The sequence below is a fragment of the Spiroplasma endosymbiont of Polydrusus pterygomalis genome (assembly GCF_964030635.1).
Taxonomy (GTDB): Bacteria; Bacillota_I; Bacilli_A; order Mycoplasmatales; family Mycoplasmataceae; genus Spiroplasma.
Genome location: NZ_OZ034909.1, coordinates 288,357 through 749,729, shown reverse-complemented (window position 1 = coordinate 749,729; position 461,373 = coordinate 288,357). Strand labels below are relative to the sequence as shown.

Genomic DNA, 461,373 nt, shown 5'->3' with positions numbered 1-461,373 from the left:
CACTTAAACCTTGTTCGATTAATTGTTATTTTGTAAGTGCCATTTTATAAACTCCTCTTTTTTTATCCTTGTCCGATTAACAAGTCAGCGTAACTCTTTTTTACGGAAAAAGATTAAACCTATGCCTTCATTATATACTATTATTTTACTAATACAATACTTTTTATACATAAAATACTAAACTTAATATATTTTATTACTATTTTAGGTCTTAAAACTCGTAATAATAGCTTTTTAACAAGATAAAAGCCTTTAAAATAATTACCAATTTTGCTTGTATATATATATATATATACAATGAGGATAGATCTTGATAAAAAAGTTTCAAGATTAAGAAAAGGAGAAAAACAAGTATGAAAAAATTACTTAGCTTATTAAGTGTGTTAACAATTAGTGGAACTGCTGTACCAACAACAATAGCCGCTAGTTCTTATCAAGAAGAAAATAATAAATTAAATATTATAAAAAGAGATACTAATTCACAAAAATTAAATAATTTAATAGATATCAAAAATAACCTATCTGAAAAAGTAAAAGATATGGGTGAAAAAGTAATTAAAGAATGTCAATTAATGATATTACTTGAGCGTGATTTAACGCTAAAATTACAAGAATTAGGAAATTATCTTAAAGAAGATTTATCGAAAAATATTAAAAATATTACTATAAATAAAAATAATCTAAAACAAAGTATTCAAAATTTAGGACAAAATGTAAAAACTTTTGGAATAAAATTGAAAGCAGTTGGAAAATTGGTAAAACAAATAACTAATGGTTTAATTAAAAGTTTAATAAATGTAGAAGATTTAGGTAATGGTTCTATTTCTCAAGGAGAAATTTTAGAAAAATTAGGTGAAATTATTGATTTATATAAAAATGAAATTTTAACTACTGATAGTATAAAAGAAAATATTAATATTATTGGTAAAAATATTAATACTATAGGTATAAAATTAACAATGAATGAAAAACTTAAATATTATCCAGACGTATTACCAGGATTAAAAGATTATAGAATGATTGTAAAACCATGATTAACAAATGAATTGAATGGATATGTTTTGGGGAATAACTTAAAAGAAATAGGAACTAAAATACAAAATATTCAAATAAGTAATAATAAAATATCTAATCAAAATATTGAAGATTTAGGACAAAATATTGAAGATTTAGGTGAAGAACTAAAAAATGTTTCGTTAATATTAGAACAAGGTTATAAATCTACAAAGTCTTTTGGATTATCGTTAGTTGAATTGGGAAAATTTATAAAATCATCAGTATAATTAAATTGATATAAATATTTTTTAAAATATTTATAGATGAAAATAATCTATATTATTTTCATTTTTAATTAAATTAACAAATAAAATTATATAAAAAAGAAAGGATAAATATGAAAAAAATACTAAATATTTTATGATCAATCACTTTAATAGGAACAAGTACAACAAGTTTAGTTGCTTGTAATACACCACAATATATTGAGGATGAATTAAAAACAGAAAAAGAAAAACATAAAATAGATACAAAAAACCAAACTATTAGAGACAATTTAGAATGAATATCACCACAAGAAAAATCATTTAATAATGTTGATAATAAATATTATTATGTAGTATGAAGAGAAAATAAAAATGTTAAATTGGTAATTACTAAATTTAAGAATGATAAAAAAGTAGATGATTTAATTAAAATTACTAATATAAATAATTGAAGTTTATGTTTAAATAAGGATATTCCTTATGACATAAAAGACAATAAAAATATAATCTTATTTATTGTTGAGGATGAAAAACAAGGAAAAATAAAACAAAATAATCATATTTGACAAAAAATAAATGATGATTATTTTAAATCAGTTTATCGTTGAAATTCATTAGATAAACCAGAACCTGATTTAGTTTTAGATGATAAAAACAATATAAAAGTTAAAGATTAATAAAAAATAGGGTTTTATCCCTATTTTTTATCTTGGTTTAATAGTTATTTTAATGGGGTTATTACTTTTATTTCTAATTCCCAAGACATTTGGGTTAGAAACATCTAATATAATTTCTTTATCATTACCAAAACGTTTAATTCTTTGTTGATGAAAATTAATATAATCACCAGATAAAAAAGGAATTATTTTTTTTGAAAATATAATTTTTAATTTCATATCATTTGTATAATATTCTTGTAAATATGTTTCTTTAATTTTATTGCTAACTTTGTTAAACAATGATGTTATTTGTAATAAAAATGATACATTACCAACCTTTATACCTGGTGTGTAATATTCTTCATATTTTTCTTTTGGTAAACCATTAGTTTTAAAAATATCAAGAGTTTTAATATCATTAGTTATTTCTTTTGTGTCTATTGTAAAAATATTTGGAAAATTAACATTATCAGTTTGTGATAATCCTTCTTTTTTTAAAGTTATTTTAGACAATAAACCAAAACCACCGTCACAAATAGAATTATATCCAGATAATAAATTTACTTTTCTATTATGAATAAAATTTTCTATCTTTGGTGGTCCACATTCAACTTGTAAATTACCCATATTACTTATTTCAATCGTTTTATAAGCATCTTGAAATTTATCAATACTTTGAATTGTTGGGTCAATTTGTTTTAAATCAATTTCAATATCATAATAAGCGTTATAATAATTATTATTAAATAAATTAATACCATCATTTAATAATGACCAAGTTGAAGTACATTGTGCTGGTGCGGTAATTTTAGTTTTTAATGGTTGTGCTGTATTAGCACCTCATATATCTTTTGTATAAGGTTTATAGTTATATGGCACTGGTGGTAATACATATTGTGGATAATTAAAGGTTGGTATTTCATAATCATGTGGTAATAAGAAACTGGTTTTATAATTAGTTGTCATATCTCGTAAATAATTATTTAATGTACTTTTTGTTTTTCCACGAAAACTCCATACTGATAATCTTAAATAATCTTCTTCATTATTGGTATATGGGTTATCAGCATAAAAGATAATTTCAAAATTACCTTTATATAATGATTGTATTGAAAACATATCAATAATATAACTACAATTTGTCCCATCTGGTGTTTGTAAGAATTCACAATCATTATCTTCTTCACCGTCACTAACTGGTGTTTGAGCATCTACTGCTGTTGTAAGTTCATTAATTAAATAAATTCGGTTAGTTTTTTGATTTAATTGTTGGTCGTATAAATTATTTTGGGGTTTTAAATTAATACCTTAGAAATTGTGGAATAATATACCACTTACTTAACCAAATTATATTACTTTTAATTTTATTGTCAATATATTTTTGTATTTTTTTAAATTTTTCCACAATAAAAATACATTTTTATTAAAATTATTTAATTTCTTATATAAAACTAATAAAAATATAAGTTTGGTTGTAAATTATTATTTACAAAATTATTAACTGAATAATTAATTCTATTTTCTTCTAATAGTTGTTCATTACTATTAAATAAATCAATTCTATTTTTTAATCCCATCATATTAGCATTTAATTTATTTATAATAGTTTTTTCACTATAAATGGCTTTTTTGATCATAGTGCCTTTTCAATAATGAGAAATATCACCTTCCATATGACAACCAACATTATTTCATAGTGTTTGATTTTTAACACCTTCTTCATTATTTTTAATTAATGTAATAGTTTTATTCAAAAAATCTAATTTAGAATCACTTATAAAAGATTTACTATCTTCTAAGCATTGTAATAATTCTTCATATTTAGCATTATAAAAATAATCAACGGCTTTATGATATGTTTCTCTATTTTCCTTATTTTTATTTTGAAATGGATATAATTTTTTAAATCTACTTGTAAGATGAAATTTATCTATTGTATGGTGAATTTTATTTTTAGGAAAATATTGATGCATAAAATTTTTAGTATTTTTAATTCATAATGCACCATCGCCTAAAATCATAATTTCAATATTGGGTGTCAGGTTGTAATGAGCTTCAATTAAAGTAAATAATTTTATAAGAACTGGTTTTAAATTTGCTTCTTTTTTAAGATAATCTGGAATATTATCCATTTCAAAAACACCTAATTTATTTGCAATTACAGGTCTTTTTACAGTATATTTTTCTTCATCATATCCAGTATGTACAGTAGATACTATCGTGTGTTTTTTTATCTTTTTTCTTCCTTGTTTTGTTGCATCTAACATTTTCAAATAAGTACCGTCCATTTGAATATATAAAGTATGCGGAATATCTATTTTTTTATTAGTTTTATTAATGTAATATTCTTCATCTGTTTTTACATTTTTCATAATATTAGATATTGTCATTAAACTAATTTTTACATTTTCCATAGTATCTAAAATATCCTTATATCTTTTTTTCTCAGTAATAAATGATAATATTTTTTCTTTAACATCATTAGTTACTCTTTTTCATTTTTCAATTCCAACAATTAAATCTAAAAGAAAAATATATTCTTCTTTACCTGTTTCTGGATTAATTTTATAATATCTTCTTCTTTTAAAAGTTATTTTTCCTTTTAAAATTATTACTGTTCTTTTAATTTTATCTTTTACTTTATATTTTTTTAAACTTTCATCATTCTTATAATTTTTAAAAATTAATTCATCATAATTTTCTAAATTTTGTTTAATCAAATCAACACTTTGTTTATCTAATAAAATATTAAAGTTGTTAAAAAAGTTATTATCAATATTTATCATTTATTTTGCCCTCTTTTCTTTTTATTTATAAATTAATAATGCCCACACACTAACCCCACTTTAAATATTTGTCAAACTTAATTTTAATAAAAAAACAAGATTAATAATAACCTTGTAAAGGGGATGATAATTAATATTATTAACTATCTTAATTTTTATTAAAACAAACAGCTATGGTTATCTCCCTATGCATGGGAAATAAAATAAATAGAAGTTAAAAAATAAATAACATTAATTACTTTTTAGTATTTTATATTTAAAATAAAAATAGTTTAATTAAACTATTTTTTTACTTATTTCCAAAAATTCAATAGCATCATCAATATTATTAACTGTTATAGAAATTGATATGGAGTCTTTAACCTTATTATAATTTTTTTCAACATTAAAATAGCCTTTTTCATTTTAGTCATTGATTTTTTTTATTTTTAAATCATTAATTTTCATATATTTACTCCCTTCGCTTTAATTTACGTGACGATGATACCGTCAATAAAATATAATGTCAAATAAATAATTAAAATAATTTACTATTTTTAATTATTGTATATTGTAAACCAAATGCAACACTTTATTATTTAGATTAAAACTCCTTATTTTTAAACTTAATAGTAATTTTAGTAATTAATTAAAGAAAATAACCCATAAAATAAAATATATTTTTGATTTAATTTTTATAATAAATCTTTAAAAATTTAAAAAGCTTGATTTTACAGTTCAAAAAGTGTTGCATTTACATTTACAATTTACATATTTTAAAATCCATATCAGGGAGTTATTTTATATGAAAAATACAAAAAAACACGCCCAAAAATCACCGCGAACCCAATGCTTGTTATTACAATAATAATTACAATAATAATCATTCCAATTTTCCGATATTTCTAAAATAATTCTAAAAGTGCTTGTATATATATATATATATATATAATGTCAATAAGATCTTGATAAAAAGTTTCAAGATAAGAAAGTGAAATAAATAAATAATATGAAAAAACTTTTAGGATTATTAGGAACAATTGTGATAACTTGTAATGCAATACCATCAGTAATTGCAACAGCACCAAATATAAAACACAATATTAAAAAAAGACAAAATAACGAAAATATTTCAACTACTCCAAAAATGCAAGATGATAAAAACTCTGAATTATCAACAACTTCAGATAGTGAATTTGACATTATTGAAAAAGAAATTATTTTAAACGAAAATTATTCTGATAATATTCAAAAAATTTTAAAAGAACTTATTAAAAATAATCAACTTGATCCGTTAAGAATGATAAATAATGAAGGGATTGTTAGAACAGATTATTTTGAAACACAAGATAAAAGAAATGAACGAGAATCTAATATTAAAATTATTGAAAAATTAGAAAAAATTTTAGAATTAAGAAAATTTGATGCAAATAAAATAAGAATTTTGGTTTTAACTTTAAAAAATAAAGATAATAATGAAATAAAATTAATAATTAATTTAGATAATTTTTACTTACAAGGATTTATTAATAATCAAAAGCAATATTTTTATTTTAAAGAAGAAAAAAGTCTTGAGCAATGAAATAAAGAAAAAAAGAAAATTGAAAACCAGTTAAATGAATGAAAAATTTTGGAGGGAAAATTTAATTCTTTAAGTTTAAACGATGAAACTAAAAATAAAATTAAAGAAATTGATAAATTTAAAGATGAATCAAAACCAAAATTGAATCAAGAAAATAGTGAAGAAAATAAAAAAATTATAAGACTTATCCAAAATAATTCATTTACTAAAATTGAAGAAAGTTGCCAAGATGATGAAATAAAACAAAAAATATTAGAATTTAAACCATTTTGAAATATTTATCAAAAAATTCAAAAAATAAGACAAAATGCTCTAAATTTATTAAAAAAAGGAAAATCAGAAATTAAAAAAGAATATGAAGAAAATATAAAAAAATATCAATGAGATAATGTATTTAACAAAATAGCTTCAAATATTGAAAGTAATATAAATACAATTGAACATAAAAAAATAAAAGAAAATAAAATAAATGAAGAAATAATAAAAAAATATTCAACAAATGAAAGCAACAAAAATAAGTTAAATTATAATGGTTCTTATCAAGATAAAGGTTTAAATACCGTTAATCAAAATATTGATATTACTAAAAAAAATTTAAATAATGCAATTACAAATTTATCGTTTCTTGATAATGAAAGTAATCAAAATCAAACAACAAAAAATGACTTAACGAAAGTTATTTTTATTACAAGTGAGGCAATGAGATTTGGTTCTTATATTAAATTTTTTAATTATGAAAAAGATGGAAACCAAGTTGAATTTAAAAATATTCAAGAGGATATTCAAAATATTATTAATTCTGTAAATAATGATGAAATTCAATGAAAAGATTATTATAAACAATTAATTGGCGGATGAAAGGCATCTAGTAAATGTTTAGAAGAAGAAAGAAAGAAAATTTTTCAAGATTTAAAAATTGGAATTATTGTTTCTAAATTTATTTCAATTTCAAAAAATTTAAAAAAACTAAATGAAATTTTAGAAAGACAAATATATCAAAAACAAAATTGAGAAAAAATAATTATTGAACCTGACTTTAATGAAATGTTTGAAAGCTTTTTAAAAGAAAATTATCAAAATGAAACAAAAGAATTTAAAAAAGAAGCAGAAATAATATTCTTAGATTATTTTAAAAAAATTTTTAAAATAAATGAAAAAACAATTGAAGAACAAAAAGAAAGAAAGCAAAAACATATTATTGGATTTCAATTTGTTGAATTAAATAAAGAATTTATAATTATGAAACAAATAATTTTGCAAAATAATTTAGATATTTTTAATTTAATTTTATTTAAAAAACCCGAAATTATCAATGTAAAAAATTAAAACGGTGGCAATCTCTTATGTGTTGCAGCAGAAAATAATAATATTGATATTATTAAATTATTACTTGCAAAAGGCGTTGATGTTAATGCAATAAATAAAGATGGCATTACTGCCCTAAATGTTGCGGCAGAAAATAATTATATTGATATTGTTCAATTATTGCTTGAAAAAGGAGCTAAAACCGAAATAGCCAAAATAAATGGAGGCACCACCCCTTTACATGCTGCATCAGCGAATGGTCATTTAGATGTTGTTAAATTATTACTTTACAATAAAGCTAATATAAATTCAACATCCAATAATGGTGCTACTCCTTTGCATTATGCGGCAGACAGGGGTAATGAAAACATTGTTAAATTATTAATTGAAAACAAAGTCAATATAAATGCAATAACTAATGATTGAGCTACTCCCCTACATGTTGCTGTACAAAAAAACCATATTAATATTGTTAAATTATTACTTGCGAATCGTGCTGATATTAATGCAAGAACTAAAGGTGGCGCTACTCCCATAGAAGGTACATCAAGAACAGATGATAAAAAAATTAAAGAACTTTTAGAAAAATTTATTGAATTAAAAAATAAAATAAAAAAATTATAAGAACAATTAAAAGAAACTAAAAATGAACAACAAAAAATAAAAATTAATAATATTTTGAAAGAAGCTAAAAAAGATTTAGAAACATTATTAAAAGTTGAATTGTCAGATGTTATTACAAATTGTGATTTAGGAGAAATATTAGATAATACTGAGCAGACAATTTTAAATCGTGTTAGAGAATTAAATTATAATTTAGATATTAATCAAGTTAAAATACAAGAAGATAGCATTAATGACACTACTGCAATTATTGAATTAACTGATTATGGTGTTTATAATGGTGATCCAATGAAAGTAACATTTATCATTGATAAACAAGAAGAAATTAAAGGTGAAATCCAAAACAAAGCTCCTGCTAATTTTAATGGTAATAGTGATAGTGCTAGAGAAAAAGAAAATAACTATGCAACAAAACAAGATTCTAGTGGTGATAATTCTGTTATCAGTAATACAAATCCTGTTGAAAGTAAAATACCAAATAGCGAAAATCAAAGATATGATGTGCCGGCATACGGTAGTTGTTTGTTTTGATCTGTGGCAACAGAATATTTATTGCAAGTAAGAAATAGTAATCAAGAATTTAAAAATCGATTTATCAAGTTATTTGGCAAAGAAAATTTAAAATATTTGCAACTTATTCAAAACTTATTAAAACAATATAATTTAGAAAATAATAGAGATTTAAATCAATTATTATATGAAGACCAAACAGCAATTAATTTAGTCACAAATGTTTTTCGTAATCACGTTGTTGATTATATTGAAAGAAATTTAGATACAATTTCAAATCATGGTAGTGAATTAACATTTAGAAATCTTATTCAAGAAAATAATGAAATTGATGTTAATTATTTAGAAAGAATGAGAGAAAATAATTCATGAGGTGGTACTCCAGAAATAATGGCAATGAGTAATCTTTTAAATGTTAATATTAGTGTAAATAATGACAGTCCTTATCAACCAATTAATCAAAATTAAAGTAATACCATAAATATATTTCATGTTAATGGGAACCATTACAATTTCGCTTTGCTAAATGAACGAAACGAAACAAATATAGAGGACGGATCTACTAGCAACAGTAATGGTATAAATGTAACTGTAAATAAATCAATAAAAACAAATATTACAAATTCACAAGAAACAACAACTAAAAATGCAATAAATAAATACAACACTCTTTCAAAAGAAGAAAAACAACAAAAATTAGATGAAATTAATCAACATTATCAAAATTTATCTGGAAATGATAAAAAAGCTTTTAAAAATAAATTAAAAATGATTGGTACACAAGCATTTGGAGCAGGAATGATTGGTGTAGGAGCAAAAATAACTGTTTCTAGTTCTGTAACCACTGGTGTTAATGCCGCATCCACAGCAGGTACAGAAGCAATAGAAATGACCCCGCTTTTATCAGCTAGTACAACAGAAGGTTTGGCAGCTGCAGAAACAATTACTGTTGAAGCTAGTGCTGCCACAGCTTTATCTCTCGAAACTTTAGGTTTATCATTGGTGATTGCGGGCTTAGCAATTGCTATAACAGGGATACTTTGATGAATTAATTCTGATCATACAACAGTTAAACATGAATCGCACAATCAATATAATGAAATTGAAAAATACTATAAATTTTTAGCTCGTGATCAATTAAAATTAGACATTAATATTAATGAATGAAATAAAATTAAACAAATTTATCAAGAAAATTCAAATAATTATCAAAAATTTAAAAATAAAATCAAATCAGAAATTACTAATTTTCACAGAGAAGATCATAGTGGTTGAGGCGGATCAATTACTAATCATGATATTGATTATTTAATCAATATTCTTTACAATCATTTTCAATAAATAAATAATCATTTTTTATCTAATCCTAACCATGGTTGAAAAATTATTACAAATACTGTTGGTAGTTATTTTATAATTGAAGATGAATAGAAAAATGAAAAAAATATTAAGTATTTTAGGAACAATTAGTTTAATTACTAGCGGAAGTAGTAATTTAATTGCTTGTGATAATAGTAAAGCAGAAAAACCGTCACAAGGAAGTTATTTAAAATTAATATCAAGTGTTTTAGGAGAAGGAGATACTGAAAAATGATACTTTGGTATTTTTAAAAAAAATAATAAATGAAATATTATTAAGTGAAAGGGTAATCAAGAATTTTTTTCATATTATTATGATAAAGTTTATCGTTGAGAAGGTGATGGTGAGCCAAATAACAATATGATTAAAATCAATGAAAAAACAGGCGAAATTATAAAATGAAATTAGTTTTTGTTTGAATTTAAGACACTAATGAAATAGTTAATTAAATTTTTTAATTAACTATTTTTTTGTTTTTATGGAACTGTCCATAATTCTCTGTATAAAGTTAATTAAATTAAATTCAGTCTGTAATCAAATTTTACTTCTAGAAAATAATTTGATTTTTTATAATTTTTTTGTTCTCTTTTTTATAAGGGGTGCTTAAAAATTATCTAGACATAATTAATTAGATAGCATCGATTTTATTAAGAAATTTAAAATAAATAACATTTAAAAACAAAAAATTGTATTTATTTAAAATAATAAATAACCATATAATATATATTTATTTTATAATTTCGCCTGTTTTTTCATTGATTTTAATCATATTGTTATTTGGCTCACCATCACCTTCTCAACGATAAACTTTATCATAATAATATGAAAAAAATTCTTGATTACCCTTTCACTTAATAATATTTCATTTATTATTTTTTTTAAAAATACCAAAGTATCATTTTTCAGTATCTCCTTCTCCTAAAACACTTGATATTAATTTTAAATGTTCTCAAATATAAACACTGCTATTTTTAATATATGTTTCAAGTTCTTTTAATTCTTGTGTTTTTCTATATTCTAAATTTGTTAAATAATTTTTAATATCTTTTACTTGTTTTTGTTTTTCTTGTAATAGTTCTTTTTCTTCTTCTATTTTTTGGGTTATTATCAATAGTTTTGATGGGTTATGACTTGATTCCATTAAAAGTGGTAATAAATATGTACTTTCATCTTTGGTTTTAATTTCTCAACTATTATCTGGATTATACTGTTTTATAAAACTTATTAATGGAAATTCATAAATACCATCTTTGGGTTTTTGATTTAAATTGTCTTGAATTAATTTTTATTTTATGTTAATTAATTTTACTTCAACGGGATTGCCAAATTCTTTTAATTCACCATTTATTAATTTTACTTATTTATTTAAATCCACTTTAATTACAATATAATAAGTTTCATTATTTTCTATATCATTTCAATTAAAAAGATATTTTGTATCTTTTTCAAATTTAATAATACGGCCACAAACACTTAAATATAATTGGGGGTTAAAAGTTAATTCAACACCATTGTTTGTTATTTTATATGTATATTTTAATTTTTCACTTTCATTTTGGATTAAAAAACCAGTTGAATTTTGGTGTATAGTTTCGCCATTGGGTAAAAGTGTTTTTGTTTGTTGTTTTAGTAATAAATCATATAATATTGCTTGATCTTTTGCTAAAACAATATCGCCGTTATCAAATGTTATTTTTCTAATTCCCATTTTTATTTCCTTTATTTTGTGCCATCATCATTTTTTATTATTGTTTCTATTTTTTCATCATCTAATTGATCACATTCTTTTTTAATTTTATCTTTTAATTTAATTAGTAATTTGTATTATGTAAATTCAAGCAGCAAATTCTGTCTCTTGTTAGTATGATAATAACAAGAGACAGAATTTGCTGCTTGAATTTACATAATACATTAATAATATTAACTCTAATTCGATTTACTTCATCTTTAAAATCTTTTATTAATTCTAATGGTTCTCTAAAAACAAAATCAATTTTACTAATAGCACTGGGTATATCTTTTAAATGTATATCTTGATAACCATTTAATGCATAATGATTAAGATGACGATAGATAAACTCTGCTAATTCTTTACCGTGATTATCAATTCAATTTTTAATCGGTAATGCTTTTAAACTTAATTCTTTAAAATCATTACCTTTTAAATAAAATGGATAGGTAATATTTTTAATTTGATTATTTAACTTTAAATCTGCCATAATTAAATTTCCTCCAAATCCATTTCACTTATTAAATTATCAATATATTCGTAAGCAGTCTCTTCTGAATAACATTCTTCTAATGCGATATTAAATAAATCTTCTTCGCTATAAACATAACCACTTTCATCTTTTCACATATTATTCATAATTTATCACTTCGTAGTCTGCTTCTTCATCTTCTAAATAATCATCTATTAAACTTTTAACCTCATCAATTTCATATCATTTTAAATTTAAATCAAAATCTTTTGGCAATGAAATATTACCTACATGTCGCTCTTCATTACCAAATTTAAGATATAAATTTAATTCTCAACTAATATCATAGTCACTATCAATTTGTGCATAAATAATATCTTTATTACTAATTTTTAATGCGTTATTATTAATTCATTTTTCATTTAAGTAATCACTAATACAATATGACATTTTCTTATTCCTCCTAATTATTTTTATTGTTTAATGCTCAATGTTCATCCGTAATATCTTCTTGTGATACTGAATAACTTTTAAGCATTAATTCATTCAATTTATTTTCTTTATTGCATTCTTTATGAAAACAATAACCTCAATATCTTTGTTTAAGACAAATTTTATTTAACTTTTTCATGTAAACCTCCTAAATTATTTGATTGATTTTTTTATCAATTTGTAATATTTTTCAACCATCTGATGCTAAATCTAAAATATCGTTAATTTTGTAATGTTGCATATAAGAAGCAATAACGTCTCATTTATCTTCAAATAAATTTAAATACATTTTTGCCCATTCTAAACATTGCAAATCATAATGATTTTTATGATGAGAAATATGACAATTAACAGGTTGACAATTCACTCAATCAAATAATGTTGTTATTTCATTTCAAGTTTTATTAATATACAAACTTTTATATTCCATTATATTTCCTCCTATTTTTAATTCGCTGGCACTCACTCCCAAGTGAAAGTGCCAAAGCGAGAATTAGTTATATAAGTATTTATCTATTTATTTACTACGCCATCCGCTTCACTGGGGGTGAGCGGTGGCGATAATATATTTAATATTTGTTTATTATTAGATAATAGACAGTTGTTTTTATGAGGTAAAGCCAGAGAATTCTCTCTCTTCATCCGCACCATTTCAGGTCAAAGCGTTCAGTTTTTAAAATAAATTCACTTGCACCTTGAAGAGCCTAATGCTGGCTTTGTGGTTTGTAGAACCGCTGCCATCCTCTATGGGACAATATATATCGCAAATTTATTTATAAAGTGGCCATCTCTATTTTTATTGTCGTTCGATGTTGACCTTGCACTTATCACGACTATCGCTTAGTTCTAATAAACCAGCGCCGATTTACATATTTCCTCATACACTATTTCAGTACTTGCCTCGGCTGGCTGTGGGAATGAGCTTAAACTCATGTTCTTATGGAAGCACTTAGTTATTTAAAATAACCGTCCCACACTGCATTAAGTTGTTTTATAAAATCAAAGTTTAAAAGAACCAGTTTCTCAATCAAAGATAATTTTTGAATTTTCTAATTTTTTATAAAACCGCGTTTGTTTTTTATCTTTTGTACGATTTAATAAATCTTTATGTTTTTCACAAGTTCATAAAAATTTATTTGATAAAAATTCTTCGGTAATAAATGATATTGATTTATAGCAATTATCAACATCACATATTGTTTGTTGCGTATTAATTTCCATTACTTACTCCTTCCTTTAATATTAAGTTTTTTCATTTATTAGCCAAATTAATTAACTAAAACAGAGAAAGGACAACACCTTAAAATTGGAGAAAAAAAGGTACACTTTGTAAAGATTTATAAGATATTTAATAAATGTGTAAACAACTTTAAGTTAATGAAAAAGTTGCGATAAAAAGTTTCTATTTTAAGAATTTAAGATGCTGCCCTTTCTCTGAATTAATTAATAATTATGGGTTTACAAATAAAAAAACAACCCTTTTTATTTAACAAGATTTGTTTTTTGGAGGTTCGTCGTACACGATGCCATATTAATAATAATCTAGAAAAATTTTTATTTATATATCTCAGTTAAAAGAAACATTGCAGTATAAATTCCTATTTGTATTTTTTCTTTATGAATTAATCTGCAATGATTATCTTAGTATCGTAAGAAGTCTATTAATTAAATAATATTTAACAAAGCCAGATTATCAAATTATTTTTATTGGAAAACACTTTCATCCAGAAACAAAAGCCATGTTAGCATTGATTCCGGATATGAATATTGTTACCACGGCCGCCGAAGTTGATCTAATCTTGCCAAAACTTGATCCAACAAAAAAATTTTGATCACTAACCAAACAACCCTTTCCAAAATTGACATTGAAGCAATTGTTGAAAAAATTAAAAGCCTTGTTCCCAATGAAATTACTTTTAAAAATGATTTATGCAATGCCACGTTAGAACGCCAAAATGCTGTTTTAAGTTTAGATTCAACAGCCATTGACCTCTTACTAGTTGTTGATGACGAACGCAGTAGCAATATTTTAAAACTCGTTACAATGGGTGAACAAATTGGCATTAAATCATACCGCATTAATTATAAAAATGACATTGAGCCTGCTTTATTAGAAAATAAAACTTGTGTCGCTGTTACCGCCGAGGGCCCTCAACACCAAGCCTTATTCAATTAAAAATAATTCGGTATTTAGAACAAATATAAAAAATATTATTAACGATAGTTAATAATATTTTTTATATGATAAGGAATAATTGTTAAAGTTGGAAACTTACGAGTTAGATAGCCCGTAAACGCTGTAGTAAAAAAATCTTCCATATAATGGTTAAAACAAACAACAGATAATTGCTGCTCGTTCGCTAAGATTCATTGATCTCATTTTATTTCTCCCGTAATAAAAAGATCAACATCTTTCGTAATTTTCGCAATAACATTCCCGGCCGCCCCAGCGGCTAACGCAACAGTTGTAATCGGTTGTGCTAGTGTTGTTAAATTATGTTGAACGGTTGCGATGTTAAAAATTGTTTTTAACTTTGCAATAATTTCATCCGCAGTTAATGTTACATACCCAACTTTTGTTAAATCATCCCCCTTAAAAGGAACGATTTTAGCCGAATTTAATTCTTGTAAAATTAATTCATTCATTAAACCATCATAATTCGTATGAACAGCATAGACCGTAATTTGATGTTCGGTCAATAAGTTAATTATTTTTTGTTTATATGGGATTCGACGGATTGTTTTTTTCTTGCCAAAAAAAAAGGGATGATGCGTAATAATCACATTCGCCTTTTTAGCAATGGCGGTGTTAATAACTTCACTTGTTAAATCTAAACTAACGATAATTTTTGTGGTAAAATGATTCGTACGACCATACTGATGGCCACTATAATCTCATTTGCAAACTGCTTTCAAGGAAAAATCAGTTTCAATTTCTTGATATATTTTTTTAATTAACATTATATCACCTTATTAATCATTTTTAATTTTGTCTTAATTTTCTTATGGTGCTCAGTTTTAAGCGGAATTTGATTTAACAATGTTAAATAATAATCATTTTTTAATAATCATTTTTCTTGAAAAAGTTGATGCGCTTCTTTTCGTAACCATGTACCAAAGAAAATATCTTTTTGATTTTTAACTTTGCGCCCGGCAACTTTATTGACAACAATAATTTCATAAATCAGATTATTTTCTTTCAATAATAACTCTTTTTCAATAAAATACTTTTGTTTTTTAATTCATGTCCGTAATAACATCGGGTCATAATTTGGACATAAAATATAACGATCAATTAAATCAGAATCTTGTTGAAGAATGCCTAAAATTGTCTCACTTCCTAAGCCCGAAATAATACATGAATCAATTTTAATGTTAACAAGGCCCATTAATCCATCGGCTAAAATTGGGGTAATAATTTCTTCAACTTGATATTTTGCAATATTCTTTTTCGCTTGAACTAGTGGTTGTTCGGCAATATCGCAAGCATAAGCTTTGGTAATTAAATTTCCTTTCGCTAAATAAATTGGAATCATCGCATGGTCTGTTCCAATATCGCAAATAATATCTTTATCATTAACTTGTTTGGCAATTAATAATAAACGTTCTGACAATCTATCCATTTTTAAGACCCCTATCCTTTGAAAAAATCTTTTAATACTTTTGCTTTTGAATTAGCTTGATTTGGTTTAAACTTACGAATTGTTTTCGCTTCAATTTGACGAATTCGTTCGCGGGTAACTTTAAATTCTTTCCCCACTTCTTCTAACGTCTTTGGTGAATCATATTTCGATAAATGTTTATCAATTAAATCATTCTTTTGACTCTGAACTTTTTCAATTGGTGTGTCATAGTGAATATCAAGGGCTTTAACTGTTTGTACTAACTCCGGAAAGGTTTCATCTTCACATTCCTTTGCTAATCGTAAAACTGTTCGTAATTTTGTTGGTAACAATCCAAAACGCATTCTAATTACTTTTTCTTCGCGTGCTGATAAAATTTCATGAAAAACTTCATCAATTACTTCCCGTAATGATTCTTTTTCGGCGTATTCATCGGGGGTAAAAACATCTTTATCATCGACAAAATCACCAAAATGAGTGTCATCTTCATCACCAATTGGTTTCTCTAATGACACTGGTTCAATTGATAATCTTTTAATTTCACGAACTTTTTCACCAACCATTCCTTGCCCCATTTTTTCGGCAATTTCATTGTAACTTGGTTCACGCCCTAATTCTTGCGTTAATTGTCGTTCAATTCTTGTTAATTTATTAATTGTTTCAACCATATGAACAGGAATTCGAATTGTTCGCGCTTGATCAGCAATTGCTCGCGTTGTAGCTTGGCGAATTCATCAAGTTGCATAAGTCGAAAATTTAAAACCACGCTTATAATCAAACTTATCAACGGCTTTCATTAACCCAATGTTCCCTTCTTCAATTAAATCAGAAAAATCTAATCCCCGGTTTAAATGTTTTCGGGCAACAGAAACAACTAACTTTAAGTTAGAAGTAATTAATTTATCCCGACCAAAGTGTCTTTCCTCCGGATCAGTTGATTCTAACATTTTGGCATATTTAATTTCTTCTTCTCGCGTTAAAATCTTACTTGTTCCTAGAATATTAAAGTATGCTTTAATAATATCTTGAATTTTTGTTTCATTCGAAATTCCACCAACTTTATAACGCAATTTCTCATTGACTTCTTTTTTGACTACTTTATCTAACTCAACAGTTTCTGCTTCTTCAATTTCCTTTAAATTAACATCAATAAATTCCACCCCATTGATGATTAATTCATCAAAGTATTCTTCAACATCATTATCATCCAATTCAAAATGATCGTTAATTAAAGTTATTAACTTTTCTTGTTCAATTTCATTGTTATTTTCTTCTAAATATTTACCAATATATTCTTTAAATTCATCAAAAGATTTCATATCTCTGACTTCTTTTTTTGATAATCTCATTCTCTCTACCCCTTTTTAAATTTTAATCGTTGATTCATATTATCAATTTCCATTGAAATTGCTTGTTGTTCAATCAGATTATTTGCTTTTTCTAATTTATTTCATAACATTGCAATCTCTTTTTCATTAGCAAAATCATCAATTAAAAGCGCATAGTCTTCTAATTCTTTCTTATTATATTTAATTTTAATCGTTGATTTATTAATAATATCCAGTAACATTTTTTTTAAAGTAGGATCATTTATTTCTTCACACAGCATATTAATTTTAACATTTTCTACCCCTAAATGTCCATTATAATAAGTAATTATATCGTTTGCTAGCAAACGATAACCATCAAAATTTAAATTTCCAATTTTTCTTTGATAAAAATCTGCTGCTTTTCGCGAAGCAAGTAATTGTAATAACATTTTTTCTTCAGCTAAAATATATCGTTTTAAATTTTTAATTTTATATTTGGTATTTTGAATAATAATGGTATTGAGCGGCGCTGAATTTACCTTTGCTGGTGAGCGCAGCGGCTGGTTATTATCTTCCCTTGTTGGTGGTCGTATTGGCGAATTTAAAGGTCCTTTTTGATATTTTTTAATTTGTTCAATTTTTGTTGTAATTGTTGCTTTTGAAATTCCGGTTATTGTAACTAAATTATTAATCGCTAATTCTTGTTCAAGCGGGTCAGGACTCGCTTTAATTAAGGGGACAACAATATTAATAAATTTCTCTAATTCATTGGCAACTTGTAAATTAAATTTATTTTGAAAATAATCCAGCGCAAAATTAATTGGATGTTCCGCCCAGCGGAACATTGTCCGAATTAATTCACCCTGCCCACTATTAACTAATTCATCAGGATCTTGCTGAGTTTCATTTAAGACAATCTTAACTTTGACCTTATTACTTAATAATTTCGCCGCGGCTTTTAAGCTGGCATTAATCCCGGCTTTATCTCCATCTAAAAAAACTAAACACTCCGGCGTTATTTTTTTAATTTCCTTTAAGTGGTACTCACTTAAATTAATACCCATTAAAGCAACCGTATTTTTAATATTTAACTTTTCTAAGCTAATAACATCCATATATCCTTCTAATAAAATTAGATTATTATGTTGGCGAATAAAAGGTTTTGCCCGATGGATATTATACATTAGTTGTTCTTTTTTAAATACTTTCGTTTCGGGCGTATTAAGATATTTTGCAACCTGGCTGGTGCTACCAATTATTCGTCCAGAAAACCCAATAATATGATTATCTTCATTCTTAATTGGAAACATTATTCGCTCATTAAAATAATCATATACTTTATCATTCCTAATTGCAATTAATCCTGTTTGCTGAATATCATTAATTGTGTATCCTTTTTTAATTAAAAAAGGATACAAATGATCAAACCTGCTTTCCGCATACCCAATTTGAAATAATTCAATTTCATTATTATTAATATTCCGCTGGGTTAAATATTCTTTTGCCGCATGGGCTTTTTTTGTTGCTAAATTATTACTAAAGTAAGATCTTGCTAGGGCATTAATTTCAAAAATTAACTGATCTGTTGCATCGTATTTTGGTTTTTCTTGATAAACAATTAATTCATCTAACGAAATATTTGCCATCACCGCAATCTTTTTTAAAGCTTCAATAAAACTAATATTTTCATATTCTTGTAAAAAAGTAAAAACATTCCCCCCCGCCGAACAAGCAAAACAACGATAAATTTGTTTTTCTGGTGAAATACTCATTGAAGGGTGGGAATCTTGATGAAAAGGACAAACCGCTCAATAATTGCGGCCCCGTTTTTCAAGCGATAAATACTCGGACGTTACTGTAACAATATTTACTTTTGATCTAATTAAATTAATTTTCTCATTACTAATTAATGCCATACCTTTCACTCCTTTTAATTATTTTAATACTGCTGTGAAATAATTCTCTAAATTAACAATTGCAACACGTTCTTGTTGCATTGTATCTCGATTTCGGACGGTAACTTTCTGGTCTGTCGCTGATTCAAAATCAAACGTTACACAAAATGGTGTCCCAATAGCATCTTGGCGACGATAACGTTTACCAATATTTCCCGTTTTATCATAGGTACATTGAAAACACATTAATAATTCTTCATACAACTGATATGCCGTTTTGTTTAATTGTTTGCTTAATGGAATAACCGCAATCTGATATGGTGCTAATAAGGGACTTAATTTTAACACAACTCTTGTCTCATTATCACTAACTTTTTCAACATGATAAGCATCATATAAAACTGCTAACATCAAGCGGCCAACACCAACTGATGGTTCAATAACATGCGGTAAAATTTTTTCATTTGTTTCTTGATTTAAATATGTTAAATCCTGTTTACTCATTTCACTATGACGACGTAAATCATAATCGCCACGATCGGCAATCCCCCATAGTTCACCCGTTCCAAATGGAAATTTATATTCAACATCAATTGTGCGTTTAGCATAATGAGCTAATTCACTAGCATCATGCTCGCGGAAAAGGTAGTTTTCAGCCTTTAAATTAATTAATGTTAAAAATTTCGTTACTTCTTGAACTCAGTATTCAAATCAATCAATCTTTTCCTTACTATCATAAAAAAACTCTAATTCCATTTGTTCAAATTCACGTGTTCGAAAAATAAAATTTCCTGGAGTAATTTCATTTCGGAATGACTTACCAATTTGGCCAATTCCAAAAGGCAATTTTTTTCGTAATGAACGTTGAACATTTTTAAAATTAACAAAAATTCCTTGGGCTGTTTCTGGTCGTAAATAAACAACTGATTTTTCATCTTTAATCACACCCTGGTTTGTTTTAAACATTAATTCAAATTGACGAATATCCGTAAAATCATGCACTCCACAATTTGGACAAGAAATCTTTTTTTCAGCAATAAAAGCTGATAATTGTTCATTGTTTCAACCCCCACAATTAAGTTTCGGATAATTATCTTCAATTAGTTTATCAGCTCGCATTCGCGTTTTACATTTTTTACAATCTAATAATGGATCAGCAAAATTACCCAGATGACCAGAAGCTTTTCACACACTATTGTTCATTAAAATCGAACTATCAAGACCAACATTATATTTTGACTTAGTAATAAAATGTTGTCATCACAATTTTTTTAAATTTCGTTCTAATTCAATTCCCAATGGTCCAAAATCTCAACTATTTGCTAAACCACCATAAATTTCACTGCCTTGGAAAACAAAACCTTGTGTTTTTAAATGATTAACAACTTCCTCTAGTGTATATTGCATTAATTGTAACTCCTTCTTATTTCTCTAACCTCAATTATACTATGTTATTCTTTAAAATAAATCTTTAATTTTGTAGAAGATTGCGTTGCCAAAGTTGGGGAAAATAAAAAAGAAAGTTTTCAGTATAATTAAGTTTGAAAAAAATTAGAAAGAAAACTATCCTATGAATATTATAACTAGAATCCAAGAGTTTTTAAACGAAAATAATAACTCTTTTATTGATTTAATTAATGAAATTAGCCCCAATATCCCTATTACAGCACTATTATCCTATTTAAACAATGAAATTAGTTCTGAAGCTTGAATACTATTTAAAAATATTTTTGAATATATTGATAACTATATTTTTAATAAGGACTGACGAAAAGCACGTTATATTCCAAAAGGATTTTATCAACGAACTTTGGTTTTTCGTAATGGTGAAGTTACTTTTAAACGACGAAAATATATCTTAAAACCAGAATTTCAAGTGGCAAAAAAACCAAAAACGGTCTTTTTACTTGATATTCAATTAGGGATTGAAAGTTATCAGCGACTTGATTATGATTTTTCGTTAGAAATAATCAGCAAATTAGGCATAAATTTTAGTTATCAAGATATTTGTAATATGTATCGGAATGCTAACATAACAAAAAAAACAATTTTTAACCTTATTAAACGGTTTGATATTAAACATTTGTTAGAACTAATGCTAGATGAACCAGATACAAAACTAAAACATGATGGGGTTATTTATATTGAAACCGATGAAGCATATCGCAATGCCATTAGTTATCAAATCAAAAAACGATTAAAAATTAAGAAAAGAATCCGTTTAACCGTCTTTCATACTGGTTATAAAGATCCTAAAACAATACGAAAAACAATGCATAATGTCAAATTTCTAGTAACAATGACTAATGAAGTTAAAAAAATTAACTCTAAAAAATACTGACAAGGAATTAAAGAATTTATTAACTTAAATTATGAATCACCCGAGACAACTAAAATTATTGTGCTTGGTGATGGTGCACAATATATTTCAACGGTTGAAAAACACATCAATGTTGAATTTATTTCCATGTTATTAAAAAAATTAAAGATTGTCTCCGTGGTCCACGATATTATAAACGTTATTTATTTAATAAAATTAGAAAAGCAATTCTAAAATTAAACTGAAACAAGGTTACAAAATACCTTGAATGAGCTTATCAGCTTGTTAAAACCGAAGAAGCGAAAGGAAAGTTACAAGAAATATCTAATTATTTAAGAACATACTATGGAGCAATTCAAAAATGAGAATATCAATAAAATATTGGTTGTCGCATTGAAAGTTATATTGCTCGAATTATTAAAGTAATGTTTCGTTCAAAACCAAAAATATTTAATGAAAAAACGATTTACAAAGTAATGTTATTAAAACAATTGACAGCTAATGGGATTAATCCCTTTCAAGAACTAACATAAATTAAAAATCTTCAAGTAAAAAATGAACAAATTAGACTGCACCCCGTTTAGTAAGTATTAATAAAAAGGTTTACAAACTTTCATTTATTATATCTTTTTCTTTTTGGTTTGAATATCATTTATTTCATTTTTTAACATCATTAATATATTCATTATGAGATTTATAATTTTTATTATGGATTGTTCCTTTTTTAAGTAATGAATGAAAACTTTCAATAATAATGTTGTCTGCACAATGATAATTTTTACCCATTGAAATTATAATTTTGTTATCTAAACATTTACTATTATAATCTTTAGATGTATATTGATATCCGTGATCTGAATGAATTATTGTTTTATTTAGATCTTTTTTTATTTTTTTAATTGCTGAATTATACTTGTAAGTGCAAGTATAATTCAGCATTTGTAATTTTTTTTATTTTTGTTAGTATCGCAAGAAGTCTATTCTAATCCATATCATTTTAAAACTCGAAACATAAAAGCAATCACAATACTTAAATTATCTTCTCACGCAACTAAATTATCTAAAGATCCCTTAAACCATTCATATAATTCTTCATCTGGTTCCCGGTCGGCAACTGCTTGTTCGGTAATTTCACAAAGTAACGTTACTAATAAATAATCATCATAATTTTGTGATAATTTAATTCTTGTTGTTAATAAATTACCGATCTTTAATTTACTTAATTTGTTATGCTTATATTCTAAAAATATTTCAAATTCACTAGTTGCTAAAAACTGGACTGCATACTTATTTTTTGATGTACTTTTTCGCACTCCTGGTGCGAAAAAAACTAACTTGCCGAGCAAAATAGTAACAATCTCACTATCATTGCCATAAGGTTGCTTATTGAGCACCATCGCAGTAAATTTTTGCCATTATCTTTTAATAACTTTCTTTGTTATAACCTAAGCGAGCAATCATTGATGGTTTATCGCGTCATTTATCAACAACTTTCACAAATAATTCTAGAAATATTTTATTTCCTAAAATTTGCTCTAATTCTAAGCGCACTTGTATGCCAATTTGTTTAATTAATCGTCCTTGTTTCCCAATTATAATTCCTTTTTGCGAATCACGTTCCACACAAATTGAAGCCATAATTTTTAACAACTGTGGTTTGTCTTCCAACTTATCAATTAAAATTGCCACACTATGTGGAATTTCCTCTTCTGTTAATAACAAAATTTTTTCACGAATAATTTCACGAATTAAAAACTGCTCTGGTTGATCAGTTAACATATCATCTGGATAATATTGTGGTCCTTTTGTTAAATGTCCTTTTAATAAAGTTAATAACTCGCCCATATTTTGATGTTTTACCGATGAAATCGGAATAATTGCCGTAAACTGGTGAATCTTTTCTCATTCATCAATTTTTACCATCAAATCACCTTTTGAAACTAAATCAATTTTTGTGACAACTAAAATAATTGGAATTTCGCGTTCTTGTAACGCTTTAATAATATAACGATCATTATCGCCAATCCGTTCATTCACAGGAGCTAAAAATAAGATAACATCAGCTGCTTTCGTTGTTGATAAAGCAACTTTATTCATAAATTTCTCCATTTCATGATGGGCTTTATGAATCCCTGGTGTGTCCATAAAAACAATTTGGGATTCTTTATCATTATAAATACCTTGAATTCGATTACGGGTTGTTTGTACTTTAGCGGTTACAATAGCTACTTTATTATTTAAAATTGTATTTAATAATGTTGATTTCCCAACATTTGGTCGCCCCACAATTGCCACAAATCCTGATTTAATTGCCATTTTCTTCACCTCTTAATCATTCTAATTATAAAGGAAAATAACCAAAAAAATATCTTATTTAAAACTCAAATGCAATTTGGTCATCTAATGATAAACCATTTAAAATATCAAGTTCTTCAAATGATTCTAAATTCGCTTTAGTAATATTTGTTCGTTTTTGTAAGTCAGCAATTGATAAAAATGGTTTTTCATGACGGGCATTAATGATACTATCCCCAACAACCCCGCCTAAACCATCAATTGCCGAAAATGGGGGTAAAATAATTTTTTCATCATTTTCATTTGTGACAACAGTAAAGTTTTTATTGCGACTTGTTTTTAAATCAATATTACTCATTTTAATTCCCCGTGCATACATTTCCAAAGCAATTTCATAAACAGGAATTAAATCCTTTTCTTTTTGTGATGGCTTTGTTGGCGCATTAAAATCTTTACTATCCAAGCGCGTTTGAATATCACGTAAAACTTGCTTAATTATTTCGGCTCCTTTTAAAATGGTCTTAATATCAAAAACATCAGTACGAGTTGAAAAAAATGTTGCATAGTATTCAACCGGATAATTAATTTTATATCACGCTACGCGTCATGCCATTAAAACATAGGCTGTGGCATGGGCCTTTGGAAACATATATTTAATCTTGTTACATGAATCAATATATCATTGCTCAACATTATTTTCCCGCATTAATTGCTCTTGTTCCACTGTTAAACCTTTTCCTTTTCGGACATCTTCCATAATTTTAAAAGCACTTTGGGCTGGTAATCCTTTATAAATTAAATTAACCATAATATCATCGCGACACCCGATTACGTCAGAAATAGTAATATTTTGATTGCGAATTAAGTCTTGGGCATTACCAATTCAAACATCTGTCCCGTGGGATAACCCTGAAATTTGTACTAAATCAGCGAACGACGTTGGCTTCGTATCTAATAGCATTTTCCGCACGAAAAAAGTTCCAAATTCTGGAATTCCAATTGCGCCGGTTTTTTCACCATTAATATCTTCTGGTTTAATGTTTAAAACATCTAAACTACGGAACAAGCTTAAAACTTTTTCATCATTAGTCGGAATTGTTTTTGGGTCAACGCCCGTTAAATCTTGTAACATTCTTAACGCCGTTGGATCAACATGCCCTAAAATATCTAATTTCAAAACATTATCATGAATTGCGTGGAAATCAAAATGGGTTGTTAATCAATTTGATTTAATATCATCCGCTGGAAAATTAACTGGGGTAAAAGATTCCACTTCATATTCATTAGGAATAACAACAATCCCCCCTGGATGTTGACCGCTTGTTCTTTTAACCCCTTCACATCCTTTTGCAATCCGTTCCAATTCAACGTGCCGCTTTAAATGTAAAATATTTTTACTTTCAAAGTAACCTTTTACATAACCATATGCTGTTTTTTCAGCGACAGTCGAAATTGTTCCGGCACGATAAACATTTCGTTCACCAAACATTTCTTTCGTAAAATCATGGGCAATTGGTTGATATTCACCAGAAAAGTTTAAATCAATATCCGGCACTTTATCCGCTTCAAACCCCAAGAAGGTTTCAAACGGAATATCATGGCCTTCCCCTTTTAGTGGTTTTTGACACTTTGGACAAGTGCGATCAGGTAAATCATAACCACATTTAACTGACCCATCAACAATAAATTCACTATAACTACAATAAATACATAAATAATGGGGTTGCAAAGAGTTAACTTCAGTAATATTACTCATTGTTGCAACAAAACTACTTCCAACACTCCCTCGTGAACCAACTAAATAACCATCTTGTAACGATTTATCAACTAGTTTATGGGCAATTCAATAAATAACAGCAAATCCATGCCTGATAATAGCATTTAATTCTCGCTCTAAACGACTAGCAACAATTGCTGGTAAGGGATTACCATAAATTTTATAAGCATTTTGATAACATAACTCTTTTAATAACTGATCACTACCCTCAATTTTGGGCGTATATAACTTATCTTTAATAATTTCAACTTTTTCAATTTGATCAGCAATTCGGTTTGAATTGGTGACGACAATTTCATAAATTAATTCATCATCCCCTAAAAACTTAAATTCATTTATCATTTCAGTTGTTGTGCGTAAAAACTGCTCTGGGTTCTCATTTATCCGTTGCTTATAGTCATATAAGGGATGGGGTCTACCCCCAATTCCTTTTGCATTAATATAAACTTCACGAAAAATTTTATCTTCAGGATTAAGATAATGCACGTCACCACTAGCAACAACTAATTTATTTAATTCTTTCGCTGTTAAAATAATGTCTTTAATAACCGTTAATAATCTTGTTTCGGAAAGATCACCCATTTGAACTAAATGTTTATAAACACTTGGTGGTTGAATTTCAATATAATCATAAAAACTAATTACTTCTCGTAATTCTGTTAAATCTTTATTCCGTGCTGTTTCAAAAACATCACCATTAACACATGATGAACCAATTAATAAATTACTCCGATGTTCAGCAATAACACTTCGTAATAATTTGGGAGTCAAATAAAAGTATTTGGTATGGGCTGCAGTAATTAATTGAAATAATTCTAGGAGACCACTTTGATTTTTTGCTAAAACAGTCATATGTTTTGCCCGTAGTTTTTTATAAACTGCCGAATCATGAATTTGGTCAATTTGATCATCAAACTCAATCTCATAAGTGTTAATTAATTTCCGCAATTGTTGTTCATAAATATCAGTTAATACAATCGCGTCATAATCCCCCCGATGGGCCACTTCTTCGTTATAAATAACACTATAACAACGGGCAATTGTTCCCAAACGATAATTTTTTAAATGTGGTTCTAAAATCCGCGATAATTGTAAAGTATCAATTACCGTATTATTAATTTTTGGCCGTCCCGCTTTTTCTAGTCATGATTGAATAAACCCCATATCAAATTCCGCATTATGAGCAATTAAAATGGCGTCTTCAAAATATGTTAAAATCTGGTCAATTGATTCAATAAAGGTTGGCTTATCGGCTAATAATTCATCCGTAATTCCCGTTAATTCCGTCGTAAATGATGATAACTTGACTGATGGTTTAAACAAATGATTAATACTTTGGCGTTCGCCACTAATTCCATCCATAATAACGGCTCCAAATTCAATAATTTTATCATAACTACTACTTAACCCCGTTGTTTCTAAGTCAAAAATAACATACTTAGCAGTTCTTAAATTATGATGGTGGGGATTTTTAACATATCATACCTTATCATCTAAGACATCCGCTTCGACCCCATAAATAATTTTAATATCCGGATATTTCTTATTAAGATTATAAATTTCCGGATAAATTTGCACATTCAAATGGTCTGTAAAAGCAATTGCCTTATGATTTCAATGTTGTAACGTTTTAAAAAGTGTATCAATATCAGTTACACCATCCATCACACTCATTTTAGTATGTAAATGTAACTCCACCCGTTTCTCTGGTGCATTATCCTCGCGATATAAATCTTCACGTTCTAATTGTGAAATTTTTTTAATAAAAAAAATTTGTTCATTGGCATAAGTATCATAACGAATGTTACCAAAAAGACTAACTCATTGATTTATTTTTAATGCTTCAATAAAATCATCTGGTTGTTCTGTTCGGGAAAAAAATTTTGCCCCAATCGTATCGCTATAATCGGTAATTGTAATTGTATAAATAAATTTTTTCGTTGAAATTAATTGGCGTTCTTTATTCAAGATTTTCCCATAAATGGTAACATTTGGAGCATCTTTATCAATATCAATTAACCGTTCATAACTTGCTTCCCCAATTTTCCCTTTGCTATAGTTATTCGTTCCTTTTCGCATACCATTCGCCATCATTGGTGGTTTCGAAACTACCGAGATAGCAGTTTGCACTGCTGCTTGATATTTAATTAACTCTTGTTCATTAATTTCTAAAATATTATTTTCTCGAAAATCAATTACTAATGCTAATTGCAAGTCATTAAAACCATAACGACGAATCTTTTGCTGATAATAATTACAATGTTCGCCGACTAATTTATGTTCACTTTCAGAATGGACAGTAATTTTTAAAATGTTATCTGTTAAGGCAAATCGTTCTGGGGCTAGTTTACTAAAAAAACTATTTTTTAATTCAGATTTATTTAACCGAATATATTCTAAATAACGAAAAATAGTTTCTAAGTGATATTGTTTTTGGCGTACTCGCAATGAAATTTTGGTTGGTAAGGTCTCACTTTCTAATAAAGTTTTTTCTAATTTTAATAAAATTTCAGGAGGTAAAAAATCATTAATTTCAATTACAATCCGAAATAATCCTTCGCTAGTACTATATTCAGTTTTAATGATTTTAGCATCATCAAAATAATTTTCGGTGAATGCTAAATTATTTGTTGTAAATAGTTTTATCAATTGTTGGTCCATCATTTAATCCTCATCTATATTTTCCGCTTAAAAAAAGACATCTTTAATTGTTATTCCAATAAATAATAAGATAAATAAGACGGCTCCCGTCACATTAATAATAATTTTTGCTTTATGGGGTAGCTGTCAATTTTGATCTTTTCCTTCATATTCTGCTAATAATAATTTTTTCTCCACTGGATTATGGCGTTTTCTTCAAATTCGAATCCGTCCATGCAACCGTTTTGTGTCACCAACAATTCCTTCAATTCCCGTTTCAAAAAACTTATAACCATCCAAAGGCGGAATTGGAATTAAGTTTAAAACAAATAAGTTAGCTGACAACATTCCCACATATATGAAGAACTCAGCTGGCCCACTTGTTAAAATTGAAGAAACTGTTTTGGAAATTCCAACTGGCCCCGATAATTGTCCCCATTGTCCAATAAATAATAACCCAAATGATTTTAAAATGGTTACTGACTGAGTAAATGTTTCCCGTCATCCATACCCATATGCTTGAGCCGTTGAATTAAATAAACGGTCAGGAGCTCTAACACCAACAACATAGGTTTTTTCTTTTACGATTAATTCCACCGGTTTAGTTTGAAACAACGACTTAATTTTATCATCAATCGTAATTTCTTTCTTACTATTTACCCGAGCAAAAGCAAGAGTAATATAATTAACCTTATCTTTTGCATTACTTTTATTATATTGTTTTTCTAAATTACTAATAAAATTATTAACAATTTTTTCATAATTAGGAATATCCGCGACTGTTCCCAAGTGACTTGCTAAAATTTGATTTTGGTCATTATCATCTTTATCTTTGCCTTGTTTAAAATAATATTCTCGTGCCGTTGTAAGTTTCGCTTCATCTGATCCTAATCAATAATGTAAAATAACAATATCTTGACCAATATCATCTGTTACAGTAGCTAAGGCTTGATAAGCTGCACCATTAGTATCATACTTAGCGCCTCAATAATTTAAATCAGATGGTCTATAACTTAACGCCGCAAAAGTTGTTGTAAAAATAAAAACAGCAATAAAAAAATTCATTAAAGCGCCGGCCACAATAAAAATTAAACGTTTTCATTTGGCAATATTTTCCATTTTTCGTTCAGAAGGAACTTTTTCCTCCTCCTGTCCTTTGGGTGGATCCACTAGTTCACTAGCAATATAAACATAACCACCAAATGGAAAAATCCGAATTGAATAACGGGTTTCTTTTTTCCCTCACGAAAAAATTTTTGGGCCAAAACCAATTGCGAATTCATAGACATAGGCCCCAGCTAATTTTGCAATAACAAAATGTGCAAACTCATGAATTGTAACTAGTATTAGTAAAATTATAATCCCAATTACAAAACCTAAAACTATCATCCCTGCCGACATTTATTTATTAACTCCTTACTGTTTTAATCGGAATAATATTATTTTTTTGAAAAATAATTAATAATATCTCTTTTAATGATATCATTTAATTTTTTTATTTGCAGATAATTAACCAATTTTTGTAGTTTAATCTGATTCATAAAATATTCAATATAGTCCACAATTTGATAAAACTTAATTTTTCCAGCTAAAAAAAGGCCCCGTAATTCTTCATTTGCGGCATTAAAAGTAACTGCCAAGGAATTATTTTCGTTTAGACAACGATAAGCTAACTGTAGTGCTTTTCAACGAGATAAATCCGCCTTCTGAAAAGTTAAGGTCATTAGTTCACTAAATTCTAAAGGTGGCAAGAGCGCATTATATTTTCGAACTGGATAATATAAAAAATAATTTAAAACTTGTAACATTGATGGTTTTGATAATTGCGCTAAAATTGAATAATCTTCATATTGAACCGCCGAATGTAACACCGACTGAGGATGTAAGACTACCGTAATATTCGTTGTTTTAAACAAATGGTAAGCTTCAATAATTTCTAATCCTTTGTTAACCATTGTTGAAGAATCAATCGTAATATTTTGTCCCATCGTTCAAGTTGGATGTTGTAAAACTTGATGCTCATCAATTGTCTTTAACTCCGCTAATGTCTTATCGGCAAACATTCCCCCCGAGGCCGTTAAAATAAGTTCTTGGCAACGATTATTTTGTTCTAAACATTGAAAAATAGCACAATGCTCCGAATCAATTGGATATAACTGATTATTGTTTTTTGTTAATAAACTATTAATTAAGCCCCCAGCAACCACCAATGATTCTTTATTTGCTAATAATAAGGTCCTGTTTTTACCCGCTAAAGTTTGCAAAGTTGGATATAACCCTGCAAAACCACCAATTGCATTAAGAACCATCGCTGTAGGATCAACCGCTAACATCGCATCAATCCCCGCTTCACCCGTCACAAATGTTATATTTGGATATTGGGTTGCTAATGCTGCTTGGTGGGTTTCATCGCCAAGATGGATAATTGTAATTGTTTGATGTTTTTGTAAAATTTTATGTAACACTGCAACATTATGATAAATACTAACCGCTGTTAACTGAAAATCATTTGGATTTGATTCAATAATTTGTAAAGCTTGTTGACCAATATTGCCAGAAGCACCAAAAATAATAATATTTCGCATCATTAATTATTGTTTTAAAACTACATTAGAAATAATAAACATTACAAAAAAGACTAATGAAAATGAATCCAAGCGATCTAAAACCCCACCATGGCCAGGCAATAAATTACTAAAATCTTTAATATCATAACGTCGTTTAACTCATGAAAATGATAAATCCCCTAATTGTGATAAAATACTCAATACAATTGCTAATAAAACATAGATTACATATCGCATAACATTTTTGTCATTATCATTTGAAAAAAAGTTAAAAACTAAATGTTGACTATTCGAATCAAAATGAAACATTAAGATAGCATAAGTAATTGCTACTCCGGCGGCGAAAACAGTTCCCGTCGCTGCCCCTTCTCACGTTTTATTTGGAGATATCGTTGGGGCTAATTTATGTTTTCCATAAGTAACTCCCCCCACAAAAGCAAAGATATCAGTTAAAGTAATAATTAAGGCTAATCAAACAACACTACTTCAACCATAAGCCGGATTTAACATAAATTTATTCATTGCTTTGAAGGCGAAAGTTAAATACAAGGTAAAAATTAAAACTAAAGTCATTTTATCAAAGGTAATATCTTTTGAACTAAATACTAAACAGTAATACAATAAAATGGTACATAAATAAATGAAAAAAATAATTCATGGTTTTAATCAAGTGAAGTTCAGGAAGGTATAAAACGGATAATTAATTGCCCCAATGGCCCCATATTCATCCGCCACTGCCTCAGCTGGAAATAAAAATAAAAAAATCATTAATAAGTAAGTAATAACTTGGGTATAAATTGGTCACTTTGTCCCACCAACTAACCGTAGAATTTCATAGTTAACTAACCCTAAAATAACAACATTAATAATAATAAAAACATAATTAGCAATTTCAATATGCGATGTTTTTGCTCAACCATGTCATTCTGTCGTAATTACGCCAGTAAATAAATATAATGTTAAAAAAACTAATAAGGCATAAAAGGTAATATGACGAGCAACATATTTTTTTTGAAACATGCCTTTATGATCTTTTGGTTTGTCTGGCTTATTTAATCCATTATTAGTTCCTGCTGACATTTCTTTTTCATCAACAAACACATTATTATCCTGATTTTTTATCACTTTCAATTCCTCCAAATCTTCTATTTCTATTATTATAATCCAATATTGCCGCAGTGAAAGCATTTTCATCCTTTAATTTTGTAAAAACTCTTGATAAAGGCAAAAACCCTTATAAAATATAGAGATTTTCAAGAAATACATTTTATAAAAAACCCAATAAAATCAAGGTTTTATTAAAATATCAAGATTTTTCTACAAAATTAAAATTTTCATCAAATTCTGGTTAAAAGTCTTTCGTAAAATATAATTTAGCATAACGACTTTGTAATAATAAGAAATTACTTAACCGTTGTTCACCACCACAGCGAATCATTAAATTAACATTGGGGAAGTCTTTGGTATATAAATGCTGAAATAATGTTTGTTCATCAATAGTTGCTAATTGCACGGGTGGTATTTGCTTAATTGCAGTTAATAATTCTTCAATTGCCCCATAATCAAAGGCAAAGGTTAAGACCATTCCATTATTATCTTTTGTTTGCAGCACCGCATTATCAATTGCGGATAATGTTTTAGGCGGCATTTTTGTCCGTCGACCAATATGATTTAAAACAATGTTTTCATTCTTAAAATTTTATTGATTTGTTTATTATTTAATAAGCGCTCGGGCATTGTCATTAAGTAAGTAACTTCCTTTGTTGTACGTTTTCAATTCTCCGTTGAAAAACAATAGATAGTCAAATACTTAACCCCCATCGCATTTGCTTTTAGCGTAACATCTTTAATTCGCTTCGCTCCTTCTTCATGGCCAGCTGTTCGTTCTAAACCTTGCTGGGTGTCCCAACGACCATTTCCATCTAAAATAATTGCTATATGTTGTGGTATTTTCATCCATTATGTCTTTCTTTCCAATTTTTTTAATTATACCAAGTGATATAAAAAAATGAAAGTTCTATACTTCCATTAGTTCTTTTTCCTTTAAAGTTGCTTTTTCATCAATCTTTTTAATAAACTGATCAGTTAATTTTTGAACTTCCCCTTCATAATATTTTTTATCATCTTCGTTTAAATCACCCTTTTTTTTAATATGTTCATTACTATCACGACGTTCATTACGAATAGCAATTTTAAATTGCTCGCTTGCCTTTCACATTTCTTTAACCAATATTTTTCGATGTTCTTCTGTTAATGAGGGAATATTTAACCGAATTAAATCTGCTTCCGAATTTGGTGTTAACCCTAAATCGGCTTTATTAATTGCTGTAACAATTAAACTAATAATTGAACGGTCATATGGTTTAATTACTAATTGGCGTGCCTCGGGGACCATAATATTAGCTAATTGTTGAATTGGGGTTAGTGTTCCATAGTAATCGATCATAATATGTGATAACATATTTGGATTAGCTCGACCAGTTCGAATTTTGACTAATTCATTTTCAAAGGAAACAATCACTTTCTTCATCTTTTCTTTGGTTTGATTAATAACTTCTTGCGACATCTATTTTTTTCCTCCTGTAACAATTGTTGAGCGAGCATTACCATGCGCTGCCTTATAAATATTATCTGATTCATTAATATCAAAAACAACAATTTTAACATTATCTTCCATTGCTAAACTAGAAGCAGTTAAATCCATCACTTTTAATTGTTTTTTTTGTAATTCATTTAAACTAATATTGTCAAAACGAACAGCATCGGCATTGTGATGGGGATCTTTATCATAAATCCCATCAACTCCATTTTTAGCCATTAACATCACATCCGCATCAATTTCAATTGTTCTAATTGTTGCTGCTGTATCAGTGGTAAATTTTGGTTGCCCAGTTCCTCCGGCCATAATAACAATTGTCCCTTTTTCTAAGGCAGCTTTTGCTTTTTTAAATAAATATGGCGAAGCAACTTCCGAAACTTGAATTTTTGAAGTTACGACAACATTTTCGCTACCTTCATTTTTTAAAACTGCTTCTAATGCTAACGCATTCATAACAGTTGCCAACATTCCCATATAATCTGCACTAATTGGGTTCATATTAATTGTATCAGCGCGATTACCACGTCAAATGTTACCGCCCCCAACAACAATTGCAATTTGTAAGCCTTCTTTTTGCAATTTAACAATTTGCTTAGCAATATCATGAATTTTCTTTGAATCATATAAATCATCAGAATTCCCTAAAGCTTCACCAGATAATTTTAATAAAACACGCTTATATTGTAACGCCATTATAAATTTTCCTCTCTTTGTTCTATTTTATTCTAATATAGGCGTTGTGTAGATACAAACGGCAAATTTATATCTTGTTAAATTAATAATAAAATATTTTTAATAAATTGCAACCATTTTTTTAATTTTGTAGAAAAATCTTGATATTTTAATAAAACCTTTATTTTATTGGGTTTTTAATAAAATGTATTTATTGCAAATTTCTATATTTTATAAGGGTTTTTGCCTTTATCAAGAGTTTTCGACAAAATTAAAGTTTTAATTGCAAATTACCTTAGATTTTATATAATATAATCACTTGATATTGAATGTTTTATAGCAAGTAAAGGGTTTAATATTTAAGAAAATTATTATATTATTATTGCTATGTTTTTTTAACGAAGCAATAAAACGAAAGGAGACATTTTAAAGATGGCAATATCAGACGTATTGAAAAATACATTTAACATTTCGCCAAAAGCACCTCGTAAATTTATTGCAATCGACTTAGGTACCACTAATTCAATTGCTTATGTTGCGGGGAGAGGCATTATTTTTAATGAAGCATCAGTAATGGCATTTGAAATCGGAACTAATAAACTAATAGCATTGGGGGATGATGCTAAAAAGTTAATTGGAAAAACCCACGATAAAATTGAAATTTATTCACCATTACGAAATGGCGCAGTTACAGATTTAACTATTGCAGAAGAATTTATTCAACAAATAGGAAAAAAAGCAAAGGTAACTGATTTATGAAAAAATGCTATTGTTTTAATTGCATGTCCCAAAAATGTTACAGATTTAGAAAAACAAGCAATAATTAAAATATGTAAAAATATTGGTGCTGACTTTGTAAAAATTGAAGAAGATTCATTAATGGCAGCCTTGGGAGCAGGCGAAAATATTTTTGCACCAAAAGGAACTTTCAATTTAGATATTGGTGGTGGCAAAACAAGTTGTGCCATTATCTCCGCTGGTGGAATTGTTAAAAGTAAATCAATTAAAACAGCCGGAAATTATATTGATGAAGAAATCCTAAAATATATTCGTGCAAAACATACCATCTCAATTGGTGTCGTAACCGCTGAACAAATTAAAAAACAAATTGGTTCGTTATACAAAACAAAAGAAAATAAAAAAATGATTATTTTTGGCCGTGATATTGTAACAGGAATGCCAAAAGAAACCGAAATTTTAGACTCAGAAATTAGAAAATTATTAATAAGTATTTTTTTATCAATTACACAATTAATAACAGAAGTTTTAGAAAAAACTCCTGCTGAATTAACTGGAGATGCTGTCGCTAACGGTATTTTAGTTACTGGCGGATGTGCCCAAATTGCTGGAATGAAAAAATTCTTATCCGAGTATTTCCAAATTCCTGTTCGAATAGCTAAAAATGCTGACACATCTGTTATTGACGGATGTATCGCCTATGAGAAAAAAATTAGAACTGAATTAATTGAAGAAAATAAAAAAAATAGATAAGAATTTTAAACCTTGCACAGTTTCAGATAACTGAGAATTTTAATTAAAAAATGCTTTCATTTCATATTGAAGTGGTGGCATTTTTAAATTTAAAATTTTTCTTTTTTCATTATAATGAATTATATAATTATCTACAATATTTTTTACTTCTAAAATATTTTTACAGTGTGATAATTCTGAGTTCTCGGTTTTAAGAATTGAAAATTGATTTTCAATCGGTGAATTATCTAAACAATTGCCTCTTCTTGACATACTTATATTTATACCGTGTTTTTTTAATAATTTTTCATAAGCTTTTGAAGTGAAATGAATACCTTGATCAGAATTAATAGTTAATTCACCTTTGATTATTTTTCTTTTAATAATTGCTTCTTTGATACAATTATTTACTCAATTTACTGTTGGAGTTGTTGTTAAAGAATAATTTACTATTAAATTACTAAATAAATCCTTGATTGCAAATAAATATACTCATTCTGTTATTGTTTTAACATACGTAATATCAATTGATCACTTTTGATTAGTTTTTTCAGCTTTAAAATTACGTTTTAATAGATATTTATGTCGAATATGTTCATTTGTCATTTTTAAGAAATGATTAATTTTTTTTCTTGTTTTAATTCTTACACTAGAAATTCTATTAGCTAATTTCATATAACGATAAACTGTTGAATTCGACACATTAATTTTTTGCTCTTCCAAAGATAATTTAATTTGTCTGTGTCCTTTAATACTATTTTCTCTATGAATTGCTTTAATTATTTCATATATTGAATAATCAATATTTGGTTGATATTCATCACAATTTTTTGAATATTTATTTCAAGTATCATATGAAATTCTTAATTCTTTTAAATATCATGATAAAGTAATTTTTGAAACTTGCAATTATGATTTAATAAAAGCAATTTGTTTTCTAATGTTTGTTTTTGTTTTTATCTTTGGAAGAGCTTCAAACTTTTTTAAAACCTCATTCTCAGCTTTTATTCTTTCATTTTCTTTTTTTAATAAATAGTTTTCACGTTCTAAGGGTTTTTTAAACTTATTTAATTCAAAATCTTTTCGCTTTTTTCGTTCTTTTAGAATTTCTTTATTTTGTTGAAATTGATTTACTCATTTTGAAATAGTTGCTAAACTAATGTGATATTCTTTTGCTATTTCACTATAAGATTTATTGTTAATTTAATATTCATTAACAATTTTTTCTTTAAATTCAAAAGAATGATCTTTAGACCCTTTTATTTTACCTTTAGCCATATAAAAATGTTTCTCATAACTTTATATATTAATAATAATCTAGAAAAATTTTTATTTATATATCTCAGTTAAAAGAAACATTGCAAAAATTTTAAACCTTATCTATTTTTTCTTTAATTTTGTCGAAAACTCTCTTTAATTTTGTAGAAAACTCTTGATATTTTAACAAAACCTTTATTTTATTGGGTTTTTGATAAAATGTATTTCTTGCAAATATCTATATTTTATAAGGTTTTTTGACTTCATCAATATGACAATTTGAAAACGAATTTGGTGGAAGATTATTATTGTTCTTTAACTTTTTTAGATGTTAAAATATAATACCGTTGCTTGTTGGTTTGGTGTTAAACCTTTGTGTTGGTATTTTCATTTTCAGAGATTTAAATAATTTTGAATGTTAGTAACAACCTAAACCATGATAATAGACTTCTTGCGATACTAACAAAAATAAAAAAATTACAAATAAAAAAATTAAATTAAACTTTAAAATAAGCATTTTTAAAAATTTTAATTGCTTTTTAAGCATAAATAATAAGATACCGCAAGAAGTCTAATAAGTAAAATGATGACGAAAAGCATCAAAACTAGCCCGACATTTTTTGCATAAATATTTTTGTTTTCCTTCGGGATTATGGCCATTTTTAACACAATGATAAGATTTGCAATTAGGGCATTTAATACCTTTATCTCTAAATTTTTGATCAATTTCATTTAAGCGTTTTTGTTTTTTGATTAATTCTGCTTCTTTTTTAACTTTTTCATAAAATTCTAAAAATTGATCATTTGTTAAACTATTTATTAATTCTGCAAGTATTTTTTCCATCAATTATTTACCTCTCTTTATATTAAAAATATACCTAATTTTAGATATATTTTATAAATATCAAGAGTTTTCGACAAAATTAAAGGTCCCATTTAATTTTATAATTCAGGTAAAAATAAAAAAACAATCTCACAAAGAATTGTTTTTTGCCGGTTCATCGCACAAGACGCCTTATTATTCGGAGCAAATTGAAAAGAATTATAAACTGCTAATGGTTCTGAAATAGGATTTTGACTAAACAAATAAAAACCTCCTTTACAATTGAAATTTATCAAAAATAAAGAAGATTTCCTTGTTATTAATAAGCACGGGCAAAATAAACTAAATTAATTGCTGGTTGCCCACAATGAAAGCACTTTGTTTTTTTAGGTGGCACATCAAAGGGAATACAACGTGATGTTGTTTGGGTCTCGGCCTTAATGGTATCTTCACATTCAATCCGTCCACAAAAAGAAACTAAAAATAAGCCATTCATTTTCGCTAAAGTTTTTTTATACTCAGAATAATTATCAATTTCTTTTGTTCGTTGCTGACGATTTTTTAACGCCTTTTGATATAGATTTGTCGCAATTTTTTGTAATAAATCAGCAACTGTCTTTTCAACTTTTGATAATGTAACGGTCATCTTTTCAAAAGTATCGCGACGAGCAATGGTAACTTGCTCTTGGGCTAAATCATGCGGCCCAATTTCAATTCGCAACGGAATCCCTTTAATTTCGGCATTCGCTGCTCGAAAACCAAAACCTTTATCAGATTGATCAATTTCACAACGATATGACTTTAATTTTTTTTGTAATTGGCAAGCGGCAGATAATTGCTCATCACTATCATTACTAATTGGTAAAATCATAATTTGTGTGGGGGCAATTTCGGGTGGTAAAACTAACCCATTATCATCACTATGTGTCATAATAATTCCCCCTATCAAGCGCGTAGAAACCCCTCACGATGTTGAATATGCGTATTCTAATTCATTTTTTTGATTAGCAAATTTTATATCAAAAGCTTTCGCAAAATTTTGATCAAAATAATGACTTGTCCCACATTGCAACGCTTGACCATCATACATTAATGATTCAATTGTATAAGTTTCTTCGGCCCCAGCAAATTTTTCCCGTTCAGTTTTTTTCCCTTTAATAACTGGTAATAATAAAGTTTTTTCAGCAAAGTTAGCATAAATATCTAAAATTTTTAGGGTAAACTGCTGCCCTTCTGTTTTTGTAGCATGAATCGTGTGCCCTTCTTGCCACAAAAATTCACTAGTTCGTAAAAAAGGACGAGTTGTTTTTTCTCATCGTAAGACATTAACTCATTGATTATATAACAATGGTAAATCACGATACCCTTGAATTTCTTTACTAAAGAAAGTCCCAAACAAAACTTCGGATGTTGGACGAATGTATAATTCTTCATCAATCACCTTATCACCAACTTTTGTTACCGTTGCAATTTCGGGGGAAAATCCAGCAATATGTTCTTTTTCTTTATTAAAAAGAGTCTTTGGAATTAGTAATGGAAAATAAACATTTTTGACACCAACTTTTTTAAACTCTACATCACAAATTTTTTGAATATTTTCTCAAATTGCATACCCATAGGGTTTAAAAATCGTTGTTCCTTTAACTGGCCCATAAGCAATTAAATCAGCATTTAAAACAATATCAGTATATCACTGGGCAAAATCAACTTCACGAGGAGTAATTTTCTCTAACTTTCTTTTCATTAATTATTTACTTCTTTCTATCTTCTGTTAAAACATTGGAAATATTCCCTTTTTCGACTTGAAAAATTTTAAGTTTTAAATGATTACTTTTAACATGTGTTTGAATTCGATTTAAATACTGATTATTTTTCATTAATATTCATCGAATTGCCGCTGGTTTAACATCTTCAAAAACTTTGACGCGGCGGGTAGCATCATCATATTATCAATCTTTTTTTGTTAAATCAAATAAACTTTTAATATCAATTGCAATTACCGCAATTTGAGTTGGATCAACTTTCTGCTCTGCAACTCAACTTCAAAAATAGTGCCGTGTTGAATTATCTAATTCAAATTCTAAATGATTTGGTTTTTCTAAATATGTTCAAACAATATACTTCTTGCGATACTAACAAAAATAAAAAAATTACAAATTAAAAAAATTAAATTAAACTTTAAAATAAGCATTTTTAAAAATTTTAATTGCTTTTTAAGCATAAATAATAAGGTATCGCAAGAAGTCTAATATATTAACTTTCTTTTGCCAATTGAATATTTTTAATTGGTTGTAAACCAAATTCTAATTGGCGTAAGACATTACTAATGTCAGTATAAAATAATAACGATTTAATTCGTTGTCGATTAAATTCCTTAATAATTTTATGCGTTTTACGGCGTTTAAAATTAAAACCAGTCTTAATCTTACTATTATCATTATCATCCTCAAATAAACTACTTTCTAAATCATCTGATGATGATTCTTGTAATAAGTTCCGCTTTTTCTCTTTTTTATTATCTTTTGTCTGGTCATCCTGCTCTTTTAATTTATTAAATAACATTATTAACTCTCCTTTTCTCATAATAATTATACAAAAAATTATTCCTGATGTTGTTATTAACTTATAAAATTGGGGCGACCAATTTTAAACATGTTAATAATAAACGATAACTTAATGGTTTATATTTAATCGGTCACTCACATCATAAAATGGCATGTTCATAATCTCATTCTCACCGCGGAAGAAAACTTTCCACTACTGCTGTATCGTATATCACAGCTGTTGTTTGATGATCAGAAAAGAAACTACGATAATCTAAATTACAAGTTCCAATAACGGCAACATCATCATCAAAAATAGCAATTTTATTATGACTAAAGGTATTATTCATTTCATAAATTTTAACACCACTAGCAATTAAATCTTTACAATAACTTTTGGTAATATCTAACACAAAAATTTTATCCGTTAAACCGGGAATTGTTAACCGAACATCAACGCCATCCCGAGCAGTCAGAATTAAGGTTTGAATAAGGTCATCTGGTGGAATAAAGTATGGTGTTGATAATCAAACCCGTTTTCGTGCTTTACTAATTAATGAAATATATAAATCCTTTGTAATTGAATGATCAATACTAGGACTATGATTAACAATTTGTAAATGTGATTTACCCGTAACATTATATTGCTTTGGTTCTAACACCGTCGGTTCTAAGTCAGTAATTTTTTCATGCCGTTTTGTGGCAAAATATCAATCATCAACAAAAATAACTTCTAACCCGCGAACTGCTTCGCCTTCAATTCGCACTTGCGTATCATGAAAAATCCCAAACTTTCATGAACGATCAGCATATAAATCTGCTAAATTAACTCCCCCGGTATAACCGATTAAACCATCAATAATAACATCCTTGCGGTGATTACGATAGTTTGCATTTCCACTAATAAAAGGTGTAATAATTGGTAAATACTTATGAACTTGGACCCCAACTTTAATTAGTTTTTTAATGCTTTTTTTACTAATTTTAAAATAACTTCCAACATGGTCATAAATCATGTAAACACGAACCCCAATGGCAATTCGTTCTTTTAAAACTGCTAAAAAAGACTCAAATAACTCCCCATCCGCAACAATAAAATAAGTTAATAAAATATATTCTTGTGCTTGCTGTAAATCGGTTAATAATGATTTGAAAACATTCGTTCCATTGGTAATAATTTTAATTTGATTATTTTGATATAATGGTTTATTAGCATGCCGCATTAGTAACTCAATAACATTCCCAAATTTTTGCGTTGGTGCAGTATATTTGCCTAAAGCGGCCTTATTTTTTTTCAAATAAGTATCATATTCTAATTTATTTAAATGGTTGTATAATAATGATTTTTTATTTGAATAATGGTATTTTCGTCCAAAAAAAACATATGAACATAACCCAATAAACGGAACAAAGTTAATAAAAATAATTCATGAAAATTTAACTTCATAACGCCGTTTTGAAAAAAAGAAAAAGAATGAGAAAACTAAATCAAGAATAACAATTCCTAAAAAAATATATAAAAACTTAACATTAAAAATAACAACGACAACGATTAATCCCATAATCGCCATTCCAAATAAAAAAATCATTGATAAAATAATTTTTAATCAATTTTTCATTATGTTTCCCCTTTATGGCACAATTATTAATATCTTTATTATACCTGAATTGTAAATATATTTGGGACACTTTATTTTTAATTTTGTAGAAAACTATTGATATTTTAATAAAATCCTGATTTTATTAAAATATCAATAGTTTTCTACAAAATTAAAGTAAGAAACTAAAAACTTTTTATTTTGTTCTTCAAATTATTTTTTCTCTGCTTCGGTTTTTAAAACTTTTCCCCAACATTTTACACGCTACCTAATGTTTTCTTTGATAAAAAATACAATTTTTCTTTTATTTAATTGTAAAAGTCATGAAGCTTTTTTAGTAATTCATACCTAAATTTGTAATAGTTTAAATATCTTTTTTCAAATGATTCTTTTGGACCTTTATTGGTGTTTAAAATTCCTTTCTTAAAATTTTCATACCATGAAGCAACAGTTTTTTTATTAATTGCATATTTTTTTGCAATAAAACTTATACTATTATTTTTAACCTCTTGTCCTATCCTTTTTCGAAAATCTGCTGTATATTTATTAAATTTTTGTCCTTTTCTTGCCATATAAAAATGCACCTCCTTTAAAAGTTTAACAAAGACTTTTTTTCTTTACTTACTTTTTTGGGTGCAGTCTAGTGACCATTAAAGAATATTGTAAAAGTCTATGAAGAAAATTTGAAACAATTTGGTTATCGTCGAATTACCAAATATTTAAAAGAAGATTATGGCATTGTTTATAATGCTAAGAAAGTATTACGAATTATGAAAGAAAATAATATTCAAGCTGAATATGTAAAGCGTATGCGTAGAAAAATATTAATAAAACAAAATAGAAATAAAAATATCATTAAATATCCTGATTTAGTAAATCGTAATTTTAATGATATTAAAGAAAGATTTTCAATTTTATTTACTGATGTAACTTATTTAATTTGAAATGGTAAAAAACATTATCAATCAACAATAATTGATGGATATACTAAAGAAATTATTGATGTAAAATGATCAAAATTTAATAATAACAAACTTGTAATTGATAATTTAAATGCTGCAATTAATAAAATTAAAAAAATAAAAAAAGAGCTAAATAAAACAATAATTCATTCAGATCACGGATATCAATATACATCTAAAGATTATAATAGTAAATGTTTAGATAACAAAATTATAATTTCAATGGGTAAAAATTATCATTGTGCAGACAACATTATTATTGAAATTTTTCATTCATTACTTAAAAAAGGAACAATCCATAATAAAAATTATAAATCTCATAATGAATATATTAATGATGTTAAAAAATGAAATAAATGATATTCAAACCAAAAAGAAAAAGATATAATAAATAAAAGTTTGTAAACCTTTTTATTAATACTTACTAAACAGGGTACAGTCTAGGTGAGTCTATTGATGATTTTTTTGCCTTTATCAAGAGTTTTCGACAAAATTAAAGGTTATTTCTTCATTTTTTCAATTAATTTTTTTATTTTTTCATTACAACTTGAATAAACATCAGATAAACTACGTTTTTCAATCATCGCTTTAATCATTTGTGAAATTAAATCAGCAATAGAAATAATTTCTAAACCATCAAATAAACGATCCTCATTAATATCAATTGTATTTGTAACAATAACTTTTTTAACTGTATCATCTTTAATAACTTCAGTTAAACGTTCTTTTGCTGGTGGTGAAAATACCCCATGACAAGCTAGTAAATACACTGCTTTTGCGCCATTTTGTTTCAATGCTTTCGCTGCATTGCAAATTGTTCCAGCCGTATCAATCATATCATCAACAATAAAACAAACACGATCTTTAACATCCCCTAAAATAAATTGAACCTCACTAACATTTGGCTTTGGTCGGCGCTTATCAATTACCGCAATATTCCCAGCTAAATTCCCTAACCGATCAACGACATTCCGTGCCCGAACTAATCCGCCATGATCTGGCGAAACAATTGTTACCTCTTCTTTAATATGGTTTTCTTCAATTTTCCGCATAATTCTTTTTACTAGTTCTTGAGTTGAACGCAAATCATCAACTGGTACATCAAAAAAACCCATCGATTGTGGTGAATGTAAATCAACAATCATTACCCTTGTTGCCCCGGCTGTTGTTAACATATTTGCTACTAATTTACACGTAATTGGTTGACGACCACGGGCCTTGCGATCTTGACGAGCATACCCAAAGTAAGGGATTATCACATTAATATTTTGAGCGCTGCCACGTTTTAACGCATCAATGGCAATTAATAATTCCATTAAATTTTCATTAACTGGTCAAGATGTTGATTGAATAATATAAACATCCTTCCCTCGTACCGAATTCATTGTGCGTACCAGAATTTCACCATCAGCAAAACGAATTGTTTCCATTTCTTGCCTTTTAACATCTAAAATTTTACAAATTTCATCAGCTAATTTTATTCCCGCGGATAGGCCATATATACTAAAAATTTTTTCTTCCATTAGTCCTCCTTTAAACATTTAAGCTCCAATAAAAAATTCTAAATTGAATTTATACCTATTATTATATACATTTCCATAATGAATTAAACAAAATTTCTCTTTAATTTTGTCGAAAACTCTTGATAAAGTCAAAAAAATCATCAATATGACAATTTGAAAACGAATTTGATGGAAGATTATTATTGTTCTTTAACTTTTTTAGATGTTAAAATATAATACCGTTGCTTGTTGGTTGGGTGTTAAATCTTTGTGTTGGTATTTTCATTTTCAGAGATTTAAATAATTTTGAATGTTAGTAAAATAGACTGCACCCTGTTTAGTAAGTATTAATAAAAAGGTTTACAAACTTTCATTTATTATATCTTTTTCTTTTTGGTTTGAATATCATTTATTTCATTTTTTAACATCATTAATATATTCATTATGAGATTTATAATTTTTATTATGGATTGTTCCTTTTTTAAGTAATGAATGAAAACTTTCAATAATAATGTTGTCTGCACAATGATAATTTTTACCCATTGAAATTATAATTTTGTTATCTAAACATTTACTATTATAATCTCTAGATGTATATTGATATCCGTGATCTGAATGAATTATTGTTTTATTTAGCTCTTTTTTTATTTTTTTAATTTTATTAATTGCAGCATTTAAATTATCAATTACAAGTTTGTTATTATTAAATTTTGATCATTTTACATCAATAATTTCTTTAGTATATCCATCAATTATTGTTGATTGATAATGTTTTTTACCATTTCAAATTAAATAAGTTACATCAGTAAATAAAATTGAAAATCTTTCTTTAATATCATTAAAATTACGATTTACTAAATCAGGATATTTAATGATATTTTTATTTCTATTTTGTTTTATTAATATTTTTCTACGCATACGCTTTACATATTCAGCTTGAATATTATTTTCTTTCATAATTCGTAATACTTTCTTAGCATTATAAACAATGCCATAATCTTCTTTTAAATATTTGGTAATTCGACGATAACCAAATTGTTTCAAATTTTCTTCATAGACTTTTACAATATTTTTTAATGATTCGCTATCCTTACCATTACTTGAATAATTTTTATATTTATCTCAATAACTACGCTTTAAATTTGTTACATCAAGTAATAAATTTAGTGGATATTTATTAAGGTTTTCTTTGATAAAAAATACAATTTTTCTTTTATTTAATTGTAAAAGTCATGAAGCTTTTTTAGTAATTCATACCTAACTTTGTAATAGTTTAAATCTCTTTTTTCAAATGATTCTTTTGGACCTTTATTGGTGTTTAAAATTCCTTTCTTAAAATTTTCATACCATGAAGCAACAGTTTTTTTATTAATTGCATATTTTTTTGCAATAAAACTTATACTATTATTTTTAACCTCTTGTCCTATCCTTTTTCGAAAATCTGCTGTATATTTATTAAATTTTTGTCCTTTTCTTGCCATATAAAAATGCACCTCCTTTAAAAGTTTAGCAAAGACTTTTTTTCTTTACTTACTTTTTTGGGTGCAGTCTAAAACCTAAACCATGATATTAGACTTCTTGCGATACTGGCTTTTCTTATTAATTATATTTTATAGAAATATTCTTAATAAGAAAAGCCAGTATCGCAAGAAGTCTAATAGTTATCGGTATACTGATGATTTAGGTTTTTTGTTTTCTTTTATGAAAGATAAAGAAGATATCTTTAATTTTAATGATGAAACTTATAACTATTATGGTAGCAATACTCCCAATACTGGTAAAGAGGTTTTTGAACAAATGAAAGGTCAAATTGAGATTAATAAATTTTTAAAAGCCTTTTTTGCTTATGCTTTGGTATCTGTTTTTCAAAATCGGAGTAATTTTATTGAAAGTGGTTATATTGATAATTTACAATATGATACTGTTTTAATTAACTTTTTTGGTTTAAAATTAGACAATTTTAAAGATGTTATTTTAGATGAAAATGAAAAGTCAATAAAATATTTTGATGATTATAATAACTATACTTATAAAGATTGTGTTGCCAAAGTTGGGGGAAATAAAAAATAAAGTTTTCAGTATAATTAAGTTTGAAAAAAATTAGAAAGAAAACTATCCTATGAATATTATAACTAGAATCCAAGAGTTTTTAAACGAAAATAATAACTCTTTTATTGATTTAATTAATGAAATTAGCCCCAATATACCTATTACAGCACTATTATCCTATTTAAACAATGAAATTAGTTCTGAAGCTTGAATACTATTTAAAAATATTTTTGAATATATTGATAACTATATTTTTAATAAGGACTGACGCAAAGCACGTTATATTCCAAAAGGATTTTATCAACGAACTTTGGTTTTTCGTAATGGTGAAGTTACTTTTAAACGACGAAAATATATCTTAAAACCAGAATTTCAAGTGGCAAAAAAACCAAAAACGGTCTTTTTACTTGATATTCAATTAGGGATTGAAAGTTATCAGCGACTTGATTATGATTTTTCGTTAGAAATAATCAGCAAATTAGGCATAAATTTTAGTTATCAAGATATTTGTAATATGTATCGGAATGCTAACATAACAAAAAAACAATTTTTAACCTTATTAAACGGTTTGATATTAAACATTTGTTAGAACTAATGCTAGATGAACCAGATACAAAACTAAAACATGATGGGGTTATTTATATTGAAACCGATGAAGCATATCGCAATGCCATTAGTTATCAAATCAAAAAACGATTAAAAATTAAGAAAAGAATCCGTTTAACCGTCTTTCATACTGGTTATAAAGATCCTAAAACAATACGAAAAACAATGCATAATGTCAAATTTCTAGTAACAATGACTAATGAAGTTAAAAAAATTAACTCTAAAAAATACTGACAAGGAATTAAAGAATTTATTAACTTAAATTATGAATCACCCGAGACAGCTAAAATTATTGTGCTTGGTGATGGTGCACAATATATTTCAACGGTTGAAAAACACATCAATGTTGAATTTATTATTGATCGTTTCCATGTTATTAAAAAAATTAAAGATTGTCTCCGTGGTCCACGATATTATAAACGTTATTTATTTAATAAAATTAGAAAAGCAATTCTAAAATTAAACTGAAACAAGGTTACAAAATAACTTGAATGAGCTTATCAGCTTGTTAAAACCGAAGAAGCGAAAGGAAAGTTACAAGAAATATCTAATTATTTAAGAACATACTATGGAGCAATTCAAAAATGAGAATATCAAGAAAATATTGGTTGTCGCATTGAAAGTTATATTGTTCGAATTATTAAAATAATGTTTCGTTCAAAACCAAAAATATTTAATGAAAAAACGAATTACAAAGTAATGTTATTAAAACAATTGACAGCTAATGGGATTAATCCCTTTCAAGAACTAACAGAAATTAAAAATCTTCAAGTAAAAAATGAACAAATTATTTGAAGATGAATATTTAAAAAGATGAATAATCCAGAAGTTAAACAATATAACTTACCAATATTCACCGCTTCTACATTATCAAATACTAAAAATCTTTTAAAGAAAATAGTTTATAATTATTATTAGAACTTAATGCTGAAAACTTTTCCCCAACATTTTACACGATACCTAATGTTTTCTTTGATAAAAAATACAATTTTTCTTTTATTTAATTGTAAAAGTCATGAAGCTTTTTTAGTAATTCATACCTAACTTTGTAATAGTTTAAATCTCTTTTTTTAAATGATTCTTTTGGACCTTTATTGGTGTTTAAAATTCCTTTCTTAAAATTTTCATACCATGAAGCAACAGTTTTTTTATTAATTGCATATTTTTTTGCAATAAAACTTATACTATTATTTTTAACCTCTTGTCCTATCCTTTTTCGAAAATCTGCTGTATATTTATTAAATTTTTGTCCTTTTCTTGCCATATAAAAATGCACCGCCTTTAAAAGTTTAGCAAAGACTTTTTTTTCTTTACTTACTTTTTTGGGTGCAGTCTACATTTTATAAACTCCTCTTTTTTTATCCTTGTCCGATTAACAAGTCAGCATAAACTCTTTTTTACGGAAAAAGATTAAACCTATACCTTGATTATATACTAATAGTTTACTAATACAATACTTTATGTAAATAATATAAAAAATACTAAATTTAATATCTTTGATTGATAATTTACCCCTTAAAACGTGTAATAAAAGTTATTTTAAAAGATAAAAGTTTTAAAATAATTACCAATTTTGCTTGTATATATATATATATATATATATAATGAGTATAGGTCTTGATAAAGAGTTTCAAGATTAAAAAAGGAGAAAAACAAGTATGAAAAAATTACTTAGTTTATTAAGTGTATTAACTATTGGTGGAACTGCTGTACCAACAACAATAGCCGCGAATCCTTATCAAAAAGGGAACAGTAAATTAAATATTATAAAAAGAGGTGTTAATTCACAAAAATTAAATAATTTAATAGATATCAAAAATAACCTATCTGAAAAAGTAAAAGATATGGGTGAAAAAGTTATTGAAGAATGTCAATTAATGATATTACTTGAGCGTGATTTAACGCTAAAATTACAAGAATTAGGAAATTATCTTAAAGAAGATTTATCAAAAAATATTAAAAATATTACTATAAATAAAAATAATCTAAAACAAAGTATTCAAAATTTAGGACAAAATGTAAAAACTTTTGGAATAAAAATGAAAGCAGTTGGAGAATTAGTAAAACAAATAACTAATGGTTTAATTAAAAGTTTAATAAATGTAGAAGATTTAGGTAATGGTTCTATTTCTCAAGGAGAAATTTTAGAAAAATTAGGTGAAATTATTTATTTATATCAAAATGAAAATTTAACTACTGATAGTGTTAATATATCTAAAATAAAAGAAAATATTAATATTATTGGTCAAAACATTAATACTATAGGTATAAAATTAACAATAGATGAGAAACTTAAATATTATCCAGACATATTACCGGGATTAAAAGATTATAGAATGATTGTAAAACCATGATTAACAAATGAATTAAACGGATATGTTTTAGGTAATAACTTAAAAGAAATAGGAGCTAAAGTAGAAAATATTCAAATAAACAATAATCAAATATCTAATCAAAATATTGAAGATTTAGGACAAAATATTGAAGATTTAGGTGAAGAAATAAAAAATGTTTCTTTAATAATAGAACAAGGTTATAAATCTACAAAAGCTTTTGGTTTTTCATTGATTGAATTAGGAAAATTTATAAAATCATCAGTATAATTAAATTGATATAAATATTTTAAAAAATATTTATAGATGAAAATAATCTATATTATTTTCATTTTTAATTAAATTAACAAATAAAATTATATAAAAAAGAAAGGATAAATATGAAAAAAATACTAAATATTTTATGATCAATCACTTTAATAGGAACAAGTACAACAAGTTTAGTTGCTTGTAATACACCACAATATATTGAGGATGAATTAAAAACAGAAAAAGAAAAACATAAAATAGATACAAAAAACCAAACTATTAGAGACAATTTAGAATGAATATCACCACAAGAAAAATCATTTAATAATGTTGATAATAAATATTATTATGTAGTATGAAGAGAAAATAAAAATGTTAAATTGGTAATTACTAAATTTAAGAATGATAAAAAAGTAGATGATTTAATTAAAATTACTAATATAAATAATTGAAGTTTATGTTTAAATAAGGATGTTCCTTATGACATAAAAGACAATAAAAATATAATCTTATTTATTGTTGAGGATGAAAAACAAGGAAAAATAAAACAAAATAATCATATTTGACAAAAAATAAATGATGATTATTTTAAATCAGTTTATCGTTGAAATTCATTAGATAAACCAGAACCTGATTTAGTTTTAGATGATAAAGACAATATAAAAGTTAAAGATTAATAAAAAATAGGGTTTTATCCCTATTTTTTATCTTGGTTTAATAGTTATTTTAATGGGGTTATTACTTTTATTTCTAATTCCCAAGACATTTGGGTTAGAAACATCTAACATAATTTCTTTATCATTACCAAAACGTTTAATTCTTTGTTGATGAAAATTAATATAATCACCAGATAAAAAATGAATTATTTTTTTTGAAAGCTGAATTATACTTGTAAGTGCAAGTATAATTCAGCAAATAAATTAATACCATCATTTAATAATGACCAAGTTGAAGTACGTTGTGCTGGTGCGGTAATTTTAGTTTTTAATGGTTGTGCTGTATTAGCACCTCATATATCTTTTGTATAAGGTTTATAGTTATATGGCACTGGTGGTAATACATATTCAGGGTAATTAAAATTTGGTATTTCATAATCATGTGGTAATAAGAAACTAGTTTTATAATTAGTTGTCATATCGCGTAAATAATTATTTAATGTACTTTTTGTTTTACCTCTAAAACTTCATACTGATAATCTTAAATAATCTTCTTCATTATTTGTATATGGGTTATCAGCATAAAATATAATTTCAAAATTACCTTTATATAAAGCTTGTATTGAAAACATATCAATAATATAACTACAATTTGTTCCATCAGGTGTTTGTAAGAATTCACAATCATTATCTTCTTCACCGTCACTAACTGGTGTTTGAGCATCAAATGCTGTTGTAAGTTCATTAATTAAATAAACTTGGTTATTTTTTTGATTTAATTGTTTTAGATTATATGTTGAATAAACTATATTATTTGTTGGTTTACCATCCTTAGTTAAAACAGTACCTACTAATTTATCAGTTAATAAAGTAGTAAACCCGAAACTAGTGGCATTTGCTCAAAAAATAGCACCAACTTTATCATTGCCTTGTTCTCTAAATATTTCAAATGGTAAATAACCATCACCTTTTGCATTACCACTTCAAAAAGCATGGTTATAAAAACTATAAACATTAGCACTCATAAAGCCATTAAGTCATTGAAAATTAGGTCAAGTTTTTTCATCTTGATTAATAACTCAGCCTCATGGAATACCAAATGAAATAAAGTTTAGGAATTTACCACACTAGACTGCACCCCGTTTAGTAAGTATTAATAAAAAGGTTTACAAACTTTTATTTATTATATCTTTTTCTTTTTGGTTTGAATATCATTTATTTCATTTTTTAACATCATTAATATATTCATTATGAGATTTATAATTTTTATTATGGATTGTTCCTTTTTTAAGTAATTAATGAAAACTTTCAATAATAATGTTGTCTGCACATTGATAATTTTTACCCATTGAAATTATAATTTTGTTATCTAAACATTTACTATTATAATCTTTAGATGTATATTGATATCCGTGATCTGAATGAATTATTGTTTTATTTAGATCTTTTTTTATTTTTTTAATTTTATTAATTGCAGCATTTAAATTATCAATTACAAGTTTGTTATTATTAAATTTTTGTCCTTTTCTTGCCATATAAAAATGCACCTCCTTTAAAAGTTTAGCAAAGACTTTTTTTCTTTACTTACTTTTTGAGGTGCAGTCTATTTGACTTTATTAAGAGTTTTCGACAAAATTAAAGGTAATTTTTAATGTAATATCTTTTGCAAGTGCTATAATTCAATTGATATATAGTAATAATTAGGGGGGAAGTAAAATGGATAATGTTATTAATAACATTATTAATAATCCAGTTAAATTAACATTATTTATTCTGTTTTTTATTTGCCTTTTACTATTAATTATAACGCTAGTGTTGTGAGGGCAAAAGCGTCATTTAAAAACAATTGAAATTAAAGTTATACAAAAGTTTGATATTTTAAAGCGGTTACCGTTAAAACATAAGCTTTTTCGGATTTCAGAAATTGCCCGTTATAATAATCGTTATGCAAAGAATCTTATTATATGACGAACAAAGTATGAAATTATTTATGAGAAAAAGTTGATAAGTTGTTTAGAAGTATTTCGAAAGTTAGATCAAACTAATAAAGCAGCAACAAAGAAATTGCCAAAGGTAACGACACAAAAACTTATTCCGTTATTGAGAGAATTAACATTATTAGAAGCAGAAGCTCGTCGCTTATTAGATGAAATTAATAGTCAATTACAAATTGAATTATTACAACGAGATTATATTTTAGCGCATAAGAAAATGTTTAATTCATTATTAGAAGATGCGGTTAAATTGCAAATGAATGTTTCATTAGATACAAAAAAGATTAATGATTTTGAACGAAATATTGAAAGAATGTTTGATGAATTTGAGGGTTATTTAACAGCGGGAGATTTTGCTAAAACAGAACAAATTTTATCAAATATTATTACTTCATTAACTATTTTTGTTGATATTTTAGATAACATCCCTCAAATTAAAACATTATTAACAAAAGTGGTTCCGAATAAACTTTCGTTATTAAAAGATAAATATGTTCTTTTTAATAAAGATGAAAGTAGTCGGAATTTGTTAAAGTATGGTTTTGATGAGTTAGCACAGAGTATCGATGTAACTAAAATTTTAATTTCAAAGTATATTGATAACTTGCAATATAAAAAAGCAACAAAAAAGACCATTGAGATTATTAATCAAATTAGTGATTTTGATCAAAGTATTGAACAACAAAAAGCAATTATTTCGTGTTTTAAAAAATACTACCAAATTGTAATGGATTATATAAATAAAATTGAACGAAGTTTTAATGCAATTTCGCGTCAAATTGAAGCATTGCGAAGTTCATCAACATTAATGGCACAAGAAGAAAGTATTTATCGTGAAGCAATGGGGAAAACAAAAAATTTAACCCATAATACTAACCGGTTAGTATTAGAAATTAACCGAAATGGGCAGAATTATGTTACCTTTAACCAAGAATTAGTTCGCTTATTAGAAAATGCGGTTGTGACACAAAAAGCATTAGAAAATGTTGTTAAAATTATTGAAAAACGGAATTTTGCTGAAACAGAAATTCGTCGGACAATTCATTTGTTAGAAGTAGTTTTATTACAAGCGGAAGTGCGGTTAAATCAATTACAATATAAAAAATTATTAGCAAAATATGAAAAACGAATTGCGGATTATCGACAATCCCTGGAAAAAATTAAACGAATATCATTTGATGTTAATAATCCTAGTGAAGTGGATGAAGTAACGGGGAAACTAAATTGTTTAAAAACCGAAGTTTTAAAATTGTTTGAAAAAATAAAAAACAATATTTTATTAGATTTATTATCACAAGAAACATTAGTTTATGCACAGAAATTTATTTTAACAAATGAAGATGTTGATGATCATTTACGGAATGCGCAAATTGCTTATTGTGATGGTGATTATGATGGTTCATTATTTTTAGCATTAAAAATTATTAATGGTGAGCAAGCAAAAAAAAAGTAAATGGAGTATAAAATGAATTTTGATGTAATATTATTATAGACTGCACCCAAAAAAGTAAGTAAAGAAAAAAGTCTTTGCTAAACTTTTAAAGGAGGTGCATTTTTATATGGCAAGAAAAGGACAAAAATTTAATAATAACAAACTTGTAATTGATAATTTAAATGCTGCAATTAATGCCAAATTGTAAAGTTAAGTGCAACTAAATTATTTTTCTAACCAAATATTCGATTGGCGAAAGATAATTTAGTATTTTTCTTGGTCTTTGGTTTAAAGACAATATAAATTTATGAACTGCATTTTTAGTAGTATTTGAAAAATTAAATTTTTTAGGAAATTTTTCTCTAATTAAACCATTAGTATTTTCATTAGTACCTCTTTGTCAGGGTGAATATGCATTAGCAAAATAAATTTTCACATTTAAATTTTTTTCAAGTTGTTGTCAATTAGCAAATTCTTTACCACGATCAAATGTTATAGTCTTAACAATATTATTTGGAAGAATTGATAAATAATGGCTAATATTTTCGTTAATAACTTTAGTAGTTCTATTTTCAACTAATATTGCTAAAGTAAATCTTGATGTTCTTTCAACTAAAGTTATTAAACATGATTTACTTTTACCTCGTGATGATACTACGGTATCACCTTCTCAATGACCAAGAGTTACGCGATTATTAACATTAGCATTTCGTTCTTTAATTGATTTACCATTAAATTTACCCCGATTTTCTTGATATTTTCGTTTCTTACCTTTTCTTCTTAAATTTTTATTAGTAACTTTTTCAAGTAATCCAGAATAAATTCAATTGTAAATTGTTTTAAAACTAATAATTCATTCTTTATGAAAATTTTTAATTCTGCCATAAATTTGTTCTGGTGATCAACCTAATAATAATTTTTGTTGTACATATTTTACTAATTCTCTATTTTTAAACTTATGAAAATAAATATGTGATTGTTTTCTATTTTCTGCTTTATTTTGTGCAATTAATGAAAAATAATGATTATTATCTTTATTTCTATTAACTTCTCGAATAATAGTACTAATACTTCGATTAAGATTTTTAGCTATTTCACTAATTTTTATTTTAAACTTCAATTGATTCTCAATATAAATTCTTTCATCTATGCCAAGATGTTTATATCCCATATAAAAACCCCTTGCTTTATTTTTTCTAAAATAAACTTAGCATCATAAAATTTTTATATGAGATTTTTTGCAATTTTATTTACTTGCACTTACAAGTATAATTCAGCTAATAAAATTAAAAAAATAAAAAAAGATCTAAATAAAACAATAATTCATTCAGATCACGGATATCAATATACATCTAAAGATTATAATAGTAAATGTTTAGATAACAAAATTATAATTTCAATGGGTAAAAATTATCATTGTGCAGACAACATTATTATTGAAAGTTTTCATTCATTACTTAAAAAAGGAACAATCCATAATAAAAATTATAAATCTCATAATGAATATATTAATGATGTTAAAAAATGAAATAAATGATATTCAAACCAAAAAGAAAAAGATATAATAAATGAAAGTTTGTAAACCTTTTTATTAATACTTACTAAACAGGGTGCAGTCTACCCCACTTGGTGTTACCCCAACACGATTTTATTGGGCTTTAATTTCTTTTGGAATTCCTATTTTCATTTCTTTGTTTCCTTTTCTAAAGACTTGTTAATTAAATTATTATAAAATTGTCGTTTATCGTAATATGATACTAAATAATCATCCAGATGATTAACTAGTTTTTCATTTCACTGAGAATAATTTTTTATTGAAAATATTGTGTTTCTTGCTGCTATATTAGGATTTGGTTTTTTTCTAATCTTTAAATAAGATAATAGCAACATTATTGATACATAAAAAACAACAATAACTGCTAATCATTTTAAATAGTTAGTAAAAACAGCTGGTTTGACATTTAACCCAACTTCAATCCCAACAAATACAGTTAGAAAAGCTAAGACTACGCCAAGAGCGCCCCCTAACATTAACCCAAAACTTGTTTTTGGTTGATATTTATTATTTTTATAATAAGAATACGCGGCAATTGGAACAGCGTATCCTGATGCTAAAGTCATAATCGGAAAGGCCACTTTAATATCCATTCCTAATAACGCAATTGTTGCTAAAGCGGGTGCATATAACCCAATTCCAAATGCTTGTAAACCACCATAAATAATAAATAAAATAAAAGCAAGCCCTAATTGTCATCCCGATAAACCAGTTTTATTACCACTTGTTGGTAAAAGGTTTAGTTGCATTAAAATCATTAATATGACGACAATTGCTAAAACAATAGCCATTGTTAAACTAATATGTTTCGCACTAATTCTTTTTGTTAATTCTGCCCCAATAAAACTTCCCAAAATAGCACCAAGGACTAACAACATTAATGTTAAAACTTGAACATTAATTGCCGCCACAAAAATTGTTCCAGCAATTAAATTTGGAATTCCTAAGCCAATGTTTAATGTTCCCGGTAACAAGGCATCATTTTTAACAATCTTCCCTGCTTTTAAACCGGCGGTTGCCACAGCAAAACTACCAACACCAATTGTATCTAAAAATGAACCAACAAAACCAATTGTTGTTATTTTAAAGATATTTTTTTCACGATCCATATAAGTTTTTCTAGTAACTTTTAACATTAAGATAAAATAACCAATAATTATTAATAAGGTTATTAAAACAATAATAAGCGCAACCAAATATTCTTTTTTCGCTAAATCAAAGCTTTCATTTCTTATTTTTGGAAAATAAATTAAATAATTAATTAATAATGTTCCAATAATCATTAACGGCAAACTTACCATACTAATTAAAATTAAATTTTTCGTTCCAAGTGGTTTTTTTATTTTTTGTTTTTCATTTTTTAATACTTCGCGAATTGATGCTTGTTCTAAACTTACTTTTTTATTTAAACTTTTGATTTCACTGTTTATTTTAATTAGGTCATCTAAAACCGCTAAATTATGTTCTTTTTTAAAAGCAATATTTTTCTCAAACGTAAACGTACATAAATCAGCCATTTGGATAATATCTCGTTTTAATTCTGATATTTTTGTTTTATACAAGTTTTTTAATATTTTTAAATTAGTTTGATATTCTTCAAGCGTTATTTTCTTCGCTTTTTTTAAAATGTTTAAATCTGCCAAATGATTTTTAAAATCTTTTTTTAAAATTTCTAGTAGTGTACTAAAATAATATAAATCATTAACAAATTTATCCAAATTATCTTCTTGTTCTAAAATTTGACGTTTAACGTTATTTAAATCTTCTTTCATTTTCTCCTCACATCATCTATTTATCTTTATTTAATATTTATTTGTTACCTCACACTTTATCATAATTATGCCACACATCTTTCCATAATTTGATAAAAGATTAGTTTCATTATACCTGAATTGTAAATATATTTGGGACACTTTATCTTTAATTTTGTCGAAAACTCTTGATATTTTAATAAAATCAGGATTTTATTAAAATATCAAGAGTTTTCGACAAAATTAAAGATATTTTTCAAAATGTTTTAAGAATCAGCGTCCTTCAACTGATAATAGCCGTTGTGTTTGTTCATTAAGTAACGTTTTTGATAATTCTTTATCAATTCGGTAAATTCGTGCATCTAAATTATCTAAAAATGATAAAATTTCGGCTTCCAATATGTGTGGTTCAACTGGGGAACCATATTCTAACCGTCCATGACTAGCTAAAATCATATGTTCTAACAAAACAATCTTTTCTGAATTTAATTTATTACTTTGGGCAAGATGGTTTAATTCATTGGCCATAATTGAAATATGGCCAAGCAATTTCCCTTCAAACGAAAAATCATTTGTTGCCCCACTTGTAATTTCAATAACTTTACCCAGATCATGTAAAATAACGCCACAATATAATAATTCGGCATCAATTAAACGATCTTGATAAACATCGACAACATTTTTTGCCATTTGTAGCATTGTTAAACTATGTCAGATTAAACCCGATTTTATTTCATGATGATTACGAATTGCCGCGGGTCAAATTTTAAATTGTTCCCCATATTTGGCTAAAATTAAGGTCATAATTTCACGGTATTCTGGTGTTTTCATTTTTTTTACGGTTGTCATAATTTCTTCATACATTTTATCCAGTGAAAGTGGTGCCACTTCAATAAAATCATCCAAATTAATACTTTCATTGTCAATGACATCATAACTATTAATTTTTGCTTGTAAAAATTTGCGATATTCAATAATATTAATGTTTACTTTATAACAATTACCTTTCGCTCAACATTTAAGGTCACTTGGGTGGGCATCTCATAATCTTGCTTCAATTGTTCCTGTGCGATCTTTTAATGTTATTGATAAATAAGTGCTTCCATTGGAAGATGTTCCTTGTGTTACTTTATCAGCAATCACATTTAATTCCACATTATTAACTTCTTTCGTTAAATCTTTAATATTCATTTTTTCGCCTCCTAAAAATAAAAAAAGTACGTAATAAAAAAATAGACTGCACCCCGTTTAGTAAGTATTAATAAAAAGGTTTACAAACTTTTATTTATTATATCTTTTTCTTTTTGGTTTGAATATCATTTATTTATTTTTTTTAACATCATTAATATATTCATTATGAGATTTATAATTTTTATTATGGATTGTTCCTTTTTTAAGTAATGAATGAAAACTTTCAATAATAATGTTGTCTGCACAATGATAATTTTTACCCATTGAAATTATAATTTTGTTATCTAAACATTTACTATTATAATCTTTAGATGTATATTGATATCCGTGATCTGAATGAATTATTGTTTTATTTAGCTCTTTTTTTATTTTTTTAATTTTATTAATTGCAGCATTTAAATTATCAATTACAAGTTTGTTATTATTAAATTTTGATCATTTTACATCAATAATTTCTTTAGTATATCCATCAATTATTGTTGATTGATAATGTTTTTTACCATTTCAAATTAAATAAGTTACATCAGTAAATAAAATTAAAAATCTTTCTTTAATATCATTAAAATTACGATTTACTAAATCAGGATATTTAATTATATTTTTATTTCTATTTTGTTTTATTAATATTTTTCTACGCATACGCTTTACATATTCAGCTTGAATATTATTTTCTTTCATAATTCGTAATACTTTCTTAGCATTATAAACAATGCCATAATCTTCTTTTAAATATTTGGTAATTCGACGATAACCAAATTGTTTTAAATTTTCTTCATAGACTTTTACAATATTTTTTAATGATTCGCTATCCTTACCATTACTTGAATAATTTTTATATTTATCTCAATAACTACGCTTTAAATCTGTTATATCAAGTAATAAATTTAGTGGATATTTATTAATGTTTTCTTTGATAAAAAATACAATTTTTCTTTTATTTAATTGTAAAGTCATGAAGCTTTTTTAGTAATTCATACCTAACTTTGTAATAGTTTAAATCTCTTTTTTCAAATGATTCTTTTGGACCTTTATTGGTGTTTAAAATTCCTTTCTTAAAATTTTCATACCATGAAGCAACAGTTTTTTTATTAATTGCATATTTTTTTGCAATAAAACTTATACTATTATTTTTAACCTCTTGTCCTATCCTTTTTCGAAAATCTGCTGTATATTTATTAAATTTTTGTCCTTTTCTTGCCATATAAAAATGGACCTCCTTTAAAAGTTTAGCAAAGACTTTTTTCTTTACTTACTTTTTTGGGTGCAGTCTATTATTTTTTTTGTCTTTTTTTGGGCGTTGGATTGCTGTTTCGGTTGCATCAATAATAATTGTTTTATCATTAAAGTGTTTATTTATTAGACTTCTTGCGATACCTGATTATTTATGCTTAAAAAGCAATTAAAATTTTTAAAAATGATTATTTTAAGCTGAATTATACTTGTAAGTGCAAGTAAATAAAATTGCAAAAAAACTCATATAAAAATTTTATGATGCTAAGTTTATTTTAGAAAAAATAAAGCAAGGAGTTTTTATATGGGATATAAACATCTTGGCATAGATGAAAGAATTTATATTGAGAATCAATTGAAGTTTAAAATAAAAATTAGTGAAATAGCTAAAAATCTTAATCGAAGTATTAGTACTATTATTCGAGAAGTTAATAGAAATAAAGATAATAATCATTATTTTTCATTAATTGCACAAAATAAAGCAGAAAATAGAAAACAATCACATATTTATTTTCATAAGTTTAAAAATAGAGAATTAGTAAAATATGTACAACAAAAATTATTATTAGGTTGATCACCCGAACAAATTTATGGCAGAATTAAAAATTTTCATAAAGAATGAATTATTAGTTTTAAAACAATTTACAATTGAATTTATTCTGGATTACTTGAAAAAGTTACTAATAAAAATTTAAGAAGAAAAGGTAAGAAACGAAAATATCAAGAAAATCGGGGTAAATTTAATGGTAAATCAATTAAAGAACGAAATGCTAATGTTAATAATCGCGTAACTCTTGGTCATTGAGAAGGTGATACCGTAAGTATCATCACGAGGTAAAAGTAAATCATGTTTAATAACTTTAGTTGAAAGAACATCAAGATTTACTTTAGCAATATTAGTTGAAAATAGAACTACTAAAGTTATTAACGAAAATATTAGCCATTATTTATCAATTCTTCCAAATAATCTTGTTAAGACTATAACATTTGATCGTGGTAAAGAATTTGCTAATTGACAACAACTTGAAAAAAATTTAAATGTGAAAATTTATTTTGCTAATGCATATTCACCCTGACAAAGAGGTACTAATGAAAATACTAATGGTTTAATTAGAGAAAAATTTCCTAAAAAATTTAATTTTTCAAATACTACTAAAAATGCAGTTCATAAATTTATATTGTCTTTAAACCAAAGACCAATAAAAATACTAAATTATCTTTCGCCAATCGAATATTTGGTTAGAAAAATAATTTAGTTGCACTTAACTTTACAATTTGGCTTAAAGTTTAATTTAATTTTTTTAATTTGTAATTTTTTTATTTTTGTTAGTATCGCAAGAAGTCTAATGTACTTAGTAAAAAAACAGAAACTAAATGAATTAACGGAGTAAAATAGGCTATAATAAGGTTATAAAATTTTAAATTAAATCGTTGATTTAAGAATAGTAATTAATACGCTTATCGTCAGAGAAGAGGTTATGGATGGTGCAAATAACTGGTGAGATATTAAGGAATCCACCTGAGGAGAGCTGCTAATCCCAGCCGTATTATTGAATGTAAATGATTCATTAAGAAGGAATTAAGACTAATTTATTAGTAAAAAAGGATGGTACCGTAAGAAATTGCTCCTTGTTTATATTTTTTTAATATAGGCAAGGATTTTTCTAACTTAATTAAAATTAAACAAGAAAGGATAAAATGATGGAAAAGGAATTAAAATTATTATTTACGCAAGCAACTAAAAAAATTACTGCGGCAAAAACAGTGGCGGAACTTAATGCGCTTAAATTAGAATATTTAGGGAAAAAATCAGTGTTAAATGATTTATTAAAAAAATTGAAGGATTTAAGTCATGAAGAACAGTTAATAGTTGGCCAAAAAGCAAATAAAATTAAGGCGGAATTAACTAATTTATACCAAGATAAAAAATATGAATTGGAAGATGCATTATTAATGACAGCCATTGAACAAGAGAAAATTGATTTATCATTGCCAGGGTATAATTTAACGTTAGCAACAAAGCATCCATTAAATCAAGTCATTGATGAAATTTCACAATTATTTCAAGAATTAGGATATGATGTTGTGTTTGGAACGGAAGTTGATGATGATGAATATAATTTTCAACGTTTAAATTTACCATTAGGACATTCCGCTCGTGATATGCAAGATACATTTTATTTAACAAAAAATACCTTATTACGAACACATTGTACCAATATGACAGCGCGCGCAATTTCCCAAATGAAAAATAACAAAGAAATTATTGCAATGATTTCAGCAGGAAATACTTATCGTCGCGATGATGATGATGCTACACATTCACATCAATTTATGCAAATTGATGGGTTTTTAATTGCCCCCAACATTACCTTTGCGAATTTAAAATGAACAATTCAATACTTTTGTCAAAGAATGTTTGGTGAAAAAACAAAAATTCGGTTACGACCAAGTTTTTTCCCGTTTACCGAACCATCAGTCGAAGTTGATGTAACATGTGTTAATTGTCAAGGCGAAGGTTGTTCAATTTGTAAACAAACGGGATGAATTGAAATTATGGGGGCTGGAATGATTAATCCGCTTATTTATAAAGCGTGTGATCAAGATCCAACCTTAACGGGGTTTGCCTTTGGGATTGGGATTGAACGGATTGCAATGTTAAAATATGGAATTGATGATATTCGTCGTTTTTATACGAATGATGTTCGTTTTTTAGAACAATTTAAGAAATTTGATTAGGAGGTGTTAAAGATGATTATTACAAGAAAATGATTAGATAAATATATTGATTTTACCGATATTAGTAATGACGATATTGTGGCTGCTTTAAATAGTTTGGGGTTTGAAGTTGAACGTACACATAATTTTGATCATAATCGCGATGTTGTTTGTGGACGGGTACAAGTTGTCAATGAAATTATCGATACGCATTTAAAGTTTTGTTTAGTTGATACAGGGCAAGAATTAGTTGATCCAATTGTTTGCGGAGCTAGTAATCCTGTGGAAAATGGGTATGTTATTGTTGCCCGTCCAGGAGCAATTTTAGCGGATGGCACTAAAATTGCTAAACGACAAATTAAAGGATATGCGTCAGAAGGAATGATGTGTTCTTTAATCGAACTGGGAATTCCCGAGAAATATTTAACAACGGTCGAAAAAGATGAAATTATTTTAACTTTTAATGAGAAAGAAGTTTCTTATGATATGATTGGTGCCGAAGATATTTTACCGAAAATTGGGTTAACAGATTATTTATTTGACATTGATTTAACATTGAATCGTAGTGATTGTTTAAGTGCTTATGAATTAGCCCGGGAATTAGCGAGTTATTTTAAACGAGAATTATTTCCATTAGAATTAGAATCAACGGAAAATTTAAAGGAATATCAAAATCCCTTGCAAGTTGGCATTGAGACTACGGCTGTTAAATCAGCAATTAGTGCCAATGTGAAGTTAACACCTGAAAAAAATCCGTTAAAATTAGCCGATCGAATTTGATTAAAAATTAATGAATATCAATCAGACAGTGTTGATCCATTTGGCGATCTAGCAATTAAAACAACGATTGAAACCGGACAACCATTATTATTATATGATTTTAATAAAATTAAGGGTCCTTTAAAAATTACGAATGATTATGAAAATAAAGATTTTAATATTAAAAAAGGGGATTTAGTTGTCATTGACAATAACGAATTTGTGGAATTAATTGGGGTTCGGGTAAATCCGGTTTATGCTATTACTTCAACAACAACCGAAATAACTGTGTTAGCTTTACATTTAAATCATATTCTAATGCGTTATCAACAACGAAAAGTTGGAATTAGTAATATTAATTTACAACGTTATATTAAGCCCCTTAGTTATGCAACGGTTGGGTTAGGATTATCGCGTTATTTATATTTATTAAAGATTAATGGTTTTTTATCGGAATTGTCAGTTTTAAATTTTATTAAAAAATATAAGAAAACTGTTGAACCAATTAGGATTACATTAAATGAAATTAACCAGTCAATTGGGCATCTTTTTAGTTTATTAGAAGTTAAAGGTTTGTTAGAACCATTAACATTTCATTTTAAAGAGGCCGCGGAAATTTTATTTGTGACTCCACCAGTCACGCGCACGGATATTTTTCAAAAGGCTGATATAATTGAAGAAATTGCGCGTTTATTTGGTTATAACAATATTGTTTCAGAACCACCAGTCTTACCAAACTTGGCTAAAGCAAACCGTTCAGCGGAGAAAACAATCAATAATTTTGAGACTTTCTTGTTAAATAATGGCTTTTATCAAGCAAAAACATATGCTTTAGTTAAACAACAAGAAATTAAGGACTTTAACTTTTTTAATTATCAAAAGCCACATCAATTATTATCACCATTATCCGAAGAACATGAAGTAATGCGGCTAAGTTTAACAAATAGTTTACTAAATAGTGTGGTGTATAATAATGCACGAAATAATAAAAATATTAAATTATTTACAGTTGAAAATATTTATGCTAATGGGAGAGAAAGTTATTATCATGGGGCTTTTGTCAGTCAAGCGGAAATTGTTGAAAATAAAGTAACAGGTGATAAACTAGCTAATTCATATTACTATGTTAAAAGTTTGTTGGAAGCTTATTTGCAAAGTGAACAAATTGATGTTAATGAATTATCATATCAAGCGGCTCCCAAAAATAAAGTTTATCATCCTTATCAAACAAGTCATGTTTTATTAGGGAAGCAATTATTAGCCATGATTGGAGTCGTTCACCCCGCTTATCACAATGCCGTTGATTTAAAAGGGGCCACTTATTTTGGTGAAATTAACTTCGAAGTAATTTTTAATTATTCGAATAAAAAACAAACATTTTTTACGCCACTTTCAAAATTTAGTGCAAGTAGTCGCGATATTTCAATTTGAGTACCAACAACGGTAAGCTATGAGCAAATTAAAAAGAAAATTTTAGCTGGGGTAAAAAATATTGTTAAGATGGAAGTTATTGATCAATATTTTGATCCGAAATTAAAAGCTGGCCATAATGCTTTAACAATTAGTTTTACTTTTAATGATATGACAAAGCAATTAACAGAAGCAGAAATTAATAAACAATTTGAACAAATTAAAAATAATTTAACAAAATTAGAATTATCAATTCGTTAAAAATAAAATTTATTGAGAATTAAGTTAAACTAGAACAAGGAGAACTTAATTCTTTTAATTTAACATAATTTATAAATATAGAATATTTAAGTAAATGTTACTTTTATATTTTTTTGATGTAAATTGTAAATTCAAATGACACACTTTATTTAATTTAATTATAACACAATAAAATAAGTATTCCATATAATTTTATTCCTGAATTGTAAATGATTGCGTTGCTAGTATTCCACTTATATATTTAAAATTAATACTTCTTACTTATTCTTTTAAGTAAAGGAGAAATAATTATTCATACACACTTATGAGTAGTAATCGTCATTGCTGTGGCAATAGGTTCCTACTTTCTTGGGTATTTAGTTGAAAAATATCTTAGATTTAAATTAAATAGCCAAATTGTAAAGTTAAGTGCAACTAAATTATTTTTCTAACCAAATATTCGATTGGCGAAAGATAATTTAGTTGCACTTAACTTTACAATTTGGCTATTTAATCATCGTTCATTTTTTTAAGTCAACGAAGAAATGTTTTTAAATTTTTAGGTGCTTTATTTTTTAATTATTCACCATGAATTCCCTTTTTTAAATTATAAAATAAAGATAATATAGACGGCACCCCAAAAAGTAAGTAAAGAAAAAAAGTCTTTGCTAAAATTTTTGGGGTGCCGTCTAGTTTTTTTATTTCAATACCAACCCTATTAAAAATATCAAAAAAACCTTTATCTTGAAAAGATAAAGGTTCACCAATTATTCTGCTTTTTGATTATCAGATTTTGGTTTCACTGTTTTTTTGTTAAGTTCTTTTTGTGATTTTGATGCTTTTTCTGTTTGTTTTGCTAACTCTTCTTTTTTATTAAATTTAAATTTAAATCTTTCAACACGGCCAGCTGCATTAGCAAACTGTTTACTACCGGTATAGAAGGGATGGCACGAAGAACAAGTATCAACTTTTAATTCTTCTGCTTTAGTAGAACCACTTGTGTACTCTGTTCCACAAGTTGTACACATGATTTTAGTATCAAAATATTTTGGATGGATTCCTTCTCTTGCCATATAACTCACCTCACTTTTAATAATATGCAGTCATATTATTTCCACGTAAGTGATGATAACACATATTTAAGTAAAAACAAAGATTATTTAATAATCTTTGCAAATTCATTAGACTTCTTGCGATACTAACAAAAATAAAAAAATTACAAATTAAAAAAATTAAATTAAACTTTAAAATAAGCATTTTTAAAAATTTTAATTGCTTTTTAAGCATAAATAATCAGGTATCGCAAGAAGTATAATATTAAAGGTATTTAAAATTTCATCAATGATTTTATTTTTAAATTCATTACCCCGGTCAGTATGAAATAACGTAATTTGATTTAATGGTCTTGTAAATTGAATAAAAGACTTTTTTGTCCTAGTTGGGCTGTTTTGTTTGTCTCGGCACTATAGCCAATTATTTCACGATTAAACAAGTCAATTAATAAACAAATATAATGTCATTTAGCACCAACTTGAACATATGTTAAATCACTAACAACAACTTAATTTGGTTGTTTATTATTAAATTCACGGTTTAAAACGTTGCTAATTTCGTCGTTATTAACCATTGACTTATGATTACGATATTTTAATTTGGTGTATTTAGATACTAACTGATTTTTAATCATAATTTGGCGAATTTTTCTTCGCGATAAGATAATATCTTTTCTGGTTAAAATAGCTTTAATTTTACGAGCTCCATAAATTTTGCGATTATCATTAAATGCACTGATAACTTCTTGTTCATAATTATTAACATCAACCGTAGCGTATTTATTAATTTGATAGTAATATGTTGATTTTGCTATCTTTAATATTTGACCCATTTTTCGCACGGAATATTTTTCTTTATTACTGTTAATAATTTCTATTTTTTGCCAATTATCAGTGCCGCTTGCTTTAAAATGTCTTTTTCCATTCGTAATTGGATTAATTCTTTCCGCAAGGCAATCAAGTTCATTTTTTTCAACAGTGCGGTTATCTTTTGCTTTAAAAGATCCAGAATTATTTAATTTTTCAATTCACTGATATACGGCTGATTTTGACATCCCATATTCCTTAAAAATTTCAAGAATGGTTTTACCATTTTGATAAAGTAAAACAATTTGTTTTTTAAATTCATCGGTGTATGAATTTCTTCCCATTTTTATATTCCTACTTTCTTCATAATTATATAAGTCCACATAAATATGGTCCAACTTATTGTAACCTATCCAAAACGTTATAAGTATAATAAGGTTTAATGCCAATTAAATAACTTTGTTTATTTTTATCTAAAAAACAAAAATCATTTGACACCGAAACATAACAAGTCCCGAAACGAACTTGATAACTTTTTTCAGTAAATTTTTTATTCACACTTTTTTTGCGGTGTGAAAATATTTGAAATATCCTTATTCGGATTTAATTGATTATAGACTGCACCCTGTTTAGTAAGTATTAATAAAAAGGTTTACAAACTTTCATTTATTATATCTTTTTCTTTTTGGTTTGAATATCATTTATTTCATTTTTTAACATCATTAATATATTCATTATGAGATTTATAATTTTTATTATGGATTGTTCCTTTTTTAAGTAATGAATGAAAACTTTCAATAATAATGTTGTCTGCACAATGATAATTTTTACCCATTGAAATTATAATTTTGTTATCTAAACATTTACTATTATAATCTTTAGATGTATATTGATATCCGTGATCTGAATGAATTATTGTTTTATTTAGCTCTTTTTTTATTTTTTTAATTTTATTAATTGCAGCATTTAAATTATCAATTACAAGTTTGTTATTATTAAATTTTGATCATTTTACATCAATAATTTCTTTAGTATATCCATCAATTATTGTTGATTGATAATGTTTTTTACCATTTCAAATTAAATAAGTTACATCAGTAAATAAAATTGAAAATATTTCTTTAATATCATTAAAATTACGATTTACTAAATCAGGATATTTAATGATATTTTTATTTCTATTTTGTTTTATTAATATTTTTCTACGCATACGCTTTACATATTCAGCTTGAATATTATTTTCTTTCATAATTCGTAATACTTTCTTAGCATTATAAACAATGCCATAATCTTCTTTTAAATATTTGGTAATTCGACGATAACCAAATTGTTTTAAATTTTCTTCATAGACTTTTACAATATTCTTTAATGGTTCACTATCCTTACCATTACTTGAATAATTTTTATATTTATCTCAATAACTACGCTTTAAATCTGTTATATCAAGTAATAAATTTAGTGGATATTTATTAATGTTTTCTTTGATAAAAAATACAATTTTTCTTTTATTTAATTGTAAAAGTCATGAAGCTTTTTTAATAATTCATACCTAACTTTGTAATAGTTTAAATCTCTTTTTTCAAATGATTCTTTTGGACCTTTATTGGTGTTTAAAATCCCTTTCTTAAAATTTTCATACCATGAAGCAACAGTTTTTTTATTAATTGCATATTTTTTTGCAATAAAACTTATACTATTATTTTTAATCTCTTGTCCTATCCTTTTTCGAAAATCTGCTGTATATTTATTAAATTTTTGTCCTTTTCTTGCCATATAAAAATGCACCTCCTTTAAAAGTTTAGCAAAGACTTTTTTTCTTTACTTACTTTTTTGGGTGCAGTCTATTATACTTCTTCCGATACATGATTATTTATGCTTAAAAAGCAATTAAAATTTTTAAAAATGCTTATTTTAAAGTTTAATTTAATTTTTTTAATTTGTAATTTTTTTATTTTTGTTAGTATCGCAAGAAGTCTATTGAAGGCCGGTGCTTAATTTTGTAATAATAATTCTTGCATAATAAATAATATGCTCCTTTCATTGTGTTATTCGTTTTTAACCCTCATTAGGGCGATTAATTGTCATAAAAAAATATAATTTTTATATTTTCGGTGCTAATAAGAGCTTAAAATTGCTTTATTTCAATAAATTATGTGCTTTTTTAATTTCTTCAACGCGTTTTTTATATTCGCGTTGTTTTTCTTTGTCTAAATTGACGAACCAGTTGCGTTTTCATTCATTGCGTAATTTAGTAAATTCGGCTTTTTTCTTTTCTAACGCCAGTTTGTTCGACAATAATTTATATTCTTTTTGTTTTTCTTTGGTTAAGTTCTCAAATCATCCACTTTTTCATTGTTTTTCTCACTGTTTTAATGCAATTCGACCAGTATTTTTCAATTCTTCATTTGGTTCATAATCAATGTTGGTATCAACATAACTCGCTCTTCGCATTATTTCACATCCTTTCTAATAAATAAAAAAATAGGCAGAATGAACTTTTGTCATTCTACCTATACACAAAATTATAAAAAATATTATAATTTAACCGCGAACTAACAAAAAATTCAGTTCAGATAAATTATAGTAACCCTCATTAAATGGTTTAGTTGATCGTTTAATAAGTGTATAGAAGAATGATGCTTTAAGTCATTTTTATTTGTTTTATTTAGTTTAGTTCATTATAACATTAATGCTACAATAAATTTATTTATTCGCCCTCTTTCTTTAACAAAGATTGCGTTGCCAAAGTTGGGGAAAATAAAAAAGAAAGTTTTCAGTATAATTAAGTTTGAAAAAAATTAGAAAGAAAACTATCCTATGAATATTATAACTAGAATCCAAGAGTTTTTAAACGAAAATAATAACTCTTTTATTGATTTAATTAATGAAATTAGCCCCAATATCCCTATTACAGCACTATAAGACTGCACCCAAAAAAGTAAGTAAAGAAAAAAAGTCTTTGCTAAACTTTTAAAGGAGGTGCATTTTTATATGGCAAGAAAAGGACAAAAATTTAATAAATATACAGCAGATTTTCGAAAAAGGATAGGACAAGAGGTTAAAAATAATAGTATAAGTTTTATTGCAAAAAAATATGCAATTAATAAAAAAACTGTTGCTTCATGGTATGAAAATTTTAAGAAAGGGATTTTAAACACCAATAAAGGTCCAAAAGAATCATTTGAAAAAAGAGATTTAAACTATTACAAAGTTAGGTATGAATTATTAAAAAAGCATCATGACTTTTACAATTAAATAAAAGAAAAATTGTATTTTTTATCAAAGAAAACCTTAATAAATATCCACTAAATTTATTACTTGATATAACAAATTTAAAGCGTAGTTATTGAGATAAATATAAAAATTATTCAAGTAATGGTAAGGATAGTGAACCATTAAAGAATATTGTAAAAGTCTATGAAGAAAATTTAAAACAATTTGGTTATCGTCGAATTACCAAATATTTAAAAGAAGATTATGGCATTGTTTATAATGCTAAGAAAGTATTACGAATTATGAAAGAAAATAATATTCAAGCTGAATATGTAAAGCGTATGCGTAGAAAAATATTAATAAAACAAAATAGAAATAAAAATATCATTAAATATCCTGATTTAGTAAATCGTAATTTTAATGATATTAAAGAAAGATTTTCAATTTTATTTACTGATGTAACTTATTTAATTTGAAATGGTAAAAAACATTATCAATCAACAATAATTGATGGATATACTAAAGAAATTATTGATGTAAAATGATCAAAATTTAATAATAACAAACTTGTAATTGATAATTTAAATGCTGCAATTAATAAAATTAAAAAAATAAAAAAAGAGCTAAATAAAACAATAATTCATTCAGATCACGGATATCAATATACATCTAAAGATTATAATAGTAAATGTTTAGATAACAAAATTATAATTTCAATGGGTAAAAATTATCATTGTGCAGACAACATTATTATTGAAAGTTTTCATTCATTACTTAAAAAAGGAACAATCCATAATAAAAATTATAAATCTCATAATGAATATATTAATGATGTTAAAAAATGAAATAAATGATATTCAAACCAAAAAGAAAAATATATAATAAATGAAAGTTTGTAAACCTTTTTATTAACACTTACTAAACAGGGTGCAGTCTATTACTAAATCAGGATATTTAATTATATTTTTATTTCTATTTTGTTTTATTAATATTTTTCTACGCATACGCTTTACATATTCAGCTTGAATATTATTTTCTTTCATAATTCGTAATACTTTCTTAGCATTATAAACAATGCCATAATCTTCTTTTAAATATTTGGTAATTCGACGATAACCAAATTGTTTTAAATTTTCTTCATAGACTTTTACAATATTCTTTAATGGTTCACTATCCTTACCATTACTTGAATAATTTTTATATTTATCTCAATAACTACGCTTTAAATCTGTTATATCAAGTAATAAATTTAGTGGATATTTATTAATGTTTTCTTTGATAAAAAATACAATTTTTCTTTTATTTAATTGTAAAAGTCATGAAGCTTTTTTAATAATTCATACCTAACTTTGTAATAGTTTAAATCTCTTTTTTCAAATGATTCTTTTGGACCTTTATTGGTGTTTAAAATCCCTTTCTTAAAATTTTCATACCATGAAGCAACAGTTTTTTTATTAATTGCATATTTTTTTGCAATAAAACTTATACTATTATTTTTAATCTCTTGTCCTATCCTTTTTCGAAAATCTGCTGTATATTTATTAAATTTTTGTCCTTTTCTTGCCATATAAAAATGCACCTCCTTTAAAAGTTTAGCAAAGACTTTTTTTTCTTTACTTACTTTTTTGGGTGCAGTCTTGCTTTACACATTTTCTCCATTTAATAATTTTTTCAAATAATCGCCAACTCCGCCTTCATCATTTGTTAAATGCGTAATTCCGCGCGCATTGGTTTTTAAATTATCATTTCCATTTTTCATTGCTATTCCATAGCCAACATTTTGTAATAGTTCTAAATCATTCATTTCATCGCCAAAGGCGATAACATCACGAATGTCAAAATTATAGTATTGTGCTAGAATATTAGCGGCAAATCCTTTTGAAACAAGTTTATTGGTAATATTAATCATTGTTTGGGTTTGACCACTACTATAGTGGCCAATGTTAACCTTTACAGAGTTTTTGAAATTTTCAAATATTCGTAATATTTGATCTTTTTCATTAGCATTATTTAAGTATAATGCCATATTACTAGCGGGACCTTTTCAAGCATTATAAGGATTAGCGACAAAATATTCATCATCAGCAACATCATCAAGATGAAAGTAATTTTCAATTGCTTCATTTTTTTTTCAACAAATTGCCTTATCATAATGTTCAATTAAAACATTTGCAACAATATTTTTAACATCGGTATGGTTGATAATACTCATAATAACATCATAAGAAATTGAGAAAACTAATCGTTTAAATTCTCGCTTTAATGGATCGTGAATATGGCCACCATCAAAGTTAGTTAATAAAGTGTCTAACCCTAATTCGCGATAAAAGCGAATGCTTGCCCGGTGCGGACGGCCAGTTGTAATACATATTTTGTGTCCGGCATGAACAGCTTGTTTGATAGCTTCATGTGTTTTTGGATGGATTGTTTTGCCATCATTCATTAACGTTGTTCCATCTAAATCAATTAGAATTAAACGTTTTTTATTTAAGTGTTGTAATTTCATGGGGCTCCTTTCTAAAAAAGCTATGTTTCTTATCCCTGTATATCTTATTATTATATCTAATATTTTTATTTTTATATTATTTTCTGCTTTTAATTTTGTCGAAAAATCTTGATAAAGTCAAAAAAATCATCAATATGACAATTTGAAAACGAATTTGATGGAAGATTATTATTGTTCTTTAACTTTTTTAGATGTTAAAATATAATACCGTTGCTTGTTGGTTTGGTGTTAAACCTTTGTGTTGGTATTTTCATTTTCAGAGATTTAAATAATTTTGAATGTTAGTAAAACCTAAACCATGATAATGAATTAAGGCTTCTTTAAGACTTGCTTGTAATTTACTAATTTTATTTAATTTTCGATAACTGGCATCAGGATTTGTTCTAGTTTTAGTGGCATATAAAGTCGAACTTGTTTGTTTTGCTACTAATAAATATAATGGTTGCATATCAGAAATAATAATGGAATTTTTGTTAATTAATTTTGTATTCATATTTTTAATAATTCACTGTTTTTGTAATCGTTTGGTATTAGTGGATTGAACAAAAATATTATTATTAGTATCAACCGCCATTTGAATACAACATTTAGTGTTAGTGGAAAATGGATCAAGATGAGTTTTTCGTTTATCAAATTTATCTTTAAAATTACCTTTATGGATTTCTTTAATAAATGTTTCATCAATTTGTATTTGGCCATTTAATTTTTTAAATTTTAATTGAGTATTTTCTAATTGTTTTGATTGCATTAATTTTTGACGATTATATCAAGCTGTTTTGGGTGTTGTTTTAATAAAACGGGAAATTACTTTACTAGATTGTCCTAGCAATGAAATTTGAATTAATAAATTTCATTGTTCATAATTTAAATGACTTCAATAAGTAAAATGATGACGAAAAGGATCAAAACTAGCCCGACATTTTTTGCATAAATATTTTTGTTTTCCTTCGGGATTATGGCCATTTTTAACACAATGATAAGATTTGCAATTAGGACATTTAATACCTTTATCTCTAAATTTTTGATCAATTTCATTTAAGCGTTTTTGTTTTTTGATTAATTCTGCTTCTTTTTTAACTTTTTCATAAAATTCTAAAAATTGATCATTTGTTAAACTATTTATTAATTCTGCAAGTATTTTTTCCATCAATTATTTACCTCTCTTTATATTAAAAATATACCTAATTTTAGATATATTTTATAAATAGGCATCGTGTACGATGAACCTCCAAAAAACAACTCTTGTTAAATAAAAAGGGTTGTTTTTTTATTTGTAAACCCATAATTATTAATTAATTCAGAGAAAGGGCAGCATCTTAAATTCTTAAAATAGAAACTTTTTATCACAACTTTAAGTTAAGAAAAAAAGTTGTATTACACATTTATTAAATATCTTAGAAATCTTTACAAAGTGTACCTGTTTTTTTCTCCTAATTTAAGGTGTTGTCCTTTCTCTGTTTTAGTTAATTAATTTGGCTAATAAATAAAAAAACTTAATATCAAAGAAAGGAGTAAGTAATGGAAATTAATACGCAACAAACAATCTGTGATGTTGATAATTGCTATAAATCAATATCATTCATTACCGAAGAATTTTTATCAAATAAAGTTTTATGAACTTGTGATAAACACAAAGATTTATTAAATCGTACAAAAGATAAAAAACAAAAGCGGTTTTATAAAAAATTAGAAAATTCAAAAATTATCTTTGATTGAGAAACTGGTTATTTTAAATTTTGATTTTATAAAACAACTTAATGCAGTGTGGGACGGTTATTTTAAATAACTAAGTGCTTCCATAAGAACATGAGTTTAAGCTCATTCCCACAGCCAGCCGAGGCAAGTACTGAAATAGTGTATGAGGAAATATGTAAATCGGCGCTGGTTTATTAGAACTAAGCGATAATCGTGATAAGTGCAAGGTCAACATCGAACGACAATAAAAATAGAGATGGCCACTTTATAAATAAATTTGCGATAGATATTGTCCCATCGAGGATGGCAGCGGTTCTACAAACCACAACGCCAGCACTTGGCTCTTCAAGGTGCAAGTGAATTTATTTTAAAAACTGAACGCTTTGACCTGAAATGGTGCGGATGAAGAGAGAGAATTCTCTGGCTTTACCTCATAAAAACAACTGTCTATTATCTAATAATAAACAAATATTAAATATATTATCGCCACCGCTCACCCCCAGTGAAGCGGATGGCGTAGTAAATAAATAGATAAATACTTATATAAGTAATTATCGCTTTGGCACTTTCACTTGGGAGTGAGTGCCAGCGAATTAAAAATAGGAGGAAATATAATGACAGAATATAAAAGTTTGTATGCCAAATTGTAAAGTTAAATGCAACTAAATTATTTTTCTAACCAAATATTCGATTGGAGAAAGATAATTTAGTATTTTTCTTGGTCTTTGGTTTAAAGACAATATAAATTTATGAACTGCATTTTTAGTAGTATTTGAAAAATTAAATTTTTTAGGAAATTTTTCTCTAATTAAACCATTAGTATTTTCATTAGTACCTCTTTGTCAGGGTGAATATGCATTAGCAAAATAAATTTTCACATTTAAATTTTTTTCAAGTTGTTGTCAATTAGCAAATTCTTTACCACGATCAAATGTTATAGTCTTAACAAGATTATTTGGAAGAATTGATAAATAATGGCTAATATTTTCGTTAATAACTTTAGTAGTTCTATTTTCAACTAATATTGCTAAAGTAAATCTTGATGTTCTTTCAACTAAAGTTATTAAACATGATTTACTTTTACCTCGTGATGATACTACGGTATCACCTTCTCAATGACCAAGAGTTACGCGATTATTAACATTAGCGTTTCGTTCTTTAATTGATTTACCATTAAATTTACCCCGATTTTATTGATATTTTCGTTTCTTACCTTTTCTTCTTAAATTTTTATTAGTAACTTTTTCAAGTAATCCAGAATAAATTCAATTGTAAATTGTTTTAAAACTAATAATTCATTCTTTATGAAAATTTTTAATTCTGCCATAAATTTGTTCGGGTGATCAACCTAATAATAATTTTTGTTGTACATATTTTACTAATTCTCTATTTTTAAACTTATGAAAATAAATATGTGATTGTTTTCTATTTTCTGCTTTATTTTTTGCAATTAATGAAAAATAATGATTATTATCTTTATTTCTATTAACTTCTCGAATAATAGTACTAATACTTCGATTAAGATTTTTAGCTATTTCACTAATTTTTATTTTAAACTTCAATTGATTCTCAATATAAATTCTTTCATCTATGCCAAGATGTTTATATCCCATATAAAAACTCCTTGCTTTATTTTTTCTAAAATAAACTTAGCATCATAAAATTTTTATATGAGATTTTTTGCAATTTTATTTACTTGCACTTACAAGTATAATTCAGCGTATATTAATAAAACTTGAAATGAAATAACAACATTATTTGATTGAGTGAATTGTCAACCTGTTAATTGTCGTATTTCTCATCATAAAAATCATTATGATTTACAGTGTTTAGAATGAGCAAAAATGTACTTAAATTTATTTGAAGATAAATGAGATGTTATTGCTTCTTATATGCAACATTACAAAATTAACGATATTTTAGATTTAGCAACAGATGGTTGAAAAATATTACAAATTGATAAAAAAATCAATCAAATAATTTAGGAGGTTTACATGAAAAAGTTAAATAAAATTTGTCTTAAACAAAGATATTGAGGTTTTTGTTTTCATAAAGAATGCAATAAAGAAAATAAATTGAATGAATTAATGCTTAAAAGTTATTCAGTATCGCAAGAAGATATTACGGATGAACATTGAGAATTAAACAATAAAAATAATTAGGAGGAATAAGAAAATGTCATATTGTATTAGTGATTACTTAAATGAAAAATGAATTAATAATAACGCATTAAAAATTAGTAATAAAGATATTATTTATGCACAAATTGATAGTGACTATGATATGAGTTGAGAATTAAATTTATATCTTAAATTTGGTAATGAAGAACGACATGTAGGTAATATTTCATTGCCAAAAGATTTTGATTTAAATTTAAAATGATATGAAATTGATGAGGTTAAAGGTTTAATAGATGATTATTTAGAAGATGAAGAAGCAGACTACGAAGTGATAAATTATGAATAATATGTGAAAAGATGAAAGTGGTTATGTTTATAGCGAAGAAGATTTATTTAATATCGCATTAGAAGAATGTTGTTCAGAAGAAAGTGCCTATGAATATATTGATAATTTAATTATGGATATGAATTTGGAGGAAATTTAATTATGGCAGATTTAAAGTTAAATAATCAAATTAAAAATATTACCTATCCATTTTATTTAAAAGGTAATGATTTTAAAGAATTAAGTTTAAAAGCATTACCGATTAAAAATTGAATTGATAATCACGGTAAAGAATTAACAGATTTTATCTATCGTCATCTTAATCATTATGCATTAAATGGTTATCAAGATATACATTTAAAAGATATACCCAGTGCTATTAGTAAAATTGATTTTGTTTTTAGAGAACCATTAGAATTAATAAAATATTTTAAAGATGAATTAAATCGAATTAGAGTTAATATTATTAATTTAGAAAAAGTACTTCAAAATAATAAAATTGAAATTAAAAATAGCCTAATACAAGTTCAATACTTAAAACAACAACAGTTTATTCAAACTAAAAAACAAGAACAAGAAAATAGGGTTGAATATGCTAATAACTTAACGCCTGATATGGGGTTAGACATGGACCAAATTGAAGATGAACAAGTTCGTGTTATGGAAGATGTAGCAAAAATAGAACAAGATTTAGAAAAAACTACTAGTAAATTTCGGAAAGAAAAAATATTAATTAAATATATTGATATTTTGGGTGTTAATGATGATTTTTTACAAAATGCTGATAAATTAGAACTTATTAATTTAATTAAAAATTATTTAATTGTTGATGAACAAATTGTTAAAAACGAAATTAAAAAACAATGAGATAGTAATAAAAATATTAATACTATTGGTGTTAATGGAATTAAATTCAAAATAAATAAAGGAGAGAAATAATTATGAATAATCAAATGGGAATAAAAGAATTAGTAGCAACAGCAGTTAAAGCATATGAATTAAATGTTAATGCTAAATATTTACAAGAAAATTTAATTGCTTTACAAGAACTAAAATTAAAAAATAATCAAAGTTATATTAATTTAGTGGGTAATGCTGATAATGGAAAAATTACAGCCTTAGGAATTATTAATTTAAGTAATAAAGGTTTAATATTCGGAAAAGATTTTAATATTATTCCATTCAAAAATAAATTAACAACTATTATTGATAGTAGTGTGTTTCAAAAAAGAATGGAACAAGAAAATTGAATTTTAAAACGAGGAATTATTTATAAAAGTGAAAAATTTGTATGAGATACTGATTTACAAAAACCAAAATTACATGAAATAGATTTTATGACAAATACCAGTCAATATGAAAATATTATTGGTGCTTATGCTTTTGGAATTAATCGTTTAACTGGTGAAACAAAAGGAATTTTATTAATAAAATCCGATATTGACCGTTTAAAAAATAGTAGTCCAAGTGGAAATGGTGAATATTCGCCTTTAAATAAATGACCAAAAGAAATGGTTGAAGCAAAATTATATCGTAAATTAGCCCAAGAATTAGGTGTAGATATTACTGACATTGATTTAGATGAAAAAGAAATTAAAGAAGATGGTAATTTTGATTATATACCTTTTAATGATATTACTGTCGCCAAAAATAAGGGGCAGATGAGCGATGAACCATTATCAAATAATATAAATACCCCATCTTATAAAGAAATAGCGGACACAAACGATAATGTAGTTAAAGAAGAAGATATTTCTAATGTAGTACCAACAGTTAATAATAATGATGAAGAATGAGCAAGATGGGAATAAAAATAGGTATTGACCCATCAAACTGGTACTACGGCTATTGTTGCTTTTAAAGATAATATGTTATTAGATAAACAAGAATTTATAAACAAAGATTGAAAAGAACACTCTAAATTTATTATAAATTATTTGAAAAATGAAAAACCATTTGAGGAAATATTATCAAATAATAATAAACTAAAATATTTAATTTTTATAGAAAATTGTTTATATACAAATGCCAATGGCTCAAAAGATAGAGATAATTTATTAAGACTATTGGGTTCATTAGAAACACAAGGATATATTGCTACTGTTTCACCAAAACATACTAAATCAATTGTTAAAAATATGGAAAATTTAAGTAAATATAATGATAGTTGTATATGAGAATTTGATAAAGATAGTAATTTAATTTATCAATATGGTAAAGGTTGAAAATATAATAATGAGAAAATAAGTAATCATTTACGAGATGCAATTATTATTGCTAATTATGAGGTTTAATATTATGAAAAAATCATATAATCAAAAAACAGGAAAATATTATTCTTGTAAAATTCGAAATGTTAATATTTACTTAAATGAAAATGAAGAAAAAGTTTGAAATAAATTATCTAACTTTGATACTTATTCACAACGAATAGAATATCTTATTAATTTTTATATAAGTCACAACAAAGAAAAATAAAAAATAACCTTAATTGGTTATTTTTTTAAATACTATTTGTTAGTTGTCTAATAGCATCTTTTTGTGCTTGTTTTTTGTCGTTTACTTTAACTTGTTTTTTAACATTTTTAATTTGACCTGTTTTTAGGGCTAATTCTGTTGCATAATCAGGTCCTCGTAAATGTTTTTCGTGGGCAATAACAGCCGTTCTTAATTCTCTAATTTCTGCTTTATATTTTTTAATTTTTTTAGCAGATAATCCAAGAATACCAAGACTACCCATTCCACCAGCACCAGCTAACACAAGTAAAGCAATCATTAATGTTTCATTCATGTTTTTTTGCTTCCTTTCTTATCCTTACTCAAACAGTGGCCATCCATTCTTTCAGAACAAAATAATTTATAAATTAAGCTATATAACCACCCAAAATATCTACCACCCCTATATATAGTCTATTTTAATAAAATTTAATTATTAGTTTCATAATTATTATTTATATTTAATTTTTTGTTATTTTCTTCTTGTTTTTGTTTTTTAATATTTTCGTTTTGTATATTTTTAAATATTTCTTCTGTTATACCATCTAAATTATTTCATTGTTTTGCTATTCTTGGTTGAATAACACGCGGATTAATCCGACAATCTAAACAATGTCTTAAATGGTCTTTTTTTCATTTTGATTTATCAATTCCAATAATAATTAAAGAAATAATTAAAGTAATCAAAGGCAAGATTGTAAATAATAATCCCATTTTAGAAACTTTTAATCGTGGGATATCAATTTTCATATCTACTTTGGGTTTACTACTAACAACAAATATGCCTTGAATCCCATGTGTAAATAAAGGTGTTAATAAAATGGCAATACCATTTCCTCAATATTGACCATAATTGTATCAATTAATTTGATCCTTAATACCATTAATCATCCCGTATTCCAATCAAAAATTTAATGTTAAAAATATTAAAGTATAAAAACTAACTACTCAACTCCTAATTTTATACTTTCTTTCTCATTCTCTAATATCTTTATGAGTTCAATTATAAGTCGGAATAGGGTCTTTTTTAAATAAATTTCAAGGTAATGCGCCCTTTAATCAAGTTGTTTTATCTTGCTTCACTAATTAAATTCCTTTCTAACTTACTTTTTTTCTTTCAATGTGTAAACCAGTAATTGTTCCATCTGTCCCACCAGTACGTATAGCAATAATTCCATCATCTTCTAATTCTACACGATGATAAAAAATGTCTTCTAATTCAAATGATCCAACAGTTATTTTTCCCTTAAAATTTTTGTATGTTGATAAATAATAATTATTTTGATTACTTGTTTTAATTCAAATATTGTATTTATAATTTTCTTTATCTCAATTTTGTATTTCATAATCAAACCTTGTATTATCTAAATCACTAGTGTCAACAATTTCTCAATCATTTATATTAATTTTAATATATTCGTTATAATCAATTTTAGAAAAATCATTAATAGTTGGATAAGTTATACTTATTGAATTATCAGTTTGTACTCGTTCTTTTAAATAAAATAATAAACTGTCATAAAATGTTTTTTTCGTAATATATTTATATTCTTCTTCTCAAGGATGAACATAATTCCTTAAATGATAATTATATGGTCTCGTAACTGTTTTACTAGATATAATATCAATTATTTCACCAGCTAATTTTAAAGCATTTTTAAAGTCACGAGTAATATTTTCATTTGCTTCGGGGTCATTAGTTTGTGAATAAGCAACTCCACCTTGTGAAAAAGATGCACTACCAGTTAAATCATTAACACCTTTTGGTAAATATCAATTCATAACTGCTAATAAACAAGCAGATTGAATATAACTTAATCATTTATCATATTCAATTAAACCTGTATTATCTTTTTTTACTCATGGAAATAAATCTTTTTTATTAATCTTATCTGAAATTGTGCCACCTGATAATCTATCCATTCATAAACTAGTTTTTAAGATAGCATTATAAATTAAATTATCATTATAAGCAGATTGCTTACGATCATTAATAGGTTGTCAAAGTTTACTTTTTTTAACATCTTCAACTGTTATAAATAACAAATTATTTAAATTATTTTCCATATAATACACCCCTTAATTGATTACGATATTTATTTCTTAAATTAGATGGTTTATAACTATTAACTTTTCTTTGTACTTTTTTAATTTTTCAAATAGTTTGATTAGTTTTATAAAACATACTTTTAACTGGTGTTTTATATAAATTCTTAATATTTTTAACATCACTTTTTCGCTCTCGATACCATTTTTTATTATTAATTTCACCATCAAAATTGAAATTAAAGTGTCCAATCTTTAAATTATTAATAAACCTTTTAATTTGTTGTAATTTTTGAATATGTGGTAATGTTAATTTGATATTTCCTTTTGGATATTTTTCTTTTAATTCTTGTGGTAATCGTTTTTTAATATAATCTCTTAAATGAATAGGTAATCATTTTATTAATCAATAACGCCAAAATAAAGTTCCTGCATTAGACACAGCATTACTTAATAATTTTCAAATTTCAACCGGAACACCAGGATAAACATATGGACCATAAAACTTCGGGTGTTTTGCTGTTTTTGTATATATTAAAATAGTTAAATTACCTGTTAAAGTTAACTTATTTGTTATATTAAACATACCACTATTAAGCCAACTACTATTTAAAGGTTGTCAATTAGTGTTTAGATAATTTTCTTTTTTAAATTGTTCTTTATTTTTAATATTGTTATCTTTTTCTAATTTACTTAATATTTGTTGAATTTCTTTTTGATGACCTTTTTTAATTAAATTTAAATAAGTATAAGGATTTAATCATTGATAAATATCTTCAACTTTATTTGTAATCTTTTGAAAAGGATTAGCATAATATGACGCAAATTTATTAACTTTATTAATTAAATTAACAAACTTATTTATTAAAGGTTTATTTCCTAAATTTTCTGTTAATAAAGTTAAAATTCGTAATATTAATAAATTCATTGTTTATTAAGAATTTTTAATTACTACTTCAATTGACTTTGTTTTACCAGTTGCTTTGTTTTTACCTTCAATTAAAACTTCAACAATTTTATCATTTGTAATATCAATTGGTCAGTCTTCACCTTTAGGATTAATAGAATAATCAAAATCATTTTCAGTTAAAGAACTATCTACTGTTTTAACTGCTTTTAAAACAACATCTTGCAATTTTGGTTTTAATCATCCATCATTAACATCTTTGGGATCTGGTAAATTAATTATTGGTTTATCTAATTTATTTATTTTACTAATATCTATTTTAGCAACATCTGGTGTTAAAATTACATTAGATTTTGTTGTATTTATTGGTGTAGAAATTTCATAATCAACCGGCACTCTAAATGTTTTATTTAAATTACTTTTAGCAGTATCAATTTCTTCTTGTGTTGGTTGTTTTTCTAAAATAATCTTACATGTTTTTGGATATAAAATAGTTGGTGTTGCATATTGCACTTTACCAATTCATTTAGGATTAGCAGTATCATTATCTAAAACTTGTTAAATAGTATCCATATTAATTGGATATGCTCATACTTGTTTATTAATAAGTAAACCATTTACATTAGTAAAATTATAACCTTTATCTCGGTTAACTTGTCCTTTTGTATATGTTTTTTCTAAATGAAAACTTTTTGATACCGGAATACCCATTGCGGTATTTTCATATAATTCACCATTAACCATTGCTTTTAATTGAGCTTGTGAACCAATTACTTTTAAATAAGCGGGTGTTAATCCTAAATAGGCTCTTCGACCTAAAACCATAAACATTTTATCGGTTGGGAAACCAAAATATAAATTACTAATTTGATTAGTTAATTCAATCAAAGTTTCATTTAATGTAAAGAATGCTTTATTTGCTTCATCGGCACTATCGGCTGTATAACTACGAAATGGAATTACTTCATATTGACCATCTGCTAAACAATAATCATAAATAGCTTGAATTAATTCACATTCTAAGTTAACAAATTTATTCTGGACAACACTAGCAATAGCATCAGCAATAACACCATTTTTAATATTTTGTTCTATCATTGCTAAGTCAAATGCTTCATTCATTAATTTTAAATTAAATCTTTTATCAATCGGAACTGGAATTCTTGTTAATACCATAGTTTGGGTTATTCCACCATTTGGTAATCCATAATCATCTTGTCATACCACACGATGAGTTAAATTATATAATGCTTGTCCTGCATTAGGTAATCAAGCAACTTGTTCGGCTGTTGCTGTTGCATATTGCATAATACTTGCATGCTCATTCATTAATGGTCATCTTAGCATAGCGTTAACCATATAAACATATGCTTTTTGTCCTGTTGTATTACCTTGTAATGTAAAAGGTACTTGTGGCAAGTTAATTGTTGCCATAATATTTCACTCCCTTATTATCTAAGGTTTTTAAGTGTATAATCAGTTAATTTCTTAATATCTTCAGGAGTATATTAGACTGCACCCCGTTTAGTAAGTATTAATAAAAAGGTTTACAAACTTTCATTTATTATATCTTTTTCTTTTTGGTTTGAATATCATTTATTTCATTTTTTAACATCATTAATATATTCATTATGAGATTTATAATTTTTATTATGGATTGTTCCTTTTTTAAGTAATGAATGAAAACTTTCAATAATAATGTTGTCTGCACAATGATAATTTTTACCCATTGAAATTATAATTTTGTTATCTAAACATTTACTATTATAATCTTTAGATGTATATTGATATCCGTGATCTGAATGAATTATTGTTTTATTTAGCTCTTTTTTTATTTTTTTAATTTTATTAATTGCAGCATTTAAATTATCAATTACAAGTTTGTTATTATTAAATTTTGATCATTTTACATCAATAATTTCTTTAGTATATCCATCAAGTATTGTTGATTGATAATGTTTTTTACCATTTCAAATTAAATAAGTTACATCAGTAAATAAAATTGAAAATCTTTCTTTAATATCATTAAAATTACGATTTACTAAATCAGGATATTTAATTATATTTTTATTTCTATTTTGTTTTATTAATATTTTTCTACGCATACGCTTTACATATTCAGCTTGAATATTATTTTCTTTCATAATTCGTAATACTTTCTTAGCATTATAAACAATGCCATAATCTTCTTTTAAATATTTGGTAATTCGACGATAACCAAATTGTTTCAAATTTTCTTCATAGACTTTTACAATATTCTTTAATGATTCGCTATCCTTACCATTACTTGAATAATTTTTATATTTATCTCAATAACTACGCTTTAAATTTGTTACATCAAGTAATAAATTTAGTGGATATTTATTAAGGTTTTCTTTGATAAAAAATACAATTTTTCTTTTATTTAATTGTAAAAGTCATGAAGCTTTTTTAGTAATTCATACCTAACTTTGTAATAGTTTAAATCTCTTTTTTCAAATGATTCTTTTGGACCTTTATTGGTGTTTAAAATTCCTTTCTTAAAATTTTCATACCATGAAGCAACAGTTTTTTTATTAATTGCATATTTTTTTGCAATAAAACTTATACTATTATTTTTAACCTCTTGTCCTATCCTTTTTCGAAAATCTGCTGTATATTTATTAAATTTTTGTCCTTTTCTTGCCATATAAAAATGCACCTCCTTTAAAGTTTAGCAAAGACTTTTTTTCTTTACTTACTTTTTTGGGTGCAGTCTAACATCATCTTTAATTTGTGTTTTACTTTGTCCAACAACTACCTCATTATTTTTTGGTCAACCTTTAATAACTATTTTATCTTTGGTACAAATTAAATTTAAAATAAATCCACTGTCTGATTGATGATAATTTAATCAAATATCAGCCCCTTGTTCAATTTCATTTATTTTACTTACACGTGATGTAAAGTTAAAAGGGTTAATTCATAAATCAATATTGCCATCACTAGTCTCTAATAAACCGAAAATAGTTTTACCCATTAAACTTGCTGTTAATTCATTTTTATCTAATTTTTCTTTTATTTTATAATTTTCATATCATCAATTTAATTTTTCTAAAATATCTTTACGATGAGACTTAAATAAAATATCTTTACCATTTATTAATCGCATTTGATGACGAGCAATAATATTTGCTAAATTAATTGTTCAATCATAATTATAAAATTTTAAAACACTATTAATATCACTTAAGTTTGGTAAACTAGGGAAAGTATTATTCATGGTTATTTTGCTCCTTTAATTTTAAGATAAGTGCATAATTAATAATATTTACTGTTAATAAATTTGGCTCATTTGCTAAAACTTGAACACATACTTTAACTTTTTGATATTTTTTAATATATTCGTTATATAAATTTAATTTACATATTGCGATATTATCTTTTTTTAATTCTTGACAAAGTCTTTTTTTAACTTGTCCACAAACAGACATATAAGGTCTTTTTGCATTTATTACACGTTCATCATGGATTACATAAATATCTTTTTTCATTAAGTTATTCACTCCCTTTGTTGTCATAATTTATAATCTGCTGAACTATTATGTTTAACCATTGGTATTAATTCAAAATGTAAAGCATAAAAATCACTATCAAATGTATCATCATATAAGTCTAACATTCGTTCTTCTCTGGCATCTGGTTTATCTTCTCATTGAATTAATTCATATTGGGTTTTACTTACAGGACATTTTTCTCATAATCATTTTAATTGGTTTGTATTTATTAACATTGTAAATGCTTCAATCCGATGTCTTATTTTAAATTTCTGTTTTTGTGCTGGTTTAAATGTCATATATTGACCAAAAGAATAATTATATTTTTCTCTATTTAAACTTTGTAATGTTGAATAAGCACTATCATCAACATTTATACTAATACCCTGCTGTATTAAATTAAAATATTGATTTAATTGATTGTTATAAAACTCTAAAATATCTTTTACTTGTTCTAATTCTGTTTTAAATTGCTGTGTAGCATTTGAATGCGTATACTCAGAAGCTTTATAAGCTTTTTTATCAAATATGAATTATATAGTCAAAAACTAGCGGCAGTAGTATGTCCCTTAGGACTGGTCGCGTTAGCAATATCAACACCACCTAATAATTTCGTTGGTTGAATAATATCTGTTGCTTGCATAATATCAATATATCTTGCAAAAATTGAACCACTAGTATTACCGGGCAATCCTCAACTCCATACTCTTGCTCTTTCAATATCTAATTGTTCTAATCTTAATTGTTCATTAACTTTATCTTGTGGTAATTTATAATTAAGTCTTCAACTAGAATAATGAATAATAATTTTCATATTTCATTTTTCAATATATTTAATTTGTTCATATTTACTACGCATTATTTCTTCATTAAAAGCTAATAATTCATTACAATAGCCAAAAATATATCTTTTTAAACTTTCAGGATTACACGTATTAATTGTTATTTTATTTTGATAACCACGAATAGCAAACTCTAAATCACTTAAATCTTTTTGTTGAAATTGGTCACATTCTTCTCTTCAATCAATTACTAATTTATACTTATTCAAATCAGCAAATGCTTTTAATTTTTCTTTTCGACTTGGTGAATGTAAACCTTTACAATATATTTTACTACCATTTGATAAAGTAAAAGTAAAATTTGATAAATTAATACTATAAGGTATATTATTTTCATCTAACATATTTCATATATTTTGAAATACACTATCTTTTAAATCTTTACTCCAATACATACTAGCAATTATACAAATTGGTTCTTTAATTAATAAACTAATTTTTAATAATTCACCAAACATTTTAATATTTGATATAGTGGTAAGACTATATCGTGTTCCAATTTGATTAATTTCATTTACTAATTCATATTTTTTAGCAAATGGATATTTATTACCAATAATACTATTTTGTAATAACCAATAAGGCGTTTCTAACAAATAAGTAAAATGATTAAGCATTATTTTCAGTTTCTTTTTTAATATCTCTAATATCCGTTTGTAAATTAACAATTATTGGTTGTTGATTATTTAAGTTTAATTCTTTTTCAAGTTCTTTTTCTTGCAGTGAATATTTATGATTAAATGCACGCTGTCAATATAACCTAGTACCTTCTGGCGTTTTAACCATTTGTTTAATAAGTTCACTTTCTATTTTATCAACTTGTTTTTCAAGTAAAGCAACTATCTTCTCGCTCCGATAAATTTCTTGTCTTCAATGGCGAGAAAGGTTTAATTTATTGGTTAAATCATTCAAAGTATAGGGGATATTAGGTGATTTATCACGTCAAAACTGCTCTATTTTACGATAAAATGTTCGTAAACTTGCTGTTTTTGGATTAAATTCTTTCATTTTTACTCCTTTTTGCATACTAAAATTGCTATTATTTAATGAATATGATTAAATAAAAGAGTAAACTATATCTGAAAATATAACAAAGAACCATCGCGGTTCTTTGTTTATCATTTATATTTTACATCAAAATAATAAAAAGTAAAGTAATTTACTTTTTATTTTAGTATACAAGCATAAAGAGATACAAATTCGATACTTGTTACATTATAATAATATATCTTTAAAATTATTTGTCAATACCTTTTTTTAAAAATTCGTGTATAAATGAATTTAAATAAAAGAAATGGATGTACAAATATATGCAAGATTATACACATGTAAAATTTGACGAACGAAGATTTATTAAGGATTTATTGTTATCTGATAGTTGCAAAAAGAAAAATGGAACGATTAATTTATCTGAAATATCAAGGCAAACGGGAAGAGATATTAATACTGTTAAAAGAGAAATTAATAGATTTAAAAATATAGAAGATTATGATGTTGGTAAAGCACATAATGATTATTTAAAAAAACGAAAAAAATCTATTAAAAAGCCCCCCAAATTCACAGAAGAACAAAAAGAATGACTAAATTTACGATTTAATATTCTTCATAATTCACCCGCACAAATTATTCATCGATATTTTATAAAGTTTGGTGTTAAATTTCCTGCTTGTGTTAAAACTTTTTATAAATGAATTGACTTAAAATTATTCGGTTTAAATAAACAAAATTTACGCAATCATGGTAAAAAATATAAGAAAAAGGGGGAATATGATAATCGTGGTAAATTAAATAATTTTAAATCAATATTAGATATTGAAAATAAGCAATCTAATGTTGACTGATTTGAAATGGATACCGTAGTTGGAAAAGACCATCAATCTAGTTGTTTAGTTTTAGTAGAACAATCAAGTAAAAATTACTTTGTAATGAAATTAAAAAATCATACCGCTAATGAGGTTTTAACAAAATTTAAAGATATGATTGTAAGTAATAATTTAATGGGTAAAATGAAAGGAATAATAACAGACCGCGGGAAAGAATTTAGTAAATGAAGAGAAATGGAAATATTTGCTGAAACACAAGTATATTTTTGTGACCCTGCTTCACCACAACAAAAACCATTAATTGAATATATGAATGGTGAATTTAGACATTGATTTAAAAAAGGAACTGATTTTAATAATGTTAGTCAACAAGAAATAGATTGAGTAGTTGATGTTATAAATGATAAACTTCGACCGTGTTTAAACTGAGTAAGTGCAAAAGAAATATTTTTACAAAATATTAAGTAAATTTTTATTAATTAAATTTAATAAATTATTTTTTAGTGTGTCAAAATATGTTCAAAATAATAACAATTTATAAATAATTTATTTTTTTTAAAAAATAGTTGCATTTATTTTAAATAATGTTATTATCAATTTAACAAGAGATACAAATTTGGAGCTTGTATCTACACAATGCCATATCAAGAGTTTTCTACAAAATTAAAGGTCCCATTTAATTTTACAATTCAGGTTTTATTAAATCTTAGTTTGGACTTTGTTTGGGAATCTTGCCAAACAATTCATGAAAGGCTCGTTTTCAACCAACTTTGCTAGCATGAATCAAAAACTCATTACTAGAAATAATAAAAGTACACAAGACAATTGACACAACATAAATTCAATAATATCATGTTGGTGGTGCAATCTCATTTGGAACATTTGCTGCAATAAAAATATATTGAAAAACAGGCGTTCAAAAGAACATTAACAATTGGGTTGAAGTTGTATAAGTTGGTCCAGCCATTGCTAAACAAGCATAATATAACATTCGCGAACTACCCATAATAATTCCCCCCGCAAGGATAATTAAAGCATAATCGTAATATTGAAAATTCGCAAAAACTTTATACCCATCTACGAAACTTTGATGAGAAAAAACCGCGGCAATTGGAGTTACCAATAATAACATTAATAATGCTGAAGATCCCGTCTTAATAGAAACTGTCTCATGATTTGAAAACTTAATTTTAGAAGAACTCATTAAATGCGACATCCCTACTGCTTCCATTGCATAAAAAGCAGCTGTTACTAAAGCTAAACACATCCCGCCAATCGACGATCAATCTAATCCTTCTTCAAGGGCAAAATGAATTGACATTCCGATAATTAAAAATGTTGAAATTGCTAATGCAGTCCAAGTATATTTACTTTGACGAGCACGAAAGAAAGTAGCACTTCCAACCGCCGCTAAAATAACATTTAAGTTTAATAATAATCCTGGCACTGTTCCATCTGTTCCACCATGATTAGTAATTGTTAATAATAGTGATAATTGAAAAAAAACCATCGCAACTGGGCCACCTAAGAAACCATATAAAACAACTAGTCATGTTTCTTTATGACGAAGTAATTTAAAAAAATTAATAAAATTTTTAGGCTTATAAAAAATAAACATCACAAAAAATGCCATTATTTCTTGCGCTGTAACATAAAAAGTAGCATTAATTGGTGATGTTAAATCTCTATAGGGTGATCCATGTGTTGGAATAATATATAACATTAAGGGGACAATAGAATACCCAACAGCAGAAATTAATCCATATAAAATCCCTAAAATAATACGTCGCTTTGTTCGAATTGTATATAATTCATTTTTTGTAAATTTTTCTTTTTGTAGCAGTTGTCCCTCTGCGTTAACCTGATCTGCCATATTTATACTTACCTAATCCAATCTCTTTTTTGCTAATATTGATATAATTTCACTTTTCCTTTAAAATTATTGATTATATCTTACACTAAACATAAAAAAAGTTAAAGAGTTTTTTTAATTTTGTAGAAAACTCTTGATATTTATAAAATATACCTAAAATTAGGTATATTTTATAAATATCAAGAGAGGTAAATAATTGATGGAAAAAATACTTGCAGAATTAATAAATAGTTTAACAGATGATCAATTTTTAGAATTTTATGAAAAAGTTAAAAAAGAAGCAGAATTAATCAAAAAACAAAAACGCTTAAATAAAATTGATCAAAAATTTAGAGAGAAAGGTATTAAATGCCCTAATTGCAAATCTTATCATTGTGTTAAAAATGGCCATAATCCCGAAGGAAAACAAAAATATTTATGCAAAAAATGTCGGGCTAGTTTTGATCCTTTTCGTCATCATTTTACTTATTGAAGTCATTTAAATTATGAACAATGAAATTTATTAATTCAAATTTCATTGCTAGGACAATCTAGTAAAGTAATTTCCCGTTTTATTAAAACAACACCCAAAACAGCTTGATATAATCGCCAAAAATTAATGCAATCAAAACAATTAGAAAATACTCAATTAAAATTTAAAAAATTAAATGGCCAAATACAAATCAATGAAACATTTATTAAAAAAATCCATAAAGGTAATTTTAAAGATAAATTTGATAAACGAAAAAATCATCTTGATCCATTTTCCACTAACACTAAATGTTTTATTCAAATGGCGGTTGATACTAATAATAATATTTTTGTTCAATCCACTAATACCAAACGATTACAAAAACAGTGAATTATTGAAAATATGAATACAAAATTAATTAACAAAAATTCCATTATTATTTCTGATATGCAACCATTATATTTATTAGTAGCAAAACAAACAAGTTCTACTTTATATGCCACTAAAACTAGGACAAATCCTGATGCCAGTTATCGAAAATTAAATAAAATTATTAAATTACAAGCAAGTCTTAAAGAAGCCTTAATTCATTATCATGGTTTAGGTTTTACTAACATTCAAAATTATTTAAATCTCTGAAAATGAAAATACCAACACAAAGGTTTAACACCAAACCAACAAGCAACGGTATTATATTTTAACATCTAAAAAAGTTAAAGAACAATAATAATCTTCCATCAAATTCGTTTTCAAATTGTCATATTGATGATTTTTTTGACTTTATCAAGAGTTTTATACAAAATTAAAGATTTTCGACAAAATTAAAAACTTAAAATGTGTTTATCAATTATTATAATGTTTGTTTATGAAAATAGCGGTCTGTTATTTCCATTTTTATTTGTTAAAGGTAGCGTGTAAAATGTTGGGGAAAAGTTTTCAGCATTAAGTTCTAATAATAATTATAAACTATTTTCTTTAAAAGAGTTTTAGTATTTGATAATGTAGAAGCGGTGAATATTGGTAAGTTATATTGTTTAACTTCTGGATTATTCATCTTTTTAAATATTCATCTTCAAGTAATTTGTTCATTTTTTACTTGAAGATTTTTAATTTCTGTTAGTTCTTGAAAGGGATTAATCCCATTAGCTGTCAATTGTTTTAATAACATTACTTTGTAAATCGTTTTTTCATTAAATATTTTTGGTTTTGAACGAAACATTACTTTAATAATTCGAGCAATATAACTTTCAATGCGACAACCAATATTTTCTTGATATTCTCATTTTTGAATTGCTCCATAGTATGTTCTTAAATAATTAGATATTTCTTGTAACTTTCCTTTCGCTTCTTCGGTTTTAACAAGCTGATAAGCTCATTCAAGGTATTTTGTAACCTTGTTTCAGTTTAATTTTAGAATTGCTTTTCTAATTTTATTAAATAAATAACGTTTATAATATCGTGGACCACGGAGACAATCTTTAATTTTTTTAATAACATGGAAACGATCAATGATAAATTCAACATTGATGTGTTTTTCAACCGTTGAAATATATTGTGCACCATCAACCAAGCACAATAATTTTAGCTGTCTCGGGTGATTAATAATTTAAGTTAATAAATTCTTTAATTCCTTGTCAGTATTTTTTAGAGTTAATTTTTTTAACTTCATTAGTCATTGTTACTAGAAATTTGAAATTATGCATTGTTTTTCGTATTGTTTTAGGATCTTTATAACCAGTATGAAAGACGGTTAAACGGATTCTTTTCTTAATTTTTAATCGTTTTTTGATTTGATAACTAATGGCATTGCGATATGCTTCATCGGTTTCAATATAAATAACCCCATCATGTTTTAGTTTTGTATCTGGTTCATCTAGCATTAGTTCTAACAAATGTTTAATATCAAACCGTTTAATAAGGTTAAAAATTGTTTTTTTTGTTATGTTAGCATTCCGATACATATTACAAATATCTTGATAACTAAAATTTATGCCTAATTTGCTGATTATTTCTAACGAAAAATCATAATCAAGTCGCTGATAACTTTCAATCCCTAATTGAATATCAAGTAAAAAGACCGTTTTTGGTTTTTTTGCCACTTGAAATTCTGGTTTTAAGATATATTTTCGTCGTTTAAAAGTAACTTCACCATTACGAAAAACCAAAGTTCGTTGATAAAATCCTTTTGGAATATAACGTGCTTTCCGTCAGTCCTTATTAAAAATATAGTTATCAATATATTCAAAAATATTTTTAAATAGTATTCAAGCTTCAGAACTAATTTCATTTTTTAAATAGGATAATAGTGTTGTAATAGGGATATTGGGGCTAATTTCATTAATTAAATCAATAAAAAAGTTATTATTTTCGTTTAAAAACTCTTGGATTCTAGTTATAATATTCATAGGATAGTTTTCTTTCTAATTTTTTTCAAACTTAATTATACTGAAAACTTTCTTTTTTATTTTCCCCAACTTTGGCAACACAATCTCGACAAAATTAAAGAGAGTTTTCGACAAAATTAAAGAAAATTTTTGTTATTATAATAACAAAAATAATGGAGTGATAAAGATGGAAAATCGTGATATATCAAAAAAAAGAACATATGTAAATACTGACTTATGTATTTCTTGTGGTAACTGTATTATGATTGATGAAACTGAAACATTTTTTATGGATGATGATGGCTTTGCAAATACAATTGACAATGACAAAGAACTATTTGAAGGGCAAATGGTTTGTCCGACAGCGGCAATTTTTATTAAAACATTAGAAGAATTTAAAGAAAACCGCAAAAGTATTTTGGATACTGATTAAAAAAATGTTTTATAAGGAAATTATAAAACATTTTTTTAATAATTATTTTCTTGACGGGCAAAATTAATTTTGTTTTTTATTATAAGCAGTAATTAAATCGTCTTCAGTAAATTTTAACTGTTCAGCAATGATAAAATATTGATTTAACACTTTAAAATAACTTTCTGGCGTTTGATTTTAATTAATTCCGCACAAATGGCAAAACACTTTAAATAAAGTTCGGTTAAACTAAGTTCTTTATTCTTATCCTCATTACAATATGGATAGGTTACAATAAGTTGGACCATATTTATTTGAAAGTCCAAATAAATATGGTCCAACTTATTGTAACCTATCCATATTGTAACCTATCCAATCATTGCAAATTAATTCATAAAGAAAAAATACAAATAGGAATTTATACCTCTTATTAATTTAATTCTTATAGTCTTTATAAGAATTAAATTAATAAGAGGTATAAATTCCTATTTGTACAGTTTCAGATAACTGAGAATTTTAATTAAAAAATGCTTTCATTTCATATTGAAGTGGTGGCATTTTTAAATTTAAAATTTTTCTTTTTTCATTATAATGAATTATATAATTATCTACAATATTTTTTACTTCTAAAATATTTTTACAGTGTGATAATTCTGAGTTCTCGGTTTTAAGAATTGAAAATCAATTTTCAATCGGTGAATTATCTAAACAATTGCCTCTTCTTGACATACTTATATTTATACCGTGTTTTTTTAATAATTTTTCATAAGCTTTTGAAGTGAAATGAATACCTTGATCAGAATTAATAGTTAATTCACCTTTGATTATTTTTCTTTTAATAATTGCTTCTTTGATACAATTATTTACTCAATTTACTGTTGGAGTTGTTGTTAAAGAATAATTTACTATTAAATTACTAAATAAATCCTTGATTGCAAATAAATATACTCATTCTGTGATTGTTTTAACATACGTAATATCAATTGATCACTTTTGATTAGTTTTTTCAGCTTTAAAATTACGTTTTAATAGATATTTATGTCGAATATGTTCATTTGTCATTTTTAAGAAATGATTAATTTTTTTTCTTGTTTTAATTATTACACTAGAAATTCTATTAGCTAATTTCATATAACGATAAACTGTTGAATTCGACACATTAATTTTTTGCTCTTCCAAAGATAATTTAATTTGTCTGTGTCCTTTAATACTATTTTCTCTATGAATTGCTTTAATTATTTCATATATTGAATAATCAATATTTGGTTGATATTCATCACAATTTTTTGAATATTTATTTCAAGTATCATATGAAATTCTTAATTCTTTTAAATATCATGATAAAGTAATTTTTGAAACTTGCAATTCTGATTTAATAAAAGCAATTTGTTTTCTAATGTTTGTTTTTGTTTTTATCTTTGGAAGAGCTTCAAGCTTTTTTAAAACTTCATTCTCAGCTTTTATTCTTTCATTTTCTTTTTTTAATAAATAGTTTTCACGTTCTAAGGGGTTTTTAAACTTATTTAATTCAAAATCTTTTCGCTTTTTTCGTTCTTTTAGAATTTCTTTATTTTGTTGAAATTGATTTACTCATTTTGAAATAGTTGCTAAACTAATATGATATTCTTTTGCTATTTCACTATAAGATTTATTGTTAATTGAGTATTCATTAACAATTTTTTCTTTAAATTCAAAAAAATGATCTTTAGACCCTTTTATTTTACCTTTAGCCATATAAAAATGTTTCTCCTAACTTTATATATTAATAATAATCTAGAAAAATTTTTATTTATATATCTCAGTTAAAAGAAACATTGCAGTATAAATTCCTATTTGTATTTTTTTTTATGAATTAATTTGCAATGATTATCATAGTATCGCAAGAAGTATATTATCATGGTTTAGGTTTTACTAACATTCAAAATTATTTAAATCTCTGAAAATGAAAATACCAACACAAAGGTTTAACACCAAACCAACAAGCAACGGTATTATATTTTAACATCTAAAAAAGTTAAAGAACAATAATAATCTTCCATCAAATTCGTTTTCAAATTGTCATATTGATGATTTTTTTGACTTTATCAAGATTTTTATACAAAATTAAAGACAAATTTTAAATACTATATGATTTTTGTTTTTTAAACTTAATTGGGGTTAATATTAAGTCTCCTTTTTGCATACATCATAACGTAATACTATGACGAGCGGTAATTAATTTGTATAAAATAGTAAAACTAGAAATTATCATTGGTAAATAAATTACCATTTGAATTGGAAACTTAATTGCTTTGACAATAAAAGTTGCCCCTAAAATAACTTGGTTTCAACCAATTGAATATAATCATAACACATTCAGACCAAATGAAATTACAACAAAAGCAATTATATATAAAATAATTATTTTCATAATTAATAATTTTTCACTTTTGAAAAGAAACACCATACTTCCCAGAAAACCATAAAAAGCAAGATTAAAAGCAAAACCACCATGATACATTCCAGAAATATTAACTAAAGCTTCTAAAGTATCAGTAACAATCCCACTTAAAACCCCAAAAAAAGGTCCAAATAACATTGCAGTTACAAAAATTAAGAAGTTACCTAAGGCTAACTTAATCCCTCCGACAATTGGAATTGTATAACCAATTAAATTCGTTAAAATAACTGATAAAGCAATTAATAAACTAGTAATAGTAATTGTTAAAATATTAATTTTTTTTAAATTTTTATAATCTAATAAAAATCCAATTCCAAATAAAATTGCAGTTCCTATTCAAGCTCCAATATTTGTTAATAAATATAACATCTCTTACACCCTTTCTAAATAAAACTGATAAACTAACGGAATAAAATACAGCGACCCACAAACTAAAATATTCTTTGTTTTATTTTGTGATAATAATTTTTTCCAATTTTTAACCTTATTCCCCATCTTAATATTATTAATCTTTCATGTCATTGGATGGTGAAATTCAGTAATATATAAATTATTTCCAAAATGTTCTTTTAATAATGTTAAATTCTGCATATAATCTTTTTTTTGGGATGAAGCATATAACAATAGCACTTCATTGCGGTTCAAATTATGTAACATTTCAAAAGTATGAATACAAGCCCGAATTCCTTCAGGATTATGTGCTCCATCAATAATGAAATATGGATTTTTACTTAATTGCGTAAAGCGTCCTAAAACAGGGTTTACTTTAAAAAGCTCATAATTAACTTTCAAATTAAAGACCTTTAAAAATTTAATCACTAGACCAACATTAAACTCTTGATAATAGTTGATTGCTTGCGGGTAAACTTCGCTTGTAATAATTCTATCCGAATCAAGATATTTTGCAATTAATGGAAAATCCTTTTTACAACTTGCACTAATAAAAAGGTTGCAATTATTTTTCACAATCCCAACTTTATTTTGAATAATACTTTCCAAATTATTCCCTAATACTTCGGTATGATCATAACCAATTGAGGTTAATAAAACAGCCAGTTTGTTATTAAAAACATTAGTCGCATCTAAGGTCCCACCAATTCCCGCTTCAATAACGGCAATCTCAATTTTTTGCTCTAAAAAATACTTAATGCAAATTAAAACCCAAATTTCAAAAAAGGTTAATTGATATTTCTTAATTTCGGGTTTAATTTCTTTTATAATTCGTTTTAAATCCTTATCACTAATAACCTTGTTATTAATTTTAATCCGCTCATTATGACTTAAAAAAGCGGGGGAAGTAAAAATACCAACGCGGTGATAATTTAACATTAATTGCTTCTGTAAGTAGTTTGAAACTGATCCTTTCCCATTTGTACCAACAACACTAATAACTTTAATGTTATTTTGGGAATTAGCATATTTTTCTGTTAATAATATTGCTAAATTATATTTTTTTTGAAATAACGTTACTTTAAAAAGTTTCTTTTTAACATCCATTGCAGAACCTTATTTTAATAATGGTTTTAAATATTGAGCCGTATAACTGATATCACTTTTTAAAACAATTTGTTCTGGTGTCCCGGTTGCAACAACAGTTCCACCGCCAATACCACCTTCTGGTCCTAAATCAATAATATAATCCGCCATCTTAATAACATCTAAGTTATGCTCAATTGTAATAGCCGTATCGCCATTATCAACAATTTTATTTAAAACAACTAATAGTCTTTTAACATCATCAACATGTAACCCTGTTGTTGGCTCATCCAATAAAAATAACGTTTTTCCTGTTGTTCGTTTAAGTAAGAAAGTTGATAATTTAACTCGTTGCGCTTCTCCACCAGATAGTTCGGTTGCTGATTGTCCCAATTTAATATAGCCCAAACCAACTTCTTGCATTGTTGCTAACTTCTGATTAATTTTTGATTGCGCTGCAAAAAATTCACAAGCCTGGTCAACGGTCATTTCTAACACATCGTAAATATTTTTCTCTTTAAATTTAACTAATAATGTTTCATCATTATAACGTTTCCCCTCACAAACTTCACAAGCAACATAAACGGTTGGTAAAAAGTGCATTGAAATTTTAATAATTCCATCACCCCGACAATTCTCACAACGCCCCCCCGGAACATTAAAAGAAAAACGTCCTTTTAAATAACCCCGTGCTTTGGCTTCGTTAGTATTAGTAAATAAATCTCGAATATCATCAAACACCGAAGTATAAGTGGCAGGATTACTACGTGGCGTTTTCCCAATTGGATCTTGGGAAATATTAATTACTTTATCAATATTATCAATTCCAACAATTTTATCATGTGCACCTGGACGTTCGGTTGCTAAACCTAAATTTTTCTTAACACCCTTTCATAAGATTTCATTCATTAAAGTTGACTTACCACTTCCAGAGACTCCTGTTAAACAAATAAATTTATTTAAAGGAATTGTGACATTAATACTTTTTAAATTATTTTCCCGTGCCCCTTTAATTTCTAAAACTAAACCATTGCCACCACGACGTTTATTTGGAACAGCAATTGTTAATTCCCCTGTTAAATATTTCCCCGTAATTGAATTAGGATTTTGTTTAATATCTTCAATATTCCCCGCGGCAACAACTTCACCACCATTAATTCCTGCTCGTGGGCCAATATCAATCACATAGTCACTAGCCCGAATTGTATCTTCATCATGTTCAACAACAATTAAGGTGTTCCCTAAATCACGCAAACTTTTTAAGGTTTCAATTAGTTTGTCATTATCACGTTGATGTAAACCAATTGAGGGTTCATCTAAGACATACAGGACGCCAGTTAACTGACTCCCAATTTGGGTTGCCAATCTAATCCGTTGCGCTTCTCCCCCGGATAATGTTGACGCATTTCGTGACAATGTTAAATAGCCCAAACCAACCCGGCTTAAAAAATCTAAACGATTAACTAATTCATTAATAATTAAGCGGGCAATTTCTTGTTGGTAATCGGTTAAACTTAAATTTAACACTTCTTTTAATTCGTCTTCAACTGACAAATCAGTAAATTCCGAAATACTAATATTATTAATCTTAACCGACAACGGGATTTCATTTAACCGTTTCCCTAAACAAGTTGCACATTTTTTATCAGTCATAAATTGCTTATAATATTCCCGTGCTGATTCACTTGTTGTTTCCGTATAACGCCGTTCAATTAACTGACCAATTCCTTCAATATAATCATAACCCCGTATAATATTACCACTCGCTGTTTTTAAATTATATTCAATTGGTTCATCACTACCCCGAATTAAATATTCTAACTGTTCCTTTGTTAAATCACTAACTGGCTCTTCTAACATAATATGATAATGATTAGCTAAAACCTTAAATTTTTGTCATTCAATATTTGTGGTATTAACAATATTTTTTAAATAAATAATGGCTCCTTGTAAAATCGACAATGACCTATTAGGAATTAATAAATCCTCATCAACTTCTAATTTTACACCTAATCCTTTACATTCATTACAAGCCCCCGCGGGTGAGTTAAACGAAAATAAACGTGGTTCTAATTCCGAAATTACAAAACCACAAATACTACATGAATAATTAGTTGAAAAAAGCATTTCTTTCTTTTGATCAACAAAATCAATTTTGACTAAAGCATTGCCATATTTTAAAGCGACTTCAATTGCATCGTGAATTCGACTCAATAAATCTTCGGTATCTTTATAAACCAAACGGTCAATAATAATATCAATATTTTGGCGTTTATTCTTATCTAACTCAATTTCCTCGTCTAAAGTTCTTATCTCATCATTAACTTTTACCCGAATAAAACTTTCTTGTTTTAAGCGAGCAAATAAATCTTTAAAACTTCCTTTTTTATCACGCACAACAGGTGATAAAATCATAAACTTTTTCCCTTCGTTTAAAAGTTGTTTTAAATTATTTATTATTTCTTTAATTGTTACTGACTTAATAACCCCATGATCGTTAATACAATATGGCGTCCCAACACGAGCATATAATAATCGTAAGTAATCATAAATTTCGGTAACTGTTCCAACGGTACTACGAGGATTATGACTAGTTGTCTTTTGATCTATCGAAATCGCTGGGGATAGTCCTTCAATTGCATCAACATCTGGTTTTTCATTACCCCCCAAAAATTGACGAGCATAACTTGATAAACTTTCAATATAACGACGACGACCTTCCGCATAAATCGTACTAAAAGCTAATGATGATTTTCCACTTCCTGATAAACCAGTAAAAACAACTAACTTATTTTTTGGAATTTCAGCATCAATATTTTTTAAATTATTTTCCCGTGCCCCTTTAACAACTATTCAATCTTTTCCCATTCTTTCACCCTCTTAATTATTTATTTAGTAAATTGTAAATTCAAGTGACACACTTTATTTAACTTAATTATAACACAATAAAATAAGTATTCCATATAATTTTTCTTTTAATGTCCTTATCTTGTGATAATTTCGTAATAGTTATCTAACAAAAATTTCGCAAAATTATTTAATTAATAATGTTTGTAATGTATATTGATTATTTCAAGGATGATTTGGTTTTGGTTTATGTGCTTTAGATTTGGGAACTTTGTTTTCAATATTTTTAATAGGAACCGGAATGTATTCTAATAAATTATATATTTGATTGTTATATTTTAAATATAATGTTTCATCAAATGCTTTAATTACTGTAATTTTTGTTTTTGAATTAAAGACTTTTAACTTTTTATTATTATAAGCTATAGACTGCACCCAAAAAAGTAAGCAAAGAAAAAAATCTTTGCTTACTTTTTTGGGTGCAGTCTATTCTTTGATAAAAGATACAATTTTTCTTTTATTTAATTGTAAAAGTCATGAAGCTTTTTTAGTAATTCATACCTAACTTTGTAATAGTTTAAATCTCTTTTTTCAAATGATTCTTTTGGACCTTTATTGGTGTTTAAAATTCCTTTCTTAAAATTTTCATACCATGAAGCAACAGTTTTTTTATTAATTGCATATTTTTTTGCAATAAAACTTATACTATTATTTTTAACCTCTTGTCCTATCCTTTTTCGAAAATCTGCTGTATATTTATTAAATTTTTGTCCTTTTCTTGCCATATAAAAATGCACCTCCTTTAAAAGTTTAGCAAAGATTTTTTTTCTTTGCTTACTTTTTTGGGTGCAGTCTATAGCTTATAATAATAAAAAGTTAAAAGTCTTTAATTCAAAAACAAAAATTACAGTAATTAAAGCATTTGATGAAACATTATATTTAAAATATAACAATCAAATATATAATTTATTAGAATACATTCCGGTTCCTATTAAAAATATTGAAAACAAAGTTCCCAAATCTAAAGCACATAAACCAAAACCAAATCATCCTTGAAATAATCAATATACATTACAAACATTATTAATTAAATAATTTTGCGAAATTTTTGTTAGATAACTATTACGAAATTATCACAAGATAAGGACATTAAAAGAAAAATTATATGGAATACTTATTTTATTGTGTTATAATTAAGTTAAATAAAGTGTGTCACTTGAATTTACAATTTACTAAATAAATAATTAAGAGGGTGAAAGAATGGGAAAAGATTGAATAGTTGTTAAAGGGGCACGGGAAAATAATTTAAAAAATATTGATGCTGAAATTCCAAAAAATAAGTTAGTTGTTTTTACTGGTTTATCAGGAAGTGGAAAATCATCATTAGCTTTTAGTACGATTTATGCGGAAGGTCGTCGTCGTTATATTGAAAGTTTATCAAGTTATGCTCGTCAATTTTTGGGGGGTAATGAAAAACCAGATGTTGATGCAATTGAAGGACTATCCCCAGCGATTTCGATAGATCAAAAGACAACTAGTCATAATCCTCGTAGTACCGTTGGAACAGTTACCGAAATTTATGATTACTTACGATTATTATATGCTCGTGTTGGGACGCCATATTGTATTAACGATCATGGGGTTATTAAGTCAGTAACAATTAAAGAAATAATAAATAATTTAAAACAACTTTTAAACGAAGGGAAAAAGTTTATGATTTTATCACCTGTTGTGCGTGATAAAAAAGGAAGTTTTAAAGATTTATTTGCTCGCTTAAAACAAGAAAGTTTTATTCGGGTAAAAGTTAATGATGAGATAAGAACTTTAGACGAGGAAATTGAGTTAGATAAGAATAAACGCCAAAATATTGATATTATTATTGACCGTTTGGTTTATAAAGATACCGAAGATTTATTGAGTCGAATTCACGATGCAATTGAAGTCGCTTTAAAATATGGCAATGCTTTAGTCAAAATTGATTTTGTTGATCAAAAGAAAGAAATGCTTTTTTCAACTAATTATTCATGTAGTATTTGTGGTTTTGTAATTTCGGAATTAGAACCACGTTTATTTTCGTTTAACTCACCCGCGGGGGCTTGTAATGAATGTAAAGGATTAGGTGTAAAATTAGAAGTTGATGAGGATTTATTAATTCCTAATAGGTCATTGTCAATTTTACAAGGAGCCATTATTTATTTAAAAAATATTGTTAATACCACAAATATTGAATGACAAAAATTTAAGGTTTTAGCTAATCATTATCATATTATGTTAGAAGAGCCAGTTAGTGATTTAACAAAGGAACAGTTAGAATATTTAATTCGGGGTAGTGATGAACCAATTGAATATAATTTAAAAACAGCGAGTGGTAATATTATACGGGGTTATGATTATATTGAAGGAATTGGTCAGTTAATTGAACGGCGTTATACGGAAACAACAAGTGAATCAGCACGGGAATATTATAAGCAATTTATGACTGATAAAAAATGTGCAACTTGTTTAGGGAAACGGTTAAATGAAATCCCGTTGTCGGTTAAGATTAATAATATTAGTATTTCGGAATTTACTGATTTGTCAGTTGAAGACGAATTAAAAGAAGTGTTAAATTTAAGTTTAACCGATTACCAACAAGAAATTGCCCGCTTAATTATTAATGAATTAGTTAATCGTTTAGATTTTTTAAGCCGGGTTGGTTTGGGCTATTTAACATTGTCACGAAATGCGTCAACATTATCCGGGGGAGAAGCGCAACGGATTAGATTGGCAACCCAAATTGGGAGTCAGTTAACTGGCGTCCTGTATGTCTTAGATGAACCCTCAATTGGTTTACATCAACGTGATAATGACAAACTAATTGAAACCTTAAAAAGTTTGCGTGATTTAGGGAACACCTTAATTGTTGTTGAACATGATGAAGATACAATTCGGGCTAGTGACTATGTGATTGATATTGGCCCACGAGCAGGAATTAATGGTGGTGAAGTTGTTGCCGCGGGGAATATTGAAGATATTAAACAAAATCCTAATTCAATTACGGGGAAATATTTAACAGGGGAATTAACAATTGCTGTTCCAAATAAACGTCGTGGTGGCAATGGTTTAGTTTTAGAAATTAAAGGGGCACGGGAAAATAATTTAAAAAGTATTAATGTCACAATTCCTTTAAATAAATTTATTTGTTTAACAGGAGTCTCTGGAAGTGGTAAGTCAACTTTAATGAATGAAATCTTATGAAAGGGTGTTAAGAAAAATTTAGGTTTAGCAACCGAACGTCCAGGTGCACATGATAAAATTGTTGGAATTGATAATATTGATAAAGTAATTAATATTTCCCAAGATCCAATTGGGAAAACTCCACGTAGTAATCCTGCCACTTATACTTCGGTGTTTGATGATATTCGAGATTTATTTACTAATACTAACGAAGCCAAAGCACGGGGTTATTTAAAAGGACGTTTTTCTTTTAATGTTCCGGGGGGGCGTTGTGAGAATTGTCGGGGTGATGGAATTATTAAAATTTCAATGCACTTTTTACCAACCGTTTATGTTGCTTGTGAAGTTTGTGAGGGGAAACGTTATAATGATGAAACATTATTAGTTAAATTTAAAGAGAAAAATATTTACGATGTGTTAGAAATGACCGTTGACCAGGCTTGTGAATTTTTTGCAGCGCAATCAAAAATTAATCAGAAGTTAGCAACAATGCAAGAAGTTGGTTTGGGCTATATTAAATTGGGACAATCAGCAACCGAACTATCTGGTGGAGAAGCGCAACGAGTTAAATTATCAACTTTCTTACTTAAACGAACAACAGGAAAAACGTTATTTTTATTGGATGAGCCAACAACAGGGTTACATGTTGATGATGTTAAAAGACTATTAGTTGTTTTAAATAAAATTGTTGATAATGGCGATACGGCTATTACAATTGAGCATAACTTAGATGTTATTAAGATGGCGGATTATATTATTGATTTAGGACCAGAAGGTGGTATTGGCGGTGGAACTGTTGTTGCAACCGGGACACCAGAACAAATTGTTTTAAAAAGTGATATCAGTTATACGGCTCAATATTTAAAACCATTATTAAAATAAGGTTCTGCAATGGATGTTAAAAAGAAACTTTTTAAAGTAACGTTATTTCAAAAAAAATATAATTTAGCAATATTATTAACAGAAAAATATGCTAATTCCCAAAATAACATTAAAGTTATTAGTGTTGTTGGTACAAATGGGAAAGGATCAGTTTCAAACTACTTACAGAAGCAATTAATGTTAAATTATCACCGCGTTGTTATTTTTACTTCCCCCGCTTTTTTAAGTCATAATGAGCGGATTAAAATTAATAACAAGGTTATTAGTGATAAGGATTTAAAACGAATTATAAAAGAAATTAAACCCGAAATTAAGAAATATCAATTAACCTTTTTTGAAATTTGGGTTTTAATTTGCATTAAGTATTTTTTAGAGCAAAAAATTGAGATTGCCGTTATTGAAGCGGGAATTGGTGGGACCTTAGATGCGACTAATGTTTTTAATAACAAACTGGCTGTTTTATTAACCTCAATTGGTTATGATCATACCGAAGTATTAGGGAATAATTTGGAAAGTATTATTCAAAATAAAGTTGGGATTGTGAAAAATAATTGCAACCTTTTTATTAGTGCAAGTTGTAAAAAAAGTAGACTGCACCCAAAAAAGTAAGTAAAGAAAAAAAGTCTTTACTTACTTTTTTGGGTGCAGTCTAATATAACGTGCTTTCCGTCAGTCCTTATTAAAAATATAGTTATCAATATATTCAAAAATATTTTTAAATAGTATTCAAGCTTCAGAACTAATTTCATTTTTTAAATAGGATAATAGTGCTGTAATAGGGATATTGGGGCTAATTTCATTAATTAAATCAATAAAAGAGTTATTATTTTCGTTTAAAAACTCTTGGATTCTAGTTATAATATTCATAGGATAGTTTTCTTTCTAATTTTTTTCAAACTTAATTATACTGAAAACTTTCTTTTTTATTTTCCCCAACTTTGGCAACGCAATCCCCAAATATATTTACAATTCAGGTTTTTAAAAATACGGTATGATTGATATATGAGGGGAAAGTGATTAGAAAATGTTTGGATTAACACAAGTAACAGATTTAGTTTATTTTGTTTTTATTATCATTGTTTCTTTATTTCTTATAGGTTGATTAATTTTTGACTTTGTTTTATTAAGTTTTAAAAGGAAAAAAACAACATTAAAGCCACGGATATTATTACGAAAAATGTTAGATGACAATGATTTACAAGATATTAATATTGGTGAACGAAAACATATTGTTAAAGCACAAAATTTTTCGAAAATAAGTAATGCGGTAATTATTAGCCGTACTGATGATAAAGAACAAAGTATTGTTAATCTTTATGATATGATTTTTCATTTTTATTATGTTTATAATCAAAAAACAAAACATTCGAAATGTTTCTTTTGATTAAAATTTTTATCATGGTTTTTAGTGTTTACATTATTTTTATTTATTGTTACAACAATTTTAGTTATTGTAGTTCAGTTTGTAAAAGATAATGTTGATATTAATGCCCTTAATATTAGTATTCAAGTTATTTCTATTATGGGTATTATTTGTTTAATTTTAGGTTGGTTTTGTTGAACAAATTTAGTAGAAAATTATCGACAAGATTTAATAGCGTTAGCATGTGATTATTTACCACCAGAAGTTATTAAAACTTTTAAAAGTTACACTAGTTTTAAAGCTTTTTTTCCTTTTTCGGAAAATGTAATTTGTTTTTCTTAAAAGGGGACTTTAATTTTGTAGAAAACTCTTGATATTTTAATAAAACCTTGATTTTATTGGGTTTTTTATAAAATGTAATTTTTACAAATTTCTATATTTTATAAGGTTTTTTGACTTTATCAAGAGTTTTCTCCAAAATTAAAGAAAGGGGATTGTATTTTTTCCCTAAATTGGGTATATTTAAAAGGTAAATGTATTAACAATAGACTGCACCCCGTTTAGTAAGTATTAATAAAAAGGTTTACAAACTTTCATTTATTATATATTTTTCTTTTTGGTTTGAATATCATTTATTTCATTTTTTAACATCATTAATATATTCATTATGAGATTTATAATTTTTATTATGGATTGTTCCTTTTTTAAGTAATGAATGAAAACTTTCAATAATAATGTTGTCTGCACAATGATAATTTTTACCCATTGAAATTATAATTTTGTTATCTAAACATTTACTATTATAATCTTTAGATGTATATTGATATCCGTGATATGAATGAATAGACTGCACCCTGTTTAGTAAGTATTAATAAAAAGGTTTACAAACTTTCATTTATTATATCTTTTTCTTTTTGGTTTGAATATCATTTATTTCATTTTTTAACATCATTAATATATTCATTATGAGATTTATAATTTTTATTATGGATTGTTCCTTTTTTAAGTAATGAATGAAAACTTTCAATAATAATGTTGTCTGCACAATGATAATTTTTACCCATTGAAATTATAATTTTGTTATCTAAACATTTACTATTATAATCTTTAGATGTATATTGATATCCGTGATCTGAATGAATTATTGTTTTATTTAGCTCTTTTTTTATTTTTTTAATTTTATTAATTGCAGCATTTAAATTATCAATTACAAGTTTGTTATTATTAAATTTTGATCATTTTACATCAATAATTTCTTTAGTATATCCATCAATTATTGTTGATTGATAATGTTTTTTACCATTTCAAATTAAATAAGTTACATCAGTAAATAAAATTGAAAATCTTTCTTTAATATCATTAAAATTACGATTTACTAAATCAGGATATTTAATGATATTTTTATTTCTATTTTGTTTTATTAATATTTTTCTACGCATACGCTTTACATATTCAGCTTGAATATTATTTTCTTTCATAATTCGTAATACTTTCTTAGCATTATAAACAATGCCATAATCTTCTTTTAAATATTTGGTAATTCGACGATAACCAAATTGTTTTAAATTTTCTTCATAGACTTTTACAATATTTTTTAATGATTCGCTATCCTTACCATTACTTGAATAATTTTTATATTTATCTCAATAACTACGCTTTAAATTTGTTATATCAAGTAATAAATTTAGTGGATATTTATTAAGGTTTTCTTTGATAAAAAATACAATTTTTCTTTTATTTAATTGTAAAAGTCATGAAGCTTTTTTAGTAATTCATACCTAACTTTGTAATAGTTTAAATCTCTTTTTTCAAATGATTCTTTTGGACCTTTATTGGTGTTTAAAATTCCTTTCTTAAAATTTTCATACCATGAAGCAACAGTTTTTTTATTAATTGCATATTTTTTTGCAATAAAACTTATACTATTATTTTTAACCTCTTGTCCTATCATTTTTCGAAAATCTGCTGTATATTTATTAAATTTTTGTTCTTTTCTTGCCATATAAAAATGCACCTCCTTTAAAAGTTTAGCAAAGACTTTTTTTCTTTACTTACTTTTTTGGGTGCAGTCTACTATTATCCTATTTAAACAATGAAATTAGTTCTGAAGCTTGAATACTATTTAAAAATATTTTTGAATATATTGATAACTATATTTTTAATAAGGACTGACGGAAAGCACGTTATATTCCAAAAGGATTTTATCAACGAACTTTGGTTTTTCGTAATGGTTAAGTTACTTTTAAACGACGAAAATATATCTTAAAACCAGAATTTCAAGTGGCAAAAAAACCAAAAACGGTCTTTTTACTTGATATTCAATTAGGGATTGAAAGTTATCAGCGACTTGATTATGATTTTTCGTTAGAAATAATCAGCAAATTAGGCATAAATTTTAGTTATCAAGATATTTGTAATATGTATCGGAATGCTAACATAACAAAAAAAACAATTTTTAACCTTATTAAACGGTTTGATATTAAACATTTGTTAGAACTAATGCTAGATGAACCAGATACAAAACTAAAACATGATGGGGTTATTTATATTGAAACCGATGAAGCATATCGCAATGCCATTAGTTATCAAATCAAAAAACGATTAAAAATTAAGAAAAGAATCCGTTTAACCGTCTTTCATACTGGTTATAAAGATCCTAAAACAATACGAAAAACAATGCATAATGTCAAATTTCTAGTAACAATGACTAATGAAGTTAAAAAAAATAACTCTAAAAAATACTGACAAGGAATTAAAGAATTTATTAACTTAAATTATGAATCACCCGAGACAGCTAAAATTATTGTGCTTGGTGATGGTACACAATATATTTCAACGGTTGAAAAACACATCAATGTTGAATTTATCATTGATCGTTTCCATGTTATTAAAAAAATTAAAAATTGTCTCCGTGGTCCACGATATTATAAACGTTATTTATTTAATAAAATTAGAAAATCAATTCTAAAATTAAACTGAAACAAGGTTACAAAATACCTTGAATGAGCTTATCAGCTTGTTAAAACCGAAGAAGCGAAAGGAAAGTTACAAGAAATATCTAATTATTTAAGAACATACTATGGAGCAATTCAAAAATGAGAATATCAAGAAAATATTGGTTGTCGCATTGAAAGTTATATTGCTCGAATTATTAAAGTAATGTTTCGTTCAAAACCAAAAATATTTAATGAAAAAACGATTTACAAAGTAATGTTATTAAAAGCTAATGGGATTAATCCCTTTCAAGAACTAACAGAAATTAAAAATCTTCAAGTAAAAAATGAACAAATTACTTGAAGATGAATATTTAAAAAGATGAATAATCCAGAAGTTAAACAATATAACTTACCAATATTCACCGCTTCTACATTATCAAATACTAAAACTCTTTTAAAGAAAATAGTTTCTAATTATTATTAGAACTTAATGCTGAAAAATTTTACCCAACATTTTACACGCTACCAATCAGGTATCACAAGAAGTCTATTATATATTATCAAATATATTGTTATAATGTTAACGCAATTAAAAATTATGAGGGATATCGATGATTAAATTAATTACAACAGCGTTGCCAGAATTAGCAATTACACCAGATCAAACAAAACAATTACAAATATATTATCAATATTTGATAGCACAAAACCAAGTGATGAATTTAACAACAATCACTAATGAAGAAGAGGTTTATCTTAAGCATTTTCTTGATTCGTTATTGTTATTGAAAGAATTTACTTTTTCTAAAGTGATGAAAGTTAGCGATGTTGGCAGTGGTGCTGGGTTTCCGGGGCTAGTTTTAAAAATTTTTTGTCCAACAATTAAATTAACAATTATTGAAGCGTTAGAGAAACGATGTTTATTTTTACAACGATTAGTGGCGAAATTACAATTAACAGATGTTGAAATTGTTCATGCGCGAGCTGAAGAATATAGCCGTGATCATTCCGAGACATTTGATGTTGTTGTCTCGCGTGCTATTGCGAATTTGGGGATGTTATTAGAATTGGTTGTACGGATGGTTAAAGTAAACGGAATGATGATTTGTTATAAAGGACCACATGTTAAGGAAGAATTACAAGCCGTGCAAAAAACATTGCCAGCCTTAAATTTAACATTAACAAAAATTCAAGAGGAAAAGATTAACCAACTTGGGGAACGAAATATTTGTTATTTCACTAAGACAGCCGCAACGCCAGCAACCTATCCACGACGCTTTAATCAAATAAAAAAATTTCCAATTGAATAAAGTGTTATATAATAATAATGTATAAATTTATTAGATGCAACGGAACAGAAAGGACAATTATGGGAAAAATTATTGCAATCACTAACCAAAAAGGGGGTGTTGGTAAAACAACAACTTCAATTAATTTAGCAGCCGGCTTGGCTCGTACTGGACGGAAAATTTTATTAGTGGATATTGATCCCCAGGGAAATGCAACAACAGGAACCGGAGCTAATAAGGAAGAAATTCATGAGAGTATGTATGATGTCTTAGTTGGTCAAATTTCATTAAAAAATATTATTATTCCTAATATTATGACTAATGTTGATTTAGCACCAGCGACAATTTCATTAGCCGGGGCTGATATTTACTTAATGGAAAGAACAGAAGATAACCAAAGCATTTTATTAGATCGTATTAAACCGGTTCGTGATAAATATGATTTTATTTTAACTGATTGTCCGCCTTCGTTAGGTTTAATTAATCGAAATGCATTAGCTTGTGCTGATTCTGTTTTAATTCCAATTCAAGCAGAGTATTATGCTTTAGAAGGGCTAGCCCAGTTATTAACAACAATTCATTTTGTGCAAAAAATGTTTAATGAAAGTTTAGCAATTGAGGGAATTGTATTAACAATGTTTGATTCACGGACAAAGTTATCTTTTGAAGTAATGACCGAGGTTAAAAAATATTTTAATGAAAAAGTTTATAGGACACATATTCCAAGAAATGTTAAAATTAGTGAATCACCGTCCCATGGTTTAAGTATTTTTGAATATGATAAGGGTGGCGCAGGCGCAGTTGCTTATGAAGAATTAGCGAGAGAGGTGTTGGCAAATAATGGCAAGTAACAGTAAAAATCGATTAAGTTCAAAAGGGTTAGATAAAATCTTTGGTGAAGGAATTAATGAAGTAATTAAGGGAATTGAAAGTAACGAAGAATTAAAAGCAACCGCAAATGAAATTACTTTAGCGGAAATTTTTCCTAATCCCCATCAACCCCGAAAAAATTTTAATGAAGAAGAGTTGGCAGAATTAGCAAAATCAATTAAAGAGTATGGTTTAATCCAACCAATTATTGTTAAAAAAACTAATAATGGTTATTATCTTGTCGCGGGAGAACGTCGTAGTCGTGCGGCAAAAATAGCAGGATTAACAACAATTCAAGCAATTGTGGTTGATTTTAATGACCAACAAATGAAAGAAGTTGCTTTAATTGAAAATATTCAACGGGTTGATTTAAATTCAATTGAAGAGGCTAATGCTTATAAAGAATTAATTGAATTGCTAGGTTTAACGCAAAAAGAGTTAGCCCAACGAATTGGGAAATCACGTAGTCATGTCACAAATACGATGCGATTATTAAATTTACCAACCGAAATTCAAACTTTATTATTGGAAAAAAAAGTAACAATGGGACAAGTCAAACCATTAATTAGTTTAAATGTTAATCGCAGTGAACTAACAAGAATTATTAATAAAATTATTAGTTTAAATTTAAATGCCCGCCAGGTGGAAGATTTAGTTAAAGAATATAATCTAAAAGTGTCAAAACCTTCGTTAGAAAATAATGAAAAAGAGAGTTCAAAACGAGCTGTTAATGAGTTTTTGGAAAATAAAGTAATGCGTAAATTAGGAACAAAAGTCGTAGTTGATACGAATAAAATTCTGATTAAGTACTCAGGAATTAAAGATTTAAACCGAATTTTGGAATTATTAGGTTTAATAGATGATTAATTAATAGTAAGGAAGAAAACGATGGCATTAAAAATGGGAATAGTTGGTTTACCAAATGTTGGTAAATCAACTTTATTTAACACAATTACAAATTCACAAGTTGAAGTTGCCAATTATCCGTTTGCAACAATTAATCCTAATGTTGGAACAGTGAAAGTACCTGACGAACGAATGTATACTTTAATTGCTTTATGTGAACCGCATAAAGCAATTCATAGTACTTTTGAATTTTACGATATTGCCGGCTTAATTGCTGGTGCCAGCAAGGGTGAAGGCCTAGGGAATTCTTTTTTACAAAATATTCGGGAAACAGATGCCATTTGTATGGTTATTCGTTGTTTTGATAATAAAGATATTACCCATGTTGAAGGAACAATTGATCCAATTCGCGATATTGAAATAATTAATTTAGAATTAATTATTTCTGATCAAGAACAGATTAAAAAACGAATTGATAATGTTGTCAAGAAAGCCCAAAGTTTCAAACAAAAAGAAGATGTTTTTGAATACGAATTATTGGTAAAGTTAGCAGCAGCCTTAGCTGAAAATAAATTATTAAAAGATGTAACATTATCGGATGATGAATTAAAAGCAGTCAAGAATTTTAATTTATTAACAATTAAGCCATTTATTTATGTTGCGAATGTTGCTGAAGATGATCTTAATAAACTCGATAATTTGTATGTTAAAACAGTGAAAGAATATGCTAGTCAACAACAAATTGAGGTTGTTGTTATTTGCGCTAAAATTGAAGAGGAGTTGTCAGCCTTAGAACCATCCGATCGCGAGTTACTAATGGATGATTATGGCATTAAAGAAGCTGGCTTAAGCCAGCTAATCAAAAAATCGTATGCTTTATTAGGGTTACAAACATTTTTTACAGCTGGTAATCAAGAAGTACGGGCGTGAACTTTTAAAAAAGGCGCAACCGCGCCAATGTGTGCCGGGATTATTCACTCGGATTTTGAACGGGGGTTTATTCGTGCAGAAGTTTATTCATATGCTGATTTAGTGAAATACGGCAGTGAAAAAGCAGTCAAAGAAAATGGCCGCTTACGAAGTGAAGGAAAAACCTATGTCATGCAAGATGGCGATGTTTGTTTTTTTAAATTTAATGTTTAGGGAGAAAAATAATGCGAGTTGGTAATAGTTATGATTTACATAATTTAACAGCGGGAACTGGTTTTTATTTGGGGGAAATTTTTATTACCTGTCAATACCAAGTGGAAGCTATTTCAGATGGTGATATTTTGTTGCATACAATTAGTGAAGCAATTATTGGTGCCTTAGGATTAGGCGATCTAGGGGAATGGTTTGATGAAACAAACCAAAAGCTTGCTTCGTCAGTAATTTTAGAAAAAGCCTTAGCCTTAATGACAGCCCAAAATTATCAAATTGGCAATATTGATGCAACAATAATTGTTGATCAACCCCGTTTACAAGATAATAAAAAAGCAATTAAAGTTAATTTACAGAAATTGTTGAAAATTGATCAGGCCAAAATTAATTTAAAAGCAACAACAACGGAACAAAATTTTCCGAATATTATTCAAAGTTATACAACATTATTACTTTTGCCCCAGAGTAATGAAACAAAAAGGTAGAATGAGGGATTAAAATGAGTCAAAAAGTTAGGTTACGTTATGCCCCAAGTCCAACGGGATTTTTACATATTGGTAATACGAGAACAGCATTATTTAATTATTTATTTGCGAAGCATTATCAAGGTGTTTTTGTTGTGCGAATTGAAGATACCGATTTTGAACGGAATGTGGAAGGAGCGATTGCTTCACAATTAGATAATTTACTATGATTAGGAATTGAACCAGATGAAACAATTGATAAACCAGGAGCTTATGGTCCATATCGCCAGTTAGAACGGTTAGAACTTTATCAAAAATATGCACAAGAGTTATTAACAGTGAAAAAAACATATTATTGTTTTTGCACGCTCGAAGAACTTGAAAATGATCGGGAAGCGCAATTAGCAAAAGGATATCTTTCACCACGCTACAATCGGAAATGTTGACAATTAACACCAACCGTGATTGCAGAGAAATTAGCACAGAAAATACCATATGATTTACGCTTTTTTGTTCCTGATGAAGCAACCTATGATTTTAATGATTTAGTACGGGGGCCTGTTCATTTTGAAGGAAAAGATTTGGGGGACTGGGTCATTTTAAAATCAAATGGGGTTCCAACTTATAACTTTGCTGTTGTGATTGATGATATGTTAATGGAAATTAGTCATGTTGTGCGGGGAGAAGAACATATTTCAAATACGCCAAAACAATTAATGATTTATGAATCATTTAAGACTCAACCACCTGTTTTTGCCCACTTAACTTTAATTGTTAACGAACAACATAAGAAGTTATCAAAACGTGATGGTAATTTAATGCAATTTATTAGTCAATATCGGACATTGGGATATTTACCCGCGGCAATCTTTAATTTTATTAGTTTATTAGGTTGATCGCCAACCGGGACAACCGAAATTTTCAGTCACGATGAATTAATTAAAATTTTTGATGAAACCCGTTTTAGTAAATCACCAAGTATGTTTGATGTTAAGAAATTAGCTTGAATAAATAATTATTATTTGAAACAAATGAGTGATGAAGAATATTTAGCTTTTGTCCGACCATTTTTAGCAGCGGAATATGACTTAACAAAAAAAACAGCTGCCTGAATAAATATGTTATTATTAATCTATAGAAAAGAGTTGCAATATGGTGCCGAAATTGTGGCTTTAGCAAAACCATTTTTTGAACAAACAACCAAGTTATCATCAGCGACGCAAGCAATGTTAACCGAGTTAAGTGGTTATGAAGCAATGATAGCAACTTTTAAAACAGGTTTGACGGAGCTTGCTGATTGAACAGAAACGAATATTAAAGAACTAATTACAAAAATGGGCGATCAATATGCTATGAAAGGAAAGAATTTATTTATGCCAATTCGAATTTTTACTTCTCATCAAGAACATGGACCAGAACTAGCGAAGGTTATTTATTTATTAGGGAAAGAACAAGTAATTAGTAATATTATTAAATTACAATAATACAACAATGAAACTACCACTAACAATTCGGGATAGTGTTCATGGCGATATTGAAATAAATGAAGAAATTACGGTGAAATTAATTAATACTCCCGAATTTCAACGATTACGACGCGTTAGCCAATTGGCCGGAGGACAATTTGTTTTTCCAAGTGCTTCTCATACGCGTTTTTCACATTGTATTGGTGTTTATCATCTTGTTAGTCAAATGTTGGAAACGGCAAGTTTTCAAGAAATGTATAGTAAGCATGAACAATTGTTAGTTAAATTGGCGGGCTTATTGCATGATGTTGGTCATGGTCCTTTTTCTCATACCTTTGAAATAATTAATAAAGTAACAAAACAACATATTAGTCATGAAAATTATTCATCCTTATTAATTAAAAGTCCAACAACCAAGCTTAATCAAATTTTAGCGGCTGAATTTAGTCCAGAGGAAATTGATGAATTATGTATGATTATTGAAGGAAAACATCCTGATGGTGTTTTATCATCCTTAGTTTCTTCCCAATTAGATGCTGATCGGATGGATTACTTATTACGAGATGGGCAAACAAGTGGTGTTTACTATAGTCATGTTGATACACAATGAATTATTCGTCACTTGTTTATTAAGGATAAGAAAATTGTTTTTCCATTAAAAGTCCAATATGCCATTGAATCATTTTTAATTGGTCGTTATCACATGTATAAACAAATTTATTTACATCCATTAGGAATTGGGTTTGATCTAACTTTTGAAATGATGTTTAAACGGTTATATGATTTGTACCACAGTAAACATCATTTTAAAAACAAAGCAATTATCACTTTGTTAACACCGCTTTTGCAAGGTAAGATGATGAGCCCTGAGCAATATTGTTTGTTAGATGATTATACTTTATTTACTTATTTAAAAATGTTAGAGAGTGAAAATGATGCGATTTTATTTACTTTAATTAAAATGTTAACCAACCGGACATTTTTCCGAAAAATAAACCCTGAGAAAAAAAAAATAGAAGAAATTAAAAATAAAAATAATTTGATAAAAAAATATAAAAACCATTATAATTACTTTATGGTTGAATATAACCTAAAACCAGTTAAATTATATGATAGTGATAAAAAACCAATTTATATTGATACACCTGCAGGAATCAAATGCATTATGGATGTTTCGGAAGTCTTAGCATTTAAAAATAATAGCAATAAAGCAGCAACAACAATTTGATTTTCAATTGGGGAAAAATATGAAAATGATTAATAGGAAAGATTTAAATTAATGAACGATAGTGTAGAGTTATTATAATTAGTGTATTCATATTTAAAGAAGAAAAAAAGAAGTGATACTTTTGAAAATATCTGAAATGATATTGCATCAAAAAGTGATGTAACAGTGCATGGTGCAAGTAAGGAAGATGTTATTACCGAATTATATACTGATTTAGTTTTAGATAATCGATTTGTTTTCTTTAATTTTGTTTTAATTTTGTATAAAACTCTTGATAAAATAAAAAAAATCATCAATATGACAATTTGAAAACGAATTTGATGGAATATTATTATTGTTCTTTAACTTTTTTAGATGTTAAAATATAATACCGTTGCTTGTTGGTTTGGTGTTAAACCTTTGGATAGGTTACAATAAGTTGGACCATATTTATGTGGACTAGACTGCACCCTGTTTAGTAAGTATTAATAAAAAGGTTTACAAACTTTCATTTATTATATATTTTTCTTTTTGGTTTGAATATCATTTATTTCATTTTTTAACATCATTAATATATTCATTATGAGATTTATAATTTTTATTATGGATTGTTCCTTTTTTAAGTAATGAATGAAAACTTTCAATAATAATGTTGTCTGCACAATGATAATTTTTACCCATTGAAATTATAATTTTGTTATCTAAACATTTACTATTATAATCTTTAGATGTATATTGATATCCGTGATCTGAATGAATTATTGTTTTATTTAGCTCTTTTTTTATTTTTTTAATTTTATTAATTGCAGCATTTAAATTATCAATTACAAGTTTGTTATTATTAAATTTTGATCATTTTACATCAATAATTTCTTTAGTATATCCATCAATTATTGTTGATTGATAATGTTTTTTACCATTTCAAATTAAATAAGTTACATCAGTAAATAAAATTGAAAATCTTTCTTTAATATCATTAAAATTACGATTTACTAAATCAGGATATTTAATGATATTTTTATTTCTATTTTGTTTTATTAATATTTTTCTACGCATACGCTTTACATATTCAGCTTGAATATTATTTTCTTTCATAATTCGTAATACTTTCTTAGCATTATAAACAATGCCATAATCTTCTTTTAAATATTTGGTAATTCGACGATAACCAAATTGTTTCAAATTTTCTTCATAGACTTTTACAATATTCTTTAATGGTTCACTATCCTTACCATTACTTGAATAATTTTTATATTTATCTCAATAACTACGCTTTAAATCTGTTATATCAAGTAATAAATTTAGTGGATATTTATTAATGTTTTCTTTGATAAAAAATACAATTTTTATCTTATTTAATTGTAAAAGTCATGAAGCTTTTTTAATAATTCATACCTAACTTTGTAATAGTTTAAATCTCTTTTTTCAAATGATTCTTTTGGACCTTTATTGGTGTTTAAAATCCCTTTCTTAAAATTTTAATACCATGAAGCAACAGTTTTTTTATTAATTGCATATTTTTTTGCAATAAAACTTATACTATTATTTTTAACCTCTTGTCCTATCCTTTTTCGAAAATCTGCTGTATATTTATTAAATTTTTGTCCTTTTCTTGCCATATAAAAATGCACCTCCTTTAAAACTTTAGCAAAGACTTTTTTTCTTTACTTACTTTTTGGGGTGCCGTCTAGACTTTCACATAAATATGGTCCAACTTATTGTAACCTATCCAGTATTTTTTCGGTAGCGTGTAAAATGTTGGGGAAAAGTTTTCAGCATTAAGTTCTAATAATAATTATAAACTATTTTCTTTAAAAGAGTTTTAGTATTTGATGTCCTTATCTTGTGATAATTTCGTAATAGTTATCTAGCAAAAATTTCGCAACCATTTTTAATTTTAAATGGTTGCGAAATTTTTGCTAGATAACTATTACGAAATTATCACAAGATAAGGACACTTTTAAAGAAAAATAGTTGCATTTATTTTAAATGATGTTATTATCATACTAACAAGAGACAGAATTTGCTGCTTGAATTTACATAATACAAATGAGAGGGATATTATGAGTCAAAACAAGAAATTTTTTTATGTTACAACCCCAATTTATTACCCAAGTGCTCAGTTACATATTGGTCATGCTTATACTACTAGTTTAGCTGATATTCTTAATCGTTATAAGAAGATGGATGGTTATGAAACTTTCTTTTTAACCGGAAGTGATGAACATGGGGAAAAAATTGAAAAGAAGGCAAAAGAAGCCGGGATTACACCGTATCAATTTACAACAATGATTGTTGATAATTTTAAATTATTGTGAAATAAATTAGGGATTGAATATTCGAAATTTATTCGAACTACGGATAAAAGCCATGAACTTAGTGTGCAAAAGATTTTTAGTAAATTATATAATAATGGGGATATTTATTTAGGAACATATGAAGGATTGTATTGTGTTGGTTGTGAAGAGTTTTTAACTGAAGCACAAATAGATAAAGCAACGAACCAATGTTTGGTTTGCGGTAATAAACCACAAAAGGTGAAAGAAGAAACTTATTTCTTTAAAGTATCAAAATATAGCCAATTTTTAATTAACTACTATAATAATCATCCGGGTTTTATTGAACCAGAAGCAAGGAAAAATGAAATGTTAAATAATTTTATTTTACCCGGTTTAACAGATTTATCGGTAACGAGAACAACTTTTTTATGAGGAATTAAAACATTAGAAAATGATAAACATATTATTTATGTTTGAATTGATGCTCTATCAAATTATTTAACAGCATTAGGCTATTTGTCAAAAGATAATACTTTGTTTAATAAGTTTTGAAATAATCCAAATGTTGAAATTTTACAGTTATTGGGAAAAGAAATTGCTCGTTTTCATACTATTTATTGACCAAGTATGTTAGAAAGTTTAGGATTACGGCAACCAAATAAGCTTTTGTCACATGGTTGAATTTTATTTAAGGATACTAAAATGAGTAAATCAATTGGGAATGTTGTTGATCCCTTATATTTAATTGATAAATATGGCCGTGATACCTTACGTTTTTACTTAGGATATGAAATTCCAACGGAAAATGATGGGAAATTTTCTTATGAAATGTTTTTAGAATCATATAATGCTCATTTAGTTAATAATATTGGGAATTTAGTATCACGAGTAAGTAATATGATTAGTAAATATTTTGATGGTAAATTAATGAAACAAAAAAAAATAGCCAATGATTTAATTAAAAGTTGTGCATTAGCAGTTCAAAATTATCAACAAGCAATGAATGCTTATCAGATATCAAAAGCATTAGATATTGTTTTAGAATTGTGTAATAAGGCTAACAAATATATTGAAGAAAACAAACCATGAGAATTAGAAAAAAACCAAAAAATTAATCAGTTACATGAAACTTTAGCAAGTTTAGCTTATACTATTATTGTTAGTGCTTTTTTATTACAACCAGTCTTAATTGATAATGCCCAAAAAATTGCCGATTATTTTAATATTAATTTAGCAAATTTAACATTTGTCACAATTTTAGAGCAAGAAATCATATATAATAAAAAGATAGAGAAAAAAGAAAATTTATTTAGTCGTGTAAGTGTTGAACAAGAATTAAAATAAATTGAAACAGAATTAAATCAATAAAATTTATAAAAGGAGGGAGTTTAATGAAAAAATACGATATAATTGTCATTGGTGCTGGTCACGCTGGTGTTGAAGCAAGTTTAGCAGCCGCGAGAATGCAGAAAAAAACATTATTAATTACTTTACATAAAGATAAAATTGCATTAATGCCATGTAATCCCTCAATTGGAGGACCAGCGAAAGGGATTGTAGTACGAGAAATTGATGCAATTGGTGGGGAAATGGCAAAAGCCGCTGATGCAACAGCACTCCAAATGAAATTATTAAATTCTTCGCGGGGACCAGCAGTGTGAGCATTACGAGCTCAATCAGATAAAATTAAATATGCAAAATATATGCAAACAGTAATTGAAAAACAAGATAATTTAGATTTATATGAAGGAGCAGTGCAAGAGTTATTAGTTGATAATAATAATTGTTATGGTGTAATTTTAAAAGATCAAACGCAATTTTTAGCAAAAAAAGTTATTTTAACAACGGGAACATATATGCAATCATTGGTGTTACAAGGGATGACAAAAAAAGTGGAAGGACCAGATGGTGATGTTACAACAGATGGTTTATCAACTCAGTTAAAACATTTAGGGTTTGAATTATTTCGTTTAAAAACAGGAACCCCCGCACGAGTTCTTAATACTTCAATTGACTATACAAAAGCACAAGAAGAGCCGGGAAGTGATTTACCGTTAGCCTTTTCTTATTCAACAAAAACCTTTACGTCATTGCAAGAACAAGAATTATGTTGATTAATTCATTCAACGCCACAGACACATAGTATTGTACAAGAAAATCTAACATCATCTGCAATGTATTCTGGTAATGTGCAAGGAACAGGGCCACGTTATTGTCCAAGTTTTGAAGATAAAATTGTTCGTTTTGCTGATAAACCACGTCATCAAATTTTTTTAGAACCAGAATCAAAAAGTTTAAACACAATTTATGTTCAAGGCTTTTCAACTTCAATGTCAATTGATGTTCAAGAAAAAATGCTGCGTTCATTACCAGGATTTGAAAATGTTGAGGTTTTAAAATGAGCTTATGCAATTGAATATGATGCCATTGTGCCAACCCAATTAAAACATACCTTAGAAACAAAAAACATTAATAATTTATATACCGCGGGACAAATTAATGGAACTAGTGGTTATGAAGAAGCGGCTTGTCAAGGTCTAATGGCGGGAATTAATGCTGTTTTAAGTATTGACCACAAAGAACCATTTATTTTACGCCGTGATCAAGCATATATTGGGGTTCTAATTGATGATTTAATTACAAAAGGAACACAAGAACCATATCGTTTGTTAACTTCTCGTGCAGAATATCGCTTATTGTTACGAAATGATAATGCTGAAGAACGTTTAAAAAAATATGCAAATCAATTTGGCTTAATTGACCAAGAAAGTTGAGAAGAATATCAAGTTAATGTACAAAACTATAATGTGGTCATTCAATTATTAAAAGAAACTTTTTTTATGGCGAAGTCACCCTTAATTCAAAAATTAAATGAATTAAGTGTTGCAAATATTACTGAACGAATTTCTGCTTATAATTTATTAAAACGACCAAATATTGAGTTAAAATATTTAGAGAAGGAGTTATCACCTTTAAATAATTTAAAATCATTTTTAAAACAAAATTTATTAATTAATATTCGCTTTAAGGGATATATTAAAAAAGAACAAGAAATTGCTTTAAAAACAATTAAGTTGGAAAAAAAATTAATCCCATTTAATTTAAATTATGATTTAGTCGATAACTTATCTCTTGAAGCCCGCGAAAAATTTAAACAAATTCGACCAATTTCAATTGGCCAAGCAAATCGGATTTCAGGGATTAATCCAGCTGATATTCAAATGCTGTTATTTCATTTAAAAAAGATGGAATTTGATGCAAATAGATAAGAGGGTGAAGGATGAAATTATATAATACTTTGACACGTAATTTTACTAATTATGGTCAAACAAAGAAAGTTAATATTTATGGTTGTGGGCCAACAGTTTATAATTATATTCATATTGGGAATGCCCGCGCAATTATTACCGTTGATTTGTTAGTTAGTTTTTTACAATTCCAACAAATTGAGGTTAATTATATTCAAAATTATACCGATATTGATAACAAAATTATCAACAAAGCAACAGCAGAGGAGAAAACAGAACAACAAATTGCCGAATTTTATATTAAGGCTTTTGAAGAAGATGTTTTTAACTTAAATGTTAGAACACCAACAAAACGCGTCCGGGTAACAGAACATATTAAAGATATTATTACTTTTGTCCAAAAATTAGTTAAAATTGATGCTACCTATGAAGTTAATGGCAGTGTCTATTTTAATATTACCAATTATCAAACAGAATATGGGAAATTAGCAAATAAAAAATTAGCCGAATTAGCTGTTAATGCTCGGATTGACCATGATGCTAACAAACATAGTCAATATGATTTTGCGTTATGAAAACAAACAACAGAAGGTATTTCATTTCCCTTTTATGATCAAAAGAGTAAATTATATCAAGGCCGCCCTGGCTGACATACCGAATGTGTTGTTTTGATTGATAAATTTTTTCATAAAGAAACAATTGATATTCATGCCGGTGGAATTGATTTAGTTTTTCCCCATCATGAAAATGAACGAATTCAATTTCTAGCTAAAAATAAATCCGAGATTGCAAAAATTTGAATGCATAATGGGCATTTAAATGTTGCGGATGAAAAAATGAGTAAATCATTAAACAATACTATTTTAGTTCGTAATTTTATTAAATTATATGGGGCAAATACATTGCGTTATTTGTTATATACAACGAATTATACCCAGCCATTAAATGTCACAGAAAGCTTAATTAGTAGTGCCCAAGGTGAAACAGGCAAGATTTTTAAAGTATTAAAAGCGATGAATTTATATTTGGCTGAATATGATTTAAATTATAATTTAATAAAACATGGCGAAAATATTAAAAAAGTTCTGGCAGAATTAGGAAACAACTTAAATAGTCCTAATGTTTTAACAATTATTAGTAAAATGATTAAAATTATTAATGGCCAGTTACGCGATAAAAAACTTGATTTACAACTTGCCAGTGACTTTTATAATATTATTTTTAATATTATAAATTTTAATTTTAATTTACCAGTGATTAGTGGTGAAATTCGCCGATACTTATTAGAATGAATTAAATCAAAAAATAATAAAGATTTTGTTAAAGCCGATGAACTACGTAAAATTCTCTTAAAAAAAGATATTTTATAGAACAATGAAACAAAAAGAATGCACAGTTTCAGATAACTGAGAATTTTAATTAAAAAATGCTTTCATTTCATATTGAAGTGGTGGCATTTCTAAATTTAAAATTTTTCTTTTTTCATTATAATGAATTATATAATTATCTACAATATTTTTTACTTCTAAAATATTTTTACAGTGTGATAATTCTGAGTTATCGGTTTTAAGAATTGAAAATCAATTTTCAATCGGTGAATTATCTAAACAATTACCTCTTCTTGACATACTTATATTTATACCGTGTTTTTTTAATAATTTTTCATAAGCTTTTTAAGTGAAATGAATACCTTGATCAGAATTAATAGTTAATTCACCTTTGATTATTTTTCTTTTAATAATTGCTTCTTTGATACAATTATTTACTCAATTTACTGTTGGAGTTGTTGTTAAAGAATAATTTACTATTAAATTACTAAATAAATCCTTGATTGCAAATAAATATACTCATTCTGCGATTGTTTAGACTGCACCCAAAAAAGTAAGTAAAGAAAAAAAGTCTTTGCTAAAATTTTAAAGGAGGTGCATTTTTATATGGCAAGAAAAGGACAAAAATTTAATAAATATACAGCAGATTTTCGAAAAAGGATAGGACAAGAGGTTAAAAATAATAGTATAAGTTTTATTGCAAAAAAATATGCAATTAATAAAAAAACTGTTGCTTCATGGTATGAAAATTTTAAGAAAGGAATTTTAAACACCAATAAAGGTCCAAAAGAATCATTTGAAAAAAGAGATTTAAACTATTACAAAGTTAGGTATGAATTACTAAAAAAGCTTCATGACTTTTACAATTAAATAAAAGAAAAATTGTATTTTTTATCAAAGAAAACATTAATAAATATCCACTAAATTTATTACTTGATGTAACAAATTTAAAGCGTAGTTATTGAGATAAATATAAAAATTATTAAAGTAATGGTAAGGATAGCGAATCATTAAAGAATATTGTAAAAGTATATGAAGAAAATTTGAAACAATTTGGTTATCGTCGAATTACCAAATATTTAAAAGAAGATTATGGCATTGTTTATAATGCTAAGAAAGTATTACGAATTATGAAAGAAAATAATATTCAAGCTGAATATGTAAAGCGTATGCGTAGAAAAATATTAATAAAACAAAATAGAAATAAAAATATCATTAAATATCCTGATTTAGTAAATCGTAATTTTAATGATATTAAAGAAAGATTTTCAATTTTATTTACTGATGTAACTTATTTAATTTGAAATGGTAAAAAACATTATCAATCAACAATAATTGATGGATATACTAAAGAAATTATTGATGTAAAATGATCAAAATTTAATAATAACAAACTTGTAATTGATAATTTAAATGCTGCAATTAATAAAATTAAAAAAATAAAAAAAGATCTAAATAAAACAATAATTCATTCAGATCACGGATATCAATATACATCTAAAGATTATAATAGTAAATGTTTAGATAACAAAATTATAATTTCAATGGGTAAAAATTATCATTGTGCAGACAACATTATTATTGAAAGTTTTCATTCATTACTTAAAAAAGGAACAATCCATAATAAAAATTATAAATCTCATAATGAATATATTAATGATGTTAAAAAATGAAATAAATGATATTCAAACCAAAAAGAAAAAGATATAATAAATGAAAGTTTGTAAACCTTTTTATTAATACTTACTAAACGGGGTGCAGTCTACTAAATACACCAAATTAAAATATCGTAATCATAAGTCAATGGTTAATAACGACGAAATTAGCAACGTTTTAAACCGTGAATTTAATAATAAACAACCAAATGAAGTTGTTGTTAGTGATTTAACATATGTTCAAGTTGGTGCTAAATGACATTATATTTGTTTATTAATTGACTTGTTTAATCGTGAAATAATTGGCTATAGTGCCGGGACAAACAAAACAGCCCAACTAGGACAAAAAGCCTTTTATTCAATTACAAGACCATTAAATCAAATTACGTTATTTCATACTGACCGGGGTAATGAATTTAAAAATAAAATCATTGATAATATCTTAAATACTTTTAACATCAAACGATCATTAAGCAATAAAGGCTGTCCATACGATAATGCTGTGGCTGAAACAACTTACAAAAGTTTTAAAACAGAATTTATCAAGGGGCAAAAATTTATAAATTTAACCCAATTAAAATACAAATTATTTGACTTTGTGGATTGATATAACAATATTCGAATTCATGGTCGTTTAAATTATTTAACACCTGTTGAATTTAGAAAACAACAGTCCATATAAAAAGTGTACTAAAAAGGGTTGCCAATCCAATACCCCTTATGAAACACAAAAAGATTATAAACAAAAGCGTAAAAAGTCTATTAAAAAAGCGCCTGAATTTAAAGAAAAACAGAAAGAATGATTAAATTTACGATTTAATATTATTCATGATTCACCAACACAAATTATTTATCGATATTTTATAAAATTTGGTGCTAAATTTCCTGCTTGTGTTAAAACTTTTTATAAATGAATTTATTTAAAATTATTAGGTTTAAATAAACAAAATTTACGGCATCACGGTAAAAAATACAAAAGAAAAGGAAAATCTGATAATCGTGGAAAATTAATTAATTTGCTGAATTATACTTGTAAGTGCAAGTAAATAAAATTGCAAAAAATCTCATATAAAAATTTTATGATGCTAAGTTTATTTTAGAAAAAATAAAGCAAGGAGTTTTTATATGGGATATAAACATCTTGGCATAGATGAAAGAATTTATATTGAGAATCAATTGAAGTTTAAAATAAAAATTAGTGAAATAGCTAAAAATCTTAATCGAAGTATTAGTACTATTATTCGAGAAGTTAATAGAAATAAAGATAATAATCATTATTTTTCATTAATTGCACAAAATAAAGCAGAAAATAGAAAACAATCACATATTTATTTTCATAAGTTTAAAAATAGAGAATTAGTAAAATATGTACAACAAAAATTATTATTAGGTTGATCACCATAACAAATTTATGGCAGAATTAAAAATTTTCATAAAGAATGAATTATTAGTTTTAAAACAATTTACAATTGAATTTATTCTGGATTACTTGAAAAAGTTACTAATAAAAATTTAAGAAGAAAAGGTAAGAAACGAAAATATCAAGAAAATCGGGGTAAATTTAATGGTAAATCAATTAAAGAACGAAATGCTAATGTTAATAATCGCGTAACTCTTGGTCATTGAGAAGGTGATACCGTAGTATCATCACGAGGTAAAAGTAAATCATGTTTAATAACTTTAGTTGAAAGAACATCAAGATTTACTTTAGCAATATTAGTTGAAAATAGAACTACTAAAGTTATTAACGAAAATATTAGCCATTATTTATCAATTCTTCCAAATAATCTTGTTAAGACTATAACATTTGATCGTGGTAAAGAATTTGCTAATTGACAACAACTTGAAAAAAATTTAAATGTGAAAATTTATTTTGCTAATGCATATTCACCCTGACAAAGAGGTACTAATGAAAATACTAATGGTTTAATTAGAGAAAAATTTCCTAAAAAATTTAATTTTTCAAATACTACTAAAAATGCAGTTCATAAATTTATATTGTCTTTAAACCAAAGACCAAGAAAAATACTAAATTATCTTTCGCCAATCGAATATTTGGTTAGAAAAATAATTTAGTTGCACTTAACTTTACAATTTGGCATTTTAAATCAATTTGAGATATTGAAAATAAAATTTCTAATGTTGGTTGATTTGAAATGGATACTGTAGTTGGTAAAGATCATCAATCTAGTAATTTAGTTTTAGTTGAACAATCAAGTAAAAATTACTTTGTAATCAAATTAAAAAATAATACTGCTAATGAAGTTGTAGCAAAATTTAAAGATATTGTTATAAACAATAATTTAATAGGTAAAATTAAAGAAATAATAACTGATAGAGGAAAAGAATTTAGTAAATGGAGAGAAATGGAAATATTTGCTGAAACACAAGTTTATTTTTGTGATCCGGGTTCACCACAACAAAAACCACTAATTGAATATATGAACTCTGAACTTAGACATTGGTTTCCCAAAGGAACTGATTTTAATAATGTTACGAAACAAGAAATAGATTGGGTAGTTAACATTATAAATGATAAACTTCGACCCCGTTTAAAATGAGTAAATGCAAAAGCAATGTTTTTACAAAATATTAAGTAAATTTTTATTAATTAAATTTAATAAATTATTTTTTAGTGTGTCAAAATATGTTCAAAACAATAACAATTTAAAAATATTTTATAACAAATTTTGCTTGTGGTAAAACCGATGATTTTCGTTTATTTAAAGAATCAAAAATACCGCTTTTAAAAGATACCAAAGTAATAGTTGATACAGGTTATCAAGGCTTGCAAAAAATGCATCGGAATGTTTTGATTCCGCATAAAAAAACAAAGCAAAAAACTTTAAACAACGAACAAAAACAGTATAATAAACTAATTTCACAAATGAGAATCGTTATTGAAAATGTTTTTGCTATCCTTAAAAAATTTAAAATTATTACTGAAAAATATCGCAATCGTAGAAAAAGCTTTGCTTTATGAATTAATATGCAATGATTATCATAGTATCGCAAGAAGTATATTAAAGTGTCCCAAATATATTTACAATTCAGGAAATAAAAAAATGTATCAATTTTTTAATTTTGTAGAAAATTCTTGATAAAGTAAAAAACCATTATAAAATATAGAGATTTGTAAGAAATAAATTTTATAAAAAACCCAATAAAATCAGTATTTTATTAAAATATCAAGAGTTTTCGACAAAATTAAAATATAAATTTGATACATTTTAAAACTTAGTTTGTGCCAAAAACATTTTTGAAAACTTCATCATATGTTCCAACTGGAATAATATTTAAAGTTTCTTGCACTTCTTTTGGAATATCTTCAATATCCTTGATATTCTTATGCGGAATTAAAATTGTTTTTAAACCACTACGGTTCGCGGAAATTGATTTTTCCCGTAACCCTCCAATTGGTAAGACTTGTCCTCGTAAGGTAATTTCTCCTGTCATCCCAATATCTTTCGAAACTGGGCGATTACTTAACGCACTAATAATTGCGGTTGTTAAAGTAATTCCCGCTGATGGTCCATCTTTTGGTACTGCTCCTTCAGGAACATGGATATGAATATCATGGGTTTCAAAGAATTTTGGATCAATGTTAAACTTACCAGAATTTGCTTTAACATAGTCTAAAGCAATTGAGGCTGATTCTTTCATTACATCTCCTAATTTCCCGGTTAAGACTAATGAACCTTTTCCTAAGAAACTATTAACTTCAATTGGCAAGATATCGCCCCCAAATTGGGTATATGCTAATCCTGTTACAACCCCAATTTGTGATTCTTTTTCTTTTTCAGTATGTTCAAAACGACGTTTACCTAATAGTTCATTAACTATGTTTGGTTGCACAACTAAGTTTACCATTTCTTTATTTAAAAATTTAACAATAAATTTCCGCGCAATAGCATTTAGGTCCCGTTCTAATTGACGAACTCCTGCTTCACGAGTATAATATTTAATTACTTCATTAATTGTCTCATCAGTAATTGTTAATTGACCATAGCCTAAACCATTATTACTTAATACTTTTGGTACTAAATAATCTTTGGCAATATGAAATTTTTCCAATTCTGTATATGATGATAATTGAATAATTTCCATTCGATCAATTAATGCTTCGGGAATATTATCATAATAGTTTGCTGTTGCAATAAACATAACATCACTTAAATCATATGTTTCTTCTAAGTAATGGTCAGAAAAGGATGAATTTTGTTCTGGGTCTAATACTTCTAACATCGCACTAGCTGGATCACCACGGTAATCTGATGCCATTTTATCAATTTCATCTAATAAGAACAATGGATTGATTGATCCAGCGCGCTTCATTGATTGAATAATGCGTCCTGGCATTGCCCCAATATATGTTTTACGATGACCACGAATTTCTGATTCATCTTTTATGCCTCCCAATGCCATCTTAACAAAATTACGTCCTGTTGCTTCGGCAATTGATTTTGCTAAACTTGTTTTCCCAACCCCTGGTGGCCCAAATAAACAGATAATTTGTCCTTTTAAAGATTTTGTCATTGTTTTAACCGCTAAGTATTCAATAATTCGTTCTTTAACTTTGTCTAAGCCAAAATGATATTTATCTAGCACTTCTTTCGCAAACTTTAAATCATTTTTTTCATCGGTTTTTTGTCATCATGGGATTTGCATCATTCAATCAATATAAGTTCGAATAATATTTGATTCACTTGATGCTTGTGGCAAGGCTTCATAACGAGTGATTTCTTGTTCAATTTTTTCTTTAATATTTTTGGGAAATGATTCTTTTGCTAAGTGTTCCTTATATATTTTCATTTCATCCGCTGCGCCATCAAATTCATCTAGTTCATCTTTAATTGCTTTTAATTTTTCCCGTAAGTAATATTCCCGTTGTTGTTCATCAACGCGTTCTTTAATCTTTTTACTAATTTTATTGTCAATATCATTCGCTTGTTGTTTATTAACTAAATGATCAAAAATTATTTGAAGTCTTTTTTCAACATCTAATTCTTCAATAATTTCTTGTTTTTTTGCCACTGGAATAAATGGTAAAAATTGGGCAATAGTATCAACAACTTCATTTCCATCAACTGAATCACCAATTTGATCTAATAAATCTTCTGGTAAAATATCTTGCAATTCCATCAATTCTTTAATATTAGCAGTTAATTTTTCAACAATTTTATCTTCTGATTGAACAAATGATTTTAAAATATCAATATCAGCCGCATAAAATTCACCTTCGCGTAATTCTAAAAGTTTTACCCGATCAACGGCTTTAAAGTTAACTGTTAAACTACCATCTTCCCATACTTTGCGAATTTTTAATTCTGTTAAAATACCAATTCGATAAATTTTCGATAATTTCGGATTATCTTCTAACGGTTTTTTCTGACTAACTAAAACAATATGATTATCAAAATCCTTACTAGCTGTATTTACTGCTAAAATTGATTTATCGCGTCCTACCTCTAATATTTGTTCAAAGCCTGGAAAAATATAACTACCCCGTGTTACTAAAACTGGTACATTTTTTAATTGTGTTATTTTTGAATCCATTTTCAAAACACCTCCTGTTTCTTTTCTTCACTTATATTGACAATATTTTATCGTATTTTCCGAAATATCGCAATATAAATTAAATTACAAAAAAATAGCACTTGCAATAGGTAAGTGCTATTTTTTAAAAAATCATCACACCTATGTTTTATTATATCTTATATCCTAAAATAAATAATACCAGTTTTAATACTTAATAATACTAAATTTATACCACAAAAAGCAGGAAAATTCAGCACCTTTACAGTCTAATCTTCCATCGATATAAAAAATAACATTTTTTGTTAGTTTTTATTCTCCGTTATTTTCATATAAAAAGGCAAATACCTTATCATGAATAACTTGTTCTTTTACTTGTTGATCAGACAATAATTTCGTTTCTTTTAATGTTTTCCCATCAATTCAAAATTGTTTTCCTAATTTCTCATATTGTTCATTAATTTCTTCTTCAGTTGCAATAATTTTTTCTTTTTGAACAACAGCATCAACAATAACGTTATTTTCTAACCGATTTTTAGCATCTTTAAATAGCTCATCAAAAATATCTTCTTCAGACATTCCTGTTCGTTTCTTATAAGTTTTGATATCCATTTGTTGTCCTTGTAATTTTTGCTCAAATTCATGTTTTAATTGATTTGTTTCTTTTCGAATAATTGACTCTGGTAAAGCAATCTTTGAATCCTTGGCAATTAAACGGAATAAGTGACCAATAAAATGATCATATTCTTGTTTGATTGATTGTTCATAAATATTATTTTTAACATGTGCTTCCAATATGACTAATGTATCAATTCCTTTTATATTAACGTCTTTTGCTAAATCGTCATTTAATGGTGGCAATACTTTTTCTTTAACCTCTTTAATATTTAATTTAAAAACAGCAGCAACTGAACGCAATTCTTCAACATGATAATCCTCAGGGAAAGTAAAATTAATTGATGTTTTTTGCCCAGCTTTGAAACCAATCATGGCATCTTCAAAACCTGGAATAAATTGATTGCTACCAATTTCTAAGGTAAAATCTGTTGCTTTGCCACCTTTAAATGGTTTTTCATCAACAAAACCTTCAAAATCAAAAATTACGGTATCACCTTTGGCAATTTTTCCTGGTACTTCTGATTCTCCTTTTTTTTCTGTTTTTGCTTTAAAAATGGCAAAACGATTACGAATTTGATTAATATTATCTTCAATATCTTTTTCTTTTATTTCAATTTTTGCTTTTTTTAAGTGCTTACCAGTAAAGCCAGTATATTTAATAATTTCAACTTTTGGTTTTAAATCAAATTCTAATTGTAGAATATATACTGCTCTACTAATTTTTTTAACACTTGCAACGGGAAAAGAAAATGGTTCAATATCTGATTTTTGATCAAACGCAAATTTATAGGCTTCATTAACAACTAAATGATGCGCTGCATCTAAAATTTTTTCTTCTGTTAAATGTTTCTTTAATAAATTAGCCGGCACTTTCCCCTTACGAAAACCAGGAACTTGTAATTGTTCTCCTGCTTTCTTTTGGGCCTTTTTAATATAATTGGATCATTCTGCTGTATCATCAATGGTTACATATCATCTTCCAATTCCTTTACTCTCGATTCTTTCAGCTCTAAATTTCATACTTTGCTCCTTAACTAATTATTGCACATAATTAATTATAGCAAAAAGAATGGGTTTAAATAACCTTTTTTTGCTAATTTTTATTTTGTTCCCCTAAAGGCACTTTTCAATCATAAATATTTTAAAGGTGTTTTTGGTCCAAATAAAGAACATATTTTTTCACTATTTCGTCTTGCACTTTAAATTGATCAGCCAACATTTGTAATGTTATATTTTCACCATACATCTGATGCCCTTGATATATAATCGCAATCGATAATTCTTTTGTTTCGTTATGTTCTAAAAAATAAGGATATAAATTATAATAATATGTTTCTAATAAATACAAACAAGTATGATATAAACTAGGGTTATCGTTATAAACTCATTGATCTAATAATTTCATAACAACTTTAACTTGGTCATTCTCTTTATATGGGATAATTTTGGTTGGATCTAAATTAAAAACACTATTTGTTTTTTGAACTTGAAATACCTCAGTAATTTCTTGTTTTTTTAAAAGATATAATAAATAAATTTTAGCAAAATCAGAAACCTTTTTATTAAGAAAATATTTACGAATGACTGGCAGAATTTGACGTAAATTTTGATCTTTTAAATATTGAAAAGCTAATAATTGTGTTTCTTCATCAGATGGATTTGCTAAAATAGCACTAATTTTTGCTAATGTTCAAACAGTCGTTTCGCTAGGTTTTTGTTCACGGATTTTTGCATTAACTTCTTGTGATAAGGTTGTTAATTTTTTTTCAATATGTTGTGGAACATACGACATCATTAATTCATCATTAATTTTCATAAAGGCTCCATCATAATCATTATTATTAATTAATTCCTTAATTTCATCAATTAACTCATCATAATAATTTAATGGTGTTTCCATTTAATAAGTCCTCCTGCCATGAATTTATCATTTATATTCATTATAACAATTTTAAAAACCTGAATTGTAAATATATTCTTTAATTTTGTCGAAAACTATTGATATTTTAATAAAACCCTGATTTTATTGGGTTTTTGATAAAATGTATTTCTTGCAAATATCTATATTTTATAAGGGTTTTTGACTTTATCAATAGTTTTCGACAAAATTAAAGAATATATTTACAATTCAGGAAAAATAAAGTTCTTTAATTACAAATAATTTTATTTTGTATTAACCTTTTTCCGTTTATTTGTTTCAGGAGTCATATTTGATTTAACACGACTAATAAAACTTTCTCGTAGTAATAGATTAACCTTGGGAACTAATAATCGTAAATGATTACGATATTCTGCCAAAATTAAATCGGAAGTGTAATAAAATATTAACAATAAAACTAAAACAACTGTGGCACAAATTGTTGAAATAATTGTCGTAATATTATCAATTTGAACAGCAAAATTATCCCGCAGAAGATATTGTTCTCCATAAATGTATTCTTTAAAGATTCCTACCTTTTTATCCCGGATCACATCATCCACAAACTTGATGATAAATTCAAAGCCAAACCATAGGAATTGGAATTGTGCAACAACTGGTTTATTCGTTGGCGAACGATACTTTCATTCACAGGTCATAGCAAATAAAATATTAAAACACATTGCAAAAGCTAAACCATTAATAACTTGTAATGCTAAGTAAGCTTCTGGGGAATGGTTAAAGGCCATAATACTGAAAAAAAGAAATCATAACAATAAACCTAACCCAAAACAATATTTAACACCAATTTTATTATAAAGTAAATGACACGCTAAATAAGCACCAAAAAACTGCGGAATTAAGAATAATTGCTCATTTAACCGGACAAATTGGTTAACTTTTAAAATATTATGGTATTTTTCCCATGTCCGTTGGCCCAACAATCAAATATAAATATTTGATTGTGATACTTCTTTTAAAATAATAATTAAAATTGCCATAAAGAAAATAATTAATACTTTTTTTCATTTAAAAGGTTCAAACATTTTTTGTTGTTCAATTGTAAATGGTGTTGAAGTAAACTCCTTATGGGAAAACATCGCATATAAAGTAGTCGCCACAGCCAAAGCTACAATGGCCCCCATTCCAATAATTGCAATTTGTAAATGATAAGATAAATTAGTTGCGGTGGTAATAACAATATTATTAAATTCACTACCAAAAACAAGGGCGAAAGTCATTAACGGTGCTACTAAACTAATTGTTTTAAATGAAAAAAACTTACGACCATAAGCCTCATTATACGATAAAAAATAACTAGATTTGGCAATAATTTCAAACCCGAGGAAAATAGCTGCAATAATTAGCGTTGGTAACGATGGATAAAAAATTAAAATAAAAATACCGATCATTGAAGCACCAAACATTGTATATTGAAAAAAATGACAACCAATTCGTGAAAAAATCTTATGTAGAAAGACATAAGGAATCATCGCTAAAAAAGCATACAAAGAAAGGTAAGTTGCCGCAATAATGGCAATGCCTTCCATATTATTAATTGATGCCGCGAAGAATAAATCACGAAACTCAAAATTATCACCAATAATGGCTGATAATGCAAATCAATATAAAAAGGTTTGAATAAAGAATGCTTTCTGACTAGTATGTTTGATTTTAATGTTTTTTATTAAAATTAAAACGTAAAGAACAAATAACAATAATAATATTAATGGATTAAATAAAAAAACATCTCAATTATCTTGTAACACCTAGGCACCCTCTTTCTGTCTTATAGATTATAACATAACTTAAATAATTACATCTGTTCAATAACATTAACCCCTAATAAATTAAAGGCATTTGATAAAACTTGATAAATTACTTTGATAAATACTAAGCGTTGTTTTGTTAATTCTAAGTTATCTAAATTAATAACTTTTGATTCATTATAATATGAATGGAATTGACTTGCAATACTTTGGACATAATCACAGATAAGATGTGGTTGGCACAATTTTGCGGCTCCTTCAATGCAATGATTAAATAGATCAATCTCATTTAAAAGATCTAATTCTTTTTGCGAAGTTAATAATTCAAAACTCGTCACATCATTAAAACTAATCTTGTTTTTTTTCGCTTGTTGCAAAACGCTATTACAACGAGCGGTGGCATATTGTGCATAATAAACCGGATTTTTCGAAGAATGCTCTTTTAAAATTCCAATATCTAAGTCCATATGACTTTGAGCACTTTTTGAAGCTAACATATAACGAATTGGATCAACGCCAATTTCTTCAATTAAATCAATTAACCAAACGGCTGTTCCTTTCCGTTTACTCATTTTATATTCAGCCCCGTCTTTAATTAGCCGCACCATTTGAATCATATCAATATCTAAAACATCTTTTTGATACCCTAATAACTGTAAACCAGCTAACATACGGACAATATAACCGTGATGATCACCACCCCAAAAGTTAACTAATTTATCCGCTTTGCTGCGTATTAAACGTTCATTGTGTGCTGATAAATCCGGGGTAATATAAGTTAAATCACCATTCGATTTAACTAAAACCCGATCTTTATCATCCCCAAAATTAGTTGTTTTTAATCATACTGCACCATCTTGTTCATAAGTTTTTCCTAATTTAGCATATTGCGCTAACATTGCATCAATTTTACCACCTTCATACATTGCCGCTTCTGAAGAATAATATTCAATATCAACGCGAAATAGTTTTAATTGGTTTTTAATTATATCTAAAAATAAATCAATTGATTTTTGGCGAAATATTTGGTGGACTTCGGGATCACTAATTTTATAATCTTTATCAAAAGTTAAATTAATAAATTTATCTTGATAATGATTAACAAAATATTGGGCAACATCATTATACATTTCACCACGATATGCTTCAGGAGGAAATTCAGTTTTCTTTCTTAATAAATTTAAATAACTAACAAAAACGGTCACAGCTAAAGTATTGATTTGATTACCAGCATCATTAACATAATATTCAGTTTGAACATGATAACCAGCTGCTCGTAAAATACGCGCAACACTATCCCCAATTGCCCCATTTCGGGCATGACCAATATGTAAGAAACCAGTTGGGTTCGCTGAAACAATTTCTAAATTATAAGTAAACTTTTTCGGAGCGGAATGCCCATATGTTGCTTGTAGTTTTAAAACATCATTAATAACTCGATGTAACTGTTCATCAGCTAGGGTAAAATTAATAAATCCGGCCCCAGCAATCTCAATTTTTTTAAAATATGATTTATTATCTTTTTCAATAAAAGCAATAATTTCCGCAGCAATTTTATTAGGATCCTTTTTTAAATCCTTTGCTAATAACAAGGCTAAATTGGATGATAAATGGCCAAATTCTTCTTGACGGGGCTTTTCAACCATCACTGGGATTATTAAATTACTGGCCTTTAGATATTCTTGTAAAAGATTTTCAATTAATTTAACATTCGTATTCATAATTATGCTTCCTTTCTTCTTCTTTATTTCCTGATTGATTGGAAAAACCTAGACTGCACCCAAAAAAGTAAGTATTAATAAAAAGGTTTACAAACTTTCATTTATTATATCTTTTTCTTTTTGGTTTGAATATCATTTATTTCATTTTTTAACATCATTAATATATTCATTATGAGATTTATAATTTTTATTATGGATTGTTCCTTTTTTAAGTAATGAATGAAAACTTTCAATAATAATGTTGTCTGCACAATGATAATTTTTACCCATTGAAATTATAATTTTGTTATCTAAACATTTAATATTATAATCTTTAGATGTATATTGATATCCGTGATCTGAATGAATTATTGTTTTATTTAGATCTTTTTTTATTTTTTTAATTTGCCAAATTGTAAAGTTAAGTGCAACTAAATTATCTTTCGCCAATCGAATATTTGGTTAGAAAAATAATTTAGTTGCACTTAACTTTACAATTTGGCTTGATAAAAAATACAATTTTTCTTTTATTTAATTGTAAAGTCATGAAGCTTTTTTAGTAATTCATACCTAACTTTGTAATAGTTTAAATCTCTTTTTTCAAATGATTCTTTTGGACCTTTATTGGTATTTAAAATTCCTTTCTTAAAATTTTAATACCATGAAGCAACAGTTTTTTTATTAATTGCATATTTTTTTGCAATAAAACTTATACTATTATTTTTAACCTCTTGTCCTATCCTTTTTCGAAAATCTGCTGTATATTTATTAAATTTTTGTCCTTTTCTTGCCATATAAAAATGCACCTCCTTTAAAAGTTTAGCAAAGACTTTTTTTCTTTACTTACTTTTTTGGGTGCAGTCTAAACCCCCTTTTTAGGACACTTTTTATATGGACTGTTGTTTTCTAAATTCAACAGGTGTTAAATAATTTAAACGACCGTGAATTCGAATATTGTTATATCAATCCACAAAGTCAAATAATTTGTATTTTAATTGGGTTAAATTTATAAATTTTTGCCCCTTGATAAATTCCGTTTTAAAACTTTTGTAAGTTGTTTCAGCCACAGCATTATCAGAAGGACAGCCTTTATTGCTTAATGATCGTTTGATGTTAAAAGTATTTAAGATATTATCAATGATTTTATTTTTAAATTCATTACCCCGGTCAGTATGAAATAACGTAATTTTATTTAATGGTCTTGTAATTGAATAAAAGGCTTTTTGTCCTAGTTGGGCTGTTTTGTTTGTCCCGGCACTATAGCCAATTATTTCACGATTAAACAAGTCAATTAATAAACAAATATAATGTCATTTAGCACCAACTTGAACATATGTTAAATCACTAACAACAACTTCATTTGGTTGTTTATTATTAAATTCATGGTTTAAAACGTTGCTAATTTCGTCGTTATTAACCATTGACTTATGATTACGATATTTTAATTTGGTGTATTTAGATACTAACTGATTTTTAATCATAATTTGGCGAATTTTTCTTCGCGATAAAATAATATCTTTTCTGGTTAAAATAGCTTTAATTTTACGAGCTCCATAAATTTTGCGACTAGCATTAAATGGACTGATAACTTCTTGTTCATAATTATTAACATCAACCGTAGCGTATTTGTTAATTTGATAGTAATATGTTGATTTTGCTATCTTTAATATTTGACCCATTTTTCGCACGGAATATTTTTCTTTATTATTGTTAATAATTTCTATTTTTTGCCGATTATCAGTGCCGCTTGCTTTAAAATGTCGTTTTCCATTCGTAATTGGATTAATTCTTTCCGCAAGGCAATCAAGTTCATTTTCTTCAGCAGTGCGGTTATCTTTTGCTTTAAAAGATCCAGAATTATTTAATTTTTCAATTCACTGATATACGGCTGATTTTGACATCCCATATTCCTTAAAAATTTCAAGAATGGTTTTACCATTTTGATAAAGTAAAACAATTTGTTTTTTAAATTCATCGGTATATGAATTTCTTCCCATTTTTATATTCCTACTTTCTTCATAATTATATTTTATTTGAAAGTCCACATAAATATGGTCCAACTTATTGTAACCTATCCAAAAGTTATAATTGCTGTTTTATGGTTTTTACCAACTATAGTATCTCCTTCTAGATGACCAAAGACATTTATTGCTTTAATATTTGGAAATTCAATATTACGTTCAATAATTGTTCGACAATTATTGACTTTTCCGCGGTTTTCTGTTTTATTATGTGGTTTATTTTTACCTTTTCGTAATAAATTTTCTTTATTAAAATTATAACGAGAAAAGTTAAACATATTATATAAAGTCTTTGAACAGATAAAATTTTTGGCAATATTCCTTATTATATTTGTAATAATATCTTGTGAGTAGTGTTCATAATTAACTAAATAATTAATAATTTCAAGGTAAATTTTATTTAATTTTTTTGTTTGCGGCCGGATTTTTTCTTGTTTTTATTACTATTTTCATAAATTTAAATTGGTGTTAAACCAGCAACCAACATTTTATAAATTCTATGGATAGTTGTTTTACTTTGATTTATTTCATAAGCTGTTTTTCTAATTGAATAATTAAAATTTTGATATTGTTGAATTGAAATTAATTTTTCTATTGTTTTTTTGATACGTTGTGTTATTTTTTCTTTTTTAAATTTGGATTTTAACACAATATTTTTATTTGTTTAACTTCCCCATTTAATTTTACAACTCAGGTATATATATTTTAAATATTTTTTATAATTACTTATCTTAATTACTTATCTTTTTTCTAATTTTACAATAATAGAATCCATCATTGTTATTTTCATAACCAAAAATTTGTTCGGTGGCAACAATTTCTAAATCATCATACTTTGCTAAAAAATTGCGGATCTGAACCGTATTCTCATACCCACCAAAAGTACAAGTTGAATAAACCAAGATTCCCCCTGGTTTTAATAATTCGTAAGCTTTTTCTAATAATTGTTCTTGAATTTCAACTAAATTGGCTAATTTTTGGTTAGTAAAAGTATGATATTTAATTTCCGGCTTACGCTTAATTACGCCTAACCCACTACAGGGGACATCACACAGAATTTTATCATATTGAATTTCGGTCTTAATTTCTCTGGCATCTAATAAATGCGGATAAATATTAGTAATCCCCAATCGCTGGGCATTCATTTTAATTAAATTAATTTTCTTTTCACTAATATCATATGCATGAATAATCCCCTTATTGTTCATTAATTGACTTAAATGGGTTGTTTTACCACCAGGTGCACTGCACATATCTAACACACGATCAGTCTCGTACGGATCTAACACTTCTGCAATCCGCATACTCATTTCATCTTGGACAAAAATTAAACCTTTCTGAAACATTTCTGAATTAACAACTGGTTTATCAGCAATAACACCAACTGGTGATACCAAACTCTTTGTTAATTTATAATTTGGATATTTTGTTAACAATTCATCCCGACTAATTTTTAGCGTATTAACGCGAAATGAAAGTTTTGGAATTGTCAAACTATCAACCATTACTTGCCGCGCAATATCTTCACTATATTCATTACGAAGAATTAAATATAATGCTGATGGAAAACTATATTTAATACTTAATTTTTTCATTTCATCAGAAACGTTAATTTCAAAAACACTATCTTCACTTTCAAAAATTTTCTTTAAAGTAGCATTAATAAAACCAGCACATTTTGAATTAACCATTTTCCCAATATTAACCGCTTCATTAACAATTGCGTAATTAGGAATTCGATCTAAAAACCGAAATTGATAAATACTCATTCATAAAAGAACTTGTAGTTTTTGATTTGTTTTATTAGCATTAATAAATTGATTAGCAATATATTCTAAATATAATTTATTTTTTAATGTTCCATACACAATTCGATAAATTAAAGTTTTATCTTGGTCACTAAAGTTATCATTTTGTTCAATTATGTTTGATAATAATTGATTACTAAACTTATTTTTTGCAAAGATTTTTCATAGAATATTCCAGGCTAATTCTCTTGTTTGCATTTCTTATTCCTTTATTCAAACTTATGACCGTTTAGCAATTTCTTTCTCTAAAATTGCTTTAATTTCTGTAACTGCTTGTTCAACTGTATTATTTACAACAACATAATTGTAATTACTTTGTAAGGGAAGTTCATCCGCTGCTTTTGTTAAACGTGCTTGTAGAACTTCCTCTGGCTCACTTTTTCGCCCACGGATGCGGTTTTCTAATTCTTCTAAACTCGGTGGAATTAAAAAAATTGAAACGGCATATGTGACTTTTTCTAATACTTGCGTTGCCCCTTGTATTTCAATTTCTAATAAAATATTTTTTCCAACATTAATTTGATCAAAACAATATGATTTTGGCGTTCCATAATAATTCCCAACAAAATCAGCATATTCTAATAGTTCATCATTTTTAATTGCCGCTTCAAATGTTGGCCGGTTAACAAAAAAATAATTTACCCCTTCAACTTCATCTTGCCTTTTTTCTCTTGTTGTCATTGAAACTGAATAAGCCAAATTTAATTCTTGATATTTAAAAAGTTCTTGGCATATTGTTCCTTTTCCGACTCCTGATGGGCCAGAAAAAATAATTAAAAAACCCTTTTTCTGCACATTAACTTTCTCCTTTTTCTAACCTTAAAATATACAAATACTTTTTACGATATGTTTTGCAACGTAACATAACTAAATTAAATTGATCAAATGATAACGCTTGATTTGATTCACAAACTATTATTCCATAGTTATCGATAATATTGTTATTCAATATTACAGTAATAATATCATAATAATATTGAATTTGCTCTTTAATTTTGCTTTAATTTTGTCGAAAACTCTTGATAAAATAAAAAAAATAATCAATATGACAATTTGAAAACGAATTTGGTGAAAGATTATTATTGTTCTTTAACTTTTTTAGATGTTAAAATATAATACCGTTGCTTGTTGGTTTGGTGTTAAACCTTTGTGTTGGTATTTTCATTTTCAGAGATTTAAATAATTTTGAATGTTAGTAAAACCTAAACCATGATAATGAATTAAGGATTCTTTAAGACTTGCTTGTAATTTACTAATTTTATTTAATTTTCGATAACTGGCATCAGGATTTGTCCTAGTTTTAGTGGCATATAAAGTAGAACTTGTTTGTTTTGCTACTAATAAATATAATGGTTGCATATCAGAAATAATAATGGAATTTTTGTTAATTAATTTTGTATTCATATTTTCAATAATTCACTGTTTTTGTAATCTTTTGGTATTAGTGGATTGAACAAAAATATTATTATTAGTATCAACCGCCATTTGAATACAACATTTACTGTTAGTGGAAAATGGATCAAGATGAGTTTTTCGTTTATCAAATTTATCTTTAAAATTACCTTTATGGATTTCTTTAATAAATGTTTCATCGATTTGTATTTGGCCATTTAATTTTTTAAATTTTAATTGAGTATTTTCTAATTGTTTTGATTGCATTAATTTTTGACGATTATATCAAGCTGTTTTGGGTGTTGTTTTAATAAAACGGGAAATTACTTTACTAGATTGTCCTAGCAATGAAATTTGAATTAATAAATTTCATTGTTCATAATTTAAATGACTTCAATAGACTTCTTGCGATACTAACAAAAATAAAAAAATTAAATTAAACTTTAAAATAATCATTTTTAAAAATTTTAATTGCTTTTTAAGCATAAATAATAAGGTATCGCAAGAAGCATAATGTTAGGAATGTAGTAAAAAATGATATAATAATTCAGGAAGTGGGTGGTTTCAATTATGCAGGATGGAATTTTTTTAATTAATAAACCAACAGGAAAAACGAGTCATCAAGTTATTCAAGAAATTAAACAAAAATTACAAATTAATAAAATTGGCCATGCCGGGACATTAGATCCATTAGCAACTGGCCTTTTAGTGGTCTTAGTGAATAATGCAACGAAAATGAGTGAATATTTGTTAACAGCTGATAAAGCTTATGATGTAGAAATGAAACTATTTATTGAAACAGATACTGGTGATATTACTGGTAATATTCTTAATGAAACAACGCTATTTAAAATTCAAAAAAAAATATTAAAAAAAGTTTTTAATGAATTCAATGGTTTCATGTATGAACAATATCCACCAAAATATTCAGCAATTAAAATTAATGGGAAGAAACTTTATGAATATGCTCGCGAAGATAAAGAAGTTGAAATTAAACCACGAACTGTCACAATTAAAGAAATTAAACTAAAAAAAAATGATGCACATAATCATACCATTAAATTTAGTGTATTGTGTACAAAAGGAACATATATTAGAAGTTTAGTTACTGATATTGCGGCAAAATTAAATACAATTGGGGCTGTTCAAAACTTATGTCGTACGCAATCAGGGAATTTTTTGTTATCAAAAGCAATTACTCTTGAAGAAGTAAATTTTAATGCATTAATATCAATGTATGATGCTTTATTTACGAATAATCAGCAATTGATGCTTCATCATAATGATGAAGAAATTCGACAAGGAAAGCCAATTGTTATTATTAACCATGCTGATCCAATTATTTTTATTATTGATAAAAATAAAAATGTTCTAGCAATTTATAAACATATTGGGAAACATGTTTATGCTTGCCAGCGGGTATTATGATCAAATGTTGAACCCTCTAAACAAGAAGAAAGCGAGAAAGGCGACCGTTATTAATGAAAACTTTACTATGAAATAAGCCAGCTTCTCAGGAACCAAAAATTGCTTGTTTAGGTTTGTTTGATGGTTTTCATCAAGACCATTTAAAATTAATTAATCGTTTAATGGAAATTAAAAACCAAGAACAACTTGCAGCCTTATTTTTTACAATGTCTCAAAGTGTTACTGATTTTTTACATCAAACAGATACGAAACTAATCTATAATGTTTCAAAACAACAAACTGCCGCCAAATTAGGTTTTGACTATTATTTGGAAGCACCACTAATAACTGAATTTATGAATTTATCAGCAAAACAATTTTTAACAATTTTAAAAAAACATTACAATGTCATAAAAGTTGTGATTGGTTCTGATTTTCGCTTTGGCAAAAATCGCGAAGGTGATTTTAATGATATTATTACTTTTTTTGGCCAAGAAAATGTTTATTTAATTCCACGACAAGATAATTTATTTTCTTCAACAACAATTCGGAATTTATTATTGCAGCATGATTTATCATCAGCAAACAAATTATTATATGAAGATTATCATTTACGTGGTGAAGTAAAACCGGGCAAAAATTTAGGCCGAACAATTAACTTTCCAACCGCTAATATTTATTTACTCCAAAAAGTAATTTTACCTTATGGTGTTTATGTAACAGAAACATTAGCTCAAGGAAAACTTTATTCATCAATGACGTCTTATAGATTATTTGAGGGAAAAGAAGTTATTGAAACATATTTACTTGATGTTAATCTCGACTTATATGGGCAAGAAATTATCGTTTATTTTAAAAAATATTTGCGACAAAATGTTAAAATTAATTGTTTAGCCGAATTAGTGTCTCTTTTAGAACAAGATTTAGCTAATACCCTTGATTTTTTTACTAATAAAGCATATTATTAATAAGGTTGTTATTTCGTTGATTTAAGATAACCCTTTCTTAAAATCTTTGATTTAACATGATTAAGCCACTAAATGAAGGGAGAAAATTACAATGGTTTCAAAAGTAAAAAAAGCAGAATTAGTGTCAAAATTTGGTAAAAATGCAAAAGATACTGGTGCAACAAAAGTTCAAATTGCAATTTTAACAGAAGATATTAATAATTTAACAGCACACTTGAAAGTCCATCAAAAAGATATTGTTTCAAGAAGAAGTTTATTACAAAAAGTAGCACAAAGAAAACATTTACTTGCTTACTTAACTAAAACTGACTTTAATGAATATAAAATCATCATTAAAGAATTAGGAATTAGAAAATAAAGTTTAAGAATTTTAAACTTTATTTTGTAAATTATCCTGAATTGTAAAATTAAATGGGGAAGTTAAACAAATAAAAATATTGTGTTAAAATCCAAATTTAAAAAAGAAGAAATAACACAACGTATCAAAAAAACAATAGAAAAATTAATTTCAATTCAACAATATCAAAATTTTAATTATTCAATTAGAAAAACAGCTTATGAAATAAATCAAAGTAAAACAACTATCCATAGAATTTATAAAATGTTGGTTGCTGGTTTAACACCAATTTAAATTTATGAAAATAGTAATAAAAACAAGAAAAAATCCGGCCGCAAACAAAAAAATTAAATAAAATTTACCTTGAAATTATTAATTATTTAGTTAATTATGAACACTACTCACAAGATATTATTACAAATATAATAAGGAATATTGCCAAAAATTTTATCTGTTCAAAGACTTTATATAATATGTTTAACTTTTCTCGTTATAATTTTAATAAAGAAAATTTATTACGAAAAGGTAAAAATAAACCACATAATAAAACAGAAAACCGCGGAAAAGTCAATAATTGTTCGACAATTATTGAACGTAATATTGAATTTCCAAACATTAAAGCAATAAATGTCTTTGGTCATCTAGAAGGAGATACTATAGTTGGTAAAAACCATAAAACAGCAATTATAACTTTTGGATAGGTTACAATAAGTTGGACCATATTTATGTGGACTTTCAAATAAAATATAATTATGAAGAAAGTAGGAATATAAAAATGGGAAGAAATTCATATACCGATGAATTTAAAAAACAAATTGTTTTACTTTATCAAAATGGTAAAACTAGACTGCACCCCGTTTAGTAAGTATTAATAAAAAGGTTTACAAACTTTTATTTATTATATCTTTTTCTTTTTGGTTTGAATATCATTTATTTCATTTTTTAACATCATTAATATATTCATTATGAGATTTATAATTTTTATTATGGATTGTTCCTTTTTTAAGTAATGAATGAAAACTTTCAATAATAATGTTGTCTGCACAATGATAATTTTTACCCATTGAAATTATAATTTTGTTATCTAAACATTTACTATTATAATCTTTAGATGTATATTGATATCCGTGATCTGAATGAATTATTGTTTTATTTAGATCTTTTTTTATTTTTTTAATTTTATTAATTGCAGCATTTAAATTATCAATTACAAGTTTGTTATTATTAAATTTTGATCATTTTACATCAATAATTTCTTTAGTATATCCATCAATTATTGTTGATTGATAATGTTTTTTACCATTTCAAATTAAATAAGTTACATCAGTAAATAAAATTGAAAATCTTTCTTTAATATCATTAAAATTACGATTTACTAAATCAGGATATTTAATTATATTTTTATTTCTATTTTGTTTTATTAATATTTTTCTACGCATACGCTTTACATATTCAGCTTGAATATTATTTTCTTTCATAATTCGTAATACTTTCTTAGCGTTATAAACAATGCCATAATCTTCTTTTAAATATTTGGTAATTCGACGATAACCAAATTGTTTTAAATTTTCTTCATAGACTTTTACAATATTCTTTAATGATTCGCTATCCTTACCAGTACTTGAATAATTTTTATATTTATCTCAATAACTACGCTTTAAATCTGTTACATCAAGTAATAAATTTAGTGGATATTTATTAAGGTTTTCTTTTATAAAAAATACAATTTTTCTTTTATTTAATTGTAAAAGTCATGAAGCTTTTTTAGTAATTCATACCTAACTTTGTAATAGTTTAAATCTCTTTTTTTAAATGATTCTTTTGGACCTTTATTGGTGTTTAAAATCCCTTTCTTAAAATTTTCATACCATGAAGCAACAGTTTTTTTATTAATTGCATATTTTTTTGCAATAAAACTTATACTATTATTTTTAACCTCTTGTCCTATCCTTTTTCGAAAATCTGCTGTATATTTATTAAATTTTTGTCCTTTTCTTGCCATATAAAAATGCACCTCCTTTAAAAGTTTAGCAAAGACTTTTTTTTCTTTACTTACTTTTTTGGGTGCAGTCTATAAAATATGAAAAAGGATAACTTTAAATTTCTTAATGATAAAGAATTATTACGATTAACAGGAATAAAACAAAATACTTTTAATAAAATGTTAGATATTTTAAAAGCTGAATTATACTTGCACTTACAAGTATAATTCAGCAATTAATAAGAGGTATAAATTCCTATTTGTATTTTTTCTTTATGAATTAATTTGCGATGATTATCATAGTATCGGAAGAAGTCTAATATAGTTATATCATTTAAAATAATTTTTGTAAAAATCTTCTTTAATTTTGTCGAAAACTCTTGATAAAGTCAAAAAAATCATCAATATGACAATTTGAAAACGAATTTGGTGGAAGATTATTATTGTTCTTTAACTTTTTTAGATGTTAAAATATAATACCGTTGCTTGTTGGTTTGGTGTTAAATCTTTATGTTGGTATTTTCATTTTCAGAGATTTAAATAATTTTGAATGTTAGTAAAACCTAAACCACGATAATGAACCAAGGCTTCTTTAAGACTTGCTTGTAATTTACTAATTTTATTTAATTTTCGATAACTGGCATCAGGATTTGTCCTAGTTTTAGTGGCATATAAAGTAGAACTTGTTTGTTTTGCTACTAATAAATATAATGGTTTCATATCAGAAATAATAATGGAATTTTTGTTAATTAATTTTGTATTCATATTTTCAATAATTCACTGTTTTTGTAATCGTTTGGTATTAGTGGATTGAACAAAAATATTATTATTAGTATCAACCGCCATTTGAATACAACATTTAGTGTTAGTGGAAAATGGATCAAGATGAGTTTTTCGTTTATCAAATTTATCTTTAAAATTACCTTTATGGATTTTTTTAATAAATGTTTCATCGATTTGTATTTGGCCATTTAATTTTTTAAGTTTTAATTGAATATTTTATAATTGTTTTGATGGCATTAATTTTTGACGATTATATCAAGCTGTTTTGGGTGTTGTTTTAATAAAACGGGAAATTACTTTACTAGATTGTCCTAGCAATGAAATTTATTAATTCAAATTTCATTGTTCATAATTTAAATGACTTCAATAAGTAAAATGATGACGAAAAGCATCAAAACTAGCCCGACATTTTTTGCATAAATATTTTTGTTTTCCTTCGGGATTATGGCCATTTTTAACACAATAATAAGATTTGCAATTAGGACATTTAATACCTTTATCTCTAAATTTTTGATCAATTTCATTTAAGCGTTTTTGTTTTTTGATTAATTCTGCTTCTTTTTTAACTTTTTCATAAAATTCTAAAAATTGATCATTTGTTAAACTATTTATTAATTCTGCAAGTATTTTTCCCATCAATTATTTACCTCTCTTTATATTAAAAATATACCTAATTTTAGATATATTTTATAAATATCAAGAGTTTTCGACAAAATTAAAGAAAACACTTATAAAATATAGAAATTTGTAAAAAGTCCATTTTAATAAAACGCAATAAAATCAAGGTTTTATTAAAATATCAAGAGTTTTCTACAAAATTAAAGAAAATAACTGTTATAAAATAATATTTTTAAGGTATAATAATTAACAAAATAAAAAAATAGAAAGGTCATTAATGATGGAAGAATATATATCCCAAAGTAATAGTAACTTAAAATCTTTTTTAAACACTAATTTTGAAACTGGCTTAACTTCTGAAGAAGTAATCGTGCGGCAAAAACAATATGGTAAAAATGAATTACCAAAAAGTAAAGTAACACCATGATATGTTATCTTTGGAAAATCGTTAATTGAACCAATTCAATTAATTTTAATTGTTGCTGCGGTAATTTCAGTTATTGCTCCTATGATTGGTAATAACTGACAAATTAAAGGGGAATATTTTATTGATTTTTCGGTTATTGCAGCAATTGTTATTCTTGATGCAATTTTAGAAACATTACAAACTGTAAAAGCACGAAAATCAATGTCCGTTTTAAAGTCACTATCGAAGCCCAAAGCGGTTGTCATTCGGAATGATGCACAACAAGAAATTCCAGCGCATGAATTAACAGTCGGTGATATTGTTATTTTAGAAGCCGGAAAATATGTTCCAGCGGAGTTACGAATTATTGAACAATCGGATGTTTTTATTGATGAAGCAATTTTAACTGGTGAAAGTGTTCCTGTTCATAAAACGGCTTTCCCAATTGAACCAACAACAATTTTAGCCAAAATGAAAAACATTGCTTTTATGTCAACTTTTATTAATGCTGGTCGTGCTATTGGTGTTGTGATTAAGGTTGGCCAACAAACTGAGATTGGTAAAATTGCCACAACAATTAATGAAACAGAAGAAACAACAACTAATTTAGAAAAAAAATTAACAAAGTTTTCATATTGAATTGCGGGATTAAGTTTTATTATTGCTGTTGTTATCTTTTTAGCATTATACTTTAATGGTGATAAGAATGGTTGAACTAGTTATTTAATGGTTGCGATTACTTTAGCAATTGGTGTTATTCCAGAATCATTAGCAGCTGTTGTTTCCATTACTTTATCGTTTTCAACGAAACGAATGGCGAAGCAAAATGTGATTGTAAAAAAACTAGCTAGTATGGAAACATTAGGAAGTGTAAATGTTATTTGTACTGATAAGACGGGGACTTTAACACAAAATAAGATGACTGTTAAAAAAGTAATTATGAATAATAATGTGATTAATGCTGATCAGTACATTAGTAGTCATCTTGATGAGCACCAGGATTTATTTTTAAAAGCATTAGTGTTGTGTAATGATAGTGTTACGGAAGATAAAGAACGGATTGGTGATCCAACCGAATTAGCATTAGTGGATTATGCTGAATTATTTGCTTATGATGAACAAGATTCTCGTGATAAATGAGAACGAATTGATGAGGTTCCTTTTGATTCAGAACGAAAACTAATGTCAACATTAAATGTTATTGAAGGGGTTAGCACAACTTTTACCAAAGGGGCTTTAGACAGTTTATTAGAGCACTGTGACCGGATTATGATTAAAAATGAAATTTTAACCTTAACCAAAAAAGATAAAGCTGAATTATTAAAATTAGCTGATGATTTATCAGCCCAAGCATTACGAGTATTATCCTTTGCTTACAATACTAATTTTGATGATGAACAAGATTCAGAAGCTTTAGAAACAAATTTAATTTTTTTAGGAGCTGTTGGAATGATTGACCCTGTGCGGCAATCAGCAATTGAAGCGGTAAAAAAAGCCCATGCGTCCGGAATTCAAGTTGTTATGATTACTGGTGATCATGCCACAACGGCTTTGGCAATTGCCAAGGAATTATATTTAGCATATTCGGAATATGAAGTAATTTCTTCAGAACAATTAAATGAAATGTCAGATGAACAATTGATTCGGATTGTCGATAATATTAAAGTGTTTGCCCGCGTTAATCCAGAACATAAGGTGCGGATTGTTAGCATTTTACAACAAAAAGGTTATCTTGTCTCAATGACCGGCGATGGGGTTAATGATGCCCCAAGTTTAGTCAAAGCGGATATTGGGGTCGCAATGGGAATTGCGGGGACGGATGTTGCAAAGCAAGCAGCAGATGTTATTTTAACCGATGATAATTTTGAAACAATTATTAAAGGAATTAATGAAGGCCGTAATGTTTACCAAAAAATTCGGCGCGCCATTACTTTTGTTATTGGGGTTAACTTAGCAAATGTGTTATCAATTTTTATTTTATCGTTAATTAATCATGTTTCATCAGTTGAAGCAACCGATATTTTATGAATGAATTTAGTTATTGAATCAATTTTAGCAATTTGTATCGGGATGGCCGATAATGATAATACTTTAATGACAATTAAACCGGTGCAAGGGAAGAATCCTTTGTTTAAGAATATTTGAGGACCAATGATTCGGATTACCCTCTTAACAGCCGGAGTTTGTATTGGGGCTTATTATTTTGGAATGAGTTTTGTCGCAGCGGAAAAATATGAAGCTTTTGGTTATCAAACAGTTTTTGATTTTTTACGAAGTAGCAATCCAAACATTACGATTGAGATGAAATTACAAATTTCTGACTTTGGTCGTACCGGAATTTTTATTGCTCTAACTTGTGCTCCAAGTATGTTTGTCAATACTGTTACTTTAACTAATTGAAAAATAAAATCACATTTTACACCAATTATTAATCGCCCATTAATTTACGCTGCCGTGGGAGCTGTTTTATTAAATATCATTATTTTGTTTATTCCTTGAATTAATAATAAGGTCTTAAATTTAAATGATTTAGAAGTCTATAATTTAAGCAACTGATATTTTGTTCCATCGTGTTTAGCAATGGCTATGATTCCAGTGACAATAATTATCATAACTGATGCTTGTCATTTTTGATGACATCATGAGTTAAAACAATCCTTACAAAAACTATTTAATTTTGTCGAAAAATCTTGATAAAGTCAAAAAAATCATCAATATAACAATTTGAAAACGAATTTGATGGAAGATTATTATTGTTCTTTAACTTTTTTAGATGTTAAAATATAATACCGTTGCTTGTTGGTTTGGTGTTAAATCTTTGTGTTGGTATTTTCATTTTCAGAGATTTAAATAATTTTGAATGTTAGTAAAACCTAAACCACGATAATGAATTAAGGCTTCTTTAAGACTTGCTTGTAATTTACTAATTTTATTTAATTTTCGATAACTGGCATCAGGATTTGTCCTAGTTTTAGTGGCATATAAAGTAGAACTTGTTTGTTTTGCTACTAATAAATATAATGGTTTCATATCAGAAATAATAATGGAATTTTTGTTAATTAATTTTGTATTCATATTTTCAATAATTCACTGTTTTTGTAATCGTTTGGTATTAGTGGATTGAACAAAAATATTATTATTAGTATCAACCGCCATTTGAATACAACATTTAGTGTTAGTGGAAAATGGATCAAGATGAGTTTTTCGTTTATCAAATTTATCTTTAAAATTACCTTTATGGATTTTTTTAATAGACTTCTTGCGATACTATGATAATCATTGCAAATTAATTCATAAAGAAAAAATACAAATCGAAATTTATACCTCTTATTAATTTAATTCTTATAGTCTTTATAAGCGATGCATTATTTTGGCACAACAAAAAATTATTTTATTAGAATTATTGCTATACCTTGTTATTTATGCTTAAAAAGCAATTAAATTAAATCTTAAAGCAAATCTTTTTCTACTATTGCGATATTTTTCAGTAATAATTTTAAATTTTTTAAGGATAGCAAAAACATTTTCAATAACGATTCTCATTTGTGAAATTAGTTTATTATGCTGTTTTTGTTCGTTATTTAAAGTTTTTTGCTTTGTTTTTTTGTGCGGAATCAAAACATTCCAATGCATTTTTTGCAAACCTTGATAACCTGTATCAACTATTACTTTGGTATCTTTTAAAAGCGGTATTTTTGATTCTTTAAATAGAATTCTTGCTATACCTTGTTATTTATGCTTAAAAAGCAATTAAAATTTTTAAAAATGATTATTTTAAAATTTAATTTAATTTTTTTATTTGCTGAATTATACTTGTAAGTGCAAGTATAATTCAGCATTAATTTAACAAGATATAAATTTGCCGTTTGTATCTACACAACGCCATTTATAAAATAATTCAGTTACTTTTCTTAGCTCAAGGCTTTTTTTTATTAATTAAATCATAATATAGTTTACCTTCTAAATGCGCTTGCTCATGTTGAAAAACAATTGCTTCATAACTACGTACAGTAATTGTTACTTGCTGTTGTTTTAAGTAATCATAACCTTCAACAATAATGCGAAAACTACGGGGAACTAATCCTTCTTTATCACCATTAACACTTAAACATCCTTCGCCTTCTTCAATACAGGATATTTGATTACTTTTTCCAATAATTTTAGGATTAATCATAGCATGTTCAGTTACTTTCTTGGTTCCAGTTTCTTCATCTGTATCTTCAATGCGAATATAATACATTTTAATATTATTTCCAATTTGTGGCGCTGCTAAACCAACAGCTGGTCTAATGGCATGGTCACTATTTTTTTGTGGATCTTGGGAATATTTCACAAAGTCAATTAACTTTTTCATCACAAGTTCATTATCAGGTGCTAATGGAAAAGCGACTTCCTTTGATGATTGCCGAATTTCCGGTGTATTATCAAATACTAATCAGTCTTTAGTTGGTATTTCATTTTGCAACACTAAAAATCACCTCTTAAAAAATTATAACATATTAATCAATTATTAAAGAAAATCATAAAGTTTTAGTATCCTGAATTGTAAATATATTTGGGACACTTTATTGAATATTTCGTATTAAATCCAATGAATTTTTATAACTTGCATCGTGTAGATACAAGTTATAAATTTGTATCTCTTGTTAGAATGATGATAACATCTTTTAAAAGAAATGCAACTATTTTTTTGTCCTTATCTTGTGATAATTTCGTAATAGTTATCTAGCAAAAATTTCGCAACCATTTAAAATTAAAAATGGCGATAACAATGGAAAGAAAACTAACAATGAAAGAACAACATAAATACAAAACAATTGAAAAAATTATTAACAATAAAATATCAAAGCAAAGAGCTGCAAATATTTTACACTTATCAATTCGTCGCATTGAACAACTTATAAAACTTTATGATCCACAAAATAGTCAATCATTTGCTCACCATTCTCGTGGAAGGATAGCTCACAATAAAACAAATCCACAAATTTGTGAAAAGATTATAAATGCCAAATTGTAAAGTTAAGTGCAACTAAATTATTTTTCTAACCAAATATTCGATTGGCGAAAGATAATTTAGTATTTTTCTTGGTCTTTGGTTTAAAGACAATATAAATTTATGAACTGCATTTTTAGTAGTATTTGAAAAATTAAATTTTTTAGGAAATTTTTCTCTAATTAAACCATTAGTATTTTCATTAGTACCTCTTTGTCAGGGTGAATATGCATTAGCAAAATAAATTTTCACATTTAAATTTTTTTCAAGTTGTTGTCAATTAGCAAATTCTTTACCACGATCAAATGTTATAGTCTTAACAAGATTATTTGGAAGAATTGATAAATAATGGCTAATATTTTCGTTAATAACTTTAGTAGTTCTATTTTCAACTAATATTGCTAAAGTAAATCTTGATGTTCTTTCAACTAAAGTTATTAAACATGATTTACTTTTACCTCGTGATGATACTACGGTATCACCTTCTCAATGACCAAGAGTTACGCGATTATTAACATTAGCATTTCGTTCTTTAATTGATTTACCATTAAATTTACCCCGATTTTCTTGATATTTTCGTTTCTTACCTTTTCTTCTTAAATTTTTATTAGTAACTTTTTCAAGTAATCCAGAATAAATTCAATTGTAAATTGTTTTAAAACTAATAATTCATTCTTTATGAAAATTTTTAATTCTGCCATAAATTTGTTATGGTGATCAACCTAATAATAATTTTTGTTGTACATATTTTACTAATTCTCTATTTTTAAACTTATGAAAATAAATATGTGATTGTTTTCTATTTTCTGCTTTATTTTGTGCAATTAATGAAAAATAATGATTATTATCTTTATTTATATTAACTTCTCGAATAATAGTACTAATACTTCGATTAAGATTTTTAGCTATTTCACTAATTTTTATTTTAAACTTCAATTGATTCTCAATATAAATTCTTTCATCTATGCCAAGATGTTTATATCCCATATAAAAACTCCTTGCTTTATTTTTTCTAAAATAAACTTAGCATCATAAAATTTTTATATGAGATTTTTTGAAATTTTATTTACTTGCACTTACAAGTATAATTAAGCAAATTTATATAAAACTAAATATATTGGCTTTAATTTTACTCATTTCAAAGAAAAATTAATCGAAAATAAAGGAATAAACATTTCATATTCAGTTTTATACAAATTAATGTCCTTAAATCAAATTAAAACACCTCGAAAGCAAAAAATAAAGAAAAAAGATAAAACCCACCCTTTAAGAGAACGTCGAAAATGTTTCGGCGAACTATTACAAGCTGATGCCAGTGAACATCATTGATTAGGAAAATGGTTCAAAATGATTTTTACATGGCGCAATTGATGATACAACAAATACGGTTGTTGGATTATATTTTGCTTATCAAGAAACATTACAAGGTTATTATAATGTTTTACATCAAATTTTACGAAATTATGGAATTCCCATGACATTTTATACCGATAAACGAACAATCTTTACATACCAAAAAAGTAGTGATAAAACCGAAGAAAAAGACACCTTTACTCAATTCAGCCGATGCTGTGATGAATTAAGTGTCGAAATCATAACTACTTAAATTCCCCAAGCAAAGGGACGAATTGAACGTTTATGAGGCACTCTACAAGATCGCTTGAAAAATGAATTAATTCTCGCAGGAGTAACCACTATTGAAGAAGCAAATACATTCTTAAAAGAATTTATAACCAAATTCAATAAACAATTTGCCATTCCTATTGACTATAACAATTCTGTCTTTGTTGACGCTCCTAATAATGACAAAATTAATTTATTTTTATCAATCACTTCAACGCGACAAACAGACAATGGTTCATCAATTAGTTATAACAATAAAAAATATATGGCTTATAATAATAAAAAGTTAAAAGTCTTTAATTGGCATCGTGTACGATGAACCGGCAAAAAACAACTCTTGTTAAATAAAAAGGGTTGTTTTTTTATTTGTAAACCCATAATTATTAATTAATTCAGAGAAAGGGCAGCATCTTAAATTCTTAAAATAGAAACTTTTTATCGCAACTTTAAGTTAACGAAAAAGTTGTATTACACATTTATTAAATATCTTAGAAATTTTTACAAAGTGTACCTTTTTTTCTCCAATTTTAAGGTGTTGTCCTTTCTCTGTTTTAGTTAATTAATTTGGCTAATAAATAAAAAAACTTAATATTAAAGGAAGGAGTAAGTAATGGAAATTAATACGCAACAAACAATCTGTGATGTTGATAATTGCTATAAAGCAATATCATTAATTACCGAAGAATTTTTATCAAATAAAGTTTTATGAACTTGTGAAAAACATAAAGATTTATTAAATCGTACAAAAGATAAAAAACAAACGCGGTTTTATAAAAAATTAGAAAATTCAAAAATTATCTTTGATTGAGAAACTGGTTCTTTTAAACTTTGATTTTATAAAACAACTTAATGCAGTGTGGGACGGTTATTTTAAATAACTAAGTGCTTCCATAAGAACATGAGTTTAAGCTCATTCCCACAGCCAGCCGAGGCAAGTACTGAAATAGTGTATGAGGAAAAATGTAAATCGGCGCTGGTTATATTTAAACTAAGCGATAGTCGTGATAAGTGCAAGGTCAACATCGAACGACAATAAACATAGAGATGGCCACTTTATAAATAAATTTGCGATAGATATTGTCCCATCGAGGATGGCAGCAGTTCTACAAACCACAAAGCCAGCACCAGGCTCTTCAAGGTGCAAGTGAATTTATTTTAAAAACTGAACGTTTTGACTTGAAATAGTGCGGAAGAAGAGAGAGAATTCTCTGGCTTTACCTCATAAAAACAACTGTCTATTATCTAATAATAAACAAATATTAAATATATTATCGCCACCGCTCACCCCCAGTGAAGCGGATGGCGTAGTAAATAAATAGATAAATACTTATATAACTAATTCTCGCTTTGGCACTTTCACTTGGGAGTGAGTGCCAGCGAATTAAAAATAGGAGGAAATATAATGGAATATAAAAGTTTGTATATTAATAAAACTTGAAATGAAATAACAACATTATTTGATTAAGTGAATTGTCAACCTGTTAATTGTCGTATTTCTCATCATAAAAATCATTATGATTTGCAATGTTTAGAATGGGCAAAAATGTATTTAAATTTATTTGAAGATAAATGAGACGTTATTGCTTCTTATATGCAACATTACAAAATTAACGATATTTTAGATTTAGCATCAGATGGTTGAAAAATATTACAAATTGAGAAAAAAATCAATCAAATAATTTAGGATGTTTATATGAAAAAGTTAAATAAAATTTGTCTTAAACAAAGATATTGAGGTTATTGTTTTAATAAAGAATGCAATAAAGAAAATAAATTGAATGAATTAATGCTTAAAAGTTATTCAGTATCACAAGAAGATATTACTGATGAACATTGAGCATTAAACAATAAAAATAATTAGGAGGAATAAGAAAATGTCATATTGTATTAGTGATTACTTAAATGAAAAATGAATTAATAATAACGCATTAAAAATTAGTAATAAAGATATTATTTATGCACAAATTGATAGTGACTATGATATGAGTTGAGAATTAAATTTATATCTTAAATTTGGTAATGAAGAGCGACATGTAGGTAATATTTCATTGCCAAAAGATTTTGATTTAAATTTAAAATGATATGAAATTGATGAGGTTAAAAGTTTAATAGATGATTATTTAGAAGATGAAGAAGCAGACTACGAAGTGATAAATTATGAATAATATGTGAAAAGATGAAAGTGGTTATGTTTATAGCGAAGAAGATTTATTTAATATCGCATTAGAAGAATGTTATTCAGAAGAGACTGCTTACGAATATATTGATAATTTAATAAGTGAAATGGATTTGGAGGAAATTTAATTATGGCAGATTTAAAGTTAAATAATCAAATTAAAAATATTACCTATCCATTTTATTTAAAAGGTAATGATTTTAAAGAATTAAGTTTAAAAGCATTACCGATTAAAAATTGAATTGATAATCACGGTAAAGAATTAGCAGAGTTTATCTATCGTCATCTTAATCATTGTGCATTAAATGGTTATCAAGATATACATTTAAAAGATATACCCAGTGCTATTAGTAAAATTGATTTTGTTTTTAGAGAACCATTAGAATTAATAAAAGATTTTAAAGATGAAGTAAATCGAATTAGAGTTAATATTATTAATTTAGAAAAAGTACTTCAAAATAATAAAATTGAAATTAAAAATAGCCTAATACAAGTTCAATACTTAAAACAACAACAGTTTATTCAAACTAAAAAACAAGAACAAGAAAATAGGGTTGAATATGCTAATAACTTAACGCCTGATATGGGGTTAGACATGGACCAAATTGAAGATGAACAAGTTCGTGTTATGGAAGATGTAGCAAAAATAGAACAAGATTTAGAAAAAACTACTAGTAAATTTCGGAAAGAAAAAATATTAATTAAAGATATTGATATTTTGGGTGTTAATGATGATTTTTTACAAAATTCTGATAAATTAGAACTTATTAATTTAATTAAAAATTATTTAATTGTTGATGAACAAATTGTTAAAAACGAAATTAAAAAACAATGAGATAGTAATAAAAACATTAATACTATTGGTGTTAATGGAATTAAATTCAAAATAAATAAAGGAGAGAAATAATTATGAATAATCAAATGGGAATAAAAGAATTAGTAGCAACAGCAGTTAAAGCATATGAATTAAATGTTAATGCTAAATATTTACAAGAAAATTTAATTTCTTTACAAGAACTAAAATTAAAAAATAATCAAAGTTATATGAATTTAGTGGGTAATGCTGATAATGGAAAAATTACAGACTTAGGAATTATTAATTTAAGTAATAAAGGTTTAATTTTTGGCAAAGACTTTTAAAGGAGGTGCATTTTTATATGGCAAGAAAAGGACAAAAATTTAATAAATATACAGCAGATTTTCGAAAAAGGATAGGACAAGAGGTTAAAAATAATAGTATAAGTTTTATTGCAAAAAAATATGCAATTAATAAAAAAACTGTTGCTTCATGGTATGAAAATTTTAAGAAAGGAATTTTAAACACCAATAAAGGTCCAAAAGAATCATTTAAAAAAAGAGATTTAAACTATTACAAAGTTAGGTATGAATTACTAAAAAAGCTTCATGACTTTTACAATTAAATAAAATAAAAATTGTATTTTTTATCAAAGAAAACATTAATAAATATCCACTAAATTTATTACTTGATGTAACAAATTTAAAGCGTAGTTATTGAGATAAATATAAAAATTATTCAAGTAATGGTAAGGATAGCGAATCATTAAAGAATATTGTAAAAGTCTATGAAGAAAATTTGAAACAATTTGGTTATCGTCGAATTACCAAATATTTAAAAGAAGATTATGGCATTGTTTATAATGCTAAGAAAGTATTACGAATTATGAAATAAAATAATATTCAAGCTGAATATGTAAAGCGTATGCGTAGAAAAATATTAATAAAACAAAATAGAAATAAAAATATAATTAAATATCCTGATTTAGTAAATCGTAATTTTAATGATATTAAAGAAAGATTTTCAATTTTATTTACTGATGTAACTTATTTAATTTGAAATGGTAAAAAACATTATCAATCAACAATACTTGATGGATATACTAAAGAAATTATTGATGTAAAATGATCAAAATTTAATAATAACAAACTTGTAATTGATAATTTAAATGCTGCAATTAATAAAATTAAAAAAATAAAAAAAGATCTAAATAAAACAATAATTCATTCAGATCACGGATATCAATATACATCTAAAGATTATAATAGTAAATGTTTAGATAACAAAATTATAATTTCAATGGGTAAAAATTATCATTGTGCAGACAACATTATTATTGAAAGTTTTCATTCATTACTTAAAAAAGGAACAATCCATAATAAAAATTATAAATCTCATAATGAATATATTAATGATGTTAAAAAATGAAATAAATGATATTCAAACCAAAAAGAAAAAGATATAATAAATGAAAGTTTGTAAACCTTTTTATTAATACTTACTTTTTTGGGTGCAGTCTACTTTAATAGGGATATTGGGTCTAATTTCATTAATTAAATCAATAAAAGAGTTATTATTTTCGTTTAAAAACTCTTGGATTCTAGTTATAATATTCATAGGATATTTTTCTTTCTAATTTTTTTCAAACTTAATTATACTGAAAACTTTTTTTATTTTCCCCAACTTTGGCAACGCAATCAAAATGAAATTATTGCTAATTTCATTTTTTATTTATGTTATAATTTTGATGGTAAGGGGGTTTAAATGATTAGTAATTTTGATAAATTTGGTTTTAAACGGTTTTTAAATTTAGGTTTTGCTGAATTAAATTTTACAGACCCAACGAATGTCCAGGATAAGGTTATGCCGTTATTATTAAAGCATCAAAATGTTATTTGTAAAGCCCACACAGGAACGGGGAAGACATTTGCATTTTGTTTGCCAATTTTAAATAATTTAGATTATGACCAAGCAAAGATTCAATGTATTATTGTAACGCCAACGCGTGAGTTAGCGAAACAAATTTATGATAATATCCGCTTTTTTAAAAAATTTCAACCAACATTACAAGTTAATTATTTTATTGGTGGTGAAGACATTAAACGGCAAATTGAAAAATTACAACGCACACAGCCGCAAATTGTTATTGCAACGCCAATGCGTTTAAAATATTTATTTGATCAACAAAGTTTAAACTTAAGAAAATTAACTACTTTTATTATTGATGAATGTGATATGATGTTTGATTTAGGTTTTATTGAAAATGTGGACTATATTTTGAGTAAAGTTAATCCCAATGTTCAAGTATCGGTTTTTTCAGCGACAATTCCCGATGAATTAAAACCTTTCCTAATGAAGTATTTAAAAAATCCCCATTATTTGGATTTAAGTTCTAATCAATTAACAAACCAGAATATTACGCATATCTTAATTCCAACCAAACATCAAGAACGAGAAACAATTTTATTAAATCTTTTAAAAACATTTGACCCATATTTATGTTTAATTTTTGTTAATAAAAAAGAAGAAATTAATAAATATTATGAATTATTATTGGAACATAATTATTCGGTGACGCAATTTCACGCGGGTTTAGAGCCACGCTTACGCACACAAGTTGTGAAACGGATTCGCAATTTAGAATATAAATATGTTATTGCCAGTGATATTGCAGCCCGGGGAATTGATTTTGTTGGTGTGAGTCATGTTATTTCACTTGATTTACCAAATGATTTAGAATACTATATCCATCGTAGTGGTCGTACTGGGCGAGCAAATTATACGGGGTATAGTTATGTTTTGTATGATATTAAAAATTTAACTTTAGTACAACAATTAATTGCCAAAGGAATTACTTTTGAACCTAAAAAATGAAATCAAGCAGGAGAATTAGTCGAAACTGATCTTGGTGGGGGTAAACCTAAAAAGCAAGCTCCTCCAACAGTTAATAATGAAATTAATAAAATTATCCATCGTTATAAAACAAAAGATAATAATAAAAAAGTCAAACCAGGTTATAAGAAAAAACGGAAAGCCGAAATTGTTGAGCTTAAGAAACAAATTCGTCGTGATCATATTAAAGCATCAATTAAAAAAATTAAAAAAGAAAGGGCAAGAGAACGCGCAATTAAATTATTTGATAAAGATTAAGGAATGAAACACCAAAGATTTTGTTAAAATTAATTTTTTTAAAAAAGTAACAACAGTCTTTTTTTGTATAATTATCTTGTAATTTTAAAAATTACAAGATATATATAATTTAATTAATACAGAAGGATGAAATTATGGCACAGAATGAAACAATGGAAATACTGCAGAAGAAAGAAAAAACAAATGTTAGTAAAAAAATAATGAATTTTTTTACAATAAAAATGTTTCGTTATACTTTAATTAAAATTTTAAAGGTTCCATCGACATGAGTCATTTTTTTAACATTGATTGTCGGATTAATTATGGTTTTATCATTAACGTTTGAGATGGAAGATATTGCTAGTGGGGACTATACGGATACTGCTAGATCATTGTTTACAATTTATTCATGAATTTGATATATTTTGTATTTTGGTTTAACCTCAATGTTTATTGGTTTTAAAGCAGTCCAATTAATTTGGGATGAAATTTATGATGGAGAACATTACTAATTTTTTCATCCATTCCAATGTCAAGAACAAGAATGATTATTGAAAAATGATTAGCTTTACAATTATTATGTTTAGTTTATTCAGTAATTATTCTATTATTACCACCACTTTTAACATTAGGAATGAGACCAAAGGGGGCCGCATTTGGAAAAGTAATTTTAAGCAAAGTTAACTTTATAATTTTAACAAGTTTTATTTTACAATTATTTTTAACAACAATTGGAATTTTAATTTCGCTAGGATTAAATTCAAAAGGGGTTATTGGAATTTTATTTACTCTTGGTTTTTTAACAGTTGGATAGGTTACAATAAGTTGGACCATATTTATGTGGACTTTCAAATAAAATATAATTATGAAGAAAGTAGGAATATAAAAATGGGAAGAAATTAATACACCGATGAATTTAAAAAACAAATTGTTTTACTTTATCAAAATGGTAAAACCATTCTTGAAATTTTTAAGGAATATGGGATGTCAAAATCAGCCGTATATCAGTGAATTGAAAAATTAAATAATTCTGGATCTTTTAAAGCAAAAGATAACCGCACTGTTGAAGAAAATGAACTGATTGCCTTGCAGAAGAATAGACTGCACCCAAAAAAGTAAGTAAAGAAAAAAAGTCTTTGCTAAACTTTTAAAGGAGGTGCATTTTTATATGGCAAGAAAAGGACAAAAATTTAATAAATATACAGCAGATTTTCGAAAAAGGATAGAACAAGAGGTTAAAAATAATAGTATAAGTTTTATTGCAAAAAAATATGCAATTAATAAAAAAACTGTTGCTTCATGGTATGAAAATTTTAAGAAAGGAATTTTAAACACCAATAAAGGTCCAAAAGAATCATTTGAAAAAAGAGATTTAAACTATTACAAAGTTAGGTATGAATTACTAAAAAAGCTTCATGACTTTTACAATTAAATAAAAGAAAAATTGTATTTTTTATCAAAGAAAACATTAATAAATATCCACTAAATTTATTACTTGATATAACAGATTTAAAGCGTAGTTATTGAGATAAATATAAAAATTATTCAAGTAATGGTAAGGATAGTGAAACATTAAAGAATATTGTAAAAGTCTATGAAGAAAATTTAAAACAATTTGGTTATCGTCGAATTACCAAATATTTAAAAGAAGATTATGGCATTGTTTATAATGCTAAGAAAGTATTACGAATTATGAAAGAAAATAATATTCAAGCTGAATATGTAAAGCGTATGCGTAGAAAAATATTAATAAAACAAAATAGAAATAAAAATATAATTAAATATCCTGATTTAGTAAATCGTAATTTTAATGATATTAAAGAAAGATTTTCAATTTTATTTACTGATGTAACCTATTTAATTTGAAATGGTAAAAAACATTATCAATCAACAATAATTGATGGATATACTAAATAAATTATTGATGTAAAATGATAAAAATTTAATAATAACAAAATTGTAATTGATAATTTAAATGCTGCAATTAATAAAATTAAAAAAATAAAAAAAGATCTAAATAAAACAATAATTCATTCAGATCACGGATATCAATATACATCTAAAGATTATAATAGTAAATGTTTAGATAACAAAATTATAATTTCAATGGGTAAAAATTATCATTGTGCAGACAACATTATTATTGAAAGTTTTCATTCATTACTTAAAAAAGGAACAATCCATAATAAAAATTATAAATCTCATAATGAATATATTAATGATGTTAAAAAATGAAATAAATGATATTCAAACCAAAAAGAAAAAGATATAATAAATGAAAGTTTGTAAACCTTTTTATTAATACTTACTAAACGGGGTGCAGTCTAAACCAACAAATAATATATTTTATTCAACATATAATCTAAAACAATTAAATCAAAAAAACTAACCGAGTTTATTTAATTAATGAACTTACAACAGCAGTAGATGCTCAAACATCAGTTAGTTATAGTGAAGAAGATAATGATTGTGAATTCTTACAAACACCAGATGGGACAAATTGTAGTTATATTATTGATATGTTTTCAATACAAGCATTATATAAAGGTAATTTTGAAATTATCTTTTATGCTGATAACCCATATACCAATAATGAAGAAGATTATTTACGTTTATCAGTATGGAGTTTCAGAGGTAAAACAAAAAGTACCTTAAATAATTATTTACGCGATATGACAACTAATTATAAAACTAGTTTCTTATTACCACATGATTATGAAATACCAACATTTAATTACCCACAATATGTCTTGCCACCAGTGCCATATAGCTATAAAACTTATACAAAAGATATATGAGGTGCCAATGCAATTCAACCATTAAAAACTAAAATTACAGCACAAGCACAATGTAGTACAACCATTTCTTTTCTTTGAAAAAAAGACTTTATTAATTTATTTAATAACAATTATTATGATGCTTATTATGAAACTGAAATTGATTTAAAGCAAATTGATCCCACAATTCAAAGCATTGATAAATTTATTAGTTCTTATAAAACAATAGAAATAAGTAATCTTAATAATTTACAAGTTGAATGTGGAAAACCAGATATAAATAATTTTATTCCTAATAGAAATATTGATATTTTAGGTGGTGTTAATGATTGTAATGACAATATTAACTCTTTGTCCAATGGTGTGTTAAAATTTGGAGGTTCATCCCAAACTGATAAAGTTAATTTTGATAATACAATAACTTTATATACAGATAATATAAATAATTATATTAAAAAATTTTCTACTGCATATACTAATGGTTTATATATTGGAAGATTTTATCAAAATCGTTATTCTTTTACTAAAAATTCTGATTTTTCCTTTTTACTTCAAATAACAAAACTATATAATAATGATAACGATAAAATTAAAGAAACATATTTACAAGCATATTATACTAATGATGTAAAATTAAAAATTAGATTTACAAAAGTAATAAGACCTGACCTTTCGTTTTATAGAGTAAATATAGTTACATTAGAAACTTATAAATATTTTGGCAATGATAAAGATATAATCATAGATTTAAATGCTTTGGGTGTATTAAATATTGTAAATATGAGTGATAATCCTATTCAAATTACAATTAAACCAAGATAAACAAAAAAATATATTTAATTATCTATTTTTCTATTTTTATTTAACTTTTATAATATTACCATTTTCATCAATATCTAATTTAGGCAAATTTTGTTCTTCATCATTTCAACGATAAACAAATTTAAAATAATTACTATTTATTTCTCATCATTTACTAGGCTCATAAGTAAAATCATATATATTTATAACTAAACCATTTGGAGAAATAAATAAATCGTGTTCTTTATAATGATCAAGTTTTCTTTTTAATGAAATAGAATTTAAATCTATATTGTTATTAAATTTAGTTAAAAATCAATCATTATTTTCATCACCACGCCATACAACAAAATATCATTTATCATCAACTTGATTGAATGGTTTTTCTTGTGGTGCTATTCATTCTAAATTATCTCTAATAGTTTGATTATTTGTTTTAATTTTGTTTTCTTCTTTTAATTTTGCTAATTCTTCTTTTGTATATTCTTGCGGTGTATTACAAGCAACTAAACTTGCTGTACTTGTTCCTATTAAAGTGATTGTTCCTAAAACGCTTAATATTTTTTTCATATTTTATTAAATTAATATATTTATAATATATTTAAGCATTAGCTATATCACAAATTGCTGAAACCGTACCTGAAATTGTTGAAATTAAAGTTCCAATAACAGGAATTCATCCTGTAGTAACTGAAATAATAGAACCAACTTTTGTACAAGTTTCTAAATCTTGATTACCTTCTAAGTCATTTCTTATTTTATCTATTTTTTGATTTAATTCACTAATTTGTTGTTTTAAATCATTAATGTCTTTTTGTAATTTTGTAATTTTATGTTTTAGTTTATTAATATTTTCACTATTTTCTATTATTTTTAAATCTTGTTTTAAAGAATGAATCTTATCTTTTAATTGGTTATACTTATCCCCTTTTCAAGTTCTTTTTTGTTCTTCAGTAAAGCTAGGAACATCTTCTTTAATCTGACGATTTAATTCATTTTTTCATATATTAAAATTTTCTTCTCATTCTAACATTAAACTAAAATGTTCTTTTTTATAGAAATCAAATTCTAATAATTTATCATTTATTATTATAAATTTATCAAGCCTAGATTTTGAATCAACAAAATGACTATATGTATCATTATTATTCATTACAAAAAGTGTTCTTTTAGGTTCTGCTGATCATAATTCAATTATATAACCATAATCATAATTAACCCCATTTTCTATATTATATTTCTTATTAATAATATCTTGCATTGAATCATTTCCCATAATCTTGATATCTTTAATAATATTATTATTTTGATCTTTAATAATTATTTGATTATAAAGTTCACTATTAAAATAATTATGGAATGGAATATCATTTCCAAAAAATAATATTTTTTTACTATCAATATCTAAGCCAATTTCTCCTTTATAATTATCACCTAATTCATTAAATTTAATTTTTTCTTTATATCAAGAATAATCGTTTGAACATTGAAACTTAAAAGCATCTTTTCTTAAAGAAGAATCATCTCAAATCAATAAATCAAAACCACAATTAACTCTTGAAGACATGTATTTTTCATCAAGATATGAAAAATTGCTTAAAATTGATTTTGAAATCCTATTTAAATGTTTACTATTTCTAGAATCTAATCTATAATCTTTTCAAAATCCACTATAAAGTATATCATCAATAAATTCTTGTTTAAATGATTCAAAATTATTTTTTCTTTTATGTAATTCTCTAGTTTTAATTCAATTTTCTCTAGAAATCAGAAAGAAATAATCTGGGCCGCTAATCAGCCATTGCATATTTATTATGTTTTTATTAACTGAGTTATTTCAACTTCTTTTATTTCTAATTAAATTTTCTAAATTATTTGTTTGTGAATAAATAATACCATTATTTTCTAATTTAATTTCTTCTTTTTCGTAACTACTACAAGCAATTGTTGTTGGTAAAGCACTTCCTCCAATTGTTAACACACTTAATAAACTAAGTAATTTTTTCACACTTGTTTTTCTCCATTTCTTAATCTTGAAACTTTTTATCAAGATCTATCCTCATTATATATATATATATATATATATATATATATATATACAATCAAAATTAGTAATTATTTTAAAAAATTTTATCTTGTTAAAAAGCTATTATTAAGCGTTTTAAGGGGTAAATTAGCAATTAAATATATTAAGTTTATTTTATTTACATAAAGTGTTGTATTAGTAAAATAATAGTATATAATGAAGGCATAGGTTTAATCTTTTTCCGTAAAAAAGAGTTATGCTGACTTGTTAATCGGACAAGGATAAAAAAAGAGGAGTTTATAAAATGGCACTTACAAAAGAACAATTAATCGAACAAGGTTTAAGTGAAGAAATTGCAGAAAATATCTTAAATCAGTTTAATAATGAAGCAAAACAAATTAGAGAAAGTGTGCAAAAACGCGAAGATGTTATATCAAAAGAAGACTTTATTAAATTATCTAATGAATTAGATGAATTAAAAGCCTTTAAAGATGTTCCATCTACTAAAATTGAAGATATTAAAACTAATTTAGATAAAGTTAGTGGTACTTCTTTGACTGAAAAAATGCAAACTTTAAAAGATGTATCATGTACGATGAACCGGCAAAAAACAACCCTTTTTATTTAACAAGAGTTGTTTTTTGCCGGTTCATCGTACATGATACATCATTAAAAAATTTAAAGTTATCCTTTTTCATAGTTTTATATCCGCCTAATTTATATTTTTTATTTTTAATTATATTTTATAGAAATATTCTTAATAAGAAAAACCGGTATCGCAAGAAGTCTAATAAGTAAAATGATGACGAAAAGCATCAAAACTAGCCCGACATTTTTTGCATAAATATTTTTGTTTTCCTTCGGGATTATGGCCATTTTTAACACAATGATAAGATTTGCAATTAGGGCATTTAATACCTTTATCTCTAAATTTTTGATCAATTTCATTTAAGCGTTTTTGTTTTTTGATTAATTCTGCTTCTTTTTTAACTTTTTCATAAAATTCTAAAAATTGATCATCTGTTAAACTATTTATTAATTCTGCAAGTATTTTTTCCATCAATTATTTGCCTCTCTTTATATTAAAAATATACCTAAAATTAGGTATATTTTTAATATAAAGAGTTTTCGACAAAATTAAAGACAATATTTAACAACTGTTAAACCAATGCATGAATATTTTGTTGAACCAAGTATTAAATATGCGGATATTATTGTGTCATATTACGAAGGAAATGAAATTGCAATTGATATGATTGCAACCAAAATTAAGGCATTATTTTTGGAAAAAAAATCAAAAATCGCATTATTATCTTTTTTAAGGTATAATAATCATTGTTGTAATTTAAAAACAAAGAAGAACGGAGATAACACAATGAATGAAGAAATTTTGTTAACTAAAGAGGGAATTAAAGACTTACAAGAAGAATTAGATAATTTAATTAATGTTGTCCGTCCCGAAGTTATTGAAGAATTAAAAGAAGCTCGTGCCCAAGGAGATTTATCAGAAAATGCTGATTATGATGCAGCGCGTAATCGTCAAGCAGAAGTTGAAGGGCGAATTAAAGAAATTGAATCATTATTAACAAAAGCAAAAGAAATTAAAGAAGTTAAATCAAAAACAGGAATTATTAAATTAGGAAGTACCGTAACTTTTACTAATTTATTAATTAATAAAAAATATGAACTTAAAATTGTTGGGGTGGTTGAAGCGAATCCTTTTGAAAATACAATTTCAAATGAATCACCAATTGCGAAAGCAATTATTGGAAAAAAAGTTGGTGATTTAGTTGAAATCAAAGAAATTCAAGAACCATATAAGGTTAAGATTATAACTGTTGAGTAAATAATAAATTAAGTAATTTTAAAATTACTTTTTTTGAAACTAGTGTTTATTAGGTGTCGCAAAAAAATAAGGTAAACTATTATTAAATTAAGTATCAATTAAATATCATAATTCACGAATCACATTATAAAAAACAATTAAAAATGCAAATTGCAAATGTCACACTTTATTTAATTTCATTATAAAACAATAAAATAAGTATTCAATAGACTTCTTGCGATACTATGATAATCATTGCAAATTAATTCATAAAGAAAAAATACAAATAGGAATTTATACCTCTTATTAATTTAATTCTTATAGTCTTTATAAGAGATGCGTTATTTTGGCACAACAAAAAATGATTTTATTATTTAAAGTTAATTTTCATTCAACTTCTTATATTATTTATAATAACAATTGAAAATTATAGATTGAAGCAATTAAATTAAATCTTAAAGCAAAGCTTTTTCTACGATTGCGATATTTTTCAGTAATAATTTTAAATTTTTTAAGGATAGCAAAAACATTTTCAATAACGATTATCATTTGTGAAATTAGTTTATTATGCTGTTTTTGTTCGTTATTTAAAGTTTTTTGCTTTGTTTTTTTATGCAGAATCAAAACATTCCGATGCATTTTTTGCAAGCCCTGATAACCTGTATCAACTATTACTTTGCTAGCTTTTAAAAGCGGTATTTTTGTTTCTTTAAATAAACGAAAATCATCGGTTTTACCACAAGCAAAATTTGTTGCAATAATAGTTTTGCTTTCTTTTTCGATGATTATTTGTGTTTTGATAGTATGCTTTTTCTTTTTTTCCGGAATAGTATTTTTTTTGTCTTTTTTTTGGGCGTTGGATTGCTGTTTCGGTTGCATCAATAATAATTGTTTTATCATTAAAATATTTATTTATTAATGTTTTTTGCCCAGCAAGTTGTTGAAAGTCATGGTGTTTAATTAAAGTGTTTTCAATTCATTTGATATTACGATAACAATTAATCTCACTAATGCCAAAACTTTTGTCAAGATGAAAATAAGTGCGGTATTCTCTTCAATATGATAAAGTCATTAATAAAAGATTTTCTAATGATAATTTATTAGCTTTTCCGCCTTTTTTAAATTTTTTTAACTCGACTTCTTTTAAAATATCTAACATTTTATTAAAAGTATTTTGTTTTATTCCTGTTAATCGTAATAATTCTTTATCATTAAGAAATTTAAAGTTATCCTTTTTCATAGTTTTATACTCTCCTAATTTATATTTTTTATTTTTAATTATAGACTGCACCCAAAAAAGTAAGTAAAGAAAAAAAGTCTTTGCTAAACTTTTAAAGGAGGTGCATTTTTATATGGCAAGAAAAGGACAAAAATTTAATAAATATACAGCAGATTTTCGAAAAATGATAGGACAAGAGGTTAAAAATAGATTGTATGTATTATTTAAGGGTTTTAATTAATACCTTAGAAATTGTGGAATAATATACCACTTACTTATTTAGATTATATTACTTTTAATTTTATTGTCAATATATTTTTCTATTTTTTTAAATTTTTCCACGACAAAAATACATGTTTATTAAAGTTATTTAATTTATTAGATAAAATTAATGCTGAATTATACTTGTAAGTGCAAGTAAATAAAATTGCAAAAAATCTCATATAAAAATTTTATGATGCTAAGTTTATTTTAGAAAAAATAAAGCAAGGAGTTTTTATATGGGATATAAACATCTTGGCATAGATGAAAGAATTTATATTGAGAATCAATTGAAGTTTAAAATAAAAATTAGTGAAATAGCTAAAAATCTTAATCGAAGTATTAGTACTATTATTCGAGAAGTTAATAGAAATAAAGATAATAATCATTATTTTTCATTAATTGCACAAAATAAAGCAGAAAATAGAAAACAATCACATATTTATTTGATGGAATAAAATATTCGTTTGGTGATGTCTTATTTTAATAAATATTTTATCTATTAAAATAAAACTAACTAAGAAAAAGACAAATTTATCTTTTTTAACCATCTTGATAATAACATAAAATCACAAAATTACAAAACAAAAATAATAATTTATAAAATTATTTAATAAATATTTATTGAATTGTTTTATATTTTAAATAAACACGCTTGCTTGTTGAGAAACATTTTTATTTATTAAAAATTGGTAATTATCATTATTTTTAAAATAATAACTATGTTCTTTTTGCAGGTGATTAGCATCATTTTTGAAATAATAATTATGTTCTCTTTGCAATTTTTTATTTAACTTATTAAGATAAAACTCAATTAAATTAACCCCGTTTTCTTTCGCCATTTTCATTGCAATCATATTTTTGAAAACTTTTTCACTATATGATTTAGAGCCATATCCTTTTAATCATTTGACATTATGTGAAATTTGTGATTCAGTGCAAGACCCCCAATATCAATCTTCTTTATAAACCTTAATCCCATCTTTTCTTTTATTAATATAATTAATAAATTTTTTTATATCTTCTTTTTTATCTTTCAAAAATGGATGTTCTTTAATGTTCTTGATTTTTATTAAATTTTTTAAATATTTTATCGCTTCATCAGGATCGCCACTTTTCAATAATTTATTCATATCTAAATAAATTTGTTTTCTTATTTTTTCGTTATCAGTTAAATTTTTGGTAAGTTTTCTTCTTCGATAAGGAACTATTGTTTTTAATTCTTTCATTAAGTGAAATTCATCTAAAATATAAATTGCACCAATTTCATTAGCGAATTTTTGAATTCATGTTGCTCCATCACCTGCCAGCGTTAACTTACAATTTTCAATATTAAAATTTTGATTTAAAAAATGTAAAAATTCTTTTTTATATTTTTTAATAAGATAATATTTATTTTTTACTGATTTCATAACAATAAAAATCTTTTTATCTCTTAAAACATTTTTGTTTTTAGTACTTTTTACTTCATCATATCCAGTATGGAAATATGCTACTCTAAACATGTTTTTTTCTATTTTTTTATATTTTGTTAAATTACTAAAAGAATCGTCAACTCCAGCATATAAATATGGTGTTTGAACATTTATTTTTTCTGTCTTTGTTTTTAATTGTTCTTTAAATAATTTATCAAAATTAACCTCTTTATTAATATTTGTGATTGTCATATTGGATATGTTTAATTTTGGATACGTATCCTTAATATCTCTTTGTCTTTTGGCACTATCCATTTCTTTTCAAATTGCTATTTTAATAAAAATGCTAATTCTACTTCATTTTTTTCTCCCAATTTTTTTATCAAATAAAAAAACAAATTCATATTTATTAGTATCTTTATTGTAAAAACGAAATAATGTTCTATAAAAAGTAATATCGCCATACTCTGTTTTTTCTGTAAAAGGTCTTTTCCCTCACATAATATAACCATTTTGACCGTTGCAATTTTGTTTTCTTAATTCTTGATCAGTGCTTTCTCATTCTTCTAATATTAATCTTTTTCCTACTTCATTAACATCAATATTTACTTTTTCTCTAAAATTAATAGTATTGAAAATATTTAACATATACTTATATTCCTTTTAAATCATCATTGCATGATAGTAAGATTTTATACTGCTTAAAATAATTTGTCAGCAGTTTTATTACATTATTTTTATCGATAGAAAGATAGAAATTAATTAACCTTCTTATCCTTTTTCTTTTTATTTTTCACTAGTTATTTGTTAAATAACTTTATTGCTTTTCCTCATTTAGGCAGAGTTTCCCTTAGGCATTGGTTTGGTTAATCACTTGCGACTACTCTTCTGCCCCGTGTAGTACTAATTTAATTAGTTGATTAACCTTATCAGATATCCTCCCCACTTCGTTTATTTTTTAGTGTTCCAGCTTGACCACTTTGTGAAATCTTACTATTTATAAAAAATAATTATTCCTTTTCAGAATAATTATTGGTTTTCTTGTCTTTTGATTAACTCTGTTTCAAGATTTTTAATTTTTTGTAAAAGTAAATTTATCATTGTTTTATTTTGAATAGATTTATAGTTTGTTTTTTCATATTCTGTTAATTGGATTTTTAAATTATTAATATTTGTTGTAATTTCTTCTGTTGTTAAATTGGCAAATTCATTAGTTTCATTTTCTTTCATTTCTTTTTTATTATTTTTAATATCATAAAAATATTCTTTATTAAAATTGATATATTCAATTTCTTTTAATTGAAATGGGTTTGTTTTTTCTGATAACTTTAAATCTTTCCATAGTTTTAAAGTTATTTTCATTGGGTTATAGCGTGATATTTTAACAATTCCTTGTCCTTGTTTTAAATTTGCTAACTCACTAGTTAACATTAGCGGATGGCTTTTTAAATTTTTTGAAACACTAATATTGCTTTTATTTTCATTGATACTAATTTGTTCGATTGTTTTTGTACCAAATAATTCGCTATAATATTTAATTGTTTCTAAATCGTTGGTATGTAAGAAAATATGCATTCCACAATTATTTAAAATAATTTTTGCTATTGTATCACCATAATTTAATTTTAATTGGTTGATATCTTGTAATATTAATTGAAAAAAGATGTTTCTACTGCGTGAAATACTAACTCATCTTTCAAAATTATTTATTTTTGTTAAATTAGCAAATTCATCTAAAATAAAATATATTGATTTTTCTAGTTTTTGCTTGATTGTTTTACTTGCGTGATTTGTTAAAAATTGATAAATTTGACTAATTAATATTGCTATTAATTTATAGTAATTATCATTTTCATCACTAAATATGATGTATAGAACTGTTGGATATTCGATAAAATCATTGTAATTAATATCATTTTGGGATGTTAAATTACGAATAAAATCATTGTTAAATATTTCTAAACTTTTTGCAACAGTCATTAAAATACTATCTAGTGTCCGATTTTCTTTACTATCAACTAAAGCCTGGCTTGCGGTGATTTTGGCAATGCTGGTATTTTTTCGATTATTTAGTCATTCAACTAAATCTTTTTTAAAACTAGCGATTGCTGCCACTGATGCCATATTAAATTTGTTAAAAAATAATTCTTGGTTTAAATTTTCTTCGATTTCTGATTTTTTACTAAATTTATTTATTTTATCTTCATAATCTTCTAATATTGCCAAAATAATTCCTTGAACAATCATGCTTGTTGATTCGTTTCAAAATTCATTTTCAATATTTATATTTTTGTTAATTAACATACGACTAAGTGATCTAATTTTATCTTGATATTTTATTTTTCACTTTATTTTTTCTTTTTCGTTATCTGTTATCATCATTTTAATAAAATCATCGTAAATTAATTTTAATGGATTTCAAGTATTTCCTTTCTCTAAATTACGAAAATCAATAACTTTTATTTTATAACCATTTTCTGCTAAAAACCCACTGGTTAAATTATATAATTCACCCTTAGGGTCGGTTATGATCATAGTTGGTTTGGTGGTTGATTTTCCGTTTAAATAAATTGTTGGTACTACTATTCCTTGTGTTTTTCCGCTTGCTGTTGAGCCAACAATAACACTATGAATATTATTTTTTAAGTTAAACAATAAATCTTTTTTATTTTTATTACAGCTAAAAACAAAACCAGTATTTTTATAATTATCTTTGATATTAACTTTATCACCAATATCATCAATTTCTTTTATACTTAATCACTTACTATCCCCAAAATCTATTTTATCGGTTGTTTTAATTGCAGTTTCTTTACTCTTCACTTTACTAAATAAAACAAAATAAAAAAACCAGCAATAAAAAGATAAACTTAATCCAACTGTTATTAATAATCCGTATTCACTTTTAATTATATAATTTCATCATGATAATATTTGAAATTGCTTAATTTCGTTGATAAATATTACCATTTGTTTTCAATTATTAAAAATTGAATAACCTATTCCAAATAATGTTAAACAAAAAATAAAAATTATTGGAACAAAACATAAACCAATTAATAAACTTATTTTTTTCTTTTTAATTTTATTTCACATATTTTTATAACTCTCTTTCTATACTGCTCACCAAATCATAACCTTTTTGCATAATTGGATTGATTTTAAAAACCATTTCATTAAATTTTTGTTCAATTAAACTCATATTTTTAAAATCTGATTCTTTTGGGTTAGTGATAGTAGTGATAATCTTGTAGTATTTCATTTTTTCTGCTAAATCTAAATATTTAGTTAATTGATTTATTTCATAATCTGTAAAATTATTTTCATATCTTAAATATTGTTTAATTTCATAAATTAAACCATCATAATCATCACTGATACCTTTAATTTTGCTAAATTCTTCTATATTATCTTTGGTAGACCTATATTCATCAAATAGAGTATTAATTTCATTTTCTAACTTATTTCGTTCAAATTCTTTAACTTGCCGAAAATTCATCGCATTATAGCTACCTTTACCGCCGATTTCACCAGGTTCGATTTCATAACCTGCTTTTGTTAAATAATTAGCATGATAGCGATGAAATTTGTTTAGTAAATCATCTTTTTGTCTAATTGTAAAAAAACTATTACTACCACCAAAAAGTTTATTCTGACTAATTGTATATCTTTCTTCATTAAGTTTTTTTGAAAAACCTTTATTAATTGGAATTAAATCAAAATGAATATGGGGCGTTGTTTCGTCCAAATGGATTGCTGAATATAGATAACCCATATCTGTACCAAGATTATTTTTCATTCATTGTTTCATAAAATTAATTTCAATGTTAACTCATTCATTTAATTTATTCCAATTGATACTTTCAAGAATTAATTTTCCCATTTTACGTGTTCCAGTAAATTTATCTCATACTTGAATATCTGTAAATTGACATATTCCCATTTTTTCAAATCATTCCTGCCTTGTTCCCGGCAAAATAATGTCTATATAAATATTTTTCTTTTCACAATTATTTTTAAAACTTGTTTTTTGTGCTTCACTATATTTAGTTTGTTGTTTATTTCAATTATCTTCTAATAACTTCATTTTTTCAAATCTTTTTTGTTTTACTATTTCAAAACCTTTGCCATTGTTTGTTATTTCTTTTATGCCATTAACATAGTAAAAATTATATTTTGTAAATTCAGGGTTAACATTTTCGGGTATTTTAATTCTAAAATTATGCCGTATTAATTTATCAACGGCACCATTGATATATTTTTGATATTTTCCAATCGGTGGTGATGACTTAAATTTATATTCTTTTTCCATATTTTATTCCTCCTTATTTTGGAAATTTTTACCCTTTAAAATTTGTTAAATTTAAAAAGCCAAAAGTCCACTCATTATATCTTTTGGCTTTGCCAAAATATTTCAAAAATTTCATTTTTATTTTGTCTAATTAATTGTCTTTTTTTGGAAATTTATTACCATTAAAATATTTTAAATTTTCTTGGTATATTTGTTTTTTCTCGGCTTTTTTAATTAAACATTGTTTATTCAACGCCAACAAAAAAGGGTGCAGTTTTTCTCAATTAACCTCACCCTCAATTTTTCAATCTTTATTTTTAATATAAAAGTTTTGATTTCTAAAAATTGTAATAAAACAATAATCTTTGTTATATTGTAATTTAAAATATTTATTATTTATATTAATACTTGCATAAGGATACAATAAATCTTTTATCCTTAACTCAATTCATTTACTACCTTTATTATCATAATAAGGTTTTGTTAAAATTAAATTACTTGTCATAAGTTGATAACTTATATATTTTTCTGTTTCTTTCATTTTGATAGTTCCTTTCTTTTTAGTTTTTTATTTTAATTATCTTTTTTTCCAAATCCGGCTTTTTCTTTTTTGTTTGCTTGTATTTCAATCCGATATCTTTCAAATCCTGAAACAAAAAATAGTCCTTGTCCTTTTACACTACGAGCAATATAGTCTTTTTCTGCCGATGTTAATCCCCCATAACTTTTATATAAATTAATTACTTTTTCTAAGTCATTGGGTTTTAACCCCATAATAAATGAATATTGACTATTATTTATAATTGCTGTTGTTTTCTTTAAAACGGTTTCATTTTCTACAAAATCAGCGATATTTTGCGTTGCCACAACCAAAGCACCATTATATTTCCGAATCCTTTTTGTCATTTGGTACATAAAATTTAAAGCCACTGGATTATCTTTATCAATTGCTAAATGAGCTTCATCAACAATTATCACTATTTCATTATCATCTTTGAAACGATTTTCTTTTACTTCTTTTTTGATAATATTTAGCATTAAAATTAATTGTGCTGCGTTTGTTTTTTTGTCATCTAAGTCAAACAAATTATAAACATCATAAACAACAAAATTATTTTTAAATTTTATCGTTGTATGTCCATTTCAAAGTGCTTGATATTTTCCATCATTTAAAAAATCTGTGGTAATTAAATCCATAAACTCTTTTAAAAGTTGATTTTTATTATTTTTATATTCTTTTTCTAATAAGTCATAAAAATCACTCATAATTGGAAAATCAATGTTATTAATTTTGTTAATTTCGCTATTATTTGTAATGTTAAATTGGTGATATAATAATTTTAAATATTTTGTTAATAAATTAATTTCTCGCCCGTTAAAATCGGGATAAAGCGTTTTAAATCACTGCTCTAAAAATCGTAAATGATTTGATAATGGCGATGAATTAGCATTTTCCACATCATCAATAAAATTATTATCTAAAATTTGTAAGGGGTTTATTTTTCCGATCGAAGCATCTCCTGCATCAATTCAATTTCCATCATAATATTTGCATAATTCTTGGTATTCTCGTTCAGGGTCAATAACAATAACTTTACGACCCATCTTGATATGATGATTTATCATTTTTTTCATTGTAAATGATTTTCCCATTCCGGATGTACCGAGAATAAACATATTATGGTTTGTTCTTTTGCTCGTAATTTTAAATTGATCTCACAACACAACATTACCCATATTATTCGTTCCTAATCACGCACCTTTTTTATCATATAAACCACTATCAATAAATGGAAATGATGCTGCTAGGGTACTTGTTGGCATTTCTCGGCCATATTTTTTTATTATGATTTTATTGTTATATGGTATAAATCCTTTTAAACCATTAAATTGTTGATATCACAATGGATTAACTTTAATATCCATTTCTTTTAATGCTTTTGTTAATCGTACTTGTGCTTGTGATAATGTTTTTTTATTTGTTCCATAATTTAAAAATAAAATATTAACATTTTTCAATAATTCACCGCCACCATTAACCTCATCAATTAAATGATAGTATGTTTCTAGTTCATAGTTATTTTCATTTGTATTAACATATGATTTTGTCATTACTTGTCTTGTTTGGGTTGTTTGAATAGCACTGTTTATTGCTTTTTTTGTTTCATCATAATTTAGAGGATTTATATTTCAAATGATAGTTTGTTCGTTTGAAAATAAACATGCCCCTCATAAATCATTAATAAATAAAGGATAGTCCTGAATGGTATTAATTGAATAATATAAATCATTTGCTATAAAATAATTTTTTTTAATATTTAGGTAGTTAAATTGCAATAATTTTGCTAAATTATCTTTATTTTTATTAAAATCTGTTTTATTTAATGGTTTTTCATGTGGATTTCACATTAATTTTAAGATTTTTGTTATTTCATAATTAGATAAAATATTACAATTAATTTTTCCTTTATATAATTTATCTTCTAAAAATAATATTTTTTCGTTTAAATCTTGTTCACTATTTCCGTACACAAAAAGAAAAAAACATTTTTCAGTTTTAATTTCATCGTTTATTTTAATTAATTCTTTTTTTAAAAAATTAATATTATTTTTAATTTGTTTTGTAATTTTTACAAATTGATTAAAACTAATTTCTTTGTCTTTATAACGGATTTGCGTTTTATTAATTTGTTTTTGTAAATATTTAATGTTATCATCAAAATTTAATGGTAATTCTAACTTTAATAAAGTTATTGGAAAATTAGCAAATTTAAAAATATCTTGTAAATCTCTTAATCTTATTATTTGCTCTTCACCGCTTAATAAAGTAATGTCAAATCCTTTTATTTGAATTCCTCCAATTAGAGTCTTTTTTAAAGTACCTTTTAAAATTCCGTGAGTTGTAATAAAGTTATTGGTAATAACTTTATTATATGGTACCAGTAAGCTGGTTTTGTTTTTACTATATTTCTTACAACTAAATAAGTAATTAATTTTATAATATAAGCATTGTCACCCCTTTAAATTAGTTTTTTTATTTGTAATAATTAGTGGTAAACTAATTAAAATCATTATTGATGATGATAATAATTTTATTCATAGTTTTCATTGAAAACCAAATATAAACATAATTGTTAATCCAACTCAAACGGCAATTATTAAAACATCTGTTATTGTTATATTGCGTCAAAATCGGTATTTGGCGTCTTTTAGTTTTTTTGGTATTACATTTTTCATATTTTGCGCCTCTTTCTTTTAAATTAAAAACGACATTTAAAATGCCGTTTTAAAAACTATTTTCATATTTATAATATTTTATATTTTAATAAAATAACTTTCAGCGCCTAATTTACCCCTTAAAATGCGTAATAAGGGTATTAAATAAAAGGGGAATAAACAGATATTATTTATTGTTTTTTTATTTCCTTTTTGTTTTTACTTTTTTTATTTTCTATTTTGCCCCCAATTTTTTTATTTAATTGATTTTTAATGATAATTCAAGTTATAAACCCACCAACTATCCCACAACTAATCAAAGTCATAAAAAATAAATTAACTGGTTTTTTTAAAAACTTTTTTCAACCACTTTCATTATTTTCATTAGGTTTGTTAGGATCTGGTTGTTTATTTGGTTTTTCTGGTTTATTTGGATTATTATTTTCTCCATTCCCGTTATTTCCGTTATTTCCATTTGGATTATTGGGATCAATTGGTTTATTGATAATGTTAAGTATAATACCCTCTGTTGGGGGAATTTCATTTGGTTTGTTGGGGGCATTTTCTGTTATTGGGTTGTTTATTAATTTATATGAAGCATTCCCAATAACTTTTAAACTATTATCCAAAGCATAAATAGTAATTTTTAACTCAGCACCTTTATTTTCTTGAATCTTTTTCATAAATTCCTGTAATTCATTATCATTAATATTAATCTTTTTTCCGTTTACTCCTTGCAATGATATTTGATAATCAATATCTTGTTTTAAGATTTCATCTAATTTATTAATTTTAAAACCTTGTTTAATATATTCCATAATATAATTATTAAAAATATTATCTTTTGTTTTATCTTTAAAATTATATTCTTGATTTTGATATTTAATTTTACTTAAATCAATTACTTTATTTTCATCATAATTTAAGTTGTTAATAACTTTAAATTGGTTTGTTTCCCCAATTAGTATCATTGATGTATTTAGTGCTTTTATTTTTATCATTATTTCTTTTGTTTGTTCTTGTTGATTAGTTATTAGTTCATTTAAATCATCATCAATTAATTTTTGTCATTGCTGATTTTTATATATTTGAATAATATAATCTTTGTTTATTGTTGCTAATAAACTAAGTTTATTTATTTCTTGTCAAACATATTTGTTAATTTTATCTCTAATAGTTTTAATATCTTTGGCATTCATTTTTAAAGCACTAATATTTAAATCATTTAATGCCTTAAAATTATTGATACTTTCATTGATTGCTAAATGATTGCGAATATCTGAAACATAATCTCGCCAATATGATAACACTGCTTCATAATTTAATTTTGCTAAATCATTGTCTGTGTTTCACTTTTTATAGTTAATCATGTAATCTTTTAGATGTCTTCCTTGTGTTGTATTTCAAAAATCACTCGCATCTTTACTATCAACTGAATTTAAAAAATACTGATAATTTGAACTTTTATTTTTATCAACATAGATAAATTTGTGTTGATAAAATGGCGGTTGGGTATTACCATTTAAATCATTAAAGCGTTTTTGTTGAATAATAAAATGAAATCACCCAGCACTAGTGTTAACATCACCAGTTTTGTTTTTTTCTAATTGATAGCCATTTTCGAATTTAGTATTTAACTTTTCATTTGATAAATAACGAGTAACTTTTTCAATGTTGTCATTATTGTAAAAGTTTTCAAAACCAGCTCCGACTGCACTTGCTTCTGCTAAATAACCGATATCATAATCATTAATATTACTAGTTTTTATTAAATTTCCATCTTTGTCAATTGGATCTAATGGAAAAGGGGTGTTAGATTGATGTTGAACTCAGATTAATTGCTTTTTCGTCCCTGTTTCTTTATTAATTTCTTTATCATAATTAGGGTTTTTGATTGATTTATTTTCATTGCTAGGGTCTTTGATAAATTCATTTGTTAGTTTTTCATAGTCAATATTCTTTGGCCCTCATCCCATTAATTTTAATTGCAATGATGGGGTAATTGTTTCAATTAAAATTGTTAACTTAAAATTACCACCAACATCTCCCCCAATTTTAGGGTTTGGTCGGTGAATAATTTCAATTTCATATTTATTAACTTTTTCTTTATCATCAAAAGTATGTGTGTATAAACCATTAACAGCGTTTAAATTAACCCCATTTATTTTAACAATATCATAATCAGGATCATTATTATTTTCCTTTGGTTCGATATATTGAAAAAATGTTGTTGTATGATATTTTATTATTCCTTTATTGTATTTATTTTCCCTTCCCTCACCGTTATTAATAACTTCTTCGATATCATTAATCATTGTAACCCCATTTTTATCACTAATTTTTCCTGGTGTTATTAAAATTCGTTCTTGTAATTTACTTTTTCAATATTTTGCACTTAATGAAAAATTGAGTTTTGTTTTAAAAACTCAATTTTCTCATTGTTCTGTTAAATGATTAAAAATATTAAAACTTGTTTTAAGATAATAATTATTATTTTCTGTTATTAAAGCATAATTTGGTTTAATAAGTTTTTTTCATTCAATTATGCTTCCTTTTTTGCTTAAAACATTAAATATTTTATTATCTAAGATAGTTTTAATTGCATTTCAATTACTTTCATCTAAAATATTGGTTGATGTATCACTTTGATAAATAATTGTTTGTTTTAACTCGTTTTCTATTCTATTTTTGGCATTAGCAATATTATAATCGCTATTAAAATTTAAAGGTGTTTTAAATTCTCATATTTCAGAACTGCCATTTTGATAATTTTCAATATTAAAACTTGTTTTAAGATAATAATTATTGTTCCTTTTTTCTAATTGATAATTTGGGTTTAAAAATTCAATTCATTCCTGTGTATTATTATTATCATTTAGTGCTTTTCTGATTTTGCTATCCATTTGCTCTTTAATTTGATTTCAATTATTAGCACTTTGCGGGTTATTATCAATATTAGAATAATAACTAAGCTCTTTATTTAATTCGCTTATTAAACTACTTTTCATCTCATTAAAACTAAAACTCGTATTAAAAATCAATTTATTAACTTTTAATCAGGTTTTAGCTCATGTATTATGAGAATTTCATCCGTTTGTGGCTCTTGCATAAACCAAAAAATCAATTTTAATGCGCTCATCATTATTTTCTAATTGGTATCTTACATCTGCTCATCCTCATTCTGCATTTTGGGTATAACCTTGATAGTGATGAAAAATTTGGGATGTTTTGGCCATGCCACTTATTTGACTTAGATTGATATAATAGTAAGCATTATAATCAACCCTATCTGCTTGGTTATGATCAACATAACCCTCAAAATCTATTTGAATTTGTTTATACTTATTTTTAAAATCATTTCAACTACTTGCATAATCTAAAATATTAACATAATAGTATCCTGATTCTACTTTTTCTGTATAATCACCACTCCAAGTACCGCCAGTTTCGACATCAATATTATTATCTCAATTAATATTTTTCGTAAAACTTGGGGCTGTTGGGTTAAAACTTTTCTTTGCATTTTTATTTATAATTTGTTCTTGTTTTGCAATCGAAAAATTATCATTGAGGGATGATTTAAAAATAAGTGGTTCACTTATACCAATTGTGGCTGTTAATAACAATGGTACCAATATAGTTTTTTTCATATCATATAACCTCCTTTCTGTTTTAAAAAAATATATGTTTGTGTATTACTGAAATATAAAACCACGCAGATAAATGACCCCGCGGTAGATATTATGCAAATTCATTTTCTGAATTTATGAAATCTGGAATAACAAAAATTAGTAATTTTGAAATAACGGACCATAATGGTTAAGCTGGCTAACTATTAATGATAATTTAAATTCATTGACAAACTTTGTAAAAATTATTCAACAGCTTTAACAAAGTTTCTTTAATTTTGTAGAAAACTCTTGATATTTATAGAATATACCTAATTTTAGGTATATTTTTAATATATAGAGGTAAAAAATTGATGGAAAAAATAATTAAAGAATTAAAAAACAGTTTTACAGATGATCAATTTTTAGAATTTGCTGAAAAAATAAAAAAAGAAGAAGAGCTAATCAAAAAACAAAAACGTTTAAATGAAATTGATCAGAAATTTAGAGATAAAGGCATTATATGTCCTAATTGCAAATCTTTTCATTGTTAGGACAATCTAGCAAAATAATTTCTTGTTTTATTAAAACAACACCAAAAACCGCTTGGTATAATCGACAAAAACTAATCCAATCAAAACAATTAGAAAATACTCAATTAAAATTTAAAAAATTAAGTGGTCAAATCCAAATGGATGAAACTTTTATTAAAGAAATCCATAAAGGTAATTTTAAAGATAAATTTGATAAACGAAAAACTCATCTTGATCCATTTTCAACTAATACCAAATGTTGTATTCAAATGGCAGTTGATATCAATAATAATATTTTTGTTCAATCCACCAATACCAAACGATTACAAAAACAATGAATTATTAAAAATATGAATAAGCAATTAATTAAAGAAAAATCATTGATTTTTTCTGACATGCAACCATTATATTTATTAGTAGCAAAACAAACAAATTCTACTCTATATTCTACCAAAACTAGTATAAATCCTGATACTAGTTATCGAAAGTTAAGTAAGATTAGTAAATTACAATCTAGTCTTAAAGAAGCCTTAATTCATTATCATGGTTTAGGTTTCATTAATATTCAAAATTATTTAAATCTATGAAAATGAAAATACCAGCATAAAGGTTTAACACCAAAACAACAATCAACGGTATTATATTTCAACGTTTAAAAATTTAAAGCAAAATCATATTCTTACACAAAATTAGTTTTTAAATTGTCATATTGATGATTTTTTTTATTTCATCAAGAGTTTTCTACAAAATTAAAGCAAAGTTTTATTTTAATTACTTTTCCACTAACTATCTTATCATTTTTTTAAATGATGTCCGGTACATCCTAATCTAATTATTTGAAATATTTTATTTTTATTGCAATTATCACACATATTTTATTCCTCCTTTCTATTTTTAAAAATTATATATAGCTTTTTATTTTATAAAATATATGATCTATAAGATAAAAAAACATCAGCCGAATTGGCATAATAACAAATCATATTAACCATTCACTCGTATTGTAATTTTTAATTAAATATATTGAATTTGTTGCGAAAAAGTATATTCCAATTAAAAAATTGCCAACTCGAAAAACACATATTAAAAATATGAATTTTTTTTTTATTTTATTTCAAAGTTGGATATATTAATCCAATTCACAATCCAATTACTAACAAAAATAACACAAAACAACTTATACTAAAATATAATATTATTCGACAAGTTTTTTTGTATTTCGTTAACTCAATTTGTTTTTTCATTTTTTGCAATTTAATACCAAGAAACTTCCATAAACAAACAAACAAGCCGATTACGGCGATTGTTCCCATCATTCCAATTATTGTATTTAACATCATTTACACTTCCTTTCTTTTTTTATCTCTTATTTGTGGTAAATAACTTGTAAAGTATTCGTTTCAAAATGCTCATATTTTTGTTTGCATACTTTGTTTTGCTAATAACCAATATGCAAATCCCTCTGCCAATAACTCCTCATCATCACTCAATCCATAATTACTGTTAGCAAATATCCTTAACACTTTTTCTTTGTCTAGTTCTGCAAACTTATTTAAGTTATTAATTTTCTGTCCTAAAAATTGCTTTAAATAAAAAATATGATTGATTTTAAATGCTTCTCAATCATAAAAATAAAAGATATGTCCTAATTCACGGATTAAAATATGCAGAAAATTATTGGTTGTAAATTGTCCTTTGTGTCATTCACTATTTATTGTTTTTTCAAACGCACAAGATAAAACCTTTTTGTTTAGCAAAATAGTTTGGTGATTATTTGTTTGTCCCCAAACATTATCATCCCCATCAATCACATTTTCAATTTCTATTTTCCTTAAAATTGAATTAATCATTGTTTTATTTCAAATATTTGAAATAAAATTATAAAATAATAAGATAAGTTGTTTTAAATTATCTTGGTATTTTTGACAAATATTATTAAGTAAATTTTGTCAGTAATTTTGTTGTTCTATTTTTAGATAACTTTGTAGTTGTTCATAAGTACTAAATTCTGTTTTAAATTTAATTGCTAAATTATTATCTGCTTTGCTTAAAAAAACATTTGTTAACCGTTTGATAGTATCTGTCTTATATTGATTAAAGAAAGTTCCTTTATAACCTCGTTTTTGCATTAAAATAGGGTGGGATAAGTATCTTTTTTCTAAATCAATATTTGTTTCTAAATTAATTTTTAAATTATTTTTAAAATTATTTGGCTGTAAATGTGGTTTGTTGGTATCAATATTACCACAACCAATCAACGTCATTGTGTTTGCACATGACAACGAAAATATTACCAACAAACTAAGTAATTTTTTCATCCATTTTTTATCATCCTTTCTATTTTGCCAAAATAAAAAATGGCAATTTAATTAAATTGCACAGTTTCAGATAACTGAGAATTTTAATTAAAAAATGCTTTCATTTCATATTGAAGTGGTGGCATTTTTAAATTTAAAATTTTTCTTTTTTCATTATAATGAATTATATAATTATCTACAATATTTTTTACTTCTAAAATATTTTTACAGTGTGATAATTCTGAGTTCTCGGTTTTAAGAATTGAAAATCAATTTTCAATCGGTGAATTATCTAAACAATTGCCTCTTCTTGACATACTTATATTTATACCGTGTTTTTTTAATAATTTTTCATAAGCTTTTGAAGTGAAATGAATACCTTGATCAGAATTAATAGTTAATTCACCTTTGATTATTTTTCTTTTAATAATTGCTTCTTTGATACAATTATTTACTCAATTTACTGTTGGAGTTGTTGTTAAAGAATAATTTACTATTAAATTACTAAATAAATCCTTGATTGCAAATAAATATACTCATTCTGTGATTGTTTTAACATACGTAATATCAATTGATCACTTTTGATTAGTTTTTTCAGCTTTAAAATTACGTTTTAATAGATATTTATGTCGAATATGTTCATTTGTCATTTTTAAGAAATGATTAATTTTTTTTCTTGTTTTAATTCTTACACTAGAAATTCTATTAGCTAATTTCATATAACGATAAACTGTTGAATTCGACACATTAATTTTTTGCTCTTCCAAAGATAATTTAATTTGTCTGTGTCCTTTAATACTATTTTCTCTATGAATTGCTTTAATTATTTCATATATTGAATAATCAATATTTGGTTGATATTCATCACAATTTTTTGAATATTTATTTCAAGTATCATATGAAATTCTTAATTCTTTTAAATATCATGATAAAGTAATTTTTGAAACTTGCAATTCTGATTTAATAAAAGCAATTTGTTTTCTAATGTTTGTTTTTGTTTTTATCTTTGGAAGAGCTTCAAGCTTTTTTAAAACTTCATTCTCAGCTTTTATTCTTTCATTTTCTTTTTTTAATAAATAGTTTTCACGTTCTAAGGGGTTTTTAAACTTATTTAATTCAAAATCTTTTCGCTTTTTTCGTTCTTTTAGAATTTCTTTATTTTGTTGAAATTGATTTACTCATTTTGAAATAGTTGCTAAACTAATATGATATTCTTTTGCTATTTCACTATAAGATTTATTGTTAATTGAGTATTCATTAACAATTTTTTCTTTAAATTCAAAAGAATGATCTTTAGACCCTTTTATTTTACCTTTAGCCATATAAAAATGTTTCTCCTAACTTTATATATTAATAATAATCTAGAAAAATTTTTATTTATATATCTCAGTTAAAAGAAACATTGCACAATTTAATTAAATTGCCATTTTAAATATTTATTTATTAAAAATATTTTTCTAATATATCACAACAATCAGCCAAACTGGTTATACTTGTTCCAAATAAACTAATTGTACCTAAAATACTTAATATTTTTTTCATAAGTTTTCTTATTTTATACTACAGAGATAGTTACATCTGTTCTTATTTTGCTTTCTATTTCTGATGAAATAAGTGCTTTTCCATTAAAAGTTATACTATTATCTTCATTAATAATAATTTCATCTGGTAATAAACTATAATTTTGCAATATTTGTATTGCTTCTTTAATTGAAAATGTAACCATTTGTTCTTCATTAGAAGAACTAACTATTTTAGCAGTAACTGTCCCCATAACTTTTTGTTTTAAATTTAATATATTTTTATATTTATTAATTATTAATGGAGAATAATTAATTTGTAATTTTTCATTTGAGTTAAGTTCAAATTTATCACTAGACTCATTTAAATAATGTATAACTGTTTCTTGTTCTTGTTTATTTATATTTGATAAATCAAAATTATTTGATAATTCATTAATAATCTCATTATTTTCACTAACATTTGGATTTACAAATTCCACCAACTTCATTTCATCATCATAATTTATACTTCAACCATTTAATTTGTTTTCATTGTTTTTGTTAATTAGTCCTATTACAATTTGAAATGTTAATTTATATTTTGAATTATATACACAAACGGGTATATTAAATGATCTTACATTTGTAGTCTTATTAATAAATTCTTTATTAGAACATATACTTTTTTTATTAATAGATTTTGATAATGAATTTATTTTTTTTGTTACTTCAACATTTGAAAAAATTAAATTATTAGTATTAATATCTTTTATTTCTTTAAATTTTAAATTAGGATTTTCATCTCGAAATTTAAAAAATATTGCCTTTTTAATTAATTCATTTAAGTTAATAACATTAACCTCATCTTTATTTTTAATTATAAAATTAAAAATAAATTCATCAAAATATTTCTTGTTTTTTGATTTAATTGTAACTGATGTGTTTGTTTTGTTAATAACTTCTAATTGTGATATGTCTATATCGGGGTTTAAATAATTTAATTCATTTAAAATTGCATTATCAGAATTATCATTAATTTGTCCTAAATTTGAATCTAAACGGTACTCACTATATTCATAAACATTACCATCTGCGGATCCAAAATATAACTTATTATTGAAAACTACACCAGAAGATTCATTTCATGAATCTGTTGTAAATATAATTCTTTTTTGTCCTGTTACTGGATCATACTCATAAAAATTTTTATCTCCTGAACAAAAATATAATTTATTATTAAATATTACCCCAAAAGTTCGAATTTTTTCATTTGCTGTCATGACAACTTTTTGTTGTCCTGTTACTGGATCATATTCATAAATATTATAATCATCTGAACCAAAATACAATTTATTTTTGAAAGCAATTCCGCCCCCATGAATTTCACCGTCTGTTCTAATAACAACTTTTTGTTGTCCTGTTACTGGATCATATTCATAAACATTTTTATCTGTTGCACCAAAATAAACTTTATTATTGAAAACTACACCAGAAGTTTGGACAGCCCCCTCTGCTATAATAACGATTTTTTGTTTTCTTGTTACTGGATCATATTCATAAACATTTTTATCTGTTGCACCAAAATATAACTTATTATTGAAAACTACACCAGAAAATCAAATTTCCCCCTCTGTTCTAATAACGATTTTTTGTTGTCCCGTTACTGGATCATACTCATAAACATTTTTATCTCCTGAACCAAAATATAACTTATTGTTTAAGCTTACACCAATGCCAAGAGATCTTATCCAATTACTTGCTGTCATGACAATTTTTTGTTGTTCTGTTACTGGATCATACTCATAAACATTATGATCATCTGAACCAAAATATAACTTATTATTGAAAACCACACCAGAAGATCAAATTTCCCCCTCTGTTCTAATAACGATTTTTTGTTGTACCGTTACTGGATCATACTCATAAACATTATGATCACTCGAACCAAAATAAACTTTATTATTTAATATTATTCCAGCAGATCTAATTATTCAATTTGCTTTAATTACAACTTTTGTTTTAATTATATTTTCATTATTGCTTCTTTTTTGTCTTTTATTTATTTTTGATTTTGTTTCTTTTTGATAAGGACTGGCAGCAATTGTTGTTGGTATAGTAGTTCCACTAATTGTTAATATACTTAATATACTTAAAAGTTTTTTCATTTTTATTTGTTTCCTTCTTTTAATTTTAGTTCTATTTCTAAAATTTCTTTTTTTAAGCGTAAATTTTCATTTTCAAGGGTTAAGTCAGGTTTCTTTTCTTGTTGTGTTTGTATTTCTTTTGCTTTCAATGATTCTAATTCTCTTTTTAATTTTGCAATTTCTGATTTTTGTTTAGTAATATTTTCTTCGTAGTATTTTATTAATTTATGTGTTGTTTTAGATGGTTTATCTATTTTATTTCATTTTGTTTTATTTTCACTTTTTCTTCATATTTCATAATATTCTATTTCTTGTTTATAAAGAACAAATTTACTTTCATCTTCTTCTAATTCTTTTTCGCGGATTTGAATGCGATATTTGAGAAATGGAATTGCTCCGCTTTTATATTCGTCGTATCATTCTCACGCTTGATCTCATCTTATTTGATTATATTCAAATCTTCTGGAATGTAAATTTCCAATACCATCAACTGGTTTTAATCATCGATATTTAGCGGTTGTTGGGACACTACGACCAAACTTTTCTAACACTCACATGACATTATTTTTGTCATCATCATTTAATCTATCAATGCTTAGCGGAATATTGATGGATGAACCCCCCCCGAGTGCATCAATAATTGCAGCATGAATTTCTCGCAAATGTTCTTTATTTTGCATTCTGGCAACGCATTCTCAGTTGACTTCGCCACCTAATAATCGTCATAATCCCATGATTTATCAATCCTTTTAATTAGATTATACACATATTTATTGTTTTTGTCAGGTGTTTTTTAAATTATGACTTTTTCTTTTCTGCTTTTTTGGTTGCTTGTTCTGTTCATTTTTTGTTTCTAGTATTTTGTTTTGTAATATGACTACCAATATTTTTATTAAATTTATCTTCTTTTTTATAAACTTTTTTAACTGGTTTATTATGTTTTGCTTGTTGCTTATTTTGTGGATTAACAAAAACAAAACTATTATTTGGAATGTTTAATTTATTTTTGACTTTACTTACTTTACCTAGTTTTTTATTTAAAGACTCAGTTTTTCAATCACTTAAATCTTTTGTATTTCTTTTGTTTTCTTGATTTCCTTTGCTAGTCAATTGTGGATTAAATCTTTTACCAATTGCTTTGAATGGTGTTGCAACTCCAATTCCAATTTGGCGGAAGAATCCTTTTGTTCCACCGCCGCGAGCAGCCCCCACTAGTTTACTTGTGGCAAGTGTTGTGACTCCAAGTCCGAAGCCTGCTAACCCGACAATCCCAGCACGCGAACTCATTCCCTCGGTAGCGTGTCAGAAATGGCGAAAGTCAAGTGGTTTTTCTTGGCGAGATTGACTGTTTGATGTTTCATTATCCCCTCAATCACCATCGCCATAACCCATCGCATTCATGGTTTTATCTGCCATACTAGTACCACCCATTGCCATTGCTCGTTTGGCTCTTTTACTTTTGGCAAATCCGAATGCTTTTCCTGCCATTTTAGCAGCCCCCATTGCCATCATTCCACCAGCAACAGTTGATTTCATTGAACTCATACCTTCCCGAACACCAGCTGCTTCACCAATTAAGTTGGCAACAACATCCGAAAACGCCATTACTGCCAATCCGCCACCACACATCATCAGAATAACAAACAATGATTTTCCAATTCCCTCAATGCCTAATCCTGCTAAATTAGTGCTTAAAATTGTTTGAATTGTTGTCATAAAAATAAAATATCCTGTTAAAGTGGCAGTTGATGCTAGAAATTTTGCAATTACCATATCTTTTAAAATAAATGCTCCTTTACCATTGTCAATAGTCATGGCAACCATTACTCATGGTGAAATAATAAATAAGAAAAACAATTCGATTATTTTTTGTACCAAAACAATTCCAATCATAAACATTGCAAATAACATAAATCATACTCCAAAAACTTCGGCAATCATATTAAAATCACCAATATTATCAGGATAGGAATAATTGCTTGGTATATTATCGCCACCACCATCTCAATTGGCATTTCCAATATTGTATAGGTAATTGGCAATATTTCCGTTTTCACCCCCAAACCCCGATGTAATCATTTTGGCAATGTTGGCCATTGCAAAATTTGCCAAAAAGAAAAATATTGGAATGAAAAAAATAAAAACAAACGCTTTACTACCATTTTGTAAAGCAACAATAAATTTTGTTTTTGTTTCGGTAGCATCTTGAAACAAAATTTTAATCATGGTAATTGTAAAAATTAAAGCAAATAAACAAACAGCACTAATTACAAAATATCAGAATGCCATTGGGATATTTTGAAAACTAAATTCTTGTTTTGATCCAAACATTAAATCACCAACCACACCGCCCGTTAAATAATTTAGGACGGTGTTAAATGATGCGATTAATTGCAATGGCCCTTGTACAAAAATTGATCATATTAATTTATACAGTGCATTAACTATCATTTTTTATCACTTCCTTTCATTTTTATATAAACTATCCGCCAATCGCGGGATTATATCCTTTATAAGCTTGCAGAAAAACATTAATTATGGCAATTACTACCAAAGAAGCAATAATTCCGACAATTGGTCATTTTAAAGCACCTAGATCATTTGCTCGCGCCTCTGGATTATCGGCATTTCGCATTATTGAAATTAAAATAATAATTAATTTTCAACCTGCAAATATAACTTGCAATGTTAGAATAACTCCCAAAACAATATTAGTTCACATTATGGCAACATCAATTATTCCGCTAAAATCTGCTGTGTTGTTTGCTTTCACATTTTCGTCCTCCTTTGTTATTTTAAAAATTTTCTTTTGTTAAATTTATTAATTTTTTTATAAAAATTATTTTTCTTCTTTTGATAATATTGTTGTTGATTATTAAAGTAATTTTTAATATTGTTTTTCTTAGCCATTTTTGTCTTTCCTTTCGAAAGGTAGAAAAAATAAACGCAATAATAAATCACCTAATATCAGATCACAATCAATTCCAAGGGAAATTAAAAACAAAATAGGGGAAATTACTAGCAACAAAATTCCGATTATAATTGTCAAAGGATATAAAATCCATTTTCATCAAACTTTTCTCTTATTTTGCATCTTTAATTTTTCCTTTCTATTTGAAACATTGCTGTAAAAATTCTTTCTAGCACATCCACAACAATACTATTGCCAGCTTGTTTATAAAGTTGGGTTTCTGAAACAACTTTGCTTGCTTTATCAAAGTCTTTATTACTAAATCCCATTAATAATCAACATTCTTTTGGAGTTAATACTCGCAAAAAATATTCTTTTTCATTAATTAAAAAAGATAGTATTTTACTACTATCTTGTTGTTGTAATTTATGTTTATCAACGATGATTTTATTGATATTACTTGCTGCGATTGTTCCCATATAGTTATTTTCTGTTTTTCAAAACCGATTATATGAACCATTAACTAGTAAACCATCTTTTGCTCGTGGTAAAACAATAAAATTTCTATAATTTTTAATTGGAGTTGCAATTTTTGCTGATTTTGAATTTGTAGTTAATGTATCTAGATATGTATTTTCATTACTAGCATCATATACTCTACTTTCTTGTTGATAAGAATTAAAGTCTATTTCCATTTTGCCACGAGCATTAAATTTTATATCATTGGGAATTGCAATAATTCCAGCGTTTCCTCATCGCATTTGTTTTGTTGTAATTGTATAAGCACATTGTTCAATAATTTTAAGTTTATTGTTTTCAATTGCTTTTTTCATTGATTCTTGTCTAATAAAATATTTTTCATTTACATTATTTTCTAAAATATCTTTTACCAAAAATTTTAAATTACAAGGTTGGGGATATTGAAATGTAAAATCTTGCTTTAATGTTGAAATCATAAACAATCTTTTCCGATTTTGGGGAACTCCATAATCTTTGGCATTCATTGTAAAATATTGGTTATAATATCCTAATTCACCAAGTTGATTTTGAAGATTTTGAAATCCGACAAAAAACTTTTTATTTAATAAATTTGGTACATTTTCCATTAAAAGATATTTTGGTTTAGTTGGCATTGTTTTTATTAAATCAACAACCTTGTAAGCTAAACCACTTCGCTTGCCATTTAATCCTCGCCCATTATTATTGGCATTTGATATGTCTTGGCATGGAAATGATCAAGTTATTAAATCAGCATACGGTAAAGTTTCTAGTTTAGTAATATCTCCTAAATTTTGTGTGTCATAATCATTAAATATTGCTCGATATGATTTTTCAGCGTATTTATCGTTATCACAAAATGCAATTACTTTGTGGTTAATTCCAATCTTTTCTAAAGCTTTTCTTTGACTTCCAATCCCAGCAAATAATTCAATTATTTTAAGCATAACAAACCATCGTTCTTCTAATTTTTCTTTTATCTAAAATGATTCATGGATTGGGATGCCTATAAGAACAAAAAAATAATATTTGGGTATTGTTTTCATTATAAATATGATGGACATATTTACACAACGGACAATTTATCATTTCTGCACCTCTTTCTAAAAAAACAAGATATTAGTTATCTTGTTTTTGTGTTATTTTTATTATTTTTGTTTTGTTTTTTATTTTCAATTAGTTCTCAAATACAAAATAACAAATCAAATATTATTTTTCCAATAAAAAGAATATCCACAACAACAAGGATAATGTATATAATTAAACGGAAAAAAGCAATCTGTATTCCTCATTCGTTATACTTAAAACTAGATGATGGCCATATTTTAAAATAAAAAACAAAAATGTTGTTGTTATTGTTATCAATAAACTCGTTAAACAAATTTTAAAAATATCATTTTTTCCTCCTTTTTTAAAAAATTTTTTCACATTAAATTTATTCCTTTCTTTTAAAATTTATATATAATTTATTTAGATTTATATTTTAGTATTTTATTAAAATCAAATTAATGGGGTAAAAATGAAAAAAAGTACTAAGCATTTGTTTGTTTGAATTTTATATTGTATTTTCATATTTTCGAGTTTTATTATTATTGCTGTGCCTTTGTTTTCTATCTTATTTTCTTTATTATTATTAATTTCAAATTTTTTAATTAAATTAGAAAATCAAAATTGATTATTATATACTATTTCAATAGGAATTCCATTTTTTTTCAATATATTGTTGGTTTATAGTAAAGAGTAATTTTGGAATAATAATTGCTAATAAATTTTGAATATTAAATAATCATAAAATATTAACTATTAAACATTTAGATATGTATATAGAATTAAAAAATAAAATAAAAAATCAATGTATAGAATATGAAATTAATATTGAAAATCATTATTTTTTAAATAAAATAGATAAAATTATAACTAACTATTTAAATTTTTTGAAATAAAGTAATTACTTATCTTGTTTTATTTTTTTGTTGTCTATAAATTCTGAAATTTCACTCAAAGTAAATACTATAAACAAACCAACAAAAGCAGAATTATAACAACAGAAACAAATATATATTGAAAAAATTAATAAGTTTTCACTTGAATATCATTCTCTACATAAAATTAAAACTGTGGTCATTAAAACACACATTATAATTGATATGCAACTAAAAAATAATCTTAATTTATTAATTTTATATTTTTTCACATTAAATCATTCCTTTCTTAATTGTTTTTAATTTCATCTAAAATAATTTTTGTATTTTTAAACTTTGTTTGAATTTTTTCTAAATCTTTCTGATCAAAATCACTATTTTTAATTTCGTTTAGTAAATTTAAAGCACTATTTAAGTTGTTAATTTGGTTTTCTAACAACTTAATTGCTTGTTGTTTTTGTTCCTCAGTAAATTTGTTTTCTTTTTGACATAGTAAAATTTGATATTCACAATTATTTAGTTCAGACATTTTAATAAATTTTTCTGCTTGTGTTTGTTTTAGTTCTGTTTGATAATCTGTTTCGTTTTCATAATCATTTTTACTATTTTCAAATTCTTTAATTATTTCATCATATTCTTTGGTTTCTGCTGTAATTTCTTGTTTTAATTTTTCATAGTAAAAAACATCTTTTATTATTGGTTTATTCGGTTTTGTTGGTGGTAAGTATGGTTTTTTGTTATTTGCAATATTACCACAACTAATCAAATTCACCGTGTTTGTACACGATAACAAAAATATTGATAACAAACTAATTATTTTTTTCATATTTGTTGTATCCTAAATAAAAACCATTATCTCAATAATTGGGGTTATCAATATTTTCTAAATCTTCTAGTAATTGTTTTAATTGTTCTGATGTTAATTTTTGTTGTGTTGTTTTGTTATCATAATGATTGTTATATTCATTTAGTAAATCATTATTAGCATAATTTTTGCTTTGTAAATTAAACTGTTTTTCATTTTCTTGTTTTAATTTTTCAAAATATAAAATTAAATTTTTTCCCACAATATTACCATTTTTATTATTAACCCTACTATGAACCATATAATTTTTATTTTCATCAATTTCTAAACTAAAATAATTTTGATAACTTGATAAACCTAAACAATTTTTATCTAAAACAACGCAATCTTTTTGTTTGTTTATTAAAATGTGTGTTTTATTATTTATTTCTTGTGAAATTATATTTTGGTTTAAATAAATTTTTTTTATCATATTTAATACCTCACTTTATTTTTTACATTTTTGGCATTTATAGAATTTATTAAGCGTTAATCATTCTGAATTTAAAATAGCGAACTCTTGTTCACATCTAATACAGTCAATAATTATATTTCCATTTAATTTTGCTTTTGGTTTTGAATAATCTTTTTTATGATAATCACCTCGCTTTTTTGCTTTTAATTTTATTTTTCCTAAAATTAATATCCAATAGTAGTTTAAAAATAAATAATTAATTAAACCATAGAACCGCTTCATAACGAACTGGTTCTATATTTTTGTCTGGATCTTTTTTCAATTAATATCAGATAAATGATTTACCACTATATAACCAAATTTATCTTCAACATAATTTTCTATAATTTCATTTCACGATTTTTCTTGTAATTCTTTAAACTTTTTTATTAAATATTCATCAATATCTTTTATATTATCTATCATTCCGCTTGATCAACAATATTCCGTTCAATATTGTTCTAAACTAAATTTATATAAAAAGTTTTCTTTTTCTTAATGATCGGTATTTTTTGAAATTAAATCCGTTATTTTATAATGATCTTTTATATTATCTGAATCTTTTATAACTAAATACATGTTTTATCCTTCTTACTAGGTAATCTGTCATATAATGAATTATCTTTTAAATTAATTATTCTTTCTCATCCACAAGTTCGACACTTATTGTCAAAAGGAAATTCTTCACCTCTACAATTAATACAATATTTATATACTGTAAAATTTTCTTTATATAATTGTGTTTGTTGTAATTCATATTTATCACATACAAGAATTTCTCATTCTTTTTCTAAATTTTTAATTTGTTTATCTTTTTCAACAAGTTCTTTTTTAAGTTTTTCATTTTCTTCTTTAATTTTATCAAATTTAATTGATTCTGTTATATTCATTATTTGAAACCCTCATTTCCAATATAATTATTTTTTGAAAAAAAATAATTATTACTGTATCATAAATCTTTACAATCGTCGTCTATTTTATAAAATATTAAGTTTAAAAAAATAAAATTTTAATATTCAGTATAATAAACATCTTCAAATCATTCTGTTTTTTCACGATGGTTAACTTTGTGAAACTGATTTGGTGTTCCACATTTTTTGCATTTAATAAAAGTATTTTCAGACATACTTTTTCATCTCCTTTATTTTTTATTTATCAAAAATAAAAAACCAACTAATTTTAATAAATAGTTGGTTTAATTTTTTTATCTTATTTGATTTAAGATATTTTCAATATTGTTAACTTTGTCAATTAAAGCTTCCATAATTTGTTCTAAATTGCTTAAATTGTTTTCTGTTGTTGTTTTAATTTCGTTAATTAAATCACTAATTGTATTTTTGATATTATTTTCGAGCATATATATTTTCCTTTCCTCATTTATTTTTTTGTTATATAAAAATAGAGAGTAAACAATTGTCTTACTCTCTCTCTTTTCTTTTTGTTTATCATTAGTTATTTGTTAAATAACTTTATTGCTTTTTCTCATTTAGGTAGAGTTTCCCTTAGGCATTGGTTTGGTTAATCACTTGCGACTACTCTTCTGCCCCGTGTAGTAATAATTTAATTAGTTGATTAACCTTATCAGATATCCTCCCACTTCGTTTATTTTTTAGTGTTCCAGCTTGACCACTTTGTGAAATTTCTTACATCTATATATATTTCCTAATTTTTGATATTAATAATTTTCCATTTATTTTGTTCAAAAATTAATTTTTTAATAATTTGATGATTATTTTGGCATTGCAAAGTTAAAAATCAAAGTTTAGCATTTATTTTTTGTTTATTAATAAATTCTAACCTTGCTAAACAATGCCGAGCATATTTTTTACAATATCAACCACCTTTTCTATTTTTGGTTAATTTTGTAAAGTACTCATTGATATAACACTGACATTTATTAATTGATATTGTCTTATTTGCTAATTTAATTTTTAACTCTTTTCAACAGAGTTCTTTTAAAGACACTTTCAAAACCTCCTTATAAATAGTAAGATTTCTAAATTTTTTTATTGTGGAACACTTACCATTTGACCATTGCAGGTTAAAGATTTATCCCCAAACCACGATAACTCTTTTATATTGCCTAAAAGAATTGCCTCCATTATGTCGTAGCGGTACGGCCACCCCTATATTGTTTATCCTCGCTTGCTTGGTTTAACGACATTCCAAGTAGGATAGTTTTATTCGGTTGGTTTTGCTATTATTTTTTTAAACTAAGCAAGGTTAACGACAATTTTAACCTAATTAAAAAAGACTTATTTTATCTCAGTCTTTTTCTTAGTAGTTTTTTTAAAATTCTCACCAAACGATTTCTTTATGCGGTCTATTTATTTTCATAAGTTTAAAAATAGAGAATTAGTAAAATATGTACAACAAAAATTATTATTAGGTTGATCACCCGAACAAATTTATGGCAGAATTAAAAATTTTCATAAAGAATGAATTATTAGTTTTAAAACAATTTACAATTGAATTTATTCTGGATTACTTGAAAAAGTTACTAATAAAAATTTAAGAAGAAAAGGTAAGAAACGAAAATATCAAGAAAATCGGGGTAAATTTAATGGTAAATCAATTAAAGAACGAAATGCTAATGTTAATAATCGCGTAACTCTTGGTCATTGAGAAGGTGATACCGTAGTATCATCACGAGGTAAAAGTAAATCATGTTTAATAACTTTAGTTGAAAGAACATCAAGATTTACTTTAGCAATATTAGTTGAAAATAGAACTACTAAAGTTATTAACGAAAATATTAGCCATTATTTATCAATTCTTCCAAATAATCTTGTTAAGACTATAACATTTGATCGTGGTAAAGAATTTGCTAATTGACAACAACTTGAAAAAAATTTAAATGTGAAAATTTATTTTGCTAATGCATATTCACCCTGACAAAGAGGTACTAATGAAAATACTAATGGTTTAATTAGAGAAAAATTTCCTAAAAAATTTAATTTTTCAAATACTACTAAAAATGCAGTTCATAAATTTGCTGAATTATACTTGTAAGTGCAAGTAAATAAAATTGCAAAAAATCTCATATAAAAATTTTATGATGCTAAGTTTATTTTAGAAAAAATAAAGCAAGGAGTTTTTATATGAGATATAAACATCTTGGCATAGATGAAAGAATTTATATTGAGAATCAATTGAAGTTTAAAATAAAAATTAGTGAAATAGCTAAAAATCTTAATCGAAGTATTAGTACTATTATTCGAGAAGTTAATAGAAATAAAGATAATAATCATTATTTTTCATTAATTGCACAAAATAAAGCAGAAAATAGAAAACAATCACATATTTATTTTCATAAGCCAAATTGTAAAGTTAAGTGCAACTAAATTATTTTTCTAACCAAATATTCGATTGGCGAAAGATAATTTAGCAATCTTGAAGTGAAAAGAGAAAAAGATTCAAAATTATCACATAATAGTTACTTTAAAGATGTTTGTTTTAAAATTAAAACATACAATAATAAGTCCCCATTATCAAAAATAATTGTTATACCATATTGTAAATATAATATAAAATCAAAATTTATGTTTCAAATTATAAAAGGAATAAGTAAAAGCGGAAAAGATAATTCACAAAATGGTTGGATTTTAAATATGGAGGATGAAAATAAATTGTTTGATTTTGTAAATATTAATTATAGAGATAAAACAATAATACACACTTTATCAAATGATTTTGATTTTTCAAATTTAAATAAACAAGAACAAGAAATGATTTTGTATTCATTTAATAAAGAATCAGAAGATGAAATAGAAATTAACCCCAATGAAAAAGCAACAATTCTTTATTCTGTCAGAGAAAGAAAATATGAATCTATATTAAATTTAAAACAAAAAATTACAGGAATAATTAATGCAAAAATAATTGATGATAATAATGAAGAACAAATAGTCACATTATCAATTAAAGAAACGATGCAAATATTACAAAAATATAGTTTATTACCAGATGAAATTCTTCTTAATGAAGATAATAGTATAACTTTTAACGGAAAAGCAATTTTTTCATTAATAAGAGATGATAAACCAAAGTTAATTATAAATACAGAAATAATATAAATTATGAAAAAAATATTAAGTATTTTAGGAGCAATTAGTTTAATTACCAGCGAAAGTAGCAATTTAATTGGTTGTGATAACAAAAAAACAGAAAATAATAAATCAGATCCAACATTCAAACCAGAACAACCGCTAGAAACCAGCAATTGAAGTTTAATTGATGAAAATAATTGAGAGAATGAATTTAAAGAAAAAAATAATAAATGATATTTTTTAATTAAAACCCTTAAAATAGCTGGTTCTGCAATTTTTAAAGAAAAATATGATCAGAAAAATAAGATTGTAATTTCTAATATTGATAATTATAAAATTATACAATTTGGAAATATGGCAATACAACAATTTAAAAATAGACCAAGAGTGTTTGTAATTTATCGATGAGATAGTGTTGATGAGCCTGAAACACCTAAAATTGATAATATTACAGGCAAGATTGTAGATTGAAAATAATAAAATAACCTTAATTTGGTTATTTTTATTAATTACAAAAATTTAGTACTTCCATTATATATAATAATGTTTTATTAATTAATATTTTTAAGAATTATGTTTCTGAATAATTTGTTTTTTAATTATGCTGATAGTATAACAAAAATTGAGTTTTTATAAAAATTATAAATAAATAAATAGACAAAATTTTTTAAAAAGCTTAATTTATCAATGTTTTAAATACATCACAATACGAATGAAAAAAATAATTATTATATCAAAATCTCAACCTTTTCTTACTACCATTATAAGGAAAGAGAATAAACAAATTGACTTTAATTTTTTCGAAAACTCTTGATATTTTAATAAAATCAAGGTTTTATTGGGTTTTTTATAAAATGTATTTCTTGCAAATATCTATATTTTATAAGAGTTTTTGACTTTATCAAGAGTTTTATACAAAATTAAAGCAATAACTTTAATAAATATTTACTCTTGCTCCCCACTAATAAATTTAATGCGATTAATAATACCATTAATCTTATTATTATATGTCCCTAAACGAATATTTAATAATAAAACATTATTAACTTTTAATAAATTTGCATAATCCTTATATATTTCGGCAAAAGCAGTAATACTAATTTCGCCACTTTCATCGTAACAATATAAGAAAGCCATTTTATTATTATTTTTATCCGTAATTGTTTTTACCCGTTTAACTAAAACTAAAACATTTGTTGAACCCAATGTTAATCGTAAATTACTAATTAAGGTTATTTTATCTTGGTATCCCTCTTTTTCACGAAGATATTTCAAAGGATGGTTCGATAAATAAAATCCTAAAAATTCATACTCTTTTTCCAAACAAACAACTTCATCATCTGGTTCAATTACTAATTCTGGTTTTTCCGCTAATGAAAAGTCAACAACTAAATTTTCATTTTCTTCTTGGGTTTTAATTAATTCAATATAAGTAAGAATCCGTTGATAATTATTAAATAATGTAATTCGATTTAATTTAAAAACATCTAACGCCCCCGAAAAACATAATGATTCATAAGTTTTACGATTTAAACCCTTTTTATACAAACGAATAAACAAATCACATAAATCGGTAAATAAACCATTCGTCTGATATTCTTGCGAAATATTATTAAAAAAGGAAAAACCAATTTGTTTAATAATTAATAATGGCACACAAATTTGATTATCAACCGTATAATATTGGCGATATGGGGCATTAATATTTGGTGGAACAATTGTTAAATTATTTTTCTTTGCTAAATTAATATAATCACGAGTCTTATGTTCATCACCAATAACATGTGTTAACAAACTAGCCAAAAATTGCGAAGGATAGTTTGTTTTTAAATACGCCATTTGATAACTCAATAATGAATAAGCAACCGCATGACTACGGTTAAAACCATACGCCGCAAATTTATAAATTAATTCTCATATTTCTTGAGCGGTTTTCTCAACATAATGATTTTTTACTGCCTCTTCAATAAATTTTGTTTTCATTTGGCTCATAATTGTGGCATCTTTTTTCCCCATCGCACGACGAAGAATATCCGCTTTCGTTAGGGAAAAATTAGCAACTTTCTGGACAATTAACATAACTTGTTCTTGATAAACAATAATCCCATATGTTGGGGCTAAAATTTCCGCTAAACGTTCATCAATATAAGTAACTTTCGCTAAATGTTTTTTTCGTTTAATAAATAAAGGAATATTATCCTGCGGTCCCGGACGATACAATGATGAAGTTGCAACAATATCTTCTAATTGGTCCGGAACCATATCAACTAAAACCTTTGTCATACCAGGTGATTCTAACTGAAAAATCCCTTTTGTATCGCCTTGTGCTAACAATTGATACGTTTTTTGATCATTTAACGGCAAGGTGTTAACATCTAATTTTACTTTTGTTTCCTGATAAATATTATTAACAACATCATGTAAAATAGTTAAATTCCGTAATCCTAATAAATCCATTTTTAAAATTCCCAATTCTTCTAAATAATTCATTGAATATTGGGTTTGATAAATGCCATTATATCCCTTTTTAATCGGAATAATTGTTTGTAATCGTTGTTGGGTTAAAACAACCCCTGCTGCATGGGTTCCTGTTTGCCGTGGTAAACCAATAATTTTTTTTAAATGCAAAAAGACTTGGGAGTATTTTTTTTGATAAATTTCAAAAAGAGGATTAGCACTAATTGCTTGCTCATAATGATAATTAAATTCTAATGGAACTGCTTTATTCATTTTGTTCGCTTCTTCAATTGCAATATCAAAAATACGACAAATATCCCGAATGGCCATTTTCATCCCAATTGTTTGAAAAGTTATAATATGAGCAACATGTTCACTACCATATTTTTCAAATAAATATTCAATCACCATTTCCCGCTTATCGTCTTCAAAATCAATATCAATATCAGGTAAACTTTTTCGTTCAGGATTTAAAAAACGCTCAAAAAGTAAATTATAAGTAATTGGATCAATTGTTGCAATATCTAATAAATAACTAACTAAACTACCCGCGGCACTTCCTCGTCCCGGACCAACAAAAATGTTTTGTTCTTTAGCATACCGAACATAATCTCAAACAATTAAAAAATAATCATTAAAACCCACCTTATTAATAACTGTTAATTCATAATTTAATCGTTCAAGATATGTTTTTTTTAATTTTGTAATCTTTTTTTGTGCCAAGGCTGTCTCACAAATTTCTCGTAAAAATTGTTGCACTGGTTGATTATCCGGCGTTGGATAATGTAATAAATTATCAAAAATAGTACCTTTATGCAGCGGAAAAACATCAATTGTTGCAATAAAAGAATTAATATTATCAAAATATTGGTGATAAAGGTTTGACGGTGCTACTCAACCATATAAATCTTGCAATTTACTATCTTTAAATAAAGTTTGTGTTTTAATCGTATCAACAACTTTGTACGTAGTAAAATCTTCACTAGTAAAATATTGCACTTTATTATTTCAAATAATTTGTTCCGCTTCTAGTAATGTCTGAAAAGAAGCTAATAACGATAAATTATCATTATTAATCCCTACATATAGATCAGTTTCTTGATTTAAAATACTCTGTAGAGTTTGGTACAGGCCTGGTTGATAATTATCCGTTGTATAATTAATAATAATCTTAACATCAGCTGTTAAAAATTGTTTAATTTCATCTAATGTTAAAAGTTTTTTATGTTCGGCATTAATCATCATGATGGATGAAATTTCAACTAAATTAAAATAACCCTTTTGATTACACGCGAATAAATTCATATTATAAGTAACATTATTAAATAAAATAGTAACATTTAAGCCAATGATTGGTTTAATTTTATTTTTTTGACAAAGTTGATGAAACTCATAAATCCCAAACATATTATTGTCACAAATTGCTAATGATGTTAAACCTGTTGTCATAGCATGATTAAAATATTTATCAAATGTAATTAAAGATGATAATAAACTATAACTTGTTCGAACATTTAAATGGGGAATTGTCATCATTGCTACCTCGCTCTCCTTACATTTTAACGAAAAAGAAAATAAAAACCACAATTGTGGTTAATTTTTATAATTTAGATTGCGTTGCCAAAGTTGGGGAAAATAAAAAAGAAAGTTTTCAGTATAATTAAGTTTGAAAAAAATTAGAAAGAAAACTATCCTATGAATATTATAACTAGAATCCAAGAGTTTTTAAACGAAAATAATAACTCTTTTATTGATTTAATTAATGAAATTAGCCCCAATATCCCTATTACAGCACTATTATCCTATTTAAACAATGAAATTAGTTCTGAAGCTTGAATACTATTTAAAAATATTTTTGAATATATTGATAACTATATTTTTAATAAGGACTGACGGAAAGCGCGTTATATTACAAAAGGATTTTATCAACGAACTTTGATTTTTCGTAATGGTGAAGTTACTTTTAAACGACGAAAATATATCTTAAAACCAGAATTTCAAGTGGCAAAAAAACCAAAAACGGTCTTTTTACTTGATATTCAATTAGGAATTGAAAGTTATCAGCGACTTGATTATGATTTTTCGTTAGAAATAATCAGCAAATTAGGCATAAGTTTTAGTTATCAAGATATTTGTAATATTTATCGGAATGCTAACATAACAAAAAAAACAATTTTTAACCTTATTAAACGGTTTGATATTAAACATTTGTTAGAACTAATGCTAGATGAACCAGATACAAAATTAAAACATGATGGGGTTATTTATATTGAAACCGATGAAGCATATCGCAATGCCATTAGTTATCAAATCAAAAAACGATTAAAAATTAAGAAAATAATCCGTTTAACCGTCTTTCATACTGGTTATAAAGATCCTAAAACAATACGAAAAACAATGCATAATGTCAAATTTCTAGTAACAATGAATAATGAAGTTAAAAAAATTAACTCTAAAAAATACTGACAAGGAATTAAAGAATTTATTAACTTAAATTATGAATCACCCGAGACAGCTAAAATTATTGTGCTTGGTGATGGTGCACAATATATTTCAACGGTTTAAAAACACATCAATGTTGAATTTATCATTGATCGTTTCCATGTTATTAAAAAAATTAAAGATTGTCTCCGTGGTCCACGATATTATAAACGTTATTTATTTAATAAAATTAGAAAAGCAATTCTAAAATTAAACTGAAACAAGGTTACAAAATACCTTGAATGAGCTTATCAGCTTGTTAAAACCGAAGAAGCGAAAGGAAAGTTACAAGAAATATCTAATTATTTAAGAACATACTATGAAGCAATTCAAAAATGAGAATATCAAGAAAATATTGGTTGTCGCATTGAAAGTTATATTGCTCGAATTATTAAAGTAATGTTTCGTTCAAAACCAAAAATATTTAATGAAAAAACGATTTATAAAGTAATGTTATTAAAACAATTGACAGCTAATGGGATTAATCCCTTTCAAGAACTAACAGAAATTAAAAATCTTCAAGTAAAAAATGAACAAATTACTTGAAGATGAATATTTAAAAAGATGAATAATCCAGAAGTTAAACAATATAACTTACCAATATTCACCGCTTCTACATTATCAAATACTAAAAATCTTTTAAAGAAAATAGTTTCTAATTATTATTAGAACTTAATGCTAAAAACTTTTCCCCAACATTTTACACGCTACCTTTTAACTGAGATATATAAATAAAAATTTTTCTAGATTATTATTAATATATAAAGTTAGGAGAAACATTTTTATATGGCTAAAGGTAAAATAAAAGGGTCTAAAGATCATTCTTTTGAATTTAAAGAAAAAATTGTTAATGAATATTCAATTAACAATAAATCTTATGGTGAAATAGCAAAAGAATATCATATTAGTTTAGCAACTATTTCAAAATGAGTAAATCAATTTCAACAAAATAAAGAAATTCTAAAAGAACGAAAAAAGCGAAAAGATTTTTAATTAAATAAGTTTGCCAAATTGTAAAGTTAAGTGCAACTAAATTATCTTTCGCCAATTGAATATTTGGTTAGAAAGATAATTTAGTTGCACTTAACTTTACAATTTGGCAATTGATAATGTTTGTAATGTATATTGATTATTTCAAGGATGATTTGGTTTTGGTTTATGTGCTTTAGATTTGGGAACTTTGTTTTCAATATTTTTAATAGGAACCGGAATGTATTCTAATAAATTATATATTTGATTGTTATATTTTAAATATAATGTTTCATCAAATGCTTTAATTACTGTAATTTTTGTTTTTGAATTAAAGACTTTTAACTTTTTATTATTATAAGCCATATATTTTTTATTGTTATAACTAATTAATGAACCATTGTCTGTTTGTCGCGTTGAAGTGATTGATAAAAATAAATTAATTTTGTCATTATTAGGAGCGTCAACAAAGACAGAATTGTTATAATCAATAGGAATGGCAAATTGTTTATTGAATTTGGTTATAAATTCTTTTAAGAATGTATTTGCTTCTTCAATAGTGGTTACTCCTGCGAGAATTAATTCATTTTTCAAGCGATCTTGTAGAGTGCTTCATAAACGTTCAATTCGTCCCTTTGCTTGGGGAATTTAAGTAGTTATGATTTCGACACTTAATTCATCACAGCATCGGCTGAATTGAGTAAAGGTGTCTTTTTCTTCGGTTTTATCACTACTTTTTTGGTATGTAAAGATTGTTCGTTTATCGGTATAAAATGTCATGGGAATTCAATAATTTCGTAAAATTTGATGTAAAACATTATAATAACCTTGTAATGTTTCTTGATAAGCAAAATATAATCCAACAACCGTATTTGTTGTATCATCAATTGCGCCATGTAAAAATCATTTTGGACCATTTGGTCCTAATCAATGATGTTCAATGGCATCAGCTTGTAATAGTTCGCCGAAACATTTTCGACGTTCTCTTAAAGGGTGGGTTTTATCTTTTTTCTTTATTTTTTGCTTTCGAGGTGTTTTAATTTGATTTAAGGACATTAATTTGTATAAAACTGAATATGAAATGTTTATTCCTTCATTTTCGATTAATTTTTCTTTGAAATGAGTAAAATTAAAGCCAATATATTTAGTTTTATATAAATTTATAATCTTTTCACAAATTTGTGGATTTGTTTTATTGTGAGCTATCCTTTCACGAGAATGGTGAGCAAATGATTGACTATTTTGTGGATCATAAAGTTTTATAAGTTGTTCAATGCGACGAATTGATAAGTGTAAAATATTTGCAGCTCTTTGATTTGATATTTTATTGTTAATAATTTTTTCAATTGTTTTGTATTTATGTTGTTCTTTCATTGTTAGTTTTCTTTCCATTGTTATCACCATTTTTAATTTTAAATGGTTGCGAAATTTTTGCTAGATAACTATTACGAAATTATCACAAGATAAGGACATATCTTCCTTTCGTCCTTGAAATTATTATATCAAAGTTTATAATTAATATATTGTTAAAACTTGGTCGCATAAAAAAGATTGGGGTATAAAAAATATTAATTTATATTAATATAATAATAGTTTAACTATTTTATTAAAAATTATGCGATATTAATTAAAACCCCAAAATAATTTATGTGACCTAAAACTTTAACAATACATTAACTTAGGTTCAATGATACTTAAAATTACAGAAAATATATGGAGGAAAAATATGCGCAAAGTTGCATTAATAATCGACTCATCATCAGGAATTAAAAAAGGTGAACTAAAAAAATACGAAGATACGTATTTGTTACCATTATTACTAAATTTCCCAGATGGTAGTGAAGTTGAAGATGATGAAAATGTCATTTCTTTTAATGAATTTTATGATATCTTAGAACATCAAGTAATTAAAACTAGTCAGATTCCAATGGGGAAAATGTTAAGTACTTGAAACGAATTGTTAAGAAAATATGATGGCATTATTTTTATGGGATTATCAAAAGGATTATCTGGCCAACATGAAAATATCTCAATGTTAGCACAAGATGATGAATATAAAGACAAGGTTTTTGTTATTGATACTGATGGTGTAAGTCAACTATTGGTATATACGATTGATCTAGTTTATCAATGAATTGGTGAAGGAATTAAATTAACAGAAATTCAACCAAAACTTGATTTAATTAAAACAAAAGTTAGCGCATTCATTATCCCAAAAAGTTTGGAAACTTTAAAACGCGGAGGGCGAATTACAGCAACAGTTGCAGCCTTAGCATCGCTTTTAAAAATAACACCTATTTTGAGATATGATGGTCGCATTGATAAATTTGACAAAACTAGAACATTTAAAAAAGCTGTCGAAACAGCTTTCCAACAAATTAAAAAAGAACGGCAAAATTGAAAAAATATTATTTTATTGCATTCAAAAACTGATGATGAAACTTTGCAAGAAGTTTATAACATTATTGACGATGCGGGTGCTAAAATTAATTCGACATACATTTTGCCAAATGTTATCGCAGCTCATACAGGAGCAAATACGGTCGTGCTAGTATGTTGAGATCAATAAAAGGAGGTCCAACTAATGAGTAAAAAAATTGCAATCTTAACTGATTCATCCGCAAGTTTTACAACAGCAGAAATTAAACAATTGGGTATTCATGTCACTCCCTTACACATTAGACTTCTTGCGATACTAAGATAATCATTGCAAATTAATTCATAAAGAAAAAATACAAATAAGAGGTATAAATTCTTATTTGTATTTTTTCTTTATGAATTAATTTGCAATGATTATCTTAGTATCGCAAGAAGTCTAATAAAGTGTCTCAAATATATTTACAATTCAGGTTTTAAAAACTAAGTGTTTGCAAAGAACTACTTTGTTTTTTTCGTAAATCGTTCATATAATTCATTAATCCGTTTTTCATATACACTATGTAATTTTGGATGATAATAAACAACTCCGCACATTTCTTTTGGTAAATATTGCTGTGACACATAATCATCGGGAAAATCATGGGGATATTGATAACCAATTCCATTCCCTAACTTCCCAGCGGAAGCATAACTAGTATCTCGTAAGTGATGTGGAATTGGATAAAGCTTACCATTTAAAACATCCTCATACGCTTGATCAGTCGCTAAATAAGCACTATTTGATTTTTCACTTAAGCACATTTCAACAATCGCTAACCCCAATGGAATTCGTCCTTCTGGCAACCCAATTTGGCGAAAACTATCAATTGCTGTTTTAACATGTCCCGCAATGGCTGGATTAGCTAAACCAATATCTTCATAAGCAATAATTTGCATTCGGCGAAGTAATGCTTCATAGTCACCACTCGCTAATAACCGAGCAAAATAATATAATGCTGCATCAACATCGCTTCCCCTAATTGATTTTTGCAAGGCTGATTTTAAATCATTATGCTCATCACCGGCAGAAAAATTAATTAAATTAGCTGATGGAGCAATATTTTTAACAATTACAGGTGTAATTTCTTCGGTAGGATATAAATTCAAACATAATTCTAAAATATTAATCGCAATGCGCAAGTCACCACTCGCTAATTGGCAAATTAAAGTTAAAGCATCCGTTGTAATTGTTAAAGGTAATTTTTTATTTGTAATTAATTTTTTCAAACCAGTCAACATTTCTTCCGGCGTAATTCGTTCTAATTTAATAATATTAGCTCGAGAACGTAGTACTGGGTTAATAACAAAATATGGATTTTCCGTTGTACAAGCAAACATAATTAAATGACCATTTTCTAAATATTGTAATAAAATATCCTGGCGATCTTTATTCATCCGATGAACTTCTTCAATAATAATAATAAACCGTTCAATCGCCCCGGCTTGATTGATAATGTTTTCTAAATCTTGTTTTTTATCAATTTCAGCATTAAAAATAGCATAGTCGATTTGTAAATCATTCGCCAATGCCCGGGCAATAATGCTTTTCCCAACCCCTGGGTCACCAGAAAAAATTAATGAACTGGCAAAATTATATTTCAACATTCGTGAAATAACACCATTGTGGTCGTTAATAATATGACTTTGCCCAATAATATCGGCAATTGTTGTGGGTCGTAATACAAATGCTAATGGTTCCGCCATTTTTTCTCCTAAGTACTTTTTTACATCATAACATATAAAACTGATTAATTATCAGTTTTATAATAAACCACCCTTAACTTTTGTTAGGTTGGTTTTGATTATTATAGTTGAGCTATGCTGACCATATTTGTTATTTTGATATTCTATTTATCATTATATATATCAACTTCTGACATAGTTTAATAATCTAATTCTTTGATTTTATGATGTTCTTGACGAATAATATCATAAATATCTGATTCGAATTTTTTTGTTCCATTGATAACAGCTAATAATGGTTGTTCACCAATCTTAGCTGATAATTGCAAGGTATCTTCAAAGTAATGATCAATTCCTTTGATTAAACCACCACCCCCACAAATGGTAATTCCATTGCGGAAAATATCACCCGCTAATTCTGGTGGAGTTTCTTCTAGAACTTGAACTGCTAAATCAATAATTCGTGATACTGAAAATTTTAAAACTTCTCGTATTTCTTCGGGGGTTAATTCAATTTCCCGTGGTAAACCTGAAACAACATCTCGTCCATATACTTTCATTTTTTGTTCATCACCATATTTTGCTAATGAGCCAATTTCGATTTTAATCATTTCTGCTGTTTTAATTCCAATTTCTAAACCATATTGTGAACGGACATATTTTAAAACCTCATCATTTAAATAATTTCCAGCAACTTTAACTGATTTTGAAATTACAATATCTCCTGAAGCAAGAACAGCAATATCTGTTGTTCCTCCTCCCATATCAATTACTAAGTTTCCAAAAGGTTTATAAATATCAAGTCCACCACCTAAAGCAGCCATTTTAACTTCTTCCTCAACAAATACTTTTGTTGCCCCTAAATTAATTGCAATTTTTTTCAATGCATTTTTTTCTAATTCGGTAATAACTGACGGACAAGCTAATAACATAACTGAATTAACTAACTGTTTATTAATCCGTAAACGGTTAAAAATATATTTTAATTGTGCTTCAGTTGCACGAATATCAGTAATAACACCGTCAATCATTGGACGGACAATTCTAATTGTCTTATTTCCTTTTCCAATCATTTTATATGCTTCATTCCCGACAGCAATAATCCGGTTTTCTTTAATTTTATATGCCACAATGGATGGTTCATTATAAATAATCCCGCTCCCTGAGATATAAACCAAGGTAGAAGATGTCCCTAAATCCATTGATACAAAAGTCGGCTTCTTATTATTAAATATGGCCATATCAAATCCTCCTTAATAGTAATTATATTCTTTTTTATAAGAAAAACAATAAGTATTATTTTTTAATTTGATTGCGTTGCCAAAGTTGGGGAAAATAAAAAAGAAAGTTTTCAATATAATTAAGTTTGAAAAAAATTAGAAAGAAAACTATCCTATGAATATTATAAATAGAATCCAAGAGTTTTTAAACGAAAATAATAACTCTTTTATTGATTTAATTAATGAAATTAGCCCCAATATCCCTATTACAGCACTATTATCCTATTTAAACAATGAAATTAGTTCTGAAGCTTGAATACTATTTAAAAATATTTTTGAATATATTGATAACTATATTTTTAATAAGGACTGACGCAAAGCACGTTATATTCCAAAAGGATTTTATCAACGAACTTTGGTTTTTCGTAATGGTGAAGTTACTTTTAAACGACGAAAATATATCTTAAAACCAGAATTTCAAGTGGCAAAAAAACCAAAAACGTTTTTTTTACTTGATATTCAATTAGGGATTGAAAGTTATCAGCGACTTGATTATGATTTTTCGTTAGAAATAATCATCAAATTAGGCATAAATTTTAGTTATCAAGATATTTGTAATATGTATCGGAATGCTAACATAACAAAAAAAACAATTTTTAACCTTATTAAACGGTTTGATATTAAACATTTGTTAGAACTAATGCTAGATGAACCAGATACAAAACTAAAACATGATGGGGTTATTTATATTGAAACCGATGAAGCATATCGCAATGCCATTAGTTATCAAATCAAAAAACGATTAAAAATTAAGAAAAGAATCCGTTTAACCGTCTTTCATACTGGTTATAAAGATCCTAAAACAATACGAAAAACAATACATAATGTCAAATTTCTAGTAACAATGACTAATGAAGTTAAAAAAATTAACTCTAAAAAATACTGACAAGGAATTAAAGAATTTATTAACTTAAATTATGAATCACCCGAGACAGCTAAAATTATTGTGCTTGGTGATGGTGCACAATATATTTCAACGGTTGAAAAACACATCAATGTTGAATTTATCATTGATCGTTTCCATGTTATTAAAAAAATTAAAGATTGTCTCCGTGGTCCACGATATTATAAACGTTATTTATTTAATAAAATTAGAAAAGCAATTCTAAAATTAAACTGAAACAAGGTTACAAAATACCTTGAATGAGCTTATCAGCTTGTTAAAACCGAAGAAGCGAAAGGAAAGTTACAAGAAATATCTAATTATTTAAGAACATACTATGGAGCAATTCAAAAATGAGAATATCAATAAAATATTGGTTGTCGCATTGAAAGTTATATTGCTCGAATTATTAAAGTAATGTTTCGTTCAAAACCAAAAATATTTAATGAAAAAACGATTTACAAAGTAATGTTATTAAAACAATTGACAGCTAATGGGATTAATCCCTTTCAAGAACTAACAGAAATTAAAAATCTTCAAGTAAAAAATGAACAAATTACTTGAAGATGAATATTTAAAAAGATGAATAATCCAGAAGTTAAACAATATAACTTACCAATATTCACCGCTTCTACATTATCAAATACTAAAAATCTTTTAAAGAAAATAGTTTCTAATTATTATTAGAACTTAATGCTAAAAACTTTTCCCCAACATTTTACACGCTACCTTTTAATTTTGTCGAAAACTCTTGATATTTTAATAAAACCTTGATTTTATTGGGTTTTTAATAAAATGGACTTTTTACAAATTTCTATATTTTATAGGGGTTTTTGACTTTATCAAGAGTTTTTTAAAAAATTAGACTGCACCCCGTTTAGTAAGTATTAATAAAAAGGTTTACAAACTTTTATTTATTAGATTTCTTGCGATACTAACAAAAATAAAAAAAATTACAAATGCTGAATTATACTTGCACTTACAAGTATAATTCAGCATCTTTATTTCTATTAACTTCTCGAATAATAGTACTAATACTTCGATTAAGATTTTTAGCTATTTCACTAATTTTTATTTTAAACTTCAATTGATTCTCAATATAAATTCTTTCATCTATGCCAAGATGTTTATATCCCATATAAAAACTCCTTGCTTTATTTTTTCTAAAATAAACTTAGCATCATAAAATTTTTATATGAGATTTTTTGCAATTTTATTTACTTGCACTTACAAGTATAATTCAGCATTTTATCAAGAGTTTTCGACAAAATTAAAATATAATTTCATTAACTTTTTATGATTTAGTTTTACAATATACAATTCAAAAAAATTGCCTCATCACGAACTTTAAATAATTTAATTGAAACATTAGTTGAGACTTGAGAAAAATTTAAGAAAACAATGAAATTAAACTTTCAATTATTTGTTTTAAAAACAAGTGCATGTAATAATAAAGTTTGGGACAACGTTATCCAAAAATTAGATGAGTTAAAAGTTACATATCAAACTGAAATTTGTTGCCCATACGGGATTAAATACAATTGCTTTTGTCGCAGTTTCTCAAATTAAATAATAATGAAAAACCATTTCTACTTTAGAAATGGTTTTTTTATTTTTCGATTAATTTTAATGGCGGAAGTAAAGAGATTCGAACTCTTGCATGGATCACTCCATCTAACGGTTTTCGAGACCGTTCCCTTCAACCAGACTTGGGTATACTTCCACTTTTTTACTGGCAGGGGTAGCAGGACTTGAACCCACAACGTACGGTGTTGGAGACCGCTGTTCTACCATATTGAACTACACCCCTAAATCCTTTTTCAATCATAACATAATAATAGAAAGATGACAAAATAAAAAAGTATTTCCACACTTTCATCTTTTCATGTTATGGCAGGGGTAGCAGGACTTGAACCCACAACACTCGGATTTGAAGTCCGATGTTCTACCGCTTGAACTATACCCCTAACAAAGTAAATTAAGCACCTAAATTGGCACTTAATCATTTTAACAAAATAAATTAAAAATAGCAAACAATTTTATTTATTTTCCTCATTCAAATTATCTTCAAAATGAGGGCTTAGACTGCACCCTGTTTAGTAAGTATTAATAAAAAGGTTTATAAACTTTTATTTATTAGATTTCTTGCGATACTAAGATAATCATTGCAGATTAATTCATAAAGAAAAAATACAAATAGGAATTTATACCTCTTATTAATTTAATTCTTATAGTCTTTAAGAGATGCATTATTTTGGCACAACAAAAAATGATTTTATTATTTAAAGTTAATTTTCATTCAACTTCTTGTCTTATTTATAATAACAATTGAAAATTATAGATTGAAGCAATTAAATTAAATCTTAAAGCAAAGCTTTTTCTACGATTGCGATATTTTTCAGTAATAATTTTAAATTTTTTAAGGATAGCAAAAACATTTAAATAACGAACAAAAACAGCATAATAAACTAATTTCACAAATGAGAATCGTTATTGAAAATGTTTTTGCTTTGTTTTTTTATGCGGAATCAAAACATTCCGATGCATTTTTTGCAAGCCTTGATAACCTGTATCAACTATTACTTTGCTAGCTTTTAAAAGTGGTATTTTGATTCTTTAAATAAACGAAAATAATCGGTTTTACCACAAGCAAAATTTTTTGCAATAATAGTTTTGCTTTCTTTTTCGATGATTATTTGTGTTTTGATAGTATGCTTTTTCTTTTTTCCGGAATAGTATTTTTTTGTCTTTTTTTGGGCGTTGGATTGCTGTTTCGGTTGCATCAATAATAATTGTTTTATCATTAAAGTGTTTATTTATTAATGTTTTTTGCCCAGCAAGTTGTTGAAAGTCAGGATGTTTAATTAAAGTGTTTTCAATTAATTTGATATTACGATAACAATTACTCTCACTAATGCCAAAACTTTTGCCAAGATGAAAATAAGTGCGGTATTTTCTTCAATATGATAAAGTCATTAATAAACGATTTTCTAATGATAATTTATTAGCTTTTCCGCCTTTTTTATTTTTTTTAACTCGGCTTCTTTTAAAATATCTAACATTTTATTAAAAGTATTTTGTTTTATTCCTGTTAATCGTAATAATTCTTTATCATTAAGAAATTTAAAGTTATCATTTTTCATAGTTTTATACCATCCTAATTTATATTTTTTATTTTTAATTATATTTGCTGAATTATACTTGTAAGTGCAAGTAAATAAAATTGCAAAAAATCTCATATAAAAATTTTATGATGCTAAGTTTATTTTAGAAAAAATAAAGCAAGGAGTTTTTATATGGGATATAAACATCTTGGCATAGATGAAAGAATTTATATTGAGAATCAATTGAAGTTTAAAATAAAAATTAGTGAAATAGCTAAAAATCTTAATCGAAGTATTAGTGCTATTATTCGAGAAGTTAATAGAAATAAAGATAATAATCATTATTTTTCATTAATTGCACAAAATAAAGCAGAAAATAGAAAACAATCACATATTTATTTTCATAAGTTTAAAAATAGAGAATTAGTAAAATATGTACAACAAAAATTATTATTAGGTTGATCACCCGAACAAATTTATGGCAGAATTAAAAATTTTCATAAATAATGAATTATTAGTTTTAAAACAATTTACAATTGAATTTATTCTGAATTACTTGAAAAAGTTACTAATAAAAATTTAAGAAGAAAAGGTAAGAAACGAAAATATCAAGAAAATCGGGGTAAATTTAATGGTAAATCAATTAAAGAACGAAATGCTAATGTTAATAATCGCGTAACTCTTGGTCATTGAGAAGGTGATACCGTAGTATCATCACGAGGTAAAAGTAAATCATGTTTAATAACTTTAGTTGAAAGAACATCAAGATTTACTTTAGCAATATTAGTTGAAAATAGAACTACTAAAGTTATTAACGAAAATATTAGCCATTATTTATCAATTCTTCCAAATAATCTTGTTAAGACTATAACATTTGATCGTGGTAAAGAATTTGCTAATTGACAACAACTTGAAAAAAATTTAAATGTGAAAATTTATTTTGCTAATGCATATTCACCCTGACAAAGAGGTACTAATGAAAATACTAATGGTTTAATTAGAGAAAAATTTCCTAAAAAATTTAATTTTTCAAATACTACTAAAAATGCAGTTCATAAATTTATATTGTCTTTAAACAAAAGACCAAGAAAAATACTAAATTATCTTTCGCCAATCGAATATTTGGTTAGAAAAATAATTTAGTTGCACTTAACTTTACAATTTGGCAATTAAAAAAATAAAAAAAGATCTAAATAAAACAATAATTCATTCAGATCATGGATATCAATATACATCTAAAGATTATAATAGTAAATGTTTAGATAACAAAATTATAATTTCAATGGGTAAAAATTATCATTGTGCAGACAACATTATTATTGAAAGTTTTCATTCATTACTTAAAAAAGGAACAATCCATAATAAAAATTATAAATCTCATAATGAATATATTAATGATGTTAAAAAATGAAATAAATGATATTCAAACCAAAAAGAAAAAGATATAATAAATGAAAGTTTGTAAACCTTTTTATTAACACTTACTAAACAGGGTGCAGTCTATAGTATCTAAATACACCAAATTAAAATATCGTAATCATAAGTCAATGGTTAATAACGATGAAATTAGCAACGTTTTAAACCATGAATTTAATAATAAACAACCAAATGAAGTTGTTGTTAGTGATTTAATATATGTTCAAGTTGGGTGCTAAATGACATTATATTTGTTTATTAATTGACTTGTTTAATCGTTAAATAATTGGCTATAGTGCCGGGACAAACAAAACAGCCCAACTAGGACAAGAAGCCTTTTATTCAATTACAAGACCATTAAATCAAATTACGTTATTTCATACTGACCGGGGTAATGAATTTAAAAATAAAATCATTGATAATATCTTAAATACTTTTAACATCAAACGATCATTAAGCAATAAAGGCTGTCCTTATGATAATGCTGTGGCTGAAACAACAACTTACAAAAGTTTTAAAACGGAATTTATCAAGGGGCAAAAATTTATAAATTTAACCCAATTAAAATAAAAATTATTTGACTTTGTGCATTGATATAACAATATTAGAATTCACGGTCGTTTAAATTATTTAACACCTGTTGAATTTAGAAAACAACAGTCCATATAAAAAGTGTCCTAAAAAGGGTTGCCAATCCAATTTTTTACAAATTTCTATATTTTATAGGGGTTTTTGACTTTATCAAGAGTTTTCGACAAAATTAAAATTGCAAGAAAACTTTTTTAATTTGCTTTCTGAGATATTTTACATCATAACGCGTTCAACAACTTTAATGTCGGGAATCGCTAATAATGATGAGCGAATTTGTTGTAAACGATCATCATTATTAATTTTAATAATTGTCTTAATTGTTAAATTCATTAAATCATTCGAAATATTAGCCGTCATCATTTGCACAGAAGCATTTAAATGACTTAACACTTTTGTCACATCAACTAATAAGGCTGGTCGCTCAATCGCTTCAATTCGAATGGCACAATCATATTGTTTATTTTTACAAACAGCTTCGTTTCAACTAACTTCAACTTGTCGATCTTGTTTATCGCCGCTTTGAATATTACGACATGTTTTTAAATGAATCTTAATTCCTTCTGCTTTTGAAACATAACCCGTAATATTTTCATAGGGGATTGGTAAACAGCATTGGGAAATAACAACCTTAATGCTCGAAATTCCTTGCACAATAATGTCATCTTTTAATTGGGATTTTTTATATTGTTTATCCTGTAATTTTTTAATAATTTTTTCATTTTGACTTGTTTCATGGTCAAGATAAACTAAATTAATTGCTTCCTCTAAAGTATATTCATTATTAGCAACATCTAATAAGAAATCTTCAATATTATTAAAATTAATAGCATGTAACCGTTCAAATTGGGTTTCTACATCAACTAGTTTTCATTTTAAATCTTTTTTGGCAATATACTCTTCAATTTGCACTTTCGTTTGTTTAATTTTTTCTAAATTAATTGATTTACTATCGCTGCTTGCTTCCGCTAGTTCTTTTTTCAAATATTTTTTAATTTTTTGTAATGCTGATGATGTTTTAGCAACTACTAATCAAGAATGATTTGGTTTCTGGGTCGCTGCTGTTTTAATATCAACAACATCCCCCGATTTTAAGACCGTTGAAATTGGTGAAAATAAGCCATTAATTTTCGCTCCAATTGTTTTTTCGCCAATTTCAGAATGGATTTTATAAGCAAAATCAAGAACAGTTGAGCCAAACGATAATGTCACAACTTTACCATTTGGTGTTAACACATAAATTAATGATGAAAAAATGTCATTTTGAATTATTTGCTCCATTAAATGATCTGGGTTATAAACTTCTTGTTGAATTTCATCGCGTTCTTGGACCGAGATATTTTCTAAATCTAAAATACGTTTAAAAATATCTAATCGATCATCAATATCTTTTTGTTTCTTCGCAATATCATAATTTTCGCCCTCTTTATAACGTCAGTGGGCGGCAACCCCTTGCTCTGCTAATTCATCCATTTCCTCAGTTCGAATTTGAATTTCAAAAATAAGGCCATCTTCAGCCGCAATTGTAGTGTGTAATGATTGATATAAATTATGTTTTGGCGTCGCAATATAATCCTTAAAACGATTATTTAAGGGGGTATAATGCTGATGCACAAATCCTAACACCTTATAACAATCATCAATACTATTCGTAATAATGCGGACTGCTAAAATATCATGAATGTCATCAAAGTTTTTCCCAAATTGATTCATTTTCCGATAAATCGAATAAATTGTCTTACTACGTCCATAAACTTTGACCGACATCTTTTTTTCAGTAATCAAAATTTGTTTTAACTCTTCAATCTTTTGATTAATAGTATTTTCTAGTTCTTTATTACTTGATTCTAATAATGAAACAATCTTATTATATTGCACTTGATTAATAATTTTAAAACTAATATCTTCAATTTCTTGTTTAACCGCTTTCATCCCTAACCGGTGGGCAATGGCAGAATAAATTTCTAAACTTTCACGAGCAATAATTTGTTGCCGTTCTGGTTTTAAATAACCAATTGTTTTTAAATTATGTAAGCGATCGGCTAACTTAACAATAATAACACGAATATCTTTCGCCATTGATAAGTATAATTTTCGTAAATATTGAGCTTTAATTTGGGTACGATTTTCTTTCGCGAAATAACTAACCTTTGTTACTCCTTCAACTAAATTAGCAATTTCAATCCCAAACAAATTTTGTAATTCTTCAAATGTGGCTGGGGTATCTTCTAAAACATCATGGAGAAGACCCGCAATTAATGTTTTTGGTCCCATTCGTCATTGTGCCAAAAAAAAGGTTGTTCATAAGGGATGAATAATATACGCTGTCCCGCTATTACGAACTTGACCATGGTGTTTTTCTTTGGCATATTCATATGCTTTCTGAATTTCCTTTAACGTTGTTTCGTCTTTAATGTATAGCTTAATTTGGGCTAATACTTTATCGTATTTAATATCTTGATCCATTACAAACAACCCCCTTTTTCTTATAATTAGGCGTTGTGTAGATACAAACGGCAAATTTATATCTTGTTAAATTAATAATAAAATATTTTTAATAAATTTCAACCATTTTCTTTAATTTTGTAGAAAACTCTTGATAAAATAAAAAAATCATCAATATTTTAATTTTGTCGAAAAATCTTGATATTTTAATATTTGCTGAATTATACTTGTAAGTGCAAGTAAATAAAATTGCAAAAAATCTCATATAAAAATTTTATGATGCTAAGTTTATTTTAGAAAAAATAAAGCAAGGAGTTTTTATATGGGATATAAACATCTTGGCATAGATGAAAGAATTTATATTGAGAATCAATTGAAGTTTAAAATAAAAATTAGTGAAATAGCTAAAAATATTAATCGAAGTATTAGTACTATTATTCGAGAAGTTAATAGAAATAAAGATAATAATCATTATTTTTCATTAATTGCACAAAATAAAGCAGAAAATAGAAAACAATCACATATTTATTTTCATAAGTTTAAAAATAGAGAATTAGTAAAATATGTACAACAAAAATTATTATTAGGTTGATCACCCGAACAAATTTATGGCAGAATTAAAAATTTTCATAAAGAATGAATTATTAGTTTTAAAACAATTTACAATTGAATTTATTCTGGATTACTTGAAAAAGTTACTAATAAAAATTTAAGAAGAAAAGGTAAGAAACGAAAATATCAAGAAAATAGGGGTAAATTTAATGGTAAATCAATTAAAGAACGAAATGCTAATGTTAATAATCGCGTAACTCTTGGTCATTGAGAAGGTGATACCGTAGTATCATCACGAGGTAAAAGTAAATCATGTTTAATAACTTTAGTTGAAAGAACATCAAGATTTACTTTAGCAATATTAGTTGAAAATAGAACTACTAAAGTTATTAACGAAAATATTAGCCATTATTTATCAATTCTTCCAAATAATCTTGTTAAGACTATAACATTTGATCGTGGTAAAGAATTTGCTAATTGACAACAACTTGAAAAAAATTTAAATGTGAAAATTTATTTTGCTAATGCATATTCACCCTGACAAAGAGGTACTAATGAAAATACTAATGGTTTAATTAGAGAAAAATTTCCTAAAAAATTTAATTTTTCAAATACTACTAAAAATGCAGTTCATAAATTTATATTGTCTTTAAACCAAAGACCAAGAAAAATACTAAATTATCTTTCGCCAATCGAATATTTGGTTAGAAAAATAATTTAGTTGCACTTAACTTTACAATTTGGCATATCATTAAAATTACGATTTACTAAATCAGGATATTTAATTATATTTTTATTTCTATTTTGTTTTATTAATATTTTTCTACGCATACGCTTTACATATTCAGCTTGAATATTATTTTCTTTCATAATTCGCAATACTTTATTAGCATTATAAACAATGCCATAATCTTCTTTTAAATATTTGGTAATTCGACGATAACCAAATTGTTTTAAATTTTCTTCATAGACTTTTACAATATTTTTTAATGATTCGCTATCCTTACCATTACTTGAATAATTTTTATATTTATCTCAATAACTACGCTTTAAATCTGTTATATCAAGTAATAAATTTAGTGGATATTTATTAATGTTTTCTTTGATAAAAAATACAATTTTTCTTTTATTTAATTGTAAAAGTCATGAAGCTTTTTTAATAATTCATACCTAACTTTGTAATAGTTTAAATCTCTTTTTTCAAATGATTCTTTTGGACCTTTATTGGTGTTTAAAATTCCTTTCTTAAAATTTTCATACCATGAAGCAACAGTTTTTTTATTAATTGCATATTTTTTTGCAATAAAACTTATACTATTATTTTTAACCTCTTGTCCTATCCTTTTTCGAAAATCTGCTGTATATTTATTAAATTTTTGTCCTTTTCTTGCCATATAAAAATGCACCTCCTTTAAAAGTTTAGCAAAGACTTTTTTTCTTTACTTACTTTTTTGGGTGCAGTATAAACATTATAAAATATAGAGATTTGCAAGAAATACATTTTATTAAAAACCCAATAAAATCAGGATTTTATTAAAATATTAAAATATCAAGAGTTTTCGACAAAATTAAAATAAAAATACTTTATTTTTTTGTCATTTTGAGATATACTTATTAAGTTGTTAAACTTTAATTTATTCTGTTATCTAAAATAATATAAATATGTAAATTCAACAGCTGTAATGTTAAAAAAACAACTAAACTATGATATGAAAATAAAAGGAGATTAAATGAATTTTAATACATTAAATTTATACCCATCATTACAGCGAATGATTGCTAAAATGGGTTATACTAATCTAACTGAAATCCAAGAAAAAGCGATTCCAGTTGCCCTAAATAATCAAGATATTATTGGTAAAAGTCATACCGGAACTGGTAAAACGGTAGCATTTATTTTACCTATCTTGCAAAACTTAGATACAAACTTAAAACGGTCACAAACAATTATCTTATGTCCAACACATGAACTAGCAACCCAAATTATTGGTCAAGTACGTAGATTTGCAACTTATTTAGAAGGAGTAAATGCAACATTAATTTGTGGTGGTTCGCATATCCAACGCCAAATTTATGCTTTACGAAAAAGCAATATTATTGTTGGAACACCAGGGCGAATTGCTGATCATATTAATCGTAAGACATTACGCTTAGATAAAATTAAAACAATTGTCCTTGATGAAGCTGATGAAATGTTAAAAATGGGTTTTAAAAATGATCTTGATAAAGTGTTTGAAAATGCCCCAGAAAAATATCAAACATTATTGTTTTCTGCAACAATGCCAAAACAAGTATTAGAAATTGCTAATACTTATCAAAATAATCCAGTTGAAATTGTTGTTACAAAAAATAGCATTGAACAAAATAATATAACACAACAATATGTTAATGCAATTAATTATCATAAGAAAGATGTTTTAATTGCTTTATATCAACATTTACAACCAAAACGCAGTATTATTTTTTCTAACACAAAAGCTTTTACAAATAAAATTGCGGATATGTTAACAAGCAATGGTATTAGTTGCTGTGTTATTAATGGTGATAAAAGTCGTTATGAACGAACACAAGCAATGCGTTTATTCCGTGATGGTAAAGCAACGGTAATGGTTGCAACTGATGTTGCTGCGCGAGGAATTGATATTGAGAATATCGATTATGTTATTAATTATGATATTCCAACTGAACGAGAAAGTTATATTCACCGTATTGGACGAACAGCACGAGCTGGTGCAACTGGAGTAGCAATCTCAATTGTTTCAAATTGTAATGAATTGAAAGAAATGCAGCACTTAGGTGAATATCAGAAGAAGAGAATTGAATTATTAAATATTTCAGAATATTATTTAAAACCAAAACCACAAGGAACAAAAAAATTTGATGCTAATCATAAACAAACGAGTTTTAAACAAAAGAATAGTAATTTTAAATATGATAATTCACAACGTAGCAATAAAAGTAAGCAATCTAATGGTAAGAGAGACTTCAGTTCACAAGGTAATAAAACTTGAAAAGAAAAAAAGAAAAAATTTGGGAGAAATAATTTTACATTTAACCGAATTTAAAGCAAATAATTTCTTACAAAATGTTCTTTGTAAGAAATTAAGTTGTTAAAAGCACCATGGTGCTTTTTTTCAGTATAATTAGACTGCACCCTGTTTAGTAAGTGTTAATAAAAAGGTTTACAAACTTTCATTTATTATATCTTTTTCTTTTTGGTTTGAATATCATTTATTTCATTTTTTAACATCATTAATATATTCATTATGAGATTTATAATTTTTATTATGGATTTGGATTGGCAACCCTTTTTAGGACACTTTTTATATGGACTGTTGTTTTCTAAATTCAACGGGTGTTAAATAATTTAAACTACCGTGAATTCGAATATTGTTATATCAATCCACAAAGTCAAATAATTTGTATTTTAATTGGGTTAAATTTATAAATTTTTGCCCCTTGATAAATTCCGTTTTAAAACTTTTGTAAGTTGTTTCAGCCACAGCATTATCGTATGGACAGCCTTTATTGCTTAATGATCGTTTGATGTTAAAAGTATTTAAGATATTATCAATGATTTTATTTTTAAATTCATTACCCCGGTCAGTATGAAATAACGTAATTTGATTTAATGGTCTTGTAATTGAATAAAAGGCTTTTTGTCCTAGTTGGGCTGTTTTGTTTGTCCCGGCACTATAGCCAATTATTTCACGATTAAACAAGTCAATTAATAAACAAATATAATGTCATTTAGCACCAACTTGAACATATGTTAAATCACTAACAACAACTTCATTTGGTTGTTTATTATTAAATTCACGGTTTAAAACGTTGCTAATTTCGTCGTTATTAACCATTGACTTATGATTACGATATTTTAATTTGGTGTATTTAGATACTAACTGATTTTTAATCATAATTTGGCGAATTTTTCTTCGCGATAAGATAATATCTTTTCTGGTTAAAATAGCTTTAATTTTACGAGCTCCATAAATTTTGCGACTATCATTAAATGGACTGATAACTTCTTGTTCATAATTATTAACATCAACCGTAGCGTATTTATTAATTTGATAGTAATATGTTGATTTTGCTATCTTTAATATTTGACCCATTTTTCGCACGGAATATTTTTATTTATTATTGTTAATAATTTCTATTTTTTGCCGATTATCAGTGCCGCTTGATTTAAAATGTCGTTTTCCATTCGTAATTGGATTAATTCTTTCCGCAAGGCAATCAAGTTCATTTTCTTCAACAGTGCGGTTATCTTTTGCTTTAAAAGATCCAGAATTATTTAATTTTTCAATTCACTGATATACGGCTGATTTTGACATCCCATATTCCTTAAAAATTTCAAGAATGGTTTTACCATTTTGATAAAGTAAAACAATTTGTTTTTTAAATTCATACACCGATGAATTTCTTCCCATTTTTATATTCCTACTTTCTTCATAATTATATTTTATTTGAAAGTCCACATAAATATGGTCCAACTTATTGTAACCTATCCATACATCTAAAGATTATAATAGTAAATGTTTAGATAACAAAATTATAATTTCAATGGGTAAAAATTATCATTGTGCAGACAACATTATTATTGAAATTTTTCATTCATTACTTAAAAAAGGAACAATCCATAATAAAAATTATAAATCTCATAATGAATATATTAATGATGTTAAAAAATGAAATAAATGATATTCAAACCAAAAAGAAAAATATATAATAGGCTTCTTGCGATACCTTGTTATTTATGCTTAAAAAGCAATTAAAATTTTTAAAAATGATTATTTTAAAGTTTAATTTAATTTTTTTAATTTGTAATTTTTTTATTTTTGTTAGTATCGCAAGAAGTATAATAAATAAAAGTTTGTAAACCTTTTTATTAATACTTGCTGAATTATACTTGTAAGTGCAAGTAAATAAAATTGCAAAAAATCTCATATAAAAATTTTATGATGCTAAGTTTATTTTAGAAAAAATAAAGCAAGGAGTTTTTATATGGGATATAAACATCTTGGCATAGATGAAAGAATTTATATTGAGAATCAATTGAAGTTTAAAATAAAAATTAGTGAAATAGCTAAAAATCTTAATCGAAGTATTAGTACTATTATTCGAGAAGTTAATAGAAATAAAGATAATAATCATTATTTTTCATTAATTGCACAAAATAAAGCAGAAAATAGAAAACAATCACATATTTATTTTCATAAGTTTAAAAATAGAGAATTAGTAAAATATGTACAACAAAAATTATTATTAGGTTGATCACCCGAACAAATTTATGGCAGAATTAAAAATTTTCATAAAGAATGAATTATTAGTTTTAAAACAATTTACAATTGAATTTATTCTGGATTACTTGAAAAAGTTACTAATAAAAATTTAAGAAGAAAAGGTAAGAAACGAAAATATCAAGAAAATCGGGGTAAATTTAATGGTAAATCAATTAAAGAACGAAATGCTAATGTTAATAATCGCGTAACTCTTGGTCATTGAGAAGGTTATACCGTAGTATCATCACGAGGTAAAAGTAAATCATGTTTAATAACTTTAGTTGAAAGAACATCAAGATTTACTTTAGCAATATTAGTTGAAAATAGAACTACTAAAGTTATTAACGAAAATATTAGCCATTATTTATCAATTCTGCCAAATAATCTTGTTAAGACTATAACATTTGATCGTGGTAAAGAATTTGCTAATTGACAACAACTTGAAAAAAATTTAAATGTGAAAATTTATTTTGCTAATGCATATTCACCCTGACAAAGAGGTAATAATGAAAATACTAATGGTTTAATTAGAGAAAAATTTCCTAAAAAATTTAATTTTTCAAATACTACTAAAAATGCAGTTCATAAATTTATATTGTCTTTAAACCAAAGACCAAGAAAAATACTAAATTATCTTTCGCCAATCGAATATTTGGTTAGAAAAATAATTTAGTTGCACTTAACTTTACAATTTGGCACTTACTAAACAGGGTGCAGTATATTTTTATTAAAAACCCAACAGAATCAATGTTTTATTAAAATATCAATAGTTTTCGACAAAATTAAAGGAAATAAAGAAGTTTTTTTCGTCTGGTATGCTATAATCCTATTGATTAATTATGAACAAGAAGGGAATATTAAAATGACAAAATTTACAGCAAATGCAATACGAAAGATGTGGTTAGATTTTTTCCGTAGTAAGGACCATTATGAATTACCGGCCGTATCGTTAATTCCCGTTGATGATCCATCATTACTATGAATTAATTCAGGTGTCGCAACCTTAAAACCATATTTTGATGGTCGTAAAAATCCACCTTCACCACGGTTAACAAATTCACAAAAATCAATTCGAACTAATGATATTGAAAATGTTGGTTATACTGCTCGTCATCATACATTGTTTGAAATGCTTGGTAATTTTTCGATTGGTGATTACTTTAAAAAAGAAGCAATTATTTATGCTTGAGAGTTTTTAACAGATAAAAAATGAATTGGTTTCGATCCATCTAAATTATATGTCACAATTTATAAAGACGATAAGGAAGCATATGAAATTTGACATAATGTTATTGGATTAAGTGATGACCGAATTATCAAAGGCGATAAGGATCCTAATTTTTGAGAAATTGGGGAAGGACCTTGTGGCCCAAATACAGAAATTTTTTATGATAAGGGTGAAAAGTATGACCCTGACCATTTAGGATTGAAATTATTACAAGAGGATTTAGAAAATGATCGTTATTTAGAAGTTTGAAATATTGTTTTTTCACAATATAATAATAATGGTGATGGTACATATACTGATTTACCCCGCAAGAATATTGATACGGGGGCTGGATTAGAACGAATTACTTCAATTATTCAAGAAACGCCAACTAATTTTGAAACTGATTTATTTATGCCAATTATTAAAGCGATTGAAGAACTTGTAAAGGGGAAATACCATTATGCTGAAACAGCATTGTTTAGTGGTGATGTGCAACAATTAAAAATTAATACGGCTTTTAAAGTGATTGCTGATCATTTGCGGGCAGTTACTTTTACGATTGCAGATGGTGCTTTTCCCGGCAATAAAGATCGTGGTTATGTTATTCGTCGTTTAATTCGTCGTGCTAGTTTATATGGAAAAAAACTAGGGTTAGAAGAACCATTTTTATTTAAACTAGTAGCAACGGTTGTTAAAATTATGCGAGAATATTATTCTTATTTAGTGGAAAAACAACCAATTATTGAACAAGCTGTCTTAGATGAAGAAAATAAATTTTTAAAAACATTAGAACAAGGAAGCAAACTTTTTACCGAAGTTAAAACCAAATATGGTGTTATTTCGAAAGAACATGCTTTTCGATTATTTGAAAGTTATGGTTTTCCAATTGAATTAATTGAAGAAGAAGCTCATGAAGCGGGGATTAAAGTGGACCGGGATGGTTTTGATGAATTGTTAGAAAATTCCAAAACAATTTCACGGACTAATCGAAAAGATATTAAAGCGATTCAACTACAAAATGAACTTTTTACCAAGTTAGATGCTGCTAGTAAATTTGTTGGTTATGAACATGAACAAGTTAATAATACGAAAATTGTCTTTATGTTTGCAGATGATAAACCAGTTACAAAGTTAACAGATACAACAGGTTATATTATTTTGCAAGAAACACCATTTTATGTTGAAAAAGGTGGACAAGCGGCGGACCATGGTCTTATTTTAAAAGACAATACAACAGGTTATGTGCTTGATGTGCAACAAGTATCTAATAAACAACACTTACATTTTGTTAAAGTGGAAGGAATTTTACAGGTTGGCGATGTCGTTAGTGCTTCTATTGATAGTGATCGTCGTTTTTATATGCGAAAAAATCATTCAGGGACGCATTTAATTCATGCAGCGTTACGGGAAGTTTTAGGGACGCATATTATGCAAACAGGTTCTTATAATGATGATGAAAGATTACGGATTGATATTACCCATAATCAACCAATTACTCCAGCTGAAATTACGGCGGTTGAAACGTCAGTTACCAAGGCAATTAAGACGGCTATTTCTTGTGAAATAATTTATACTGACATTCAAACGGCATTAGATGTTCATCATGCTTTAGCTTTTTTCACGGAAAAATATGATGCGGAAGTACGGATTGTTAAATTTGGCACTTATTCTTGTGAACTATGTGGGGGGACTCATGTTGCTAATTCCCAAGATGTTGAAGATTTATTAGTGACAGGCCTTGAATCAAAAGGGACTGGGACACTTCGTATTCATGCTATTACATCCAATAAAACGATTGCTAGTTATTTAAATGACCAGTTTTTAAAAGAGAAAACCGAAGCAATAAATTATTTTGATAAATATAATAAAGGCAAAAGCAAATTACCTGATCAAAATTTAGAACAAATGTGAAATCAAATTATTAATTTAACAGTTTCAAAAGCAAATTGGAAATTATTAAAAGAATTAGTTGGGAAATTTAAAGAAATTTTTAAACAATGACAAAAACACTATGAAAATAGTTTAATCCAACAATTTGTTAAACAGCATAATACCTTGGCACCACAAAAAAAAAATAACCTTAATATTTTAATTCATCAATTTTCAACAAAAGTTAATGTTAATGCTTTAAAAGTATTAATTGATGATTATAAATCACGTTATTCTAACTTAGTAATTTTCTTAGTTACAATGGGCGATGATAATCAAGCAACATTAGTTGTGGGTGTTAGTGATGATTTACATGATCGTTACCAAGCTGGCCAAATTATTCAGCAATTAAATCCGTTATTAGAAGGAAAAGGTGGCGGCAATAACAGCGTGGCACAAAGTGGTTTTAAAAATCAAAATAGTGATATTTTAACGAAGTTATTAACTGATCCGCTGGAATTTTTAAAACAGCATGAATAAGTATTATTTAGGAGTTGACCTGGGGACAAAAACTGTCGGGTTAGCAAAAAGTCGTGGTCTTATTGCAACAGCGTATGGTGTTCATCGTTTTACCGAAAACGATTTTTTATCGGCAGCACAGTATTTATCGGAGTTAATTACAAAGGAACATTTTAGTGATATTATCATAGGATATCCCAAAAATATGAATAATACCATTGGTTCAGGAGCATTAATGGTTGATGATTTTGTTACTTTATTAAAATCTTTATTAGATTCAACTATAACAATTCATTTGGTTGACGAACGGTTAACAACTCATCAAGCTCATCAAATTATGTTAGAAGCAAATATTTCTCGCCAAAAACGAAAACAAAAGAAAGATAGTTTAGCTGCGCAATTAATTTTAGAGACATATTTACAACAAAAATAAAAGAGATTTTCTCTTTTATTTTTTTAGTTATTAATTATACTTCTTGCGATACTAACAAAAATAAAAAAATTTACAAATTAAAAAAATTAAATTAAACGCCAAATTGTAAAGTTAAGTGCAACTAAATTATTTTTCTAACCAAATATTCGATTGGCGAAAGATAATTTAGTATTTTTCTTGGTCTTTGGTTTAAAGACAATATAAATTTATGAACTGCATTTTTAGTAGTATTTGAAAAATTAAATTTTTTAGGAAATTTTTCTCTAATTAAACCATTAGTATTTTCATTAGTACCTCTTTGTCAGGGTGAATATGCATTAGCAAAATAAATTTTCACATTTAAATTTTTTTCAAGTTGTTGTCAATTAGCAAATTCTTTACCCCGATCAAATGTTATAGTCTTAACAAGATTATTTGGCAGAATTGATAAATAATGGCTAATATTTTCGTTAATAACTTTAGTAATTCTATTTTCAACTAATATTGCTAAAGTAAATCTTGATGTTCTTTCAACTAAAGTTATTAAACATGATTTACTTTTACCTCGTGATGATACTACGGTATCACCTTCTCAATGACCAAGAGTTACGCGATTATTAACATTAGCATTTCGTTCTTTAATTGATTTACCATTAAATTTACCCCGATTTTCTTGATATTTTCGTTTCTTACCTTTTCTTCTTAAATTTTTATTAGTAACTTTTTCAAGTAATCCAGAATAAATTCAATTGTAAATTGTTTTAAAACTAATAATTCATTCTTTATGAAAATTTTTAATTCTGCCATAAATTTGTTCGGGTGATCAACCTAATAATAATTTTTGTTGTACATATTTTACTAATTCTCTATTTTTAAACTTATGAAAATAAATATGTGATTGTTTTCTATTTTCTGCTTTATTTTGTGCAATTAATGAAAAATAATGATTATTATCTTTATTTATATTAACTTCTCGAATAATAGTACTAATACTTCGATTAATATTTTTAGCTATTTCACTAATTTTTATTTTAAACTTCAATTGATTCTCAATATAAATTCTTTCATCTATGCCAAGATGTTTATATCCCATATAAAAACTCCTTGCTTTATTTTTTCTAAAATAAACTTAGCATCATAAAATTTTTATATGAGATTTTTTGCAATTTTATTTACTTGCACTTACAAGTATAATTCAGCAAACTTTAAAATAATCATTTTTAAAAATTTTAATTGCTTTTTAAGCATAAATAATCAGGTATCGCAAGAAGTCTATTATACAAGTATTCTTTAATTTTGTCGAAAACTCTCTTTAATTTTTTAGAAAACTCTTGATGAAGTCAAAAACCCCTATAAAATATAGAAATTTGTAAAAAATACATTGAAGTGATATAATGAAACGTATTGAAAAAAACGATGATTTAACAAACAATCTTTTTGCTGATGGAACAATTTTAATGTTACATCATTTATTAGGAACACATAGTCATCATCAAAATTATCGGTTACAAAAAATAAGTTTATTCTGTTTTGTTTATATCATTATATTTAAAAAGGAGTATGTCACGTGTCGAAACGCCAGGAACGCATTAATATTATTAATTTGTTATATCGTCATTTTGTTTTACAGCATGATGTTTTAACAACGAAACAAGAAGCTTATGATTATTCTCAAATGGTAACAACAACCATTGAAACAACCCAAATTGAGGAAATATTAGCAAATTTGCCAGATATTATTGCGAATATTAATCAACATTTAAAACCTGGTTGAGATTTTGAACGCTTAAGTAATTATCATAAAGCTGTTTTAGTATATGGTGTTTATGAAATTTGTTATCAACAATTATCAAAAGCAATTGTTATTAATGAAAGTTTAGAAATTTTAAAATTATATAGTGAAGATACTGATTTTAGTTATATTAATTCAGTTCTTGACCAAGTATAAACAATAAAATAAATTTAATATTACTAGTTACTAAAAATAAAAAACGAAAATAGAATACTGCACCCAAAAAAGTAAGTAAAGAAAAAAAGTCTTTGCTAAACTTTTAAAGGAGGTGCATTTTTATATGGCAAGAAAAGGACAAAAATTTAATAGGCTTCTTGTGATACCGGTTTTTCTTATTAAGAATATTTCTATAAAATATAATTAAAAATAAAAAATATAAATTAGGAGGGTATAAAACTATGAAAAATGATAACTTTAAACTTCTTAATGATAAAGAATTATTACGATTAACAGGAATAAAACAAAATACTTTTAATAAAATGTTAGATATTTTAAAAGAAGTCGAGTTAAAAAAATTTAAAAAAGGCGGAAAAGCTAATAAATTATCATTAGAAAATCGTTTATTAATGACTTTATCATATTGAAGAGAATACCGCAATTATTTTCATCTTGGCAAAAGTTTTGGCATTAGTGAGAGTAATTGTTATCGTAATATCAAATGAATTGAAAACACTTTAATTAAACACCCTGACTTTCAACAACTTGCTTGGCAAAAAACATTAATAAATAAACACTTTAATGATAAAACAATTATTATTGATGCAACCGAAACAGCCATCCAACGCCCAAAAAAAGACAAAAAAATACTATTCCGGAAAAAAGAAAAAGCATACTATCAAAACACAAATAATCATCGAAAAAGAAAGCAAAACTATTATTGCAACAAATTTTTCTTGTGGTAAAACCGATTATTTTCGTTTATTTAAAGAATCAAAAATACCGCTTTTAAAAAATACCAAAGTAATAGTTGATACAGGTTATCAAGGCTTGCAAAAAATGCATCGGAATGTTTTGATTCCGCATAAAAAAACAAAGCAAAAAACTTTAAACAACGAACAAAAACAGCATAATAAACTAATTTCACAAATGAGAATCGTTATTGAAAATGTTTTTGATATCCTTAAAAAATTTAAAATTATTAGTGAAAAATATCGCAATCATAGAAAAAATTGCTTTAAGATTTAATTTAATTGCTTCAATAGATTTCTTGCGATACCCTATTATTTATGCTTAAAAAGCAATTAAAATTTTTAAAAATGATTATTTTTAAGTTTAATTTAATTTTTTTAATTTGTAAATTTTTTTATTTTTGTTAGTATCGCAAGAAGTATAATAAATAAGTAAAATGATTAAGTATTATTATCACTTTCTTTTTTAATATCTCTGATATCCGTTTGTAAATTAACAATTATTGGTTGTTGATTATTTAAGTTTAATTCTTGTTCCAGTTGTTTTTCTTGCAGTGAATATTTATATTTAAATGCACGCTGTCAATATAATTTAGCACCATCAGGTGAACGCATCATATATTCAATTATTTCACTTTCAATCCTGCACAGTTTCAGATAACTGAGAATTTTAATTAAAAAATGCTTTCATTTCATATTGAAGTGGTGGCATTTTTAAATTTAAAATTTTTCTTTTTTCATTGCTGAATTATACTTGTAAGTGCAAGTAAATAAAATTGCAAAAAATCTCATATAAAAATTTTATGATGCTAAGTTTATTTTATAAAAAATAAAGCAAGGAGTTTTTATATGGGATATAAACATCTTGGCATAGATGAAAGAATTTATATTGAGAATCAATTGAAGTTTAAAATAAAAATTAGTGAAATAGCTAAAAATCTTAATCGAAGTATTAGTACTATTATTCGAGAAGTTAATAGAAATAAAGATAATAATCATTATTTTTCATTAATTGCACAAAATAAAGCAGAAAATAGAAAACAATCACATATTTATTTTCATAAGTTTAAAAATAGAGAATTAGTAAAATATGTACAACAAAAATTATTATTAGGTTGATCACCCGAACAAATTTATGGCAGAATTAAAAATTTTCATAAAGAATGAATTATTAGTTTTAAAACAATTTACAATTGAATTTATTCTGGATTACTTGAAAAAGTTACTAATAAAAATTTAAGAAGAAAAGGTAAGAAACGAAAATATCAAGAAAATCGGGGTAAATTTAATGGTAAATCAATTAAAGAACGAAATGCTAATGTTAATAATCGCGTAACTCTTGGTCATTGAGAAGGTGATACCGTAGTATCATCACGAGGTAAAAGTAAATCATGTTTAATAACTTTAGTTGAAAGAACATCAAGATTTACTTTAGCAATATTAGTTGAAAATAGAATTACTAAAGTTATTAACGAAAATATTAGCCATTATTTATCAATTCTGCCAAATAATCTTGTTAAGACTATAACATTTGATCGTGGTAAAGAATTTGCTAATTGACAACAACTTGAAAAAAATTTAAATGTGAAAATTTATTTTGCTAATGCATATTCACCCTGACAAAGAGGTACTAATGAAAATACTAATGGTTTAATTAGAGAAAAATTTCCTAAAAAATTTAATTTTTCAAATACTACTAAAAATGCAGTTCATAAATTTATATTGTCTTTAAACCAAAGACCAAGAAAAATACTAAATTATCTTTCGCCAATCGAATATTTGGTTAGAAAAATAATTTAGTTGCACTTAACTTTACAATTTGGCATTATAATGAATTATATAATTATCTACAATATTTTTTATTTATAAAATATTTTTACAGTGTGATAATTCTGAGTTCTCGGTTTTAAGAATTGAAAATCAATTTTCAATCGGTGAATTATCTAAACAATTGCCTCTTCTTAACATACTTATATTTATACCGTGTTTTTTTAATAATTTTTCATAAGCTTTTGAAGTGAAATGAATACCTTGATCAGAATTAATAGTTAATTCACCTTTGATTATTTTTCTTTTAATAATTGCTTATTTGATACAATTATTTACTCAATTTACTGTTGGAGTTGTTGTTAAAGAATAATTTACTATTAAATTACTAAATAAATCCTTGATTGCAAATAAATATACTCATTCTGTGATTGTTTTAACATACGTAATATCAATTGATCACTTTTGATTAGTTTTTTCAGCTTTAAAATTACGTTTTAATAGATATTTATGTCGAATATGTTCATTTGTCATTTTTAAGAAATGATTAATTTTTTTTCTTGTTTTAATTCTTACACTAGAAATTCTATTAGCTAATTTCATATAACGATAAACTGTTGAATTCGACACATTAATTTTTTGCTCTTCCAAAGATAATTTAATTTGTCTGTGTCCTTTAATACTATTTTCTCTATGAATTGCTTTAATTATTTCATATATTGAATAATCAATATTTGGTTGATATTCATCACAATTTTTTTAATATTTATTTCAAGTATCATATGAAATTCTTAATTCTTTTAAATATCATGATAAAGTAATTTTTGAAACTTGCAATTCTGATTTAATAAAAGCAATTTGTTTTCTAATGTTTGTTTTTGTTTTTATCTTTGGAAGAGCTTCAAGCTTTTTTAAAACCTCATTCTCAGCTTTTATTCTTTCATTTTCTTTTTTTAATAAATAGTTTTCACGTTCTAAGGGGTTTTTAAACTTATTTAATTCAAAATCTTTTCGCTTTTTTCGTTCTTTTAGAATTTCTTTATTTTGTTGAAATTGATTTACTTATTTTGAAATAGTTGCTAAAATAATATGATATTCTTTTGCTATTTCACTATAAGATTTATTGTTAATTGAGTATTCATTAACAATTTTTTCTTTAGATTCAAAAGAATGATCTTTAGACCCTTTTATTTTACCTTTAGCCATATAAAAATGTTTCTCCTAACTTTATATATTAATAATAATCTAGAAAAATTTTTATTTATATATCTCAGTTAAAAGAAACATTGCAAAAGAACCGCGATGGTTCTTTTATATTAATTATATTTTACATCAAAATAAAAAATATATTTACAATTCAGGAAATTAAAAAGTGTTTTTTCTTAAAAAGAAAAAACACTTTTTAATGCATGAGGACTAAAAGAATCAATAACTGTTAAAGTATCTTGTTCTGTTTTTGCGCCCATTTTACGATCAATTTTATAATAACTATTGTTTAACATTTTAATTCATTCAATAATATTTTTTACTTCTTCTAATTCTTCATAAAAATAAATAATAAACTTCTTGCGATACTAACAAAAATAAAAAAAATTACAAATAAAAAAAATTAAATTAAACTTTAAAATAATCATTTTTAAAAATTTTAATTGCTTTTTAAGCATAAATAATCAGGTATCGCAAGAAGTCTAATGAATCAATAATAAAATTTATAAGTAACTAAATCACCAATTTCATTAGCATGCTTTGCTAATTTATTTGTTAAGTCGGAAAAAGTTGCTCGTCTTTTTTTGATATCCATTAGCTCAATAATATTTTTAATATCCTTATATTCTTCTGCAATATTTTTAATTTGGTACTGTCCATCACGGTCTAACACAAAATTCATAATTCGTCGTTGATGTAACACTTCATCTTGTCCTTGAACTTAGAAATAATGACTGAAGCCTGGAAAACATAGCTTATTAGCGGCTGAACTTAAATTATAGCAAAAAAATTACATTTTAAGATGTTCATCAAGATAATTTTGTAAATCTTTCTTAATTTCTTTTGTTAACATAGTTTCTTTCCTCTCTTTCTATTATTATTGTACACTCTTAAAAGTTAATTATTTTCATTTTATTTTAAAACAAATCTTTTTATTGAAAGAATAAAATTGGTTTTCTTTAAATTTAAATTTTGATACTTCAATTTTCTTAGCTTCTGGTTTAATTTTTAGTTCATCAAAAGTAATGAAATCATTAACATCAAGGTTAAAAATTGTTGTTTTTTGTTCATTAATGTGGGGATAAAAATTATTTCAAATTGTTTTAATTGCCGCGGTTTTTTCAGGAGAATGAATAACCCCATTTAATAACATACCAATTTTTTTTTTGTTAATGTTAAAGCAGCAGTATTCTCTGGTTTTGTTATCTTTAACTTTGTTTGTTGTAAAATTTTACTTAAATCAATTTTGAAAGTTTGATTAACAACCAAATCATCAATAAATTTATTTCCGGATGTTGGTAAAGCAGCAATATTAAAACTATAATTTGTAATTTCGGGATGTTTTTCGTCTTGTTCATTTGTTTTAAAATATTTTAACTCAAAATATTTTTCAAAAACCTCATTTTCATATCCTAAAAATTCCATTACTTTTGTTTCAATTACTGTTGGCAGTTTATCAACATAATTATCTTCACCAATAACAATATTATTATTTAAATACTTTCCAAATTTTCACGTTTGCAAACTATGAAAATCAACATATTCTTTTTCGTACATAAAACCATTTTTACGGAATTTTCGCGGCGCTCCTCACTGCGCATAAATTGCTAATCCTAACCCAATGACCGCAATTAAAAGTAAAACTGTATAATCTAATGCCCGATGGTTTTTAATAAATAAAGTTGATGAGTCATCTCGTTGTGTTTCTAACACAAAACGAATTAAATTCCATAAAAAGAAATAAAAACCATTTTTCACTCCACTCTTTGTTATTAAATAACCCTGAGGGTTATTTAATTTTGTTAAAGCAACACTATCATTATGTCATCATTTTTTAATCTTATCCTTAAAAGTTAGTTTCTCTTTCCAGCTAAGTTGGCTTTGCGTTGATTTTGGCATTTCATCTAAGACTTTTTGGTTTGGCGCATAGTTAAAGTATGCTTTATCCCACGCTTCTTTTCATGTCATTTTATCGGGTTTAATATATTTCCGGTTAAAGAAATGAATAAAATTATATTTTGAATTAAACGGATATTCTTTGGGGGTTTTTTTTCATGGTTTTTTACTAAATAATTGTCCAGCAAAAGGAATGAAAAAAGTAATAAATAATCATGCTAATAAATTGAAAAATGATTCATATAAAAAGATTGGTTGACGGAAAACAATCTGACCACCATCCATTTCTGGTGATAAACCTTGTAATTGTCATAAATTATCCCGAATAAACGCTGGTAATCAACGTAGCGAATCATATGAAGTAACACTTCCTAATAGCTCATGATTAAAAAAATTACCTCAACGTCCTAATATTTGCCCTAATAAAATATTTGGAATAATACAATCAGTATAAATTCAAAGGGAAACTTTTTCTTTCCGACCAACAATACCAAAAACAATTAATCCTGTAATTGTGCCAAATAAGACACCACCATGAATACTCATTCCTGCTTTTCAAAAAGCAAATAAAGATCAAAAGGGAACATCACCGGGATCTAACACTCAAGGATGATTAACATCATTATTAAATTTACCAAAAAAACTAGCACCTAATAATGAAAATGGAATAATAGCAAAAATTGACCAAATTAATGGCTCAATTGGGACTTTTTTTATTTTTAATCTAATAAAGCAAGCTAAAACCGAGCAAATCATTCCCAAGGTAATAAAAACAGCATACATATGAATTCATCTCCCATATGTGGCTAAAATATGATATGGCGTATTATTTGTCGTAATTCATCCTGGATTTGGGTTACTACTTGTTAATAAAAGACTATTCATTTAATTTTTCGCTCCTTTTATAAGTATTAATTAGTTGTTATCATAAACAATGCATAATTATTATACACCAAGACCTAAAAAAGTCCACTTATTTTCTAGACGATTGCGTTGCCAAAGTTGGGGAAAATAAAAAAGAAAGTTTTCAGTATAATTAAATTTGAAAAAAATTAGAAAGAAAACTATCCTATGAATATTATAACTAGAATCCAAGAGTTTTTAAACGAAAATAATAACTCTTTTATTGATTTAATTAATGAAATTAGCCCCAATATCCCTATTACAGCACTATTATCCTATTTAAACAATGAAATTAGTTCTGAAGCTTGAATACTATTTAAAAATATTTTTGAATATATTGATAACTATATTTTTAATAAGGACTTACGCAAAGCACGTTATATTTCAAAAGGATTTTATCAACGAACTTTGGTTTTTCGTAATGGTGAAGTTACTTTTAAACGAGGAAAATATATCTTAAAACCATAATTTCAAGTGGCAAAAAAACCAAAAACGGTCTTTTTACTTGATATTCAATTAGGGATTGAAAGTTATCAGCGACTTGATTATGATTTTTCGTTAGAAATAATCAGCAAATTAGGAATAAATTTTAGTTATCAAGATATTTGTAATATGTATCGGAATGCTAACATAACAAAAAAACAATTTTTAACCTTATTAAACGGTTTGATATTAAACATTTGTTAGAACTAATGCTAGATGAACCAGATACAAAACTAAAACATGATGGGGTTATTTATATTGAAACCGATGAAGCATATCGCAATGCCATTAGTTATCAAATCAAAAAACGATTAAAAATTAAGAAAAGAATCCGTTTAATCGTCTTTCATACTGGTTATAAAGATCCTAAAACAATACGAAAAACAATGCATAATGTCAAATTTCTAGTAACAATGACTAATGAAGTTAAAAAAATTAACTCTAAAAAATACTGACAAGGAATTAAAGAATTTATTAACTTAAATTATGAATCACCCGAGACAGCTAAAATTATTGTGTTTGGTGATGGGTGCACAATATATTTCAACGGTTGAAAAACACATCAATGTTGAATTTATCATTGATCGTTTCCATGTTATTAAAAAAATTAAAGATTGTCTCCGTGGTCCACGATATTATAAACGTTATTTATTTAATAAAATTAGAAAAGCAATTCTAAAATTAAACTGAAACAAGGTTACAAAATACCTTGAATGAGCTTATCAGCTTGTTAAAACCGAAGAAGCGAAAGGAAAGTTACAAGAAATATCTAATTATTTAAGAACATACTATGGAGCAATTAAAAAATTATAATATCAAGAAAATATTGGTTGTCGCATTGAAAGTTATATTGCTCGAATTATTAAAGTAATGTTTCTTTCAAAACCAAAAATATTTAATGAAAAAACGATTTACAAAGTAATGTTATTAAAACAATTGACAGCTAATGGGATTAATCCCTTTCAAGAACTAACAGAAATTAAAAATCTTCAAGTAAAAAATGAACAAATTACTTGAAGATGAATATTTAAAAAGATGAATAATCCAGAAGTTAAACAATATAACTTACCAATATTCACCGCTTCTACATTATCAAATACTAAAACTCTTTTAAAGAAAATAGTTTATAATTATTATTAGAACTTAATGCTGAAAACTTTTCCGCAACATTTTACACGATCCGTCCTTATCTTGTGATAATTTCGTAATAGTTATCTAACAAAAATTTCTCAACCATTTAAAATTAAAAATGGTGATAACAACGGAAAGAAAACTAACAATGAAAGAACAACATAAATACAAAACAATTGAAAAAATTATTAACAATAAAATATCAAAGCAAAGAGCTGCAAATATTTTACACTTATCAATTCGTCGCATTGAACAACTTATAAAACTTTATGATCCACAAAATAGTCAATCATTTGCTCACCATTCTCGTGGAAGGATAGCTCACAATAAAACAAATCCACAAATTTGTGAAAAGATTATAAATTTATATAAAACTAAATATATTGGCTTTAATTTTACTCATTTCAAAGAAAAATTAATCGAAAATGAAGGAATAAACATTTCATATTCAGTTTTATAAAAATTAATGTCCTTAAATCAAATTAAAACAACTCGAAAGCAAAAAATAAAGAAAAAAGATAAAACCCACCCTTTAAGAGAACGTCGAAAATGTTTCGGCGAACTATTACAAGCTGATGCCAGTGAACATCATTGATTAGGACAAAATGGTCCAAAATGATTTTTACATGGCGCAATTGATGATACAACAAATACGGTTGTTGGATTATATTTTGCTTGTCAAGAAACATTACAAGGTTATTATAATGTTTTACATCAAATTTTACGAAATTATGGAATTCCCATGACATTTTATACCGATAAACGAACAATCTTTACATACCAAAAAAATAGTGATAAAAACGAAGAAAAAGACACCTTTACTCAATTAAGCCGATGCTGTGATGAATTAGGTGTCGAAATCATAACTACTTCAATTCCCCCAAGCAAAGGGACGAATTGAACGTTTATGAGGCGCTCTACAAGATCGCTTGAAAAATGAATTAATTCTCGCAGGAGTAACCACTATTGAAGAAGCAAATACATTCTTAAAAGAATTTATAACCAAATTCAATAAACAATTTGCCATTCCTATTGATTATAACAATTCTGTCTTTGTTGACGCTCCTAATAATGACAAAATTAATTTATTTTTATCAATCACTTCAACGCGACAAACAGACAATGGTTCATCAATTAGTTATAACAATAAAAAATATATGGCTTATAATAATAAAAAGTTAAAAATCTTTAATTCAAAAACAAAAATTACAGTAATTAAAGCATTTGATGAAACATTATATTTAAAATATAACAATCAAATATATAATTTATTAGAATACATTCCGGTTCCTATTAAAAATATTGAAAACAAAGTTCCCAAATCTAAAGCACATAAACCAAAACCAAATAATCCTCGAAATAATCAATATACATTACAAACATTATCAATTAAATAATTTTGCGAAATTTTTGCTAGATATTGACACTTTAATTTTGTTTTAATTTTGTCGAAAACTCTTGATAAAGTAAAAGAATTAAAATGATGATTTAAAATAATTTAATTGCTGTCGTCTGGGCTGTAATATTAAATTGCAAATTATGTTGACCACCAGTAAAATAAGTTTGACAATTAATAGATCGCAAGTTTGCTAAAACTACCCTAGCCGGATAATTTTGTCGTTTGGTTTTTTCACCAGAAATGAAACAAACTTGTGGATTAATCTTTTGCAGAAAAGTTAGGCTTGAACTAGTTTCTGAACCATGATTGAGCAACCTGCAACAAAGTAATCGGCAATAACTGTTCTTTGAATATACTTCTTGCGATACTAACAAAAATAAAAAAAATTACAAATTAAAAAAATTAAATTAAACTTTAAAATAAGCATTTTTAAAAATTTTAATTGCTTTTTAAGCATAAATAATAAGGTATCGCAAGAAGTCTATTATTGTTTTATCGGCTTTAAAGAAAACACCATCTCAAATTGTCGAAATTTTACAAATCCATCCATTTCGAGTAAAGAAAATTTCAGAACATATGCATAATTTTAGTATTAAAAAAGCAAATAATATTATTCAAGAATTATTTTGAATTGATTATAATATAAAAAAAGATATAATAATAATAGAAATTAGCAGTGATTTGTATTTAATTAAATTATTTCTTTAATTTTGTCGAAAACTCTTGATATTTTAATAAAATCATTATTTTATTGGGTTTTTAATAAAATGGACTTTTTACAAATTTCTATATTTTATAAGGGTTTTTGACTTTATCAAGAGTTTTCGACAAAATTAAAGAATTATTTTATATAAATTAAATTATCGCAAAGAGAGATGAGGGAAAGAAATCAATGAAAGAAAATAAAATATATGCCCATATAGTTTATACATTATATAATGTCTTCAAGGATGATAATATAAAGGCACAGGTAATAGTTAATGTTGAATTTAAACAATTAGTAATTCAACAAATTTGTAATTTATTAACATTAGAAAAAGAATTTAATTCAAATTTAAATGATAATAAGTTTACTCTTTCATTTGCTCAAGTTTTAGCGGATATTACTAATGAATCAGAAACTATTGAGAAAGTTGATGGTGTTACTTTCAGCACCCTAGATGAAGAATATGTTGCTTTTGTGCAATATATTGTTCAAAATTTTGAAGTTGAAAAAAGTTATATTACTAGAGAAAATCACATTACAAATGAATTAATTGATACAACAGTTGATTTTACGGATGAAAAAGCAATTGATAATGCTAAAGATAAATTGAAAATTAAAACTAATAAAACTAATGAACAAAAGGCAGCTGAGTCGTCATCTGATCCAGGACCTACAGTTGGGATTGGTGGGGTGGGAGCTTCAATGGGGGGCATTGGTCCAGATTTTAATGATTCTGGTAAATTTTATATGTCACAAATGATGCAACAAATGGCAAATATGCCTATTCATCCTCGCTTAGATCCACGTTTTTATTTTTATACTTCAAAACCAAAATATATGCCAATTTTAAAGAAAATTGTTGCTGGTTTTGTGATTTTAGCTTCTACTTTGTTAGTTTTATTATGATTTTTAAATTCATATTTAAATATTCATTTAGAAACAAAAGTAATTGTTTATACAATTCCAGGGACTGGCCAAACAATTATTGTTGGGCGTGGCGCTGACAGTGCTTTACATAATAGTAATAATAATTTTAGTGAAGCTTTTGTTTTTGGCTCAAAGTATAAGTTTTTATTAATGCAGTCCGCAGGTTTACAAACCTTTTCGGGAATTTTATCAATTTTACCAGGAATTTTATTGGGTTATGAATTATTGGGAAAGAAACGTTTTAAACGGGATAACTATGTTGTTAGATTTTGATCAGTTGTATTGTCAATTATTATTTTGCTTTATTCTTCATTATCATTAATCCAAGTATTATTACCAAATGCTGTTGATAAATATTTTAATAATATCTCAGTACCAAATGGTGGGTATATTTTTAAAAATGATCCAAATTTAGAAATAACAGGTGGACTATTATTACCTGATTCAGATTTAGCTATCACAATTAAAAGTTTATTAAATGAAGTTAATAATAGTACAACTTACCAAGTATTACGAGTTTTCACAATTATTTCAATGATTGTTGGGATTATTGCTGGGGTTATGGTTGTTGTTTTAGCGGTTTTAGCTCCTAAAAAAGACAGTAATAAATTAATTCGTGCTAATACAGAATATCAAAAAGCTGTAACAGCAATGATAAATGGAAAAAAATATGAAATGGATCCAACATTATTTGATGATGAGTTTAAGTATGATAATGTTTTTGAAAAAGATGATTCTAACAAATCAAAAGATAAATAAAATAATTAAAAACTTTAATTTTGTAGAAAACTCTTGATAAAATAAAAAAATCATCAATATGACAATTTGAAAACGAATTTGGTGGAAGATTATTATTGTTCTTTAACTTTTTTAGATGTTAAAATATAATACCGTTGCTTGTTGGTTTGGTGTTAAATCTTTGTGTTGGTATTTTCATTTTCAGAGATTTAAATAATTTTGAATGTTAGTAAAACCTAAACCATGATAATGAATTGCACAGTTTCTCCTAATTTTATATATTAATAATAATCTAGAAAAATTTTTATTTATATATCTCAGTTAAAAGAAACATTGCACATATAAAATAAAGCCTTATTTTTATCTAAAAAATCTTAATAAAAATAAAGGGATCATAATTTTAATTAATTTACATAAAAAAATATTTAAATTGTATTTATTTAATTTAAAAGCTGAATTATACTTGTAAGTGCAAGTAAATAAAATTGCAAAAAATCTCATATAAAAATTTTATGATGCTAAGTTTATTTTAGAAAAAATAAAGCAAGGAGTTTTTATATGGGATATAAACATCTTGGCATAGATGAAAGAATTTATATTGAGAATCAATTGAAGTTTAAAATAAAAATTAGTGAAATAGCTAAAAATCTTAATCGAAGTATTAGTACTATTATTCGAGAAGTTAATAGAAATAAAGATAATAATCATTATTTTTCATTAATTGCACAAAATAAAGCAGAAAATAGAAAACAATCACATATTTATTTTCATAAGTTTAAAAATAGAGAATTAGTAAAATATGTACAACAAAAATTATTATTAGGTTGATCACCCGAACAAATTTATGGCAGAATTAAAAATTTTCATAAAGAATGAATTATTAGTTTTAAAACAATTTACAATTGAATTTATTCTGGATTACTTGAAAAAGTTACTAATAAAAATTTAAGAAGAAAAGGTAAGAAACGAAAATATCAAGAAAATCGGGGTAAATTTAATGGTAAATCAATTAAAGAACGAAATGCTAATGTTAATAATCGCGTAACTCTTGGTCATTGAGAAGGTGATACCGTAGTATCATCACGAGGTAAAAGTAAATCATGTTTAATAACTTTAGTTGAAAGAACATCAAGATTTACTTTAGCAATATTAGTTGAAAATAGAACTACTAAAGTTATTAACGAAAATATTAGCCATTATTTATCAATTCTTCCAAATAATCTTGTTAAGACTATAACATTTGATCGTGGTAAAGAATTTGCTAATTGACAACAACTTGAAAAAAATTTAAATGTGAAAATTTATTTTGCTAATGCATATTCACCCTGACAAAGAGGTACTAATGAAAATACTAATGGTTTAATTAGAGAAAAATTTCCTAAAAAATTTAATTTTTCAAATACTACTAAAAATGCAGTTCATAAATTTATATTGTCTTTAAACCAAAGACCAAGAAAAATACTAAATTATCTTTCGCCAATCGAATATTTGGTTAGAAAAATAATTTAGTTGCACTTAACTTTACAATTTGTCAAAAAAAATTAAATTAAACTTTAAAATAAGCATTTTTAAAAATTTTAATTGCTTTTTAAGCATAAATAACAAGGTATCGCAAGAAGTCTATTAAAGAAATCCATAAAGGCAATTTTAAAGATAAATTTGATAAACGAAAAACTCATCTTGATCCATTTTCCACTAACAGTAAATGTTGTATTCAAATGGCGGTTAATACTAATAATAATATTTTTGTTCAATCCACTAATACCAAACGATTACAAAAACAGTGAATTATTGAAAATATGAATACAAAATTAATTAACAAAAATTCCATTATTATTTCTGATATGCAACCATTATATTTATTAGTAGCAAAACAAACAAGTTCTACTTTATATGCCACTAAAACTAGGACAAATCCTGATGCCAGTTATCGAAAATTAAATAAAATTAGTAAATTACAAGCAAGTCTTAAAGAAGCCTTAATTCATTATCGTGGTTTAGGTTTTACTAACATTCAAAATTATTTAAATCTCTGAAAATGAAAATACCAACACAAAGATTTAACACCAAACCAACAAGCAACGGTATTATATTTTAACATCTAAAAAAGTTAAAGAACAATAATAATCTTCCATCAAATTCGTTTTAAAATTGTCATATTGATGATTTTTTTAACTTTATCAAGAGTTTTCGACAAAATTAAAACAAAATTAAAGCAAAATATTCAATAAAGTGTCCCAAATATATTTACAATTCAGGTATGAAAATCAGTCAATTCTTGACTGATTTTAAAATAATTCTATTTTTTACTTTTATCTAAAATATCATGAATTGTTAATTGCAATTCTTTTGTTTCTTCAACTGCTAAGTTTTTTTTAAATTTTTTTGTAATACCCTGCTTTGGTATTTGATTAAAATCAACTCTTTGAAGAGTTTGCTCATGATTATTTGAATTAACATTTTTTAAACCAACTTCAATTGTCTCCGCGGGGGCTTGTTCAATTGCTTTTAATCATTCTGTTCGTGATTTATCTTTTACAATCGGTCTTGTTACTGTTTCTTCATAACCCTCATTATTATTAAATTTAAAATCAATTTGTTGTTGATGTTTATCTTTCAAAAGAACTTCAACAATAGTAACTACTTTCCCAAAAGTTGGTTTTGTTGGATGAAAAAAAGTTTCCGTTATTTGCTCATTTTTTGATGGCTGGTTTTGTTGTGCTTGGGCTTTTATTAATGCTACTTTTGCTTGTTCACGTTGTTTCTTTTCAATCAACATATTGGCCGTTGTTTTTACTTTCCCAAATGTTTTACGAACAAACAAGGTCGGTTGTTGTGGTGGAGGTGGAGGAACCCGGGGTAATGTTTTCGTCTCTTTAAACCTCGCCTACCTCTGGTGGTGAAATTGTTCTTTTTCATATTTTGCTTTTAAGTATTTCTTTTTCATTGCTTTAATATTTTGCTTTTTTTTCCGCATTTTTTCTCCGCGTGGTTTAATCACAGTTTTTTCTTTAATCGCTTTGTTTTTTTAATATTCTTTTCAAATGTCTTAATCGGTTCTACTGTTGCAATAACTTGTTCCGCTTGATAAATTTCATTAGTTGGAATCATTAGAGCTAATTTAACAGTGAGATCACTTTCTTCATCATTATTACTATCTGGTGGATTTGTTCCTTGTTCATATTTTTTTTCATCTGAAACAGTTTTATTAATTGGGACATTATTAGGCGTATTTGTTGCTTCAATTATGCGTTTAGCACTATTAGTATTTTCATGTTCATGATGATTAGCGTTTTTCTTACCAGTAATATTACTGTTTTCCAAACTTTTTTTCGAAGGAATTACTTTTAAATCATAGTATTGGGGAATCACAATATCAACAATGTTTTCAAATCTTAACACATGATTAGCCATAACTAATTTGTGAACATCCATTTTATCAGTATTAAATAAATCAATTTTATCACTTTGATTTAACATATGTAAAGTGTCTTTCCCTTTTGTTAAAAAAGCTCAGCGGACAAGTTCGTTCATATCTTTATTTAATTTATACAAGCGAGTCCCTCGAACTGGTCGAGTCGATGTTGGAATTTCGGTTAAAGATATCTTTTTCCCGGTATTAAGGTTCGTAATGAAAACTAAATCATCTTCTTCACAATAACCAGCACTAATAACAACATCATCTCGTAAATTGATTGATTTAACCCCCGCTGTGCGTAATCCTAAGATTGGAATTTGTTTTCTCCGATATTTAACAATAAAACCATTCGCTGTTGTTATCACAACATAAGGATAATGGCCAACTAGCTGACTAGCAACAACTTCATCATCATTTTTTAAGTTAATCGCTTTAATTGCTTTACTAATTCGCGTCGCTTCAAAATCCTTAACTGCCGTCTTTTTAATCATTCCGTTTTTAGTTGCTAACATAATATATTGTTCTTTTTTATTAAAATCATTTAGTAAAAAAGCACTAATAATTTTTTCTTCTCCTGGTAATTCGGAAATTGTATTAACATGTTCACCAATATCACGTAAACGAACGGTTTTAATTTTATAGACTGGAATAATAACATAATTTCCTTTTGAAGTAATTAATAAAATTTTATCAGAAGTACTTGCTTGTAAATCAGCAATTCATAAATCCCTTGGTTTTCGTTTAAATTCTTCGGATGATAAGCGGACTAATTGATTATTTTCTAACGCTTTTAAATATCCATCGCGAGAAATTCAAATACTCAAATCTTTTTCAATAATTGTTTCTGTCTTTTGAATTTCAATTGTTTCAATTTCATTTTCAATAACACTCCGACGACGAGAAACAAACTTTTTCTTAATTAATTCTAATTGATTAATAATAACATGATTTAATTTGTTGATATCTATTAAAATTGCTTTTAACTCCGCAATTGTGGCAATTAATTCTTTTTGTTCAGCTTTTAATTGCAAAATATCATTTGAAGTTAAACGATATAAACGTAATTGTACAATCGCTTCTGCTTGAATTTGTGTAAAAGCAAACTTTTTCACTAAGTTATGGATTGCATCACTACGATCTTTAGAATGGCGAATAACAGCAATAACTTCGTCTAAAATACTAATTGTTTTAATTAATCCCGCTACAATTTCAGAACGTTTTTGGGCACGAGATAATTCAAAACGTGAACGATTAGTAACAACTTCTTGTTGATGTTCAACATAGTATGCTAAAATTGCTTGTAAACCTAATTGACGTGGCTGTTTTTTGGCAATTGCAACCATATTAAAATTATAAGAAATTTGCAAATTAGTATTTTTTAATAAAAATTTCCGAACAGTTTCAACATTTACTTGTTTCCCTAATTCAATGATAATCCGTAACCCTTCTCGGTCTGTTTCATCACGGACTTCTTTAATATTTAAGCCTGGTTCATTATATTTAATATCATCAATCTTTTTAACTAAGTCTTGTTTAACAACTTCATACGGGATTTCGGTAATAACTAAGGCATTATTCTCATAAGCAATCTTACTACGAACAATAATTTTTCCTTTTCCTGTTTCATACGCTTCTAAAATCCCACTTTTTCCTTGGATAATTCCCCCCGTTGGAAAATCAGGACCCTTAACGTATTTTACTAATTCTTTAACGGTACTGTCTGGTTTTTGAATAAAATGAATTGTTGCATTAATAATTTCATGTAAATTATGGGGAGGAATATTCGTGGCATATCCAGCCGCAATTCCGGTTGAACCATTAACTAATAAATTTGGAAATAAGGATGGTAAAACAACCGGTTCTTGTTCTGAATCATCAAAATTAGGAGCAAAAGCAACTGTTTTTTTATCAAGATCTTGTAATAAAAATGATGAAATTTCACTTAAACGAGTTTCAGTATAACGCATCGCTGCGGATGGATCACCATCAATTGAACCATTGTTTCCGTGCATATCAATTAAGGGATAACGAACTTTTCAATCTTGCGATAATCTGACCATTGCGTCGTAAACAGAAGTATCACCATGGGGATGATATTTCCCAATTACTTCTCCAACAATCCGCGCTGATTTCTTATAACTAATATTAAAAGTTAACCGTAACTCATTCATCGCAAATAAAATTCGGCGTTGAACGGGTTTTAATCCATCACGAACATCGGGTAAGGCACGATCTTGAATAATATATTTTGCATAACGACCAAATCGTTCTGACATAATATCATTTAAAGTATAAATTAATTCATTTTCTTTTTCATTACTACTCATTTTTAAATCCCTCTCTATAAATGAACTTTCATCATTTATGTCTTAATTATAAATTTTTTATAATCAATTTGACAAAATAACTTTTGCCCTAATTTTGTTAATATTCAATAATCCTGTTCTTTATCATAGCCAAAAAGTTGTTGATGATGAGTTAATAATAACAACGTTCGATAATATTCTAATATTTGGCTTTTAAATGCATTACATATTGTAATTAAGTGTAAAAATTGGAATAAAATATCTGTTCTTATTGCAAATTATTGTTGATAATAAATTATTGTTCCTGATTTAATTATATACATTCCTTTTTGTGATAATCAATCAATTTCGAATTAATAAGCTAATGTTCCTTCAATTAAGGATAATTTATAAGTTGTTTGGTTTAAAGCATTTAATTGTTGTTTAATTTTTGCCTCTAAATTTGGAACATTAATTAATCCAGGTTTTGCAAAGTTTACACTCATATTAATTTTTTGGTAAGCAATCAAAATTATTAAAATATTATAATTATAGTAATTTAATTCAAGCGCAAAAGCATTATCATTAAAAAATGAAGGCCTCTTTTGGTTAATGCGTATAAGTTACTACTGCTTTCTAATTTATAAAGTGGTTCTGGCTGTTGTATTATTTTTTTCAAAAAAATTCTTTTTGAACAGTTTGTTGTTCCGATAATAATAAACTTTCATAACATCATCTTAATGTTGTTTCATCCGTTATTGGCAAATCAATCGTTGTTACAATAATATTATCACTATTTTCACTACCACTAGTTGTTGATATTTCTAATGTTAAAATCGTACTTGTTTCTTTTGTTTTAATAAGTCATAACTGAAAATTTTGGTATTGACTAAGGGATATATTTATTTGATTTAGGTTATCAATTACTTTTTTAATTGATTGTTGCAACATCATAATCCTTGTTAACTAATGATTGCTTGAAAATCGTCTTCTAAAGTGAATTTAACATTTTCATCAATTCAATCTTTGCGTTTTTTAGCATCATCTCCCATTAAGGTTACAATACGTTTTTCAGCTATAACAGCGTCATCAATTGTTACCAAAATTAACTGACGAGTTTGCGGATTCATCGTGGTTTCCCATAATTGTTCGGCATTCATCTCCCCTAATCCTTTATAGCGCTGTAATTCAAATTTACCATTAAATTGACTTAATTTATTTTTTAATTCATTTTCATCTCACGAATATTCAATATGCTTATTTTTGGTACTAGTAATTTTAAATAAAGGGGGTAAGGCAAGAAACACCCGATGATTTTCAATTAATGGCCGCATGTAACGGTAAAAAAATGTTAATAATAAAGTTTGAATATGCGCACCATCAGTATCAGCATCAGTCATTATAATTACTTTTCCATAATTTGCATCATTAATATCAAACCCATTCCCAACACCAGCGCCAATGGCATTAATCATAACATTAATCTCTTCATTATTCATTAAATCCTGCATTTTTGCCTTTTCGGCATTAATTACTTTTCCTCGTAATGGTAAGATTGCTTGAAAACGACGATCACGCCCTAACTTTGCACTACCACCAGCTGAATCTCCTTCAACCAGAAAAATCTCATTATCAAATTTATTGCGACTTTGAGCGGGGGTTAACTTCCCTGTTAATAAACGGTCACTATTCCCACGTTTTTTGTTATTCCGCGCTGCTTCCCGCGCTTTACGAGCTTCTTCGCGAACATTACGAGCTAATAATGCTTTTTCAATAATAGTATAAGCGTTTGTTTTATTTTCGTTTAATCAAAAGCCAAATTGTTTCGCAACAATGTTTTCAACCACTGTGCGAGCTTCATAAGTTCCTAATTTTCCTTTTGTTTGTCCTTCATATTGAATTAAATTTTCGGGAATTTTTACGGAAATAACTGCTGTTAAGCCCTCACGAGTATCAACTGAATCAAGGTTCTTATCTTTTTCTTTTAACAATCCTTCTTTTCGGGCATAATCATTAATAACTTTTGTTAATCCTGTTCGAAACCCAGCAACATGGCTTCCGCCTTCACTTGTCTTAACATTATTAGCAAAACTAAGTAAATTTTCATTAAATTCGGTTGAATATTGCAAAGCGATTTCAACTTCAATTTGTTTTTCTACCCCTTTTAGCATCACAATTGGGGTAATACTTTTTTTCCCTTCATTCATATATGTAATAAATTCTTCTAAACCATCATTAAATAAATATGATACTTTTTTATCAGTTCGTTGATCATGTAACGTAAGTTTTACACCACTATTTAAAAAGGCTGATTCATGAATTCGTTCAGCAATTGTTGAAAAGGAAAAATCAACTACTTTAAAAATCTTATGATCAGGTAAAAAAGTAATTGTTGTTCCAATTTTAGTTGTTGTTCCAATTTTAGTTAATGGTTCTTTTACTTGTCCCCCATTAGCAAATTTAATATTTCAAACCTTTTGGTCACGATAAATTGTCACATCAAATGCTGATGATAAAGCATTAACAACCGAAGAACCAACCCCATGTAATCCTCCTGATGTTTTATAACCATCACCACCAAATTTTCCCCCCGCATGTAAAACAGAAAAAATTACTTCTGGCGTTGACTTTCCTGAAGCATGAATTCCGGTTGGAACACCACGGCCATTATCAGCAACGGTAATGGCATTATTTTTATAAATGATAATATTAATTTCATCGCAATAGCCTGCCAATGCTTCATCAATTGAATTATCAATAATTTCTCAAACCAAATGATGTAAACCACGAACATCAGTTGACCCAATATACATCCCTGGTCGTTTTCGAACAGCGTCTAATCCTTCTAAAATTTGAATTGATGATTCATCATACTTTAATGTTTTATCTTCAATACTCATATTCTCTATCATCCCTTTTACTTATAATTTCACTATTAATATCTTATATTATAACGGTTTTATTTACAATTATTTTTAATTTTGAGAAAAATCTTGATAAAGTTAAAAACCCTTATAAAATATAGATATTTGCAAGAAATACATTTTATAAAAAATCAATAAATAGACTGCACCCTGTTTAGTAAGTATTAATAAAAAGGTTTACAAACTTTCATTTATTATATCTTTTTCTTTTTGGTTTGAATATCATTTATTTCATTTTTTAACATCATTAATATATTCATTATGAGATTTATAATTTTTATTATGGATTGTTCCTTTTTTAAGTAATGAATGAAAACTTTCAATAATAATGTTGTCTGCACAATGATAATTTTTACCCATTGAAATTATAATTTTTTTATCTAAACATTTACTATTATAATCTCTAGATGTATATTGATATCCGTGATCTGAATGAATTATTGTTTTATTTAGATCTTTTTTTATTTTTTTAATTTTATTAATTGCAGCATTTAAATTATCAATTACAAGTTTGTTATTATTAAATTTTGATCATTTTACATCAATAATTTCTTTAGTATATCCATCAATTATTGTTGATTGATAATGTTTTTTACCATTTCAAATTAAATAAGTTACATCAGTAAATAAAATTGAAAATCTTTCTTTAATATCATTAAAATTACGATTTACTAAATCAGGATATTTATCGCCAAATTGTAAAGTTAAGTGCAACTAAATTATCTTTCGCCAATCGAATATTTGGTTAGCAAAATAATTTAGTTGCACTTAACTTTACAATTTGGCGATTTTAAAAAATACAATTTTTCTTTTATTTAATTGTAAAAGTCATGAAGCTTTTTTAATAATTCATACCTAACTTTGTAATAGTTTAAATCTCTTTTTTCAAATGATTCTTTTGGACCTTTATTGGTGTTTAAAATTCCTTTCTTAAAATTTTCATACCATGAAGCAACAGTTTTTTATTAATTGCATATTTTTTGCAATAAAACTTATACTATTATTTTTAACCTCTTGTCCTATCCTTTTTCGAAAATCTGCTGTATATTTATTAAATTTTTGTTCTTTTCTTGCCATATAAAAATGCACCTCCTTTAAAAGTTTAGCAAAGACTTTTTTTCTTTACTTACTTTTTTGGGTGCAGTCTAGGATATACTAAAGAAATTATTGATGTAAAATGATCAAAATTTAATAATAACAAACTTGTAATTGATAATTTAAATGCTGCAATTAATAAAATTAAAAAAATAAAAAAAGATCTAAATAAAACAATAATTCATTCAGATCACGGATATCAATATACATCTAGAGATTATAATAGTAAATGTTTAGATAACAAAATTATAATTTCAATGGGTAAAAATTATCATTGTGCAGACAACATTATTATTGAAAGTTTTCATTCATTACTTAAAAAAGGAACAATCCATAATAAAAATTATAAATCTCATAATGAATATATTAATGATGTTAAAAAATGAAATAAATGATATTCAAACCAAAAAGAAAAAGATATAATAAATGAAAGTTTGTAAACCTTTTTATTAACACTTACTAAACAGGGTGCAGTCTATTCCATTGTGTGTTGGACTTGAAACAATGGCACTACCATTTTTGTCATTACTATTAATTTTTAAATCTGCGGGGTTGTTAGAATTTTTTGACTTAGCAGCATTTAAAACTGTTGCATCTTCGCCATTTGCTAATTTACCAACTGCTTTTATAGTAATTTTATCGGATAATTTAGGTTTTTCTGTAATTTGATAAGAATGCTTAATAATTCCTTTTGCTTCAACTACTGCTCCACCTAAATATAAAACTCTTTCCATAATTAAAGTATTACCCATTCCAGTACCTAATGCCGCAGCACCAACTCTTAACGGAGTATGGTCTTTTTTGCGTAAAATAAGAGGGTCATATTTTTTACTAAATTTAAAGGCAATTGCATTAACATCATCTGGTAATAAAGCAATCATTCCTTCTGAACCATCTTTATTAATAATTGGTAATTTTTTCGGAACCATATAGTATGTTGTTCCTTCAACAGTTTTCATTGCTCCACTTGTTGTGATTACACTTTTTATTTGGTCGTTTGCTACAAGTTGTAACTGTAATTTATTACGAATGCCACGAATAAAATCAGCCGAACCCAAAACAACTGTTTCTGATGGGGTAAAACCATTTTCATATAATTTATCCATAATTTCATCATGAATTTGTAAAGCATTTGTCTCATCTGCTTTTTTCCCTTCAATAGTTGTAACTGTTCCTTTGTTAATAATATCTAAAATTTTATTGCGTTTATAAGCAACCTCAGTATCCATTGCTTGTTCAACATCCGCGGCCCAAAGATTAGGATTAAAATCACTTTCTACAGGGTCTAATTTACGAGCAAAAGTTAAAATTGTATCTAATTCAACAATTCCATCTTCAAATTCAACAGTTGAATATTTTAGAATATTATCATCAGTATTAAATCCTTGTCCGTTCGTCCCTAAACCTTCACTATATTGAATATTTTTCTTTCTTTTATATGTTAAACCAAACTTATTGGCTTCTTTTCACGCAAATAATGCTTCTCAACTAAATTTTTGTTGGTATGTTTGCAAATATCATTGGTCAAATGCTTCACACTCTTTTTGTGTTGCTTTGTTAGCAATATCTCCAAATATTCTTTGTGGATTTTGTGCCATAATTAATTTCCTTCCTTCTATTTATTAAATACATTGTCTGTATCGATAATATTTTTTTCTTTGTTTTCTATTTTTGGTACACCACCAGTATTAACAGTTTGTACCTTAATTAATTCATCATAAACACTTTGCAATTGTGTTTTAATGATTTCAATATTGTCATTAATATCATAAGATTTTAATAAGATATTTTTAAATTCTTGATTGTCAGTTCAAAAATCAATCATAAATTCAATTACTTCTTGTTTTAATTGAATAGTTTGTTGTTCAAGTTGTGAAATTAATGCATTATTTTTTATTTCTAATTCATTAATTTGTTGATCAATGTTTTCTAAATTACTTGCATTAAATTCTTCAACTTCAGCAGTATTTTCTAAAATAATTTCAGCAGTTTTAATATCAAAACTATCGTTTTCATTTTTAATTGGTTCATTATTTTCGTTTATAAGAACATATTTTACATTTTTTAATGCCATTGTTTTTCCTCCTATTTTTTAATATTTGTATTTGTTCTTTTTCTAATCACCTTTTTTATAATTTCAAAAGTATCGACTCGAAAAGATAAAAAATAACGTTTAGTTTTTAAATTCAACTGATTAAATACCAAGCCTTTAATTTTTATCTCATCATCTTTTTTTCATTTCAAAAAAGCAGTTAAAATAGATGGGCTATAGATTGATAATGTTGAGTAATTTAATCCCTCTCACTGACATTTCGCTGAACAAGCATCAACTTCAACACCACCAGCAACAAGGGCCTTAATTTTAGTTTTAACAGGATTTTCATGTAGTCTAACCGTTAATTCTAACTTATTAACTCTTTTTTTTGTTTTTGTCTTTTTAGGAGTGACTGTTGTTTTACATAAATTACTTTTTGTTTGTGAAATTTTCATCAACTCCTTTTGCTAAAAAATATTGTAAATGTTTTCAAGCATCATGTTCATGCTCGGTAATTATAATATTTCCTTTATAAATATAATTTTTCTTAACAACTGGTGATTGTAAAACATAATTTAAATTAAATAGATATTTGCATAAAACTTTTAAACCACCAATAAATTTAGGGGTAGATAATGGATTTGTTATTTTTAAACCCTTATGCAGTTGATAATCTTCAATTATTACAAGAACTTTATTTAAATAAGAACAAGTTTGCTTTTGAAAATTGTTTAATATTAAATAGATATTATTTATTGCTTCTTCTTCATTTTTAGAATTAAAAGTAATATTATTAATTATTTTCTGTTGCAAAACATTATAAATAATAATACCAGTTTGTCCAATTCCGGCAGGATCAACTGCAATAATATATTTAGTCATTTTTAGTGAAATAATTTAGCATTTTTAATTTACCCCTTTTTAAGAAACAATTTATTTTTTGCCAAATTGTAAAGTTAAGTGCAACTAAATTATTTTTCTAACCAAATATTCGATTGGCGAAAGATAATTTAGTATTTTTCTTGGTCTTTGGTTTAAAGACAATATAAATTTATGAACTGCATTTTTAGTAGTATTTGAAAAATTAAATTTTTTAGGAAATTTTTCTCTAATTAAACCATTAGTATTTTCATTAGTACCTCTTTGTCAGGGTGAATATGCATTAGCAAAATAAATTTTCACATTTAAATTTTTTTCAAGTTGTTGTCAATTAGCAAATTCTTTACCACGATCAAATGTTATAGTCTTAACAAGATTATTTGGAAGAATTGATAAATAATGGCTAATATTTTCGTTAATAACTTTAGTAGTTCTATTTTCAACTAATATTGCTAAAGTAAATCTTGATGTTCTTTCAACTAAAGTTATTAAACATGATTTACTTTTACCTCGTGATGATACTACGGTATCACCTTCTCAATGACCAAGAGTTACGCGATTATTAACATTAGCATTTCGTTCTTTAATTGATTTACCATTAAATTTACCCCGATTTTCTTGATATTTTCGTTTCTTACCTTTTCTTCTTAAATTTTTATTAGTAACTTTTTCAAGTAATCCAGAATAAATTCAATTGTAAATTGTTTTAAAACTAATAATTCATTCTTTATGAAAATTTTTAATTCTGCCATAAATTTGTTCGGGTGATCAACCTAATAATAATTTTTGTTGTACATATTTTACTAATTCTCTATTTTTAAACTTATGAAAATAAATATGTGATTGTTTTCTATTTTCTGCTTTATTTTGTGCAATTAATGAAAAATAATGATTATTATCTTTATTTCTATTAACTTCTCGAATAATAGTACTAATACTTCGATTAAGATTTTTAGCTATTTCACTAATTTTTATTTTAAACTTCAATTGATTCTCAATATAAATTCTTTCATCTATGCCAAGATGTTTATATCCCATATAAAAACTCCTTGCTTTATTTTTTCTAAAATAAACTTAGCATCATAAAATTTTTATATGAGATTTTTTGCAATTTTATTTACTTGCACTTACAAGTATAATTCAGCTTTTAAATTAAATAAATACAATTTAAATATTTTTTTATGTAAATTAATTAAAATTATGATCCCTTTATTTTTATTAAGATTTTTTAGATAAAAATAAGGCTTTATTTTATATGTGCAATGTTTCTTTTAACTGAGATATATAAATAAAAATTTTTCTAGATTATTATTAATATATAAAATTAGGAGAAACTGTGCAATTCATTATCATGGTTTAGGTTTTACTAACATTCAAAATTATTTAAATCTCTGAAAATGAAAATACCAACACAAAGGTTTAACACCAAACCAACAAGCAACGGTATTATATTTTAACATCTAAAAAAGTTAAAGAACAATAATAATCTTCCACCAAATTCGTTTTCAAATTGTCATATTGATGATTTTTTTATTTTATCAAGAGTTTTCTACAAAATTAAAGTTTTTAATTATTTTATTTATCTTTTGATTTGTTAGAATCATCTTTTTCAAAAACATTATCATACTTAAACTCATCATCAAATAATGTTGGATCCATTTCATATTTTTGTCCATTTATCATTGCTGTTACAGCTTTTTGATATTCTGTATTAGCACGAATTAATTTATTACTGTCTGTTTTAGGAGCTAAAACCGCTAAAACAACAACCATAACCCCAGCAATAATCCCAACAATCATTGAAATAATTGTGAAAACTCGTAATACTTGGTAAGTTGTACTATTATTAACTTCATTTAATAAACTTTTAATTGTGATAGCTAAATCTGAATCAGGTAATAATAGTCCACCTGTTATTTCTAAATTTGGATCATTTTTAAAAATATACCCACCATTTGGTACTGAGATATTATTAAAATATTTATCAACAGAATTTGGTAATAATACTTGGATTAATGATAATGAAGAATAAAGCAAAATAATAATTGACAATACAACTGATCAAAATCTAACAACATAGTTATCCCGTTTAAAACGTTTCTTTCCCAATAATTCATAACCCAATAAAATTCCTGGTAAAATTGATAAAATTCCCGAAAAGGTTTGTAAACCTGCGGACTGCATTAATAAAAACTTATACTTTGAGCCAAAAACAAAAGCTTCACTAAAATTATTATTACTATTATGTAAAGCACTGTCAGCGCCACGCCCAACAATAATTGTTTGGCCAGTCCCTGGAATTGTATAAACAATTACTTTTGTTTCTAAATGAATATTTAAATATGAATTTAAAAATCATAATAAAACTAACAAAGTAGAAGCTAAAATCACAAAACCAGCAACAATTTTCTTTAAAATTGGCATATATTTTGGTTTTGAAGTATAAAAATAAAAACGTGGATCTAAGCGAGGATGAATAGGCATATTTGCCATTTGTTGCATCATTTGTGACATATAAAATTTACCAGAATCATTAAAATCTGGACCAATGCCCCCCATTGAAGCTCCCACCCCACCAATCCCAACTGTAGGTCCTGGATCAGATGACGACTCAGCTGCCTTTTGTTCATTAGTTTTATTAGTTTTAATTTTCAATTTATCTTTAGCATTATCAATTGCTTTTTCATCCGTAAAATCAACTGTTGTATCAATTAATTCATTTGTAATGTGATTTTCTCTAGTAATATAACTTTTTTCAACTTCAAAATTTTGAACAATATATTGCACAAAAGCAACATATTCTTCATCTAGGGTGCTGAAAGTAACACCATCAACTTTCTCAATAGTTTCTGATTCATTAGTAATATCCGCTAAAACTTGAGCAAATGAAAGAGTAAACTTATTATCATTTAAATTTGAATTAAATTCTTTTTCTAATGTTAATAAATTACAAATTTGTTGAATTACTAATTGTTTAAATTCAACATTAACTATTACCTGTGCCTTTATATTATCATCCTTGAAGACATTATATAATGTATAAACTATATGGGCATATATTTTATTTTCTTTCATTGATTTCTTTCCCTCATCTCTCTTTGCGATAATTTAATTTATATAAAATAATTCTTTAATTTTGTCGAAAACTCTTGATAAAGTCAAAAACCCTTATAAAATATAGAAATTTTTAAAAAGTCCATTTTATTAAAAACCCAATAAAATAATGATTTTATTAAAATATCAAGAGTTTTCGACAAAATTAAAGAAATAATTTAATTAAATACAAATCACTGCTAATTTCTATTATTATTATATCTTTTTTTATATTATAATCAATTCAAAATAATTCTTGAATAATATTATTTGCTTTTTTAATACTAAAATTATGCATATGTTCTGAAATTTTCTTTACTCGAAATGGATGGATTTGTAAAATTTCGACAATTTGAGATGGTGTTTTCTTTAAAGCCGATAAAACAATAATAGACTTCTTGCGATACCTTATTATTTATGCTTAAAAAGCAATTAAAATTTTTAAAAATGCTTATTTTAAAGTTTAATTTAATTTTTTTAATTTGTAATTTTTTTTATTTTTGTTAGTATCGCAAGAAGTATATTCAAAGAACAGTTATTGCCGATTACTTTGTTGCAGGTTGCTCATCATGGTTCAGAAACTAGTTCAAGCCTAACTTTTCTGCAAAAGATTAATCCACAAGTTTGTTTCATTTCTGGTGAAAAAACCAAACGACAAAATTATCCGGCTAGGGTAGTTTTAGCAAACTTGCGATCTATTAATTGTCAAACTTATTTTACTGGTGGTCAACATAATTTGCAATTTAATATTACAGCCCAGACGACAGCAATTAAATTATTTTAAATCATCATTTTAATTCTTTTATTTTATCAAGAGTTTTCGACAAAATTAAAACAAAATTAAAGTGTCAATATCTAGCAAAAATTTCGCAAAATTATTTAATTGATAATGTTTGTAATGTATATTGATTATTTCGAGGATTATTTGGTTTTGGTTTATGTGCTTTAGATTTGGGAACTTTGTTTTCAATATTTTTAATAGGAACCGGAATGTATTCTAATAAATTATATATTTGATTGTTATATTTTAAATATAATGTTTCATCAAATGCTTTAATTACTGTAATTTTTGTTTTTGAATTAAAGATTTTTAACTTTTTATTATTATAAGCCATATATTTTTTATTGTTATAACTAATTGATGAACCATTGTCTGTTTGTCGCGTTGAAGTGATTGATAAAAATAAATTAATTTTGTCATTATTAGGAGCGTCAACAAAGACAGAATTGTTATAATCAATAGGAATGGCAAATTGTTTATTGAATTTGGTTATAAATTCTTTTAAGAATGTATTTGCTTCTTCAATAGTGGTTACTCCTGCGAGAATTAATTCATTTTTCAAGCGATCTTGTAGAGCGCCTCATAAACGTTCAATTCGTCCCTTTGCTTGGGGGAATTGAAGTAGTTATGATTTCGACACCTAATTCATCACAGCATCGGCTTAATTGAGTAAAGGTGTCTTTTTCTTCGTTTTTATCACTATTTTTTTGGTATGTAAAGATTGTTCGTTTATCGGTATAAAATGTCATGGGAATTCCATAATTTCGTAAAATTTGATGTAAAACATTATAATAACCTTGTAATGTTTCTTGACAAGCAAAATATAATCCAACAACCGTATTTGTTGTATCATCAATTGCGCCATGTAAAAATCATTTTGGACCATTTTGTCCTAATCAATGATGTTCACTGGCATCAGCTTGTAATAGTTCGCCGAAACATTTTCGACGTTCTCTTAAAGGGTGGGTTTTATCTTTTTTCTTTATTTTTTGCTTTCGAGTTGTTTTAATTTGATTTAAGGACATTAATTTTTATAAAACTGAATATGAAATGTTTATTCCTTCATTTTCGATTAATTTTTCTTTGAAATGAGTAAAATTAAAGCCAATATATTTAGTTTTATATAAATTTATAATCTTTTCACAAATTTGTGGATTTGTTTTATTGTGAGCTATCCTTCCACGAGAATGGTGAGCAAATGATTGACTATTTTGTGGATCATAAAGTTTTATAAGTTGTTCAATGCGACGAATTGATAAGTGTAAAATATTTGCAGCTCTTTGCTTTGATATTTTATTGTTAATAATTTTTTCAATTGTTTTGTATTTATGTTGTTCTTTCATTGTTAGTTTTCTTTCCGTTGTTATCACCATTTTTAATTTTAAATGGTTGAGAAATTTTTGTTAGATAACTATTACGAAATTATCACAAGATAAGGACGGATCGTGTAAAATGTTGCGGAAAAGTTTTCAGCATTAAGTTCTAATAATAATTATAAACTATTTTCTTTAAAAGAGTTTTAGTATTTGATAATGTAGAAGCGGTGAATATTGGTAAGTTATATTGTTTAACTTCTGGATTATTCATCTTTTTAAATATTCATCTTCAAGTAATTTGTTCATTTTTTACTTGAAGATTTTTAATTTCTGTTAGTTCTTGAAAGGGATTAATCCCATTAGCTGTCAATTGTTTTAATAACATTACTTTGTAAATCGTTTTTTCATTAAATATTTTTGGTTTTGAAAGAAACATTACTTTAATAATTCGAGCAATATAACTTTCAATGCGACAACCAATATTTTCTTGATATTCTAATTTTTTAATTGCTCCATAGTATGTTCTTAAATAATTAGATATTTCTTGTAACTTTCCTTTCGCTTCTTCGGTTTTAACAAGCTGATAAGCTCATTCAAGGTATTTTGTAACCTTGTTTCAGTTTAATTTTAGAATTGCTTTTCTAATTTTATTAAATAAATAACGTTTATAATATCGTGGACCACGGAGACAATCTTTAATTTTTTTAATAACATGGAAACGATCAATGATAAATTCAACATTGATGTGTTTTTCAACCGTTGAAATATATTGTGCACCATCAACAATAATTTTAGCTGTCTCGGGTGATTCATAATTTAAGTTAATAAATTCTTTAATTCCTTGTCAGTATTTTTTAGAGTTAATTTTTTTAACTTCATTAGTCATTGTTACTAGAAATTTGACATTATGCATTGTTTTTCGTGTTGTTTTAGGATCTTTATAACCAGTATGAAAGACGGTTAAACGGATTCTTTTCTTAATTTTTAATCGTTTTTTGATTTGATAACTAATGGCATTGCGATATGCTTCATCGGTTTCAATATAAATAACCCCATCATGTTTTAGTTTTGTGTCTGGTTCATCTAGCATTAGTTCTAACAAATGTTTAATATCAAACCGTTTAATAAGGTTAAAAATTGTTTTTTTGTCATGTTAGCATTCCGATACATATTACAAATATCTTGATAACTAAAACTTATGCCTAATTTGCTGATTATTTCTAACGAAAAATCATAATCAAGTCGCTGATAACTTTCAATTCCTAATTGAATATCAAGTAAAAAGACCGTTTTTGGTTTTTTTGCCACTTGAAATTCTGGTTTTAAGATATATTTTCGTCGTTTAAAAGTAACTTCACCATTACGAAAAACCAAAGTTCGTTGATAAAATCCTTTTGGAATATAACGTGCTTTCCGTCAGTCCTTATTAAAAATATAGTTATCAATATATTCAAAAATATTTTTAAATAGTATTCAAGCTTCAGAACTAATTTCATTGTTTAAATAGGATAATAGTGCTGTAATAGGGATATTGGGGCTAATTTCATTAATTAAATCAATAAAAGAGTTATTATTTTCGTTTAAAAACTCTTGGATTCTAGTTATAATATTCATAGGATAGTTTTCTTTCTAATTTTTTTCAAACTTAATTATACTGAAAACTTTCTTTTTTATTTTCCCCAACTTTGGCAACGCAATCGATAAGGACATTAAAACAAAATTAAAGTTTTAATTAATATGTTTTATGATAATATTACTTTATCATAGTTTTTAGAACATTTTAAAGGAGTTTCAAAAAAGATGTTTTTAATATATGGCGAAGATGCTTTTTTAATTAAAATGCAGAAAAATAAGATTTTAACAAAAATTAATCCTGATAATGAATATGATTTACAAGAATATAACTATTTAGAAGATGCTTTACCATCAATTTTAACTGATGCGAACACTATTCCATTATTTTCAGAAAAAAGAATTATTATCGTAAATGATAGTTATTTTATTACGGAAGAAAAAATTAACACAAAAGTAGATAATAAGAGTCATTTATCACAGTTAATGGAATATTTAACAGCACCAAATCCTAATACTTTTATTATTTTTATTTGCCCAGTCAATAAGATTAGTAATCGTTTAAAAATAACGAAACAAATGTTGGCATTAACTAGTGTTTTAAAGGCAACAAATTTATCATATAATGAATTAACAAAATTTATTAATGATTATATTGTAAAAAATAATGGAACGATTAAACAGCATCTAATTCCCAAGATTGTGGAATATTTACCAAATAATTTGTATATTATCCGAAATGAATTAAAAAAATTATTATTAATTAATTCTGATATTACCGATGACTTAATTGAAAATAATATGACAAAATATTTGGATACCGACATTTTTAAATTAGTTGATGACTTATTAAAAAATGATTTAAATAGTTTTTTAATAAATTATCATTATTTGCAAGAACGAGGATTAAGTAGTGTTGCTTTATTAGCATTGATTACGAGTAGTGTTATTTTTACAAGAGATATTATTGTTTTATCGGCTTTAAAGAAAACACCATCTCAAATTGTCGAAATTTTACAAATCCATCCATTTCGAGTAAAGAAAATTTCAGAACATATGCATAATTTTAGTATTAAAAAAGCAAATAATATTATTCAAGAATTATTTTGAATTGATTATAATATAAAAAAAGATATAATAAGAAGAGAAATTAGCAGTGATTTGTATTTAATTAAATTATTTCTTTAATTTTGTCGAAAACTCTTGATATTTTAATAAAACCTTTATTTTATTGGGTTTTTGATAAAATGTATTTCTTGCAAATTTCTATATTTTATAGGGTTTTTTGACTTTATCAAGATTTTTCTACAAAATTAAAGAAAACGGACCGAATTAAATTACAAGAATATTATACAATTAAGCCATTAAAAATTGTTGTGCAACAACAATCAAAAGATGGAACAGTAAAATTTTTGTTTCAATTAGCAGATGGCTATAAAATTGAAACAGTTTTAATGCCGCAAAATTATGGTAATTCAGTTTGTGTGACAACACAAGTTGGAATGTAATATGGCTTGCACTTTTTGTGCCTCAGGGCTATTAAAGAAGATGCGGAAATTATCAAATTCTGAAATTGTCCAACAAGTTATGATGGTTAACCGTTACTTAGCAGCAACGCAAGATCGTGTTAGTCACATTGTTGTAATGGGGATTTGATAATTTTGATAATACCCCTTAAGTTTGTTAACATTATTAATGATGCAAAAGGTTATCAAATTGGTGCTCGTCATATTACAATTTCAACTTGTGGCTTGATTCCTAAAATTAAACAATTTGCGGAGTTAAAAACGCAAGTTAATTTAGCTATTTCGTTGCATGCACCAAACAATACGATTCGTAATCAATTAATGCCAATTAATAAAGTTTATCCAGTGGAAAAACTAATGAATGCTGTGCGTTATTATATTAGACTTCTTGCGATACTAACAAAAATAAAAAAATTACAAATTAAAAAAATTAAATTAAACTTAAAAATAAGCATTTTTAAAAATTTTAATTGCTTTTTAAGCATAAATAATCAGGTATCGCAAGAAGTCTGGTGAATTAACTAATCGTCGGGTTACTTTTGAATATATTTTAATTGAGGATGTTAATGATAGTCGTGAAACAGCGTTATAATTAGCAAAATTAATTCGGAGATTAAATGCTTATGTTAGTTTAATTCCGTATAATAAGGTCGTATAAAATGGTTATCAACGTAGTACTAAAATTAATCAATTTTTTGAAACTTTACAACAACAAAAAATTAATTGTATTGTACGTCGTGAATTTGGCCATGATATTGATGCTGCTTGTGGACAATTGCGTGCTAAAAATGAAGGGATTATTAGAAAATAATTATGCAAATACGGTTTGGATATAAAACTGATATTGGTGCTTATCGTAATAGTAATCAAGATTACTTTGATTTTGCTAATAATAGTTTTAATAATTATATTGCGATTGTTTGCGACGGAATGGGTGGCCATAAGCATGGGGAAGTTGCTAGTAAAATGGCGGTTGATAGTTTAGTCGAACATTTTAAACGAACAAATTTTAATCATTTATCGGATGAAGAAATTAACAAATGATTTCGAGAAACAATTTTAGCAATTCAAGAAGAAATGGTCACTTATGCGCAAGTTTATCCTGATACGAGTGATATGGGGACAACTGTTGTGGCAGCATTAATTGAAAATGAAAAAGTATATGTAATTAATATTGGTGATTCACGGTTATATAAATTACATCATGATAAAATTTATCAAATTACGACTGATCAAAATATGGAAAATTCAACCGAGTATCGGGAAAAACAAGAATTAGAATTTCAAGGTCAGTATAAAAAACAATATAATATGCATACTTTTTGAAAAGTATTAACAAGTGCCTTAGGACCAACTAAGAATTTAAAAATTGATACTTATGTAATTGAAGATATTAAGGGGCAATATTTATTAACAACAGATGGTATTCATGATTATGTTGATGAAATTGATTTGATTGAAACCTTAAAATCAGAAAATAAATTAAATGATAAAGTTAAAATTTTAATTGATCGGGCATTAGAAAACTTATCAACAGATAATTTAACAGGCGTTGTTTTTGAAATAACAGATTAAAGCCCTGTTATTTTTTATTGTTGTTTTTTCTTTCGTGTTTTTTTGTGTTATGATGTTGGATAGGTTACAATAAGTTGGACCATATTTATGTGGACTTTCAAATAAAATATAATTATGAAGAAAGTAGGAATATAAAAATGGGAAGAAATTCATACACCGATGAATTTAAAAAACAAATTGTTTTACTTTATCAAAATGGTAAAACCATTTTTGAAATTTTTAAGGAATATGGGATGTCAAAATCAGCCGTATATCAGTGAATTGAAAAATTAAATAATTCTGGATCTTTTAAAGCAAAAGATAACCGCACTGCTGAAGAAAATGAACTTGATTGCCTTGCGGAAAGAATTAATCCAATTACGAATGGAAAACGACATTTTAAAGCAAGCGGCACTGATAATCGGCAAAAAATAGAAATTATTAACAATAATAAAGAAAAATATTCCGTGCGAAAAATGGGTCAAATATTAAAGATAGCAAAATCAACATATTACTATCAAATTAATAAATACGCTACGGTTTATGTTAATAATTATGAACAAGAAGTTATTAGTCCATTTAATGCTAGTCGCAAAATTTATGGAGCTCGTAAAATTAAAGCTATTTTAACCAGAAAAGATATTATCTTATCGCGAAGAAAAATTCGCCAAATTATGATTAAAAATCAGTTAGTATCTAAATACACCAAATTAAAATATCGTAATCATAAGTCAATGGTTAATAACGATGAAATTAGCAAGGTTTTAAACCGTGAATTTAATAATAAACAACCAAATGAAGTTGTTGTTAGTGATTTAACATATGTTCAAGTTGGGTGCTAAATGACATTATATTTGTTTATTAATTGACTTGTTTAATCGTGAAATAATTGGCTATAGTGCCGGGACAAACAAAACAGCCCAACTAGGACAAAAAGCCTTTTATTCAATTACAAGACCATTAAATCAAATTACGTTATTTCATACTGACCGGGGTAATGAATTTAAAAATAAAATCATTGATAATATCTTAAATACTTTTAACATCAAACGATCATTAAGCAATAAAGGCTGTCCTTATGATAATGCTATGGCTGAAACAATTTACAAAAGTTTTAAAACGTAATTTATCAAGGGGCAAAAATTTATAAATTTAACCCAATTAAAATACAAATTATTTGACTTTGTGCATTGATATAACAATATTCGAATTCACGGTAGTTTAAATTATTTAACACCTGTTGAATTTAGAAAACAACAGTCAATATAAAAAGTGTCCTAAAAAGGGTTGCCAATCCATGTTTACAAGCTGAAATAATAAAGTAAAAGGGTGGAGAAAATGGAATAAATCCCAATTGGAACGATTTTACATAATCGATATCATATTTTAGCTAAAATTGCTGATGGTGGAATGGCTGAAGTTTTTGAAGGGTACGATATGTTATTAAAACGCCCTGTTGCAATTAAAATTATGACGTTAACTTTATCAAAGAATAAATAAGCAGTGGAGCGTTTTAATAAAGAATACAATTCAATTGAACAATTTTCCCATAATAATGTTGTTAAGATTTATGGTTCATTTGAAGCATATGACCGTCATTGTTTAGTTTTAGAATTAGTGAAAGGTTATACTTTAAAAGACCATTTATTAACGTTAGGACCGTGTACTGTTAAAGAATTATTATATTTTTTTGATGAAATTAATTTATCAATTACAGAAGCACATCAAAATGATATTATTCACCGGGATATTAAATCATAAAATATTTTAATTTCATATGATGGGAAAATCAAAGTTGCTGATTTTGGAGTCGCAATTTTAGAAAATAGTGAAGATTTAGAAAGCAGCAAGATTATTGGAACCTCAAAATATATGGCTCCTGAAATTGTTCATTCAAAACCAACCACTAAACGCAGTGATATTTATGCATTAAGAATTATGTTATATGAGTTAGCAATTGGAACAGCACCGTTTGTTGGGAAAAATCCAACATTTGTTGCGGTGAAACATATTAAAGAATTACCATTACGTCCGCACTTAGTGAATCCAATGTTACCACAAAGTTTGGAAAATGTTATTTTAAAAGCAATTGCCAAAGACCCCAGTGAACGTTTTCAAACGGTTACGGAGTTTAATGCTAGTTTACAAGCAGTTGAAGCAATTGAACATAAAAATGATAAACCATTAAAATTATCTAATTTAATTGATGTATAAAAGGGAAGTCACATAAACTGTATGATCGCTATTATTCTTACCCATGGTTTTTAAAAATTAAGGTTGCCTGATGGTTTAGTTTCTTGTTTGTTGGTTTTATTATTGCGATGGTTTGCCTTTGATTGTTTTTACCAAGGTAAAGTAATGTGCATCAAATAGGAATGATTATTTGCATTGTTAGCGAGTTTTGTTATGTGAAAAATGATACTGACCAACAGGTTTATGCATGTAAAGCAAAAGGATTATTTCGCCATCAAGAGATTAAACCAGTTGTTGGGAACTATGTTCAGTTTGAAATCCAAAATGACAATCAAGGAATTATTTATCAAATTAAACCACGAAAAAATGAATTATATCGCCCCCGAATTGCCAATGTTGATCAAGTTATTATTATTACAGCAATGGCCGAGCCAACTTTTAGTTCATATTTATTTAATAAATATTTAGCATTTATTAGAATTCTTGCGATACCTTATTATTTATGCTTAAAAAGCAATTAAAATTTTTAAAAATGCTTATTTTTAAGTTTAATTTAATTTTTTTAATTTGTAATTTTTTTTATTTTTGTTAGTATCGCAAGAAGTCTATTGAATATAAAAGTTTAAAACCAGTGATTGTTTGCACTAAGAAAGACTTAGTACAAACAGAGGACCTTTATCAAAAATATTTTAATTGATATCCAGCCTTAGGGTATGAGGTTTATTTTATTAGTAATAAAAAGGATGACAAAAAAACATGACAACAATTTGAACAACTTTTTCAAAATAAAATTTCAGTTTTTACTGGTCAAACGGGAAGTGGCAAGTCGTCAACATTAAATACCTTATTACAAGCGGAAATAATTAAAACCCAAGAAATTTCAAAAGCCTTAGGGCGGGGGAAACATACAACAACAAGTGCCTTATATGAATTATTACATGGGATGATTGCAGATACGCCATGTTTTTCAACCTTTGATTTAAGAGATTATGAAAAAAGCGGTTTAGCCCGCACGTATCATTTTTTTAATCAGTATGCTAGTGAATGTAAGTTTCGAACTTGTTTACACTTACATGAACCTCATTGTAAAATAAAAGCCTTAGTGCAAGAAAATATTATTCCGCATTTTTTATAATAGACTTCTTGCAATACTAACAAAAATAAAAAAAATTACAAATTAAAAAAATTAAATTAAACTTTAAAATAAGCATTTTTAAAAATTTTAATTGCTTTTTAAGCATAAATAATCAGGTATCAGAAGAAGTCTAATGATCATGTGCGAATTATGCAAGAACAATAGAAAGAGGTAATGATGAAAAAATATATTGTTGCACCGAGTGTTTTAAGTGCAAATTATTTAATATTAAAAGACGAATTAACGGCTATTAAAGCGGCCGGAGCACAGTGAATTCACTTTGATGTAATGGATGGTGACTTTGTACCAAATTTAACTTTTGGTCCAAAAATTTTAGCTGATATTACTAGTTATAGTGATTTATTTCTTGATTGTCATTTAATGGTTAAAATTAAAAATGATAGTGTTGAAAATTATTTAATGCCATTTATTCAAGCGGGATCTTCAGCCATAACGTTGCATTATGAAGCATTAACCCCATCGCAATTAACAGAATTTTTAACTTTACGCGCAAAGTTAAAATTAAAAATTGGGTTAGCCGTTAAACCAGCGACCCCAATTGATGTAATTATTCCGCATTTAAATAGTCTTGATTTAGTATTAATAATGACTGTTGAACCTAGTTTTGGGGGGCAAGCTTTTATATCGACCGCCGCCGCAAGCAAGATTAAAACATTACGAAATTATCTTGACCAAAATAAGATGCAGACTTTAATTGAAGTTGATGGTGGAATTAATGCTGAAACGACTAAGGTTTGTAAACAATATGGGGTTGATGTTTTAGTTGCCGGAAGTTATTTATTTGGACACGCTGATTTAGCAATCCGTGTAAAGGAATTAATGACTGATGAAAGCAAATAAGGTGGTAATTGTTTGCTCTGAAACAAACCTCGATTTACAGCCTTATCAAGATTATTATAAAATTGGGGTTGAACGGGGAGCGTTAGATTTAATTAAAACTTTTGATACTTTTGATTTTTTTTGTTGTGATCAAGATAGTTTAACAGCATTGGAAGCAAAGTTAATTACTAGTAAGGCAAAAGAAGTTTTAGTAGTTCCGGAAATGAAAGATTATCTTGATGGGGAATTAGCCCTTCAGGAGGTTCTTAAATTAGAACCACAAGAAATTGTTTTTATTGCACAAGGTGAACGGTTCGATATACAATTGAGTTGTTTTTACTTTATTTATCATTACAATATTATTTTTATCAATGATCATACTTATGCTTATTTATTAAAACCAGGGATGAATGAAGTGTTTGCTAAACCGGCATATCGTTATTTTTCCTTATTTAGTTTGCAATCAGCAACTGTAACAATTACTAATTTAAAATATAATGTTAAGCAATTTCAGTTAGCAGAGTTATCCCCGAATGCTGTTAGTAATGAATTTATTGGGTCAACGGGGAATATTGAAGTTTTATCGGGACAGGTTGTAGCCATTTATAGTAAATAAAAAATCGGTTGTTTAAACCGATGCACAGTTTCAGATAACTGAGAATTTTAATTAAAAAATGTTTTCACTTCATATTGAAGTGGTGGCATTTTTAAATTTAAAATTTTTCTTTTTTCATTATAATGAATTATATAATTATCTACAATATTTTTTACTTCTAAAATATTTTTACAGTGTGATAATTCTGAGTTCTCGGTTTTAAGAATTGAAAATCAATTTTCAATCGGTGAATTATCTAAACAATTGCCTCTTCTTGACATACTTATATTTATACCGTGTTTTTTTAATAATTTTTCATAAGCTTTTGAAGTGAAATGAATACCTTGATCAGAATTAATAGTTAATTCACCTTTGATTATTTTTCTTTTAATAATTGCTTCTTTGATACAATTATTTACTCAATTTACTGTTGGAGTTGTTGTTAAAGAATAATTTACTATTAAATTACTAAATAAATCCTTGATTGCAAATAAATATACTCATTCTGTGATTGTTTTAACATACGTAATATCAATTAATCACTTTTGATTAGTTTTTTCAGCTTTAAAATTACGTTTTAATAGATATTTATGTCGAATATGTTAATTTGTCATTTTTAAGAAATGATTAATTTTTTTTCTTGTTTTAATTCTTACACTAGAAATTCTATTAGCTAATTTCATAAAACGATAAACTGTTGAATTCGACACATTAATTTTTTGCTCTTCCAAAGATAATTTAATTTGTCTGTGTCCTTTAATACTATTTTCTCTATGAATTGCTTTAATTATTTCATATATTGAATAATCAATATTTGGTTGATATTCATCACAATTTTTTGAATATTTATTTCAAGTATCATATGAAATTCTTAATTCTTTTAAATATCATGATAAAGTAATTTTTGAAACTTGCAATTCTGATTTAATAAAAGCAATTTGTTTTCTAATGTTTGTTTTTGTTTTTATCTTTGGAAGAGCTTCAAGCTTTTTTAAAACCTCATTCTCAGCTTTTATTCTTTCATTTTCTTTTTTTAATAAATAGTTTTCACGTTCTAAGGGTTTTTTAAACTTATTTAATTCAAAATCTTTTCGCTTTTTTTGTTCTTTTAGAATTTCTTTATTTTGTTGAAATTGATTTACTCATTTTGAAATAGTTGCTAAACTAATATGATATTCTTTTGCTATTTCACTATAAGATTTATTGTTAATTGAATATTCATTAACAATTTTTTCTTTAAATTCAAAAGAATGATCTTTAGACCCTTTTATTTTACCTTTAGCCATATAAAAATGTTTCTCCTAACTTTATATATTAATAATAATCTAGAAAAATTTTTATTTATGCTGAATTATACTTGTAAGTGCAAGTAAATAAAATTGCAAAAAATCCCATATAAAAATTTTATGATGCTAAGTTTATTTTAGAAAAAATAAAGCAAGGAGTTTTTATATGGGATATAAACATCTTGGCATAAATGAAAGAATTTATATTGAGAATCAATTGAAGTTTAAAATAAAAATTAGTGAAATAGCTAAAAATCTTAATCGAAGTATTAGTACTATTATTCGAGAAGTTAATAGAAATAAAAATAATAATCATTATTTTTCATTAATTGCACAAAATAAAGCAGAAAATAGAAAACAATCACATATTTATTTTCATAAGTTTAAAAATAGAGAATTAGTAAAATATGTACAACAAAAATTATTATTAGGTTGATCACCCGAACAAATTTATGGCAGAATTAAAAATTTTCATAAAGAATGAATTATTAGTTTTAAAACAATTTACAATTGAATTTATTCTGGATTACTTGAAAAAGTTACTAATAAAAATTTAAGAAGAAAAGGTAAGAAACGAAAATATCAAGAAAATCGGGGTAAATTTAATGGTAAATCAATTAAAGAACGAAATGCTAATGTTAATAATCGCGTAACTCTTGGTCATTGAGAAGGTGATACCGTAGTATCATCACGAGGTAAAAGTAAATCATGTTTAATAACTTTAGTTGAAAGAACATCAAGATTTACTTTAGCAATATTAGTTGAAAATAGAACTACTAAAGTTATTAACGAAAATATTAGCCATTATTTATCAATTCTTCCAAATAATCTTGTTAAGACTATAACATTTGATCGTGGTAAAGAATTTGCTAATTGACAACAACTTGAAAAAAATTTAAATGTGAAAATTTATTTTGCTAATGCATATTCACCCTGACAAAGAGGTACTAATGAAAATACTAATGGTTTAATTAGAGAAAAATTTCCTAAAAAATTTAATTTTTCAAATACTACTAAAAATGCAGTTCATAAATTTATATTGTCTTTAAACCAAAGACCAAGAAAAATACTAAATTATCTTTCGCCAATCGAATATTTGGTTAGAAAAATAATTTAGTTGCACTTAACTTTACAATTTGGCTTATATATCTCAGTTAAAAGAAACATTGCAGTTGTTTAAACCGATTATTTTTTCTCTTAAAATGGTACCCATGATCGGGCTCGAACCGATACGAATTTCTTCGGTAGATTTTGAGTCTACTGCGTCTGCCTATTCCGCCACATGGGCATTTCGTACTTTTTTAATTTTATCCTATTTTATAGAAAAAGTTTTTAATTTTGTCTAAAAATCTTGATATTTTAACAAAATCCTGATTTTATTGGGTTTTATTAAAATGGACTTTTTAAAAATATCTATATTTTATAAGGGTTTTCTTTAATTTTGTAGAAAAATCTTTATATTAAAAATATACCTAAAATTAGGTATGCAATGTTTCTTTTAAATGAGATATATAAATAAAAATTTTTCTAGATTATTATTAATATATAAAGTTAGGAGAAACATTTTTATATGGCTAAAGGTAAAATAAAAGGGTCTAAAGATCATTCTTTTGAATTTAAAGAAAAAATTGTTAATGAATATTCAATTAACAATAAATCTTATAGTGAAATAGCAAAAGAATATCATATTAGTTTAGCAACTATTTCAAAATGAGTAAATCAATTTCAACAAAATAAAGAAATTCTAAAAGAACAAAAAAAGCGAAAAGATTTTGAATTAAATAAGTTTAAAAAACCCTTAGAACGTGAAAACTATTTATTAAAAAAAGAAAATGAAATAATAAAAGCTGAGAATGAGGTTTTAAAAAAGCTTGTTGCTCTTCCAAAGATAAAAACAAAAACAAACATTAGAAAACAAATTGCTTTTATTAAATCAGAATTGCAAGTTTCAAAAATTACTTTATCATGATATTTAAAAGAATTAATAATTTCATATGATAGACTGCACCCTGTTTAGTAAGTATTAATAAAAAGGTTTACAAACTTTCATTTATTATATCTTTTTCTTTTTGGTTTGAATATCATTTATTTCATTTTTTAACATCATTAATATATTCATTATGAGATTTATAATTTTTATTATGGATTGTTCCTTTTTTAAGTAATGAATGAAAACTTTCAATAATAATGTTGTCTGCACAATGATAATTTTTACCCATTGAAATTATAATTTTGTTATCTAAACATTTACTATTATAATCTTTAGATGTATATTGATATCCGTGATCTGAATGAATTATTGTTTTATTTAGATCTTTTTTTATTTTTTTAATTTTATTAATTGCAGCATTTAAATTATCAATTACAAGTTTGTTATTATTAAATTTTGATCATTTTACATCAATAATTTCTTTAGTATATCCATCAATTATTGTTGATTGATAATATTTTTTACCATTTCAAATTAAATAAGTTACATCAGTAAATAAAATTGAAAATCTTTCTTTAATATCATTAAAATTACGATTTACTAAATCAGGATATTTAATTATATTTTTATTTCTATTTTGTTTTATTAATATTTTTCTACGCATACGCTTTACATATTCAGCTTGAATATTATTTTCTTTCATAATTCGTAATACTTTCTTAGCATTATAAACAATGCCATAATCTTCTTTTCAATATTTGGTAATTCGACGATAACCAGATTGTTTTAAATTTTCTTCATAGACTTTTACAATATTCTTTAATGGTTCACTATCCTTACCATTACTTGAATAATTTTTATATTTATATCAATAACTACGCTTTAAATTTGTTATATCAAGTAATAAATTTAGTGGATATTTATTAATGTTTTCTTTGATAAAAAATACAATTTTTCTTTTATTTAATTGTAAAAGTCATGAAGCTTTTTTAGTAATTCATACCTAACTTTGTAATAGTTTAAATCTCTTTTTTTAAATGATTCTTTTGGACCTTTATTGGTGTTTAAAATCCCTTTCTTAAAATTTTCATACCATGAAGCAACAGTTTTTTTATTAATTGCATATTTTTTTGCAATAAAACTTATACTATTATTTTTAACCTCTTGTCCTATCCTTTTTCGAAAATCTGCTGTATATTTATTAAATTTTTGTCCTTTTCTTGCCATATAAAAATGCACCTCCTTTAAAGTTAGCAAAGACTTTTTTTCTTTACTTACTTTTTTGGGTGCAGTCTAGTCTACAGTCAGATTCTTTTTTTCTAATTAGCTATTATTCCCTAATCAACTCTAATAACTTCTTTATCCTTATAATATCCACATTCACGACAAACTCTATGTGGTTTAATTGATGCTCCACAATTTTTACATGCTATCAAAGTTGCTCCAACTAATTTAAAATGTGTTCGGCGTTTTCTTTTTGCTTGTTTTGATGTTTTTCGAAATGGTACCGCCATTATTTTTCCTCCTCTTTTGTTTTAACTAATTTTTCGTGGAATTGTTCTCATTGTGAATCCGCTTGAGCTGTTTGATACGCTGCAAATTCTTCTTCGGAAAAAACTTATTTATCAAGTTGAATCACCACTAATTATTTTATCACTATTTTTCGATAAGTTAATAGGAATATTCCTTTAATTTTGTAGAAAACTCTTGATATTTATAAAATATATCTAAAATTAGGTATATTTTTAATATAAAGAGAGGTAAATAATTGATGGAAAAAATACTTGCAGAATTAATAAATAGTTTAACAGATGATTAATTTTTAGAATTTTATGAAAAAGTTAAAAAAGAAGCAGAATTAATCAAAAAACAAAAACGCTTAAATGAAATTGATCAAAAATTTAGAGATAAAGGTATTAAATGCCCTAATTGCAAATCTTATCATTAGACTTCTTGCGATACTATGATAATCATCGCAAATTAATTCATAAAGAAAAAATACAAATAGAAATTTATACCTCTTATTAATTTAATTCTTATAGTCTTTATAAGAGGTGGATAGGTTACAATAATTTGGACCATATTTATGTGGACTTTCAAATAAAATATAATTATGAAGAAAGTAGGAATATAAAAATTGGAAGAAATTCATACACCGATGAATTTCTTCCAATTTTTTAGACTGCACCCCGTTTAGTAAGTATTAATAAAAAGGTTTACAAACTTTAATTTATTATATCTTTTTCTTTTTGGTTTGAATATCATTTATTTCATTTTTTAACATCATTAATATATTCATTATGAGATTTATAATTTTTATTATGGATTGTTCCTTTTTTAAGTAATGAATGAAAACTTTCAATAATAATGTTGTCTGCACAATGATAATTTTTACCCATTGAAATTATAATTTTGTTATCTAAACATTTACTATTATAATCTTTAGATGTATATTGATATCCGTGATCTGAATGAATTATTGTTTTATTTAGATCTTTTTTTATTTTTTTAATTTTATTAATTGCAGCATTTAAATTATCAATTACAAGTTTGTTATTATTAAATTTTGATCATTTTACATCAATAATTTCTTTAGTATATCCATCAATTATTGTTGATTGATAATGTTTTTTACCATTTCAAATTAAATAAGTTACATCAGTAAATAAAATTGAAAATCTTTCTTTAATATCATTAAAATTACGATTTAATAAATCAGGATATTTAATTATATTTTTATTTCTATTTTGTTTTATTAATATTTTTCTACGAATACGCTTTACATATTCAGCTTGAATATTATTTTCTTTCATAATTCGTAATACTTTCTTAGCATTATAAACAATACCATAATCTTCTTTTAAATATTTGGTAATTCGACGATAACCAAATTGTTTTAAATTTTCTTCATAGACTTTTACAATATTTTTTAATGATTCACTACCCTTACCACCATTACTTGAATAATTTTTATATTTATCTCAATAACTACGCTTTAAATCTGTTATATCAAGTAATAAATTTAGTGGATATTTATTAAGGTTTTCTTTGATAAAAAATACAATTTTTCTTTTATTTAATTGTAAAAGTCATGAAGCTTTTTTAGTAATTCATACCTAACTTTGTAATAGTTTAAATCTCTTTTTTTAAATGATTCTTTTGGACCTTTATTGGTGTTTAAAATTCCTTTCTTAAAATTTTCATACCATGAAGCAACAGTTTTTTTATTAATTGCATATTTTTTTGCAATAAAACTTATACTATTATTTTTAACCTCTTGTCCTATCCTTTTTCGAAAATCTGCTGTATATTTATTAAATTTTTGTCCTTTTCTTGCCATATAAAAATGCACCTCCTTTAAAAGTTTAGCAAAGACTTTTTTTCTTTACTTACTTTTTTGGGTGCAGTCTATTAGTACTATTATTCGAGAAGTTAATAGAAATAAAGATAATAATCATTATTTTTCATTAATTGCACAAAATAAAGCATAAAATAGAAAACAATCACATATTTATTTTCATAAGTTTAAAAATAGAGAATTAGTAAAATATGTACAACAAAAATTATTATTAGGTTGATCACCCGAACAAATTTATGGCAGAATTAAAAATTTTCATAAAGAATGAATTATTAGTTTTAAAACAATTTACAATTGAATTTATTCTGGATTACTTGAAAAAGTTACTAATAAAAATTTAAGAAGAAAAGGTAAGAAACGAAAATATCAAGAAAATCGGGGTAAATTTAATGGTAAATCATTTAAAGAACGAAATGCTAATGTTAATAATCGCGTAACTCTTGGTCATTGAGAAGGTGATACCGTAGTATCATCACGAGGTAAAAGTAAATCATGTTTAATAACTTTAGTTGAAAGAACATCAAGATTTACTTTAGCAATATTAGTTGAAAATAGAACTACTAAAGTTATTAACGAAAATATTAGCCATTATTTATCAATTCTTCCAAATAATCTTGTTAAGACTATAACATTTGATCGTGGTAAAGAATTTGCTAATTGACAACAACTTGAAAAAAATTTAAATGTGAAAATTTATTTTGCTAATGCATATTCACCCTGACAAAGAGGTACTAATGAAAATACTAATGGTTTAATTAGAGAAAAATTTCCTAAAAAATTTAATTTTTCAAATACTACTAAAAATGCAGTTCATAAATTTATATTGTCTTTAAACCAAAGACCAAGAAAAATACTAAATTATCTTTCGCCAATCGAATATTTGGTTAGAAAAATAATTTAGTTGCACTTAACTTTACAATTTGGCTTCTATTTTGTTTTATTAATATTTTTCTACGCATACGCTTTACATATTCAGCTTGAATATGTAAAGCGTATGCGTAGAAAAATATTAATAAAACAAAATAGAAATAAAAATATAATTAAATATCCTGATTTAGTAAATCGTAATTTTAATGATATTAAAGAAAGATTTTCAATTTTATTTACTGATGTAACTTATTTAATTTGAAATGGTAAAAAACATTATCAATCAACAATACTTGATGGATATACTAAAGAAATTATTGATGTAAAATGATCAAAATTTAATAATAACAAACTTGTAATTGATAATTTAAATGCTGCAATTAATAAAATTAAAAAAATAAAAAAAGAGCTAAATAAAACAATAATTCATTCAGATCACGGATATCAATATACATCTAAAGATTATAATAGTAAATGTTTAGATAACAAAATTATAATTTCAATGGGTAAAAATTATCATTGTGCAGACAACATTATTATTGAAAGTTTTCATTAATTACTTAAAAAAGGAACAATCCATAATAAAAATTATAAATCTCATAATGAATATATTAATGATGTTAAAAAATGAAATAAATGATATTCAAACCAAAAAGAAAAAGATATAATAAATGAAAGTTTGTAAACCTTTTTATTAATACTTACTAAACGGGGTGCAGTCTATTTTTCGACAAAATTAAAGGCTATTTTTAATTATTTTGTTAAAATGATTAAGTGCTAATTTAGGTGCTTAATTTACTTTGTTAGGGGTATAAAGTTCAAGTGGTAGAACATCGGACTTCAAATCCGAGTGTTGTGGATTCAAGTCCTGTCACCTCTGCCAGTAAAAAAGTGGAAGTATACTCAAGTCTGGTTGAAGGGAGCGGTCTCGAAAACCGTTAGATGGAGTGATCCATGCAAGAGTTCGAATCTCTTTACTTCCGCCATTAAAATTAAGCGAAAAATAAAAAAACCATTTCTAAAATAGAAATGGTTTTTCATTGTTATTTAATTTGAGGAACTGCGACAAAAGCAATTGTATTTAAACCCGCATGGGCAACAAAAATATTAGCTAAATTTTCAGTTTGATATGTAACTTTTAACTCATCTAATTTTTGGATAACGTTGTCCCAAACTTTATTATTACATGCACTTGTTTTTAAAACAAATAATTGAAAGTTTAATTTCACTGTTTTCTTAAATTTTTCTCAAGTTTCAACTAATGTTTCAATTAAATTATTTAAAGTTCGTGATGAGGCAATTTTTTTTGGGTGTTCACCTCATTGAATTAAAATTTTAATTTTGAATATATTAATTAATGATAATAAAACTTTTCCAACACGACCACCCTTTGATAAACGATCTAGGCTTCCAGGAATCATTGCCATATATGTTCTTTTTTCAAGAACGCTTGTTTTAGCAATGATTTCTTTTACGCTAAGATTTTGTTTTGTTAATTCATTAGCATAAATTACTAATGTTTTTAAAGCAAAAGCTGCTGTGTGATTACGAACAACATGAACTCTACCAAGATATGCTTCATCTTGACTTAGAGTATAAGTTGTTGCATATTGACTTGAAAGTTTTTCATCGATTGGATAATGAATAATTTCATCATATGTTTTTAATATTTCATCATATTTTGCCATTAATTCACCAGTTGAAGCTTGGCTTGTTTTTGTTGTTCCAGTTTGAACAATTTCATAAAAATTATATTTTGTTGTTTCTTCTTCAGTATCTAAAATATCAGTTTCATTATTTAAAATAATGTGTAAGGGAATGACATGAATACCCAATTTTTTAATTTCTGCTGTTGTAAAACCTGCGGATGAATCAGTTAAGATTGCAATTTTTTTATTCATTAGTTGGACCTCCTTTTATTGATCTCAACATACTAGCACGACCGTATTTGCTCCTGTGTGAGCTGCGATAACATTTGGCAAAATGTATGTCGAATTAATTTTAGCACCCGTATCGTCAATAATGTTATAAACTTCTTGCAAAGTTTCATCATCAGTTTTTGAATGCAATAAAATAATATTTTTTCAATTTTGCCGTTCTTTTTTAATTTGTTGGAAAGCTGTTTCGACAGCTTTTTTAAATGTTCTAGTTTTGTCAAATTTATCAATGCGACCATCATATCTCAAAATAAGTGTTATTTTTAAAAACGATGCTAAGGCTGCAGCGGTTGCTGTAATTCGCCCTCCACGTTTTAAAGTTTCCAAACTTTTTGGGATAATGAATGCGCTAACTTTTGTTTTAATTAAATTAAGTTTTGGTTGAATTTATGTTAATTTAATTCCTTCACCAATTCATTGATAAACTAGATCAATCATATATACCAATAGTTGACTTACACCATCAGTATCAATAACAAAAACCTTGTCTTTATATTCATCACCTTGTGCTAACGTTGAGATATTTTCATGTTGGCCAGATAATCCTTTTGATAATTCTATAAAAACAATGCCATCATATTTTTTTAACAATTCGTTTCAAGTACTTAACATTTTTCCCATTGGAATCTGACTAGTTTTAATTACTTGATGTTTTAATGTTTTAAGATATCATAAAATTCATTAAAAGAAATGACATTTTCATCATCTTCAACTTCACTACCATCTGGGAAATTTAGTAATAATGGTAACAAATACGTATCTTCGTATTTTTTTAGTTCGCCTTTTTTAATTCCTGACGATGAGTTGATTATTAATGCAACTTTGTGCATATTTTTCCTCCATATATTTTCTGTAATTTTAAGTATCATTGAATCTAAGTTAATGTATTGTTAAAGTTTTAGGTCGCATAAATTATTTTGGGGTTTTAATTAATATCGCATAATTTTTAATAAAATAGTTAAATTATTATTATATTAATATAAATTAATATTTTTTATACCCCAATCTTTTTTATGCGACTAAATTTTAACAATATATTAATTATAAACTTTGATATAATAATTTCAAGGGCGAAAGGAAGATAACAATGAAAATAAGTGCGGAAAAGCAAAAAATGTATGAAAGTATTTTACAAGCATTTGGTCCATCTGGATGTGAATATTGAATGTCAAGTTGTTACATTGCTAAAAGAATACTATCAAAAATATACGTCAGAAATAATTCAAGATAACTTGGGGGAGTTGTTTTGCTGTCATCCGAAATCAAAAGGGGATTGCAAATCCTAAAAAAGTAATATTAATGGCACACGGTGATGAAGTTGGTTTTATGATTAGTCAAATTAATAATAAAGGGTTAGTTCGGATTAACCCTTTAGGTGGAATTTGAGAACAAACATTATTAGCTAAGCGAGTAAAGTTGTTAAAAGATGATGAGTCATTTCTAAGTGGAGCAATTTCTGAAATTGCACCGGATTTATTATCGCCAGAAGCATGATCAAAACCAACACCAATTGCTAACATGCTAGTTGATTTTGGTTTTTCTACGCAAGCAGAAGCATATGCGGCAGGAATTCGGGAAGGAAACTTTGTTATTTGTGAAGGGTCAATAGTCTTTTTAAATTGTATATTAGACTTCTTGCGATACCTTATTATTTATACTTAAAAAGCAATTAAAATTTTTAAAAATGATTATTTTTAAGTTTAATTTAATTTTTTTAATTTGTAATTTTTTTTATTTTTGTTAATATCGCAAGAAGTCTAATAAATATTTCATCGATTTGTATTTGGCCATTTAATTTTTTAAATTTTAATTGAGTATTTTCTAATTGTTTTGATTGCATTAATTTTTGACGATTATATCAAGCTGTTTTGGGTGTTGTTTTAATAAAACGGTAAATTACTTTACTAGATTGTCCTAACAATGAAATTTGAATTAATAAATTTTATTGTTAATAATTTAAATGACTTCAATAAGTAAAATGATGACGAAAAGCATCAAAACTAGCCCGACATTTTTTGCATAAATATTTTTGTTTTCCTTCGGGATTATGGCCATTTTTAACACAATGATAAGATTTGCAATTAAGACATTTAATACCTTTATCTCTAAATTTTTGATCAATTTCATTTAAGCGTTTTTGTTTTTTGATTAATTCTGCTTCTTTTTTAACTTTTTCATAAAATTCTAAAAATTGATCATCTGTTAAACTATTTATTAATTCTGCAAGTATTTTTTCCATCAATTATTTACCTCTCTTTATATTTATAAAATATACCTAAAATTAGGTATATTTTATAAATATAAATATCAAGAATTTTCGACAAAATTAAAGAAAAGGTAGCCTGTAAAATGTTGGGGAAAAGTTTTCAGCATTAAGTTCTATAGACTGCACCCAAGCACAATAATTTTAGCTGTCTCGGGTGATTCATAATTTAAGTTAATAAATTCTTTAATTCCTTGTCAGTATTTTTTAGAGTTAATTTTTTTAACTTCATTAGTCATTGTTACTAGAAATTTGACATTATGCATTGTTTTTCGTATTGTTTTAGGATCTTTATAACCAGTATGAAAGACGGTTAAACGGATTCTTTTCTTAATTTTTAATCGTTTTTTGATTTGATAACTAATGGCATTGCGATATGCTTCATCGGTTTCAATATAAATAACCCCATCATGTTTTAGTTTTGTATCTGGTTCATCTAGCATTAGTTCTAACAAATGTTTAATATCAAACCGTTTAATAAGGTTAAAAATTGTTTTTTTTGTTATGTTAGCATTCCGATACATATTACAAATATCTTGATAACTAAAATTTATGCCTAATTTGCTGATTATTTCTAACGAAAAATCATAATCAAGTCGCTGATAACTTTCAATCCCTAATTGAATATCAAGTAAAAAGACCGTTTTTGGTTTTTTTGCCACTTGAAATTCTGGTTTTAAGATATATTTTCGTCGTTTAAAAGTAACTTCACCATTACGAAAAACCAAAGTTCGTTGATAAAATCCTTTTGGAATATAACGTGCTTTCCGTCAGTCCTTATTAAAAATATAGTTATCAATATATTCAAAAATATTTTTAAATAGTATTCAAGCTTCAGAACTAATTTCATTGTTTAAATAGGATAATAGTGCTGTAATAGGGATATTGGGGCTAATTTCATTAATTAAATCAATAAAAGAGTTATTATTTTCGTTTAAAAACTCTTGGATTCTAGTTATAATATTCATAGGATAGTTTTCTTTCTAATTTTTTTCAAACTTAATTATACTGAAAACTTTCTTTTTTATTTTCCCCAACTTTGGCAAAGCAATCAAAGATAAATTTGTCTTTTTCTTGGTTATTTTTGTTTTAATAGATAAATATTTATTAGAATAAGATATCACCAACCGAATAATTTATGCCCTCCAAATTTATCTTTAAAATTACCTTTATGGATTTCTTTAATAAATGTTTCATCGATTTGTATTTGGCCATTTAATTTTTTAAATTTTAATTGAGTATTTTATAATTGTTTTGATTGCATTAATTTTTGACGATTATATCAATCTGTTTTGGGTGTTGTTTTAATAAAACGGGAAATTACTTTACTAGATTGTCCTAACAATGAAATTTGAATTAATAAATTTTATTGTTCATAATTTAAATGACTTCAATAAGTAAAATGATGACGAAAAGCATCAAAACTAGCCCGACATTTTTTGCATAAATATTTTTGTTTTCCTTCGGGATTATGGCCATTTTTAACACAATGATAAGGTTTGCAATTAGGACATTTAATACCTTTATCTCTAAATTTTTGATCAATTTTATTTAAGCGTTTTTGTTTTTTGATTAATTCTGCTTCTTTTTTAACTTTTTCATAAAATTCTAAAAATTGATCATCTGTTAAACTATTTATTAATTCTGCAAGTATTTTTTCCATCAATTATTTACCTCTCTTTATATTATACTTTTTGCGATACTAACAAAAATAAAAAAATTACAAATAAAAAAATTAAATTAAACTTTAAAATAAGTATTTTTAAAAATTTTAATTGCTTTTTAAGCATAAATAACAAGGTATCGCAAGAAGTCTATTAAAAATATACCTAAAATTAGGTATATTTTATAAATATAAATATCAAGATTTTTCGACAAAATTAAAGAAAATTTTTAAACAAATGTCTTATCATCATTACTTTCCACCTCCATATACTAATAATATAATCATATTATATTGTTAATTATTTATCAAAATGATATTCTGGTTTCTTTGCTAACTTTTGTAAGGCATTGCGGGCGGCCAATTGCTCGGCTTCCTTGTGCGTATAACCGCACCCTTCGCCATACCGAATACCGCCAATTTCAGCAATAACAGTATATAAAACGCGGTTGCCTTCCAATGGTGGCGATTCTTTAACTAACTTATATTCTAATGTGCGGGCATAACCAGCCTGTAAAAATTCCTGTAATTCAGTTTTATAATCGCGAATTTGGTCAAAAAAACCAGGATTAGAAACCATGCGAATAAGAGTATTATTAATAAAGGTTCGGACAGTTTCTTCCCTCAAATCAAGATATAAGGCGGCCAGCATTGATTCATAAATATCGGCTAAAATCCGGTTTTTTTCATACCCTTTTGTTTTAATTTCTCCTTTTCCTAATAATAAAAAGGGTGCTCAATTCATCCGGTGCACTAATTCTGCTAAAGTTCCTTCCCGCACAATTTTACTACGTAAATTAGTAATTTCTCCTTCATTTTTATCGGGGAAACTTAAAAATAAATATAAGGAAATTTCTTTCGCTAAAATAGCATCCCCCAAAAATTCCATTCGTTGATAAGTATAAGTCAAATTATGCTCATTGGCATAAGAGTTATGTGTTAAGGCTTCTAAATAATATTGTTGTTTTTTAATAAAAATATGATACTGTTCAAAAAAAGCTTTTAATTCATGAAAAAGTTGTTGCGGGTGTTTATTTACAAACTGCATCGTATCATTAATCCCCCTTTAACAATTTTGCTGTCATTTTTTGGACAAAATCATTAACAACTGCATTACGAGTTAATTCTAAAGTATTAATTCATGATTTTTCATCACTACTACCATGGGTTTTAACAGCAATTGCCTTTAAACCGATGACTAATGCTGCCGCATTATTTCGATAGTCAAAGGTTTCGCACACGCATCGAAAAACTTTTCGCAACGATAGTGCTTTTAATTTTCGATAAAAGTTCTTTGTTAACTCGTGTTTAATTACACCCATTAAATTTTTAGCCATTCCCTCTAATGTTTTTAAAGCAATATTACCAGTAAAACCATCTGTTACAATAATATCAACAATATCACTAGTAATATCACGTGGTTCAATATTCCCCTTAAAAAAAAATTTGTTATTATTTGTTAATAATTTATAAGCTTCTTTATGATAATCTTTCCCTTTTGTTGTTTCTTCGCCAATGTTTAACATTGCAACAGTTGGTTTTGGATTATGCATAATTTCTTGAGCATAAACACTGGCCATAATTGCAAAATTAACAAGATCTTGGGCATCATTTTCTAAATTAGCCCCAACATCTAACATTAAAATCGACTTTCCTTTTTTAACGGTTGGAATAAAAGGCATAAAAGCTGACCGAGAAACACTAGGAATTTCGCCCACAAGAAAATGACATGCGGCTAAAAAAGCGGCTGTTGAACCACCTGAAACCAAAGCATCTACTTTTTGATCACGTAATAATTCCGCTCCCCGAACCATTGAACTATCTGGTTTACGCCGAACTTCCATCATTCCTTCTGTCATAGCAATTATTTCTGTTGTAGCAAAAATTTCATATTTAGTATTATCTAATTTTGTTTCTTCAGCAGCAGTTTTAAGCTCTTTTTCATTTCCGATTAAGATAAAAGTAACATCTTGATATTTTTTCATAAAAACTTTTAAAGCTCCGATAATCGGTGTAATACCTAAATCAGTTCCCATCATATCAATTGCAATTTTACTCATAATTAACTCTCCTAATTCTTTTTTAATTATAACAAATATTTTAACTAGTTATTTAAGAGTTTTCCTTTAATTTTCTTTAGATTGCGTTGCCAAAGTTGGGGAAAATAAAAAAGAAAGTTTTCAGTATAATTAAGTTTGAAAAAAATTAGAAAGAAAACTATCCTATGAATATTATAACTAGAATCCAAGAGTTTTTAAACGAAAATAATAACTCTTTTATTGATTTAATTAATGAAATTAGCCCCAATATCCCTATTACAGCACTATTATCCTATTTAAACAATGAAATTAGTTCTGAAGCTTGAATACTATTTAAAAATATTTTTGAATATATTGATAACTATATTTTTAATAAGGACTGACGGAAAGCGCGTTATATTACAAAAGGATTTTATCAACGAACTTTGATTTTTCGTAATGGTGAAGTTACTTTTAAACGACGAAAATATATCTTAAAACCAGAATTTCAAGTGGCAAAAAAACCAAAAACGGTCTTTTTACTTGATATTCAATTAGGAATTGAAAGTTATCAGCGACTTGATTATGATTTTTCGTTAGAAATAATCAGCAAATTAGGCATAAGTTTTAGTTATCAAGATATTTGTAATATTTATCGGAATGCTAACATAACAAAAAAAACAATTTTTAACCTTATTAAACGGTTTGATATTAAACATTTGTTAGAACTAATGCTAGATGAACCAGATACAAAATTAAAACATGATGGGGTTATTTATATTGAAACCGATGAAGCATATCGCAATGCCATTAGTTATCAAATCAAAAAACGATTAAAAATTAAGAAAATAATCCGTTTAACCGTCTTTCATACTGGTTATAAAGATCCTAAAACAATACGAAAAACAATGCATAATGTCAAATTTCTAGTAACAATGAATAATGAAGTTAAAAAAATTAACTCTAAAAAATACTGACAAGGAATTAAAGAATTTATTAACTTAAATTATGAATCACCCGAGACAGCTAAAATTATTGTGCTTGGTGATGGTGCACAATATATTTCAACGGTTGAAAAACACATCAATGTTGAATTTATCATTGATCGTTTCCATGTTATTAAAAAAATTAAAGATTGTCTCCGTGGTCCACGATATTATAAACGTTATTTATTTATAATAGACTGCACCCCGTTTAGTAAGTATTAATAAAAAGGTTTACAAACTTTCATTTATTATATCTTTTTCTTTTTGGTTTGAATATCATTTATTTCATTTTTTAACATCATTAATATATTCATTATGAGATTTATAATTTTTATTATGGATTGTTCCTTTTTTAAGTAATGAATGAAAACTTTCAATAATAATGTTGTCTGCACAATGATAATTTTTACCCATTGAAATTATAATTTTGTTATCTAAACATTTACTATTATAATCTTTAGATGTATATTGATATCCGTGATCTGAATGAATTATTGTTTTATTTAGATCTTTTTTTATTTTTTTAATTTTATTAATTGCAGCATTTAAATTATCAATTACAAGTTTGTTATTATTAAATTTTGATCATTTTACATCAATAATTTCTTTAGTATATCCATCAATTATTGTTGATTGATAATGTTTTTTACCATTTCAAATTAAATAAGTTACATCAGTAAATAAAATTGAAAATCTTTCTTTAATATCATTAAAATTACGATTTAATAAATCAGGATATTTAATTATATTTTTATTTCTATTTTGTTTTATTAATATTTTTCTACGCATACGCTTTACATATTCAGCTTGAATATTATTTTCTTTCATAATTCGTAATACTTTCTTAGCATTATAAACAATGCCATAATCTTCTTTTAAATATTTGGTAATTCGACGATAACCAAATTGTTTTAAATTTTCTTCATAGACTTTTACAATATTTTTTAATGATTCACTACCCTTACCACCATTACTTGAATAATTTTTATATTTATCTCAATAACTACGCTTTAAATCTGTTATATCAAGTAATAAATTTAGTGGATATTTATTAAGGTTTTCTTTGATAAAAAATACAATTTTTCTTTTATTTAATTGTAAAAGTCATGAAGCTTTTTTAGTAATTCATACCTAACTTTGTAATAGTTTAAATCTCTTTTTTTAAATGATTCTTTTTGACCTTTATTGGTGTTTAAAATCCCTTTCTTAAAATTTTCATACCATGAAGCAACAGTTTTTTTATTAATTGCATATTTTTTTGCAATAAAACTTATACTATTATTTTTAACCTCTTGTCCTATCCTTTTTCGAAAATCTGCTGTATATTTATTAAATTTTTGTCCTTTTCTTGCCATATAAAAATGCACCTCCTTTAAAGTTTAGCAAAGACTTTTTTTCTTTACTTACTTTTTTGGGTGCAGTCTATAAAAAATTAAAAAAGCAATTTTAAAATTAAACTGAAACAAGGTTACAAAATACCTTGAATAAGCTTATCAGCTTGTTAAAACCGAAGAAGCGAAAGGAAAGTTACAAGAAATATCTAATTATTTAATAACATACTATGGAGCAATTCAAAAATGAGAATATCAAGAAAATATTGGTTGTCGCATTGAAAGTTATATTGCTCGAATTATTAAAGTAATGTTTCGTTCAAAACCAAAAATATTTAATGAAAAAACGATTTACAAAGTAATGTTATTAAAACAATTGACAGCTAATGGGATTAATCCCTTTCAAGAACTAACAGAAATTAAAAATCTTCAAGTAAAAAATGAACAAATTACTTGAAGATGAATATTTAAAAAGATGAATAATCCAGAATTTAAACAATATAACTTACCAATATTAACCGCTTCTACATTATCAAATACTAAAACTCTTTTAAAGAAAATAGTTTATAATTATTATTAGAACTTAATGCTGAAAACTTTTCCCCAACATTTTACACGCTACCAATATGAAATTCTTAATTCTTTTAAATATCATGATAAAGTAATTTTTAAAACTTGCAATTCTGATTTAATAAAAGCAATTTGTTTTCTAATGTTTGTTTTTGTTTTTATCTTTGGAAGAGCTTCAAGCTTTTTTAAAACCTCATTCTCAACTTTTATTCTTTCATTTTCTTTTTTTAATAAATAGTTTTCACGTTCTAAGGGTTTTTTAAACTTATTTAATTCAAAATCTTTTCGCTTTTTTCGTTCTTTTAGAATTTCTTTATTTTGTTGAAATTGATTTACTCATTTTGAAATAGTTGCTAAACTAATATGATATTCTTTTGCTATTTCACTATAAGATTTATTGTTAATTGAATATTCATTAACAATTTTTTCTTTAAATTCAAAAGAATGATCTTTAGACCCTTTTATTTTACCTTTAACCATATAAAAATGTTTCTCCTAACTTTATATATTGCTGAATTATACTTGTAAGTGCAAGTATAATTCAGCAATATATAAAGTTAGGAGAAACATTGCAATTCACTATTAGATACCTTCTTTTTTTAAGTATTTTTTTTCTTTAATGAGGCTTTATATTCAATATAAGCTTTTTTATGATCCACATCTTGATATTGTTCAATTCCTTTTTTAATAATTTGTTTAACATTATTAGCAATTAACTCCGTTGGTTTTGTCATAAATGTATCGGGTTTAATTGGTTTATGAAACACAACATGCACATACTTCTTCCCGCGTTTTTTAAATTCTTTATTAAAAATTATATAAGAATTAACAATTGAAACAGGAATAATTGGTGCATGAGATTTTTGGGCAATTTTAAAACTTCCCGCATGGAATTCGCCAATTTCTTGGTTACGACTACATGTTCCCTCGGGAAAAACAACCATTGTTCGCGGTACACGAATTAAGTCATTAGCTTCTTTAATAACTTCTAGGGCTTGACGAGGATTTTCACGGTCTAAAAATAAAACATCAATTAATTTTAAAAAATTCTTATATGTCCGATCATTTGCTAATTCTTTTTTAGCAATAAAAGCACATGGCACTGTTTTATTAAAATCATTTAAAGCATACAATAACACTGGATCAACATTTGACTGATGATTTGCAATCATTAAACAACCTTTATCAATTCAATTATCCCGATCATGGGCAATTATTTTAACATCATATACTCATAACATATAACGTGTTCGTTTTTGCAATCAATGATAACGATATTCTTCTGAAACAATATTTGGATCATGTTTAATCTTTTTACTAATACTTCTTGCCTTAGTAATTGTTCGCAAAAATATTGGTCATGTTAGAATAATTTTTCAAATATTTACCATTTTAATTTTGTTCCTTTCTCTTATAATATTTTATTACAAATTGTTGATATTCGGCTGTTTTAATTAACGTAAATTGTATTAAATCAAATTCCGGAAAATAAGTATCTCCTTTGTAATTTCCTTTAATATAACTAATAATTAATTCATCAGCAACTGGTAATGTTGCCTGATAAATTTGTTGACCCCCACAAATATAAATATTCTCTGTTGGATTTTGATAATAAAAATTAATAATTGCTGATAAATCAGTTACCATTTTAACATCCGGATGGTTAATTTGATAATCTGGTTGGGTTGTTAAAACTAATGTTTTGCGGTTTGGAAGCAGATGACCAATTCCTTCATAAGTTAAACGCCCAAATAAAATTGTTTGTCCAAGAGTTGTTGCTTTAAAATGTTGCAATTCTTCAGCGATATGTCATGGTAATCGATTATTTTGTCCAATTAAATTATTTTCATCCATTGCTCATAATAACTTAATCATTATACTGCAACAGTTCCTTTAATCAATGGGGCTGGGTCATAATCCACCAGTGATATATCTTCAAATTTAAAATCAAATAAGGAAGTAATTGCTGGATTTAATTTTAAAGTCGGTAATTTGCGTGGTGTTCGTGTTAATTGTTCTTTAATTTGATCAAAATGATTTTTATAAATATGACAATCCCCAAAAGTATGGACAAAATCGCCAACTTCTAAACCAACAACTTGGGCAATCAAATGAGTTAATAAAGCATAACTGGCAATATTAAAAGGAACACCTAAAAAAACATCAGCACTACGTTGATATAATTGACAACTCAATTTATTATCTTTTGAAACATAAAATTGCATCAAAGTATGGCATGGTGGCAAAGCCATTTCATCAACTTCCTTTGGGTTTCAAGCACTAATAATATGACGACGAGAATAAGGGTTTTTTTTAAAATTCGTTAGTAATTTTGCTAACTGGTCCACCCCATCAAAGTTTCGTCATTGTTTCCCATATACTGGTCCTAAATCACCAAATTCCGCAGCAAAATTTGCATCAGTCTTAATTTTTTCTACAAATTCGGCTAATGTTTCATTATTATATTTTGCTGATTCTTTATATTTTTCATATGGTCATTCATTTCAAATTCGAATATCATGATCAACCAAATATTTAATGTTAGTATCGCCTTTAATAAGTCATAGCAATTCATAAACAACTGATTTAAAATGAAGTTTTTTTGTTGTTAAAATTGGAAAACCTTCTTTTAAATTAAAGCGCATTTGATAACCAAAAGCAGAAATTGTTCCAGTGTTTGTCCGATCATCTTTTTCTTGTCCATGCTCTAAAATAAAGTGAGTCATTTTAAGATATTGTTCCATCCTTTTCACCCTATTTTCTATTCTCACATACTTAAATCTTACCTTATTTTAAAAATAAAATCATCTGAAAAAACTTTAATTTTGTAGAAAAATCTTGATATTTATAAAATATACCTAATTTTAGATATATTTTATAAATATCAAGATTTTTCTACAAAATTAAAGAAAACCCTTATAAAATATAGAAATTTGTAAAAAGTCCATTTTAATAAAACCCAATAAAATCAGGATTTTATTAAAATATCAAGAGTTTTCGACAAAATTAAAGTAATAAGACCTATTTTTAAAGATAAATTTATTAAATAATTCATAATTTTGATTGTATATATATAATGTCAATAGATCTTGATAAAAAGTTTCAAGATCAAGATTAAAAAAGAAGAAAAACAAGTATGAAAAAATTACTTAGTTTATTAAGTGTATTAACTATTGGTGGAACTGCTGTACCAACAACAATTGCCGCTAGTAGTTATGAAAAAAGCTACGAAATTAAATGCCAAATTGTAAAGTTAAGTGCAACTAAATTATTTTTCTAACCAAATATTCGATTGGCGAAAGATAATTTAGTTGCACTTAACTTTACAATTTGGCTTAAATGGAATAATATTAAAATCTTTGCCAAAAATTAAACCTTTATTACTTAAATTAATAATTCCTAAGGCTGTAATTTTTCCATTATCAGCATTACCCACTAAATTCATATAACTTTGATTATTTTTTAATTTTAGTTCTTGTAAAGAAATTAAATTTTCTTGTAAATATTTAGCATTAACATTTAATTCATATGCTTTAACTGCTGTTGCTACTAATTCTTTTATTCCCATTTGATTATTCATAATTATTTCTCTCCTTTATTTATTTTGAATTTAATTCCATTAACACCAATAGTATTAATGTTTTTATTACTATCTCATTGTTTTTTAATTTCGTTTTTAACAATTTGTTCATCAACAATTAAATAATTTTTAATTAAATTAATAAGTTCTAATTTATCAGCATTTTGTAAAAAATCATCATTAACACCCAAAATATCAATATCTTTAATTAATATTTTTTCTTTCCGAAATTTACTAGTAGTTTTTTCTAAATCTTGTTCTATTTTTGCTACATCTTCCATAACACGAACTTGTTCATCTTCAATTTGGTCCATGTCTAACCCCATATCAGGCGTTAAGTTATTAGCATATTCAACCCTATTTTCTTGTTCTTGTTTTTTAGTTTGAATAAACTGTTGTTGTTTTAAGTATTGAACTTGTATTAGGCTATTTTTAATTTCAATTTTATTATTTTGAAGTACTTTTTCTAAATTAATAATATTAACTCTAATTCGATTTACTTCATCTTTAAAATCTTTTATTAATTCTAATGGTTCTCTAAAAACAAAATCAATTTTACTAATAGCACTGGGTATATCTTTTAAATGTATATCTTGATAACCATTTAATGCATAATGATTAAGATGACGATATATAAAATCTGCTAATTCTTTACCATGATTATCAATTCAATTTTTAATCGGTAATGCTTTTAAACTTAATTCTTTAAAAGCATTACCTTTTAAATAAAATGGATAGGTAATATTTTTAATTTGATTATTTAACTTTAAATCTGCCATAATTAAATTTACTCCAAATCCATTTCACTTATTAAATTATCAATATATTCGTAAGCAGTCTCTTCTGAATAACATTCTTCTAATGCGATATTAAATAAATCTTCTTCGCTATAAACATAACCACTTTCATCTTTTCACATATTATTCATAATTTATCACTTCGTAGTCTGCTTCTTCATCTTCTAAATAATCATCTATTAAACTTTTAACCTCATCAATTTCATATCATTTTAAATTTAAATCAAAATCTTTTGGCAATGAAATATTACCTACATGTCGCTCTTCATTACCAAATTTAAGATATAAATTTAATTCTCAACTCATATCATAGTCACTATCAATTTGTGCATAAATAATATCTTTATTACTAATTTTTAATGCGTTATTATTAATTCATTTTTCATTTAAGTAATCACTAATACAATATGACATTTTCTTATTCCTCCTAATTATTTTTATTGTTTAATGCTCAATGTTCATCAGTAATATCTTCTTGTGATACTGAATAACTTTTAAGCATTAATTCATTCAATTTATTTTCTTTATTGCATTCTTTATGAAAACAATAACTTCAATATCTTTGTTTAAGACAAATTTTATTTAACTTTTTCATATAAACCTCCTAAATTATTTGATTGATTTTTTTCTCAATTTGTAATATTTTTCAACCATCTGATGCTAAATCTAAAATATCGTTAATTTTGTAATGTTGCATATAAGAAGCAATAACGTCTCATTTATCTTCAAATAAATTTAAATACATTTTTGCCCATTCTAAACATTGCAAATCATAATGATTTTTATGATGAGAAATACGACAATTAACAGGTTGACAATTCACTCAATCAAATAATGTTGTTATTTCATTTCAAGTTTTATTAATATACAAACTTTTATATTCCATTATATTTCCTCCTATTTTTAATTCGCTGGCACTCACTCCCAAGTGAAAGTGCCAAAGCGAGAATTAGTTATATAAGTATTTATCTATTTATTTACTACGCCATCCGCTTCACTGGGAGTGAGCGGTGGCGATAATATATTTAATATTTGTTTATTATTAGATAATAGACAGTTGTTTTTATGAGGTAAAGCCAGAGAATTCTCTCTCTTCTTCCGCACCATTTCAGGTCAAAGCGTTCAGTTTTTAAAATAAATTCACTTGCACCTTGAAGAGCCTGGTGCTGGCGTTGTGGTTTGTAGAACCGCTGCCATCCTCTATGGGACAATATATATCGCAAATTTATTTATAATCTATTTTTATTGTCGTTCGATGTTGACCTTGCACTTATCACGACTATCGCTTAGTTTAAATATAACCAGCGCCGATTTACATGTTTCCTCATACACTATTTCAGTACTTGCCTCGGCTGGCTGTGGGAATGAGCTTAAACTCATGTTCTTATGGAAGCACTTAGTTATTTAAAATAACCGTCCCACACTGCATTAAGTTGTTTTATAAAATCAAAGTTTAAAAGAACCAGTTTCTCAATCAAAGATAATTTTTGAATTTTCTAATTTTTTATAAAACCGCGTTTGTTTTTTATCTTTTGTACGATTTAATAAATCTTTATGTTTTTCACAAGTTCATAAAACTTTATTTGATAAAAATTCTTCGGTAATTAATGATATTGCTTTATAGCAATTATCAACATCACAGATTGTTTGTTGCGTATTAATTTCCATTACTTACTCCTTCCTTTAATATTAAGTTTTTTCATTTATTAGCCAAATTAATTAACTAAAACAGAGAAAGGACAACACCTTAAAATTGGAGAAAAAAAGGTACACTTTGTAAAGATTTATAAGATATTTAATAAATGTGTAAACAACTTTAAGTTAATGAAAAAGTTGCGATAAAAAGTTTCTATTTTAAGAATTTAAGATGCTGCCCTTTCTCTGAATTAATTAATAATTATGGGTTTACAAATAAAAAAACAACCCTTTTATTTAACAAGAGTTTTTTTTGGAGGTTCATCGTACACGATGCCAAAAAATAAAAAAAGATCTAAATAAAACAATAATTCATTCAGATCACGGATATCAATATACATCTAAAGATTATAATAGTAAATGTTTAGATAACAAAATTATAATTTCAATGGGTAAAAATTATCATTGTGCAGACAACATTATTATTGAAAGTTTTCATTCATTACTTAAAAAAGGAACAATCCATAATAAAAATTATAAATCTCATAATGAATATATTAATGATGTTAAAAAATGAAATAAATGATATTCAAACCAAAAAGAAAAAGATATAATAAATGAAAGTTTGTAAACCTTTTTATTAATACTTACTAAACAGGGTGCAGTCTAGTCTTTAACCGCTTTTTTATTATAGTTCTTGTTATTTTAAATTTTGTAAAATTGATTCAATACTATTAGCATTATCTAATGAATGATCAAAAATAAATTCTAAATCAGGACAACGATAAATTTCTAATTTATGTGCTAATTTACTACGGATTTCATTTTTATACTTTTTCACAATAGGATTAAGCTCTGCTTCTGGTTTATTTAATAATGATGAATAATAAACCTTGGCATGGCCTAAATCATTTGATAATTTTACCACATGCACTGATAAAGTATTTAAAATCTCATCGCGAATTTCGCGTTGCATAATAATTGTTAAATCACGAGCAATCAAAGATTGCATTCTTTCAACTTTAATTTTATTTGCCATTGTCTCACCTTTTTTCTAACTTATTAATATTATAGCAAAGAATTTCCTAAAACGAATAATTTCTTTAATTTTGATTGCGTTGCCAAAGTTGGGGAAAATAAAAAAGAATTTTATGATAATATGTAAATATATCACTAGACTGCACCCCGTTTAGTAAGTATTAATAAAAAGGTTTACAAACTTTCATTTATTATATCTTTTTCTTTTTGGTTTGAATATCATTTATTTCATTTTTTAACATCATTAATATATTCATTATGAGATTTATAATTTTTATTATGGATTGTTCCTTTTTTAAGTAATGAATGAAAACTTTCAATAATAATGTTGTCTGCACAATGATAATTTTTACCCATTGAAATTATAATTTTGTTATCTAAACATTTACTATTATAATCTTTAGATGTATATTGATATCCGTGATCTGAATGAATTATTGTTTTATTTAGATCTTTTTTTATTTTTTTAATTTTATTAATTGCAGCATTTAAATTATCAATTACAAGTTTGTTATTATTAAATTTTGATCATTTTACATCAATAATTTCTTTAGTATATCCATCAAGTATTGTTGATTGATAATGTTTTTTACCATTTCAAATTAAATAAGTTACATCAGTAAATAAAATTGAAAATCTTTCTTTAATATCATTAAAATTACGATTTACTAAATCAGGATATTTAATTATATTTTTATTTCTATTTTGTTTTATTAATATTTTTCTACGCATACGCTTTACATATTCAGCTTGAATATTATTTTCTTTCATAATTCGTAATACTTTCTTAGCATTATAAACAATGCCATAATCTTCTTTTAAATATTTGGTAATTCGACGATAACCAAATTGTTTCAAATTTTCTTCATAGACTTTTACAATATTCTTTAATGATTCGCTATCCTTACCATTACTTGAATAATTTTTATATTTATCTCAATAACTACGCTTTAAATTTGTTACATCAAGTAATAAATTTAGTGGATATTTATTAAGGTTTTCTTTGATAAAAAATACAATTTTTCTTTTATTTAATTGTAAAAGTCATGAAGCTTTTTTAGTAATTCATACCTAACTTTGTAATAGTTTAAATCTCTTTTTTCAAATGATTCTCTTGGACCTTTATTGGTGTTTAAAATTCCTTTCTTAAAATTTTCATACCATGAAGCAACAGTTTTTTTATTAATTGCATATTTTTTTGCAATAAAACTTATACTATTATTTTTAACCTCTTGTCCTATCCTTTTTCGAAAATCTGCTGTATATTTATTAAATTTTTGTCCTTTTCTTGCCATATAAAAATGCACCTCCTTTAAAAGTTTAGCAAAGACTTTTTTTCTTTACTTACTTTTTTGGGTGCAGTCTACACGGAGGGATTATGAAACGTTGAAATTATCGAATTTGATACAAAGATTATTTTTGATATTATAAAGTAATAATTGCTATCTTATCTTTTGCTTTTTTAACTTATGGGTTTTTATATGGATATTTTTAAAGAATTTCTTTAATTTTGTCGAAAAATATTGATATTTATAAAATATATCTAAAATTAGGTATTTTTTTAATATAAAGAGAGGTAAATAATTGATGAAAAAAATACTTGCAGAATTAATAAATGGTTTAACAGATGATCAATTTTTAGAATTTTATGAAAAAGTTAAAAAAGAAGCAGAATTAATCAAAAAACAAAAACGCTTAAATGAAATTGATCAAAAATTTAGAGATAAAGGTATTAAATGTCCTAATTGCAAATCTTATCATTGTGTTAAAAATGGCCATAATCCCGAAGGAAAACAAAAATATTTATGCAAAAAATGTCGGGCTAGTTTTGATGCTTTTCGTCATCATTTTACTTATTGAAGTCATTTAAATTATGAACAATAGACTTCTTGCGATACCTTATTATTTATGCTTAAAAAGCAATTAAAATTTTTAAAAATAATTATTTTAAAGTGCTGAATTATACTTGTAAGTGCAAGTAAATAAAATTGCAAAAAATCTCATATAAAAATTTTATGATGCTAAGTTTATTTTAGAAAAAATAAAGCAAGGAGTTTTTATATGGGATATAAACATCTTGGCATAGATGAAAGAATTTATATTGAGAATCAATTGAAGTTTAAAATAAAAATTAGTGAAATAGCTAAAAATCTTAATCGAAGTATTAGTACTATTATTCGAGAAGTTAATAGAAATAAAGATAATAATCATTATTTTTCATTAATTGCACAAAATAAAGCAGAAAATAGAAAACAATCACATATTTATTTTCATAAGTTTAAAAATAGAGAATTAGTAAAATATGTACAACAAAAATTATTATTAGGTTGATCACCCGAACAAATTTATGGCAGAATTAAAAATTTTCATAAAGAATGAATTATTAGTTTTAAAACAATTTACAATTGAATTTATTCTGGATTACTTGAAAAAGTTACTAATAAAAATTTAAGAAGAAAAGGTAAGAAACGAAAATATCAAGAAAATCGGGGTAAATTTAATGGTAAATCAATTAAAGAACGAAATGCTAATGTTAATAATCGCGTAACTCTTGGTCATTGAGAAGGTGATACCGTAGTATCATCACGAGGTAAAAGTAAATCATGTTTAATAACTTTAGTTGAAAGAACATCAAGATTTACTTTAGCAATATTAGTTGAAAATAGAACTACTAAAGTTATTAACGAAAATATTAGCCATTATTTATCAATTCTGCCAAATAATCTTGTTAAGACTATAACATTTGATCGTGGTAAAGAATTTGCTAATTGACAACAACTTGAAAAAAATTTAAATGTGAAAATTTATTTTGCTAATGCATATTCACCCTGACAAAGAAGTACTAATGAAAATACTAATGGTTTAATTAGAGAAAAATTTCCTAAAAAATTTAATTTTTCAAACACTACTAAAAATGCAGTTCATAAATTTATATTGTCTTTAAACCAAAGACCAAGAAAAATACTAAATTATCTTTCGCCAATCGAATATTTGGTTAGAAAAATAATTTAGTTGCACTTAACTTTACAATTTGGCAAGTTTAATTTAATTTTTTTAATTTGTAATTTTTTTTATTTTTGTTAGTATCGCAAGAAGTCTAATAAATATTTCATCGATTTGTATTTGGTCATTTAATTTTTTAAATTTTAATTGATTATTTTCTAATTGTTTTGATTGCATTAATTTTTGACGATTATATCAAGCTGTTTTGGGTGTTGTTTTAATAAAACGGGAAATTACTTTACTAGATTGTCCTAACAATAAAATTTGAATTATTAGGATTCTTGCGATACTAACAAAAATAAAAAAAATTACAAATTAAAAAAATTAAATTAAACTTTAAAATAATTATTTTTAAAAATTTTAATTGCTTTTTAAGCATAAATAATAAGATACCGCAAGAAGTCTAATATATAAAAGTTTGTAAACCTTTTTATTAATACTTACTAAACGGGGTAGTTGCTGTTAAGCGACTTTAGACTGACTAAAAGAGATTGAATAAAAAAATAACCTTACGGTTATTTTTTTAAATTTGAAACATGTTTCTTTAAATTATAGAATGTTTTAATTCCATCATATTCGGCTACCGTTCCTAATTCATCTTCAATTGCTAATAAACGATTATATTTGGCAATACGGTCACTTCTTGACATACTTCCTGTCTTAATTTGACCAGTATTTAAAGCAACAGCTAAGTCAGCGATTGTTGAGTCTTCTGTTTCTCCTGAACGGTGTGAAACAACGGCTGTTCAACCAGCTTTTTGTGCTAATTGAATTGTATCAATTGTTTCGGTAACTGTTCCAATTTGGTTTAATTTAATTAAAATTGAATTCGCTGCATTATGAGCAATTCCTTCTGCCGTAATTTTTGGATTTGTTACAAATAAGTCATCACCAACAATTTGGATTTTATGCCCCATTGTTTTAACTTGTAATTCAAAACCAGATCAATCATTTTCTGCTAAACCATCTTCAATTGAAATAATTGGATATTTATCAACTAATTTGTCTAAATATTTAATTAATTCTTCTGTTGTCATTGCATAGTATTTACCCGTAACTTTTTCAATTTTCTTAAAGTGATATTTTTTATCTTCAAAGTATAATTCTGATGAAGCACAATCCATTGCGATCATAACCCCATCTTCTCCTGCTTTATATCCCGCTGTTTTAATCGCTTCAACAATTAAGTCTAATGCAACTTCAGCTGGAGTTTTTGCTTGGAATGATTCTAAAATTTGGTCTTTATATGCTCAATTAAAATGCGGAGCAAACCCACCTTCATCGCCAACGGCAGTAATATCTCCTTTATCATGTAAGATTTTCTTTAAAATATGGAAAATTTCTGATGATCATCTTAAAGCTTCTTTAAATGTTTCAGCTCCAACAGGCATAATCATAAATTCTTGGAAATCAATTGCACTATCGGCATGTTCTCCTCCATTAATAATATTTAACATTGGAACTGGTAGTTTTTTTCCATTAGCACCACCCAAGTATCGATATAATGGCATTTCTAATTCGCAAGCAGCAGCTTTGACAACAGCCATTGATACTCCTAACATTGCATTAGCTCCTAAATTTTTCTTAAATTCAGTTCCATCTAAGGCAATCATGGCGTGGTCAATTGCAACTTGATTTGTTGCTTCCATTCCAACTAGTAATTCGGCAATTTTTGTATTAACATTCCCAACTACTTTTAAAACACCTTTACCTTGATAACGGCCTTTGTCACCGTCTCTTAATTCTAATGCTTCACGGCTCCCTGTTGAAGCTCCTGATGGAACCATCGCTGAACCATATCCACCAAATTCTGTTCAAGCTTCAACTTGAACAGTTGGATTTCCTCGTGAATCAATTACTTCACGAGCATTAATTTTCTCTATTCTCGACATAATTTTGTACTCTCCTTCTAAGTGTATATTATCATTATATTATTTGTTCAAAAAATAGTAAACAAAATCATTTAATTTTGTCGAAAACTCTTGATATTTATAAAATATATCTAAAATTAGGTATATTTTTAATATAAAGAAAGGTAAATAATTGATGGAAAAAACACTTGCAGAATTAATAAATAGTTTAACAAATGATCAATTTTTAGAATTTTATGAAAAAGTTAAAAAAGAAGCAGAATTAATCAAAAAGCTGAATTATACTTGTAAGTGCAAGTAAATAAAATTGCAAAAAATCTCATATAAAAATTTTATGATGCTAAGTTTATTTTAGAAAAAATAAAGCAAGGAGTTTTTATATGGGATATAAACATCTTGGCATAGATGAAAGAATTTATATTGAGAATCAATTGAAGTTTAAAATAAAAATTAGTGAAATAGCTAAAAATCTTAATCGAAGTATTAGTACTATTATTCGAGAAGTTAATAGAAATAAAGATAATAATCATTATTTTTCATTAATTGCACAAAATAAAGCAGAAAATAGAAAACAATCACATATTTATTTTCATAAGTTTAAAAATAGAGAATTAGTAAAATATGTACAACAAAAATTATTATTAGGTTGATCACCCGAACAAATTTATGGCAGAATTAAAAATTTTCATAAAGAATGAATTATTAGTTTTAAAACAATTTACAATTGAATTTATTCTGGATTACTTGAAAAAGTTACTAATAAAAATTTAAGAAGAAAAGGTAAGAAACGAAAATATCAAGAAAATCGGGGTAAATTTAATGGTAAATCAATTAAAGAACGAAATGCTAATGTTAATAATCGCGTAACTCTTGGTCATTGAGAAGGTGATACCGTAGTATCATCACGAGGTAAAAGTAAATCATGTTTAATAACTTTAGTTGAAAGAACATCAAGATTTACTTTAGCAATATTAGTTGAAAATAGAACTACTAAAGTTATTAACGAAAATATTAGCCATTATTTATCAATTCTGCCAAATAATCTTGTTAAGACTATAACATTTGATCGTGGTAAAGAATTTGCTAATTGACAACAACTTGAAAAAAATTTAAATGTGAAAATTTATTTTGCTAATGCATATTCACCCTGACAAAGAGGTACTAATGAAAATACTAATGGTTTAATTAGAGAAAAATTTCCTAAAAAATTTAATTTTTCAAACACTACTAAAAATGCAGTTCATAAATTTATATTGTCTTTAAACCAAAGACCAAGAAAAATACTAAATTATCTTTCGCCAATCGAATATTTGGTTAGAAAAATAATTTAGTTGCACTTAACTTTACAATTTGGCAAAAACAAAAACGCTTAAATGAAATTGATCAAAAATTTAGAGATAAAGGTATTAAATGTCCTAATTGCAAATCTTATCATTATGTTAAAAATGGCCATAATCCCGAAGGAAAACAAAAATATTTATGCAAAAAATGTCGGGCTAGTTTTGATGCTTTTCGTCATCATTTTACTTATTGAAGTCATTTAAATTATGAACAATAAAATTTATTAATTCAAATTTCATTGTTAGGACAATCTAGTAAAGTAATTTCCCGTTTTATTAAAACAAAACCCAAAACAGCTTGATATAATCGTCAAAAATTAATGCCATCAAAATAATTAGAAAATACTCAATTAAAATTTAAAAAATTAAATGGCCAAATACAAATCGATGAAACATTTATTAAATAAATCCATAAAGGTAATTTTAAAGATAAATTTGATAAACGAAAAACTCATCTTGATCCATTTTCCACTAACACTAAATTTTGTATTCAAATGGCGGTTGATACTAATAATAATATTTTTGTTCAATCCACTAATACCAAACGATTACAAAAACAGTGAATTATTGAAAATATGAATACAAAATTAATTAACAAAAATTCCATTATTATTTCTGATATGCAACCATTATATTTATTAGTAGCAAAACAAACAAGTTCTACTTTATATGCCACTAAAACTAGGACAAATCCTGATGCCAGTTATCGAAAATTAAATAAAATTAGTAAATTATAGACTGCACCCAAAAAAGTAAGTAAAGAAAAAAAAGTCTTTGCTAAACTTTTAAAGGAGGTGCATTTTTATATGGCAAGAAAAGGACAAAAATTTAATAAATATACAGCAGATTTTCGAAAAAGGATAGGACAAGAGGTTAAAAATAATAGTATAAGTTTTATTGCAAAAAAATATGCAATTAATAAAAAAACTGTTGCTTCATGGTATGAAAATTTTAAGAAAGGGATTTTAAACACCAATAAAGGTCCAAAAGAATCATTTAAAAAAAGAGATTTAAACTATTACAAAGTTAGGTATGAATTACTAAAAAAGCTTCATGACTTTTACAATTAAATAAAAGAAAAATTGTATTTTTTATCAAAGAAAACCTTAATAAATATCCACTAAATTTATTACTTGATGTAACAGATTTAAAGCGTAGTTATTGAGATAAATATAAAAATTATTCAAGTACTGGTAAGGATAGCGAATCATTAAAGAATATTGTAAAAGTCTATGAAGAAAATTTAAAACAATTTGGTTATCGTCGAATTACCAAATATTTAAAAGAAGATTATGGCATTGTTTATAACGCTAAGAAAGTATTACGAATTATGAAAGAAAATAATATTCAAGCTGAATATGTAAAGCGTATGCGTAGAAAAATATTAATAAAACAAAATAGAAATAAAAATATAATTAAATATCCTGATTTAGTAAATCGTAATTTTAATGATATTAAAGAAAGATTTTCGATTTTATTTACTGATGTAACTTATTTAATTTGAAATGGTAAAAAACATTATCAATCAACAATAATTGATGGATATACTAAAGAAATTATTGATGTAAAATGATCAAAATTTAATAATAACAAACTTGTAATTGATAATTTAAATGCTGCAATTAATAAAATTAAAAAAATAAAAAAAGATCTAAATAAAACAATAATTCATTCAGATCACGGATATCAATATACATCTAAAGATTATAATAGTAAATGTTTAGATAACAAAATTATAATTTCAATGGGTAAAAATTATCATTGTGCAGACAACATTATTATTGAAAGTTTTCATTCATTACTTAAAAAAGGAACAATCCATAATAAAAATTATAAATCTCATAATGAATATATTAATGATGTTAAAAAATGAAATAAATGATATTCAAACCAAAAAGAAAAAGATATAATAAATAAAAGTTTGTAAACCTTTTTATTAATACTTACTAAACGGGGTGCAGTCTATTATACCCGCCTAATTTATATTTTTTATTTTTAATTATATTTTATAGAAATATTCTTAATAAGAAAAGCCGGCAACGCAATCCAGTTAAAATAAACATTGCAAATTAAAGAAAAGTTTTATTTTTTTTTGATATAATACAGTGATAAGAGAGCAAATATTATGCTCGCATTTTTTAAGAAATGAGGTGAGGTTATGAGGAAAATTAAAGAGTTAATTGATATTAATAAAATTGAGAAGAATTTACATTACAATGAATTACATCAAAAAAATCAAACTCGTAAGCAAGAAACGCCACTAGAAATGATGAAGCGGATTAAGGCACCTCATATTGGTTTTTTTAAGTTAGTTGCGATTTATTATCGTCGTTATATTTTACGTTCATTGACAATTTTACTAACATTGGTATTGAGTTCCACTTCAATTGTTATAATGACTTTTTTAATTAACCAGTTAATGAGTGAAATTTTATATGAATTTGGGGATGACCCAATGGCAATAACAATCAGATTAAGATGATATATATGATTAATTATTATTGGGGCTGATTTATTAGTAGCCATAATCACAACTAATGTTCGAGAACGAGTAGGTGGGATGTTAGGTCGGAATATTGAAATTGATGTCCGTAATGCGGTGTTAAATAATTTAGTTAATTTAAACATTGGTTATTATTCTGATAAAAAAATTGGAGAAACAATGACAAAATTAATTAATGATACCCAAGTAATTGGTGATGAATCACAGTTAACACCAGCTAACTTAATTAGTATTCCAATTATTTTTATTGGTAGTGCTATTTCATTGTTAAATATTGATTGAAAATTAGCATTAATTTGTTTAGGCTCAACAGCATTATTTATGACTGCTGTTGCCGTAACTTTTCGTTCACAAGCAGCAGAAACAGAAAATGTTCGTGCTAAAATTACTGATGTTAATGGGGATGTAACAGATCGTATTGCTTCAATTGCTTTAATTAAATCAACTGGAACGGAAGAATATGAACGTGTTCGTTTTGAACAAATTCATAAAGAATATTACTGTGTTAATCGTCGTTTGAATCGGATTCAAGCTCGTATGACAACAACTATTATTTTATGTGCTTTGAGTTTGACAGTTATTGTTGTTTTAGCAAGTATTATTTTATATAATAATAAAGAAGAAGAACATACTAACCGTATTATGAAAATTTTACCAGCCTTCATTACCGGGGTTAATACATTAGCCTTTCCAATTTGAACATTGACAGGGTTAGTGCCCGGATTAGCACGGGCAACCGCGTCAACAAAAAGAATTATTCAATTAATTCGTGTTGATACAACAATTAAACCAAACCGTAATGCTCCAGCAGTAAAAGAAGTTAAAGGAAATATTATCTTAAAAGATATTGTTTTTGAATATCCCGAAAAACCCGGAGTTACTATTTTACCAAAAACAACAGTTACTTTTGAAAAAGGAAAAAATTATGCTTTTGTTGGGGAAACAGGAAGTGGTAAATCAACAATTTCAAAATTATTATTACGTTTTTATGACCCAACAAGTGGTGAAGTTATTGTTAATAATACTAATTTAAAAGAATTAAATTTATCAAGTTATTTAACGCATGTTGGATATGTGGAACAAGAACCAAAAATTTTATTTGGAGATGTTATGTATAATGTTAAATACGGAATGTTTAATGCTACGGATGAAGAAGTTGTTGAAGCTTGTAAAAAAGCTAATCTGCATGAGTTAGTGATGGGTTGAAAAGACGGTTATAATACCATTTTAGGAGAACGTGGTTTCATGTTATCTGGGGGGCAAAAACAACGGTTAGTTATTGCCCGAATGATTTTAGAAAATCCCCAAATTCTAATCTTAGATGAAGCTACAAGTGCTTTGGATAATATTGTTGAAAAAGAAATTCAAACGGAATTAGAAAAAATTATGGTTGGCAAAACAACAATTTCAATTGCCCACCGGTTAAGTACCATTAAAAATGTTGATCAAATTTTTGTATTAGGAAAAGGACAAGGAATTATTCAAAATGGAACATATGAGGAATTAATTGCGATTGATGGTCCTTTCCGTGATCTGCATCGCGCTGGCTATAAAGGAAATTAAAAAAGTGTTAAAAAGACTGCACCCATTTTAGTAGGTATTAATAAAAAGTATTTACTATTTTTTTAATTATATCTTTTTCTTTTCGTTTTGAATATCATTTATTCTTTAATTTTGTCGAAAACTCTTGATAAAATAAAAAAAATCATCAATATAACAATTTGAAAACGAATTTGATGGAAGATTATTATTGTTCTTTAACTTTTTTAGATGTTAAAATATAATACCGTTGCTTGTTGGTTTGGTGTTAAATCTTTATGTTGGTATTTTCATTTTCAGAGATTTAAATAATTTTGAATGTTAGTAAAACCTAAACCACGATAATGAACCAAGGCTTCTTTAAGACTTGCTTGTAATTTACTAATTTTATTTAATTTTCGATAACTGGCATCAGGATTTGTCCTAGTTTTAGTGGCATATAAAGTAGAACTTGTTTGTTTTGCTACTAATAAATATAATGGTTTCATATCAGAAATAATAATGGAATTTTTGTTAATTAATTTTGTATTCATATTTTCAATAATTCACTGTTTTTGTAATCGTTTGGTATTAGTGGATTGAACAAAAATATTATTATTAGTATCAACTGCCATTTGAATACAACATTTAGTGTTAGTGGAAAATGGATCAAGATGAGTTTTTCGTTTATCAAATTTATCTTTAAAATTACCTTTATGGATTTTTTTAATAAATGTTTCATTGATTTGTATTTGGCCATTTAATTTTTTAAGTTTTAATTGAATATTTTATAATTGTTTTGATGGCATTAATTTTTGACGATTATATCAAGCTGTTTTGGGTGTTGTTTTAATAAAACGGGAAATTACTTTACTAGATTGTCCTAGCAATGAAATTTGAATTAATAAATTCAATAGACTTCTTGCGATACATTATTATTTATGCTTAAAAAGCAATTAAAATTTTTAAAAATGCTTATTTTTAAGTTTAATTTAATTTTTTTAATTTGTAATTTTTTTATTTTTGTTAGTATAGCAATAATTCTAATCTATAATTTTCAATTGTTATTATAAATAAGACAAGAAGTTGAATGAAAATTAACTTTAAATTTTAATTTTGTCGAAAACTCTTGATAAAGTCAAAAACCCTTATAAAATATAGATATTTGTAAGAAATACATTTTATAAAAAACCTAATAAAATAAAGGTTTTATTAAAATATCAAGAGTTTTCTACAAAATTAAAAACTTTAAATAATAAAATCATTTTTTGTTGTGCCAAAATAATGCATCTCTTAAAGACTATAAGAATTAAATTAATAAGAGGTATAAATTCCTTTGCAATGTTTCTTTTAACTGAGATATATAAATAAAAATTTTTCTAGATTATTATTAATATATAAAGTTAGGAGAAACATTTTTATATGGCTAAAGGTAAAATAAAAGGGTCTAAAGATCATTTGCACAGTTTCAGATAACTGAGAATTTTAATTAAAAAATGCTTTCATTTCATATTGAAGTGGTGGCATTTTTTAATTAAAATTCTCAGTTATCTGAAACTGTGCAATATAAATTCCTATTTGTATTTTTTCTTTATGAATTAATTTGCAATAGACTTCTTGCGATACTAACAAAAATAAAAAAATTACAAATAAAAAAAATTAAATTAAACTTAAAAATAAGCATTTTTAAAAATTTTAATTGCTTTTTAAACATAAATAATCAGGTATCGCAAGAAGTCTATTGTGTTATTTCTCCTTTTTTAAATTTGGATTTTAACACAATATTTTTATTTGTTTAACTGTCCCATTTAATTTTACAATTCAGGATTTTAAAAAAAGCATAACAAAAATTAATATTAATTTTTGTTATGCTAAACTATTTTTTCACATTGGTCAAATTCAACTTCAGTAGGTGTTAAACGACCAAACATTTCTAAATTTACTGTTACAACCCCTTTTGAAGTGTCAATTTTTGTTACTTGTCCTTCCATTTTGATAAAAGTTCCGGATAGAATTCGAATATAATCGTTAACTTTAAAGTTTGCCACAAATACTTTTTTGACTTTTTTCCCTTGTTGCGATGCCGCTTTTTTTGCGGCGATTGATTTTGAAAGCATTGTTTTTGCTTCTTGGTCAGTTAAAGGAAATGGTTTTGTTCCTCGTCCTGATGAACCAATAAACCCAGTAACGCTTGTTGTATTCCGAACAATATACCAAGCTTCATCATTCATAATCATATTAATAAAAATATATCCTGGATAAACATTCTTTTCGGTTGGTTTTCCTTTTTTCGATGGAACCATTTCTTTGACAACTCTAATATTAAAAACAACATTTTTCATATTTAATGATTCTACCCGTTGGATTAAGTCATCACGAACGCGATCTTCATGACCAGAATAACAATTAATTACATATCATTTCCCAGGATATTTTGTCACATCCTCTAAATTCTCACTGCTATCCAATTTATCGTTCGTTTTATCATTATTAATGATTTCATCTGTTATTGTGTTTTTCCCTAACATTACCTTACTCCTTTAAATCTTACCTATTAATTATTATATAATGCGAGCAACAGTTAGTAGATGATGTAAAACTAAATCTAATACTAAATAAAATACCGCAAAAGCAATAATAAATAAAATTGTGATTAAAAACTTGCGTCCTAAACTATCTTTACTTGTTCAACGAATTCTTGTAATTTCTTTTGCCATTTTAACAGGAAATTCACGGAAAGCTAATTTTCAACTAGTCTTTTTATTTTTACCTGAATTTTTGCGTTTAAAAAGACCTTTTTTTATTGGGTCACCATTTTTATCAACTGCTGAGGTGATAATTTCTTTTTTCGTTCCAACTTGAATTGGTACTACCTTATTTGTTTTTTTTTGAAAAATTAAAACTGCTTTTTCATTTTTCTTTTGAATTTTTAAAACTATTTTTTCTTCTTTTGTTAAAGCAGTTTTAATTTCTTTTTTTGGTTTTTCCTTTTTTTCCATTCCGAACACCTACCTTGTTTCTTTATGTTTAGTATGTTTATTACATGTTTTACAAAATTTATTTACTTCTAAACGTTCTTTTTGTGTCATTTTGTTTTTAAACGTTGTATAATTTCGATCTAAACATTCGGAACACACTAATATGATCTTTTCGCGCATAATACTCACCGTGGTTAATTATATTATATTAATAACAATATTAATATACTTAATTAATTATTTTTGTAAAAATCTTCTTTAATTTTGTCGAAAACTCTTGATAAAGTCAAAAAAATCATCAATATGACAATTTGAAAACGAATTTGGTGGAAGATTATTATTGTTCTTTAACTTTTTTAGATGTTAAAATATAATACCGTTGCTTGTTGGTTTGGTGTTAAATCTTTATGTTGGTATTTTCATTTTCAGAGATTTAAATAATTTTGAATGTTAGTAAAACCTAAACCACGATAATGAACCAAGGCTTCTTTAAGACTTGCTTGTAATTTACTAATTTTATTTAATTTTCGATAACTGGCATCAGGATTTGTCCTAGTTTTAGTGGCACATAAAGTAGAAATTGTTTGTTTTGCTACTAATAAATATAATGGTTGCATATCAGAAATAATAATGGAATTTTTGTTAATTAATTTTGTATTCATATTTTTGTATTATGTAAATTCAATCAGCAAATTCTGTCTCTTGTTAGTATGATAATAACATCATTTAAAATAAATGCAACTATTTTTTTAAAAAAAATGTCCTTATCTTGTGATAATTTCGTAATAGTTATCTAGCAAAAATTTCGCAACCATTTAAAATTAAAAATGGTTATAACAATGGAAAGAAAACTAACAATGAAAGAACAACATAAATACAAAACAATTGAAAAAATTATTAACAATAAAATATCAAAGCAAAGAGCTGCAAATATTTTACACTTATCAATTCGTCGCATTGAACAACTTATAAAACTTTATGATCCACAAAATAGTCAATCATTTGCTCACCATTCTCGTGGAAGGATAGCTCACAATAAAACAAATCCACAAATTTGTGAAAAGATTATAAATTTATATAAAACTAAATATATTGGCTTTAATTTTACTCATTTCAAAGAAAAATTAATCGAAAATGAAGGAATAAACATTTCATATTCAGTTTTATACAAATTAATGTCCTTAAATCAAATTAAAACACCTCGAAAGCAAAAAATAAAGAAAAAAGATAAAACCCACCCTTTAAGAGAACGTCGAAAATGTTTCGGCGAACTATTACAAGCTGATGCCAGTGAACATCATTGATTAGGACCAAATGGTCCAAAATGATTTTTACATGGCGCAATTGATGATACAACAAATACGGTTGTTGGATTATATTTTGCTTATCAAGAAACATTACAAGGTTATTATAATGTTTTACATCAAATTTTACGAAATTATGGAATTCCCATGACATTTTATACCGATAAACGAACAATCTTTACATACCAAAAAAGTAGTGATAAAACCGAAGAAAAAGACACTTTTACTAAATTCAGCCGATGCTGTGATGAATTAGGTGTCGAAATCATAACTACTTCAATTCCCCCAAGCAAAGGGACGAATTGAACGTTTATGAGGCACTCTACAAGATCGATTGAAAAATGAATTAATTCTCGCAGGAGTAACCACTATTGAAGAAGCAAATACATTCTTAAAAGAATTTATAACCAAATTCAATAAACAATTTGCCATTCCTATTGATTATAACAATTCTGTCTTTGTTGACGCTCCTAATAATGACAAAATTAATTTATTTTTATCAATCACTTCAACGCGACAAACAGACAATGGTTCATCAATTAGTTATAACAATAAAAAATATATGGCTTATAATAATAAAAAGTTAAAAGTCTTTAATTCAAAAACAAAAATTACAGTAATTAAAGCATTTGATGAAACATTATATTTAAAATATAACAATCAAATATATAATTTATTAGAATACATTCCGGTTCCTATTAAAAATATTGAAAACAAAGTTCCCAAATCTAAAGCACATAAACCAAAACCAAATCATCCTTGAAATAATCAATATACATTACAAACATTATCAATTAAATAATTTTGCGAAATTTTTGCTAGATATTGACACTATTTTTTTAAAAAAATAGTTGCATTTATTTTAAATGATGTTATTATCATACTAACAAGAGACAGAATTTGCTGCTTGAATTTACATAATACATATTAAAGAAAGATTTTCAATTTTATTTACTGATGTAACTTATTTAATTTGAAATGGTAAAAAACATTATCAATCAACAATAATTGATGGATATACTAAAGAAATTATTGATGTAAAATGATCAAAATTTAATAATAACAAACTTGTAATTGATAATTTAAATGCTGCAATTAATAAAATTAAAAAAATGCTGAATTATACTTGCACTTACAAGTATAATTCAGCTTATAAAAAATAAAGTAATTAAGTTTATGCAATGTTTCTCCTAACTTTATATATTAATAATAATCTAGAAAAATTTTTATATGGCTAAAGGTAAAATAAAAGGGTCTAAAGATCATTCTTTTGAATTTAAAGAAAAAATTGTTAATGAATACTCAATTAACAATAAATCTTATAGTGAAATAGCAAAAGAATATCATATTAGTTTAGAAACTATTTCAAAATGAGTAAATCAATTTCAACAAAATAAAGAAATTATAAAAGAACGAAAAAAGCGAAAAGATTTTGAATTAAATAAGTTTAAAAAACCCTTAGAACGTGAAAACTATTTATTAAAAAAAGAAAATGAAAGAATAAAAGCTGAGAATGAGGTTTTAAAAAAGCTTGAAGCTCTTCCAAAGATAAAAACAAAAACAAACATTAGAAAACAAATTGCTTTTATTAAATCAGAATTGCAAGTTTTAAAAATTACTTTATCATGATATTTAAAAGAATTAAGAATTTCATATGATACTTGAAATAAATATTAAAAAAATTGTGATGAATATCAACCAAATATTGATTATTCAATATATGAAATAATTAAAGTAATTCATAGAGAAAATAGTATTAAAGGACACAGACAAATTAAATTATCTTTGGAAGAGCAAAAAATTAATGTGTCGAATTCAACAGTTTATCGTTATATGAAATTAGCTAATAGAATTTCTAGTGTAAGAATTAAAACAAGAAAAAAAATTAATCATTTCTTAAAAATGACAAATTAACATATTCGACATAAATATCTATTAAAACGTAATTTTAAAGCTGAAAAAACTAATCAAAAGTGATCAATTTATATTACGTATGTTAAAACAATCACAGAATGAGTATATTTATTTGCAATCAAGGATTTATTTAGTAATTTAATAGTAAATTATTCTTTAACAACAACTCCAACAGTAAATTGAGTAAATAATTGTATCAAAGAAGCAATTATTAAAAGAAAAATAATCAAAGGTGAATTAACTATTAATTCTGATCAAGGTATTCATTTCACTTCAAAAGCTTATGAAAAATTATTAAAAAAACACGGTATAAATATAAGTATGTCAAGAAGAGGCAATTGTTTAGATAATTCACCTATTGAAAATTGATTTTCAATTCTTAAAACCGAGAACTCAGAATTATCAAACTGTAAAAATATTTTAGAAGTAAAAAATATTGTAGATAATTATATAATTCATTATAATGAAAAAAGAAAAATTTTAAATTTAAAAATGCCACCACTTCAATATGAAATGAAAGAATTTTTTAATTAAAATTCTCAGTTATCTGAAACTGTGCAGCATTAAATTAATTTTCTTTTTTTATTCAACAGCAATTAAAAATGGATATAATGTTTGGTCACCATCAATGAATTCATATTCAACATCGAAACTTTCATCTAAATATTTTCGAATTGCATTGATATCCCGCGTTTCAGCTTCTTCACCAGTAAAAATTGTAACAATTTCGGTTGATTTAGTAATTGCGCGGTCAAACAAATATTTCATTGTTTTTGTTAATATTGGGTATGAACAAATAATTTTTTTGTTTATAATCCCCATGTATTCCCCTTTATTAATCTTAACCCCATCAATTGAAGTTTGTTTAGCAGAAATCGTAATTGATAAACTTGCCACATTTTTAAGACTTGATTTTAAAGTTGAATAAATCTTTTTAGGAGCTTCTCCTGATTCAAATGACAACGCCGCTACCATTCCTTCTTGAACGGATGTTGTTGGTATGACATAGACATTTGATTTAAGTTCAACTTTTGCGGCTTGTTGCGCGGCTAAAATCGCATTACTATTATTTGGTAAAATAAAGACATCAACTGCATCAACCGCTTCAATAGCACTTAAATAATCATCTGTTGATGGATTCATTGATGTACCACCATTAACCGTAAATTGAATATTTAAGTCAGTTTTAAAAAAATTAGCAATCCCATTTGATGGTGTAACAGCGATAATAGCGGCCGGATTTTTAAATTGCCGATCAACTTTAAGTGTTTTAACATGTTTTTTGGCTTGTAAATTCATATTTTTAATTTTAATATTTTTAAATTCACCATGTTGTTGTAAAAAAGTTAAAATATGACCGGGCAGTAAAGTATGAACATGAACTTTTAAAATATCATTATCAACAACAGCGACAATTGATTTTCCACCTTGGTCCTCTAATGTTTGACAAACTTGTGTAACATTAATTTTATTAATATGCCTACTATCGAGCAGCACAACTACTTCAGTACAATAACCGAATTTTTCATTTTGCAAATCCATCACAACATTTTCACCAACATTTTTGACTTGTTTTTTTCGTTGTGGCACAATTTTTCCTGTTTTTCAATATTCTGTAATTCCTTCGAAAATTTTTACTAAACCAAAACCACCGGAATCAACAACCCCAACTTCTTTTAAAACGGGTAATAACTCTGGTGTATGATTTAATGACTCTGTTGCAAAATCAACAATTTTTTGAAATAATTCTGGAATAGGAATTTCTTTATCTAATGTTGAAACATGCTCTGCTGTTTCGCGAATTACTGTTAAAATTGTTCCTTCAACCGGTTTCATTACCGCTTTATAAGCAACTTCATTCGCTTGGGAAATTCCCGCTTTAACTGAATCAAAATTTAATTCATCAAATTCCTTTAAACCGTTCGCAAAACCACGAAAAATCTGTGATAAAATAACCCCCGAATTCCCACGCGCGCCCATAATTAAGCCACGTGCAAAAACATCAGCAATCTTACTAATTGATTTCGAATTGATCTCATTGATTTCCTTGACAGCATTAGTCATTGTTAAATTCATATTTGTTCCTGTATCACCATCAGGAACTGGAAAAACATTTAATTTATCAATTTCTGGATAAAAATTATATAAATTATTATAACCGCTGATCAGTGAATCTTTAAAAGATTTTGCATTAAATTCCATTTCTATCACCTTTACATTTTTCATCAATTACTTTCTTTAATTTTGTCGAAAACTCTTGATAAAGTTAAAAACCCCTATAAAATATAGATATTTGCAAGAAATACATTTTATCAAAAACCCAATAAAATAAGTATTTTATTAAAATATCAAGAGTTTTCGACAAAATTAAAGATTACTTTTCCTTTTTTTTAACTCTCCTAAGTGATATAATTGTAAATTTTGATCTTGATCTTGCATCATTCTAAATATCTCGTTTTTAATAAACTTTCCTAAATTAATAAATCTTGAATATTTACATTAACATAAATCATAATGTCATTTGAATAAATATCTAACTTTTCTAACTCATATTTAATACTAATTTGTATTTTTCGCGCAATATCCTTAATATTTACTCCTTCAAGCAAAATTATAAAGATATCAATATAAAAATTACGACCATCTTGCCTCAATTTAATCGACTGTGAGTAATCTTTAAGCAGCATTATCACACTTTCTTCATTATTTTCAGTATCATCAAATTTTGCGAATCCAGCTACCCCAGGTACTGTAATAACTGCTGCATGAACCAAATCTGCAATTTTAACTACATTAATTTTCTCAATCATAAAAATCACCACTAAACTAAATTAACAATACTAATTATAACTAGAAAATATAATAAAGCAATAGTTCCATATCAATTGTCCTTATCTTGTGATAATTTCGTAATAGTTATCTAGCAAAAATTTCGCAACCATTTAAAATTAAAAATGGTGATAACAATGGAAAGAAAACTAACAATGAAAGAACAACATAAATACAAAACAATTGAAAAAATTATTAACAATAAAATATCAAAGCAAAGAGCTGCAAATATTTTACACTTATCAATTCGTCGCATTGAACATTATGATCCACAAAATAGTCAATCATTTGCTCACCATTCTCGTGGAAGGATAGCTCACAATAAAACAAATCCACAAATTTATGAAAAGATTATAAATTTATATAAATGCCAAATTGTAAAGTTAAGTGCAACTAAATTATTTTTCTAACCAAATATTCGATTGGCGAAAGATAATTTAGTATTTTTCTTGGTCTTTGGTTTAAAGACAATATAAATTTATGAACTGCATTTTTAGTAGTATTTGAAAAATTAAATTTTTTAGGAAATTTTTCTCTAATTAAACCATTAGTATTTTCATTAGTACCTCTTTGTCAGGGTGAATATGCATTAGCAAAATAAATTTTCACATTTAAATTTTTTTCAAGTTGTTGTCAATTAGCAAATTCTTTACCACGATCAAATGTTATAGTCTTAACAAGATTATTTGGAAGAATTGATAAATAATGGCTAATATTTTCGTTAATAACTTTAGTAGTTCTATTTTCAACTAATATTGCTAAAGTAAATCTTGATGTTCTTTCAACTAAAGTTATTAAACATGATTTACTTTTACCTCGTGATGATACTACGGTATCACCTTCTCAATGACCAAGAGTTACGCGATTATTAACATTAGCATTTCGTTCTTTAATTGATTTACCATTAAATTTACCCCGATTTTCTTGATATTTTCGTTTCTTACCTTTTCTTCTTAAATTTTTATTAGTAACTTGTTCAAGTAATCCAGAATAAATTCAATTGTAAATTGTTTTAAAACTAATAATTCATTCTTTATGAAAATTTTTAATTCTGCCATAAATTTGTTCGGGTGATCAACCTAATAATAATTTTTGTTGTACATATTTTACTAATTCTCTATTTTTAAACTTATGAAAATAAATATGTGATTGTTTTCTATTTTCTGCTTTATTTTGTGCAATTAATGAAAAATAATGATTATTATCTTTATTTCTATTAACTTATCGAATAATAGTACTAATACTTCGATTAAGATTTTTAGCTATTTCACTAATTTTTATTTTAAACTTCAATTGATTCTCAATATAAATTCTTTCATCTATGCCAAGATGTTTATATCCCATATAAAAACTCCTTGCTTTATTTTTTCTAAAATAAACTTAGCATCATAAAATTTTTATATGAGATTTTTTGCAATTTTATTTACTTGCACTTACAAGTATAATTCAGCAAAAGTAATTGATCAAACACTTGCGTTTGGTATTCCATCAATTTTTGTTAACTTACTTTCCTTTAAATTATAAATAAACGCCCCTAAACTTACACACCCTAAGTAAAGCTCATTATAATTTTTTTCATTAAAAACTACAAAGTAAATATTATAACCTAATAATTTTTCTATTTTCTCAATATTTAAATCGTCATTAATACTTCTTTTGTTTTTTAAATAATTAATTTTACTATTTAATTTTTCTTCTTTTTGATAAGGACTAGCAGCAATTGTTGTTGGTATAGCAGTTCCGCAAATTGTCAATACACTTAATAAACTAAGTAATTTTTTCATACTTGTTTTTTTCCTTTTTTAATCTTGAAACTTTTTATCAAGACCTACTCCCAGTATATATACAAGCAAAATTAGTGATTATTTTAAAAACTTTTATCTTGTTAAAAAGCTATTATTACGCGTTTTAATACCTAAAATAGTAATAAAATATATTAAGTTTAGTATTTATGTACAGGTAGCGTGTAAAATGTTGGGGAAAATAAAAAAGAAAGTTTTCAGTATAATTACGTTTGAAAAAAATTAGAAAGAAAACTATCCTATGAATATTATAATTAGAATCCAAGAGTTTTTAAACGAAAATAATAACTCTTTTATTGATTTAATTAATGAAATTAGCCCCAATATCCCTATTACAGCACTATTATCCTATTTAAACAATGAAATTAGTTATGAAGCTTGAATACTATTTAAAAATATTTTTGAATATATTGATAACTATATTTTTAATAAGGACTGACGCAAAGCACGTTATATTCCAAAAGGATTTTATCAACGAACTTTGGTTTTTCGTAATGGTGAAGTTACTTTTAAACGAGGAAAATATATCTTAAAACCATAATTTCAAGTGGCAAAAAAACCAAAAACGGTCTTTTTACTTGATATTCAATTAGGGATTGAAAGTTATATTGCTCGAATTATTAAAGTAATGTTTCGTTCAAAACCAAAAATATTTAATGAAAAAACGATTTACAAAGTAATGTTATTAAAACAATTGACAGCTAATGGGATTAATCCCTTTCAATAACTAACAGAAATTAAAAATCTTCAAGTAAAAAATGAACAAATTACTTGAAGATGAATATTTAAAAAGATGAATAATCCAGAAGTTAAACAATATAACTTACCAATATTCACCGCTTCTACATTATCAAATACTAAAACTCTTTTAAAGAAAATAGTTTCTAATTATTATTAGAACTTAATGCTGAAAACTTTTCCCCAACATTTTACACGCTACCTGTAACCTATCCAGTATTTCTTGCAAATTTCTATATTTTATAAGGGTTTTTGACTTTATCAAGAGTTTTCGAGAAAATTAAAGGTCCCATTTAATTTTATAATTCAGGATATCTAAAAATTAAACAACTGGTAAATATTTTATTAAACTTTGAATTTTATCCAATTTCTCCCATGGTAATTCTGTATGATAACGCCCAAAATGACCATAAATTGCTGTTTGTTGATAAATTGGCTTTTGTAATTCTAGTGTTTCAATCATTGCTTGTGGCCGAAAATCAAAATTTTCTTTGATTGCTTTTAAAATAACATCATTCGGAACAAAATTAGTGCCAAATGTTTCAACAAAAATGGAAATTGGTTCCGCAACGCCAATTGCATAAGATAATTGAATCTCGCATCGTTCTGTTAAGCCTGCTGCGACAATATTTTTTGCAACATATCGTGCCATATACGCCGCTGAGCGATCAACTTTTGTCCCATCTTTTCCTGAGAAGGCTCCACCACCATGTCGAGCATAACCACCATAAGTATCAACAATAATTTTTCGTCCCGTTAAGCCAGCATCACCTTTTGGTCCGCCAATAACAAAACGACCAGTTGGATTAATTAAAACTTTAAAATCTAAATTTAATTTAAACTCATGGGCAACTGGTTCCATAATTTCGATAATGACAAATTGTTTAAATTTTGTTTCATCAATATCTTCATTATGTTGAATTGACATTAAGATTGTATCAATATAAAGATGTTTCATATTAGTTAAATCTAATGTTACTTGTGATTTCATATCTGGTCGGGCCCCAATAAAGACTCCTTTTTTCCGTAACATCGTTGCACGTTTTACTAAAGCATGGGCAATTGAAATTGCCAATGGCATATAATTATCTGATTCATTTGTTGCATAACCAAACATAATTCCTTGGTCCCCCGCTCCCGCTTTATCAACCCCTATTGAAATATCAGTTGATTGGGTTTTAATTAAAACTTCAATTTCACAAGTTTCTCAATCAATGCCTCATTCGGCATTATTATATCCTATTTCTTTTAAAACTTTGCGAGCTACCGCGGCATAATCCACCTTGGTTTTTGTGGTAATTTCACCACCAATAATAACACGGTTCGTTGTAATAAAGCACTCACAAGCAACACGAGCTAATGGGTCTTCTTTTAAACACGCGTCTAAAACAGCATCCGAAATTTGATCACAAATCTTATCCGGATGACCTTCCGATACTGACTCTGATGTAAATAAAATGCGCTCTTTTCCCATTTTCTATTCTCCTTAATCATAAATAAAACCACATCAGAATAATGTGGCATTAATAACAATATGGTTACATATAAATTAATAGTTAACTTCTTTTCAATAACTAATAAATCTTATTGGTAGCATATCATTTTGCTCTGCTAAAAGCACCCTCTAGTTAAATATAGGGTTGCTAGTGGATCATCGTTTAGCGTACTAACCACTTCTGAATAAGTTTTATGTAAATTGTAAATTCAAATGACACACTTTATTTAATTTCATTATAACACAATAAAATAAGTATTCCATATAATTTTATTCTTTAATTTTGTCGGATTGCGTTGCCAAAGTTGGGGAAAAGTTTTCAGCATTAAGCTCTAATAATAATTAGAAACTATTTTCTTTAAAAGAGTTTTAGTATTTGATAATGTAGAAGCGGTGAATATTGGTAAGTTATATTGTTTAACTTCTGGATTATTCATCTTTTTAAATATTCATCTTCAAGTAATTTGTTCATTTTTTACTTGAAGATTTTTAATTTCTGTTAGTTCTTGAAAGGGATTAATCCCATTAGCTGTCAATTGTTTTAATAACATTACTTTGTAAATCGTTTTTTCATTAAATATTTTTGGTTTTGAACGAAACATTACTTTAATAATTCGAGCAATATAACTTTCAATGCGACAACCAATATTTTCTTGATATTCTCATTTTTGAATTGCTCCATAGTATGTTCTTAAATAATTAGATATTTCTTGTAACTTTCCTTTCGCTTCTTCGATTTTAACAAGCTGATAAGCTCATTCAAGGTATTTTGTAACCTTGTTTCAGTTTAATTTTAGAATTGCTTTTCTAATTTTATTAAATAAATAACGTTTATAATATCGTGGACCACGGAGACAATCTTTAATTTTTTTAATAACATGGAAATGATCAATGATAAATTCAACATTGATGTGTTTTTCAACCGTTGAAATATATTGTGCACCATCACCAAGCACAATAATTTTAGCTGTCTCGGGTGATTCATAATTTAAGTTAATAAATTCTTTAATTCCTTGTCAGTATTTTTTAGAGTTAATTTTTTTAACTTCATTAGTCATTGTTACTAGAAATTTGACATTATGCATTGTTTTTCGTATTGTTTTAGGATCTTTATAACCAGTATGAAAGACGGTTAAACGGATTCTTTTCTTAATTTTTAATCGTTTTTTGATTTGATAACTAATGGCATTGCGATATGCTTCATCGGTTTCAATATAAATAACCCCATCATGTTTTAGTTTTGTATCTGGTTCATCTAGCATTAGTTCTAACAAATGTTTAATATCAAACCGTTTAATAAGTTTAAAAATTGTTTTTTTGTTACGTTAGCATTCCGATACATATTACAAATATCTTGATAACTAAAATTTATGCCTAATTTGCTGATTATTTCTAACGAAAAATCATAATCAAGTCGCTGATAACTTTCAATCCCTAATTGAATATCAAGTAAAAAGACCGTTTTTGGTTTTTTTGCCACTTGAAATTATGGTTTTAAGATATATTTTCGTCGTTTAAAAGTAACTTCACCATTACGAAAAACCAAAGTTCGTTGATAAAATCCTTTTGGAATATAACGTGCTTTGCGTCAGTCCTTATTAAAAATATAGTTATCAATATATTCAAAAATATTTTTAAATAGTATTCAAGCTTCAGAACTAATTTTAGACTGCACCCAAAAAAGTAAGTAAAGAAAAAAAGTCTTTGCTAAACTTTTAAAGGAGGTGCATTTTTATATGGCAAGAAAAGGACAAAAATTTAATAAATATACAGCAGATTTTCGAAAAAGGATAGGACAAGAGGTTAAAAATAATAGTATAAGTTTTATTGCAAAAAAATATGCAATTAATAAAAAAACTGTTGCTTCATGGTATGAAAATTTTAAGAAAGGGATTTTAAACACCAATAAAGGTCCAAAAAAATCATTTGAAAAAAGAGATTTAAACTATTACAAAGTTAGGTATGAATTACTAAAAAAGCTTCATGACTTTTACAATTAAATAAAAGAAAAATTGTATTTTTTATCAAAGAAAACCTTAATAAATATCCACTAAATTTATTACTTGATGTAACAAATTTAAAGCGTAGTTATTGAGATAAATATAAAAATTATTCAAGTACTGGTAAGGATAGTGAACCATTAAAAAATATTGTAAAATTCTATGAAGAAAATTTAAAACAATTTGGTTATCGTCGAATTACCAAATATTGAAAAGAAGATTATGGCATTGTTTATAATGCTAAGAAATTATTACGAATTATGAAAGAAAATAATATTCAAGCTGAATATGTAAAGCGTATGCGTAGAAAAATATTAATAAAACAAAATAGAAATAAAAATATCATTAAATATCCTGATTTAGTAAATCGTAATTTTAATGATATTAAAGAAAGATTTTCAATTTTATTTACTGATGTAACTTATTTAATTTGAAATGGTAAAAAACATTATCAATCAACAATAATTGATGGATATACTAAAGAAATTATTGATGTAAAATGATCAAAATTTAATAATAACAAACTTGTAATTGATAATTTAAATGCTGCAATTAATAAAATTAAAAAAATAAAAAAAGATCTAAATAAAACAATAATTCATTCAGATCACGGATATCAATATACATCTAAAGATTATAATAGTAAATGTTTAGATAACAAAATTATAATTTCAATGGGTAAAAATTATCATTGTGCAGACAACATTATTATTGAAAGTTTTCATTCATTACTTAAAAAATGAACAATCCATAATAAAAATTATAAATCTCATAATGAATATATTAATGATGTTAAAAAATGAAATAAATGATATTCAAACCAAAAAGAAAAATATATAATAAATGAAAGTTTGTAAACCTTTTTATTAACACTTACTTTTTTGGGTGCAGTCTACTTCATTGTTTAAATAGGATAATAGTGCTGTAATAGGGATATTGGGGCTAATTTCATTAATTAAATCAATAAAAGAGTTATTATTTTCGTTTAAAAACTCTTGGATTCTAGTTATAATATTCATAGGATAGTTTTCTTTCTAATTTTTTTCAAACTTAATTATACTGAAAACTTTCTTTTTTATTTTCCCCAACTTTGGCAACGCAATCAAGTACAAAATGTATGTGGTTTCTACATCTTATATATGATATTATGAAACTGATTAAAAAGAAATTTTAATTTTGTCGAAAACTCTTGATATTTTAATAAAATCCTGATTTTATTGGGTTTTTGATAAAATGTATTTCTTGCAAATCTCTATATTCTATAAGGTTTTTTTACTTTATCAAGAGTTTTCGACAAAATTAAAGAAAAGAAAGGATGACTTAAGGATGAAAGATTATAATTTAATTATTGGCAGTCATGTTAGCATGAATAAGCAGCAGAAATATTTATTGGGGGCTTTAAATGAAAGTTTAAATAATAAGGCTAATGCGATGATGATTTATACCGGACCACCACAAAATACGATTCGGATTAGTACCGAGCAGTTTTTTATTCCAGAATTTTATCAACAATTAAAAGAGCACGAGTTTGATATTAACAATGTCATTATTCATGCTCCCTATATTATTAATTTAGCTAATACGACTAATCCTAGTACCTTTGAAATTGCTGTTGAATTTTTAAAAAAGGAAATTAACCGGGCTGATGAAATTGGGGTTAAAACAATTGTCTTACACCCTGGGAGTGCTGTTGGGGCTCCTGAACAAGTTGGACTAGATTGTATTATTGAAGGATTAAATTTAGTTTTAACTCCTGATCAAAAAGCAAAAATTGCTTTAGAGACCATGGCTGGGAAGGGAAGCGAATTAGGAACTAATTTTGCCCAATTAAAGTATATTATTGATAATGTTAAATTAAATGATAAATTAGGAGTGTGCTGAGATACTTGCCATATGCATGATGCTGGTTATCGTTTGACAGAAGCTTTAGATGATATTATTATAGAATTTGACCAATTAATTGGGTTAGACCGGTTATTATGTTTGCATATTAATGATAGTAAAAATTCATTAGATGCGCATAAGGACCGGCACGAAAACATTGGTTATGGTTACTTAGGTTTTGAGACCCTTTTAAAAATAATTTATCATCCCAAATTAGATGGAATGGTTAAAATTTTAGAAACCCCATATGTCGGTGAAAAAAATGCTGCATTCCCACCTTATAATGATGAAATTACTATGATTAAAGCAAAGAATTTTACTGACCCGTTTCACCAAAATGAGAAAAGAAAAGTAGATTTAGGAGAATAAAAATGTCCGCAAAGAAAATTATCGATAATTTGTATCTGGGTGATCGTCATAGTATTCCAAAAGATGCGAAGTTAGTAGTTAGTTGTGCTGAGGAAATTTATCGGGAACAAATTCAAAAAAATAAAATTAAAGATGATAATCAAGAATATTTGTGAACTGATTATGAGCATGTTTATTTTAATTTTAAAGATTATCCAATATTACATGAATTAGATGTTAATGTTGTCATTCAAGCATTAAAGATTATTGATAATAATATTAAAAATAAAAAAATTTATGTGCATTGTATTTGAGGAGTTAATCGGAGTGCCTCAATTGTTTTTATGTATTTAGTTGCCAAAGGGTATATTAATCATGATGATTTTGATAGTGCTTTAGAGCAATTTGAACGAATTTATCCGTATATAAATCCAAATCCAGGTTGATTTGATTTTTTACTAAATGAATTTCCCTACAGTCATTTAACTTCAAATTAAAAAACTAGGTAACTACCTAGTTTTTTAATTAACGTTTATTTTTACAACACTTACATTTTTTATTAACACAATCTGTACAAGAAATACAAATTAAACAAGAATGGCATCCAACTTTTGACTTACTACAAGTACGACACGAAAAACAATCATGGTTTTTAGCGGAGCAACACATATTCATATTATTTACCTCTATTTTCTTTATGGTTTTATTGTTTTGTATCATGTACGATGAAGCGACAAAAAACAACTCTTGTTAAATAAAAAGGGTTACCAATCCAAAATAACAACATTATTTGATTGAGTGAATTGTCAACCTGTTAATTGTCGTATTTCACACCATAAAAATCATTATGATTTGCAATGTTTAGAATGGGCAAAAATGTATTTAAATTTATTTGAAGATAAATGAGACGTTATTGCTTCTTATATGCAACATTACAAAATTAATGATATTTTAGATTTAGCTGCGGATGGTTGAAAAATATTACAAATTGAGAAAAAAATAAAACAAATAATTTAGAAGGTTTATATGAAAAAGTTAAATAAAATTTGTCTTAAACAAAGATATTGAGGTTATTGTTTTCATAAAGAATGCAATAAAGAAAATAAATTGAATGAATTAATGCTTAAAAGTTATTCAGTATCACAAGAAGATATTATTGATGAACATTGAGCATTAAACATTAGACTTCTTGCGATACTATGATAATCATTGCAAATTAATTCATAAATAAAAAATACAAATAGGAATTTATACTGCAATGTTTCTTTTAACTGAGATATATAAATAAAAATTTTTCTAGATTATTATTAATATATAAAGTTAGGAGAAACATTTTTATATGGCTAAAGGTAAAATAAAAGGGCCTAAAGATCATTCTTTTGAATTTAAAGAAAAAATTGTTAATGAATATTCAATTAACAATAAATCTTATAGTGAAATAGCAAAAGAATAGACTGCACCCTGTTTAGTAAGTATTAATAAAAAGGTTTACAAACTTTCATTTATTATATCTTTTTCTTTTTGGTTTGAATATCATTTATTTCATTTTTTAACATCATTAATATATTCATTATGAGATTTATAATTTTTATTATGGATTGTTCCTTTTTTAAGTAATGAATGAAAACTTTCAATAATAATGTTGTCTGCACAATGATAATTTTTACCCATTGAAATTATAATTTTGTTATCTAAACATTTACTATTATAATCTTTAGATGTATATTGATATCCGTGATCTGAATGAATTATTGTTTTATTTAGATCTTTTTTTATTTTTTTAATTGCCAAATTGTAAAGTTAAGTGCAACTAAATTATTTTTCTAACCAAATATTCGATTGGCGAAAGATAATTTAGTATTTTTCTTGGTCTTTGGTTTAAAGACAATATAAATTTATGAACTGCATTTTTAGTAGTATTTGAAAAATTAAATTTTTTAGGAAATTTTTCTCTAATTAAACCATTAGTATTTTCATTAGTACCTCTTTGTCAGGGTGAATATGCATTAGCAAAATAAATTTTCACATTTAAATTTTTTTCAAGTTGTTGTCAATTAGCAAATTCTTTACCACGATCAAATGTTATAGTCTTAACAAGATTATTTGGCAGAATTGCTAAATAATGGCTAATATTTTCGTTAATAACTTTAGTAGTTCTATTTTCAACTAATATTGCTAAAGTAAATCTTGATGTTCTTTCAACTAAAGTTATTAAACATGATTTACTTTTACCTCGTGATGATACTACGGTATCACCTTCTCAATGACCAAGAGTTACGCGATTATTAACATTAGCATTTCGTTCTTTAATTGATTTACCATTAAATTTACCCCGATTTTCTTGATATTTTCGTTTCTTACCTTTTCTTCTTAAATTTTTATTAGTAACTTTTTCAAGTAATCCAGAATAAATTCAATTGTAAATTGTTTTAAAACTAATAATTCATTCTTTATGAAAATTTTTAATTCTGCCATAAATTTGTTCGGGTGATCAACCTAATAATAATTTTTGTTGTACATATTTTACTAATTCTCTATTTTTAAACTTATGAAAATAAATATGTGATTGTTTTCTATTTTCTGCTTTATTTTGTGCAATTAATGAAAAATAATGATTATTATCTTTATTTCTATTAACTTCTCGAATAATAGTACTAATACTTCGATTAAGATTTTTAGCTATTTCACTAATTTTTATTTTAAACTTCAATTGATTCTCAATATAAATTCTTTCATCTATGCCAAGATGTTTATATCCCATATAAAAACTCCTTGCTTTATTTTTTCTAAAATAAACTTAGCATCATAAAATTTTTATATGAGATTTTTTGCAATTTTATTTACTTGCACTTACAAGTATAATTCAGCTAAAATTAGAAAAGCAATTCTAAAATTAAACTGAAACAAGGTTACAAAATACCTTGAATGAGCTTATCAGCTTGTTAAAACCGAAGAAGCGAAAGGAAAGTTACAAGAAATATCTAATTATTTAAGAACATACTATGGAGCAATTCAAAAATGAGAATATCAAGAAAATATTGGTTGTCGCATTGAAAGTTATATTGCTCGAATTATTAAAGTAATGTTTCGTTCAAAACCAAAAATATTTAATGAAAAAACGATTTACAAAGTAATGTTATTAAAACAATTGACAGCTAATGGGATTAATCCCTTTCAAGAACTAACAGAAATTAAAAATCTTCAAGTAAAAAATGAACAAATTACTTGAAGATGAATATTTAAAAAGATGAATAATCCAGAAGTTAAACAATATAACTTACCAATATTCACCGCTTCTACATTATCAAATACTAAAACTCTTTTAAAGAAAATAGTTTATAATTATTATTAGAACTTAATGCTGAAAACTTTTACCCAACATTTTACACGCTACCTCGCAAGAAGTCTAATAAAATATCTCAAAAATATAAAAATAGGACTTTGGTCCTATTTTTATATTAGATTATTATCTTGTAAAATAGCAACTAAACCGTGAAAAATTAAATCTTTATCATAATGATAATTAACTAATTTTTTAATGTAGTCAGCATTACCCCCCGTTAAAATGACTTGTGGTTTGCTTACTTCACTGGCAAGTTGATTAACAAAGCCGGTTATTGCTAACAAATGACCATTGACTAACCCGATATTGATTGCTTGTTTGGTATTTTTTCCTAAAATAACATTATCATAAGAGAAATCAAATTTTTGTAATAATTGAGCCCGTTCAAATAAAGCTTCAGCTGATGTTTCTAAACCAGACATAATAATTGTTCCTAATAATATGTCTTTTTTTAATAAGGAAATCGTTGTTGCAGTTCCCATATTAACTAAAATAACATCTTGTTTTGGGAATAAATTTAATGTTGCATAAGAGCCAACAATTAAATCCGCCCCAAGATTACGAGGATTAGGAATATCTGTTATTAACCGATCGGTTAATAAATTTTTTTTAACTTGATAAAAAGGAATCTTTAAATCTAACGCTAATTGGTAAATTAGATCATCTCACATTGGTCTAACTGATAACAACGCCAATAAAGTAAGATCAGTTAAATTACAGTTTATTTTGCTTAAAGCAGTAGTTATTTTTTGGCGAAAATTTTTTTCCGCCACTAATTCGCGACTAGACATTGTTAAAAAAACAATGATTTTTTTTTGCCGATTAAGAATAGCAAATTTAATTGCGGTGTTACCAATATCAACTAATAATTTCATCTTATTGTTCACGCTCCTTTATTAGTTCATTAATTGCCATTAAAATTTCCTTTGCAATAACAAGTTTATTTTGACTAGGAATTTGTCGTTGCCCTTTTCTCGTTAATAAAATAATTTTATTTTTATCAATGCCCATGGCCTTAATCTGATTAATTGTATCATGTACGATGAAGCGGCAAAAAACAACTCTTGTTAAATAAAAAGGGTTGTTTTTTTATTTAACAAGAGTTGTTTTTTGCCGCTTCATCGTACATGATACAAAATCTAAATTTTTTTCAATTAATTTTCGTTGTGCATAAACTAAATAAAAATCAGATTGCGCACTAAAATCAACTAAAATTTGGTGTTGTTTTAATTTTCCTAATTCAGTCAAAACATCAATATTACTGACTAAGGATACTTCAAGTTCGGGATGTTAACGTTTATTAATTTTCCCTTTTGTTGGAACGGTAACTTGATAATCATTAGACTTCTTGCGATACTATGATAATCATTGCAAATTAATTCATAAAGAAAAAATACAAATAGGAATTTATACTTCTTATTAATTTAATTCTTATAGTATTTATAAGCGATGCATTATTTTGGCACAACAAAAAATTATTTTATTATTTAAAGTTAATTAGACTGCACCCAAAAAAGTAAGTAAAGAAAAAAAGTCTTTGCTAAACTTTTAAAGGAGGTGCATTTTTATATGGCAAGAAAAGGACAAAAATTTAATAAATATACAGCATATTTTCGAAAAATGATAGGACAAGAGGTTAAAAATAATAGTATAAGTTTTATTGCAAAAAAATATGCAATTAATAAAAAAACTGTTGCTTCATGGTATGAAAATTTTAAGAAAGGAATTTTAAACACCAATAAAGGTCCAAAAGAATCATTTGAAAAAAGAGATTTAAACTATTACAAAGTTAGGTATGAATTACTAAAAAAGCTTCATGACTTTTACAATTAAATAAAAGAAAAATTGTATTTTTTATCAAAGAAAACATTAATAAATATCCACTAAATTTATTACTTGATGTAACAAATTTAAAGCGTAGTTATTGAGATAAATATAAAAATTATTCAAGTACTGGTAAGGATAGTGAACCATTAAAAAATATTGTAAAAGTCTATGAAGAAAATTTAAAACAATTTGGTTATCGTCGAATTACCAAATATTGAAAAGAAGATTATGGCATTGTTTATAATGCTAAGAAAGTATTACGAATTATGAAAGAAAATAATATTCAAGCTGAATATGTAAAGCGTATGCGTAGAAAAATATTAATAAAACAAAATAGAAATAAAAATATCATTAAATATCCTGATTTAGTAAATCGTAATTTTAATGATATTAAAGAAAGATTTTCAATTTTATTTACTGATGTAACTTATTTAATTTGAAATGGTAAAAAACATTATCAATCAACAATAATTGATGGATATACTAAAGAAATTATTGATGTAAAATGATCAAAATTTAATAATAACAAACTTGTAATTGATAATTTAAATGCTGCAATTAATAAAATTAAAAAAATAAAAAAAGATCTAAATAAAACAATAATTCATTCAGATCACGGATATCAATATACATCTAAAGATTATAATAGTAAATGTTTAGATAACAAAATTATAATTTCAATGGGTAAAAATTATCATTGTGCAGACAACATTATTATTGAAAGTTTTCATTCATTACTTAAAAAAGGAACAATCCATAATAAAAATTATAAATCTCATAATGAATATATTAATGATGTTAAAAAATGAAATAAATGATATTCAAACCAAAAAGAAAAAGATATAATAAATGAAAGTTTGTAAACCTTTTTATTAATACTTACTAAACAGGGTGCAGTCTAAATTTTCATTCAACTTCTTGTCTTATTTATAATAACAATTGAAAATTATAGATTGAAGCAATTAAATTAAACTTTAAAATAATCATTTTTAAAAATTTTAATTGCTTTTTAAGCATAAATAATAAGATACCGCAAGAAGTCTATCATGTTATTTCTCCTTTTTTTAATTTGGATTTTAACACAATATTTTTATTTGTTTAACTGTCCCATTTAATTTTATAATTCAGGAGATATTAAATTTTATAAATATTTGTTATTACTTGTTTAATAGATTTATATTTTTTTTACTTGCATTTACTTACAATTTACAAAGTGATTAATAATATTCCATTTTTTTCTTTTTTCAATGATATTATTAATTGGAAGAGCATGACAACAATTGGAGGGGGCACATGAGTAAAAATATTTATACGGTTAGTGAAGTTAATTATTATTTAAAAACAATGATTGAACAAGAACCAAATTTAATTAATATTTCTTTGCAGGGAGAAATTTCTAATATTACAAATCATTCTTCAGGGCATATTTATTTTACAATTAAAGATGATAAATCCCAAATTCGTGCAATTATGTTCGCTTTTAGTGCTAAAAATTTAAAATTTAAATTAAAAGAGGGCTTAAAAATTGTGGCAACAGGTTCGATTAAACTATATGAACCACAAGGGACATATAGTTTGCAAGTTGTTGCTTTGTCTTTACAAGGTGTTGGTGATTTATTTTTAAAATACGAAGCATTAAAGCAAGAATTAATTAAAAAAGGATGGTTTGATCAATCCTTAAAAAAACCAATTCCTCGTTTTCCAAATAATATTGGGGTTATAACAGCACCAACCGGAGCTGCCATTCGCGATATTATTACCACCATTCATCGTCGTTTTCCACAAGCAAATATTTATTTATTTCCTAGTTTAGTGCAAGGAGCTGAGGCAAAACGTGATATTCGTGCAAAAATTAAGGAAGCCCAAGCTTTTAAACCACAAATTGATACCTTAATTGTTGGTCGTGGTGGTGGTAGTATTGAAGATTTATGAGCCTTTAATGAAATTGAAGTTGTTGAGGCAATTTATCAAGCAACGATTCCAATTATTGCTGCTGTTGGGCATGAGGTTGATTTTACGTTGACTGATTTTGTTAGTGATTTACGAGCATCAACCCCAACTGCTGCGGCTGAATTAGCAACCCCTGATCAAAAAGAATTAGGAACTTATTTACAACAACAACGGAGTAGTTTAATTAATATTATTAAAAGCAAGGTTGATAAGGTTGGAGATAAGTTAAATGATTTAAAACATAGTTATGTGTTAACAAAGACACAAGCTTTGTATACTAATCAGCAGCATGTTTATCAATTGTTATTAAATAAATTTAATATCTTACAAGAGACTTTCTTTTTAGCAAATAAGAATATAATTAAAACTTATTATCAAACTTTAATAAGTACAATTCAGCAACAAATATTAACAATTGAACATGTTAAAAATAATTTATTAAGTAAATTAGACTTATTAAGTCCGTTAAAAACATTAACACGGGGATATAGTATTACGTACAATAATAATAAAAATGTCGTAACAACAACTCAAGATATTAAGAATAATGATATAATTATAACACGTGTGCAAGATGGAATTATTCAATCAATCGTGCAAGCAATTAATAAGGATGGTGAAAAGAATGACAAATAATAAATCATTTGAACAAATTTTAGAACAATTAAAACAAATCGTTAATGATTTAGAAAATAATCAATTACCATTAGATCAAGCAATTGATGCTTTTGAAACTGGCATTAAATTAACGAAAGTAGCGGAAACTAAGTTACAAGATATTAAAGATAAAGTCACTAAAATTGTTAAAGATAATAATGCCACTGATTTTATTGTTGATGAAGACTAGTTTATAATGGCAGGACAAATTTTTGAACGTAGTGGCTCAGTTAAAAAAAATAATATTAAAATTTGAAAAAAATTACATGAATTAAAATTAAATCGAGTTATTTTAAAAGATTTTAAAACTTTTGATGAAAAAGGAATTTTAATTAAAAATTTTGTTTACTTATTACGATTAAATAATTTAGATGAACAAGAATATTTTGATAGTATTATTTTAATCAAGTTAGTTTTAATTTATTATTATATGCAATATATTCGTCATTCGGGGGTAAAACGAGAAGGGGAACGAATTTTAAAAGTAATTAAGGAATTAAAAACGAAAATTTTTGTTAACCAGCTTGATACTAATTATGAAACAGAAATTTTTGCGGATAGTGATATTACTAATCCAAAAATTAAAATGTATTATAAGTTTAATTTTCTTTATAACTTTATTGCTAATATTTTTTACCAACCATTTACTAAATTGGAAAATCATAAGTTATATTTTGATTATGGTTATTATCTTGTTTTTTTAATTAATTTAACTGTAATGAAAAAGGTTTTAAAAGATAGCAATAATGTTGAAATTTATAAAACAAAATTAGCCGTAACCGCTAAATGTCATTATTTAATTGGTGAAATTACGCCACTATATTTCAATAATTTTGTTCAACAAATTAATTATTTTTTACAAAAATATTAAGTGGGGTTAAAAGATGAAATTGCAAGATTATCAGAGTCATCAGGATTTAAAAAATTTAAAAACAAAAGCTTTAATTGAATTAGCAGAGGATGTTCGCCGTCTTATTATTGCAACAGTGACGAAAAATGGTGGTCATTTAGCTAGCAATTTAGGAGTAGTTGAGTTAACAATTAGTTTATTGCAAACTTTTGATATTGATAATAATGATGTGATTATTTTTGATACTGGTCATCAAACTTATGCGTATAAGATTTTAACTGATCGAAAAACCCATTTTACAACAATTCGCTTGCCAGAAGGGTTAGTTGCTTTTCAACATGTTGATGAAAGTAAATATGACTATCTTTCAAATGGCCATGCTGGAACGGGCTTATCAACGGCTATTGCTTATAGTTATAATCAAAAGTATCATAATATTATTTGTGTAATTGGTGATGCTGCTTTTACCAATGGGTTAACTTTAGAAGCTTTAACTTATTTAGGAACAATTTCGAATAAAATTATTGTTATTATAAATGATAATGCGATGAGTATTTCAAAAAATGTTAATATTTTACATACAGCAGTTAGTAAAATTCGAACTGGGTGATTATACCGGGGGGCTAGTAAAATTGCGCGAGTTTTACGTTATATTCCACCATTAACATTGTTATGATTAGGACATTTATTAGTGGAAAAAATTATTCGTAGTTTTGCTATTCCGAGTTTATTTGCTGGTTTTAATTTGGATTATATTGGGACTGTTGATGGGCATAATTTTCGTAAGTTAACAAAAAGTTTGCGGCAGACAAAAAAACGCAGTGCCAGTGTTGTCCTACATGTTAAAACAAAGAAAGGACATGGTTATGGATTATCACAAGCAGAGCAAGAAAAATATCATTCTTATAGTTTAACCGAGAATAAAAATAATGAATGAAGTTATTATGTTGCTCAAACAGTGGAAAAAACCTTCCAAACTGCCCCCGAAAAATTTTATTTTATTTCAGCGGCAATGCAAGCTTCCGTTCATTTGGAAGAATTTATGTTACAAAATCCCCAATATTGTTTTGATGTTGGATTAGCAGAGGAGCATGCTGTGACATTAGCAGCTGGTTTTGCTTTAGACCATCATAAAGTAATTGTGAATATGTATGCTACTTTTTTACAACGGACTTATGATCAAGTTTTACATGATGTTATTCGTAATCATTTACCGGTGATCTTTTTAATTGACCGGGCTAGTTTATCACTGGGGGATGGCGATAGTCACCATGGGATTTATGATGTTGGTTTTTTAAATAGTATGGGGGATATCCCAATTATTAGTCAACCAGCAACTAGTGGTGAATTTGAGCAATTATTAAAGTTAGCGTTAGCAAATCAAACAAATCCTTTTTTTATTCGTTATCCAAAGGGTGGAATTACGCATCAAGCTTGTGCGGAACCATTTCAAATTGGGCAATGAGAATATGTTATTCAAAATGCTAAAGTACCAATTTTATTAATAACATATGGGAATAATGTCGTGAAAGCTCAAACAATTATTACGAAGTTAGCAACAAAAAAAATTAATCTTATCAATGCACGATTTATTAATCGACTTGATAAACAAATGCTAGCGCAAATTAAGACAGCGAAATATCGACAAATTATTGTTTTTGAAGAAGTTATTAAAGAAACGGGGTTATATGCTAAAATTATTGATTTTTTAATTAACAATCATACAACGACAATTTCACATTATGGTTACGATAATGGTTTAATTAAAAAAGAGAATAATAATTTAGCCGAATTATTAAGAAACTTAATTAATCCTGAATTGTAAATTATTTGGGACACTTTATTAGACTTCTTGCGATACTAACAAAAATAAAAAAATTACAAATAAAAAAAATTAAATTAAACTTTAAAATAAGAATTTTTAAAAATTTTAATTGCTTTTTAATCATAAATAATCAGGTATCGCAAGAAGTCTGATGAATTTTTATAATTTAATGATTTTCTTGGCATTGAATTTATTTTCAATGCTATTTTATTTAAGTCATCTTGATAAAATATTGATAAATCTATTCCTTTTGGTAAACTTCGTATCAAAATTCCATTATTATTTTCGTTTAATCCTCGTTGGCCAATGCACCAAACCAACAAGCAACGGTATTATATTTTAACATCTAAAAAAGTTAAAGAACAATAATAATCTTCCACCAAATTCGTTTTCAAATTGTCATATTGATTATTTTTTTGACTTTATCAAGAGTTTTCGACAAAATTAAAGTGTTATTTATAATAACAATTGAAAATTATAGATTAGAATTCTTGCGATACCTTATTATTTATGCTTAAAAAGCAATTAAAATTTTTAAAAATGCTTATTTTAAAATTTAATTTAATTTAATTTGTAATTTTGCTGAATTATACTTGCACTTACAAGTATAATTCAGCAATAAATAATATTTATTAAAAATAAATATAAGGCATTGTGTAGATACAAGCTCCAAATTTGTATCTCTTGTTAAATTGATGATAACATCATTTAAAATAAATGCAACTATTTTTTAAAAAAAATAAATTATTTTTAAATTGTTATTATTTTGAAAATATTTTGACACACTAAAAAATAATTTATTAAATTTAATTAATAAAAATTTACTTAATATTTTGTAAAAATATTTCTTTTGCACTTACTCAGTTTAAACAGGGTCGAAGTTTATCATTTATAATATTAACTACCCAATCTATTTCTTGTTGAGTAACATTATTAAAATCTGTTCCTTTGGAAAACCAATGTCTAAGTTCAGAGTTCATATATTCAATTAATGGTTTTTGTTGCGGTTTGCCGGGGTCACAAAAATAAACTTGTGTTTCAGCAAAGATTTCCATTTCTCTTCATTTACTAAATTCTTTGCCTTGATCTGTTATAATTACTTTTATTTTACCTATTAAATTATTATTTATAACAATATCTTTAAATTTTGCTACAACTTCATTAGCAGTGTTATTTTTTAATTTGATTACAAAGTAATTTTTACTTGATTGTTCAACTAAAACTAAATTACTAGATTGATGATCTTTACCAACTACAGTATCCATTTCAAATCAACCAACATTAGATTTTTTATTTTCAATATCTCATATTGATTTAAAATTATTTAATTTACCACGATTATCAGGTTTTCCTTTTGTTTTATATTTCTTACCATGATGTCGTAAATTTTGTTTATTTAAACCTAATAATTTTAAATCAATTCATTTATAAAAAGTTTTAACACAAGCAGGAAATTTAACACCAAATTTTATAAAATATCGATGAATAATTTGTGTTGGTGAATCATGAAGAATATTAAATCGTAAATTTAATCATTCTTTATGTTCTTTTGTAAATTCAGGCGGTTTTTTAATAGACTTTTTACGCTTTTGTTTATAATCTTTTTGTGCTTCATAAGGGGTATAATATTATATATTTTTAAATCTATTAATCTCTCTTTTAATAGTATTAATATCTCTTCCTGTTTGTCTTGCTATTTCTGATAAATTAATTGTGCCATTTTTCTTTTTACAAGTATCAGATAACAATAAATCACTAAACAAATCTCTCTCATCAAATTTTACATGTGTATATTTTTTCATATCTTTGTATATCCAATCTTTTTATTTAAATTTATTTATACACTATTTTTTTAAAAAGATATTGACAAAAAGTTTAAGAATTATATAATTAAATTGTAACAAGTAACAAATTTGTATCTCTATTACTTGTATTACAAAATAAAGGAGTAAAGTAATTTACTTTTTTTTATTTTGATGTAAAATGTAATTAATATAAAAGAACCGCGATGGTTCTTTTATACATTTCTATTTACTCTTTTATTTAATCATATTCATTAAATAATAGCAATTTTAATATGCAAAAAGGAGTAAAAATGAAAGAATTTAATCCAAAAACAGCAAGTTTAAGCACATTTAAGCGTAAAATAGATGAATTTTGAGCCGATAAGAAACCTAATATTCTCTATACTTTGAATGATTTAACCAATAAATTCAACCTTTCTCGTAAATGACGATATGATACTTATGCGAGCGAAAAGATAGTTCCTTTGCTTGAAAGACAAATTAATAGAATTGAAAGTGAAATAATTGAATATATGATGCGTTCACCTGATGGTACTAGGTTATATTGACAGCGTGCATTTAATCATAAGTATTCACTGCAAGAAAAAGAACTTGAAAAAGAATTAAACTTAAATAGTCAACAACCAATAATAGTTAATTTACAAACTGATATTAGAGATATTAAAAAAGAAAGTGATAATAATGCTTAATCATTTTACTTATTTGTTAGAAACGCCTTATTGGTTATTACAAAATAGTAATATTGGTAATAAATATCCATTTGTTAAGAAATATGAATTAGTTAATGAAATTAATCAAATTGGGACACGATATAGCGGTAAGACTATAGACTGCACCCCGTTTAGTAAGTATTAATAAAAAGGTTTACAAACTTTTATTTATTATATCTTTTTCTTTTTTGGTTTGAATATCATTTATTTCATTTTTTAACATCATTAATATATTCATTATGAGATTTATAATTTTTATTATGGATTGTTCCTTTTTTAAGTAATGAATGAAAAATTTCAATAATAATGTTGTCTGCACAATGATAATTTTTACCCATTGAAATTATAATTTTGTTATCTAAACATTTACTATTATAATCTTTAGATGTATATTGATATCCGTGATCTGAATGAATTATTGTTTTATTTAGATCTTTTTTTATTTTTTTAATTTTATTAATTGCAGCATTTAAATTATCAATTACAAGTTTGTTATTATTAAATTTTGATCATTTTACATCAATAATTTCTTTAGTATATCCATCAATTATTGTTGATTGATAATGTTTTTTACCATTTCAAATTAAATAAGTTACATCAGTAAATAAAATTGAAAATCTTTCTTTAATATCATTAAAATTACGATTTACTAAATCAGGATATTTAATGATATTTTTATTTCTATTTTGTTTTATTAATATTTTTCTACGCATACGCTTTACATATTCAGCTTGAATATTATTTTCTTTCATAATTCGTAATACTTTCTTAGCGTTATAAACAATGCCATAATCTTCTTTTAAATATTTGGTAATTCGACGATAACCAAATTGTTTTAAATTTTATTCATAGACTTTTACAATATTCTTTAATGATTCGCTATCCTTACCAGTACTTGAATAATTTTTATATTTATCTCAATAACTACGCTTTAAATCTGTTACATCAAGTAATAAATTTAGTGGATATTTATTAAGGTTTTCTTTTATAAAAAATACAATTTTTCTTTTATTTAATTGTAAAAGTCATGAAGCTTTTTTAGTAATTCATACCTAACTTTGTAATAGTTTAAATCTCTTTTTTTAAATGATTCTTTTGGACCTTTATTGGTGTTTAAAATTCCTTTCTTAAAATTTTCATACCATGAAGCAACAGTTTTTTTATTAATTGCATATTTTTTTGCAATAAAACTTATACTATTATTTTTAACCTCTTGTCCTATCATTTTTCGAAAATCTGCTGTATATTTATTAAATTTTTGTCCTTTTCTTGCCATATAAAAATGCACCTCCTTTAAAAGTTTAGCAAAGACTTTTTTTTCTTTACTTACTTTTTTGGGTGCAGTCTACATTCAGATCACGGATATCAATATACATCTAAAGATTATAATAGTAAATGTTTAGATAACAAAATTATAATTTCAATGGGTAAAAATTATCATTGTGCAGACAACATTATTATTGAAATTTTTCATTCATTACTTAAAAAAGGAACAATCCATAATAAAAATTATAAATCTCATAATGAATATATTAATGATGTTAAAAAATGAAATAAATGATATTCAAACCAAAAAGAAAAAGATATAATAAATGAAAGTTTGTAAACCTTTTTATTAATACTTACTAAACGGGGTGCAGTCTATATTTCCATTATATTTCCTCCTATTTTTAATTTGCTGGCACTCACTCCCAAGTGAAAGTGCCAAAGCGAGAATTAGTTATATAAGTATTTATCTATTTATTTACTACGCCATCCGCTTCACTGGGGGTGAGCGGTGGCGATAATATATTTAATATTTGTTTATTATTAGATAATAGACAGTTGTTTTTATGAGGTAAAGCCAGAGAATTCTCTCTCTTCATCCGCACCATTTCAGGTCAAAGCGTTCAGTTTTTAAAATAAATTCACTTGCACCTTGAAGAGCCTGGTGCTGGCGTTGTGGTTTGTAGAACCGCTGCCATCCTCGATGGGACAATGTCTATCGCAAATTTATTTATAAAGTGGCCATCTCTATTTTTATTGTCGTTCGATGTTGACCTTGCACTTATCACGACTATCGCTTAGTTTAAATATAACCAGCGCCGATTTACATTTTTCCTCATACACTATTTCAGTACTTGCCTCGGTTGGCTGTGGGAATGAGCTTAAACTCATGTTCTTATGGAAGCACTTAGTTATTTAAAATAACCGTCCCACACTGAATTAAGTTGTTTTATAAAATCAAAGTTTAAAAGAACCAGTTTATCAATCAAAGATAATTTTTGAATTTTCTAATTTTTTATAAAACCGCGTTTGTTTTTTATCTTTTGTACGATTTAATAAATCTTTATGTTTTTCACAAGTTCATAAAACTTTATTTGATAAAAATTCTTCGGTAATGAATGATATTGATTTATAGCAATTATCAACATCACAGATTGTTTGTTGCGTATTAATTTCCATTACTTACTCCTTCCTTTAATATTAAGTTTTTTCATTTATTAGCCAAATTAATTAACTAAAACAGAGAAAGGACAACACCTTAAAATTGGAGAAAAAAACAGGTACACTTTGTAAAGATTTATAAGATATTTAATAAATGTGTAAACAACTTTAAGTTAATGAAAAAGTTGCGATAAAAAGTTTCTATTTTAAGAATTTAAGATGCTGCCCTTTCTCTGAATTAATTAATAATTATGGGTTTACAAGCTGAATTATACTTGTAAGTGCAAGTATAATTCAGCATAAATAAACAAAAAAACATCAATTTCACGCCTAAGTAAAAATTGATGTTTTTTAAATTGAATAAGCCTTATTTTTCTTATTCTTATAGATTTTACCAAAAATATATAATATATACAACATTTCTTTAATTTTGATGTCCTTATCTTGTGATAATTTCGTAATAGTTATCTAGCAAAAATTTCGCAACCATTTAAAATTAAAAATGGTGATAACAACGGAAAGAAAAATAACAATGAAAGAACAACATAAATACAAAACAATTGAAAAAATTATTAACAATAAAATATCAAAGCAAAGAGCTGCAAATATTTTACACTTATCAATTCGTCGCATTGAACAACTTATAAAACTTTATGATCTACAAAATAGTCAATCATTTGCTCACCATTCTCGTGGAAGGGATAGCTCACAATAAAACAAATCCACAAATTTGTGAAAAGATTATAAATTTATATAAAACTAAATATATTGGCTTTAATTTTACTCATTTCAAATAAAAATTAATCGAAAATGAAGGAATAAACATTTCATATTCAGTTTTATACAAATTAATGTCCTTAAATCAAATTAAAACACCTCGAAAGCAAAAAATAAAAAAAAAGATAAAACCCACCCTTTAAGAGAACGTCGAAAATGTTTCGGCGAACTATTACAAGCTGATGCCAGTGAACATCATTGATTAGGACCAAATGGTCCAAAATGATTTTTACATGGCGCAATTGATGATACAACAAATACGGTTGTTGGATTATATTTTGCTTATCAAGAAACATTACAAGGTTATTATAATGTTTTACATCAAATTTTACGAAATTATGGAATTCCCATGACATTTTATACCGATAAACGAACAATCTTTACATACCAAAAAAGTAGTGATAAAACCGAAGAAAAAGACACCTTTACTCAATTCAGCCGATGCTGTGATGAATTAGGTGTCGAAATCATAACTACTTCAATTCCCCAAGCAAAGGGACGAATTGAACGTTTATGAGGCACTCTACAAGATCGCTTGAAAAATGAATTAATTCTCGCAGGAGTAACCACTATTGAAGAAGCAAATACATTCTTAAAAGAATTTATAACCAAATTCAATAAACAATTTGCCATTCCTATTGATTATAACAATTCTGTCTTTGTTGACGCTCCTAATAATGACAAAATTAATTTATTTTTATCAATCACTTCAACGCGACAAACAGACAATGGTTCATCAATTAGTTATAACAATAAAAAATATATGGCTTATAATAATAAAAAGTTAAAAGTCTTTAATTCAAAAACAAAAATTACAGTAATTAAAGCATTTGATGAAACATTATATTTAAAATATAACAATCAAATATATAATTTATTAGAATACATTCCGGTTCCTATTAAAAATATTGAAAACAAAGTTCCCAAATCTAAAGCACATAAACCAAAACCAAATCATCCTTGAAATAATCAATATACATTACAAACATTATCAATTAAATAATTTTGCGAAATTTTTGCTAGATATTGACACATTTCTTTAATTTTTATTGCGTTGCCAAAGTTGGGGAAAATAAAAAAGAAAGTTTTCAGTATGCTGAATTATACTTGTAAGTGCAAGTAAATAAAATTGCAAAAAATCTCATATAAAAATTTTATGATGCTAAGTTTATTTTAGAAAAAATAAAGCAAGGAGTTTTTATATGGGATATAAACATCTTGGCATATATGAAAGAATTTATATTGAGAATCAATTGAAGTTTAAAATAAAAATTAGTGAAATAGCTAAAAATCTTAATCGAAGTATTAGTACTATTATTCGAGAAGTTAATAGAAATAAAGATAATAATCATTATTTTTCATTAATTGCACAAAATAAAGCAGAAAATAGAAAACAATCACATATTTATTTTCATAAGTTTAAAAATAGAGAATTAGTAAAATATGTACAACAAAAATTATTATTAGGTTGATCACCCGAACAAATTTATGGCATAATTAAAAATTTTCATAAAGAATGAATTATTAGTTTTAAAACAATTTACAATTGAATTTATTCTGGATTACTTGAAAAAGTTACTAATAAAAATTTAAGAAGAAAAGGTAAGAAACGAAAATATCAAGAAAATCGGGGTAAATTTAATGGTAAATCAATTAAAGAACGAAATGCTAATGTTAATAATCGCGTAACTCTTGGTCATTGAGAAGGTGATACCGTAGTATCATCACGAGGTAAAAGTAAATCATGTTTAATAACTTTAGTTGAAAGAACATCAAGATTTACTTTAGCAATATTAGTTGAAAATAGAACTACTAAAGTTATTAACGAAAATATTAGCCATTATTTATCAATTCTGCCAAATAATCTTGTTAAGACTATAACATTTGATCGTGGTAAAGAATTTGCTAATTGACAACAACTTGAAAAAAATTTAAATGTGAAAATTTATTTTGCTAATGCATATTCACCCTGACAAAGAGGTACTAATGAAAATACTAATGGTTTAATTAGAGAAAAATTTCCTAAAAAATTTAATTTTTCAAATACTACTAAAAATGCAGTTCATAAATTTATATTGTCTTTAAACCAAAGACCAAGAAAAATACTAAATTATCTTTCGCCAATCGAATATTTGGTTAGAAAAATAATTTAGTTGCACTTAACTTTACAATTTGGCAATTAATAAAATTAAAAAAATAAAAAAAGAGCTAAATAAAACAATAATTCATTCAGATCACGGATATCAATATACATCTAAAGATTATAATAGTAAATGTTTAGATAACAAAATTATAATTTCAATGGGTAAAAATTATCATTGTGCAGACAACATTATTATTGAAAGTTTTCATTCATTACTTAAAAAAGGAACAATCCATAATAAAAATTATAAATCTCATAATGAATATATTAATGATGTTAAAAAATGAAATAAATGATATTCAAACCAAAAAGAAAAATATATAATAAATGAAAGTTTGTAAACCTTTTTATTAATACTTACTAAACATGGTGCAGTCTATACCTTCTGGCGTTTTAACCATTTGTTTAATAAGCTCACTTTCTATTTTATCAACTTGTTTTTCAAGTAAAGGAACTATCTTCTCGCTCGCGTAACTATCATATCTTCACTTGCGAGAAAGATTTAATTTATTGGTTAAATCATTTAAAGTATAGGGAATATTATGTGATTTATCACGTCAAAACTGCTCTATTTTACGCTTAAATGTTCGTAAACTTGCTGTTTTTGGATTAAATTCTTTCATTTTTACTCCTTTTTGCATACTAAAATTGCTATTATTTAATGAATATGATTAAATAAAAGAGTAAACTATATCTGAATATATAACAAAGAACCGCGATGGTTCTTTGTTTATCATTTATATTTTACATCAAAATAAAAAAAGTCTTTAATTTTGTCGAAAACTCTTGATATTTATAAAATATATCTAAAATTAGGTATATTTTTAATATAAAGAAAGGTAAATAATTGATGGAAAAAATACTTGCAGAATTAATAAATAGTTTAACAGATGATCAATTTTTAGAATTTTATGAAAAATTTAAAAAAGAAGCAGAATTAATCAAAAAACAAAAACGCTTAAATGAAATTGATCAAAAATTTAGAGATAAAGGTATTAAATGCCCTAATTGCAAATATTATCATTGTTTTAAAAATGGCCATAATCCCGAAGGAAAACAAAAATATTTATGCAAAAAATGTCGGGCTAGTTTTGATTCTTTTCGTCATCATTTTACTTATTGAAGTCATTTAAATTGTGAACAATGAAATTTATTAATTCAAATTTCATTGTTAGGACAATCTATTAAAGTAATTTCCCGTTTTATTAAAACAACACCCAAAACAGCTTGATATAATCGTCAAAAATTAATGCAATCAAAACAATTAGAAAATACTCAATTAAAATTTAAAAAATTAAATGGCCAAATACAAATCGATGAAACATTAGAATTCTTGCGATACCTTATTATTTATGCTTAAAAAGCAATTAAAATTTTTAAAAATGATTATTTTTAAGTTTAATTTAATTTTTTTTATTTGTAATTTTTTTATTTTTGTTAGTATCGCAAGAATTCTATTATTTACCTCTTTCACTAAAAATATACCTAATTTTAGACTGCACCCCGTTTAGTAAGTATTAATAAAAAGGTTTACAAACTTTCATTTATTATATCTTTTTCTTTTTGGTTTGAATATCATTTATTTCATTTTTTAACATCATTAATATATTCATTATGAGATTTATAATTTTTATTATGGATTGTTCCTTTTTTAAGTAATGAATGAAAACTTTCAATAATAATGTTGTCTGCACAATGATAATTTTTACCCATTGAAATTATAATTTTGTTATCTAAACATTTACTATTATAATCTTTAGATGTATATTGATATCCGTGATCTGAATGAATTATTGTTTTATTTAGATCTTTTTTTATTTTTTTAATTTTATTAATTGCAGCATTTAAATTATCAATTACAAGTTTGTTATTATTAAATTTTGATCATTTTACATCAATAATTTCTTTAGTATATCCATCAATTATTGTTGATTGATAATGTTTTTTACCATTTCAAATTAAATAAGTTACATCAGTAAATAAAATTGAAAATCTTTCTTTAATATCATTAAAATTACGATTTACTAAATCAGGATATTTAATTATATTTTTATTTCTATTTTGTTTTATTAATATTTTTCTACGCATACGCTTTACATATTCAGCTTGAATATTATTTTCTTTCATAATTCGTAATACTTTCTTAGCATTATAAACAATGCCATAATCTTCTTTTAAATATTTGGTAATTCGACGATAACCAAATTGTTTCAAATTTTCTTCATAGACTTTTACAATATTCTTTAATGATTCGCTATCCTTACCATTACTTGAATAATTTTTATATTTATCTCAATAACTACGCTTTAAATCTGTTACATCAAGTAATAAATTTAGTGGATATTTATTAAGGTTTTCTTTGATAAAAAATACAATTTTTCTTTTATTTAATTGTAAAAGTCATGAAGCTTTTTTAGTAATTCATACCTAACTTTGTAATAGTTTAAATCTCTTTTTTCAAATGATTCTTTTGGACCTTTATTGGTGTTTAAAATTCCTTTCTTAAAATTTTCATACCATGAAGCAACAGTTTTTTTATTAATTGCATATTTTTTTGCAATAAAACTTATACTATTATTTTTAACCTCTTGTCCTATCATTTTTCGAAAATCTGCTGTATATTTATTAAATTTTTGTCCTTTTCTTGCCATATAAAAACGCACCTCCTTTAAAGTTTAGCAAAGACTTTTTTTCTTTACTTACTTTTTTGGGTGCAGTCTATTTTAGATATATTTTATAAATATCAAGAGTTTTCGACAAAATTAAATCCGAAAGGTTGTTTTTTAATAAAATTAGTTAAAAACTAATCACTTTTTAAACGAATTGTAACTTTGAATGAACCAACTTTGATTGGATCATAATCATTTCTAGTAATATCAACGACAGTGTAATCTCTTTGATACTTTTGTTTTAAAGTGCCAAATTTAACACTTCTGTTTGTTCCTTTATTTGAAGAAATAAACACGGGAATTTTACGATAATCTAATGTTGGAATTGTCATATAAATAACAATTTGTTGATATGGTGAATCAACATCTTTTAATGTTTCATTCAAGTATTTAACAAATTCATTACTTACTAATTGTGTTCCAAATTCTTTATTTTCCACAAATTCATGTGATTGATTGTGGGTAATGTAAAATGAAACTTTAGCATCACAATTTACTAATAAGTATTTTTCTGGTACTGTTGCATCATTATATGTATATGATGATTTATCTTGACATTTTTCAGCAATAGCAGCTGCAATTTCATTGGCAACTGTTTCAATTTTATATAATCTTTCATTATTTAAATCATATTTTGATGATTTATTTCATAATAATTCATCATCATTAACACGAACTTGTTCTAAAAATAATAACTTACGTAATCATTTTTTTGGCGCATTTTTCCATTCATCTTCGCCTAAAATTACTTTACTTGGTCCTTCTGTTTCTTTCGCTTTTGAACGTATTACTTGAATAATATCCAAGGCAACTGGTGTTCTTTCTGCTTTATCAACTAACATTAATGAAGGTCCAAATCCCGATAATACTTTGTGTGTATTTGGTTTAAATAATTTAATTCATTGGTCATGTTTAATTTCAAATAATTCATTAATTGAATCTAAATCATCTTGTGAAGATTGTGACAAGTCAATAATATATCTTGAACTTAATAAATTAAATAACCTTCTTAATAAATATTTTAATGTATTAACTGTTTCATACATTTTAAATTTATGAATTGGGTCATTATCTCATGGTGATAATGCATTATTATAAATAATTTTTAAAGCAACATAATTAATACTTGACTTTTTCGCAATTTGTGCAATTGCACCAGCTTCAGTGTCAATCACATCAATGGTATGCCCATATTTATCAACCATTTCTTTAAATTGTTTTGAGTTATAAATCAACATATCTGCTGTTCCAGTAACCCCTTCAGTTAGTCCTAATTTAAAGCCTTTAACAACCTTAGCAAATTCACCATCGAATTGGAATGATTCTGGTTCATTAACAATTTGCCCATATTTAATATCTTTGAAAACCGTTAAGTCCGCATCACAATAAATAAATTTTGTTGAGATTGTTGTATCTCCTGTGTCATGTTTATCATTTGTTGATAATGCTAAGTCTACATTTAAAATTGTTTGTAAACCAGGATATTTTTCTAATAAATAAGTAATAGCCATTGCAGCGTTTGCTTTACCATATCCTACTGTTGCTATAATGAAAGTTTTTCCATGGTATTTAACATGTTGAATTACACAGTTCTTTCACCAATATTTTTTTACTGTTTTAATACTGTGTTTATCTTTCATAGTAAAATATGCTGTTGAAATTACACCGATCATTTATTTTCCACCTCTATTTTCATATTTTTATTTCAAAAATTGTCTATTTTTAGTGCATCTTACTATAATTAATATTTGATTATATGCAAAATACAACTATGTTTATTGTATCGTATTTTGACCTAATTATCAATGACTAACCCTAAAATGTTCAAAATTGTTAAAATGACAAAAATTATTTTGTTTTCCTGAATTGTAAATATATTTGGGACACTTTATTGAATATTTTGTATTAAATCCAATGAATTTTTATAATTTAATTATTTTCTTGGCATTGAATTTATTTTCAATGCTATTTTATTTAAGTCATATTGAGAAAATATTGATAAATCTATTCCTTTTGGTAAACTTCGTCTCAAAATTCCATTATTATTTTCGTTTAATCCTCTTTGGCCAGGACAACCATAATCAGCAAAATAAACTTTTATTTTACAAATATTTTAAAGTTTTTTTCACTTGCTAAATTATTTACCACGATCAAATGTAATTTTTTTTATTGTGCCAGGGTGGTTTGTTTAAAATAAATTTTATTATACTTTCTATGACATCTTTGCTTTTTCTACTATTAGTTACTAGCGGGATTGCTGTTTTAGATCATATATCAGCTAAAGTTATAATTGCTGTTTTATGGTTTTTACCAACTATAGTATCTCCTTCTAGATGACCTAGACTGCACCCAAAAAAGTAAGTAAAGAAAAAAAGTCTTTGCTAAACTTTTAAAGGAGGTGCATTTTTATATGGCAAGAAAAGGACAAAAATTTAATAAATATACAGCAGATTTTCGAAAAATGATAGGACAAGAGGTTAAAAATAATAGTATAAGTTTTATTGCAAAAAAATATGCAATTAATAAAAAAAACTGTTGCTTCATGGTATGAAAATTTTAAGAAAGGAATTTTAAACACCAATAAAGGTCAAAAAGAATCATTTAAAAAAAGAGATTTAAACTATTACAAAGTTAGGTATGAATTACTAAAAAAGCTTCATGACTTTTACAATTTGGCATTTAAAATATTAAATAGACAATATAAAAAAAGAAGTTGATTCATACAATAATAATTTAAAATCTTATATTAAAAATATTTTTAATAAGGCATTGTGTAGATACAAGCTCCAAATTTGTATCTCTTGTTAAATTGATGATAACATTATTTAAAATAAATGCAACTATTTTTTAAAAAAAATGTCCTTATCTTGTGATAATTTCGTAATAGTTATCACAAGATAAGGACAGAATTTTCGACAAAATTAAATCAAATTTGCGAACAATGTTATAATTAAAAAAGATAAAAATTTAGAAAGGGTAATAAATATGGAATTTTCGCATAAAGCAATTGAACAAAAATGACAGCAATACTGAGAAGAACATCAAACTTTTAAAACAACAAATAATTCGGAACAAAAAGCTTATATTTTAGATATGTTTCCCTATCCGTCAGGAGCAGGATTACATGTTGGTCACCCTAAAGGTTATGTTGCAACAGACGTTATTAGTCGTATGCGAAAATTACAAAGTTATGATGTTTTACATCCAATTGGTTGAGATGCCTTTGGTTTACCAGCCGAACAATATGCCTTACAAACAGGGAATGATCCAGCGGAATTTACATTGCAAAACATTGCTAATTTTCGTCAGCAATTAAAAGGACTTGGTTTTAGTTATGATTATGATAAAGAGGTTAATACTTCGTCACCAGGATTTTTTAAAACAACACAATTAATTTTTGAATTATTATATCAAAATGGTTTAGCTGAAATGCGGGATGTTGATGTTAATTGATGTCCAGAGTTAGGAACTGTGTTAGCAAATGAAGAGGTTTTAAATATTGATGGCAAAATGGTTTCAGAACGGGGTCATTATCCAGTTTTTAAAAAACCGATGCGTCAGTGAGTTTTAAAAATTACGGCTTATGCTGAAAAATTATTGGCAGGTTTAGATGAGGTTGATTGACCTGAATCAGTTAAAGAGTTACAATGAAATTGAATTGGTAAATCAGTTGGTGCGGAAATTAAGTTTGCTGTACAAAATAGTTCAGAAATAATTGAAGTTTTTACAACTCGTGCTGATACCATTTTTGGTGTTGAGTATCTTGTTTTAGCTCCAGAGCATCCTTTGGTTTCAAAATTGACAACTTCAGAGTATGAACCAGCGGTGGAAAAATTTTTAGCAGCAACAAAAGCAAAAAGTGAATTAGACCGCCAAGATATTAGTAAAGAAAAAAATGGTTTATTCATTGGTAGTTATGCAATTAATCCAATTAATCAAAAAGTTATTTCAATTTGAATTGCTGATTATGTGTTACCGTTTTATGCAACAGGAGCGGTGATGGCGGTCCCAGGACATGATGAACGCGATTATTTATTTTCCTTAAAATATCAATTACCAATTAGTTATGTGATTGAAGGAGAACATCATAATAAGTTGAATAATAAAGATGGGAAACATATTAATTCTGATTTCTTAAATGGTTTAACAACGCAAGCCGCAACGGAGAAAGCAATTGATGTTTTAACAGCGACTGGAAATGCTAGAGTTAAAACAACTTATAAATTACGTGATTGATTATTCTCTCGTCAACGTTATTGAGGAGAACCATTCCCAATTATTCATTGAGAAGATGGGTCAATTAGTTTAGTTGATGAAGCTGAATTACCATTAGAATTACCAAAAATGACAAATATTAAACCATCTCAAACGGGGGAATCGCCATTAGCTAATGCAAAAGATTGATTAACTGTTGTTGATAGTACTGGGAAAAAAGGGCGTCGTGAAACAAATACGATGCCGCAGTGAGCAGGTAGTTGTTGATATTATTTGGGTTATGTTTTAATGGAAAATAAGGAAATGTTAGATTTGCGTAGTGCAAAGGGACAAGCCTTACTTAAAAAATGATTACCAGTTGATTTGTATGTTGGTGGTCAAGAACATGCTGTTTTACATTTATTATATTCTCGTTTTTGACATAAATTTTTATATGATCAAAAATTAGTACCAACTTCTGAACCGTTTTATAAGTTAGTTAACCAGGGAATGATTTTAGGGGCTGATGGTTCGAAAATGAGTAAGTCAAAAGGAAATGTCGTTAATCCCGATGATATTGTTAAATCACATGGGGCTGATACCTTACGGGTATATGAAATGTTTATGGGGCCAATTGATGCATCGTTATCGTGAAATCATAATGGTTTAGATTCAGCTCGAAAATGATTAGACCGAATTTATCGGTTGGTTAAAAATAATAATTTTTCCCAAGTTAATGATCATCAACTTGATTTTGCTTATCATAATATGGTTAAAAAAGGAACGGAAATGTTAGAGAAGTTAAGTTTTAATACTGCAATTTCGCAATTAATGGTCTTTATTAATGCTTGCTATAAAACAACCGGACCAATTAATCAACCATATTTTGAAGGGTTTACTAAGATGTTAAGTTTATTTGCACCGCATTTAGCAGAAGAAATTTGAGTTAATTTACAACAACCATCTTCGGTTGCCTTAGCAACTTGGCCAACATATGAAGAAAAATATTTACAAAAAGATGAAGTTATCATTGCTGTTCAAATTAATGGTAAATTACGAGCTAAATTAGAAGTTTTGATTGATACACCGGAAGATGAATTATTAGCTTTAGCAAAAGCTAATCAAAATGTTCAAGCGTTTTTAGCAAACCATGAAATTCTTAAAGAAGTTATTATTAAAAATAAAATTATTAATTTTGTTGTAAAATAATATTATATAACATCATATTAATTATTTAATTAACCTTAATCTTTAATTTTGTCGAAAACTCTTGATAAAGTTAAAAAAATCATCAATATGACAATTTTAAAACGAATTTGGTGGAAGATTATTATTGTTCTTTAATTTTTTTAGATGTTAAAATATAATACCGTTGCTTGTTGGTTTGGTGTTAAATCTTTGTGTTGGTATTTTCATTTTCAGAGATTTAAATAATTTTGAATGTTAGTAAAACCTAAACCATGATAATGAACCAAGGCTTCTTTAAGACTTGCTTGTAATTTACTAATTTTATTTAATTTTCGATAACTGGCATCAGGATTTGTCCTAGTTTTAGTGGCATATAAAGTAGAACTTGTTTGTTTTGCTACTAATAAATATAATGGTTGCATATCAGAAATAATAATGGAATTTTTGTTAATTAATTTTGTATTCATATTTTCAATAATTCACTGTTTTTGTAATCGTTTGGTATTAGTAAATATTATTATTAGTATCAACCGCCATTTGAATACAACATTTAGTGTTAGTGGAAAATGGATCAAGATGAGTTTTTCGTTTATCAAATTTATCTTTAAAATTACCTTTATGGATTTCTTTAATAAATGTTTCATCGATTTGTGTTTGGCCATTTAATTTTTTAAATTTTAATTGAGTATTTTATAATTGTTTTGATTGCATTAATTTTTGACGATTATATCAAGCTGTTTTGGGTGTTGTTTTAATAAAACGGGAAATTACTTTACTAGATTGTCCTAGCAATGAAATGGATAGGTTACAATAAGTTGGACCATATTTATGTGGACTTTCAAATAAAATATAATTATGAAGAAAGTAGGAATATAAAAATGGGAAGAAATTCATATACCGATGAATTTAAAAAACAAATTGTTTTACTTTATCAAAATGGTAAAACCATTCTTGAAATTATTAAGGAATATGGGATGTCAAAATCAGCCGTATATCAGTGAATTGAAAAATTAAATAATTATGGATCTTTTAAAGCAAAAGATAACCGCACTGTTGAAGAAAATGAACTTGATTGCCTTGCGGAAAGAATTAATCCAATTACGAATGGAAAACGACATTTTAAAGCAAGCGACACTGATAATCGGCAAAAAATAGAAATTATTAACAATAATAAATAAAAATATTCCGTGCGAAAAATGGGTCAAATATTAAAGATAGCAAAATCAACATATTACTATCAAATTAATAAATACGATACGGTTGATGTTAATAATTATGAACAAGAAGTTATCAGTCCATTTAATGATAGTCGCAAAATTTATGGAGCTCGTAAAATTAAAGCTATTTTAACCAGAAAAGATATTATCTTATCGAGAAGAAAAATTCGTCAAATTATGATTAAAAATCAGTTAGTATCTAAATACACCAAATTAAAATATCGTAATCATAAGTCAATGGTTAATAACGACGAAATTAGCAACGTTTTAAACCGTGAATTTAATAATAAACAACCAAATGAAGTTGTTGTTAGTGATTTAACATATGTTCAAGTTGGTGATAAATGACATTATATTTGTTTATTAATCGACTTGTTTAATCGTGAAATAATTGGCTATAGTGCCAGGACAAACAAAACAGCCCAACTAGGACAAAAAGCCTTTTATTCAATTACAAGACCATTAAATCAAATTACGTTATTTCATACTGACCTGGGTAATGAATTTAAAAATAAAATCATTGATAATATCTTAAATACTTTTAACATCAAACGATCATTAAGCAATAAAGGCTGTCCTTCTGATAATGCTGTGGCTGAAACAACTTACAAAAGTTTTGAAACAGAATTTATCAAGGGGCAAAAATTTATAAATTTAACCCAATTAAAATACAAATTATTTGACTTCGTGCATTGATATAACAATATTCGAATTCATGGTCGTTTAAATTATTTAACACCTGTTGAATTTAGAAAACAACAGTCCATATAAAAAGTGTCCTAAAAAGGGTTGCCAATCCAAAATTTGAATTAATAAATTTCATTGTTCATAATTTAAATGACTTCAATAAGTAAAATGATGACAAAAAGCATCAAAACTAGCCCGACATTTTTTGCATAAATATTTTTGTTTTCCTTCGGGATTATGGCCATTTTTAACACAATGATAAGATTTGCAATTAGGGCATTTAATACCTTTATCTCTAAATTTTTGATCAATTTCATTTAAGCGTTTTTGTTTTTTGATTAATTCTGCTTCTTTTTTAACTTTTTCATAAAATTCTAAAAATTGATCATCTGTTAAACTATTTATTAATTCTGCAAGTATTTTTTCCATCAATTATTTACCTCTCTTTATATTAAAAATATACCTAATTTTTTTAATTTTGTCGAAAACTATTGATACTTTAATAAAACATTGATTTTATTGGGTTTTTGATAAAATGTATTTCTTGCAAATCTCTATATTTTATAAGGGTTTTTGACTTTATCAAGAGTTTTCGACAAAATTAAAAAAAACATTTTATTGCTTGTTTAAAAAAAAGTATGTTATAATTCTAAGTGCTTGTATTCAATAAAATTAATGGTATACAATACACATTTATGGATTCATTTGCCCAGTGCTATTTATTTTAATAAGATAGTGGTAAATGTTAGAAATAAGTGGATGTTTAACGAAAAGGAGAATTAAATAAAAATATGGCAAAAGAATTAACAAGAGAAATGTTATGAGAAGCTGGTGCTCAATTTGGGCATCAAACAAAAAGATGAAATCCCAAAATGAAACCATATATTTATGGGGAAAAGAATAAGATTCATATTATTGATTTACAACAAACATTATGAAGATTAGAAGATATTAAAAAATTAATGGCAAATATTGCTGCTCGTAAAGGAAAAATTTTATTTGTTGGAACAAAAAAACAAGCAAAATGAATTGTTAAAGATGCAGCGGAACGTTCTGAATGTTTTTATGTTAATCAACGTTGATTAGGAGGAACCCTAACAAACTTAAAAACAATTCATTTACGTGTTAAACGTTTATGAAGTATTGAACGCCAAAAAAATGGTGAATTAAAATTATTACCAAAAAAAGAGCAAATGTTAATTAAAAAAGAAAAAGAAAAATTAGAAAAATTCTTAGGTGGAATTAAAGGAATGAAAGAATTACCACAAGCATTGTTTGTGGTTGATCCAAAAGAGGAACATATTGCTGTTCGTGAATCCCGTAAATTACGAATCCCAGTTATTGCGATTTGTGATACAAATGTGGATCCCGATCCAATTGACTATATCATTCCCGCAAATGATGATACTTCTCGTTCAATTGCGATTATTACCCATCATATTGCTGACTTATATGGTGATGCTATGGGAATTAAAATTCCAGAACCGCAATTTAAACCAAATGAATTTACGCGTCGTGATGGCGAAGAAAATCGTCATTACCGTGGTGGTCAATATGATAATCGCAGAATGGGTGGAAAATATGAACGCGGAAAAAACCAACAATATAGTTCTACACATCGCCAAAGTTATCCATCCAAAGAAGAAACTGTTGTCGCAGCTTCTGCGACCCCAAAAGCGGCCCCAGTTGCCCCAACAACCACACCAAGTTTTAATTTAGAAACAATTAGTGTTGTGGATAATGATTTAGAAAAGACTTTAGCAAAATTAAAAGTTGATGAGTTAGAAACCCTTGGTGGAAGTTTTGCTTTACCAAAGGCCAAAAAAGCATAAATGATTAATAAGTTAAGTAAACATTTAGCAATTATTGATAACAAGATTGTAAAAAATAACCGACAAAGCAAATTGTATTAACTGGTTAATTTCAATACAAGCACCCTTAAATTTGAAAGGAGAATCTCAATATGACAGTTACTGCACAATTAGTAAAAAAATTAAGAGATCGAACAGGATCCGGGATGTTAGATTGTAAAAAAGCATTAGAAGTTACTGAAGGTAATATCGAAGAAGCTATTACATGGTTACGTGAGAAAGGAATTACCAAAGCAGCGAAAAAATATGATCGGATTGCCGCTGAAGGATTAGTTGGTTTAATAACCAAAGGAGATAAAACAGTTATTTTTGAAATTAATTCAGAAACTGATTTTGTTACCAAAAATAAACAATTTTTAGATTTAATGGCTACTGTAGGGGAAGCGTTAATTACTCATGAACCAAAAACGGTTGAAGAAGCATTAAAAATAGTTGTTAATAGCGAACCATTAGAAACAGTTATTGTGCATGCTATTGCCACAATTGGCGAAAAGATTACGCTTCGTCGATTTAAAACATTGCATTTAAAAGCCGATCAATCAATGGGTGTTTATTTACATTCAAATAATCGCATTGCAACGGTGTTAATTTTTAATGGAAAAATTGATGAAACAATTGGCAAACAATTGGCAATGCATGTTTCGGCAATGCGACCACAATTTATTTCTCGCGATGATATTTCTGCTTATTTTTTAAATAGTGAAAAAACAATTTTAACCGCTGAGGCGAAAAATGATCCCAAAAATGCTGGGAAACCAGATAATATTTTAGCAAAAATGGCCGAAGGACGTTTAAACAAACAATTAGCTGAAATATCGTTTTTAGATCAAGTTTTTGTTGTTAATCCTGATCAAAAAATTGGGGATGTTATCAAAACAAATAATGTTACTGTTGTTGACATGATCCGATATGAAGTTGGTGAAGGGATTGAAAAAGCAGAAATTTATTTTGCTTCTGAAGTAATGGCCCAAGTTCGCAAGTAAGAATAATAATGATGGAAAGGAGGTCATAATAATGGATAATGCTGAAAGAGGGACAATAATTGCCCTTTCAATGGCAAGCTTTTTATTTGCTGCTGTTGGTTTATCAATTATTGGTTATTTAATTAGCTTTACAAAACGAGAATTTAAAATCCGTTTTATTAATAAAAAGATTTTAATTATTTTATTTTTTATTTTAGGGGCTAATTTACCAGTTGATATTATTGCTTTTGTTTTACAATTTGGAATTAAGGTATCATCAGATGTACCGTTAATTATCATGATTGTGCTTGCTTTTGCTTTAACTGTTGGAGTTGGAATTTATATTTTCTTATTCTTACAATTAATTGCAATTGGAATTGATGAAAAAGAAATTACCTTTTTAGGAGAACGAATTTTAATTCGTAAAATTACTCGTGTTGAACACAATTATAAAACAAATCAATTATTAATTTATTATACCGAAGGAAGACGTAGTAAGAAAAAAACTCGTTTTTCATTGGCAAGTCAAGCAGGGCAATTTATGGTTAATAATGTTGATTTATTAAATCAAGAAATTATGATGTTTGTTCCAAATCAATCGGATCAAACATTAGAAACTGTTGATTCAACAGCACCAGAAGCAGTTGAAAAAACTGCACCAGAAAAAAAAGATTAAGCAATTTCGCTTGGAAAATCTTTTTTTTTGAGAAATATTTATGTCAATATCTAGCAAAAATTTCGCAAAATTATTTAATTGATAATGTTTGTAATGTATATTGATTATTTCAAGGATGATTTGGTTTTGGTTTATGTGCTTTAGATTTGGGAACTTTGTTTTCAATATTTTTAATAGGAACCGGAATGTATTCTAATAAATTATATATTTGATTGTTATATTTTAAATATAATGTTTCATCAAATGCTTTAATTACTGTAATTTTTGTTTTTGAATTAAAGACTTTTAACTTTTTATTATTATAAGCCATATATTTTTTATTGTTATAACTAATTGATGAACCATTGTCTGTTTGTCGCGTTGAAGTGATTGATAAAAATAAATTAATTTTGTCATTGGTAGCGTGTAAAATGTTGGGGAAAAGTTTTCAGCATTAAGTTCTAATAATAATTATAAACTATTTTATTTAAAAGAGTTTATAATTATTATTAGAACTTAATGCTGAAAACTTTTCCCCAACATTTTACACGCTACCTCAATATGAAATGAAAGCATTTTTTAATTAAAATTCTCAGTTATCTGAAACTGTGCAGTCTAAATTCCTATTTGTATTTTTTCTTTATGAATTAATTTGCAATGATTATCATAGTATCGCAAGAAGTATAATGATAATTTATTAGCTTTTCCGCCTTTTTTAAATTTTTTTAACTCGGCTTCTTTTAAAATATCTAACATTTTATTAAAAGTATTTTTTTTATTCCTGTTAATCGTAATAATTCTTTATCATTAAGAAATTTAAAGTTATGATTTTTCATAGTTTTATACCCTCCTAATTTATATTTTTTATTTTTAATTATATTTGCCAAATTGTAAAGTTAAGTGCAACTAAATTATTTTTCTAACCAAATATTCGATTGGCGAAAGATAATTTAGTATTTTTCTTGGTCTTTGGTTTAAAGACAATATAAATTTATGAACTGCATTTTTAGTAGTATTTGAAAAATTAAATTTTTTAGGAAATTTTTCTCTAATTAAACCATTAGTATTTTCATTAGTACCTCTTTGTCAGGGTGAATATGCATTAGCAAAATAAATTTTCACATTTAAATTTTTTTCAAGTTGTTGTCAATTAGCAAATTCTTTACCACGATCAAATGTTATAGTCTTAACAAGATTATTTGGCAGAATTGATAAATAATGGCTAATATTTTCGTTAATAACTTTAGTAGTTCTATTTTCAACTAATATTGCTAAAGTAAATCTTGATGTTCTTTCAACTAAAGTTATTAAACATGATTTACTTTTACCTCGTGATGATACTACGGTATCACCTTCTCAATGACCAAGAGTTACGCGATTATTAACATTAGCATTTCGTTCTTTAATTGATTTACCATTAAATTTACCCCGATTTTCTTGATATTTTCGTTTCTTACCTTTTCTTCTTAAATTTTTATTAGTAACTTTTTCAAGTAATCCAGAATAAATTCAATTGTAAATTGTTTTAAAACTAATAATTCATTCTTTATGAAAATTTTTAATTCTGCCATAAATTTGTTCGGGTGATCAACCTAATAATAATTTTTGTTGTACATATTTTACTAATTCTCTATTTTTAAACTTATGAAAATAAATATGTGATTGTTTTCTATTTTCTGCTTTATTTTGTGCAATTAATGAAAAATAATGATTATTATCTTTATTTCTATTAACTTATCAAATAATAGTACTAATACTTCGATTAAGATTTTTAGCTATTTCACTAATTTTTATTTTAAACTTCAATTGATTCTCAATATAAATTCTTTCATCTATGCCAAGATGTTTATATCCCATATAAAAAATCCTTGCTTTATTTTTTATAAAATAAACTTAGCATCATAAAATTTTTATATGAGATTTTTTGCAATTTTATTTACTTGCACTTACAAGTATAATTCAGCATTTTATAGAAATATTCTTAATAAGAAAAACCAGTATCGCAATAAGTCTAATGATATAACAATATTCGAATTCACGGTAGTTTAAATTATTTAACACCCGTTGAATTTAGAAAACAACAGTCCATATAAAAAGTGTCCTAAAAAGGGTTGCCAATCCAATTTTAATTATAAACTGTTCAAACAAAAAAAATAAACTCATAAGATCTTTAATTTTGTCGAAAAATCTTGATATTTTAATAAAACCTTGATTTTATTGGGTTTTTGATAAAATGTATTTTTTTGCAAATCTCTATATTTTATAAGGTTTTTTACTTTATCAAGAGTTTTAGACAAAATTAAAGCATAAGATTAATGAGTTTATTTTCCTTTTATTCAAAAGTAACATTTAATTTGTAATTTGGAACGTATGTCATTTCAGATGCTAAAGCATCAGAGATAGCCAAAATTTTTGAACCTGGTTTAGCACTAACAATTGCTCCTGCTCCATTTTTTGTAAAAGTTACTGAAATTTCATCATATCAAATTGCTTTATATTGATCAGCAAATTCTTTTCCTAATAATTTAGTAACAAGTTCATAACGAAGTTCATCTTCATTTTCTTTTGTATAAGTCTTATCTAATTTAACGGCAATTTCTTTCGTTCCTGTTGGATCTACATTATTTTGATTTAAAAACTTACGCAGTGTTGTATAAATTTTAAAATTAGCTGATAGTGTCGATAAATTAATAATACCTTCAACTTCAGTCTTGATTTGTAATGTTCCTTCTCCGTTTTCATTAATTTCTAACTTAATTCCGCCTTTCACAATTGCATTAAACATTGCTGTAAACATTGCTGTTTTATATAAATTAGCAAAACGATTTCGATCCCCAACAAATTCCATAATAGCTGCTGTCATGGACACTTTCCCATCTGTTGGTTTATTTTGATATTCTGCCCAAAGTTTCTCATTAATATAAATATCCCCTATGTTACTCAAAGGGAACGCCTCTGGAAATGTAATTGGCTCATCAACAATTTCAACTGCTGATCCAGTAAAGTTACCATCAACTTTTGGGGTAATTATTCATTGTTGAGTATTATCTTGATCAAATTTTACATCAACATCGTCAAAAGTAAAATTTGTTCCATTTAAATTATTAACAGCCATTAATAATTCTGCTGCTCCTAATTTTACCTTAACGTTATTTTTTTGTTCACCATTCTCATATGGTAGTGAAGTAAAAGTAATAATTTTACTAATATCATTTGTGGATCATTTTAAATTGATTTCTTTTGTTAAAAAAGAAGGGTTTGGTGCATCCGGCATAAAACGAATTGTTGCTATTTTCATACCTGGTGCTAAGTCAACATCCAAGTTATCAACATTATAACCTTGTTTCTTTAAATTTGCTTTAATAGCTGCAATAGTTGGAACCCCAGTACCTTCATCTCCTTTATCAATGTTATGACACGCTGTAATTGTTCTAGCAATTGGGGCTGTTAGTGCAAAAGATGTTAAAATCATCATTAATTTTTTCATTATTTTATTCTCCTTTAATTTTATTTTAATAAATTTTTTTAATTTTGTTTTAATTTTGTCGAAAAATCTTTATATTTTAATAAAACCTTGATTTTATTGGGTTTTTGATAAAATGTATTTCTTGCAAATATCTATATTTTATAAAGGTTTTTGACTTTATCAAGATTTTTCTACAAAATTCAAAGAAGTTTTCTTGCAATCTCCAAAATGTGTGTGGTATATAGTAGACTGCACCCAAAAAAGTAAGTATTAATAAAAAGGTTTACAAACTTTTATTTATTATATCTTTTTCTTTTTGGTTTGAATATCATTTATTTCATTTTTTAACATCATTAATATATTCATTATGAGATTTATAATTTTTATTATGGATTGTTCCTTTTTTAAGTAATGAATGAAAACTTTCAATAATAATGTTGTCTGCACAATGATAATTTTTACCCATTGAAATTATAATTTTGTTATCTAAACATTTACTATTATAATCTTTAGATGTATATTGATATCCGTGATCTGAATGAATTATTGTTTTATTTAGATCTTTTTTTATTTTTTTAATTTTATTAATTGCAGCATTTAAATTATCAATTACAAGTTTGTTATTATTAAATTTTGATCATTTTACATCAATAATTTCTTTAGTATATCCATCAATTATTGTTGATTGATAATGTTTTTTACCATTTAAAATTAAATAAGTTACATCAGTAAATAAAATTGAAAATATTTCTTTAATATCATTAAAATTACGATTTACTAAATCAGGATATTTAATTATATTTTTATTTGCTGAATTATACTTGTAAGTGCAAGTAAATAAAATTGCAAAAAATCCCATATAAAAATTTTATGATGCTAAGTTTATTTTAGAAAAAATAAAGCAAGGATTTTTTATATGGGATATAAACATCTTGGCATAGATGAAAGAATTTATATTGAGAATCAATTGAAGTTTAAAATAAAAATTAGTGAAATAGCTAAAAATCTTAATCGAAGTATTAGTACTATTATTCGAGAAGTTAATAGAAATAAAGATAATAATCATTATTTTTCATTAATTGCACAAAATAAAGCAGAAAATAGAAAACAATCACATATTTATTTTCATAAGTTTAAAAATAGAGAATTAGTAAAATATGTACAACAAAAATTATTATTAGGTTGATCACCCGAACAAATTTATGGCAGAATTAAAAATTTTCATAAAGAATGAATTATTAGTTTTAAAACAATTTACAATTGAATTTATTCTGGATTACTTGAAAAAGTTACTAATAAAAATTTAAGAAGAAAAGGTAAGAAACGAAAATATCAAGAAAATCGGGGTAAATTTAATGGTAAATCAATTAAATAACGAAATGCTAATGTTAATAATCGCGTAACTCTTGGTCATTGAGAAGGTGATACCGTAGTATCATCACGAGGTAAAAGTAAATCATGTTTAATAACTTTAGTTGAAAGAACATCAAGATTTACTTTAGCAATATTAGTTGAAAATAGAACTACTAAAGTTATTAACGAAAATATTAGCCATTATTTATCAATTCTGCCAAATAATCTTGTTAAGACTATAACATTTGATCGTGGTAAAGAATTTGCTAATTGACAACAACTTGAAAAAAATTTAAATGTGAAAATTTATTTTGCTAATGCATATTCACCCTGACAAAGAGGTACTAATGAAAATACTAATGGTTTAATTAGAGAAAAATTTCCTAAAAAATTTAATTTTTCAAATACTACTAAAAATGCAGTTCATAAATTTATATTGTCTTTAAACCAAAGACCAAGAAAAATACTAAATTATCTTTCGCCAATCGAATATTTGGTTAGAAAAATAATTTAGTTGCACTTAACTTTACAATTTGGCATTTCTATTTTGTTTTATTAATATTTTTCTACGCATACGCTTTACATATTCAGCTTGAATATTATTTTCTTTCATAATTCGTAATACTTTCTTAGCATTATAAACAATGCCATAATCTTCTTTTAAATATTTGGTAATTCGACGATAACCAAATTGTTTTAAATTTTCTTCATAGACTTTTACAATATTCTTTAATGGTTCACTATCCTTACCATTACTTGAATAATTTTTATATTTATCTCAATAACTACGCTTTAAATTTGTTACATCAAGTAATAAATTTAGTGGATATTTATTAATGTTTTATTTGATAAAAAATACAATTTTTCTTTTATTTAATTGTAAAAGTCATGAAGCTTTTTTAGTAATTCATACCTAACTTTGTAATAGTTTAAATCTCTTTTTTCAAATGATTCTTTTGGACCTTTATTGGTGTTTAAAATTCCTTTCTTAAAATTTTCATACCATGAAGCAACAGTTTTTTTATTAATTGCATATTTTTTTGCAATAAAACTTATACTATTATTTTTAACCTCTTGTCCTATCCTTTTTCGAAAATCTGCTGTATATTTATTAAATTTTTGTCCTTTTCTTGCCATATAAAAATGCACCTCCTTTAAAAGTTTAGCAAAGACTTTTTTTCTTTACTTACTTTTTTGGGTGCAGTCTACTTTTTTTATTCAATTACAAAACCATTAAATCAAATTACGTTATTTCATACTGACCGGGGTAATGAATTTAAAAATAAAATCATTGATAATATCTTAAGTACTTTTAACATCAAACGATCATTAAGCAATAAAGGCTGTCCATACGATAATGCTGTGGCTGAAACAACTTACAAAAGTTTTAAAACGGAATTTATCAAGGGGCAAAAATTTATAAATTTAACCCAATTAAAATACAAATTATTTGACTTTGAGCATTGATATAACAATATTCGAATTCACGGTAGTTTAAATTATTTAACACCTGTTGAATTTAGAAAACAACAGTCCATATAAAAAGTGTCCTAAAAAGGGTTGCCAATCCATTAACAGGAATAAAACAAAATACTTTTAATAAAATGTTAGATATTTTAAAAGAAGCCGAGTTAAAAAAATTTAAAAAAGGCGGAAAAGATAATAAATTATCATTAGAAAATCGTTTATTAATGACTTTATCATATTGAAGAGAATACCGCACTTATTTTCATCTTGGCAAAAGTTTTGGCATTAGTGAGAGTAATTGTTATCGTAATATCAAATGAATTGAAAACACTTTAATTAAACACCCTGACTTTCAACAACTTGATGAGCAAAAAACATTAATAAATAAATATTTTAATGATAAAACAATTATTATTGATGCAACCGAAATAGCAATCCAACGCCCAGAAAAAGACAAAAAAAATACTATTCCGGAAAAAAGAAAAAGCATACTATCAAAACACAAATAATCCTCGAAAAAGAAAGCAAAACTATTATTGCAACAAATTTTGCTTGTGGTAAAATCGATGATTTTTGTTTATTTAAAGAATCAAAAATACCACTTTTAAAAGCTAGCAAAGTAATAGTTGATACAGGTTATCAAGGCTTGCAAAAAATGCATCGGAATGTTTTGATTCCGCATAAAAAAACAAAGCAAAAACCTTTAAATAACGAATAAAAACAGCATAATAAACTAATTTCACAAATGAGAATCGTTATTGAAAATGTTTTTCTATCCTTAAAAAATTTAAAATTATTACTGAAAAATATCGCAATCGTAGAAAAAGATTTGCTTTAAGATTTAATTTAATTGCTTCAATCTATAATTTTCAATTGTTATTATAAATAAGACAAGAAGTTGAATGAAAATTAACTTTAAATAATAAAATCATTTTTTGTTGTGCCAAAATAATGCATCTCTTAAAGGCTATAAGAATTAAATTAATAAGAAGTATAAATTCCTATTTGTATTTTTTCTTTATGAATTAATTTGCAATGATTATCATAGTATCGCAAGAAGTCTAATGAATAAAATTAATACCAACAAAACAAATGACACTTTCATATTTTGTTGAAAATGGTTATGAACTTTTTTTGACTCTTCCTAATTTTCTTGATTTTGAGCCAATCCTTAATCAATTATATTTAGTTAATGATTTTGGTTTATTTTTAAGGTAATTATCAATAAATTTCAATAATTATTTAAAAGTTATTTTTGTTTCTTGATGACTATTAATAATTAAGGTTAATTGAAAATCAGAAATTTTATTTTATAAATAAGTATTTAAGGTAGCTTTTTCGTGATCATTAAGCGGTTGTTGTAAAATTTCATTTACTTGGTCAAATAAAATCTTTTTCTCAACATTTAACTGTAAGTTTTCAAGTGAAATAATAATTTTATTAAAAATTGGTGATAAATCCATTTCCAAAACATCTTTTTTCATCTTAATATCAATGAAATCATCTTGTTTCAACTGATCTCTTTAATTTTGTATAAAACTCTTAATAAAGTCAAAAACCCTTATAAAATATAGATATTTGCAAGAAATAAATTTTATCAAAAACCCAATAAAATCATGATTTTATTAAAATGTCAAGAGTTTTCGACAAAATTAAAAACTGATCTAACATTTGTTTTGATTGTGCTTCGGTAAAATTAGAATGATTTGAAATCTCTAACGGCGTAATAAACCTTTTATCAGAAGAAGAACAGTTCATAATCAACATGATTAACACTAACTGTTCTTCTTCTTATAAAAGGTTTATTAATTTATAATGACTTAACAAAAAGCGTCACTTATTAATACTGCCTTTGTTAAATAAACTATTTAACATAACAATTAAATCTTTCCTAATTGTTAATTAGTTTTAATGCATCTTTTAATTGTTTAGCTGGTTTAAATTTAGCTGCTTTAGAAGCTGGAATCTTGATTGTTTCCCCCGTTGCTGGATTTCTTCCATCTCTTGTTGCTCTTTTATTTACAACAAATTTACCAAATCCTGCAATTGATACTTCATCTTCTTTTACTAAAGTTTCTTTAATTTTATCAAAAATAAAATTTGTAATTTCTTCAGCACATGATTTTGATAAATCAGTAAATTGTCCTGCAATTTGTTCTGCTAGTTCTTTTTTTGACATAATTACACCTCTTCTAATAAACCTTTTATAAATTTAGGTTTATATTATCTTACCCAATTTTCCAGAAAATGTATACCTTTTTAGCCAAAAACATTACTTTCAGCAAGTTTTCTAACTAGACTGCACCCAAAAAAGTAAGTAAAGAAAAAAAGTCTTTGCTAAAATTTTAAAGGAGGTGCATTTTTATATGGCAAGAAAAGGACAAAAATTTAATAAATATACAGCAGATTTTCGAAAAATGATAGGACAAGAGGTTAAAAATAATAGTATAAGTTTTATTGCAAAAAAATATGCAATTAATAAGAAAACTGTTGCTTCATGGTATGAAAATTTTAAGAAAGGAATTTTAAACACCAATAAAGGTCCAAAAGAAAAAAGAGGAAAAAGAGATTTAAACTATTACAAAGTTAGGTATGAATTACTAAAAAAGCTTCATGACTTTTACAATTAAATAAAAGAAAAATTGTATTTTTTATCAAAGAAAACCTTAATAAATATCCACTAAATTTATTGCTTGATATAACAGATTTAAAGCGTAGTTATTGAGATAAATATAAAAATTATTCAAGTAATGGTAAGGATAGTGAACCATTAAAGAATATTGTAAAAGTCTATGAAGAAAATTTAAAACAATTTGGTTATCGTCGAATTACCAAATATTTAAAAGAAGATTATGGTATTGTTTATAATGCTAAGAAAGTATTACGAATTATGAAAGAAAATAATATTCAAGCTGAATATGTAAAGCGTATGCGTAGAAAAATATTAATAAAACAAAATAGAAATAAAAATATCATTAAATATCCTGATTTAGTAAATCGTAATTTTAATGATATTAAAGAAAGATTTTCAATTTTATTTACTGATGTAACTTATTTAATTTGAAATGGTAAAAAACATTATCAATCAACAATAATTGATGGATATACTAAAGAAATTATTGATGTAAAATGATCAAAATTTAATAATAACAAACTTGTAATTGATAATTTAAATGCTGCAATTAATAAAATTAAAAAAATAAAAAAAGATCTAAATAAAACAATAATTCATTCAGATCACGGATATCAATATACATCTAAAGATTATAATAGTAAATGTTTAGATAACAAAATTATAATTTCAATGGGTAAAAATTATCATTGTGCAGACAACATTATTATTGAAAGTTTTCATTCATTACTTAAAAAAGGAACAATCCATAATAAAAATTATAAATCTCATAATGAATATATTAATGATGTTAAAAAATGAAATAAATGATATTCAAACCAAAAAGAAAAAGATATAATAAATAAAAGTTTGTAAACCTTTTTATTAATACTTACTTTTTTGGGTGCAGTCTATATTTCTTGCAATAATATCTAATAACTTAACAGGACTCATTGGCGTTACTGTTACAATTAAACGGGATTTTTTTTCAACAACAACATATAAATCCCCTTTTAAATCATTTAATTTAATATATAAATTCTGGGTTGTTTCAATTCGTTCAGAAGAATTATCAATCATTTTAATAATTTTTTCTTTAATAATTCAATCATTTTCATTTTTAAAAATTGGAATTCGTTGCCGAATTCGTTGTAAACAATGAAAAGAAAAATTTAAATGATGTTTATAATAATAACCCATTCCGATCCACCTACTTTGTAATTATTATACATAATATTTAAAAAAATATTTCCTTTAATTTTGTCGAAAACTCTTGATAAAATAAAAAAAATCATCAATATGACAATTTGAAAACGAATTTGATGGAAGATTATTATTGTTCTTTAACTTTTTTAGATGTTAAAATATAATACCGTTGCTTGTTGGTTTGGTGTTAAACCTTTGTGTTGGTATTTTCATTTTCAGAGATTTAAATAATTTTGAATGTTAGTAAAACCTAAACCATGATAATGAATTAAGGCTTCTTTAAGACTTGCTTGTAATTTACTAATTTTATTTAATTTTCGATAACTGGCATCAGTATTTGCCCTAGTTTTAGTGGCATATAAAGTAGAACTTGTTTGTTTTGCTACTAATAAATATAATGATTGCATATCAGAAATAATAATGGAATTTTTGTTAATTAATTTTGTATTCATATTTTCAATAATTCACTGTTTTTGTAATCGTTTGGTATTAGTGGATTGAACAAAAATATTATTATTATTATCAACCGCCATTTGAATACAACATTTACTGTTAGTGGAAAATGGATCAAGATGAGTTTTTCGTTTATCAAATTTATCTTTAAAATTACCTTTATGGATTTCTTTAATAAATGTTTCATCGATTTGTATTTGGCCATTTAATTTTTTAAATTTTAATTGAGTATTTTATAATTGTTTTGATTGCATTAATTTTTGACGATTATATCAAGCTGTTTTGGGTGTTGTTTTAATAAAACGGGAAATTACTTTACTAGATTGTCCTAGCAATGAAATTTGAATTAATAAATTTCATTGTTCATAATTTAAATGACTTCAATAAGTAAAATGGCATCGTGTACGATGAACCTCCAAAAAACAACTCTTGTTAAATAAAAAGGGTTGTTTTTTTATTTGTAAACCCATAATTATTAATTAATTCAGAGAAAGGGCAGCATCTTAAATTATTAAAATAGAAACTTTTTATCGCAACTTTTTCATTAACTTAAAGTTGTTTACACATTTATTAAATATCTTATAAATATTTACAAAGTGTACCTTTTTTTCTCCAATTTTAAGGTGTTGTCCTTTCTCTGTTTTAGTTAATTAATTTGGCTAATAAATGAAAAAACTTAATATTAAAGGAAGGAGTAAGTAATGGAAATTAATACGCAACAAACAATCTGTGATGTTGATAATTGCTATAAATCAATATCATTCATTACCGAAGAATTTTTATCAAATAAAGTTTTATGAACTTTTGAAAAACATAAAGATTTATTAAATCGTACAAAAGATAAAAAACAAACGCGGTTTTATAAAAAATTAGAAAATTCAAAAATTATCTTTGATTGAGAAACTGGTTCTTTTAAACTTTGATTTTATAAAACAACTTAATGTAGTGTGGGACGGTTATTTTAAATAACTAAGTGCTTCCATAAGAACATGAGTTTAAGCTCATTCCCACACCCAGCCGAGGCAAGTACTGAAATAGTGTATGAGGAAATATGTAAATCGGCGCTGGTTTATTAGAACTAAGCGATAGTCGTAATAAGTGCAAGGTCAACATCGAACGACAATAAAAATAGAGATGGCCACTTTATAAATAAATTTGCGATAGATATTGTCCCATCGAGGATGGCAGCGGTTCTACAAACCACAACGCCAGCACCAGGCTCTTCAAGGTGCAAGTGAATTTATTTTAAAAACTGAACGTTTTGACTTGAAATAGTGCGGATGAAGAGATAATTCTCTGGCGTAAACAATAAAAAAAACTGTCTATTATCTAATAATAAATAAATATTAAATATATTATCGCCACCGCTCACCCCCAGTGAAGCGGATGGCGTAGTAAATAAATAGATAAATACTTATATAACTAATTATCGCTTTGACACTTTCACTTGGGAGTGAGTGCCAGCGAATTAAAAATAGGAGGAAATATAATGACAGAATATAAAAGTTTGTATATTAATAAAACTTGAAGTGAAATAACAACATCATTTGATTGAGTGAATTGTCAACCTGTTAATTGTCGTATTTCTCATCATAAAAATAATTATGATTTACAATGTTTAGAATGAGCAAAAATGTATTTAAATTTATGTGAAGATAAATGAGATGTTATTGCTTCTTATATGCAACATTACAAAATTAACGATATTTTAGATTTAGCATCAGATGGTTGAAAAATATTACAAATTGAGAAAAAAATAAAACAAATAATTTAGAAGGTTTATATTAAAAAGTTAAATAAAATTTGTCTTAAACAAAGATATTGAGGTTATTGTTTTCATAAAGAATGCAATAAAGAAAATAAATTTAATGAATTAATGCTTAAAAGTTATTCAGTATCACAAGAATATATTACTGATGAACATTGAGCATTAAACAATAAAAATAATTAGGAGGAATAAGAAAATGTCATATTGTATTAGTGATTACTTAAATGAAAAATGAATTAATAATAACGCATTAAAAATTAGTAATAAAGATATTATTTATGCACAAATTGATAGTGACTATGATAAGAGTTGAGAATTAAATTTATATCTTAAATTTGGTAATGAAGAGCGACATGTAGGTAATATTTCATTGCCAAAAGATTTTGATTTAAATTTAAAATGATATGAAATTGATGAGGTTAAAGGTTTAATAGATGATTATTTAGAAGATGAAGAAGCAGACTACGAAGTGATAAATTATGAATAATATGTGAAAAGATGAAAGTGGTTATGTTTATAGTGAAGAAGATTTATTTAATATCGCATTAGAAGAATGTTATTCAGAAGAGACTGCTTACGAATATATTGATAATTTAATAAGTGAAATGGATTTGGAGGAAATTTAATTATGGCAGATTTAAAGTTAAATAATCAAATTAAAAATATTACCTATCCATTTTATTTAAAAGGTAATTATTTTAAAGAATTAAGTTTAAAAGCATTACCAATTAAAAATTGAATTGATAATCATGGTCAAGAATTAGCAGAGTTTATCTATCGTCATCTTAATCATTATGCATTAAATGGTTATCAAGATATACATTTAAAAGATATACCCAGTGCTATTAGTAAAATTGATTTTGTTTTTAGAGAACCATTAGAATTAATAAAAGATTTTAAAGATGAAGTAAATCGAATTATAGTTAACATTATTAATTTAGAAAAAGTACTTCAAAATAATAAAATTGAAATTAAAAATAGCCTAATACAAGTTCAATACTTAAAACAACAACAGTTTATTCAAACTAAAAAACAAGAACAAGAAAATAGGGTTGAATATGCTAATAACTTAACGCCTGATATGGGGTTAGACTAGACTGCACCCAAAAAAGTAAGTAAAGAAAAAAAAGTCTTTGCTAAACTTTTAAAGGAGGTGCATTTTTATATGGCAAGAAAAGGACAAAAATTTAATAAATATACAGCAGATTTTCGAAAAAGGATAGGACAAGAGGTTAAAAATAATAGTATAAGTTTTATTGCAAAAAAATATGCAATTAATAAAAAAACTGTTGCTTCATGGTATGAAAATTTTAAGAAAGGGATTTTAAACACCAATAAAGGTCCAAAAGAATCATTTAAAAAAAGAGATTTAAACTATTACAAAGTTAGGTATGAATTACTAAAAAAGCTTCATGACTTTTACAATTAAATAAAAGAAAAATTGTATTTTTTATCAAAGAAAACATTAATAAATATCCACTAAATTTATTACTTGATGTAACAGATTTAAAGCGTAGTTATTGAGATAAATATAAAAATTATTCAAGTACTGGTAAGGATAGCGAATCATTAAAGAATATTGTAAAAGTCTATGAAGAAAATTTAAAACAATTTGGTTATCGTCGAATTACCAAATATTTAAAAGAAGATTATGGCATTGTTTATAACGCTAAGAAAGTATTACGAATTATGAAAGAAAATAATATTCAAGCTGAATATGTAAAGCGTATGCGTAGAAAAATATTAATAAAACAAAATAGAAATAAAAATATAATTAAATATCCTGATTTAGTAAATCGTAATTTTAATGATATTAAAGAAAGATTTTCAATTTTATTTACTGATGTAACTTATTTAATTTGAAATGGTAAAAAACATTATCAATCAACAATAATTGATGGATATACTAAAGAAATTATTGATGTAAAATGATCAAAATTTAATAATAACAAACTTGTAATTGATAATTTAAATGCTGCAATTAATAAAATTAAAAAAATAAAAAAAGATCTAAATAAAACAATAATTCATTCAGATCACGGATATCAATATACATCTAAAGATTATAATAGTAAATGTTTAGATAACAAAATTATAATTTCAATGGGTAAAAATTATCATTGTGCAGACAACATTATTATTGAAAGTTTTCATTCATTACTTAAAAAAGGAACAATCCATAATAAAAATTATAAATCTCATAATGAATATATTAATGATGTTAAAAAATGAAATAAATGATATTCAAACCAAAAAGAAAAAGATATAATAAATAAAAGTTTGTAAACCTTTTTATTAATACTTACTAAACGGGGTGCAGTCTAGACATGGACCAAATTGAAGATGAACAAGTTCGTTTTATGGAAGATGTAGCAAAAATAGAACAAGATTTAGAAAAAACTACTAGTAAATTTCGGAAAGAAAAAATATTAATTAAAGATATTGATATTTTGGGTGTTAATGATGATTTTTTACAAAATGCTGATAAATTAGAACTTATTAATTTAATTAAAAATTATTTAATTGTTGATGAACAAATTGTTAAAAACGAAATTAAAAAACAATGAGATAGTAATAAAAACATTAATACTATTGGTGTTAATGGAATTAAATTCAAAATAAATAAAGGAGAGAAATAATTATGAATAATCAAATGGGAATAAAAGAATTAGTAGCAACAGCAATTAAAGCATATGAATTAAATGTTAATGCTAAATATTTACAAGAAAATTTAATTGCTTTACAAGAACTAAAATTAAAAAATAATCAAAGTTATATGAATTTAGTGGGTAATGCTGATAATGGAAAAATTACAGCCTTAGGAATTATTAATTTAAGTAATAAAGGTTTAATATTCGGAAAAGATTTTAATATTATTCCATTCAAAAATAAATTAACAACTATTATTGATAGTAGTGTGTTTCAAAAAAGAATGGAACAAGAAAATTTAATGTTAAAACGAGGAATTATTTATAAAAGTGAAAAATTTGTATGAGATACCGATTTACAAAAACCAAAATTACATGAAATAGATTTTATGACAAATACCAGTCAATATGAAAATATTATTGGTGCTTATGCTTTTGGAATTAATCGTTTAACTGGTGAAACAAAAGGAATTTTATTAAGAAAAGCCGATATTGACCGTTTAAAAAATAGTAGTCCAAGTGGAAATAGTGAATATTCGCCTTGAAATAAATGACCAAAAGAAATGGTTGAAGCAAAATTATATCATAAATTAGCCCAAGAATTAGGTGTAGATATTACTGACATTGATTTAGATGAAAAAGAAATTAAAGAAGATGGTAATTTTGATTAATGATATTACTGTCGCCAAAAATAAGGGGCAGATGAGCGATGAACCCTTATCAAATATAAAAAATACCCTATCTTATACAGAAATAGCGGACACAAACGATAATGTAGTTAAAGAAGAAGATATTTCTAATGTAGTACCAACAATTAATAATAATGATGAAGAATGAGCAAGATGGGAATAAAAATAGGTATTGACCCATCAGGAACTGGTACTACGACTATTGTTGCTTTTAAAGATAATATGTTATTAGATAAACAAGAATTTATAAACAAAGATTGAAAAGAACACTCTAAATTTATTATAAATTATTTGAAAAATGAAAAACAATTTGAGGAAATATTATCAAATAATAATAAACTAAAATATTTAATTTTTATAGAAAATTGTTTATATACAAATGCCAATGGTTCAAAAGATAGAGATAATTTATTAAGACTATTGGGTTCATTAGAAACACAAGGATATATTTGCTACTGTTTCACCAAAACACACTAAATCAGTTGTTAAAAATATGGAAAATTTAAGTAAATATAATGACAGTTGTATATGAGAATTTGATAAAGATAGTAATTTAATTTATCGCCAAATTGTAAAGTTAAGTGCAACTAAATTATTTTTCTAACCAAATATTCGATTGGCGAAAGATAATTTAGTATTTTTCTTGGTCTTTGGTTTAAAGACAATATAAATTTATGAACTGCATTTTTAGTAGTATTTGAAAAATTAAATTTTTTAGGAAATTTTTCTCTAATTAAACCATTAGTATTTTCATTAGTACCTCTTTGTCAGGGTGAATATGCATTAGCAAAATAAATTTTCACATTTAAATTTTTTTCAAGTTGTTGTCAATTAGCAAATTCTTTACAACGATCAAATGTTATAGTCTTAACAAGATTATTTGGCAGAATTGATAAATAATGGCTAATATTTTCGTGCCAAATTGTAAAGTTAAGTGCAACTAAATTATTTTTCTAACCAAATATTCGATTGGCGAAAGATAATTTAGTTGCACTTAACTTTACAATTTGGCCTTAAATATTTTTGGTTTTGAACGAAACATTACTTTAATAATTCGAGCAATATAACTTTCAATGCGACAACCAATATTTTCTTGATATTCTCATTTTTTAATTGCTCCATAGTATGTTCTTAAATAATTAGATATTTCTTGTAACTTTCCTTTCGCTTCTTCGGTTTTAACAAGCTGATAAGCTCATTCAAGGTATTTTGTAACCTTGTTTCAGTTTAATTTTAGAATTGCTTTTCTAATTTTATTAAATAAATAACGTTTATAATATCGTGGACCACGGAGACAATCTTTAATTTTTTTAATAACATGGAAACGATCAATGATAAATTCAACATTGATGTGTTTTTCAACCGTTGAAATATATTGTGCACCATCACCAAGCACAATAATTTTAGCTGTCTCGGGTGATTCATAATTTAAGTTAATAAATTCTTTAATTCCTTGTCAGTATTTTTTAGAGTTAATTTTTTTAACTTCATTAGTCATTGTTACTAGAAATTTGACATTATGCATTGTTTTTCGTATTGTTTTAGGATCTTTATAACCAGTATGAAAGACGGTTAAACGGATTCTTTTCTTAATTTTTAATCGTTTTTTGATTTGATAACTAATGGCATTGCGATATGCTTCATCGGTTTCAATATAAATAACCCCATCATGTTTTAGTTTTGTATCTGGTTCATCTAGCATTAATTCTAACAAACGTTTAATATCAAACCGTTTAATAAGGTTAAAAATTGTTTTTGTTATGTTAGCATTCTGATACATATTACAAATATCTTGATAATTAAAATTTATGCCTAATTTGCTGATTATTTCTAACGAAAAATCATAATCAAGTCGCTGATAACTTTCAATCCCTAATTGAATATCAAGTAAAAAAACCGTTTTTGGTTTTTTTGCCTCTTGAAATTCTGGTTTTAAGATATATTTTCGTCGTTTAAAAGTAACTTCACCATTACGAAAAACCAAAGTTCGTTGATAAAATCCTTTTGGAATATAACGTGCTTTGCGTCAGTCCTTATTAAAAATATAGTTATCAATATATTCAAAAATATTTTTAAATAGTATTCAAGCTTCAGAACTAATTTCATTGTTTAAATAGGATAATAGTGCTGTAATAGTGATATTGGGGCTAATTTCATTAATTAAATCAATAAAAGAGTTATTGTTTTCGTTTAAAAACTCTTGGATTCTAGTTATAATATTCATAGGATAGTTTTCTTTCTAATTTTTTTCAAACTTAATTATACTGAAAACTTTCTTTTTTATTTTCCCCAACTTTGGCAACGCAATCTTATTTTTAATTAATCAAGCTTTGTCTTTAAAATAAAGGTATAATGTACTTAAAAGAAAGAAAAGGTGACGCTAACAATGTTTAAATATGCTATTATTGCCAATGATTATCAGGAATCAACACAGTTGGTTACTAAAATTAATAAACTTTTACAAGAGGAACATTTCGAAGAAGACCGTGTTAATCCGCAATATGTTTTTATTATTGGGGGAGATGGAACCTTATTACGAGCAGTTAATAAATTTCAAGAAATTATTGACAAAGTTGCTTTTATTGTTATTAAGTCAGGTTCATTAGGGTTTTATGCCAATTATGATGAAAATACTTATCCGAAAGCAATTGATGATATTCTTAATCAGAAGATTAATCTGCGTGAAATGCCCTTATTAGAAATTAAATATAATCAGAATTTAATTCGGTATGCTTTAAATGAAGCGAAAGTTGTTGATCATGTTAAAACAATTCGAACTGAAATTTATGTTAATGATGAATTATTAGAACATTTCCGGGGAAGTGGTCTTGTTTTTGCAACTAAAACGGGGTCAATGGGTTATATGCGAGCAATTAATGGTTCAATTATTGCAACTAATACTTCAACTTTATGGCAATTAAAAGAAATTGCTCCCGTTGCAAATTCAACTTTTTCAACAATTAATGCTTCGGTGATTTTAGACCAAGAACAAGTAGTGCGGTTAACAGGGGAGTTAGTTGGAAAGAGTTTGGTCATTGATACTTATGAATCAGAAATTTTAAATTCTGATGTGGAATTAAAAATTAGTCAGAAAACATTAAATTTATTTTATGATAGTGAAAATAATTTAAGTATGATTGTCAAGATGAAGTTATTATTTGTTCATTGTAATGATAACAGAAGGGAAGACTAAGCATGCGGGTTGAATATATTATTATCATTAGACTTCTTGCGATACTAACAAAAATAAAAAAAATTACAAATGCCAAATTGTAAAGTTAAGTGCAACTAAATTATTTTTCTAACCAAATATTCGATTGGCGAAAGATAATTTATTATTTTTCTTGGTCTTTGGTTTAAAGACAATATAAATTTATGAACTGCATTTTTAGTAGTATTTGAAAAATTAAATTTTTTAGGAAATTTTTCTCTAATTAAACCATTAGTATTTTCATTAGTACCTCTTTGTCAGGGTGAATATGCATTAGCAAAATAAATTTTCACATTTAAATTTTTTTCAAGTTGTTGTCAATTAGCAAATTCTTTACCACGATCAAATGTTATAGTCTTAACAAGATTATTTGGCAGAATTGATAAATAATGGCTAATATTTTCGTTAATAACTTTAGTTGAAAGAACATCAAGATTTACTTTTACCTCGTGATGATACTACGGTATCACCTTCTCAATGACCAAGAGTTACGCGATTATTAACATTAGCATTTCGTTCTTTAATTGATTTACCATTAAATTTACCCCGATTTTCTTGATATTTTCGTTTCTTACCTTTTCTTCTTAAATTTTTATTAGTAACTTTTTCAAGTAATCCAGAATAAATTCAATTGTAAATTGTTTTAAAACTAATAATTCATTCTTTATGAAAATTTTTAATTCTGCCATAAATTTGTTCGGGTGATCAACCTAATAATAATTTTTGTTGTACATATTTTACTAATTCTCTATTTTTAAACTTATGAAAATAAATATGTGATTGTTTTCTATTTTCTGCTTTATTTTGTGCAATTAATGAAAAATAATGATTATTATCTTTATTTCTATTAACTTCTCGAATAATAGTACTAATACTTCGATTAAGATTTTTAGCTATTTCACTAATTTTTATTTTAAACTTCAATTGATTCTCAATATAAATTCTTTCATCTATGCCAAGATGTTTATATCCCATATAAAAACTCCTTGCTTTATTTTTTCTAAAATAAACTTAGCATCATAAAATTTTTATATGAGATTTTTTGCAATTTTATTTACTTGCACTTACAAGTATAATTCAGCAAATAAAAAAATTAAATTAAACTTTAAAATAAGCATTTTTAAAAATTTTAATTGATTTTTAAGCATAAATAATAAGATATCGCAAGAAGTCTAATGATACTGCTAACCCTAAATGAATTGGTAAAGTACAATATGCAACACCAACTAGATTGCACCCTGTTTAGTAAGTATTAATAAAAAGGTTTACAAACTTTCATTTATTATATATTTTCTTTTTGGTTTGAATATCATTTATTTCATTTTTTAACATCATTAATATATTCATTATGAGATTTATAATTTTTATTATGGATTGTTCCTTTTTTAAGTAATGAATGAAAACTTTCAATAATAATGTTGTCTGCACAATGATAATTTTTACCCATTGAAATTATAATTTTGTTATCTAAACATTTACTATTATAATCTTTAGATGTATATTGATATCCGTGATCTGAATGAATTATTGTTTTATTTAGATCTTTTTTTATTTTTTTAATTTGGCATCGTGTACGATGAACCTCCAAAAAACAACTCTTGTTAAATAAAAAGGGTTGTTTTTTTATTTGTAAACCCATAATTATTAATTAATTCAGAGAAAGGGCAGCATCTTAAATTCTTAAAATAGAAACTTTTTATCGCAACTTTTTCGTTAACTTAAAGTTGTTTACACATTTATTAAATATCTTATAAATCATTACAAAGTGTACCTTTTTTTTCTCCTAATTTAAGGTGTTGTCCTTTCTCTGTTTTAGTTAATTAATTTGGCTAATAAATGAAAAAACTTAATATTAAAGGAAGGAGTAAGTAATGGAAATTAATAAGCAACAAACAATATGTGATGTTGATAATTGCTATAAATCAATATCATTCATTACCGAAGAATTTTTATCAAATAAAGTTTTATGAACTTGTGATAAACACAAAGATTTATTAAATCGTACAAAAGATAAGAAACAAAAGCGATTTTATCAAAAAATAGAAAATTCAAAAATTATCTTTGATTGAGAAACTGGTTATTTTAAACTTTGATTTTATAAAACAACTTAATGCAGTGTGGGACGGTTATTTTAAATAACTAAGTGCTTCCATAAGAACATGAGTTTAAGCTCATTTCCACAGCCAGCCGAGGCAAGTACTGAAATAGTGTATGAGGAAATATGTAAATCGGCGCTGGTTATATTTAAACTAAGCGATAGTCGTGATAAGTGCAAGGTCAACATCGAACGACAATAAAAATAGAGATGGCCACTTTATAAATAAATTTGCGATATATATTGTCCCATCGAGGATGGCAGCGGTTCTACAAACCACAACGCCAGCACCAGGCTCTTCAAGGTGCAAGTGAATTTATTTTAAAAACTGAACGCTTTGACCTGAAATGGTGCGGATGAAGAGAGAGAATTCTCTGGCTTTACCTCATAAAAACAACTGTCTATTATCTAATAATAAACAAATATTAAATATATTATCGCCACCGCTCACCCCTAGTGAAGCGGATGGCGTAGTAAATAAATAGATAAATACTTATATAACTAATTCTCGCTTTGGCACTTTCACTTGGGAGTGAGTGCCAGCAAATTAAAAATAGGAGGAAATATAATGGAATATAAAAGTTTGTATATTAATAAAACTTGAAATGAAATAACAACATTATTTGATTGAGTGAATTGTCAACCTGTTAATTGTCGTATTTCTCATCATAAAAATCATTATGATTTACAGTGTTTAGAATGAGCAAAAATGTACTTAAATTTATTTGAAGATAAATGAGACGTTATTGCTTCTTATATGCAACATTACAAAATTAACGATATTTTAGATTTAGCATCAGATGGTTGAAAAATATTACAAATTGAGAAAAAAATCAATCAAATAATTTAGGATTTTTATATGAAAAATTTAAATAAAATTTGTCTTAAACAAAGATATTGAGGTTATTGTTTTCATAAAGAATGCAGTAAAGAAAATAAATTGAATGAATTAATGCTTAAAAGTTATTCAGTATCGCAAGAAGATATTACGGATGAACATTTAGCATTAAACAATAAAAATAATTAGGAGGAATAAGAAAATGTCATATTGTATTAGTGATTACTTAAATGAAAAATGAATTAATAATAACGCATTAAAAATTAGTAATAAAGATATTATTTATGCACAAATTGATAGTGACTATGATATGAGTTGAGAATTAAATTTATATCTTAAATTTGGCAATGAAGAGCGACATGTAGGTAATATTTCATTGCCAAAAGATTTTGATTTAAATTTAAAATGATATGAAATTGATGAGGTTAAAAGTTTAATAGATGATTATTTAGAAGATGAAGAAGCAGACTACGAAGTGATAAATTATGAATAATATGTGAAAAGATGAAAGTGGTTATTTTTATAGCGAAGAAGATTTGTTTAATATAGCACTTGAAGAATTCCATTCAGAAGAAAGTGCATATGAATATATTGATAATTTAATTATGGATATGAATTTGGAGGAAATTTAATTATGGCAAATTTAAAATTAAATAATCAAATTAAAAATATTACCTATCCATTTTATTTAAAAGGTAATGATTTTAAAGAATTAAGTTTAAAAGCATTACCGATTAAAAATTGAATTGATAATCATGGTCAAGAATTAGCAGAGTTTATCTATCGTCATCTTAATCATTATGCATTAAATAGTTATAGAGATGTTAATTTAAAAGATGTAAAAAGTTCTATTAGTAAAGTTGATTATGTTTTTAGAGAACCATTAGAATTAATAAAAAATTTTAAAGATGAATTAAATCGAATTAGAGTTAATATTATTAATTTAGAAAAAGTACTTCAAAATAATAAAATTGAAATTAAAAATAGCCTAATACAAGTTCAATACTTAAAACAACAACAGTTTATTCAAACTAAAAAACAAGAACAAGAAAATAGGGTTGAATATGCTAATAACTTAACGCCTGATATGGGGTTAGACATGGACCAAATTGAAGATGAACAAGTTCGTGTTATGGAAGATGTAGCAAAAATAGAACAAGATTTAGAAAAAACTACTAGTAAATTTCGGAAAGAAAAAATATTAATTAAAGATATTGATATTTTGGGTGTTAATGATGATTTTTTACAAAATGCTGATAAATTAGAACTTATTAATTTAATTAAAAATTATTTAATTGTTGATGAACAAATTGTTAAAAACGAAATTAAAAAACAATGAGATAGTAATAAAAATATTAATACTATTGGTGTTAATGGAATTAAATTAAAAATAAATAAAGGAGAGAAATAATTATGAATAATCAAATGGGAATAAAAGAATTAGTAGCAACAGCAATTAAAGCATATGAATTAAATGTTAATGCTAAATATTTACAAGAAAATTTAATTGCTTTACAAGAACTAAAATTAAAAAATAATCAAAGTTATATTAATTTAGTGGGTAATGCTGATAATGGAAAAATTACAGCCTTAGGAATTATTAATTTAAGTAATAAAGGTTTAATTTTTGGCAAAGATTTTAATATTATTCCATTTAAAAATAAATTAACAACTATTATTGATAGTAGTGTGTTTCAAAAAAGAATGGAACAAGAAAATTGAATGTTAAAACGAGGAATTATTTATAAAAGTGAAAAATTTGTATGAGATACCGATTTACAAAAACCAAAATTACATGAAATAGATTTTATGACAAATACCAGTCAATATGAAAATATTATTGGTGCTTATGCTTTTGGAATTAATCGTTTAACTGGTGAAACAAAAGGAATTTTATTAAGAAAAGCCGATATTGACCGTTTAAAAAATAGTAGTCCAAGTGGAAATAGTGAATATTCGCCTTGAAATAAATGACCAAAAGAAATGGTTGAAGCAAAATTATATCGTAAATTAGCCCAAGAATTAGGTGTAGATATTACTGACATTGATTTAGATGAAAAAGAAATAAAAGAAGATGGTAATTTTGATTATATACCTTTTAATGATATTACTGTCGCCAAAAATAAGGGGCAGATGAGCGATGAACCCTTATCAAACAATATAAATACCTCATCTTATATAGAAATAGCGGATACAAACAATAATGTAGTTAAAGAAGAAGATATTTCTAATGTAGTACCAACAGTTAATAATAATGATGAAGAATGAGCAACTTGATAAAAATAGGTATTGACCCATCAGGGACTGGTACTACTGCTATCGTTACTTTTAAAGATAATAAATTAATTGATAAATCCGAATATACACATTATGATTGAATTACACAACCCGATATTATTTTAGATGTATTAAGACCAGATGCAATTATTAATATTGAAGATTGTTTATATACATCTGCTAATGCAAGTAAAGATAGGGATGATTTATTAAAAGTAATTGGAACAGTTAAATACAATACAAAAAAAGTGCACAATATTAATTGAGTATCACCAAAACATACTAAATCAATTGTTAAAAATATGGAAAATTTAAGTAAATATAATGATAGTTGTATATGAGAATTTGATAAAGATAGTAATTTAATTTATCAATATGGTAAAGGTTGAAAATATAATAATGATAAGATAAGTAATCATTTACGAGATGCCATTATTATTGCTAATTATGAGGTTTAATATTATGAAAGAATCATATAATCAAAAAACAGGAAAATATTATTCTTGTAAAATTCGAAATGTTAATATTTACTTAAATAAAAATGAAGAAAAAATTTGAAATAAATTATCTAACTTTGATACTTATTCACAACGAATAGAATATCTTATTAATTTTTATATAAGTCACAACAAAGAAAAATAAAAAATAACCTTAATTGGTTATTTTTTTAAATACTATTTGTTAGTTGTCTAATAGCATCTTTTTGTGCTTGTTTTTTGTCGTTTACTTTAACTTGTTTTTTAACATTTTTAATTTGACCTGTTTTAAGGGCTAATTCTGTTGCATAATCAGGTCCTCGTAAATGTTTTTCGTGGGCAATAACAGCAGTTCTTAATTCTCTAAGTTCTGCTTTATATTTTTTAATTTTTTTAGCAGATAATCCAAGAATGCCAATACTACCCATTCCACCAGCGCCAGCTAACACAAGTAAAGCAATCATTAATGTTTCATTCATTTTTTTGCTTCCTTTCTTATCCTTACTTAAACAGTGGCCATCCATTCTTTCAGAACAAAATAATTTATAAATTAAGCTATATAACCACCCAAAAATATCTACCACCCCTATATATAGTCTATTTTAATAAAATTTAATTATTAGTTTCATAATTATTATTTATATTTAATTTTTTGTTATTTTCTTCTTGTTTTTGTTTTTTAATATTTTCGTTTTGTATATTTTTAAATATTTCTTCTGTTATACCATCTAAATTATTTCATTGTTTTGCTATTCTTGGTTGAATAACGCGCGGATTAATCCGACAATCTAAACAATGTCTTAAATGGTCTTTTTTTCATTTTGATTTATCAATTCCAATAATAATTAAAGAAATAATTAAAGTAATCAAAGGTAAAGTTGTAAATAATAATCCCATTTTAGAAACTTTTAATCGTGGAATATCAATTTTCATATCTACTTTGGGTTTACTACTAGCAACAAATATACCTTGAATTCCATGGGTAAATAAAGGTGTTAATAAAATGGCAATCCCATTGCCTCAATATTGACCATAATTATATCAATCAATTTTTCCTTTAATTGCATCAATCATTCCATATTCCAATCAACAATTTAATGCTAAAAATATTAAAGTATAAAAACTAACTACTCAACTCCTAATTTTATATTTTCTTTCTCATTCTCTAATATCTTTATGGGTTCAATTATAAGTTGGAATAGGGTCTTTTTTAAATCAATTTCAAGGTAATGCACCCTTTAATCAAGTTGTTTTATCTTGCTTCATTAATTAAACCCCTTTCTAACTTACTTTTTTTCTTTCAATGTGTAAATCAGAAAGTGTTCCATCTGTCCCACCAGTACGTATAGCAATAATTCCATCACCTTCTAATTCTACACGATGAGAAAAAACGTTTCCTAATTCAAATGAACCAACAGTTATTTTTCCCTCAAAATTTTTGTATGTTGATAAATAATAATGATTTTGATTACTTGTTTTAATTCAAATATTGTATTTATAATTTTCTTTGTTTCAATTTTGTATTTCATAATCAAACCTTGTATTATCTAAATCACTGGTATCAACAATTTCTCAATCTGAAATATTTGTTTTTCAAACACCATTTTCATAATAAATGCTATCATTATCAAACGGAACAACAAGTTTAATATATTCATTATAATCAATTTTACTATAATCGATAATTGTTGGATGAGTAATATTAATAGTGTTATCAGTTTGAACGCGTTCTTTTAAATAAAATAATAAACTGTCATAAAATGTTTTTTTCGTAATATATTTATATTCTTCTTCTCAAGGATGAGCATAATTCCCTAAATGATAATTATATGGTCTCGTAACTGTTTTACTAGATATAATATCAATTATTTCACCAGCTAATTTTAAAGCATTTTTAACATCTCTAGTAATATTTTCATTTGCTTCAGGGTCATTAGTTTGTGAATAAGCAACTCCACCTTGTGAAAATGAAGCACTACCAGTTAAATCATTAACTCCTTTTGGCAAATATCAATTCATAACTGCTAATAAACAAGCAGATTGAATATAACTTAATCATTTATCATATTCAATTAAACCTGTATTATCTTTTTTTACTCATGGAAATAAATCTTTTTTATTAATCTTATCTGAAATTGTCCCACCTGATAATCTATCCATTCATAAACTAGTTTTTAAGATAGCATTATAAATTAAATTATCATTATAAGCAGATTGCTTACGATCATTAATAGGTTGTCAAAGTTTACTTTTTTTAACATCTTCAACTGTTATAAATAACAAATTATTTAAATTACTTTCCATATAATACACCCCTTAATTGATTTCGATATTTATTTCTTAAATTAGATATTTTATAACTATTAACTTTTCTTTGTACTTTTTTAATTTTTTTAATAGTTTGATTAGTTTTATAAAACATACTTTTAACTGGTGTTTTATATAAATTCTTAATATTTTTAACATCACTTTTTCGCTCTCGATATCATTTTTTGTTATTAATTTCACCAGCAAAATTAAAATTAAAATGCCCAATCTTTAAATTATTAATAAACGTTTTAATTTGTTGTAATTTTTGAATATGTGGTAATGTTAATTTAATATTTCCTTTTGGGTATTTTTCTTTTAATTCTTTTGGTAATCGTTTTTTAATATAATCTCTTAAATGACTAGGTAATCATTTTCTTAATCAATAACGCCAAAATAAAGTTCCAGCATTAGATACAGCATTACTTAATAATTTTCAAATTTCAAATGGAACACTAGGATAAACATATGGACCATAAAACTTCGGGTGTTTTGCTGTTTTTGTATATATTAAAATAGTTAAATTGCCTGTTAAAGTTAATTTATTTGTTATATTAAACATACCACTATCAAGTCAACTACTATTTAAAGGTTGTCAATTAGTGTTTAGATAATTTTCTTTTTTAAATTGTTCTCTATTTTTAATATTGTTATCTTTTTCTAATTTATTTAATATTTGCTGTATTTCTTTTTTATGACCTTTTTTAATTAAATTTAAATAAGTATAAGGATCTAATCACTGATAAATATCTTCAATTTTATTCGTAATCTTTTGAAAAGGATTAGCATAATATGAAGCAAACTTATTAACCTTATTAATTAAATTAACAAACTTATTTATTAAAGGTTTATTTCCTAAATTTTCTGTTAATAAAGTTAAAATTCGTAATATTAATAAATTCATTGTTTATTAAGAATTTTTAATTACTACTTCAATTGACTTTGTTTTACCAGTTGCTTTGTTTTTACCTTCAATTAAAACTTCAACAATTTTATCATTTGTAATATCAATTGGTCAGTCTTCACCTTTAGGATTAATAGAATAATCAAAATCATTTTCAGTTAAAGAACTATCTACAGTTTTAACTGCTTTTAAAACAACATCTTTAAATTGTGGTTTTAATCATCCATCACTAACATCTTTGGGATCTGGTAAATTAATGATTGGTTTATCTAATTTATTTATTTTACTAATATCTATTTTAGCAACGTCTGGTGTTGAAATTGCATTAGATTTTGTTGTATTTATTGGTGTAGAAATTTCATAATCAACCGGCACTCTAAATGTTTTATTTAAATTACTTTTAGAAGTATTTATTTCTTCTTGTGTTGGTTCTTTTTCTAAAATAATCTTACATGTTTTTGGATATAAAATTGTTGGTGTTGCATATTGTACTTTACCAATTCATTTAGGGTTAGCAGTATCATTATCTAAAACTTGTTGAATAGTATCCATATTAATTGGATATGCTCATACTTGTTTATTAATAAGTAAACCATTTATATTAGTAAAATTATAACCTTTATCTCGGTTAACTTGTCCTTTTGTATATGTTTTTTCTAAATGAAAACTTTTTGATACCGGAATACCCATTGCGGTATTTTCATATAATTCACCGTTAACCATTGCTTTTAATTGAGCTTGTGAACCAATTACTTTTAAATAAGCAGGTGTTAATCCTAAATAGGATCTTCGTCCTAAAACCATAAACATTTTATCGGTTGGTAAACCAAAATATAAATTACTAATTTGATTTGTTAATTCAATCAAAGTTTCATTTAATGTAAAGAATGCTTTATTTGCATCATCAGCATTATCTGCTGTATAACCACGAAATGGAATTACTTCATATTGACCATCTGCTAAACAATAATCATAAATCCCCTGAATTAATTCACATTCTAAATTAACAAATTTATTCTGTACAACACTAGCAATAGCATCAGCAATAATACCATTTTTAATATTTTGTTCTATCATTGCTAAATCAAATGCTTCATTCATTAATTTTAAATTAAATCTTTTATTAATAGGCACCGGAATTCTTGTTAATCCCATAGTTTGAGTTGCCCCACCATTTGGTAACGCATAATCATCTTGTCATACCACACGATGAGTTAAATTATATAACGCTTGTCCTGCATTAGGTAATCAAGCAACTTGTTCTGCTGTTGCAGTTGCATATTGCATAATACTTGCATGCTCATTCATTAATGGTCCTCTTAGCATAGCGTTAACCATATCAACATAGGCTTTTTGACCTGTTGTATTACCTTGTAATGTAAAATGTACTTGCGGCAAATTAATTGTTGCCATAATATTCACTCCCTTATTATCTAAGGTTTTTAAGTGTATAATCAGTTAATTTCTTAATTTCTTCTGGAGTATATGCTCCTTTTTCTTTAATAGTTTCAATTTCATCATTTTTATTTTCAACCGAATTTTCAATCATATCTTTAATAAAATTAGTTGGTGAAACTGATGGTTGTTCTTGCACAAACAAATCAGGTTTTAATTCTTTTAAAGTTTGCATTTTTTCAAATAAAGAACTACCACTAACTTTTTCTAAATTAGTTTTAATATCTTCAATTTTAGTAGATGGAACATCTTTAAAGGCTTTTAATTCATCTAATTCATTAGATAATTTAATAAAGTCTTCTTTTGATATAACATCTTCGCGTTTTTGCACACTTTCTCTAATTTGCTTTGCTTCATTATTAAACTGATTTAAGATATTTTCTGCAATTTCTTCACTTAAACCTTGTTCGATTAATTGTTCTTTTATAAGTGCCATTTTATAAACTCCTCTTTTTTTATCCTTGTCCGATTAACAAGTCAGCGTAACTCTTTTTTACGGAAAAAGATTAAACCTATGCCTTCATTATATACTATTATTTTACTAATACAATACTTTTTATACATAAAATACTAAACTTAATATATTTTATTACTATTTTAGGTCTTAAAACGCGTAATAAGAAGTATTTAACAAGATAAAAGTTTTTAAAATAATTACTAATTTTGATTGTATATATATATATATATATATACAATGAGGATGGATCTTGATAAAAAGTTTCAAGATTAATAAAAGGAGAAAAACAAGTATGAAAAAATTACTTAGTTTATTAAGTGTGTTAACAATTGGTGGGACTGCTATACCAACAACAATCGCCGCTAGTCCATATCAAAAAGAAAATAGTAAATTAAATCGAGTTAAAAGAGACACTCAACCTCAATATTGACAACAACAATATAGTCCGGCAGAGTGTTTTTATAATCCGATAGATTTTAATCGCACCGTACGTTATAATAAAAACGGCACTTGAGAATATGACAATATTACTCAAAGTGAGAGAAATTGTTTATGACAAAAAGGTATTAGAGAAGCAAATTTTAGAGCACAACAAAGAATTCAAGAATGAAATAGTTATTATGAAAAACAAAGAATTGAACAACAACAACATAATTATAATCAACAAGTTAAGAGAGAGTGAGAAAAAGAACAACTTCTAAAATTCAAAAACGATTTAATACAAGCAGAAAAAGAAGGAGCAAACTTAACTGATGATTTAAGAGCTGCTTTTAAAATGCACGGACCTAAAGTTATTGGTGCTGGAACAGGTGCTTTAACGGGGGTAACTATTGGTCTTTTATGTGGCCCCGGGGCACCCGTTTGTTCTGCTGTTGGTTCAGTAATTGGAGCAATTGTTGGAGCGATTTCTGGTGGTGTTGCTTATGAAATAATAAATAGAATATAATAAATAAAATTATTATATTTATGGAAATAATATAAAAGTTATTTCCTTTTTTAATTAAATTAACAAACTTTATAAAAATACAAAGGAATTAAAAATATGAAAAAAATATTAAGTATCATAGGTGTAATATCATTAATAGGAACAAGTACAACAAGTTTAATTGCTTGTAATACACCACAATATAGTGAAGAAAAATTAAAAGAACAAAAAGAAAAACATAAAATAGATACAAATAATGAAAATATTAAAAACCATTTAGAATGAATAGCACCACAAGAAAAACCATTTAATGAAGTTGATAATAAATGGTATTATGTAGTATGTCGTGGTAATAAAAATGATATTTGAGAAATTGCTAAATTTAAAAATAACTTTAAAGATAATAAATTTAAAGTTATTAAAAAATTAAAAAATAGTGAATTAATATTACTTTATAATATGGATTATGGTAAACACTTACAAGTTGGATATGATATTTTTAAAAAATTAATACCAAAAAATATTAATAAAAATTATTTTAAATCAGTTTATCGTTGAAATTTATATACACAAGAACCTAAGTTAGATGTTGATAAAAATGGTAATTTAATTTTTAAAGATGAATAAAAAATAGATATTAATTGAAGTTATTAACCTCATAATATATATTTTATTTTTTATCTTGGTTTAAATGTAATTTAAACAGGATTATCATTTTTATTTCTAATTCCTAATGTACCCCAATTAGAAACATCTATAATTATATCTTTATCATTGCCTAAATAACGCCAAATATCAAGCAATAATCTTGCTGAAAAATGAGCAAATACTGTTTTTGAAAATCTAATTTTTAATTTTATATCATTAGTGTAATACGCTTGTAAATATGTTTCTTTAATTTTTTCATTATCATTATTAGATAATTTTGTTATTTTAAGTGAAAAATTAATATTTATTTTCTTTTGATTATCAATATAACTATTTTTGTAATTACCACTTGGCAAACCATCAGTATAAGCAGTAGCAAATGTTTTAATATTATTAGTTATATTATCAGTATATAAAGTTATTGTATTATCAAAATTAACTTTATCAGTTTGGGATGAACCTTGCTGATTTGCAACATAAAAATCTATTAACGAGCATACATTATTATTACAAGAAGCAATTCCTCCAATTATATTAACATTCCTATTAGGAATAAATCATTGTATCTTAGGTTCTGAACATTCAACTTGTAAATTATTTAGATTACTTATTTCAATGGTTTTATAAGTATCTGTAAATTTACTTATACTTTGAATAGTTGGGTCAATTTGTTTTAAATCAATTTCTACTTCGTAATAACCATAATTAAATTCATCAGAAAATAAATCAATTTTTGTATAACTTGAAGATATTGATTTTTTACATTGTGCTGGTGCTGTAATTTTAGTTTTTAATGGTTGAATTGTATTAGCATCTCAAATATCTTTTGTATAAGTTTTATAATTATATGGAATTGGTGGCAAGACATATTGTGGGTAATTAAATGTTGGTATTTCATAATCATGTGGTAATAAGAAACTAGTTTTATAATTAGTTGTCATATCTCGTAAATAATTATTTAAGGTACTTTTTGTTTTACCTCTGAAACTCCATACTGATAAACGTAAATAATCTTCTTCATTATTGGTATATGGGTTATCAGCATAAAAGATAATTTCAAAATTACCTTTATATAATGCTTGTATTGAAAACATATCAATAATATAACTACAATTTGTCCCATCTGGTGTTTGTAAGAATTCACAATCATTATCTTCTTCACTATAACTAACTGGTGTTTGAGCATCTACTACTGTTGTAAGTTCATTAATTAAATAAACTCGGTTAGTTTTTTCGTTTAATTGTTTTAGATTATATGTTGAATAAACTATATTATTTGTTGGTTTACCACCCTTAGTTAAAACAGTACTTACTAATTTATCAGTTAATAAAGTGGTAAACCCGAAGCTAGTGGCATTTGCTCCAAAAATAGCACCAACTTTATCATTACCTTGTTCTCTAAATATTTCAAATGGTAAATAGCATTTACCTTTTGATTTTTCAGACCAAAAAGCATCATTATAAAAACTATAAATATTAGCACTCATAAAGCCATTAAGTCATTGAAAATTAGGTCAAGTTTTTTCATCTTGATTAATAACTCAGCCCCAAGGAATACCAAACGAAATAAAGTTTAAGAATTTACCAACTCCGCCTGGTATCGTAAAAGGATTAAAAACTAACTTTTGTGTATAGTTTAAAGGTAATATTGTTATTTGACGGTTAATAAAATTATTCATATTTAAAATATCTCAAACATTACATGAACCCATTTTATTGTATTCAATTTGAACACTACCAACAGTATTACCAAATTCATCTTTTCTTCTAAAATATGATGATGCTTGGGTACTAATAATATTATCAACCTTACCACCTTTTACCTCTATTTGACTTGGTGGCGTTATTTTTCAATCTTTTGATCAATAAAATTTAGAGTCCTTATTTTCTTCATTAATAGTTGTTCCAACAACGGGATTAGTTGCTGTTGAACTTGCATTATCTGTTATAACAATACCTTCACTATTTTTTTGTTTTCAAAAGTCATATCTACTTTCCATATCTTTTTTTCAATTTTCATAACCGGTTATCATTGTTGGTTGAATCCCTTGAATGTTATATCAACTTACTTCTGGTGATGCATAAGTATTTACTTTATCAGGCGGACACGGATACATGTTATACATTAATAAATCTCGTGAATTCATTACTTTTGGATTAAATTGACCTTTAATAATTGGCCGGCCAATAACGGGCATATCAAAAAAGATCGGATTACCATAAAATTTAACTGCCATTGCTCTAACACCGGGGTCTTTTAATAACATATCATCTAATTCAACAATACCTTTATTTGTTTTCTCATCATAAGTTATTTTAGGAAAACAATAACCTTCCCCAGGTGCTGATGTTTGAATAAATTGTCGTACTGATAAACCACTATTACTAATTTTGTCATTAATACTTGAAAAGGTAATTTCTTGTCATAAAAAACTACCATCTCATGGTGAATAATAATTAATAACATTTGATGGATATAATCATTGTCTATCTTGGGGAGCAATATTTATATTACCTCCACCAATATTTAATCCATGGTCATTAAAAACCGTATAAAAGTTATAATAATCATTAATATTTAATTTATCTGCATCTTCATCTAAAATTAATAAAGTATATTGTCTTTCAGTTGATTGCTGAGTAAATACTTGTTCAAATTTAGCTTCACCAAATTGAATCGAACTTCTATCATCAATCATATAAGCATCTCAATGTTTACCAACTTTAACTTCTTTTGTATAAAAATTATCAGCTTTATTATCATTATTAATAAAATAACTTATTTTATATTGCTTTAAGTATTCTAACATTCTATTAATATCATAAATATTTTCCCCATCAATTAATTTTCAATAAACATTATTATTTTCATCTTTTAATTTTATCGCGAAAGGTGTTTCATTATTGGCTCATATAGTTGAATTAATTGATTGTTTACTAAAATCATCAATTGTTAAGATATTAATTTCTTCACCTTTATGTTTTTGAACTATTTTTAAACTATCTTGTCATTGAGCAATCGTACTTTCCATATTATCAAATATTCTTGAATAACTACCATAATCACTAGGCTTTGCGTTATTAGGTTTTCAACCTGTTTCAGTATCAGGAATATATGAACTATAAACATTAAAAGGAAATACCATTCAATGTCTATTATCTTTTATATTTTCTCTTATATCTATTAAAGTATCGTGGGCTTGTCTTCTTAGTTCTTCGATAACTCCTGGGTTAATTCTACTCATTTTTTAATTCTCCTTTATTTCTGTTCTACCTTGCAAGGTATTTTGATTATTACCAGTTTCATCATATTCTAGTAATTTATTATTATGTTCAATTTCTTTGGCTTGCATTTTATTTTGTCATGCTTCTACTTTCTCAAAATATTTTGTTGCTTCTAATTCATCAATATTGTCATATTCAGTTATAGCTCTTATTGGTTCCATTGTGCCATTATCTAATCTAGCAGTAATTAATTCATTTTGTCGCATTTGGTCAACTAAACTAGCACTAATAAAATCAAAACCATAAGGCCGTTCACCAATACCATCTCATAAACCATAATATTTTAAAACAGTATCAAACATCTTAGTATAATATTGCTTACGATATGCTTGTAAATATGCTTGTTTTTCTAAGTCTTTTGTTTTAGTTAATAATGATTGTGTTTTATTTTGATCATTATCTGATTTGTCCCCAAATGGGCTAGAAAAATGACATGCTAAATATACTTGCTCAATAATTGATTTTTGATCTTCGGTATATGTTTCTAATGTTGGTGCACCTTGTACTACTTGTAAAGATTGTGATGATGTCCCATCTGCTGCCGTTTGACCTGATTGAATGAAAATATCATCAAATACATCTTGTAATGCTTTTTTATTTCCCATATTGTAAGCATTCATTAAACCATCATCTAATACCCCATATCAGTGCGTACGATTAGCTCATCTTTCTTTTGATTTAATATTAAAACTATCTTCTAAATCAAATTGTAATTTATAACAATTTGCCATTGTAGGTCATGGATTTAATGTAGTTGAAGTTGATAAGAACAACGGATTAGGTTCATTTATCATTTCTCAAAAAGGTACTATTCCTAATTTATTTTTAAATTCTTGAACTAAAACAGGTCTAACATCATCTTTAATTTGTGTTTTACTTTGTCCAACAACTACCTCATTATTTTTTGGTCAACCTTTAATAACTATTTTATCTTTGGTACAAATTAAATTTAAAATAAACCCACTATCTGATTGATGATAATTTAATCAAATATCAGCTCCTTGTTCAATTTCATTTATTTTACTTACACGAGATGTAAAGTTAAAAGGGTTAATTCATAAATCAATATTTCCATCACTAGTTTCTAATAAACCGAAAATAGTTTTACCCATTAAACTTGCTGTTAATTCATTTTTATCTAATTTCTCTTTTATTTTATAATTTTCATATCATCAATTTAATTTTTCTAAAATGTCTTTACGATGAGACTTAAATAAAATATCTTTACCGTTTATTAAGCGCATTTGATGACGAGCAATAATATTTGCTAAATTAATTGTTCAATCATAATTATAAAATTTTAAAACACTATTAATATCATTTAAGTTTGGTAAACTAGGGAAAGTATTATTCATGGTTATTTTGCTCCTTTAATTTTAAGATAAGTGCATAATTAATAATATTTACTGTTAATAAATTTGGCTCATTTGCTAAAACTTGAACACATACTTTAACTTTTTGATATTTTTTAATATATTCGTTATATAAATTTAATTTACATATTGCGATATTATCTTTTTTTAATTCTTGACAAAGTCTTTTTTTAACTTGTCCACAAACAGACATATAAGGTCTTTTTGCATTTATTACACGTTCATCATGGATTACATAAATATCTTTTTTCATTAAGTTATTCACTCCCTTTGTTGTCATAATTTATAATCTGCTGAATTATTATGTTTAACCATTGGTATTAATTCAAAATGTAAAGCATAAAAATCACTATCAAATGTATCATCATATAAGTCTAACATTCGTTCTTCTCTGGCATCTGGTTTATCTTCTCATTGAATTAATTCATATTGGGTTTTACTTACAGGACATTTTTCTCATAATCATTTTAATTGGTTTGTATTTATTAACATTGTAAATGCTTCAATCCGATGTCTTATTTTAAATTTCTGTTTTTGTGCTGGTTTAAATGTCATATATTGCCCAAAAGTATAATTATATTTTTCTCTATTTAAACTTTGTAATGTTGAATATGCACTATCATCAACATTTATTGATATACCTTGTTGTATTAAATTAAAATATTGATTTAATTGATTGTTATAAAACTCTAAAATATCTTTTACTTGTTCTAATTCTGTTTTAAATTGCTGTGTAGCATTTGAATGCGTATACTCAGAAGCTTTATAAGCTTTTTTATCAAATGAATTATATAGTCAAAAACTAGCTGATGTTGTATGTCCCTTAGGACTGGTCGCGTTAGCAATATCAACACCACCTAATAATTTCGTTGGTTGAATAATATCTGTTGCTTGCATAATATCAATATATCTTGCAAAAATTGAACCACTAGTATTACCGGGCAATCCTCAACTCCACACTCTTGCTCTTTCAATATCTAATTGTTCTAATCTTAATTGTTCATTAACTTTATCTTGTGGTAATTTATAATTAAGTCTTCAACTAGAATAATGAATAATAATTTTCATATTTCATTTTTCAATATATTTAATTTGTTCATATTTAATACGCATTATTTCTTCATTAAAAGATAATAATTCATTACAATAGCCAACAATATATCTTTTTAAACTTTCAGGATTACACGTATTAATTGTTATTTTATTTTGATAACCACGAATAGCAAACTCTAAATCACTTAAATATTTTTGTTGAAATTGGTCACATTCTTCTCTTCAATCAATTACTAATTTATACTTATTCAAATCAGCAAAGGCTTTTAATTTTTCTTTTCGACTTGGTGAATGTAAACCTTTACAATATATTTTGCTACCATTTGATAAAGTAAAAGTAAAATTTGATAAATTAATACTATAAGGAATATTATTTTCATCTAACATATTTCATATATTTTGAAATACACTATCTTTTAAATCTTTACTCCAATACATACTAGCAATTATACAAATTGGTTCTTTAATTAATAAACTAATTTTTAATAATTCACCAAACATTTTAATATTTGATATAGTCTTACCGCTATATCGTGTTCCAATTTGATTAATTTCATTAACTAATTCATATTTCTTAACAAATGGATATTTATTACCAATATTACTATTTTGTAATAACCAATAAGGCGTTTCTAATAAATAAGTAAAATGATTAAGCATTATTTTCAGTTTCTTTTTTAATATCTCTAATATCCGTTTGTAAATTAACAATTATTGGTTGTTGATTATTTAAGTTTAATTCTTTTTCAAGTTCTTTTTCTTGCAGTGAATATTTATAATTAAATGCACGCTGTCAATATAACCTAGTACCTTCTGGCGTTTTAACCATTTGTTTAATAAGCTCACTTTCTATTTTATCAACTTGTTTTTCAAGTAAAGGAACTATCTTCTCGCTCGCGTAACTATCATATCTTCACTTGCGAGAAAGATTTAATTTATTGGTTAAATCATTCAAAGTATAGGGGATATTAGGTGATTTATCACGTCAAAACTGCTCTATTTTACGATAAAATGTTCGTAAACTTGCTGTTTTTGGATTAAATTCTTTCATTTTTACTCCTTTTTGCATACTAAAATTGCTATTATTTAATGAATATGATTAAATAAAAGAGTAATTAATAACTATAAAATGTAACAAAGAACCATCGCGGTTCTTTTTTATTATTTATATTTTACATCAAAATAAAAAAAAGTAAAGTAATTTACTTTTTATTTTAGTATACAAGCATAAAGAGATACAAATTCGATACTTGTTACATTATAATAATATATCTTTAAAATTATTTGTCAATACCTTTTTTTAAAAATTCGTGTATAAATGAATTTAAACAAAAGAAATGGATGTACAAATATATGCAAGATTATACACATGTAAAATTTGACGAACGAAGATTTATTAAGGATTTATTGTTATCTGATAGTTGCAAAAAGAAAAATGGAACGATTAATTTATCTGAAATATCAAGGCAAACGGGAAGAGATATTAATACTGTTAAAAGAGAAATTAATAGATTTAAAAATATAGAAGATTATGATGTTGGTAAAGCACATAATGATTATTTAAAAAAACGAAAAAAATCTATTAAAAAGCCCCCCAAATTCACAGAAGAACAAAAAGAATGACTAAATTTACGATTTAATATTCTTCATAATTCACCAGCACAAATTATTCATCGATATTTTATAAAGTTTGGTGTTAAATTTCCTGCTTGTGTTAAAACTTTTTATAAATGAATTGACTTAAAATTATTCGGTTTAAATAAACAAAATTTACGCCATCATGGTAAAAAATATAAGAAAAAGGGGGAATATGATAATCGTGGTAAATTAAATAATTTTAAATCAATATTAGATATTGAAAATAAGCAATCTAATGTTGGCTGATTTGAAATGGATACCGTAGTTGGAAAAGACCATCAATCTAGTTGTTTAGTTTTAGTAGAACAATCAAGTAAAAATTACTTTGTAATGAAATTAAAAAATCATACCGCTAATGAGGTTTTAACAAAATTTAAAGATATGATTGTAAGTAATAATTTAATGGGTAAAATGAAAGGAATAATAACAGACCGTGGGAAAGAATTTAGTAAATGAAGAGAAATGGAAATATTTGCTGAAACACAAGTTTATTTTTGTGACCCTGCTTCACCACAACAAAAACCATTAATTGAATATATGAATGGTGAATTTAGACATTGATTTAAAAAAGGAACTGATTTTAATAATGTTAGTCAACAAAAAATAGATTGAGTAGTTGATGTTATAAATGATAAACTTCGACCGTGTTTAAACTGAGTAAGTGCAAAAGAAATATTTTTACAAAATATTAAGTAAATTTTTATTAATTAAATTTAATAAATTATTTTTTAGTGTGTCAAAATATGTTCAAAATAATAACAATTTATAAATAATTTATTTTTTTTAAAAAATATTTGCATTTATTTTAAATAATGTTATTATCAATTTAACAAGAGATACAAATTTGGAGCTTGTATCTACACAATGCCTTTTATTAATTGCAGCATTTAAATTATCAATTACAAGTTTGTTATTATTAAATTTTGATCATTTTACATCAATAATTTCTTTAGTATATCCATCAATTATTGTTGATTGATAATGTTTTTTACCATTTCAAATTAAATAAGTTACATCAGTAAATAAAATTGAAAATCTTTCTTTAATATCATTAAAATTACGATTTACTAAATCAGGATATTTAATGATATTTTTATTTCTATTTTGTTTTATTAATATTTTTCTACGCATACGCTTTACATATTCAGCTTGAATATTATTTTCTTTCATAATTCGTAATACTTTCTTAGCATTATAAACAATACCATAATCTTCTTTTAAATATTTGGTAATTCGACGATAACCAAATTGTTTTAAATTTTCTTCATAGACTTTTACAATATTCTTTAATGATTCACTATCCTTACCATTACTTGAATAATTTTTATATTTATCTCAATAACTACGCTTTAAATCTGTTACATCAAGTAATAAATTTAGTGGATATTTATTAATGTTTTCTTTGATAAAAAATACAATTTTTCTTTTATTTAATTGTAAAAGTCATGAAGCTTTTTTAGTAATTCATACCTAACTTTGTAATAGTTTAAATCTCTTTTTCCTATTTTTTCTTTTGGACCTTTATTGATGTTTAAAATTCTTTTCTTAAAATTTTCATACCATGAAGCAACAGTTTTTTTATTAATTGCATATTTTTTTGCAATAAAACTTATACTATTATTTTTAACCTCTTGTCCTATCCTTTTTCGAAAATCTGCTGTATATTTATTAAATTTTTGTCCTTTTCTTGCCATATAAAAATGCACCTCCTTTAAAATTTTAGCAAAGACTTTTTTTCTTTACTTACTTTTTTGGGTGCAGTCTACTATATATATGATTGTTTCTGATTTTTTTCTTGTCATTCTCGATAATATTCATCAATTAATATTTTTAATTCCGGGACAAGGTCCTCTTGTTTACATGATTTATAAATTTTCCCTTTTTTAAAGATAATACCACCATTTTTTCCCCCAGCAATCCCTAAATCAGCTTGTTTAGCTTCTCCAGGTCCGTTAACAACACAACCTAAGATGGCAATTTTCAATGGAATTTTCATATCTTTAGTATATTCTTCTAATTCTTTAACAACTGGAAAAAGTTCATATTCTAATCGCCCACAAGTTGGGCAAGCAATAATATCAACAATGTTATCGTATAGTCCTAATGAATTTAACATTCGTTTGGCAACTTCAACTTCGGCAACAGGATCAGTTGATAAACTAATACGAATTGTATCACCAATGCCATTAAAGAGAAGAGGTGATAAACCACTACATGATTTAATTGTTCCCCGGTGATGACTTCCAGATTCTGTAATTCCCAAGTGAAGAGGATAATTTCATTCTTGACTAGCTAAGGTATAAGCTTCAATCGCCATTAATGGTTCAGTTGCTTTTAATGATAGAATAATGTCATAAAAACCAAGATTTTCTAAAATTTCAATGTGTCGTCATGCACTTTCAATCATTGCTTTAGGTGTTCAACCATATTGATTAACAAGATCCAATGGTAAACTACCAGAGTTAACCCCAATTCGAATTGGTATTTTTTTTTCATGACATTTTGCCACAACTTTTTTAGTATTTTCAATACTACCAATGTTACCGGGATTAATTCTAATTTTACTAATTCCAACATCAGCTGCAATCAAAGCAAACTCATAATTAAAATGAATATCCGCCACTAAAGGACAAGGCGAACGTTCAACGATTGTTTTTAATGCTGCTGCATCATCTTTTCCTAAAACAGCAATTCGAACAAGTTCACAACCTTCTTGGTATAATTGGTTAATTTGTTTTAAAGTTCTTTCAATATCGTGGGTTTTGGTATTAGTCATTGATTGAATGACAACTTTATTTTGACCACCGATTTGGACATTACCGACCATTATTTTTCGTGTATTAATTCGTTTATTTATCTTTTGCACGTCCTTATCTTTTTAATCTTTTTGTTGTGGCATAGGAGTTTTGACTACCAGTAGGGGAGTTGAAAAAACCAAATATACTAAAGAATCCATACTTCGATACATTACATATAATTATTGCCTTATTTTAAAATAATTTCAAAGTAATCATACGACTAAAAGCAAATAAATTCAAGACAAATTTTTAATTTTTTCCTTATCTTGTGATAATTTCGTAATAGTTATCTAGCAAAAATTTCGCAACCATTTAAAATTAAAAATGGTGATAACAATGGAAAGAAAAATAACAATGAAAGAACAACATAAATACAAAACAATTGAAAAAATTATTAACAATAAAATATCAAAGCAAAGAGCTGCAAATATTTTACACTTATCAATTCGTCGCATTGAACAACTTATAAAACTTTATGATCCACAAAATAGTCAATCATTTGCTCACCATTCTCGTGGAAGGATAGCTCACAATAAAACAAATCCACAAATTTGTGAAAAGATTATAAATTTATATAAAACTAAATATATTGGCTTTAATTTTACTCATTTCAAAGAAAAATTAATCGAAAATGAAGGAATAAACATTTCATATTCAGTTTTATACAAATTAATGTCCTTAAATCAAATTAAAACACCTCGAAAGAAAAAAATAAAGAAAAAAGATAAAACCCACCCTTTAAGATAACGTCGAAAATGTTTCGGCGAACTATTACAAGCTGATGCCAGTGAACATCATTGATTAGGACCAAATGGTCCAAAATGATTTTTACATGACGCAATTGATGATACAACAAATACGGTTGTTGGATTATATTTTGCTTGTCAAGAAACATTACAAGGTTATTATAATGTTTTACATAAAATTTTACGAAATTATGGAATTCTCATGACATTTTATACCGATAAACGAACAATCTTTACATACCAAAAAAGTAGTGATAAAACCGAAGAAAAAGACACCTTTACTCAATTCAGCCGATGCTGTGATGAATTAGGTGTCGAAATCATAACTACTTCAATTCCCCAAGCAAAGGGACGAATTGAACGTTTATGAGGCACTCTACAAGATCGCTTGAAAAATGAATTAATTCTCGCAGGAGTAACCACTATTGAAGAAGCAAATACATTCTTAAAAGAATTTATAACCAAATTCAATAAACAATTTGCCATTCCTATTGATTATAACAATTCTGTCTTTGTTGACGCTCCTAATAATGAAAAAATTAATTTATTTTTATCAATCACTTCAACGCAACAAACAGACAATGGTTCATCAATTAGTTATAACAATAAAAAATATATGGCTTATAATAATAAAAAGTTAAAAGTCTTTAATTCAAAAACAAAAATTACAGTAATTAAAGCATTTGATGAAACATTATATTTGCTGAATTATACTTGCACTTACAAGTATAATTCAGCATCAATATGGTAAACGTTGAAAATATAATAATGAGAAAATAAGTAATCATTTACGAGATGCCATTATTATTGCTAATTATGAGGTTTAATATTATGAAAGAATCATATAATCAAAAAACAGGAAAATATTATTCTTGTAAAATTCGAAATGTTAATATTTACTTAAATAAAAATGAAGAAAAAATTTGAAATAAATTATCTAACTTTGATACTTATTCACAACGAATAGAATATCTTATTAATTTTTATATAAGTCACAACAAAGAAAAATAAAAAAATAACCTTAATTGTTTGCGATGTTTCTACAAATTTTTTTATTTTTTTGTTATAATGAACCAGAAGATTTAAAGGAGAAAAAAGATGGAGAATTCAACGAGAAAAGTAATTTTAGTTGGATGTGGAATGGTTGGAAACAGCTTTTTATATTCAGCAATGAACAGAGAGATTGCACAACATTATGTGTTAATCGATGCATTTCGACAAGCAGCGGAAGGGAACGCAATTGATTTATCTGATGCTGCTGCTGTCTTAGAAAACCGTTTTAGTACAATTAAAGCTGGTGATTATAATGATTGTAAAGATGCTGATTTAGTTGTTATTACAGCTGGAAGATCACAACGCGATAGGGAAACACGTTTAGATATGGTTGCTGATAATGCAAAAATTATTCAAGATATTGCTTTACAAATTAAAACATCAGGGTTTAAAGGAGTTACTTTAATTGCTTCAAATCCAGTTGATGTTTTGGCATCAGTTTATCAAAAAGTAACTGGTTTTGCAAAAAATAAAGTTATTTCTTCAGGAACAACTTTAGATTCAGCACGTTTAAGAAGATTAGTGGGGAATAAATTAAATATTGCTCCAGCTAGTGTTAATGCTTATGTTTTAGGAGAACATGGTGATTCATCAGTTTCAGTTTGATCAAAAGCTTCAATTATGCAAAAATCAATTGCTGATTTTGTTGCAGAAGGGAAACTAACCGAAAAAGATCTAGAAGATATGCATCAACAAATGATGAAAATGGCTTATACAATTATTGATTTAAAAAAATCAACTTTTTATGGAATTGGAGCGTGTTTATCATCAATTGCCAAAGCAATTTTAAATGATGAAAGATCAACATTTTTAGTTGGGGCAAAGTGTGAAGGGGAATATAATGTTACTGGAACACATATTGGAATTCCGGCCGTAATTGGGGTTAATGGAATTGAAGAAATTATTGAATGAAAATTAACTAAAGAAGAACAAGCTAAATTTGAAAAATCAGCAGCACAATTACATGAATCCTTAACGTTTGCTCTGGGGGTTTTAAAATAGGAAATATATAAAAATAGACTGCACCCTGTTTAGTAAGTATTAATAAAAAGTATTTACTATTTTTTAATTATATCTTTTTCTTTACGATTTGAATATCATATATTAGACTTCTTGCGATACTAAGATAATCATTGCAAATTAATTCATAAAGAAAAAATACAAATAGGAATTTATACTGCATAGTTTCAGATAACTGAGAATTTTAATTAAAAAATGCTTTCATTTCATATTGAAGTGGTGGCATTTTTAAATTTAAAATTTTTCTTTTTTCATTATAATGAATTATATAATTATCTACAATATTTTTTACTTCTAAAATATTGTAGATAATTATATAATTCTGGATAGGTTACAATAAGTTGGACTAGACTGCACCCAAAAAAGTAAGTAAAGAAAAAAATTCTTTGCTAAACTTTTAAAGGAGGTGCATTTTTATATGGCAAGAAAAGGACAAAAATTTAATAAATATACAGCAGATTTTCGAAAAATGATAGGATAAGAGGTTAAAAATAATAGTATAAGTTTTATTGCAAAAAAATATGCAATTAATAAAAAAACTGTTGCTTCATGGTATGAAAATTTTAAGAAAGGAATTTTAAACACCAATAAAGGTCCAAAAGAAAAAAGAGGAAAAAGAGATTTAAACTATTACAAAGTTAGGTATGAATTACTAAAAAAGCTTCATGACTTTTACAATTAAATAAAAGAAAAATTGTATTTTTTATCAAATAAAACATTAATAAATATCCACTAAATTTATTACTTGATGTAACAAATTTAAAGCGTAGTTATTGAGATAAATATAAAAATTATTCAAGTAATGGTAAGGATAGCGAATCATTAAAGAATATTGTAAAAGTCTATGAAGAAAATTTGAAACAATTTGGTTATCGTCGAATTACCAAATATTTAAAAGAAGATTATGGTATTGTTTATAATGCTAAGAAAGTATTACGAATTATGAAAGAAAATAATATTCAAGCTGAATATGTAAAGCGTATGCGTAGAAAAATATTAATAAAACAAAATAGAAATAAAAATATCATTAAATATCCTGATTTAGTAAATCGTAATTTTAATGATATTAAAGAAAGATTTTCAATTTTATTTACTGATGTAACTTATTTAATTTGAAATGGTAAAAAACATTATCAATCAACAATAATTGATGGATATACTAAAGAAATTATTGATGTAAAATGATCAAAATTTAATAATAACAAACTTGTAATTGATAATTTAAATGCTGCAATTAATAAAATTAAAAAAATAAAAAAAGAGCTAAATAAAACAATAATTCATTCAGATCACGGATATCAATATACATCTAGAGATTATAATAGTAAATGTTTAGATAACAAAATTATAATTTCAATGGGTAAAAATTATCATTGTGCAGACAACATTATTATTGAAAGTTTTCATTCATTACTTAAAAAAGGAACAATCCATAATAAAAATTATAAATCTCATAATGAATATATTAATGATGTTAAAAAATGAAATAAATGATATTCAAACCAAAAAGAAAAAGATATAATAAATGAAAGTTTGTAAACCTTTTTATTAATACTTACTAAACGGGGTGCAGTCTAGACCATATTTATGTGGACTTTCAAATAAAATATAATTATGAAGAAAGTAGGAATATAAAAATGGGAAGAAATTCATACACCGATGAATTTAAAAAACAAATTGTTTTACTTTATCAAAATGGTAAAACCATTCTTGAAATTTTTAAGGAATATGGGATGTCAAAATCAGCCGTATATCAGTGAATTGAAAAATTAAATAATTATGGATCTTTTAAAGCAAAAGATAACCGCACTGTTGAAGAAAATGAACTTGATTGCCTTGCGGAAAGAATTAATCCAATTACGAATGGAAAACGACATTTTAAAGCAAGCGGCACTGATAATCGGCAAAAAATAGAAATTATTAACAATAATAAAGAAAAATATTTCGTGCGAAAAATGGGTCAAATATTAAAGATAGCAAAATCAACATATTACTATCAAATTAATAAATACGCTACGGTTGATGTTAATAATTATGAACAAGAATTTATCAGTGCATTTAATGCTAGTCGTAAAATTTATGGATCTCGTAAAATTAAAGCTATTTTAACCAGAAAAGATATTATCTTATCGCGAAGAAAAATTCGCCAAATTATGATTAAAAATTAGTTATTATCTAAATACACCAAATTAAAATATCGTAATCATAAGTCAATGGTTAATAACGACGAAATTAGCAACGTTTTAAACCGTGAATTTAATAATAAACAACCAAATGAAGTTGTTGTTAGTGATTTAACATATGTTCAAGTTGGTGCTAAATGACATTATATTTGTTTATTAATTGACTTGTTTAATCGTGAAATAATTGGCTATAGTGCCGGGACAAACAAAACAGCCCAACTAGGACAAAAAGCCTTTTATTCAATTACAAGACCATTAAAACAAATTACGTTGTTTCATACTGACCGGGGTAATGAATTTAAAAATAAAATCATTGATAATATCTTAAATACTTTTAACATCAAACGATCATTAAGCAATAAAGGCTGTCCTTCTGATAATGCTGTGGCTGAAACAACTTACAAAAGTTTTAAAACGGAATTTATCAAGGGGCAAAAATTTATAAATTTAACCCAATTAAAATACAAATTATTTGACTTTGTGCATTGATATAACAATATTCGAATTCACGGTAGTTTAAATTATTTAACACCTGTTGAATTTAGAAAACAACAGTCCATATAAAAAGTGTCCTAAAAAGGGTTGCCAATCCAAGTTGTTTTTTGGAGGTTCATCGTACACGATGCCATTTGTAATTTTTTTTATTTTTGTTAGTATCGCAAGAAGTCTATTAAATCAGGATATTTAATTATATTTTTATTTCTATTTTGTTTTATTAATATTTTTCTACGCATACGCTTTACATATTCAGCTTGAATATTATTTTCTTTCATAATTCGTAATACTTTCTTAGCATTATAAACAATACCATAATCTTCTTTTAAATATTTGGTAATTCGACGATAACCAAATATTTTTAAATTTTCTTCATAGACTTTTACAATATTCTTTAATGATTCGCTATCCTTACCATTACTTGAATAATTTTTATATTTATCTCAATAACTACGCTTTAAATTTGTTACATCAAGTAATAAATTTAGTGGATATTTATTAAGGTTTTCTTTGATAAAAAATACAATTTTTCTTTTATTTAATTGCTGAATTATACTTGTAAGTGCAAGTAAATAAAATTGCAAAAAATCTCATATAAAAATTTTATGATGCTAAGTTTATTTTAGAAAAAATAAAGCAAGGAGTTTTTATATGGGATATAAACATCTTGGCATAGATGAAAGAATTTATATTGAGAATCAATTGAAGTTTAAAATAAAAATTAGTGAAATAGCTAAAAATCTTAATCGAATTATTAGTACTATTATTCGAGAAGTTAATAGAAATAAAGATAATAATCATTATTTTTCATTAATTGCACAAAATAAAGCAGAAAATAGAAAACAATCACATATTTATTTTCATAAGTTTAAAAATAGAGAATTAGTAAAATATGTACAACAAAAATTATTATTAGGTTGATCACCCGAACAAATTTATGGCAGAATTAAAAATTTTCATAAAGAATGAATTATTAGTTTTAAAACAATTTACAATTGAATTTATTCTGGATTACTTGAAAAAGTTACTAATAAAAATTTAAGAAGAAAAGGTAAGAAACGAAAATATCAAGAAAATCGGGGTAAATTTAATGGTAAATCAATTAAAGAACGAAATGCTAATGTTAATAATCGCGTAACTCTTGGTCATTGAGAAGGTGATACCGTAGTATCATCACGAGGTAAAAGTAAATCATGATGTTCTTTCAACTAAAGTTATTAACGAAAATATTAGCCATTATTTATCAATTCTGCCAAATAATCTTGTTAAGACTATAAAATTTGATCGTGGTAAAGAATTTGCTAATTGACAACAACTTGAAAAAAATTTAAATGTGAAAATTTATTTTGCTAATGCATATTCACCCTGACAAAGAGGTACTAATGAAAATACTAATGGTTTAATTAGAGAAAAATTTCCTAAAAAATTTAATTTTTCAAATACTACTAAAAATGCAGTTCATAAATTTATATTGTCTTTAAACCAAAGACCAAGAAAAATACTAAATTATCTTTCGCCAATCGAATATTTGGTTAGAAAAATAATTTAGTTGCACTTAACTTTACAATTTGGCTTAAAATTACCTTTATGGATTTCTTTAATAAATGTTTCATCGATTTGTATTTGGCCATTTAATTTTTTAAATTTTAATTGAGTATTTTATAATTGTTTTGATTGCATTAATTTTTGACGATTATATCAAGCTGTTTTGGGTGTTGTTTTAATAAAACGGGAAATTACTTTACTAGATTGTCCTAACAATGAAATTTGAATTAATAAATTTCATTGTTCATAATTTAAATGACTTCAATAAGTAAAATGATGACGAAAAGCATCAAAACTAGCCCGACATTTTTTGCATAAATATTTTTGTTTTCCTTCGGGATTATGGCCATTTTTAAAACAATGATAAGGTTTGCAATTAGGGTATTTAATACCTTTATCTCTAAATTTTTGATCAATTTCATTTAAGCGTTTTTGTTTTTTGATTAATTCTGCTTCTTTTTTAACTTTTTCATAAAATTCTAAAAATTGATCATCTGTTAAACTATTTATTAATTCTGCAAGTATTTTTTCCATCAATTATTTACCTCTCTTGATATTTATAAAATATACCTAATTTTAGGTATATTTTATAAATATCAAGAGTTTTCGACAAAATTAAAGAAAACCCTTATAAAATATAGAGATTTGCAAGAAATACATTTTATCAAAAACCCAATAAAATCAAGGTTTTATTAAAATATCAAGAGTTTTCGACAAAATTAAAGCAAAATTAAAGATAAAGTGTTTCAAATATATTTACAATTCAGGTAAACTAAATAATGCTTTGTTATTATGACCTTCTTGGAATAAATAGAGTAATTCATATTCATTCATAATTGCAATACTCAAATCCTTTCTAAATTAATATTTATTGTTGCAACATTTTAATTTGATAAATTAAAATAGCCGTTGCAACCGATACATTTAAAGAATCAAGATGACCTGTCGTTGGAATATAAATATTAAAATCAGAATGTTTTAATAATTTTGAACTAATACCGGTTCCTTCATTTCCAACAATTAAACAAACTGGTGTATCATATTTTAATTCCCCTATTTTTTGGACTTTTGTTGTTAAACTTGTCGCATAAATTCAAAAACCTTGTTTTTTTAAAGATTCAATTGCATTAGTTAAATTATTTATCCGACAAACCGGAACATAATTAAAAGCTCCGGCAGAAGTTTTTGCAACCGTAGCATTAATATCAACTTGTCGTTTATCTAAAATAATAACACCATCAACATTAAACAAATCACAAGTCCGTAAAATTGCTCCAAAATTATGCGGATCAGAAATTTGATCAAGTACTAATAAAAAAGGATGTTTGCTTTGTAATGCTTTTTTAGTCAGTGTTGTCAAAGAATAATTTTCTGGTTTGCAAATTTCTAATACTAAATTTTGGTGTTTGTTTGTTTCAACCAGAGTTGTCATTTTATCTGTTGAACAAAAAACAACCTCAAGGTGGTGCTCTTGGGCTAATTTCAAATAATAGTCATTATGCTTTCCGGTTGACAATAAATATAGTTTATTAAGTTTCATTGTCGGATTTAATAACGATTCCACAACAGGATTAATTCCATAAATGTATATATATTTTTGCATGCTTTCTTCCTTTTCGTGTTTTATTACCCATAACTAATATTAATAAATTCTGTTATAAGTATTATAATTTAATTATTTAATTTTGTCGAAAACTCTTGATAAAATAAAAAAATAGGTCGCATAAAAAAAGAAGGGTTTTGAAAAAACTCAGAAATTGAATAAGAATAAATAAACCATCTACTAAAATGGTTTATTTATTTATAAAACCACAATTATAGATTAATTTAATTGAAACAGAGAAAAGACAGCATCTTATTTATATAATAAAAAACTTTATAGCAACTTTTTGATGTCCTCTTTAAGTTGTTTGAACATTTATTAAATTTCTTAAAAGTCTTTATAAAAAATGTACCTGTTTTTTCTCCTAATTTAAGGTGTTGTCTTTTCTCTGTTCCATTTATATTAATCTCTATTGGCACACTTAATTATTTATTAAAAAATTAATATTTAATATACGATCTTTGAAAACTTAATAGTATTTTTCGGTGTTCCAATTTTTACTATTTTGCATATTTTAAATGTGCCAAAATTTATTTTTAATATATGCCAAATTGTAAAGTTATTCATTTTTTAAAAATTTAATTTAAGTTCTATTTTATTTAATCGTTTTTATATAATTGCAAAGTAATTATTATTTATTTCACAACCTAGTCATTTTCGATTTAATTGTTCACAAGCATATGCGGTTGCACCACTTCCCATAAAAGGATCTAAAATTATATCATTTTCTTTGCTATGTTTTTTAATCAAATCGCCAAATATATTTAATGTTTTTTCTGTTGGGTGTTCTGTTTTTTATAAGATGAACCTATTGGGTTTTTAAATATTGTTTTTTTATTTTCATATTTTTTTTATATAGTTTGGTATTGGATATTTTTTAGAATAAATAATCATGCAATATTCTTTATCTTGAAAAATAAAATTATTAGTTGGCATTGGATTTGTTTTTTCTCAAAAATAAAAATCAAAATTCATATTATTTTTATAAACTCAATCTAAGTAAGCTTTAATTTGTCTTCTATTCATTCAAATTAACATAAATTTATTTTTTGAAATTCGATAAAATTCATCTAAATAAGTATTTATATCAAATGAATTATGTAAATTATTATCATAGATAGCGTTAATATATTTATTTATACTTTTTGATATTTCGCTGGAATTTATTTGTTCTTTTTTCCTTGTTGGTAAATCATATAAATAAGGTGGATCAGTTAATATTAAATCAACGCTATCATTTTCTAATGTTTTGATAAAAGATAAAGCATCATTATTTATTAACTTACCTAAATTAGTCTTAAATTCTTTCATTAAATTATCATCCTATTTTTTATTTAACTGCCAAATTGTAAAGTTAAGTGCAACTAAATTATCTTTCGCCAATCGAATATTTGGTTAGAAAAATAATTTAGTTGCACTTAACTTTACAATTTGGCAATAATAACAAACTTGTAATTGATAATTTAAATGCTGCAATTAATAAAATGCTGAATTATACTTGTAAGTGCAAGTAAATAAAATTGCAAAAAATCTCATATAAAAATTTTATGATGCTAAGTTTATTTTAGAAAAAATAAAGCAAGGAGTTTTTATATGGGATATAAACATCTTGGCATAGATGAAAGAATTTATATTGAGAATCAATTGAAGTTTAAAATAAAAATTAGTGAAATAGCTAAAAATCTTAATCGAAGTATTAGTACTATTATTCGAGAAGTTAATAGAAATAAAGATAATAATCATTATTTTTCATTAATTGCACAAAATAAAGCAGAAAATAGAAAACAATCACATATTTATTTTCATAAGTTTAAAAATAGAGAATTAGTAAAATATGTACAACAAAAATTATTATTAGGTTGATCACCCGAACAATTTTATGGCAGAATTAAAAATTTTCATAAAGAATGAATTATTAGTTTTAAAACAATTTACAATTGAATTTATTCTTGATTACTTGAAAAAGTTACTAATAAAAATTTAAGAAGAAAAGGTAAGAAACGAAAATATCAAGAAAATCAGGGTAAATTTAATGGTAAATCAATTAAAGAACGAAATGCTAATGTTAATAATCGCGTAACTCTTGGTCATTGAGAAGGTGATACCGTAGTATCATCACGAGGTAAAAGTAAATCATGTTTAATAACTTTAGTTGAAAGAACATCAAGATTTACTTTAGCAATATTAGTTGAAAATAGAACTACTAAAGTTATTAACGAAAATATTAGCCATTATTTATCAATTCTTCCAAATAATCTTGTTAAGACTATAACATTTGATCGTGGTAAAGAATTTGCTAATTGACAACAACTTGAAAAAAATTTAAATGTGAAAATTTATTTTGCTAATGCATATTCACCCTGACAAAGAGGTACTAATGAAAATACTAATGGTTTAATTAGAGAAAAATTTCCTAAAAAATTTAATTTTTCAAATACTACTAAAAATGCAGTTCATAAATTTATATTGTCTTTAAACCAAAGACCAAGAAAAATACTAAATTATCTTTCGCCAATCGAATATTTGGTTAGAAAAATAATTTAGTTGCACTTAACTTTACAATTTGGCAAATTAAAAAAATAAAAAAAGATCTAAATAAAACAATAATTCATTCAGATCACGGATATCAATATACATCTAAAGATTATAATAGTAAATGTTTAGATAACAAAATTATAATTTCAATGGGTAAAAATTATCATTGTGCAGACAACATTATTATTGAAAGTTTTCATTCATTACTTAAAAAAGGAACAATCCATAATAAAAATTATAAATCTCATAATGAATATATTAATGATGTTAAAAAATGAAATAAATGATATTCAAACCAAAAAGAAAAATATATAATAAATGAAAGTTTGTAAACCTTTTTATTAATACTTACTAAACAGGGTGCAGTCTACAAAAGTTTTACTTTATATGTCACTAAAAATAGGACAAATCCTGATGCCAGTTATCGAAAGTTAAATAAAATTAGTAAATTACAAGCAAGCCTTAAAGAAGCCTTGGTTCATTATCGTGGTTTAGGTTTTACTAACATTCAAAATTATTTAAATCTCTGAAAATGAAAATACCAACACAAAGGTTTAACACCAAACCAACAAGCAACGGTATTATATTTTAACATCTAAAAAAGTTAAAGAACAATAATAATCTTCCATCAAATTCGTTTTCAAATTGTCATATTGATGATTTTTTTTATTTTATCAAGAGTTTTCGACAAAATTAAAGAGATTTTTCGACAAAATTAAAGAAAAATAGTAAATATTTTTTATTAACACTTACTAAACAGGGTGCAGTCTTGTTTCAACAACAATTCTTTAATTACGATTAAATCAACGGTCAAGGAAAGGCTGCCCACTTCGTTTACGACGACGAGCAATTAATCATGGAATTGAAATTACTAGGGTTAAAATAATTAGGAAAATAATAAAGACAACTAAACAAATCCGGTTTGTTTTTTTCTTTAACGCTGCTAATTCTTCGGGACGAACAATTTCATAACCATAATAGCCAATAATATTTGCCTTTCTTTTTTTCGTTAAAACAATATTCGCAATATGAACCCCTAACGTTACAATTAAAATAATAATGGTAATGGTAATGGCGGTTGTTAAATCATCAACAATGCCTCAACTCCAGAAACCAAAGCGGAATTCTTCCCCGGAATGTTGTTGGAAACCATATAAAATTCCTAAAATAATACCGCCAAAGAAATAAGTTGGAAAAACCAATCAACTTAAAATAATGCTACGAACGGTCATCTTTTTATAATTATCAATTAAGAAATGAGGAATCGTGTGGTTACCCCGCATTAAATTTGAAAGATAACTATTTGTTTCAATCCGAACGCGTGATAAATCAAAAATACCAGCAAACAATAAGCCTAAAGATATTAATAAAAAAGTAATTGTTAAAAAAGGATGGGGAATATATCTGGCTTTAATTCCCATAATTGCTTCTAACTCTTGCTGATGTGAAATAAAATATAAAGCAATAAATAAATTTGTTGTCATTGTGCCAAAGAAACCAACAATAATCATAATTAAAGTGCGCACTTTTTCCGAACGAATTTCCCGCGCAATTTCCAACGGAATTAATCGATTAGCATAATCTTTACTAAAACAACGGCGGCGTTGTTTCTCGGATAATTGTGGTTGATAAGCATAACGTTTATTTTCAACATTATTTGTTAACGCCGGTGCTTCAAATTGTGTTGAGGGGGCAAAATGATTCTTTTGATAAAATGACATTGGCGCTAGCACCCCATTTCTCATCATTTGATTATCATCCAAATATTGGCCGGCATTTGCTCCACGATAATATCCTTTCGAATCATACCCTACTTCCGAACGATTAAATTGGTCATTCACAGGCATTTGATTATATGCCGGTGTAACACGAGCTTGATAAGGATATTGATGTGAATAATTATCATCATTTTCATACCCTTCATGATCATTTTGATATCCAACAAATTCCGGATTATCATAACGCCCTGATTTTTGTGGCCCGGCCCAATATTGATCATAATTAGCACTTGGCGGATATTGTTGAATTCATCGTGACAAAATCTGTTGCTGCATTGGCAGTGGTTGTGGATGATTTTGTGCAGCATCATGATTATAATATGGTTCAACATACTCTGATCGCATTTGAGGTGAGGTTGTATGCATAATATCCTGGTATTCTGGTGGATATTGTCGCTCATTATTATTAGCATAATAATTATATTGACTACTTAAATTCATCCGGCACGGATGAATTGTATTATTATTTTGATATAACATTTCCATGTTATTTAATTGGTTTTGTTTATATGCTTCATTTGGACGAAAATATTGATTTGGAAGCATATTATGCGGATGTGGGCGGTTTTCTGTAAAGCCAGAATTATTATGTTGATTTAATTCAACATTAAAATTATCACCAAAACGTTGCTCTGATTGCATTGGTGGTTTCTCATGTTGTTTATCTTTTACCATAAAAGATTTAACCGTATTGAAAAAACCCATTCTTTGTTTCACCTGCCCTAAATGTAAATAACATTGTATGAAAAAAAGAAAGTGCTAGTTTTTATCACTCATTTTTTTAGCTAGCATAATTTCTTGTTCAAAATAATCAATGTTTTCTTTAAAAATAGTTTCTTGTTTTAGTTTTATAATATTTGTTCAATTATTACTACTTTTTTTACTTCGAAATAAAGAAAAAGTAACAATAAAATAAACAAATAATAATAGCACTGCAAACCCTAGAAAAAAATCAATTAACCCGATTACTGATATTTCCAAATCTAAGATTTTTATAGTCGTCGTCAAGAAGCTCTTCATATAAACACCACACTATCTATGAGTATTATACTATACTTTTTAAAATTTTACTTTAATTTTTTTTAATTTTGTAGAAAAATCTTTATATTAAAAATATACCTAAAATTAGGTATATTTTTAATATAAAGAGAGGTAAATAATTGATGGAAAAAATACTTGCAGAATTAATAAATAGTTTAACAGATGATCAATTTCATTTAAGCGTTTTTGTTTTTTGATTAATTCTGCTTCTTTTTTAACTTTTTCATAAAATTCTAAAAATTGATCACCTGTTGAATTTAGAAAACAACAGTCCATATAAAAAGTGTCCTAAAAAGGGTTGCCAATCCATAAAGTGTTGCATTTGGTTTATAATTTACACAAATTTAAAAGACTTTACAGTCTTTTAAATTTATTTTGTTTTAATAATTTCTTTAATCCGTGCGTTTTTACCAACACGATTACGCATATAGTAAATTCTAGCACGACGAACACGACCATATTTTACAATTTCAATCTTATCGATTAATGGTGAATGCAAGGGGAAGTTTCTTTCAACACCAGCACCATTACTAATTTTACGAATTGTAACTGATTTAGTAATTCCACTACCTTGTAATTTAATTACTACTCCTTCGAAAACCTGAATTCTAAACTTATTTCCTTCTTGAATTTTAAAATGAACTTTAATTGTATCTCCTGAAGAAAATTCTGGTAAATCACTACGAAGTTGATCTTTTGTAATTTCGTCTGTTAAACGCATATTCATAATTGTTTTTTCCTTTCTACGGTAATTAAACCTATTTCTCTTTTTTAATTTTTGCTAATAATATTTGTTGTTCTGTAGTTAATGTTTTTTTTTGTAAAAGATCGGGGCGTTTTAATCAAGTTTTTTTTAATGCTTCATATTCACGCCATTGGACAATCTTCTGATGATGCCCACTTAATAAAACTTCTGGAACAGAATGACCATCATATGCAACTGGTTTTGTATAAACAGGATAATCTAATAAATTATTAGTGAAAGAATCATTCAGATGTGATTGCATATTAATTACATTCTCGCATAAACGCGTAATACTATCAATCACAATCATACTAGCTAATTCACCACCAGTTAAGATATAATCACCAATTGATAATTCATAGTCAATATAATATAAAATTCTTTCATCAAAACCTTCATAATGCCCACAAATTAAAATTAAATCATTATCCGCTGTGGCAAAATATTGTGCTTGTTGTTGATCATATTGTTTGCCTTGTGGTGATAATAAAATTGTAATACTGTTTTTGGTTTGATGCGCTTTAATCGCGGCAACTAATGGTTCAATCATTAAAACCATTCCTTCACCACCACCATATTGATAATCATCAACCTGATGATGTTTGCCAATACTATAATCACGAATATCAAAAATTTTCATTGCAATTAGTTTTTCCCGAAGAGCTTTTTTAATAATTGATGTTGTCATAAAATTATTAAACATTTCTGGAAATAAAGTTAATACGGTAAATTTTTTCATCTTAAATCACATTTTTCAAAATAATTTTTTGGTGTTGAAGATCGATTTGTTCAATATACTCTTCAACATTTGGAATCATCATTAATGTTTCATCAGTCTTTTTAATTTCAAAAACAAGATGGGCTTTTGTTGCAAATTTATTTACTAAAATACCAATTTGATGTTGATTATAAAATACAGCAAAATTAATTAAATTTTCTTGACTAACAACTTCGGTATAAACTAAGTCTGCTTTTTGAGCAAACAAACAACATTCTTTAAAAGATAATACTTCATTAATATTAGTAAATTCTTTAAACTTTAGAATATAATCTTGCTTAAAAGCAGTAATTTTGCTTAATGTTACTGGCTTATAAACCATCTGTAATTGAATAAACATTAATTTATTAAGTAATTTATCGATATTTTTAATGTTTACTAATAAAGTAGCCTTAACTTCGCCTTTAATGCCATGGGGTTTTTTAATCTTAAAAATTTTTAATAAAACTTCCATCTATAAAACCTCAAATTTAATATTAACTTTATTTTGATCTAATTGTGCTCTAATATTTAATAAAGTTCGTAAACTATTAGCAATTAAACCGACTTTTCCAACAACATACCCAAAAACTTCTTCGCTGCACATTACTAACAAATTAATTTCTCCCATCTTTGTCATTGGCATCTGACGAATTTCATAATACAATTCGTTATTATCCTGACAAATTAACGGATTAATTAGGCTTTTTGAGATACTAACAAAAATAAAAAAATTACAAATTAAAAAAAATAAATTAAACTTTAAAATAAGCATTTTTAAAAATTTTAATTTCTTTTTAAGCATAAATAATCATGTATCGCAAGAAGTCTATTAAATGCTTAAGTTCGGTAATATACATTAATTAACACCACATTCTTAATTACAACTATTTCTTTGCAGGCTTTGTTGTTTTAGCTTTGGTACCTTCTGTTGCATCTGCTTTGGTACTCTTTGCTTTTGCACCTTCTGTTGCTTTAGTTTTAGTATTTTCTACTTTCGTACTATCTGTCGCTTTTGTTTTCGTACTCTTTGCTGTCTTTGCCACATGTTTTTCATTATGCAATTTAGTCATTAAGCCTTCTTTGCTCAACAAATTACGAACAGTATCAGTGGGTTTTGCCCCTGTTGATAATCATTTATAAGCAAGGTCTTGATCAATTTTAACATCACCATTGATTGGATTATATGTTCCAATTAATTCAATATATTCGCCATCACGTTTCACACGAGCATCTGTTGCAACAATTCGATAGAACGCTGCTTTCTTTTTACCTATTCTTTTTAAACGTAATTTTACCATTAATAATTTCCTTTCTAATTCTGCGTTCATGTTAAACAATAAAACTTAACATCTTTTATATAGTACCCTAAATTAAAAAAGAGTCAAGAAGACTGCATGCACAGTTTTAGATAACTGAGAATTTTAATTAAAAAATGCTTTCATTTCATATTGAAGTGGTGGCATTTTTAAATTTAAAATTTTTATTTTTTCATTATAATGAATTATATAATTATCTACAATATTTTTTACTTCTAAAATATTTTTACAGTGTGATAATTCTGAGTTCTCGGTTTTAAGAATTGAAAATAAATTTTCAATCGGTGAATTATCTAAACAATTGCCTCTTCTTGACATACTTATATTTATACCGTGTTTTTTTAATAATTTTTCATAAGCTTTTGAAGTGAAATGAATACCTTGATCAGAATTAATAGTTAATTCACCTTTGATTATTTTTCTTTTAATAATTGCTTCTTTGATACAATTATTTACTCAATTTACTGTTGGAGTTGTTGTTAAAGAATAATTTACTATTAAATTACTAAATAAAACCTTGATTGCAAATAAATATAATCATTCTGTGATTGTTTTAACATACGTAATATCAATTGATCACTTTTGATTAGTTTTTTCAGCTTTAAAATTACGTTTTAATAGATATTTATGTCGAATATGTTCATTTGTTATTTTTAAGAAATGATTAATTTTTTTTCTTGTTTTAATTCTTACACTAGAAATTCTATTAGCTAATTTCATATAACGATAAACTGTTGAATTCGACACATTAATTTTTTGCTCTTCCAAAGATAATTTAATTTGTCTGTGTCCTTTAATACTATTTTCTCTATGAATTGCTTTAATTATTTCATATATTGAATAATCAATATTTGGTTGATATTCATCACAATTTTTTGAATATTTATTTCAAGTATCATATGAAATTATTAATTCTTTTAAATATCATGATAAAGTAATTTTTGAAACTTGCAATTCTGATTTAATAAAAGCAATTTGTTTTCTAATGTTTGTTTTTGTTTTTATCTTTGGAAGAGCTTCAAGCTTTTTTAAAACCTCATTCTCAGCTTTTATTCTTTCATTTTCTTTTTTTAATAAATAGTTTTCACGTTCTAAGGGTTTTTTAAACTTATTTAATTCAAAATCTTTTCGCTTTTTTCGTTCTTTTAGAATTTATTTATTTTGTTGAAATTGATTTACTCAATTTGAAATAGTTGCTAAACTAATATTAGACTGCACCCTGTTTAGTAAGTGTTAATAAAAAGGTTTACAAACTTTTATTTATTATATCTTTTTCTTTTTGGTTTGAATATCATTTATTTCATTTTTTAACATCATTAATATATTCATTATGAGATTTATAATTTTTATTATGGATTGTTCCTTTTTTAAGTAATGAATGAAAACTTTCAATAATAATGTTGTCTGCACAATGATAATTTTTACCCATTGAAATTATAATTTTGTTATCTAAACATTTACTATTATAATCTTTAGATGTATATTGATATCCGTGATCTGAATGAATTATTGTTTTATTTAGCTCTTTTTTTATTTTTTTAATTTTATTAATTGCAGCATTTAAATTATCAATTACAAGTTTGTTATTATTAAATTTTGATCATTTTACATCAATAATTTCTTTAGTATATCCATCAATTATTGTTGATTGATAATGTTTTTTACCATTTCAAATTAAATAAGTTACATCAGTAAATAAAATTGAAAATCTTTCTTTAATATCATTAAAATTACGATTTACTAAATCAGGATATTTAATTATATTTTTATTTCTATTTTGTTTTATTAATATTTTTCTACGCATACGCTTTACATATTCAGCTTGAATATTATTTTCTTTCATAATTCGTAATACTTTCTTAGCATTATAAACAATGCCATAATCTTCTTTTAAATATTTGGTAATTCGACGATAACCAAATTGTTTCAAATTTTCTTCATAGACTTTTACAATATTCTTTAATGATTCGCTATCCTTACCATTACTTGAATAATTTTTATATTTATCTCAATAACTACGCTTTAAATTTGTTACATCAAGTAATAAATTTAGTGGATATTTATTAATGTTTTCTTTGATAAAAAATACAATTTTTCTTTTATTTAATTGTAAAAGTCATGAAGCTTTTTTAGTAATTCATACCTAACTTTGTAATAGTTTAAATCTCTTTTTTTAAATGATTCTTTTGGACCTTTATTGGTGTTTAAAATTCCTTTCTTAAAATTTTCATACCATGAAGCAACAGTTTTTTTATTAATTGCATATTTTTTTGCAATAAAACTTATACTATTATTTTTAACCTCTTGTCCTATCCTTTTTCGAAAATCTGCTGTATATTTATTAAATTTTTGTCCTTTTCTTGCCATATAAAAATGCACCTCCTTTAAAAGTTTAGCAAAGACTTTTTTTCTTTACTTACTTTTTTGGGTGCAGTCTAATTAAAGCATTTGATGAAACATTATATTTAAAATATAACAATCAAATATATAATTTATTAGAATACATTCCGGTTCCTATTAAAAATATTGAAAACAAAGTTCCCAAATCTAAAGCACATAAACCAAAACCAAATCATCCTTGAAATAATCAATATACATTACAAACATTATCAATTAAATAATTTTGCGAAATTTTTGCTATATATTGACAATTTATCCGTGCTAATTTTAAAACCCGGTTAGCCAGAACTCCCCCATCCCCTATTTTACTAAAAATCTTAGCGGGTAACGAGAAACTGCATAATCTGGGTTTTATTATTTTAATTTAATACCTAATTCATCCAGTTGTTTTGCATCAACTGGACTTGGTGAAGATGTCATTGGGTCAGTTCCCGCGGCATTCTTGGGAAAAGCAATTACATCTCGAATTGACTCACTATTTGTTAAAATCATTGCTAAGCGGTCAATGCCAAAGGCAATTCCCCCATGTGGTGGAACACCATAATTAAAAGCATTTAAGAATCAACCAAACTTACTTTCAATTTCAGCTTTTGATAATTGAAAAGATTTAAACATGCGTTCTTGGATTTCACTTTGATGAATTCGAATGCTACCCCCGCCAATTTCATAACCATTTAAAACAAGATCATAAGCATCAGCTCGTGCAGTGGCTAGTTGTTGATCAAAGTTATCTAAAAAGACTGCGGTTGGGGTTGTAAAAGGATGATGCGCTGCTTCATAACGTTGTGTTTCATCTGATCATTCGTATAATGGCCAATTAATAATTCATAAGAAATGATATTGATTAGGTGGAATTAAATCAAACATTTTCGCTAAGGCAACCCGAACTGCGCCTAAAGCTTGACAAGTAATGGTTTTTTCATCACTGACAAAAAAGAATGTCCCTGCTTGGTTGTTACTTTCCTGTAATAACTTTGTTTTTTCTGCCGTATTAAGAACTTTCGCCAAGGGCCCGTCTCAATTACTATTTTCTTGTTTAACTCATGCTAATCCTTTTGATTTATTTTGTTGGGCAATGCGAGTTAATTCCTCAATTTGTTTTTTTGTTACTAGCTGGGGAATAAAAATTCCTTTTAAACTCATTCCTTCTTTTAAAGCAGTGGCAAAGATTGTAAAAGTAGTTTTATTAAAAATGGCACTAGCCTCAAATAATTTTAAATCATAACGAGTATCGGGTTTATCAGTTCCGTATGTTTCAATTGCAACATCATAATCCATTTGGATAAATGGCGTTTTAATATTAACTTGCATTACATCATGCATAATTGTTTTAAATAATGTTTCTACTAACTTAATAATATCGTCTCGTTCAACAAAACTCATTTCTAAGTCTAATTGGGTAAACTCTGGTTGACGATCACTTCGTAAATCTTCATCACGAAAACATTTGGCAATTTGAAAATATTGGTCAAAGCCAGCTAACATTAATAATTGTTTAAATAATTGCGGTGATTGCGGTAAAGCATAAAAATTATGTTGATTTAATCTTGATGGTACTAAAAAATCACGAGCCCCTTCTGGCGTTGATTTATTTAAGATTGGTGTTTCAATATCAATAAATTTATGGGCTTGTAAAAATTGGCGAATGGTTTGAATTAATTGATTACGTAGCATAATTTTTTGTTGCATTATTGGTCGGCGTAAATCTAAGTAACGATACTTCATACGAACATCTTCTAAAGCATCAGTAACATCATTAATAATTAATGGTGGGGTTTGTGTTTTTGATAAAATGGTAATCTTATTCGCAACGATTTCAATTTCTCCCGTTGCTAATTCAGGGTTTTTACTTTTACGTTCAATAACAACCCCTTCCACGCTAATAACAAATTCATTACGAATGGTATTAATAATTTCATATTGTTGGTGCTCTGGTTGGACAACAATTTGGGTAATCCCCTCACGATCACGTAAATCCAAGAAAATAATACCACCTAAGCGCCGATTCTTCGCTACTCAACCATTTAAAACTACTTTCTTTTTAACATCTTGTAATGTTAATTCTCCGCAGGTATGTGTTCTTTTCATTATTTCTCCTCCTTATTTAAAAAGACAATAATTTTTTCAAATTTAACTTCTTGTTCTTTGCCATTTTTTTATTTTTAATTTTAATAACATTTTTTTCAATTCTTCATCACCAATAATAATTGTATGCTTCGCTTTTAACCGTTCTAAAGATTTAAACTGTGCTTTAACATTGCGTGCTAAATAATCGCAATACACACGTAAACCACTAGCACGTAACATTAATAAAAGAAAAACTTCGAAATGACACGCATGATCTGATAAACAAATTAAATAAGCATCAAGATACGGTTCATCAGCCAAAGTAATGTTCTGTTCTGATAATGTTAACAATAATCGTTCTAAACCCAAGGCAAACCCAACAGCGGGATAATCCAAATTTGGTTCAAAGGTATGAACCAATTGATCATATTTCCCCCCGCCTAATAAGGTTAGTTCTCGTTCTTGTTTATCAATAACAATTTCAAAAACAACCCCTGTATAATAATCTAATTCGCGAACTAGTTTATAATCTAAAACAAAGGGACTTCTAATTTTGTTAAAAGACTTTGTAAGGCTTTAAATTCATTATTTTCTTCTTCTGTTAAATAATCATAAATTTTAGGCGCTATATCAAATTTATTTTGGTCAATCTTACAATCCAAGACACGTAAAGGATTCTTTTTAACACAAATTTGACAATCAGCACATAATTCTTGTTGTTGGAAGAAAGCTGTTAAAACAGCAAGATACTTTGTTCGCGCAGCACCAACGGTTAAATAATTTAATTTTAAGGTTAAATAATTTAATCCAATTGTTTTTAAAAGTGTATACCCAAGTAAAATCACTTCAACATCTAATAAATAGTTCTTTGCCCCAACAACTTCAACACCAAACTGATTAAATTGACGTAAACGGCCATGTTGTGGTCGTTCATAACGAAACATATTGCCAATATAAAATAATTTTAATGGTAATTCATATTTCCCATATAATTTATCTTCAATAATACTACGAATTACGGGGACTGTTCCTTCTGGTCGTAAAACAAATTCTCGTTCTTTTTTTGTCTAATAACTCAAACATTTCTTTACTAACAATATCTGTTTCAGCTCCGACCGACCGAACAAATAAATCTTTCGCTTCAAAAATTGGCGTTCTAATTTCATGATAAATATATTGCATCGCAAGACTACGCAACATTAATTCTAAGGCACTTAATTCCCTTGATTTTTCATAATAGATGTCTTCGGTTCCACGTGGTTTTTGAATATTCATAACTAATTTCCCTTCTAAATAAAAAATTAAAAGAATGCTTAGGAACGAAAAATCGCGTTGCCATCCTATTTCATTATCTTTTAGTTAATGCACTTTATTGTAAAAATCTATTAAATTTTATCATAATATTGTCAAAACACTTTAAAAATTATAATAGTTTCTACCAGCCACTATTTCTCTGTTAAATTATGTCAATATCTAGCAAAAATTTCGCAAAATTATTTAATTGATAATGTTTGTAATGTATATTGATTATTTCAAGGATGATTTGGTTTTGGTTTATGTGCTTTAGATTTGGGAACTTTGTTTTCAATATTTTTAATAGGAACCGGAATGTATTCTAATAAATTATATATTTGATTGTTATATTTTAAATATAATGTTTCATCAAATGCTTTAATTAGACTGCACCCAAAAAAGTAAGTAAAGAAAATTTGAAACAATTTGGTTATCGTCGAATTACCAAATATTTAAAAGAAGATTATGGCATTGTTTATAATGCTAAGAAAGTATTACGAATTATGAAAGAAAATAATATTCAATCTGAATATGTAAAGCGTATGCGTAGAAAAATATTAATAAAACAAAATAGAAATAAAAATATAATTAAATATCCTGATTTAGTAAATCGTAATTTTAATGATATTAAAGAAAGATTTTCAATTTTATTTACTGATGTAACTTATTTAATTTGAAATGGTAAAAAACATTATCAATCAACAATACTTGATGGATATACTAAAGAAATTATTGATGTAAAATGATCAAAATTTAATAATAACAAACTTGTAATTGATAATTTAAATGCTGCAATTAATAAAATTAAAAAAATAAAAAAAGATCTAAATAAAACAATAATTCATTCAGATCACGGATATCAATATACATCTAAAGATTATAATAGTAAATGTTTAGATAACAAAATTATAATTTCAATGGGTAAAAATTATCATTGTGCAGACAACATTATTATTGAAAGTTTTCATTCATTACTTAAAAAAGGAACAATCCATAATAAAAATTATAAATCTCATAATGAATATATTAATGATGTTAAAAAATGAAATAAATGATATTCAAACCAAAAAGAAAAAGATATAATAAATAAAAGTTTGTAAACCTTTTTATTAACACTTACTAAACAGGGTGCAGTCTAAAAAAAGAAAAAGCATACTATCAAAACACAAATAATCATCGAAAAAGAAAGCAAAACTATTATTGCAACAAATTTTGCTTGTGGTAAAACCGATGATTTTCGTTTATTTAAAGAAGCAAAAATACCGCTTTTAAAAGCTAGCAAAGTAATAGTTGATACAGGTTATCAAGGCTTGCAAAAAATGCATCGGAATGTTTTGATTCCGCATAAAAAAACAAAGCAAAAACCTTTAAATAACGAACAAAAACAGCATAATAAACTAATTTCACAAATGAGAATCGTTATTGAAAATGTTTTTGCTATCCTTAAAAAATTTAAAATTATTACTGAAAAATATCGCAATCGTAGAAAAAGATTTGCTTTAAGATTTAATTTAATTGCTTCAATCTATAATTTTCAATTGTTATTATAAATAAGACAAGAAGTTGAATGAAAATTAACTTTAAATAATAAAATCATTTTTTTTGTTGTGCCAAAATAACGCATCGCTTATAAAGACTATAAGAATTAAATTAATAAGAGGTCTAAATTCCTATTTGTATTTTTTCTTTATGAATTAATTTGCAATGATTATCATAGTATCGCAAGAAGTCTATTATCATGGTTTAGGTTTTACTAACATTCAAAATTATTTAAATCTCTGAAAATGAAAATACCAACACAAAGGTTTAACACCAAACCAACAAGCAACGGTATTATATTTTAACATCTAAAAAAGTTAAAGAACAATAATAATCTTCCATCAAATTCGTTTTCAAATTGTCATATTGATGATTTTTTTATTTTATCAAGAGTTTTCGACAAAATTAAAGTTATTTTGTAATAACCAAAATATTTGTTAGGATATTATTAAATATATTATTAAATTTATGCAGGAAAGGAAAACATATGGAACAAAAAAAATCAACAATTGTTTCAGGCATTACTGCTACTGGACAATTAACATTAGGGAATTATATTGGGGCAATAAAAAATTTTATTGAATTACAAGAAGATAATAATTTAATTATTTTTGTGGCAAATTTACATGCTATTACAATTCCAATTAGTAAAGAAGAATTACGAAATAATATTAAAAATATGATTGCATTATATTATGCCTGTGGTCTGGACCCTAAAAAAGTAATTATTTTTGTACAATCAGATATTTTAGAAGTTACTTTATTAGCCCATATTTTATTGTGTAATACAACTGTTGGGGAATTATACCGAATGACCCAATTTAAAGACAAGTCAATCAAAATGAAAGCAGAAAATGGCACGAAATTTATTCCAACCGGTTTATTAACTTATCCAACCTTAATGGCCGCCGATATTTTATTATACGATGCTGACTTAGTTCCGGTTGGCAAAGACCAAAAACAACATATTGAATTAACCCGAAATATTGCCGAACGAATGAATAACCGTTACCAACAAGATCTTTTTAAAATTCCAGCTGATTTTATTCCACCAATTGGTGGTAAAATTATGGATTTACAAAATCCGACCAAAAAAATGAGTAAATCTTCCAAAGATATTAAATCATTTATTAGTTTATTAGATCCCTCCGATGTAATTCGAAAAAAAATTCGCAGTGCAGTAACTGATTCAGAAGGCAAAATTACTTATAACCCGGAGAAAAAACCAGGGGTAAGTAACCTGCTAACAATCTATGCTGTTTTAAAAAAAGTTTCAATTGAAACTGCTGTTAAGGAATTTGCTCAACAAGATTATGGTCAATTAAAAGAGCAAGTCGTCACAGCAATTATTGACACTTTAGAACCAATTCAAATAAAGTACCAAAAATTAATGCAATATCAAACAATTGATGAATTAATTGAGGCAGGGGGAACAAAAGCACGAGCAATTGCGAATAAAAAAATAACAAAAGTTAAAAATACCATTGGTTTAAATTACATGAATTATAAAATTAAATGGGAAAGTTAAACAAATAAAAATATTGTGTTAAAATCCAAATTTAAAAAAGAAGAAAATTAGACTGCAACTGCAATGTTTCTTTTAACTGAGATATATAAATAAAAATTTTTCTAGATTATTATTAATATATAAAGTTAGGAGAAACATTGCAGTTGCACAGTTTCAGATAACTGAGAATTTTAATTAAAAAATGCCACCACTTCAATATGAAATGAAAGCATTTTTTAATTAAAATTCTCAGTTATCTGAAACTGTGCACATAACTAATAAATTCCTTTTTTTAATAAACTTTATCTTTGAATCGTTTATTAAGACTATTTAAACATAAAATTATAGATAAAAAAATTTCATTTTTGAAATGTTTTTTATCCTTTACCTTTGCATTCAAATCATGATATTAATTCATTAAATGTAGCTTTAATTGCTTCATATCCTGGTTTTAATAATTTTCGTGGATCAAACCCTTTACCATTTTCTGGTTTGTCTTTTCCTTCTTCAATATATTTTCTAGTTGCAGCAACAAAAGCAATTTGTAATTCAGTATTAACATTTATTTTACTAATTCCTAATGAAATTGCTTTTTTAACTTGCTCTTGTGGAATTCCACTACCACCATGTAAAACCATCCCAATTTTTGCCGCAGCTTGAATATCTTCTAATGCTTGGAAGTTTAAATCTGATCATCCTGTTGGATATGGTCCATGAATATTACCAATTCCAGCGGCAAGAAAATCAATTCCTGTTGCTACCATTTCCACCGCTTCTTTTGGATCACCAATTTCCCCATCACCAACAACACCGTCTTCTTCCCCACCAATAGTTCCAATTTCCGCTTCAACTGAAACAGCATTTGGTTTTGCATACGCTACTACTTCTTTGGTGTTTTTTAGATTTTCAGCAAATGGATGGTGACTACCATCATACATTACTGATGAAAAACCAGCATCAATAGCCATTTTACAAATCTCTACTGATTGCCCATGGTCTAAATGTAACGCTACTGGAACTGTAATGTTTAATGAATCTAATAAAGCATTAACCATCGCAACAACTAAATTATAGCCTCCCATATATTTAATTGCTCCTTCTGAAGCCCCTAAAATAATTGGGGTTTTTGTTTCTTGCGCCGCTTCTAATAAAGCTTTTGTTCATTCTAGATTATTAATATTAAAATGACCAACAGCGTATTTATTCTGGTGTGCTTTTTTAATTATTTCACTAGCATTAACTAATTTAGCATGATATTTTTTTCCCATAATTTCTTTTCCCTCCTAATATAAAATATTACGTTAATATTATAAACTTTTTATTTTAAAAAATACGGTAAAACAAAGAAATTTATTAATATTTGGATAATTTACCAAAATTTAACAAAAAAAAGATAAAAAATAATAATTTTTAATCTTCTTATCACCTTTTTTATAAATCCCGTGTTATAAATAACGTACTATATGGCAACATATAGTAAACAAACAGAGCTTAATCATTACCTGGTGGATGGGCCTCCTAAAAGGAAATACCCAAAAATAGGTATCCGTTAGTAAATAGTTTTTTCATAGTTTTTTCTAAAGGGCATTACTTTATTAGGAATGCCCTTTTATTTTAATTTTTGACAATAATTACAAAAATAAGTTCCTCTTCCATTCACAAAAATTTTGTCAATTTGTTGATAACAATTAACACATTTCATTTTATTTCGACCATGAACTTTTAACTGTTGTAAAAATTTACCATCAACCCCTGGTTCGGGATGATAAGTTGCAACTGTTGTTCCACCTTCATTAATTGCTTTTTGCAGGACGAGTTTTGTATTATCAATAATATTTTGATAATCTTGATCTTCTAAATTTTTGGTTTTTTCTCCCGGATGAATTTTGGAAGCAAATAGAATTTCATTTGCATAAATGTTACCGATTCCAACAATAACATTTTGTTCCAATAATGTCGTTTTAATTGGTTGGCCTTTATTTTGTCAAGCATTCTTTAAGTATGAAACTGTCATTTTTTCATCAAATGGTTCATATCCTAATTTATTTAAAGGTGCTTGTTGTAAATAATCCTTTTTGCTATATAAATGCATTGTTCCAAATTTTCTTGTATCATGATAACGCAATTGAAAGTTCTTATCAAGCTCAAATAAAATCATAATATGTTGTCATTCCCCTGGTTCATCTTTTGCGGTGAAATAGTATTTCCCTTCCATTCGTAAATGACTAATTAAAACATAATCATCTAAAATAAAAAGCAAATGTTTCCCCATTCGATCAATTCGATTAATTTTTTGTTGAATAATTTCCTTAGTGAACTCTTTCGGATCAAGAGGATATTTTATTATTTTATTTCAAAAAATTTGGCAATCCGTAATTATCTTACCAACGACATGTTTTGTTAAAATACGACGGACTGTCTCAACTTCTGGTAATTCTGGCATACTGTTCTTTCTTTCCTAATTAATAATTTAATTTTATTTTTATATCTAATGTAAATTGTAAATGCAAGTGCAACAAATCTTTCAATTAAATAATAACATAAAAAAATAATATGAATTGTAATGCACAGTTTCAGGATTGCGTTGCCAAAGTTGGGGAAAATAAAAAAGAAAGTTTTCTTTCTAATTTTTTTCAAACTTAATTATACTGAAAACTTTCTTTTTTATTTTCCCCAACTTTGGCAACGCAATCAACAAATTATTTAAACAAGCAAATAATTAATTTATATAGTACAATATAAGTGGATGAGATAAAGGAGGAATTTATGAAACCAGAATTAAAGGAATTATTATTAGAAATTAAAACTAAAATTAATGATGATAAATTTTTTCGTGATTTTATTGGCGAAATCATCAATGAAGCTAATTACAATAATTATTATGAACAATCAGTTGCAGATGAGGAAATTGCTGAGCAATTGGTTGAAATTTATTTTATTGAAAATTATAGTAATGATGAAGAAATTTCAGAATTAAAAGAAAAGATCATGAAAATTTTATTCTTTTTAGAAGGACAAAAAGAATTAATTAAGGAGTATGCTTATTTTGTTGAAAGCAAAGTAAGTCAATTTGTGACAGAACTTAACTAATCTGACAGTTACTGTTAGATTTTTTTAAATTTAAAGTTAATTAATTGTAGACTGCACCCTGTTTAGTAAGTATTAATAAAAAGGTTTACAAACTTTCATTTATTATATATTTTTCTTTTTGGTTTGAATATCATTTATTTCATTTTTTAACATCATTAATATATTCATTATGAGATTTATAATTTTTATTATGGATTGTTCCTTTTTTAAGTAATGAATGAAAACTTTCAATAATAACGTTGTCTGCACAATGATAATTTTTACCCATTGAAATTATGATTTTGTTATCTATAGAATGCACCCAAAAAAGTAAGTAATTTAATTTGAAATAACAAATTAAAAGACCTGAATTGTAAAATTAAATAGGATAGTTAAACAAATAAAAATATTGTGTTAAAATCCAAATTTAAAAAAGAAGAAATAACACAATGTATCAAAAAATCACAATAAAATTATTGCGATACTATGATAATCATTGCAAATTAATTCATAAAGAAAAAATACAAATAGGAATTTATACTGCACAGTTTTAGATAACTGAGAATTTTAATTAAAAAATGCTTTCATTTCATATTGAAGTGGTGGCATTTTTAAATTTAAAATTTTTCTTTTTTCATTATAATGAATTATATAATTATCTACAATATTTTTTACTTCTAAAATATTTTTACAGTGTGATAATTCTGAGTTCTCGGTTTTAAGAATTGAAAATCAATTTTCAATCGGTGAATTATCTAAACAATTGCCTCTTCTTGACACACTTATATTTATACCGTGTTTTTTTAATAATTTTTCATAAGATTTTGAAGTGAAATGAATACCTTGATCAGAATTAATAGTTAATTCACCTTTGATTATTTTTCTTTTAATAATTGCTTCTTTGATACAATTATTTACTCAATTTACTGTTGGAGTTGTTGTTAAAGAATAATTTACTATTAAATTACTAAATAAATCCTTGATTGCAAATAAATATACTCATTCTGTGATTGTTTTAACATACGTAATATCAATTGATCACTTTTGATTAGTTTTTTCAGCTTTAAAATTACGTTTTAATAGATATTTATGTCGAATATGTTAATTTGTCATTTTTAAGAAATGATTAATTTTTTTTCTTGTTTTAATTCTTACACTAGAAATTCTATTAGCTAATTTCATATAACGATAAACTGTTGAATTCGACACATTAATTTTTTGCTCTTCCAAAGATAATTTAATTTGTCTGTGTCCTTTAATACTATTTTCTCTATGAATTGCTTTAATTATTTCATATATTGAATAATCAATATTTGGTTGATATTCATCACAATTTTTTGAATATTTATTTCAAGTATCATATGAAATTCTTAATTTTTTTAAATATCATGATAAAGTAATTTTTGAAACTTGCAATTCTGATTTAATAAAAGCAATTTGTTTTCTAATGTTTGTTTTTGTTTTTATCTTTGGAAGAGCTTCAAGCTTTTTTAAAACCTCATTCTCAGCTTTTATTCTTTCATTTTCTTTTTTTAATAAATAGTTTTCACGTTCTAAGGGTTTTTTAAACTTATTTAATTCAAAATCTTTTCGCTTTTTTCGTTCTTTTAGAATTTCTTTATTTTGTTGAAATTGATTTACTCATTTTGAAATAGTTGCTAAACTAATATGATATTCTTTTGCTATTTCATTATAAGATTTATTGTTAATTGAATATTCATTAACAATTTTTTCTTTAAATTCAAAAAAATGATCTTTAGACCCTTTTATTTTACCTTTAGCCATATAAAAATGTTTCTCCTAACTTTACAATTTGGAATTTTTTATTTTTAATTGCTGAATTATACTTGTAAGTGCAAGTAAATAAAATTGCAAAAAATCTCATATAAAAATTTTATGATGCTAAGTTTATTTTAGAAAAAATAAAGCAAGGAGTTTTTATATGGGATATAAACATCTTGGCATAGATGAAAGAATTTATATTGAGAATAAATTGAAGTTTAAAATAAAAATTAGTGAAATAGCTAAAAATCTTAATCGAAGTATTAGTACTATTATTCGAGAAGTTAATAGAAATAAAGATAATAATCATTATTTTTCATTAATTGCACAAAATAAAGCAGAAAATAGAAAACAATCACATATTTATTTTCATAAGTTTAAAAATAGAGAATTAGTAAAATATGTACAACAAAAATTATTATTAGGTTGATCACCCGAACAAATTTATGGCAGAATTAAAAATTTTCATAAAGAATAAATTATTAGTTTTAAAACAATTTACAATTGAATTTATTCTGGATTACTTGAAAAAGTTACTAATAAAAATTTAAGAAGAAAAGGTAAGAAACGAAAATATCAAGAAAATCGGGGTAAATTTAATGGTAAATCAATTAAAGAACGAAATGCTAATGTTAATAATCGCGTAACTCTTGGTCATTGAGAAGGTGATACCGTAGTATCATCACGAGGTAAAAGTAAATCATGTTTAATAACTTTAGTTGAAAGAACATCAAGATTTACTTTAGCAATATTAGTTGAAAATAGAACTACTAAAGTTATTAACGAAAATATTAGCCATTATTTATCAATTCTTCCAAATAATCTTGTTAAGACTATAACATTTGATCGTGGTAAAGAATTTGCTAATTGACAACAACTTGAAAAAAATTTAAATGTGAAAATTTATTTTGCTAATGCATATTCACCCTGACAAAGAGGTACTAATGAAAATACTAATGGTTTAATTAGAGAAAAATTTCCTAAAAAATTTAATTTTTCAAATACTACTAAAAATGCAGTTCATAAATTTATATTGTCTTTAAACCAAAGACCAAGAAAAATACTAAATTATCTTTCGCCAATCGAATATTTGGTTAGAAAAATAATTTAGTTGCACTTAACTTTACAATTTGGCATATCAAAATGAAAATTTAACTACTGATAGTGTTAATATATCTAAAATAAATGAAAATATTAATATTATTGGTCAAAACATTAATACTATAGGTATAAAATTAACAATAGATGAGAAACTTAAATATTATCCAGACATATTACCGGGATTAAAAGATTATAGAATGATTGTAAAACCATGATTAACAAATGAATTAAACGGATATGTTTTAGGTAATAACTTAAAAGAAATAGGAGCTAAAGTAGAAAATGTTCAAATAAATAATAATCAAATATCTAATCAAAATATTGAAGATTTAGGACAAAATATTGAAGATTTAGGTGAAGAAATAAAAAATGTTTCTTTAATAATAGAACAAGGTTATAAATCTACAAAAGCTTTTGGTTTTTCATTGATTGAATTAGGAAAATTTATAAAATCATCAGTATAATTAAATTGATATAAATATTTTTTAAAATATTTATAGATGAAAATAATCTATATTATTTTCATTTTTAATTAAATTAACAAATAAAATTATATAAAAAAGAAAGGATAAATATGAAAAAAATACTAAATATTTTATGATCAATCACTTTAATAGGAACAAGTACAACAAGTTTAGTTGCTTGTAATACACCACAATATATTGAGGATGAATTAAAAACAGAAAAAGAAAAACATAAAATAGATACAAAAAACCAAACTATTAGAGACAATTTAGAATGAATATCACCACAAGAAAAATCATTTAATAATGTTGATAATAAATATTATTATGTAGTATGAAGAGAAAATAAAAATGTTAAATTGGTAATTACTAAATTTAAGAATGATAAAAAAGTAGATGATTTAATTAAAATTACTAATATAAATAATTGAAGTTTATGTTTAAATAAGGATATTCCTTATGACATAAAAGACAATAAAAATATAATCTTATTTATTGTTGAGGATGAAAAACAAGGAAAAATAAAACAAAATAATCATATTTGACAAAAAATAAATGATGATTATTTTAAATCAGTTTATCGTTGAAATTCATTAGATAAACCAGAACCTGATTTAGTTTTAGATGATAAAAACAATATAAAAGTTAAAGATTAATAAAAAATAGGGTTTTATCCCTATTTTTTATCTTGGTTTAATAGTTATTTTAATGGGGTTATTACTTTTATTTCTAATTCCCAAGACATTTGGGTTAGAAACATCTAATATAATTTCTTTATCATTACCAAAACGTTTAATTCTTTGTTGATGAAAATTAATATAATCACCAGATAAAAAAGGAATTATTTTTTTTGAAAATATAATTTTTAATTTCATATCATTTGTATAATATGCTTGTAAATATGTTTCTTTAATTTTATTGCTAACTTTGTTAAACAATGATGTTATTTGTAATAAAAATGATACATTACCAACCTTTATACCTGGTGTGTAATATTCTTCATATTTTTCTCTTGGTAAACCATTAGTTTTAAAAATATCAAGAGTTTTAATATCATTAGTTATTTCTTTTGTGTCTATTGTAAAAATATTTGGAAAATTAACATTATAAGTTTGTGATAATCCTTCTTTTTTTAAAGTTATTTTAGACAATAAACCAAAACCACCGTCACAAATAGAATTATATCCAGATAATAAATTTACTTTTCTATTATGAATAAAATTTTCTATCTTTGGTGGTCCACATTCAACTTGTAAATTACCCATATTACTTATTTCAATCGTTTTATAAGCATCTTGAAATTTATCAATACTTTGAATTGTTGGGTCAATTTGTTTTAAATCAATTTCAATATCATAATAAGCATTATAATAATTATTATTAAATAAATTAATACCATCATTTAATAATGACCAAGTTGAAGTACATTGTGCTGGTTCGGTAATTTTAGTTTTTAATAGTTGTGCTGTATTAGCACCTCATATATCTTTTGTATAAGGTTTATAGTTATATGGCACTGGTGGTAATACATATTCAGGGTAATTAAAATTTGGTATTTCATAATCGTGCGGTAATAAGAAACTAGTTTTATAATTAGTTGTCATATCGCGTAAATAATTATTTAATACACTTTTTGTTTTTCCACGAAATCTTCATACTGATAAGCGTAAATAATATTCTTCATTATTGGTATATGGGTTATCAGCATAAAAGATAATTTCAAAATTACCTTTATATAATGCTTGTATTGAAAACATATCAATAATATAACTACAATTTGTCCCATATGGTGTTTGTAATAATTCACAATCATTATCTTCTTCACCGTCACTAACTGGTGTTTGAGCATCTACTGCTGTTGTAAGTTCATTAATTAAATAAATTCGGTTAGTTTTTTGATTTAATTGTTTTAGATTATATGTTGAATAAACTATATTATTTGTTGGTTTACCATCCTTAGTTAAAACAGTACTTACTAATTTATCAGTTAATAAAGTAGTAAACCCGAAACTAGTAGCATTTGCTCCAAAAATAGCACCAACTTTATCATTGCCTTGTTCTCTAAATATTTCAAAAGGTAAATGTTATTTACCTTTTGAGTTTTCAGACCAAAAAGCATCATTATAAAAACTATAAATATTAGCACTCATAAAGCCATTAAGTCATTGAAAATTAGGTCAATTTTTTTCATCTTGATTAATAACTCAGCCCCAAGTAATACCAAACGAAATAAAGTTTAAGAATTTACCAACTCCGCCTGGTATCGTAAAAGGATTAAAAACTAACTTTTGAGTATAGTTTAAAGGTAAGACAGTAATTTGGCGATTAATAAAATTATTCATATTTAAAATATCTCAAACATTACGTGCATTCATTTTATTGTATTCAATTTGAACACTACCAACAGTATTACCAAATTCATCTTTTCTTCTAAAATATGATGATGCTTGGGTACTAATAATATTATTAACGTCACCACTATTTACTTTTATTTGACTTGGTGGCGTTATTTTTCAATTTTTAGACCAATAAAATTTAGAGTCATTATTTTCTTCTTTAATTGTTTTTCCAACAGTAGGATTACTTTCTTGGTCAGTTATAACAATACCCTCACTATTTTTTTGCTTTCAAAAATCATATCTACTTTCCATATCTTTTTTTCAGTTTTCATAACCAGTTATCATTGTTGGTTGAATCCCTTGAATGTTATATCAACTTACTTCAGGTGAAGCATAAGTATTAACTTTGTCAGGCGGACACGGATACATGTTATACATTAATAAATCTCGTGAATTCATTACTTTTGGATTAAATTGACCTTTAATAATTGGCCGGCCAATAACGGGCATATCAAAAAAGATCGGATTACCATAAAATTTAACTGCCATTGCTCTAACACCGGGGTCTTTTAATAACATATCATCTAATTAAATAGTTGATGTATTTGTTTTCTCATTATAAGTTATTTTAGGAAAACAATAACCTTCCCCAGGTGCTGATGTTTGAATAAATTGTCGTACTGATAAACCACTATTACTAATTTTGTCATTAATACTTGAAAAGGTAATTTCTTGTCATAAAAAACTACCATCTCATGGTGAATAATAATTAATAACATTTGATGGATATAATCATTGTCTATCTTGGGGAGCAATATTTATATTACCTCCACCAATATTTAATCCATGGTCATTAAAAACCGTATAAAAGTTATAATAATCATTAATATTTAATTTATCTGCATCTTCATCTAAAATTAATAAAGTATATTGTCTTTCAGTTGATTGCTGAGTAAATACTTGTTCAAATTTAGCTTCACCAAATTGAATCGAACTTCTATCATCAATCATATAAGCATCTCAATGTTTACCAACTTTAACTTCTTTTGTATAAAAATTATCAGCTTTATTATCATTATTAATAAAATAACTTATTTTATATTGCTTTAAGTATTCTAACATTCTATTAATATCATAAATATTTTCCCCATCAATTAATTTTCAATAAACATTATTATTTTCATCTTTTAATTTTATCGCGAAAGGTGTTTCATTATTGGCTCATATAGTTGAATTAATTGATTGTTTACTAAAATCATCAATTGTTAAGATATTAATTTCTTCACCTTTATGTTTTTGAACTATTTTTAAACTATCTTGTCATTGAGCAATCGTACTTTCCATATTATCAAATATTCTTGAATAACTACCATAATCACTAGGCTTTGCGTTATTGGGTTTTCAACCTGTTTCAGTATCAGGAATATATGAACTATAAACATTAAAAGGAAACACCATTCAATGTCTATTATCTTTTATATTTTCTCTTATATCTATTAAAGTATCGTGGGCTTGTCTTCTTAGTTCTTCGATAACTCCTGGGTTAATTCTACTCATTTTTTAATTCTCCTTTATTTCCGTTCTACATTGTAAGGCATTTTGATTATTACCAGTTTCATCATATTCTAGTAATTTATTATTATGTTCGATTTCTTTGGCTTGCATTTTATCTTGTCATTTTTCTACTTTCTCAAAATATTTTGTTGCTTCTAATTCATCAATATTGTCATATTCAGTTATAGCTCTTATTGGTTCCATTGTGCCATTATCTAATCTAGCAGTAATTAATTCATTTTGTCGCATTTGGTCAACTAAACTAGCACTAATAAAATCAAAACCATAAGGCCGTTCACCAATACCATCTCATAAACCATAATATTTTAAAACAGTATCAAACATCTTAGTATAATATTGCTTACGATATGCTTGTAAATATGCTTGTTTTTCTAAGTCTTTTGTTTTAGTTAATAATGACTGTGTTTTATTCTGGTCATTATCTGATTTATCACCAAATGGACTAGAAAAATGACATGCTAAATATACTTGCTCAATAATTGATTTTTGATCTTCGGTATATGTTTCTAATGTTGGTGCACCTTGTACTACTTGTAAAGATTGTGATGATGTCCCATCTGCTGCCGTTTGACCTGATTGAATAAAAATATCATCAAATACATCTTGTAATGCTTTTTTATTTCCCATATTGTAAGCATTCATTAAACCATCATCTAATACCCCATATCAGTGCGTACGATTAGCTCATCGTTCTTTTGATTTAATATTAAAACTATCTTCTAAATCAAATTGTAATTTATAACAATTTGCCATCGTAGGTCATGGATTTAATGTAGTTTAAGTTGATAAGAACAACGGATTAGGTTCATTTATCATTTCTCAAAAAGGTACTATTCCTAATTTATTTTTAAATTCTTGAACTAAAAAAGGTCTAACATCATCTTTAATTTGTGTTTTACTTTGTCCAACAACTACCTCATTATTTTTTGGTCAACCTTTAATAACTATTTTATCTTTGGTACAAATTAAATTTAAAATAAAACCACTATCTGATTGATGATAATTTAATCAAATGTCGGCCCCTTGTTCAATTTCATTTATTTTACTTACACGTGATGTAAAGTTAAAAGGATTAATTCATAAATCAATATTACCATCACTAGTTTCTAATAAACCAAAAATAGTTTTACCCATTAAACTTGCTGTTAATTTGTTTTTATCTAACTTTTCTTTTATTTTATAAGTTTCATATCATCAATTTAATTTTTCTAAAATGTCTTTACGATGAGACTTAAATAAAATATCTTTACCATTTATTAATCGCATTTGATGACGAGCAATAATATTTGCTAAATTAATTGTTCAATCATAATTATAAAATTTTAAAACACCATTAATATCACTTAAGTTTGGTAAACTAGGGAAAGTATTATTCATGGTTATTTTGCTCCTTTAATTTTAAGATAAGTGCATAATTAATAATATTTACTGTTAATAAATTTGGCTCATTTGCTAAAACTTGAACACATACTTTAACTTTTTGATTTTTTTTAATATATTCGTTATATAAATTTAATTTACATATTGCGATATTATCTTTTTTTAATTCTTGACAAAGTCTTTTTTTAACTTGTCCACAAACAGACATATAAGGTCTTTTTGCATTTATTACACGTTCATCATGGATTACATAAATATCTTTTTTCATTAAGTTATTCACTCCCTTTGTTGTCATAATTTATAATCTGCTGAACTATTATGTTTAACCATTGGTATTAATTCAAAATGTAAAGAATAAAAATCACTATCAAATGTATCATCATATAAGTCTAACATTCGTTCTTCTCTGGCATCTGGTTTATCTTCTCATTGAATTAATTCATATTGGGTTTTACTGACAGGACATTTTTCTTATAATCATTTTAATTGGTTTGTATTTATTAACATTGTAAATGCTTCAATCCGATGTCTTATTTTAAATTTCTGTTTTTGTGCTGGTTTAAATGTCATATATTGCCCAAAAGTATAATTATATTTTTCTCTATTTAAACTTTGTAATGTTGAATATGCACTATCATCAACATTTATTGATATACCTTGTTGTATTAAATTAAAATATTGATTTAATTGATTGTTATAAAACTCTAAAATATCTTTTACTTGTTCTAACTCTGTTTTAAATTGGTGTGTAGCATTTGAATGCGTATACTCAGAAGCTTTATAAGCTTTTTTATCAAATGAATTATATAGTCAAAAACTAGCGGCAGTAGTATGTCCCTTAGGACTGGTCGCGTTAGCAATATCAACACCACCTAATAATTTCGTTGGTTGAATAATATCTGTTGCTTGCATAATATCAATATATCTTGCAAAAATTGAACCACTAGTATTACCGGGCAATCCTCAACTCCATACTCTTGCTCTTTCAATATCTAATTGTTCTAATCTTAATTGTTCATTAACTTTATCTTGTGGCAATTCATAATTTAATCTTCAACTAGAATAATGAATAATAATTTTCATATTTCATTTTTCAATATATTTAATTTGTTCATATTTACTACGCATTATTTCTTCATTAAAAGCTAATAATTCATTACAATAGCCAACAATATATCTTTTTAAACTTTCAGGATTACACGTATTAATTGTTATTTTATTTTGATAACCACGAATAGCAAACTCTAAATCACTTAAATCTTTTTGTTGAAATTGTTCACATTCTTCTCTTCAATCAATTACTAATTTATACTTATTCAAATCAGCAAAGGCTTTTAATTTTTCTTTTCGACTTGGTGAATGTAAACTAGACTGCACCCAAAAAAGTAAGTAAAGAAAAAAAGTCTTTGCTAAACTTTAAAGGAGGTGCATTTTTATATGGCAAGAAAAGGACAAAAATTTAATAAATATACAGCATATTTTCGAAAAAGGATAGGACAAGAGGTTAAAAATAATAGTATAAGTTTTATTGCAAAAAAATATGCAATTAATAAAAAAACTGTTGCTTCATGGTATGGAAATTTTAAGAAAGGAATTTTAAACACCAATAAAGGTCCAAAAGAATCATTTGAAAAAAGAGATTTAAACTATTACAAAGTTAGGTATGAATTACTAAAAAAGCTTCATGACTTTTACAATTAAATAAAAGAAAAATTGTATTTTTTATCAAAGAAAACCTTAATAAATATCCACTAAATTTATTACTTGATATAACAGATTTAAAGCGTAGTTATTGAGATAAATATAAAAATTATTCAAGTAATGGTAAGGATAGCGAATCATTAAAAAATATTGTAAAAGTCTATGAAGAAAATTTAAAACAATTTGGTTATCGTCGAATTACCAAATATTTAAAAGAAGATTATGGCATTGTTTATAATGCTAAGAAAGTATTACGAATTATGAAAGAAAATAATATTCAGCTTGGATATGTAAAGCGTATGCGTAGAAAAATATTAATAAAACAAAATAGAAATAAAAATATAATTAAATATCCTGATTTAGTAAATCGTAATTTTAATGATATTAAAGAAAGATTTTCAATTTTATTTACTGATGTAACTTATTTAATTTGAAATGGTAAAAAACATTATCAATCAACAATACTTGATGGATATACTAAAGAAATTATTGATGTAAAATGATCAAAATTTAATAATAACAAACTTGTAATTGATAATTTAAATGCTGCAATTAATAAAATTAAAAAAATAAAAAAAGATCTAAATAAAACAATAATTCATTCAGATCACGGATATCAATATACATCTAAAGATTATAATAGTAAATGTTTAGATAACAAAATTATAATTTCAATGGGTAAAAATTATCATTGTGCAGACAACATTATTATTGAAAGTTTTCATTCATTACTTAAAAAAGGAACAATCCATAATAAAAATTATAAATCTCATAATGAATATATTAATGATGTTAAAAAATGAAATAAATGATATTCAAACCAAAAAGAAAAAGATATAATAAATGAAAGTTTGTAAACCTTTTTATTAATACTTACTAAACGGGGTGCAGTCTAAACCTTTACAATATATTTTGCTACCATTTGATAAAGTAAAAGTAAAATTTGATAAATTAATACTATAAGGTATATTATTTTCATCTAACATATTTCATATATTTTGAAAGACACTATCTTTTAAATCTTTACTCCAATACATACTAGCAATTATACAAATTGGTTCTTTAATTAATAAACTAATTTTTAATAATTCACCAAACATTTTAATATTTGATATAGTCTTACCACTATATCGTGTCCCAATTTGATTAATTTCATTTACTAATTCATATTTTTTAGCAAATGGATATTTATTACCAATAATACTATTTTGTAATAACCAATAAGGCGTTTATAACAAATAAGTAAAATGATTAAGCATTATTTTTCAGTTTCTTTTTTAATATCTCTAATATCCGTTTGTAAATTAACAATTATTGGTTGTTGATTATTTAAGTTTAATTCTTTTTCAAGTTCTTTTTCTTGCAGTGAATATTTATAATTAAATGCACGCTGTCAATATAACCTAGTACCTTCTGGCGTTTTAACCATTTGTTTAATAAGTTCACTTTCTATTTTATCAAATTGTTTTTCAAGTAAAGCAACTATCTTCTCGCTCCGATAAATTTCTTGTCTTCAATGGCGAGAAAGATTTAATTTATTGGTTAAATCATTCAAAGTATAGGGGATATTAGGTGATTTATCACGTCAAAACTGCTCTATTTTACGATAAAATGTTCGTAAACTTGCTGTTTTTGGATTAAATTCTTTCATTTTTACTCCTTTTTGCATACTAAAATTGCTATTATTTAATGAATATGATTAAATAAAAGAGTAAACTATATCTGAAAATAATAACAAAGAACCATCGCGGTTCTTTGTTATTATTTATATTTTACATCAAAATAAAAAAAGTAAAGTAATTTACTTTTTATTTTAGTATACAAGCATAAAGAGATACAAATTCGATACTTGTTACATTATAATAATATATCTTTAAAATTATTTGTCAATACCTTTTTTTAAAAATTCGTGTATAAATGAATTTAAATAAAAGAAATGGATGTACAAATATATGCAAGATTATACACATGTAAAATTTGACGAACGAAGATTTATTAAGGATTTATTGTTATCTGATAGTTGCAAAAAGAAAAATGGAACGATTAATTTATCTGAAATATCAAGGCAAACGGGAAGAGATATTAAAACTGTTAAAAGAGAAATTAATAGATTTAAAAATATAGAAGATTATGATGTTTATAAAGCACATAATGATTATTTAAAAGAACGAAAAAAATCTATTAAAAAGCCCCCCAAATTCACAGAAGAACAAAAAGAATGACTAAATTTACGATTTAATATTCTTCATAATTCACCAGCACAAATTATTCATCGATATTTTATAAAGTTTGGTGTTAAATTTCCTGCTTGTGTTAAAACTTTTTATAAATGAATTGAATTAAAATTATTCGGTTTAAATAAACAAAATTTACGCAATCATGGTAAAAAATATAAGAAAAAGGGGGAATATGATAATCGTGGTAAATTAAATAATTTTAAATCAATATTAGATATTGAAAATAAGCAATCTAATGTTGGTTGATTTGAAATGGATACCGTAGTTGGAAAAGACCATCAATCTAGTTGTTTAGTTTTAGTAGAACAATCAAGTAAAAATTACTTTGTAATGAAATTAAAAAATCATACCGCTAATGAGGTTTTAACAAAATTTAAAGATATGATTGTAAGTAATAATTTAATGGGTAAAATGAAAGGAATAATAACAGACCGCGGGAAAGAATTTAGTAAATGAAGAGAAATGGAAATATTTGCTGAAACACAAGTATATTTTTGTGACCCTGCTTCACCACAACAAAAACCATTAATTGAATATATGAATGGTGAATTTAGACATTGATTTAAAAAAGGAACTGATTTTAATAATGTTAGTCAACAAGAAATAGATTGAGTAGTTGATGTTATAAATGATAAACTTCGACCCTGTTTAAACTGAGTAAGTGCAAAAGAAATATTTTTACAAAATATTAAGTAAATTTTTATTAATTAAATTTAATAAATTATTTTTTAGTGTGTCAAAATATGTTCAAAATAATAACAATTTATAAATAATTTATTTTTTTTAAAAAATAGTTGCATTTATTTTAAATAATGTTATTATCAATTTAACAAGAGATACAAATTTGGAGCTTGTATCTACACAATGCCTTTTATTAAAATATCAAGAGTTTTCGACAAAATTAAAATAGAAATATCATTTTTTTGTTATAATTTTATTAACGGTATGAGCTAAATTCTTAAATGTGTGGGGTTTCTACAAAAAAATGGTCTTTCCCACTTGTTTAAAATGATATCTTTTGTATAATATATAGGGTAATCACTACGGAACAGTACTCAAGTTGGTGAAGAGGGCACCCTGCTAAAGTGTTAGGCCGGTTACCCGGCGCGAGAGTTCGAGTCTCTCCTGTTCCGCCATTACATTACATTAAACGATAAAAGACAAAAAAGAGTTATAAAATTATTATAACTCTTTTTAAATTATTGGTATCCTGAATTGTAAAATTAAATAGGATAGTTAAACAAATAAAAATATTGTGTTAAAATCCAAATTTAAAAAAGGAGAAATAACACAATAGACTTCTTGCGATACCTTGTTATTTATGCTTAAAAAGCAATTAAAATTTTTAAAAATGATTATTTTAAAGTTTAATTTAATTTTTGCCAAATTGTAAAGTTAAGTGCAACTAAATTATTTTTCTAACCAAATATTCGATTGGCGAAAGATAATTTAGTATTTTTCTTGGTCTTTGGTTTAAAGACAATATAAATTTATGAACTGCATTTTTATTAGTGTTTGAAAAATTAAATTTTTTAGGAAATTTTTATCTAATTAAACCATTAGTATTTTCATTAGTACCTCTTTGTCAGGGTGAATATGCATTAGCAAAATAAATTTTCACATTTAAATTTTTTTCAAGTTTTTGTCAATTAGCAAATTCTTTACCACGATCAAATGTTATAGTCTTAACAAGATTATTTGGAAGAATTGATAAATAATGGCTAATATTTTCGTTAATAACTTTAGTAGTTCTATTTTCAACTAATATTGCTAAAGTAAATCTTGATGTTCTTTCAACTAAAGTTATTAAACATGATTTACTTTTACCTCGTGATGATACTACGGTATCACCTTCTCAATGACCAAGAGTTACGCGATTATTAACATTAGCATTTCGTTCTTTAATTGATTTACCATTAAATTTACCCCGATTTTCTTGATATTTTCGTTTCTTACCTTTTCTTCTTAAATTTTTATTAGTAACTTTTTCAAGTAATCCAGAATAAATTCAATTGTAAATTGTTTTAAAACTAATAATTCATTCTTTATGAAAATTTTTAATTCTGCCATAAATTTGTTCGGGTGATCAACCTAATAATAATTTTTGTTGTACATATTTTACTAATTCTCTATTTTTAAACTTATGAAAATAAATATGTGATTGTTTTCTATTTTCTGCTTTATTTTGTGCAATTAATGAAAAATAATGATTATTATCTTTATTTCTATTAACTTCTCGAATAATAGTACTAATACTTCGATTAAGATTTTTAGCTATTTCACTAATTTTTATTTTAAACTTCAATTGATTCTCAATATAAATTCTTTCATCTATGCCAAGATGTTTATATCCCACATAAAAACTCCTTGCTTTATTTTTTCTAAAATAAACTTAGCATCATAAAATTTTTATATGAGATTTTTTGCAATTTTATTTACTTGCACTTACAAGTATAATTCAGCTTTTTTAATTTGTAATTTTTTTATTTTTGTTAGTATCGCAAGAAGTCTATTATCATGGTTTAGGTTTTACTAACATTCAAAATTATTTAAATCTCTGAAAATGAAAATACCAACACAAAGATTTAACACCAAACCAACAAGCAACGGTATTATATTTTAACATCTAAAAAAGTTAAAGAACAATAATAATCTTCCACCAAATTCGTTTTCAAGTTGTCATATTGATGATTTTTTTTGCCTTTATCAATAGTTTTTTACAAAATTAAAGTAATTTGTTTATATGTGTAAAAGTTTTAAAAACTTAATAATAATAACTGTTTTATTAAAAAAAGAATGTGGATAAGTCAATTAATAATACTATTTTAATAAAATATATTTACTTCTTCCTTGTTCGTTTTAATATTATTAATGATTAAGCAAAGGACGGAAAATTATGGAAAAGGAAGCAACTTATTTAATTAAACAAGAGCATCAATTGTCAGACGATGAACGTATGTTACTTTTATGTTTATATCGCCCAATTATTGGTGATAAAGCGCATATGTTATATATTGCTTTGACAGCACAAGATTTTATCTTGGAATTAAATACGAAATATCATTTAGAAAATCTTTTAACATTATTACAAATATCATATGATGAATTTTTAACAGCAAAAAGTAAATTAGAAACTATTGGCCTATTAAAAATTGCAAAGCGCAAAAAAGGAAAACACTTTATTTTAAAACCGCAATTACCAATTTATGCGATTTCTTTTTTTGAAAATAAAATTTTACGAAATTATTTATTAGATATTGTCGGGGAAAAATATTTTGCAATTATTAAAACAAAATTTATTAACAATGATCAACCAGAAAATAAAAGTAGCAATAATTTATCTGAACAATTAGCGAACAAAACAATGACATTTGATTTTGTTTACATTGATAAATATTTAGCATCGAAAAATGCTAATCATAAATTGTACTTACCATATAGCGAAAAAATTATTCAATTAGCAAATTATTATAATGTTTTGACAAATAATCTTGCTATTTTTATTTACAAAAGTATTGAGTTAACAGCTAATAATCGCATTTTTAATTATGAAACATTTCAAAATTTATTATCTGATTTTCATCAAAAAACAGTTTTGAAAAAACAACTTAATGGGAAGCAATTAAAATTAATTATTAATGAGGAAAATGCGATTAAACCAAGTAGTATGTTAGAAGCAAAAATTAATGAAATGGTTTCCATTGATCCAATTGAATATTTAACATTATTACGAGAAAATAGTAGACCAACACCAATTGAAATTGAATTAATTCGCGATTTAATTATTGATTATTCGTTAACTCCTGGGGTTGTTAATTGTTTAATTGAATATGTTTGATTTAAAAATTATCGTCGAATTGAAAGAAAGTATTGCGAAAAAATAGCTAATACTTTGCATCAATTACAAATTAATACTGTTGATAAAGCAATGGAACATTTACGTGGGGCTTATGCAAAAACACAAAAAAGTAAAATTACCAAGGATGTTATTAAGACAAAAACATATCAATGAAAAGAAAAAGTGGCTAAACAAAATTTGGCGGAATTGGAATATAATAAAATTTATGAACAAAAACGTCAGGAACAAGAAGTTAAAAAAGTTAATCTAACGCAATTATTAGATGATTTAAAAAACTTATAATAGAAAAATGAAAGAGAGATGGGTGCTATGGTAAAACTAAGTTTGTTAAAACAAATTCAAAATAATGCAGAGTTAATGTTTAATTTACAACAAATTGCCTTTGATGTTAATAATTATCAGAAGTTTAGTGTGCTCTTTCAGGAATATATAGTTAACTATCATCAATGTGAAAAAAATTCGCCCTTATCATTATGCCAACAACAATTTCAAGGCTACAAATATTATTTTAAAAAAGAAAATGATAATTTATTTTTAACACGAATTGAATGCGAACATATCATCGCTATTAAAGAAAAAAATAAGGTTAAAATTAATTATCTTTATTATGACTTTAGTGATGAACTATTAAAATTACGATTAAATGATGATATTAAAAAAGATAAGAATTTTAATAATATGCATTTTATTATTGACGAAATGGTTAAATTTGTCAAAGGGCAGCGAAAAAAGTCCCTGTATATTCATGGCAATCCGGGGGTTGGCAAAACTTATTTATTAATTCGGTTAGCTAATGTTTTAGCAAATAATAATCGTAAAGTTGCTTTTATTTCCGTAATTAATTTAATTAACCGTGTAAAAGAATCATTTAGTATTTTTAATAGTGAATCATCATTGGTGGAAACATTATTAGGAGCAGATGTTTTATTTTTAGATGACATTGGAGGAGAGTCAGTTTCCTCATGGGTGCGAGATGATTTATTATTTCGAATTTTAAATGACCGCATTAGTCGGCAATTACCAACTTTTTTTTCATCAAATTTCACCACGACAGCTTTGACAACAATTTATGCAAATGTTAAAAATGAAATTAGTGATAAGGAAATTAATAAGGTAAAAGCCTTACGAATTGTTGATCGCATTCGGGGGTTAGCAACAGAGTTAGAATTATTAGGGCATAGCCGCAGAATTGATGATAATTATGTTGAAAAATTAGTAGTTTAAGTAAGCTTAACTGCAATGTATTTTCGGCTTTTATCAAAAATTTTCTTTAATTTTGTAGAAAAATCTTGATAAAATAGAAAAATCATCAATATGACAATTTGAAAACGAATTTGATGGAAGATTATTATTGTTCTTTAACTTTTTTAGATGTTAAAATATAATACCGTTGCTTGTTGGTTTGGTGTTAAATCTTTGTGTTGGTATTTTCATTTTCAGAGATTTAAATAATTTTGAATGTTAGTAAAACCTAAACCATGATAATGAATTAAGGCTTCTTTAAGACTTGCTTGTAATTTACTAATTTTATTTAATTTTCGATAACTGGAATCAGGATTTGTCCTAGTTTTAGTGGCATATAAAGTAGAACTTGTTTGTTTTGCTACTAATAAATATAATGGTTGCATATCAGAAATAATAATGGAATTTTTGTTAATTAATTTTGTATTCATATTTTCAATAATTCACTGTTTTTGTAATCGTTTGGTATTAGTGGATTGAACAAAAATATTATTATTAGTATCAACCGCCATTTGAATACAACATTTACTGTTAGTGGAAAATGGATCAAGATGAGTTTTTCGTTTATCAAATTTATCTTTAAAATTACCTTTATGGATTTCTTTAATAAATGTTTCATCGATTTGTGTTTGGCCATTTAATTTTTTAAATTTTAATTGAGTATTTTCTAATTGTTTTGATTGCATTAATTTTTGTCGATTGGATTGGCAACCCTTTTTAGGACACTTTTTATATGGACTGTTGTTTTCTAAATTCAACAGGTGTTAAATAATTTAAACGACCGTGAATTCGAATATTGTTATATCAATGCACAAAGTCAAATAATTTGTATTTTAATTGGGTTAAATTTATAAATTTTTGCCCCTTGATAAATTCCGTTTTAAAACTTTTGTAAGTTGTTTCAGCTACAGCATTATCGTATGGACAGCCTTTATTGCTTAATGATCGTTTGATGTTAAAAGTATTTAAGATATTATCAATGATTTTATTTTTAAATTCATTATCCCGGTCAGTATGAAATAACGTAATTTGATTTAATGGTCTTGTAATTGAATAAAAGGCTTCTTGTCCTAGTTGGGCTGTTTTGTTTGTCCCGGCACTATAGCCAATTATTTCACGATTAAACAAGTCAATTAATAAACAAATATAATGTCATTTAGCACCAACTTGAACATATGTTAAATAACTAACAACAACTTCATTTGGTTGTTTATTATTAAATTCACGGTTTAAAACGTTGCTAATTTCGTCGTTATTAACCATTGACTTATGATTACGATATTTTAATTTGGTGTATTTAGATACTAACTGATTTTTAATCATAATTTGGCGAATTTTTCTTCGCGATAAGATAATATCTTTTCTGGTTAAAATAGCTTTAATTTTACGAGCTCCATAAATTTTGCGACTAGCATTAAATGGACTGATAAATTCTTGTTCATAATTATTAACATCAACCGTAGCGTATTTATTAATTTGATAGTAATATGTTGATTTTGCTATCTTTAATATTTGACCCATTTTTCGCACGGAATATTTTTCTTTATTATTGTTAATAATTTCTATTTTTTGCCGATTATCAGTGCCGCTTGCTTTAAAATGTCGTTTTCCATTCGTAATTGGATTAATTCTTTCCGCAAGGCAATCAAAAGTTCATTTTCTTCAACAGTGCGGTTATCTTTTGCTTTAAAAGATCCATAATTATTTAATTTTTCAATTCACTGATATACGGCTGATTTTGACATCCCATATTCCTTAAAAATTTCAAGAATGGTTTTACAATTTTGATAAAGTAAAACAATTTTTTTAAATTCATCGGTATATTAATTTCTTCCCATTTTTATATTCCTACTTTCTTCATAATTATATTTTATTTGAAAGTCCACATAATATTAGACTGCACCCTGTTTAGTAAGTATTAATAAAAAGGTTTACAAACTTTCATTTATTATATCTTTTTCTTTTTGGTTTGAATATCATTTATTTCATTTTTTAACATCATTAATATATTCATTGTGAGATTTATAATTTTTATTATGGATTGTTCCTTTTTTAAGTAATGAATGAAAACTTTCAATAATAATGTTGTCTGCACAATGATAATTTTTACCCATTGAAATTATAATTTTGTTATCTAAACATTTATGTCAATATCTAGCAAAAATTTCGCAAAATTATTTAATTGATAATGTTTGTAATGTATATTGATTATTTCAAGGATGATTTGGTTTTGTTTTATGTGCTTTAGATTTGGGAACTTTGTTTTCAATATTTTTAATAGGAACAGGAATGTATTCTAATAAATTATATATTTGATTGTTATATTTTAAATATAATGTTTCATCAAATGCTTTAATTACTATAATTTTTGTTTTTGAATTAAAGACTTTTAACTTTTTATTATTATAAGCCATATATTTTTTATTGTTATAACTAATTGATGAACCATTGTCTGTTTGTCGCGTTGAAGTGATTGATAAAAATAAATTAATTTTGTCATTATTAGGAGAGTCAACAAAGACAGAATTGTTATAATCAATAGGAATGGGCAAATTGTTTATTGAATTTGGTTATAAATTCTTTTAAGAATGTATTTGCTTCTTCAATAGTGGTTACTCCTGCGAGAATTAATTCATTTTTCAAGCGATCTTGTAGAGTGCCTCATAAACGTTCAATTCGTCCCTTTGCTTGGGGAATTGAAGTAGTTATGATTTCGACACCTAATTCATCACAGCATCGGCTGAATTGAGTAAAGGTGTCTTTTTCTTCGGTTTTATCACTACTTTTTTGGTATGTAAAGATTGTTCGTTTATCGGTATAAAATGTCATGGGAATTCCATAATTTCGTAAAATTTGATGTAAAACATTATAATAACCTTGTAATGTTTCTTGACAAGCAAAATATAATCCAACAACCGTATTTGTTGTATCATCAATTGCGCCATGTAAAAATCATTTTGGACCATTTGGTCCTAATCAATGATGTTCACTGGAATCAGCTTGTAATAGTTCGCCGAAACATTTTCGACGTTCTCTTAAAGGGTGGGTTTTATCTTTTTTCTTTATTTTTTGCTTTCGAGGTGTTTTAATTTGATTTAAGGACATTAATTTGTATAAAACTGAATATGAAATGTTTATTCCTTCATTTTCGATTAATTTTTCTTTGAAATGAGTAAAATTAAAGCCAATATATTTAGTTTTATATAAATTTATAATCTTTTCAAAAATTTGTGGATTTGTTTTATTGTGATCTATCCTTCCACGAGAATGGTGAGCAAATGATTGACTATTTTGTGGATCATAAAGTTTTATAAGTTGTTCAATGCGACGAATTGATAAGTGTAAAATATTTGCAGCTCTTTGCTTTGATATTTTATTGTTAATAATTTTTTCAATTGTTTTGTATTTATGTTGTTCTTTCATTGTTATTTTTCTTTCCATTGTTATCACCATTTTTAATTTTAAATGGTTGCGAAATTTTTGATAGATAACTATTACGAAATTATCACAAGATAAGGACATTTTTTTTGATGATTATTTGTGTTTTGATAGTGGATAGGTTACAATAAGTTGGACCATATTTATGTGGACTTTCAAATAAAATATAATTATGAAGAAAGTAGGAATATAAAAATGGGAAGAAATTAATATATCGATGAATTTAAAAAAATTATTTTACTTTATCAAAATGGTAAAACCATTTTTGAAATTTTTAAGGAATATGTGATGTCAAAATCAGTCGTATATCAGTGAATTAAAAAATTAAATAATTATGGATCTTTTAAAGCAAAAGATAACCGCACTGTTGAAGAAAATGAACTTGATTGCCTTGCGGAAAGAATTAATCCAATTACGAATGGAAAACGACATTTTAAAGCAAGCGGCACTGATAATCGGCAAAAAATAGAAATTATTAACAATAATAAAGAAAAATATTTCGTGCGAAAAATGGGTCAAATATTAAAGATAGCAAAATCAACATATTACTATCAAATTAATAAATACGCTACGGTTGATGTTAATAATTATGAACAAGAATTTATCAGTCCATTTAATGCTAGTCGCAAAATTTATGGAGCTCGTAAAATTAAAGCTATTTTAACCAGAAAAGATATTATCTTATCGCGAAGAAAAATTCGCCAAATTATGATTAAAAATCAGTTAGTATCTAAATACACCAAATTAAAATATCGTAATCATAAGTCAATGGTTAATAACGACGAAATTAGCAACGTTTTAAACCGTGAATTTAATAATAAACAACCAAATGAAGTTGTTGTTAGTGATTTAACATATGTTCAAGTTGGTGCTAAATGACATTATATTTGTTTATTAATTGACTTGTTTAATCGTGAAATAATTGGCTATAGTGCCGGGACAAACAAAACAGCCCAACTAGGACAAAAAGCCTTTTATTCAATTACAAGACCATTAAATCAAATTACGTTATTTCATACTGACCGGGATAATGAATTTAAAAATAAAATCATTGATAATATCTTAAATACTTTTAACATCAAACGATCATTAAGCAATAAAGGCTGTCCATACGATAATGCTGTAGCTGAAACAACTTACAAAAGTTTTAAAACGGAATTTATCAAGGGGCAAAAATTTATAAATTTAACCCAATTAAAATACAAATTATTTGACTTTGTGCATTGATATAACAATATTCGAATTCACGGTCGTTTAAATTATTTAACACCTGTTGAATTTAGAAAACAACAGTCCATATAAAAAGTGTCCTAAAAAGGGTTGCAAATCCACTTCTTTAAGATTTGCTTGTAATTTACTAACTTTATTTAATTTTCGATAACTGGCATCAGGATTTGTCCTAGTTTTAGTGGCATATAAAGTAGAACTTGTTTGTTTTGCTACTAATAAATATAATGGTTGCATATCAGAAATAATAATGAAATTTTTGTTAATTAATTTTGTATTCATATTTTCAATAATTCACTGTTTTTGTAATCGTTTGGTATTAGTGGATTGAACAAAAATATTATTATTAGTATCAACCGCCATTTGAATACAACATTTAGTGTTAGTGGAAAATGGATCAAGATGAGTTTTTCATTTATCAAATTTATTTTTAAAATTACCTTTATGGATTTTTTTAATAAATGTTTCATTGATTTGTATTTGGCCATTTAATTTTTTAAATTTTAATTGATTATTTTATAATTGTTTTGATGGCATTAATTTTTGACGATTATATCAAGCTGTTTTGGGTGTTGTTTTAATAAAACGGGAAATTACTTTACTAGATTGTCCTAACAATAGTCTTCTTGCGATACCGGTTTTTCTTATTAATAATATTTCTATAAAATATAATTAAAAATAAAAAATATAAATTAGGAGGATATAAAACTATGAAAAATGATAACTTTAAATTTCTTAATGATAAAGAATTATTACGATTAACAGGAATAAAAAAATACTTTTAATAAAATGTTAGATATTTTAAAAGAAGCCGAGTTAAAAAAATTAAAAAAGGCGGAAAAGCTAATAAATTATCATTAGAAAATCGTTTATTAATGACTTTATCATATTGAAAAGAATACTGCACTTATTTTCATCTTGGCAAAAGTTTTGGCATTAGTGAGAGTAATTGTTATCGTAATATCAAATGAATTGAAAACACTTTAATTAAACACCCTGACTTTCAACAACTTGCTGGGCAAAAAACATTAATAAATAAATATTTTAATGATAAAACAATTATTATTGATGCAACCGAAACAGCAATCCAACGCCCAAAAAAAGACAAAAAAAATACTATTCCGGAAAAAAGAAAAAGCATACTATCAAAACACAAATAATCATCGAAAAAGAAAGCAAAACTATTATTGCAACAAATTTTGCTTGTGGTAAAACCGATGATTTTAGTTTATTTAAAGAATCAAAAATACCACTTTTAAAAGCTAGCAAAGTAATAGTTGATACAGGTTATCAAGGCTTGCGAAAAATGCATCGGAATGTTTTGATTCCGCATAAAAAAACAAAGCAAAAACCTTTAAACAACGAACAAAAACAGCATAATAAACTAATTTCACAAATGAGAATCGTTATTGAAAATGTTTTTGCTATCCTTAAAAAATTTAAAATTATTACTGAAAAATATCGCAATCGTAGAAAAATCTTTGCTTTAAGATTTAATTTAATTGCTTCAATCTATAATTTTAAATTGTTATTATAAATAAGACAAGAAGTTGAATGAAAATTAACTTTAAATAATAAAATCATTTTTTGTTGTGCCAAAATAATGCATCTCTTATAAAGACTATAAGAATTAAATTAATAAAAGGTATAAATTCCTATTTGTATTTTTTCTTTATGAATTAATCTGCAATGATTATCATAGTATCGCAAGAAGTATAATAAAGTTGTCCTAAATATATTTACAATTTAGGAAATATTAAATTTATATTTTATTTATTTAGAACTAAATTAAAATGAGGAGGAAAGAAAATGAAAAAGTTATTAGCTTTTTTAGAATCTGTTTCAATAATTGGGGTTAGCGCTATATCTACGACAGCATGTGCTGCTAAACAAAGCGATGCATCGCTTGAAATTATTAAACGAGAATTAGAACAATATGCTGAAGTACCATTTTTGGCTTCATCATCAATTATAACAAACGAACAATTAGCTGAAGAGTTAGGAAATCGCCTTACTTTAGCAAATTATAAATTAGTGATTAAAAATAATGAAACATTTGTTCAACCAAAAATTGTCGGTGGTAATGAACAATCTAATACATTAGCTATTGCAGAACAGCAAGAAGCCAAAGGCGATTTGAAAATTATTAATGGGACTGCTAGCGTTAGTGTTTTAAGGAAAGATAAAGAAGAATTAAATATAATAATTCAATGAGTTATCAATGAATTATTACATTTAAAAAATGCTGTTAACAAGATTAATAGCACAAGTGATATAAAACAAAAAATTTATTTACTATTTCCACAGATTAAAGCAGGAATAAATCTAACTTTTGCTGACTTATATATTTTTATCGGGCTTCTGCTGTTACCAATGGAAAAAATTATGAAAATTGATTTAACAAAAATTGCGGAACCTGATTTTATTTCAAAATTTGATAATGTATTAGAAATTATTGCTAATAGTGTCAAAAATATCGGGGTCGATATTAACAGTTATCTTGATAAAGATATTTCTTTTTATGAAACAATTAAAGGGAAAGAAACAGTTAGAGATCTATTACATAATGTTGCGCCTGATTTAGTTGCGTTATTACAATGATTTGTTAAAAATTGAAAAGCAGAATATGAAAAAACACATAATACGATTTTACCATTAGTTCAGTATTTATTATCACCAGTTAATTCAGACTTAAAAGCTAATATTAATGCTGTTTTTGGTGAGAATGATTACTTTTATCAGAATACTGGGACAAATTTAGATAGTTTAGTATTTCACTTATTATTTGGTTATAAAGCAGAATATGAAAAAAATGAAAGCAAATATGGAATATCGATATCATTTTTCGAAGAAATTGTCTATGGGCAAATTGGATATTTAAAACCAACTTTACTATTCGGAAGTATTTTAGATATTTTTGTTTCAGAGAAAGATAAACAAGGAATTGATGCTGTTAACACTAATTTTATGCAACTATCAACATGAAAAGGAATTAACTGATACTTAATTATATTTATTTTTAAAATTGACTTTTTCTTAGGACCATCATTAATGACTTATGCCGGATCTAATATTTTACGTGATTTAGGTGTAAGCAATACTGAGTTAAAAAGTAACGATGTTACAATAAACAGTGGGCGAGTTACCTTACAATTTAAAAATAAAGCAGGGAACTGAGAAGACTTTACTGCTATTGTTTGTGAGAATGATAGCGTTAATTTAAAACAAATTTTAAATGCTGTTGATTTTAAATTAAGTTTTACAGATGTTAAATTTAAAGTTACAGCAAAAGTAAATGATAAAATTACTTATGAGACAAATGGAAAATCCTTTTTTGACATATGTTTTTCTAAATAATTTTTTTAATTTCTGTTTTTGTTTACCTGAATTGTAAAATTAAATGGGGCAGTTAAACAAATAAAAATATTGTTTTAAAATCCAAATTTAAAAAAGGATAAATAACACATTAGACTTCTTGCGATACTATGATAATCATTGCAGTATAAATTCCTATTTGTATTTTTTCTTTATGAATTAATCTGCAATTATTATCATAGTATCGCAAGAAGTCTATTATTGTTAATAATTTCTATTTTTTTCTAATTATCAGTGCCACTTGTTTTAAAATGTCGTTTTCCATTCGTAATTGGATTAATTCTTTCCGCAAGGCAATCAAGTTCATTTTCTTCAACAGTGCGGTTATTGTAACCTATCCAGCCCTTTAGGATTGTTTAATTTTCCTTTTTTATGATTTGCTCACCAAGACTCTACTGTATTTGCATTTAGATTATATTGTTTTGATACTATTCAACAACTTTTTTGTTTAATTTCCTCAATGATTTTTGTTCTAAATTCTGCTGTATATTTATTAAATTTTTGTCCTTTTCTTGCCATATAAAAATGCACCTCATTTAAAAGTTTATCAAAGACTTTTTTTCTTTACTTACTTTTTTGGGTGCAGTCTATTGCTTCATGGTATGGAAATTTTAAGAAAGGAATTTTAAACACCAATAAAGGTCCAAAAGAAAAAAGAGGAAAAAGAGATTTAAACTATTACAAAGTTAGGTATGAATTACTAAAAAAGCTTCATGACTTTTACAATTAAATAAAATAAAAATTGTATTTTTTATCAAAGAAAACATTAATAAATATCCACTAAATTTATTACTTGATGTAACAAATTTAAAGCGTAGTTATTGAGATAAATATAAAAATTATTCAAGTAATGGTAAGGATAGTGAACCATTAAAAAATATTGTAAAAGTCTATGAAGAAAATTTAAAACAATTTGGTTATCGTCGAATTACCAAATATTTAAAAGAAGATTATGGCATTGTTTATAATGCTAAGAAAGTATTACGAATTATGAAAGAAAATAATATTCAAGCTGAATATGTAAAGCGTATGCGTAGAAAAATATTAATAAAACAAAATAGAAATAAAAATATAATTAAATATCCTGATTTAGTAAATCGTAATTTTAATGATATTAAAGAAAGATTTTCAATTTTATTTACTGATGTAACTTATTTAATTTGAAATGGTAAAAAACATTATCAATCAACAATAATTGATGGATATACTAAAGAAATTATTGATGTAAAATGATCAAAATTTAATAATAACAAACTTGTAATTGATAATTTAAATGCTGCAATTAATAAAATTAAAAAAATAAAAAAAGATCTAAATAAAACAATAATTCATTCAGATCACGGATATCAATATACATCTAAAGATTATAATAGTAAATGTTTAGATAACAAAATTATAATTTCAATGGGTAAAAATTATCATTGTGCAGACAACATTATTATTGAAAGTTTTCATTCATTACTTAAAAAAGGAACAATCCATAATAAAAATTATAAATCTCATAATGAATATATTAATGATGTTAAAAAATGAAATAAATGATATTCAAACCAAAAAGAAAAAGATATAATAAATGAAAGTTTGTAAACATTTTTATTAATACTTACTAAACGGGGTGCAGTCTACAGTCTAGTCTTTAACCATCTTTTTTATTGTCTTTGTTTCGCCGTAATTAATTCCAAAACAACCTGTTGACCAATTTTTGGAGCAACTTGTCCTTTTGTTAATTTCATTAGTTCACCCATAAAAAACTTAATTATTCGTTCTGGGCGTTGTTCATATTGCGCTAACATTTCTAAGTTAGCCGCGAAAACTGGTTCAATAATTGCTTTAATTTCCGCTGGATCACTAACTTGTTTTAATCCTAACTCAGCAACTATTTTAGTTGGGGAATAATCTTCATCTAAAATACGTTGTAACACCGTTTTAGCCTGTTTATTTGAAATTACATTCTTATTAATTAGGGTAATCATTTCCGCTAAATTTTGGGGCGTTAAAGCCGTTTCCGTTAATGTTAATCCTTTTTGATTTAAATAAGCACTAATATCACCAATTAAATAATGGGCAATTGTTTCATAATGCGATGACAACTTAATTGCTGTTTCAAAAAAATTCATTAAAGCATAATCTTGTAAAATAATTTCAATATCAGCCGTTTTTAATTTTAATTCCGTTAAATAGCGATCTCGTTTTGTTGTTGGTAACTCCGGAATATTTTTAAGAACCTTTTTCATCCACGTTTTATCTAATTGAATCGGTAAAATATTTGGTTCAGAAAAATATTTATAATCAATCGCATCGGTTTTGTGACGCATTAGCACTGTTGTTTTTGTTTTTTCATCAAAACGACGAGTCTCTTGAGACACTGTTTTCCCCATTAATAAAATTTCCGTTTGTCTTTTAATTTCATATTCAATTGCCTTTTCAACATTCGCAAGTGAATTAAGATTTTTTAATTCAACTTTATTCCCAAATGTCTTTGCCCCAACTGGTCGCAATGAAATATTAACATCACAACGAAGTGAACCCTCATTCATTTTGGCATCGCTGACTTGGGTATAAACTAAAATTTCACGTAAAGCTTCTAAATATTGCCGAACTTGAAAAGCAGAAGATAACACTGGTCGTGTTACAATTTCAATTAACCCAATCCCGGCACGATTATAATCTAATAATGTGCAATCTTCTTCATGCAATTGTTTTGCTGTATCTTCTTCAAGATGTAACCGTTCAATTTCTACTTTCAACAGGTTCCCTTTTTCATCAATAATTGCTAAAACGCCATTTTTCCCAATTGGATAATATTGTTGTGTAATTTGAAATCCTTTCGCTAAATCAGGATAATAATAATTTTTACGATCAAATTGCACAATCGGATCAATTGTTAAATTAAGCGCCTGACACGCAATTAAAGCTAATTCAACCCCTTTTTTATTAACCGTTGGCATTGTCCCCGGATAACCAACATCCATTGGATTCACCATACTATTTGGTTTTTCCCCGTAGCTAACTGCTCCTGTGGAAAACATTTTGGTTTTAGTTTTTAATTCCACATGATTTTCAATTCCAATCACTACTTCAAAATTAACCATGGTTTTTCCCTCCTTGTGGCGCCACTTTATTTTTAATGCCAACAATTTCTTCAATTAATAAACTAGCATTAAAGACTTTTTGATCCGCAAAAGGAGCCGCGTTAACATTAATTCCAATTGGCATTTTTTCAAGAAAGGCAAGGGGGATAGTTAACGAGGGATTACCCATTAAATTCCCTAATACTAATAAATCATCAACATAATTTTCTAATTCATCTTCTGTTAAAATTTTATCTTTAATTGTACTAATTTTAGGAGCAATCGTTGAAGCTGCTGGCAATAATAAAATATCATATTCAGCAAAAACAGCAGCTAAAGCATCAACAATTAAACGACGGACACGTTTCGCTTTCAAGAATAATAATGTTTGATTATCTTTTGTTAAGGCATAAGAACCAATAACATAACGGCGTTTAACAACATGGCCAAAACCATTTGTCCGAGAATTCATCATTACTTCTTGATAGGTGTCCCCCTCAACTCGCGTTCCAAAATTAATCCCATCTAACATTGAATTACTACTTACTGCTTCAGCAAAAGAAATCACCATATAAACCGACATTAAGGCTTTTAATAAATCTTCGGGAAAATCAATCGCTGTGATACTAATTTCGACTGCTTTTAACTTGTCATATAATTGTTCAAATTGTCCTCTAATTTCATCGCCCAGAATTAAATGAGCATTTTTTAAATAAGCAAATTTCTGTTTTTTAGCAGCGGAACTTGATAAATTTTTAAAATAACCATATTCTTTACTTTTTAATGATGTCGCATCCTGATGATCTTCTTGCGCTAAATAGTCAAAAACAATCGCACTATCTTCAACAGTTCGGGTAAAGTACCCAACAGTATCCAACGATGGAGCATAGGGAAAGACACCATAACGTGAAATTAATCCATAAGTTGGTTTAAATCCAACAATACCACAATACCCAGCGGGTTTTCGCACAGAATCACCCGTATCGGTTCCTAAGGCAAATGGGACAACTCCAGCAGCAACAAGAACCGCCGAACCTGATGATGAACCCCCCGTAATGCGGGTTAAATCTCATGGATTTAAAACATCACCTGTTAAGGCATATAAACCATGTCCCCCCATCCCTAATTCATCAAGGGCACTTTTCCCTAATAAAATACTATGATGTTCTTTTAAAATATTAGTTACTGTTGATTCATAATTTGGAACAAAATTTTCTAAAATTTTTGAACTAGCCGTTGTCTTAATCCCCTTTGTTGCAAAATTATCTTTGGCAAAATATGGCAAAGCAAATAAATAATTATCCTTTGGAACAACAAGGTCGTCTAATTTTTTAGCTAAGATTGCAACTTCCGCTGCTAATTCGGTTACTGTTGCATTTAAAATTTGATGCTGTGCTAAATTAGTAAAAGCATCTTTGATAATTCGCGATGGAGTAATTTTTTTAGTTAATAAAAGTTGATGCAATTTTTTAATTGAATAATATTTCATTTTATTTAACCACCTTATTAATTACAATATAATCAGTTGTTTTTTGGGGTGCGGCCGATAAAATTTCCGTTTGGGGTGCAACATCAATCGCATCATCTTCTCGCAAATAATTAACTGTTAAATCAAAGGGAAAATGCATTGAATGAACATTAGTTGTATCAATTTTTTGCACTAAATCCATTTGTTTCAAAATAACATCAAATTCTTGACTTAAATTAGTTAATTCCTCATCTTGTAAATCTAACATAATATCATGTGCTAAAAATTGTAGCGCTTCTTTCGTAATTCTTGCCATCTTATTCCTCCTTAGTTAATAATTGTTTAAATTCTTCTTCACAAATAATTTTAACATTTAATTTTTGTGCTTTCACTAATTTATTACCAGCATCAGCCCCCACTAATAAATAAGTTGTTTTGACACTAACACTTTCTGAAATTTGCCCACCATAAATTTCAATTAATTCTTTAAAATATTCTCGTGGTTTTGATAAAACACCAGTAATAACAAAACGATAATTTTCAAATTTTTGAATTAAATGTTGATTTGAAGCAATATATTTCATTTTAATCCCTCTTTGACGTAATAATGCCAATTCTTGTTGGTTCACTGGAATTGCAAAATAATCAACAACACTTGCTGCCACAATTGGACCAACATCATTAATAACGGCCAGTTGTTCAATCTCCATTGTTGCTAAATTATCAATTGTTTTAAATTGGCGGGCTAATAATTTCGCTGTTTTTTGACCAACATGGCGAATTCCTAATCCAAATAATAACCGCTCTAATGAATTATTTTTTGAATTATTAATTGAATTAATCATATTTTCAAATGATTTATCACCAAAATTTTCTAATTCAATAATTTTTGTCCGATATTGCTCTAATTGGTACAAATCACTAAAACTTTTTAAATACCCTAATTTAAATAATCGTTCAATAATTTTTTCACTAATTCCTTCAATGTTCATTGCATTGCGTGAACAATAATGCTCTAATCCACGCGTAATTTTTTTTGGACAAATAGAATTAATACAATATTGGTCAACTTCCCCTTCAACCCGTTCTAATAATAACTGACATTCAGGACAATGGGTCGCTTCTTGTCATTTGGGAGTTTTACTCTGGCGTTGCCCTGCAACATAATTAATCACTTCTGGAATAATATCACCGGCTTTTTTAACTTTCACCGCGTCACCAATTCGAATATCGCGTTCAGTAATAAAATCAGCATTATGTAATGTTGCAGCACGAACAACTGTTCCCGCAATCCGCACTGGTTCAAGAATAGCATTATAAGTAATTCGGCCAGTTCGACCAACTGACGGAAAAATATTTAATAAGTTTGTAACGATCACTTCCGCTGGGAATTTATAAGCAATTGCTCATTTTGGATTTTTAGCCGTATAACCAATCCGATTATATAAATTTAAGTTATTAACTTTAATAACAATCCCATCAATTTCATATCCTAACTGATGACGTTTTGACTCATACTCTTGAATATAGGCTCAAATAGCCGTAATATTTGGACAATAGCGATATTCAGTATTTGTTTTAAATTTTAATTGCTCTAACCGTTGTAAAACTGCCTGCTGTGATTTAATTCCATCTTGCACTGCATTAACATAGTAATATAGAAAAGCATTTAAATTTCGTTTCGCAACAATTGCGGAATCTAGTTGCCGCAATGTTCCAGCAGCAGCATTGCGTGGATTAGCAAATTCTGGATCGCCATTTTTAACTCGTTCTTCGTTAATATTATTAAATTCTTCAATTGATAAATAAACTTCCCCACGCACCGTTAAATTTGGTTGGTCAATGCGTAAGGGAATTGATTTAATTTTTTTAATGTTAACAGTAACATCTTCGCCAATAAGACCATCCCCCCGGGTTGCCCCCATTACTAACAAATGTTGCTTATAAACTAAAGAAATTGATAACCCATCAATTTTTAATTCACAAGTATATTCAACTTCAGATAAACCAGTTAATTCTTTAATTTGTTCATCAAAATGAATTAAATCATCATAATTAAAAGCATTTCCTAAACTTAACATTGGACTTGTATGAACATATTTATTAAACTTTTCACTAACTTCACCCGAAACACGTTGGGTCGGGGAATCAATTGTAATCAGTTCGCTATATTGTTGTTCAATGGCAATTAATTCTTGCATTGCTTGATCATATTCTTGGTCACTAACGCTAGGATTATCATTAACATAATATTCATAATTTCATTTTTCTAATTGTTCTTTTAGTACTAAACTGCGATTTTTTGCTTGTTCAAAAGTCATAATTTCCTCCTTATTTTATGATATTTAGCTTCTTTTTGTGATGAGGGGGGGCTGTTGGTTTTTTAAAATGTCATTTTTTAAATGGTTTAATGCGAATAGCATAAATACTAATATTTAAGGCAACTAACAAAGCAACAATAAAAACTGTCGCATTATTTTTAATAAGACTTGTTGATTAAAAATAAGGATTAAAAAGCGACCAACTAACGGATTAAATAACGTTACTGTTAGAATTGATAACATATTAATTGGTGTCTTCGCCACAAAATTGGGAATTCGCTCAAAAAGAAATAATCAAATTAAAGCTAAGCCTAAAAAGACAAAGGAAGTAATTAAGAAAACAATATTTGTTCATGGCTGTCAACGACCCAGTTCTAACTGGACATATAAGGCCGAAGCAATTGTTTCTAAAGTTCAGAAATTTAAATTACCCCCCGTTGCTAAAACAATCACAACTGAAATTAAGATAAAAATAAATGGTACCACAAATAATAGTTTTTTTGCCCTAAATAGGTAGCGTGTAAAATGTTGGGGAAAAGTTTTCAGCATTAAGTTCTAATAATAATTATAAACTATTTTCTTTAAAAGAGTTTTAGTATTTGATAATGTAGAAGCGGTGAATATTGGTAAGTTATATTGTTTAACTTCTGGATTATTCATCTTTTTAAATATTCATCTTCAAGTAATTTGTTCATTTTTTACTTGAAGATTTTTAATTTCTGTTAGCTCTTGAAAGGGATTAATCCCATTAGCTGTCAATTGTTTTAATAACATTACTTTGTAAATCGTTTTTTCATTAAATATTTTTGGTTTTGAACGAAACATTACTTTAATAATTCGAGCAATATAACTTTCAATGCGACAACCAATATTTTCTTGATATTCTCATTTTTGAATTGCTCCATAGTATGTTCTTAAATAATTAGATATTTCTTGTAACTTTCCTTTCGCTTCTTCGGTTTTAACAAGCTGATAAGCTCATTCAAGGTATTTTGTAACCTTGTTTCAGTTTAATTTTAGAATTGCTTTTCTAATTTTATTAAATAAATAAAGTTTATAATATCGTGGACCACGGAGACAATCTTTAATTTTTTTAATAACATGGAAACGATCAATGATAAATTCAACATTGATGTGTTTTTCAACCGTTGAAATATATTGTGCACCATCACCAAGCACAATAATTTTATCTGTCTCGGGTGATTCATAATTTAAGTTAATAAATTCTTTAATTCCTTGTCAGTATTTTTTAGAGTTAATTTTTTTAACTTCATTAGTCATTGTTACTAGAAATTTGACATTATGCATTGTTTTTCGTATTGTTTTAGGATCTTTATAACCAGTATGAAAGACGGTTAAACGGATTATTTTCTTAATTTTTAATCGTTTTTTGATTTGATAACTAATGGCATTGCGATATGCTTCATCGGTTTCAATATAAATAACCCCATCATGTTTTAGTTTTGTATCTGGTTCATCTAGCATTAGTTCTAACAAATGTTTAATATCAAACCGTTTAATAAGGTTAAAAATTGTTTTTTTTGTTATGTTAGCATTCCGATACATATTACAAATATCTTGATAACTAAAATTTATGCCTAATTTGCTGATTATTTATAACGAAAAATCATAATCAAGTCGCTGATAACTTTCAATCCCTAATTGAATATCAAGTAAAAAGACCGTTTTTGGTTTTTTTGCCACTTGAAATTCTGGTTTTAAGATATATTTTCGTCGTTTAAAAGTAACTTCACCATTACGAAAAACCAAAGTTCGTTGATAAAATCCTTTTGGAATATAACGTGCTTTCCGTCAGTTCTTATTAAAAATATAGTTATCAATATATTCAAAAATATTTTTAAATAGTATTCAAGCTTCAGAACTAATTTCATTGTTTAAATAGGATAATAGTGCTGTAATAGGGATATTGGGGCTAATTTCATTAATTAAATCAATAAAAGAGTTATTATTTTCGTTTAAAAACTCTTGGATTATAGTTATAATATTCATAGGATAGTTTTCTTTCTAATTTTTTTCAAACTTAATTATACTGAAAAATTTCTTTTTTATTTTCCCCAACTTTGGCAACGCAATCCCCTAAATACATCATTATTTTAATATCATGGACACGAGAATAATTACGATATAATAAGAAGGATAAAATAATCATTAATAAGAATAAACCTAAAAAGATAAATATTAATAAAAAGTTTTGTTTTTGGGCGTTATAAAAAATAAAACATAATGTTGAGAATGAGGTAAACTTAATCATATTCTTTAGGAAATTCGTTTTATGTTTCAACATACTAATTCATGTTGAAACATATATAATAAATAACATAATATATGAAACATTCCATTCAAAGGTAATATAACTTGCAAAAATAATTCCAATAATTCATGGCATATTACGACTCCGATATTCGGCATTGTTATAAATGGTCGTTAAAATGAAAGTAACAAAGAATAAGCCTGTTAACATATTTTGTTGATGTCATGAATCATAACCAAAATAATAAATTAATAGCTTAGAAGCCGATAGAACAAAAAGTGATAACGAACCAATTAAAAAACGATTACTTTTCTTATTCGCAAAATTACTTAATAATGTCACAAAAATGGAAGCAAATAACATTGCATCTAAAATATTTAATAAATTTCAGATAATTTCACTTGGATCAATCCCGGTCATCACAAATCAAACTGAGACATTTGTAAATCATGATAAGGTCGCTAAAACTTGGGCATTAGTAACAGTAACATTCGGATTTAATCTAAAAATAATAATATTATCAACTAAAACATAAATATAAAAACTTAAAATATAACTGTTTGTAACATTTGAACCGGATGGGGCAATAAAATAGTTTTTAGCATAGTACAATGCCACAAAAACGCCAAAAGCAACAAAAAAGATCGCATGATTCCAATCTCATAAATTAATATTAAATCAATACCGAATAAATAATAATAAAAATAAGGAATATAAAATATTAATTGATAATAAGGAATAAACTAAAATAATATAACGTAAATTAGGAATAAATTCTAATGGGATTAAGAAAAAAGACATAATTACAAAATAAAAGAAAAAGCCCATAATCATTCCAAAGTAAATATTTTTAGTTCGAATTTTTAAGAATCCCGCTAAAATTGCTCCTGTTGAAGAAAAGACTCAATAATAATATAAGAAAAAAGCAATCGCAATTAAAACTATCTTAGACTGCACCCAAAAAAGTAAGTAAAGAAAAAAAGTCTTTGCTAAACTTTTAAAGGAGGTGCATTTTTATATGGCAAGAAAAGGACAAAAATTTAATAAATATACAGCAGATTTTCGAAAAAGGATAGGACAAGAGGTTAAAAATAATAGTATAAGTTTTATTGCAAAAAAATATGCAATTAATAAAAAAACTGTTGCTTCATGGTATGAAAATTTTAAGAAAGGAATTTTAAACACCAATAAAGGTCCAAAAGAATCATTTGAAAAAAGAGATTTAAACTATTACAAAGTTAGGTATGAATTACTAAAAAAGCTTCATGACTTTTACAATTAAATAAAAGAAAAATTGTATTTTTTATCAAAGAAAACCTTAATAAATATCCACTAAATTTATTACTTGATGTAACAAATTTAAAGCGTAGTTATTGAGATAAATATAAAAATTATTCAAGTAATGGTAAGGATAGCGAATCATTAAAGAATATTGTAAAAGTCTATGAAGAAAATTTGAAACAATTTGGTTATCGTCGAATTACCAAATATTTAAAAGAAGATTATGGCATTGTTTATAATGCTAAGAAAGTATTACGAATTATGAAAGAAAATAATATTCAAGCTGAATATGTAAAGCGTATGCGTAGAAAAATATTAATAAAACAAAATAGAAATAAAAATATAATTAAATATCCTGATTTAGTAAATCGTAATTTTAATGATATTAAAGAAAGATTTTCAATTTTATTTACTGATGTAACTTATTTAATTTGAAATGGTAAAAAACATTATCAATCAACAATAATTGATGGATATACTAAAGAAATTATTGATGTAAAATGATCAAAATTTAATAATAACAAACTTGTAATTGATAATTTAAATGCTGCAATTAATAAAATTAAAAAAATAAAAAAAGAGATAAATAAAACAATAATTCATTCAGATCACGGATATCAATATACATCTAGAGATTATAATAGTAAATGTTTAGATAACAAAATTATAATTTCAATGGGTAAAAATTATCATTGTGCAGACAACATTATTATTGAAAGTTTTCATTCATTACTTAAAAAAGGAACAATCCATAATAAAAATTATAAATCTCATAATGAATATATTAATGATGTTAAAAAATGAAATAAATGATATTCAAACCAAAAAGAAAAAGATATAATAAATAAAAGTTTGTAAACCTTTTTATTAATACTTACTAAACAGGGTGCAGTCTACTTTTTGCCCTGTTGTATTACCTTGTAATGTAAAAGGTACTGGTGGCAAATTAATTGTTGCCATAATATTTCACTCCCTTATTATCTAAGGTTTTTAAGTGTATAATCAGTTAATTTCTTCTGGAGTATATGCTCCTTTTTCTTTAATAGTTTCAATTTCATCATTTTTATTTTCAACCGAATTTTCAATCATATCTTTAATTAAATTAGCTGGTGAAACTGATGGTTGTTCTTGTATAAACAAATCAGGTTTTAATTCTT

General features: G+C 25.8%; 561 protein-coding genes, 6 tRNA genes and 36 pseudogenes (1 of these 603 cut by a window edge). 272 read left to right on the top strand and 331 right to left on the bottom strand.

Annotated elements, in window-relative coordinates:
• Window positions 1-353: 353 nt before the first annotated feature.
• On the top strand, window positions 354-1,283 hold the full coding sequence (locus ACQH23_RS04800; RefSeq protein ID WP_425379126.1) for a hypothetical protein: 930 nt from the start codon (window positions 354-356) through the stop codon (window positions 1,281-1,283).
• Between the two features lie 110 nt (window positions 1,284-1,393).
• Window positions 1,394-1,939, top strand: a complete 546-nt coding sequence (locus ACQH23_RS04795) for a lipoprotein (RefSeq protein WP_425378732.1) — start codon at window positions 1,394-1,396, stop codon at window positions 1,937-1,939.
• 27 nt (window positions 1,940-1,966) lie between these two features.
• Here ACQH23_RS04795 and ACQH23_RS04790 read toward each other — a convergent pair whose 3' ends face one another.
• Window positions 1,967-3,040 (bottom strand): hypothetical protein, encoded by a 1,074-nt coding sequence (locus tag ACQH23_RS04790; protein ID WP_425379125.1) that lies wholly within the window; start codon window positions 3,038-3,040, stop codon window positions 1,967-1,969.
• Between the two features lie 332 nt (window positions 3,041-3,372).
• Window positions 3,373-4,707 carry an Mbov_0401 family ICE element transposase-like protein gene (locus ACQH23_RS04785; RefSeq protein WP_425379124.1) on the bottom strand — a complete coding sequence of 445 codons (1,335 nt, stop codon included), beginning with the start codon at window positions 4,705-4,707 and terminating at the stop codon, window positions 3,373-3,375.
• A 988-nt stretch (window positions 4,708-5,695) separates the two neighbouring features.
• On the opposite strand from ACQH23_RS04785, the gene ACQH23_RS04780 reads away from it, so the two are divergent.
• The 6 genes and pseudogenes from ACQH23_RS04780 to ACQH23_RS04755 all read left to right on the top strand — a co-directional run bounded on the left by ACQH23_RS04780 (window position 5,696) and on the right by ACQH23_RS04755 (window position 10,475).
• Window positions 5,696-7,594 (top strand): ribosome-inactivating family protein, encoded by a 1,899-nt coding sequence (locus ACQH23_RS04780; protein ID WP_425379123.1) that lies wholly within the window; start codon window positions 5,696-5,698, stop codon window positions 7,592-7,594.
• Window positions 7,595-7,609: 15 nt separating this feature from the next.
• Window positions 7,610-7,738: pseudogene (locus tag ACQH23_RS04775) on the top strand (ankyrin repeat domain-containing protein); the annotation flags it as partial.
• Window positions 7,739-7,753: 15 nt separating this feature from the next.
• On the top strand, window positions 7,754-8,197 hold the full coding sequence (locus ACQH23_RS04770; protein WP_425379122.1) for an ankyrin repeat domain-containing protein: 444 nt from the start codon (window positions 7,754-7,756) through the stop codon (window positions 8,195-8,197).
• Window positions 8,198-8,251: 54 nt separating this feature from the next.
• A complete protein-coding gene (locus ACQH23_RS04765) occupies window positions 8,252-9,175 on the top strand; it encodes a hypothetical protein (RefSeq protein ID WP_425379121.1) in 924 nt (307 codons plus the stop codon).
• A 51-nt stretch (window positions 9,176-9,226) separates the two neighbouring features.
• Complete coding sequence (locus ACQH23_RS04760) at window positions 9,227-10,048, top strand: hypothetical protein (RefSeq protein WP_425379120.1); 822 nt, start codon at window positions 9,227-9,229, stop codon at window positions 10,046-10,048.
• A 94-nt stretch (window positions 10,049-10,142) separates the two neighbouring features.
• Window positions 10,143-10,475, top strand: coding sequence for a lipoprotein (locus ACQH23_RS04755; RefSeq protein WP_425379119.1), 333 nt, complete (start codon window positions 10,143-10,145; stop codon window positions 10,473-10,475).
• Window positions 10,476-10,794: 319 nt separating this feature from the next.
• On the opposite strand, the gene ACQH23_RS04750 is transcribed toward ACQH23_RS04755, so the two are convergent.
• The 8 genes from ACQH23_RS04750 to ACQH23_RS04715 form a co-directional block, all read right to left on the bottom strand.
• Window positions 10,795-11,208 carry a hypothetical protein gene (locus tag ACQH23_RS04750; RefSeq protein WP_425379118.1) on the bottom strand — a complete coding sequence of 138 codons (414 nt, stop codon included), beginning with the start codon at window positions 11,206-11,208 and terminating at the stop codon, window positions 10,795-10,797.
• Window positions 11,209-11,424: 216 nt separating this feature from the next.
• Entirely contained in the window at window positions 11,425-11,775 is a 351-nt protein-coding gene (locus ACQH23_RS04745) for a hypothetical protein (RefSeq protein ID WP_425379117.1), read from the bottom strand.
• 103 nt (window positions 11,776-11,878) lie between these two features.
• Complete coding sequence (locus ACQH23_RS04740) at window positions 11,879-12,286, bottom strand: hypothetical protein (protein WP_425379116.1); 408 nt, start codon at window positions 12,284-12,286, stop codon at window positions 11,879-11,881.
• A 2-nt stretch (window positions 12,287-12,288) separates the two neighbouring features.
• A complete protein-coding gene (locus tag ACQH23_RS04735) occupies window positions 12,289-12,435 on the bottom strand; it encodes a hypothetical protein (protein WP_425377993.1) in 147 nt (48 codons plus the stop codon).
• Window positions 12,428-12,718: a hypothetical protein gene (locus ACQH23_RS04730; RefSeq protein ID WP_425379115.1), complete on the bottom strand. Its 291-nt coding sequence runs from the start codon at window positions 12,716-12,718 to the stop codon at window positions 12,428-12,430. The genes ACQH23_RS04735 and ACQH23_RS04730 overlap by 8 nt, the downstream gene beginning before the upstream one ends.
• Before the next feature lie 13 nt (window positions 12,719-12,731).
• A complete protein-coding gene (locus tag ACQH23_RS04725; RefSeq protein WP_425377995.1) occupies window positions 12,732-12,899 on the bottom strand; it encodes a hypothetical protein in 168 nt (55 codons plus the stop codon).
• A 9-nt stretch (window positions 12,900-12,908) separates the two neighbouring features.
• A complete protein-coding gene (locus ACQH23_RS04720; RefSeq protein WP_425379114.1) occupies window positions 12,909-13,226 on the bottom strand; it encodes a hypothetical protein in 318 nt (105 codons plus the stop codon).
• A 515-nt stretch (window positions 13,227-13,741) separates the two neighbouring features.
• On the bottom strand, window positions 13,742-13,981 hold the full coding sequence (locus tag ACQH23_RS04715; protein ID WP_425379113.1) for a hypothetical protein: 240 nt from the start codon (window positions 13,979-13,981) through the stop codon (window positions 13,742-13,744).
• A 607-nt stretch (window positions 13,982-14,588) separates the two neighbouring features.
• On the opposite strand from ACQH23_RS04715, the gene ACQH23_RS04710 reads away from it, so the two are divergent.
• Entirely contained in the window at window positions 14,589-14,936 is a 348-nt protein-coding gene (locus tag ACQH23_RS04710; protein ID WP_425379112.1) for a hypothetical protein, read from the top strand.
• 38 nt (window positions 14,937-14,974) lie between these two features.
• Here ACQH23_RS04710 and ACQH23_RS04705 read toward each other — a convergent pair whose 3' ends face one another.
• The 5 genes from ACQH23_RS04705 to ACQH23_RS04685 are packed head-to-tail and all read right to left on the bottom strand — an operon-like array spanning window position 14,975 to window position 20,995.
• Window positions 14,975-15,721, bottom strand: a complete 747-nt coding sequence (locus tag ACQH23_RS04705) for a Nif3-like dinuclear metal center hexameric protein (RefSeq protein ID WP_425379111.1) — start codon at window positions 15,719-15,721, stop codon at window positions 14,975-14,977.
• Entirely contained in the window at window positions 15,721-16,383 is a 663-nt protein-coding gene (locus ACQH23_RS04700; protein WP_425379110.1) for a tRNA (adenine(22)-N(1))-methyltransferase, read from the bottom strand. The genes ACQH23_RS04705 and ACQH23_RS04700 overlap by 1 nt, the downstream gene beginning before the upstream one ends.
• An 11-nt stretch (window positions 16,384-16,394) precedes the next feature.
• Window positions 16,395-17,732, bottom strand: coding sequence for a sigma-70 family RNA polymerase sigma factor (locus ACQH23_RS04695; RefSeq protein WP_425379109.1), 1,338 nt, complete (start codon window positions 17,730-17,732; stop codon window positions 16,395-16,397).
• A gap of 5 nt (window positions 17,733-17,737) precedes the next feature.
• Window positions 17,738-19,609, bottom strand: a complete 1,872-nt coding sequence (gene dnaG, locus ACQH23_RS04690) for a DNA primase (protein ID WP_425379108.1) — start codon at window positions 19,607-19,609, stop codon at window positions 17,738-17,740.
• An 18-nt stretch (window positions 19,610-19,627) separates the two neighbouring features.
• Window positions 19,628-20,995, bottom strand: a complete 1,368-nt coding sequence (locus ACQH23_RS04685) for a glycine--tRNA ligase (protein WP_425379107.1) — start codon at window positions 20,993-20,995, stop codon at window positions 19,628-19,630.
• A 163-nt stretch (window positions 20,996-21,158) separates the two neighbouring features.
• Here ACQH23_RS04685 and ACQH23_RS04680 point away from each other — a divergent pair, with 163 nt between their 5' ends.
• The gene (locus ACQH23_RS04680) at window positions 21,159-22,142 is read left to right on the top strand and encodes a UPF0236 family transposase-like protein (protein ID WP_425379106.1); all 984 of its coding nucleotides are present in this window, start codon (window positions 21,159-21,161) and stop codon (window positions 22,140-22,142) included.
• 369 nt (window positions 22,143-22,511) lie between these two features.
• On the opposite strand, the gene ACQH23_RS04675 is transcribed toward ACQH23_RS04680, so the two are convergent.
• The 11 genes from ACQH23_RS04675 to pyrH all read right to left on the bottom strand — a co-directional run bounded on the left by ACQH23_RS04675 (window position 22,512) and on the right by pyrH (window position 34,479).
• Window positions 22,512-22,847: a hypothetical protein gene (locus ACQH23_RS04675; protein WP_425379105.1), complete on the bottom strand. Its 336-nt coding sequence runs from the start codon at window positions 22,845-22,847 to the stop codon at window positions 22,512-22,514.
• A gap of 38 nt (window positions 22,848-22,885) precedes the next feature.
• Window positions 22,886-23,305, bottom strand: a complete 420-nt coding sequence (gene recO, locus ACQH23_RS04670) for a DNA repair protein RecO (protein WP_425379104.1) — start codon at window positions 23,303-23,305, stop codon at window positions 22,886-22,888.
• 25 nt (window positions 23,306-23,330) lie between these two features.
• Window positions 23,331-24,224, bottom strand: coding sequence for a GTPase Era (era, locus tag ACQH23_RS04665; protein WP_425379103.1), 894 nt, complete (start codon window positions 24,222-24,224; stop codon window positions 23,331-23,333).
• Window positions 24,225-24,282: 58 nt separating this feature from the next.
• Window positions 24,283-28,644, bottom strand: a complete 4,362-nt coding sequence (locus ACQH23_RS04660; RefSeq protein ID WP_425379102.1) for a PolC-type DNA polymerase III — start codon at window positions 28,642-28,644, stop codon at window positions 24,283-24,285.
• A gap of 24 nt (window positions 28,645-28,668) precedes the next feature.
• Window positions 28,669-30,009, bottom strand: coding sequence for a site-2 protease family protein (locus ACQH23_RS04655; protein WP_425379101.1), 1,341 nt, complete (start codon window positions 30,007-30,009; stop codon window positions 28,669-28,671).
• A 50-nt stretch (window positions 30,010-30,059) separates the two neighbouring features.
• Window positions 30,060-31,208, bottom strand: coding sequence for a 1-deoxy-D-xylulose-5-phosphate reductoisomerase (gene dxr / locus ACQH23_RS04650; RefSeq protein WP_425379100.1), 1,149 nt, complete (start codon window positions 31,206-31,208; stop codon window positions 30,060-30,062).
• Between the two features lie 3 nt (window positions 31,209-31,211).
• Window positions 31,212-32,312, bottom strand: coding sequence for a phosphatidate cytidylyltransferase (locus tag ACQH23_RS04645; RefSeq protein ID WP_425379311.1), 1,101 nt, complete (start codon window positions 32,310-32,312; stop codon window positions 31,212-31,214).
• A 223-nt stretch (window positions 32,313-32,535) separates the two neighbouring features.
• A complete protein-coding gene (locus ACQH23_RS04640; protein ID WP_425379099.1) occupies window positions 32,536-32,835 on the bottom strand; it encodes an undecaprenyl diphosphate synthase family protein in 300 nt (99 codons plus the stop codon).
• A gap of 23 nt (window positions 32,836-32,858) precedes the next feature.
• Window positions 32,859-33,143: an undecaprenyl diphosphate synthase family protein gene (locus ACQH23_RS04635; RefSeq protein WP_425379098.1), complete on the bottom strand. Its 285-nt coding sequence runs from the start codon at window positions 33,141-33,143 to the stop codon at window positions 32,859-32,861.
• Between the two features lie 61 nt (window positions 33,144-33,204).
• On the bottom strand, window positions 33,205-33,753 hold the full coding sequence (frr, locus tag ACQH23_RS04630) for a ribosome recycling factor (RefSeq protein ID WP_425379097.1): 549 nt from the start codon (window positions 33,751-33,753) through the stop codon (window positions 33,205-33,207).
• Window positions 33,754-34,479: a UMP kinase gene (gene pyrH / locus ACQH23_RS04625; RefSeq protein WP_425379096.1), complete on the bottom strand. Its 726-nt coding sequence runs from the start codon at window positions 34,477-34,479 to the stop codon at window positions 33,754-33,756.
• Between the two features lie 411 nt (window positions 34,480-34,890).
• On the opposite strand from pyrH, the gene ACQH23_RS04620 reads away from it, so the two are divergent.
• Complete coding sequence (locus ACQH23_RS04620) at window positions 34,891-35,949, top strand: rod shape-determining protein (RefSeq protein ID WP_425379095.1); 1,059 nt, start codon at window positions 34,891-34,893, stop codon at window positions 35,947-35,949.
• 39 nt (window positions 35,950-35,988) lie between these two features.
• Here the strand turns inward: ACQH23_RS04620 and ACQH23_RS04615 are convergent, their stop codons facing one another.
• From ACQH23_RS04615 to ACQH23_RS04590, 6 genes are all read right to left on the bottom strand, one after another.
• Entirely contained in the window at window positions 35,989-36,837 is an 849-nt protein-coding gene (locus ACQH23_RS04615) for an IS3 family transposase (RefSeq protein WP_425379094.1), read from the bottom strand.
• A gap of 919 nt (window positions 36,838-37,756) precedes the next feature.
• Window positions 37,757-38,029, bottom strand: a complete 273-nt coding sequence (locus ACQH23_RS04610; RefSeq protein ID WP_425379093.1) for an IS1/IS1595 family N-terminal zinc-binding domain-containing protein — start codon at window positions 38,027-38,029, stop codon at window positions 37,757-37,759.
• A 298-nt stretch (window positions 38,030-38,327) separates the two neighbouring features.
• Complete coding sequence (gene proS, locus ACQH23_RS04605; RefSeq protein ID WP_425379092.1) at window positions 38,328-39,752, bottom strand: proline--tRNA ligase; 1,425 nt, start codon at window positions 39,750-39,752, stop codon at window positions 38,328-38,330.
• 509 nt (window positions 39,753-40,261) lie between these two features.
• On the bottom strand, window positions 40,262-40,570 hold the full coding sequence (locus ACQH23_RS04600) for a hypothetical protein (protein WP_425379091.1): 309 nt from the start codon (window positions 40,568-40,570) through the stop codon (window positions 40,262-40,264).
• 61 nt (window positions 40,571-40,631) lie between these two features.
• The gene (cls, locus tag ACQH23_RS04595; protein ID WP_425379090.1) at window positions 40,632-42,170 is read right to left on the bottom strand and encodes a cardiolipin synthase; all 1,539 of its coding nucleotides are present in this window, start codon (window positions 42,168-42,170) and stop codon (window positions 40,632-40,634) included.
• A 287-nt stretch (window positions 42,171-42,457) separates the two neighbouring features.
• On the bottom strand, window positions 42,458-42,721 hold the full coding sequence (locus tag ACQH23_RS04590; RefSeq protein WP_425379089.1) for a hypothetical protein: 264 nt from the start codon (window positions 42,719-42,721) through the stop codon (window positions 42,458-42,460).
• A 111-nt stretch (window positions 42,722-42,832) separates the two neighbouring features.
• On the opposite strand from ACQH23_RS04590, the gene ACQH23_RS04585 reads away from it, so the two are divergent.
• Entirely contained in the window at window positions 42,833-43,516 is a 684-nt protein-coding gene (locus ACQH23_RS04585; protein ID WP_425379088.1) for a DDE-type integrase/transposase/recombinase, read from the top strand.
• 95 nt (window positions 43,517-43,611) lie between these two features.
• Here the strand turns inward: ACQH23_RS04585 and ACQH23_RS04580 are convergent, their stop codons facing one another.
• From ACQH23_RS04580 to ACQH23_RS04570, 3 genes are all read right to left on the bottom strand, one after another.
• Entirely contained in the window at window positions 43,612-44,634 is a 1,023-nt protein-coding gene (locus ACQH23_RS04580; RefSeq protein WP_425379087.1) for a ribose-phosphate diphosphokinase, read from the bottom strand.
• A gap of 339 nt (window positions 44,635-44,973) precedes the next feature.
• A complete protein-coding gene (locus tag ACQH23_RS04575; protein ID WP_425378764.1) occupies window positions 44,974-45,657 on the bottom strand; it encodes an IS3 family transposase in 684 nt (227 codons plus the stop codon).
• A 173-nt stretch (window positions 45,658-45,830) separates the two neighbouring features.
• Window positions 45,831-46,094, bottom strand: coding sequence for a hypothetical protein (locus ACQH23_RS04570; protein ID WP_425377654.1), 264 nt, complete (start codon window positions 46,092-46,094; stop codon window positions 45,831-45,833).
• A 175-nt stretch (window positions 46,095-46,269) separates the two neighbouring features.
• Between ACQH23_RS04570 and ACQH23_RS04565 the strand changes: the two are divergent.
• From ACQH23_RS04565 to ACQH23_RS04550, 4 genes and pseudogenes are all read left to right on the top strand, one after another.
• Window positions 46,270-46,635: pseudogene (locus tag ACQH23_RS04565) on the top strand (spiroplasma phage ORF1-like family protein); the annotation flags it as partial.
• 97 nt (window positions 46,636-46,732) lie between these two features.
• Window positions 46,733-47,251, top strand: coding sequence for a UPF0236 family transposase-like protein (locus ACQH23_RS04560; RefSeq protein WP_425378528.1), 519 nt, complete (start codon window positions 46,733-46,735; stop codon window positions 47,249-47,251).
• A gap of 5 nt (window positions 47,252-47,256) precedes the next feature.
• Window positions 47,257-47,754: a UPF0236 family transposase-like protein gene (locus tag ACQH23_RS04555; protein ID WP_425379086.1), complete on the top strand. Its 498-nt coding sequence runs from the start codon at window positions 47,257-47,259 to the stop codon at window positions 47,752-47,754.
• Between the two features lie 162 nt (window positions 47,755-47,916).
• Window positions 47,917-48,186 carry a hypothetical protein gene (locus tag ACQH23_RS04550; RefSeq protein ID WP_425379085.1) on the top strand — a complete coding sequence of 90 codons (270 nt, stop codon included), beginning with the start codon at window positions 47,917-47,919 and terminating at the stop codon, window positions 48,184-48,186.
• Between the two features lie 82 nt (window positions 48,187-48,268).
• Here the strand turns inward: ACQH23_RS04550 and ACQH23_RS04545 are convergent, their stop codons facing one another.
• A complete protein-coding gene (locus tag ACQH23_RS04545) occupies window positions 48,269-48,532 on the bottom strand; it encodes a hypothetical protein (protein WP_425377850.1) in 264 nt (87 codons plus the stop codon).
• Window positions 48,533-48,926: 394 nt separating this feature from the next.
• Here ACQH23_RS04545 and ACQH23_RS04540 point away from each other — a divergent pair, with 394 nt between their 5' ends.
• Together ACQH23_RS04540 and ACQH23_RS04535 are read left to right on the top strand one after the other, a co-directional pair.
• A complete protein-coding gene (locus tag ACQH23_RS04540; protein ID WP_425379084.1) occupies window positions 48,927-49,871 on the top strand; it encodes a hypothetical protein in 945 nt (314 codons plus the stop codon).
• Between the two features lie 110 nt (window positions 49,872-49,981).
• Window positions 49,982-50,527 carry a lipoprotein gene (locus ACQH23_RS04535; protein ID WP_425379083.1) on the top strand — a complete coding sequence of 182 codons (546 nt, stop codon included), beginning with the start codon at window positions 49,982-49,984 and terminating at the stop codon, window positions 50,525-50,527.
• A 206-nt stretch (window positions 50,528-50,733) separates the two neighbouring features.
• Here ACQH23_RS04535 and ACQH23_RS04530 read toward each other — a convergent pair whose 3' ends face one another.
• Entirely contained in the window at window positions 50,734-51,531 is a 798-nt protein-coding gene (locus tag ACQH23_RS04530) for a hypothetical protein (protein WP_425379082.1), read from the bottom strand.
• Between the two features lie 270 nt (window positions 51,532-51,801).
• Window positions 51,802-52,041: a hypothetical protein gene (locus ACQH23_RS04525; protein WP_425379081.1), complete on the bottom strand. Its 240-nt coding sequence runs from the start codon at window positions 52,039-52,041 to the stop codon at window positions 51,802-51,804.
• Window positions 52,042-52,222: 181 nt separating this feature from the next.
• Between ACQH23_RS04525 and ACQH23_RS04520 the strand changes: the two genes are divergently transcribed.
• Window positions 52,223-53,953 (top strand): septation ring formation regulator EzrA, encoded by a 1,731-nt coding sequence (locus ACQH23_RS04520; RefSeq protein WP_425379080.1) that lies wholly within the window; start codon window positions 52,223-52,225, stop codon window positions 53,951-53,953.
• A 199-nt stretch (window positions 53,954-54,152) separates the two neighbouring features.
• Here the strand turns inward: ACQH23_RS04520 and ACQH23_RS04515 are convergent, their stop codons facing one another.
• On the bottom strand, window positions 54,153-55,103 hold the full coding sequence (locus ACQH23_RS04515; RefSeq protein WP_425379079.1) for an IS30 family transposase: 951 nt from the start codon (window positions 55,101-55,103) through the stop codon (window positions 54,153-54,155).
• Window positions 55,104-55,160: 57 nt separating this feature from the next.
• Between ACQH23_RS04515 and ACQH23_RS04510 the strand changes: the two genes are divergently transcribed.
• Complete coding sequence (locus tag ACQH23_RS04510) at window positions 55,161-55,514, top strand: hypothetical protein (RefSeq protein WP_425379078.1); 354 nt, start codon at window positions 55,161-55,163, stop codon at window positions 55,512-55,514.
• A gap of 95 nt (window positions 55,515-55,609) precedes the next feature.
• On the opposite strand, the gene ACQH23_RS04505 is transcribed toward ACQH23_RS04510, so the two are convergent.
• The 4 genes from ACQH23_RS04505 to ACQH23_RS04490 all read right to left on the bottom strand — a co-directional run bounded on the left by ACQH23_RS04505 (window position 55,610) and on the right by ACQH23_RS04490 (window position 59,630).
• Complete coding sequence (locus tag ACQH23_RS04505) at window positions 55,610-57,259, bottom strand: TSUP family transporter (protein WP_425379077.1); 1,650 nt, start codon at window positions 57,257-57,259, stop codon at window positions 55,610-55,612.
• Between the two features lie 222 nt (window positions 57,260-57,481).
• The gene (locus ACQH23_RS04500) at window positions 57,482-58,429 is read right to left on the bottom strand and encodes a 3'-5' exoribonuclease YhaM family protein (RefSeq protein ID WP_425379076.1); all 948 of its coding nucleotides are present in this window, start codon (window positions 58,427-58,429) and stop codon (window positions 57,482-57,484) included.
• Between the two features lie 129 nt (window positions 58,430-58,558).
• Window positions 58,559-59,383 (bottom strand): IS3 family transposase, encoded by an 825-nt coding sequence (locus ACQH23_RS04495; protein WP_425379075.1) that lies wholly within the window; start codon window positions 59,381-59,383, stop codon window positions 58,559-58,561.
• Window positions 59,364-59,630 carry a hypothetical protein gene (locus ACQH23_RS04490; protein ID WP_425378573.1) on the bottom strand — a complete coding sequence of 89 codons (267 nt, stop codon included), beginning with the start codon at window positions 59,628-59,630 and terminating at the stop codon, window positions 59,364-59,366. The genes ACQH23_RS04495 and ACQH23_RS04490 overlap by 20 nt, the downstream gene beginning before the upstream one ends.
• A gap of 333 nt (window positions 59,631-59,963) precedes the next feature.
• Here ACQH23_RS04490 and ACQH23_RS04485 point away from each other — a divergent pair, with 333 nt between their 5' ends.
• The 4 genes from ACQH23_RS04485 (at window position 59,964) to pheT (ending at window position 64,807) form a co-directional block, all read left to right on the top strand.
• Window positions 59,964-60,497, top strand: a complete 534-nt coding sequence (locus ACQH23_RS04485; RefSeq protein WP_425379074.1) for an IS30 family transposase — start codon at window positions 59,964-59,966, stop codon at window positions 60,495-60,497.
• 13 nt (window positions 60,498-60,510) lie between these two features.
• Complete coding sequence (locus tag ACQH23_RS04480; RefSeq protein ID WP_425379310.1) at window positions 60,511-60,915, top strand: IS30 family transposase; 405 nt, start codon at window positions 60,511-60,513, stop codon at window positions 60,913-60,915.
• Window positions 60,916-61,360: 445 nt separating this feature from the next.
• Entirely contained in the window at window positions 61,361-62,398 is a 1,038-nt protein-coding gene (gene pheS / locus ACQH23_RS04475; protein WP_425379073.1) for a phenylalanine--tRNA ligase subunit alpha, read from the top strand.
• Between the two features lie 12 nt (window positions 62,399-62,410).
• A complete protein-coding gene (pheT, locus tag ACQH23_RS04470; RefSeq protein WP_425379072.1) occupies window positions 62,411-64,807 on the top strand; it encodes a phenylalanine--tRNA ligase subunit beta in 2,397 nt (798 codons plus the stop codon).
• Between the two features lie 746 nt (window positions 64,808-65,553).
• Here the strand turns inward: pheT and rpmE are convergent.
• The 5 genes from rpmE to ACQH23_RS04445 form a co-directional block, all read right to left on the bottom strand.
• The gene (gene rpmE / locus ACQH23_RS04465; RefSeq protein WP_425379071.1) at window positions 65,554-65,859 is read right to left on the bottom strand and encodes a 50S ribosomal protein L31; all 306 of its coding nucleotides are present in this window, start codon (window positions 65,857-65,859) and stop codon (window positions 65,554-65,556) included.
• Between the two features lie 488 nt (window positions 65,860-66,347).
• Window positions 66,348-66,989 carry an IS3 family transposase gene (locus ACQH23_RS04460; protein WP_425379070.1) on the bottom strand — a complete coding sequence of 214 codons (642 nt, stop codon included), beginning with the start codon at window positions 66,987-66,989 and terminating at the stop codon, window positions 66,348-66,350.
• Window positions 66,990-67,297: 308 nt separating this feature from the next.
• Window positions 67,298-67,894, bottom strand: coding sequence for a DDE-type integrase/transposase/recombinase (locus ACQH23_RS04455; protein ID WP_425379069.1), 597 nt, complete (start codon window positions 67,892-67,894; stop codon window positions 67,298-67,300).
• A 260-nt stretch (window positions 67,895-68,154) separates the two neighbouring features.
• Window positions 68,155-68,418 carry a hypothetical protein gene (locus tag ACQH23_RS04450; protein ID WP_425378526.1) on the bottom strand — a complete coding sequence of 88 codons (264 nt, stop codon included), beginning with the start codon at window positions 68,416-68,418 and terminating at the stop codon, window positions 68,155-68,157.
• Between the two features lie 363 nt (window positions 68,419-68,781).
• Entirely contained in the window at window positions 68,782-69,096 is a 315-nt protein-coding gene (locus ACQH23_RS04445; protein ID WP_425379068.1) for a hypothetical protein, read from the bottom strand.
• 540 nt (window positions 69,097-69,636) lie between these two features.
• Here ACQH23_RS04445 and ACQH23_RS04440 point away from each other — a divergent pair.
• The 3 genes and pseudogenes from ACQH23_RS04440 to ACQH23_RS04430 all read left to right on the top strand — a co-directional run bounded on the left by ACQH23_RS04440 (window position 69,637) and on the right by ACQH23_RS04430 (window position 70,757).
• Window positions 69,637-69,900, top strand: coding sequence for a hypothetical protein (locus ACQH23_RS04440; protein WP_425379067.1), 264 nt, complete (start codon window positions 69,637-69,639; stop codon window positions 69,898-69,900).
• Window positions 69,867-70,139, top strand: a pseudogene (locus ACQH23_RS04435) (hypothetical protein); the annotation flags it as partial. The gene ACQH23_RS04440 and the pseudogene ACQH23_RS04435, both read left to right, overlap by 34 nt.
• Before the next feature lie 21 nt (window positions 70,140-70,160).
• A complete protein-coding gene (locus ACQH23_RS04430) occupies window positions 70,161-70,757 on the top strand; it encodes a DDE-type integrase/transposase/recombinase (protein ID WP_425377791.1) in 597 nt (198 codons plus the stop codon).
• 9 nt (window positions 70,758-70,766) lie between these two features.
• On the opposite strand, the gene ACQH23_RS04425 is transcribed toward ACQH23_RS04430, so the two are convergent.
• From ACQH23_RS04425 to ACQH23_RS04410, 4 genes are all read right to left on the bottom strand, one after another.
• Window positions 70,767-70,901: a hypothetical protein gene (locus tag ACQH23_RS04425; RefSeq protein WP_425379066.1), complete on the bottom strand. Its 135-nt coding sequence runs from the start codon at window positions 70,899-70,901 to the stop codon at window positions 70,767-70,769.
• Between the two features lie 260 nt (window positions 70,902-71,161).
• Window positions 71,162-71,425 (bottom strand): hypothetical protein, encoded by a 264-nt coding sequence (locus ACQH23_RS04420; protein WP_425378526.1) that lies wholly within the window; start codon window positions 71,423-71,425, stop codon window positions 71,162-71,164.
• Window positions 71,426-71,500: 75 nt separating this feature from the next.
• A complete protein-coding gene (locus ACQH23_RS04415; RefSeq protein ID WP_425379065.1) occupies window positions 71,501-72,364 on the bottom strand; it encodes a Cof-type HAD-IIB family hydrolase in 864 nt (287 codons plus the stop codon).
• Between the two features lie 187 nt (window positions 72,365-72,551).
• Window positions 72,552-73,511 carry a transposase gene (locus ACQH23_RS04410; protein ID WP_425379064.1) on the bottom strand — a complete coding sequence of 320 codons (960 nt, stop codon included), beginning with the start codon at window positions 73,509-73,511 and terminating at the stop codon, window positions 72,552-72,554.
• A 371-nt stretch (window positions 73,512-73,882) separates the two neighbouring features.
• Here ACQH23_RS04410 and ACQH23_RS04405 point away from each other — a divergent pair, with 371 nt between their 5' ends.
• On the top strand, window positions 73,883-74,122 hold the full coding sequence (locus ACQH23_RS04405) for a hypothetical protein (protein ID WP_425379063.1): 240 nt from the start codon (window positions 73,883-73,885) through the stop codon (window positions 74,120-74,122).
• 599 nt (window positions 74,123-74,721) lie between these two features.
• Here ACQH23_RS04405 and ACQH23_RS04400 read toward each other — a convergent pair.
• Window positions 74,722-75,222 carry an IS30 family transposase gene (locus ACQH23_RS04400; protein WP_425379273.1) on the bottom strand — a complete coding sequence of 167 codons (501 nt, stop codon included), beginning with the start codon at window positions 75,220-75,222 and terminating at the stop codon, window positions 74,722-74,724.
• Window positions 75,223-75,249: 27 nt separating this feature from the next.
• The gene (locus tag ACQH23_RS04395) at window positions 75,250-75,672 is read right to left on the bottom strand and encodes a transposase (RefSeq protein ID WP_425379062.1); all 423 of its coding nucleotides are present in this window, start codon (window positions 75,670-75,672) and stop codon (window positions 75,250-75,252) included.
• Between the two features lie 57 nt (window positions 75,673-75,729).
• Here ACQH23_RS04395 and ACQH23_RS04390 point away from each other — a divergent pair, with 57 nt between their 5' ends.
• From ACQH23_RS04390 to ACQH23_RS04355, 8 genes are read left to right on the top strand one after another with little or no spacing between them, the layout of a single operon-like run.
• Window positions 75,730-76,044: a hypothetical protein gene (locus ACQH23_RS04390; RefSeq protein WP_425379061.1), complete on the top strand. Its 315-nt coding sequence runs from the start codon at window positions 75,730-75,732 to the stop codon at window positions 76,042-76,044.
• Window positions 76,045-76,053: 9 nt separating this feature from the next.
• Window positions 76,054-76,221, top strand: coding sequence for a hypothetical protein (locus tag ACQH23_RS04385; RefSeq protein WP_425379060.1), 168 nt, complete (start codon window positions 76,054-76,056; stop codon window positions 76,219-76,221).
• A 13-nt stretch (window positions 76,222-76,234) separates the two neighbouring features.
• Window positions 76,235-76,525 carry a hypothetical protein gene (locus tag ACQH23_RS04380; protein WP_425377634.1) on the top strand — a complete coding sequence of 97 codons (291 nt, stop codon included), beginning with the start codon at window positions 76,235-76,237 and terminating at the stop codon, window positions 76,523-76,525.
• Complete coding sequence (locus ACQH23_RS04375; protein WP_425378112.1) at window positions 76,518-76,664, top strand: hypothetical protein; 147 nt, start codon at window positions 76,518-76,520, stop codon at window positions 76,662-76,664. The genes ACQH23_RS04380 and ACQH23_RS04375 overlap by 8 nt, the downstream gene beginning before the upstream one ends.
• A gap of 2 nt (window positions 76,665-76,666) precedes the next feature.
• Entirely contained in the window at window positions 76,667-77,443 is a 777-nt protein-coding gene (locus ACQH23_RS04370) for a hypothetical protein (RefSeq protein WP_425379059.1), read from the top strand.
• Window positions 77,444-77,445: 2 nt separating this feature from the next.
• Window positions 77,446-78,315 (top strand): hypothetical protein, encoded by an 870-nt coding sequence (locus ACQH23_RS04365; protein WP_425379058.1) that lies wholly within the window; start codon window positions 77,446-77,448, stop codon window positions 78,313-78,315.
• 9 nt (window positions 78,316-78,324) lie between these two features.
• Complete coding sequence (locus ACQH23_RS04360) at window positions 78,325-78,798, top strand: hypothetical protein (RefSeq protein WP_425379057.1); 474 nt, start codon at window positions 78,325-78,327, stop codon at window positions 78,796-78,798.
• Between the two features lie 4 nt (window positions 78,799-78,802).
• The gene (locus ACQH23_RS04355) at window positions 78,803-78,982 is read left to right on the top strand and encodes a hypothetical protein (RefSeq protein WP_425377672.1); all 180 of its coding nucleotides are present in this window, start codon (window positions 78,803-78,805) and stop codon (window positions 78,980-78,982) included.
• Window positions 78,983-79,007: 25 nt separating this feature from the next.
• Here the strand turns inward: ACQH23_RS04355 and ACQH23_RS04350 are convergent, their stop codons facing one another.
• The 13 genes from ACQH23_RS04350 to ACQH23_RS04290 form a co-directional block, all read right to left on the bottom strand.
• Window positions 79,008-79,295 (bottom strand): hypothetical protein, encoded by a 288-nt coding sequence (locus tag ACQH23_RS04350; RefSeq protein ID WP_040094354.1) that lies wholly within the window; start codon window positions 79,293-79,295, stop codon window positions 79,008-79,010.
• A 134-nt stretch (window positions 79,296-79,429) separates the two neighbouring features.
• Window positions 79,430-80,083 (bottom strand): hypothetical protein, encoded by a 654-nt coding sequence (locus ACQH23_RS04345; RefSeq protein ID WP_425379056.1) that lies wholly within the window; start codon window positions 80,081-80,083, stop codon window positions 79,430-79,432.
• A 15-nt stretch (window positions 80,084-80,098) separates the two neighbouring features.
• Window positions 80,099-81,067 carry a hypothetical protein gene (locus ACQH23_RS04340; RefSeq protein ID WP_425379055.1) on the bottom strand — a complete coding sequence of 323 codons (969 nt, stop codon included), beginning with the start codon at window positions 81,065-81,067 and terminating at the stop codon, window positions 80,099-80,101.
• Window positions 81,057-81,974 carry a hypothetical protein gene (locus tag ACQH23_RS04335; RefSeq protein ID WP_425379054.1) on the bottom strand — a complete coding sequence of 306 codons (918 nt, stop codon included), beginning with the start codon at window positions 81,972-81,974 and terminating at the stop codon, window positions 81,057-81,059. Before ACQH23_RS04335 ends, ACQH23_RS04340 begins: the two co-directional genes overlap by 11 nt.
• Before the next feature lie 6 nt (window positions 81,975-81,980).
• Window positions 81,981-82,466: a hypothetical protein gene (locus ACQH23_RS04330; RefSeq protein ID WP_425379053.1), complete on the bottom strand. Its 486-nt coding sequence runs from the start codon at window positions 82,464-82,466 to the stop codon at window positions 81,981-81,983.
• A gap of 45 nt (window positions 82,467-82,511) precedes the next feature.
• Window positions 82,512-83,387 carry a hypothetical protein gene (locus ACQH23_RS04325; RefSeq protein ID WP_425379052.1) on the bottom strand — a complete coding sequence of 292 codons (876 nt, stop codon included), beginning with the start codon at window positions 83,385-83,387 and terminating at the stop codon, window positions 82,512-82,514.
• A 113-nt stretch (window positions 83,388-83,500) separates the two neighbouring features.
• Window positions 83,501-84,184 carry an IS3 family transposase gene (locus ACQH23_RS04320; protein WP_425379051.1) on the bottom strand — a complete coding sequence of 228 codons (684 nt, stop codon included), beginning with the start codon at window positions 84,182-84,184 and terminating at the stop codon, window positions 83,501-83,503.
• 173 nt (window positions 84,185-84,357) lie between these two features.
• A complete protein-coding gene (locus ACQH23_RS04315) occupies window positions 84,358-84,621 on the bottom strand; it encodes a hypothetical protein (RefSeq protein WP_425377654.1) in 264 nt (87 codons plus the stop codon).
• Between the two features lie 48 nt (window positions 84,622-84,669).
• Complete coding sequence (locus tag ACQH23_RS04310) at window positions 84,670-85,194, bottom strand: hypothetical protein (protein WP_425379050.1); 525 nt, start codon at window positions 85,192-85,194, stop codon at window positions 84,670-84,672.
• Window positions 85,187-85,465, bottom strand: a complete 279-nt coding sequence (locus tag ACQH23_RS04305) for a hypothetical protein (protein ID WP_253301740.1) — start codon at window positions 85,463-85,465, stop codon at window positions 85,187-85,189. Before ACQH23_RS04305 ends, ACQH23_RS04310 begins: the two co-directional genes overlap by 8 nt.
• On the bottom strand, window positions 85,465-85,767 hold the full coding sequence (locus ACQH23_RS04300) for a hypothetical protein (protein ID WP_425379049.1): 303 nt from the start codon (window positions 85,765-85,767) through the stop codon (window positions 85,465-85,467). The genes ACQH23_RS04305 and ACQH23_RS04300 overlap by 1 nt, the downstream gene beginning before the upstream one ends.
• A gap of 155 nt (window positions 85,768-85,922) precedes the next feature.
• On the bottom strand, window positions 85,923-86,927 hold the full coding sequence (locus ACQH23_RS04295) for a PBSX family phage terminase large subunit (RefSeq protein WP_425379048.1): 1,005 nt from the start codon (window positions 86,925-86,927) through the stop codon (window positions 85,923-85,925).
• On the bottom strand, window positions 86,920-87,318 hold the full coding sequence (locus tag ACQH23_RS04290) for a hypothetical protein (protein WP_425379047.1): 399 nt from the start codon (window positions 87,316-87,318) through the stop codon (window positions 86,920-86,922). The genes ACQH23_RS04295 and ACQH23_RS04290 overlap by 8 nt, the downstream gene beginning before the upstream one ends.
• Window positions 87,319-87,620: 302 nt before the next feature.
• Here ACQH23_RS04290 and ACQH23_RS04285 point away from each other — a divergent pair, with 302 nt between their 5' ends.
• Window positions 87,621-88,601 (top strand): IS30 family transposase, encoded by a 981-nt coding sequence (locus ACQH23_RS04285; RefSeq protein WP_425379046.1) that lies wholly within the window; start codon window positions 87,621-87,623, stop codon window positions 88,599-88,601.
• Window positions 88,602-88,839: 238 nt separating this feature from the next.
• On the opposite strand, the gene ACQH23_RS04280 is transcribed toward ACQH23_RS04285, so the two are convergent.
• Entirely contained in the window at window positions 88,840-90,006 is a 1,167-nt protein-coding gene (locus ACQH23_RS04280; RefSeq protein WP_425379045.1) for a hypothetical protein, read from the bottom strand.
• 199 nt (window positions 90,007-90,205) lie between these two features.
• Between ACQH23_RS04280 and ACQH23_RS04275 the strand changes: the two genes are divergently transcribed.
• Window positions 90,206-91,165, top strand: a complete 960-nt coding sequence (locus tag ACQH23_RS04275) for a transposase (protein WP_425379044.1) — start codon at window positions 90,206-90,208, stop codon at window positions 91,163-91,165.
• 241 nt (window positions 91,166-91,406) lie between these two features.
• Here ACQH23_RS04275 and ACQH23_RS04270 read toward each other — a convergent pair whose 3' ends face one another.
• Window positions 91,407-92,027, bottom strand: a complete 621-nt coding sequence (locus ACQH23_RS04270) for a UPF0236 family transposase-like protein (RefSeq protein ID WP_425379043.1) — start codon at window positions 92,025-92,027, stop codon at window positions 91,407-91,409.
• A gap of 28 nt (window positions 92,028-92,055) precedes the next feature.
• Window positions 92,056-92,862 (bottom strand): UPF0236 family transposase-like protein, encoded by an 807-nt coding sequence (locus tag ACQH23_RS04265; protein WP_425379042.1) that lies wholly within the window; start codon window positions 92,860-92,862, stop codon window positions 92,056-92,058.
• A gap of 166 nt (window positions 92,863-93,028) precedes the next feature.
• On the opposite strand from ACQH23_RS04265, the gene ACQH23_RS04260 reads away from it, so the two are divergent.
• Entirely contained in the window at window positions 93,029-93,274 is a 246-nt protein-coding gene (locus tag ACQH23_RS04260) for a ferredoxin (protein ID WP_425379041.1), read from the top strand.
• A 495-nt stretch (window positions 93,275-93,769) separates the two neighbouring features.
• On the opposite strand, the gene ACQH23_RS04255 is transcribed toward ACQH23_RS04260, so the two are convergent.
• Window positions 93,770-94,987: an IS3 family transposase gene (locus ACQH23_RS04255; RefSeq protein ID WP_425379040.1), complete on the bottom strand. Its 1,218-nt coding sequence runs from the start codon at window positions 94,985-94,987 to the stop codon at window positions 93,770-93,772.
• 128 nt (window positions 94,988-95,115) lie between these two features.
• Here ACQH23_RS04255 and ACQH23_RS04250 point away from each other — a divergent pair, with 128 nt between their 5' ends.
• Window positions 95,116-95,262, top strand: coding sequence for a hypothetical protein (locus ACQH23_RS04250; RefSeq protein WP_425378742.1), 147 nt, complete (start codon window positions 95,116-95,118; stop codon window positions 95,260-95,262).
• 107 nt (window positions 95,263-95,369) lie between these two features.
• Here ACQH23_RS04250 and ACQH23_RS04245 read toward each other — a convergent pair whose 3' ends face one another.
• The 5 genes from ACQH23_RS04245 to ACQH23_RS04225 all read right to left on the bottom strand — a co-directional run bounded on the left by ACQH23_RS04245 (window position 95,370) and on the right by ACQH23_RS04225 (window position 100,801).
• Entirely contained in the window at window positions 95,370-96,062 is a 693-nt protein-coding gene (locus ACQH23_RS04245) for a folate family ECF transporter S component (protein WP_425379039.1), read from the bottom strand.
• 3 nt (window positions 96,063-96,065) lie between these two features.
• The gene (locus tag ACQH23_RS04240) at window positions 96,066-97,190 is read right to left on the bottom strand and encodes a bifunctional folylpolyglutamate synthase/dihydrofolate synthase (RefSeq protein ID WP_425379038.1); all 1,125 of its coding nucleotides are present in this window, start codon (window positions 97,188-97,190) and stop codon (window positions 96,066-96,068) included.
• A gap of 9 nt (window positions 97,191-97,199) precedes the next feature.
• Window positions 97,200-100,037, bottom strand: a complete 2,838-nt coding sequence (gene uvrA / locus ACQH23_RS04235) for an excinuclease ABC subunit UvrA (RefSeq protein ID WP_425379036.1) — start codon at window positions 100,035-100,037, stop codon at window positions 97,200-97,202.
• Between the two features lie 165 nt (window positions 100,038-100,202).
• A complete protein-coding gene (locus ACQH23_RS04230; protein WP_425379037.1) occupies window positions 100,203-100,451 on the bottom strand; it encodes a hypothetical protein in 249 nt (82 codons plus the stop codon).
• Window positions 100,452-100,537: 86 nt separating this feature from the next.
• Window positions 100,538-100,801 carry a hypothetical protein gene (locus ACQH23_RS04225; RefSeq protein ID WP_425377654.1) on the bottom strand — a complete coding sequence of 88 codons (264 nt, stop codon included), beginning with the start codon at window positions 100,799-100,801 and terminating at the stop codon, window positions 100,538-100,540.
• Window positions 100,802-100,862: 61 nt separating this feature from the next.
• On the opposite strand from ACQH23_RS04225, the gene ACQH23_RS04220 reads away from it, so the two are divergent.
• The 3 genes from ACQH23_RS04220 (at window position 100,863) to ACQH23_RS04210 (ending at window position 104,723) form a co-directional block, all read left to right on the top strand.
• The gene (locus ACQH23_RS04220; RefSeq protein WP_425379037.1) at window positions 100,863-101,111 is read left to right on the top strand and encodes a hypothetical protein; all 249 of its coding nucleotides are present in this window, start codon (window positions 100,863-100,865) and stop codon (window positions 101,109-101,111) included.
• A 165-nt stretch (window positions 101,112-101,276) separates the two neighbouring features.
• Window positions 101,277-104,114 (top strand): excinuclease ABC subunit UvrA, encoded by a 2,838-nt coding sequence (uvrA, locus tag ACQH23_RS04215; RefSeq protein ID WP_425379036.1) that lies wholly within the window; start codon window positions 101,277-101,279, stop codon window positions 104,112-104,114.
• Between the two features lie 9 nt (window positions 104,115-104,123).
• The gene (locus ACQH23_RS04210; RefSeq protein WP_425379035.1) at window positions 104,124-104,723 is read left to right on the top strand and encodes a Mur ligase family protein; all 600 of its coding nucleotides are present in this window, start codon (window positions 104,124-104,126) and stop codon (window positions 104,721-104,723) included.
• A gap of 21 nt (window positions 104,724-104,744) precedes the next feature.
• On the opposite strand, the gene ACQH23_RS04205 is transcribed toward ACQH23_RS04210, so the two are convergent.
• Window positions 104,745-104,981, bottom strand: a complete 237-nt coding sequence (locus ACQH23_RS04205) for a hypothetical protein (protein WP_425379034.1) — start codon at window positions 104,979-104,981, stop codon at window positions 104,745-104,747.
• 157 nt (window positions 104,982-105,138) lie between these two features.
• On the opposite strand from ACQH23_RS04205, the gene ACQH23_RS04200 reads away from it, so the two are divergent.
• Entirely contained in the window at window positions 105,139-105,819 is a 681-nt protein-coding gene (locus ACQH23_RS04200) for a hypothetical protein (protein ID WP_425379033.1), read from the top strand.
• Between the two features lie 241 nt (window positions 105,820-106,060).
• Here the strand turns inward: ACQH23_RS04200 and ACQH23_RS04195 are convergent, their stop codons facing one another.
• The 4 genes and pseudogenes from ACQH23_RS04195 to ACQH23_RS04180 form a co-directional block, all read right to left on the bottom strand.
• A complete protein-coding gene (locus tag ACQH23_RS04195; protein WP_425379032.1) occupies window positions 106,061-106,330 on the bottom strand; it encodes a hypothetical protein in 270 nt (89 codons plus the stop codon).
• A 28-nt stretch (window positions 106,331-106,358) separates the two neighbouring features.
• Complete coding sequence (locus ACQH23_RS04190) at window positions 106,359-106,955, bottom strand: DDE-type integrase/transposase/recombinase (RefSeq protein WP_425378420.1); 597 nt, start codon at window positions 106,953-106,955, stop codon at window positions 106,359-106,361.
• Window positions 106,956-106,976: 21 nt separating this feature from the next.
• Window positions 106,977-107,042, bottom strand: a pseudogene (locus ACQH23_RS04185) (hypothetical protein); the annotation flags it as partial.
• 173 nt (window positions 107,043-107,215) lie between these two features.
• On the bottom strand, window positions 107,216-107,479 hold the full coding sequence (locus tag ACQH23_RS04180; protein ID WP_425379031.1) for a hypothetical protein: 264 nt from the start codon (window positions 107,477-107,479) through the stop codon (window positions 107,216-107,218).
• A gap of 278 nt (window positions 107,480-107,757) precedes the next feature.
• Here ACQH23_RS04180 and ACQH23_RS04175 point away from each other — a divergent pair, with 278 nt between their 5' ends.
• The 8 genes from ACQH23_RS04175 (at window position 107,758) to ACQH23_RS04140 (ending at window position 115,749) form a co-directional block, all read left to right on the top strand.
• Complete coding sequence (locus ACQH23_RS04175) at window positions 107,758-108,897, top strand: Mbov_0401 family ICE element transposase-like protein (RefSeq protein ID WP_425379030.1); 1,140 nt, start codon at window positions 107,758-107,760, stop codon at window positions 108,895-108,897.
• A 127-nt stretch (window positions 108,898-109,024) separates the two neighbouring features.
• Complete coding sequence (rsmG, locus tag ACQH23_RS04170) at window positions 109,025-109,723, top strand: 16S rRNA (guanine(527)-N(7))-methyltransferase RsmG (protein WP_425379029.1); 699 nt, start codon at window positions 109,025-109,027, stop codon at window positions 109,721-109,723.
• Between the two features lie 59 nt (window positions 109,724-109,782).
• Entirely contained in the window at window positions 109,783-110,553 is a 771-nt protein-coding gene (locus tag ACQH23_RS04165; protein ID WP_425379028.1) for a ParA family protein, read from the top strand.
• Complete coding sequence (locus ACQH23_RS04160) at window positions 110,543-111,439, top strand: ParB/RepB/Spo0J family partition protein (RefSeq protein ID WP_425379027.1); 897 nt, start codon at window positions 110,543-110,545, stop codon at window positions 111,437-111,439. Before ACQH23_RS04165 ends, ACQH23_RS04160 begins: the two co-directional genes overlap by 11 nt.
• 21 nt (window positions 111,440-111,460) lie before the next feature.
• Window positions 111,461-112,561 (top strand): redox-regulated ATPase YchF, encoded by a 1,101-nt coding sequence (gene ychF / locus ACQH23_RS04155; protein ID WP_425379026.1) that lies wholly within the window; start codon window positions 111,461-111,463, stop codon window positions 112,559-112,561.
• Window positions 112,562-112,572: 11 nt separating this feature from the next.
• Complete coding sequence (gene ispF, locus ACQH23_RS04150) at window positions 112,573-113,043, top strand: 2-C-methyl-D-erythritol 2,4-cyclodiphosphate synthase (protein WP_425379025.1); 471 nt, start codon at window positions 112,573-112,575, stop codon at window positions 113,041-113,043.
• Between the two features lie 14 nt (window positions 113,044-113,057).
• The gene (gene gltX, locus ACQH23_RS04145; protein ID WP_425379024.1) at window positions 113,058-114,506 is read left to right on the top strand and encodes a glutamate--tRNA ligase; all 1,449 of its coding nucleotides are present in this window, start codon (window positions 113,058-113,060) and stop codon (window positions 114,504-114,506) included.
• Window positions 114,507-114,513: 7 nt separating this feature from the next.
• Window positions 114,514-115,749, top strand: coding sequence for an HD domain-containing protein (locus ACQH23_RS04140; RefSeq protein ID WP_425379023.1), 1,236 nt, complete (start codon window positions 114,514-114,516; stop codon window positions 115,747-115,749).
• Window positions 115,750-116,193: 444 nt separating this feature from the next.
• Here ACQH23_RS04140 and ACQH23_RS04135 read toward each other — a convergent pair whose 3' ends face one another.
• Complete coding sequence (locus tag ACQH23_RS04135; protein ID WP_425379022.1) at window positions 116,194-116,877, bottom strand: IS3 family transposase; 684 nt, start codon at window positions 116,875-116,877, stop codon at window positions 116,194-116,196.
• A gap of 296 nt (window positions 116,878-117,173) precedes the next feature.
• Entirely contained in the window at window positions 117,174-117,314 is a 141-nt protein-coding gene (locus tag ACQH23_RS04130; protein WP_425378075.1) for a hypothetical protein, read from the bottom strand.
• Window positions 117,315-117,758: 444 nt separating this feature from the next.
• Here ACQH23_RS04130 and metG point away from each other — a divergent pair, with 444 nt between their 5' ends.
• The 3 genes from metG to cysS are packed head-to-tail and all read left to right on the top strand — an operon-like array spanning window position 117,759 to window position 122,592.
• Window positions 117,759-119,318: a methionine--tRNA ligase gene (gene metG / locus ACQH23_RS04125; protein WP_425379021.1), complete on the top strand. Its 1,560-nt coding sequence runs from the start codon at window positions 117,759-117,761 to the stop codon at window positions 119,316-119,318.
• 44 nt (window positions 119,319-119,362) lie between these two features.
• The gene (mnmG, locus tag ACQH23_RS04120) at window positions 119,363-121,243 is read left to right on the top strand and encodes a tRNA uridine-5-carboxymethylaminomethyl(34) synthesis enzyme MnmG (protein ID WP_425379309.1); all 1,881 of its coding nucleotides are present in this window, start codon (window positions 119,363-119,365) and stop codon (window positions 121,241-121,243) included.
• 11 nt (window positions 121,244-121,254) lie between these two features.
• Window positions 121,255-122,592 (top strand): cysteine--tRNA ligase, encoded by a 1,338-nt coding sequence (gene cysS / locus ACQH23_RS04115; protein WP_425379020.1) that lies wholly within the window; start codon window positions 121,255-121,257, stop codon window positions 122,590-122,592.
• 45 nt (window positions 122,593-122,637) lie between these two features.
• On the opposite strand, the gene ACQH23_RS04110 is transcribed toward cysS, so the two are convergent.
• Window positions 122,638-122,850, bottom strand: a complete 213-nt coding sequence (locus tag ACQH23_RS04110) for an IS3 family transposase (RefSeq protein WP_425379019.1) — start codon at window positions 122,848-122,850, stop codon at window positions 122,638-122,640.
• A gap of 306 nt (window positions 122,851-123,156) precedes the next feature.
• Between ACQH23_RS04110 and ACQH23_RS04105 the strand changes: the two genes are divergently transcribed.
• The 8 genes and pseudogenes from ACQH23_RS04105 to ACQH23_RS04070 all read left to right on the top strand — a co-directional run bounded on the left by ACQH23_RS04105 (window position 123,157) and on the right by ACQH23_RS04070 (window position 127,212).
• The gene (locus ACQH23_RS04105) at window positions 123,157-123,420 is read left to right on the top strand and encodes a hypothetical protein (protein ID WP_425377654.1); all 264 of its coding nucleotides are present in this window, start codon (window positions 123,157-123,159) and stop codon (window positions 123,418-123,420) included.
• Between the two features lie 173 nt (window positions 123,421-123,593).
• A complete protein-coding gene (locus tag ACQH23_RS04100) occupies window positions 123,594-124,277 on the top strand; it encodes an IS3 family transposase (RefSeq protein WP_425378011.1) in 684 nt (227 codons plus the stop codon).
• Between the two features lie 43 nt (window positions 124,278-124,320).
• Window positions 124,321-124,887, top strand: a pseudogene (locus tag ACQH23_RS04095) (IS3 family transposase); the annotation flags it as partial.
• 37 nt (window positions 124,888-124,924) lie between these two features.
• A pseudogene (locus ACQH23_RS04090) lies at window positions 124,925-125,215 on the top strand (IS30 family transposase); the annotation flags it as partial.
• Window positions 125,216-125,330: 115 nt separating this feature from the next.
• Window positions 125,331-125,609, top strand: a complete 279-nt coding sequence (locus tag ACQH23_RS04085; RefSeq protein ID WP_425379018.1) for a helix-turn-helix domain-containing protein — start codon at window positions 125,331-125,333, stop codon at window positions 125,607-125,609.
• A 3-nt stretch (window positions 125,610-125,612) separates the two neighbouring features.
• On the top strand, window positions 125,613-126,281 hold the full coding sequence (locus tag ACQH23_RS04080; RefSeq protein WP_425379308.1) for an IS30 family transposase: 669 nt from the start codon (window positions 125,613-125,615) through the stop codon (window positions 126,279-126,281).
• Window positions 126,282-126,307: 26 nt separating this feature from the next.
• Window positions 126,308-126,805: pseudogene (locus tag ACQH23_RS04075) on the top strand (IS30 family transposase); the annotation flags it as partial.
• 80 nt (window positions 126,806-126,885) lie between these two features.
• Window positions 126,886-127,212, top strand: coding sequence for a transposase family protein (locus tag ACQH23_RS04070; protein WP_425379307.1), 327 nt, complete (start codon window positions 126,886-126,888; stop codon window positions 127,210-127,212).
• A gap of 230 nt (window positions 127,213-127,442) precedes the next feature.
• On the opposite strand, the gene lon is transcribed toward ACQH23_RS04070, so the two are convergent.
• From lon to ACQH23_RS04005, 13 genes are all read right to left on the bottom strand, one after another.
• Window positions 127,443-129,761 (bottom strand): endopeptidase La, encoded by a 2,319-nt coding sequence (lon, locus tag ACQH23_RS04065; protein ID WP_425379017.1) that lies wholly within the window; start codon window positions 129,759-129,761, stop codon window positions 127,443-127,445.
• Between the two features lie 291 nt (window positions 129,762-130,052).
• Window positions 130,053-131,378 (bottom strand): trigger factor, encoded by a 1,326-nt coding sequence (gene tig / locus ACQH23_RS04060; RefSeq protein ID WP_425379016.1) that lies wholly within the window; start codon window positions 131,376-131,378, stop codon window positions 130,053-130,055.
• 121 nt (window positions 131,379-131,499) lie between these two features.
• Window positions 131,500-132,258, bottom strand: coding sequence for a DUF3196 family protein (locus tag ACQH23_RS04055; protein WP_425379015.1), 759 nt, complete (start codon window positions 132,256-132,258; stop codon window positions 131,500-131,502).
• A gap of 263 nt (window positions 132,259-132,521) precedes the next feature.
• Window positions 132,522-134,045 (bottom strand): hypothetical protein, encoded by a 1,524-nt coding sequence (locus tag ACQH23_RS04050; RefSeq protein WP_425379014.1) that lies wholly within the window; start codon window positions 134,043-134,045, stop codon window positions 132,522-132,524.
• Window positions 134,046-134,092: 47 nt separating this feature from the next.
• On the bottom strand, window positions 134,093-135,766 hold the full coding sequence (argS, locus tag ACQH23_RS04045) for an arginine--tRNA ligase (RefSeq protein WP_425379013.1): 1,674 nt from the start codon (window positions 135,764-135,766) through the stop codon (window positions 134,093-134,095).
• Window positions 135,767-135,853: 87 nt separating this feature from the next.
• Window positions 135,854-136,195, bottom strand: a complete 342-nt coding sequence (locus tag ACQH23_RS04040; protein ID WP_425379012.1) for a hypothetical protein — start codon at window positions 136,193-136,195, stop codon at window positions 135,854-135,856.
• A 203-nt stretch (window positions 136,196-136,398) separates the two neighbouring features.
• Complete coding sequence (locus tag ACQH23_RS04035; RefSeq protein ID WP_425378075.1) at window positions 136,399-136,539, bottom strand: hypothetical protein; 141 nt, start codon at window positions 136,537-136,539, stop codon at window positions 136,399-136,401.
• A gap of 93 nt (window positions 136,540-136,632) precedes the next feature.
• Window positions 136,633-137,742, bottom strand: coding sequence for an IS3 family transposase (locus ACQH23_RS04030; RefSeq protein ID WP_425379011.1), 1,110 nt, complete (start codon window positions 137,740-137,742; stop codon window positions 136,633-136,635).
• Between the two features lie 74 nt (window positions 137,743-137,816).
• Window positions 137,817-138,044: a hypothetical protein gene (locus tag ACQH23_RS04025; protein ID WP_425379010.1), complete on the bottom strand. Its 228-nt coding sequence runs from the start codon at window positions 138,042-138,044 to the stop codon at window positions 137,817-137,819.
• A 179-nt stretch (window positions 138,045-138,223) separates the two neighbouring features.
• A complete protein-coding gene (locus ACQH23_RS04020) occupies window positions 138,224-138,415 on the bottom strand; it encodes a hypothetical protein (RefSeq protein WP_425379009.1) in 192 nt (63 codons plus the stop codon).
• An 82-nt stretch (window positions 138,416-138,497) separates the two neighbouring features.
• Window positions 138,498-139,772, bottom strand: coding sequence for a 16S rRNA (cytosine(967)-C(5))-methyltransferase RsmB (gene rsmB / locus ACQH23_RS04015; RefSeq protein ID WP_425379008.1), 1,275 nt, complete (start codon window positions 139,770-139,772; stop codon window positions 138,498-138,500).
• Window positions 139,773-139,793: 21 nt separating this feature from the next.
• Window positions 139,794-140,369, bottom strand: a complete 576-nt coding sequence (gmk, locus tag ACQH23_RS04010) for a guanylate kinase (RefSeq protein ID WP_425379007.1) — start codon at window positions 140,367-140,369, stop codon at window positions 139,794-139,796.
• Between the two features lie 303 nt (window positions 140,370-140,672).
• Entirely contained in the window at window positions 140,673-141,422 is a 750-nt protein-coding gene (locus tag ACQH23_RS04005) for a transposase (protein WP_425379006.1), read from the bottom strand.
• 114 nt (window positions 141,423-141,536) lie between these two features.
• Between ACQH23_RS04005 and truB the strand changes: the two genes are divergently transcribed.
• The 6 genes from truB to ACQH23_RS03975 all read left to right on the top strand — a co-directional run bounded on the left by truB (window position 141,537) and on the right by ACQH23_RS03975 (window position 144,540).
• Entirely contained in the window at window positions 141,537-142,448 is a 912-nt protein-coding gene (gene truB, locus ACQH23_RS04000) for a tRNA pseudouridine(55) synthase TruB (RefSeq protein WP_425379005.1), read from the top strand.
• Window positions 142,448-143,341, top strand: coding sequence for a riboflavin kinase (locus ACQH23_RS03995; protein WP_425379004.1), 894 nt, complete (start codon window positions 142,448-142,450; stop codon window positions 143,339-143,341). Before truB ends, ACQH23_RS03995 begins: the two co-directional genes overlap by 1 nt.
• 91 nt (window positions 143,342-143,432) lie before the next feature.
• Window positions 143,433-143,699, top strand: coding sequence for a 30S ribosomal protein S15 (gene rpsO, locus ACQH23_RS03990; RefSeq protein WP_425379003.1), 267 nt, complete (start codon window positions 143,433-143,435; stop codon window positions 143,697-143,699).
• An 81-nt stretch (window positions 143,700-143,780) separates the two neighbouring features.
• Window positions 143,781-143,972, top strand: coding sequence for a hypothetical protein (locus ACQH23_RS03985; protein WP_425379002.1), 192 nt, complete (start codon window positions 143,781-143,783; stop codon window positions 143,970-143,972).
• Between the two features lie 179 nt (window positions 143,973-144,151).
• On the top strand, window positions 144,152-144,379 hold the full coding sequence (locus ACQH23_RS03980; RefSeq protein ID WP_425379001.1) for a hypothetical protein: 228 nt from the start codon (window positions 144,152-144,154) through the stop codon (window positions 144,377-144,379).
• Window positions 144,380-144,405: 26 nt separating this feature from the next.
• Entirely contained in the window at window positions 144,406-144,540 is a 135-nt protein-coding gene (locus tag ACQH23_RS03975) for a hypothetical protein (protein ID WP_425379000.1), read from the top strand.
• A gap of 19 nt (window positions 144,541-144,559) precedes the next feature.
• On the opposite strand, the gene ACQH23_RS03970 is transcribed toward ACQH23_RS03975, so the two are convergent.
• The 3 genes and pseudogenes from ACQH23_RS03970 to ACQH23_RS03960 form a co-directional block, all read right to left on the bottom strand.
• Window positions 144,560-145,156, bottom strand: coding sequence for a DDE-type integrase/transposase/recombinase (locus tag ACQH23_RS03970; RefSeq protein WP_425377849.1), 597 nt, complete (start codon window positions 145,154-145,156; stop codon window positions 144,560-144,562).
• A 21-nt stretch (window positions 145,157-145,177) separates the two neighbouring features.
• Window positions 145,178-145,243: pseudogene (locus ACQH23_RS03965) on the bottom strand (hypothetical protein); the annotation flags it as partial.
• A 173-nt stretch (window positions 145,244-145,416) separates the two neighbouring features.
• Window positions 145,417-145,680, bottom strand: a complete 264-nt coding sequence (locus ACQH23_RS03960; protein WP_425377850.1) for a hypothetical protein — start codon at window positions 145,678-145,680, stop codon at window positions 145,417-145,419.
• A gap of 78 nt (window positions 145,681-145,758) precedes the next feature.
• On the opposite strand from ACQH23_RS03960, the gene ACQH23_RS03955 reads away from it, so the two are divergent.
• Window positions 145,759-145,887 (top strand): hypothetical protein, encoded by a 129-nt coding sequence (locus ACQH23_RS03955; RefSeq protein WP_425378999.1) that lies wholly within the window; start codon window positions 145,759-145,761, stop codon window positions 145,885-145,887.
• Window positions 145,888-146,118: 231 nt separating this feature from the next.
• On the opposite strand, the gene ACQH23_RS03950 is transcribed toward ACQH23_RS03955, so the two are convergent.
• Window positions 146,119-146,592 carry a hypothetical protein gene (locus ACQH23_RS03950; RefSeq protein ID WP_425379306.1) on the bottom strand — a complete coding sequence of 158 codons (474 nt, stop codon included), beginning with the start codon at window positions 146,590-146,592 and terminating at the stop codon, window positions 146,119-146,121.
• A 177-nt stretch (window positions 146,593-146,769) separates the two neighbouring features.
• A complete protein-coding gene (locus ACQH23_RS03945) occupies window positions 146,770-147,078 on the bottom strand; it encodes an IS1/IS1595 family N-terminal zinc-binding domain-containing protein (RefSeq protein WP_425378998.1) in 309 nt (102 codons plus the stop codon).
• Window positions 147,079-147,340: 262 nt separating this feature from the next.
• Here ACQH23_RS03945 and ACQH23_RS03940 point away from each other — a divergent pair, with 262 nt between their 5' ends.
• Window positions 147,341-150,163 (top strand): cation-translocating P-type ATPase, encoded by a 2,823-nt coding sequence (locus ACQH23_RS03940; protein ID WP_425378997.1) that lies wholly within the window; start codon window positions 147,341-147,343, stop codon window positions 150,161-150,163.
• Between the two features lie 72 nt (window positions 150,164-150,235).
• Here ACQH23_RS03940 and ACQH23_RS03935 read toward each other — a convergent pair whose 3' ends face one another.
• From ACQH23_RS03935 to def, 3 genes are all read right to left on the bottom strand, one after another.
• Window positions 150,236-150,622 carry a hypothetical protein gene (locus ACQH23_RS03935; protein ID WP_425378996.1) on the bottom strand — a complete coding sequence of 129 codons (387 nt, stop codon included), beginning with the start codon at window positions 150,620-150,622 and terminating at the stop codon, window positions 150,236-150,238.
• Between the two features lie 270 nt (window positions 150,623-150,892).
• On the bottom strand, window positions 150,893-151,099 hold the full coding sequence (locus ACQH23_RS03930) for a transposase family protein (RefSeq protein WP_425378995.1): 207 nt from the start codon (window positions 151,097-151,099) through the stop codon (window positions 150,893-150,895).
• A 253-nt stretch (window positions 151,100-151,352) separates the two neighbouring features.
• Window positions 151,353-151,934, bottom strand: coding sequence for a peptide deformylase (def, locus tag ACQH23_RS03925; protein ID WP_425378994.1), 582 nt, complete (start codon window positions 151,932-151,934; stop codon window positions 151,353-151,355).
• 321 nt (window positions 151,935-152,255) lie between these two features.
• On the opposite strand from def, the gene ACQH23_RS03920 reads away from it, so the two are divergent.
• Complete coding sequence (locus ACQH23_RS03920) at window positions 152,256-152,483, top strand: hypothetical protein (protein ID WP_425378993.1); 228 nt, start codon at window positions 152,256-152,258, stop codon at window positions 152,481-152,483.
• Window positions 152,484-152,495: 12 nt separating this feature from the next.
• Here ACQH23_RS03920 and ACQH23_RS03915 read toward each other — a convergent pair whose 3' ends face one another.
• Both ACQH23_RS03915 and ACQH23_RS03910 read right to left on the bottom strand, forming a co-directional pair.
• The gene (locus tag ACQH23_RS03915; RefSeq protein ID WP_425379305.1) at window positions 152,496-153,086 is read right to left on the bottom strand and encodes an IS30 family transposase; all 591 of its coding nucleotides are present in this window, start codon (window positions 153,084-153,086) and stop codon (window positions 152,496-152,498) included.
• 81 nt (window positions 153,087-153,167) lie between these two features.
• Window positions 153,168-153,446 (bottom strand): helix-turn-helix domain-containing protein, encoded by a 279-nt coding sequence (locus ACQH23_RS03910; RefSeq protein WP_425378992.1) that lies wholly within the window; start codon window positions 153,444-153,446, stop codon window positions 153,168-153,170.
• A 213-nt stretch (window positions 153,447-153,659) separates the two neighbouring features.
• On the opposite strand from ACQH23_RS03910, the gene ACQH23_RS03905 reads away from it, so the two are divergent.
• From ACQH23_RS03905 to ACQH23_RS03845, 13 genes are all read left to right on the top strand, one after another.
• On the top strand, window positions 153,660-153,896 hold the full coding sequence (locus tag ACQH23_RS03905) for a hypothetical protein (protein WP_425378000.1): 237 nt from the start codon (window positions 153,660-153,662) through the stop codon (window positions 153,894-153,896).
• 37 nt (window positions 153,897-153,933) lie between these two features.
• Window positions 153,934-154,065, top strand: coding sequence for a hypothetical protein (locus ACQH23_RS03900; RefSeq protein WP_425378991.1), 132 nt, complete (start codon window positions 153,934-153,936; stop codon window positions 154,063-154,065).
• Window positions 154,066-154,119: 54 nt separating this feature from the next.
• On the top strand, window positions 154,120-154,473 hold the full coding sequence (locus tag ACQH23_RS03895; RefSeq protein WP_425378990.1) for a hypothetical protein: 354 nt from the start codon (window positions 154,120-154,122) through the stop codon (window positions 154,471-154,473).
• Between the two features lie 219 nt (window positions 154,474-154,692).
• Entirely contained in the window at window positions 154,693-154,932 is a 240-nt protein-coding gene (locus ACQH23_RS03890) for a hypothetical protein (protein ID WP_425378676.1), read from the top strand.
• Window positions 154,933-155,547: 615 nt separating this feature from the next.
• Complete coding sequence (locus tag ACQH23_RS03885) at window positions 155,548-155,766, top strand: hypothetical protein (protein WP_425378989.1); 219 nt, start codon at window positions 155,548-155,550, stop codon at window positions 155,764-155,766.
• A gap of 9 nt (window positions 155,767-155,775) precedes the next feature.
• Window positions 155,776-155,943 (top strand): hypothetical protein, encoded by a 168-nt coding sequence (locus ACQH23_RS03880; protein ID WP_425378988.1) that lies wholly within the window; start codon window positions 155,776-155,778, stop codon window positions 155,941-155,943.
• A gap of 13 nt (window positions 155,944-155,956) precedes the next feature.
• Window positions 155,957-156,247: a hypothetical protein gene (locus tag ACQH23_RS03875; RefSeq protein WP_425377994.1), complete on the top strand. Its 291-nt coding sequence runs from the start codon at window positions 155,957-155,959 to the stop codon at window positions 156,245-156,247.
• Complete coding sequence (locus tag ACQH23_RS03870) at window positions 156,240-156,386, top strand: hypothetical protein (RefSeq protein WP_425377993.1); 147 nt, start codon at window positions 156,240-156,242, stop codon at window positions 156,384-156,386. The genes ACQH23_RS03875 and ACQH23_RS03870 overlap by 8 nt, the downstream gene beginning before the upstream one ends.
• A gap of 2 nt (window positions 156,387-156,388) precedes the next feature.
• Window positions 156,389-157,165: a hypothetical protein gene (locus tag ACQH23_RS03865; RefSeq protein ID WP_425378987.1), complete on the top strand. Its 777-nt coding sequence runs from the start codon at window positions 156,389-156,391 to the stop codon at window positions 157,163-157,165.
• Window positions 157,166-157,167: 2 nt separating this feature from the next.
• The gene (locus ACQH23_RS03860; protein ID WP_425378986.1) at window positions 157,168-157,398 is read left to right on the top strand and encodes a hypothetical protein; all 231 of its coding nucleotides are present in this window, start codon (window positions 157,168-157,170) and stop codon (window positions 157,396-157,398) included.
• Between the two features lie 17 nt (window positions 157,399-157,415).
• Window positions 157,416-157,679: a hypothetical protein gene (locus tag ACQH23_RS03855; RefSeq protein ID WP_425377850.1), complete on the top strand. Its 264-nt coding sequence runs from the start codon at window positions 157,416-157,418 to the stop codon at window positions 157,677-157,679.
• A 173-nt stretch (window positions 157,680-157,852) separates the two neighbouring features.
• A complete protein-coding gene (locus tag ACQH23_RS03850) occupies window positions 157,853-157,948 on the top strand; it encodes an IS3 family transposase (protein WP_425378985.1) in 96 nt (31 codons plus the stop codon).
• Between the two features lie 30 nt (window positions 157,949-157,978).
• Complete coding sequence (locus ACQH23_RS03845) at window positions 157,979-158,536, top strand: DDE-type integrase/transposase/recombinase (RefSeq protein WP_425378984.1); 558 nt, start codon at window positions 157,979-157,981, stop codon at window positions 158,534-158,536.
• A gap of 9 nt (window positions 158,537-158,545) precedes the next feature.
• Here the strand turns inward: ACQH23_RS03845 and ACQH23_RS03840 are convergent, their stop codons facing one another.
• Window positions 158,546-158,671, bottom strand: a complete 126-nt coding sequence (locus ACQH23_RS03840) for a hypothetical protein (protein WP_425378983.1) — start codon at window positions 158,669-158,671, stop codon at window positions 158,546-158,548.
• Between the two features lie 147 nt (window positions 158,672-158,818).
• On the opposite strand from ACQH23_RS03840, the gene ACQH23_RS03835 reads away from it, so the two are divergent.
• From ACQH23_RS03835 to ACQH23_RS03795, 9 genes and pseudogenes are all read left to right on the top strand, one after another.
• Window positions 158,819-160,204, top strand: a complete 1,386-nt coding sequence (locus tag ACQH23_RS03835) for a DEAD/DEAH box helicase (RefSeq protein ID WP_425378982.1) — start codon at window positions 158,819-158,821, stop codon at window positions 160,202-160,204.
• Window positions 160,205-160,338: 134 nt separating this feature from the next.
• Complete coding sequence (locus ACQH23_RS03830) at window positions 160,339-160,695, top strand: hypothetical protein (protein WP_425378981.1); 357 nt, start codon at window positions 160,339-160,341, stop codon at window positions 160,693-160,695.
• A complete protein-coding gene (locus ACQH23_RS03825) occupies window positions 160,662-160,997 on the top strand; it encodes a hypothetical protein (RefSeq protein ID WP_425378980.1) in 336 nt (111 codons plus the stop codon). Before ACQH23_RS03830 ends, ACQH23_RS03825 begins: the two co-directional genes overlap by 34 nt.
• A 170-nt stretch (window positions 160,998-161,167) precedes the next feature.
• Window positions 161,168-161,302 (top strand): hypothetical protein, encoded by a 135-nt coding sequence (locus ACQH23_RS03820; protein ID WP_425378979.1) that lies wholly within the window; start codon window positions 161,168-161,170, stop codon window positions 161,300-161,302.
• Window positions 161,303-161,351: 49 nt separating this feature from the next.
• A complete protein-coding gene (locus ACQH23_RS03815; RefSeq protein ID WP_425378978.1) occupies window positions 161,352-161,615 on the top strand; it encodes a hypothetical protein in 264 nt (87 codons plus the stop codon).
• Window positions 161,582-161,854 (top strand): annotated as a pseudogene (locus tag ACQH23_RS03810) (hypothetical protein); the annotation flags it as partial. The gene ACQH23_RS03815 and the pseudogene ACQH23_RS03810, both read left to right, overlap by 34 nt.
• 21 nt (window positions 161,855-161,875) lie before the next feature.
• Complete coding sequence (locus tag ACQH23_RS03805; RefSeq protein ID WP_425378977.1) at window positions 161,876-162,100, top strand: hypothetical protein; 225 nt, start codon at window positions 161,876-161,878, stop codon at window positions 162,098-162,100.
• A 189-nt stretch (window positions 162,101-162,289) separates the two neighbouring features.
• Entirely contained in the window at window positions 162,290-162,472 is a 183-nt protein-coding gene (locus tag ACQH23_RS03800) for a hypothetical protein (RefSeq protein ID WP_425377776.1), read from the top strand.
• A 230-nt stretch (window positions 162,473-162,702) separates the two neighbouring features.
• Entirely contained in the window at window positions 162,703-163,782 is a 1,080-nt protein-coding gene (locus ACQH23_RS03795; RefSeq protein WP_425378976.1) for a hypothetical protein, read from the top strand.
• Between the two features lie 36 nt (window positions 163,783-163,818).
• On the opposite strand, the gene ACQH23_RS03790 is transcribed toward ACQH23_RS03795, so the two are convergent.
• Together ACQH23_RS03790 and ACQH23_RS03785 are read right to left on the bottom strand one after the other, a co-directional pair.
• Entirely contained in the window at window positions 163,819-164,331 is a 513-nt protein-coding gene (locus ACQH23_RS03790) for a lipoprotein (protein WP_425378975.1), read from the bottom strand.
• A 31-nt stretch (window positions 164,332-164,362) separates the two neighbouring features.
• Window positions 164,363-165,769, bottom strand: coding sequence for a putative mucin/carbohydrate-binding domain-containing protein (locus tag ACQH23_RS03785; RefSeq protein ID WP_425378974.1), 1,407 nt, complete (start codon window positions 165,767-165,769; stop codon window positions 164,363-164,365).
• Window positions 165,770-166,091: 322 nt separating this feature from the next.
• On the opposite strand from ACQH23_RS03785, the gene ACQH23_RS03780 reads away from it, so the two are divergent.
• Window positions 166,092-166,415, top strand: a complete 324-nt coding sequence (locus ACQH23_RS03780) for a hypothetical protein (protein WP_425378973.1) — start codon at window positions 166,092-166,094, stop codon at window positions 166,413-166,415.
• 159 nt (window positions 166,416-166,574) lie between these two features.
• On the opposite strand, the gene ACQH23_RS03775 is transcribed toward ACQH23_RS03780, so the two are convergent.
• The gene (locus tag ACQH23_RS03775; protein ID WP_425378972.1) at window positions 166,575-166,847 is read right to left on the bottom strand and encodes an IS1/IS1595 family N-terminal zinc-binding domain-containing protein; all 273 of its coding nucleotides are present in this window, start codon (window positions 166,845-166,847) and stop codon (window positions 166,575-166,577) included.
• 315 nt (window positions 166,848-167,162) lie between these two features.
• Here ACQH23_RS03775 and greA point away from each other — a divergent pair, with 315 nt between their 5' ends.
• A complete protein-coding gene (greA, locus tag ACQH23_RS03770; protein WP_425378971.1) occupies window positions 167,163-167,633 on the top strand; it encodes a transcription elongation factor GreA in 471 nt (156 codons plus the stop codon).
• Window positions 167,634-168,020: 387 nt separating this feature from the next.
• Here greA and ACQH23_RS03765 read toward each other — a convergent pair.
• Window positions 168,021-168,852 (bottom strand): IS5 family transposase gene (locus tag ACQH23_RS03765; protein WP_425379304.1). Its coding sequence is split into 2 segments (ribosomal slippage): window positions 168,021-168,431 and window positions 168,433-168,852, totalling 831 coding nucleotides; the frame shifts between segments, so codons are not numbered across the junction.
• A 479-nt stretch (window positions 168,853-169,331) separates the two neighbouring features.
• Between ACQH23_RS03765 and ACQH23_RS03760 the strand changes: the two genes are divergently transcribed.
• On the top strand, window positions 169,332-169,550 hold the full coding sequence (locus ACQH23_RS03760; RefSeq protein ID WP_425378970.1) for a helix-turn-helix domain-containing protein: 219 nt from the start codon (window positions 169,332-169,334) through the stop codon (window positions 169,548-169,550).
• A 183-nt stretch (window positions 169,551-169,733) separates the two neighbouring features.
• Here ACQH23_RS03760 and ACQH23_RS03755 read toward each other — a convergent pair whose 3' ends face one another.
• From ACQH23_RS03755 to ACQH23_RS03730, 6 genes are all read right to left on the bottom strand, one after another.
• A complete protein-coding gene (locus tag ACQH23_RS03755; RefSeq protein ID WP_425378969.1) occupies window positions 169,734-171,155 on the bottom strand; it encodes an Mbov_0401 family ICE element transposase-like protein in 1,422 nt (473 codons plus the stop codon).
• Window positions 171,156-171,536: 381 nt separating this feature from the next.
• Window positions 171,537-173,330: a VirD4-like conjugal transfer protein, CD1115 family gene (locus ACQH23_RS03750; protein WP_425378968.1), complete on the bottom strand. Its 1,794-nt coding sequence runs from the start codon at window positions 173,328-173,330 to the stop codon at window positions 171,537-171,539.
• A 277-nt stretch (window positions 173,331-173,607) separates the two neighbouring features.
• On the bottom strand, window positions 173,608-174,819 hold the full coding sequence (locus tag ACQH23_RS03745; RefSeq protein WP_425378967.1) for a plasmid recombination protein: 1,212 nt from the start codon (window positions 174,817-174,819) through the stop codon (window positions 173,608-173,610).
• A 130-nt stretch (window positions 174,820-174,949) separates the two neighbouring features.
• Window positions 174,950-175,339 (bottom strand): hypothetical protein, encoded by a 390-nt coding sequence (locus tag ACQH23_RS03740; protein WP_338955147.1) that lies wholly within the window; start codon window positions 175,337-175,339, stop codon window positions 174,950-174,952.
• 32 nt (window positions 175,340-175,371) lie between these two features.
• The gene (locus tag ACQH23_RS03735; RefSeq protein ID WP_425378966.1) at window positions 175,372-178,035 is read right to left on the bottom strand and encodes an Mbov_0397 family ICE element conjugal transfer ATPase; all 2,664 of its coding nucleotides are present in this window, start codon (window positions 178,033-178,035) and stop codon (window positions 175,372-175,374) included.
• Between the two features lie 170 nt (window positions 178,036-178,205).
• Window positions 178,206-181,664: an Mbov_0399 family ICE element protein gene (locus ACQH23_RS03730; RefSeq protein ID WP_338955143.1), complete on the bottom strand. Its 3,459-nt coding sequence runs from the start codon at window positions 181,662-181,664 to the stop codon at window positions 178,206-178,208.
• A 332-nt stretch (window positions 181,665-181,996) separates the two neighbouring features.
• On the opposite strand from ACQH23_RS03730, the gene ACQH23_RS03725 reads away from it, so the two are divergent.
• Window positions 181,997-182,176 (top strand): hypothetical protein, encoded by a 180-nt coding sequence (locus ACQH23_RS03725; protein ID WP_338955141.1) that lies wholly within the window; start codon window positions 181,997-181,999, stop codon window positions 182,174-182,176.
• Window positions 182,170-182,811 (top strand): transposase, encoded by a 642-nt coding sequence (locus ACQH23_RS03720; RefSeq protein ID WP_425378965.1) that lies wholly within the window; start codon window positions 182,170-182,172, stop codon window positions 182,809-182,811. Before ACQH23_RS03725 ends, ACQH23_RS03720 begins: the two co-directional genes overlap by 7 nt.
• Window positions 182,812-183,495: 684 nt before the next feature.
• Here ACQH23_RS03720 and ACQH23_RS03715 read toward each other — a convergent pair.
• From ACQH23_RS03715 to ACQH23_RS03650, 14 genes are all read right to left on the bottom strand, one after another.
• Window positions 183,496-184,473 carry a hypothetical protein gene (locus tag ACQH23_RS03715; protein ID WP_338955134.1) on the bottom strand — a complete coding sequence of 326 codons (978 nt, stop codon included), beginning with the start codon at window positions 184,471-184,473 and terminating at the stop codon, window positions 183,496-183,498.
• 83 nt (window positions 184,474-184,556) lie between these two features.
• Window positions 184,557-185,774, bottom strand: coding sequence for an IS3 family transposase (locus ACQH23_RS03710; protein WP_425378142.1), 1,218 nt, complete (start codon window positions 185,772-185,774; stop codon window positions 184,557-184,559).
• Window positions 185,775-186,007: 233 nt separating this feature from the next.
• Window positions 186,008-188,119 carry a hypothetical protein gene (locus ACQH23_RS03705; protein WP_425378964.1) on the bottom strand — a complete coding sequence of 704 codons (2,112 nt, stop codon included), beginning with the start codon at window positions 188,117-188,119 and terminating at the stop codon, window positions 186,008-186,010.
• A gap of 2 nt (window positions 188,120-188,121) precedes the next feature.
• Complete coding sequence (locus ACQH23_RS03700) at window positions 188,122-188,778, bottom strand: hypothetical protein (protein ID WP_425378963.1); 657 nt, start codon at window positions 188,776-188,778, stop codon at window positions 188,122-188,124.
• Between the two features lie 118 nt (window positions 188,779-188,896).
• A complete protein-coding gene (locus ACQH23_RS03695; RefSeq protein ID WP_425378962.1) occupies window positions 188,897-190,549 on the bottom strand; it encodes an Mbov_0396 family ICE element transmembrane protein in 1,653 nt (550 codons plus the stop codon).
• 31 nt (window positions 190,550-190,580) lie between these two features.
• A complete protein-coding gene (locus ACQH23_RS03690) occupies window positions 190,581-190,871 on the bottom strand; it encodes an Mbov_0395 family pilin-like conjugal transfer protein (RefSeq protein WP_338955126.1) in 291 nt (96 codons plus the stop codon).
• Window positions 190,872-191,194: 323 nt separating this feature from the next.
• Window positions 191,195-192,454 carry a DNA (cytosine-5-)-methyltransferase gene (gene dcm / locus ACQH23_RS03685; protein WP_338955125.1) on the bottom strand — a complete coding sequence of 420 codons (1,260 nt, stop codon included), beginning with the start codon at window positions 192,452-192,454 and terminating at the stop codon, window positions 191,195-191,197.
• A 547-nt stretch (window positions 192,455-193,001) separates the two neighbouring features.
• Window positions 193,002-193,223 carry a hypothetical protein gene (locus tag ACQH23_RS03680; RefSeq protein WP_425378961.1) on the bottom strand — a complete coding sequence of 74 codons (222 nt, stop codon included), beginning with the start codon at window positions 193,221-193,223 and terminating at the stop codon, window positions 193,002-193,004.
• A 495-nt stretch (window positions 193,224-193,718) separates the two neighbouring features.
• Window positions 193,719-194,255 (bottom strand): hypothetical protein, encoded by a 537-nt coding sequence (locus tag ACQH23_RS03675; RefSeq protein ID WP_425378960.1) that lies wholly within the window; start codon window positions 194,253-194,255, stop codon window positions 193,719-193,721.
• Window positions 194,239-194,706 carry a hypothetical protein gene (locus tag ACQH23_RS03670; protein WP_338955119.1) on the bottom strand — a complete coding sequence of 156 codons (468 nt, stop codon included), beginning with the start codon at window positions 194,704-194,706 and terminating at the stop codon, window positions 194,239-194,241. Before ACQH23_RS03670 ends, ACQH23_RS03675 begins: the two co-directional genes overlap by 17 nt.
• Before the next feature lie 276 nt (window positions 194,707-194,982).
• Complete coding sequence (locus ACQH23_RS03665; protein WP_338955115.1) at window positions 194,983-195,153, bottom strand: hypothetical protein; 171 nt, start codon at window positions 195,151-195,153, stop codon at window positions 194,983-194,985.
• A 143-nt stretch (window positions 195,154-195,296) separates the two neighbouring features.
• Window positions 195,297-195,617, bottom strand: coding sequence for a hypothetical protein (locus ACQH23_RS03660; protein WP_338955114.1), 321 nt, complete (start codon window positions 195,615-195,617; stop codon window positions 195,297-195,299).
• Window positions 195,618-195,931: 314 nt separating this feature from the next.
• On the bottom strand, window positions 195,932-196,084 hold the full coding sequence (locus ACQH23_RS03655; RefSeq protein WP_215825551.1) for a hypothetical protein: 153 nt from the start codon (window positions 196,082-196,084) through the stop codon (window positions 195,932-195,934).
• Window positions 196,085-196,389: 305 nt separating this feature from the next.
• Complete coding sequence (locus tag ACQH23_RS03650) at window positions 196,390-196,692, bottom strand: hypothetical protein (protein ID WP_338955110.1); 303 nt, start codon at window positions 196,690-196,692, stop codon at window positions 196,390-196,392.
• Window positions 196,693-197,043: 351 nt separating this feature from the next.
• On the opposite strand from ACQH23_RS03650, the gene ACQH23_RS03645 reads away from it, so the two are divergent.
• The 4 genes from ACQH23_RS03645 (at window position 197,044) to ACQH23_RS03630 (ending at window position 199,253) form a co-directional block, all read left to right on the top strand.
• Window positions 197,044-197,739, top strand: a complete 696-nt coding sequence (locus tag ACQH23_RS03645) for an IS30 family transposase (RefSeq protein WP_425378959.1) — start codon at window positions 197,044-197,046, stop codon at window positions 197,737-197,739.
• A gap of 89 nt (window positions 197,740-197,828) precedes the next feature.
• The gene (locus ACQH23_RS03640; protein ID WP_425378958.1) at window positions 197,829-198,071 is read left to right on the top strand and encodes a helix-turn-helix domain-containing protein; all 243 of its coding nucleotides are present in this window, start codon (window positions 197,829-197,831) and stop codon (window positions 198,069-198,071) included.
• A 54-nt stretch (window positions 198,072-198,125) separates the two neighbouring features.
• On the top strand, window positions 198,126-198,803 hold the full coding sequence (locus ACQH23_RS03635; RefSeq protein WP_425378957.1) for a hypothetical protein: 678 nt from the start codon (window positions 198,126-198,128) through the stop codon (window positions 198,801-198,803).
• A gap of 3 nt (window positions 198,804-198,806) precedes the next feature.
• Window positions 198,807-199,253 (top strand): lipoprotein, encoded by a 447-nt coding sequence (locus ACQH23_RS03630; RefSeq protein WP_425378956.1) that lies wholly within the window; start codon window positions 198,807-198,809, stop codon window positions 199,251-199,253.
• Between the two features lie 468 nt (window positions 199,254-199,721).
• On the opposite strand, the gene ACQH23_RS03625 is transcribed toward ACQH23_RS03630, so the two are convergent.
• Window positions 199,722-202,769: a DNA polymerase III subunit alpha gene (locus ACQH23_RS03625; RefSeq protein WP_425378955.1), complete on the bottom strand. Its 3,048-nt coding sequence runs from the start codon at window positions 202,767-202,769 to the stop codon at window positions 199,722-199,724.
• 159 nt (window positions 202,770-202,928) lie between these two features.
• Here ACQH23_RS03625 and ACQH23_RS03620 point away from each other — a divergent pair, with 159 nt between their 5' ends.
• From ACQH23_RS03620 to ACQH23_RS03610, 3 genes are all read left to right on the top strand, one after another.
• Window positions 202,929-203,798: a UPF0236 family transposase-like protein gene (locus ACQH23_RS03620; RefSeq protein ID WP_425378954.1), complete on the top strand. Its 870-nt coding sequence runs from the start codon at window positions 202,929-202,931 to the stop codon at window positions 203,796-203,798.
• Between the two features lie 315 nt (window positions 203,799-204,113).
• Window positions 204,114-204,383: a hypothetical protein gene (locus ACQH23_RS03615; RefSeq protein ID WP_425378946.1), complete on the top strand. Its 270-nt coding sequence runs from the start codon at window positions 204,114-204,116 to the stop codon at window positions 204,381-204,383.
• A 117-nt stretch (window positions 204,384-204,500) separates the two neighbouring features.
• Window positions 204,501-204,707 carry a transposase gene (locus ACQH23_RS03610; protein WP_425378953.1) on the top strand — a complete coding sequence of 69 codons (207 nt, stop codon included), beginning with the start codon at window positions 204,501-204,503 and terminating at the stop codon, window positions 204,705-204,707.
• Between the two features lie 96 nt (window positions 204,708-204,803).
• On the opposite strand, the gene ACQH23_RS03605 is transcribed toward ACQH23_RS03610, so the two are convergent.
• Entirely contained in the window at window positions 204,804-205,277 is a 474-nt protein-coding gene (locus tag ACQH23_RS03605) for a hypothetical protein (protein ID WP_425378952.1), read from the bottom strand.
• 54 nt (window positions 205,278-205,331) lie between these two features.
• Window positions 205,332-206,057 carry a hypothetical protein gene (locus tag ACQH23_RS03600; protein WP_425378951.1) on the bottom strand — a complete coding sequence of 242 codons (726 nt, stop codon included), beginning with the start codon at window positions 206,055-206,057 and terminating at the stop codon, window positions 205,332-205,334.
• A gap of 352 nt (window positions 206,058-206,409) precedes the next feature.
• On the opposite strand from ACQH23_RS03600, the gene ACQH23_RS03595 reads away from it, so the two are divergent.
• Entirely contained in the window at window positions 206,410-207,252 is an 843-nt protein-coding gene (locus ACQH23_RS03595) for a DegV family protein (RefSeq protein WP_425378950.1), read from the top strand.
• 308 nt (window positions 207,253-207,560) lie between these two features.
• Here the strand turns inward: ACQH23_RS03595 and ACQH23_RS03590 are convergent, their stop codons facing one another.
• Both ACQH23_RS03590 and ACQH23_RS03585 read right to left on the bottom strand, forming a co-directional pair.
• Entirely contained in the window at window positions 207,561-208,805 is a 1,245-nt protein-coding gene (locus ACQH23_RS03590) for a replication-associated recombination protein A (RefSeq protein WP_425378949.1), read from the bottom strand.
• Window positions 208,806-208,984: 179 nt separating this feature from the next.
• Window positions 208,985-210,025 carry a rod shape-determining protein gene (locus ACQH23_RS03585; RefSeq protein ID WP_425378948.1) on the bottom strand — a complete coding sequence of 347 codons (1,041 nt, stop codon included), beginning with the start codon at window positions 210,023-210,025 and terminating at the stop codon, window positions 208,985-208,987.
• 154 nt (window positions 210,026-210,179) lie between these two features.
• Here ACQH23_RS03585 and ACQH23_RS03580 point away from each other — a divergent pair, with 154 nt between their 5' ends.
• Window positions 210,180-211,316, top strand: a complete 1,137-nt coding sequence (locus ACQH23_RS03580; RefSeq protein WP_425378947.1) for an Mbov_0401 family ICE element transposase-like protein — start codon at window positions 210,180-210,182, stop codon at window positions 211,314-211,316.
• Window positions 211,317-211,364: 48 nt separating this feature from the next.
• Window positions 211,365-211,634, top strand: a complete 270-nt coding sequence (locus ACQH23_RS03575) for a hypothetical protein (protein WP_425378946.1) — start codon at window positions 211,365-211,367, stop codon at window positions 211,632-211,634.
• 292 nt (window positions 211,635-211,926) lie between these two features.
• On the opposite strand, the gene ACQH23_RS03570 is transcribed toward ACQH23_RS03575, so the two are convergent.
• The 5 genes and pseudogenes from ACQH23_RS03570 to ACQH23_RS03550 form a co-directional block, all read right to left on the bottom strand.
• Window positions 211,927-212,085, bottom strand: coding sequence for a helix-turn-helix domain-containing protein (locus tag ACQH23_RS03570; RefSeq protein ID WP_425378945.1), 159 nt, complete (start codon window positions 212,083-212,085; stop codon window positions 211,927-211,929).
• Between the two features lie 492 nt (window positions 212,086-212,577).
• Window positions 212,578-212,670, bottom strand: a tRNA-Ser gene (locus ACQH23_RS03565).
• Window positions 212,671-212,680: 10 nt separating this feature from the next.
• A tRNA-Trp gene (locus tag ACQH23_RS03560) sits at window positions 212,681-212,757 on the bottom strand.
• An 81-nt stretch (window positions 212,758-212,838) separates the two neighbouring features.
• Window positions 212,839-212,914, bottom strand: a tRNA-Trp gene (locus tag ACQH23_RS03555).
• 349 nt (window positions 212,915-213,263) lie between these two features.
• A pseudogene (locus ACQH23_RS03550) lies at window positions 213,264-214,090 on the bottom strand (transposase family protein).
• Between the two features lie 153 nt (window positions 214,091-214,243).
• Here ACQH23_RS03550 and ACQH23_RS03545 point away from each other — a divergent pair.
• The 5 genes from ACQH23_RS03545 to ACQH23_RS03525 all read left to right on the top strand — a co-directional run bounded on the left by ACQH23_RS03545 (window position 214,244) and on the right by ACQH23_RS03525 (window position 216,136).
• Window positions 214,244-214,558: a transposase gene (locus ACQH23_RS03545; protein WP_425378944.1), complete on the top strand. Its 315-nt coding sequence runs from the start codon at window positions 214,244-214,246 to the stop codon at window positions 214,556-214,558.
• Between the two features lie 3 nt (window positions 214,559-214,561).
• On the top strand, window positions 214,562-215,194 hold the full coding sequence (locus ACQH23_RS03540) for an IS30 family transposase (protein ID WP_425379303.1): 633 nt from the start codon (window positions 214,562-214,564) through the stop codon (window positions 215,192-215,194).
• A 19-nt stretch (window positions 215,195-215,213) separates the two neighbouring features.
• A complete protein-coding gene (locus tag ACQH23_RS03535) occupies window positions 215,214-215,516 on the top strand; it encodes a hypothetical protein (protein ID WP_425377708.1) in 303 nt (100 codons plus the stop codon).
• 28 nt (window positions 215,517-215,544) lie between these two features.
• Window positions 215,545-215,706, top strand: a complete 162-nt coding sequence (locus tag ACQH23_RS03530) for a hypothetical protein (RefSeq protein WP_425378943.1) — start codon at window positions 215,545-215,547, stop codon at window positions 215,704-215,706.
• 346 nt (window positions 215,707-216,052) lie between these two features.
• Window positions 216,053-216,136: an IS3 family transposase gene (locus ACQH23_RS03525; protein ID WP_425379302.1), complete on the top strand. Its 84-nt coding sequence runs from the start codon at window positions 216,053-216,055 to the stop codon at window positions 216,134-216,136.
• A gap of 135 nt (window positions 216,137-216,271) precedes the next feature.
• On the opposite strand, the gene ACQH23_RS03520 is transcribed toward ACQH23_RS03525, so the two are convergent.
• Complete coding sequence (locus tag ACQH23_RS03520) at window positions 216,272-218,521, bottom strand: RelA/SpoT family protein (protein WP_425378942.1); 2,250 nt, start codon at window positions 218,519-218,521, stop codon at window positions 216,272-216,274.
• 301 nt (window positions 218,522-218,822) lie between these two features.
• Between ACQH23_RS03520 and ACQH23_RS03515 the strand changes: the two genes are divergently transcribed.
• On the top strand, window positions 218,823-219,773 hold the full coding sequence (locus ACQH23_RS03515; protein WP_425377913.1) for an IS30 family transposase: 951 nt from the start codon (window positions 218,823-218,825) through the stop codon (window positions 219,771-219,773).
• On the opposite strand, the gene ACQH23_RS03510 is transcribed toward ACQH23_RS03515, so the two are convergent.
• From ACQH23_RS03510 to ACQH23_RS03500, 3 genes and pseudogenes are all read right to left on the bottom strand, one after another.
• Window positions 219,770-219,922, bottom strand: coding sequence for a hypothetical protein (locus ACQH23_RS03510; RefSeq protein WP_425378941.1), 153 nt, complete (start codon window positions 219,920-219,922; stop codon window positions 219,770-219,772). The genes ACQH23_RS03515 and ACQH23_RS03510 overlap by 4 nt on opposite strands.
• A 21-nt stretch (window positions 219,923-219,943) precedes the next feature.
• Window positions 219,944-220,009 (bottom strand): annotated as a pseudogene (locus ACQH23_RS03505) (hypothetical protein); the annotation flags it as partial.
• A 173-nt stretch (window positions 220,010-220,182) separates the two neighbouring features.
• Window positions 220,183-220,446, bottom strand: a complete 264-nt coding sequence (locus ACQH23_RS03500) for a hypothetical protein (protein WP_425377654.1) — start codon at window positions 220,444-220,446, stop codon at window positions 220,183-220,185.
• 336 nt (window positions 220,447-220,782) lie between these two features.
• Here ACQH23_RS03500 and ACQH23_RS03495 point away from each other — a divergent pair, with 336 nt between their 5' ends.
• A complete protein-coding gene (locus tag ACQH23_RS03495; protein WP_425378940.1) occupies window positions 220,783-222,117 on the top strand; it encodes a DEAD/DEAH box helicase in 1,335 nt (444 codons plus the stop codon).
• A gap of 117 nt (window positions 222,118-222,234) precedes the next feature.
• Here the strand turns inward: ACQH23_RS03495 and ACQH23_RS03490 are convergent, their stop codons facing one another.
• Both ACQH23_RS03490 and ACQH23_RS03485 read right to left on the bottom strand, forming a co-directional pair.
• A complete protein-coding gene (locus tag ACQH23_RS03490) occupies window positions 222,235-222,357 on the bottom strand; it encodes a hypothetical protein (protein ID WP_425378939.1) in 123 nt (40 codons plus the stop codon).
• A gap of 18 nt (window positions 222,358-222,375) precedes the next feature.
• Window positions 222,376-223,485, bottom strand: a pseudogene (locus tag ACQH23_RS03485) (IS3 family transposase).
• Window positions 223,486-223,618: 133 nt separating this feature from the next.
• Here ACQH23_RS03485 and ACQH23_RS03480 point away from each other — a divergent pair.
• The 4 genes from ACQH23_RS03480 (at window position 223,619) to ruvX (ending at window position 228,368) form a co-directional block, all read left to right on the top strand.
• On the top strand, window positions 223,619-223,819 hold the full coding sequence (locus ACQH23_RS03480; RefSeq protein ID WP_425378938.1) for a hypothetical protein: 201 nt from the start codon (window positions 223,619-223,621) through the stop codon (window positions 223,817-223,819).
• A gap of 240 nt (window positions 223,820-224,059) precedes the next feature.
• Window positions 224,060-225,010: an IS30 family transposase gene (locus ACQH23_RS03475; RefSeq protein ID WP_425378937.1), complete on the top strand. Its 951-nt coding sequence runs from the start codon at window positions 224,060-224,062 to the stop codon at window positions 225,008-225,010.
• 189 nt (window positions 225,011-225,199) lie between these two features.
• Entirely contained in the window at window positions 225,200-227,956 is a 2,757-nt protein-coding gene (gene alaS, locus ACQH23_RS03470) for an alanine--tRNA ligase (protein WP_425378936.1), read from the top strand.
• A complete protein-coding gene (gene ruvX / locus ACQH23_RS03465; RefSeq protein WP_425378935.1) occupies window positions 227,949-228,368 on the top strand; it encodes a Holliday junction resolvase RuvX in 420 nt (139 codons plus the stop codon). Before alaS ends, ruvX begins: the two co-directional genes overlap by 8 nt.
• A gap of 121 nt (window positions 228,369-228,489) precedes the next feature.
• Here ruvX and ACQH23_RS03460 read toward each other — a convergent pair whose 3' ends face one another.
• Complete coding sequence (locus ACQH23_RS03460) at window positions 228,490-229,440, bottom strand: IS30 family transposase (RefSeq protein ID WP_425378934.1); 951 nt, start codon at window positions 229,438-229,440, stop codon at window positions 228,490-228,492.
• A 510-nt stretch (window positions 229,441-229,950) separates the two neighbouring features.
• On the opposite strand from ACQH23_RS03460, the gene ACQH23_RS03455 reads away from it, so the two are divergent.
• Window positions 229,951-230,295 (top strand): transcription antitermination factor NusB, encoded by a 345-nt coding sequence (locus ACQH23_RS03455; RefSeq protein ID WP_425378933.1) that lies wholly within the window; start codon window positions 229,951-229,953, stop codon window positions 230,293-230,295.
• A 242-nt stretch (window positions 230,296-230,537) separates the two neighbouring features.
• Window positions 230,538-231,373 (top strand): annotated as a pseudogene (locus ACQH23_RS03450) (IS5 family transposase).
• Window positions 231,374-231,488: 115 nt separating this feature from the next.
• Here ACQH23_RS03450 and ACQH23_RS03445 read toward each other — a convergent pair.
• Window positions 231,489-231,665: a hypothetical protein gene (locus ACQH23_RS03445; protein ID WP_425378932.1), complete on the bottom strand. Its 177-nt coding sequence runs from the start codon at window positions 231,663-231,665 to the stop codon at window positions 231,489-231,491.
• A gap of 231 nt (window positions 231,666-231,896) precedes the next feature.
• Between ACQH23_RS03445 and ACQH23_RS03440 the strand changes: the two genes are divergently transcribed.
• The gene (locus ACQH23_RS03440; protein WP_425378931.1) at window positions 231,897-232,847 is read left to right on the top strand and encodes an IS30 family transposase; all 951 of its coding nucleotides are present in this window, start codon (window positions 231,897-231,899) and stop codon (window positions 232,845-232,847) included.
• A 285-nt stretch (window positions 232,848-233,132) separates the two neighbouring features.
• Here the strand turns inward: ACQH23_RS03440 and ACQH23_RS03435 are convergent, their stop codons facing one another.
• The 5 genes from ACQH23_RS03435 to ACQH23_RS03415 form a co-directional block, all read right to left on the bottom strand.
• Complete coding sequence (locus ACQH23_RS03435; RefSeq protein ID WP_425378930.1) at window positions 233,133-233,465, bottom strand: DDE-type integrase/transposase/recombinase; 333 nt, start codon at window positions 233,463-233,465, stop codon at window positions 233,133-233,135.
• A gap of 411 nt (window positions 233,466-233,876) precedes the next feature.
• The gene (locus ACQH23_RS03430; RefSeq protein ID WP_425378929.1) at window positions 233,877-234,020 is read right to left on the bottom strand and encodes a hypothetical protein; all 144 of its coding nucleotides are present in this window, start codon (window positions 234,018-234,020) and stop codon (window positions 233,877-233,879) included.
• A 439-nt stretch (window positions 234,021-234,459) separates the two neighbouring features.
• Window positions 234,460-234,723 carry a ferritin-like domain-containing protein gene (locus ACQH23_RS03425; RefSeq protein ID WP_425378928.1) on the bottom strand — a complete coding sequence of 88 codons (264 nt, stop codon included), beginning with the start codon at window positions 234,721-234,723 and terminating at the stop codon, window positions 234,460-234,462.
• 198 nt (window positions 234,724-234,921) lie between these two features.
• The gene (locus tag ACQH23_RS03420; RefSeq protein ID WP_425378927.1) at window positions 234,922-235,173 is read right to left on the bottom strand and encodes a hypothetical protein; all 252 of its coding nucleotides are present in this window, start codon (window positions 235,171-235,173) and stop codon (window positions 234,922-234,924) included.
• Entirely contained in the window at window positions 235,164-236,801 is a 1,638-nt protein-coding gene (locus ACQH23_RS03415; protein WP_425378926.1) for a prolipoprotein diacylglyceryl transferase, read from the bottom strand. Before ACQH23_RS03415 ends, ACQH23_RS03420 begins: the two co-directional genes overlap by 10 nt.
• Window positions 236,802-236,987: 186 nt before the next feature.
• On the opposite strand from ACQH23_RS03415, the gene ACQH23_RS03410 reads away from it, so the two are divergent.
• The 12 genes from ACQH23_RS03410 to ACQH23_RS03355 all read left to right on the top strand — a co-directional run bounded on the left by ACQH23_RS03410 (window position 236,988) and on the right by ACQH23_RS03355 (window position 244,308).
• Window positions 236,988-237,287 carry a hypothetical protein gene (locus tag ACQH23_RS03410; protein WP_425378925.1) on the top strand — a complete coding sequence of 100 codons (300 nt, stop codon included), beginning with the start codon at window positions 236,988-236,990 and terminating at the stop codon, window positions 237,285-237,287.
• Between the two features lie 6 nt (window positions 237,288-237,293).
• Window positions 237,294-237,506 (top strand): hypothetical protein, encoded by a 213-nt coding sequence (locus ACQH23_RS03405; RefSeq protein ID WP_425377758.1) that lies wholly within the window; start codon window positions 237,294-237,296, stop codon window positions 237,504-237,506.
• Window positions 237,507-237,511: 5 nt separating this feature from the next.
• A complete protein-coding gene (locus tag ACQH23_RS03400) occupies window positions 237,512-237,904 on the top strand; it encodes a UPF0236 family transposase-like protein (RefSeq protein WP_425378924.1) in 393 nt (130 codons plus the stop codon).
• Window positions 237,828-238,115: a UPF0236 family transposase-like protein gene (locus tag ACQH23_RS03395; RefSeq protein WP_425378923.1), complete on the top strand. Its 288-nt coding sequence runs from the start codon at window positions 237,828-237,830 to the stop codon at window positions 238,113-238,115. Before ACQH23_RS03400 ends, ACQH23_RS03395 begins: the two co-directional genes overlap by 77 nt.
• A gap of 57 nt (window positions 238,116-238,172) precedes the next feature.
• On the top strand, window positions 238,173-238,442 hold the full coding sequence (locus ACQH23_RS03390; RefSeq protein ID WP_425378922.1) for a hypothetical protein: 270 nt from the start codon (window positions 238,173-238,175) through the stop codon (window positions 238,440-238,442).
• 139 nt (window positions 238,443-238,581) lie between these two features.
• Complete coding sequence (locus tag ACQH23_RS03385) at window positions 238,582-238,893, top strand: hypothetical protein (protein ID WP_425378123.1); 312 nt, start codon at window positions 238,582-238,584, stop codon at window positions 238,891-238,893.
• Between the two features lie 6 nt (window positions 238,894-238,899).
• Window positions 238,900-239,448 carry a hypothetical protein gene (locus ACQH23_RS03380; RefSeq protein WP_425378905.1) on the top strand — a complete coding sequence of 183 codons (549 nt, stop codon included), beginning with the start codon at window positions 238,900-238,902 and terminating at the stop codon, window positions 239,446-239,448.
• Window positions 239,363-239,830, top strand: a complete 468-nt coding sequence (locus ACQH23_RS03375; protein WP_425378906.1) for a hypothetical protein — start codon at window positions 239,363-239,365, stop codon at window positions 239,828-239,830. The genes ACQH23_RS03380 and ACQH23_RS03375 overlap by 86 nt, the downstream gene beginning before the upstream one ends.
• Before the next feature lie 461 nt (window positions 239,831-240,291).
• A complete protein-coding gene (locus tag ACQH23_RS03370; protein ID WP_425379301.1) occupies window positions 240,292-240,540 on the top strand; it encodes a hypothetical protein in 249 nt (82 codons plus the stop codon).
• A gap of 184 nt (window positions 240,541-240,724) precedes the next feature.
• Entirely contained in the window at window positions 240,725-242,224 is a 1,500-nt protein-coding gene (locus ACQH23_RS03365; RefSeq protein WP_425378921.1) for a hypothetical protein, read from the top strand.
• Between the two features lie 537 nt (window positions 242,225-242,761).
• Entirely contained in the window at window positions 242,762-243,712 is a 951-nt protein-coding gene (locus ACQH23_RS03360; protein ID WP_425377887.1) for an IS30 family transposase, read from the top strand.
• 209 nt (window positions 243,713-243,921) lie between these two features.
• The gene (locus tag ACQH23_RS03355) at window positions 243,922-244,308 is read left to right on the top strand and encodes a hypothetical protein (RefSeq protein ID WP_425378920.1); all 387 of its coding nucleotides are present in this window, start codon (window positions 243,922-243,924) and stop codon (window positions 244,306-244,308) included.
• Window positions 244,309-244,502: 194 nt separating this feature from the next.
• Here ACQH23_RS03355 and ACQH23_RS03350 read toward each other — a convergent pair whose 3' ends face one another.
• The 7 genes from ACQH23_RS03350 to ACQH23_RS03320 form a co-directional block, all read right to left on the bottom strand.
• Window positions 244,503-245,027, bottom strand: coding sequence for a hypothetical protein (locus ACQH23_RS03350; RefSeq protein ID WP_425378919.1), 525 nt, complete (start codon window positions 245,025-245,027; stop codon window positions 244,503-244,505).
• A gap of 104 nt (window positions 245,028-245,131) precedes the next feature.
• Window positions 245,132-247,948 carry a DNA topoisomerase IV subunit A gene (gene parC, locus ACQH23_RS03345; RefSeq protein ID WP_425378918.1) on the bottom strand — a complete coding sequence of 939 codons (2,817 nt, stop codon included), beginning with the start codon at window positions 247,946-247,948 and terminating at the stop codon, window positions 245,132-245,134.
• A 332-nt stretch (window positions 247,949-248,280) separates the two neighbouring features.
• Window positions 248,281-248,412: a hypothetical protein gene (locus tag ACQH23_RS03340; protein WP_425378917.1), complete on the bottom strand. Its 132-nt coding sequence runs from the start codon at window positions 248,410-248,412 to the stop codon at window positions 248,281-248,283.
• A gap of 160 nt (window positions 248,413-248,572) precedes the next feature.
• Window positions 248,573-248,857, bottom strand: a complete 285-nt coding sequence (locus tag ACQH23_RS03335; RefSeq protein WP_425378916.1) for a hypothetical protein — start codon at window positions 248,855-248,857, stop codon at window positions 248,573-248,575.
• Between the two features lie 11 nt (window positions 248,858-248,868).
• Window positions 248,869-250,806 (bottom strand): DNA topoisomerase IV subunit B, encoded by a 1,938-nt coding sequence (gene parE / locus ACQH23_RS03330; protein WP_425378915.1) that lies wholly within the window; start codon window positions 250,804-250,806, stop codon window positions 248,869-248,871.
• A 201-nt stretch (window positions 250,807-251,007) separates the two neighbouring features.
• Entirely contained in the window at window positions 251,008-251,544 is a 537-nt protein-coding gene (locus tag ACQH23_RS03325; RefSeq protein ID WP_425378914.1) for a DDE-type integrase/transposase/recombinase, read from the bottom strand.
• Between the two features lie 216 nt (window positions 251,545-251,760).
• The gene (locus ACQH23_RS03320) at window positions 251,761-251,907 is read right to left on the bottom strand and encodes a hypothetical protein (protein WP_425378913.1); all 147 of its coding nucleotides are present in this window, start codon (window positions 251,905-251,907) and stop codon (window positions 251,761-251,763) included.
• Window positions 251,908-252,182: 275 nt separating this feature from the next.
• Here ACQH23_RS03320 and ACQH23_RS03315 point away from each other — a divergent pair, with 275 nt between their 5' ends.
• On the top strand, window positions 252,183-252,365 hold the full coding sequence (locus ACQH23_RS03315) for a hypothetical protein (protein ID WP_425377776.1): 183 nt from the start codon (window positions 252,183-252,185) through the stop codon (window positions 252,363-252,365).
• 9 nt (window positions 252,366-252,374) lie between these two features.
• On the opposite strand, the gene ACQH23_RS03310 is transcribed toward ACQH23_RS03315, so the two are convergent.
• The 7 genes from ACQH23_RS03310 to ACQH23_RS03280 form a co-directional block, all read right to left on the bottom strand.
• Window positions 252,375-253,523 carry a hypothetical protein gene (locus ACQH23_RS03310; RefSeq protein ID WP_425378912.1) on the bottom strand — a complete coding sequence of 383 codons (1,149 nt, stop codon included), beginning with the start codon at window positions 253,521-253,523 and terminating at the stop codon, window positions 252,375-252,377.
• 17 nt (window positions 253,524-253,540) lie between these two features.
• Window positions 253,541-253,999 carry a hypothetical protein gene (locus ACQH23_RS03305; RefSeq protein WP_425378911.1) on the bottom strand — a complete coding sequence of 153 codons (459 nt, stop codon included), beginning with the start codon at window positions 253,997-253,999 and terminating at the stop codon, window positions 253,541-253,543.
• A gap of 11 nt (window positions 254,000-254,010) precedes the next feature.
• Window positions 254,011-254,415 carry a hypothetical protein gene (locus tag ACQH23_RS03300; RefSeq protein ID WP_425378910.1) on the bottom strand — a complete coding sequence of 135 codons (405 nt, stop codon included), beginning with the start codon at window positions 254,413-254,415 and terminating at the stop codon, window positions 254,011-254,013.
• Window positions 254,390-254,842, bottom strand: a complete 453-nt coding sequence (locus ACQH23_RS03295; protein WP_425378909.1) for a hypothetical protein — start codon at window positions 254,840-254,842, stop codon at window positions 254,390-254,392. The genes ACQH23_RS03300 and ACQH23_RS03295 overlap by 26 nt, the downstream gene beginning before the upstream one ends.
• A gap of 84 nt (window positions 254,843-254,926) precedes the next feature.
• Window positions 254,927-255,877, bottom strand: a complete 951-nt coding sequence (locus ACQH23_RS03290) for an IS30 family transposase (RefSeq protein ID WP_425377887.1) — start codon at window positions 255,875-255,877, stop codon at window positions 254,927-254,929.
• Between the two features lie 537 nt (window positions 255,878-256,414).
• Window positions 256,415-257,914 carry a hypothetical protein gene (locus ACQH23_RS03285; protein WP_425378908.1) on the bottom strand — a complete coding sequence of 500 codons (1,500 nt, stop codon included), beginning with the start codon at window positions 257,912-257,914 and terminating at the stop codon, window positions 256,415-256,417.
• A gap of 184 nt (window positions 257,915-258,098) precedes the next feature.
• Window positions 258,099-258,266, bottom strand: coding sequence for a hypothetical protein (locus tag ACQH23_RS03280; RefSeq protein WP_425379300.1), 168 nt, complete (start codon window positions 258,264-258,266; stop codon window positions 258,099-258,101).
• 204 nt (window positions 258,267-258,470) lie between these two features.
• On the opposite strand from ACQH23_RS03280, the gene ACQH23_RS03275 reads away from it, so the two are divergent.
• Window positions 258,471-258,716: a hypothetical protein gene (locus ACQH23_RS03275; RefSeq protein ID WP_425378907.1), complete on the top strand. Its 246-nt coding sequence runs from the start codon at window positions 258,471-258,473 to the stop codon at window positions 258,714-258,716.
• Between the two features lie 91 nt (window positions 258,717-258,807).
• Here ACQH23_RS03275 and ACQH23_RS03270 read toward each other — a convergent pair whose 3' ends face one another.
• The 5 genes from ACQH23_RS03270 to ACQH23_RS03250 all read right to left on the bottom strand — a co-directional run bounded on the left by ACQH23_RS03270 (window position 258,808) and on the right by ACQH23_RS03250 (window position 261,643).
• Window positions 258,808-259,275, bottom strand: coding sequence for a hypothetical protein (locus ACQH23_RS03270; protein WP_425378906.1), 468 nt, complete (start codon window positions 259,273-259,275; stop codon window positions 258,808-258,810).
• Window positions 259,190-259,738, bottom strand: a complete 549-nt coding sequence (locus tag ACQH23_RS03265; protein ID WP_425378905.1) for a hypothetical protein — start codon at window positions 259,736-259,738, stop codon at window positions 259,190-259,192. Before ACQH23_RS03265 ends, ACQH23_RS03270 begins: the two co-directional genes overlap by 86 nt.
• A 6-nt stretch (window positions 259,739-259,744) precedes the next feature.
• Complete coding sequence (locus tag ACQH23_RS03260; RefSeq protein ID WP_425378123.1) at window positions 259,745-260,056, bottom strand: hypothetical protein; 312 nt, start codon at window positions 260,054-260,056, stop codon at window positions 259,745-259,747.
• A gap of 139 nt (window positions 260,057-260,195) precedes the next feature.
• On the bottom strand, window positions 260,196-261,119 hold the full coding sequence (locus ACQH23_RS03255) for a UPF0236 family transposase-like protein (protein ID WP_425378904.1): 924 nt from the start codon (window positions 261,117-261,119) through the stop codon (window positions 260,196-260,198).
• Window positions 261,120-261,124: 5 nt separating this feature from the next.
• Window positions 261,125-261,643 carry a UPF0236 family transposase-like protein gene (locus tag ACQH23_RS03250; RefSeq protein ID WP_425378903.1) on the bottom strand — a complete coding sequence of 173 codons (519 nt, stop codon included), beginning with the start codon at window positions 261,641-261,643 and terminating at the stop codon, window positions 261,125-261,127.
• Between the two features lie 186 nt (window positions 261,644-261,829).
• On the opposite strand from ACQH23_RS03250, the gene holA reads away from it, so the two are divergent.
• From holA to ACQH23_RS03200, 10 genes and pseudogenes are all read left to right on the top strand, one after another.
• Entirely contained in the window at window positions 261,830-262,789 is a 960-nt protein-coding gene (gene holA / locus ACQH23_RS03245; RefSeq protein WP_425378902.1) for a DNA polymerase III subunit delta, read from the top strand.
• Between the two features lie 59 nt (window positions 262,790-262,848).
• A pseudogene (gene rlmN, locus ACQH23_RS03240) lies at window positions 262,849-263,508 on the top strand (23S rRNA (adenine(2503)-C(2))-methyltransferase RlmN); the annotation flags it as partial.
• Window positions 263,509-263,641: 133 nt separating this feature from the next.
• Window positions 263,642-263,938 (top strand): annotated as a pseudogene (locus ACQH23_RS03235) (23S rRNA (adenine(2503)-C(2))-methyltransferase RlmN); the annotation flags it as partial.
• Between the two features lie 2 nt (window positions 263,939-263,940).
• Window positions 263,941-264,702, top strand: coding sequence for a PP2C family protein-serine/threonine phosphatase (locus ACQH23_RS03230; protein WP_425378901.1), 762 nt, complete (start codon window positions 263,941-263,943; stop codon window positions 264,700-264,702).
• Between the two features lie 137 nt (window positions 264,703-264,839).
• Window positions 264,840-265,950: pseudogene (locus ACQH23_RS03225) on the top strand (IS3 family transposase).
• Window positions 265,951-266,184: 234 nt separating this feature from the next.
• A pseudogene (locus ACQH23_RS03220) lies at window positions 266,185-266,895 on the top strand (serine/threonine-protein kinase).
• Window positions 266,896-267,089: 194 nt separating this feature from the next.
• Window positions 267,090-267,395 (top strand): GTPase RsgA, encoded by a 306-nt coding sequence (rsgA, locus tag ACQH23_RS03215; protein ID WP_425378900.1) that lies wholly within the window; start codon window positions 267,090-267,092, stop codon window positions 267,393-267,395.
• A gap of 110 nt (window positions 267,396-267,505) precedes the next feature.
• Window positions 267,506-268,009, top strand: a complete 504-nt coding sequence (rsgA, locus tag ACQH23_RS03210; RefSeq protein ID WP_425378899.1) for a ribosome small subunit-dependent GTPase A — start codon at window positions 267,506-267,508, stop codon at window positions 268,007-268,009.
• 174 nt (window positions 268,010-268,183) lie between these two features.
• Complete coding sequence (gene rpe, locus ACQH23_RS03205; RefSeq protein WP_425378898.1) at window positions 268,184-268,870, top strand: ribulose-phosphate 3-epimerase; 687 nt, start codon at window positions 268,184-268,186, stop codon at window positions 268,868-268,870.
• On the top strand, window positions 268,857-269,465 hold the full coding sequence (locus ACQH23_RS03200) for a thiamine diphosphokinase (protein WP_425378897.1): 609 nt from the start codon (window positions 268,857-268,859) through the stop codon (window positions 269,463-269,465). Before rpe ends, ACQH23_RS03200 begins: the two co-directional genes overlap by 14 nt.
• A 47-nt stretch (window positions 269,466-269,512) precedes the next feature.
• On the opposite strand, the gene ACQH23_RS03195 is transcribed toward ACQH23_RS03200, so the two are convergent.
• The 3 genes and pseudogenes from ACQH23_RS03195 to ACQH23_RS03185 form a co-directional block, all read right to left on the bottom strand.
• Complete coding sequence (locus ACQH23_RS03195; protein WP_425378896.1) at window positions 269,513-269,725, bottom strand: IS3 family transposase; 213 nt, start codon at window positions 269,723-269,725, stop codon at window positions 269,513-269,515.
• A gap of 39 nt (window positions 269,726-269,764) precedes the next feature.
• Window positions 269,765-269,890, bottom strand: a pseudogene (locus ACQH23_RS03190) (hypothetical protein); the annotation flags it as partial.
• Between the two features lie 156 nt (window positions 269,891-270,046).
• Entirely contained in the window at window positions 270,047-270,730 is a 684-nt protein-coding gene (locus ACQH23_RS03185; protein ID WP_425378895.1) for a helix-turn-helix domain-containing protein, read from the bottom strand.
• Window positions 270,731-270,896: 166 nt separating this feature from the next.
• Between ACQH23_RS03185 and ACQH23_RS03180 the strand changes: the two genes are divergently transcribed.
• A complete protein-coding gene (locus ACQH23_RS03180) occupies window positions 270,897-271,847 on the top strand; it encodes an IS30 family transposase (RefSeq protein WP_425378894.1) in 951 nt (316 codons plus the stop codon).
• Between the two features lie 86 nt (window positions 271,848-271,933).
• Here ACQH23_RS03180 and ACQH23_RS03175 read toward each other — a convergent pair.
• Window positions 271,934-272,018: transfer RNA gene (locus ACQH23_RS03175), tRNA-Leu, on the bottom strand.
• A gap of 282 nt (window positions 272,019-272,300) precedes the next feature.
• Here ACQH23_RS03175 and ACQH23_RS03170 point away from each other — a divergent pair.
• The gene (locus ACQH23_RS03170; RefSeq protein WP_425378893.1) at window positions 272,301-272,747 is read left to right on the top strand and encodes a transposase; all 447 of its coding nucleotides are present in this window, start codon (window positions 272,301-272,303) and stop codon (window positions 272,745-272,747) included.
• 19 nt (window positions 272,748-272,766) lie between these two features.
• Here ACQH23_RS03170 and ACQH23_RS03165 read toward each other — a convergent pair whose 3' ends face one another.
• The 5 genes from ACQH23_RS03165 to ACQH23_RS03145 form a co-directional block, all read right to left on the bottom strand.
• Entirely contained in the window at window positions 272,767-273,363 is a 597-nt protein-coding gene (locus ACQH23_RS03165) for a DDE-type integrase/transposase/recombinase (protein ID WP_425378892.1), read from the bottom strand.
• Window positions 273,364-273,623: 260 nt separating this feature from the next.
• Window positions 273,624-273,887, bottom strand: coding sequence for a hypothetical protein (locus ACQH23_RS03160; protein ID WP_425377850.1), 264 nt, complete (start codon window positions 273,885-273,887; stop codon window positions 273,624-273,626).
• 110 nt (window positions 273,888-273,997) lie between these two features.
• Window positions 273,998-274,174 (bottom strand): 50S ribosomal protein L32, encoded by a 177-nt coding sequence (gene rpmF, locus ACQH23_RS03155; RefSeq protein ID WP_425378891.1) that lies wholly within the window; start codon window positions 274,172-274,174, stop codon window positions 273,998-274,000.
• Between the two features lie 711 nt (window positions 274,175-274,885).
• A complete protein-coding gene (locus tag ACQH23_RS03150; RefSeq protein WP_425378890.1) occupies window positions 274,886-275,473 on the bottom strand; it encodes a DDE-type integrase/transposase/recombinase in 588 nt (195 codons plus the stop codon).
• Window positions 275,474-275,736: 263 nt separating this feature from the next.
• On the bottom strand, window positions 275,737-276,000 hold the full coding sequence (locus ACQH23_RS03145; RefSeq protein ID WP_425377850.1) for a hypothetical protein: 264 nt from the start codon (window positions 275,998-276,000) through the stop codon (window positions 275,737-275,739).
• A gap of 169 nt (window positions 276,001-276,169) precedes the next feature.
• Here ACQH23_RS03145 and ACQH23_RS03140 point away from each other — a divergent pair, with 169 nt between their 5' ends.
• The 3 genes from ACQH23_RS03140 to ACQH23_RS03130 all read left to right on the top strand — a co-directional run bounded on the left by ACQH23_RS03140 (window position 276,170) and on the right by ACQH23_RS03130 (window position 277,871).
• Window positions 276,170-276,919 (top strand): IS30 family transposase, encoded by a 750-nt coding sequence (locus ACQH23_RS03140; protein ID WP_425379299.1) that lies wholly within the window; start codon window positions 276,170-276,172, stop codon window positions 276,917-276,919.
• Window positions 276,920-277,441, top strand: coding sequence for a DDE-type integrase/transposase/recombinase (locus ACQH23_RS03135; protein ID WP_425378889.1), 522 nt, complete (start codon window positions 276,920-276,922; stop codon window positions 277,439-277,441).
• 337 nt (window positions 277,442-277,778) lie between these two features.
• Window positions 277,779-277,871 (top strand) — tRNA-Ser (locus ACQH23_RS03130).
• A 57-nt stretch (window positions 277,872-277,928) separates the two neighbouring features.
• On the opposite strand, the gene ACQH23_RS03125 is transcribed toward ACQH23_RS03130, so the two are convergent.
• From ACQH23_RS03125 to ACQH23_RS03115, 3 genes and pseudogenes are all read right to left on the bottom strand, one after another.
• Window positions 277,929-278,786 (bottom strand): DegV family protein, encoded by an 858-nt coding sequence (locus ACQH23_RS03125; protein ID WP_425378888.1) that lies wholly within the window; start codon window positions 278,784-278,786, stop codon window positions 277,929-277,931.
• A gap of 15 nt (window positions 278,787-278,801) precedes the next feature.
• Window positions 278,802-279,434: pseudogene (locus ACQH23_RS03120) on the bottom strand (DegV family protein).
• A 41-nt stretch (window positions 279,435-279,475) separates the two neighbouring features.
• Complete coding sequence (locus tag ACQH23_RS03115; RefSeq protein ID WP_425378887.1) at window positions 279,476-279,652, bottom strand: hypothetical protein; 177 nt, start codon at window positions 279,650-279,652, stop codon at window positions 279,476-279,478.
• A 469-nt stretch (window positions 279,653-280,121) separates the two neighbouring features.
• On the opposite strand from ACQH23_RS03115, the gene ACQH23_RS03110 reads away from it, so the two are divergent.
• A complete protein-coding gene (locus tag ACQH23_RS03110) occupies window positions 280,122-280,484 on the top strand; it encodes a hypothetical protein (RefSeq protein WP_425378886.1) in 363 nt (120 codons plus the stop codon).
• 52 nt (window positions 280,485-280,536) lie between these two features.
• Here the strand turns inward: ACQH23_RS03110 and ACQH23_RS03105 are convergent, their stop codons facing one another.
• The 6 genes from ACQH23_RS03105 to plsX form a co-directional block, all read right to left on the bottom strand.
• Window positions 280,537-280,743: a hypothetical protein gene (locus ACQH23_RS03105; protein ID WP_425378885.1), complete on the bottom strand. Its 207-nt coding sequence runs from the start codon at window positions 280,741-280,743 to the stop codon at window positions 280,537-280,539.
• Window positions 280,744-280,770: 27 nt separating this feature from the next.
• A complete protein-coding gene (locus ACQH23_RS03100; protein WP_425378884.1) occupies window positions 280,771-281,061 on the bottom strand; it encodes an IS1/IS1595 family N-terminal zinc-binding domain-containing protein in 291 nt (96 codons plus the stop codon).
• A gap of 140 nt (window positions 281,062-281,201) precedes the next feature.
• Window positions 281,202-282,053, bottom strand: coding sequence for a UPF0236 family transposase-like protein (locus tag ACQH23_RS03095; RefSeq protein WP_425378883.1), 852 nt, complete (start codon window positions 282,051-282,053; stop codon window positions 281,202-281,204).
• A 398-nt stretch (window positions 282,054-282,451) separates the two neighbouring features.
• Window positions 282,452-282,748, bottom strand: a complete 297-nt coding sequence (locus tag ACQH23_RS03090; protein WP_425378882.1) for an IS1/IS1595 family N-terminal zinc-binding domain-containing protein — start codon at window positions 282,746-282,748, stop codon at window positions 282,452-282,454.
• A gap of 301 nt (window positions 282,749-283,049) precedes the next feature.
• Window positions 283,050-283,796 (bottom strand): ribonuclease III, encoded by a 747-nt coding sequence (rnc, locus tag ACQH23_RS03085; RefSeq protein ID WP_425378881.1) that lies wholly within the window; start codon window positions 283,794-283,796, stop codon window positions 283,050-283,052.
• A gap of 7 nt (window positions 283,797-283,803) precedes the next feature.
• Complete coding sequence (gene plsX, locus ACQH23_RS03080) at window positions 283,804-284,808, bottom strand: phosphate acyltransferase PlsX (RefSeq protein ID WP_425378880.1); 1,005 nt, start codon at window positions 284,806-284,808, stop codon at window positions 283,804-283,806.
• Between the two features lie 164 nt (window positions 284,809-284,972).
• Here plsX and ACQH23_RS03075 point away from each other — a divergent pair, with 164 nt between their 5' ends.
• Window positions 284,973-285,974: a UPF0236 family transposase-like protein gene (locus tag ACQH23_RS03075; protein WP_425378879.1), complete on the top strand. Its 1,002-nt coding sequence runs from the start codon at window positions 284,973-284,975 to the stop codon at window positions 285,972-285,974.
• Window positions 285,975-285,983: 9 nt separating this feature from the next.
• Here the strand turns inward: ACQH23_RS03075 and ACQH23_RS03070 are convergent, their stop codons facing one another.
• Both ACQH23_RS03070 and ACQH23_RS03065 read right to left on the bottom strand, forming a co-directional pair.
• Complete coding sequence (locus tag ACQH23_RS03070) at window positions 285,984-286,580, bottom strand: DDE-type integrase/transposase/recombinase (RefSeq protein WP_425378878.1); 597 nt, start codon at window positions 286,578-286,580, stop codon at window positions 285,984-285,986.
• A gap of 263 nt (window positions 286,581-286,843) precedes the next feature.
• On the bottom strand, window positions 286,844-287,107 hold the full coding sequence (locus ACQH23_RS03065) for a hypothetical protein (protein WP_425378877.1): 264 nt from the start codon (window positions 287,105-287,107) through the stop codon (window positions 286,844-286,846).
• A gap of 286 nt (window positions 287,108-287,393) precedes the next feature.
• Here ACQH23_RS03065 and ACQH23_RS03060 point away from each other — a divergent pair, with 286 nt between their 5' ends.
• On the top strand, window positions 287,394-287,663 hold the full coding sequence (locus tag ACQH23_RS03060) for a hypothetical protein (protein ID WP_425378876.1): 270 nt from the start codon (window positions 287,394-287,396) through the stop codon (window positions 287,661-287,663).
• A 38-nt stretch (window positions 287,664-287,701) separates the two neighbouring features.
• On the opposite strand, the gene ACQH23_RS03055 is transcribed toward ACQH23_RS03060, so the two are convergent.
• From ACQH23_RS03055 to thyA, 4 genes are all read right to left on the bottom strand, one after another.
• On the bottom strand, window positions 287,702-288,133 hold the full coding sequence (locus ACQH23_RS03055) for a transposase (RefSeq protein WP_425378875.1): 432 nt from the start codon (window positions 288,131-288,133) through the stop codon (window positions 287,702-287,704).
• Window positions 288,134-288,252: 119 nt separating this feature from the next.
• Complete coding sequence (locus tag ACQH23_RS03050) at window positions 288,253-289,002, bottom strand: lysophospholipid acyltransferase family protein (RefSeq protein WP_425378874.1); 750 nt, start codon at window positions 289,000-289,002, stop codon at window positions 288,253-288,255.
• A gap of 43 nt (window positions 289,003-289,045) precedes the next feature.
• Window positions 289,046-289,528, bottom strand: a complete 483-nt coding sequence (locus ACQH23_RS03045) for a dihydrofolate reductase (protein ID WP_425378873.1) — start codon at window positions 289,526-289,528, stop codon at window positions 289,046-289,048.
• Complete coding sequence (gene thyA / locus ACQH23_RS03040) at window positions 289,528-290,397, bottom strand: thymidylate synthase (RefSeq protein WP_425378872.1); 870 nt, start codon at window positions 290,395-290,397, stop codon at window positions 289,528-289,530. The genes ACQH23_RS03045 and thyA overlap by 1 nt, the downstream gene beginning before the upstream one ends.
• Window positions 290,398-290,789: 392 nt before the next feature.
• On the opposite strand from thyA, the gene ACQH23_RS03035 reads away from it, so the two are divergent.
• Window positions 290,790-290,933 carry a hypothetical protein gene (locus tag ACQH23_RS03035; protein ID WP_425378871.1) on the top strand — a complete coding sequence of 48 codons (144 nt, stop codon included), beginning with the start codon at window positions 290,790-290,792 and terminating at the stop codon, window positions 290,931-290,933.
• A gap of 27 nt (window positions 290,934-290,960) precedes the next feature.
• Here the strand turns inward: ACQH23_RS03035 and ACQH23_RS03030 are convergent, their stop codons facing one another.
• The 7 genes from ACQH23_RS03030 to ACQH23_RS03000 form a co-directional block, all read right to left on the bottom strand.
• On the bottom strand, window positions 290,961-291,233 hold the full coding sequence (locus ACQH23_RS03030; RefSeq protein ID WP_425378870.1) for a hypothetical protein: 273 nt from the start codon (window positions 291,231-291,233) through the stop codon (window positions 290,961-290,963).
• Window positions 291,234-291,235: 2 nt separating this feature from the next.
• Window positions 291,236-292,012, bottom strand: coding sequence for a hypothetical protein (locus ACQH23_RS03025; RefSeq protein WP_425378869.1), 777 nt, complete (start codon window positions 292,010-292,012; stop codon window positions 291,236-291,238).
• A gap of 8 nt (window positions 292,013-292,020) precedes the next feature.
• Window positions 292,021-292,161, bottom strand: coding sequence for a hypothetical protein (locus ACQH23_RS03020; RefSeq protein ID WP_425378868.1), 141 nt, complete (start codon window positions 292,159-292,161; stop codon window positions 292,021-292,023).
• Window positions 292,154-292,444: a hypothetical protein gene (locus ACQH23_RS03015; protein ID WP_425377994.1), complete on the bottom strand. Its 291-nt coding sequence runs from the start codon at window positions 292,442-292,444 to the stop codon at window positions 292,154-292,156. The genes ACQH23_RS03020 and ACQH23_RS03015 overlap by 8 nt, the downstream gene beginning before the upstream one ends.
• A gap of 13 nt (window positions 292,445-292,457) precedes the next feature.
• Window positions 292,458-292,625 (bottom strand): hypothetical protein, encoded by a 168-nt coding sequence (locus tag ACQH23_RS03010; RefSeq protein ID WP_425378867.1) that lies wholly within the window; start codon window positions 292,623-292,625, stop codon window positions 292,458-292,460.
• Between the two features lie 9 nt (window positions 292,626-292,634).
• The gene (locus ACQH23_RS03005; RefSeq protein WP_425378425.1) at window positions 292,635-292,952 is read right to left on the bottom strand and encodes a hypothetical protein; all 318 of its coding nucleotides are present in this window, start codon (window positions 292,950-292,952) and stop codon (window positions 292,635-292,637) included.
• Between the two features lie 506 nt (window positions 292,953-293,458).
• Window positions 293,459-293,698: a hypothetical protein gene (locus ACQH23_RS03000; protein WP_425378676.1), complete on the bottom strand. Its 240-nt coding sequence runs from the start codon at window positions 293,696-293,698 to the stop codon at window positions 293,459-293,461.
• A gap of 280 nt (window positions 293,699-293,978) precedes the next feature.
• Between ACQH23_RS03000 and ACQH23_RS02995 the strand changes: the two genes are divergently transcribed.
• The gene (locus ACQH23_RS02995) at window positions 293,979-294,296 is read left to right on the top strand and encodes a hypothetical protein (RefSeq protein WP_425378866.1); all 318 of its coding nucleotides are present in this window, start codon (window positions 293,979-293,981) and stop codon (window positions 294,294-294,296) included.
• Between the two features lie 69 nt (window positions 294,297-294,365).
• Here the strand turns inward: ACQH23_RS02995 and rbfA are convergent, their stop codons facing one another.
• From rbfA to ACQH23_RS02980, 3 genes are all read right to left on the bottom strand, one after another.
• Window positions 294,366-294,704, bottom strand: coding sequence for a 30S ribosome-binding factor RbfA (gene rbfA, locus ACQH23_RS02990; RefSeq protein ID WP_425378865.1), 339 nt, complete (start codon window positions 294,702-294,704; stop codon window positions 294,366-294,368).
• 173 nt (window positions 294,705-294,877) lie between these two features.
• Window positions 294,878-295,561, bottom strand: a complete 684-nt coding sequence (locus tag ACQH23_RS02985) for an IS3 family transposase (RefSeq protein WP_425377723.1) — start codon at window positions 295,559-295,561, stop codon at window positions 294,878-294,880.
• A 173-nt stretch (window positions 295,562-295,734) separates the two neighbouring features.
• Complete coding sequence (locus tag ACQH23_RS02980) at window positions 295,735-295,998, bottom strand: hypothetical protein (RefSeq protein ID WP_425378864.1); 264 nt, start codon at window positions 295,996-295,998, stop codon at window positions 295,735-295,737.
• Between the two features lie 292 nt (window positions 295,999-296,290).
• Between ACQH23_RS02980 and ACQH23_RS02975 the strand changes: the two genes are divergently transcribed.
• Both ACQH23_RS02975 and ACQH23_RS02970 read left to right on the top strand, forming a co-directional pair.
• A complete protein-coding gene (locus tag ACQH23_RS02975; protein WP_425378863.1) occupies window positions 296,291-296,587 on the top strand; it encodes an IS1/IS1595 family N-terminal zinc-binding domain-containing protein in 297 nt (98 codons plus the stop codon).
• A 177-nt stretch (window positions 296,588-296,764) separates the two neighbouring features.
• Window positions 296,765-297,715 carry an IS30 family transposase gene (locus ACQH23_RS02970; protein WP_425378862.1) on the top strand — a complete coding sequence of 317 codons (951 nt, stop codon included), beginning with the start codon at window positions 296,765-296,767 and terminating at the stop codon, window positions 297,713-297,715.
• Between the two features lie 42 nt (window positions 297,716-297,757).
• Here ACQH23_RS02970 and ACQH23_RS02965 read toward each other — a convergent pair whose 3' ends face one another.
• Both ACQH23_RS02965 and eno read right to left on the bottom strand, forming a co-directional pair.
• Window positions 297,758-297,964: a hypothetical protein gene (locus ACQH23_RS02965; RefSeq protein ID WP_425378861.1), complete on the bottom strand. Its 207-nt coding sequence runs from the start codon at window positions 297,962-297,964 to the stop codon at window positions 297,758-297,760.
• Between the two features lie 257 nt (window positions 297,965-298,221).
• The gene (gene eno, locus ACQH23_RS02960) at window positions 298,222-299,598 is read right to left on the bottom strand and encodes a phosphopyruvate hydratase (protein WP_425378860.1); all 1,377 of its coding nucleotides are present in this window, start codon (window positions 299,596-299,598) and stop codon (window positions 298,222-298,224) included.
• Between the two features lie 154 nt (window positions 299,599-299,752).
• On the opposite strand from eno, the gene ACQH23_RS02955 reads away from it, so the two are divergent.
• The 8 genes and pseudogenes from ACQH23_RS02955 to ACQH23_RS02920 all read left to right on the top strand — a co-directional run bounded on the left by ACQH23_RS02955 (window position 299,753) and on the right by ACQH23_RS02920 (window position 304,983).
• The gene (locus ACQH23_RS02955; RefSeq protein WP_425378859.1) at window positions 299,753-299,878 is read left to right on the top strand and encodes a hypothetical protein; all 126 of its coding nucleotides are present in this window, start codon (window positions 299,753-299,755) and stop codon (window positions 299,876-299,878) included.
• A gap of 79 nt (window positions 299,879-299,957) precedes the next feature.
• A complete protein-coding gene (locus ACQH23_RS02950) occupies window positions 299,958-300,908 on the top strand; it encodes an IS30 family transposase (protein ID WP_425377887.1) in 951 nt (316 codons plus the stop codon).
• Window positions 300,905-301,135, top strand: coding sequence for an IS1/IS1595 family N-terminal zinc-binding domain-containing protein (locus ACQH23_RS02945; protein WP_425379298.1), 231 nt, complete (start codon window positions 300,905-300,907; stop codon window positions 301,133-301,135). Before ACQH23_RS02950 ends, ACQH23_RS02945 begins: the two co-directional genes overlap by 4 nt.
• Window positions 301,136-301,411: 276 nt before the next feature.
• Complete coding sequence (locus ACQH23_RS02940) at window positions 301,412-301,654, top strand: hypothetical protein (protein WP_425378858.1); 243 nt, start codon at window positions 301,412-301,414, stop codon at window positions 301,652-301,654.
• 69 nt (window positions 301,655-301,723) lie between these two features.
• Complete coding sequence (locus ACQH23_RS02935) at window positions 301,724-301,987, top strand: hypothetical protein (protein ID WP_425377850.1); 264 nt, start codon at window positions 301,724-301,726, stop codon at window positions 301,985-301,987.
• Window positions 301,954-302,226, top strand: a pseudogene (locus ACQH23_RS02930) (hypothetical protein); the annotation flags it as partial. The gene ACQH23_RS02935 and the pseudogene ACQH23_RS02930, both read left to right, overlap by 34 nt.
• Before the next feature lie 21 nt (window positions 302,227-302,247).
• The gene (locus ACQH23_RS02925; RefSeq protein ID WP_425377849.1) at window positions 302,248-302,844 is read left to right on the top strand and encodes a DDE-type integrase/transposase/recombinase; all 597 of its coding nucleotides are present in this window, start codon (window positions 302,248-302,250) and stop codon (window positions 302,842-302,844) included.
• Between the two features lie 231 nt (window positions 302,845-303,075).
• A complete protein-coding gene (locus ACQH23_RS02920) occupies window positions 303,076-304,983 on the top strand; it encodes an ABC transporter ATP-binding protein (RefSeq protein ID WP_425378857.1) in 1,908 nt (635 codons plus the stop codon).
• Between the two features lie 203 nt (window positions 304,984-305,186).
• On the opposite strand, the gene ACQH23_RS02915 is transcribed toward ACQH23_RS02920, so the two are convergent.
• The 6 genes from ACQH23_RS02915 to ACQH23_RS02890 all read right to left on the bottom strand — a co-directional run bounded on the left by ACQH23_RS02915 (window position 305,187) and on the right by ACQH23_RS02890 (window position 308,578).
• Window positions 305,187-305,573 (bottom strand): hypothetical protein, encoded by a 387-nt coding sequence (locus tag ACQH23_RS02915; protein WP_425378856.1) that lies wholly within the window; start codon window positions 305,571-305,573, stop codon window positions 305,187-305,189.
• A 153-nt stretch (window positions 305,574-305,726) separates the two neighbouring features.
• The gene (locus tag ACQH23_RS02910) at window positions 305,727-305,852 is read right to left on the bottom strand and encodes a hypothetical protein (RefSeq protein ID WP_425378855.1); all 126 of its coding nucleotides are present in this window, start codon (window positions 305,850-305,852) and stop codon (window positions 305,727-305,729) included.
• A 957-nt stretch (window positions 305,853-306,809) separates the two neighbouring features.
• A complete protein-coding gene (gene nusG, locus ACQH23_RS02905) occupies window positions 306,810-307,466 on the bottom strand; it encodes a transcription termination/antitermination protein NusG (protein WP_425378854.1) in 657 nt (218 codons plus the stop codon).
• A 33-nt stretch (window positions 307,467-307,499) separates the two neighbouring features.
• Window positions 307,500-307,937, bottom strand: a complete 438-nt coding sequence (secE, locus tag ACQH23_RS02900) for a preprotein translocase subunit SecE (protein WP_425378853.1) — start codon at window positions 307,935-307,937, stop codon at window positions 307,500-307,502.
• A 9-nt stretch (window positions 307,938-307,946) separates the two neighbouring features.
• A complete protein-coding gene (gene rpmG / locus ACQH23_RS02895; RefSeq protein WP_425378852.1) occupies window positions 307,947-308,096 on the bottom strand; it encodes a 50S ribosomal protein L33 in 150 nt (49 codons plus the stop codon).
• A 176-nt stretch (window positions 308,097-308,272) separates the two neighbouring features.
• A complete protein-coding gene (locus ACQH23_RS02890; RefSeq protein ID WP_425378851.1) occupies window positions 308,273-308,578 on the bottom strand; it encodes a hypothetical protein in 306 nt (101 codons plus the stop codon).
• Between the two features lie 195 nt (window positions 308,579-308,773).
• Between ACQH23_RS02890 and ACQH23_RS02885 the strand changes: the two genes are divergently transcribed.
• The 6 genes and pseudogenes from ACQH23_RS02885 to ACQH23_RS02860 all read left to right on the top strand — a co-directional run bounded on the left by ACQH23_RS02885 (window position 308,774) and on the right by ACQH23_RS02860 (window position 311,668).
• Window positions 308,774-309,640, top strand: a complete 867-nt coding sequence (locus ACQH23_RS02885) for an ISNCY family transposase (RefSeq protein WP_425378850.1) — start codon at window positions 308,774-308,776, stop codon at window positions 309,638-309,640.
• On the top strand, window positions 309,555-310,022 hold the full coding sequence (locus ACQH23_RS02880; RefSeq protein ID WP_425378849.1) for a hypothetical protein: 468 nt from the start codon (window positions 309,555-309,557) through the stop codon (window positions 310,020-310,022). Before ACQH23_RS02885 ends, ACQH23_RS02880 begins: the two co-directional genes overlap by 86 nt.
• A gap of 428 nt (window positions 310,023-310,450) precedes the next feature.
• A complete protein-coding gene (locus ACQH23_RS02875) occupies window positions 310,451-310,897 on the top strand; it encodes a transposase (RefSeq protein ID WP_425378848.1) in 447 nt (148 codons plus the stop codon).
• A gap of 27 nt (window positions 310,898-310,924) precedes the next feature.
• The gene (locus ACQH23_RS02870) at window positions 310,925-311,134 is read left to right on the top strand and encodes an IS3 family transposase (RefSeq protein ID WP_425379297.1); all 210 of its coding nucleotides are present in this window, start codon (window positions 310,925-310,927) and stop codon (window positions 311,132-311,134) included.
• A 3-nt stretch (window positions 311,135-311,137) separates the two neighbouring features.
• Window positions 311,138-311,416 (top strand): annotated as a pseudogene (locus tag ACQH23_RS02865) (DDE-type integrase/transposase/recombinase); the annotation flags it as partial.
• 39 nt (window positions 311,417-311,455) lie between these two features.
• Window positions 311,456-311,668: an IS3 family transposase gene (locus ACQH23_RS02860; RefSeq protein WP_425378847.1), complete on the top strand. Its 213-nt coding sequence runs from the start codon at window positions 311,456-311,458 to the stop codon at window positions 311,666-311,668.
• A 48-nt stretch (window positions 311,669-311,716) separates the two neighbouring features.
• Here ACQH23_RS02860 and ACQH23_RS02855 read toward each other — a convergent pair whose 3' ends face one another.
• Both ACQH23_RS02855 and ACQH23_RS02850 read right to left on the bottom strand, forming a co-directional pair.
• Window positions 311,717-313,336, bottom strand: coding sequence for a DAK2 domain-containing protein (locus ACQH23_RS02855; RefSeq protein ID WP_425379296.1), 1,620 nt, complete (start codon window positions 313,334-313,336; stop codon window positions 311,717-311,719).
• Between the two features lie 269 nt (window positions 313,337-313,605).
• Window positions 313,606-313,944, bottom strand: coding sequence for an Asp23/Gls24 family envelope stress response protein (locus tag ACQH23_RS02850; RefSeq protein WP_425378846.1), 339 nt, complete (start codon window positions 313,942-313,944; stop codon window positions 313,606-313,608).
• Between the two features lie 174 nt (window positions 313,945-314,118).
• Between ACQH23_RS02850 and ACQH23_RS02845 the strand changes: the two genes are divergently transcribed.
• On the top strand, window positions 314,119-314,373 hold the full coding sequence (locus ACQH23_RS02845) for a hypothetical protein (protein ID WP_425378845.1): 255 nt from the start codon (window positions 314,119-314,121) through the stop codon (window positions 314,371-314,373).
• On the opposite strand, the gene ACQH23_RS02840 is transcribed toward ACQH23_RS02845, so the two are convergent.
• From ACQH23_RS02840 to ACQH23_RS02830, 3 genes are all read right to left on the bottom strand, one after another.
• Window positions 314,357-315,145 (bottom strand): IS30 family transposase, encoded by a 789-nt coding sequence (locus ACQH23_RS02840; RefSeq protein ID WP_425379295.1) that lies wholly within the window; start codon window positions 315,143-315,145, stop codon window positions 314,357-314,359. The genes ACQH23_RS02845 and ACQH23_RS02840 overlap by 17 nt on opposite strands.
• Before the next feature lie 39 nt (window positions 315,146-315,184).
• Entirely contained in the window at window positions 315,185-315,307 is a 123-nt protein-coding gene (locus ACQH23_RS02835; RefSeq protein WP_425377840.1) for a helix-turn-helix domain-containing protein, read from the bottom strand.
• A gap of 89 nt (window positions 315,308-315,396) precedes the next feature.
• Window positions 315,397-315,747 (bottom strand): hypothetical protein, encoded by a 351-nt coding sequence (locus tag ACQH23_RS02830; protein ID WP_425378844.1) that lies wholly within the window; start codon window positions 315,745-315,747, stop codon window positions 315,397-315,399.
• A gap of 259 nt (window positions 315,748-316,006) precedes the next feature.
• Here ACQH23_RS02830 and ACQH23_RS02825 point away from each other — a divergent pair, with 259 nt between their 5' ends.
• Window positions 316,007-316,306: a hypothetical protein gene (locus ACQH23_RS02825; RefSeq protein WP_425378843.1), complete on the top strand. Its 300-nt coding sequence runs from the start codon at window positions 316,007-316,009 to the stop codon at window positions 316,304-316,306.
• A gap of 6 nt (window positions 316,307-316,312) precedes the next feature.
• Window positions 316,313-316,492 (top strand): hypothetical protein, encoded by a 180-nt coding sequence (locus ACQH23_RS02820; protein ID WP_425378842.1) that lies wholly within the window; start codon window positions 316,313-316,315, stop codon window positions 316,490-316,492.
• 333 nt (window positions 316,493-316,825) lie between these two features.
• Here the strand turns inward: ACQH23_RS02820 and metK are convergent, their stop codons facing one another.
• The 4 genes from metK to ACQH23_RS02800 form a co-directional block, all read right to left on the bottom strand.
• The gene (gene metK, locus ACQH23_RS02815) at window positions 316,826-317,977 is read right to left on the bottom strand and encodes a methionine adenosyltransferase (protein WP_425378841.1); all 1,152 of its coding nucleotides are present in this window, start codon (window positions 317,975-317,977) and stop codon (window positions 316,826-316,828) included.
• Between the two features lie 353 nt (window positions 317,978-318,330).
• The gene (locus tag ACQH23_RS02810) at window positions 318,331-319,260 is read right to left on the bottom strand and encodes a UPF0236 family transposase-like protein (protein WP_425378840.1); all 930 of its coding nucleotides are present in this window, start codon (window positions 319,258-319,260) and stop codon (window positions 318,331-318,333) included.
• Window positions 319,261-319,265: 5 nt separating this feature from the next.
• Window positions 319,266-319,478: a hypothetical protein gene (locus tag ACQH23_RS02805; RefSeq protein WP_425378839.1), complete on the bottom strand. Its 213-nt coding sequence runs from the start codon at window positions 319,476-319,478 to the stop codon at window positions 319,266-319,268.
• A gap of 6 nt (window positions 319,479-319,484) precedes the next feature.
• On the bottom strand, window positions 319,485-319,673 hold the full coding sequence (locus tag ACQH23_RS02800) for a hypothetical protein (protein ID WP_425378838.1): 189 nt from the start codon (window positions 319,671-319,673) through the stop codon (window positions 319,485-319,487).
• 61 nt (window positions 319,674-319,734) lie between these two features.
• On the opposite strand from ACQH23_RS02800, the gene ACQH23_RS02795 reads away from it, so the two are divergent.
• Both ACQH23_RS02795 and ACQH23_RS02790 read left to right on the top strand, forming a co-directional pair.
• On the top strand, window positions 319,735-319,998 hold the full coding sequence (locus ACQH23_RS02795) for a hypothetical protein (RefSeq protein WP_425378837.1): 264 nt from the start codon (window positions 319,735-319,737) through the stop codon (window positions 319,996-319,998).
• 260 nt (window positions 319,999-320,258) lie between these two features.
• On the top strand, window positions 320,259-320,855 hold the full coding sequence (locus ACQH23_RS02790) for a DDE-type integrase/transposase/recombinase (RefSeq protein WP_425378836.1): 597 nt from the start codon (window positions 320,259-320,261) through the stop codon (window positions 320,853-320,855).
• Window positions 320,856-320,864: 9 nt separating this feature from the next.
• Here the strand turns inward: ACQH23_RS02790 and ACQH23_RS02785 are convergent, their stop codons facing one another.
• Window positions 320,865-321,017, bottom strand: coding sequence for a hypothetical protein (locus tag ACQH23_RS02785; protein WP_425378835.1), 153 nt, complete (start codon window positions 321,015-321,017; stop codon window positions 320,865-320,867).
• Window positions 321,018-321,324: 307 nt separating this feature from the next.
• On the opposite strand from ACQH23_RS02785, the gene ACQH23_RS02780 reads away from it, so the two are divergent.
• From ACQH23_RS02780 to ACQH23_RS02765, 4 genes are all read left to right on the top strand, one after another.
• A complete protein-coding gene (locus ACQH23_RS02780; RefSeq protein WP_425378834.1) occupies window positions 321,325-322,251 on the top strand; it encodes a deoxyribonuclease IV in 927 nt (308 codons plus the stop codon).
• Window positions 322,252-322,253: 2 nt separating this feature from the next.
• Window positions 322,254-322,727 carry a dual specificity protein phosphatase family protein gene (locus tag ACQH23_RS02775; protein ID WP_425378833.1) on the top strand — a complete coding sequence of 158 codons (474 nt, stop codon included), beginning with the start codon at window positions 322,254-322,256 and terminating at the stop codon, window positions 322,725-322,727.
• A 250-nt stretch (window positions 322,728-322,977) separates the two neighbouring features.
• Entirely contained in the window at window positions 322,978-323,247 is a 270-nt protein-coding gene (locus ACQH23_RS02770) for a hypothetical protein (RefSeq protein ID WP_425378832.1), read from the top strand.
• A gap of 9 nt (window positions 323,248-323,256) precedes the next feature.
• Window positions 323,257-323,436, top strand: a complete 180-nt coding sequence (locus ACQH23_RS02765) for a hypothetical protein (protein WP_425378831.1) — start codon at window positions 323,257-323,259, stop codon at window positions 323,434-323,436.
• Window positions 323,437-323,718: 282 nt separating this feature from the next.
• Here the strand turns inward: ACQH23_RS02765 and ACQH23_RS02760 are convergent, their stop codons facing one another.
• Together ACQH23_RS02760 and ACQH23_RS02755 are read right to left on the bottom strand one after the other, a co-directional pair.
• Window positions 323,719-324,021, bottom strand: coding sequence for a hypothetical protein (locus tag ACQH23_RS02760; RefSeq protein ID WP_425377708.1), 303 nt, complete (start codon window positions 324,019-324,021; stop codon window positions 323,719-323,721).
• 19 nt (window positions 324,022-324,040) lie between these two features.
• Window positions 324,041-324,991 carry an IS30 family transposase gene (locus tag ACQH23_RS02755; protein ID WP_425378830.1) on the bottom strand — a complete coding sequence of 317 codons (951 nt, stop codon included), beginning with the start codon at window positions 324,989-324,991 and terminating at the stop codon, window positions 324,041-324,043.
• Between the two features lie 57 nt (window positions 324,992-325,048).
• On the opposite strand from ACQH23_RS02755, the gene ACQH23_RS02750 reads away from it, so the two are divergent.
• A complete protein-coding gene (locus tag ACQH23_RS02750) occupies window positions 325,049-325,582 on the top strand; it encodes a hypothetical protein (protein ID WP_425378829.1) in 534 nt (177 codons plus the stop codon).
• A gap of 101 nt (window positions 325,583-325,683) precedes the next feature.
• Here the strand turns inward: ACQH23_RS02750 and ACQH23_RS02745 are convergent, their stop codons facing one another.
• The 3 genes from ACQH23_RS02745 to ACQH23_RS02735 form a co-directional block, all read right to left on the bottom strand.
• A complete protein-coding gene (locus ACQH23_RS02745) occupies window positions 325,684-326,448 on the bottom strand; it encodes a type III pantothenate kinase (protein WP_425378828.1) in 765 nt (254 codons plus the stop codon).
• 1 nt (window position 326,449) lies between these two features.
• On the bottom strand, window positions 326,450-326,584 hold the full coding sequence (locus tag ACQH23_RS02740) for a hypothetical protein (RefSeq protein WP_425378827.1): 135 nt from the start codon (window positions 326,582-326,584) through the stop codon (window positions 326,450-326,452).
• A 78-nt stretch (window positions 326,585-326,662) separates the two neighbouring features.
• Entirely contained in the window at window positions 326,663-326,821 is a 159-nt protein-coding gene (locus tag ACQH23_RS02735; protein WP_425378826.1) for a hypothetical protein, read from the bottom strand.
• 321 nt (window positions 326,822-327,142) lie between these two features.
• Between ACQH23_RS02735 and ACQH23_RS02730 the strand changes: the two genes are divergently transcribed.
• The 6 genes from ACQH23_RS02730 to ACQH23_RS02705 all read left to right on the top strand — a co-directional run bounded on the left by ACQH23_RS02730 (window position 327,143) and on the right by ACQH23_RS02705 (window position 332,682).
• Window positions 327,143-327,406 (top strand): hypothetical protein, encoded by a 264-nt coding sequence (locus tag ACQH23_RS02730; RefSeq protein ID WP_425378825.1) that lies wholly within the window; start codon window positions 327,143-327,145, stop codon window positions 327,404-327,406.
• 260 nt (window positions 327,407-327,666) lie between these two features.
• The gene (locus ACQH23_RS02725) at window positions 327,667-328,263 is read left to right on the top strand and encodes a DDE-type integrase/transposase/recombinase (protein WP_425377606.1); all 597 of its coding nucleotides are present in this window, start codon (window positions 327,667-327,669) and stop codon (window positions 328,261-328,263) included.
• Between the two features lie 430 nt (window positions 328,264-328,693).
• Window positions 328,694-329,986, top strand: a complete 1,293-nt coding sequence (gene xseA / locus ACQH23_RS02720; protein ID WP_425378824.1) for an exodeoxyribonuclease VII large subunit — start codon at window positions 328,694-328,696, stop codon at window positions 329,984-329,986.
• Window positions 329,976-330,197 carry an exodeoxyribonuclease VII small subunit gene (gene xseB / locus ACQH23_RS02715; RefSeq protein ID WP_425378823.1) on the top strand — a complete coding sequence of 74 codons (222 nt, stop codon included), beginning with the start codon at window positions 329,976-329,978 and terminating at the stop codon, window positions 330,195-330,197. The genes xseA and xseB overlap by 11 nt, the downstream gene beginning before the upstream one ends.
• A gap of 6 nt (window positions 330,198-330,203) precedes the next feature.
• Window positions 330,204-330,878 carry a hypothetical protein gene (locus ACQH23_RS02710; protein ID WP_425378822.1) on the top strand — a complete coding sequence of 225 codons (675 nt, stop codon included), beginning with the start codon at window positions 330,204-330,206 and terminating at the stop codon, window positions 330,876-330,878.
• Between the two features lie 13 nt (window positions 330,879-330,891).
• Entirely contained in the window at window positions 330,892-332,682 is a 1,791-nt protein-coding gene (locus ACQH23_RS02705; RefSeq protein ID WP_425378821.1) for a 1-deoxy-D-xylulose-5-phosphate synthase, read from the top strand.
• Between the two features lie 116 nt (window positions 332,683-332,798).
• Here the strand turns inward: ACQH23_RS02705 and ACQH23_RS02700 are convergent.
• A pseudogene (locus ACQH23_RS02700) lies at window positions 332,799-332,984 on the bottom strand (IS30 family transposase); the annotation flags it as partial.
• Between the two features lie 519 nt (window positions 332,985-333,503).
• Window positions 333,504-334,484: pseudogene (locus ACQH23_RS02695) on the bottom strand (IS30 family transposase).
• Between the two features lie 293 nt (window positions 334,485-334,777).
• Between ACQH23_RS02695 and ACQH23_RS02690 the strand changes: the two are divergent.
• A complete protein-coding gene (locus tag ACQH23_RS02690; protein ID WP_425378820.1) occupies window positions 334,778-335,176 on the top strand; it encodes a hypothetical protein in 399 nt (132 codons plus the stop codon).
• On the top strand, window positions 335,169-335,342 hold the full coding sequence (locus ACQH23_RS02685; protein WP_425378819.1) for a hypothetical protein: 174 nt from the start codon (window positions 335,169-335,171) through the stop codon (window positions 335,340-335,342). The genes ACQH23_RS02690 and ACQH23_RS02685 overlap by 8 nt, the downstream gene beginning before the upstream one ends.
• 19 nt (window positions 335,343-335,361) lie before the next feature.
• On the opposite strand, the gene ACQH23_RS02680 is transcribed toward ACQH23_RS02685, so the two are convergent.
• Together ACQH23_RS02680 and ACQH23_RS02675 are read right to left on the bottom strand one after the other, a co-directional pair.
• On the bottom strand, window positions 335,362-335,949 hold the full coding sequence (locus ACQH23_RS02680; protein WP_425378818.1) for a DDE-type integrase/transposase/recombinase: 588 nt from the start codon (window positions 335,947-335,949) through the stop codon (window positions 335,362-335,364).
• A 260-nt stretch (window positions 335,950-336,209) separates the two neighbouring features.
• Window positions 336,210-336,473 carry a transposase family protein gene (locus tag ACQH23_RS02675; protein ID WP_425378569.1) on the bottom strand — a complete coding sequence of 88 codons (264 nt, stop codon included), beginning with the start codon at window positions 336,471-336,473 and terminating at the stop codon, window positions 336,210-336,212.
• A 147-nt stretch (window positions 336,474-336,620) separates the two neighbouring features.
• Here ACQH23_RS02675 and ACQH23_RS02670 point away from each other — a divergent pair, with 147 nt between their 5' ends.
• The gene (locus tag ACQH23_RS02670; protein ID WP_425378817.1) at window positions 336,621-336,803 is read left to right on the top strand and encodes a hypothetical protein; all 183 of its coding nucleotides are present in this window, start codon (window positions 336,621-336,623) and stop codon (window positions 336,801-336,803) included.
• A gap of 638 nt (window positions 336,804-337,441) precedes the next feature.
• Here ACQH23_RS02670 and ACQH23_RS02665 read toward each other — a convergent pair.
• Complete coding sequence (locus tag ACQH23_RS02665; RefSeq protein WP_425378816.1) at window positions 337,442-337,642, bottom strand: hypothetical protein; 201 nt, start codon at window positions 337,640-337,642, stop codon at window positions 337,442-337,444.
• Window positions 337,643-338,156: 514 nt separating this feature from the next.
• On the opposite strand from ACQH23_RS02665, the gene ACQH23_RS02660 reads away from it, so the two are divergent.
• The 4 genes from ACQH23_RS02660 to ACQH23_RS02645 all read left to right on the top strand — a co-directional run bounded on the left by ACQH23_RS02660 (window position 338,157) and on the right by ACQH23_RS02645 (window position 340,885).
• Window positions 338,157-338,339 carry a hypothetical protein gene (locus ACQH23_RS02660; RefSeq protein WP_425378815.1) on the top strand — a complete coding sequence of 61 codons (183 nt, stop codon included), beginning with the start codon at window positions 338,157-338,159 and terminating at the stop codon, window positions 338,337-338,339.
• A gap of 411 nt (window positions 338,340-338,750) precedes the next feature.
• Window positions 338,751-339,404 carry a hypothetical protein gene (locus ACQH23_RS02655; RefSeq protein ID WP_425378814.1) on the top strand — a complete coding sequence of 218 codons (654 nt, stop codon included), beginning with the start codon at window positions 338,751-338,753 and terminating at the stop codon, window positions 339,402-339,404.
• Between the two features lie 199 nt (window positions 339,405-339,603).
• Window positions 339,604-340,554: an IS30 family transposase gene (locus ACQH23_RS02650; RefSeq protein WP_425378813.1), complete on the top strand. Its 951-nt coding sequence runs from the start codon at window positions 339,604-339,606 to the stop codon at window positions 340,552-340,554.
• Between the two features lie 19 nt (window positions 340,555-340,573).
• The gene (locus ACQH23_RS02645; protein WP_425378812.1) at window positions 340,574-340,885 is read left to right on the top strand and encodes a hypothetical protein; all 312 of its coding nucleotides are present in this window, start codon (window positions 340,574-340,576) and stop codon (window positions 340,883-340,885) included.
• Between the two features lie 9 nt (window positions 340,886-340,894).
• Here ACQH23_RS02645 and ACQH23_RS02640 read toward each other — a convergent pair whose 3' ends face one another.
• Window positions 340,895-341,167 carry a hypothetical protein gene (locus tag ACQH23_RS02640; protein ID WP_425378811.1) on the bottom strand — a complete coding sequence of 91 codons (273 nt, stop codon included), beginning with the start codon at window positions 341,165-341,167 and terminating at the stop codon, window positions 340,895-340,897.
• A 227-nt stretch (window positions 341,168-341,394) separates the two neighbouring features.
• On the opposite strand from ACQH23_RS02640, the gene ACQH23_RS02635 reads away from it, so the two are divergent.
• Window positions 341,395-341,904, top strand: coding sequence for a transposase (locus ACQH23_RS02635; protein WP_425378810.1), 510 nt, complete (start codon window positions 341,395-341,397; stop codon window positions 341,902-341,904).
• Between the two features lie 170 nt (window positions 341,905-342,074).
• On the opposite strand, the gene ACQH23_RS02630 is transcribed toward ACQH23_RS02635, so the two are convergent.
• The 4 genes and pseudogenes from ACQH23_RS02630 to ACQH23_RS02615 all read right to left on the bottom strand — a co-directional run.
• Complete coding sequence (locus ACQH23_RS02630; protein WP_425378011.1) at window positions 342,075-342,758, bottom strand: IS3 family transposase; 684 nt, start codon at window positions 342,756-342,758, stop codon at window positions 342,075-342,077.
• Window positions 342,759-342,931: 173 nt separating this feature from the next.
• A complete protein-coding gene (locus tag ACQH23_RS02625; protein WP_425377767.1) occupies window positions 342,932-343,195 on the bottom strand; it encodes a transposase family protein in 264 nt (87 codons plus the stop codon).
• Window positions 343,196-343,347: 152 nt separating this feature from the next.
• Window positions 343,348-344,853, bottom strand: a complete 1,506-nt coding sequence (gene fib, locus ACQH23_RS02620) for a cytoskeletal motor fibril protein Fib (protein WP_425378809.1) — start codon at window positions 344,851-344,853, stop codon at window positions 343,348-343,350.
• A gap of 293 nt (window positions 344,854-345,146) precedes the next feature.
• Window positions 345,147-345,552: pseudogene (locus ACQH23_RS02615) on the bottom strand (IS30 family transposase); the annotation flags it as partial.
• A 71-nt stretch (window positions 345,553-345,623) separates the two neighbouring features.
• Between ACQH23_RS02615 and ACQH23_RS02610 the strand changes: the two are divergent.
• From ACQH23_RS02610 to leuS, 3 genes are all read left to right on the top strand, one after another.
• Window positions 345,624-345,773: a hypothetical protein gene (locus tag ACQH23_RS02610; protein ID WP_425378456.1), complete on the top strand. Its 150-nt coding sequence runs from the start codon at window positions 345,624-345,626 to the stop codon at window positions 345,771-345,773.
• Entirely contained in the window at window positions 345,727-345,942 is a 216-nt protein-coding gene (locus ACQH23_RS02605) for a hypothetical protein (protein WP_425378808.1), read from the top strand. Before ACQH23_RS02610 ends, ACQH23_RS02605 begins: the two co-directional genes overlap by 47 nt.
• Window positions 345,943-346,198: 256 nt before the next feature.
• A complete protein-coding gene (leuS, locus tag ACQH23_RS02600) occupies window positions 346,199-348,616 on the top strand; it encodes a leucine--tRNA ligase (protein WP_425378807.1) in 2,418 nt (805 codons plus the stop codon).
• Window positions 348,617-348,756: 140 nt separating this feature from the next.
• Here the strand turns inward: leuS and ACQH23_RS02595 are convergent, their stop codons facing one another.
• A complete protein-coding gene (locus ACQH23_RS02595) occupies window positions 348,757-349,125 on the bottom strand; it encodes a hypothetical protein (RefSeq protein ID WP_425378806.1) in 369 nt (122 codons plus the stop codon).
• A gap of 348 nt (window positions 349,126-349,473) precedes the next feature.
• Here ACQH23_RS02595 and ACQH23_RS02590 point away from each other — a divergent pair.
• Window positions 349,474-350,583, top strand: a pseudogene (locus tag ACQH23_RS02590) (IS3 family transposase).
• On the opposite strand, the gene ACQH23_RS02585 reads toward ACQH23_RS02590, so the two are convergent.
• Window positions 350,545-350,928, bottom strand: a complete 384-nt coding sequence (locus ACQH23_RS02585; RefSeq protein ID WP_425378805.1) for an IS1/IS1595 family N-terminal zinc-binding domain-containing protein — start codon at window positions 350,926-350,928, stop codon at window positions 350,545-350,547. The pseudogene ACQH23_RS02590 and the gene ACQH23_RS02585 overlap by 39 nt on opposite strands.
• A gap of 362 nt (window positions 350,929-351,290) precedes the next feature.
• Here ACQH23_RS02585 and rpsB point away from each other — a divergent pair, with 362 nt between their 5' ends.
• The 3 genes from rpsB (at window position 351,291) to ACQH23_RS02570 (ending at window position 354,008) form a co-directional block, all read left to right on the top strand.
• Window positions 351,291-352,331, top strand: a complete 1,041-nt coding sequence (gene rpsB / locus ACQH23_RS02580) for a 30S ribosomal protein S2 (RefSeq protein ID WP_425378804.1) — start codon at window positions 351,291-351,293, stop codon at window positions 352,329-352,331.
• A 131-nt stretch (window positions 352,332-352,462) separates the two neighbouring features.
• Window positions 352,463-353,353 (top strand): translation elongation factor Ts, encoded by an 891-nt coding sequence (gene tsf, locus ACQH23_RS02575; RefSeq protein WP_425378803.1) that lies wholly within the window; start codon window positions 352,463-352,465, stop codon window positions 353,351-353,353.
• Between the two features lie 31 nt (window positions 353,354-353,384).
• Window positions 353,385-354,008, top strand: coding sequence for a hypothetical protein (locus ACQH23_RS02570; protein ID WP_425378802.1), 624 nt, complete (start codon window positions 353,385-353,387; stop codon window positions 354,006-354,008).
• A gap of 70 nt (window positions 354,009-354,078) precedes the next feature.
• Here ACQH23_RS02570 and ACQH23_RS02565 read toward each other — a convergent pair whose 3' ends face one another.
• The 4 genes from ACQH23_RS02565 to ACQH23_RS02550 all read right to left on the bottom strand — a co-directional run bounded on the left by ACQH23_RS02565 (window position 354,079) and on the right by ACQH23_RS02550 (window position 355,844).
• Window positions 354,079-354,318, bottom strand: a complete 240-nt coding sequence (locus ACQH23_RS02565) for a hypothetical protein (RefSeq protein WP_425378219.1) — start codon at window positions 354,316-354,318, stop codon at window positions 354,079-354,081.
• Window positions 354,319-354,602: 284 nt separating this feature from the next.
• On the bottom strand, window positions 354,603-354,743 hold the full coding sequence (locus ACQH23_RS02560; RefSeq protein ID WP_425378801.1) for a hypothetical protein: 141 nt from the start codon (window positions 354,741-354,743) through the stop codon (window positions 354,603-354,605).
• 150 nt (window positions 354,744-354,893) lie between these two features.
• Entirely contained in the window at window positions 354,894-355,682 is a 789-nt protein-coding gene (locus ACQH23_RS02555) for an IS30 family transposase (protein ID WP_425379294.1), read from the bottom strand.
• A gap of 39 nt (window positions 355,683-355,721) precedes the next feature.
• Window positions 355,722-355,844 carry a helix-turn-helix domain-containing protein gene (locus ACQH23_RS02550; RefSeq protein WP_425378800.1) on the bottom strand — a complete coding sequence of 41 codons (123 nt, stop codon included), beginning with the start codon at window positions 355,842-355,844 and terminating at the stop codon, window positions 355,722-355,724.
• A gap of 170 nt (window positions 355,845-356,014) precedes the next feature.
• Between ACQH23_RS02550 and ACQH23_RS02545 the strand changes: the two genes are divergently transcribed.
• Window positions 356,015-356,080: a hypothetical protein gene (locus ACQH23_RS02545; RefSeq protein ID WP_425379293.1), complete on the top strand. Its 66-nt coding sequence runs from the start codon at window positions 356,015-356,017 to the stop codon at window positions 356,078-356,080.
• 239 nt (window positions 356,081-356,319) lie between these two features.
• Here the strand turns inward: ACQH23_RS02545 and ACQH23_RS02540 are convergent, their stop codons facing one another.
• Both ACQH23_RS02540 and ACQH23_RS02535 read right to left on the bottom strand, forming a co-directional pair.
• Window positions 356,320-357,474: a hypothetical protein gene (locus ACQH23_RS02540; RefSeq protein WP_425378799.1), complete on the bottom strand. Its 1,155-nt coding sequence runs from the start codon at window positions 357,472-357,474 to the stop codon at window positions 356,320-356,322.
• Window positions 357,475-357,736: 262 nt separating this feature from the next.
• The gene (locus ACQH23_RS02535) at window positions 357,737-358,312 is read right to left on the bottom strand and encodes a transposase (RefSeq protein WP_425378798.1); all 576 of its coding nucleotides are present in this window, start codon (window positions 358,310-358,312) and stop codon (window positions 357,737-357,739) included.
• A gap of 57 nt (window positions 358,313-358,369) precedes the next feature.
• On the opposite strand from ACQH23_RS02535, the gene ACQH23_RS02530 reads away from it, so the two are divergent.
• Window positions 358,370-358,828, top strand: coding sequence for an IS30 family transposase (locus tag ACQH23_RS02530; protein WP_425378797.1), 459 nt, complete (start codon window positions 358,370-358,372; stop codon window positions 358,826-358,828).
• A gap of 87 nt (window positions 358,829-358,915) precedes the next feature.
• The gene (locus ACQH23_RS02525) at window positions 358,916-359,320 is read left to right on the top strand and encodes an IS30 family transposase (protein ID WP_425379292.1); all 405 of its coding nucleotides are present in this window, start codon (window positions 358,916-358,918) and stop codon (window positions 359,318-359,320) included.
• A 12-nt stretch (window positions 359,321-359,332) separates the two neighbouring features.
• Here the strand turns inward: ACQH23_RS02525 and ACQH23_RS02520 are convergent, their stop codons facing one another.
• Window positions 359,333-359,482, bottom strand: a complete 150-nt coding sequence (locus ACQH23_RS02520) for an IS3 family transposase (protein ID WP_425379291.1) — start codon at window positions 359,480-359,482, stop codon at window positions 359,333-359,335.
• A gap of 197 nt (window positions 359,483-359,679) precedes the next feature.
• Window positions 359,680-359,943 carry a hypothetical protein gene (locus tag ACQH23_RS02515; protein WP_425377654.1) on the bottom strand — a complete coding sequence of 88 codons (264 nt, stop codon included), beginning with the start codon at window positions 359,941-359,943 and terminating at the stop codon, window positions 359,680-359,682.
• A 75-nt stretch (window positions 359,944-360,018) separates the two neighbouring features.
• Between ACQH23_RS02515 and ACQH23_RS02510 the strand changes: the two are divergent.
• Together ACQH23_RS02510 and ACQH23_RS02505 are read left to right on the top strand one after the other, a co-directional pair.
• Window positions 360,019-360,348 (top strand): annotated as a pseudogene (locus tag ACQH23_RS02510) (IS3 family transposase); the annotation flags it as partial.
• Window positions 360,345-361,158: pseudogene (locus ACQH23_RS02505) on the top strand (IS5 family transposase). The pseudogenes ACQH23_RS02510 and ACQH23_RS02505, both read left to right, overlap by 4 nt.
• A gap of 425 nt (window positions 361,159-361,583) precedes the next feature.
• On the opposite strand, the gene ACQH23_RS02500 reads toward ACQH23_RS02505, so the two are convergent.
• On the bottom strand, window positions 361,584-361,787 hold the full coding sequence (locus ACQH23_RS02500; RefSeq protein ID WP_425378796.1) for a hypothetical protein: 204 nt from the start codon (window positions 361,785-361,787) through the stop codon (window positions 361,584-361,586).
• Window positions 361,788-362,164: 377 nt separating this feature from the next.
• A complete protein-coding gene (locus ACQH23_RS02495) occupies window positions 362,165-362,452 on the bottom strand; it encodes an HU family DNA-binding protein (protein ID WP_425378795.1) in 288 nt (95 codons plus the stop codon).
• Window positions 362,453-362,639: 187 nt separating this feature from the next.
• Here ACQH23_RS02495 and ACQH23_RS02490 point away from each other — a divergent pair, with 187 nt between their 5' ends.
• Complete coding sequence (locus tag ACQH23_RS02490) at window positions 362,640-362,903, top strand: transposase family protein (RefSeq protein WP_425377916.1); 264 nt, start codon at window positions 362,640-362,642, stop codon at window positions 362,901-362,903.
• Window positions 362,904-362,962: 59 nt separating this feature from the next.
• Window positions 362,963-363,760, top strand: coding sequence for an IS3 family transposase (locus ACQH23_RS02485; protein WP_425378794.1), 798 nt, complete (start codon window positions 362,963-362,965; stop codon window positions 363,758-363,760).
• Between the two features lie 9 nt (window positions 363,761-363,769).
• Here the strand turns inward: ACQH23_RS02485 and ACQH23_RS02480 are convergent, their stop codons facing one another.
• From ACQH23_RS02480 to ACQH23_RS02470, 3 genes are all read right to left on the bottom strand, one after another.
• Complete coding sequence (locus tag ACQH23_RS02480; RefSeq protein WP_425378793.1) at window positions 363,770-364,084, bottom strand: hypothetical protein; 315 nt, start codon at window positions 364,082-364,084, stop codon at window positions 363,770-363,772.
• A gap of 152 nt (window positions 364,085-364,236) precedes the next feature.
• Window positions 364,237-364,710 (bottom strand): hypothetical protein, encoded by a 474-nt coding sequence (locus ACQH23_RS02475; RefSeq protein WP_425379290.1) that lies wholly within the window; start codon window positions 364,708-364,710, stop codon window positions 364,237-364,239.
• Between the two features lie 66 nt (window positions 364,711-364,776).
• Window positions 364,777-365,013, bottom strand: coding sequence for a hypothetical protein (locus tag ACQH23_RS02470; RefSeq protein WP_425378792.1), 237 nt, complete (start codon window positions 365,011-365,013; stop codon window positions 364,777-364,779).
• Between the two features lie 231 nt (window positions 365,014-365,244).
• Between ACQH23_RS02470 and ACQH23_RS02465 the strand changes: the two genes are divergently transcribed.
• The 12 genes and pseudogenes from ACQH23_RS02465 (at window position 365,245) to ACQH23_RS02410 (ending at window position 370,125) form a co-directional block, all read left to right on the top strand.
• On the top strand, window positions 365,245-365,484 hold the full coding sequence (locus ACQH23_RS02465) for a hypothetical protein (RefSeq protein WP_425378791.1): 240 nt from the start codon (window positions 365,245-365,247) through the stop codon (window positions 365,482-365,484).
• A gap of 512 nt (window positions 365,485-365,996) precedes the next feature.
• Complete coding sequence (locus ACQH23_RS02460; protein ID WP_425378790.1) at window positions 365,997-366,317, top strand: hypothetical protein; 321 nt, start codon at window positions 365,997-365,999, stop codon at window positions 366,315-366,317.
• Between the two features lie 190 nt (window positions 366,318-366,507).
• Window positions 366,508-366,798, top strand: coding sequence for a hypothetical protein (locus tag ACQH23_RS02455; RefSeq protein WP_425377946.1), 291 nt, complete (start codon window positions 366,508-366,510; stop codon window positions 366,796-366,798).
• Complete coding sequence (locus tag ACQH23_RS02450; protein WP_425377993.1) at window positions 366,791-366,937, top strand: hypothetical protein; 147 nt, start codon at window positions 366,791-366,793, stop codon at window positions 366,935-366,937. The genes ACQH23_RS02455 and ACQH23_RS02450 overlap by 8 nt, the downstream gene beginning before the upstream one ends.
• Window positions 366,938-366,939: 2 nt before the next feature.
• A complete protein-coding gene (locus ACQH23_RS02445) occupies window positions 366,940-367,407 on the top strand; it encodes a hypothetical protein (RefSeq protein WP_425378789.1) in 468 nt (155 codons plus the stop codon).
• Window positions 367,408-367,476: 69 nt separating this feature from the next.
• A complete protein-coding gene (locus ACQH23_RS02440; RefSeq protein ID WP_425377850.1) occupies window positions 367,477-367,740 on the top strand; it encodes a hypothetical protein in 264 nt (87 codons plus the stop codon).
• A pseudogene (locus tag ACQH23_RS02435) lies at window positions 367,707-367,979 on the top strand (hypothetical protein); the annotation flags it as partial. The gene ACQH23_RS02440 and the pseudogene ACQH23_RS02435, both read left to right, overlap by 34 nt.
• Window positions 367,980-368,000: 21 nt before the next feature.
• Window positions 368,001-368,597 (top strand): DDE-type integrase/transposase/recombinase, encoded by a 597-nt coding sequence (locus ACQH23_RS02430; RefSeq protein WP_425377849.1) that lies wholly within the window; start codon window positions 368,001-368,003, stop codon window positions 368,595-368,597.
• A gap of 41 nt (window positions 368,598-368,638) precedes the next feature.
• Window positions 368,639-368,950 carry a hypothetical protein gene (locus ACQH23_RS02425; protein ID WP_425378788.1) on the top strand — a complete coding sequence of 104 codons (312 nt, stop codon included), beginning with the start codon at window positions 368,639-368,641 and terminating at the stop codon, window positions 368,948-368,950.
• A gap of 2 nt (window positions 368,951-368,952) precedes the next feature.
• Window positions 368,953-369,630: a recombinase RecT gene (locus tag ACQH23_RS02420; RefSeq protein ID WP_425378787.1), complete on the top strand. Its 678-nt coding sequence runs from the start codon at window positions 368,953-368,955 to the stop codon at window positions 369,628-369,630.
• Window positions 369,623-369,811 carry a hypothetical protein gene (locus ACQH23_RS02415; protein WP_425378786.1) on the top strand — a complete coding sequence of 63 codons (189 nt, stop codon included), beginning with the start codon at window positions 369,623-369,625 and terminating at the stop codon, window positions 369,809-369,811. The genes ACQH23_RS02420 and ACQH23_RS02415 overlap by 8 nt, the downstream gene beginning before the upstream one ends.
• Complete coding sequence (locus ACQH23_RS02410) at window positions 369,793-370,125, top strand: hypothetical protein (protein WP_425378785.1); 333 nt, start codon at window positions 369,793-369,795, stop codon at window positions 370,123-370,125. Before ACQH23_RS02415 ends, ACQH23_RS02410 begins: the two co-directional genes overlap by 19 nt.
• A 110-nt stretch (window positions 370,126-370,235) precedes the next feature.
• Here ACQH23_RS02410 and ACQH23_RS02405 read toward each other — a convergent pair whose 3' ends face one another.
• Together ACQH23_RS02405 and ACQH23_RS02400 are read right to left on the bottom strand one after the other, a co-directional pair.
• Entirely contained in the window at window positions 370,236-370,451 is a 216-nt protein-coding gene (locus ACQH23_RS02405; protein ID WP_425377801.1) for a transposase, read from the bottom strand.
• A gap of 197 nt (window positions 370,452-370,648) precedes the next feature.
• Complete coding sequence (locus tag ACQH23_RS02400; RefSeq protein WP_425378784.1) at window positions 370,649-371,872, bottom strand: Mbov_0401 family ICE element transposase-like protein; 1,224 nt, start codon at window positions 371,870-371,872, stop codon at window positions 370,649-370,651.
• A 162-nt stretch (window positions 371,873-372,034) separates the two neighbouring features.
• On the opposite strand from ACQH23_RS02400, the gene ACQH23_RS02395 reads away from it, so the two are divergent.
• Window positions 372,035-372,841 (top strand): NAD(+)/NADH kinase, encoded by an 807-nt coding sequence (locus tag ACQH23_RS02395; protein WP_425378783.1) that lies wholly within the window; start codon window positions 372,035-372,037, stop codon window positions 372,839-372,841.
• Between the two features lie 95 nt (window positions 372,842-372,936).
• On the opposite strand, the gene ACQH23_RS02390 is transcribed toward ACQH23_RS02395, so the two are convergent.
• The 3 genes from ACQH23_RS02390 to ACQH23_RS02380 all read right to left on the bottom strand — a co-directional run bounded on the left by ACQH23_RS02390 (window position 372,937) and on the right by ACQH23_RS02380 (window position 374,498).
• A complete protein-coding gene (locus ACQH23_RS02390; RefSeq protein ID WP_425379289.1) occupies window positions 372,937-373,236 on the bottom strand; it encodes an IS30 family transposase in 300 nt (99 codons plus the stop codon).
• A 37-nt stretch (window positions 373,237-373,273) separates the two neighbouring features.
• Entirely contained in the window at window positions 373,274-373,834 is a 561-nt protein-coding gene (locus ACQH23_RS02385; RefSeq protein WP_425378782.1) for an IS30 family transposase, read from the bottom strand.
• Between the two features lie 307 nt (window positions 373,835-374,141).
• Window positions 374,142-374,498 (bottom strand): hypothetical protein, encoded by a 357-nt coding sequence (locus tag ACQH23_RS02380; RefSeq protein WP_425378781.1) that lies wholly within the window; start codon window positions 374,496-374,498, stop codon window positions 374,142-374,144.
• Window positions 374,499-374,730: 232 nt separating this feature from the next.
• Between ACQH23_RS02380 and ACQH23_RS02375 the strand changes: the two genes are divergently transcribed.
• From ACQH23_RS02375 to ACQH23_RS02335, 9 genes are all read left to right on the top strand, one after another.
• Window positions 374,731-374,970 carry a hypothetical protein gene (locus ACQH23_RS02375; protein ID WP_425378780.1) on the top strand — a complete coding sequence of 80 codons (240 nt, stop codon included), beginning with the start codon at window positions 374,731-374,733 and terminating at the stop codon, window positions 374,968-374,970.
• A 516-nt stretch (window positions 374,971-375,486) separates the two neighbouring features.
• A complete protein-coding gene (locus ACQH23_RS02370) occupies window positions 375,487-375,804 on the top strand; it encodes a hypothetical protein (RefSeq protein WP_425377632.1) in 318 nt (105 codons plus the stop codon).
• A 9-nt stretch (window positions 375,805-375,813) separates the two neighbouring features.
• Entirely contained in the window at window positions 375,814-375,981 is a 168-nt protein-coding gene (locus tag ACQH23_RS02365; protein ID WP_425378131.1) for a hypothetical protein, read from the top strand.
• A gap of 13 nt (window positions 375,982-375,994) precedes the next feature.
• Window positions 375,995-376,285 carry a hypothetical protein gene (locus ACQH23_RS02360; RefSeq protein ID WP_425377994.1) on the top strand — a complete coding sequence of 97 codons (291 nt, stop codon included), beginning with the start codon at window positions 375,995-375,997 and terminating at the stop codon, window positions 376,283-376,285.
• The gene (locus tag ACQH23_RS02355; RefSeq protein ID WP_425378779.1) at window positions 376,278-376,424 is read left to right on the top strand and encodes a hypothetical protein; all 147 of its coding nucleotides are present in this window, start codon (window positions 376,278-376,280) and stop codon (window positions 376,422-376,424) included. Before ACQH23_RS02360 ends, ACQH23_RS02355 begins: the two co-directional genes overlap by 8 nt.
• Before the next feature lie 2 nt (window positions 376,425-376,426).
• Window positions 376,427-377,203, top strand: a complete 777-nt coding sequence (locus ACQH23_RS02350; RefSeq protein ID WP_425378778.1) for a hypothetical protein — start codon at window positions 376,427-376,429, stop codon at window positions 377,201-377,203.
• Between the two features lie 2 nt (window positions 377,204-377,205).
• The gene (locus ACQH23_RS02345) at window positions 377,206-378,072 is read left to right on the top strand and encodes a recombinase RecT (RefSeq protein ID WP_425378777.1); all 867 of its coding nucleotides are present in this window, start codon (window positions 377,206-377,208) and stop codon (window positions 378,070-378,072) included.
• Window positions 378,057-378,527, top strand: coding sequence for a hypothetical protein (locus ACQH23_RS02340; protein WP_425377638.1), 471 nt, complete (start codon window positions 378,057-378,059; stop codon window positions 378,525-378,527). The genes ACQH23_RS02345 and ACQH23_RS02340 overlap by 16 nt, the downstream gene beginning before the upstream one ends.
• 4 nt (window positions 378,528-378,531) lie before the next feature.
• The gene (locus ACQH23_RS02335) at window positions 378,532-378,711 is read left to right on the top strand and encodes a hypothetical protein (protein ID WP_425377639.1); all 180 of its coding nucleotides are present in this window, start codon (window positions 378,532-378,534) and stop codon (window positions 378,709-378,711) included.
• A gap of 25 nt (window positions 378,712-378,736) precedes the next feature.
• Here ACQH23_RS02335 and ACQH23_RS02330 read toward each other — a convergent pair whose 3' ends face one another.
• From ACQH23_RS02330 to ACQH23_RS02305, 6 genes are all read right to left on the bottom strand, one after another.
• Window positions 378,737-379,069 (bottom strand): hypothetical protein, encoded by a 333-nt coding sequence (locus tag ACQH23_RS02330; RefSeq protein WP_425377673.1) that lies wholly within the window; start codon window positions 379,067-379,069, stop codon window positions 378,737-378,739.
• An 88-nt stretch (window positions 379,070-379,157) separates the two neighbouring features.
• On the bottom strand, window positions 379,158-379,811 hold the full coding sequence (locus ACQH23_RS02325; RefSeq protein ID WP_425377674.1) for a hypothetical protein: 654 nt from the start codon (window positions 379,809-379,811) through the stop codon (window positions 379,158-379,160).
• A gap of 15 nt (window positions 379,812-379,826) precedes the next feature.
• Window positions 379,827-380,849, bottom strand: coding sequence for a hypothetical protein (locus ACQH23_RS02320; protein ID WP_425377675.1), 1,023 nt, complete (start codon window positions 380,847-380,849; stop codon window positions 379,827-379,829).
• Window positions 380,839-381,756 (bottom strand): hypothetical protein, encoded by a 918-nt coding sequence (locus ACQH23_RS02315; protein ID WP_425378776.1) that lies wholly within the window; start codon window positions 381,754-381,756, stop codon window positions 380,839-380,841. Before ACQH23_RS02315 ends, ACQH23_RS02320 begins: the two co-directional genes overlap by 11 nt.
• 6 nt (window positions 381,757-381,762) lie before the next feature.
• Window positions 381,763-383,169, bottom strand: coding sequence for a hypothetical protein (locus ACQH23_RS02310; protein ID WP_425378775.1), 1,407 nt, complete (start codon window positions 383,167-383,169; stop codon window positions 381,763-381,765).
• A 16-nt stretch (window positions 383,170-383,185) separates the two neighbouring features.
• On the bottom strand, window positions 383,186-383,647 hold the full coding sequence (locus ACQH23_RS02305; protein WP_425378774.1) for a hypothetical protein: 462 nt from the start codon (window positions 383,645-383,647) through the stop codon (window positions 383,186-383,188).
• Between the two features lie 313 nt (window positions 383,648-383,960).
• Here ACQH23_RS02305 and ACQH23_RS02300 point away from each other — a divergent pair, with 313 nt between their 5' ends.
• Together ACQH23_RS02300 and ACQH23_RS02295 are read left to right on the top strand one after the other, a co-directional pair.
• A complete protein-coding gene (locus ACQH23_RS02300) occupies window positions 383,961-384,614 on the top strand; it encodes a hypothetical protein (RefSeq protein ID WP_425378666.1) in 654 nt (217 codons plus the stop codon).
• Window positions 384,615-384,710: 96 nt separating this feature from the next.
• On the top strand, window positions 384,711-385,220 hold the full coding sequence (locus ACQH23_RS02295) for a lipoprotein (RefSeq protein WP_425378773.1): 510 nt from the start codon (window positions 384,711-384,713) through the stop codon (window positions 385,218-385,220).
• Window positions 385,221-385,291: 71 nt separating this feature from the next.
• Here ACQH23_RS02295 and ACQH23_RS02290 read toward each other — a convergent pair whose 3' ends face one another.
• Genes ACQH23_RS02290 through ACQH23_RS02270 form a run of 5 tightly spaced genes read right to left on the bottom strand, consistent with a single transcriptional unit; the run spans window position 385,292 to window position 392,003 of the window.
• Window positions 385,292-388,486 carry a hypothetical protein gene (locus ACQH23_RS02290; protein ID WP_425378772.1) on the bottom strand — a complete coding sequence of 1,065 codons (3,195 nt, stop codon included), beginning with the start codon at window positions 388,484-388,486 and terminating at the stop codon, window positions 385,292-385,294.
• Between the two features lie 3 nt (window positions 388,487-388,489).
• A complete protein-coding gene (locus tag ACQH23_RS02285) occupies window positions 388,490-389,881 on the bottom strand; it encodes a hypothetical protein (RefSeq protein ID WP_425378771.1) in 1,392 nt (463 codons plus the stop codon).
• The gene (locus tag ACQH23_RS02280) at window positions 389,874-390,152 is read right to left on the bottom strand and encodes a hypothetical protein (protein ID WP_253301740.1); all 279 of its coding nucleotides are present in this window, start codon (window positions 390,150-390,152) and stop codon (window positions 389,874-389,876) included. Before ACQH23_RS02280 ends, ACQH23_RS02285 begins: the two co-directional genes overlap by 8 nt.
• Window positions 390,152-391,612: a PBSX family phage terminase large subunit gene (locus ACQH23_RS02275; protein ID WP_425378770.1), complete on the bottom strand. Its 1,461-nt coding sequence runs from the start codon at window positions 391,610-391,612 to the stop codon at window positions 390,152-390,154. Before ACQH23_RS02275 ends, ACQH23_RS02280 begins: the two co-directional genes overlap by 1 nt.
• The gene (locus ACQH23_RS02270; RefSeq protein WP_425377651.1) at window positions 391,605-392,003 is read right to left on the bottom strand and encodes a hypothetical protein; all 399 of its coding nucleotides are present in this window, start codon (window positions 392,001-392,003) and stop codon (window positions 391,605-391,607) included. The genes ACQH23_RS02275 and ACQH23_RS02270 overlap by 8 nt, the downstream gene beginning before the upstream one ends.
• Window positions 392,004-392,305: 302 nt before the next feature.
• On the opposite strand from ACQH23_RS02270, the gene ACQH23_RS02265 reads away from it, so the two are divergent.
• A complete protein-coding gene (locus ACQH23_RS02265; RefSeq protein ID WP_425377684.1) occupies window positions 392,306-393,286 on the top strand; it encodes an IS30 family transposase in 981 nt (326 codons plus the stop codon).
• Window positions 393,287-393,373: 87 nt separating this feature from the next.
• Here ACQH23_RS02265 and ACQH23_RS02260 read toward each other — a convergent pair whose 3' ends face one another.
• From ACQH23_RS02260 to ispG, 4 genes and pseudogenes are all read right to left on the bottom strand, one after another.
• Entirely contained in the window at window positions 393,374-393,760 is a 387-nt protein-coding gene (locus ACQH23_RS02260; RefSeq protein ID WP_425378769.1) for a hypothetical protein, read from the bottom strand.
• 21 nt (window positions 393,761-393,781) lie between these two features.
• Window positions 393,782-393,847: pseudogene (locus ACQH23_RS02255) on the bottom strand (hypothetical protein); the annotation flags it as partial.
• Between the two features lie 173 nt (window positions 393,848-394,020).
• The gene (locus ACQH23_RS02250) at window positions 394,021-394,284 is read right to left on the bottom strand and encodes a hypothetical protein (RefSeq protein ID WP_425378768.1); all 264 of its coding nucleotides are present in this window, start codon (window positions 394,282-394,284) and stop codon (window positions 394,021-394,023) included.
• 71 nt (window positions 394,285-394,355) lie between these two features.
• Window positions 394,356-395,447, bottom strand: a complete 1,092-nt coding sequence (ispG, locus tag ACQH23_RS02245; RefSeq protein ID WP_425379288.1) for a flavodoxin-dependent (E)-4-hydroxy-3-methylbut-2-enyl-diphosphate synthase — start codon at window positions 395,445-395,447, stop codon at window positions 394,356-394,358.
• A 295-nt stretch (window positions 395,448-395,742) separates the two neighbouring features.
• Here ispG and ACQH23_RS02240 point away from each other — a divergent pair, with 295 nt between their 5' ends.
• From ACQH23_RS02240 to ACQH23_RS02215, 6 genes and pseudogenes are all read left to right on the top strand, one after another.
• Entirely contained in the window at window positions 395,743-396,135 is a 393-nt protein-coding gene (locus ACQH23_RS02240) for a hypothetical protein (RefSeq protein WP_425378767.1), read from the top strand.
• A gap of 201 nt (window positions 396,136-396,336) precedes the next feature.
• Window positions 396,337-396,885 (top strand): hypothetical protein, encoded by a 549-nt coding sequence (locus ACQH23_RS02235; RefSeq protein WP_425378766.1) that lies wholly within the window; start codon window positions 396,337-396,339, stop codon window positions 396,883-396,885.
• 80 nt (window positions 396,886-396,965) lie between these two features.
• Complete coding sequence (locus ACQH23_RS02230; RefSeq protein WP_425377639.1) at window positions 396,966-397,145, top strand: hypothetical protein; 180 nt, start codon at window positions 396,966-396,968, stop codon at window positions 397,143-397,145.
• A gap of 87 nt (window positions 397,146-397,232) precedes the next feature.
• Window positions 397,233-398,189, top strand: a complete 957-nt coding sequence (locus ACQH23_RS02225) for an L-lactate dehydrogenase (protein ID WP_425378765.1) — start codon at window positions 397,233-397,235, stop codon at window positions 398,187-398,189.
• An 873-nt stretch (window positions 398,190-399,062) separates the two neighbouring features.
• Window positions 399,063-399,746 (top strand): IS3 family transposase, encoded by a 684-nt coding sequence (locus ACQH23_RS02220; protein ID WP_425378764.1) that lies wholly within the window; start codon window positions 399,063-399,065, stop codon window positions 399,744-399,746.
• Window positions 399,747-399,844: 98 nt separating this feature from the next.
• Window positions 399,845-400,954, top strand: a pseudogene (locus tag ACQH23_RS02215) (IS3 family transposase).
• Window positions 400,955-401,040: 86 nt separating this feature from the next.
• On the opposite strand, the gene ACQH23_RS02210 reads toward ACQH23_RS02215, so the two are convergent.
• Window positions 401,041-401,469, bottom strand: coding sequence for an IS3 family transposase (locus ACQH23_RS02210; RefSeq protein ID WP_425378763.1), 429 nt, complete (start codon window positions 401,467-401,469; stop codon window positions 401,041-401,043).
• Between the two features lie 67 nt (window positions 401,470-401,536).
• Between ACQH23_RS02210 and ACQH23_RS02205 the strand changes: the two genes are divergently transcribed.
• Together ACQH23_RS02205 and ACQH23_RS02200 are read left to right on the top strand one after the other, a co-directional pair.
• The gene (locus ACQH23_RS02205) at window positions 401,537-402,097 is read left to right on the top strand and encodes an IS30 family transposase (protein ID WP_425378762.1); all 561 of its coding nucleotides are present in this window, start codon (window positions 401,537-401,539) and stop codon (window positions 402,095-402,097) included.
• 121 nt (window positions 402,098-402,218) lie between these two features.
• Window positions 402,219-402,434: a transposase gene (locus ACQH23_RS02200; RefSeq protein WP_425377801.1), complete on the top strand. Its 216-nt coding sequence runs from the start codon at window positions 402,219-402,221 to the stop codon at window positions 402,432-402,434.
• 110 nt (window positions 402,435-402,544) lie between these two features.
• Here the strand turns inward: ACQH23_RS02200 and ACQH23_RS02195 are convergent, their stop codons facing one another.
• The 4 genes from ACQH23_RS02195 to ACQH23_RS02180 all read right to left on the bottom strand — a co-directional run bounded on the left by ACQH23_RS02195 (window position 402,545) and on the right by ACQH23_RS02180 (window position 405,344).
• Window positions 402,545-402,964 carry a transposase gene (locus ACQH23_RS02195; protein WP_425378761.1) on the bottom strand — a complete coding sequence of 140 codons (420 nt, stop codon included), beginning with the start codon at window positions 402,962-402,964 and terminating at the stop codon, window positions 402,545-402,547.
• Between the two features lie 334 nt (window positions 402,965-403,298).
• Window positions 403,299-404,033, bottom strand: coding sequence for a 23S rRNA (guanosine(2251)-2'-O)-methyltransferase RlmB (gene rlmB, locus ACQH23_RS02190; RefSeq protein WP_425378760.1), 735 nt, complete (start codon window positions 404,031-404,033; stop codon window positions 403,299-403,301).
• 609 nt (window positions 404,034-404,642) lie between these two features.
• Window positions 404,643-404,783 (bottom strand): DNA methyltransferase, encoded by a 141-nt coding sequence (locus ACQH23_RS02185; RefSeq protein WP_425378759.1) that lies wholly within the window; start codon window positions 404,781-404,783, stop codon window positions 404,643-404,645.
• An 84-nt stretch (window positions 404,784-404,867) separates the two neighbouring features.
• A complete protein-coding gene (locus tag ACQH23_RS02180) occupies window positions 404,868-405,344 on the bottom strand; it encodes a hypothetical protein (protein WP_425378758.1) in 477 nt (158 codons plus the stop codon).
• A gap of 282 nt (window positions 405,345-405,626) precedes the next feature.
• Here ACQH23_RS02180 and ACQH23_RS02175 point away from each other — a divergent pair, with 282 nt between their 5' ends.
• From ACQH23_RS02175 to ACQH23_RS02165, 3 genes are all read left to right on the top strand, one after another.
• Complete coding sequence (locus ACQH23_RS02175; protein WP_425378757.1) at window positions 405,627-406,577, top strand: IS30 family transposase; 951 nt, start codon at window positions 405,627-405,629, stop codon at window positions 406,575-406,577.
• Between the two features lie 140 nt (window positions 406,578-406,717).
• On the top strand, window positions 406,718-406,900 hold the full coding sequence (locus ACQH23_RS02170) for a hypothetical protein (protein ID WP_338955504.1): 183 nt from the start codon (window positions 406,718-406,720) through the stop codon (window positions 406,898-406,900).
• A gap of 141 nt (window positions 406,901-407,041) precedes the next feature.
• The gene (locus ACQH23_RS02165) at window positions 407,042-407,167 is read left to right on the top strand and encodes a hypothetical protein (protein WP_425378756.1); all 126 of its coding nucleotides are present in this window, start codon (window positions 407,042-407,044) and stop codon (window positions 407,165-407,167) included.
• 189 nt (window positions 407,168-407,356) lie between these two features.
• Here the strand turns inward: ACQH23_RS02165 and ACQH23_RS02160 are convergent, their stop codons facing one another.
• The 17 genes and pseudogenes from ACQH23_RS02160 to ACQH23_RS02080 form a co-directional block, all read right to left on the bottom strand.
• A complete protein-coding gene (locus ACQH23_RS02160) occupies window positions 407,357-409,051 on the bottom strand; it encodes an MSC_0882 family membrane protein (protein ID WP_425378755.1) in 1,695 nt (564 codons plus the stop codon).
• Between the two features lie 54 nt (window positions 409,052-409,105).
• Complete coding sequence (locus tag ACQH23_RS02155; RefSeq protein WP_425378754.1) at window positions 409,106-409,279, bottom strand: hypothetical protein; 174 nt, start codon at window positions 409,277-409,279, stop codon at window positions 409,106-409,108.
• A 204-nt stretch (window positions 409,280-409,483) separates the two neighbouring features.
• Window positions 409,484-409,663, bottom strand: a complete 180-nt coding sequence (locus ACQH23_RS02150; protein WP_425378753.1) for a hypothetical protein — start codon at window positions 409,661-409,663, stop codon at window positions 409,484-409,486.
• A gap of 94 nt (window positions 409,664-409,757) precedes the next feature.
• The gene (gene rplS / locus ACQH23_RS02145) at window positions 409,758-410,114 is read right to left on the bottom strand and encodes a 50S ribosomal protein L19 (protein ID WP_425378752.1); all 357 of its coding nucleotides are present in this window, start codon (window positions 410,112-410,114) and stop codon (window positions 409,758-409,760) included.
• A 31-nt stretch (window positions 410,115-410,145) separates the two neighbouring features.
• A complete protein-coding gene (gene trmD / locus ACQH23_RS02140) occupies window positions 410,146-410,871 on the bottom strand; it encodes a tRNA (guanosine(37)-N1)-methyltransferase TrmD (RefSeq protein WP_425378751.1) in 726 nt (241 codons plus the stop codon).
• 1 nt (window position 410,872) lies between these two features.
• Window positions 410,873-411,364 (bottom strand): ribosome maturation factor RimM, encoded by a 492-nt coding sequence (gene rimM / locus ACQH23_RS02135; RefSeq protein ID WP_425378750.1) that lies wholly within the window; start codon window positions 411,362-411,364, stop codon window positions 410,873-410,875.
• Complete coding sequence (locus tag ACQH23_RS02130) at window positions 411,365-411,556, bottom strand: hypothetical protein (protein ID WP_425378749.1); 192 nt, start codon at window positions 411,554-411,556, stop codon at window positions 411,365-411,367.
• Between the two features lie 382 nt (window positions 411,557-411,938).
• Window positions 411,939-412,193: pseudogene (rpsP, locus tag ACQH23_RS02125) on the bottom strand (30S ribosomal protein S16); the annotation flags it as partial.
• A gap of 120 nt (window positions 412,194-412,313) precedes the next feature.
• Window positions 412,314-413,162 carry an IS3 family transposase gene (locus ACQH23_RS02120; RefSeq protein ID WP_425378748.1) on the bottom strand — a complete coding sequence of 283 codons (849 nt, stop codon included), beginning with the start codon at window positions 413,160-413,162 and terminating at the stop codon, window positions 412,314-412,316.
• A 292-nt stretch (window positions 413,163-413,454) separates the two neighbouring features.
• Complete coding sequence (locus ACQH23_RS02115) at window positions 413,455-414,138, bottom strand: IS3 family transposase (protein ID WP_425378205.1); 684 nt, start codon at window positions 414,136-414,138, stop codon at window positions 413,455-413,457.
• A 173-nt stretch (window positions 414,139-414,311) separates the two neighbouring features.
• Complete coding sequence (locus tag ACQH23_RS02110) at window positions 414,312-414,575, bottom strand: hypothetical protein (RefSeq protein WP_425377850.1); 264 nt, start codon at window positions 414,573-414,575, stop codon at window positions 414,312-414,314.
• A 387-nt stretch (window positions 414,576-414,962) separates the two neighbouring features.
• Window positions 414,963-416,696 (bottom strand): aspartate--tRNA ligase, encoded by a 1,734-nt coding sequence (gene aspS, locus ACQH23_RS02105; RefSeq protein ID WP_425378747.1) that lies wholly within the window; start codon window positions 416,694-416,696, stop codon window positions 414,963-414,965.
• Window positions 416,697-416,738: 42 nt separating this feature from the next.
• Window positions 416,739-417,071 (bottom strand): His/Gly/Thr/Pro-type tRNA ligase C-terminal domain-containing protein, encoded by a 333-nt coding sequence (locus tag ACQH23_RS02100; RefSeq protein ID WP_425378746.1) that lies wholly within the window; start codon window positions 417,069-417,071, stop codon window positions 416,739-416,741.
• Between the two features lie 15 nt (window positions 417,072-417,086).
• A pseudogene (locus tag ACQH23_RS02095) lies at window positions 417,087-417,185 on the bottom strand (hypothetical protein); the annotation flags it as partial.
• A gap of 20 nt (window positions 417,186-417,205) precedes the next feature.
• Window positions 417,206-417,679: an ATP phosphoribosyltransferase regulatory subunit gene (locus tag ACQH23_RS02090; RefSeq protein WP_425379287.1), complete on the bottom strand. Its 474-nt coding sequence runs from the start codon at window positions 417,677-417,679 to the stop codon at window positions 417,206-417,208.
• A gap of 4 nt (window positions 417,680-417,683) precedes the next feature.
• Window positions 417,684-417,950, bottom strand: a complete 267-nt coding sequence (locus ACQH23_RS02085) for a hypothetical protein (RefSeq protein WP_425378745.1) — start codon at window positions 417,948-417,950, stop codon at window positions 417,684-417,686.
• Between the two features lie 218 nt (window positions 417,951-418,168).
• Window positions 418,169-418,393, bottom strand: a complete 225-nt coding sequence (locus ACQH23_RS02080) for a hypothetical protein (RefSeq protein ID WP_425378744.1) — start codon at window positions 418,391-418,393, stop codon at window positions 418,169-418,171.
• Between ACQH23_RS02080 and ACQH23_RS02075 the strand changes: the two genes are divergently transcribed.
• The 4 genes from ACQH23_RS02075 to trpS all read left to right on the top strand — a co-directional run bounded on the left by ACQH23_RS02075 (window position 418,385) and on the right by trpS (window position 421,035).
• Window positions 418,385-419,068, top strand: a complete 684-nt coding sequence (locus ACQH23_RS02075) for a DDE-type integrase/transposase/recombinase (RefSeq protein WP_425378743.1) — start codon at window positions 418,385-418,387, stop codon at window positions 419,066-419,068. The genes ACQH23_RS02080 and ACQH23_RS02075 overlap by 9 nt on opposite strands.
• A gap of 57 nt (window positions 419,069-419,125) precedes the next feature.
• The gene (locus tag ACQH23_RS02070; protein WP_425379286.1) at window positions 419,126-419,518 is read left to right on the top strand and encodes a transposase family protein; all 393 of its coding nucleotides are present in this window, start codon (window positions 419,126-419,128) and stop codon (window positions 419,516-419,518) included.
• A gap of 154 nt (window positions 419,519-419,672) precedes the next feature.
• A complete protein-coding gene (locus ACQH23_RS02065) occupies window positions 419,673-419,819 on the top strand; it encodes a hypothetical protein (RefSeq protein WP_425378742.1) in 147 nt (48 codons plus the stop codon).
• A gap of 175 nt (window positions 419,820-419,994) precedes the next feature.
• Complete coding sequence (trpS, locus tag ACQH23_RS02060; protein ID WP_425378741.1) at window positions 419,995-421,035, top strand: tryptophan--tRNA ligase; 1,041 nt, start codon at window positions 419,995-419,997, stop codon at window positions 421,033-421,035.
• Window positions 421,036-421,391: 356 nt separating this feature from the next.
• Here trpS and fba read toward each other — a convergent pair whose 3' ends face one another.
• A complete protein-coding gene (gene fba / locus ACQH23_RS02055) occupies window positions 421,392-422,282 on the bottom strand; it encodes a class II fructose-1,6-bisphosphate aldolase (protein ID WP_425378740.1) in 891 nt (296 codons plus the stop codon).
• 341 nt (window positions 422,283-422,623) lie between these two features.
• Entirely contained in the window at window positions 422,624-423,457 is an 834-nt protein-coding gene (mutM, locus tag ACQH23_RS02050) for a DNA-formamidopyrimidine glycosylase (protein WP_425378739.1), read from the bottom strand.
• Window positions 423,458-423,780: 323 nt separating this feature from the next.
• Here mutM and ACQH23_RS02045 point away from each other — a divergent pair, with 323 nt between their 5' ends.
• Complete coding sequence (locus ACQH23_RS02045; RefSeq protein WP_425378738.1) at window positions 423,781-424,104, top strand: hypothetical protein; 324 nt, start codon at window positions 423,781-423,783, stop codon at window positions 424,102-424,104.
• An 85-nt stretch (window positions 424,105-424,189) separates the two neighbouring features.
• On the opposite strand, the gene ACQH23_RS02040 is transcribed toward ACQH23_RS02045, so the two are convergent.
• The 4 genes and pseudogenes from ACQH23_RS02040 to ACQH23_RS02025 form a co-directional block, all read right to left on the bottom strand.
• Window positions 424,190-424,372, bottom strand: a complete 183-nt coding sequence (locus ACQH23_RS02040) for a hypothetical protein (RefSeq protein ID WP_425378737.1) — start codon at window positions 424,370-424,372, stop codon at window positions 424,190-424,192.
• A gap of 278 nt (window positions 424,373-424,650) precedes the next feature.
• Window positions 424,651-424,863, bottom strand: coding sequence for an IS3 family transposase (locus ACQH23_RS02035; protein ID WP_425378736.1), 213 nt, complete (start codon window positions 424,861-424,863; stop codon window positions 424,651-424,653).
• A gap of 39 nt (window positions 424,864-424,902) precedes the next feature.
• A pseudogene (locus ACQH23_RS02030) lies at window positions 424,903-425,028 on the bottom strand (hypothetical protein); the annotation flags it as partial.
• A gap of 156 nt (window positions 425,029-425,184) precedes the next feature.
• Window positions 425,185-425,868 carry a helix-turn-helix domain-containing protein gene (locus tag ACQH23_RS02025; RefSeq protein ID WP_425378735.1) on the bottom strand — a complete coding sequence of 228 codons (684 nt, stop codon included), beginning with the start codon at window positions 425,866-425,868 and terminating at the stop codon, window positions 425,185-425,187.
• A 157-nt stretch (window positions 425,869-426,025) separates the two neighbouring features.
• Here ACQH23_RS02025 and ACQH23_RS02020 point away from each other — a divergent pair, with 157 nt between their 5' ends.
• The 4 genes from ACQH23_RS02020 (at window position 426,026) to ACQH23_RS02005 (ending at window position 428,086) form a co-directional block, all read left to right on the top strand.
• The gene (locus ACQH23_RS02020) at window positions 426,026-426,343 is read left to right on the top strand and encodes a transposase (protein WP_425378734.1); all 318 of its coding nucleotides are present in this window, start codon (window positions 426,026-426,028) and stop codon (window positions 426,341-426,343) included.
• The gene (locus ACQH23_RS02015; RefSeq protein WP_425379285.1) at window positions 426,344-426,976 is read left to right on the top strand and encodes an IS30 family transposase; all 633 of its coding nucleotides are present in this window, start codon (window positions 426,344-426,346) and stop codon (window positions 426,974-426,976) included. It begins immediately after the preceding gene.
• Between the two features lie 19 nt (window positions 426,977-426,995).
• Window positions 426,996-427,430 (top strand): hypothetical protein, encoded by a 435-nt coding sequence (locus ACQH23_RS02010; protein WP_425378733.1) that lies wholly within the window; start codon window positions 426,996-426,998, stop codon window positions 427,428-427,430.
• A 110-nt stretch (window positions 427,431-427,540) separates the two neighbouring features.
• Window positions 427,541-428,086, top strand: coding sequence for a lipoprotein (locus ACQH23_RS02005; RefSeq protein ID WP_425378732.1), 546 nt, complete (start codon window positions 427,541-427,543; stop codon window positions 428,084-428,086).
• Window positions 428,087-428,113: 27 nt separating this feature from the next.
• Here ACQH23_RS02005 and ACQH23_RS02000 read toward each other — a convergent pair whose 3' ends face one another.
• From ACQH23_RS02000 to ACQH23_RS01965, 8 genes are all read right to left on the bottom strand, one after another.
• A complete protein-coding gene (locus ACQH23_RS02000; RefSeq protein ID WP_425378731.1) occupies window positions 428,114-429,187 on the bottom strand; it encodes a hypothetical protein in 1,074 nt (357 codons plus the stop codon).
• 327 nt (window positions 429,188-429,514) lie between these two features.
• Window positions 429,515-430,348: a hypothetical protein gene (locus ACQH23_RS01995; RefSeq protein ID WP_425378730.1), complete on the bottom strand. Its 834-nt coding sequence runs from the start codon at window positions 430,346-430,348 to the stop codon at window positions 429,515-429,517.
• A gap of 9 nt (window positions 430,349-430,357) precedes the next feature.
• Window positions 430,358-431,326 (bottom strand): hypothetical protein, encoded by a 969-nt coding sequence (locus ACQH23_RS01990; protein ID WP_425378729.1) that lies wholly within the window; start codon window positions 431,324-431,326, stop codon window positions 430,358-430,360.
• Between the two features lie 3 nt (window positions 431,327-431,329).
• Window positions 431,330-432,097, bottom strand: a complete 768-nt coding sequence (locus ACQH23_RS01985; RefSeq protein ID WP_425378728.1) for a hypothetical protein — start codon at window positions 432,095-432,097, stop codon at window positions 431,330-431,332.
• Window positions 432,098-432,121: 24 nt separating this feature from the next.
• Complete coding sequence (locus tag ACQH23_RS01980; RefSeq protein ID WP_425378727.1) at window positions 432,122-432,721, bottom strand: hypothetical protein; 600 nt, start codon at window positions 432,719-432,721, stop codon at window positions 432,122-432,124.
• Window positions 432,714-432,992 carry a hypothetical protein gene (locus tag ACQH23_RS01975; RefSeq protein ID WP_425378726.1) on the bottom strand — a complete coding sequence of 93 codons (279 nt, stop codon included), beginning with the start codon at window positions 432,990-432,992 and terminating at the stop codon, window positions 432,714-432,716. Before ACQH23_RS01975 ends, ACQH23_RS01980 begins: the two co-directional genes overlap by 8 nt.
• Complete coding sequence (locus ACQH23_RS01970; protein WP_425378725.1) at window positions 432,992-433,120, bottom strand: hypothetical protein; 129 nt, start codon at window positions 433,118-433,120, stop codon at window positions 432,992-432,994. Before ACQH23_RS01970 ends, ACQH23_RS01975 begins: the two co-directional genes overlap by 1 nt.
• Before the next feature lie 75 nt (window positions 433,121-433,195).
• Window positions 433,196-434,101, bottom strand: a complete 906-nt coding sequence (locus tag ACQH23_RS01965; RefSeq protein WP_425378724.1) for a PBSX family phage terminase large subunit — start codon at window positions 434,099-434,101, stop codon at window positions 433,196-433,198.
• 60 nt (window positions 434,102-434,161) lie between these two features.
• Here ACQH23_RS01965 and ACQH23_RS01960 point away from each other — a divergent pair, with 60 nt between their 5' ends.
• The 3 genes and pseudogenes from ACQH23_RS01960 to ACQH23_RS01950 all read left to right on the top strand — a co-directional run bounded on the left by ACQH23_RS01960 (window position 434,162) and on the right by ACQH23_RS01950 (window position 435,282).
• A complete protein-coding gene (locus tag ACQH23_RS01960; protein ID WP_425378723.1) occupies window positions 434,162-434,425 on the top strand; it encodes a hypothetical protein in 264 nt (87 codons plus the stop codon).
• Window positions 434,392-434,658: pseudogene (locus tag ACQH23_RS01955) on the top strand (hypothetical protein); the annotation flags it as partial. The gene ACQH23_RS01960 and the pseudogene ACQH23_RS01955, both read left to right, overlap by 34 nt.
• 27 nt (window positions 434,659-434,685) lie before the next feature.
• Window positions 434,686-435,282, top strand: coding sequence for a DDE-type integrase/transposase/recombinase (locus ACQH23_RS01950; protein ID WP_425378722.1), 597 nt, complete (start codon window positions 434,686-434,688; stop codon window positions 435,280-435,282).
• A gap of 9 nt (window positions 435,283-435,291) precedes the next feature.
• On the opposite strand, the gene ACQH23_RS01945 is transcribed toward ACQH23_RS01950, so the two are convergent.
• A complete protein-coding gene (locus ACQH23_RS01945; protein ID WP_425378721.1) occupies window positions 435,292-435,525 on the bottom strand; it encodes a hypothetical protein in 234 nt (77 codons plus the stop codon).
• 158 nt (window positions 435,526-435,683) lie between these two features.
• Window positions 435,684-436,076: a hypothetical protein gene (locus tag ACQH23_RS01940; RefSeq protein WP_425378720.1), complete on the bottom strand. Its 393-nt coding sequence runs from the start codon at window positions 436,074-436,076 to the stop codon at window positions 435,684-435,686.
• Window positions 436,077-436,377: 301 nt separating this feature from the next.
• On the opposite strand from ACQH23_RS01940, the gene ACQH23_RS01935 reads away from it, so the two are divergent.
• Window positions 436,378-437,358, top strand: coding sequence for an IS30 family transposase (locus ACQH23_RS01935; RefSeq protein WP_425378719.1), 981 nt, complete (start codon window positions 436,378-436,380; stop codon window positions 437,356-437,358).
• 349 nt (window positions 437,359-437,707) lie between these two features.
• Window positions 437,708-437,798, top strand: a tRNA-Ser gene (locus ACQH23_RS01930).
• Window positions 437,799-438,205: 407 nt separating this feature from the next.
• Here ACQH23_RS01930 and ACQH23_RS01925 read toward each other — a convergent pair.
• Window positions 438,206-439,018 carry an IS30 family transposase gene (locus ACQH23_RS01925; RefSeq protein WP_425378718.1) on the bottom strand — a complete coding sequence of 271 codons (813 nt, stop codon included), beginning with the start codon at window positions 439,016-439,018 and terminating at the stop codon, window positions 438,206-438,208.
• A gap of 133 nt (window positions 439,019-439,151) precedes the next feature.
• On the opposite strand from ACQH23_RS01925, the gene ACQH23_RS01920 reads away from it, so the two are divergent.
• From ACQH23_RS01920 to ACQH23_RS01910, 3 genes are all read left to right on the top strand, one after another.
• Window positions 439,152-439,292 (top strand): hypothetical protein, encoded by a 141-nt coding sequence (locus ACQH23_RS01920; protein ID WP_425378717.1) that lies wholly within the window; start codon window positions 439,152-439,154, stop codon window positions 439,290-439,292.
• Window positions 439,293-439,558: 266 nt separating this feature from the next.
• Entirely contained in the window at window positions 439,559-440,803 is a 1,245-nt protein-coding gene (locus ACQH23_RS01915; protein WP_425378716.1) for a DnaD domain protein, read from the top strand.
• Between the two features lie 18 nt (window positions 440,804-440,821).
• A complete protein-coding gene (locus ACQH23_RS01910; protein WP_425378715.1) occupies window positions 440,822-441,745 on the top strand; it encodes an ATP-binding protein in 924 nt (307 codons plus the stop codon).
• A 143-nt stretch (window positions 441,746-441,888) separates the two neighbouring features.
• Here the strand turns inward: ACQH23_RS01910 and ACQH23_RS01905 are convergent, their stop codons facing one another.
• From ACQH23_RS01905 to ACQH23_RS01885, 5 genes are all read right to left on the bottom strand, one after another.
• Window positions 441,889-442,449, bottom strand: a complete 561-nt coding sequence (locus ACQH23_RS01905; protein WP_425378714.1) for a transposase — start codon at window positions 442,447-442,449, stop codon at window positions 441,889-441,891.
• Between the two features lie 43 nt (window positions 442,450-442,492).
• Window positions 442,493-443,565, bottom strand: a protein-coding gene (locus tag ACQH23_RS01900) for an IS3 family transposase (RefSeq protein WP_425379284.1) whose coding sequence is annotated in 2 segments (ribosomal slippage) — window positions 442,493-443,361 and window positions 443,361-443,565 — 1,074 coding nt in all. Because the reading frame shifts where the segments join, the coding sequence is not laid out codon by codon here.
• Window positions 443,566-443,694: 129 nt separating this feature from the next.
• Window positions 443,695-443,877: a hypothetical protein gene (locus ACQH23_RS01895; RefSeq protein WP_425377776.1), complete on the bottom strand. Its 183-nt coding sequence runs from the start codon at window positions 443,875-443,877 to the stop codon at window positions 443,695-443,697.
• Between the two features lie 60 nt (window positions 443,878-443,937).
• Window positions 443,938-444,315: a hypothetical protein gene (locus ACQH23_RS01890; RefSeq protein WP_425378713.1), complete on the bottom strand. Its 378-nt coding sequence runs from the start codon at window positions 444,313-444,315 to the stop codon at window positions 443,938-443,940.
• Entirely contained in the window at window positions 444,293-445,186 is an 894-nt protein-coding gene (locus ACQH23_RS01885) for an ISNCY family transposase (protein WP_425378712.1), read from the bottom strand. Before ACQH23_RS01885 ends, ACQH23_RS01890 begins: the two co-directional genes overlap by 23 nt.
• 303 nt (window positions 445,187-445,489) lie before the next feature.
• Between ACQH23_RS01885 and ACQH23_RS01880 the strand changes: the two genes are divergently transcribed.
• A complete protein-coding gene (locus ACQH23_RS01880) occupies window positions 445,490-446,503 on the top strand; it encodes an IS3 family transposase (protein WP_425379283.1) in 1,014 nt (337 codons plus the stop codon).
• Here the strand turns inward: ACQH23_RS01880 and ACQH23_RS01875 are convergent.
• Entirely contained in the window at window positions 446,465-446,791 is a 327-nt protein-coding gene (locus tag ACQH23_RS01875) for a hypothetical protein (protein WP_425378711.1), read from the bottom strand. The two genes, ACQH23_RS01880 and ACQH23_RS01875, sit on opposite strands and share 39 nt — an antisense overlap.
• A 347-nt stretch (window positions 446,792-447,138) precedes the next feature.
• Here ACQH23_RS01875 and ACQH23_RS01870 point away from each other — a divergent pair.
• Window positions 447,139-447,965 (top strand): annotated as a pseudogene (locus ACQH23_RS01870) (IS5 family transposase).
• Window positions 447,966-448,237: 272 nt separating this feature from the next.
• On the top strand, window positions 448,238-449,785 hold the full coding sequence (locus ACQH23_RS01865) for a hypothetical protein (RefSeq protein ID WP_425378710.1): 1,548 nt from the start codon (window positions 448,238-448,240) through the stop codon (window positions 449,783-449,785).
• A gap of 342 nt (window positions 449,786-450,127) precedes the next feature.
• On the opposite strand, the gene ACQH23_RS01860 is transcribed toward ACQH23_RS01865, so the two are convergent.
• Window positions 450,128-450,322, bottom strand: coding sequence for a hypothetical protein (locus ACQH23_RS01860; RefSeq protein WP_425378709.1), 195 nt, complete (start codon window positions 450,320-450,322; stop codon window positions 450,128-450,130).
• Between the two features lie 61 nt (window positions 450,323-450,383).
• Here ACQH23_RS01860 and ACQH23_RS01855 point away from each other — a divergent pair, with 61 nt between their 5' ends.
• The 3 genes and pseudogenes from ACQH23_RS01855 (at window position 450,384) to ACQH23_RS01845 (ending at window position 451,390) form a co-directional block, all read left to right on the top strand.
• Window positions 450,384-450,533: a hypothetical protein gene (locus tag ACQH23_RS01855; RefSeq protein ID WP_425378708.1), complete on the top strand. Its 150-nt coding sequence runs from the start codon at window positions 450,384-450,386 to the stop codon at window positions 450,531-450,533.
• A pseudogene (locus ACQH23_RS01850) lies at window positions 450,500-450,772 on the top strand (hypothetical protein); the annotation flags it as partial. The gene ACQH23_RS01855 and the pseudogene ACQH23_RS01850, both read left to right, overlap by 34 nt.
• 21 nt (window positions 450,773-450,793) lie before the next feature.
• Window positions 450,794-451,390 (top strand): DDE-type integrase/transposase/recombinase, encoded by a 597-nt coding sequence (locus tag ACQH23_RS01845; protein WP_425377606.1) that lies wholly within the window; start codon window positions 450,794-450,796, stop codon window positions 451,388-451,390.
• A gap of 62 nt (window positions 451,391-451,452) precedes the next feature.
• Here ACQH23_RS01845 and gatB read toward each other — a convergent pair whose 3' ends face one another.
• From gatB to ACQH23_RS01805, 8 genes are all read right to left on the bottom strand, one after another.
• Entirely contained in the window at window positions 451,453-452,895 is a 1,443-nt protein-coding gene (gene gatB / locus ACQH23_RS01840) for an Asp-tRNA(Asn)/Glu-tRNA(Gln) amidotransferase subunit GatB (protein ID WP_425378707.1), read from the bottom strand.
• The gene (locus tag ACQH23_RS01835; protein ID WP_425378706.1) at window positions 452,888-454,363 is read right to left on the bottom strand and encodes an amidase family protein; all 1,476 of its coding nucleotides are present in this window, start codon (window positions 454,361-454,363) and stop codon (window positions 452,888-452,890) included. Before ACQH23_RS01835 ends, gatB begins: the two co-directional genes overlap by 8 nt.
• A 1-nt stretch (window position 454,364) precedes the next feature.
• Window positions 454,365-454,658, bottom strand: coding sequence for an Asp-tRNA(Asn)/Glu-tRNA(Gln) amidotransferase subunit GatC (gene gatC, locus ACQH23_RS01830; RefSeq protein WP_425378705.1), 294 nt, complete (start codon window positions 454,656-454,658; stop codon window positions 454,365-454,367).
• 1 nt (window position 454,659) lies between these two features.
• On the bottom strand, window positions 454,660-456,663 hold the full coding sequence (gene ligA, locus ACQH23_RS01825) for an NAD-dependent DNA ligase LigA (protein WP_425378704.1): 2,004 nt from the start codon (window positions 456,661-456,663) through the stop codon (window positions 454,660-454,662).
• 123 nt (window positions 456,664-456,786) lie between these two features.
• The gene (locus tag ACQH23_RS01820) at window positions 456,787-457,212 is read right to left on the bottom strand and encodes a hypothetical protein (RefSeq protein ID WP_425378703.1); all 426 of its coding nucleotides are present in this window, start codon (window positions 457,210-457,212) and stop codon (window positions 456,787-456,789) included.
• Window positions 457,213-457,218: 6 nt separating this feature from the next.
• Complete coding sequence (locus tag ACQH23_RS01815) at window positions 457,219-458,229, bottom strand: UPF0236 family transposase-like protein (protein ID WP_425378702.1); 1,011 nt, start codon at window positions 458,227-458,229, stop codon at window positions 457,219-457,221.
• 48 nt (window positions 458,230-458,277) lie between these two features.
• Complete coding sequence (locus ACQH23_RS01810) at window positions 458,278-458,673, bottom strand: UPF0236 family transposase-like protein (RefSeq protein WP_425378701.1); 396 nt, start codon at window positions 458,671-458,673, stop codon at window positions 458,278-458,280.
• Between the two features lie 31 nt (window positions 458,674-458,704).
• Window positions 458,705-459,892, bottom strand: a complete 1,188-nt coding sequence (locus ACQH23_RS01805) for a hypothetical protein (protein ID WP_425378700.1) — start codon at window positions 459,890-459,892, stop codon at window positions 458,705-458,707.
• A gap of 61 nt (window positions 459,893-459,953) precedes the next feature.
• On the opposite strand from ACQH23_RS01805, the gene ACQH23_RS01800 reads away from it, so the two are divergent.
• On the top strand, window positions 459,954-460,217 hold the full coding sequence (locus ACQH23_RS01800) for a hypothetical protein (RefSeq protein WP_425377654.1): 264 nt from the start codon (window positions 459,954-459,956) through the stop codon (window positions 460,215-460,217).
• 173 nt (window positions 460,218-460,390) lie between these two features.
• Window positions 460,391-461,074 carry a DDE-type integrase/transposase/recombinase gene (locus tag ACQH23_RS01795; RefSeq protein WP_425378699.1) on the top strand — a complete coding sequence of 228 codons (684 nt, stop codon included), beginning with the start codon at window positions 460,391-460,393 and terminating at the stop codon, window positions 461,072-461,074.
• A 132-nt stretch (window positions 461,075-461,206) separates the two neighbouring features.
• On the opposite strand, the gene ACQH23_RS01790 is transcribed toward ACQH23_RS01795, so the two are convergent.
• Window positions 461,207-461,373, bottom strand: partial view of a hypothetical protein gene (locus ACQH23_RS01790; protein ID WP_425378698.1) — the 3' end only. It continues 256 nt past the right edge of the window; 167 of the gene's 423 nt are visible here — the last part of the coding sequence; its start codon lies beyond the right edge, outside the window — the gene reads right to left on this strand; the stop codon is at window positions 461,207-461,209.